Raw genomic sequence first — 461,373 nt, forward strand, 5'->3', positions numbered from 1 at the left:
CCCGGTAGGTTCGGCCAAACTGGTTGAAGTCGTTGACATAGACCTGACCGAAGGTGGCCTGCATGGTGTCGAACACCGCATTGATCGGCAGCCCCAGCGCCTTGGCTTTCTCGCGATCCAGGTCGAGATAGACCTGCGGCACATTGGCACGGAATGTGGATGTGACACTGGCAAACTCGGGGCGCTCCTTGGCGGCGGCGAGGAAGCGCTGTACTTCGCCCGAAAACTCCTGGGCACTGCCGGAACCCCGGTTTTGCAGGTAGCCTTCCAGTCCGCCGGTGGTGGACATCCCCTGGATGGGGGGCGGGTTGAAGGAGGCAACAAAGCCGTCAGCCAGCCCCATCAGGCTCATCCCCTGCAGAGTTTTGGCCAGATCGAAGGAGTCCTGGCCTGTCCCCTTGCGCTCGCTCCAGTCCTTCAGGGTAATGAAGGTGAGACCGCTGTTGCTGATGATGGCGTTGGAGAGGATGTCGAAGCCCGAGAAGGTGATCACATCCTTCACATTGGGATTGGCCATGGCGATCTTGTCGAACTGATCCGCCACTGCCTGTGTCCGGCTCATGGCGGCGGCATCCGGCAGCATGACGGCGGAGATGAGGTAGCCCTGATCTTCGTTCGGTACCAGCTCGCCCGGCACTTTCAGGAAGAGACCGTAGATGGAGAGCAACAGTACGGCGATGATGGCAAAAGCGACCCCCACCCGACGGTTCAGGAAGGCCACACCCCGTACATAGCCGTGGGTCAGCTGGTCAAATTTATCGTTGAACCAGACGAAGAAACGGGCCGGTTTGTGATGTCCCTCTTTCAGCAACACGGCGCACAAGGCCGGAGAGAGAGTCAGAGCCACCAGACCGGAGATGGCCACCGAGACCGCGACCGTGATGGCGAACTGCTTGTACATCACCCCTGTCATGCCACCCATAAAGGCGACCGGCAGGAACACGGCGCAAAGCACCAGCACGATGGCGACCACCGGACCTGAGACCTCCTGCATGGCGAGGATGGCAGCCTCTTTGGGCGAACATTTCTTCTCGCTCATGATCCGCTCGACGTTCTCGAGCACCACGATGGCGTCATCCACCACGATACCGATGGCGAGCACCATGCCGAACAGGGTCAGCAGGTTGATGGAGAAACCGAGCACCAGCATGCCGGCGAAGGTCCCGATAAGTGACACTGGCACCGCGATACAGGGGATCAGGGTGGCGCGGAAGTTCTGCAGGAACAGGTAGACTACCACGAACACCAGCACGATCGCCTCGAACAGGGTGTGTACCACCTCTTCGATGGAGATCTTCACAAACTCTGTGGTGTCGTAGGGGATCTGGTACTCGATATCCTGCGGAAAGCGCTCCTTGAGCCGCTCCATGGTGGTGTGCACCGCATCGGCGACTGCTACGGCGTTGGCACCGGGCTGCAGATAGGTAGCGATACCGATGGCCGGTTTGCCGTTGGCGCGGGCCACCAGATCATAATCCTTGCCCCCCAGCTCGACCCGGGCGACATCGCGGACCCGGATCTTGGAGCCATCGGGCATGGAGCGAACTATGATGTTCTGGAACTCTTTCACATCTTCAAGGCGACCCTTGGTCTGCACCGTGTAGGTGAAGTCGATGGGGGTCGAGGTGGGCTGAGCGCCGATCTTGCCTGCCGCAAACTGGGTGTTCTGCTCGCGGATGGCGCTAATCACATCACTCGGGGTGAGTTCGAGCTGGGCCAGTCGATCCGGCCGCAACCAGATGCGCATCGCATAGTCGGTACCGCCAAACAGAGTGGTATCACCGATGCCGGGAATCCGCTTGAGCTCGTCGATGATGTTGAGCAGGGCATAGTTTGACAGATAGGTGGTATCAAACGAGCCGTTCGGCGACTGGAGGGTGACCACCTGCAGGATGGAGGTCGATTTCTTCTTGACCGTTACCCCCTGCTTTTTCACCTCTTCCGGCAGCTGGGCCATGGCGGCCGATACCCGGTTGTTGACGTTGATGGTGGCCTGATCCGGATCTGTGCCGATCTCGAAGTAGACGTTGAGGTTCATCTGGCCGTTGGAGGCCGAACCCGATTGCATATAGATCATCCGCTCGACGCCGTTGATCTGCTGCTCCAGCGGTGCGGCGACAGTCTGGGAGATCACCTCCGGAGTGGCCCCCGGATAGAAAGCGGTCACCGAGACCACCGGCGGGGTGATCTGGGGGTACTGCTCGATGGGAAGCGAGCGCATTGCCGCCAATCCGCCCAGCACGATAATGATCGAAATCACGCTGGCGAAGATGGGACGCTCGATAAAAAACCTGGAAAACATACGAGCTCCTTACTTGGCCGCTGAGTGGCTGACCATCTTGGCGGTGATGGCTTTCATCTCGTCGGCAGAGACAGGTTTCACCACGCTGCCGGGGCGAGCCTTCATCAAGCCTTCGACGATGTAACGGTCACCGGCATTGAGGCCGCTGTCGATCAGCACCCCCTCGGAGACCACCGGGCCCAGTTTGACCGGACGGGGGATCACCTTGTTCTCGGCATCGACCACCATCACCATGCGGTCAGCCTGGGACTGGACGATAGCGCGGGGCGGCACCACGATGGCATTCTTGCGGGTGCCCAGATCGATGGTCATACGGACAAACTGGCCGGGCAGCAGCACGCCATCCTTGTTGTCGAAGATGGCACGGGCCCGGATGGTGCCGGTCTGGGGATCGACCCGGTTGTCGGAGAAGTTGAGCTTGCCCGCTTCAGGGTAGACAGAGCCATCGGCCAGACGAATATGGGTGCGCCAGGTGGTGGCATCCTTCGCCTCAATCACCCCTTTCTTTACCGAGTTTTCGAAGTTGAGGCGATCCTGCTCCGAGTAGGAGAAGTTGACATAGAGCGGATCAAACTGGGTGATGGTAGTGAGCAGGCCGTTGTCGCCGCTGGTGGAGATAAGGCTCCCCTCGGACTGGGAGCTCTTGCTCGCCATGCCGTTTATGGGGGCGGTCACCTGGGTATAGCTGAGGTTGAGCTCGGCCTCCTTCACCTTGGCCTGGGCGGCCTGGTGACTGGCGATGGCAGCCTCGTAGTTGGCAATAGTATCGTCATAGTCCTTGCGACTCACTACTTGGCGTTTGAACAGCGGGATGATGCGATCCCGATCGGCGCGGGCCTTGTTGAGGCGAGCCAGCTCCTGAGCCAGGGTCCCTTTGGCCTGCTCCAGCGCCACCTTGTAGGGCTCGGGATCGATCAGAAACAGCTCCTGGCCGGCGGTAACCGGCTGACCTTCGATGTAGGTGCGCTTGAGCAGGATGCCACTGACTCGTGATCGCACATCGATCTCGCGAAAACCGGCGGTTTCACCCACCATCTCGGTGGTGAGCGGCACATCGGTCAGCTTGACCTCTGCCACCACTACGGGGACCGGCGGCAGCGCCTGAGCTCCGGCAGTTGGTTTATCACCACAGGCGGTCAGGGCACTGGCTAGAGCCAGAGCGATCCAGCCGCGTTTTAACATCTCTTCCCTGACGGATTGCACCTTCATCATCATACTCCTGTGGGATGGTGCACGATTGCCGCGCCCACCCTTTCTCTTCATGAACATGGTTAACTGCATGGTTACAAATTTAACTTATTGGATTACTGATAGTTTTTAATGATAGAGCACGAATATTGAACCCAAGCTGCTCGACAGTGAAAGTTGTCAGAACATGACGGCAGGTTGTAGACGGGGCAGCGACAGGCGATAACAGGCCAGCAGGTATCTTTCGGCGTTGTCATGGCTGGATGCGGGGCCCAAAGGAATTATAAGAAGGAAAAAGCGAGGGAAGTGGGGGCTGGGTCACAGTGGGGGCGTCAAATGCCCCCACTATCAGGTCTGTCAGGCAAAGCAGGCCCAGATGGGGGCGTGATCTGAGGGTTTCTCGATGCCGCGCAGCTCATAATCGATGCCGGTCTCGGTCACGCTGTCCTTGAGAGCATCGGAGGCCATGATGAGGTCGATGCGCAGGCCACGGTTCTCGTCAAAGCCCTTGGAGCGGTAGTCAAACCAGGAGAATCGCTCGCACTCGGTGGGGTTGGCGGCGCGGAAGGTGTCGGTGAGACCGAACCCTTTCAGCCGCTCCATCCACTCCCGCTCGATGGGCAGGAAGGAGCACTTGCCATCCCGCAGCCAGCGCTTGCGGTTCGCTTCGCCGATACCGATGTCGAGATCGGTGGGGGAGATATTCATATCTCCGATCAGCACCAGCTGGTCGTCCGGGGTGTGGTTGGTCTCGAGATAGTGCTGCAGATCCTCGTAGAACTTCTGCTTGGCCGGGAACTTGGTCTCGTGATCCTGGCTTTCACCCTGCGGGAAGTAGCCGTTCATTACCTTGATGAGGGAGCCGTCTTCGCGCTCGAAGGTGGCCATGATCATCCGGCGCTGGGCCTCTTCGTCATCGGTGGGGAAGCCTTTCTCCACCTTGACCGGTTTCTGCTTGCTCATGATGGCGACCCCGTAGTGAGCCTTCTGGCCGTGAAACGCTACGTGATAGCCCATGGCCTCCACATCGGCCAGCGGGAAGGCCTCGTCATGGACCTTGATTTCCTGCAGGCCGATCACATCGGGCTGGTGCTTGTCGATGATGGCTTGCAACTGGTGCAGACGGGCGCGCAGGCCGTTGATATTGAAAGAGATGATCTTCATGTCCGGGATGCTCATGTCATTTTTATAAGTCGCTATTGGACTAGGAATCGGCGGTGGATGCAAGTTTGGCCGCGGGCCTGCATCAGTGGCAGGCACCGCGGGGTGGGCAGAGGTGTCAGCGGGTCATCTTTTTGACGAATACCACCACAAACAGCGCCAGTGTGAAGCTGCCGGTGAAGGCTTCAAAGGCGGCAAAGATCCTGGAAAGCCCGACCGGAGTGAAGTCGCCATAACCCAGGGTGGTGAAGGTGACCACGCTGTAGTAGAGGCACTCCAGCAGGAAGATGGCGTTCTCTTCAAGAGAGGCTTCTGGTCGGTATATCAGATGATTGCCCGCGAAGTTAAGGCCGCAGAAGAAGTAAAAAATGCTGCAGATAAAGATGAGCAGCAACGAGAAGAGCACCACCCGCATCGGAGCCTCGCCATAGCCGCAGAAGAGATCGACCACCCAGGAGGTGAAGCGCTGGGTCGACCAGAACGGCAGTTGCAGGCGACGCATGGTGAGCTCTTGCTGGATATAGTTGCCGGACATGGTGAAGATCCCCTGCGCCTCGGAGGCTTTGCGCAGATCCCGGTAGGTCTCTTCCGCCTCCTTGAACCAGATGCGCGCCTGTTTGGGATCCCGTTCACGGCGCCCCTTGCGATCCTGCATCACCCGTTTGCCGGTCTGCATGTTGTCGAGCCGGGTGTTGTGCCAGCGGATGCCGAGCAGATTGACGTCATCGAGGGTGGCGCACTGGAGGTTGGCATCACTGAGATCGGCCTTCATCAGGCTGCCCCCTTTCATGCGCAGGCCGTAGAGGTGACCCCCGCGCAGGTTGGCGCGATAGAGGTTGCACTGCTCCAGCAAGAATCCCTGATCGGACTCCTTGTTGACCAGATTGAGGCCAGCCAGATTGGCCCGTGACAGCTGCAGGCCGTGGCAGAGTCCGCCAGCGCGAACGTATTGTTCGAGCGCCTCGGCGGTGCGGGCTTCCTGATGAGGTCCATGGGGATCATGCCACTTGCAAAGATCGTGCTCGCCAGCTTCTTCACTGCAGTGGCGGCCATCGGCCACCAGATAACGACACATCGCCATCTTCGCTTCCCTCGCATTACCGTACTGGTTTCAGCATAGGCGGGAAAAGGGGGCGTGACGGCGTCTTAGTTGAACTGGTTAAACTCCTGACGCAGCTTGCGAAAACGCTCCTGCTGAGCCGGGTTGAGGGGGATGCCGTCGAGCACGTCCAGGGTCTCTTTGCACTCGATACCAAACTCCGGGCTTTTGCGGTTTTTCTGCATCAGTTGCAGCAACACCTGGATCTTGTTGAGGGCGGCACCGGTATTGGCGGGGGCCCGGCGCAGCGCCTCGCGAAAGTGACCGAGCGCCTGTTCCAGCTCGCCGCTCTGATAGGCCTTGATCCCCAGATCGTTGAGCTGCTGGTAGCGCTGACGCCGCTCCAGCACCGTTTTATCATCACGGGTTGCCTGAATGCAGGTAGTAAGCAGCCGGTCTTCATCCTTTGCCAGCAGTCCCTGCAGGCTCTCGGCATATTCGAACTCGCCGAGCTGGTAGAGGGCGAGGATTGTTTCGCCAAGCAGGGCAGGGGGCATGGTGGCCGGTTCATCAAGCCAGTTCTGGTTGGCGCGATAGAGCATCTTCTTGCCCTTGAGCAGCTCGCCCAGCGCAATTTGCACTCGGGCCTGACAGATTTGCTCGAATACCGGGTAGTTGAACTCCGACATCATCAGCGAATCACGGATGCGCGACAGGGCCGAGTTGACCTGCTTTTGCAGGTTAGCGATATGATAGCTGTCGTTGCTGTTGAGGGCGTAGAGGGTCAGGGTCTGGATATAGGCACCCAGATAGTGGGGGGTTCGGTGGATCGAGTTACGCGACAGATCGATCAGCGACAGCAGCACATCCTTGGCCTGAGCGTAGTCGTGGCGTAGCAGGCACACTTCCGCCAGCCGACGGGAGAGCTGCACCGACTGGGGGGATATATCCACCGCTCGTCTAAGTTCTTGTTGTGCCAGTTCATCGTTGCCGAGGGCGAGTTGGGATTCCGCCAGCCAGAGGTGTGCTTCCACCATCAGCGGGGTATTTTTGAGGGTCGCCTGCAGATGGCTGACCGCTTCTTCATGAAGTCCCAAGGTATTGCACGCCTTGCCCAGCGTCAGGCGGGCCCAGCTGTTCTCCTGCCCGGCCAGCAGCTGGCGCATCAGGGCGCGTGCTTCTTGTGCCTGACCCAGCTTGAGGTGAGTATCAGCTTGCAGGCAGCGGCAGTAGTTGGCAAAACGGGGGACAGCATCAGCCCGCTCGGCACAGGCGGTAATGAGGGTCGCCAGATTGTTATCAGCCAGCGCAGTAAAGACGCTGGCCAGGGCGTTGCGCCGGGCGAGGGCCCGCTTGAGGCGAAACGAGAACTGCTCCTGGGAGAAGGGCTTCATCAGGTATTCGTCGGGCTCGGCTTCCAGCGCGCTCAGCACCATGGCGCGAGAGCTGTCGCCACTCACCATGATCACCACGCTCTGGGGCGGAATGAGCTTCTGATCCCGCAGGCTCTCCAGCAGCTGCCGCCCGTTCTCGCCAATCCCCAGATCGTAATCAATGAGATAGATATCGAAGCTGCCCTTCTGGCAGCGGCGTCGCGCATCCTCGGCGGTATTGGAGTAGGTGATGTTGCTGATACCCAGATTGAGCAGCATCGCCTTCATCATCACCTGAAACGAGCGCTGCTCATTGACCATCAGAATGCGTTGTGGCTTGGCAGGGCTCTTCTTTTCTGACGCGTTTTCCGGTGTCTGCATTGTTCTGGGTCGAGGCGCTACGGGTTGATGGGAGAAAGTGTGCCACCAAAGCGTGTCAAGTGGCAATCAATGTGCTTTTGTCACGCAACTTTCAGTTTCCATGTCACGCTCTGTGCCTGGTGGCCAGGGCGATGTGGTTGATCCATATCAAATAAAGCTCAGATGGGGTGGCAGCACGCGGCACACTTTTTAGACTGATAGAGGGGGCAACGACAAGCCCCGGTCACATATAGGCCCCATCAGGCAGGTATCAGGGCCTGCCTCTGTTAGTCCATGAATCACGGAGGGATCAGAGATGAGTTTGCTACCAAGCCGTACCAGTCTGTTCGATGACCTGTTTCGCGATATGGCGTCCGGCTTCTATATTCGCCCCTTGCACGGGGACCCCTTGCCGAGCCAGATCAGGCTGGATTTGAAGGAGAGTGATGGCAACTATGTGCTGCAAGCCGAGTTGCCGGGGGTTGCCAAAGAGGACATCCATGTGGATATCCATGGTAAACAGGTGACGCTGAAAGCGGAGATCCGCCAGTTTGACAGCCAGAACAAGGATGAGCGAACACTGCGCAGTGAACGCTATTTTGGCAGTGTTTCACGCACTCTGGAGTTGCCGGTCGAGGTGGCGCTGGACAAGGTCAGCGCCAGGTTCGAGAACGGTATCCTCACGTTGCAACTGCCCAAGCAGGTGGAAACGCCAGCCCCTCACCGGGTGACCATCGAATAGCCCGTGACAAGTTCATCATCAACCGTAATGAGAAGGCCCCGTTATCGGGGCCTTCTGTTTATCAGTGCTTTTCTGTCGGTTGCTTCGCCAGATAGTGGGCGAATTGGGGCGTGTACTTGGCCTTGAACCCCTGTTCGGTCTTGATGATGAGATAGACCGCCAGCTTGTGCTGTTTGGCAAATGCCATACCCGCTTCGGGCCCCATCACCATCAGCGCGGTATCGAGGGCGTCAGCCTCAAGCGCGGTCGGGGTGATCACGCTGGCGGAGACCAGCTTGTGGGTGACAGGCTGGCCGGTGGCGGGGTCGATGATATGGGAGTAACGCTGTCCATCTATCTCGTAGTAGTTGCGATAGCTGCCTGCGGTGCTGAGCGCCATACCGTTGGGGATGACGATATCGGAAAACGCTCCCGGCTGATCGGAAGGTTCGACGATGGCCACTCTCCACGGTGAACCCTTGCTGTTGTTGCCCTTGCTGCGCACCGCACCGGCCACTTCGATCAGGTAGTTGTGTACCCCCTTGCCCTCGAGCAGGGCGGCGATTTCATCCGATGCAGCCCCTTCGCCCAGGGTGGAGAGGTCGAGATAGAGATCCGGGATCGTTTTTTCGAGCAGGAAGTGATCCCCTTGCGGGGTCAGGGTCAGCTTGTCGATGCCCACCTTGTGGCGGGCGGCGGCGATGGCCGCCTCATCGGGTCGCTTGACCGGGCGTTTGTCCGGGCCAAATCCCCACAGATTGACCAGCGGCCCCACGGTCACATCCAGCTTGCCATCGGTCAGCTTACCGGCATCAATCCCCTGCTGGACTATGATGGCCATGGCGGGCGGGATGGCAAACGGGGTATTGGCGGGCCCCTGATTGAATCGGGAGATGAGGGAGTCGGGATCGTAGGTGGAGATCTCCTTGTTCATCCGGGCCAGCAGACTCTCTACATCGCTTTTGAGGGAGGGCTCCCCACCGGGGTAGCTATCGCTCAGGGTCACCACATAGTAGGTGCCCATGGTCTTGCCCTGAATACGGGTCTGGGCTGGCGGGGTCGGCTGGCAGCCGGTCAGCGCCAGCAGCAGGGTTAGCAGCAGGCCGCGCAGGGCCGCCACGGGGGTCATCGCAATCATCCGGCGCTCTCATCTGGAGAAGGTTCATATCGGGGCGCTAGCTTAGCCAAGGGGCGCTCGCCGGGCGAGCCCTGATAGGGGCAATCGGGGGGAAAAGAGCAGAAAAAATTAAACAGTTTTGAACCTGTTGCTGGAGCGGGTCGTATCGTCCATCCGTGATGGGAGATAGTGGCGAGTACAGCACCGTCTGGTGACCTGGCCCGCAGCTTTGGCCAAAACCCATCGCCGATTGAAAACAATTGAGTAAAATGAAGGTCGATTTAGACGGCATCTTTGCGAAGCATATACGCCACGCTGTTGCCATCCATTGCCAATCAAAGGAGAAGATGATGAAAAAGGCGATTACCCTGCTGTTTCTGAGTACTCTGGCTGCCCCGGTTCTGGCCGATGAGTGCGCACTGGTCATCGAAGGCAATGATGCCATGCAGTACAACCTCAAAGAGATGAGCGTTCCGGCCACCTGCAAGGAGGTGACGGTTACTCTGAACCATACCGGGAAGCTGCCTGTGACCGCCATGGGCCATAACTGGGTGCTGGCCAGCACCGCAGACTATCAGACTGTGGCGACGGCGGGGATGAGCGCCGGGGCCGAGAACGGCTATCTGCCCAAGGATGATCCCCGCGTGCTGGCGCATACCAAGCTGATCGGCGGTGGCGAGAGCAGCAGCGTCACCTTCAAGACCGACGGTCTGGCGGGCAAGGATCTCACCTTCTTCTGCTCCTTCCCCGGCCACTTCGCCATGATGAAGGGCTCATTCAAGGTCAACTAAGGTGCTGACCGGCATCGAGCCGGTCGCCTCAATAGAAAAAGCCGGGATTTCCCGGCTTTTTCATATCTGTCGCTTGTTGTGGCGTGGCATGACTGCGCACAGCCGACTTTCGCGCTATTTGGCCTGCAGGGTAAAGAAGGCGATGGAGCTCTTCTTCTGGCATTCGAAGTGAATGCTCTCTTCACCGGTCACCACCAGCGTCTCGTTGATGGCCACCTCTTTGCCCTGCACGGTCAGCTGGCCGCTCAGCAGGTGACAGAGGTAGGTCTTCCCTGGCTCGAGGGTCAGGGTCAGCGGGAAGGGGAGGTTCAGCACCCGCACGTTAGCGCTGATGCGATCCGGATGGTAGATAAGCCCCAGATCGGTCACCTCTTTTTTCAGCAACTCGCAGTGGGTCTCCTCGTCGCCGCTAAAGTGCGCCGCCTCGAAGGTGGCGTAGGGGTGGCCGTTGAGCACAAAGCCAGCCCCGCTTACCGGCAGCAAAATGCGTTGATAGCCGGGAAAGGGGGAGAAGGGGCCCGCACTCTTGATGGGGGCCGAGCTCAGCCGATAGTCAAAGTCGAGTTTGGCAAGGCTGCTCCCCTTGGGGGAGATGAGGATCTGGCTGGTGGTGCCCTGCTGGTTCTTCCAGGGCATCTTCTGGTGGTCAGACTCTTTAATCAGGGTGATCACGGGCACTTCCTCACGATAAAAAACGCAGGGAGCCGGTGACATCAACCCCGGCTCCCTGATAGAGATGGGCGATGGTAAGGGCGATCAGCCCTGACCATCCAGTGCAGCCAGTCGTGCTTCTATGGCGGCGAGACGGCTCTTGAGCTCGCTTACTTCCTGCTCCAGCTCGCTCAGGCGGTCGGCGGCCGGGGAGGCATAGGCAGCCGCAGGGGTGGCATCCATCATCGCCTGGATATCCACCTCACCGCTGAACAGGTGGGCGTAGCGGGATTCGCGCTTGCCCGGCTCACGTGGCAGTTTGACCACGTAAGGGCCACGTTCGATGAGGCGATTGAGTACGGCATCTACCTCGGTCACGTCATCAAAACTGCAGAGGCGATTGGTGCGAGAACGCAGCTCCCCCAGGGTTTGCGGGCCGCGCAGCAGCAACTCGCAGATGATGCCGAGTTCCTGCGCATCGAATTTCAGTTCACCAAACTCGGTGTTGCAGAATCTGTGCTGGTAGCGGGGTACCCGGGCATTGAAACCTGCCGTGTTGACTACCAGGCGTCGGCGGATCAGCTCGTCCACCACGACGCGGATATCGAGTTCGGCCAGATCCAGTACCGGCTCACGGTTACTCTTCTGGTTGCAAGCATTGACCAGTGCATTAAGGGAGAGGGGATATTGATCCGGGGTGCAGATCTCTTTTTCAATCAGACACCCGATGACACGGGCCTCCAGCGGGCCAAGTACTAACTCCATTTCCTACTCCCTAGCAAATCGCGATATCAAGAGCCCCCTATCTTAGTCATGGTCTGCGCCGCGTCTAGCGTTGCGCACCATTTTTGCGAGCTAATCAGGGGGTTGGCGAAAGGCTCGCCAACGCCGGAGGTCACCGCTTTTAGCGTTGCCCCTGATAGAAGCGGGCTTTGTCGGCATACATGGCGTCGTCCGCCACCCGGCTCAGCTCTGCCAACGGGGTCTGGTCGCTACTGCTCCAGCCGATGGCGAAACGCAGCGGGAATCTGTGCTCCCCATGTTGCACGATGGCGTGCTGCTGGCTTGCCTCCAGTCTGCCTGCCAGCTGTTGGCAGGCAAGGTGATCCGCCTCCGCCAGTAGCACGAATTCGTCTCCTCCCATTCTGAATATGCTCTCATTCTGTCGGCACAGCGTGCGCAGTAGTCGTGCCATCTGGATCAGCAGGGCGTCGCCCGCCTCGTGCCCATACTGGTCGTTGGTGCGTTTGAGGCCGTTAAGGTCGAGCATGAAGAGCGCGAGGTGACGTTCCGGATGGCGCGCCAGCACCGTCTGATAGTGATGAAACGCCTCTTCGAACGCCTGTCGGTTGGGGAGGCCGGTGAGGTTATCAGTGCGAGCGACCCGCGCCAGCTCGTCGGTGAAGAGGCGCCCCTCGATGCCTACCGCCAGCTGTTTGGCAAACAACCGCAAGATGGCCCTGTCTTCGGACTCCAGCCCTTCGGCGCTCACCATGAGATAACCAAACAGCACACCACTCTGGCTGCCGGGCAGGGTCATGATCTTCCAGGAGGCATTATCCCACTGGCATTCGGAGTGTTTGACCTCCTCATCCATCAGTTGGGTCAGTTTCTCCTGCAGGGGATCACGCAAGGGGGCATCGACCCCCTGGGTCAGGGAGTAGTGGGGCTCGCCATCGCGGCGGATCACCAGCCCCCAGCGGTGGCCGGGATAGAGCTGGGAGAGCTGCAACAGGGCGGAGCTGGCCAGCTCGGCAATATCGATATCCAGCTGCTGGTGCAGACCGAACTGCAACCATGATTGCAGGATATGGCGGCTGCGCTCCTCCCGGCTCAGGGCCGAGCGCAGGGCGGTCGTTTGCGAGGCGACCTCTTGCTCCAGTTCATCGTTGAAGCCGAGCAGCCGCTGATTGAAGGCCTCTTTCTCGCTGTTGGCCTGCTGCAGCTGTTCATTCTGTTGATAGAGCGCTCTTACCTGGGCAGAGATGGTATAGGCCATCTCCTGCAGCAGCCGACGCACCTCATCGTATTCCACAAAGCGCAGCGGTGCTTGCTGTTGCTGGTAGTTGCCCTTGCCGTAACTGCGCACCAGGGCTGCCAGCGAGCGCAGCGGTCGGGTGAGCCAGCGGGTAAGCCAGATACAGCCGATGGCCACCAGCAGCAACATGACGGCGATGCTGACGGTCAACAACTGCTGAGATTTGTTTAGCTCGCTCACCCTGTCATCGCTGTAGCTGTAGAGGGTGATGGTTGGGGTGATGGTCTCTTCCAGTTGTGGCCAGCCGATGGTCAAGAGCTGTGCCATCTGGCTGGGTACCCGGTCGTTCATATCTTTGGTGTTGTTGTGTGAGCCTTCGTAGAGACGGGTATCTCCTTGTGAAATCACCAGATACTCGCTCCCCTTCAGATAGGGTTCCAGCAGTTGGGCCATCTGCCTCCAGGGGAGGATGGCCATCACAAAGCCCGCTGGGGTCTGCATCACCCCGGCCCGCTGATGATTGCGATAGATGGGGGCCACCAGCGCCAACCCGCCACTGCGATCCTGTTCCATATCGCCGATCAGCAAGGGATCATCCACAGGCATCAGCAAATGCTTGCCCTGTTTGGCTTCCCGCGTCTCGCTCCATGCCATCAGCTGTGGCATCAGGTTACTCGATTCAAGGTAAGAGGCTCGGCCGTTGATGTACTCTACTACCCGACCCTGATCATCGATCAGGTAGGCTGAGGTCAGCAGACTGTTGGACTTGATAAAGGCCGCCAGCGCCAGGCGGGCATGACTGGAGAAGAGAAAATTCTCGAGTGCCTGATTAAGCACCCGATCGTTGCTGAGTTGTTGAAGCTGGGTTCCGATCAATTCGCTGCGAAAGCGTGCCTCACGGGTCATGCTGGTGAGGGCTCGCTCCAGTTGGGATTGTTCGCTCTGGGCAATGATCTGGTGTTGACGAGCCAGCAATATGCCGCTTACCAGCAGCGCTGGCAGCAGGGCTGCGGTGAACAGTATGACGATGAGCGTAGGACCGAGACGAAAGGTGCGGTGGCTCATTTTGACTTGACCTGCTGGTATTGCTGATCGGCCAGTTGCTGCATATAGCGAGCTGCTTCAGCGGCACTGCTTCCCTCCTTGAAACGCTCGAACCCCTTGTCCATCGCCTGCCAGGCAATGGACATGGCGCTCTCTGAAGGCATGGGTGTACTGAGGGTGAACTGTTCCAGCAGCACCTTTTCGTGCAGGGCGGGGTATTGGTTGATGGCGGAAAAAGCCCGCTGGTTGATTGGTAACAGCGAACCCTGTCGATAGATCAATTGCTGAATATCGTCCCGCTGGATAAAGGCCATCAGGGCTTTGATGACGGTCTGACGTTCTTCATCTGCCATTGCCCAACGAGATACACTCAGGACGTAGGCGCCGCTCATGGAGTGCATCGGGCGATCTTCCCAGTGAGGCAGCATGGCAACCCCAAGCTGTTCTCCCATGTTTTTCACCAGGTCATTGAAGGCCCAGTCCCCGTTGACAAGATAGGCACTCTTGCCGTCGTTGAAATTGGCGAGAGCGGTATCATAGTCGCACTCGGGATCGCCCCACTTCTCTCTGGCGACCGTACGGTACGCTTCCAGTGCCTGAATCATGGCCGGCGTGTCGAGTGTGATGCGCCCTTCGGTCACTGGCGAGCCACCAAAAGTGAGCAGAAATGCTGCAAAGTAGTACATGTCGTGGTAGGGCCAGCTGACGGGCTGGATCCCCTTGGCCTTGAGGGCCGGAGTGATGGCTGCCAGTTGCTGCCATTGGGTCACCGGTGTTGAGACCAGCGCCTTATTGTAAAACAGCATCAGATGGTTGCCCTGCATCATGGGCATGCCCCAGCGTTGCTGATCCAGGGTAACATATTGCAGAGCACTGCTCATCAGTGCAGATGAGAACCATCCGGTTGGCAGGGGGGCGAGGGACATCTGTCGGTAGAGGCCGATAAAGTCGGACGGGATCAGCATCAAGTCGGGCAGCCCCCTGGCTTGCGCAGCCAGCAGGATGTCTGCCTTGATCTTGCCGGGCTCGATCTGGGTGACGTGAACCTTGTGATTGCCTTCCTGATTGAATCGCGTGATCACGTCGTCGATCACATATCCGGCCTGCTGGGAGTGCCACAACTCCAGCACTGGCTCCTGGGCTCGCAGTGGCTGGAGGCCAGATAAGATGCAAAGCAGTAAAAGATGATAAAAAACGCGATTTATGGTCATGTTACCATCACATCTGTGCCTTGAATCCAAAATGAAAAATGTAACAAACAACCGCTACTGTCGGTAGTGTGGCGGATCAACTAATTGACTAAAACAATAAAAAGCCCGGCGCTTGGGCCGGGCTGAGGGATAAATTGCTTATCCGGATTATCTTCGAGGCATCTATTGTGGATGTTGTTTGAGGATGTCGTATATCTCCTCTTTCAGTTTGAGTTTCTGTTTTTTCAGATCCCTCACCTCGGCGCTATAGTCGCTGGCGTGATGTTTTTCCAGCTTTCTAATCTCCGCATCCAGGTCGTTGTGCAAGTCAAACTTCTTCTGGAAATGGACATCACTGCTCTTCAGTTTCGAGATAAGTTCTCTGTACTCTGGGAACATGTAATGGAGCCTCCTTGGTTTCGTTTGATTGTGCCTTAGAGACCAAACTACCCCTTACCCCCCCAGATAAATGTGATCCGGATCCAATTCGGCAACAATGGTTTGCTGCATAAAGAATGTGGTTTTTAACTTGTTGAATCAAAAGCAGATCAGATATTCATTAGTCAGAGGGAGAGGGATAAACTGGAATCCTGATCACAGTTGTGACGGCGGGATGATGGTCGCGAGCCGGTAAACGGCAGCAAAAAAGGGGCATAGCGCCCCTTCATATAACCGGTATGGCATTTACTCTTTTTTCTTTTTCTTCTCGGGCAGCGGCTTGCCGTCGCGGTGGATCACCTTGCCCGCTTCAAAGCCAATCTGGGCGGCAAGCTCCTCCAGATCCGCCGACTTGGCCTGATCCCCGATGGCGTATCGATAGTTGGCGATGGAGAGTTTGTCAGCCACCGGCGTGCCCGGGACGATAGGCTCGCGCCAGCCCTGGCCGATGTGGGCCACCAGGGTGCCATTCATCAACAGCTCGCCGACGATCTCCTGGGTCGGATTGCCCTTGCCGTAGGTGAGACCCTGCGGGTGCTTCTTGCCGACCAGCGGCTCGTTGCTGGCGGGGATCAGCTTGGTGCGGATCAGCCACTTGGGCTTTTTGGTGTTGCCCACCGCCTTGCCGGTCTGGTACTCGTTGATCTTGATGGTCTTGATCATCTGGGCCATGAAGTCCTTGGTCAGCGCCTTCTGGGCGTCGCTGGTTTCATCGATGGCGATGGGGGCCACATACCAGGTCTGGGTGGCTTGAGCCTTGGGAGCGGCAGGGGCAGTTTGCGCCATGGCCAGGGGGCTGAGCAGGATGGCAGCCAGCAAGAGTCCTATCTTCTTCATTGTGATTCCGCTTTTGTTTCAACAAGAATTTTGTTTTGCCAGCGACGACTGCGCCAGCGCCAGAACATGGCCAGACCGCGCACCCACTCGTCGCAGGCCAGCGCCAGCCAGATACCGACCAGTCCATAACCCTGCATGATACCGAGGAAATAGGAGAGTGGCACGGCAATTCCCCACATGGAGAGCAACGCCATGTAGAGGGGGAAACGGGCATCCCCGGTGGCCCGCAGGGCGTTGATCACCACCAGATTGAAGGTGCGGCCGGGCTCGAGGATAAGGCTGATAAGAAACAGTTGCGCCACCTGGGTGATGATGTCGGCATCATCGGTAAAGAGGCTGATGATGGTACGGCCATTGAGGGCAGCCACCACGGCGATGACGCAGGTGACTGCCAGCCCCAGCTTGAGGCTCTTGAGCAGCTGTTGATAGGCGCGATCGAACTGCCTGGCACCTGCCAGATGACCGATGATGATTTCGTTGCCAAGGCCGATAGAGAGGCCAAACAGCAGGATAAACAGGCAGATCTGGAAGAAGTAGGATTGGGTCGCCAGCGCCTTGTCCCCCAGCAGTCCGACAAAGGCTGTCACCACCATAAACTGCAGCATCCAGGAGAGGTTCTCTCCTGCCGCCGGCAGGCCGATATGGAGTACCTTGCCGAGCATCTCCCGGCTGGGGTGGACGATATCGCGCACCACCAGTCGAATGCCGGTCTTGCGGGCTACCAGCCACACCAGCAGCACCACGCCGACCAGTCGGCCCGCGACCGTGCTGATGGCGACACCGGCGACCCCCAGCTGGGGCAGGCCGAACCAGCCGTAGAGCAGCAGCAGGTTGCCGACGAAGGTGATGAGGTTGACGATGAGGGTCACATACATCGCCTGACGGGTGTGGCCGTGAGCGCGCAGGGTGGCTGCCAGACAGAGGGCTGCTGCTTCCGGTAACAGGCAGAGACCGATGATCTGCAAGTAAAGCGTCCCGTCGCTCATCAGATTGGCAGGCAGGTTCATCAGCGCCAGCATGGTGCTTGCTCCTGCCATCACGCCGATGGCGGCTACCAGACCGATCAGCAGGTTGAAGCCGATGGCGGTGTGGATCACCACCCGACTCTTCTCTCGATCGCCCGCCCCCAGATACTGGGTGATCACCACACTGGTACCGATGCTGACGAAGCTGAACAATGTGATGGCGAGATCGAACACCTGATTGCCGACCGCCAGCGCGGCCACTCCCTGATAGGAGACGTGACCCACCATGAAGGTGTTGAGGGCACCGGTCAGAAAGTGCAGGGCGAGATCGATAAAGAGCGGCCAGGTCAGCGCAAATAGCGTGCCCGGGCCTGCGTGGGATTGAGATTGCATGGCATGTCCAACAGCTGGGAGGGTACGGGGGAGTGCCCTCTGGGGGCGCATTTAACACCAAGGCCAAGGCCGGTGCAATCCTTGTGCAGGATTGCACCGGCAAGGGGCGCAGGCCAAGGGATCAGGCAGGCGTGGCGCCCGCCTCCTGTTCGCTTGGCAGGGTGAGGCGCGCCGAGTCGGGCAGGGCATCATCCTGCGGCCAATTCGAGCGGATGGCATCTGTGGTGCTCTCCACCACCGCATCATCCTTGAACACCGGCTCGCGGTAGCAGCGGGTCAGGCGCAGCGCCTGATACATATCGGGGCAGAGGATGATCCCCTCATCGCCCACCCGCACACCCGCCTGCTTTAGCCAGTGGGTCATCTGGCCGTGGCGACCCGCCATCACCATATGGATGCCGCGCCGTTTCAGATCTTTGTGCAGCTCTCCCACCATGCTCATCACGCTGATGTCCTGATGGGTGAAGCAGGCGACCGCATCGATCACCAGACACTTGGGGGCTCGGGGATCCTGCACCAGCAGGGCAAGCACCCGCCGCTTGAAATAGGGGGCATTGAAGTAGGTGAGCGGCGAGTTGAAGCGATAGACCAGAATACCCGGGATCGCCTTGGCCTGTTCGTTGTCCCCCAGGGTGCGCACCACCCCCTCGTCATCCATGCCGAGTAGTTGATCGGTGGGGCGCATCACATTGCGCAGGAACTGGAATAGCCCCAGCAACACGGCAAGGGTGATCCCGGGGATCACTCCCATGGTGAGCACGCTGATAAAGGTGACCAGCGCCAACCAGAAGGCGGAGCGGTCGGAGTGGCGCAGCGCCCACAGTCCGCGAAAATCGGTGAGCGACAGAGAGGCCATCACCAGCACCACCCCGAGGGCGGCTGTGGGTATATATTTGAGCGGCGCCGTCAGATAGAAGGTGATGAGGGCGATCACTGCTGCGGCGATGATGGAGACCAACTGGCTCTTGCCGCCGTTGGCGTCGTTGACCGCAGTGCGCGAATCCGCGCCGCTGATGGCAAAACCCTGGGAGACTGCGGAGGCGAGGTTGGCCATACCGAGGGCCCGAAACTCCTTGTCCGCGTCTATCTCGTAACCGTTTTTGGCTGCAAAGCTGCGGGCGGTCAGCATCATGGAGACGAAGCTCACCATGGCCAGGTTAAGGGCGGGCAGCACCAGCTCCCGCATCAGGCCGGGGGGGAATTCCGGCATCTGGAAGGCGGGCAGGCCGGAACCCACCGCCCCCAGGGTGGCGATATCAAACTGGCCGAGATTAAAGCCCCACACCAGCGCAGCGGTCACCACCATGGCCACCATGGAGGAGGGCCATGCCGGTTTGTAGCGCTTGGCCAGCAGCAGGGTGAGCAGAGCCACCAGACTCATGGCCAGGGTCGGCAGATGGGTCTGGGTAATATAGGTCGCCCCGCTGGCAATCCGCTCGATGAGGTAACGTTCGCTGAAAGTGAAGCCGAAGATCTTGGAGAGCTGGCCCACCATGATGGTGATGGCCACACCATTGAGCAGCCCCATCAGGATCGGGCGGGAGAGAAAGTCCGCCAGCACCCCCAGCTTGAAGCGGCTGGCAATCAGGCACCAGAAGCCGGTCATGGCGGTCATGGTCATCACAAGTTGCCAGTGACGGGTTGGATCGCCTGCGGCCAGCGGCGTCACCACGGCGGCGATGACCGCACAGGTGGCGGCATCGGGGCCGACAATCAGCTGGCGGGAGGTGCCAAACAGGGCGTAGACCAGCATGGGCAGGATGCAGGAGTAGAGGCCGACGATGGCACCCACCCCGGCAAGCTCGGCATAGGCGATGGCGACGGGCAGGGCCACGGCCGCCACCGAGAGTCCGGCGCGAAGATCTGGCATCAACCAGGCGCGCTGGTAATGCAGCAGGGCGGCGAGGCCCGGTAGCCAGCGTTCGAGAGAGAAGAAGTCGCGCATTATTTAACCCATTGAGTTACAACCAGCTTTTCCCCTAGTGTGCCCAAGGTTATCGAAAGATTGCAATCAGGTTATGGCCAGTTTACCTGAAGGTCAGGCCAGATAGCCTGCCAGCGTTTCTCCTTGATGCGCTGGGTAAAAATCTGTTTGTCCTGACGACATCTGGGGTTGGCACTCACTTGCAGCGACCAGTTGATGGCAAAGCCGTAGGGGGCAAGCCACTCGAACTCGCCATCCCGGGTGAGGCGTACGCCGATGCAGGTGGGCACCTCGACCCAATGGCTGAGCGCCTCAAGGCTGCTGGCAAACGGCGCTACCAGCTGGCGAGTATGCATGCGGGCCTGATTGCGCACCTCCCACTGCTGGCCGGGCAGGCGTTTGGCGAGCCAAGCTTCGTGCTCCGCTTCGGCCAGCCCTTGCGGATCGGTTTTATCGAGATAGATAAGGTCGATATCGTTGAGCGGGGTGGGCACCGCCTTGTGGTGAAGGTGATCCCAGATGAGGTTGCGGATAAAACCGGCCCCCAGCGCCCAGTCGGGCAGATTGAGCTCGGCCGCGGCTTGCAGGCAGGCCATCCGCTGCGGATCGGCCCGCAGCAGGGCTTCTGTTTTGGCTTGGAATTGCTGTTCGAGGACGGTGTTCAGAGGTTCAGTTGTTGGCATTGCGGCGTAACCAGACATCAATGTAGCGACAGCTCGGCACTATAGTGAGCCCCTCCGCCTGAGTCCAGTTGAAGAAGGCGCGCGCCAGCTGATCGGCAATCCCCTGCACCCGCAGCTCGGGGGGGACGAAAGTACTGTAGGCGTCGATGGTCTTGGCATCGAGGCGCCGGTAGCGCAGTCTCGACTCTTTCCCCTCAACCATACAGATAAACTGTTGCTGGTTGGCCTGATGAATAATCTCGCTCATGGTGGGCACCTCTGGCATCAAGATGGTGTTGTTGGCACAAGATAGCGGTTAGCCAAGGTATAGAACAGATAATGAGAGCCCGTGGTCAATATCATCCCCCTTTGACAGAGGGCGCATCGATATCGCGATGTAGATCAAGGTGCCCGATGGTGAGTCGGGCACCGCGTTAGTGTCAGCACAAGATTATTGGCAAAGGGGAGGGATCAGACCCAGGCTCGCTCCAGCAGGGTGAGTAACTGCTCACGGTCGGCGTCCTTGCGATTGAACAGCAGGGCACCGTCGTTGACCGCCAGATCGCGGATCTCGGTCAGTAGCGAGCGATCGCTTACCCCAGCCTCGCTCATGGTGCGCGGCAGCTTGACCGCTTGCCACAAGGTGTCGCGCAGGGTGCGAATAGCTGTGATGGTCGCTTCCGCCCGCTGATGGGCCGGGGTGGCAGCAAAGCGCTCTGCCCCCACCAGCGGCAACAGCAGCCGGGCCAACTCGCTATCCACCTCGGGGCGGTTGTAGTCGAGCACGGTCGGCAAAAAGAGGTTCATGCACAGCCCGTGGGGCAGATGGCAGCGGGCTCCCAGACTGTGGCCGAGGGCGTGCACCAGCCCCACCATGGAGTTGGAAAAAGCCATGCCAGCCAGCGTGGAGCCTTCCGCCAGTTGCAGCCGCAGCTGTTTGTTTTGCGGGTCGTGGATGATTTGCGGCAGGGCGCTGGCGATCTTCTCCACTGCCATCAGGGCCAGCGCATCGCTCACCGGGTTCTTGGCGGTACCGATAAAGGCCTCGATGGCGTGGGTCATGGCATCCATGGCGGTAGCGGCGGTGATATTGAGGGGCAGTCCCTGGGTCAGGCGCGGGTCGAGCACCGCCAGCTGGGGCAGCAGGAAGGGGGAGGTGAAGGGCACCTTGCGCCCGCTCGCCTCATCCTTGATCACTGCAACCAATGTCACTTCTGATCCTGTGCCCGCCGTGGTGGGCACCACCGCCAGCGGCTTGAGGGGACGGGTCAGGCAACCGGCGCCCGAGTAGTCGAGCAGATGATCCCCCCCCATGGAAGTGAGAATGTTGACTGCCTTGGCGGTGTCGATGACCGAGCCGCCCCCCAGCGCCACCAGACTGTCGCAGTCGAGCTCGCGGTAGCGTTTGGCGATCCGCTCCACCACGGCAGTGGAAGAGTCAGCCGGGATCTCGTCCCAGATGGCGGCAACCGGCAGCTCCCCCTCGGCCAGCACATTGGCCAGCAGGGTGGCAAGGCCGGTGGCATTGACCCCCTTGTCGGTCAGCAGCAGCGGGCGACGGGCCCCGAGGCTGGCCAGCTCGCTGGCCAGCTGCTCCAGCGCCTGTTCACCGGCCAGCAGTTTGACCGGGCAGAAGAAATCGTAATAGCGGCTCATTTCAAAGCTCCTTGCGCGTTAGCCGGTCACCAGACCCAGATAGATGTTGCAGGCCCGGCCGATCTTGTTGGTCGGGGCGGGATAGTGGCGCAGCAGAGGCCGCGCGATAAAGGCGGGCAGGATCAGGGACTGCAACTGCTCAAGCCCCCGTACCAGATGCATGGCAACGGTCAGATCTCCCTCCACCAGCAGCCGGTTTTCGCCAAATGCCTGATTGACCCCGAGCCGAAAACTCAGGGCGCGAAAGGCGATATTGGGATGCTTGAAGCGCACCCGTAGCGGATGGATGGTGGCATGAGGGGCGACTGGCGCGCCGGGATACCAGCGGCCACCCTGCTTGTGCATGTTCATGGCGTAGCCGATGCCGCCCACTTCGAGGCGAATAGCCAGCCCGTCCGGCAACGGCGCCAATTCACGGCGCACTGCCTCGTCGGTGCGGGCGGCGCGACAGAGGGTGCGACCCACCACCCAGAGCAGAGTGGTGATCCAGAGGCGGCGGCCAAGGGCTGCCGCAGGTTCAAACATCCGTGTTTGCATGAGGATTGGCTCCTGAGATGGCTGACCAGAAGAGGGCGAACGCACTGGCTTGCCAGTAGTCGTCCTCTCCCAGCTCCGGTTGATCGACAAACAGTGATGCGCAAGCGAGGAACTGGCCCTGACACACCTCCAGCAACAGTGGCGCGGGAGCCTGCATCAGCTCGCCGCTGGCCTGCCCCTTTGCCAGCAGGGCTGGCAGAAAGCGCAGGGCATCGTTCAGGATCTGGCTGCGGGCCGGTCTGGCCAGCAGCGGAGAGTGAAAGAAGCCCAGCACGAATTTGAGCTCATTGGGATGCGCGAGCATCCACCCCATCGCCAGCTGCCAGTAGTGGCGGGTCTGGTCGTACAGCGGCAGGGTGGGATCTGCTTCATGGATGGCGCTCCCCATCCGGGTCTTTACATCCTGATAGAGGGCGAGGATCAGCGCCTCCTTGCTCGGAAAGTGGTGGAACAGAGTGCCGTTGGCCACCCCGGCCGCCTTGGCGATACGGGCGGTGGCGGCCCCCTGCAGGCCATCTTCGGCGCAGAGGGCGAGGGCGGCATCCAGGATCTGGCGGCGCTTGTCGGTCATGGTTTGTGGCTGCGGGATAGCCTGCTTCATTGTCATCTCCATCAGCGCAGGAAGAAGGCCATCATCAGCTTCTGGATCCAGCTGTGGTAGGGGGGATGGATCAGGGAGCCGGTGGTGAACTTGCCGCGGGTCAGCACGGTTTTTGCCTTGGAGAAGGTAAGAAACCCCTCGTGGCCGTGGTAGTGGCCCATGCCGGAGGCGCCGATGCCGCCAAACGGCACATCGTCGGCAGCCACCTGAAACAGGCTCTCGTTGATCGCCATGCCGCCGGAGTGGGTCTCCCGGGTCACTCGCGCCTGCAACTCGGGATCGAAGCTCATCAGATAGAGGGCCAGCGGGCGGGGCCGCTCGGCCACATAGGCGAGCGCCTCCTCCAGGGTGTCGTAGGGGATGAGCGGCAGCAGCGGCCCGAAGATCTCCTGCTGCATTACCTGACACTGACTCGGCACCCCGGTCAGCAGATGGGGCACCAGCAGGCGACGCTGGTCGTCGCGGGCCGGGCTGCCACAGGGATGGAGCTGGGCACCCGCCTGCTCGGCTTCATCGAGCCAGCTGACGAGACGTTGATACTGGCGGTCGTTGATGATGGCGCCGTAGTCGGCGCTATTGAGCCCCTGCGGGTAGAGCTTGCTGAAGTGGCGGCGATAGGCGGCGATAAAGTTATCCACCTCGCTGCGGGGCAGCAGCACATAGTCGGGGGCGACGCAGATCTGCCCGGCGTTGAGGCTCTTGCCGAAGATCATCCGCTCGACCGCGGTGGCGACCGGCATGTCGGGGGCGATGAGACAGGGGCTCTTGCCACCCAGCTCAAGGGTGAGGGGGGTGAGCTGGGGCGCGGCGGCGGCCATCACCAGCTTGCCCACCATGGTGGAGCCGGTAAAGAGCAGGTGATCGAACGGCAGTGAGCTGAACGCTGCCGCCATCTGGGCATCTCCCTCGATGATGGCGATCTCGTTTTCGTCAAACACGCTGGTGAGCATGGTGCGCAGCACGGCGTTGGTATGAGGGGTGAACTCGGAGAGTTTCAGCATCGCCCGGTTGCCCGCCGCGATGGCGGTGATGAGGGGGCCAAGGCTCAGCATCACCGGAAAGTTCCACGGCACGATAATGCCGACCACCCCGAGCGGCTGGAAGTGCACCTCCACTTTGGCGGGGGCCAGCAGCAGGCCGGTGTGACGGCGGTGGGGCTGCATCCAGCGTTTGAGCCGCTTCTGGGTGTAGTTGATCTGCATGATGCAGGGCAGCACATCGGCGATCAGGCTGTCGTAGTGGCTGCGCTGACCATAATCTGCCGCCAGCGCCTTGCACAGCTGTCCCTTGTGGGCGAGCAACGCCTGTTTGAGTTTGGTCAGCTGCGCCCGGCGCTCGGCCAGGGTAGGCATGGGGTGAGCCAGACTCGCCCGCTTGAGCCGCGCCAGCTGATCCGGCAGGGACATCTTGATGGCGAGGATATCCTCAGGAGTGTGTTGAAGCTGCGCCGCACCCATGTTGTTCTCCGCACGAAAAATGACCGACTGATTAGTCGGTCTAAATCTAGCTGTTTGTTACCGGAATGTAAAGCTGGCAAGCTGTCTGCCGTTCACCATGAGCCGGACGCAAGAGAGAACTGTGTGTCTCCCCACACTTTTGTGGTTTGCTCGTTGGTGACTTATCTAATAAGGGGTAGTTTTTGGCTATTAACCTACACGGAGAGAGCACTATGACCAGGGAACTGAACAGCTTGTTGGCCCGGCTTGAAGATGTGGTTGAGCGGATGCCGGATTGCTTCAACACCTACGAATTCGCCCAGAAGCTGGCACTGCAATATCAGCCGGAATTCTTTGCCGCGGGCCACTCTCTAGCCGAGCACGAGGGCAAGGTACTGCGGGTGCTGCACCAGAAGATCGCCGAAGCGCTGGCGGGCAGCGAGATGGTGATTGAAGGGGCTCTGCTCCCCTGCGTCACCCCCTGGGGGGAGAAGGCGACCTCACCGCGTTGGCACCGCAAGCACTGAGGATCCGGTCAGGCAGATCACTGCCAGATAGCAGATAACGAACAACGATAAAGGGCGCGGCGCTGGCAACAGGGCCGCGTTTTTTATGCTAATTGTCGCCAGCAGCGCCCCCGCTGCCGGGAGCAAAGGCCCGCTCTGTGATCCCATGCCGGGATATGGGGCCGTCAGCCGGATAGACTCTCCCTTTTGTCGCAGGGTTTGTCACCGTAGGAATTTCTCATGACCCATAAAATCATTCTGGATACCGACCCGGGTATCGACGATGCCATGGCCATCCTGTTTGCCGAGGCCCACCCCGCCATCGAGCTGCTCGCCATCACCACTGTTTTTGGTAACGCCACCATCGACAATGGCACCCGCAACGCCCTCTGGCTCAAGCAGAAGTACGGCATGAAGGCGGATGTGGCCAAAGGTGCTGCCGCCCCGCTGCTGCGCGAGCCGGTTGGCCCCACCACCATAGTCCACGGCCCGAGCGGCTTTGGCGATATGGAGGCGGGGGAGGTGACTATCGCTCCGGATCCTCGCCCCGCTTGGCAATATATTGTCGAGGCGGTGGAAGCCGCGCCGGGGGAGATCACCATAGTCACTATCGGCCCGCTGACCAATCTGGCGCTGGCGCTACAACAGGCGCCCGAGATTGTCTTGCTGGTGAAACAGGTGGTAGTGATGGGGGGCGCCTTTGGCGTCAACGGCCATCGTGGCAACGTGACCCCCTATGCCGAGGCCAATATTCACGATGATCCCGATGCCGCCGACCGAGTCTTTACCGCCGATTGGCCTGTGGTGATCATCGGGCTGGACGTGACCCAGCAGAGCTTCTTCAGCAGCGCCTATCTTGATGAGCTCAAGGACAAGGCGGGAGAGCCGGGCCGTTTCCTGTGGGATGTGAGCCGCTTCTATCTGCGCTTCTACTCCGAGAAACTGGGGCTCTCCGGTTGCCACGTCCACGATCCGTCCGCCATCGCCTATGTGATTGATCCGACCCTCTTTACCCTGCGCGAGGGGCCGGTACGGGTTATCACCAGCGGTCCGGCCATCGGCCACACCCTGCAAAAGTTCGATGGCAAGCGCCACTCCCACGATGACTGGTCAGCCTATCGTCCGCAGCAGGTCGGGGTGGCGGTGCGTGATGAGGCGCTGCTCGCTCTCTATCGCGAGACGCTGGTGGGTTGGGGCAAGGATTGCTGAGCAAAGGGGCGCTATAGCGCTGAGGCGGGGGCTGTGATCGGCGCCAAACAATCGGGGCGCATGGCCGCTTATACTGCCTGATATCAAGAGCTTGGGAGGGATGAAGATGGCCTGGATTTCCTTGATCGTAGCGATTGCGCTGATCTGGTGGTTGATGAAGCTGGGGCGTGGCGCCCTGTTCGAGATCCGCCTTGCTCCCGGCAAGGTGGTGGTCAAGCAGGGCAAGGTCTCACCCGCTTTTATTGACCATGCCAAACAGATCCTGCGCCACGATACGGTACGCGGTCGCATTGTGGGGCAGCGCGATGGCGATGGTGTGAAGTTGATCTTCTCCCGCTCTATCCCCGAGCCGGTGGCCCAGCGGTTTCGCAATATCTTCCCCTATGGCGATTACCGCCAGCCAACGGCGCCACTGCCGGGGCCAAAATCCCGCAAGGGATAAGCACCGGAACGTGGTTAATCAATAGCAAACGGGCCTCCAGTGGAGGCCCGTTTTTTATGGCACTTGGCCAAGAGAGGGCTGACAGCCCTTACTCCTTGCCGTGCAGCTCGCGCTGGGTCTTGACCGCCGCTGCCTTGACGGCGGTGCCTTGATTGCCCCAGGAAGCGCGCAGGGTGTTGACCAGCTCGGCCACCTGTTCGTCGTTGAGAGCCCAGCCATAACCCGGCATATGGTAGCCGATATGCCCCTGCGTAATGGGCGTCTCGGCACCGTGTAGCAGCACGTTGATCAGGCTCGACGGATCGCTCGCCAGCACGGTGCGGTTGTTCACCAGCGAGGGAATGACGTGGTCATTGCCCTGGCCGTTGACCCCGTGACAGGTGGAGCAGTACATGGCGTAGTCCGCCTTGCCGCTGGCACTGGCATAGGCACGGGCCCCTTTCTCCGCGACCGGCTCATCTTTCAGATCGGTGAGATAGGTGGCGATGCTGGCCAGATCGGCGTCGCTGAAATACTGGCTGCTGTGAGTGATCACTTCCCCCATGGGGCCCGCGACCGCTTCATGCTGGCTGCGGCCGGTTTTCAGCAGATCGATCAGCGCCTGCTTGCTGTAACGGCTGCCGCGAATGTCGGGGGCATACCAGCCATCCAGCGCCGCCCCGCTTAGGTAGACAGGGTCCGCCTCAGTCAGCGCTTTCTCCTGCATGCCAAGCCCGCGCGGAGTGTGGCAACTGCCGCAGTGACCGGCACCCTGCACCAGATAGGCGCCACGGTTCCACTCTTCGCTCTTGCCTGCGACCGGGGTGAAGCGGCTGTCGTCGTGGTAGATCCAGTTCCATCCCATCAGCGGCCAGCGCATGTTGAGCGGCCAGGGGATGTCGCTCTCTTTGTTGGCGATGGCCAGCGGTTGCACCTCCTTCATCAGGTAGTGATAGAGATCTTCGAGATCCTTATCGCTCATCTTGGCGTAGGCGGTGTAGGGCATGGCCGGATAGAGGTGATGGCCGTCGCGGGCCACCCCTTCACGCATCACCTTGATGAACTCCGGCAGGCTGTAGTTGCCGATACCGTGGGTCTTGTCGGGGGTGATGTTGGTGGCAAATACGGTGCCGATGGGGGTCGGGAATCCTTTGCCGCCTGCCAGCGGCTTGCTGGTCTCGCTGGTGTGACAGGCGGCGCAATCGCCGAGCTTGGCCACGTATTCCCCCGCCGACATGGCGGGGGCTGCGTTGGCGGCAAGGGCGGGCAGAGCCAGCAGCAGGGCGCTGGCGGTCAGTGACAGGGCGCGGCTCATTGGGCACCTCCCTTGCTCATGGCTACCAGCTCGTTGACGGCGCGCCACGCTTCGTCGATGGCGGCGTGGGCGTAGGGGCTCCAGCCTGCATCCGAGTTGGCGATGGTGATGTTGCCGATCGGCTGGCGACCCAGTTCAATCCATTTTTCGCACTGCGCTTCGTCATCAAACAGGGTGTTGGTGACATAGGAGTAACCGTGAGACCAGCGGTTGACCGTGATGGCGAGGATATCCTGCTCATGGTTGAAACCGGCGCTGCCGAGCATTCCCTGCAGTTGCTCGCGGATCATCTGCTCGTGCTGCTCGAATGGCATGCCGAGGATCATGGCGCGCCCCTTGCGGGACTGCTCGCGTGCCGAGAGGCCGCTGCCCGGCAGGGTCGGTACATAGACCATGTGCAGGCACATGGGCTGATCCGGGTTTTTGGGATGCTCATAACCACCGAGGTTGACCGGATAGTCGAGTTTGACCCGACTGTAGGGGGCTGCGGGGGAGTAGACCTCGTGCACCCCCAGCTTGACGAATGCTTGCCAGTTCTTGATCACCACCTTGGTGTAGACCAGCGGCGCCTTGACGTTCTGGCGCAGAGCCTCCTTCTGGGGCTCCGGCATCTCGGGCACCATATAGGGGATCATCATGTTGTAGCCCGCCATGATCGACTGCTTGGCCCGTACCCGATGCAGCTTGCCCTCTTTGATGTAGGTGACATCCACCGCCAGCTTGCCATCGGCGAGGCGCACGTTTTTAGCCTGTAGCGCCGTGCTGCCAAGACGCAACCGTACCTTGTGCTCGGGCAGGTCGAGTTTGCTGTAGTCAAACTTGGCCAGCACCACATCCTGCATGGTGTGACCCGGCGCCACCTGCGGAATGAGCTTGCGTACCATCAGGCGGGTGAGACCGGCGTTGCCATCGGGGAAGTGGAAGATGTAGGGATCGTCCAGCTCCGCCTGCTCCTCGGCATCAAGCGGCGTCAGATTGAGGCCGTCGAAACCCGGCAAGGCGCACAGACGCGCATCGGCGCAGGCGGTGGCGTCGATGCCGACCGCCTGGAAATCGTTGGTGCGCTGCTGGAAGTAAGTGATCGCCCGCTCGCTGAGACCCACTTTATCGCGCAGGAAGGTGGTGTAGCTGTTGCGAGTCACCCACTCGTCCTGCTGCTCGCGGGTCATGCCGCTCAGGTAGTCGATCTTCGATTCGTGCAGGGCCAACAGGGCGGCCTTGTCGGCATCATCGAGGGGGAAGTCACCGATAAATTCTGCCAGCGGCCGGCCGTTCAGGCGATCGCGCGGGATATCGTCCGCCACGTTGTGGCCCGGATCCCCGTTCACTATCTTGTTGACGCCAAAGTGCTTCTCGTCGAAATAGACGCCACGGCTCAGCCCCAGATCCGGATAGAAGGTCTGCTGGAAACCGGCGGCCAGCTCGTCGATGTTGACCTCCAGCGTCTTGAGCAGACCGAGCGCCACCGGGCTGTAGACCGAACGCGGTGATTGCAGGGATTCACTGCCGCCGTAACCCAGACGCAGGCCATCGGGGGTGGTGAATTCGTTGCGCTTGGCGTGGCCACCGAAGTCATCGTGGTTGTCGAGCAGCAGGATCTTCTTATCCGCGCCGAGCAGTTGCTGATAGAAGCAGGCGGCAGCCAGGCCGCTGATCCCGGCGCCGACGATCACCAGATCGTACTCCCCCTCAAGGGGAATATTGGCAAAATCATACTGCTTGCCGTCACGGGCGATGCTGTGGGCCGGTTCGAAAGAGCCCGGGTGGTTGCCGCGCAGGCCGGTGAGGGCGGGCGGGTAGGCCAGGGTTTTATCCGCCAGCGTGCTGCCGCCTTCGGCAGCCTTGAGCAGATTGATGGGGGCGACGCCTGCCGCAATGGTGATGGCAACGCCGTTGAGAAAATCTCTGCGTGTAATACTCATGGCAATACCTGCTGTATGAAAAATGGAAAAGCACAGAGTGGAATGGGTAGCTGACCAGCAGCAAGAGGACGCAACCTACCGCCATATTCGCATGGCGTCTATATAGTTTGATAATAACTTATTAAACAAATTATTCAAACAAGGGGCCAAGTGACAGACTTGTTCTGGTTAGCCGATTTTAAAAATAAATGCAGCAGAAATATAGGGCAGCTATCTGTGGGTGCATTTAACTATGTAAATGCAGATGTATTTAATTGGTCATTTATCATCGTAGCTAGCAGCTGTTTATTATTCATGCTGGAGGGCGAAATTTTAGCCTCATATATCCATATACTATGTGGGGTTTGTTGGTAGTTTAGTGTGCAGAGTTCAACTGTAATTTGAGATGGCAGTTCTGTTGATTAATTATAGGGAAAAGCACTATTTATAGTGACTTGGATGGTTGATTAACAATTTTCACATGCGTTCGCCAAGTTTTGCACAATCTCGGGATTAATTTTTCATGTTGTTTACATGTTCTGGTTCTGATCACAATGTTGCCCGTTTTTACAACTTTAGCCTGCGACCATAAGGACACTGCATGAGACCTTTTGAATTAAAGAGGGGCTTGGGTGCTTTGCTGTTGCTCGCATCGGCCAGCTTGCTGACCGGCTGCGACATGGCCTTGATGAACCCCAAAGGGCAGATTGGTCTGGAGCAGAAATCACTGATATTAACCGCCTTGGGGCTGATGTTAATTGTGGTGATCCCTGTAATTATTATGGCTGTGGTCTTTGCCCGCAAATACAGGGCATCAAATACCAACGCTAAATATACTCCGGATTGGTCTCACTCCAATAAAATTGAAGCGGTTGTGTGGACCGTGCCAATTATTATCATCGTCATCCTGGCAACCATTACCTGGAAAACGTCCCACGAACTGGATCCTTACAAACCGTTGGATTCTACGGTGAAGCCGATCCAGATTGATGTTATTTCCCTCGACTGGAAATGGCTGTTTGTCTACCCAGAATTAGGGATTGCCTCGGTCAATGAATTAGCATTCCCGGTCAATACCCCCGTCAATTTCCGGGTGACTTCAGACACAGTCATGAACTCTTTCTTCATTCCCAAGCTGGGCGGGCAAATTTATGCCATGGCAGGTATGCAGACCAAGTTGCATCTCATTGCCAATGAAGCAGGCGCGTATGACGGTATCTCCAGCAGTTATAGCGGAGCCGGTTTCTCGGGCATGAAGTTCAAGGCGATTGCCACGCAGGATCAGGCCGGTTTTGATGCCTGGGTTGCCAAAGTCAGGGCCTCTCCCAAGATGCTGACCACCATGGATGAGTTCAATGCGCTGGCCAAGAAGAGCGAAAACCACCCGGTGGAGTATTTCTCAAGTGCCGATCCGGCCCTTTTCGTCAAGCTGATCAACAAGTTTATGGGTGACATGGGGCATGGCGAGCACAAGGGGATGACCCATAAAGCCCCCTCAGAGCATGGCGCCGCCATGAATCACGATGACATGGCACATATGCAGATGGACCATGCCGCTATGGCGCATGACGGGCAGAAGGAGCATGCCGGACATATGAACGCGCCGTTGGATAACAAGGCTGTGCAAGCAGGATCCGAGGAATAACCGATGTTTGGAAAATTAACACTCGATGCCATTCCGTTCCATGAACCCATCATCATGGTGACGGTAGCCGGTATCATTTTGGGGGGGCTGGCCGTTGCCGGCCTGATCACCTATTTCGGCAAGTGGCAATATCTGTGGAAAGAGTGGCTTACCTCGGTCGACCACAAGCGTCTTGGGGTCATGTATCTGATCCTGGGTATGGTCATGATGCTGCGCGGCTTCGCCGATGCGGTGATGATGCGTACCCAGCAGGTGATGGCTTCGGCTGGTGGTGACGGCATTTTACCGCCGCATCACTACGACCAGATCTTCACCGCCCACGGGGTCATCATGATCTTCTTCGTGGCCATGCCACTGGTGATCGGTCTGATGAATATCGTCGTGCCGCTCCAGATCGGTGCCCGTGATGTGGCTTTTCCCTTCCTCAACAACATCAGCTTCTGGTTCACCGCCGCCGCCGTGGTGTTGATCAACGTCTCCCTCGGGGTCGGTGAATTCGCCCAGACCGGCTGGCTGGCCTATCCGCCCCTCTCCGGGCTGGAGTACAGCCCGGGGGTCGGGGTTGATTACTGGATCTGGAGTCTGCAGATCTCGGGTCTGGGCACCTTGCTGACTGGCGTCAACTTCTTCGCCACCATCATCAAGATGCGCGCTCCTGGCATGACCATGATGCGTCTGCCGGTGTTCACCTGGACGGCTTTGTGCTCCAACGTACTGATCATCGCCTCCTTCCCGATCCTGACCGTTACCATCGCCCTGCTCACCGCAGACCGCTATCTGGGTACCCATTTCTTTACCAATGACATGGGTGGCAACATGATGATGTACATCAACCTGATCTGGGCCTGGGGCCACCCCGAGGTTTATATCCTGGTGTTGCCGGTATTCGGGATCTTCTCCGAAGTGGTGGCCACCTTCAGCAAGAAGAAGCTGTTCGGCTACACCTCGCTGGTATGGGCGACCATTGCCATTACCGTGCTCTCCTTCATTGTCTGGTTGCACCACTTCTTCACCATGGGCTCGGGCGCAAACGTGAATGCCTTCTTCGGCATCACCACCATGATCATCTCCATCCCGACCGGGGTGAAGATCTTCAACTGGTTGTTCACCATGTACCGTGGTCGCATCGAGTTCACCTCACCCATGTTGTGGACCGTCGGTTTCATCATCACCTTCACCATAGGTGGCATGACAGGGGTACTGCTCTCGGTGCCGGCGGCCAACTTCGTGTTGCACAACAGCCTGTTCCTCATCGCTCACTTCCACAACGTCATCATTGGTGCCGTGGTATTTGGCTGCTTTGCAGGAATCACCTACTGGTTCCCCAAGGCGTTCGGCTTCACCCTGAATGAAACCTGGGGCAAGCGTGCTTTCTGGTGCTGGATTATCGGCTTCTTTGTTGCCTTCATGCCGCTTTACGTACTGGGCTTCATGGGGATGACCCGCCGCATCAGTCAACAGCTGGATCCGGCCTTCCACCCCTGGCTGGTGGTAGCCGCCTGTGGTGCCGGCCTGATTGCCCTTGGTGTCTTGTGCCAGGTGATCCAGCTGGTGGTCAGCATCCGTGACCGCGAGCAGAACCGTGATGTGAGTGGTGACCCCTGGGGTGGCCGGACGCTGGAGTGGGCGACCTCTTCACCGCCGCCCTTCTACAACTTCGCCATCGAGCCGAAGATCACCGGTCTGGATGCCTTCTGGGAGGCCAAGCAAAACGGTTCAGCCTATCAGCAGCCCAAGCAGTATGCACCGATCCACATGCCCAAGAACACCGGGGCAGGGGTGATCATCGCGGGCTTCAGCGCCGTCTTTGGCTTTGCCATGATCTGGCATATCTGGTGGATGGCCATCCTTGCCTTTGCCGCCATGATTGGCAGCTGGATCATCCACAGCTTCAACGATGACGTGGACTACTACGTCCAGGTTGACGAGATCACGCGCATCGAAGATCAGCATTTTGCCAACATCAACAAGGGGGCTTAGTGCTATGACCACTGGCGTTTCATATCACATTCACGTCTACGGTGCCCGGAGGGCATGGGCACCCGAAGGTCAGCATTTTGCCAACATTAACAAGGGGGCGTGACGCTATGGCGACCGACGTTCTACATCACACTCACGAGAGTGCCCATGACCATGGGCACCATGATGCCGGTGCCAACAAGGTGTTTGGTTTCTGGATCTACCTGATGAGTGACTGCATTCTGTTTGCATGTCTGTTTGCAACCTATGCGGTTCTGGTCAACGGCACTGCCGGCGGTCCGAGCGGCAAGGATATCTTCGAACTGCCGTTCGTATTTGCCGAAACCATGCTGCTGCTGTTGAGCTCCATCACCTTCGGTTTTGCCATGTTGGCGATGAACAAGAACCGGGTGTCTACCGTCAATGGCTGGTTGCTGGTGACCTTTGTGCTGGGTGCCGGTTTTATCGCGATGGAGATCTACGAGTTCCATCACCTGATCGCAGAAGGTTACGGCCCGGATCGCAGTGCCTTCCTCTCAGCCTTCTTTACCCTGGTTGGTACTCACGGTATCCACGTGACCAGTGGCCTGATCTGGATCATCGTGATGATGGTGCAGGTGGCCAAGAAGGGGCTGACCGATCGCAACCGCTCCCGCCTGATGTGTCTGAGCCTGTTCTGGCACTTCCTCGACGTGGTGTGGATCTGCGTCTTTACCGTGGTCTATCTGATGGGAGCAATGTAAATGAGTCATTCCGTTGATTCTCACGGCGCCAGCCACGGCAGCGCCAAGAGCTACCTGATCGGCTTCGTGCTGTCACTGATCCTGACTGCCGTACCGTTCTGGATGGTGATAGATGGCTCCGCCTCCCACACCACCGTGCTGGCCACCGTGGTTGGCATGGCGGTGGTGCAGATCTTCGTGCATCTGATCTACTTCCTGCATATGAATACCTCGTCTGAAGAGCGCTGGAACCTGGTGGCACTGGTCTTTACCGTGCTCATCATTGCCATCGTGGTCGTGGGTTCCCTGTGGATCATGTACAACCTCAACATCAACATGATGGTCCACTGAGCAGGCTGGCAATGATGAAGCAATACCTGCAAGTGACCAAGCCGGGCATCATCTTCGGCAACCTCATCTCGGTGATCGGGGGATTTCTGCTGGCTTCAAAAGGAAGCCTGGACCTGCCCCTGTTCATTCTGACCATGGTGGGTGTTTCGCTGGTGGTGGCCTCCGGTTGCGTGTTCAACAACTACATCGACCGGGACATCGACTGCATCATGGAGCGCACCAAGAACCGTGCTCTGGTGAAGGGGCTGATCGCCCCCGGCGTATCGCTCTGGTACGCCACCGCGCTTGGCATGGCGGGCATTGCACTGCTCTATTGGGCGGCCAATCCGTTGGCCGCTCTGCTGGCGGTGCTGGGCTTCATTGTCTATGTGGGGGTCTACAGCCTCTACATGAAGCGTCACTCGGTCTACGGCACCCTGGTGGGCAGCCTCTCCGGCGCCGCGCCGCCGGTCATCGGCTACTGTGCGGTGAGCGGTCAGTTCGACTCGGGGGCCTTGATCCTGCTGGCGATCTTCAGCCTGTGGCAGATGCCGCACTCCTATGCGATCGCCATTTTCCGCTTCAAGGATTATCAGGCGGCCAACATTCCGGTGTTGCCGGTGGTGAAGGGAATTTCGGTGGCCAAGCACCACATTACCCTCTACATCCTGGCCTTTATGGTGCCGACCCTGATGCTGTTCCTCGGCGGTTACGCCGGCTACAAGTATCTGGTGGTGGCCACTGCGGTGAGTGTCTGGTGGCTGGGGATGGCGCTGTCGGGTTACAAACAGCTGGTTGATGATGCTCTCTGGGCGCGCAAGCTGTTTATGTTTTCCATCGTCACCATTACCTGTCTGAGTGTCATGATGTCGGTAGACTTCCAGCCAGAGGCCGAGCCTGTGGCGCTGGTGAGCATGTTGCTCCGATAGTGTGCGTTGCTTCCGATTGCACGAGATCCAGAGCCGGGAACCTTCCCGGCTCTGTTATTATGGGGCCGCCCATCGGGTACTTTTCCCCTGTGTAGGGTGTGGCATGGTGCGTGTCGGCCACCCCTTGACTCTTCCTTGTTCCCTGAACTATCGAGGCCATCATGAATGATTTCACCATGACGAGGGGCGAGCGCCGTGCCACCTGGGCGCTCGGCTCCGTCTTCTCTCTGCGCATGCTTGGCATGTTTATGGTTCTGCCGGTGTTGACTACCTATGGCATGTCGCTGGCCGGTGCCTCCGAGGCCCTTATTGGTCTGGCCATCGGCATCTACGGCATGACCCAGGCGCTGTTCCAGATCCCGTTTGGCCTGCTCTCCGACAAGGTGGGCCGCAAGCCACTCATCATCGGCGGTCTGCTGGTGTTTGCTCTTGGCAGTGTGATCGCTGCGCTGACTCACTCTATCTGGGGCGTGATCCTCGGCCGCGCCCTGCAGGGGAGCGGCGCTATCTCGGCCGCCGTGATGGCGCTCTTGTCGGATCTCACCCGCGAACAGAACCGCACCAAGGCGATGGCTTTTATCGGGGTGAGCTTTGGTATCACCTTCGCCATTGCCATGGTGACTGGCCCCCTGATTACTCATGCGCTGGGACTCTCCGGCCTGTTCTGGCTCATCGCCCTGCTGGCGCTGGGGGGCATCGCCGTCACCCTCTGGCTGGTGCCGACACCGACAACTCATCTGCTCAATCGAGAGTCCGGCATGGTCAGGGGCGGGATGCGCACTGTGCTGACCAATCCGCGCCTGCTCAAACTCAATCTCGGCATTTTGTGCGTGCATACCCTGTTGATGTCGAGCTTCGTGGCGTTGCCGCCGCTGCTGGAGCAAGCGGGTCTGCCTCGGGACAGCCAGTGGCAGGCTTATCTGGTCACCATGCTGATCGCCTTCGTCAGCGTTGTGCCCTTCATCATCTATGCCGAGACGCGCAGAAAGATGAAGTTGGTGTTCCAGATCTGCGTGCTGGTGATGCTCAGCGCCGAAGTGGTGCTGTGGCAGGCTGGCCTGCAGTTGTGGGGCCTGCTCGCCGGCCTGCAGCTCTTCTTCATCGGTTTCAACGTGATGGAAGCGCTGTTGCCATCCCTGATCAGCAAGGAGTCGCCACCGGGTTACAAGGGGACGGCCATGGGGATCTACTCCACCAGCCAGTTTATCGGAGTGGCTATCGGTGGCAGCCTGGGGGGCCTGCTCTACAGTCTGGGTGGTGGCGCCCTGGTGTTTGGCGGCTGCTCTGCGCTGGCCCTTGTCTGGCTCGGGGTCAGCCTCACCATGCAGGAGCCCCCCTATGTGAGCAGTCTGCGCATCCTGTTACCGGAAGGGGTGGAGGCGAGCCCTGCACTGGAGCAGAAACTCCGTGCCTGCGATGGGGTGAACGATGTACTGCTGGCACGGAAGGAACGTTCGCTCTATGTGAAGGTGGACAGCAAACGGGTCAGTCGCCAGGATCTGGAGCAGCTGGTGATCGACGCCGGACACTGATCGCGCTAAGCTCGGTTCGGATCTGCAACTACTTGTTTTTGAAAACAGTCTGGAGGCGCAATGAACTGGTATCTCTCGGTCCTCAAGCAATATGCGGTATTCAGCGGACGGGCCCGTCGCACCGAATACTGGATGTTTGTGCTGTGCAACGTCATCGTCATGCTGTTGCTCGGCATGGTGGACAAGCTGATTGGCGGCGACAAGGAGCTGATCAGCTCCATCTATTCGCTGGCTGTGCTGCTGCCCTCGCTGGCGGTGGCGGCCCGTCGCCTGCACGATACCGACCGCAGCGCTTGGTGGCTGCTGCTCGGGCTTATCCCCATTATCGGTACTCTGGTGCTTATCTACTTTATGGTTTGCAACGGTCAGCAGGGACCAAACCGCTTCGGTGATGATCCCAAAGCGGCCCCCTCACAGGGCTTTATCGTCAGCTAACGGGCGCGGCTTGGCCAATCATCGGTCAATAAAAGAGAGGGAGGCATCACGCCTCCCTCTCTTTTTCGTGTTGATGGTCGATCAACGCTCAATCAGCGGGGCGGAGCGGTAGCTCCACATGCCGTAGGTACGCAGGGCATCCCGGTAGATGCCGAGCAGCTCGCTCTCGCTCGGGGTGGCCAGCTCCTCGAGGGGCTTGTCGGGGTAGCTGACGCTCGCCACCTTGATGTTGGCCGGGCCAATCTGGTCGCAGGCGATTTCCAGCACCGTCTGGCCGCGGCGTACATGGCTGGCGGAGCTTACCAGCACCGCATAGTCAATCTGGTGGCGGGCGAGGGCATAGGCGCTGTAGAGGGCGTTATCCACCGTGCTGGTGGCGTAGTTCTCTTCAATCAGGCGGCTGCGGTCGATGCCGTGGTTGGCCAGCCAGTCAGCCATCAGCTTGCCCTCGGTCTGGCGGTTCTGGGGCACGCCGCCGGTCAGGATGATCAGCGCTTCCGGATCGGCCTTGGCCAGCTCAAGGGTGGTTTGCAGCCGGCCCAGCAGGATCTTGTCCATGCTGCCGTCGGGATTGAGAGCGTAGCCCAGGGTGACGATGGCGCGCTTGCCCTCCCTGCTGGCCTTGAGCTGATCCTCGGTCAGTTCGGTTTGCAGCGGGGCGGCGGTGATCCGCTGCACCCGAGCGATGATCTCCTCCAGATCGGCAGCGCGGCCACTGTTGCGATCCGCCACTTTCGCCAGATAGCTGCGGGAAGCCTCCTTGTTACCCTTCACCAGCTGCCAGATGGCGAGATAGCTGTTGATGTCGAGATCATCGGGGGCGACGGCCTGCGCCTGCTCCAGCAAGGTGATGGCGCGGCTCAGGTTGCCGTTGTAGAGCTGTGCGTTGGCCGCCGAGATGAGCAGGTCGGTGCGGTAGGGCTCAAGCTGGTAGGCGGCCAGCAGCCGCTCGGTCACCAGCTCCATATTGCTCGGCATTTTGGCGGTAAAACCGGCGTGGGAGATTTTGGCTGGCGACTTGTAGATCTGCAGCGCTTCGCCGAGCAACATGTCCACCGCCTGGCGTTTGCTGACCAGGGTATTGAGGTCGTGCTCCATTTGCATCGAGCTCTCGGCCGCTTGCAGGGCGAGGGGCGAGAGCGCCAACAGGCCGCCGAGGGTGAGGGCAAGAAGGGTCTGTTTCATCAAAAGGTCCTCTGTCGGGCTGAATCGCGCCGTGGGCTCCGGTTTGCGGGCCGATGGGATAAGGCAAATTTGCGTCAATTCAGTCTGTTAGTGCCAAAGAGAGGGCAATATACCAGTTAACGGTGCGGCAAACTGTGAGTCGGGGCGAGTCGTCGGGTGATGCCACACCTGTGGCCGCAAAAATGGCCGCAACGGGTCAGCAGCCATCTGAAAAGGGCAGGGGGAGCGTGACTCCCCCTCCCTCTGTTGCGATGCAAGACAGATGGCGTCTCAATCCATCTGTTGACGAGTGTTCGCGGTCAGTTCCACATCGGGGAGATGCGGGCTTCCAGGGTCTCTTGCTGCTCTTCGGGCATATCGCTGAAGAAGTTGAGCTGGGTCTGCTCTTCCACCTCACGTACCGAGACCCGGTAGTCGGCGATCTGGCTGATGGGCACCTCTTGCTGCGGCATGATAAAGGCGATGGCCTGCAGTTTGGCCGGGTCCATCACGATCTTGTAGTAGGCGCTCGGGATCGCCACACCCTGACCGATGGACTCTTCAGAGCCGGTAAAGATGGGGCCGGTGATCACCTGTACATCCTTGCGGGAGACCGCCCACTTGTTCACCTTGTCCTCCAGCACGCGCCACGCCTTCTGGTTGAGCACCCCGATCTGCGGTGTCATGTTGCTCAGCAGGAAGCTCTCTTTCATGGTGTTCTTGTTCGATTTCATGTCCCCCGCCGGGGCCTGATGGCCACGGTCGTAGCCCGAGCCCTTGTAGTCGGAGAGGGTGGCGCGGTAGGCAACCGGGATCTCCCTGTCCTCGGCGAAGGCATCCTTGCGCGGCACTGTGCCCTGTGCGCTCTGGGCGGTCATCCGGTAGGAGACCCAGTCCGCCACCTTGTAGTCGTAGTTGTAGCCGACGGCATACCCTTCACGGCAGAGCTTCTGATCCGATTCGGAGGGGAGGCCAAAGCGTACGTGCTCGCCACACGCCCAGTGAGCCGCCAGCAAGGGGGTGGCAGTGAGGGTGAGGGTAACAGCCAGAACCAATTTATTGATTTTTATCATTTTTGTGATGCTCCAGTTTAGTAGGCGGAGCCATTTGACATGAGATCTGACCAGCGCTTCAATTGCTGTTTTTTTACACGTCACCGTTCTGTGACGGCTCGCCAAGATCCGTGATGTGACTGGTTAATATGTTTTAAATCAGTGGCTTGGTCGGTGGGATGATGTGCGGTTGCTCGGCAGACAACGAAAAGGGGCCCGCGATGGGCCCCTTGTGATGAGCTGTCTGACTGCTATCAGGCGGCGTTTGCCTTGTTGCCCAGCGTGCGGGCCAGCAGTGCTTCCGGATTGTGAATCGCCTCCTTGGTCTTCACATCGATGACTTCGATATCGGTGAAGCGCTCGCGGTTCTTGATAGCCACGTCGTGGGCGAAGATGACGCAGCGGGCGTTGGCGACATCCTTGGCGGTAATGCGGTTGATGATGCCGTTGGCACCCTGGGTCTCGACCTTGATCTTGATCCCCTGCTTGGCGGCGGCCTTCTGCAGGCTCTTGGCGGCCAGGAAGGTGTGGGCAACGCCAGACGGGCAGGCAGTGATGGCCAGTACGTCTGCTTCCCCTTCCGCTTCAATGACTTCGAAGCTGGTTTGGGTGGCGGTCACGTCATCTTCTTCGCTCACTGGCTTTTTCAGCAGGTTGACGATGATGGCAGTGGTCAGGGCGCCGAGGATGGTACCCAGGATGTAGCCCATCTTGCCTTCAACAACCGGCAGGACAATCCAGCCACCCCAGGGGGCGTGGTTGATACTGTGCATCATAAAGCCGGTGATGTTGCCGACGATGCCGCCTGCGACGATGGCCGGGATAACACGCATGGGGTCAGCAGCGGCGAACGGGATAGCACCTTCACTGATACCGATCATGCCCATGATGGCGGCTGCTTTACCGGATTCACGCTCCTCTTTCTTGTAACGCTTCGGAGACATGAAGGTCGCCAGTGCCATACCCAGCGGCGGCACACAGATGGCGATACCGACGCCGCCCATCAGCCAGGGCTGGGTGTTGACCTGAGTCTGGGCAAACAGGGTAGCAACCTTGTTGACCGGGCCGCCCATATCGAAGGCGGTCATACCACCCAGAATGGCACCCAGCATCACTTTACCTGAGCCCGCCATGCTGGAGAGCCAGTGGTTCATCCCTTCCATCATGGCGGCGATCGGGGCACCGATCCCCCACATCACGATGCCACACACCAGGAAGGTACCGATCAGCGGATAGATGAAGATGGAACCAAGGGAGGTCATGGAGTCAGGCAGCTTGATCCGTTTGAGCTGATTGACCACGAAACCTGCGATAAAGCCCACCAGAATGGCGCCGAGGAAACCGGTTTGATAGTGCTGTACGGCAATCCAGGAGCCGATCATGCCCGGGGCCAGGCCCGGCTTGTCAGCCAGCGAGTAGGCGATGTAGCCACCCAGTACAGCGGTAAACAGGGTCAGACCGGCGATACCCATGGTCGCCATGTCTTTAAGGAAGCCCGCTTCCGGCACGGCGCCCTTGCCGCTCATCATCACTGACAGGGAGAGCAGCACACCGCCCGCCACGATGAAGGGGATCATGTGGGAAGTACCAAACAGCAGGTGCTGCTTCATGGTGTTGAGGCGATCCTTGAAGGTGCGCTCGTCGGGTTCAACCGGAGCAGTGGCAGCCGGTTTGGCGGCTGGCGCCGGTTTTTCCGCTTTTGGGCCTTGCTTGAGCAGGGTCAGGGCTTGCTCGACGGTAGTGGCCGCCTTCATCTGCTCGATAAAGCCCGGTTCCAGCAGACGGGTGGAGAGCTCGGCCAGCACTTCGATATGGTGGTTGGCGCCGCCATCCGGGGAGGCGATCATGAAGATCAGCTGGGTCGGTTTGCCATCTTCGGCGCCGTACTCGATACCCTGACGGCTGACACCGATGGCAATGGCCGGACGGCTGACCGCCTTGCTCTTGGCGTGGGGCAGGGCGACACCCTGCTCGAAGCCGGTGCAGTCCAGCTGCTCGCGGGCCCAGATATCCTTGACGAACTGCTGTTGATCAGACACGGCGCCATCGCGCGCCAGCATCTGTGCCATCTCGTCGAATAGAGCCTCCTTGCTGGTGGCCTTCAACTCCAGGCAGATGAGTCTGCCGTTGGTCATGGTGGGTAACATCTCACTCTCCTTCCCTGTAAGGGCTAAGTCATGCGTTGCGAATTGGGCTCATTATTGCCCTCACGGGTAGGGTTGGACAGGCGATGAATGTAGCAATAACTGGATTTTTGTTGCATGGTTTTGCTGGTGTGATCCAGCTCGCAAAGTGTTGAGCTTCAACTCAATAGTTGTTTTTGTTTAATTCATGGCGGGATGTGACAGCGGTCAAGGTATGACAGAAAAACCCTTGTAATGGGATTTACCGCCATTTTTTGCGGTTTATTGCCCGATTTAAGGCTGATTTGAGAAAAACGGGTTAATGGCTGAACCAGGGCTTCCCACTGGAAAATAAAATGGCCCAGCGCTGATTGGATTTTATCAATCCATCTGGCGTGGGCCGTCGGGTATCACAAAGTGACATTTTCGGGTTGCGTGCTGGATGTCACCTCAATGCTATCGTTAGTTACTTTTGTGGCGGGGTATCGCCCATCACGAAGTGGAGGTTGCCCCCCGGTACAAACTCCTTGTGCTCGAAGAAGAGACCATCTTTGAGCGGTTTGCCATTGATGGTGGCCGACTGGACATAGCGGTTCTTGGCGCTGTTGTTATCGGCGATGATGGTGAAGGTTCCCCCCTTGACCGGGATGGTCGCTTTGGCAAATAGCGGGCGGCCAATAGTGTAAACGGGGTCTGCTGCATTCACCTGATAGAAGCCAAGTGCTGACATCACATACCAGGCAGACATGGAGCCCACATCCTCGTTGCCTATGATGCCTGCCGGGGTGTTCGAGTACATGGTGTCGAGGATGTAGTCGACCGTCTCCTGAGTTTTCCACGGCTCCGATGTCCAGTTGTAGAGGTAGGGAATATGGTGGGAGGGTTCATTGCCGAAGGCCACCTGACCCATCATCCCGGTCATGTCAGCGGTCTCCGACCCCTGACTCTCGGCGGCAAAGGTGGCGTCCAGATTCTGCTTGAAGGCCTCTTCTCCGCCCATCGCGGTTTTCAGACCCTTGATGTCATGGGGCACAAACCAGGTCCACTGCCAGGCGTTGCCCTCTGTATAGTTGCCGGTCTCATGTTCGGTGCCATAGGGATCAAACGGCGTCATGAAGGCGCCATCGATCATCACCGGACGCATGAAACCGGTCACCCCGTACTGGGCGTATTCGGCCGCATTGTGGTCGAAGTAGCGCTGATAGCCGTTAGAACGGGCCAGATAGCGCGCTTCGGCCGCCGGGTTGCCGGCCGCCTTGGCGATCCGGGCGATGGCCCAGTCATAGAAGGCGTTCTCCAGACCGTAGGAGACCGACTCGAGGGTGTAGTCAGCGAAGACGGGCTGACCGTCGATCCGCTGCACTGCCGGGGCGAAGCCGTTTTTCTCGATGTAATCGATGTGGTTGGTCAGGGTCTTGTCCAGCACCGCCTTGTCCCACTCGGTCGCCAGCATGGGGTAGTTGGTATAGGTGGAGGAGTCGATGGCGGCCGTGAGCGCCAGATTTTTCTCCTGCGCGGTGAAGGCATCGGGGTATTTGGTGATGGCGTCGGCAATCACCACTACAGCCGGATAGCCCACCATGGTGCCTGTCTCATCCCCCAGATGCTCCCACTTGGGCAGCAGGCCGCTCTCCAGATACTTCTGGATCAGGTTCTTGGCATACTGCACGGCGCGGGTGGGTTCGGTGATGGTTTTGAGCGGGTGCAGCGCTCGCTGGGTGTCCCACAGTGAGTAGACCGAGAAGTTGGGCTGATCTTCGCTTGCTTGGCCATAGTGGATGGAGTAGCTGCCTTCCCCCTTGGCCTGCGCCCCTTTGCCCATGCCGCGGTAGTTGCCATCCACATCCTGATGGACGATGGGGGCGATCTTGGTGTGGTAGAGGGCGGTGTAGAAGATCTCGTTTTGCTCCTTGCTGCCCCCCTCGATGGTGAAATTGAGGGCGTTGGCCCACTTCTCGCGGGCGTTGGCGCGGGCCTCGTCAAACGAAACATCCCCTTCGGCCTGGTAGTTGTTCCATGCGCCGGTGGCATCGACCGCCGATAGGGCAACTTTGGCGTTCAGTTGGGCTGAGCCGCCCTCTTCAAATTCGACGTAAGCGGTGACATCCGCTTTGGATTTGGCCTTATGCTCGGCGCTCAAGCCCTCTACCGGCACACCACCAGCGAGGATGTAGACCCCTTTGATCTTCTTGTCGAAGGTCGCATGGAAGAAGATCTTCTGGTTTTTCGCCCAGCCGGAGAAGTGAGTCGCATCTCGCTCGCCGGTGATGGTGTAGCCATCTTCGCTGACGGTGAGTTTGTTGCGCAGCGAACTCGATCCCCAGTCGCTGTTGAGGATCGAGTTCAAATCGATCTTCAGCCGTTGGGGTTGCCCCTGCGGATAGGTGTAGCGGTGAAAGCCCACCCGCTCGGAGGCGGTCAGCTCGGCCTTGATGCCATTTTCGGCGATGCGCACCGCATAGTAGCCAGGCTCGGCCTGCTCGGATTTTTTGTCCATTTTGACCGAGATGGCTTTGCGGTAATCATCGCTTTGCTCGATGTATTTGGATTTATCTTCGGTAAAGGGCAGGAACAGAATATCCCCCAGCCCCCCCATGCCGGTGCCTGAGAGGTGGGTGTGGGAAAATCCGAACAGGGTATCTTTGTCAAAGTGATAGCCGGAGGAGGAGTGCCAGCCTATCAACTCGGTATCCGGCGAGAGTTGCACCATGCCCTCCGGTACCACAGGGCCGGGAAAGGTGTGACCGTTAAAGCCAGTGCCAACGAATGGGTTCACATATTGCAACACATTGGTTGGCGTTGGCTTTTGATCGTCGTTATTGTCGCTGCTGTTATCTGAATCGCAGCCGGATAACATGGCTACTGTGCTGGTCAGGGCAATGGCCAGAATATTTTTCTTGAACATATTGAGCGGCTCCATCGGGTAGAGGGTGAGCAGTCATGATCTATTTTTATGAGACCGGAGCGATCCCTGAGCAATATTGGTGCTCGATGGCATTGATCCCGGCGAGCACTATTATTCCCATGCCATCTGTTTCATCGACAGAGTAAAAAAGTGTCATTCACTAGATTTTTGTGGCAAGGCAGTCTGTTTGTGATCTGCGCATCATCTGATGCAACATCTCATATTTTTTGAGGTGCTTGGTGAGTCGACAAAAAAAGAGGCCCAAAGGAAGCTTTGGGCCTGAACATATATTGATAATGCATGATGGTTATTTATTATCTGAGCGGATCGGTTTTTGCGCCGTCATGATAAATTTCAGTTCACCACCAGCCCGAATATCGCTGTGGCTGAACGTCAGGTTTTCCCCCAATGGTTTGCCATTGATGGTGACCGATTCCACATAGATATTTTGGGGACCATTGTTTTCGGCGATCACGGTGAATTTTCCGCCATCGATATCCATGGTCACCTTGTCAAACAGTGGCCGACCTATGGTGTAGACCGGGAGCCCCGGCGTAACCTGATAGAAACCCAGCGCACTCATGATGTACCAAGCGGACATTTGCCCCACATCCTCATTGCCAATCAGCCCTGTGGTGGTCGGGTGGAAGAAGCTGCGTACCGCCTGATCCACATACTCCTGGGTTTTCCACGGCTCTCTGGTCCAATTATAGAGGTAGGGGACATGGTGATCCGGCTCGTTACCCATCACGAACTGGCCGATATAGCCGGTCATATCCCCCTGCGAGGTATCGGCGTTGGAGTTGGCGGTGAAGAGGGCATCCAGATTCTTCCTGAATTTCTCCTCGCCACCCATCACCTCTTTGAGCCCCTCGATATCGTGGGGAACAAACCAGCTCCACTGCCAGGTGTTGCCTTCGGTAAAGTCCTGCCCCCTGTGCTCGGCCCGATAGGGCCAGAAGATGTCATAACGGCTGCTGTCGTTGGTGTCACAGTTTTGTGGTGGTGTAACGGGATTGCCGTTTTTATCGATGGCGCAGGAGGGGTAATTGTTGACCCAGCTGCCATCGTAATTTTTGGGGCGCATAAAGCCGGTCGCGCCATATTTGCCATATTGCGCCGGGTTGTAGTCAAAATAGGCGCGCCAGGTAGTCGCCCGGGCCAGATAGCGGTTCTCGGCGGATTTGTCGCCAGCCAGTCGGGCCAGCTGGGCGATGCACCAGTCATAGTAGGCATTCTCGACACCGTACGAGACGGACTCGTTGACCAGTTCATCGTACTTGTCCTGCGCCATGCCGCCCTCTTCCGGCTTGAGTTTGACGTTGGCGGGGACATAGCCGTGCTGCTCGGCATACTGGCCGTGACGGGTCATCACGGTGAAGCGCTTGTCGCCGTTCCAGGGATCCTGATAGGGCACCCAGCTTTTGGTCAGCGCGAGGTCAAAGTTGGCGGAGACATTGGCCGCCTGCAGCGCCAGCGTTATCTCTTCCTGTGTGAATGCATCCGGGTATTTGACGATGACGTCGGCGATGATGGAGACCGCCGGGTAGCCGACCATCTCGCCGGTATAGTCGGAGTGCAGCTCCCATTTGGGCATGATGCCGCCGGTTTTATATTTGTTGAGCAGATCGTGCACATAGTCGATGGATCGCTCTTTTTCGATGATGGTCTTCAATGGGTGAGCGGCGCGGAAGGTGTCCCACATGGAGTAGACCGAATAGTTGGTAAAGCCCGGCTTGGCCTGATGCACCTTGCCATCCATTCCGCGATATTGACCATCCACATCCTGATAGACGAAGGGGGCGATGTAGGTGCGATAGAGCGAGGTATAAAACATCGTCTTGTCGGCATCGCTGCCACCCTCCAGGGTGAACTTATTGAGCACTTTCGCCCATGCCTGCTTGTTCTCCTGCACCACCTGATCGAAGCGGTAGTCATGTTCATCGGCGCGCAGGTTGGCCATGGCCCCCTCAATGCCGGTGCCCGAGATGGCCATCTTCATGGTGATGGGCCGTTCCCCTTTGGCAAAGTTGAGCTGGGTCACCACATCCCGTACCCGGGGTCTGGTTTCGCCATACCCGATGTAATCGGCCAACCCCACCTCGGTGTCGTTGCTCAATTTGCCATCGACATAGAGGATCTGATCCACAAACGGCTCGGAAAACTCGGCGTAGAAAAAGACCGTCTGCCACTGCCCCCACTCGTTGCTGGTTCTGGCTCCGGCAATGGCGTTGTCGCTCACCCGCTTGAAGTAAATATTGCGGGAGTGGTTACCGTACTGCTCCAGCAGCTCGTGCTGCAGATCAAGCTGGACTTTGCGATCTTCACCCGCCGGATAGCTGTAACGGTGGAAGGCCACCCGCTGGGTGGCAGTGAGTTCGGCCTTGATGCCGGTCTCCACCAGATCCGCTTTGTAGTAGCCTACTTCCGACTGTTCGCTCGTCTTGTTGATGGTGACCGGGTCGGTATTGCTGCCGATGAAGGGCAAGAAGGCGAAATCATTGAGATCCCCCTTGCCTGCCCCCGAGATATGGGTGCTGCTGAAGCCGGAAAGCTTGGCCAGATGGTGGTGATAGTCGGAAGGGGATCCCTTGCCATTCCAGTTGGCCGGATTCCAGTTGTCCGGGCCCGGCTGGATCATCCCTTCCGGCATGACCGGGGCCGGATTGACATTGCCCAGCCCATCGGTGCCGATCAGCGGATCGACATATTGCAGCACCTGCAGGGCATTATCGGGACGGCCATTGTCAGTAGTCTCATCGTTTGTGTTGCAGCCATAGAGGCCAAGCAGGGCTGTCACCATGATGGCCAGCTTGTGGGGTTTGAACATTGTTGTTCCTCAAATTCCGGAGATGAAAAAGCGGCAAGCCGGGTGGCTTGCCGCTTGTAGAGTTACGGGGTCGGTTGCTGGTTGGTCATCACAAAACGCAGCTCACCACCGGGACGGATCTCGCTGTGGGCGAAGGTGTTGTACTGGTTGAGTGGCTTGCCATTGATGGTGACCTCTTTGACATAGAGGTTGTCCGGGCTGTTGTTCTGCGCTACCACGTTGAACTGACCGTCGGGCAGGTTGATGGTGACCTTGTCAAAGATGGGACGACCGATGGTGTAGGTCGGGTCGCCCGGGGAGATTTGATAGAAGCCCATGGCACTCATGATGTACCAGGCCGACATCTGGCCGACGTCTTCATTGCCGATCAGGCCATCCGGGGTGGTTTTGTAGAACTCCTTATAGACCCGGTCGAGGTACTCCTGCGCTTTCCAGGGCTGGGCGGTGCGATTGTAGAGATAGATGACGTGGTGTGAGGGCTCGTTGCCATGAATGTACTGCCCGATGTAACCGGTCATGTCCTGATGTGCTTCGCCCCCGTTGGGGTCGGCGTTGAACAGGTTGTCGAGCTTGTCGTTCAGTCCCTGCTGGCCACCCATGATCTCGGTCAGCTTGTCGAGATCCTGCATGAAGGACCACTGCCACTGCCAGGCATTGCCCTCGGTGTAGTAGAAGGCATCCGACTTGTAGGGATCGAAATCGGCTGGCGCGTATTTCAGGGCGCACGGGTCACCGTTTTTCAGCTCGGTCGGTACGAAGAAGCCTTTGCCATCGGCATTGCCAGCCTGGGGATCCCAATGTTTGAGCGAGTTGTAGGATCGTGCCTTGAACTCCTGATAGGTAGTCATGTCGCCCGCGGCTTTCGCCATCTCGGCGATGGTCCAGTCGTAGAAAGAGAACTCCAGCGAGTAGGAGACCGAGTTCCAGTTGGGATAACGGACGCACTGCTCTTTCTCGTGATAGCTGAGCTGACCGGCCATCAGCGAGCTCAGGATGTCGTCATGGATCTGCGGGTAATCGGCAGGCCGGTAGTGGGCCGATTTGACCGAGGCTTCCAGTGCCTCTTGCGCATCGATCAGCCCCTTGGTCACCGCATCGGCAAGGATGGCCGCCGAGGGGTAGCCAATCATGGTGCCGGTTTCCGAGCCGTGGCCTTCCCATTTGGGCAGCAGGCCGAACTCCACGTTGGATTTGCGGATCAGATCCTTGGCGTAGAGAGTCGCCTGTGGCGGGTCCATGATGGTCCACATGGGGTGAACGGCGCGGAAGGTATCCCAGGTCGAGTAGATGGAGTAGTTGGGGGTATCGCCAGGTTGCAGGGTGCGCAGGGTGCCTTGCATATCAAGATACTTGCCATCCACATCGTAGAGCTCGATAGGGGCGATCATCATGTGGTAGAGAGCGGTGTAGAAATTGGTCTTCTCGGTCTCCGTCCCCCCTTCGGTTTTGAGTGTTGCCAGCTTTTCGGCCCACGCGTATTCTGCGTCTGACTTCACCTTGGCAAAATCAAAGGTGGGGGCTTCCGCCTCCAGATTCTTCTGTGCTCCTTGCCAGCTCACCGCCGAGATACCGACCCGGATCTCGAGCGGTTGGTCACCCTGGCCAAAATTGAGGTAGGCGGTCAGGTCATCCCCTTGATAGACGCTGTTGGGGCGCATCTCCCGGGTGGGCATCTTGTCCTGCTCGCCCAGCATGGCCCTGGCCACAGGTTGGTTGAATTTGGCGTAGAAGAAGATGTTCTGGCCCTGATGGTTCTGTCCCTGGAACCAGCCAGTGGAGGTTTTGCGGCCACGCAGGGTGTACTCATCCACCACTTCGATTTTGTTTTTCAGCGATTGGCCGTTGTTGTTCAGCAGGGTATGACCCAGATCGAATTTCACATTCCGATCCGCTCCTTTGGCGAAGGTGTAACGGTGCAAACCGACTCGTTTGGTGGTGGTCAGTTCAACCTCAATCTCCCCCTTGTTCAGTCTGGTTTTGTAATAACCGGCGCTGGCGTGCTCATTGGTTTTGTCAAAGGCGTTTATCTGGGCGTCGGCCATCTCGGCGTAGGGCAGTACCAGAATGTCGCCCAGATCGGTGGCACCGGTGCCGGAGAGATGGGTATGGGAGAAGCCGTAGAGCGGAACATCGGTTGCGACGATCTCGCCCGTGAGGTAATTGGAAGAGTCCCAGTAGCCGGAGGCTGAGTGCCAGGGGTTGAGTCCGCTCTCGTGATCGGTGTTGGAGCCAATAAAGGTATCCGGCGAGAGCTGCACCATGCCGGCAGGGCGGGTGGCACCGGGGAAAGTGTGGCCTGATGCGGCGGTGCCTATCATGGGGTCAACGTATTTCAGTACCGACAGATCGACAACCGGAGTTACCGGTTTCTCGATAGCGGTAGACTCGCTCTCACTGTTGCAACCGGCGATGCCACCGGTCAGTGCGGCAATCACCGCAAGAGAAAGAAGATTGCACTTGAACATGGTCATTCCATTTTTGAGTGGTGATGGGGGAGGAAGTCCTCCCCCGAACAGGTGATTAACGGGAACCGGCAGGCAGGTCGCCTTCGTGCAGGAAGGTGCCGATACCTTGCGCGGGCGGCAGATCTTCCGGCTGGCTGCCCCAATTCTGGTTGGGGCTATCGCCCATCACGAATTCAAGCTTGCCGCCACTGAGGATTTCCTCATGGGTGAGGTAGCTGCGATTGAACTCGCTGCCATTGAGGCGAGCGGACTGGATGTAGATGTTGTCGCGGCTGACATTCTGGGCCGTGACGGTGAACTGTTTGCCCGCACCCACATCGAGCGAGGCGGTTTCGAACATGGGGGTGCCAATCTCGTAGATGCCGGAGGAGGCATTGACCGGGAAGAAGCCCAGCGCCCGGAACACGAACCAGGCAGAGAGGGTGCCAAAGTCATCGTTGCCACAGATGCCGTCAGGGGTGTTCTTGTAGCAGACGTTGGTGGCTGCCACGATGGCGGCCTGTCCCTTCCAGGGCTGTCCTACGTAGTTGTAGAGGTAGGGCACATGGATATCGGGCTCGTTGCCCTGCACATGCTGTCCCACGTTGCCGGTGTTGAATACCGGGAACTGGTTGTCGCCAGCGTTGCGATCCGGATAGGTACTCCAATACTCGTCCAGCCGTTTGGCAAACAGTTCGCCCCGTTTGGCCTGAGGATTCTGGGTCTGGTCGAAGCGGGTCATCAGATCGACCAGGCCATGAATGTCATGTTGAACGCTGAAGGCGTATTGCCAGCCGTTGGACTCGGCGAATGACCAGTTGAACATGTCGGGGCGCCAATCCTTGCCCACTGCCCGGCCGGTTTTCGGGTCTACCCAACCGGCATCAATGAACTTGCCAGCGTAGTCGCGGGCCTTGAACCACCCCTTGTACTGCTTGCCGCCAAAGTCAAACTGCGCCTGCCAGTTCTTGGATCGATCGGCAAACTCCTGATAGCGGGGGTCACTTTCGCCAAATACTGCCTTGATCGATTGGGCGATCGCCCAGTCATTCATGGAGTACTCCAGCGAGTAGGATGAGGTCCAGGCATCCTTGAAGGGGGAGTGAGATTCCCAGTCATTGCCCGGCGGTGTGTCATGCAACTGGGCAGGTACATAGCCTTGCTGCTCGTACTCCTTGATCCAGGCGACCCCCTGGCTGGTGGCTGCGCGGGCGTCGGTGATCATGGCGGTCACCAGTCGCTCCTTGATCTCCTGACGTTCCGCATCGCTGAAGCCCAGCGCGATCATCCGTCTGTCCAGCGAGCCTTTGGAGAGTACGTCGTGGATCACCGGCGTGGAGTGCATCCCCATCATCATGCCGGTCTCGTTACCCTTGAAGGTCCACTCCGGCAATCTGCCCTTGCGCAGGTTGCCCAGATCGTCCATCCACTCCTCCTCGGCGTAGGAGAGCATGGAGAGCACCACATCGGCGAGGCGATCCGGCTCCAGCAGTGACGAGAGGGGTTGTACTGCGCGGTAGGTGTCCCACAGGGAGAAGGTGTCGTAACGGGTAAAGTCCGCTTTGCCATCCCGGTTGGCATCGGCGGTGCGAACCGACTCCTTGAGGGTATCGATCTGCTCGCCCCACGGTGTGTTGCCATCCGGATAGGCGTTGCGCCCCTGATGCACCTGGCGGTAGCGTCCGTCCAGATCGGAGTGAATGGTCTGGCCCAGATAGGTGTGGTAGAGCGCGGTATAGAAGGTCTGTTTGTACTCCTCATCCCCACTGACCCGGATCTTGCCCAGCTCCTTTTCCCATTTTTGGGTCGCAGCCTGCCGGACATCGTCAAACGACATATTGGCCACTTCGGTCATGTTGAGTGAGGCGCCAGCGTTGCCATCCCGGCCGATCTCGACGTTGGAGAGGGCTACCTTGGCCTCGACGACCAAGCCCGCCGCCGCGGTATCAAATTCCACATAGGCACGCGCGTACTGATATTTGCCACGGGTCTCGTTGCCGATCTCGGTGGTGCCTTCCGGCAGGTCCAGATAGCGGTTCTGGTCTTTGTCAAAGTAGGCGAAGCGGATGTTTTTGATGGGCTGGTCGAACTCCATCACGAAGAACTCTTTCTGGCTGGGGGCCCAGCCGTCAGAGAAGCGATGGCCCTCGATCCGGTTGTGGGTTTTGTCCCATTTCAGATAGGAGTCGGAGGTGTAGTCCCAGTTGACCTTGAAGCCGAGGTTGACCACGATTTCCGATTTTTTATCTTGCGGGAAGGTGTAGCGATGAACCCCCACCCGATCCGAGGCGGTCAGCTCGGCCTTGATCCCGTAATCCTTCAGATTGACCTTGTAGTAGCCCGCCGTTGCCTCTTCATCCTTGTGGCTGTAGCGGGAGGCCTCCAGATTCAGTGAGGCCGACCCCTCGTTCAGCATGAAATTGGAGCGTGAGTTGATCGGCATCACCAGAATATCGTTGAGATCTCCAGCTCCGGCCCCCGAGAGGTGAGTGTGGGAAAACCCGGCGAGGCGGTTGTCGTGGTAGTAATAGCCGGAGATATATTCCCAGCCATTGGCCCCATTATTGGGCGACAGCTGCACCATGCCATGCGGGGTCGTGGCGCCGGGATAGGTGTTGCCTAAATTACCTGTGCCGATGAATGGATTGACGTAACGGGAGACGTTAGTCTCTTTATTGTTATCGACAGCGGTATCCGAGTCATTTTGACAACCGGATATACCAACCAGGCCAGCCAGTACGGCACACGCGAGCAGGGAACGTTTCAGTTTCATATTTGTCGCCACAGGTTAATGAAAGTAGGGTATCGAACGTATAAAAACAGATAATGCAGAACGCCGGGCCAGCCAATGAATATCTGCCGGATGAGAGAGCCATCTGCATGTATTACCCCGACTGTCACTGGATATAGAGGGTGACGGGGGGAATATCAGCCAGATAAAATGGATCGTGAAAACGATCTGGCCATACAGGCGGAAAAATAAATGCGCAGAAAAATAACAGGCACCCAGAGCCTGATTTAAAAAATCGCCCCTTACACTTATGAAATAAGTGGCTGAGCTGTGTTACATCTGGAATATATAAATGCTCTTAAATGTTTTTCCTGCTGCCTGTAAATTAACGGTTTCTATTATTTCGTTGATTAATATCCTGGGACAGAGGAAAAAAATGGCATTAACTGGATTTTTATGACGTGTGGGGAAGGGTGTGAGCTGGCTCGCATAACTGCAGGGTGGCGTGACCAGGGAGGCTAAATGATATTAATCATTATAAGTCAGCGTGTTATTCTTCGATGTTGAGTTAAATGACCGATTTTGTGAGTCGTACCGGGCTCCACATGGTCAGATGAGCTGAAAAAAAGGGCCCTGCTGGGCCCTTTGAACAGAGGGTGATGAGCCGATGGCCCACCAGGATCAGCGGTTGCTGGCGCGGGCAAAACGCCCTTCAGCCGTCACGCGATAATCGCTGGTGCTGGCGGGTACAAATGCAGATTGCCCTATGGTCAGTGTCAGACGCTCGCCATCCTGGCCAATGAGGGTGATGGGCCCATCGATGGCGAACAGGATCTCGGCATTGCCGGTGGTGAGGGCATGTTCGCCTGCGCCATATACGCTGAAGGTGAAATCCGGTACCGGCACGTCGAAGTGCTGTACTGTGCCTTCCATGCGAGGGGTGAGCAGGATCTGGTCGTCCGGTTTGGCGACACAGCGGGTGCAGGCCAGCAGCTCCGGCACATCCATGTATTTGGGGGTCAGACCGGCACGCAGCACGTTGTCGGAGTTGGCCATGATCTCGAGGCCAGTGCCGTGGATGTAGGCGTGGGGGGTCTGGGCGTCGAGGAACATCGCCTGACCCGGCTCAAGTGTTACCACGTTGAGCAGCAACGGCGAGAAGAGCCCCACATCCCCCGGGTACTGGTTGGCCAGCTTGCTGATGGTGGCGAAAGTCTCTTCATCCTGATGGGCGGCGGCATAGGCCAGCAGGCCAGCCAGCGCCTCGTCCTTGCGATCACCGCTGAGGATCAGCAACTGGTGGAAGAAGTGCTGCAGGCCAGCTTCATCCTGTGACTGGCGAAGCGCCGCGGTCAGGTCGACCAGTGCGGGCAGCGCCATGCGATCGAACAGGGCCAGGATGGCCGGGATGGCGCGAAAGCCGTTCATCGCCTGATAGCGGGTGAGGGCAAAGACCAGCTCCGGCTTGTGGTTCGGATCCTTGTAGTTGCGGTTGCTCGCCTTGATATCGATGCCTGCGGCTTCTTCTTTGGCAAAACCGGCTTCGGCCTGTGCCTTGCTCGGGTGTACCTGAATGGAGAGGGCTTGCTCGGCGCAGAGCACCTTGAACAGGAAGGGGAGTGAGCCGAAACGAGCCTGGGTAGCTTCGCCCAGCATGGCGACGGGGTTGGCGTCAATCAGGCTGGAAAGCTTCACGGTCTCGCCTGCCAGGGTCACTTCGGAGCAGCCATTGGGGTGAGCGCCCATCCACAGTTCAGCTTGTGGTTTGCCTTCGGGATTTTTGATGCCAAACAGCGTGGTCAGGGAGTCACGACTGCCCCAGACATAATCCTGGATCGGGTTGCACATTAGAAAAAACGGCGGGTAGCTCATGGATGGCTCCTTGTATCAGAACGATTTTTTGGGAATTTCAGTCTGGCGCGGACTATAGCATGGCAGGGGCAGCGCACCGCAATCGGTTGCTCTCTGCATCTTGATCAGGATCATTCATGAGTATCATCTTTACCCAGCTGTTGGACGGCTTTCTAAGTGAGGGGGGAGGCTTTGAGAAGGTGTTGTTTGCCTCTGACAAAGGGGTGCCTCCCTGCTTCAGTTATCAGGTCAATTTTCCGCGTCTCGAGCTGGTATTCAGTGGCCACTATCTCAACCAGATCTGGTCCCCGGAAGGGGATGTGCAGTCGGTACAGATGGGGCCGCGGGAGGCGATGTACATTCCCCCCAACGGCTGGAACAAGCCGGATTGGGACAATGACTGTTCCGTGCTCAGCCTGTTGTTCGGCAAGCGTCAGATAGGGTTCAGTCTGGTGAGCAAGCACAAGGGAGACACCGGCTTCTTCGATGTGCAGAAGCACAGTATTCAGGCCGGTGCCGGACGGGCGCTCGATCATATCCTGCTCTCCCTCAACACCCTTGCGCAGGAGCCGATAAGGGCACCGATGGACAATCACCTGCTGCAGGCGCTGCTAAGTTATTCACGGCAGTTGCTGGTGGAGTCGGAGAGCGGTCGTCCTCGTGGCTCCGATCTTTTTCACGGCATCTGCATCTACATTCAGGAAAATTTCCACCGCCCCATCAGTCGCGAATGCATCGCCGCCCGCTTCAATCTCTCCCCCAGCCACCTCTCACGTCTGTTCCGCCAGCAGGGGCACATGCGGCTGGCGGACTACATCAGCTGGGTGCGGCTGGAGCGGGCCAAGTTCATGCTGAAAAAGTATCGCTTCCGTCTCGAAGAGGTCGCCAATCGCTGCGGGTTTACCGACGTGAACTACTTCTGCCGTGTGTTCAAACAGAAGACCGGCTTGACCCCTTCCCAGTACCGTTCCCTGAGTCAGCCGCAGGCGACGGCCAGCGAGCTGGAGGCATAACGGGGCGGGGTCGGCAAGGCGTTGTGACGGCGCACTGGCGGGTGGCTACCTCTTTGGTCTGACATGCTTTCTTGTCGTTTTATTATGAAAATGAATGGGCTAAGATGGCCGCGCGCAACAAACAAGTTGATAACAAACGGAAGTTAGGAGATGCCGATGGAAAGCAAAGTAGTTATCCCGACCCAGGGCCAGAAAATCACAGTCGATGCTAACGGCAAGCTGCAGGTTCCCAACCATCCGATCATTCCGTTTATCGAAGGGGATGGCATCGGTGTTGACGTGACCCCAGCCATGTTGAATGTGGTGAATGCTGCGGTCGAGAAAGCCTACAAGGGCGAGCGCAAGATCGCCTGGATGGAGATCTACACCGGCGAGAAATCGACTCATGTTTATGGTGAAGGTGCCTGGCTGCCGGCCGAAACCCTGGATTTCATTCGCGAATACTGCGTGGCCATCAAGGGCCCGCTGACCACGCCGGTCGGCGGCGGTATCCGCTCTCTCAACGTGGCCCTGCGTCAGGAGCTGGATCTCTACATCTGCCTGCGCCCGGTACGTTACTACGATGGCACCCCGAGTCCGGTGAAGCGTCCTGATCTGACCGACATGGTGATCTTCCGCGAAAACGCCGAAGACATCTACGCCGGTATCGAGTGGAAGGCTGACAGCGCCGAAGCGAACAAGGTGATCGCCTTCCTGCAAAACGAGATGGGCGTGAAGAAAATTCGCTTCCCGGAGTCCTGCGGGATCGGCATCAAGCCGATGTCCAAAGCCGGTACCGAGCGTCTGGTACGTGCCGCTATCGAGTATGCCATCGATAACGATCGCGACTCAGTGACCCTGGTGCACAAGGGCAACATCATGAAGTTCACCGAAGGTGCCTTCAAGGATTGGGGCTATGCTCTGGCCCAGAACGAGTACGGTGCCCAGCTGATCGACGGCGGCCCCTGGTGCTCCTTCAAGAACCCGAAAACCGGCAAAACCATCGTCATCAAGGATGTCATCGCCGACGCCTTCCTGCAGCAGATCCTGCTGCGTCCGGCCGAGTATGACGTCATCGCCTGTATGAACCTCAACGGTGACTACATCTCCGATGCGCTGGCTGCTCAGGTAGGCGGTATCGGCATCGCACCGGGTGCCAACATCGGCGACGGCGTGGCCCTGTTCGAGGCAACTCACGGTACTGCACCGAAATATGCCGGTCAGGACAAGGTCAACCCGGGCTCCCTGATCCTCTCCGCCGAGATGATGCTGCGCCACATGGGCTGGGTTGAAGCGGCCGATCTCATCATCAAGGGGATGGAAGCTGCGATCCGCAACAAGACCGTCACCTATGACTTCGAGCGTCTGATGGAAGGGGCCACCCTGCGTTCCTGCTCCCAGTTTGCTCAGGACATGATCGACCAGATGTAATCTGCTGCTTGCCAGAAACGCAAAACCGGCGCCATGTGCGCCGGTTTTTTTATCGCGAAAGAGTGCAGGGGCTTATTGCGCCTGCTCTACGTGTTGCTGATAGCGTTGCTGCCATTTGCTGGTTTCTGCTTCATCACCCCGGGCCTTCCAGAAGGCGCAGATGGTGTTGGCAAGTTCCGAAGCCATCGCGTGATCTCCGTCACGTCGACTCATCAGATAATCTCCCAGCCAGCTTTGATATTGTTTCATTACCCGATCTCCTTATCTCATGTGCCCTTGAGGGGGCCCACCTTGACGGGAGCCTGACGGCTCATCTTGGGGGGAACATCCTCAGGCATGATGGTGCAAAGTCACGACCCGGGCAGAGAGCCTGATGGGCAATCTGGCGGCGAACATGACGCGAGATGTCAAAAAATGAGCGCCATTTTAGCACAAACTGACCAACTTGGGGAAATTGTCGCCACGGATTGTAATGGAGCGGCTCCATCCCCTTGTTCCCACAACAGAAAACTCGCCGTGAGGGCACGCTTGGTTTGGATGAAACTCGGGGAAACAGGGTAGGTAACCCTGTTGTGTCCGATTGCATCGACGAGCTCGACACTTGGTTCTGGATGAGCTGTGTCATGGACTCAAGAAATGGTCGAGGGGGGATGCAAAAGGGCGTTATGCGGGAGCTGGCTATGCGCGAAGCAATAGGGGGGCGGCCTTGCTGCCAACAGATGGCTGGCAGCAAGGTGACGGTCGGGATCAGGTGGTCTTTTCCAGATGGTTCTGGTAAATCTGTTGCCACTTGTCCAGTTCGGTTTCATCTCCCTGTTGCTGCCAGAACTCGCAGATGGAACTCGCCATCTCGCACGCCATGGCATGGTCGCCGTCACGGCGACTCATCAGGTATTGTCCCAGCCAGTTTTGATACTGTTTCATTGCACGATCTCCTTATCTATTTAGCCCTTGATATTGCTGCTGTGGGCCACTCGTCCGGCAGTGTTGTCACAGCCACTTTCGCCGCTTCGCTTATTGTCAATCAGGACAGATAGCGTATGAGAAAAGCGCGAAAGTGCTAAAAAGTGGCCACCACCTTACCACAAAATGGTATGAAAGGCAGGTTTTGGGGCCAATTGAGTTTTCAGTGCAGGGGATTATCTCGACCTGGCGACAGGGATTGACGGAGTCCAGCAGTATAACGGACAGGTGTTTGAACCCCTTTACTGGGTTACCCGACGTGCTTGCCAATAGCGGCTGTTCCAGTAGACGTTGTCGAGTCTCGAACGGATTACTCCCTTGCTCGTGGAGGCGTGGATAAACTCGCCGGCACCGGTATAGACCCCCACATGGTACTGCTGCCAGCCGGTTTTGAAGAAGACCAGATCCCCGTGTTGCAGCCGGTAGCGATCGACTGGTTTACCGATACTGGCCTGGGATTCGGTGGTTCTTGGCAAATTGACCCCCAGCACCTGATTGTATGCGAGCTGTGTGAATGCGGAGCAGTCGAGTCCGGCACGGTTGGTGCCGCCCATCCGGTAGGGGACGCCACGCCACTGCTGGTAGAAACCGTCAAAGGCACTGCTCTGCTGGCGGGGCGGCGGTGGCTCTGGTGTGCTGGAGCAGGCGGCCAGCAGCAGGGTCAGCAGGGATAGCAGCAGCTTGCGATACATCGGGCTCTCTCCACGGACGGGTCTACCAAACGAGACATTTATCGAGCGCCATATCCTGCCAAATCGTTCTGGCGGTAGGGGGCGCGACAATTTTTCCATCATAAACAGGGATCTGGCTCCAGACCTAGTCTCCGAGAGGAAAAATGTGGTGGGGCACTGAAAAACGCCAGCCGAGGGTTGGCGTTTGTTGTCACTCGTTGTGGCTGATCAGCGGTTTAAGCAGCTCGGCCAGTTTGTAGAAGGTCTGCACCCGGGTGGTGCTGGGGCGCCAGACCAGACCGATCTCGCGATAGGATTTTTCCCCCGGCAGCGGGATGGCCACCAGATCGGAGTTGGCAAGAATGCCGGCATCGATGGCCATTTGCGGCAGGAAGGTGGTGCCAAGACCCGCTTCCACCATCTGCACCAAGGTGTGCAGGCTGGTGGCGGCAAACGGGTTGATCTTGCTCTTGTCCCGCAGACGGCAAGCGCTCACTGCGTGCTCGGTGAGGCAGTGCTCCCGCTCCAGCAGGAAGATGCTCTGGTTTGGCAGCTCCTTGTAGTCAAACGGGGTGTGAAGACCGGCCGCCATGCTGGCGGGCATCACCATGTGGAACGGATCCTGGCCGACGGTCTTGCAGTGAAATCCACCTATCTCGATGGGCAGGGCGAGGATCAGCAAGTCGAGCTGACCCTGTTCCAGCTGCTTGAGCAGATTGCTGGTGGTGTCTTCCCGCAGTAACAATTCGAGGTCAGGATAGGTTTTGCTGCACACTTTCAGCAGCTTGCTGAGCAGGAAGGGGGCGATGGTGGGAATACAGCCCAGACGCACTGTCCCCTGCATTACACCGCCCTGGTGTTGACCTAGCTCCATCAGATCCCGCGCATCGGAGAGCAAATTGCGAGCTCGCTCGACGATTTCCATGCCGACCGGGGTCATAATGAAGCTCTTGTGATCTCGCTCCACCAGTTGCAGGTTCATCATCTCTTCCAGCGTCTGGATCCCGGTACTCAGGGTCGACTGGCTGACATGACAGGCTTTGGCGGCACGATTGAAGTTTTTGTGCTCGTCGAGAGCGACCAGATATTGCAGCTGTTTGAGGCTGGGCCAACGTTGCATAGGAAAACCCGATTAATGCTATCTATTTAATTTGATTTAACTAATCTACCACCGGGTCTATAGTTTGTCGCTTGATTTAGACGGACTAGGCTCTTGGTAGCCCAATCCTGACTGGATTGTTCACTTCACTTAAAGAGGAATTGAATATGGTATTGGTAGGCCGTCCCGCACCCGATTTTACCGCCGCAGCCGTTCTGGGTAATGGCGAAATTGTTGATTCATTCAACCTGTCATCCCACATCAAAGGCAAAGCTGCTGTTGTCTTCTTCTATCCGCTCGATTTCACTTTCGTCTGCCCGTCCGAGCTTATTGCTTTTGATCACCGCTATGAAGAGTTCCAGAAACGTGGCGTGGAAGTGATCGGTGTTTCCATCGATTCCCAGTTCTCCCACAACGCATGGCGTAACACCAAGGTTGAAGATGGTGGTATCGGTCAGGTCAAGTACCCGCTGATCGCCGACGTCAAGCACGAAATCTGCAAGGCCTATGACGTTGAACATCCGGAAGCCGGTGTGGCGTTCCGTGGTTCCTTCCTGATCGACAAGAATGGTGTCGTTCGTCATCAGGTGGTCAACGATCTGCCGCTGGGCCGCAACATCGACGAGATGCTTCGCATGGTCGATGCCCTGCAATTCCATGAAGAGCACGGCGAAGTGTGCCCGGCTCAGTGGGAGAAAGGCAAGAAAGGCATGACCGCCTCCCCGGATGGCGTTGCCAAGTATCTGTCCGAGAACGCCGCTTCCCTGTAATCGGGTCTGCGTGCCGGATAGTGAAAAACCGATGCCCAGGCATCGGTTTTTTTATGGCCGTTGTTTGGCTGTCTGGTTCTGTCCCATTGCTCGGCAGGATTGTCGTTGCCGGCAGCGCGCCGATAAACGGCAGTCATAAAAAAGCGCGCCCTTTGGCGCGCTTTTGACATGGGGGGCGGGACTACTCGTCAAAGATACCGAAGTGTTCTTTGGCAAAGCTGACCCGCTGCGCCACACTCATCTTCACTTGGCCCAGCTTCTCGATGGTCTTGAGGTTGGGCACCAGGCCACGACCGTTGGCGATTTGAATGGCCAGACCTGGGCGGGCGTTGAGCTCCAGCAGCATGGGGCCGCGGAACTTGTCCAGCACCATGTCGGTACCGATATAGCCCAGACCCGACATCTCGTAACAGGAGGCAGCGAGGGTGAGCAGAGTATCCCAGTGGGGCACCTTGAGCTCATAGAGGTCGAGACCTGTATCAGGATGGTGTCGCAACGGATTGCCAAACTGCACCGCCCGCAGCGCGCGGCCAGTACGTAGGCACAGACCCACTCCCACGGCGCCCTGGTGCAGGTTTGCCTTGCCGTCGGAGGCAGAGGTTGAGAGACGCATCATCGCCATCACCGGGAACCCCTTGAAGATGATCACCCGGGCATCGGGCACCCCTTCAAAGGAGTAGCCGTCGAACACGTCATCGAAGTTGATGAGGCCTTCGACCAGCGCTACGTCCGGCTTGCCCCCCAGCGAATAGAGTCCAGCAAGAATGTTGGAGACATGGCGCTCCAGATCCTGGCCGTTGCTGGCGCTGCCGTTGGGCTTGTAGAAGAGACCCTCTTCCTGGCGCAGGATCACCAGGATCCCCTTGCCGCCCGAGCCTCGAGCCGGCTTGATACAGAAGCCAGGCCAATCCTTCACCAGCTCGGTGATACGACCCACGTCGTGCTGGGCTCGTATGGTGCCGATCAGCTCGGGCACCGTCACGCCCGCATCCAGCGCGATACGCTTGGTTTGCAGCTTGTCATCCACCAGCGGATAGAGGCTGCGCGGATTGTAGCGGCTGATATAGGAGTGGTTGCGCTTGTTCATGCCGAGGATACCTGCCTGCGACAGGCTCCACGGGGTAGTGTACTTTTCCCAGAACCACATCTGTTACTTGTCCTTACCCGGGGTGGCGCCAGACTTGATCTCGTCCACCAGCGGCTTGAAGCGTTTGAGTTCGCTCAGCTTGTAGCCGGTGTAGTTACCCATCAACAGCACGGTCGCCATCAGCACCAGCTGCAGGCCGAGGAAGTTGAATGTGAGGTGACGGATCAATTCGTTATCCATAGCCAGATAGGCGATGATGGCCACCAGCAGGGAGCCACCGCCCTGACGGAATACCTCTTTCGGGCCCTCTTCTTCCCACAGGATGGACATCCGCTCGATAGTCCAGGAGAGGATGATCATCGGGAAGAAGGTGATCTTCATACCGTCGGTCAGCCCCAGCTTGAAGGCAAAGGCGGAGAAGATACCGATCATCGAGATCACCATGATGATGATGGCCGATATTCGGGCGACCAGCAGCAGGTTGAGCCGCGACAGGTAGGAGCGGATCACCAGACCGGTGCCGACGATCAGCAGGAAACCTACCAGACCGGTGATCAGCTGGGTCTGGATAAAGGCGACCGCGATCAGCACCGGCATAAAGGTACCCGAGGTCTTGATGCCGACGATGACGCGCAAGAACACCACCATCAGCACACCGATGGGGATCAGCAGCAAGCCCTTGAACAAGGTCTGCTCTTCCAGCGGCAGGCTATGGATGGAGAAGTTCATCATCTCTGATTTTTCAAACTTCTGGGCCAGTGCCACGCTGACCGGCTGCTCCTGCTCGATCATCGAGAAGCTGACACGGGAGTTGTGACCACCTGTCACATCCAGCAGGGCGCCGGAGTTATACTCCCACAGCAGCAGGTTGGCAGGACGACCCTGTTCACCGGTTTGCGGGTTGAACAGCTTGTAGTCGGTCGGGCTGTTGAACACCTGCAGGTAATCGACCAGCTCCTGACGACGGCGACCATCTTCCAGATTCAGGGCATGCACTACGCGGGTCGGCACATCAGCATTGTTGAGCAACTCGGCGATCAGGTTGGCGCGGCTCTTGTGCTTTTTCAGTAGCTCGGCGTTCTGCTCCTGCTTTTCGATCTCCTTGATGATCTCGCGGGTCAGGGTATAGCCGTCAGCAGAGCGCTCCTGGGCGCGCTCCAGGATCTGCTTCATCGCAGTGGCATAGGGCTCACTCTCGATCTGCTTTTCGATAGCGGGCGGCTGCGGGTTGGCGGCCGGCTTGGCGTGGGCATCCGCCATCATGTCGACGCGATAGTAGAGCTCCTGACGGCCGGTAGCACTGCGGATCGACCATTCGGCACGGGCATCGCCATCCTTCTCGACGAAGGAGAGGCCGTAGCCGGGGCTGGCGGCGTTCTCGTTCATCAGGGTGAAACCGGGCTGGGTGCCCGGGATAGCCAGGGAGGCGATCACTGGCTCACCGGTAGCTTCGAACTCCAGTTTGGCTTCGATGGACCAGATCTGGCGCTTTTCACCGGGCGTCAGCGGCACATCCAACGCGATATGGTGATAGATCGTCATCCCCAGGCCGACAATGTACAGCAGGGCTACCAGCAAATAGAACGGCTTACGGGAAACCATGGATTATTTCACATCCTTGAGCTTGGGTTTGGGTTGGATATATTCGCGGGCCACATCAACCACGGCGATGTCTTTCAAAAATTCGCGACCCAGCAGCACCGGGAAGGTCATATCGCTGCGGTCTTTCAGGGTAAATTCGGCTTTCTCGGTCATGTCGCCAATGCGCACGGCCAGACGCACCACCGGACGGCGGTCCAGATCATCGGCAGAGGCCTGACGCACCCGCACGTGACGTACCAGCGGCGCTTCGATCTGGATCTTGTCGTCCACATCCTGATGGCTCAGGAAGAAGCGCACCCAGTTTTTGCCGTTGCGCTCGAAAATGGTGATCTCCTGCGCACTGATGGAGGAGGTGGTCGCACCGGTATCGACCCGGGCCTGGAAGGCGTCGTTGGCGGCATCAACCCAGATCCACTCCGCTTCACCGACCATCAGCTTGCCATCGATGGTGTGGCCCTGATTGGGGGCCGGGCACTTCTCGGTGGGGATCGCCATCGGTTTGGGCGGCTCGGAGGGGAGAGCTGCGAGCTTCTGGTCTACTTGCTTGACGGACTCTTTCATATTGGTGACATCTGTGTTGAGCTGAACCAGCAGGTGCTGTTGCTGCACATACTGCTTCTGTTGCTGTTCCATGGATGTTTGCAGGCGCTGCTCGCTCTGGCTCAGCTCGCTACGAAGCTCGGCCAGTGTCAGAGCGGGAACCTGAGGCGTTTTTTCCATATTGACACACCCGCCGAGACTGAGCAGGGAGAGCAGGGTCATTCCTTTTAATTTGCTTTTCATGTCATTCATTTAACTGTGCTTCCTGGAATTGGGTCAGTGTAACTTCCACAAGCGCCACCGGCTAGTCTTTGGCCTTGCGGGCAATCAGTACGGCACGTTTCGGCGCCGGGTGTCCTTCTACCGTGAGTGCCGGATTGTCTGGATCCAGATAGTCACTCAGGGATTCATTAATCATCCAGTCGGTACGACGCTGTTCGTCGGTGCTGGTCATATTCTCGTCTACTATCCGCACGTCGGTGAAGCCGCAGCGCTCGACCCACAGCTTGAGGGCGCGGCTTGAGGGAATAAACCAGACGTTGCGCATCTTGCCGTAACGGTCGGTGGGCATCAGCACGTCGTTGACCCCGCCCTCGATCACCAGGGTCTCCAGCACCAGTTCGCCATCATCTTTCAATTGATTGCGCAGCTGCTCGATGTGCTCGATGGGAGATTTGCGGTGATAGAGCACCCCCATGGAGAAGACGGTGTCAAAGGCACGCAGCTCCGGCAGCTCCTGAATGCCGAGCGGCAACAGGTGGGCGCGTTGATCATTGCCCGCGAAGTGGCGAATGGCCTCGAACTGGCAGAGAAACAGCGGACTCGGATCGATGCCGACCGCCAGCTTGGCTCCTTCACCCACCATACGCCAGAGGTGGTAGCCGCTGCCGCAACCCACATCCAGCACGTAACGGCCTTCGAGCGGGCTGATATGGGGCAGCACCCGATCCCACTTCCAGTCGGAGCGCCATTCGGTATCGATGTGGATGCCATGCACGGTGAACGGCCCCTTGCGCCAAGGCATAAAGTGGCGCAGCAGGCTCTCGACCTTCTTGCGCTCCCCTTCGCCCAGGCTCTCGGCCGAGCCTATCTCGACCCGGCTTTTCAGCTCGATGTTGCCGGGGGAGACCACCGGTAGCTTGTTGAGGGCGCGGTTCCAGCGCGGCAGATCGCCATGCTGGTTGTCATGTTGCCAGGCGTGCAGCTGGGCGGGCAGGGTATGCAGCCAGTGGCTCAGCCGGTTTTTGGCAATCAGTTGATAGAAATTGGCAAAGTCGATCATGGCTGGGCGTCGCTGGATTTGATGGCAATCATGGAGCCGAAGTTGAAGCACTGGAACCAGAGATCCTGATGGATGAAACCGGCGTCGCGCAGGCGGGCGCGGTGGGTCTCCAGGCTGTCGGTGCGCATCACGTTCTCAAGGGCAGTGCGTTTCTGGCTGATCTCCAGCTCGCTATAGCCATTGGCCCGCTTGAAGTCGAGGTGCAGATCGATGAGCAGCTCGTTGACCGGCTCATCCTCGAAACGGAACTTCTCGCTCAGGATCAGGATCCCGCCCGGGCGCAAACCGTCGTGAATGCGCTGGATCAGGGCTGCCCGTTTCTCGGGCTCGACAAACTGCAGGGTGAAGTTGAGCACCACCACGGAAGCGTTCTCAATCTCGATGTCGCAGATATCCGCCTCCACCAGCTCCACCGGCACCTCGGATTTGAAACCGGAGAGGTGGGCGCGGGCGCGCTCGATCATCGGGTGGGAGAGGTCCACCGCGGTAATGCGGCAGCCGGGCTGGCTAATATGGCGACGCATCGCCTGGGTGGCGGCGCCGAGCGAACAGCCGAGATCATAGAGACGGCTCTCGGGTTGAGCGTAGCGGGCGGCCATCATGCCGATGGCTGAGATGATGTTGCTGTAACCCGGCACCGAGCGCTGGATCATATCGGGAAATACGTCGACGACCTGTTCGTCAAAACAAAAGTCGCCCAATCGGGCGATCGGGGCGGCAAAAATTTGGTCTTTGGTCTGCATGCTGGCGCAACCTGACAGCCGGCATATCGGCCGACTGCTTTGTTCAATTGAATCGTTGGGGGGCACCCGTCTGGGGGTGGCTCATCACCTGTTTACGAACGGGGTAGTCGGTCATGAGCTCCTGGTGACCGGTCCTGTTCGTAGGGGTCATCTCCGGACCCTTATCCAGAGCCGAGTCATTTGTTACCACTGATTAACAGTAACGGTGACAGGGCTCCTTGCATGGGGCGCTAGTGTAGAGGATTGACGGCCATTTGTCTTGACGCCGGGCCCTGCCAAACCACAAAAATCGCCCTTTTTTTACTGCGTTTTCGGGGGGCTGCGAGGGTTGCTTGTGCCACTGGTTAAAAGCGCAGCACTCCCTGCCGTGCGCGATCGTTTTCCCCCCGCCAGGGGGCCATCTCCTGCCCCAGCAGACGACTCACCTGACGGGCCAGCTCGGGGGCTTGGGTGTTGTCGGCCGTGTGGATGTAGAGGTAAAGATCCTTGCCTTCGGAAAGCCACTGGCGCCAGTGGGGGAGCCAGCTGGGCAGGAAGGGGTGATTGGCCGCCGGGTCCGGCAGGCCGATAAAGCGCACCATGGGGGCGTTGGCGGTGGCCAGCAGATGCACCGGCAGGCGCGGTTTCTTGCCTTGGGCATCGACAAGGGCTGGCGTGGTTGCTGGCACCGAGAAGAGTGGCCGGCTGTCGAGCATCACCCGGTTCACACCCTGTTCCATCAGCAGCCGGTTCAAGGCCCGCTCGGCCTCCCCCTTGGCGAAAAAGTCGGGGTGACGCACCTCGAGGGCGTAGCGAAACGCCCGTGGCAACCGCTCGATAAAGGCCGCCAGTCTGGCCAGCCCCTGTGGCCCGAAACGGGCGGGCAGCTGCAGGGTGAGCAGCCCCAGCTTGTCGTGTAGTGGCGCAAGTAGCTTGATAAAGTCGGCAACCTGTTTGTCTGCGCTCACCAGATCGCTCTGGTGGCTGATGGTTTGTGGAAACTTGAAGTTGAAACGAAAGTGATCGGGCACCGCATCGGCCCATCGCTGTACCGTGTCCGGTGTCGGCAGGGCGTAGAAGGTGGTGTTACCCTCCACCGAGTTGAAGACGGTCGCATAGTGGGCGAGGTGTTCGGCAGGCTTGGCGCCAAGGCCCAGCAACTGGCCGGGCCAGCTGGGGTGGGACCACTGTGGCAGGCCCAAATAGAGGCTCATGGTGACTAATCTCTTCGCTCTTGGTGCATTCGTGCCGATTTTTTGCCCGCTTTTTGCCATCGAGTGCAAAAAACTGGCGAAAGGAGGCTGCTGGCCATTTTACCCAAAAGGGGGTTTTCCTCTATAATGCCAGCCCTTTTGTTTTTCAATTTCTTGTGACCCATGCCTATCTACGAATATCGTTGCGACGTCTGTGGCCATGAATTGGCAAAACTGCAAAAGCTTTCCGATGCCCCCCTGACCGACTGTCCGGCCTGTAGCAAGCCGAATCTGGTCAAGCTGATATCGGCGGCAGGCTTCCGGCTCAAGGGAACCGGATGGTACGAGACTGATTTCAAACCGGGTAAGAAAAAGAATCTGGCCAGCTGTGAGACAGACGGTGCTTGCCAGTCGTGCCCGGCGGCCCAAGGTTAACCGTCTCTCTACAATTTCGAAGGAAGAAGTCCATGCGCTCTATCTATTGCGGACAGGTCAATGAGGCCCATGCAGGGCAGACCATTACATTGTGCGGTTGGGTTCATCGTCGTCGTGATCTCGGCGGTCTGATCTTTATCGATATGCGCGACCGGGAAGGGATCGTTCAGGTGTTCTTCGATCCGGACAAACCGGACGCGTTCGCCCTGGCCTCCGAGCTGCGCGGTGAGTTCTGCATCCAGGTGACCGGCGTGGTGCGCACCCGTCCCGAGTCCCAGCGCAACAGCGAGATGGCCACTGGCGCCATCGAAGTGTTCGCCCACGAACTCAACATCATCAACCGTGCCGAGCCGCTGCCGCTGGACTTCAATCAGGTCAACAGCGAAGAGATCAGCCTCAAGTATCGCTACCTGGATTTGCGTCGTCCCGAGATGGCCAAGTACCTGAAGACCCGTGCCAAGGCCAGCGCCTTCGTACGCCGCTTCATGGACGAGCATGGCTTCCTCGATATCGAGACCCCGATGCTGACCAAGGCCACCCCGGAAGGTGCCCGTGACTATCTGGTGCCGAGCCGCGTGCACAAGGGCAAGTTCTACGCTCTGCCGCAATCCCCCCAGCTGTTCAAGCAGTTGCTGATGATGTCCGGCTTCGATCGCTACTACCAGATCGTCAAGTGCTTCCGTGACGAAGACCTGCGTGCCGACCGCCAGCCGGAATTCACCCAGATCGACGTGGAGACCTCCTTCATGACCGCGCCGCAGGTGCGTGAAGTGATGGAAGAGATGATCCGCAAACTGTGGCTGCACATCCTGAACGTGGATCTGGGCGACTTCCCGATCATGACCTTCGACGAAGCCATGCGTCGCTACGGCTCCGACAAGCCGGACCTGCGTCTGCCAATGGAGCTGGTTGATGTGGCTGATCTGCTGACTACTGTCGAGTTCGCCGTGTTCGCGGGCCCCGCCAACGATCCGAAAGGCCGTGTGGCTGCCCTGAAAGTCCCGGGCGGTGCCGAGCTCTCTCGCAAGCAGATCGACGAATACACCAAGTTTGTCGGCATCTACGGTGCCAAGGGCCTGGCCTGGATGAAGGTCAATGAAGCGGCCAATGGTATCGAAGGCGTGCAGTCTCCGGTTGCCAAGTTCCTCTCTGACGCCATCGTGCGCGAGATCCTGGCCCGTACCGGCGCAGCCGACGGCGACATCATCTTCTTTGGCGCTGACAGCAAGAAAGTGGTTTGCGATGCCATGGGCGCCCTGCGTCTGAAAGTGGGTCGCGATCTGGGCCTACTGGAGAACAGCTGGAAACCGCTGTGGGTCATCGACTTCCCGATGTTCGAGGAAGATGGTGAAGGTGGTCTGGCCGCCATGCACCACCCGTTCACCGCGCCGAGCAACATGAGCCCGGCCGAGCTGAAAGCCAACCCTGTGGGTGCTTACGCCAACGCCTACGACATGGTGATCAACGGCTACGAAGTGGGTGGTGGCTCTGTCCGTATCCACAACAGCGAGATGCAGTCCACCGTGTTCGACATCCTGGGTATCACCCCGGCCGAGCAGCGCCTGAAGTTCGGCTTCCTGCTGGATGCCCTGAAGTACGGTACCCCGCCGCACGCCGGTCTGGCCTTCGGTCTGGACCGTCTCAGCATGCTGCTGACCGGCACCGAAAACATTCGGGACGTCATCGCCTTCCCGAAAACGACCGCGGCCGCCTGTCTGATGACAGACGCCCCCAGCCTTGCCAATGCCGCCCAACTGGGTGAGCTGGCGATTGCAACCACCGTCAAGGGCGACGAGTAAGCCGATACCGGCACTGGAGGCCGCCCCGTGCGGCCTCTGTGTTTCCCTTGAGTTAGTCATGATCAGTGTTACTGACATTTAAAAAAGAACGGAGAGTCTCTATGGCAGGTCACAGTAAATGGGCCAACATCAAACACCGCAAGGCCGCTCAGGACGCCAAGCGTGGCAAGATCTTCACCAAACTGATCCGCGAAATCACTACCTCCGCGCGTCTGGGTGATGCCGATCCGGCCAACAACCCGCGTCTGCGTGCTGCGGTGACTGCCGCCCTGACCAACAACATGACCCGCGACACCATCAACCGTGCCATTCAGCGTGGCGCCGGTGGTGGCGATGGCGAACAGCTCGAGACCATCGTATACGAAGGTTACGGCCCGGCTGGCTCTGCCGTGATGGTAGAGTGCCTGACCGACAACCGTAACCGTACCGTAGCCGAAGTGCGTCACGCCTTCAGCAAGTGCGGTGGCAACCTGGGTACCGACGGCTCCGTTGCCTATCTGTTCAGCAAGAAAGGTCTGCTGACTTTCGTGGGCGTAGACGAAGATGCCCTGATGGATGCCGCGCTGGAAGCGGGCGCCGATGACGTGGTCACCGAAGAGGATGGCACCATCGAGGTGTACACCACCCCGAACGACTTCGGTACCGTGCTGGACGGTCTGGAAGCTGCCGGCTTCAAGGCCCAGAGCGCCGAAGTGACCATGATCCCCTCCACCGAAGCTGAGCTGGATGCAGAAACTGCACCCAAGCTGATGCGTCTGATCGACATGCTGGAAGATCTGGACGATGTGCAAGAGGTGTATCACAACGGCTCCATCTCCGATGAAGTCGCTGCGACCCTCTGATCGCAGAATCGTGCTCTCCCGATGGCAGCCTGATGGCTGCCATTTTTTATCTTTGCATCGTGGCAACTGCTGATTGATGTGTCGGTTGATCAACCGGTGCAACAACTCTCTTCACTGACAGTCTTCTCCGCTTTCTCTGCGAATTATCATTGATCTGTCCCTGCCAGTCGGTTGGCCCTGCACGTACGCCAGTCGGCAGTTCTGCTGCGTTGCGCTAGCGAGGCTCCGCTTATCCTGTTTATCACTCCTTTAGCTCTATAGATGGGGTTCAGTGCTCGCATCTGCCCGTCAGGGTAATTGCGTTGCGGGTAGGGGGAGGAGGTGATGGGACGTGCTCTTGTTATCACAGGTGGCCCATCAATACAGAGTCACAGGTTGGGATATCGATAGCGGATTGGCTGGGACGAGTTGGTTGGTTGGTTGGTTGGTTGGTTGGTTGGTTGGTTGGTTGGTTGGTTGGTCCGGAAGATAGGTGCTGCACTAGCGCAATCGGTTGGAGAGAGGAGAGCAGTGAATAAGTGGCAGATAAAAAAAAGCCCGCGCAGTGCGCGGGCTTGTTATTTCAGGACTGATTATCAGGCCTTGGATTTCTTCTTGCCTTCAACCTTGGCTTCAACCGGGGCAGCAGTTACCGGAGCGGCTTCGGTGAACGGACGACCGTAGTAGGAGTCCAGCAGAACCTGCTTCAGCTCGCTGATCAGCGGGTAGCGCGGGTTGGCGCCGGTGCACTGGTCATCGAAAGCTTCGATAGCCAGCTGGTCAACCTTGGCCAGGAAGTCAGCTTCAGTCACGCCAGCTTCGCGGATAGAGGCCGGGATACCTAGGGTAGCCTTCAACTCGTCCAGCCAGGTCAGCAGCTTCTCGATCTTGGCTGCGGTGCGGTCACCGGCAGCAGTCAGACCCAGGTGGTCAGCGACTTCGGCGTAACGACGACGAGCCTGCGGGCGGTCGTACTGGGAGAACGCAGTCTGCTTGGTCGGGTTGTCGTTCGCGTTGTAGCGGATGACGTTGCTGATCAGCAGGGCGTTAGCCAGACCGTGCGGAATGTGGAACTCGGCACCCAGTTTGTGAGCCATGGAGTGGCACACACCCAAGAAGGCGTTGGCGAACGCGATACCGGCGATAGTGGCAGCATTGTGCACCTTCTCGCGAGCGATCGGGTCGTTGGCACCGTTCTGGTAGCTGGACGGCAGATACTCTTTCAGCATTTTCAGGGCTTGCAGCGCCTGGCCGTCGGAGTACTCGTTAGCCAGTACGGAAACATAGGCTTCCATGGCGTGAGTCACGGCATCGATACCACCGAATGCACACAGGGACTTCGGCATACCCATGACCAGGTTGGCATCAACGATGGCCATGTTCGGGGTCAGCTCGTAGTCAGCCAGCGGATACTTCTGACCAGACACTTCATCGGTTACTACCGCAAACGGAGTGACTTCAGAGCCGGTACCGGAAGTGGTGGTGATACAGACCAGTTCGGCCTTCACGCCCATTTTCGGGAACTTGTAGATACGCTTGCGGATGTCCATGAAGCGCATGGCCAGATCTTCGAACGCAGTGTTCGGGTGCTCGTACATTACCCACATGATCTTGGCCGCATCCATCGGTGAACCACCGCCCAGCGCCAGGATAACGTCCGGTTTGAAGGAGTTGGCCATCTCGGCACCCTTGCGAACCACAGCCAGGGTCGGGTCAGCTTCTACTTCGTAGAACACTTCCACTTCCATATTCTGTGCTTTCAGCAGGCTGACCAGTTCATCGGCGTAGCCGTTGTTGAACAGGAAGCGGTCAGTTACGACCATGGCACGTTTTTTACCTTCCAGGTCGCTCAGAGCGATCGGCAGGGAACCACGACGGAAGTAGATGGATTTCGGAAGTTTGTGCCACAGCATGTTTTCTGCCCGTTTTGCGACTGTCTTCTTGTTGATCAGGTGCTTCGGACCCACGTTTTCGGAGATGGAGTTACCGCTCCAGGAGCCGCAACCCAGGGTCAGGGACGGAGCCATTGCGAAGTTGTACAGGTCACCGATACCGCCTTGGGTAGACGGAGTGTTGATCAGGATACGCGCGGTCTTCATCTTGTCGCCGAAGTACTTGATGCGGTCAGCGTTGCGGTCCTGGTCGGTGTACAGACCTGAGGTGTGGCCGATGCCACCGATGTTGACCATGTCACAGGCCATATCAACGGCGTTTTCGAAGCTGCTTGCACGGAACATACCGAGCAGCGGGGACAATTTCTCGTGAGCAAACTCATCTTCTGCACACAGCTTGACGCCTTCACCGATCAGGATCTTGGTATCAGCCGGTACAGTCACGCCTGCCATCTCGGCAATCTTGGTGGCTGGCTGGCCAACAATGTTGGCGTTCAGGGCACCGTTGATCAGGATGACTTTACGTACCTTGTCAGCATCTTCTTTGGAGAGCACGTGGCCCTTGTGGGATGCAAAGCGCTCTTTAACCTGGTCGTAGATGGCATCAACAACGATGACCGCCTGCTCGGAAGCACAGACCACGCCGTTATCGAAAGTCTTGGACATCAGGATGGAGGCAACGGCACGCTTCACGTCGGCAGTTTCGTCGATAACGATAGGTACGTTACCGGCACCCACACCGATAGCAGGCTTACCGGAGGAGTAGGCTGCTTTCACCATGCCCGGGCCACCGGTGGCCAGGATCAGGTTGATGTCTTCGTGCTTCATCAGGGCGTTGGAGAGCTCAACAGACGGTTGGTCGATCCAGCCGATGATGTCTTTCGGCGCACCGGCGGCAACAGCTGCATCCAGTACCAGCTTGGCAGCGGTATTGGTGGAGTTCTTGGCGCGGGGGTGCGGGGAGAAGATGATGGCGTTGCGGGTCTTGAGCGCGATCATGGATTTGAAGATCGCAGTGGAGGTCGGGTTGGTGGTCGGAACGATACCACAGATGATACCTACCGGCTCGGCGATGGTGATGGTACCCATCTGATCATCTTCGCTCAGAATGCCGCAGGTTTTCTCGTCTTTGTACTTGTTGTAGATGTATTCGGAGGCGAAGTGGTTCTTGATAACCTTGTCTTCGATGATACCCATACCGGATTCTTCCACGGCCATCTGGGCCAGAGGGATACGGGCGTTGTTGGCGGCCAGGGCGGCGGCACGGAAGATCTTGTCTACCTGCTCTTGAGAGAAGCTGGCGAATTCACGCTGTGCTTCCTTAACGCGGGCGACCAGTGCATCCAGTTCAGCCAAATTGGTTACTGCCATGTTTATCTCCTGATTATTTGAAAACTGTTTAGTAAGACGTTGGCAATGCCCGGCAATTATAGTCGCCCTGTCAAGACGGTATGGTTGCAACACGGTTTTTACATGCCTTACTAAATCGCTTTCTGAGTCGATTATAGAGCGGGGCCGACTCAGAAAAACTTGATCTGGATCATGTGTAACAAAAGAACAAAAGAAATTTTCTTTCACAATCCTTGTTTGACCGATGTTATCGAAATGTACACCAAAGGGAAAGGTAAGAGGCCTGTTAATGCAGGGCAATAAACCACATTTATCAAGCGGTTAATTATTCCTCTTCATCTGGTTGCAGCACCAATTTGGCGCTATTAGTTAGTAAATATGAGTAGATAGGTTTCAAAATCATCGGCAAACGCGCTTTATTTCTGCATTTGTTGCGAGAATGATTGTTGTTTTAATCCATGACTAATCCGCTTTATTCCCCGAGGACGCCATTTCTGCCCGCTTTCCCGGTTTTTGCATTGTGGCTCTCTTGCCGAGTCAGTGAAGTGATGCATAGCCTGAAATAGTGGAAAGGCAAAGCTTGGATTCTCTCGAGTCGCTTGGTCATTCGGTCAGTCACCGTCGGACTCTCTGGTCATGATTAAGTAGACTTGCACTCACTTTTCTAACGCGTGTCGGGCGGTAGAAAGGGCTTTTGGCATCGGTTTATGCCAGTTAGCGTGGATGCATTAGATGAACTAACTAAAAAACCCTCAAAATGGTGAGATTATTTGATTGGTGCCCGCTCTGGCTATGATGTAAATTTACGCACGAAATTAATGGACTGGCCCGCTGGGCCCGAAACTCTATTGGAAGGCGCCTATGGCAGCAATTGACGTCTCGTTGTATCTGAAGTTTTTTGTCGGTTTGTTCGCAATCATTAACCCGCTTGGTCTGCTGCCAGTCTTTGTCAGCCTGACCAGCCACCATACCCAGGCCGAGCGGATGAAAACCAACACCACCGCCAATATCGCGGTGATGGTGATCTTGCTGGTCTCCATGTATATGGGGCAACTGATCCTCGATGGGTTTGGTATTTCGCTGGCGTCGTTCCGGATCGCCGGTGGGTCGCTGATTACCCTGATTGCCTGGTCAATGCTGCAGGGCAAGCTGGGCGAGGTGAAGCACAACAAACAGGAGAAGGGTGAACTGGCGGTGCGCGAGTCTATCGCCGTGGTTCCGCTGGCACTTCCATTGATGGCAGGCCCCGGTGCCATTTCCTCGGTGATTGTCTATGCCAGCCAGAGCCACTGGCAGCAACTGCTTGGCATGTCAGTGGTTGTCGTGGTCTTCTCCTTCTGCTCCTGGCTTATCTTCCGCGCCGCACCGCTGCTGTTCAAGATCATGGGTAACACCGGTATCAACGTGGTGACCCGTATCATGGGCCTTATCATGATGTCGCTGGGTATCGAGATCATGGTGGCCGGTATCAAGGGCGTTTTCCCCAGTCTGATGTGAGCCAGCTCCACTTTATGAAAGCCGGTCCTCGTGACCGGCTTTTTATTGGTTGCTTTTTACCCTGTCTTTTCTAGAATCGGTCGTTTGTGTGAAAAATGAGCGAGTTGCTGGTGTTTTAATACTGAAAAAACGCACATTAGCTGATTTTTTAACCAGGAAATGACAGTTACCCTAACAATATCTGTTGCATTATCAGAATTGGCAGGGAATTATGCTGGGAGCGGGTTTTATCACCGTCACTTTAAAAAACGCATGGAATGTTCTTGTTGGAGTAGGGAAATGACTCATAAAAAAACAATGATTAACACATTGCTGATGGCTGCACTGTTTGGTGGCGTCAATGTGGCTCAGGCTGCCGATGTCCCGGCGGGAACCAAGCTGGCGGATGTCCAGCAGTTGGTAAAAGGCAACGGTTCCGAGCCTGCGACCTTGGACCCACAGAAAGTTGAAGGAACGCCTGAGTCTGCAATTTTGCGCGACCTGTTTGAAGGTCTCGTGACATCCGGTTCGAAAGGGGAAGTTGTTCCTGGTGTCGCAGAGTCTTGGGAAACCAAGGATAACAAGCACTACGTCTTCCACCTGCGCAAAGATGCCAAGTGGTCCAACGGTGAACCGGTCACCGCACATGACTTTGTATATGCTTTCCAACGTGCAGTTGACCCCAAGACAGCCTCTCCTTACTCCTGGTATCTGGAGATGCCAACTATTGCCAATGCTACAGAGATCATTGCTGGCAAGAAGCCGGCTGATACGCTGGGTGTGAAGGCGACCGACGACTACACCTTCGAAGTTCAGCTCGAGAAGGCCATCCCTTATTTCGTAACCATGCTCTCTCATACCACCACTTATCCGGTACCGAAGAAGGTGATCGAGAAGTATGGTGAAAAATGGACCCAGCCGGGCAATATGGTAGGTAATGGTGCCTACGTATTGAAGGAGTGGGTTGTTAATGAGCGAATTGGTTTGGAGCGTAATAAAAACTATTGGAATGATGCGAAAACGGTGATCAACAAGGTTACCTATCTTCCGATCCAGTCCACCAACGCGGAGCTAAATCGCTTTTTGGCTGGTGAGATCGACATGACATGGAATGTGCCGATCGAACGCTTTAAGCAGTTGAAGAAAGATTATCCCGCGGATCTGAAGGTTGAAGGTCTGGTTTCTACTTATTACTACCAGTTCAACATCAAGAAAAAGCCGTTTGATGACGTGCGAGTGCGAACTGCTCTCTCTTATGCGGTCAATCGTGACGTGATTGCAGATAAAGTCATGGGACAAGGGCAAAAACCCGCATATGGGTTGACGCCTGACTATGTTGATGGTTTTAAACCGGTTGCTCCGGAGTGGTCAAAAATGACCCAGGCTGAACGTGACGCCAAGGCCAAGGCGCTGCTTGAAGAGGCAGGTTTCGATGCCAGCAAGCCGCTGAAGTTCGAGCTGCTCTACAACACCGATGACAACCACAAGAAAGTAGCTGTGGCCGTTGCCTCCATGTGGAAAAAACTGGGGGCAGAGGTCAGCTTGGTGAACCAGGAGTGGAAAACTTACCTCGAAACCAAGAAGCAGGGACAGTTTGACGTGGGTCGTGCCGGCTGGAGCGCCGACTACAATGAAGCCTCATCCATGCTGGATCTGATGCAGACCACTCACGGCAACAACGATGGCAAGTACTCCAATCCGGTGTTTGACAAGTTGATGACCGATTCTCGTGATCAGGTCGATGCGGACGCTCGCAACAAGCTCTATGTCCAGGCGGAAGAGATCCTGGCCAAGGACATGCCGATCATCCCGATATACCAATATGTTCAACCTCGGATGGTCAAAGCTTATGTTGGGGGTTACCCAAGCAACCCGCTGGATAACCTCTACAGCAAAGATATGTACATCATTGCTCACTGATTTAAAGCAACAAGTCGCATAACAAGCAGGGCCCGCCGGACGGCGGGCCTTTATTACAACCGCGACCATTTGGAAGCAGTACAGGACAGGAAATGTCTATGTTGAAATTCATTTTTAAACGGCTATTGGAAGCGATCCCGACTCTGCTGGTCTTGATCACTGTCTCTTTCTTCATGATGCGTTTCGCCCCGGGTAACCCCTTTACCAGCGAACGTTCACTCCCCCCTGAAGTGATGGCTAACATCGAAGCCAAATATGGTCTCGACAAACCCATTGGCATGCAATATCTCACTTACCTAGGCAACCTGGTGCAGGGTGATTTGGGCCCCTCTTTCAAATACAAGGATTTCACCGTCAATGATCTGGTGAGTCAGGCGCTGCCTGTTTCCGCCAAGATCGGGACCACGGCCTTCTTCTTCGCCGTATTGCTGGGGGTCACCTTCGGCACCATAGCGGCCCTGAAACAGAACACCATTATCGACTATCTGCTGATGTCGTCGGCCATGGCCGGGGTGGTGATCCCGGGCTTTGTGCTGGCGCCCTTGCTGGTGCTCTTTTTCAGTATTCATCTGGGTTGGTTCCCTGCCGGTGGATGGCAGGGTGGTGGCATCCAGTTTATGGTGCTGCCGGTGTTCGGCATGATGATGTACTACATCTCCGCCATCTCGCGGATCATGCGGGGCAGCATGATCGAGACCATGAACTCCAACTTCATCCGGACCGCTCGTGCCAAGGGCTTGCCGCTGCGCCACATCATCCTGAAACACGCGCTGCGTCCGGCCATGCTGCCGGTGGTCTCATATCTGGGCCCGGCCTTTGTCGGCATCATCACAGGTTCGGTGGTGATCGAGACCATCTTCGGTCTGCCGGGGATCGGTCAGCTGTTCGTCAACGGTGCCCTTAACCGTGATTACTCCATGGTGCTCGGTCTGACTATTCTGGTCGGCGCCCTTACCATCACCTTTAACGCTGTGGTCGATATTCTCTACGCCTTTATCGATCCCAAGATCCGTTACTAATTCGGGAGTTCATCATGGTTGTTTCAACTGAAAAACGCGATGCCGTCGAGGCGTTCGCGCAAAAGGTCGAGGTGGTGGAGGGGCGCTCCCTGTGGAAGGATGCCCGTCGCCGTTTCCTGCGCAACAAGGCGGCCCTGACCAGCCTGATCATTCTGACCATCATCGGTCTGGCGGTCATCTTTGGCCCCCATCTGTCCCAATACACCTTTGACGATCCGGACTGGGGCGCCATGCAGTCGCCGCCCGATATGGAAGCGGGTCACTACTTCGGTACCGACAGCCTGGGGCGCGATCTGTTCGTGCGCACTCTGCTGGGTGGCCGGATTTCCCTGATGGTCGGCATCATGGGGGCCATGGTGGCGGTCATCATCGGCACTCTGTATGGCGCTGCCTCCGGCTTTATCGGCGGGCGGGTCGACAGCCTGATGATGCGGGTCCTTGAGATCCTCAACGCCTTCCCCTTCATGTTCTTCGTGATCATGCTGGTGACCTTCTTCGGCCGCAACCTGGCGCTCATTTTCATCGCCATCGGCGCGGTTAGCTGGCTCGACATGGCGCGGATCGTGCGAGGCCAGACCCTCAGCCTCAAGAGCAAGGAGTTTATCGAGGCGGCTCACGTCTGCGGCGTCTCCAAGTGGAAGATCATCACCCGTCACATCGTACCCAACGTGCTGGGGATCGTGGCGGTCTACGCCACCCTGCTGGTGCCCGGGATGATCATGTTCGAATCCTTCCTGAGCTTCCTTGGCCTGGGCGTGCAAGAGCCCATGACCAGCTGGGGTGCTTTGCTGGATGAAGGCTCCAAGTCGATGGAAGTGGCCATCTGGCAACTGCTGTTCCCCGCCGGTTTCATGGTGGTGACCCTGTTTTGCTTCAACTTCCTCGGGGATGGTCTGCGTGACGCCCTCGATCCGAAAGATCGTTAATAGCGCCTCGGATCGACAGGAAAACGTCACGAAAGATCGAGAAGGAGTTTTTATATGAAGTTACTGGATGTGAAAGATCTGCGGGTCGAGTTCAAGACCCCGGACGGCAATGTGGTGGCGGTCAACGACCTCAACTTCTCCCTCGCTGCGGGTGAAACCCTGGGGATCGTCGGCGAGTCCGGCTCCGGCAAATCCCAGACGGCCTTTGCCATCATGGGGCTGCTGGCCAAAAATGGCATTATTACCGGTTCCGCCAAGTTTCAGGGGGAGGAGATCCTCAACCTGCCGGAGTCCAAGCTCAACAAGATCCGCTCCGAGAAGATCGCCATGATCTTCCAGGACCCCATGACCTCGCTCAACCCCTACATGAAGGTGCAGGATCAGCTGATGGAAGTGCTGATGCTGCACAAAGGGGTGAGCAAGGCGGAAGCGTTCGAAGAGTCGGTACGGATGCTTGATGCGGTGAAGATCCCCGAAGCACGCAAGCGGATGGGGATGTATCCCCACGAGTTTTCCGGCGGCATGCGCCAGCGGGTGATGATCGCCATGGCGCTGCTCTGCCGGCCGCAACTGCTGATCGCCGACGAACCGACTACCGCACTCGACGTGACCGTACAGGCCCAGATCATGACTCTGATGAACGAGCTCAAGCGCGAGTTCAACACCGCCATCATCATGATCACCCATGACCTTGGCGTGGTCGCCGGTATCTGCAACAAGGTGCTGGTGATGTATGCCGGTCGTACCATGGAGTACGGCAAGGTAGACGATATCTTCTATCGCCCGAGCCACCCCTACACCGAAGGCCTGCTGCGCGCCATTCCCCGCCTCGATACCGAAGGGGAAGTGCTGCCCACCATCCCGGGCAATCCGCCCAACTTGCTGCGTCTGCCCACCGGTTGCCCCTTCCAGGAGCGTTGCCACCGGGTCAGCGAGATTTGCGGCCAGCAGTCACCGATCCTGACCCCGTTCAACGATGGTCGGGAGCGTGCTTGCCACTGGGTTTCGGATGCCATGAACAAGGGGGCCAACTAAATGGGTGCCGACAAAAAATTGCTGTTGGAAGTGTCTGATCTCAAGGTCCACTTCAGTATCAAGAGTGGCAAGGCGTGGCCCTGGGCCAAACCGTCCGATCTCAAGGCGGTCGATGGCGTGACCTTGCGTCTCTATGAGGGTGAAACCCTCGGTGTGGTGGGGGAGTCCGGTTGCGGCAAATCGACCTTTGCCCGCGCCATCATCGGTCTGGTACCGGCCACCGATGGCAAGGTGGTGTGGCTGGGTGACGATCTCACCAAGCTCGATCAGAATGCCCTGCGCGAGAAGCGTAAAGAGATCCAGATGATCTTCCAGGACCCGCTGGCTTCTCTGAACCCGCGCATGACCATCGGCGACATCATCGCCGAGCCGCTCATCACCTTCTATCCCAACCTGCCACGGGAAGAGGTGAAAGAGAAGGTGCGCGCCATGATGAGCAAGGTGGGGTTGTTGCCCAACCTGGTCAACCGCTATCCGCACGAGTTCTCCGGTGGCCAGTGCCAGCGGATCGGGATTGCCCGGGCGCTGATCCTCGAGCCCAAGATGATCATCTGCGACGAGCCGGTGTCGGCGCTCGACGTCTCCATTCAGGCGCAGGTGGTTAACCTGCTCAAATCCCTGCAAAAGGAGATGGGGCTGTCGCTTATCTTCATCGCCCACGACCTGTCGGTGGTCAAGCATATCTCCGATCGGGTGCTGGTGATGTATCTGGGCAACGCCGTTGAGCTGGGGACTCGCAAGGAGATCTTCGCCAACCCGTTGCACCCCTATACCAAGGCGCTGATGTCAGCGGTGCCGATCCCGGACCCTGAGCTGGAGCGCAACAAGGTGATCCAGATCCTGGAGGGCGACTTGCCCTCACCGATGAACCCGCCGTCCGGTTGCGTGTTCCGCACCCGCTGCCCGGTGGCTGGCCCCGAGTGCGCCAAGACCCGTCCTGTGCTTGAGGGGAACTTTGATCACGCGGTCTCCTGCCTCAAGGTCGACCCGCTCTGATGGGGATGTGTTGAATCTGTTTGCGGGGCTCCTTGATGGGGCCCCGATTTATTTCTGGCGGTAGTGAAGATGCCTCTTGGCGTTATCTTTTACCGCTGCTACTATCCGCGCAACAAGGGGAGTAACTTCTCGCCGGTTTGTCGTCATTACGGTGCACCCATTTCCTGCAGTGCACCCGGCAGCCGGGCAGTCGATGCAAATCAGCTGTAAGTGAGACCTTGCCGAGAGGCAAGGTGTATCTGCTCCAAACGCAAACCCACTGCCTCTCGGTCGTGGGTTTTGTCGTTTTTGGGAGAAGTGAAAATGGGTGAATGGTGGATGTGGACCGGTTTCTTCAGCATAGTGTTGGTCCTGTTATGGATAGACATACGCTTTGTCGGTGGCGGCAAGTCACACAAGGTGTCCCTCAAAGAGGCGGGTGTCTGGTCCCTCATCTGGGTCAGCGTGGCGCTGCTCTTCAACCTAGCCATCTGGCTCTGGCTCGATCACAGCGCGGGCCGTGAGATTGCCAACCAGAAGGGGCTGGAGTTCCTTACCGGCTACCTCATCGAGAAAGCGCTGGCAGTGGACAACGTATTCGTCTGGCTGATGCTGTTCGGTTACTTTGCCATTCCGGCCGAGCTGCAGCGCCGGGTGCTGCTCTATGGAGTACTGGGTGCCATCGTGATGCGTGCCGGTATGGTGTTCGCGGGTAGCTGGCTCATCGAGCAGTTCCACTGGATCCTCTATCTGTTCGGCGCTTTCCTGCTGCTGACCGGTGCCAAGATGCTGTGGGCGGCCGACAAGGAGCCGGACTTGGCCAACAATCCGCTGCTAGGCTGGATGCGCCGTCGTTTCAAGGTGACCGAGACCCTGGAAGGGGAGAAGTTCTTCGTCTGGCGTGACGGTGTGCGCTATGCCACCCCGCTGCTGCTCATTCTGGTGTTGGTGGAGGTGAGCGATCTCATCTTCGCGGTGGACAGTATCCCGGCCATCTTCGCGGTGACCACGGATCCCTTCATCGTGCTGACCTCCAACATCTTCGCCATCATGGGTCTGCGCGCCATGTACTTCCTACTGGCGGGTGTGGCTGATCGCTTCGCCCTGCTCAAATACGGTCTGGCGCTGATCCTGATGTTTATCGGGGTCAAGATGCTGCTGCTGGATATCTTCAAGATCCCGACCGGCATAGCACTGGGCGTAGTCGCGTTGATCCTGCTGGCATCCATGGGGCTGAGTCTGTTTGTGACCCGTAAAAAGGCCGCTTAAACGCAACATTATTTAATACCAAACAACAAGGGCTCCCGCGGGAGCCCTTTTTCATATCGCGTGATCAGCGTTTGATCTTTTTGGGGTTGGTGTAGCCCCAGATGGTGTACATGTCCGCCAGCAGGGCGCCGTTGTACTCCTCCAGATCCGCCTGTTTCACTTCGGCGTCACCCTGACGGCCAAACAGCACCACCTCGTCACCGGGTTTCACACCCTTCAGGTCGGTCACGTCCACCATGATGGTGTTCATGGAGGTCTTGCCGACCACCGGTACCTTCTGACCCTGGATCAGCACATAGGCTTTGTTGCTGAGGGCGCGGCGATAGCCATCGGAGTAGCCCAGCGGCAGGTTGGCGAGCCAGGAGTCACGCTTGAGAGTAAAGGTGCGGTCATAACCGACGGTGTTACCCGCTGCATAGTGGTTGACCGAGGCGACCTGGGTCTTGAATGCCATCACCCGCTTGTATTCGGTGTGGGAGGGGATGGAGTCACCGTAGAGCAGGCCGCCCGGGCGCACCATGTCGAAGTAGGCGTCCGGCACGGCCAGAGTGGCGAAGGAGTTGGCGGCGTGGATGGTGATCTTGCTGCGATCCAGCTTGCCCGCTTCCAGCAGCCACTGGGAGTCCAGTTTGAACTGGGCCAGTCCCATCTTGACGTCCTCTTTCTCCTCAACCGGGAAGTGGGTCATGATGCCGACCGGGGTGATCCCCTTTAGCTTGAGCATGGCCAGCGCATCCTGCTTGGCATCGGCCAGACGCAGGTCGATGCCGTTGCGGCTCATGCCGGCGGAGTTGAGTGCAATATGCACCGGAATGGTGGTGTGGTGGCGCTGGGCGATATCGGCGATACCCTGGGCACTGACCAGACTGCCGATCAGCTCCTCCATCTTGTAGGGCAGGGCCTGCTCTACTTCATCCGGGGTGGCAGCACGCACCCGCATCAGACGGCCGGTGAAGCCCTTCTCGCGGGCGACGCGCGCCTCTTCGTTGCTGGCGATGCCGATGCAGGGGATATTTGCCTTGACCACGGAGGGGACCAGCAGGTCGATGCCATGACCGTAAGCGTCGGCCTTCATGATGGCGCAGATCTGCGGGCCCTTGTCGCCGAGGCGATCCTTGAGGGTCTGGATATTGTGTTCAAAGGCGCCCAGATCCACTTCCAACCAGGCGTTGCTGGCGGTTTGCTCCTGGCCGTTGCGATGATCCGTCGCAAGGGGCAGATAGGGAGCCGCAACGGCTTGGCCCGCGAGCAGGCCGAAGATCAGGGTAGCCAGCAGAGTTTTCTTGTGCATGGTGATTCCTTTTTGTTGTTCGCGTTGGATAGTTTGGACGGGGTCGGCCACATTGGTGGTGGTTTAACCACAACTTGTTGTTATTATTATGATCTTTGTCACTCTCAACAGGCGCTGACTGGTTGGGAGTCTACCGCAACACGGGTTCGGCCGACACTCGTCAGGGGAAGAAAATGGTCAATCTTGAGTTACGTTTGCCACCCCCACTGATTTTCCTGTTTTGCGTGGGACTCATGTGGTGGCTGAGATCGGAGAGCCAGCCCGGCACTTGGGTGATGGCGCTGACGGCTGCGCTGATCGTGGTGGGGGCTATCATGGGTTTTGGTGCCCTGCAACGGTTTCGCCACCACCAGACCACGGTCAGCCCCACCCGACCCCAGCACACCAGCCATCTGGTGACCTGTGGCGTCTATCGCTTCAGCCGTAATCCCATGTATTTGGGATTGCTCTGCTGGCTGGCCGCCTGGGGCTGTTATCTCGGTAGTATATGGGTCTGGGTTGGGCCGATCGTGCTGGTGGCCTGGCTGACACGCTTCCAGATCATGCCGGAGGAGCGGCTGCTGCGCGCCCGTTTCGGCGACGAGTATGTGGCGTATTGCCAACGCGTTCGCCGTTGGTGCTGAATGGCAGTGACCTGTGTGAGCTGAGGGATAAGTCGGGCTAGCCGTACGGGGTAAAGAGAACCTCGGGCTGGCCCGAGGTTCTAGAGGGACAGGTTTAGAAAAAATCGTCTTTCTCGTCCTTGGTGGGTTCGAGACTCCAGCCGGTGGCATCACTGCTGCTGGCGATCTGCCCCTTCTCCTTCCACAGTTTGATCTTGAGACGCAGGTTGTTGGCAGAATCGGCGTTCTTCACGGCCTCCTCCTCGTCGATCACGCCTTCTACCACCAGATCAAACAGGGCACTGTCGAAGGTGACCATGCCGAGGGCTTTGGATTTTTCCATCACCTCTTTGAGGCCGCCAAATTCACCGCGCTTGATCATGTCGCGGATGGTGTGGGTGCCGAGCATGATCTCCACTGCGGCCCGGCGGCCGCCATCGGTGGTTTTCACCAGTCGCTGGGAGACAAAGGCCTTGAGGTTGTTGCCAAGGTCGTTGAGCAGCTGGGGGCGGCGCTCCTCGGGGAAGAAGTTGATGATGCGATCCAGCGCCTGGTTGGCGTTGTTGGCGTGCAGGGTGGAGATTGCAAGGTGGCCGGTTTCGGAGAAGGCCAGCGCATGTTCCATGGTCTCGCGATCACGGATCTCGCCGATAAGAATGACGTCTGGCGCCTGACGCAGGGTGTTTTTCAGGGCCGCATGGAAGCTGCGGGTATCCACGCCCACTTCCCGCTGGTTGATGATGCTCTTGCGATGGCGATGCACGAACTCCACCGGATCCTCGATGGTGATGATGTGGCCGCCGCTGTTGCGGTTGCGATGGTCGATGAGGGCCGCGAGCGAGGTGGACTTGCCCGAGCCGGTACCGCCGACAAACAGCACCAGGCCACGTTTCTCCATGATGGTGTCGAGCAGCACAGGCGGGAGTTTGAGATCTTCAAAGCGGGGGATGTCGGTCTTGATGTTGCGCGCCACCAGAGAGACTTCGTTGCGCTGCTTGAAGATGTTGACCCGAAAGCGGCCGATCTGGGGCAGGGAGATGGCGAGGTTCATCTCCAACTCCTTCTCGAACTGCTGCTTCTGCTCGCCATCCATGATCTCGGCGGCGATCCGCGCCACTTCACCCGGTTCCAGCGGCGTTTCGTTGAGGGGGCGCAGGCCGCCGTTAAATTTGGCGCAGGGGGGCGCGCCGGTCGACAGATAGAGGTCTGAGCCATCCTGCTTGGCCAGGATCTGTAACATGTCTCGCAATTCCATTTTTTTTGCCTCGTCGATCAATGAGATGCCATGAGCGGGATGATATTGAGTGTACAGCCTCAGGCGCCGGTCAGTTTCTCGCGAAAGACAAAAAAGACCGCACCGAGAATGCAGAGCCCTGCCCAGAGATAGTCCCATTTCAGATCTTCCTTGAGATAGAAGATAGAGAAGGGGACGAATACGGTGAGTGTGATCACTTCTTGCAGGATTTTAAGTTGGCCCACGCTCATCACCGTATGGCCGATGCGGTTGGCAGGCACTTGCAGCAGGTATTCGAACAGGGCGATACCCCAGCTCACCAGGGCGGCAATGATCCAGGGTTTATGGTTCATGCTCTTGAGGTGAGCGTACCAGGCGAAGGTCATAAAGACGTTGCTGCAGAGCAGCAGACCGATACTGGCGAAAATCGGGTTCATAGGGTTCTCCTTGAAAATCCGGCGCATTTTATCCCTGAACCACGGGTTTTCATACGTGGTGCGGGAGGGTATTTTTAACCAACAGGATAAGCCGTGCGAGGTATGCGACGGGATGGGCAAGTTATGCGGGATTGTGTTGTTACTGTTATTTGCCATGCCGGTGCGTGCGGCCCCGACGCTGACGGTGGCCACCGATCTGTGGCCGCCATTTCGCATCCTGCAAGCGGATGGCCGGTTGCAGGGGCTCGACATGGACATCCTGCGCCGGTTGCAACAGGCGAGCGGCATTGAGTTGCAGGTACGGCGGATGCCGTGGGGCAGGGCGCTCAAGCAGATGCAGACCGGTCAGGTCGATCTGATGATTGGACTCGCCTATACCGCCGAGCGGGCGCAGTTCATCGACTATCTGCAGCCTGCCTACTACCAGTGCAGGCCCGCGTTTTATGGTCAGCCGGTCAATGTGGCACGGATCCACCAATACCGCGATCTGCAGGGGGTGAAGGTGGGCTATGTGCTCAACTCCGCCTATTTTGAGCCCTTCAACAGTGACAGCCGCCTCGACAAGCACGGAGTACCCACCGAAGATCAGCTGCTGCGCATGGTGCAGCGCGGTCACCTGCCGCTGATGATTGGCACCGACTGTCAGGTTGACTATGCCCTGAGTCAGGGAAATGCCAGCCGGATAGGCAAGGCGGACTACCGCCCCGCCACGCCGGTAACCCTCTATCTGGGGATGAGCAAGCACTCACCTCACCAGTCGCTGCGCCAGCCCTTGCTGGTGGCGCTGCAAAATCTGGTGGCCAGCGGCGAGATAAGGGTGATGGCCAAGCGTTACCAGCCTTGACCTTGGGTGGCAAGCCACTGTTATCATGCCCTTTTCCTGCTTCTCCCCCGGCGCTGCGACAGGGCCGGGGGGAAGCCTTGTTATTCGGGGATCCTCTTTGTACCTCTCCCTTATCGCCCGCCAGCAGCGCTGGCAGCGGCGCTGGCTCTGTGGCCTGACGCTGCTGACCCTGCTGCTGTTTCTCTTCTCCCTCGTCTGGGGCAAGTTTGTGCTGCTGCCCTGGCAGCCCCTTGGCGATCTCGAACAGCGCATCCTGCTGGAGTTGCGCCTGCCGCGCGCCCTGCTGGCCCTCTTGGCTGGCGCAGCCCTTGCCTGTGGCGGCGCCGTATTGCAGGTGATGCTGCATAACCCGGTGGCCGAACCCGGGCTGCTTGGCGTTTCAAGCGGAGCAGGCCTTGCCGCCATGGTGGCGATGGCGGTGGCCAAATCCCTTGGCTTCTATCTGCCAGGCTGGGGGCTGTCGCTGGCGGCCTTCGGTGGCGCCCTGCTGGTGACCATGCTGCTCATTCGGCTGGCTCGCCGGGCACGCCTCGGCCATGCCCGCTTGCTGTTGTTTGGCGTTGCCATCGGTATTCTCACCAATGCCGCCATGACCTGGCTGATGTACTTTGCCGACGATGGCTCCTTGCGTGAATTCATGTTCTGGATGATGGGGAGCCTCTCTTACGGCAGCCAGCAGTTCGGCTGGTGGTGGCTGGTGCTGCCGCTTACCCTGGGCTGGCTCTGCTGGCAGGGCAAGGCGCTGCAACAGTTGTTGTTGGGGGAGACTCAGGCCCGCCTGATGGGGATGGATGTCGACAGGATGCGGGTGCGGTTGGTGCTGGCGGTCTGTCTGCTGACCGGTGTGGCGGTGTCGTTGTGTGGTGTCATCGGTTTTGTCGGGTTGGTGGTGCCCCATCTGCTGCGGCTCTGCGGTGGCAGCGATCAGCGCTTTCTGCTGCCTGCCTCGGCGCTTGGCGGCGGGGCCCTGCTGCTGGCGGCCGATCTGGTTGCTCGATCCACCCTGAGCGCGGGTGAGTTGCCTATCGGCGTCATCACCGCCTCGGTGGGGGCGCCGCTCTTTATCTACCTGCTATTGAGGCAAGCTGCCGATGGTGCTGCATGAATATCTGCATGATTTGGTCGGGGCGCGCAGTCTCCTTATTTACCCGTTGTTGAGGCAAGATGCCGATGTCACCCGCTGATCCCATGCCGGTTTCTTCTCGTGCTGCTGCGCCGCTGCTGGAGGCGCGCGCACTCGCCATTGCCGGACGGCTCTCTCCCCTGGATATCCGCTGGCATGGCGGCCAGCTGGTGGCGCTGCTTGGCCCCAATGGCAGTGGCAAGTCGACCCTGCTCGGGGCGCTGGCGGGGATTTTACCCGCCGATGGCACAGTGCTGCTGGGGGGGGAAGTGCTTACTGACCTGAGTTGGCCCGAGCTTGCCAAACGGCGTGCCATGCTGCCCCAGCGTCAGCCCCAGCTGTTTCATATTCCGGTGTTTCAGGTGTTGAGCCTGGGGCTCGATGAGACGGTTGCGCCCGCCAGACAGAACGAGGCGATCGTGGCTCTGTGCGAGGCACTGGAGCTGGAAGCCTTGCTGGCCCGGGACTTCAGCCGCTTGTCGGGCGGTGAGCAGCAGCGGGTGCTGATTGCCCGTACCCTGCTGCAGGTGTGGCAGAGCCTCAATCCGACCGGCAAGGTGCTGCTGCTGGACGAGCCGCTGGCGGGGCTCGACCTGCATCACCAGCTGGCGCTAGTGCGGTTGCTGAAAACCCTGGCTGGGCAGGGATTGCTGGTGGTGCTCGCCATCCACGATATCAATCTGGCCATCGACTGGGCCGACCGCATTCTCTGCCTGCAAGGGGGCGCGGTGGTGCGCGAAGGGGGTGTCGAGCTGGTGGATGAGGCGCTGCTGGAGCAGGTATTCCAGATCCGCACCGACCGCATCGAAGCGGCTGGCCGGGTGTGGTTTATGCCCAGTTTGTGAGAAACAAGAAAGGCCCTTGGCGTCAGCCGAGGGCCTTTTTGAAGAAGACGACCCGCTCCGTTTCGGCAAAGCCGAGTTGTTGGTGCATCTGCTGCGAGTCAAGATTGTCGATGGCGGCATCGGAGGCCAGTTCCCGGCAACCCAGCTCGCGGCCCCACTGCGCCACCCGAGCGATCAAGGCTTGGGCCACCCCACGCTGGCGCGAGGCCGGTTGCACATAGACCCCTTCCAGATACATCACAGGGCTGCTGTTGCAGCCATTCACGTAATCGTGGCGCAGGGCTGCATCGGCAAAGCCTACCGCCTGACTCTGCTCATCCAGCGCCAGAAAGGCGTTGAGATGTGCATTGGCCAACATCTCAACCCCTTCCTGCAGGTGGGCCGAAAGTGCGTGGTGCGGCCACAGCTGCTGGCGCAGGGTTGCCCACTGCGCCAGCAGCGTCTCGTCGAGGGGGACTATCTGCCAGCCGATATTCGTCATCGGGGCTCAGGCTTGCCGCTTGGCAAGGCGTACCAGTGCTGCCTCTGCCAGCATCGCCAGCAGGGTTTCGGTGTCGCTCCATGACAGGCAGGCATCAGTGATGCTCTGGCCGAAGGTGGCGGCGCAGCCGTTCTCTACATCCTGACGCCCTTCCACCAGGAAACTTTCGGCCATTATGCCGGCGATGCCGGTACGGCCGCGGCGCAGCTGATCGCAGATATCTTGCGCCACAAGCAGCTGACGGCGGTGATCCTTCATGCTGTTGCCGTGGCTGAAATCGACCACCAGACGCTCCGGCAGGCCCACATCGGCCAGCGCTTCACAGGCTTCATCGACACTGGCGGTGTCGTAGTTGGGGCGGTGGCCGCCACGCAGGATCACATGACCAAAGGGGTTACCGGCGGTGCGGTAGATGGTCATCTTGCCGTCTTTGTCCGGCGAATAGAAGATGTGGCTGTGACGGGCGGCGCGCACCGCATCGATGGCGATGCGGGTATTGCCGTCGGTGCCGTTCTTGAAGCCAACCGGGCAGGAGAGAGCCGAAGCCATCTCGCGGTGTACCTGGGATTCGGTGGTACGTGCGCCGATGGCGCCCCAGGTGATGAGGTCGGCAATATACTGGCCGGTCACCATATCGAGGAATTCGGTGGCGGTTGGCATGCCCAGTTCGTTGATATCGACCAGCAGTTTGCGCGCCAGTTTCAGCCCTTCGTTGACATCGAAACTGCCATCGAGGCGCGGGTCATTGATCAGCCCTTTCCAGCCGACGATGGTGCGCGGCTTCTCGAAATAGGTGCGCATCACGATGCAGAGGCTCTCTTTATACTGCTCGCGCAGGGCGTTGAGGCGCTGGGCATACTCGCGAGCAGCAGCGGGATCATGAATAGAGCAGGGGCCGACAATGACCAGCAGGCGCTGATCGTCTCCGGCCAGAATGGCTTCCACTTCGCGACGGGCATCCAGCAGATTCTGGGCAATGGTATCGGTGATCGGAAACGCGTGGGCAAGCTCGCTCGGAGTGATCAGTGACTCCAGGCGACGGGTGCGCAATTCATCTGTGTGAATGGACATACAACTCAAGTCTCGAGTGGGTGGTGTCAGCCGCAAGGGGCAAAAAAGCAAAGAGATAAAATAAAGCAAAAGTCCCCTGATTGAAACCTTGGGGGGCTCTGATAGGATGTGAGGCCAAAATCGATTCCAAATGAGGTAGATAGCGTGGCAAAGCCAGGGGCAACCGGGGTCACCCGCATCATCAACGCAACCGGTTACAGCATGAAGGGGCTCAAGTCAGCCTGGATTAACGAGGCGGCTTTTCGGCAGGAGCTGATGCTGATCCTGTTGCTGATGCCACTTGCCTTCTGGATTGGCGATTCCCTTAACCAGATCCTGCTGCTTATCGTCATCAGCTGGCTGGTGGTGATCGTCGAGATCCTCAACTCCGCCATTGAAGCTGTGGTAGACAGGGTTGGCTCCGAGCATCATGAGCTCTCCGGTCGCGCCAAGGATTTGGGCTCTGCCGCCGTCTTTATCGCGCTGGCCTTGAACGCCCTGGTATGGGGCGCGTTGGTGGGCCGCAATCTGTTGGGGTGGTGGTAAGCCATCACGCTGCTTTGAGGTTCTGCTTCATACAAAAGCCCGTCATCACGACGGGCTTTTTGCTGCGCAGATAAGGGTCTATCAGTGGAGGATGCGGGCACGGATGGTGCCGTTGATCTCCTTGAGCTTGGCGAGCGCCTTCTCGCTGTGCTCGGTCTCCACGTCGATCACCACGTAACCGATATGGCTGCTGGTCTGCAGGTATTGACCGGCGATGTTGATCCCTTCTTCGGCGAAGATCTGGTTGATCTGGTTCATCACGCCCGGCTGGTTGCGGTGAATGTGCAGCAGGCGGCTGGAGCCCTTGTGGCCCGGCAGCGACACTTCCGGGAAGTTGACGGCGGAGAGGGTGGAGCCATTGTCTGAGTATTTGACCAGCTTGTTGGCCACTTCCAGCCCGATGTTCTCCTGCGCTTCATGGGTGGTGCCACCGATGTGCGGGGTCAGAATCACGTTCTCCAGCCCACGCAGCGGGCTTTGGAACTCCTCGTCATTGGACTTGGGCTCGACCGGGAAGACGTCGATGGCTGCGCCGGCAATATGGCCGCTCTTGATGACGTCAGCCAGCGCATCGATATCCACCACAGTACCGCGGGCTGCGTTGATGAAGATGGCGCCCGGTTTCATCATCCGCAGCTGCTCGGCACCGATCATGTTCTTGGTGGAGGCGGTCTCCGGTACGTGCAGGCTGATGACGTCAGACATATTGAGCAGCTCGACCATGCTCGGCACCTGGATGGCGTTGCCCAGCGAGAGCTTGTTCTCGATATCGTAGTAATAAACCTTCATGCCGATGCTTTCGGCGATGATGCCAAGCTGGGTACCGATGTGGCCGTAGCCGATGATGCCGAGCTTCTTGCCGCGGGCTTCCACCGAGCGATTGGCCAGTTTTTCCCACACGCCGCGATGGCACTTGGCGTTCTTCTCGGGGATGCCGCGCAGCAGCAGCAGGATCTCGCCCAGCACCAGTTCAGCGACCGAACGGGTGTTGGAGAAGGGGGCGTTGAAGACCGGAATACCGCGGATCTGGGCCGCTTCCAGCTCGACCTGGTTGGTACCGATGCAGAAGCAGCCGATGGCGACCAGCTTGTTGGCGGCGTCGAGGACTTTCTCGGTGATCTGGGTGCGGGAGCGCAGCCCGATGAAATGGACGTCGCGGATCTGCTCGATCAGCTCCTCTTCGGAGAGCGAGGTCTTGAGATACTCCACACTGGTGTAACCTGCGGCACGAAAGGTCTCTACGGTGTTGGGGTGAACCCCCTCAAGCAGCAGAACCTTGATTTTATCCTTGTCCAACGAAAACTTGGCAGTCATGACGATCCCTCTGTATGTGCAAACGTAAGTGCAGATTTGGTGTGCGAAGAAAACCGTAAAGTAGCAAAAACGTTTGGGAGAGGGAATATTTGTGACGAAAGTCAAATTCTTTGAAGTTATCAACGAATGTTGTAAACATCCGTATGCAACTTGTTGAGGGATAAATAAAAACGGCGCCATCAGGCGCCGTCATTTATTCACAGTGCAATGTTTGGGTCATATCCCATCCCGGGGCTCAATCAACGCCGCTGTTGCGTCAGGGCTGGCAGAGTGGCGCTGGCGGGCGAGGGAGGATGCCGCTGCACTGTGCTACCGGTGTCGGGATTACTGGGTAATCACGCCGTCCGGCGTACCGATCAGGACCACATCGGCGCCGCGGGCGGCGAACAGGCCGTTGGTGACCACACCAACAATGGCGTTCAGTCGTACTTCCAACGCCTTGGCATCGGTAATGGCCATGCCTTTTACATCCAGAATGTGGTTGCCGTTGTCGGTGACCACCCCTTCACGCCACACCGGGTTGCCACCCAGTTTGCGAATTTCGCGGGCCACGTATTCGCGAGCCATCGGGATCACTTCCACCGGCAGCGGGAACTTGCCCAGCACGTCGACGGTCTTGGTGTTGTCGATGATGCAGATGAACTTGTCAGCGACGGCGGCAACGATCTTCTCGCGGGTCAGGGCTGCGCCGCCGCCCTTGATCATGTCGCGGGTTGCGTTGATCTCGTCGGCGCCATCCACGTAGACGGAGAGGGCGTCGATCTCGTTGAGATCATACACGGTGATGCCGAAGCCCTTGAGGCGTTCGGTAGAGGCCACGGAGCTGGATACTGCCCCCTTGATCTCGTCCTTCATGGTCGCCAGCGCGTCGATAAAGTGGTTGACGGTAGAGCCGGTGCCCACCCCGACGATGGTGCCGGGAACCACATACTTGAGCGCAGCCCAACCGGCCGCCTTCTTCATTTCATCTTGAGTCATGATCGTTCCTTAAGAAAAAAGCGGGCGCATTATATCCAACCCGGTACCCCGTCGCGACCTTGTTGCTCACGTTCCGGGGCAAAAAGAGGGACTTTGTAAATCGTTTGCCTGTTTATTCTGCGTTTGCGCGCACAAAGCAGGGGCTGCCTGCCAAAAACAGCCTATTCAAAGCGCCAGCAGTGGCTCGGGGTGATGATCTGGGGCAGCGGCACATCCCACTCCTCTTGCGGGACCGCATCCACCTGCTGGCAGTCGTGGGCAATGCCGAGTGGCTTGGGGCCCAGTTTGTGCTCATGCCAGATGGCGAGAGTGCGATCGTAGTAGCCGCCCCCCATGCCAAGGCGATTACCCTGGGCATCGAAGGCGACCAGCGGGGTGCAGATAAGATCGAGCGTGCTGTGGGGCACCACCTGCAGGATATCCAGCTCCGGCTCTTCGATGCCGTAGCGGTTGCGCACCATGGGACTGGTAGCGGTATAGCGCAAAAAGAGCAGGTGACCCGGAGTAAAGGGGTGGAGCACCGGCAGGTAGACCTCTTTGTGCTGGGCCCACAGCCAATGGATGGTGGGCAAGGGATTGATCTCCCCGTCATTGGCCAGATAGAGGGCAATGCGTTTGGCGGCGAGGATCTCGGGGTGTTGCTTGAACTGGGCCAGCAGCTGTTGGGCCGCCGCCTGCTGCTCGGCCGGACTCAGATTTTTGCGGCGTTGACGAACCAGTTGGCGCAGGGATTGACGTTCGGGTTGGGACTCATGCATGGGGAACCTCTGGTATAGCTGCGCATCGATGGCTTGAACGCGCTCTACCTTAGCACATTCACTCTTGACGTTAAGGGGGGCAGGGAAACCCCGTCCCGGACGGCTGATGCCCGGAACGGTGGGATAAATGCTGGCGGATCCGATAGTGAGTCAACAAGGGCCAGGGTGTGGCCCCTGTTGATGGCATGTCGGCGCGCCAGCGTCTGGTCTGTTACTTGTCAGCTTTGCCGCGCATCTGGTGCTTCACGAACACGGCAATCAGTGCCGCCACCGCGAGCGCCATCGGGTAGAAACTCATGCTCACTACCGCCAGCGGTGACAGGGCGAAGATGGAGCCCAGCAGCAGCGCCTGTGCGCCCCAGGGGATCAGACCCTGTACCACGCAGGAGAAAATATCGAGCATGGAGGCGGCGCGGCGCGGGGTGACACCGTGGTGTTCGGCCAGATCCCGGGCTACCTTGCTGGCGACGATAATAGCCACCGTGTTGTTGGCGGTGCAGAGGTTGGTGAGGCTCACCACCCCGGCGATGCCGAGCTCGGCGGCTTTCTCGTTCTGTTCACCATTGTGCTCGCGAGTGAAACGGGCAATCAGGGCGCTGATGCGCTCGCTGATCCATGCCAGTCCACCCTGACGTTCCATCAGGGCGCCGAGACCGCCGATCAGCATGGAGAGCAGGAAGATCTCCTGCATGCCGGTAAAGCCCTGATAGATATCCTTGCTGAACTGACCGATGGCGTAGCCGTTGATCATGCCCACTGCTCCGGCGGCCAGAATACCGATCCCCAGCACCACAAACACATTCACCCCGGCGAGCGCCAGCCCCAGGATCAGCAGATAAGGCATCACCTTGAACAGCTCGATGGCGCTGCCGTTGGCAGGGGATTCACCCACTGAGCCCAGGGTCAGATAGAGCAGGATCACCGCGATGGCAGCTGGGGCCGCAATCTTGAAGTTCTCGCGGAACTTGTCCTTCATCTCGCACCCCTGGCTGCGGGTGGCCGCGATGGTGGTGTCGGAGATGATGGAGAGGTTATCGCCAAACATGGCGCCGGAGAGAATGGTTCCCGCCATCAGCACCGGATCAATACCGGCCGCCTGTGCCACGCCCAGCGCGACCGGCGCCACGGCACCTATGGTGCCCATGGAGGTGCCCATGGCGGTAGCAATAAAGGCAGAGATGAGGAACAGCCCGGGCAACAGCGCCCAGCCAGGGATGAGGGAGAGGCCCAGCGCCACAGTAGCATCAACCCCGCCGGTGGCCTTGGCCACGCTGGCAAAGGCGCCCGCCAGCAGATAGATAAGGCACATCGCCATGATATTGCTGTGGCCGACTCCCTTGAAGAAGGTCTCCAGATTGCTGTTGAAGCTCTCTTTGCCAAGCAGCAGGGCCAGCATCACCGCAGGCAGGGCCGCAACCGGAGCAGGCAGCTGATAGAAGGCGAATTCGACCCCCTGCAGGGTCAGCCAGGTACCGGTACCGATAAAGAGTGCGAGAAAAACCAGAAGTGGCAACAAGGCCCTGGCACTGGGTTGAGTCTGGATCATGTGTTCCTCTGAAATTGAACAATGACCTCCTGTCATAAACTGCTTTGTACCTGTATCGGATAGGGATAGGGGGAAAACAGGGCGGGCATCCTGCCGCATTGGGGTGCCCACAGTAGTGAGTCAACCTCGCTTGGTCAAGATAGACGTCCAGATGGATAGGTGTTTTTGTTTGATGATTCTGGTGTTATTGAGATATCCAAAGAATATTCGGAAAAAGAAGTTAGCGCTGTTTATTGTTCATTACTGTTCTGACACAGTCCGCGGGTATCTGGGGGTATCGCGTGCCTTTAATAAGGAAAGAGGGAAACGATAAGATCTCTGCATGCCATCTTGGGGATTTCTCCCGCTGCCAAACGTCAGCCGCACCTCTCTCTATCTCTACGTGAGCATGGTGCGGATATTTCCAGAACGCTTGGACACAAGACCTGGGCTGTGTGGTTACTGTGTCAGTTTCTCTACCGCCTGAACGGCTGTCGCAATGGCATCCTGTTCCAGCGTCAGCGGAATGTGGCCAATACCCGGCAGCAGGGTGACAGGCCAGGGGATGCCGAGGCGTCTTAACTCAGGTTCAAGTTGATCAGTTTGGAAGGCTTCGTCATTTGTGCCAGCGATCACGGCGCAGGGGCGTTGCACATTGCGTATGTTTTGCTGGTAGTCACGCTCCGGCTGAAAGTTCGAAGCAAGGTTGAAGGAGTAGGATGGGGTCAGCAGGGATTTCGCCTCATCATTAAGGGCAAAATTCAGCACGGTCAGATGGTTGAGTGCGGAAATATGGAAACCGTTGAGGATGCTCAGGGCGATGAGGCGAGGCAAGCCGACACGCACCCAGCCACCGCTGTTGGGCCGGTAGTTGGCGGCGGTGGGGCCGAGATAGGGGGAGAGCAGCAGATAGCTCTCGAACAGGGTTTGTCGCGTGCTGCCAGCAACGCGCAGCACAAAGCCACCCCCTGACGAGAAACCGACGAGTGTTGCAGGCTTGTCGGGGGCTACCGACTTGATGAAATCTTCCAGATCGTCCTCAAGCTGACCGATGTAGGCAATGGTGCCTTTGTTGCCCGATGCGCCATGGCCGCGAATATCGAGGGCGTAGGCGTCGTATCCCGCTTGCGAAAAGGCGCTCGCCATCTTGTGCATGCTCTGGCTGCTGGCAGAAGAGCCATGAACCAGTACCACGCTGCCCTTGACCTTGTTGTTCTTCGTATTCTCCTCTGCGCCATAGTGCCGATAGGCCAACTGCGTGCCGTCACGCGCCGGGTATCTTGAGAGGGGTGGCATGTTGCTCCAGTCACTCCCCTTGAAAGGGTCGTTGATGCTGGCCATCGCCGGTGCCGGACTCGGCCCGCCAAACAGCAGAACCGCGGCCAGCATGACCAGGGTCAGTGATATCAACCCCACAGCAAACAGCAATCCTGCGCTCATCCTTGCACCTCATTTGATATCGACACGGGCGTGGCCCTGATTTTGCTTATGCTGGCATTTCACTCGTTCGAACCTATCAGATGGCACCCGGTCTGCCAAATGATGGAGTGAGACGATGAAAAACGGCCTGTGACCAAAAGGAAGTTCTTGGCCAGCCAGTGTGCGCTGCCGTTGGCGAGTGCAGCAAGGAGTGGTGGCATCATGGCTTTTCAAACCCGGCGCGGGCTGGTAAAACGGTCTCTTTCCATAATTAAAAGAGATGAGAGGGTGGAGATGGACAATCCGATCCGTGTGGCCGTGATGGGCTGTAATGGTCGTATGGGCAAGGTGCTGCTGGAGGCCATCACCAACACCGATGGCGTGGTGGTTGGTGCTGCGCTGGAGCGGCCGGGCTCGGCGGTGATCGGCCTCGATGCCGGTGAGCTCAATGGGCTGGGCCATCTGGGTGTGGCCATCAGCGATAGTCTGGACAAGGTGCGCGATGAGTTTGATCTCATCATCGACTTCACCCGCCCCGAGGTGACCCTTGCCAATCTGGCCTTTGCGCTGGCCCACCACAAGCAGATGGTGATCGGCACCACCGGTTTTGACGATGCAGGCAAGGCTGCTCTGAAAGAGGCTGGCAAGCAGATCGGCATCGTGTTCGCCTCCAACTACTCGGTCGGGGTCAATCTGGTGTTCAAGCTGCTGGAGCAGGCCGCCAAGGTGATGGGCGACTACACCGACATCGAGATCATCGAAGGGCACCATCGCCACAAGGTGGATGCGCCGTCCGGTACCGCACTCTCCATGGGGGAAGTGGTCGCCAAAACGCTGGGCCGGGATCTGAAAGAGTGCGCCGTCTATGGCCGCGAGGGGATCACTGGCGAGCGGGATCGCAACACTATCGGCTTTGCCACCATTCGTGCCGGCGATCTGGTGGGGGAGCATACCGTCATGTTTGCCGATATCGGCGAGCGGGTGGAGATCAGCCACAAGGCCTCCAGCCGCCTGACCTTCGCCAACGGTGCTGTGCGGGCGGGCAAGTGGCTTGGTCAGCAGGGGGCCGGTCTTTATGACATGCAGGATGTGCTCAATCTCAAGTGATGCCTCTGAGCGGCACTTTCGTACTACTGCTACCCCAGTGAAAAACCCCGGCTTGCCGGGGTTTTTGCTGTCAGTCAGCCAGAGTTTGTGTAAAAAGACGCGCTATCGGCAATTTTTTATCTGAATGCCTTATAAATCACACTATTGCGTTATCCACCAGATTTTCCCTTCCTGAATGTCATCACCAGGTAACAGATTTGAGCATCTTTATGGCTGATTAAGCCATTTTTTTACACCAACAAGAAAAGACTAAAAATTCAAACGAAGAAAAACGTTTTCCATTTTTCATGTTCACTCTTGTCATCATAAAAGCGTTAAATTTGTGATTAATGTTTTTCGTGTAAAAATAAATGCCATTGTTTTAATTAGTTTTTTTGTTTGTTTTTGTCGCTATTGCTGGCTTGGTGGCATCTTTTGGTGGTGGTTTTTCATTTTCTTTCATGGGAGGGGGTTGCAAAGCGGTTGAGTGCATAGATAATGGGTAATGTTGCTTTTTTATTGAATTTAGATGCATTTCATCTGAGAAAAGACGTTGAAATGCCACTTTTTTTAAGTAGAATGCGCCCAATTTGCCAGAAATCTGCCGGGTTCGAGTCCTGTCCAAGACCGGAACCGAGCCCGCAACACCCAGGTAAATTGCTGAATTTAAAGCTAAATAACTGGAGGTTGTCTTGAATCACACTGCATTGCTAGTGCTGGAAGATGGAACTGTATTCAAAGGCGTGTCGATAGGCGCCGAGGGATGTTCCGTTGGTGAAGTGGTTTTCAATACGTCGATGACGGGCTATCAGGAAATCCTCACCGATCCCTCTTATTCCCGTCAGATAGTCACCCTCACTTACCCCCATATAGGCAACACCGGCACCAACAGCGAAGATGAAGAGTCCAGTCAGATCCATGCTCAGGGATTGATCATCCGGGACCTTCCGATACTTGCCTCCAATTTCCGCAATCAGCAATCCCTCTCCGAATACCTTAAGTCTCACAACATCGTTGGCATCGCCGACATCGACACCCGTAAACTGACCCGCATCCTGCGCGAGAAAGGCGCTCAGGCTGGCTGCATTCTGGCCGGCAAGCAAGTCGATGAAGCCTATGCCCTCGAACAGGCCCGCGCCTTCCCAGGTTTGAAGGGAATGGATCTGGCCAAAGAGGTGACGGTTGGTGAGGCGTACAACTGGACCGAAGGCAGCTGGCAGCTTGGCAAGGGGCATGTCACCCCGGATGCTGACCAGCTGAAATATCACGTTGTGGCCTATGACTTTGGCGTCAAGCGCAACATCCTGCGGATGCTGGTTGACCGTGGCTGCCGCCTGACCGTGGTACCGGCCAAGACCCCGGCCGCCGAGGTACTGGCGATGAACCCGGATGGCATCTTCCTCTCCAACGGCCCCGGCGACCCCGAGCCGTGCGACTACGCCATCGACGCCATCAAGGCTTTCCTTAATACCAACACGCCGGTGTTCGGCATCTGTCTGGGTCACCAGCTGCTGGGTCTGGCCTCCGGCGCCAAGACCGTCAAGATGAAGTTCGGCCACCACGGTGCCAACCACCCGGTCAAGAGCCTCGACGACAACACCGTGATGATCACCGCTCAGAACCACGGCTTTGCAGTGGACGAAAACACCCTGCCGGATTGCCTGCGCGCCACCCACGTCTCCCTGTTCGATGGGTCACTGCAGGGCATCCATCGCACCGACCGACCGGCCTTCAGCTTCCAGGGTCACCCCGAGGCGAGCCCAGGCCCGCACGATTGTGCCGGTCTCTTTGACCACTTTATTGAATTGATTAAGCAGTATCGCGCCTAAGGAAAAGAGGAAAGAGTTTCATGCCAAAACGTAACGACCTTCAGAGCATCCTGATCCTCGGCGCCGGCCCCATCGTCATCGGCCAGGCCTGCGAATTTGACTACTCCGGCGCCCAGGCGTGCAAAGCCCTGCGCGAGGAGGGTTACCGCGTCATTCTGGTCAACTCCAACCCGGCCACCATCATGACCGACCCGGAGATGGCGGACGCCACCTACATCGAGCCCATCACCTGGGAAGTGGTGCGCGAAATCATCAAGAAAGAGCGCCCGGACGCCATCCTGCCCACCATGGGCGGCCAGACTGCGCTTAACTGCGCACTGGCGCTGGAGAAGCATGGCGTGCTGGCCGAGTTCGGTGTCGAGATGATCGGTGCCACCGCCGACGCCATCGACAAGGCCGAAGACCGCTCCCGTTTTGACAAGGCGATGCGCAGCATTGGCCTCGAGTGCCCGCGTGCCGGCATCGCCCACAACATGGAAGAGGCGTGGGGCGTGCAGCAGATGGTCGGCTTCCCTTGCATCATCCGTCCCTCCTTCACCATGGGCGGCTCAGGTGGCGGCATCGCCTACAACACCGAAGAGTTCGTCGAGATCTGCGAGCGCGGTCTGGACTTGTCGCCGACCAAAGAGCTGCTCATCGACGAGTCGCTGATTGGCTGGAAAGAGTACGAGATGGAGGTGGTGCGGGATCGCAACGACAACTGCATCATCGTCTGCGCCATCGAAAACTTCGACCCCATGGGTATCCACACCGGTGACTCCATCACGGTCGCGCCAGCCCAGACGCTGACCGACAAGGAGTACCAGCTGATGCGCAACGCCTCCATGGCGGTGCTGCGCGAAATCGGCGTCGAGACCGGCGGCTCCAACGTCCAGTTCGGTATCAACCCGAAAGATGGCCGCATGGTCATCATCGAGATGAACCCGCGGGTGTCGCGCTCCTCTGCGCTGGCCTCCAAGGCGACCGGTTTCCCCATCGCCAAGATCGCAGCCAAACTCGCCATCGGTTACACCCTGGACGAGTTGATGAACGACATCACCGGCGGCCGTACTCCGGCCTCCTTCGAGCCGGCCATCGACTACGTGGTTACCAAAGTGCCGCGCTTCAACTTCGAGAAGTTCGCCGGTGCCAACGACCGTCTGACCACCCAGATGAAGTCGGTCGGCGAAGTGATGGCCATCGGCCGCAACTTCCAGGAGTCCCTGCACAAGGCCCTGCGCAGCCTCGAGACCGGCAAAACCGGCTTCGACCCCATGGTTGACCTCAATGCCCCGGACTCCCTGACCCGCATCCGTCACGAGCTGCAGGACGCCGGTAGTGACCGTATCTTCTACATCGCCGATGCGTTCCGCGCAGGCCTCTCCATGGACGGCATCTTCAAGCTGACCAAGATTGACCCCTGGTTCCTGGTGCAGATTGAAGAGCTGGTGAAGCTGGAAGAAGAGGTGAAAGAGCGCGGCATGGCCGGTCTCGATGCCGACTTCCTGCGCGCCCTCAAGCGCAAGGGCTTTGCCGATGCGCGTCTGGCCAAGATCCTCGGTGTGGCCGAAGGGGAAGTGCGCAAGCTGCGGGCCCGCCACAACATCTTCCCGGTCTACAAGCGGGTCGATACCTGTGCCGCCGAGTTCGCCACCAACACCGCCTACATGTACTCCAGCTATGACGAGGAGTGCGAAGCCAACCCCACTGACCGCGACAAGATCATGGTCATCGGTGGCGGCCCGAACCGTATCGGTCAGGGCATCGAGTTTGACTACTGCTGCGTACACGCGGCGCTGGCCCTGCGCGAAGACGGTTACGAGACCATCATGGTCAACTGCAACCCGGAGACCGTCTCCACCGACTACGACACCTCGGATCGCCTCTACTTCGAGCCGGTGACGCTGGAAGATGTGCTGGAAATCGTGCGCATCGAGAAACCCAAGGGCGTTATCGTCCAGTACGGTGGCCAGACCCCACTGAAACTGGCCCGCGCACTGGAAGCCAACGGCGTGCCGATTATCGGTACCAGCCCGGATGCCATCGACCGCGCCGAAGACCGCGAGCGCTTCCAGTCTGCCGTCGAGCGCCTCGGTCTCAAGCAGCCGGAAAACGGCACCGTCACCGCGCTGGAGCAGGCGGTCGTGGTGGCCGAGCGCATCACCTACCCGCTGGTGGTTCGCCCCTCCTACGTGCTGGGTGGCCGCGCCATGGAGATCGTCTACGACGAGACCGACCTGCGTCGCTACTTCGCCGAGGCGGTGAGCGTCTCCAACGAATCGCCGGTACTGCTGGACCGCTTCCTGGACGATGCCACCGAACTGGACGTGGATGCCATCTGCGACGGTACCGATGTAGTCATCGGCGGCATCATGGAGCACATCGAGCAGGCCGGTATCCACTCCGGTGACTCCGGCTGCTCCCTGCCTCCTTACACCTTGTCCAAGAAGATTCAGGACGAGATCCGCGAGCAGGTGTGCAAACTGGCGCTGGAGCTCGGCGTTATCGGCCTGATGAACGTGCAGTTCGCGGTCAAGGGCAATGACATCTACCTCATCGAGGTGAACCCGCGTGCCGCCCGTACCGTGCCGTTCGTCTCCAAGGCGACCGGTGCACCGCTGGCCAAGATTGCCGCCCGCGTGATGGCCGGTCAGAGCCTGAAAGAGCAGGGCTTTACCAAAGAGATCATCCCGCCCTACTACTCGGTGAAAGAGGTGGTGCTGCCGTTCGCCAAGTTCCCGGGGGTTGACCCGCTGCTGGGGCCGGAGATGCGCTCCACCGGCGAAGTGATGGGGGTAGGCAGCAGCTTTGCCGAGGCCTATGCCAAGGCGCAGCTGGGTGCCAACCACGCCGTACCGAAAGAGGGTCGTGCCCTCTTGTCTGTGCGTCACAGTGACAAGGCGCAGGTGGTTGACTTGGCTGCCAAGCTGCTGGAGCTGGGCTACGAGCTGGATGCCACTCACGGCACCGCGGTCGCGCTGGGTGAGGCGAGCATCAACCCGCGCCTGGTCAACAAGGTGCACGAAGGTCGCCCGCACATTCTCGACCGCATCAAGAATGGCGAGTACACCTACATCGTCAACACCGCCGAAGGGCGGGTGGCGATCCAGGACTCCAAGCAGCTGCGTCGCGCCGCCTTGCAGAACAAGGTGGCGTATACCACCACCATGAATGAGGCGTTTGCCACCTGCATGGCCATCAGCGTGGATGCCACCGCCAATGTCAACTCGGTGCAGGAGCTGCACGAGCGGGTGAACAACCGCTAACGCTCTGCAAGCGAGCCATGCTCGCATCGCATAGATGACAAGCCCCCGCCAGCAATGGCGGGGGCTTTTTTATAACGACGGGTTTGGCGCTACGGGGGCCAAATTCATGGGGGGAAGAGCGTGGCTACCGTAAATCAGGCTGTGGCTTGCGGCTGCGTGGACGGGGCAGGGCATGCCACAGCTTGCGGGCCGTGACCAGAAAGGGGCGCAGGATCAGCGCGCCCAGGCGGCTGTAGCGCACATTGTCTTTCGGGCCGACCCCGAAGGTAAGCGGCTCTGGCTGGTGGTTGGTGACGTAAAGAGTGCCGAACCACCAGTCCCACAGCGACAGATTGATCCCGAAGTTGTGGTTGAAGTGGCGGGGATCCCGGCTGTGGTGGATCTGGTGCTGGGCCGGGCTGTTGAAGATATGCTCCAGCCGCGGGCCAAACGATAGCCAGATATGGCTATGGCGTAAATTGGCGGCCAGCGAGTTGAAGATCAGCACCAGATAGCCCACCCCAAACAGGGTGTAGGGGCGCACGGAGCCGCCGCACAGCCAGTAGAAAGCACCGGAGTAGAGGGCGAGCGCGCACCCCTTGAGCAGGATTTCAGAGAGCTTTTCCACCAGATGAATACGGCTGGCGGTCGGCGGCACCAGCACGGTGGCACTGTGGTGCACCTTGTGAAACTCCCACAGCCAGCGGCTGTGAAAGACACGGTGCAGCCAGTAGTGGACGAAATCGCTGACCAGAAATACCCCGAGACCGTAAAGCATCATCAGCCAGCTCGCCTCGGCCAGACGGGGACGCTCACCCCACAGACGGGTAAGCGCAGAGGTAATATCCGTTGCCTGCAAAAGCTAGGGGTTAAGCAGAGTCAGGAGCGGCACGATCAGGGCCACATGGAGCAGGGCGCGCACCAGATAATACTGGTAATCGAGCAGGGCGGAGGGATGCAGCCAGATGGCCCGGCCGCCGAGAAACCGGGCGAAACTGCCTGCTGCCGGGCCTTGCTGGTGCCGGCGCACACGGTAGAGGAGGTAGGCAATGAGGCCGGATATCAGCAGAAAGGGGAGCCCAAGCCGCCCGTTGAAATCAAGCAGTCCGGTCAGGCAGTGCCAGATCGGAGTGAGCAGCCACTGCTGCACGTAAGCAAAGAGATGGGCGAGCGTATCCATAGGGTCCATACCGTGAGCATCCTGGCGGCGGCATTCTAAATGTAAACAACTCTCGATAAAAGCCCATACCTGTTGTCGGGTCATACCTGTTATCTGGTCATATATGGGGGCGCTCCTGTTGCGGCAACCCCTGTCTGGTCCGAGGAAGGGGCGAGGCAATGGGACTTTAGCCTTGTGGATCAATTCTCTACAATGAGCCATCATGTGTGCGCCCGCCGCCGGGCGGGTTTGCCTCCAGCCTCAGTACCGGATATCCGATGACGCTCTCTCTCTTTTCTGTTTCCCCCGCCATGCGCACGCTGGCGCTGCTGATCCCCTTGCTGCTGGCCGGCTGTGCCAGCGACCCCGCTTCTGCCCCTGCACCGAGCGACACAACGGGCGCGACAGTGCCCGCCCAAAAGGCGACCCCGCCAGCCATGCAGCCGCGCAAGCCGGCGGACATGAAGAGCCGCATCGTGAGGTTTTTGCCCCGCCATGTAGTTGACAAGCAGGGGTGGGCCAACGATGTGGTGACGGCACTCACTACCCAGGGGGTGACAGTCAATGACCACAACGTCTGTACCGTGCTGGCGGTAGCGGAACAGGAGGCGACCTATCAGGCCGACCCCGTGGTGCCGGGCCTTGGCAAGATCGCCTGGAAGGAGATCAACTCGCGGGCGGCCAAGCTGCTGATCCCCGAGTTTATGGTGCGGGCCGCGCTCTCCATCAATTCGCCGACCGGCAAGAGCTATGCCGAGCGCATCGATGCGCTTCGCACCGAGCGGGAGATGAGCGAAATTTTCGAGGACATGATCAGCATGCTGCCGATGGGCAAGACCCTGTTTGGCAACATGAACCCGGTGCACACCGGCGGCCCGATGCAGGTGAGCATCGCCTTTGCCGAGGCCAATACCCGCGGTTACCCCTATCCGGTCAAGGAGTCCATCCGCCACGAAGTCTTTACCCGCCGCGGCGGTATCTGGTTTGGTACCAAACATATCTTCGGCTATGAGGCGAAGTACCCCGATACCCTCTACCGTTTCGCCGACTTCAACGCCGGCTGGTATGCCAGTCGCAATGCCGCCTTTCAGGCCGCTGTCAGCCGTTTGAGCGGTACCACGCTGGCTCTGGATGGCGATCTGATCCGCTATGACTCCGAACTGCCGGGCAAGACGGAACTCGCGGTCTATACCATCGCCAGCCGGATCAATATGAGTCAGCAGGCTATCCACCAGAGCCTCAAACTTGGCGATACCGCCGAATTTGGCCAGAGCGACCTCTATCATCGCGTGTTTACGCTGGCAGACCAGAAAGCGGGCAAGCGGCTACCCCGCGCCATCCTGCCGGGCATTCAGCTGAAAAGCCCCAAGATCACCCGCAACCTCACCACTGCCTGGTTTGCCAAGCGAGTGGATGACAGGGAGCAGCGCTGCGTGCGGCAGATGGCGACCATTCGCTGATTGCTGATGCGGGTCGTCATGCATTGATAAAGTAAGGGCGCTTTGAGCGCTCTTACTTTATTGAACCTTGATGATTTCGCTTCGCCATAGAGGCATATTCCACGTTCCCCCCGGCGTGATGAGTCGACACATTCCGGTAGTACTTCGCTCGGTGAGTTTAAATGTCTCGCCATTCCACCCCCAGCTTTCGCTTTCCCAACAATCCCCCAGACTGCGAGCCTTCATCGAAGATGTGATCTCTCCTTGCATGTAGCCGGTGGCAGATGATGTGACTAAGCGGGCAAGCTTGAGAGCAAGCTGGTTGTTGGTCAGAAGATAGGCATAAGTTTGATTGTACGAGCTCATATTGCAGGGCATCTCGATCAGCAGTTGTTCCTTACTGAGTCGATAGACCACGCCAAGTGATGGGTAATCTTGCCACGAGCAGTAGGTGTCCCTCTTTTGCGCATCGAGCCATTGACCTATGGCGTTGAATTCATCGCCGGTCAGTGCTCTCTCACTGTTCTCCGGGACTTGGGGAACACGAATAAGTGGTACGGGCTGGGAGGGTGGAACCAGTGACGCGGCGTTGGTACCGGGTTTGACGAAGGCGGTTTCTGTACCAATCCGCCCCTGAAATTCATCCATCTTGAGCAGTACTGCTGTGGCGCCGGCGCCTGAGAGTGACCAGCGATGGGAAGGCTCAGCAGTAAACTCTACGGTACTGCTGCCTTTGATGGCGTTCACCAGTGGTATTAATGCTGTCGCTGGCAGTTGGTAGTAGTCACTTTTCTGATCATAACGGGCGGTTCCGACGATGTTGCCGTCAATAAGCATTGTCAGTGGTGATGTAATCGGTCTCTCTTGATCATCATTCATGATCGAGACTGCCAAATTGCCACTGAGTCCGCCTTTAGGGCCGCCTTCTCGTGTCAGCAGCACCGAGATACCTCCAGACTCGGAACTATAACCTGCGGCTCGGCATGTACGTGTATTGTCGCAGGCGATCTCCCAGTCTTTATGGGCAAAATATAGGGCTTCGGGTTGTGTGGCCAGTATGGTGGCCAAGAGGGTAGGTATAAGCATCGATGGATTCCAGTGAGAACTTTAAAGAGCATACCATGGCTCTTGCATTGCTTTGACCACCATCTGGACTGTATCCGTCTGTCTACTCTGTGTTGTGCGTGATGACAATGAAGGTCATCAAGGCGTGGTAGACCTGAAGGTGATTATCACAGCTTGCGCATAACCCATCCTAAATGACCTCAGTTTGAGGATCTGGGAATGTCTAGGAAAGTAGCGGAATTCAGGGTGGCAATCAGCAGCAGGGGTAGCAGATACCAGAGCTGGCCCAGCAGAGCTGCAATAACAGATGTGAAGTCCATTTCAACGCTGTCGGCTGGCGTGCAATGGCCACATGTTAACAGTGGGTTCAACAAGCTTGTGTGATCTATGCCATGACTACTCTGCCCGCGCCTGCATTGTTCTGTTTGTTACCCGGTGACGAGATAGCTCAATCGCAAAACCAGATTGAATTGAACTTTTTTATTCGGTTTTTTAAGTGACTGGTGGGGGGTAGGCTAGTCTCTACTGCGAAGCGAAGGGTTTCGCCGTCATTATGACCACAATGAGGATCTGATAGATGGACAAACACGCTAGCGGGGCCGGTCAGTGCCCCTTTGCCCACGGTGCCAATACCTCTGCCAGCCAAGAGCATCAAGTCTGGTGGCCCAATGCCCTCAACCTCGACATCCTGCACCAGCATGACAGCAAGACCAATCCGATGGATGAGACTTTCGATTATGCCGATGCCTTCAATAGCCTCGATTACGATGCCCTCAAGGCCGATCTGCATGCCCTGATGACCGACAGCCAGCCCTGGTGGCCGGCAGACTGGGGTCACTATGGCGGCCTGATGATCCGCATGGCCTGGCACTCCGCCGGCAGCTATCGCGCTACCGACGGGCGCGGCGGTGCCAACACCGGCAACCAGCGCTTCGCCCCCCTCAACAGTTGGCCTGACAACGGCAACCTCGACAAGGCACGCCGTCTGCTGTGGCCGATCAAGCAGAAGTACGGCAACAAGATCTCCTGGGCTGACCTGATGATCCTGGCGGGCAACGTCGCCTATGAGTCCATGGGGCTCAAGACCTTTGGCTTTGCCGGTGGTCGCGAGGACATATGGCATCCGGAAAAAGATGTCTACTGGGGTTCCGAGAAGGAGTGGCTGGCACCGAGCGGCAGCGAAGGGAGCCGTTACAGCGGCGAACGGGATCTGGAGAACCCGCTGGCTGCGGTGATGATGGGGCTGATTTACGTCAACCCGGAAGGGGTGGATGGCAATCCCGATCCCCTGAAAACCGCCCACGACATGCGCGTCACCTTTGCCCGCATGGGGATGAATGACGAAGAGACCGTCGCCCTGACTGCCGGTGGCCACACCGTCGGCAAGGCCCACGGCAACGGCAGTGCAGCCAAACTGGGGCCAGCACCAGAAGGGGCCGATGTGCACGAGCAGGGACTGGGTTGGATCAACCACGAAAGCCGCGGTATCGGCCGTGACACTGTGACCAGTGGCCTTGAAGGGGCCTGGACCAGCAACCCGACTCGCTGGGACAACGGTTACTTCAAGATGCTGTTGGGCCACGACTGGTGGCTCAAGAAGAGCCCGGCCGGCGCCTGGCAGTGGGAGCCCGTCGCCATCAAGGAGGAAGATCGTCCGGTGGACGTGGAAGACCCCTCCATCCGCTGCAACCCCATCATGACCGATGCGGACATGGCGCTGCGCTTTGACCCCGTATACCGGGAGATCTCCGAGCGCTTCGCTGCGGATCAAGACCTCTTCTCCGACGCCTTTGCCCGCGCCTGGTTCAAGCTGACTCACCGCGACATGGGGCCGCGCAGCCGCTACCTGGGGCCGGAAGTGCCGGGCGAAGTCATGGTATGGCAGGATCCGGTTCCGGCGGTGGATTACCAGCTCTCCGATAAGGAGGTGAGCGAGCTCAAGGCCAAACTGCTGGCCTGCGGCGTGGCGCCGTCAGATCTGATTGCAACCGCGTGGGACAGTGCCCGCACTTTCCGCGGCTCCGATTATCGCGGCGGGGCCAACGGTGCCCGCATCCGCCTCGCGCCGATGAAAGAGTGGGAAGGCAACGAGCCCGCTCGCCTCGAGAAGGTGCTCAACGCCCTGATCGCCCTGCAGGCCACCCTGAGCAAGCCGGTCAGCATCGCCGACCTGATTGTGCTGGGTGGTAGCGCAGCGGTGGAGCAGGCGGCCAAGCTGGCCGGCGTTGATATCGTCGTCCCCTTTGCGCCGGGCCGCGGCGATGCCAGCGCCGACCAGACCGATGCCGAGTCGTTCGCCTTCCTCGAGCCGGTGCACGATGGTTTCCGCAACTGGCAGAAGGGGCACTACAAGGTGCAGCCGGAGGAGATGCTGCTCGACCGTGCCCAGCTGCTGGGCCTCACCGCCCGCGAGATGACAGTGCTGGTCGGCGGTATGCGGGTGCTTGGCACCAACCACGGTGGCTCGGCCCACGGCGTCTTTACCGACCGGGTCGGGGTGCTTAGCAACGACTTCTTCGTCAACCTGACCGACATGGCTTATAGCTGGCAGCCGACTGGCCGCAACAGTTACCAGATCGTGGATCGCCAGAGCGGTGCAGTGAAGTGGACTGCCACCCGGGTTGATCTGGTGTTTGGCTCCAACTCGGTGCTGCGTGCCTACGCCGAGGTCTATGCCCAGCAAGATGGCAAGGAGAAGTTCGTCCGCGACTTCGTCAAGGCCTGGGTCAAGGTGATGAACAACGACCGTTTCGATCTGAAATAAGTCGCTTTAACCTGAATGAGAACGCCAGCCGCAGGGCTGGCGTTTTTTATGGTGGCGGTGATAGCTGCATGGTGCAACTCGGTGGATGCTCCTCTGGCAGCCCGGGTTAGAAGCTCATGGCCAGCCCGATGGAATAACCGCAGGTGTTGTGGCTGAACATGTAGCGGGCAACCAGCCGGGTACGGGTGACAATGATGTCGTAATTGCTGCTGTCCAGCTCCAGACCGGCGCCGATGGAGTTGAGGGAGTCAAAGCCAAGCAACCCCCGTTGCTCCCCCAGATATGCGGTATGGGCCCCCTCCAGTACATAGCGCACCGGCCTGTCGAGCAGGGTCCAGTGGAACAGCGGGGCGCGGCGGCGCAGATAGAGGCCAAGGTTCTCCGCCTCGGCGTGACCACGGACGCTGGTCGAGGTGCCGCCAAAGCTCTGCAGGTGCTGATAGGAGTAGCGCAGTTCGGCATCTATGTCCTGGGCCGGTGAAAAGAGTTCGTAATCGAGCATCAGCGAGCCACCCAGCCCGTACATATTGAGCTGACCCCCATCGAGAAAGTCCAGCGAGTAGCCCTTGGTACGATCAAGCAGCCAGTTGCCGATCCGCAGGTCGCTGGCCATGGTACCGAGCGAGACGTTGGCTATGGGGCGCAGCACCCAGTGGCCGCCACGCGGATCTTTGTGAAGGGTGACATCCCAGCCGATCCCGCCCGAAGCGGTCAGGCTATTCCACTTGGTCGGTATGGTGCGACTCTCGGTACCATTGCTTATCACAAACTGGGGGTCGTAGCGGCTGTAGCCCAGCGCCCCCTCCAGATAGATGGGCACGGCTTCGCTCAGGGTTGCGCCGCCTCCCAGTTGTCCCATGTTGAGCGCCGAAGATTGGCCAGTACTGCTGCCGATATCCAGGTTGCTGGCCGTGATGTCCGGCACCACGCTGAAAGTCATCAGCGAGATCACCGCATTGGCCCGTTTTTGCGCCCAGTCCTCCTCCTGATCATCAAGGTTGTTACTGGCCGCGAGTGACGCCATGGGCAGGATCGCCGCGAAGAGGGCGCAACCCAGACGGTACAGCAGGCAGAGCGGGTGTTTCATGGCTGGATACCCTAAACAAGCGACCTCCTGTCGCCCCAATCTACTGTAGCGAGTTTCTCTCTGGCTGTCTCGACCTGACCATTGGGTTGGGCTATGGGTGGTGGCGTGGCCATCTGCAGAAAATGGTTGATGCAGCTCATGGTTCTGGCCAATGGCAGGTGTCCTCAGCGGCATAAGCGAGCAGGCTGGATATACTCAACGCGTTGATAAAAATGACAGGAGTGCGGGATGAACAGACTCGGATTGGCCGGCAAGATGTTGCTGGCAATTTGCCTGCCGTTATTGGCGCTGCTGTTTTTCGCCAGCCACTACGCATACGACAGATATCGGGTGACCCATGAGATGGCGCAAGCTCTACAGCAGCTGACAGTGGTCGAACGCAGCGCCCAGCTGGTGCACGAGCTGCAAAAGGAGCGTGGCATGTCGGCTGGGTTTATTGGCTCTGAAGGGCGTAAATTTGCCGATGCCTTGCCACGTCAACGGCAACAGGTTGATGAAGCCATTAGTCGCTTTCAGGGGTTGGAGAGGGGGAGCGTCCACGAGCAGGCGGATCTGGGTTTGAGCGAGTTGACGGGGATCCGCGATCAGGTGGACAAACTGGCCATAGAGGCTCCCCGTCAGGTCGCTTTTTATAGCCAGTTGATTGCTTCTCTGCTCAAGGTGGTGGATGAGATTAGCCTGCGTAGCCAGGATGCCGCTATTGCCTTGCAGACCAATGCCTACGCCGCATTTTTGCAAAACAAGGAGCGTATGGGGATGGAGCGGGCGACCCTCAGCAATGTTTTTGCCAAAGGGAGTTTCACCCCGGCTACCTTGCAGCAATTTATGTCCCTGCTCTCTGCCCAGCAGAGTTATCTGGAGCGTTTTCGCGCTGCGGCAAGTCCGGCGCAGCAACGACTGCTTGAGCAAATAGAGAAGAGCCCTGTCATTGCAGAGGTCGCGAAATATGAGCAGCTAGCTCTGGACAAGATGACCGAGGGGGGCTTTGATGTCGATCCGGAGCGATGGTTTGCCGTGAGCACCGAGAAGATCGACCTGCTCAAACAGGGTGAGGATCAGCTCTATCAGCAGCTGTTCGAACGGGTTGAGCAGATGGAGAGCGAGAGTCAGCGCAACTTCTGGTGGGGCTCAATGGTGGTTCTGTGCTGTCTTTTGTTGACCTCTCTTATCAGTTGGAAGGTGCTGCGGGATGTGCATCTGGGCTTCGTCGCTCTGCATCGCACCTTTTCACGGCTCGTCAATGACAATGATCTGACGGTGAGGGTCAACTGGAAATCGGGTGACGAGCTGGGGGCATTGGCGCGGGATCTCAATCGCTTCCTGCAGCATCTGGAAGGCTTGTTGCTGGAGGTGCGCCGCTCCTGTGAGATATTGACCCGTAGTGCCAGCAACTCCAGCGAGGTGATTGCCGAAGTGAATGAAGGTGTGGTGCGTGGCGTTGGTCAGGTTGAACTGGTTGCCACCGCCGCAACTGAAATGGCTTCGACGGTGGCCGAAATTGCTCGCAATGCGACCCAGACCTCGCTGGCGACCCAGCAGGCCATTGGACGTGCCCGGCAGGGGGACAAGGAGGTGGATCAGACTATCGCCGCCATCGAGCAGGTGGCCGGCACCCTCGACGAGACCCGGCTGTTGGTCAACAACCTGCATCAGGATACCGAGTCCGCCGTCGAGGCACTCAACCTCATCAAGCAGATCTCTGATCGTACCAATCTGTTGGCCCTCAATGCTGCCATTGAGGCCGCCCGTGCCGGTGAGTCTGGGCGCGGCTTTGCCGTGGTCGCCGATGAGGTACGTTCACTGGCTGCCCGTACCCAGCAGGCGGCAGATGATATCGAACAGATGCTCTCCCGTTTGCGGGCGGGGGCCCGTCAGGCGGTGGTGGCCATGCAGTCGGGCAGCGAGCAGGCGGGTCTCAGTGTCAGTGAAGCGCAGCGGGCGGGTCACGAGCTGACCGACATCGTCAATGAGGTGCGCAAGGTGAGTGACATGACAGCGCAGGTAGCTACCGCAACCGAGCAGCAGCGCTACGTAACGGACGATATCCAGCACAACGTAATGACCATCCGCGAAGTGTACGAGGCCCATCGCCAGCACTCGGTCACCCTGCAGCAGAATAGTGTCGAACTGGATCAGTTGGCTCGGGAGTTGGCTGGACGCATTGCCAGCTTCAAGTTGCTGGAGAGAGCCTCTCCACACTGATCCATTTGAGCTAAAGCTTGTCCCTCCCTGGCCGATACCCCTTGTGAGATCGTGTGGAGGACAAGCAATTGAACGCTTGGGTGTTGGGGTTGGTCAGCATATCCGTGAGTATGCAGTTACAGGCTGGGGTCACCGAATTTGGTGCCGGTCTGGATCAATCCGTCTGGCGTTTGACCTCCGATACCCAGATTGAGTGTCGCCTCGAACACCCTATTCCCAATTGGGGAACGGGGGCCTTTGTCAGCCGCGCCGGGCGCAAGATCAACCTCGACTTCGAGCTCAAGGGCAAGCGGCCACAGGCCCAGACACAGACGGTGAGTCTTGGCATCATGCCACCGGTATGGCGCCCGGGGATCGCCGGGCGAGAAGTGAGCCAGCTGCGCTTCTATCAGCAGTTCGATGGGCTGGTAGAGGGGCAAACCGCCTGGACCATGCTCGACGAGCTGGAGGGGGGGCGGATGCCGACCTTCCAGTATCGGGACTGGTATCGCCAGAACCGCGCGGTGCGGGTGTCCCTCTCGTCGGTCAACTTTCGGGTGAAATATCAGGCTTTTATCGACTGTCTGAGCGGGCTCTTGCCCTACAGCTTCAATGACATCGCCTTTAGCGTGCTTACCTACGACAAGAACAGCGATCAGCTCTCCATCCCCTCCAAGCGGCGGCTGGCGATGATCAGCGAGTTTATCAAGGCGGACAAGAGCATCGATGTGGTGGTGATCGACGCCTACAGCGACAGCTATGGCGGCCGCTGGCCGAACCTGAAACTCTCCGAGAAGCGGGCCGATGCCATCAAGAAGGTGTTTGTCGATCTGGGGATCGATCCCGGCAAGATCTCGGTGGAGGGGCATGGCGAGAAGCAGCACGTCGCCTCCAACGAAACCGAACAGGGTCGTGCCAAGAACCGGCGAGTGGTGATCAGCATGGGGCGTAACGGCGAGATCTAGCTTTGCGGCCCGGTCAGAGAAGCATAAAAAAGAGCGCATCTGCGCTCTTTTTTGATCCTGCCATTAGGCAGCGGGATTAGGGCAGCTTAGAAGCTGTCACCGAGGCCAGTACCGGCATCTTTCTTGGCGATCAGTTCAATCTTGTAACCGTCCGGATCTTCGACGAAGGCGATGACGGTGGTACCGCCCTTGACCGGGCCCGGTTCGCGGGTGATCTTGGCACCGGCGGCGCGCAGGGCATCGCAAGTGGCATAGATGTCGTCCGCTTCCAGCGCGATGTGGCCATAGGCAGAGCCCAGTTCGTACTCGCTCACCCCCCAGTTGTAGGTCAGCTCGATCACCGCTTCATCCTTCTCGTCACCGTAGCCCACGAAGGCCAGGGTGTACTTGTACTCGCTGTTCTCGCTCTTGCGCAGCAGCTTCATGCCAAGGACACGGGTGTAGAAGTCGATGGAGCGTTGCAGATCGCCGACACGCAGCATGGTATGCAGAATTCTCATTGCTCAGTTCTCCGGGTTGGTGATGTGTACTGCTTTCAATCTCGGTTGCGAGGCTATCAGTTGTCGGGATAGACCTTCTCTTTGTACTCGCAGAGGTCCTCGATGATACAGGAACCACTGCAGCGGATGTTTGCGAGCGAGACAGGTAGGACGGTTGTAGCGCCCAGTCATTCAGCTCTCTGGATAGACCTTCTCTTTGTACTCGCACAAGTCCTCGATGATACAGGAACCACAGCGGGGCTTGCGAGCCAGACAGGTGTAACGCCCGTGCAGGATGAGCCAGTGGTGGACATCCAGCTTGAACTCGGCGGGCACTACCTTGAGCAGCTTCTCCTCCACCTGATCCACGTTCTTGCCCACCGCAAAACCAGTGCGGTTCGATACCCGGAATATATGGGTATCGACGGCGATGGTGGGCCAGCCAAAGGCAGTGTTGAGCACCACGTTGGCGGTCTTGCGGCCGACACCCGGCAGGGCTTCCAGCGCTTCGCGGTTTTCCGGCACCTCGCCGCCGTGGCGCTCCAGCAAGATGGCGCAGGTCTTGATGACGTTCTCGGCCTTGGTGTTGAAGAGGCCAATGGTCTTGATGTATTCCTTGAGTCCGTCCACCCCGAGCTCCAGCATCGCCTGCGGGGTGTTGGCCACCGGATAGAGCTTGTCGGTCGCCTTGTTGACACTGACATCGGTCGCCTGCGCCGAGAGCAGCACGGCGATCAGGAGCTCAAACGGCGAACTGAAGTTGAGCTCTGTGGTGGGGTGGGGGTTGTTTGCCCGCAGTCGCTCGAGGATCTCTCTGCGTTTCTGGTTGTTCATGCCTTGCGTCCGATCATAGTTCGGTCGCCCGGACGCGAGCCGGGGCAACGTTGCAGTGGGCCACAGTGGTCGCCTGTTTGCGGTCCCGCCAGTCGTTGATGGCGTTCTTGGCGGCGATCAGCAGCCCCAGCCCGATAAAGCCGCCCGGCGGCAAAATCGCCAGCAGTAGGCTGGCATCGGCGTGGAACAGCTCGATGCGCAGGGATTTGGCCCACTCGCCCAGCAGCAGTTCGGCGCCATCAAACAGGGTGCCCATGCCGATGATCTCGCGCATGCCGCCCAGTACCAGCAGCACCAGGGTAAAGCCAAGGCCCATCATCAGGCCATCGAGGGCCGCCAGCAGCGGCGGGTTCTTGGAGGCATAGGCCTCGGCGCGGCCGATGATGACGCAGTTGGTGACGATGAGGGCGATAAAGATGCCGAGCGCCTGATAGAGGCCATAGGTGTAGGCGTTCATCAACAGCTGCACGCTGGTCACCAGCGAGGCGATGATCATCACATAGACCGGAATGCGAATATCCTTCGGCACCCAGTTGCGCACCAGCGAGACGGCGAGGTTGGAGCAGACCAGCACCGCCATGGTGGCAAGGCCCAGCCCCAGCGCATTGGTAAAGGTGGAGGAGACGGCGAGGGTCGGGCAGAGCCCCAGCACCTGCACCAGCGAGGGGTTGTTCTTCCAAAGCCCCTGACTCATCAGCTCCTTGAGCTCGCCCTTGCGGCTTTCCAGCTCGGCAATCGGGGTTGCGCCCGTTTCAATCTGTTCCATCTGGTTCATGATGGCTCGACTCCGTTAGTTCGCCGCCGGACAAGCCGGGGCGTTGCTGAGCAGTTCGGGTTGCTCCTGCTGCAGTTTCAGCAGGTTCTTCACCGCCTTGACCACGGCTCGCGGGGTGATGGTGGCGCCGGTAAAGGCATCGAACTCGCCGCCATCCTTCTTAACCGCCCACTGGGGCTCGTTGTCATGGGTCAGGAATTTTCCGGCAAAGCTGTTGATCCAGTCAGATTTTTTCAGCTCGATCTTGTCACCGAGGCCCGGGGTCTCGTTGTGAGCGAGCACGCGCACGGCGGTGATGGTGCCCTTGGCATCAAAGCCCGCCACGATGCGGATCGCCCCGCTGTAGCCATCCGGCGCGATCGCCTCCAGCGCATAGCCGGTCACCACGCCATTTTTGCTGGCGGTATAGAGGGCTTGCGGCTGATCGCTGCCGAGATACTTCCTGCTGGTCACCTGCTTGCAGCTGGCCACCAGATCGTTGTCATAGCTCCCCTCCGGCAGCAATACCGAGAGAGTCTGCTGCTTCTCCAGCTGCTGCTGGTGGGCGATTTTATCCTTGGTCAGCTCGTTGGTCAGTACCACCAGCGCGGTACAGCCCAGCGCGAACATGGCCAGGATCAGGCCGTTCTTGCGCATGCTCTTTAACATGTCCGGGCTCCGTCAGCTGTGATGGGAAAAGAGGGCAGAAACATCATTGGCGACGGGCTCCATACACTTTCGGGCGAGTCAGGCTGTCGATAAAGGGTACGCAAAGGTTGGCCAGCAGCACGGCGAAGGCGAAGGCATCCGGGTAGCCGCCAAAGCGGCGAATGATGTAGACCAGCACCCCGATCAGCACGCCATAGACCAAGCGGCCGCGCGGCGTGGTGCAGGCACTGACCGGATCGGTGGCGATAAAGAAGGCCCCCAGCATGGTAGCGCCGCTAAAGAGGTGGAACATCGGCGTGGCGGTGGCATCCGGGCTCATCAGGTAGCCGAGGGTCGCTGCCGCCAGCAGGGCACCGAGAATGGCGGTGGGAATGCGCCAGTTGATCACCTTCTGTTGCAGCAGGAAGAGGCCGCCCAGCAGATAGCCGAGGTTGACCCAGCTCCAGCCGATGCCGCCCCAACCCTCGAACAGCGGGCCGCTCAGGATCTCGCCGGTGGTGAGCCCCTGAGTCAGGCCTGTTTTCAGGGTATCGAGGGGGGTCGCCATGGTGAGACCATCCACCCCCTGCTTGAGCTGGGTCATGCTGTAGCCGTCGAGACTAAAGCCGGTGAAGATCACCGACGCCGCATCACCAAAGCCGAGGCTGTAGGCGCGCACGCTCTCCGGTGGCAGCCAGCTGGTCATCTGCACCGGGAAGGAGACCAGCAGCAGCACATAGGCGACCATGGCCGGGTTGAACAGGTTCTGACCCAGTCCGCCGTAAAGGTGTTTGGCGACGATGATCGCAAAGGCTGTGCCCACTACCAGCATCCACCACGGCAGCAGCGGCGGCAGGGAGAGACCGATCAGCACGGCGGTGAGCGCCGCACTGCCATCCATCAGGGCTGGCTTGATGGCGCGGCCACGGAGCTTGAGCACCAGCGCCTCGCACAGCAGCGCGGTCACCAACGCCAGCAGGATCTGGATAAAGGAGCCCCAGCCGAAGAACCAAGTCTGGGCCAGCAAGCCCGGCACGCAGGCCAGGATCACCAGCAGCATCAGGGTTCGGGTCTGTTTGCGGTTATGGGCAAACGGCGCAGTCGCAATATTGAACATGAGTCTGTCGATTACCTTGTGGTTGTTCGGTCGGCTGACGGGGCATCTTCAGCGGCGCTCTCTGCGGCTCTGGCTGCCTCGGCCGCCAGCTTCTTCGCCTTGGCGCGGGCCACTGCGGCTGCAATGGCCGCTTTTTTCGGATCAACCGGGGCGTCAGCCACAGGGGCGCTCGCTTCAGGAGCCTCTGTGACGGCAAGTGGTTGCTCACTGCTGGCGGCATTGCTTTGCATCGGCTCGGCCGGTGCGCGCTCACCCTCAGTTCCGGCTCTATCTACCTGAGTACCGGCACTTTCTACCTCAGCACCGGCATTTTCTACCTCAGCACTGGTACTTGCGCTCTGCTGGGCCAGCTTTTTGGCCTTGGCCCGGGCGATGGCAGCGGCGATAGCGGCCTTCTTGGGATCGATCGCTTCGCTTGCAGCAGTATCGCTTTGGCTGGTGGTTACTTCGCTCTTGGCTACTGTATCGTCGCGGGTCTGTGCGCTGGCAGTTGGCTCACTCAGCGCACCTTCAGCACCGACACTTTCGCCCTGCTGCGCCAGCTTTTTGGCCTTGGCACGGGCAATGGCAGCGGCGATCGCTGCTTTCTTGGGATCGACCGCTTCGCTGGCAGCAGATGGCGCAGCGCTTTGGGTTGCAGCGGATTCGCTGGTGCCTGCATTTGCAGTCAGATCGCCCTCAGCGCTGTCACTCTGCTGGGCCAGCTTCTTAGCCTTGGCCCGCGCAATGGCTGCAGCAATAGCGGCTTTCTTGGGATCAGTGGGCGCATCGCTTTGGATGTTTGTCTCGGCTGCCGTGCCGTTGGCAGCGCTTACCGGTTCACCATTTGCCTCGGCCTTTTTGGCTTTGGCACGGGCAATGGCGGCGGCAATTGCTGCCTTTTTCGGATCAACTTCTGCCTTTTGCTGAGCAGCATCTACCTCAGGGGCAGCAGCGGTTTCGGCTGCAGGCTCGGAGCTCTCGCCAGCCTGAGCTGCCTTCTTGGCCTTGGCACGAGCAAGAGCCGCGGCGATGGCCGCTTTCTTGGGATCGCTGGATGGGTCAACCGCCTCGGCGGATTGCGGCGCAGCGGCTGTTTCGCTGTTTGCGCTCTCCGCCAGCTTGGCAGCGCGGCGCGCTTCCGCTTCCCGTTTGCGCGCTTCGCGAGCGGCAATCACTGCGCTGTTGTCGGGCAAGCCCTCTGCGGTGGCGGCAATGGCAGTGATGGGAGCTTCCTGCTTGGCCTTGATACGGGCCAGTGCCGCTGCCACCGGATCTTCCCCGCCTGCGGCCGTCATGGTCTGACGGCGCTGGGCGGCGGCTTCGGCATGGCGCGCTTCGCGGGCCGCTTTCTCTCGCTCGAAACGGGCCTGCTTGGCCTCGAAACGCTGCTTGGCGCGTTCGGCTTTTTCGGCCTCGGCGCGGGCTTCGCGAATGTCGTCTTTGGCGATCTTGTAGTACTGCACCAGCGGGATCTCGCTCGGGCAGACCCAGGCGCAGGCGCCGCACTCGATGCAGTCCATCAGGTTGAGCTTCTCGGCCTTGTCATACTCCTTGGCCCGGCTGTACCAGTAGAGCTCTTGCGGCAGCAGGGTAGCCGGGCAGGCATCGGCGCAGGCGCTGCAACGGATGCATGGCTGCTCCGGGCCGGGGGCGGGCAGTTCGGCCTGCGTCGGCGCCAGCAGGCAGTTGGTGGCCTTGACCACAGGCACCATGGCGTGGGGCAGGGTAAAGCCCATCATAGGGCCCCCCATGATCACCCGCTGCTCCGCTTCCGGTTGCAGCTCGAAACGCTGCAACAGCCAGCGCACCGGCGTACCGAGGCGCACCCAGGCGTTGCCGGGCTTTTTGAAGCTGTCGCCGGTGAGGGTGACGATCCGCTCGATCAGCGGCTCGCCGTCGATGATGGCGCGCTTGATGGCAAACACGGTGGCGACGTTGAGCACCATGATGCCGATATCGACCGCGCGGCCACCTTTGGGCACCTGACGGCCGGTGAGCAGCTCGATGGTCTGCTTGGCACCGCCCGAGGGGTACTTGGTTGGCACCGTCTTGACCAGCACATCCGGGTCTGTGGCGTGGCGGGTCAGCTGCTCGATCGCCTCGGGCTTGTTGTCTTCCACCCCGATCAGGGTCAGCTTGGGTTTGAGCAGGTGCTTGAGCACCCGGATGCCATCCATGATCTCGTCGGCATACTGCTGCATCAACCGATCGTCGGTGGTGATATAGGGTTCGCACTCCAGCCCGTTGACGATCAGGATCTCGGTGAGCTGGCCGCGGCCGTCGAGCTTGCTGTGGGTCGGGAATACGGCGCCGCCAAGGCCCGCTACCCCTGCCTGCTGGATGCGCTCGAGCAGCTCGCCCCGCTCCAGATTCCAATAATCGGCTTTGCCATTGCGCTCGCCCCACTCATCTTCGCCATCGGGGGTGAGAATGACGCAGAGATCGCCGAGTCCGGAGGGGTGGGCAACCGTGTGGTTGCCAATCTCGGTGATGGTGCCGGAGGTGGAGGCATGGACAGGGACGACCCGCCCCTTGGCATAACGGGTCAGCGGTTGCCCTTTTTTGACCTTGTCGCCCACCTGCACCAGCAGATCACCGGCGGGGCCTGCGTGCTGGCGCAGCGGAATAATGAGGCGTGGCGGCAGACCGGCGTCTACCACCGGGCTCTGGCTTGATTGCAGCTTGTTGTCGGCGGGATGAATGCCACCGTGAAAGTCCCAGAGCGTGCCGGCTTTGATACGTTCGAGTAAGGAATGCATGGTTGCTCCGCTGTTTATTCCACTATCTTGACCGGAATCTTGCCCGGAACATGCACGTTATTGAGATCCCACTTCCAGTTATCGACCGTGGTGGGCACCGGGATCATCTCGATGCAGTCGGTCGGGCAGGGATCGACACAGAGATCGCAACCGGTGCACTCGTTGGCAATCACGGTATGCATCGCCTTGGTGGCGCCGACAATGGCATCCACCGGGCAGGCCTGAATGCACTTGGTGCAGCCGATGCACTGATCTTCGTGGATAAAGGCGACCTTTTTGACCGGCACGGCGGCCTCGTCACTGCCCCCCAGCGGCTGGGGCTCTACCCCCATCAGATCGGCAATCTTGCGCATGGTGGCCTCGCCACCGGGCACGCACTTGTTGATCTGATCGCCGTTGGCGAGCGCCTCGGCGTAGGGTTTGCAGCCGGGATAGCCGCACTGGCCACACTGGGTCTGGGGCAGCAGGGCATCGAGCTGATCGACGATGGGGTCTGCTTCCACATGAAACTTGACGGCGGCAAAGCCCAGGATAATCCCGAACGCCAGCGCCAGCAGGGTGAGCACCAGAATGGCAAAGAGAATATGGATCATGGTTATATCTTGATTAGGCCGGTAAAGCCCATAAAGGCCAGCGACATCAGACCGGCGGTGATCATGGCAATCGACACCCCGCGAAACGGTGCGGGCACATCGGCGGCGACCAGACGCTCGCGCATGGCGGCAAACAGGATCAACACCAGCGAGAAGCCGGTGGCGGCGCCAAAGCCGTAGATCACGCTCTGGATAAAGTCGTGTCGCTCATTGATGCTGAGCAGCGCCACCCCGAGCACCGCGCAGTTGGTGGTGATGAGCGGCAGGAAGATCCCCAGCAGGCGATAGAGGGTCGGGCTGCTTTTGCGCACCACCATCTCGGTAAACTGCACCACCACGGCGATCACCAGAATAAAGGCGAGGGTGCGCAGATAGGCGATATCCAGCGGCAGCAGGATATAGTGCTCCACCAGATAGGAGCTGGCACTGGCGAGGGTCATCACGAAGGTGGTCGCCAGCCCCATGCCGATGGCGGTTTCCAGCTTGCCGGAGACCCCCATAAAGGGGCAGAGGCCGAGGAATTTCACCAGCACGAAGTTGTTAACCAGCACGGTGCCGATCAATAAAAGCAGGTACTCAGTCATCAATTACCGTCACTGAAAGTCGGGTTATCGGGGGGTTGAAGGCGGGCGGTATTATCTGACGTTAGGGCCAGTTAAACAACCGCAAGGCCGCATGGTTATTATGCAACTGGATAATTTAGCCGGGGTTTTGGGCAAGAATCCGGTGGGTTTTGCGCCAGTAAGCAACACTGCGTGAACAATCTACCTCTGAGTGGGTGATTATTCGCGAACGAGACGTTTAATCCGTTGATAAAGAACCTCGACAATCTCCGTTTTATTACAGCCGTAGTGCATCTCTCGGTGGCAATTAGGGCAAAGGGCTACCGTGTTGCTAACCGTATCTGAGCCACCCTCTGCTAACCCTTTCAGGTGATGTACTTCCAAGAAGGGTTCCCCTGCGACGGTTATAAAGGGAGCAGGTTCGTTACATGATTCACATTGTTGGGCTGCATTTTGCAGTACCCACTCCCTGACTTGCAGGTCTCGTTCATGACTGTTGGTGATGACATAACGTGATTGGGGCGTTTCGACCCCTTGTGGAAGCGGCTGTTCCAGCGCGTTTTTGTAAGAGCGAAGGTTAAGTTCCTGTTGGCGGATCAGGCGTTCGATATGCGTAAAAGCGGTTGCCCCCACATTTTTGGCGGGTTTTAACCCGGGGAGCCAATCTCGTCCCATTTCGGCACAGACATATGAGATGTTCTGCATCCGATATTCGAAGGATTTCTCCGTACGCCCGAATTGGCTCGCCAATTCCCGGTAATAGTGCTTTTTCACGAAGGGTTCACCAAGAGATGCTTTGGTTTGCATATCCAAATATGCAATAACCGCAGCCCTTAGCTCTTCTTCTGTCCAGTTATCGCTCAAAACCAGATCCTAATTAGAGGAGATAATGCTGTTGGGATTGGCCGGTATCATAGTGATAGACGGCGTCATCCGAGTGTGCTTTTATCGCCAGGCATATTAATCCAAACGACACCGCATTTCAGCTGTCATTTTGCGATAGCGTGCGCCCAGTCCATAAATTTATCTAAATAAATCAGTAAGCTATTTTTCATTTTCATGTTTCAGGCTCGCGATTGGATAGGCTACGCAACTATGTGCGTTGCACGTAATACACCCACAGGGAGGTGGTGATGGATCCGGTTTCCTATCTTTTTTCGGCTTATCTCAATCTGGTACAGCAGCAGGTTGCGGATATCTATGGCACTGAGGCCAAGACGCTGGTGGTGCAGTATGAAGGGGAGTCGGTTCCGTTCTCTTTTCAGCTGTGGCAGATCCAGCAGCCGAGCGTTTGTCGTCCCTACCAGCAGGATGTGCGGCGTTTTAGCCAGTGCACGGTCAAGGCGTCCGCCCTTTTTCACAAGCTGTGTGATGACTTGACCCGGCAGGATGACAGCAGCTGGCAACTGCCCAAATTTCGCACCATGTATTGCTCGGCAGCCGTCAGTTATCGGCCCCTTATCGCCGAAATAGGGGATGCCAAACAGAGTCCGGCCAAGCTGGCAGAGCGGGCTTGCAATCAGGCGATTCTGGCGGCGATGGATAGCGAAGATGAGACCCTGCAGGCCCAGCGGAATAAAGCGTGTGCAGCGGTGCAGTAACGCGAATTTATTTGACCAGATCATTTGCGTTTTCTTTGCGCGCCACGGCACACATGGGCTCTCCCTTGCCGGGTAAGATGGGGTTGCCCGCCGTGGCGGTAACAGTCGGATGCTTGCGGGCATATGTCGGTCACATCAGCCAGATCACCACCAGGAGGTAACCATGATCAGCCATATCGACCATCTGGTATTGACGGTCAGTGATATCGAACGGGCCGTGGCGTTTTACAGTTCGGTGCTCAATATGGAGGCCATCACCTTCGGTACGGGGCGCCGGGCGGTAGGGTTTGGCAACCAGAAGATCAATCTGCAGCTGCTTGGGCAGGAGCCGCGCAATCGGGCGCAGGTGGGGTCGGGGGATGTCTGCCTTATCACCCGCTGGCCGCTGGAGCAGGTGATGGCCCAGCTTGCCTGCCACGGGGTGGAGATTGTCGAGGGGCCGGTGACCAAAAGCGGTGCTTGTGGGCCGATAGAATCCATCTACTTCCTCGACCCGGATCAGAATCTGATAGAAGTGAGCATCTATCCCTGAGCCCACCAAGCCATCAGTCCCATCGCCATCATCAATAGAAAGGGGCCGTTAATTGACAGCCCCTTTCTCGTATCGCTATCGACCCAGCGCCAGTGGCTCTTTGCCGATTCTCCAGAAGCGCCCTAGAAAGGCGCACCGCTCTCGTCGCTCTCCTGTAAAAACTGCTCCAGCTCGGCCTGATAGGCCGCATCAGGTTGACCACTGCTGGCAGGGGTGACGGCGGCAGGACGAGCGACGGGAGGGGCGGTGAGGGTCTCCATCACCCGCTGCTGCAGATAGGGGTAGAAGGGGTTGGAGGAGGTGCGGGTGAGGGCGCCGGGGTTGACGATCAGCACTCCGCGCTCGCCACGCAGGGCCAGACCACCGAGGTTGATGCCGTATTGCTCCCGCTGCTGCGGGCGCGCCGCCATGCCATAGAGGGGGTCGTCCATCGGGAAGGGGAGCGCCACATGGGAGAGGGAGTAGATCTCTTTGGGATAATCGATACCCAGCGGGCGGAGCTGCTCAGGCTGATCTGCGCTGGCCAGCGTTCTGGCCTGCGTCGCGGGGGAGGCGGGGTCCACATTGCCCACCACGGTGAGGCGATAGTGCCCGGGGGCGTTTGGCAGCAAGCGGTGCAGCGCCAGCTCGGAGGCCGAGCTCATCAGCGGGCCAAACAGGGTACTGCGGTTGATATCAAACAGCACCAGTTCGCTGCCGTTGGCCGGCAGGTAGTGGTAGAGATCGGCAATGATGGAGCGAGTGCTGACGGTGTAGTCCATCACCGACTGGAAGGTGAGGGCGGGGGGAAACGCCGCCAGCTCGCCACTGGCGGCCAGCTGGCGCACCTGTTGCTGGATGGCGTGGGTCAGGCGATAGGACTGGCGCGCCCCGTTGACCGGAAACGAGTTGTACTTGAACGGGTTGAACTCCGGCATGGTGTCGAGCCAGGCGGCGTTGGCAAAGGCGGGCAGCAGAGCGGGCACGGCCTTGAGCCCGGCGAAGCGGGCAAAGCGGGTCACCCCGATCATCGGGGAGATCAGCACCAGCCGATCCGGTTTTGCCAGCGTGCCGCTCGGGTCGGCCAGCGCATCGAGCGCATATTTCACCGCTAGCGCGCCGCCGTTGGAAAAGCCCACCAGATGCAGCGGCCGCTTGCCCGGTGCCAGCAATCTGGCCTCCCGCACCGCCAGTCGGGTGGCGGCCAGCCAGGTTTCCCAATCCACATCTACGAGGCCAGCGGGCACTGTGCCGTGGCCGGGGATCCGCAGCCCCAGCGCGATAAAGCCCTGCTCCTGATAACGTCTGGCCAGATGGCGCAGGCTGTAGGGGGAGTCGGTCAGGCCGTGCAGCAGCACCGCCACCCCTTTGACTTCCCCCTCGGGGCGCAGCAGGTAGGAGCGGTTCCAGTTCTGCTGAAAGCGGGCGGGATTGATGGGGGCGTCCTGATAGTAGCGATTGCTGGCCAGTTGCTGCTCCGGCGGCGTCTTGGCAACCACCTCGGTGGCCACCAGCTCGAACAGCTCTGCTTCGCGGGCCAGATAGGCTTGCCAGTCGCTGCGATCGAGCTCATCGGCGCTGAGTTCGGGGGGCACCACTGTGTGCCACAGCTGCAGCGGCGCTGCCTGCCAGGCGAAGTAGGCGATCACCGCCCATGCGGTCAGCAACAGCAGCAACAGGGTCAGCAGAGCACGGCGAACAAGGCGGCGAGTGTGAGCCAGCATGGTGCAATCCTTGGCGATAGGGGTGGGGCCGCCTCTGGGCGGGCGAGTTCGGCGCAGCACCCTAGGCGCTGCCAATCGGCTTAAAGCCTAATGGAAACAAGGTGATATGTATAGTTGATGGCGTTCGGCCACGCTGGCTGTGGGCACCAGATCCCGCTGTTGGCATCAGGCTGGCCGTTCAAAGGTTGCATCGCGGCCATCTGGCGCTGTGAACTTATCCGCGGATGCCCGCTTGGGCGCTGCGATCTTGCAACTATCTGCCCCTGAGCGGGGGCAATTATGCTACTGTAGCGGCGTTTTTTGATGGATAAGCTGGCATTGGCCTTTTTTGAAGATGGAATGGTATGCAGAACTTTGACGTAGTGAATTGGCTGATGCAGCAAACAGCCTCCCCGGCGCAGCCGGAACAGGCGATGGCACAACCGGGCGCGGCCCAGACCCTGTGGCAGGTGCACCATGCTGGCTAACGAATCCATGCGCCTGAACAAATACATCAGCGAGAGTGGTATCTGCTCGCGCCGCGAGGCCGACCGCTTTATCGAGCAGGGCCACGTCTTTATCAACGGCAAGCGCGCCGGGATCGGCGATCAGGTGCAGGTTGGCGATCTGGTCAAGGTGAACGGTCAGGTGATCGAGCCGCGCGAGGCGGACAGTCTGGTGCTGATCGCCCTCAACAAGCCGGTGGGCATCGTCAGTACCACGGAGGCGGGCGAGAAGGACAATATCGTCGATTTCGTCAACCACAGCACCCGGGTCTTCCCCATCGGGCGGCTCGACAAGGATTCGCAGGGGCTGATTTTCCTCACCAACCACGGCGATCTGGTCAACAAGATCCTGCGGGCAGGCAACGATCACGAGAAAGAGTATCTGGTGACCGTCGACAAGCCGGTGACCGACGAGTTTGTGCGCGGCATGGCGGCCGGGGTGCCGATCCTTGGTACTGTGACCAAGAAGTGCAAGGTGAAGAAAGAGGCACCGTTCGTCTTTCGCATCACCCTGGTGCAGGGGCTGAATCGCCAGATCCGCCGCATGTGCGAACACTTCGGTTTTGAAGTGACCAAGCTGGAGCGTATCCGCATCATGAACGTCAGCCTCAAGGGGCTGCCGGTGGGCGAGTGGCGCGATCTCACCGACGACGAGCTGATCGATCTGTTCAAGCTGATTGAGGACTCCTCCTCCGAGGTGAAACCGGCCAAAGGCGACAAGCCCAAGGCGGCCAAGGCCCCTGCGGCGCAAACCGCCAAACCGGGGCAGGGCAAGAAGCCGCGCCGCGATGACGATCACGAGATTGGCGGGCGTCCCAATGTGCCGGGCCCGGAAGCTTTCGAGAAGAAGCTGCCGGTGGGCAAGGGTGGCGCGGGCAAAGGTGCCGCCAACAAGGGCGGCGCTGGCAAGGGCAGTGCAGGCAAAGGGGCTCCCGGCAAGGGTGGCAAACCGGCCGCAGGCAAGCCGCGCACCGCTAACACCGGACGGCAGAAGAAGGGGCGCTGAGTTGTCCCTCTGAGTGGCGTCAGCCTCGTCTTGTTATCCCCAACACACCGGCCTCAGGCCGGTGTGTTGCTTTGGGCCGCAGAGCCGGTTGGGAGGGGCGCCGAAAGGGGCTGCTCGCTGGCGGTCGGTAACCGCATGACGCGAGGGTAGTGGCGCGGGTCGAGACGCAGCACCAGCAGGCTCATCAGCAGCAATCCTCCCAGCTGCCACTGCCAGGCGGCCGCGAAGTCGCCCACATAGTGATAGAGCCGCGCCGCCACCCAGGGGCCGGTGGCGGCCAGCATAAAGCCGAAGCCCTGCATCAGGGCGCTTAAGGTGCCCGCACGGCGTGGGTCTGGCAGGTGATCGAGCGCAATCACCATGATGAGGGAAAAGCTGCCGCCAAGACCGGTGCCGCACAGCATGCACCAGAGAATCGGGGCACTGGCTGGTGCCAGCCAGAGGCCGCCAAATCCCGCCAACTGCATGGCAATCGCCAGCCCCATCCATGGCCGCCGATCCAGACTGCGCGCCGCCAGTAGCGGCAAGCCGAGGCCGCTGGCGGTCTGCGCCAGTGCCAGCCAGGCGACCAGCTCGCCAGCCTGCGCAGCGTTCCACCCATTCGCCATATAGGCGGGGGCCAGCCAGGCCACTACGATGCCGTAACCGCTGTTGATAATGCCAAAGCAGACGATCAGCAACCAGCTGCGGGGCAGGGTGATCAGCCGCTGCTCGCCGTGAGGCGCGTGGCTGGTGGCCGTGTGCGGCAGGCGCACCTTGCCGATCAGCCAGCCGAGGGCCAGCAGCAGCGGCAGGCTCCAGAGTGCCAGTGCCTGCGACCAGTCGAGGCTTGCCGCCAGTCGCGGCGTGAGGCTGGCTCCGAGCGCGCCACCTCCCATCATACAGGCGGAGAAGATCCCCATCACCAGCGGTACCTTGTGGGTGAACGCCTGCTTGATCAGCGCTGGCAGCACCCCCTGTACCAGTGCCGACCCCAATCCACAAAGCGCCGCGCTGGCGATCAGCAGGGCGCCGCTCTGGGCATCGAAGCGCATGGCGCTGCCAATGCCGAGCAGCAGCAGGGCCAGCCCCAGCAGTTGGCACGCACTGGCGCGTCTACGCAGGCTGGGGGTGAGCAGCACGCCAATCCCGATGAGCCAGAGCGGCAGCAGGGTAAGCCAGGCGAGGGTGTCCATCCCCAGCGACAGGGCGCGGCCAATCTCGCCGCTCAGCGGGCCGATGGCGGTAAGAAAGGGGCGCAGATTCAGGCCAGTCAGGATCACCAGCACCAGCAGGGCAAACTGCTGGCGGCGCGCTTCTGCCGGGCGTTCAAAAGTCCCTTTACTCATGATCAGGCGCTGCTTGTTGCGGCTGGTGGCCGTAGAGATCCGCCGCCGTCATGGTGACGGCCAGTTTGACCAGCGGCAGAGGTGGCGGTGCCAGCGGCAGTCCCAGCGTTTGATAGGCGGCAGTGCTGTCAAAGCCGAACGGGGCCGCATCGGCGTTATCAAAGGCGTAATAGACGGCGGCTATACCGTTCATCACCAGCGCGCCGAGGCACATGGGGCAGGGGTGACCGCTGGCATAGACGATGCTGCCCGCGAGCGGCGCGCTCTGGCTTGCCTTGCGCAGCGCCTCCAGCTCGGCGTGACGGGTGGGATCGCCATCCAGATGAATGCCGTTGACCGCGCTCGCTACCAGCTGGTCATCGCGCACCAGCAGGGCGGCGAAGGGGCGACCGCCCTGCCGGTGATTTGCTCTGGCCAGTTGCACCGCCTGCTCCAGCCATTGTCGGTGAGTCTGGAGTGAGGTTGATGGGGTGAGCGAGCGAAGAGGGGTAGACGCTACAAGAGGCTGTGACATGATGAAAAACCCTGATTTGACAGAACAAATGCCAGCCTAGCGGCGAAAAAAGTCATTTGGAAATTAAATGATAGAATGAGTTTCAGTGGTTTTGTAAATGGAGTGCCCCATGCTGGATCCCCTGTTGCTGCGCAGTTTTGTCGCCATTATCGACACCGGCAGTTTTACCCGCGCCGGTGAACGGGTTCATCTGACCCAATCCACCATCAGCCAGCAGATCCGCCGCCTTGAGCAGCAGCTTGGCTGTCCGCTGCTGGACCGCTCCGGTCGGCAGGTGGTGGCGACGGCGGAGGGGGAAAAATTGCTGGGGCTGGCCCGCCGCATTCTGGCGCTGCTGGCGCAGGCCGAGGAGCAGGTGAGCGAGGGGAGCTTGTCCCTCAGCCTCGGGGTGCCGGAGGATTTCGCCGCAGGCGCCATTACCCCTGTGCTGGCCGCCTTTGCCCGTGACTACCCCGAGGTGCGGCTGGAGGTGCAAAGTGGCCTGAGCCACGAGATCTGGCAGCGCTTCGAGGCGGGAGAGCTGGATCTGGCGCTGGTCAAGCAGACTCGCGGGCAGGGTTCGCCCCTTGCCAGTTGGCGCGAGCCGCTGGTGTGGGTCGACAGTCGCGACTGGCCCGCACGGGAACGGGATCCGCTGCCGCTGGTGGTGTTCCCGAGCGAAGGGCTCTATCGGCGGCAGATGACCGAGGCGCTCGATGGCCTCGGTCGGCGTTGGCGTATCGCCTATGTCAGCGCCAGCCTTGCCAGCTTGCAGGGGGCGGTGAGCGCGGGGATCGGGGTGAGCTTGCTACCCAAACGGCTGATGCCCGCCGATCAGCTGGCCCTGACCCAGTGGCCCAAGGTGGTGCCGGTGGAGCTGGCGCTCCATGCCGGGGGAAGCGGGAGCGAGCCGCTCACCCGCTTGAGTGCGGCCCTAATCGCCCTCTGTGACGAGGTGATGGGGCCGCAGTGAGTGGCTATGTGGGGGAAAAACTTCTGTGGGGAAAAACTGGCGTCGGAAAGATAAGGCAGAAAAAGTGCGGGGAGGGATCAGTGATCCTTCCCCTCCGCCAGCTTGCGCTCGTAATCCTGTTTCACAATGGCCAGTGCCGCCAGCACCAGCTCGGGAGCCAGCTGGTTGGTCTCCAGCAGTTCAATCAGATCCACCGCGAGTTTTACCTCGGGCGGGGCAGTTTCCAGTGACATGGGCAGGGTTCCGGTTGCGGGAAGAGGGGGGATTATACAGGGGCGCCGCCGCAGGCCGAAAGCGCCCGCTGTATCGGGAAGGGGAATCACCAGGGTCAGAGGTGCTGGCGCATCTCCTTGTCGATCTCCTCGCGCAGGGCGATCAGCTTTTTGGCGTACTGCTGCAACTGCAGATCGCTCTCGCTCACCGGTTGCCACTGAGGTACCGGGGTCGGCTTGCCCTGCTCATCCATCGCCACAAAGATGATGATGCAGTGGGTGGTCTTGTGGCGCTCGGTCTCGGTGGGGTGGCGGCTGTAGACATCTACCGCCAGATGCATGCTGGTGGTACCGGTGTGGATCACCTGGGCGTGCACCTCTACCAGCTGGCCAATCTGGATGGGGCGCAAAAAGCGGATCCCTCCCACATAGACGGTCACCGCATAGCCGCCACACCAGCCAGCGGCGCAGGCATAGCCCGCCTGATCGATCCACTTCATCACCATGCCGCCATGCACCTTGCCGCCGAAGTTGACGTCAGAGGGTTCGGCCAAAAATTGCAGGGTCAGTTCGCGGGGGGGGATCATGCTCTCTCCTTGGTTCGGGGTCATTGACGGTAGCTCTTGCGGTAGGAGTCAGCCTGTTGGCAGGGGGGCAGGTTGTTGAGGTCGGGCCGCTTGTTGCCCTCGCGCTGGCCGAAGCTGGCGAACTCCTGCTGACACGTGTCGGCCTTGCCGCCCTCCTTGATGCAGGCGTCGATCCGCTGTTGCTTGCCCTGCTCGACCAGTTGCTGCTGAGCTTGCTGGCAGGCGGCATCCAGCTTGGCCTGCTGGGCTGAGCGATCCAGCTCGCTGGCGGCACTGGCAGTGCCGCACAACAGCAGAACCACGAAAGGGGTGATGATGCGCATCCTGATGCTCCTTGTTGACCTGTTTCAGGTATACCGCGAATGGCGGCAGGATGCACAGGGGGGCGGCGCAATAATGGGGCCCATTCACTCTTGGTTCATGACGCCAGCGCCAGCATGGGGCGAACAATAGCGAGGTGTCACGATGAAACAGATGCTGGAACAGTTACTGGGGGCTGGCAAAGGCTGGCTCAACGAAGGCGGCGACAAGCGCAAGGGGCAGATGCAGGGAGCGCTGGCCGGTGGCGCGCTCGGTATGCTGCTGGGCAATAAAAAAGTGCGCAAATATGGCGGCAAGGCCGCTGCCGTGGGCGGCGCGGCAGCCCTTGGCGGGCTGGCCTACAAGCTCTATCAGGATTGGCAGGCCCAGCAGGCGGCACCCGCCCAGCCTACCCATCCCGTCAGTACCCTGGAAGGCAATGCGCTGGACGCCCGCGCGGCCCTCTTGGTGCGCGCCATGGTGGCGGCAGCCCGTGCCGATGGCCATATCGACGGCGCCGAGCGCCAGAAAATTCAGGAGTACCTGACCGAACAGGGTCAGAGCGATGTGGCCCGCTGGATTGACGCCGAGCTGGCCCGTCCCCTCGATCCTCACGCACTGGCGCGGGAAGTGACCGACATGGAGCTGGCCACCGAGGTCTATCTCGCCTCCCTGCTTGCCATCGAGGTGGATCACTTTATGGAGCGCGGTTATCTCGACGAGCTGGCGCGCGCCCTCAAGCTCGATGACAACCTCAAGGGAAGCATCGAGCGGCAGGTGGCTCAGCTTAACGCCCCCGCCTGATATCCCTCACCGCCATGGATTGCCGATAACGCCCCGTTCATGGGGCGTTGTTGTTTCTGCTGCCCGTCAAAAGATGCGGATGAGCCTATTTGGATTGCTGAGCACAGCCCCTAAGATGGCGCAGGACCATCACCATTTTTGCAAGGAGCAACCGTTGGAAATACGCAAGGCAACAGCACTGGATATAGACGCCATTGTCGAGCTGAATCGGCAGATAGGAGAGATCCACCATCAGCACTATCCCGAGGTGTTCTGCCCGCCGTCACCAGAGGAGCGGGCATTTTTGCTCGATGCCATTGCCGCAGAAGGGCGTCTGTTCTGCGTTGCCGAGCAGGATGGCAGGGTGGTGGGCTTTTTGACGGCGCGGATCGATATCAATGATTCTGTGCCGTTTCTCACCCGTGCGCCGATCTGCCGCATCGGCTCCGTGGTGGTGGATGAGCAGCACCGCTCCCATGGGATTGGCAAGGCGCTGATCGCCCATTGCGATGAGTGGGCCAAGGCCCGTGATGCTCAGCAAATCCGGCTGGAGGTGATGGCCTTCAACGAGCGCGCCAAAGCCCTCTACGAGGCGCTGGGCTTCAAGGTGCAGTCGCAGATCATGGCCAGATGATCAGTTTTTGATGGCGAGACAAGGCGCGTCACTCCCCAACTACAAAGGCCCGTTGCGGGCCTTTGTTCGTTTCGCCAACGGCTCTTTGCCACGTTATTTTTCACCGAGCTGCGCGGCAATCAGCTCCGCCAGCCGGGTGAGGGCCTGCTCCAGCTGCTCGCTCCAGGGATGGGAGCTGTTGAGGCGCAGGCAGTGGTTGTGTTGCCCCTGACTGGAGAAGAGCGCGCCGGGGGCCACTGAAAAACCGCTGCCCAGAGCCTTGGCGTGCAGGGCGCGGCTGTCGAAATGGGCAGGCAGCGCCAGCCAGAGGAAGTAGCCGCCATCGGGGGAGGAGATCCGCACCTCGTCCGGCAACAGTCGTTGCAGGGCCGCCCGCATCTGCTGCTGGCGCTGGGCCAGGGTGTGGCGCAGGCGGCGAAAGTGGGCATCGACCCCGCCCTGGCGCAGCATCTCGGCCAGCGCCAGCTGGCTCGGTACATTGGTGGAGAGGGTGGACATCAGTTGCAGCCGCTGCACCCGCTCGGCATGGGGCCCCGCCACTACCCAGCCGACCCGAAAGCCCGGTGCCAGACACTTGGAAAAGGAGCTGCAGAGCAGGCTGTCGCCACGCTGATCCCAGTGGCGGATCGGCTTGGGGCGCTCGCGGCCGAAGTAGACCTCCGCATAGACGTCATCCTCCACCAGCGGCACCCCGTGGCTGTTGAGCAGTTCCATCAGTTGCGCTTTGTGACCATCCGGCATGGTGTGGCCCAGCGGGTGCTGTACATTGCCCATCAGCCAGCACGCCTTGATCGGCATCTGGCTGAGGGCATCTTCCAATAGCGCCAGATCGATGCCCACCCCCGGGATCACCGGGATCTCCACCGCCTTGAGTTTCAGCCGCTCGATGGCCTGCAGGGCGCCATAGAAGGTGGGGGACTCCACCACCACCCAGTCACCGGGCTCGGTCAGCACCTGCAGGCTGAGGGAGAGCGCCTCCATGGCGCCGGTGGTGATGATGATCTCCTGCGGATTGACCGCCACTCCGTCGCTGGCGTAGCGCTGGGCGATGGCGCGGCGCAGCGCTTCGTTGCCGGGGGGCAGGTCGGCCACCGTGCTGAAGGGATCGAGCTTGCGCATGCAGCTGGCCAGGGCCCGCCCGAGCTGGGGATGGGGGAACAGGGTCGGGTCTGCCACTGACATGCCAAGGGGCACCAGATCCCGCGATTTGCTCGCCTGCAACACCTCGAACACCAGATCGTTGATATCCACCGAGCCGCTGTAGTGGGTCTGGCTCGGCGTGTGCTGCACGACCTGTGGTGAGGCGGCTTTGACGTAGTAACCGGACTGGGGGCGGGCGAGGATCCGCCCCTGACTCTCCAGCAGTTGATAGGCCTGCAGCACCGTCATGGGGCTGAGCCCGTGGGTCTTGCAGCTCTGGCGAATGGAGGGGATGCGCTCCCCCGGTTGCCAGATACCATCGTCGATCTGGCTTTGCAGGCGGTCGGCCAACTGCTGGTAAAGAGACATGATCTGGATCAACTGTTATAGGTGTAATTCAATATAACTGCATCTGTTATAGGTGTCATGCTCCGTGATGTACTTGTCACGCACGAAACGTGCAAGGCAAATACAACAAAAGAGAGTGACGCATGATCAATCCGGATGACGTGGTCAGCCTGTCTCGCCTGCAATTTGGCGCCACGGCCCTGTTCCACTTCCTGTTTGTGCCCCTCACGCTGGGGCTGTCCTGGATCCTGGTGATCGCCGAGTCGGCTTATGTGATGACCGGCAAGGTGATCTATCAGGACATCACCCGCTTCTGGGGCAAACTGTTTGGCATCAACTTCGTCATGGGGGTCACCACGGGGATCACCATGGAGTTTCAGTTCGGCACCAACTGGGCTTACTACTCCCACTATGTGGGGGACATCTTCGGTACTCCGCTGGCCATCGAGGGGCTGATGGCCTTCTTCCTCGAATCGACCCTGGTGGGGCTCTTCTTCTTCGGTTGGGACAAGCTCTCCCGCGGCAAGCACCTGCTGGTGACCATGCTGGTGGCGCTCGGCTCCAATCTCTCGGCGCTCTGGATCCTGATCGGCAACGGCTGGATGCAAAACCCGGTGGGGGCCGAGTTCAACCTGCTGACCCAGCGCATGGAGCTGGTGGATATCGCCGCCGTGCTGTTCAACCCGGTGGCGCAGGTGAAGTTCGTTCACACCGTCGCGGCGGGCTATGTGGCGGCCTCCATGTTTGTGATGGGGGTGAGCAGCTGGTATCTGCTGCGCAAGACCGAGGTGCAGTTTGCCCTGCGCTCTTTTGCCATCGCCTCCGGCTTCGGACTGGCGGCCATCCTCTCGGTCATCGTGCTCGGGGATGAGTCGGGCTATCGCACCGGCGAGGTGCAGAAGGTGAAGCTCGCCGCCATCGAGGCGGAGTGGGAGACCGAGCCGGCACCAGCTTCCTTTACCCTGTTCGGCTTCCCGGATCAGCAGGCGCAGACCACCCATGCCGCCATCAAGATCCCGTATCTGATGGGGATCATCGCCACCCGCTCCATCGACGAGGCGGTGACCGGCCTCAAGGATATCAAGGTGCAGAACGAGGCACGCATTCGCAGCGGCATGGTGGCGGCAGAGGCCCTCGACCAGATCCGTCGGGGCGATGACAGCCCGGCCAACCGCGCTCGCTTCGAGCAGCACGGCAAGGATCTCGGCTACGGCATGCTCCTGACCCCCTATGCCAGCAATATCGCCAAGGCCGGTGAGGCAGAGATTGCCAAGGCGGTCGATGACTCCATCCCGCCGGTGGCACCGCTGTTCTGGGGCTTTCGGGTGATGGTGGGGCTTGGCGTCACCATGCTGGGGCTGATGGTAGTGAGCTTTGTCCAGCTCTGCCGCAACCGGCTGCAAGACTCACCGCGCCTGCTCAAGACCCTGCTCTGGAGCATTCCGCTGCCCTGGATTGCCATCGAGGCGGGCTGGCTGGTGGCCGAGCTTGGCCGTCAACCCTGGACCATCAGCGACGTGCTGCCGGTCTCGGCCTCGGTCTCTTTGCTTCAGCCGGGCCAACTCTGGTTCAGCCTGATCGCCATCTGTTCCATCTACACCCTGTTGCTGGTGGTGGAGCTGTTCCTGTTGCGCCATGTGATCCGCAAGGGGCCCGCCATTCTCCATACCGGCCGCTACAGCGGTGAACAACCCGAACTTGCGAGGATCGCCTGATGGATTACGCAACCCTGAAACTCATCTGGTGGGCGCTGGTGCTCTTCATGATGGTCGGTTTTATCGTGATGGATGGCTTCGATCTCGGCATCGCCATGCTGCTGCCGGTGGTGTCGAAAGATGACGACGACCGCCGTCTGGTGATCAACAGCGTGGGGCCGGTGTGGGAGGGTAATCAGGTGTGGCTGATTGCCGGTGCCGGTGCCCTGTTCGCCGCCTGGCCGCTGGTCTATGCCGCCGCCTTCTCGGGGCTTTATATCCCCATGGTGGTGCTGCTGCTCGGGCTCTTTCTGCGTCCGGTCGGCTTTGACTATCGCAGCAAGCTGGCCGATCCGGTGTGGCGCCGCTGGTGGGATCGGGCGCTGGTGGCCGGTGGCCTGATACCGGCGCTCATCCTCGGTGCGGCTATCGGTCTGGTGATGGAGGGGCTGCCGTTTCGCTTCGACACGGCGCTGCGCCTGCACTACGGCGCGTTCGACTTCCACTGGGGCTGGCTGCTCTCGGTGCTGGCCACTGCCATCAGCCTGTTGCTGCTGCACGGCGCCGGTTTTCTGCAAGCCAAGGTGACCGGCACCCCAGCGCTGCGCGCACGGGGGATCGCCATCCTGCTGGCCCCGCTGGTGAGCCTCTGCTATCTGCTGGCCGGCTGGCATCTGGTGGATCTGCAAGGGTTTCAGCTGACCGGTGTCGGCACACACCCCTTTGACCCGAATGCTGCTATCAGCCCGCTGATGAAGGGGGTGATCCCCCACGCCGGAGGCTGGCTGCGCAACTATTTTGACTATCCGCTGCTGTGGCTGGTGCCGATCATCGGGGCGCTGGCGCCGCTGGTGAGCGGGATTGCCTCCTGGCTGGAGCGGGGCCGGATTGCGCTGCTGGCCAGCGCCATCGCCTGCGCCGCCATGCTCTGCTCGGTGGCCATCGCCCTGTTCCCCTTCGTGCTGCCCTCATCCCTCGATGCGGTCAGCAGCCTGACCCTGTGGGACAGCACCTCCAGCTACAAGACCCTGGCCATCATGTTCGGCCTCGTGCTGGTGCTGATGCCGGTCAACCTGGGCTACACCGGCTGGGTCTATCGGGTGGTGCGCGGCAAGCTCGACCGTGCCCGCATCAAGCGCGACAGCCATCAACTCTACTGACCTCAAGGGATCTGCTATGTGGTACTTCACCTGGATTTTGGGCCTCGGATTCGCCCTGCTGCTGGGCCTGTGCAACCTGCTCTGGCTGGAAGCGCGCTGGCAGGCGGACGAACGGGACGGCAACTGACGGCGGGGGCTCGCGCCTCGCCACGGCCGGTGGTTGACGTTCACACGTCGCCATCGGCCCCTCTATCCCCCTCTTTAAACGACACAAACGACACACTTTCAACCGACAACCAACCGACAGGTAATTGTGATGAAACAGAGATTGAAAGCGGTGGTGCTGGCCATCGGGTGCGCGCTCACCGTCGCCCCGGCCTGTGCCGAACCGGTACAACTGACGCCACTGGATAAAACTTTCACCCTGCAGGTGCTCGGCAGTGGTGGCCCCATCTCCGACGACCTGCGCGCCTCCTCCAGCGAGGTGATCTGGTGGAAGGGGAAATCGCGCATCCTGATCGATGCCGGTGGCGGCGTCTACCTGCGCTTCGGCCAGGCGGGGGCCAAGCTCGAAGAGGTCGATTTTATCGGCATCACCCACTTTCACACCGACCATGTGACCGACCTGCCCGCCCTGCTCAAGGGGGCCTATTTCTTCGAGCGCAGCGATCCGCTGGATCTGGCGGGGCCGCAAGCCGGCTCGGCCTTCCCCAGCATGAGCGGCTACTTTGATGCCCTCTTCAACAAGGAGAAGGGCGCTTATGCCTACCTGAGCGGCTTCAAGGATGGCACCGATGGCCTCTTCCCCATCACCCTCCATGATGTGCCCTACCAGAGCCCACAGCCCCACACCGTCTATCAGCAGGATGGGCTGACCATCACCGCGCTCGGCATCCCTCACGGTGACGTGCCCTGTCTGGCCTATCGCATCGAGAGCGCCGAGGGGACCATCGTTATCTCGGCGGATCAGAACGGCAGCAACCCGGCCTTTGTGCCGTTTGCCAAGGGGGCCGACATTCTGGTGATGCCGCTCGCTATCCACGAAGGGGCCGACCCGGTCTCCGCCTCACTTCACGCCAAGCCATCTGTGGTGGCCAAGATTGCCGCCGAGGTGAACCCCAAGCTGCTGGTGCTCAACCACTGGATGGGGGTTGGCCTCAATCACAAGAAAGAGGCGATGGCCATCGTCAAACAGCAGTTCCACGGCCAGATCGTGGCCGCCCGCGATCTCTCCAGTTACCCCGTTTCATCAGTCAAGGAGTCCGCCCATGAGTAACTCAAGCAGCAACAAAACCAACAAACTGACCCTCTCCATCGCCATGACCAGCCTGATTGTCCTGACCCCGGGGCTGGCGCTGGCGGCCACCCCGAGCGATGCGCCGGTCAAGGCCGCCCCCAGCGAACAGCACGGCGGCAAGTGCGCGGCAGGCAAGTGCGGCACCGAGAAGCGCTTTGAAAAGCAAGCCCTCGACAGTGATCCGCAGGGGCGGCTGGTGCGCGCCCGCGATGGCAAGTGTGGCGTGGCGGGCGAGGGGATTGATGGCGACAAATCCAGCCAGGGCAGCAAGATGACGGAGGGGGTATGCGGCCAATAAGCTCCCGCAGTCGGGGGATCGGGCTGCGCCAGGAGCATCTGGATGCGCTCTGCTCCTGCCCCGTCCGCCCCGGCATCGACTTTCTCGAGCTGGCGCCGGAGAACTGGATGGCCATCGGCGGAGCCAAGCGGGCGCAGCTGCATCAGCTGGCCGAGCGTTACCCGCTGGTTGCCCACGGCCTCAGCCTCTCCCTCGGCGATTGCCAGCCCCTCAATCGCACCCTGCTCAGCCAGATCCGCACCTTTCTGGATGAGTTCGGCATCGAGATCTACAGCGAGCACCTGAGCTTTTCCCGCGACCAGCAGGGGTATCTTTACGAACTGCTACCGGTGCCGCGTCAGTGGGAGAACATCCCCTATCTGGCAGAGCGGATCGCGCAGGTGCAGGAGGCGCTGGCCCGCCCGCTGGTGCTGGAAAATATCTCCTACTACCACGGCTATGACCATGAGATGCCGGAGGAGGATTTTCTCGCCGAGCTGGTGGCGCGCAGCGGCTGCGAGCTGCTGCTCGATATCAACAACGTCTTTGTGAACAGCCGCAACCACGGTTACTGCCCCAAGCGGATGATCGCCGGGCTGCCGAGCAATGCGATCCGTTACTTCCATATCGCCGGTCATCTGGAAGAGGCAGACGGCACTTTATTGGATACCCATGGCAAACCGGTGTGCGAGGAGGTGGTGGCGCTGGCCCGTTATACGGTGCAGACCCACGGCCTGCGCCCCCTGCTGCTGGAGCGGGATCACCATCTGCCACCGCTGGCAGAGCTGGAGGCCGAGCTGGCGAGGGTGCATGGCTCCTGTTGCGAGGCGATTGACAGTCAGGTGCGGGAGGTGCGCTATGGATAGACGGTTATCTCTGATCACTGCGCCCAAAACGGCGCCGCAGCGGATGCAGCAGCAGACCGCCTGGCTGGCGAGCCGGGTGCGGCTGCCGCAGGATGGCATTGCCTGCCACTATGCCCGCAGCGTGCGCGCCAATGTGGCGTCGGTGCTGGAGAGCGCTTTTCCGCTCACCCACGCTCACTGGGCGCCGGTGGACAGAGGGCAGCTGGTGGAGGGCTTTGTCATCGCACACGGCGCCGAAGCCCCCGAGTTTCACCATATCGCCACCGAGTTTGTCCGCTATGTACAGCATCGCCACGGCGAGGGTTCCCTCAACTGGCCAAGGCAGCGGCTGGCGCTGCTGGAGTACGAGTGGGCCTGCCTCTGTGTCGAGATTGACCAAGGGGGGGTACCGCAAGTGCTACCGGTGGAGGAGGTGACGGCGGAGAGTCCGCTTTTGCTCAATCCCACCCTGCAACTGCTTGAGCTCCCCTTTGCCATTCGTCGCAGCGGCGTGGTGCCGACCCGGCAGGGCAACCACTTCTATGGCCTGTTTCGCAGCCCGGGGCATCAGGTGGTGACCCAGCGGTTGCGCGAATGGGATGTGGCGCTGATCCAGTTGCTGCAACAGCAACCGGGGATCACCCAAGCCGCGTTCCAGCAACAGGTGCAACAGGTTCGCAGTGATTTTGATCTGAGCGAGTGGGCTCGCCATTTTTACCGGCTGGGTCTGCTTACCCTGCCCGTTGGCGAGCGCCAGCCCAGCACCCCCTTGCCCCCATTTAGCAAACACCAAGGAGAATTCCCATGAACAACACCCTTATCCAGTGGTACGAGCGGGCGGTGGCCCAGTGCAAGCGGCTCGATTTTCTGGCCCTGCTGGCCATTCGCCTCTATCTCATTCCGGTCATCTATGTGGGGGCCCACTCCAAGGTGATGGGCTTTGCCGGCACGGTCGCCTGGTTTGGTGCCCCGGTCTCGGAAGGGGGGCTCAACCTGCCGTTCCCGACCCTGCTCGCCTTTCTGGCGGCGGGCACCGAGGTGCTGGGCTGCATCTGCATCGCCCTTGGCCTCTTTACCCGCATCATGGCCATTCCCACCATCTTCCTGATGAGCGTGGCGAGCGCCATGGTGCACTGGAAGCACGGCTGGGACGCCATCGCCACCGGCAGCATGGAGGCCACTGTGCGCCTCAACGGCTTTATCGAGTGGCTGGCCGCCAATTTCCCCGGTCGCTACAACTACATCACGGAGCTCGGGGATCCCGTGATGCTCAACAACGGGATGGAGTTTGCCGCCACCTATTTCGTGATGCTGCTGGTGCTGCTGGTTTACGGCGGGGGCCGTTACGTCAGCCTCGACTACTGGCTCAAACGTGCCGTGACCGGCAAAGCAGGCGTGCAACAGGCGGCATAAGACCCGCCAACGGATAACAAAAACCATAACGACAGAGCGTGAAAAACAGCGAGCGGCCGGGTGCCGCTCGCTGTTTTTGTGCTTTTGGGGGGAGAGTGTCAGCTGCGTCAGCCGTTACTGGTAGCGGCCGACCGCGATGGGGGACTCCTGCTCAATCTGGCCAAGGCGCTCGGCCCACTGGGCGAGCCAGGCTTCCCGCTCTTCTTGCGAGACCCGCACCGGGGCATAACAGATATGGGGGCGCAGCACGTCGAAGCCGACAAATTGCAGGATCCCGCGCTGGATGGGGCGCAGCACCCCGTCGATATCGCCGTTGAAGCCGTCGGGCAGATAGGTCTCGGCAGGGCCGCCGGTGGTGAGGCTCAGCAACGCCCGCTTGCCGCGAAACTTGCCGCTCTCGTAGATATGGCCCTGACCGTAGACCCGCCCCATGGCAAAGACCCTATCCACCCATCCCTTGAGGATGGCGGGCAGGCCAAACCACCAGAGCGGGAACTGGAAGATCAGCAGGTCGGCCGCCTCCAGCTTTTGCATCTCCTGCTCCAGCGGCGGGGCAAAGCTGCCCTGCTCGGTGGCAGCCAGCTCTTCGAGTTGCAGCTTGAGAAAATCGGGATCGCTGGCGGCAGTGAAGTTGCGCCGATCCGAGACGGGATCAAAGCCCATGGCATAGAGATCGCTGGTCATCACTGTGTGGCCCGCCTGTTCCAGCGCCCTGATGGCGTGGCAGAAGAGGGCACCGTTGAAGCTTTTGGGTTCGGGATGGGCATAGACGATAAGCACCTTCATAACAGACTCCGTGGCAAATGATGCGAGGGTGACCGGCTTGGTTGCTGAAACAGTTGCCGGGTTGAGGCTGTGTCACAGCATAGAAGCCTGCCGCGCCGATTGCAGCAGGCGCCACGCCCTTGCGTGACGCCTGCTGGCGCAACTTATGCCTGACAGGCGGCGAGCCGGAGGGCTTCGCGGCGCTCGCTGACATGGGTCAGCCCGTAGGCCAGCAGCACGATAAGGGCGCCGATCCAGGGGGTATGCATCAGGCCGAGGTGCTCTACCACCAAGCCACCGACCACGGAGCCGAGCGCAATGCCGACGTTGAAGGCGGCAATATTGAGGCCCGATGCCACATCCACCGCCTTGGGGGTGTGCAGCTCGGCCTGCTTCACCACCAGTACCTGCAGACCCGGCACGTTGCCGAAGGCAAAGGCGCCCCACACCAGCACGGTGAGCACGGCCAGCACCGGATGGGGTGCGGTGAAGGTGAGGGCCAGCAGCACCAGCGCCAGACCGGCAAACAGCAGTTTCAGTGCGGGCAATGGGCCCATCTTGTCGGCCAGCTTGCCACCCCAGATATTGCCGACGGCAACCGATACCCCGTAGACCAGCAGGATCAGGCTCACCGCACCGGCGCTAAAGCCGCTCACCTGCTGCAGGATGGGGGCGAGGAAGGTAAACGCAGTGAAGGCGCCACCATAACCGAGGGCGGTCTTGGCGTAGACCAACAGCAGTGGCTTCTTGGTCAGTACCGAGAGCTGTTCGCGGATGGTCGAGGCAGCTCCCTTGGGCAGGTTGCCCGGGATAAGCAGCAGGCTACCCACCATGGCGACCAGACCCAGCAGGCTCACCACCAGAAAGGTTTCACGCCAGCCAAAGACCTGACCAATCCAGGTACCGAGTGGTACGCCGGTTACCAGCGCCACGGTGAGGCCGCTGAACATGATGGCGATGGCGCTCGCCGCCTTCTCTTTGGCCACAAGACCCGTGGCGATGGTGCTGCCCACCGAGAAGAAGACCCCGTGCGCCAATCCGGTGAGGATGCGGGCCACGATCAGGCTCTCGTAACCCGGGGCCTGCCAGGCCAGCAGGTTGCCGGCGGTAAAGAGTGCCATCAGCCCCACCAGCAGCCACTTGCGCGGCACCTTGCCGGTGAGCGCCGTGAGCACAGGAGCGCCGATGGCTACGCCAAGGGCATAGAGGCTGACCAACAGGCCCGCCGAGGGAAGCGAGACATTGAGCTGCTGGGCTATGGTGGGGATAAGCCCCACAATCACAAATTCGGTAGTGCCGATCGCAAAGGCACTTAAGGTAAGGGCAAATAACGCCAGTGGCATAACAACTCCTTGGTTAGGGACTCCCGACGGGAGAATGGCGCCAGTATGCCGATGGGTTTTGTTGGCAAAAATGATGACAACATCAAATTACTTTTGCCAAATCAGCAGCAATGATAAGGCGTATCAGGCGGCAGGAACGGTTGAGAAAAGGACACCGGTAATCCGGGATAGAGGAAGTAACGACTAATAGGCTGATTTGGGTCATAAAGCCGTTTTTTAATCACCCATGAATATCAGTAATGAAAAACAATGCAAAATGATAATAATTTCCATTATAATGCGCAATTTATCGTATAATAAATCACTTAAAATGAATATAAATAATCTAAAAGTCCGAACGCCTTACATATTGAGTGCACTGATACTTCCTGCACATGTTGCAATTGCCGAGAATATTGCTGATGAAACCATGGTGGTAACAGCAACCGCCGGAAAGGAAAAAAATCTTCTTGAAGCCCCTGCAACCATGACCTTGATCGATGGTCAGGAGCAGAGTAAATATCAAATGACGGGGGATGTCGGTGATCTTTTGGTCGATGCTCCGGGCGTCAATATATCAACCCAGGCTAATGGTTCCCGTAGCATTCGCATTCGTGGCCTGAGCAATGATTACACGCAAGTGTTGTTGAATGGTCGCCGTTCTTATACCAAAGAAGCGCTTTGGCGTGGCAGTGACAGTGCATTAAGCCTTACCCCTACAGTAGCCGTTGATAGAGTCGAAGTTATTCGTGGCCCGATGTCTACCCTTTACGGTGCCGATACCATGGGGGGCGTTGTGAATGTGATAACGCGCAAACACAATGGTGCTGCTGAAGGGGCAATGAGTGTTGAAGGGCAATACAACCAGGGTGATCGAGGTGGTAATGGCCAGGTTTATGGATTGTATTACTCCATGCCTGTCAACGATGCATTGAGTTATACCGTATATGGCAACTATCTGGATATCGCCGAGTCATTTTATGCTGACTACCCTGATGCGACCAAGCGTCGCGGGCAAGAAAACTACAACTTGGTAAATACCTTCGATCTTGCTATTAATGACCAGCATTCATTAGCGCTTGATATTCAGCTATCCAATGAAGAGCAGTTGGGTACTGCGATGTTCAACAATCGGTATTATGAACAGCAACGCCGTCTGCAAAGCTACACGCTAGGATATGGCTACCAATCCTCACGACTGAACGTTGATGCCAATCTCTATTACAGTGACTTTGATGTCCAGTATGATCTCCTCACATCAAATAGTACTGAGCATAATTATGGTGGTGATGCCAAAGCCATATTATCGTTCAATCAATATGACATTACGTTTGGCACTGAAACCCGCAATGCCAAAGTAGACAATATTAGTTTTAAGGGGGGCTCCGCAGACAGAAAGAGTTCTGCAGCTTACGTTGAATTCAATCATGCATTGACTGACGCAACTACCTTGACCCTGGGTGGGCGATATGATCATGATTCATTGTTTGGCAGCGAGTTTACCTACCGTGGCTATCTCACCCAAGGGGTAGCTGAGAACTGGAGTATGAAAGCTGGTGTGGGGACGGCATTTAAAGCACCCAGCCTGGCTCAAATATCCCCATATTATTCAGCTCCTGGCTGTGGCGGTCGCTGTAATATTTATGGTAACTCGGCCCTGAAAGCAGAAACTGGCACATTCAGTGAATTGGGGATGTATTATACCAATGGTACTACGTTAGCCAGCGCAACAGTATTCTATAATCAGGTTGATGACATTATTCAACAAGCAAAGAAAAAAAATGGTGACTACACCTTCGTCAATATAGACAAGGCCACTCTGAAAGGCTTGGAACTGTCTGCTACGCATCAATGGGAATATATTGGTCTGGATGCTTCATATACATATCTTGATGCAAAAGATGATTATTCCGGAGACAGACTGGTTGGTACGTCAGAGCATGAAGCTTCGCTCAAGGCGACATGGTATGCTAACTATGCATTAAATATTTTCACTCGGTTGCATTATCGTAGTGAAGTGCGTGGCGAGCTTGGCAATAATGATGTGTCTGATCCATATACCACCCTGGATCTTGGCATGAGTTACGACCTTGCCAATGGAGTGGCACTGAAGATGGGGGTTAACAACCTGATGAATAAAGATGTGTCCAGCCCGGATACGTACACTGAGGTCATTCAGGGAAGAACTTATTATACCGGCATTAATTATGAATTCTAAAACCATGAAAAGGTCTGTTTTTGATAGTATTGAGCGATGGGGAAATCGACTTCCCCATCCGGTGTTCTTGTTCATTTGGCTATCTTTGATAGTCATGGTCGTCTCTTTTATTGCTGCCAAAGCACAACTCTCTTACACCCTGCCTGGCGAGAACACTCAGTACGTTCATAATATGCTGTCATTGGCCGGTATTCGAGAATGGCTTGGTGGCAGTGTTAAAGAGTTTATTAACTTCCCTCCTTTGGGCATAGTCATTATAGCGACGATAGGTATCGGGCTTGCTGACTCTTCCGGATTGATTAGCTACTCGGTGCAACGGTTAGTAAATAAAACTGGAAAATGGCAACTGACCATCAGCATTATGGCTCTGGGGATAGTTTCGAATGTGGTTGGCGCAGTTGGTTATATTGTTTTGATACCTCTGGCGTGCCGTGCCTATCAGGCTGCGGGTCGCTCACCCTTGGTCGGACTTGCAACGGCTTTTGCCGGTGTCGCGGGAGGGACGCATGCAACTATATTCATTACAACCTATGATGTGGTGATTGCTGGTATCACTACATCGGCAGCCCAGCTCATCGATCCTGAATACAGTGTTAGCCCATTGGCGAATTACTTTTTTATGAGTGCCAGTGTCCTTCTATTAGTCGCAGTGGGGTCTTTTATTTCTATCATGGTAGTAGAAAAACGGCAGCATCGGCTAATTGATAATGATGCTACTGATAGTCATCTAATTAGCCATGATATTCCCTGCAATAAGAAAAATGACAGGGCCATGCTGGCTTCTGGTAGCGTATTTCTTTCTGCGATCATCTTCTTTGTTTTATCGGCGGCAGTGCCGGGGAATTGGCTGGCACCCAATGAAGGGCAGCAACTCGCTCGCAGCGAAATCATTAGTGGTCTACCAATAGTTATTTCTATTACTTTTGGCTTGAGTGGTTTAACTTACGGTTATCTATCTGGTAGTTTTCGGGGTGAGCAAGATCTCATCAAGGCATGCCAAAAGAGTTTAAGTCAGCTAGGATTATTTTTGCTGATTATTTTTGTGGCATCCCAGCTGATATATATATTCAAGTTAAGCCAACTTTCAGGCGTGTTGGCCATGTCGATGAGCAACATGGTTGCAGATCTGTCATTGCATCCTGCATTCATTTTGCTACTGGTTGTTATTCTCTGTGCGTTCCTCAATCTCTTTATGGGTTCACCTGTTGTCCAGTGGAGCCTTATGGCGCCAGTGCTTATACCATCACTGTTCTATGTAGATATACCTTTGGAGGTGACCCAAGCTGCATTCAGAATCGGTGACTCGGTAACCAATATCATTAGTCCACTGTTTGGCTACTTGGGGCTTATATTGGCGACGGCGCAAGACTATGACAAAAATGCCAAGTTAGGCACATTAATGTCATTAATGTTGCCGTTTAGCATGGCGTTCTTGTTTGCATGGACGGCCCTCTTGCTGTTCTGGGTATATGTATTGCAGTGGCCCATGGGGATGTAGCAGGAGATTGTCATGCCCCTCATTCCAATGAGGGGCTCTTTTCAACCTGATTTCTGACGGGCAAAGGCAATAATGTGCCCAGAACTCCTGCTTCATAACAATGCCAACGGATTATCAATCCGGTTGCTTTGTGATATCTGTTGCCGAGGATGGCAATCTTTCCCAAGGGGTCAGTTTAAGCTGCCTGGAGCGTAGCCTGAAGAGACTCGCCATGATGATGCCTGTTAATCCGGCAAACAGGGCTGTCTGGCGTAGGGCAAATAGTGGGTCTATCTCTAAGGGTTGCCAGCTGAAAAACCACAACAGAATGCTCCAGATCAGGCCAAGGCCGATGCCAAATACCAGAAAGTTGGTTAGCCAGCCCTCGTACTGAGGCGGTTTGACAGACCAACCCAGTTGGCGCAACAACCAGAACAAGGGGGGATTGTAGTTGGCATGCCATACCCCCTTGTTAGCCAGCTCCTGATGGGCGGCGGCCAGCCGTTCTTCAAATGTCATGTTATTCATCCTTGTGAAATTAAAGGTGCCATACGGTGCTTTTTAGGCTGCATTGTACTGACAAATCGCGAGCATGATGTGGGCTCGTGGTCACGTTCTTTCTCTGTAGAAAAAAAGAACTGGCCTCACCGCACGCTTGCCAATCCACAGCAGCTACGCCTATAAAGACTCATTACTCTTGTCCGGATAACAGTAATGAAGACCCATTCTGATGAACTGACCCTGTTTGTGGCGGTGGTGGAGGCGGGCAGTTTTCGCCAAGCGGCGGAGAACCTCGGCATGGATAACTCGGTGGTGAGCCGTGGCATCAAGCGGCTGGAGGAGAAGCTCTCCACCGTGTTGCTCAATCGCACCACCCGCCGTGTCAGCCTGACCGAGGAGGGGAGCTGGTTCTATCAGCGGGCGGTGAAGATCCTGACCGAGATGAGCGAGGCGGAGGGGCATCTGCTGATGCGCCGGGAACAACCCGAAGGGGTGTTGAGAGTCGATGCCGCTACCCCCTTTATTCTGCACCGGCTGGTGCCGATCATCGGCGAGTTTCGCCGCCGCTACCCTGCCATCGAGCTACAGCTGCACAGCTCGGAGGGCTTTATCAATCTGATGGAGCGGCGGGTGGACATGGCCATCCGCATCGGCGAGCTGACCGACTCCTCCCTGCGCGCGCTGCCGCTGGGCCGTTCGCGGTTGCGGCTGCTGGCCTCTCCTGCTTACTTGAGCGAGCGCGGCACCCCACGCCAACCGGCGGATCTGTTGAGCGGTCACGAGCTGCTCGGTTTTTTGCATCCCGATCACCTCAACCACTGGCCGCTGCTCAGTGCCGAGCAGGGGGATCGCTTTGCCATCACCCCCACTCTGCGTGCCAGCAGCGGCGAAACCTTGCGTCAGCTGGCGCTGGCGGGGCAGGGGATCGTCTGTCTGTCGGATTTCATGACCGGGCCGGATCGGGAGAGCTGCGCGCTGGTGGAGGTGCTGGCCCGCAGTAACAGCGGCGCCTCGCGCCCCATCAATGCGGTCTTCTACTCCGATGCCCAGAGGGATATCCGGCTGCGGGTTTGGCTCGATTTTCTCAAGGAGCAGCTGGGCAGCCATACCCTGTAGTTCAGGTTGGTTTGTGCGGTTTGTTTGAACGGTTCGTCGCTGCGGTTTGCTTAACGAAAAACAAGCCGCGCCTTCGTTGCGGCCCATCAGCATTAGCCTGGCGGCAGATAAACAGACGGCCGACTTGAGGGTCGGCCGCCGGTTCGGGAAGGTGTGTGAGCTGAAGCGCAGTTAGCGGGGCAGTTTGCCCCATACCCGGCTGAGCAGGGCGCCGCCGATCACCGGCGGAATGGCCAGCAGCAGGGTCCACTGCCAGGAGAGGCCGCCGACGGTGGCAGCCAGTACGATACAGGTGAGCACCACCAGTTGGGCCACCATCATCAGGAAGGTGCCTTCGCGGGGGGTCAGTGTCTCTTTTTGAGTGGCGACGTGAGCTACGGGCGCTTGATTGGTGGTCGGTTTCATGGCGATATCCCTCTGTTGAGTCTGATATCACTAAGCAATGGCCGTTCCACATTTTTTATGTTATTTATCAGTGATTTGTACTGTTTTTCGTCATTCCCGTTTCGAGAGCGCAGGCAAAATGATTTGCAAAATGAAAACGCCACCCTGAGGTAGCGTCTTGGTTATTGAGAGGGAGAGGGGGAATCGCCGGGTCTAGCCAATCCGGTATTGGCGGATCTGCTCGTCGATGGCTTTGGCCAGTTCGAACAGTTCGCGGCTGGCAGCATTGCTCTCCTGCGCGTGTTCCCGCTGGTGTTCGGCCACCATGGCCAGCTCGTCAAGCGCCGTTCTGGCTTGCCCCATCTGTTGATTCTGCGCCTGCGCCAGCGCGCTGATCTCGTTGATCTCGAGGGCGGTCTGGTTGATCTGGCTGGTGGCATCAACCAGCACCTCTCTGGCCTGATTCATCCGGTTGTATCCCTCTTCGCTCAGGTTGCGGGAGTCTGCCATCGAGCTGCTGGCCTGCCGGGTTCCCTCCTGCAGGCGCAAGATAAGATCCTGCACATCCTTGGTGGCGGTCTGGGTACGCACCGCCAGCTGGCGTACCTCGTCGGCCACCACCGCAAAGCCCCGTCCCATATCCCCTGCCCGAGCCGCTTCGATAGCCGCATTGAGGGCGAGCAGGTTGGTCTGGTTCGAGACATCGCGGATGAGGTTCATGATCTGGGTGATGTTGTTGCTGTCTTTCACCACCTCATCGAGCAGGGCCGAGGAGCTGCCGATGCTGCTGCGCAAGCTGTCGAGTTGCGCGGCGCTCTGGGTCACATCCTGCTCGATGCTGAGCATATGGTTGGCGATGCGTTGGGTCACGTCGTTGACCCCTTCAGAGCGGCTGGCGATCTGCTCGGCGTTGTCACCGATGGTGGTGACCACAGTGGTCAGCTCCTGAATGCTCTGGGCCTGCTGGCACGCTTCTCCTGCCAGTGCCTGGGCCTGCTGCATGGATTGGGACGACTGGGCGGAGAGGGCGCTGCCTGACTGCTGGAAGCGGGAGAAGCTCTGGTTAAGACTCTGGATCAGCCGGTTGAAGCTTTGGGCCATCAGCCCCAGCTCCGACTCGTCAGAGAAGTCGAGGCGGGTCGCCAGATCCCGATCGGCGGTGATGTGGTGCATGCCATCGGCAGCCTGACGAATGGGGCGACTGATGGAGTGAGCCAGCCAGGCGGAGGCCAGCATGGCGATCCCGCCGATGGCGAGCGACACCATGATGATCAGCTGGCGGGATTCCTGCAGTCCCTCTTCCAGCTCGGCGCTGTTGATCTCGCCAATCAGCAGCCGGTTGAGGGTGGGGATGTAACGCACCGCGATGAGGTAGGTTTGTCCCTCCAGCGTTAGCGCCTCTACGGCCACCTGTTCCCGGGCATTGGGAATAAGCCGCTTGACGGTATCGAGGAAGGATTGCTGGTGGTGGGCGGCCCCCTCCACCTCCTGCTCGGGGTGGATCTCGATATTGCCCTCCATGTCCGCCAGATAGACCTGACCGCTCTTGCCGATCCGGTAGCCGCTGATGAGCTTGCTCAGGGCACTCATGTCAATGGAGGTGCCTGCCACCGCCAGAGTCTTGCCCTCGTGGGTGACGGCGGTGTTGATATAGAGGGAGGCTCGCTTGTCAAAATCCGAGATGTCGAGGTTCAGCTCATAGGGTTTGCTGCGTTTGAGAAAGCCGAAAAACCACCCATCTTTCGGGTCTGATTCGCTAAGCGATTTCTGGGCGGTGGGGCCGCCGCTGAAGTTGATCAGGGTGTTGCTCTGGCGGGGGGCGATAAAGACGTTGCCGCCGATCCGCCGTTGCAGATCCTGAAAGTAGCGCTCCATGGCGGGCCACTCTTGCTCTGGCATGCCAGCGGTCAGCCAGTCGATGACAAAACGGTTGCTGGCCAGCGCCTGCGCTTCGGTCAGGTGCTGGATAAGCTGCGCTGTGAGCTGGTTGGCAATGCGATCCACGCTGCTTGGCAGCTCGTAGCGCTCGACCCGCTGCTGGGCCTGACTGTGGGATATCTGCTCGAGGATCAAGGTGATGCAGCTGATGGCGATGGCCATCAGTATCGCCACGCCAGCGAGGATCCGGGTGCGGATCCCGAGCCCTGACCAGAGTGAGTGCAGTGTAAAACGGTGTATCGCCCTCTCCATATCGCTCTCCTCATAAATAAGGTCGCATATGCGACCCAGATGATGATTATAGATAGAGAACTCAATTGCGTTGTGACGGATGGTAACAACAGAGGGCGGCAGAAAAACAGGAGGGAGCAATGAGCGGGGAAGGGGGCAGAAACCGGCAAGGGAAAGCAAAAAAGAGAGGCCGACATTGCGGTCGGCCTCTTTGGTGTTTATCTCAACGGAATGTCGGGTGCCTGATCAATCCTCTTCAGCCCAACGGCGTGAACGCTCAACCGCTTTTTGCCAGCCGCTGTAACGTTTGGCGCGATCGTCTCTGTCCATCTGCGGGATGAACTCGCGGTCCACGCTGAACTTGTCTTCCAGCTCGTCCGAGCTCTTCCAGAAGCCGACTGCCAGACCAGCCAGGAAGGCGGCGCCCATGGCGGTAGTCTCGATGCGGGTCGGACGTACCACCGGGGTGTGCATCATGTCAGCCTGGAACTGCATCAGGAAGTCGTTGGCTACGGCGCCGCCGTCTACTTTCAGCGCTGCCAGCTTGATGCCGGAGTCCTGCTGCATCGCATCCAGCACATCGCGGCTCTGATAGGCGATGGATTCCAGCGCGGCACGGATGATGTGGTTGCGGTTGGCGCCACGGGTCAGGCCGACCATGGTGCCGCGAGCATACGGATCCCAGTAGGGGGCGCCCAGACCGACGAAGGCCGGTACCAGATAGACGCCGTTGGTATCGCCAACCTTGGAAGCGAAGTAGTCAGTATCGCGGGCATCGTGAATGATCTTCAGCTCGTCACGCAGCCACTGGATGGTGGCGCCGCCCATGAATACTGCCCCTTCCAGCGCGTAGTTCACTTCCCCTTTCGGGCCGATGGCGACGGTAGTCAGCAGGCCGTTGCTGGAGCGAACCGGCTCGGTGCCGGTGTTCATCAGCATGAAGCAACCGGTGCCGTAGGTGTTCTTGGCCATCCCTTTTTCAAAGCAGAGCTGGCCAAACAGGGCAGACTGCTGGTCACCGGCAATACCGGCGATGGGGATGCGGGAGCCGCCGCCACGGGTGGTGTAGCCGTACACTTCGGAAGAGGGTTTCACTTCCGGCAACATGGACATGGGGATGCCCAGCTCGTCCAGCATCTTCTCGTCCCACTTCAGCTCGCGGATGTTGTAGAGCATGGTACGGGAGGCGTTGGTCGGGTCGGTGACGTGCACTTCGCCATTGGTCATTTTCCAGACCAGCCAGGTGTCGATGGTGCCGAACAGCAGCTCGCCGTTCATTGCCTTCTCGCGGGCACCTTCCACGTTGTCGAGGATCCACTTCACCTTGGTACCGGAGAAGTAGGCATCCAGCACCAGACCGGTGTTTTCACGGACGTACTCTTCCAGACCGCGTGCTTTCAGCTCTTCGCAGATGGCTGCGGTGCGGCGGCACTGCCAGACGATGGCGTTGTAGATGGGTTTGCCGGTGGCCTTTTCCCAGACAACGGTGGTTTCACGCTGGTTGGTGATACCGATGGCGGCGATCTCTTCGCTGCGAAGGCCGGTCTTGGCCAGCACTTCGGTAAAGACGGAGGATTGGGTCGCCCAGATCTCCATCGGGTCGTGCTCTACCCAACCCGCTTTCGGGTAGTGCTGGGTGAATTCGCGCTGGGAGGTACCGACAATGTTGGCATCCTGATCAAACACGATGGCGCGGGAAGAGGTGGTTCCCTGGTCCAGAGCGACGACATATTTCTTTTCAGCAGACATGATGTTCTCCACGTTTCTATTTTCCACGTTTTTATACGTTGGAGGGGGCCGCTCTTATGCGGCAGCCTCTTCTTTGGCGGTTTGGGTAGCTTGCTCGGTGGTGACGACACGGTTGCCCGGGACGCAGGGAGCCAGCACTTTGACATAGAGGGCAGTACCAATCTGGGCGCCAACGATGGGGCCAAGGATCGGAACCCAGAAGTAGGGGTTGTCACGGCCACCGGTCAGGGCAACATCACCCCAGCCAGCAAAGAACGCGAACAGTTTCGGACCAAAGTCACGGGCCGGGTTCATGGCAAAACCGGTTAACGGGCCAAGGGAGGCACCGATCACCGCGATCAGGATACCGATCAGCAGAGCGGCTGCGAAACCTTTGGGAGCGCCGTTGTTGTTGTCACCCAGCGCCATGATGCCCAGCATCAGCACGGCGGTGATCACCAGCTCGACGGCAAAAGCTTGCATGTTGGTCAGCAGGGCATTGGGGTAGGTAGAGAAGATCCCGGCAGTACCGAGGCTTTCGACGCTGCCGCGCACCACATTATGGGTCATTTCCCACTGGGTGAAAAGGTTACCATAAAGGAAGTAGACAAGGGCCGCGAAGCAGAAGGCACCGGCCATCTGGGCGATGATGTAGGGCACCACCTTGCGCTTGTCGAAACCGCAGAAGGTCATCAGCGCCAGGGTTACAGCAGGGTTCAGGTGGGCACCTGAAATACCGCCGGTCACATAGATGGCGATGGCCACACCCAGACCCCAGGTAATGGAGATTTCCCACTGCCCGAAGTTGGCGCCTGCCAGCACCAGTGCCGCCACACATCCGACGCCGAAGAATATCAGCAGGCCGGTTCCGATAAACTCGGCGATGCACTCGCCAAGCAGGGTATTGGGTCTTTGTATGCTCATAACGTTGTTCCTTATATCCACCCGTAGAGGCTTGATGTTCTGTTTTATCTTTTTTGTGTCTATCCGTTGTTGCCGAAAACGTTTCCCTGTTGTTTTTGTGTCTTGCGCAAACGATGTGCTCGTTTTCGCTCGTTATCGGTCGTGACAGAAAATAACCCTTCCCGTTAATTTCACCATCCCCCCGCCATGGGAAATGTGGACAAGATCCCACTCATTGCTAAGAAAATGTGACGTAAAGCAACTCAATTGCTAGTAAATACCACTTATTGGGTAAGCCCTATCCCTTGCTGCACAAGGGATAGGGCTTGCTGAGTAATTGCTCATTTGGAGCTTTTTTTTGTAATAAAACTGCAATATTTGAGTATGCATCACAGATTAAATGAGCGTATATGAGCACAATTGGCTCGCTTACGAATCAATGGACTCACATGATTCGTCAGAATGATCAGGGCATCCTCAACCGCCCATAACAACAATAAGGAAGCAGAACATGCTTAGTCTCTTCAGGCCTGCGGCACATATCGACAGGCTCCCGGCTGACAAGGTCGACCCCTTCTACAAACGCATGCGTTGGCAGGTGTTTTTCGGGATCTTCTTCGGTTACGCCGGCTACTATCTGGTACGGAAAAACTTCAGTCTTGCGATGCCCTATCTGATCGAGCAGGGCTTCTCCCGTGGTGATCTCGGTTTCGCGCTCTCCGGGGTCTCCATCGCTTACGGTTTGTCCAAGTTCCTGATGGGGAACGTCTCCGACCGTTCCAACGCCCGTTACTTCCTCTCCGCCGGTCTGCTGCTCTCGGCTGCCATCATGTTCATGATGGGTACCATGCACTGGGCCACCTCCAGCATTGCCATCATGTTTGTGCTGTTGTTCCTGAACGGTTGGGCACAGGGCATGGGCTGGCCGCCCTGCGGTCGCACCATGGTGCACTGGTGGTCACAGAAAGAGCGCGGCGAAGTGGTTGCGGTCTGGAACGTGGCTCACAACGTGGGCGGCGGCATGATTGGCCCGCTGTTTATCCTCGGGATGGGCTGGTTCAACGACTGGCGCAGCGCCTTCTATGTGCCTGCGGCTGCGGCGGCCGCCATCGCGGTGATCGCCTTCTTCGTGATGCGTGATACCCCGCAATCGGTCGGTCTGCCTCCCATCGAAGAGTACAAGAACGACTATCCGAAGGATTACAACGAGAGCCACGAGCAGGAGTTCTCCGCCAAGGAGATCTTCGTCAAGTACGTGCTGCACAACAAACTGCTGTGGTACATCGCGATCGCCAACGCTTTCGTTTACCTCATTCGTTACGGTGTGCTGGACTGGGCGCCAACCTACCTGAAAGAGGCCAAGCACTTCACCGTCGACAACTCCTCCTGGGCTTACTTCCTCTACGAGTGGGCCGGTATTCCGGGCACCCTGCTGTGTGGCTGGATCTCTGACAAGATGTTCCAGGGCCGCCGTGCACCGGCCGGTATCCTGTTCATGGTGTTGGTGACCCTGGCTGTACTGGTTTACTGGTTCAACCCGGCCGGCAACCCGACCATCGACATGATGGCGCTGGTGGCAATCGGCTTCCTGATCTACGGCCCTGTCATGCTGATTGGCCTCTATGCTCTTGAGCTGGCACCGAAGAAAGCAGCCGGTACTGCGGCAGGTTTCACCGGTCTGTTCGGTTATCTGGGCGGCGCCGTGGCAGCCAACGCCATGCTGGGTTATACCGTTGACCACTTCGGTTGGGATGGCGGCTTCATGGTGCTGACCGTCTCCTGCGTGCTCTCCATCATCCTGCTGGCGATGACCCTCAAGCATGAGAACATTGCCGTTGCGGCCAAGAAAGCGGCTGCCCATAAGGCATAAAACGTGATCCTCAGCTTATTGATCCCAAAGGGGATCAGGTAAACTGCCAAAAGGCCCCGCATCTGCCGGGGCCTTTTTTTGTCTCATCATCGGAGTGTAAGCGTGAAGCAAACCCAACGACATCTGGAGATCCTGGACGTCCTGACGCGGCAGGGATTTGTCTCGACCGACGATCTGGTGACCCACTTTGACGTCAGCCCCCAGACCATTCGCCGGGATCTGAACGATCTCGCCGAACAGAACAAGATCCGGCGCCATCATGGCGGTGCCTCCCTGCATTCGAGTACCGTCAATACCGCCTACAGCGCCCGTAAAGTGATGCAACTCAAGGAGAAAGAGCGCATCGCCCGCGAGGTCGCGGCCAATATTCCCGACGGCTCATCGCTCTTTATCGACATAGGCACCACCACCGAAGCGATTGCTCGCGCCCTGCTCGATCACCGCGAGCTGCGCATCGTCACCAACAACCTCAACGTGGCCAGCATTCTGACGGCCAAGGATGACTTCACCGTCATCATTGCCGGCGGCGAGATCCGCAACCGCGATGGTGGCATCGTGGGGGAGGCGACCCGCGACTTTATCGGTCAGTTTCGCATGGACTATGGCGTCATCGGGATTTCGGGGATCGACAACGACGGCTCCCTGCTCGATTTCGACTATCACGAGGTGAAGATCGCCCAGGCCATTATCGCTCACTCCCGTCAGGTGTTCCTGGCCGCCGACCACACCAAGTTTGGTCGCAATGCCATGGTCAATCTGGGCAATCTCAGCCAGATCCACGCCCTCTTTACCGATCAGGAGCCACCGGAAAAGCTGACGCGATTGATGGCGCAACACCAGATCGCCTGCCACATCTGCTAACGGCGAAACACGCCAAGGCTGTGCCGGTCGCCCGTCAGGGCGGCCTCCTTTATCTTTATCTCCCCTAGCTCCGCACTCATCTCACCCCTTTATAGGTATTGCAAAAACCACTATTCAATCTGGTTTTTTTGGCTATCAATCCGCCGATTTTGGCCCGACGCCATTGGCTCCGCTGACCTGTCCCCTTTGCCACCTCTGGCGGGCTGTGGCGATCACACTTTCGCCATAAAATGTTCGTTTGTTGTATTTTCATGTTCTAAAATGAGCGAAATCAAACATTGCTGTTATAGCAATCATAAAAATGAAAGTAGGTGAACATGAGCGAACATTATGATCTGGTCGTCGTCGGTGGCGGCATCAACGGGGTCGGCATCGCAGCCGATGCGGCAGGACGGGGTCTGAAGGTTGCCCTGTTTGAGGCGCAAGATCTCGCCTCTGCCACCTCGTCCAACTCCAGCAAGCTGATCCACGGCGGTTTGCGCTATCTCGAGCATTACGAATTCCGGCTGGTGAAAGAGGCGTTGGCGGAGCGGGAGGTGCTGCTCGGTATGGCGCCCCACATCGCGCGTCCCATGCGTTTTCGCCTGCCGCACCGTCCACACCTGCGTCCGGCCTGGATGATCCGTGCCGGTCTGTTCCTCTATGACAATCTGGCCAAGCGCGACAAGCTCAAGGGGAGCTGCGGCGTGCGCTTTCTGCCGCAAGATGGCTTGACCGCGGGGATCAACAAGGGATTTGAATACTCGGACGCCTGGGTCGACGACGCCCGGCTGGTGGTGCTCAATGCCATGATGGCCCGTGACAAGGGGGCCGACGTGCAGACCCGCACCCGTTGCATCAAGGCGGTGCGCGGTTCCAAACACTGGACGCTCACTTTGGAGCGGGAAGGGGGCGAGCAGTTCACCGTCACCTGCCGTGGTCTGGTCAATGCCGCGGGCCCCTGGGTCAAGACCTTCTACGACGAGAGCCTGCACGAGAAATCCCCCCGCGGCATTCGCCTTATTAAAGGCAGCCACATGATAGTGCCGCGCATCCACGAGCGCGAAGAGGCCTATATCCTGCAAAACGAAGATAACCGTATCGTCTTCGTCATCCCTTATCAGCAGGACTACTCCCTTATCGGCACCACGGATGTGGAGCACCACGGCAGCCCGCGGGAAGCGAAGATCAGCGAGGCTGAAATTACCTACCTGTGCAAGGTGGTCAACGCCCACTTCACTCGCCAAATTGCGCCGCAAGATGTGATCTGGACCTATGCCGGGGTGCGTCCGCTCTGTGATGACGAGTCAGACTCGCCGCAAGCGGTGACTCGTGACTACACCCTCGAACTGTCTGGCGAGTCTGACGGTGCGCCGCTCTTGTCGGTGTTTGGCGGCAAGCTCACCACCTATCGCAAGCTGGCGCAGGCCGCCTGCAACAAGCTCAAGCCCTGGTTTAGCCAGATGGGGGATGACTGGACGGCGACCAGCCGGCTGCCAGGTGGCGAGTTTGACTGCTCGGTACGCGAGCTGGCCCGCGCCTTTGCGCTGGAGTTTGACTGGCTCGATGATCGCAGCGCCCTGCGCATTGCCGAGGCCTATGGTGCCCATGCCCGGCTCTGGCTCAAGGAGCCCCGTGGCCAGCACTTTGGTGCCGGACTATACGAATCTGAGGTGCGCTACCTTATCGAGCGGGAGTGGGCCTGTTCACTGGACGATATCCTCTGGCGCCGCAGCAAGCTGGGGCTGCGCCTGAACGACTCAGAGCAGCAGATGCTGCAGATCTGGCTCGACCAATACCATCAGGCTCTGCGCAAGGCGAGCTGATGAGTGACGGTAGGCAGTGCGCTGCTGCCTACCGCTTTCCACCGTAAATATGCAACAAACCTCTGATATAACAATTACCTACACACAATAATAAAGAGCATCACATATGAAAAAACTCGCCGTTTCCCTCATCGCCTTGAGCCTTGGGGCATCCCTCTCATTACCCGTGTTGGCTGCCGATGAAGGCAAGGTGGTGATCGCCCACCGTGGCGCTTCCGGCTACCTGCCCGAGCATACCCTGGAGTCCAAGGCGCTGGCCTATGGCATGGGGGCCGACTATCTGGAGCAGGATCTGGTCATGACCAAGGATGACCAGCTGGTGGTGATGCACGATCACTTCCTCGATGGCATCACCGATGTGGCGGTGCGCTTCCCCGGTCGTGCCCGTCCGGACGGCCGTTATTATGTGGTGGATTTCACCCTGGACGAGGTGCGCTCCCTGCGTATGACCGAGCCGTTCCAGCTGGTGGATGGCAAGCAGGTGCCGGTCTATCCGGCGCGCTTCCCGCTCTGGAAGTCAGACTTCAAGATCCATACCTTCCAGGAGGAGATCGAGATGATCCAGGGGCTCAACAAGAGCACTGGCAAAAACATCGGGATCTACCCGGAGATCAAGGCACCCTGGCTGTTCCGCCACGAAGGCAAGGATATCTCCAAGGCGGTGCTGAAGGTGCTCAAGGAGTACGGCTACACCGGGAAGGATGACAAGGTCTATCTGCAGTGCTTCGATGCCGATGAACTCAAGCGCATTAACAGCGAACTGATGCCCGCCATGGGTATGGATCTGAAACTGGTGCAGCTGATGGCCGAGACCGACTGGAACGAGACCATGGTTTACGATGCCAAGGGTAAGGCGACCCCCTACAACTATGACTGGATGTTCAAGCCGGGAGCGATGAAAACCATCGCCAGCTATGCCGAAGGGATTGGCCCTTGGAAGCCGATGATCGTTACCGAACCGGGCACTTTGGGCAAGCCGGTCTTCACCGGCATGGTAAAAGAAGCCCACGCGGCGGGCCTGAAAGTTCACCCTTATACCTTCCGTCAGGATGAGGGGCAGATCCCGGCCTATGCCAAGGACTTCACCGATCTCCTTAACATCTTCCTCTATCAGGCCGATGTGGATGGGGTGTTCAGCGACTTCCCCGACAAGGCGGTCGCCGTCATCAAGGCCCATCAAGAGGCGACCAAATAGCACTCTGGCGCCATTTGAATGCAAAGCGAGGCTAATTAGCCTCGCTTTTTGTTTCAGGTTCCCGTAACGGGAGTGTGCGCCCTGTCAGAAAATAGCCAGATCACGTCATGGTGTGCCGGATCTGCATCATTTTACGCAGTTTTTACGTAGCAGATCGCTGGCATGAAATCGGCAGAGCGGTTAGTCTAGCGGCGTTGAACCAACCCCATGAGGTACAGATGAAAACCGTATTGCGTTTTAGCCTGCTGGGCGCCTTGTTGCTGGGTGGCCATGCCTTCGCCGCCGAGCCGAAAAAATTTGATATCAGCATGTTCCCAGCCGCTGACGTGAATCAGGAACGTGTGGTGATCCGCCTGCCTGAAGTCGAAAAAGAAGCCGACATGATGGTCGAGCTGCAGGTCGGCAAAAAGATGATGGTTGATTGCAACGTACCGCGTTTTGCAGGCAACCTGGAACAGCACAGCGTCAAAGGCTGGGGCTACAACTACCTGAAACTGGGCAAGGTCTCCGACCCCATCAGCACCCTGATGATGTGCCCGGATAACCAGCAGAAAGAGACCTTCGTCCAGATCTACGGTCAGGGCTTCTTCGTGAACTACAATTCAAAACTGCCGTTCGTGATCTACGTGCCGCAGGAGTATGAAGTGCGCTACCGTCTGTGGCGTGCCGACAACCTGGCTCAACCGGCCATGATTGAGTAAGCATGTTTGAACCAAGGGTTCAGCTGGTTCACCTGATGTGACAAATAAAGCGCCGTATGGCGCTTTATTTTTGCCTGCGTAACCCCAAAAGTGACGTGTAAATGGGTTGCACATTTACATAAGTTTATTATTTATCAACGTTTTTTGCGTGTTATGCCACAAAATCGGCGTCAGCGATGGGGCAAACTGACTTCGATAAAAGATATTTATTAACATAGTGAGAAAATTGATTTTGCACTCGGCGATGGCCTGATGATACTTGCCCGCAAAGGTCAAACTAACCAGAAAAAGAGCACTATGAGCTTCGAATCAGACAAGCGTTTCAACGACTTCAAACATTTTCCCCGTGGCCTGCGTCGCAGTGGCGAATTCACTGTGGCCGAAGCGGACAGTCTGGAAAAGTATGGTACCGCCATGCTGGCACTCTACCAGGGCAACCTTGCACCCCGTGACGATGTCGAGTCCGCCTTCGTCGAGCAGGTCAAATCCGGCGCAGCCGGTGCCAACCCCCATGCCAAGGTGTGGTTCAAATACCTCAAGGTGATCGGTCCCAAGCGCGTTCATCGCCTCTGCACCGTCGTTGGCGGCGCCAGCGAAGAGAGTAGCGGTGGCGGCAGCTTTGATGTCGGTGGTGGCAGCGGTGGTGGCAGTGACGAGTCCATCGATTAATGGATACCGAGCTGCTTCGGACCTTTATCGAGGTGAGCAAGACCCGGCACTTTGGCCGGGCTGCTGAAAATCTCTACCTGACCCAGTCGGCGGTGAGTTTCCGGATCCGCCAGCTAGAGCAGCAACTGGGTGTCAGTCTGTTTGCACGTCATCGCAACAATATCCGTTTGACCGCATCCGGTGAGCGTCTGCTGCCCTATGCAGACGCCATCTTGCACACCCTTGGTCGTGCCAAGCAGGATGTGGCGCTCTCGCCAGGATTCAGCCAGCAGTTGGCCATCGGCGCGCCCGCGGTGTTTTGGGAGCTCGATTTCAACGACTGGCTCAATCACATCTATGCACTGGCGCCCGGTTTGGCGGTACGGCTGGAAACGGCTTCCCGTGAGCACCTCTGCCGTCAGTTGCTGGAGCGCTCCCTCGATCTGGCCCTGCTCTCCGAGCCCACCAAGATCGATGAGATTGCCCTGCATCCCATCGGTGAGCTGGTGTTCGAGCTGGTGAGCCGGGATCCGGCCGCCAATGCCGACAACCTGATGCAGATACCGCACATCCACCTCGACTGGGGCACCAGCTTCGAGCCGCAACCCAGCCGCTTGCAGAGCCTGCAAAAGACCCCGGTGCTGCACTCCAGCTCCGCCAGCATGGCGTTGCAGTTTGTGCTGGCCAACGGTGGCGCTGCCTACCTGCCACGGCGGATGGTCAGCCCCTTCCTCGAGAAGGGCGCGCTCCATCTGGTGGAGGGGGGGCAGCCGCTGAGCCGTCCGCTCTATCTCGCCTATCTGGAGAAATCCGATCGCCGGGAGCTGATCGATCAGCTGTTGACCCTGCCACTGGGTTGGCACGATGCCGAACTGCGCCTCAACGTCGAATAAGCGTCGAGTGTTATCCAAGGAAGAGCCCACCCCACGGTGGGCTCTTCTGTTTGGGGAAAATTGCAGGGAGCGGGGTCACGTAATTGGCGCGGGAGGCTTGGCGTCATCGGTCTGTAACGGTACCTTTTCAGGCTGTTTATCCGATTGAGCACTGACAGGGATGGATTGTAATTGATCGACTTTAGTCACCCCGAATGGCGGGCACTGGCGCAGCAGTTGCTGAGCCACTCACCTGTGGTGATCCGTGGCCGCCAGTGGCAACCGCTGGTGGGCCTGCTCAAGGATAACCAGCTGCTGCTCGCCCATGGCAGCCACAGCTATGAGCTCACCCCGGCCGGGCGGCGCTATCTCACCCGCGAGCTGATGCTGGCCGAGATCGCCACCGCGCCCCCCGAGCCCGAGGAGTGGTTGCATGCTCAGGGCTGGCAATTGGGGGAGCAGGTCAACGAACGGGTGTTGGCGGCGCTCTATCGCAAGAGCGAGGTGAACTTCACCCCCAACGAGCAGATCGATTTCGAGGACAAGGGGATCCGGCTCTGCGCCGATCAGCTGTTGCGCTTGCGCGCAGCCCAGCCGTTCAGCCTCTTTTTCAGCGGCGGTACCCTGATCGACGCAGCCCCCTGGTTGCAGGCGCTGGGGGAGGTGGCCTTGCCCGAGCGCACCCTGGCGGGTCTTGGCAAGATCCTGTGGGGGGAGGGGAGTATCGAGCGGGTGATCACCACAGACAGCGTCGGCGCCTTTGCCGAGCTGCCTCTTGAACCCGGCACCTTGCTGGTGTGGGCCCCCCCATCGGCTCCTCTTGCCTTGCAGCAGGTGGTGGCCGCCTTGCCCCCCAATGTGCTGTGGAGTCATCTCACCGCCCTCGACCCTGCCGGGGTGGATCGGCTGCAGGCGCTGGCCCAGCGCTTGGGTCGTCCGGCCAGCTGGTGGCTGCCTCGTGATCTGGCCCCCATCCTCAGCGCATATGCCCAGCCTTTGACTGAGGCTCGGCACTGGGAGCCGAGCCGGATTCCCAAGCCATTGTTAGCAGTTTGTAGCGGTTTGGTTGAGTCCAATGGTGGCTTGTCGGCCGAGGTGTGCGCACTGGCACCAGCGTGGCATACCGTTGGTTGAAATTGGCCCGAAAGCGAGCCAAAAAGCGGTTTTCCCCCATTGAACGCGGTGATATAAAGAGTTGACGAAGCGCTCGCCAGATGAGCGCTTTTGTTTATCAAGCCGCTTTGCCACCCAACGAACTCAACGGAATACAGGGAATACCATGTTTGAAAAGGTTGTTGCCGCCCCAGCGGATCCGATCCTGGGCCTGACCGAAGCCTTCCGCGCTGACTCTCGCAGCCACAAGATCAATCTGGGCGTAGGGATCTACAAGGACGAGTCCGGTGCCACCCCCATTCTTCACTGCGTCAAGAAAGCCGAGCAGAAGCTGCTGACCGACGAGAAGACCAAGAACTACCTCGGTATTGAAGGCAATATCGAATATGGCCGTATCGTGCAGCAACTGCTGTTCGGGCAGCATTCTGCGCTGGTTGCCAGCGGTCGTGCCAAGACCGCCCAAGCGCCGGGCGGTACCGGTGCCCTGCGTATCGCGGCCGAATTTGTGGTGCGCAATGGTCTGGCCAAGACCATCTGGATCTCCGATCCCACCTGGGCCAACCACGTCAGCGTATTCCAGGCCGCGGGCCTGACCGTCAAGTGGTACAAGTACTACGACGCCGCCACCAAGGGGCTCGACTTTGCCGCCATGCAGGCTTCGCTGGCCGAAGTGCAGCCGGGTGAGCTGGTGCTGCTGCACGGTTGCTGCCACAACCCGACCGGTATCGATCCCACTGCAGAACAGTGGCGCGCGCTGGCCAAACAAAGTGCTGCCGCCGGCTGGTTGCCGCTGTTTGACTTCGCCTATCAGGGTTTTGCCCGTGGTATCGAAGAGGATGCCGAAGGCCTGCGTATCTTCGCCGAATGCCATGACGAGCTGCTGGTGGCGAGCTCTTTCTCCAAGAACTTCGGCCTCTACAACGAGCGGGTCGGTGCCTTCACGCTGGTCAGCGCAACCAAAGAGATCGCCGATGTGGCCTTCACTCAGGTCAAGACCGTGATCCGTGCCAACTACTCCAACCCGCCGTCACACGGCGCCGCTGTGGTCACAGCCGTGGTGAGCGATCCGGCTCTCTATGCCGAGTGGGTCGAAGAAGTGGCTGCCATGCGGGTGCGTATTCGCGAGATGCGTGAACTGCTGGTAGAGAAGCTGGCGGCCCTCGGCGTGAGCCAGGATTTCAGCTTTATCCGCGAGCAGAACGGCATGTTCTCCTTCTCCGGTCTCACCAAGGATCAGGTGGAGCGCCTCAAGAGCGAATTTGCCATCTACATCGTCGGCTCCGGCCGGATCAGTGTGGCCGGTATTACCCGCGCCAATATCGATCCCCTCTGCGAGGCCATTGCCAAGGTGCTGTAATCCCATCGCCTGGTGCTCTGGCACTATGCGGCACTATGCCATGAAAAAGCCCGTCACCTTGGTGACGGGCTTTTTTGATCGTCAACGGCTGATCGCCAAACAAGGGTAAGGGCGGCTCAGTGGTGGCGGGCACCTTGCCACAGTTTGCGCAGTTGCAACAGCAGCGCGGTCAGGGCGCCGCCGCTCAGGGCGGTGAGTACCGCCAGCAGCAGGCTGCCGAGCAGGAAGGGAGGCACCAGGGTCGCAGCCTCCTGCTCCAGCCAGTGGAGGGTCCAGCTGAGGTGGAAAGGCTCCGGCGTCTGGTGCAGTACCAGACAACCGGTGCGATAGGCGTAGAGATACATGAACGGCAAAGTCAGCGGATTGTTGAACCAGACCGCCAGCAGTGCCAGCGGCAGGTTGAGGCTGAATGCCAGCGCCAGCCCGACAGCGATGAGCGAGTGCATCGGGATGGGGAACCAGCAGGCGAAGATCCCGGCCGCCACCGCGCCACTCAGGGCGCGAGTGCCCCCTTGCCAGAGGGCTGGGGCAAGCAGTCGCTCACCAAACAGGGCAAACCACTTCTGCTGGCGAAGCGTCTCGGGATCTAACTTGAAGCAGGCAAACCAGCGGCTCAGCATGGGCGTGCCATCTTGCGTTTTTGCCACTGGCGCACCGTGCTGATCCGCCAGAAGGTGCGGATCAGGGTGTAGCCGATAAGGGAACTGAGCAGGGCCAGGATCAGCGAGCCCAGCAACAGCGGCGGTGCCACTGTGCCCAGTACCGAGACCAGCCACTCCCAGGTGAACTCAATCTCTATCTGCTGTGCTGAATGTCCCATGAGCTGGCAACCCACCAGATAGGCACCATAGAGCAGGGGCGGCATGGTAAAGGGGTTGGAGAGCCAGACCAGCGCCACCGAGAGCGGCAGATTGACCCGGCACAGAATGGCGCCACCGGCGGCCAGCAGCATCTGGCAGGGAAGCGGCACCCAAGCCATGAAGAGGCCCACCGCAAATGCCCCAGCGGCCGATCGCCGGTTGAGGTGCCAGAGGTTGGCATCGAGCAGCAGTTTGCCGAACAGCCGCAAGTGCTTGTGTTCTTTCAGGGTTTGCTGATCGGGCATCCAGCGTTTTATGAGTCGTTTGGGCATATTGAAACCTTGCTAAATACTTGCTCCATGGATCTGCGTCTGTTGTCGTTTGCCCTGGGGGCAAGCTCCTCACTGCTCTGGCCATGGTTACCTTCACTCGCATGGGGGGGCCTGTTGCTGTCCCTGCTGATCCCCCTTGCATATTGCCGTGCCTGGCGGTGGCTGTTTCTCCTGCTCGGCATCCTCTGGATGCAGGCCAATCTTGCCTATCGGCTGGCCTGGCTGGAGCGGTTGGGCGATCAGACGAGCCACATGATAACCGCACAGCTGCAAAGTGCAGAGCCCGAGGGGGATAAATTTGTCCGGCTGCTGCTGCGGGTGAGCACCCTCGACGAGCAACCGGTGACACCTGAGCCCCTGATCCGGGTCAATGCCTACCAGGCATTGCCAGCCATGACAGTAGGCAGCCGGATCACCCTGGTGACCTCGTTGAAACCGGCTCATGGCCTTGCCAACGAGGCGGGGCTGGATGGTCGGCGTCTGCTGCTGGGCAAGGGGATCGCCGCCACCGGCAATTTGCGCCGGGTGATCGACATACAACAGGCACCTGCGGGGTGGCGTGAACGCTGGTTGGGCGCGGCGACCGAGAGTTGGCGCCCACTTGATCATGCCCCCTTGCTGGCGGCGCTCACTTTTGGCGAGCAGAGCGGCATCACGGATGCCCAGTGGGAGCTGTTTCGCGGCAGCGGCCTGACCCATATCATCGCCATATCAGGGCAACACATCGCGCTGGTGGCGGTGCTCGGGTGGTGGCTGGGCAGGCTGTTTGGCCTGCGTGGCGCCATCATCACCTCCCTGCTGTTTGCCGCCGTCTACAGCGCGTTGGCCGGGTTTGCGGTGGCCACTGAGCGGGCCCTGATCATGGTGCTGGTGTGGAGTGTGCTGCGCTGGAGCCGACGAGAGTGGCCGGCCTGGCGCATCTGGCTGTGGGCCTTTGTGGTATTGACCCTCTGGGATCCCTTCGCACTCTATTCGGCCGGCTTCTGGCTCTCGTTTCTGGCGGTGGCCATCTTGCTGCTGGTGGGATATCTCCACGACAAGCCGGGGCTCTGGCAGATCCAGCTCTGGCTCCTGCTCGGTCTGCTGCCGCTGCAACTGGCGTTGTTCGAGGGGATTGCGCCCCTTGCCATGGTGATCAACCTGTTGGCGGTGCCGCTCTTTTGTATCGCCATCATCCCGCTGGCCCTGATAGGTGTGTTGCTGGCGCCGCTATCCACCTCGCTTGCCTATGTCCTGTTCTGGTTGGCGGATCTGGGGCTCGGGTGGGTGCTGACGATTCTGAACTGGCTGGCCGATCAACTGCAACTGTGGTGGCCACTGCCCGGCTGGTGGCTGCCGCTCTGCACCCTGCTGTTGCTGCTCTGGGTCGCCGCGCAGTGGCGCCCTGCACGCTGGCTCTGGCTGCCGGGGATGTGTGCGCTGTTGCTCACGCTCTGGCCAACGCCTGCCCGCTGGCAACTTCGGGTGCTGGACGTGGGGCAGGGGCTGGCGGTGCTGATCAGCAAGGGGGAGCGCGCCATCCTTTATGATACCGGTGATCGCTATCCCGGAGGCTACAACATGGCGGACGCGGTGATCCTGCCCCAACTGAGTCATCTGGGGATCCGGGTCATCGATCGCCTCATCATCAGCCACAAGGATCGGGACCATGCCGGCAATCGCAAGCGACTGCTCAGCGCCATGCCGGTGCGCTACGAGCTCTCTTCTTACCCCTTCAGTGAGGGAACGACGCTCTGCCAGCGTGGGCAACAGTGGCGCTGGCAGGGGCTCGCGTTTAGGGTGCTCTGGCCAGAACGCCCCGGTGGTGGGCGCAATAACGATGGCTGCGTGGTGCGTATCAGCGATGGGCAGCGCAGCGTGCTGCTCAGTGCCGATATCGAACGGCAGGCCGAACAGCGACTGGTGGCACTGGAGGGAGAGGGGTTGGCCAGCACCTTGCTGGTGAGCCCACATCATGGCAGTCGCACCTCCTCCACGCCCCCGTTTGTTGCAGCGGTAGCGGCGCAGGAGGTGATCCACAGCGCCGGTTTTATGAATCAGTGGGGCTTTCCCCGTCCCGATGTAGTGGCCCGCTATCGGGATGCCCGCCAGTGGATCACCGGTCAGCAAGGGGCGATGCTGGTCGAACCCACCGCAGCGGGCTTGAGCGTCACCGCCGAGCGAGATCTGGGGCCCTGGTACCGGCGCAGTGGTGAGTGGTGGCGACCGCGAGTGTGGTTTGAGCAATAATCCGCCATTTCTGCCGTGGAGGAATGCGATATAGGTGGCGGCGCTTGGTGTAAGCCTGCGCTTTGGCTAGAATAGCCCGTCATTTCCATTACTAACGGCTATTCATGCAACAAGAAACCTCACAAGAGAGCTGGCCAGTATTCAAACGCCTGCTCGGTTATGTCCGTGATCGCAAGCTGGGCCTGGTCGGTGGCATCATAGGGATGCTGGGCTACGCCGCCGTGGATACCACCTTTGTCTACTCCATCAAGCCGCTGATCGATCAGGGCATTAATGGCAACGACAGCACCGTTTTGAAATGGATGCCTTTCTTCGTCCTCGGCATCGTGGCCCTGCGCGGTGTCGCCAACTTTCTCTCCAACTACTGCATGGCCTGGGTCGGCAACCACGTCGTGATGCGTCTGCAACAGCAGGTGTTCAATCACATGGTGGCGATGCCGATGAGCTTCTTTGACCGTCAGAACACCGGTCATCTGCTCTCCAAGGTGACCTATGACGCCAGTCAGGTCTCCTCGGCGGCGAGCACCACGCTGGTGACCCTGGTGCGGGAAGGGGCGACCGTGGTCGGCCTGCTCGGCCTGATGTTCTGGCACTCCTGGCAGCTGTCAGTGATCTTTTTGGTGGTTGGCCCGCTGGTGGGCATCATCATCGGCCTTATCAGCCGCCGTTTCCGCCAGATCAGCCGTCACATCCAGCAGGCGGTAGGGGATATCACCACCTCCACCGAGCAGATGCTCAAAGGGCACAAAGAGGTGCTGATGTTTGGTGGCCAGAAGGTGGAAGAGAAACGCTTCTTCCAGGTCAGCAACAACATGCGCCAGCAAACCATGAAGATGGTCGCTGCCGATGCCATCGGCAGCCCGGTGGTGCAGATGGTGGCCTCCATCGCGCTGGCTGCCTTCCTCTATGTAGCTACCATCGACAGTGTGCGCAGCGAGCTGACTGCCGGTACGTTTACCGTCATGATCACCTCCATGATGATGCTGCTCAAGCCGCTGAAAAGCCTGACCGACGTCAACAACCAGTTCCAGCGGGCCATCACTGCCTGCCACAGCCTGTTTGGCCTGCTCGACAGCGAGCCGGAGCAGGATACCGGCACCCGCACTCTGGAGCGCGCCCGTGGCGAGATCGAGTTTCGCAACGTCACCTTCACCTACCCGACCAAGGACACCCCGGCGCTGCACAACGTCAGCTTCAAGGTGGAGGCGGGTAAGTCGGTGGCGCTGGTGGGCCGTTCCGGCTCTGGCAAGAGTACCATTGCCAGCCTGCTGACCCGCTTCTACGACATCGATCAGGGCGAGATCCTGCTGGACGGCATCAACATCCGCGAATACAAGTTGAGCGAGCTGCGCAAGCAGTACGCGTTGGTCTCCCAGCATGTCCACCTGTTCAACGACTCGGTGGCCAACAACATCGCCTACGCGGCAGAAGACAAATACAGCCGCGACCAGATCGTGCAGGCCGCCCGTATCGCTCATGCCGACGAGTTCGTCAGCAAGATGAGCAACGGGTATGACACTGTGGTTGGCGAGAACGGTGCATCCCTCTCCGGTGGTCAGCGCCAGCGTGTGGCCATCGCCCGCGCCCTGCTGCGCGATGCGCCGGTTCTGCTGCTGGATGAGGCCACCTCGGCCCTCGATACCGAGTCCGAGCGCCACATTCAGGCGGCTATCGACGAGCTTTGCAAGGCGCGTACCTCGCTGGTGATCGCCCACCGTCTCTCCACCATCGAGAAGGCGGACGAGATCCTGGTGATCGACGAAGGCCATATCGTCGAGCGCGGGAACCACGCAGCACTGATGGAGCAGCGCGGCACCTATGCCCAACTGCGCGCCATTCAGTTTGGCAACGCGGGAAGCAAGGCCTGATGCTGGAACGGCTCTGGTATCGCAAAAGTGGCTGGCGCTGGTTGCTGGCCCCCTTTGCCCTGCTGTTCGCCGTTATCAGCGGCAGCCGCCGCTACGCCTATCGTCATGGCTGGCGCAGGGGGTATCGCGCCTCCTTGCCGGTGATCGTGGTGGGCAATATCTCGGTGGGCGGCAACGGCAAGACGCCGGTGGTGGTCTGGCTGGTGGAACAGTTGCAAGCCCGCGGCTATCGCCCCGGGGTGGTGAGCCGTGGTTATGGCGGCAAGGCGCCCCATTACCCCTATCGGCTGGATGAAACCAGCACCACGGCGCAAGCAGGTGATGAGCCGGTGCTGATTGCCCGGCGCTGCGGCTGCCCCGTGGTGGTTGCCCCAAAACGGGCCGACGCGGTACGACTGCTGGAGCAGAGCGGTGAAGTGGATATCATCATCACCGACGATGGTCTGCAGCACTATGCGTTGGCCCGCGACATCGAGCTGGTGGTGGTGGACGGAGCGCGCCGTTTCGGCAATGCCTGCCTGCTGCCGATGGGGCCGCTGCGCGAGCCGGTCACTCGTCTCAAACGGGTGGACGCCATCATCTGCAACGGCGGTGAACCGGGCAAGGGGGAGTACCCCATGCAACTGATCGCCGACACTCCGCGCCGGGTGCGCGACGATGCACCGCTTGCCGCCCCCTTGTCGGGGCCGGTCGATGCGTTGGCGGGGATCGGTCATCCGCCCCGCTTCTTTGCCACCCTGGAAGGGCTCGGCTACCAGCTGGAGCAGCAGGCCGCCTACGGCGATCATCACCCCTTCGATCGGGATGAGTTGGTTGGGCGCTTTGCCAGCAAGCCGCTGCTGATGACCGAGAAGGATGCGGTCAAGTGCCGCCCGTTTGCCCTCGATAACTGGTGGTATCTACCGGTCAGCGCCGAGTTGCCCGCCTCCCTGCTCGACACCCTGCTGCACAAGCTGGGGGCGAAGGCAAAGGGCGCGGCCAGGGCGCAAGATTAATCTCTCTCGCCTCGGCGGGGGAGCTGGGGGTTGATATGCCCCGTATGGAATAGCTGGTTGCTCGACATCCATCGCTGGCGTGATGAAGCCGCCAGCGCGACATCGTTGAAGGAGTATCGTTTTGGCTTTGGACATCAAGTTGCTCGACATCATCGCCTGCCCGGTCTGCAAGGGTAAGCTGCATTACAACAAAGCAGTTCATGAGTTGGTCTGCCGCTTCGACAAGCTGGCCTATCCGCTGGAAGAGGGGATCCCGGTACTACTGGAGAACCGTGCCCGTCCTCTCAACAGCGATGAGCTGCCGTCATGAGTTTCGTCGTCGTCATTCCTGCCCGCTATGCGTCAACTCGTCTGCCGGGCAAGCCGCTGGCGGATATCCATGGCAAGCCCATGGTGCAGCATGTGGTGGAGAAAGCTCTGCAATCAGGTGCCGATCGGGTGATCGTTGCCACCGATGACGAGCGGGTGCAGCAGGCACTGCTGAGCACCGGCGTCGAGGTGTGCATGACCTCACCGGATCACCAGTCCGGCACCGAGCGTCTGGCAGAGGTGTGCCGTCACTACGGCTTCGCCGCCGATACCATCATCGTCAATGTGCAGGGGGATGAGCCGCTCATTCCGCCCGCCATCATTCGTCAGGTGGCGGACAATCTGGCCGCCGCCACGGCGCCGATGGCGACCTTGTCGGTGCCGATCAAGGATGCTGAAGAGGCGTTCAATCCCAATGCGGTCAAGGTGGTGACTGACAAGGATGGCTATGCCCTCTACTTCAGTCGCGCCAGCATCCCGTGGGATCGGGATCGCTTTGCCAAGAGCCATGAGCAGATTGGTGACCACTACCAGCGTCATATCGGTATCTATGCCTATCGCGCCGGCTTTATCCAGCGTTACGTAGACTGGGCACCGAGCGTGCTGGAGCAGGTCGAGGCACTGGAGCAGCTGCGGGTGCTCTGGTACGGGGAGAAGATCCACGTCGCCCAGGCCCTTGAAGCGCCGCCGGTCGGGGTGGATACCCAGGCCGATCTGGAGAAGGTGCGCGCCTTTTTGGCCAAGTGATGGCCACAGCACTAACGTCATGAAAAACGGTGTCGCAAGGCACCGTTTTTGTTTTGAAAATTTATATAATTATTTGATTTTAAACGCTAAACATGGGTTTTCTCAAACTTTTGGTGTGCATGGTTTGCCAAAGCGACGAGTTTGGTTATGATGCAAGACGCCCTGTTAACCCTAACCGGGCGGCTAAAACGAGATAACACGGGGTGTTTGGGTGATAAATGTATTCCTGGTCGATGATCATGAGCTGGTGCGTACAGGGATAAGACGCATTCTTGAAGATGTGCGCGGGATCAAGGTGGTGGGTGAGGCACAGAGCGGCGAGACCGCAGTCACTTTCTGTCGCCAACACCATCCGGACGTGATCCTGATGGACATGAACATGCCGGGTATTGGTGGTCTGGAAGCGACCCGCAAAATTCTGCGGATCCGCCCCGATGTGCGCATCATAGTGCTGACCATTCATTCAGAAAATCCGTTCCCCACCAAGGTGATGCAGGCTGGCGCCGCCGGTTACCTGACCAAGGGGGCTGCTCCTGACGAGATGATCCAGGCGATCCGGCTGGTGCACTCCGGTCAGCGCTACATCTCCCCGGAGATTGCCCAGCAGATGGCCCTCAGCCAGTTTGCCTCCGCTGACGAGAATCCCTTCAAGTCCCTCTCCGAGCGCGAGCTGCAGATCATGATGATGATCACCAAGGGGCAGAAGGTGACTGATATCTCCGAGCAGCTCAACCTGAGCCCGAAGACGGTCAACAGCTACCGCTATCGTCTCTTCAGCAAACTGGGGATTAACGGTGACGTGGAACTGACCCATCTGGCCATTCGCTATGGCATGCTGGATGCCGATACCCTCTAATCGGGTGGCGTGTGGTCACAAAGGCGGCGCGTGCCGCCTTTTTGCTTTTCTGCCCCTTTGCTTTTCAGGCGGCGGGGGCAGTATGCTCTGCCCGTCAATTTTTGCCTTTGTGTGAGCCGAGTAGCTGATGACCCTCTCTCCCGAACATCTCTTCGACAGCAAGGCGTTTCTGAGCGCCGTCACCCATCAAAGTGGCGTCTACCGCATGTATGACAGCGGTGGCACCGTGATCTATGTGGGCAAGGCCAAGGATTTGAAAAAGCGGCTCGCTTCCTACTTTCGCACCAACGTCGACAGCATCAAGACCCGCACCCTGGTGCGACAGATCGCCGATATTCAGGTCACCGTTACCCACACCGAGACCGAGGCGCTGATCCTCGAGCACAACCTCATCAAGCAGTACCAGCCCCGCTACAACGTATTGCTGCGAGACGACAAATCCTACCCCTGGATCATCATCACCGCGCACCAGCATCCGCGCATCGGCGTCCATCGCGGCGCCCGCAAGGTGAAGGGGGAGTACTTCGGCCCGTACCCCTCTGGCGGCGCGGTGCGTGAGAGCTTACACCTGATGCAGAAAATATTTCCGGTACGCCAGTGCGAGGATGCGGTCTATGCCAACCGCACCCGTCCCTGTCTGCTCTATCAGCTCAAGCGTTGCGCTGGCCCTTGCGTACCCGGGTTGGTGAGCGAAGCCGAATATGCCCAGCAGGTGGAGCTGGCCAAGCTGTTTCTGGCGGGCAAGAACCAGCAGGTAATAGGCGAGCTGGTGGGCAAGATGGAGTCCGCCAGCGGCGATCTGCGCTTTGAAGAGGCAGCCCGCTATCGGGATCAGATCCTGGCGCTGCGCCGGGTCACCGAGCAGCAGTCGGTGAGCGGCAACGTGCTGGACGAGCTCGATGTGGTGGGGGTCGCCTTCCAGCAAGGCGCTGCCTGCATCCACGTGCTCTTTATCCGTCAGGGCAAGGTGCTGGGCTCGCGCAGCTACTTCCCGAAAGTGCCGGCTGACACCCCGCTCGACGAGGTGGTGCAATCCTTCCTGCTGCAGTTCTATCTGTCGGGGCAGGGGGGGCGGCAGATCCCCAGTGAGGTGCTGCTCGATGTGGCGTTGGAGGATGAGAGCGTCATCGCCGAGACCCTGAGCCAGACCGCAGGCTACAAGGTGCGGGTGGTGAGCCGAACCCGCGCCGAACGGGCCCGCTTTATCAAGCTTGCCTCCATCAATGCCGAGACGGCGCTGCGATCGCGGCTGGCTCACAAGAGCACTATCACCGCCCGCTACGACCAGCTGGAAGAGCTGCTGGAGCTGGAGCGTCCCATCGCCCGCATGGAGTGTTTCGATATCTCCCACACCATGGGGGAGCGCACCGTGGCCTCTTGCGTGGTGTTCAACCGGGAGGGGCCGCTCTCATCGGAATATCGTCGTTTCAACATCGACGGCATCACCGGTGGTGATGACTACGCAGCGATGGAGCAGGCGCTGGAGCGCCGCTTTGGCAAGCAGCAGGAGCCGGACAAGGTGCCGGACGTGCTATTTATCGACGGCGGCCTCGGCCAGTTGCGCCGGGCCGAAGAGATCCTGGCTCGTCAGCTGGAGTTCCTCGGCGGCAAATACCCGCTGCTGGTGGGGATTGCCAAGGGGGTCACCCGCAAGGCCGGGTTGGAAACTCTCATCATGGGGGAGAGTCACGAAGAGTTGCATTTACCGGCAGATATGCCCGCTTTGCACCTTATTCAGCATATTCGCGATGAATCTCACCGTTTTGCCATTACCGGCCACCGGGCCAGACGGGCCAAGGCCCGCACCAGCAGCAGTCTGGAGGATATTCCGGGGGTGGGGCCAAAGCGACGGCAGGCGCTGCTCAAATATCTGGGCGGTCTGCAGGAGGTCAAAAAGGCGAGCGTGGATGAACTGGCCAAGGTACCCGGCATCAGTCAGGAGCTGGCCCAGACCATCCACGATGGCTTGCACAGCGCCTGAGCAGGGTTAGCAGCATGGCACAATCGCTAACTCCTTGATGCACAAGAGCCGTGACGCGGGGGGGGCGTAAATGCCATAATGGCCATCGCATTTTGAGAAGATTGATGGATTAAAAAGACCAAGACGGGCGCCAGTGCGGTTGCATCGCAAATCGGCTTTGGCGCACTATGTAGCGACGTACAAGAAGTGGCTGAAAATAATGACAAATATACCTAACCTGTTGACGTTTTTCCGGATTTTGCTCATTCCCGTCTTCGTCATCCTGTTCTATCTGCCTTATCAATGGTCCTATCTGGCTGCTGCCATCATCTTTATTCTGGCCGCTGCCACCGACTGGTTTGATGGCTATCTGGCCCGCAAGCTCAATCAGTCCACCGCCTTTGGCGCCTTCCTTGACCCCGTTGCCGACAAGATCATGGTTGCCGCTGCACTGGTGGTCATTGTCGAACACTACAACACCATCTGGGTGACCATCCCCGCCATGACCATGATTGGCCGCGAGATCATCATCTCCGCCCTGCGCGAATGGATGGCCGAGCTCGGCAAACGCTCCTCGGTGGCGGTCAGCTGGATTGGCAAGTGGAAGACCATGATCCAGATGGTGTCGCTCACCGGTCTTATCTGGCAATACAACGTCTGGATGGTGTGGCTCGCCTATGTGATGCTCTATGTCGCCACCGTGCTCACCTTCTGGTCGATGTTCCAGTACATGAAGGCGGCCTGGGGCGATTTGACCCACCACGCCAACCTGTGAGTCACTTGCGCCGCAAGGTGAGGTTTCCGCTGATTTGAGGCAGGAAACGGCCAAAGGCGCTAAAACTGTCCAAAAAGGGCAAAAAATGCCCGAACGATCAGGTAATTAAATATTTCTGGTTGACTGGGCGAGGAACATCGCTAGAATGCGTCCTCGTAGTCAGGCAGTCAGCCAGACCAATGCGGGAATAGCTCAGTTGGTAGAGCACGACCTTGCCAAGGTCGGGGTCGCGAGTTCGAGTCTCGTTTCCCGCTCCAAATTCAGACAATCGAGAGCCAACTCTCTTTTGCATGGCGCGTTAGCAAAGCGGTTATGCAGCGGATTGCAAATCCGTTTAGTCCGGTTCGACTCCGGAACGTGCCTCCATATTGACAAGCCCGCCACGCGAGCTTGATACCGATTGCGGTGCCCGAGTGGTGAAATCGGTAGACACAAGGGATTTAAAATCCCTCGACGTTCGCGTCGTGCCGGTTCGATTCCGGCCTCGGGCACCATTAAAATCAAAGGGTTACGAAAGGCCACTAGAAATAGTGGCCTTTTCTTTTGCCTAAATGGCGCCAAAGTGGCGACAGCGATTGTGTTGAGTCCACACCCTCATAACAACAAAGCCTGCTGAAGGCAGGCTTTTATTGGGTCTGTATATAGCCGAGGAATTTACCGTGTGGGGTAGGGTATGGCCGATTACTTCCACCACTCCTTGCTCGGTAAGTTATTCCATTCTCCAACCGGGTATTCATGGCCATTGAAGCGCAGTGTGGTGCTCAATGTTCTCTTACTGGTGGTTTGAAAGGTGCCGTCCTGCTCTATTGTCTCTGTTTTCGCTTTGGTTACTACTCTCAGATCGTGCAGCCCGTTAGATATCCCTGGCAGGACTTGGATGTAGGATATTCCTCGTTCTAAATCAATTTCCTCTGGTGAGCAGGGCACGCCTTTTCGGATGTAAGTGTGCAGCATAGGGGCGCCGTTCATTACGCGTTGAATGGTTCCATTATGTTGTCTGAATAGATGTAAGAATCTGGATCTAAAACCGTCTGCACAGGAGGGGCCATCGCCGATATCCAATCTTACGCCAAAGGCCCGTTCTCCTTTGGCCAGTAGGTAAGGAGCTGTGTCGAGCCATATACTGGAGCTTCCAATTCTGATGCTGGCATCTTCTTCAATAGGCTCCTCAAACCGCTGTTGTACTTTCCCTTGGGAAATGAGTTCTACTCGCCAGACACTCGTGGGTAGAGACATGTCATCATGGCGATCTGCGCTATCTGGGAAAATGTAGGAGGTCAATGTCACTTCTGGCTGGTTTGGTAACGTCTTACATGCGCTGGCAGTCAGTTCGGTGTCTGAAGGCGTGCTTGCCTTAATAGCTGCTAGTTGTTCTGAAGAGCAAACTTGTTCTCCGTCAGCCCATGCGCCAAAACTAAGCCCTTGTAACAACAGCGTGGATATTGCTGCACTCACTTTCCACGCGAGTGATTTTGTTATCACTATCACTTTCTCCCTGTTAAGGACGCATATTGGTTGTTGAGTTTTATGAGGGCTGGCACTGTAACAATATTTTGGGGGTTGTGCGAGTCTGCATCATTTGGACGAACAGACTCCACGACCATGGGAGGGGGAGGACATCAAGACTGATCAGCTTCTATCAAAATTTCAGTTATCAGATCATCCCTCATTGCAACTAACCAGTTGAAACCAAATGCCTTTTGGCTTTTCTCCTACAGCAAATCAGATCCTCCCCTACAGCTCAAAACCCCACGAAAATCACTAATACTCCAAATTATTCAATTGGTTACTTTCTTGCTGCAGCTATTCAGAGCGACTTCAAACTGTAAAACCCTGCAAAAAAGATCCTTCTTTGCAGATCCTCAACGCTCTGCGGATCCTTTATCTGGTGCGGTCTGTGCATATGGTTTTGCGGTAATCCACTTTTGCAAAAAATTTTCCTGGTGAAGCCCGCAGGCGGGAGCGGATGAGCGCCTGCCTGATGGTGCTCATACATGCGGCATGCTTTGGTGCCGTCAGTCAGATAGAAGAAAGCCCCATTTGATGGGGCTTTCTTCATTTTCTTGTGTACTAGTTCTCTGCGGCTATCTTCCTGCATTGTTCAGTGGTCACCGCATAGGTTTTGCTTGTAAATCTAGAGGTTACCTTGCTCAAGGTATCACATTGCACATAATCGTTTATTCGATGTAATGTTAATTCTTTCAAAGAAAATGAAATTAGTGGTGAGATGAGCAAGCAACTTATTATTATTCCATTTTTTAGAAATACTGATAGAGATTTCCCAGTGACAATTTCCACAGAGCAATACAATATTATTATTAGGCTAGATGCCATACAGGAAAAAATAGCCCAGTAATTTAATATTCCAGCTATGACGTAGACGTCATGCTGTTCACCAAAAGCTTTCTGGATTACGTTCCAACCGAAAAAGGTACTCCCGAACGCGATTGCCCCAAAGAAAAGTATTCTAACGTAATTCACTCAAGTACCTCCTTGATTTGTTTTTGAATGCTTTTCAGTGTGGTTTTACAGCCTAAAAAAGCCAGTATTACGATGGCTTTTTTTCATTCTGCATTCATTTTTTTATTTATTAATTGGCATTCATTATCTGATATGGCATAAATTTGATAAGAATTCCAACGAGAAACCCGTTTTAGCTCCTGGCACTCCACGTAATTTTCAGACTTTATACTTAATATAATCTTGGTTCCAAAGGTTAAGATTGGTGAAATTACGAAGATGACAATTAGAGCTCCTCGTTGAAAAAATTTGTCTGAATTACCATTTCTTGCCAATGACATTAACACATGAACAATCAATACAATACCAATTAATGGCGCGCAGTAAGACGCCCAAATGTTGGCAATGCCACTAACTCTAAATGACAGAGCAACATTGGATAACGTTGCGTACAAATCCTCTGATACTTGTTCAAGTCCGAACCAGATAAATGCAACCGCAATAATGGCTCTAATGATATGAATCATTCAACCAACCTTTTAAGCGAGTTGCCGATCTCATCTGAGAATCCATAACGCTCATCTAATGCATCAAGCTCACGTCCCATAAAGAAGGAACCGAATGCAAAGAGTGCACCAGTTACTAAAATCCCTGATACTGGTAATGTCGCAACGACTAGAGACATGGTAACAAGTGTCGTCATGCCTTTGATTATGTCGCTAGAGCTGTTACCAATGAACTCAGCTAAAGTTGCTTCATCACGTAAGACGTAATCAGCAGCATTGACCCCGACAGCAAAGGCAATTTCCACCCCTGCATTTATTTTGATCCATCGAGCGGCACCTTTTACATCATTCAAGCCGATACCGATTTGAACAACTCGTGGATTACTTGCTTTCCATTTGTTCCCTTTCATTAAGGTTTGGGCATGGCGTCGATAGTTCTTGATTATTACATAATCAATGCCCTTGATGTTCTTGGTATAAGATATTACGCCAAATCCACCTAATCCTTTGGCTGTCTGCGCGGCAGTCTTAACACCATCGATTAAGTCATGATAACTTTTTGTTGTACCAACAGTGTCCTTACCACCGGATTCAGAATAAAGCGTTTGAAGAAGTTCTTTGGCCTCTTCAAAGGAGAGTACTGCAATATCAGTTGGTGCTGTTGTGTACACAACCTCTAGAGTTTTACCTTGAGCGAAGTCATATGGAGGCCAATAAGCATTCTGTGCTTGGATCTCTACCGGTTGTACCGGTTGCTGCACTGGGGCCGCTCTTGCAGAACGTGCAGCAGGTGCTTGGTCTCCGATGACGACGGTGCCTGAGCCAATGATCACCCCACCACAGTCAACTGCTCCGCCAGTGAGTGCGGCAGGCATTCCATTTATAAAAACAGTGGAAGAACCTGACGCGATCTTCCTGGGATGGGGTGGGTTATTTGGCTTGTCATGGGGAGCCAGCGGATCACCAACACGTGCAGCGGGAATTCCATCTATGAATACATCAGGAGAGCCAGCAGTAATGGCTGTTGGATAGAAGCCGTCATGATCTGTTCCAATATCCCCAACTTTTGCAGCGCTTTTTGCCATCTGAATTCCTCATCGACACGAATAAAATACATTCAACATAACATGGCTGCAAATGTCTCCCTAGACCGATGTGTCTGATTTTTGTCAGAATGTGACATCTATCGTCGCTGATAAGTCTACAGGTAATAGGTTTGATTCAGTCTTGGTTAAATGGCTGTGTTTTTAGACTGCAAGCGGCTAAGGCGAAGTTCGAATGACGGTAAAGGTTTCATGGTAAATGCGGGCCAGTGGTTTGGTTGTGTTCCTCTTTGGCTGTGCGAGTCTCTGGATGGCCATGGTATTTGGTGCTGAATTCACGGTTCTGTTAGCACAGACACCAGATGACCCATTCAGAATGAATGATTGGCGAGGATGGTTTGCAATCTTCATTGGCTTGCTTGCCGCTCCTTTCATGCTTTATGCGGGGGGAAAGCTGATGTTATCTAAGAATATCCCCGAGCCCAATCTCTCCTCTAAAGCTGGCAAGCAGCGACTGGTGATTATCATGTCGCTAGTCGTTCTCGCTGGTTTTTTCGGCTATCTGACACAGAAAGTCAGTATGTCGAGCATTGAGTGGTTAAGCTGCGTTCTCAAAATGCTGGTTTTCTGTCCACCAATAGTTCCCGTAAGTAACGAAGGCAGAAAGCCAGCTTGATAAAAGCAGCAAAACTTCCCGCCAGCTTTTCATACCTCGTTGAGAATCGGCGAAACTTCTTCAGCCATCCGAAGCACCGTTCGACCACATTTCTCCTACGATAACGAGCTTTGTCTAACACCAGTGGGCGCCCCTTATGGTGCCATTGCTGGTCGCTGCGTTGCGGGATAACCGCTTTTATCTTTCTGCGCCGGAGTTCTGCCCGCAGAGCCCTGCTGCTATAGGCCTTATCTGCGGCAAGATGAGTTGGCCGAGTGCGATAACGGCCTGATGAAGTCGGGATCCTTGCCATGGCCAACGCACTTGTCGCATATCTGATTTCCGCTGATTGCCCCGGCGAAAGGCAGAACCCCAGCGGTAAACCATTACCATCAGTGACCAAGTGAATTTTGCTGCCAAAACCACCACGAGAGCGACCAAGAGCTTGATTCACCGGAGTGTTTTTTTACGCGCTCCGGCAGCATCTTTGGATGCCCTGACATTGGAGCCGTCAATGCACCACAGGTCGAAGTCGATAAGCCCTTCTTCATTGAGATGCAGTTGCAGCGCAGCAAGGATGGCATCGATACGACCGGTACTCAGCCAACGTCGAAAGATGTTATAGACCGAGCTCCATGGGCCGAAACGTTCTGGTAGATCTCGCCAAGGTGCGCCGGTGTGAAGTATCCAAAGAATGCCATCAAGCACTTGGCGTGGCTCACGAGTAGGGCGTCCGCTTATGCGGCAGCATCGAAAAAGGGGCTCGATAAGCCCCCATTGTGCATCGGTCAACGGGTAACGACGGGACACTGCATAGGTCTTAAGCTGTTGAGAATATTTGAGATTATATATTCATCACTTTAAGAACACAGCCTAGTTACATCCCTTTCCATTCTCAGTAACGGGTAGCGATTCACTTTCAGTTTGCTAGCAATAATGTCAATTATGCCTTTGCCTGACGCCACTTAGTTAGCCATCGATACTGTTCGGGATGAATGCGTAACAGCTCTGCGATAACTGCTTCACGCTTATCGGCTGTCATCCGGGTAAGAAGCGACCTGACATCCGACATAATACTGTCACGACCAGCGCCTCTGGCTTCCGCCTTGCAATACCACTCATGTCCCTCACTAATGTTGCCAAGTTCGATACAGACTGCACCAAGAAGTGTGCAGGGGCGAAAGTTGTTGGGTTGAAGGTGGTGAGCTTCGGCACCCATGTTCAATGCTGCAGTATGTTCGCCACGGTCACGCATCGCACCACCATGCGTGGTGAGAATGGCTGATTTCAGCTTTGGCTGACCCTGCCTCTTGGCTGGGATGGCACTCAGCAGCGCAATCGCCTCATTCGATGCTGCGCATTTACGCAAGTGTCCGCTGGCATTGACTGCACTCCATGGGTTCTTGCTGTTGTGGTACTCCGCTAACCAGTGATCCGCTTCAAGTCGGTTGTAGGTATGCAGAATCTCCTTTGTCTCGTACTCACGGCCATTGCTCTTGAGCCAGATGGTTTCAGTCTCCAGCAGCCGTGTACCTGCATCCAGCTTGAGAAGGATTGCCATGAGCTGTTTGAGGTGATGTGATTCGACATATCCAGCTACACCATACTTCTCCCTGAGTGCTTGGTTCTTCATCCGTGCGATGTACTTGGGGTCACTCTCACGCTGAATCCGCTCAGCCTCAAGTCGCACACTGCGGGCTTTCTGCTCGGCTTTATAACGTTCTTCATCTGCGGCCTTCTGAGCGGCGATCTCGCGTTGTTTCTGTTGCGCAAGCTCGTTTCGTTGCTCCTGTTCCGCTTTTCCTTTTTGGCCGAACTGCTCTTGGGATAGTTCACCGGTCAAGAAGCACAGCAAGGCATTCAACCCTCTGTTCAAGAGAAATTGTCTGTTAGCTGCTGATATCGTCGTGCCTTGTCCTGCCGCGACAAGGAGGCTGTGCAACCTGGCACCGCCCGTGATCGCACTGGTGATATCATCCACCCAGAATTGTCTGGCCAGTTCATGCGGGGGGAGGGACACAGAATTCTGGCCATCGGCCAGACCATTTTTGATCCGAAATTTCTGCAGGTAATCCCAAGTGGGATTTTGTCTGGTCTTCTCTATATTAGCTTTGTCGTCTGGCTGAGCAGCCAATGGCTTCGTGATTGAAGGTTGGTAGCGATGCACAATCTTTCGGCCCTTAAAGTAAAGAGATTTAGAACGGCGCTGCTCCTGTTCTACCGCAGATTGGCGTCTGAACTCAGGGAGAGTCATATCGCCGTTGATAAAGCCTCTCAAGGCGTTAAGGTCATAGTTGGCTAGAATGTCACAGCGGGGCGGATTCAGAGGTTCATTCCTGAATATGGCTACGAGCAAACTATGGAGGTTATCGCCTATCGATAGGGCTGCAGGAATGTCATCGACACCGTAATAAGTAGCGAGATCCATGGGCGAGATAGACATCGAGCACACTCCTTGTGCAAAAAAAGAATTAGTACAATAGCGCCGCTGGCTTTTTACCCGCAATGGGTAGCTTCAAATTCATCGCTGCGAATCCCCCCTGTGTTCCCCTATACCCCAAAAGCCTCAAACCGAGGGGAATTCAAGGGAGGGGGACTTTTGCCGACTGATGCAAAATCAGTCGGCAATACAGTCTTGTTAGCCTGCCTTGGCGACGTCCCGTACTTTTTGCTCTACTTGGTGCGCTATGGCCCGAATCTGAGCCAGTTCTAGTGAGCCTGCCCTAAATTGGGGGAGTTGCTTGGGGAGTGCAGCGGCACTGACGATGTAGGGGAAGGTGATCTTCTGGCGTAAATCTACAAACCAGCCAGGTAGAACCAGAACGCCACCTACCGGGACTTCGGTCCCAGTTGCACTGTTGAGCCAGTTACGCACAGTGGTGACGTTACGGCGGACCTGTTCGAGCGGCGCTTTTTCAACATGGTTTGGGAAGTGAAGCGCATCATTTTCGACCCGAACCTTGAACTGTTTTTCTCCATTGTTGATGGGTTTGGAGCGACCCTTAGTCTCGATGACAAAGACCCCGTTAGGGCAGATGATCAAATGGTCGATGTTGAATCCATCAAACGGGATATCGTGGTAAACCCGATAGGGGGGCTGTTGGGGCCTAACGATTTGGTCCAGCTCCTGACCCACTGCCAGTTCACAGGAGTAACCCAGCTTGAGGTGTTGAACCTTGTTGGCCATTTTGTAAGTTTTGGTTGTGCCATAGATAAAGAGACCCAGCATGACTACCCCAGAAGTCAGCATCACAGTCGTGCTCATAGCCTTCTTATCGATGTAGCTCTGTAACAAGAGGTAGAACCCGATCATCATCATGGTCAATGGCGTGAATAGCATTTGGGAAAAGAGGTCTATCTGTAGGTCTTGGATTTGCTGTTGCAGGGTGTGACCCGCTGGCCTGAGCAGGTCGGCGGTCAACGGGCTGACCCTATGTGAGCGAAGCCTCTTTCTTATTAGCAAGATGATCCCAACTGATAAGAATATCGGGCCCAAGAACAAGCCAGAAGTTGCCAGAACAGATACCGCGAGCGACGAGAGTTCCATTTCATGCGTCTTTTGGGGAATGTGGTGAGGTCAGGTTAGCTGACCTATAGGAGTCTATCCATTGGGATGTGGGGTAAGTATCACAGTATCTGATTATCCCCAATGGATATCTTACACCTTGTGGTGTTAGTGAGATAAAACAGAGAGTTACTGCGCCTCCTTTGTGCGCAAATGGGGTTCGTTGCGCTTGGGTTTACTTGGCTGGTTATATGTTTACTGATGCGACCCGGAAGCTGGGCGGCTGTAGCAACTCACTCGGTGGCCTTAGCAAGCAGTCCTATGACAGCACTTCCCAATGCCCACCCTTGCGCGGACCAACAAAGCGCAATCGCCCCGCTTTAACCAATGCGGCAGCTGCTCGCTCCACCGTGCTGGTCGATTTGCCTATTCGCTCGGCTACTTGTGTCAGGGTCAGGGCAGGCTCGCTCGCTAAGATCGCCAACACTGCATCCGGTGTTTTTGCCCGCATTTCTACCTTCATTTCTACCCTCACTTTTTCTGGCGGGGTGGGCTGAGATGTCGGCTGTGCGGTAATCGCTTCGGCCAACGCATCTCGCAGCGCCTCTAGCAGAAACAGAATAAAATCGGTGTAGTCACTCAGCCTGTCGGCCTGACTTAATTGGTGGTAGTAGTGCTCTTGGCGCTCTTTGATGATCGCTTCCACCGGCAGGAAGGCCATCACTGGTTGCCAACGGCTCAAGATCAGCGTTTGCCACAAGCGTCCCATACGACCATTTCCATCTGAAAAGGGGTGGATAAACTCCAACTCGTAGTGCAAGGCACAAGAGGCGATCAAGGGATGGGCCTCTGTTTCTGCCAACCATTGCATCAGTTGTTCCATCAGACGCGGACCTGAGTCGCGGGGGGAGCCATATGCACTAATTGCTCACCTCGATAGATGCCGACCCCACTGCTACGCCATTGCCCTGCGTCATCGCATAACCCGTGCATCAAACGTCCATGGGCCCTGAGCAAATCCGCAGAAGAGGTAGGGGCCCAAGCCGACATTGCTTCATAAGCGGCAAACGCATTGCGCACCTCCTGGATCTCACGGGGCAATCCCAGTACAGGTTTGCCGTCGATCACTGCCGTGACTTGATCCAGGCTCAGGGTGTTGTGCTCGATAGCCAGGGATGCCTGGATGGTGCGGATCCGGTTTTCCCGGCGCAGCATGGGGACTTGCGAGCTCTGCATCGAGCGCCATTGCCCCACCAATTCTGCGATCTCCGCCACCCGGCTCAACATGGCGTGGGTCAGGGTGAAGGGAGGGGAATAGGCTGCCATGGGGGACTCCGACTGAAACGATTGCAAATGCGAAGGCTCAGAGATTATCAGATCGGGGGCAAGACCAACACGGCGGCGTATCTTTGCGAATTCTGTGATAAGCGGTATGCGATGTTCTATGACGGAGTGCGATTTGTTGCGAACTTGCGGTGTTACTCGCTCCATCTACTTGCTATTTCATGCGATGAGATGCAAACGAAGCTCTTTGATTTAAAATCCCTCGACGTTCGCGTCGTGCCGGTTCGATTCCGGCCTCGGCACCATATTAGAGCCTTAAAAATACCAAAACCCGCATAGCCAAAGGCTTTGCGGGTTTTTTGTTGTATCTAGTCGGCTAATCTGGCCTTGTGATATTCCTCCGTGATTAGGGGACGCATGTTCCGGCAGGGGGGAAAAAGCCCTCCATATGTTTGCTATGCCTGGCTGTGAGGTGGTGGATTATCCTCCCTGCACTTGTCATCTACTCCCAATTGAAACGGGAGATCCCTCCATTTCGCCATCCGACTCCATGGGGTCACAAGTAAGGGGCGCTGGTCAGCAGCAGAGGCTGCCTGATGAAATAGGCCCTCCCTATCGGGGGAAGTACAGGCGCCTCAGGTTCTGCCCCGGTAGAAAGGAGAGGGGCTGGTACCAGTTGTCTATCCAGAGGTTTCCTTGAAAGAGGCAAGGGCCAAGAGAGAGGAAGCTGCAGGCTGCGGGCGGATGTTATCGGCCCAAGTCTTGCCCGAAAGCAGAGCAAGGTGATCCGCGGCTCATCAGTGAGACCCGCTTTGCGGTTATTGCCAGAGTCGCACCAGAGTCGGCTAGCCATGCACCAGCGCCGCGGCGGACAACTGGTGGCGGGCGATAAGCTGTTCGACATCGAGCCCCGCTATGGCGACATCCACCTCATTCCACTTACCGCCCATAACCGCTGCAGTTCGAGCGTCTGAGGGGCCTCCTTCGTCAGACTCGAGGTATCGTTGGGGGCACCCCATCCACCCCCAGTCCCACCGGCCGCCCAAAACCCAGATAGTCATCAACTAATCGTCAGTTAATAAAAGTTTGTGCCAGCGCAAAAAATCACTCTTTTCTGATAGTTAGCCCATTAAAACCATAGATAAGACCACTCTGGCTCCGTAATATGGCGACGGGCGTCTGTTGGCCCCTTTTCCGAGATCAATGGTCAACGGCGCAATCTGGTAGCGAGAGTCAGGGGCGGTAGCCACTTTAGCGTAGGGTCGATTAGCGAAGCGTAATCGTCCGCGGTCACCATCTTTACCCCATATGGGTGAGGCTCATGGCGCAATCCACAAAGCCTGTTGCCACAAGCAAACCTGCGCCGAATAGAGGTGCAATTCACTTCCTTCGTTGCATCCTGCGGTATGGGTCACTGGCTGGTCAGCTATTGATGCCGTTTGGCCCAACGCCCGTCGCTACTGAGCATGCTCAGCGTTATTTGACCCGCATCAGGCGATGGCAGATGTCGCCCAGCTCGAACTGGATTACCTGGGATCGCTGCATGGCATCTACCCGCTGCAGCATGTCGGCGTTGTACTGTTTGCGCCGCATCCACTGCATAGGCTCTTCGAAGCTGCCTTCATTGACGATAAAGGTATCCGTGTAGGTGTCGTTCACTATGCTGACCACCCAGATGCGCTGCTGAAACTCCGAGAGTTCTGCAAAGAGCGCGGCGCCACGGGTTGCGAGCCAGCGTACTGCCCGAGTGATCCTGTTTTTACTCTCGACGAGCCGGTTTGCCATAACTGATAAGGGTTGGATAAAGGACGGTTGGGCATCCTAGCATTCCAGTGGATGGGTCACCAAGCAGCGGGAGAGTTGCCTCTCCCACCACGGGATGAGACGCAGGGTGCAATAAGCCTGTAGGGTCGATTAGCGAAGCGTAATCGTCCGCGGTAACCATCCCCTCTCCCCTTGCGGGAGAGGGTTAGGGGTTCGGTAACATCTTTGCATGGCGGAATATCATCTCCCTAAATGGCATGCCTTCGCCATGCAGGACGCGAGGACTCCGTCCTCGACGGGGTTTCGCCGCCGCTGCGCGGCTTGGCGAGTGACTTTTCTTTACGTGGCCAAATAAAAATCTCTCTGCAACAGGTTAATCGCTCCTCGTGTATTCGAAGTAATGATGTGGAAAATCCTAGATACCCACCCATTTGGCATCTTAAATAGATTTATACAGAGTAGTCATACTTACGCAGGTAATAACATGCCTAGGAGAAACAAACTTAATCTTAGAGAGCGAATAAGGCAATAAAACACGAACCATATATTAAATTTCAAATAGGTGACAAGATGACAAAAAGACATAGTTCTAATCGTGCAATATTAATTCTAGAATCACCATGGGAACTTGATTATAGTGACTCTAACAGAACAAGCGTTCTTCCTTTTGTTGAAGGTGTTGGTAAACTTGCTGGTGACACAGAGGTTTATCATGCTAACTTTTATGATAGAAGTAGCTTTTTAAAAGCTTTGGACTGTCTGTGCAAAAGAAAATTCACTAATACCACGGTCTATATTGCAGCTCATGGCTACAAGAAAAAGGTCGGCAATGTATCAATTTCAGACCTTATCTGGGAGGTAGGTTTACGCTCAAAAGAATGCAATATCACAGGGTTGATGATAGGTTCATGTTTTGTTGGCGAAAACACAAGCACAATGGAAGCTTATTTAGAAGGTACTAATCTTAAATGGTGTGCGGGATATTCCTCTACTTCTTTATGGCTGGAGGGAACATTGATTGACTGCGCGATATTATCCAGAATGACCGATTTAGATGAAACTGATTATGCAGACAAAGACAACATGATTCATCACTTCGCAAGTTCCATCGCAGCATTTTCTGACTCATTTAAAATTGGTCGAGACTACAGAAAACAGCCAGTCCCTTTAAATAAGTCGCTTCAATTTGTCATACAACCAAGTGGAAAAGGAAAGCGAGCTAAATGTGTTAGTGAAGAAGTCTTTGAGGTAAGGGCATCACTGCAGCTTTAATATAAGTAAAAGCCCCCATAAAAATAATTAACCTTTTCATTTTAACAAAAAAACAGTAAGGCGATTAAATGGGGGCATTAGCCTTATCACTATCTCATGTACAATAATTAACCTTCGTGCCCAGTGGATTATATGGATGTTGACATAATTTCAAACTTGAGATCATTTAACCGCAAAGAGCGGTTTTACCTAATTGGCCAAATGCTGGGAAACCCAGAATTTCGCATGGATGACAACCAGCTTGATAAGATATCAAATCTAATCGGTCTCACCATCCCCAGAAAATACTTTGCTGCAATGGATTACCACCTTGACTGGATCTATGCCAGCTTGTACCTGACTCAAAACAACCCTACGGGCCGCGTAGAACGCAATTTCATAGAGGAAAATGAAATTGAAACTGACTATCAAATATCAGGTGCTCAAGAGGATATAGATTTTCTTCTTGCCTTTGTAGACGAAAATAAAATAACCCACATTGTGATGATTGAGGCTAAAGGCGATAGCTACTTTAGCAATGGTCAGCTAGATAGCAAAAACAAACGATTTAAGGCTATTTTTGGTAACGAAAACACATGGCCAAATGTAAGGCCTCACTTCATAATTTGCAGTCCTAAAAAGCCACAAAAGATAAAGATAGAAGAGCCTGCCTACTTCATATTTAAAAACTCTAAATTACCTTGGCTTGAACTCGATATGGGTAATGGAAAAAACAAAGTTACTCGATGTATTAAAAATGGCGAACCATCAAACAATGGTAAACATTGGAAGGTTGAAAGTCGCTTTTAAAAATATGGGTGCAACTCCGCTCACTCATTATCTCTGTTCTATCCTAGGCAAGGTCAGGAGGGTTGTTATCTCGCAGCCAGCCCCTCGCCCATCGTATGGAGAGGCCAAATTTCCGCACCTATACAACAAGTGAAATCGGTTTGGTTAAATAGGTAAAATTGAATATTAATACAGCAGCAAGCGGCACACATCTCGAACGTCCGATTACGCTTCGCTAATCGAACCTACGGCCCTACAACACTGTTTTTTACACTGCAATATATGATGGAGTAGAAAAGGAGGTCAAACGAATATATTCAAGCATCAGAGATAGACTGGTAGTAGTCTGATTTAATTTTTCGTAGCAACGATCAGGACATAACGAAGTTATATGGAAGGCTCTACTATCGGATTAGTGCCGCCTTCTATCTAATCACTGCTAGGGCCATGCCCATTATCAATATGAGTATTTATGACTACAAAAAACAAAGTTACTGAGATTCCAAATATCGAAAGTCAAAAAAAAGAAACGGAACTAGAATCATCAAAACCAGCAATTGAACACATTCACTTTGATCGAGATGAATATGATGCTCGACAAAGGGATTTCAGAAAAAGTATGTACTTGGCTTTTACATTCATGTTTGCATTCTCAATACTCATTTTTGCCTCATTGAGCAACCCCGGCATCTATGAAATAGACAAAGAAACCTTTGTCTTAATCAACCAAGCATTTAATGCGATCGTGCTCTTAGTTATCCCTTTCTTTTTGGGTTCTTTAGGGGCTATTGCTCGAATTTTAATGGCAGGAGTCAAGGGGGGGGCAACATGGCGTATTAGTTGTCTCCTCAGGGTTAATGGCGATATTTTCATGGGTAGGAATTAAAAGTGGCGTGCTTTTAGCTATTGTAGCTCCACATTTAGAAAAGCAAGGTGTTTCATCAACAATTACCATGCAAACTGAGAGCGGTTTTTATACTATGGCGCTTGTAGCTATCGCAGTAGGTATGTTTTCATCGAACCTCTATATATTTATAAATCAGAGGGTTGAGCAACTATCTGCGACCAAAAAAACCTAACAAACTGTTTAAGCGCGATTAGCAACACACGGTATTTTTACTATGCGTTGCTTTAATGTTTAAGGTGGAATTCGGTAGCATCGGCGTTGCGTTGCTAAAACCTTAACCGAGCGTTATTCCTTTGGAGGACAGATGGAAAAATTACATAAACTTGTATTGGGTTTTCGTCAGACAATGGAATGTTTAAATCCATCCGACTTTGATGGTACGTCACTATCTGCTAGTAAGTTTCCTTTAGCTTGTTGTGACGACTCTTCTCAGATTTTAGCGGCCTATTTAACTGACAACGGATTCTCTGGCGCAACTCTTATCCGTGGTGAATATGGTGGCAACAAAGGGGAGTTAAAATCTCATGTATGGCTCGATTTCGGTGGTATCAAAATTGATATAACAGCAGATCAATTCAATATATATGGCTATGATAATCCATCAGTAATAATGACACGGAAAAACATGTTTCTAGAAACTTTTGAAACAGCTAACGACGGTATTGCTGATTTTAGAATACACTTAAAAGAGTACTCTGACCCGGGCTTGGAGCGTGACTTTGAATCTTGCTACAAGGTGATATTGTCGCAGCTATCAGCACAGGCATAACAAACAATTTAAGAGCGATTCCCAACTCATGGCACTTTTCATTCCATCGTTGGGTTTTTTTTTAAGATAGTATGGTTAAAGTTTTTATCAGCGTTGCTCACGTCTTAATTGGACATTAGGTTTAATGGAGATGATTATGAAATCGGATGTTGGCTATGAGCCTGAGGAAAATCTTGTTTCTCAGAGGCGTGGCAAATGGTCTGTTCCCGATATTCCTCATAAAGGCTGGAATTGCGTCCATATTGAAGATTTGGAATCAACAGAACAAACATGTGAAATGTGCGAATCTCAAGAAATAAGGTATGTGCATCACATGCAACACCATAATCACCCTGATATATTAAAGGTTGGTTGTATATGTTCAGGTCACATGGAAAGTGATCTTACCGCTGCAAAGTTACGCGAACGGACAGTAAGAAACTGGTCAAGCCGTCGCAAGCGTTGGTTAACTAGAAATTGGAAATTGTCACAAAATGGTAATCCTCGTTTAAATATCGAAGGGTTTTGGGTCACTGTTTACCAAAAAGGTGATAAATGGGCCGCAACTGTAAGCTCCAAAGATGGTAGCTATCGTAAGTTTTTATATCGTAACTATGATCATGAACAAGAGGCTAAACTGGCAGCTTTTGATCTATTTATGCTGGCTGTTGCGGTCAAAAACGCATAACAAACGCCTCAAGAGGGACTGTCAACGCGCGGAGTTTCCAGTCCCATTGAGCCGCAGTGGTTACGTTTGTTGTGATTTAGTTTAGTGATAGTGCGTTACCAGCCCCTTAAGCAGGCGTTATATAGTAAAGGAGAAATCTACATGGGACGTAGAAATTCAATATTAGAAGAACTGTTAGAGCAATTATGGGAACTTACTGGCTACTTTTGGCAAGTTGGAGCCGCTATTACTCTTCTGCTTTCGTATCTCACTTACCGTGCATATAACTGGATTTCCAATGTAGAACAAAGTTCCTTTGGCAAACCAATCAATGTCTTTTTTGAACAATTGTATTGGCTGTATTATTTTATTCCGTTACTTTTCCTATTTTTAACTGTTATGTTCGGTTTAAAAAGTTATGCCTCATATCGTAAGCAAAAAGGCATATAACATAGCATTTAAAACATTGGTCACCGTAAGGATGCCAAGGCTTCGGCAGACCACAAACAAAAACCGCAGCCCAAGGGCTGCGGTTTTTTTATTCGCTCAACCTGTTGGCACTAGACGCCAACAAGGCCAACCAGCCTTAGGCACGGCGCCAGCTGGTCTTGCCGGCGCTGTCTTCCAGCACGATGCCCATCTCGGTGAGACGGTTGCGGGCGGCATCGGCGGCAGCCCAGTTCTTGTCGGCACGGGCCTGATTGCGCTCGGCGATCAGGCGCTCGATTTCGGCAACCTCTTCATCCGCTTCGTCACCCTTCAAGAAAGCCTCGGGGTCTTGCTGCAGGATGCCGAGCACGGCGCCCAGCTCGCGCAGACGGGCGCCCAGCGCGGCGGCGACGGCCATGTCTTCACCCTTCTGGCGGTTGATCTCGCGCACCAGATCGAACAGAGCGGAGTAGGCTTCCGGGGTGTTGAAGTCGTCGTCCATCGCCTCCTTGAAGCGAGCCACCTGCTCGTCACCACCGGCAGCGGCGGCCACCGGCAGATCGCGCAGGGCGGTGTACATGCGCTCCAGCGCGGCGCGGGCTTGCTTGAGGTTATCTTCCGAGTAGTTGAGCTGGCTGCGGTAGTGGCCAGACATCAGGAAGTAACGGACGGTTTCGGCGTCGTAGTGGGCCAGCACGTCGCGGATGGTGAAGAAGTTGCCAAGGGATTTGGACATCTTCTCTTTATCCACCATCACCATACCGCTGTGCATCCAGGTGTTGACGTAGTCGCCACCGTGGGCGCAGCAGGACTGGGCGATCTCGTTCTCGTGGTGCGGGAACTGCAGGTCGGAGCCGCCGCCGTGGATGTCGAAGTGGTTGCCAAGGTGCTTGGAGTTCATGGCGGAGCACTCGATGTGCCAGCCAGGACGGCCCGGGCCCCAGGGGCTTTCCCAGGTCGGCTCGCCGGGCTTCGACATCTTCCACAGCACGAAGTCGAGCGGATTGCGCTTGGCATCGACCACGTCAACGCGGGCTCCGGCTTGCAGCTGCTCCAGATCCTGCCCGGAGAGCTTGCCGTAGTCGGCGTAGGATTCGACGATAAACATCACATCGCCGTTGTCCGCCACGTAGGCGTGCTCTTTTTCCAGCAGGGATTGCACCAGCTCGATGATCTCTTCGATGTGCTGGGTGGCACGCGGTTCGATATCCGGGCGCACCATGCCGAGGGCGTCGAAGTCGGCGTGCATGTCGCCAATCAGACGCTCGGTCAGCTCGTCGCAGGTCACTTGGGTCTCGGCGGCACGCTTGATGATCTTGTCATCCACGTCGGTGATGTTGCGCACGTAGGTAAGGTCGTAACCGGCGTAACGCAGGTAGCGAGCGACCACATCAAAGGCGACGAAGGTGCGGCCGTGGCCGATATGACAGTGATCGTAGATGGTGACACCACACACATACATGCCCACCTTGCCCGGGTGGATAGGTTTGAATTCTTCTTTTTGACGAGTGAGTGTGTTGTATATCTTCAGCATCTTCTAACCACTGCCTGTGAGTAAAATGGTTGGTCATGATACCCCGTTCAGGGGCAGAAAACGAGGCAGAAAACGTGGCCAATCCCGCCTGCCAGCACGGTTACGGCGCCAGAGAGACTATGCCGCCAGCCCCTGATGGGCTAGAATTGCCACCACTTTATGCCATACACCTGCGGGCACTTCGTCGTCCGCATCAAATGAAAGGACATATCATGGTCACTCTGCACACCAATCACGGCGACATCACCCTCACCCTGAACGCTGAAAAAGCCCCGGAAACCGTGGCCAACTTCCTGCAATACTGCCGTGACGGTCACTACGACAACACCATTTTCCACCGCGTCATCGACGGCTTCATGATCCAGGGCGGCGGCTATGCCCCGGGCTTTGAAGAGAAAGACACCCGCGCCCCCATCAAGAACGAAGCGGCCAACGGTCTGTCCAACAAGATCGGCACCATCGCCATGGCTCGCACCATGGAGCCGCACTCTGCCAGCGCCCAGTTCTTCATCAACGTGAACAACAACGACTTCCTCGACTTCAAATCCGCCACCACTCAGGGCTTCGGCTACTGCGTATTCGGTGAAGTGACCGCCGGTATGGACGTGGTCAACAAGATCAAGGGCGTCAAGACCGGCAACTACGGCCGTATCCATCAGGACGTTCCGACCGAAGACGTGGTGATCACCAAGGTGACCCTTGCTGACTGATCTCTGCCGACTTGGCACTGACAAAACTGCGGCCCCGGCCGCAGTTTTTCCATCTGCCTCCCCCACTGCCAGCCCAAACTGGCGCCGCCTCGACTATCTGGCCCACGGCAACCCGCGCCAGCGCTCGGCCCATGCCCTGCTCACCGCCGGTGTGTGGGATGAGCTGGCCGCGCAGTGCGCCGATCTGGCGCTGGTGAGCACGCTGGCCATCGGCCTCGATCGGCCCGGCAGCGATCTCGATATTCTCTGCCAGCATCCTGATCCGGCGGCGTTTGCCGCAACGCTCGAAGCTCAAGGTTGGCAAGCGAGCGTCAAGGGCGACAATATCTGGCTGCTGGAGCGCACCTTTTCCTGCCTCGACCAGAGCTGTGCTAATAGCGGTTCTGACAAGAGCGATGCCTGCTTGCTACTGGAGCTCTATGTCACCCCAGCTCCCATCGAGATGCAGAACGGCTGGCGCCACCTCACCTTGATGGCGGCCCTGCTAGAGCGTTTTGGTGATGCCTTCTACCGTGACGTGCTACGTCTGCGCCTTGAAGAGGGACTAAAAGGGGAGGCGGCCATGTGCCGGTTGCTGGGGCTGGCGGGAGATCCTTATGAAGCGCTGCTGACGCTGGAGGGACGCAATCTTGCCGAGCTGGCATGGCAGCCGCCATCCCGTGACGATATCCATACCTCAACTGGCGCGATGGCGCCCGCAGCGCACTATTCGTCCCCTGTTGTGTCTACTACCTCTGCCACCCCTGTTTGCCCTGTTTCGACCGAGAGCCCGACCCCCACATCATGAGCACCCTCTTTATCAGTGACATTCACCTCTCTGCCCAGCGGCCCGATATGACCGCGGCACTGGTGCGCTTTCTCGAGCACGACGCCCCCGGCGCCGATGCCCTCTATGTGCTGGGGGATCTCTTCGAATTCTGGATTGGCGATGATGACCCCAATCCGCTCCATCAACAGATGGCCGATGCCTTCTTGGCCCTGAGCCAGCAGAACGTGCCCATCTACTTTATCCACGGCAACCGTGACTTTCTGCTGGGCCAGCAGTTTGCCAAGCGCGCGGGGATGACCCTGCTGGGGGACCCCTGCGTGATCGACCTCTATGGGGAGCGGGTGGTGCTGAGCCACGGCGATCTGCTCTGCACCCTGGATCTGGGGTATCAGAAGTTTCGTCGTATCACCCAGCTCAAATGGCTGCGCTGGCTCTTTTTGCGACTGCCGCTTGCCCGCCGTCAGGCCATCGCCAGCAAGATGCGCGGCCAAAGCCAGATGGAAAATGCCCACAAGAGCCAGATCATCATGGATGTAACGCCCGCGGCGGTGGACGACACCCTGCGCGCCCACGACTGCCGGATGATGATCCACGGCCACACCCACAGACCCGCCATCCACGACTTCATCCTCGATGGCCACCCCGCGCGGCGTATCGTGCTGGGGGACTGGTTCGAGCAAGGCTCGGTGCTGGTCTGTCGCCCCGGCGAGCAGCAGCTGGAGATGCGGGCGCTGGCAACGATCGACCCCGCCGCTCATCCATCCGTCTGACATCCCCCCTGCGAGGGTTGCAGGCAAAACCTGCGGCCCAGCATCCCCTGTTAACCCGGTGAAGCGACTCATTACGGTGAGCTCAGGCTGGTATGGCCTGTGCTGATGGGGTGCTCGCCCCATCCCTATCGGTTCTGCTGCGCCAGCAACACCAAATACGGCAAACGCCGGCCAAAAAACACATCCAACATGCTGAAAATAAAGATAATTAACCATTCAATCAGCGTTGAAATAAATGAAACCGCTCATTAGACTACCGACTCCTCCCACCCGTCGTAACACAAGGAACGTATCAGACAATGAAAAAGACGGTTCTCACTCCCTTACTGGCGCTGTTGATCACAGGCTGTGGCGGCGGTGATGGCGAACAGGAAGAGACCCCTGTCACCCCCAACTATTTCGAGGCATCCAGCAAGAGCAGCGCGGGCGGACAGTTGAACCCCACCAGCCTGCGGTTGGCGGCGGGTGAACAGGGGCGCTTCTCGGTACAGGCTGACAGCGGTTACCTCCTGACCGGGATAAGCGGATGTGATGGCACCCTGGACGGCCTCACCTATACCACTGGCCCCATGAGCAGCGATTGCCAGATCTCGGCCAGCTTCACGCAGGAGAGTGCCGCCGTCTATTTCAACGCCACCACCCAAGCTTCTCAGGGGGGCGTACTCAGCCCCGACGCCCTGCGTCTGAACGCCGGTGAACAGGGCCGTTTCACCGTGCAGCCCGAGAGTGGCTTCGTGCTGGCGCAGATCGCTGGGTGTGAGGGCACACTGACGGGCAACACCTATACCACAGCACCCATGCGCGCCGATTGTCAGATCTCGGCTCGCTTTATCAGCGATGCCGCCAATGCGATTGCCCGGGAAGATCATACCCTTGCCAGCGAGCAATCCCTGATCGCCCATGCCCGTGCGGCGATTGCCGACAGTGAGACGCACCGCACTGAGCTGGTTCGCAGCCTCTATCAGGGAATGGCACAGATCAGCTGGAACCCGAGCCACGACTCCATCACCTTTTCCAGCTTCCAACCGGAGAGCACGGTGACCCTGCTCCCCTCCAACATCAATGGCAAGGGGGAGAGCGAGATCCGGGGGCTGGTGATGGTCTCCGAGCAAGCCGATTACCGTCAGGCAGCCATGGGGGCGAACCTGTTTTCCGTTGACCGCACAGCGCAGAGCGAGGCGCTGCTCAAGGGGCTGATTGGCTGGCTGACCCGGGGCAAGGATAGCGATGGCCTGCGCATCCTCACCGCCCAGATGCCAAGCCGCACCGATAGCTGGTATTTTCCCCATAACGAAGGCGTGCGGGACTGGCTCAAGGCGATCTATCCCGACAAGCACAGCATCAACCCGGCCAATACCTGCGATTATCAGGCGTTGAGTGACTGTATCGACACCATGGCGCCGGAGCTTATCGTGATCAGCGATATCGACCGCCAGGGGCTGGGGTATCAGGGGATCGCACAGGGGATTGCCAAGGCCAAAGCGGCCGGGATCCCGCTGCTGCTCTCCAACTATCGGCGCGATGCCAGCCCGCTGCTAAGCCCCCTCTATCTCGATATGGGGCTGGTTACCTGGGGCAACTACTGGTCAAAACTCAGAGCCAGCGATCTGGCAGTGAACACCATCATGGCACCCGACGCCCAGCTGATGGCGGTCGATACCCTGCTTGGCAACCTTCTGGATCGCAACTTCACTACCCAGTGGCTCGATAGCTGCGGCGGCAACTTTATCAATTGCGGTGGCTCGGAGAGCTTCAACCAGCAGTTCAAGCTGGGTGCCGACTGGCTGAGAAATGGGGCCATCACCCTCGACAAGGCCGGGATCAGTCCCTTTGCCCGTGACGGCGTGACACTGTTGCCCGCCACCCTGCTGCTGGCCGACAAATACCGTGCCGCCATCGACTACCCGATTGCCTGGGATGAGCATCAATCCTGGCAGCAGGCGATGTTTGCCGACTGGCTGGTGAGCTATGCCCGCACCCGTACCCCGGCCCAGCCCGATCTGGGGGAGTACGTCACCGATCGCAACAAGGTGGTGAAGGGACAAGCGGCTCACTACGCCTATCCCGCAACGCTCACCGACAGTCGGCGCATTGCGGTTCCCTACAGCGGGCAGTGGACCACCACCGGCTGGTATGCCCTGCCGGGACAAACCATCACCCTGAGACGCACCGATAACGCCGAGGTGTCCGCTACCGTCCGACTCAACTACCACAGGCCCAATACCAATCGCGCCTATGAGCAGAAGATCTATCGAGCCCCGCTGGAGCTGGCCACCGGGCGGCTGATCTTGGCCAAGGGGGGCAGTGTCACCTTCACCTCGCCCTATGGCGGCCCTATCTACCTCTATCTGGAAGGGGCGGCTGCATCGCTGGCCGTCCAGGTGAGCGCCACGGGCGTCACCCGTCATCCGGCCATCATGGATTTCAGTGATGAGCAGCAGATACGAGAGTTCAACGAGCGGCTGGAACAAACCGAGCTGCCCCATATCGATCTGCGGGCCGATGGCGCCGAACAGCATCTGCGCCGGGATCGCTTCACCAAGGCGGTTGGTGGCGTCATCCCCGACACCAATGCCCTGCTCGACAGCATCGCCCGGGATCACATCAATGGTGTCTACACCCTGGCGGGCCTGAAAATTCAGGGCAAGGGGCTCGATGAGTCGCTGCCTGCGGATGTTAAAAACGCCTGCGTGGCACTGTTGGGGGAGGGGTGTCTCGATGAATCGCTCCATACCCGCACCATCATCCAGCATGCCAACTATGACCAGAATGCCCATTGCGGCAGCGGTTGCAGCGGCAACCCGTGGGACTCTTCCGGCAGCATCAGCCCGACCGGCTGGCTCGACAATCACGAGCTGGGCCACAACCTGCAGACCAACCGGTTGAACGTGCAGTACGCTGCGGCAGGCGATGCCGACAACTGGAGTGGCTACGGGAGCCGGGCGGGGGAAAACTCCAACAACATCTTCCCTTATGTGGTGAAGTGGCGCGCCCATTATCTGAGGGATGGCAACACGGCGCCCATCAAGGATGGGCACATGAATCACAAGGATCTCTTCTATGTGTTCATGTCTGATGCGGCGCAGGTAAGGGACAGGAGTGGCAACCGCGTCGTGCTCGGGGCCAACTGCAAGGTGCTCGATACAGGCGAGAGTCGCTACGAAGCCCCCTGGAAGAGCAATGCCTACGCCGTCCACAACGGCTATCGCATGGCGTTTTATATCCAGATGGCATTGCGCGCCCACCGTATGCTCCTGACTGATGGCACCCGGCTGAACGATGGCTTCACTCTCTTCACTCTGCTTTATCAGCATTCACGGATCTTCGGCGCGGCGGCCGACAGTGAAGCGCAGTGGAATGCCAACAAGGATAGGCTCGGCTTTAGCCTGTTCCCCTACTCGGGGCATGCGGTCTATGGCGGCAAACGGGTGCGCGACATACCGGGCAATGACTTTATGCTGGTTGCACTCAGTCGGCTCACCGGTTGGGACTGGCGCAATCACTTCGATCTGCTCGGCCTGCGTTACTCAAGCCTCGCAGTCGCTCAGGTGCAGGCCAACCAGCGTTATGGCAGCCTGCCGATGGGGATGTATGTGCTGGAGGATGACCTGCCCCCAGCCAACATGAGCGAAGGCGTCACATTCTTGCCACTCTCCGAAAGCGACGGGTCCACTCTCTGGCCCCGCAACAGTGGCTCGCCGAGCATCTGCCCGGTTCCCTGAATCCGGTCATCACGATAACTACGACAAGCGCCCGGCAGGGCGCTTGTTATTTATCCCGCCTTTGGCCCCATGGTGGATGCCGAGGAGGTGGGGGGAGAAGAACGAGCCGAAAGTGTGTCAGCCTATGCAAGGGCGAGACTCATAAATGACCCATTCACGCGACCATGTTACAGCACCGTCATCTGACCGGCATAGAGGATGAAGTAGCGCAACAGCAAGATCCCCACCAGGCTCAGGCTGCAGACCAGCACCAGATGGGAGCGCTGGTGCTGGCGAGCTGGCGAGCTGAGCAGCCCCAACAGTTGGGGAAGCAGGATGCCGATGCCAATCACGCCAAACCAGAAGACCTGCGACCAGAAGCCGCCGCCTATGGCCGCCCACATCGCTGCCTCCCGCTGGCCGCCACCGAAGTAGAGGCCGGTGAAGAAGCAGACCAGCAAGAAGATCTCGATGGCCACGATGGGGCGCTCGAAGCGGTGTACAAAGCTCACCCCCTTGCTATGGCTGCTCTCCTTGAACAGAGTCACCGCCAGCAAGATGGTGGAGGCTACCCCCGAGCTGATACCGGATACCAGAAACAGCGCCGGCAGGATCGGGTTGTTGAGCATGGGGTAGGTCTTGAGCGCCGAGAGCAGGAAGCCGGTATAGGCCCCCAGCAGTACGGCCAGCAACAACAACAGGGGAGTAAGCAGTCGCTCAAGCTGTGCCACCTTGCCTATCAGGGTATCGATGAAGGCGAACCTGTCCGCCAGCAGGTGCCGCCGCAGCCCCTCGATCTCGGCTCTGAAGAGCACCGCCAGCCAGGCAAACAACACAGTCATATAGACCTGAAACAGCATGACCCCCATCGACATCACGGAATCGAACTGATAGTGGAACATCAGCTTCCAGAAGGTCCAGGGACGAGCCAGGTGGAAGATGAGGATCAGCAGCCCCAGTATCACGCTGAGCGGGGCCAGAATGGCGGTCGCCCTGATGATGCCGTTCTCGCTGCCGGCCCCGCGCTGGCGCAACAGCACCGAGAGGGTGACTGAACCGGCGGAGATCCCCAGCAGAAAGAGGTAGATGGCGATGGGACCATCCCAGACCAGTGAGTCGAAGTGAAATGCGTTATGCCACATGGTACACACCTCCCGTTTCGCTACTCACCATCTGCAGAGGGATACCGCCATGATGCGGGTTATGTGGACTCATGATTTTATCTCCCCTTTTGGTACCCGATACATCTTGGGCGAGGTGCCGAGGAACTGTTTGTAGCGATAGGTGGTCTCGTGCACCAGCCGCTTGGCGATCGGGCTGTGAGGATCATCCAGATTGCCGAACACCAGCGCCTTGGTAGGGCAGGCTTCGACACAGGCGGGTTGCTTGCCGTTGGCCAGATTGGTCTTGCGGCAAAAATCGCACTTGTCGGCAGTGCGGGTGACCGGGTTGATAAAGCGGACCTGATAAGGACAGGCTGCCAGACAGTAACGGCAACCGACACAGAGATCGGGGTTGATGTCGACGATGCCATCCTCGGCCCGGATATGGGATGCGCCCGTCGGGCAGACATGCACACAGGGGGCGTTATCACAGTGCTGGCAGGACTTGCGGAAAAACCGGTACTCCTGTTCCGGATATTCACCCACAGGCCCGGTACGCAGGATCTGCAGGCGAGCTACCCCTTGTGGCACCTGATTGACTTCCCGGCAGGCATCCATGCAGGCGGTACAACCGATGCAGGCGGTCTCATCGTGGATCATGCCGTAGCGTATCCCCCCGATGGTCATGCTGTTGGCCAGGGCGCGGGGCGACCCCGTCATCAGGATCAAGGCGCTGGCACTCATCCCCACCATAAACTCGCGACGGGTCGTGCTCATGCGCCCTCCTTGGCCGCGGCTTGCTGCCTGGCCTCATGCTGCTTGCTGTGGCAGTCGACGCACAGCTTGATGCGGGCCTTCTCGGGGATGCCGACCATGGGCTCTTTGGCCGGGTGCAACTGATGGCAGCTGGTGCAGGTCACGCGAGTCGCATGCACGTCGTGGGCCCACAGCGCCTTGCGCAGATCATCGGGCTCATGGCAGCTCATGCAGACGCCGTTTTGCTGGCTGAGCGGGAAGGCATCGTCGCCAAAGCGCATCACGTCGACAATGCCGCCACGCTGTTTGCGGTGCTGGGCTGACGGGTTGCCGTGACAGTTGGTACAGGTCACCGCTTCATTGGTATTGGGGTTGGTGACGCTGGCATGCTTGCCATGCATCCCCTCGTTTCCGTCGTGGCACTTGTCACACTTGGCGAAACGGGCGGCAGCTTTTTTCTCGGCTGCGGCTTTCTTCGCGGCTTTGGCCTGGCGTGCGGCCAGTGCATCGGCGGCACTGCTATCGGCCACAGTGCTGACGGCGGCAGACGCTGGTTCGACGGCGGTCGCTGCGAGGGCAAACTCGCTTGCACCCAGACAGATCGTGGCAAGCAAGGCCCACTGCATTATTTTTTTCATACTGGACTCCGGATCAAAGAGGTTCAGCGGCGTTATCCACCCCCTGACAAGAAAAAGAGCGACAAATACCTCCCAAAATGCCAGAAACGGGCAAGAGTCCCCCACCCACGACAGAGTGGGGGCTTGATCAATGGATAAACCTGACCGCTTTGGTTATTGCTGGCTGGCGTAGTACTCGGCCAACGCCTTGAGGTCGGCATCACTCATGGCAATGATGGCGTTATTCATCTTCTCGTCATTGCTGCGCTTGCCAGCCTTGAACTCTTGCAGGGCCATCAGTATGTAACCTTTTGGCTGACCGGAGAGGATGGAGGCTTCATCATCGGCAACGGAGCCACCTTCGGAGTGACACTTCTTGCAACCAGACTCTTCATGCAGTTTTTGTCCTGCTTTGGCCAGTGCGGTATCGAACGGCTGTTTCATCGGTTGGTAGGGCAGTTCGGCATAGTAAGCTGCCAATTCGTCGATCTGATCGTCGCTAAGACCCTTAACAATGTCGGTCATGTTTCCCTGTTTGCTGGTGTCACCGGTGACATGATTAACGGTCTTAGCAGGGCGGCCATCCAGGTAGCTTCGCATCTGCTCCGCAAGATTAGATTCTGCTATTCCGGCGATTGTCGGAATATCTGTATGTGAGCTGATCCCCTGATTACCGTGACATGCGTTACATGTTTTGGCCATCTCGTCGACCCCGGCAAAGGCTGGCCCAATTGAACCAATCAACAGAGATAACCCCACCACTTCCAATTTCATGCTTCGCTTCATTTTGCACTCCTAGTGACATAAAAATCGTAAAAGCCAGTCTATACAGTTTTTTTATTCGAAAAAGTGGGCTTAATCCCGCTTTTGAGACTTCTATCAACGTCGAGCACTATATAAACCTTATAATTCGGATGGAAATGGTTTTTGACCAAAAGAGGGTCCAAAGGGGCCTAATGTTGCATGTTTTTGGGGCTTTTCTGACACAGCTCATACATGAAATAAAAATCCGATAAAAAAGGATAAACAAGATGAAATACTGGAAAGCGCTGGTGGCCGCTGCAATGGTGCTCACCCTCTCGGCCTGCGGTGGCGGGGGGGATGGCAGTGACAAGAGTGAGCCGCCCCCCCCTCCTCCTGGAACCCCTGACTCTCTGACTATCTCGGCCTCGACACCGGTTCTCACCCCGGATGGTCAGCTCTCGGTGCAGTTCAACGTGGCGGACAAACAGGGTTCGGGTTACGACCTGGGCGCTACGATCCCCTCCTTCACCCTCAACAAGGTGATCCCCGGCCGCGATGCCACACGGCAAGACCCGGCCATCTGGAAGAGTTTTATCTACCGTTCCGGCAAAGCCACCAGTGAAAACAGCGGCAAGCTGGAGCCACTGGGCAATGGGCAATATCGCTACACCTTTGCGATCAACCCCACCACAGTGCAGGATCCCTATCCTTCTGATTCACAAAGCAATAATGGTGTAATTAGCTGGGATGAGACGGCGACTCATCGTCTCGGTATCTTTTTTGGTGGCAGCAACAATGTTCCCGTTACCAACTATGTGCTGGACTGGGTGCCGGCAGGGACGCCCGCCGCTTTGACCCGGGATATCGTGGATCAGAGCAGTTGTAACAGTTGTCACATGAAGCAAGCGATCAAACACGCGGATCGCGCTGACCCCAAACTCTGTGTCACCTGTCACAACGAGAGCAATCCGACCATTGCTACCCGCCGTTCTCTGACGACCATAGTGCACAAGTACCATGGCAATCTGGATAGCACGGATACCAAGACGGTCAGCCACTTTCCGCAAGACCCGCGCAACTGCGATACCTGTCATAAGGACGCTACGCCAGCCACCCTCAATGCCGGTAACTGGCAACATGCCCAGGAAAAAGCCTGTGGTGCCTGTCATGCCGATTCAACCAGCTCCACAGGTTTTGATGCTCACATCACCGGCAAGATCAACAGTGGCGCAGTCTGCACCCAGTGCCATGGCGCTGATCCGGCCAGCAGCAAGTCACCTTATATGGTTCACCTGGGTTACATGGCCAACGAGGCGATTGGACGCGACAAGCTGCAGTTCACGTTCGATGACGTTCGCTATGCCGCTCCCAATATCGAGGTCGAACTGACCGTCACCGTCGACGGTACGCCGGCCGAGAGCGTTAATGACGTGCTGAAATATGTCAAAGATGGCAATCCGGCCATTCTGGTCAACTGGGATCAGGGCCAGGGATTCGAGCTGGCCACCACCAATCCGCAGACCTTCGTCTCTGGCAACAAGATCGAGTTCAGCAAGTGTGTCAGCCAGGGCACAGGCCGCTTCCTGTGCAGCAAAGAGACGGGCAACGAGGTCAACGGCACCCTGGCTGCGACCATCGCCGACTTGAGAGTCTGTGTGGCGCGTAAAGCCGATCGCAACGGGGCGTTTGCCGCAGGGGATCTGCTGCCTTGCAGCAGTACTGCCAGCGCACTCTCCCTGATCGCCATCAATCCGGTCAGCGCCTACTTCCGTGCCGAAGGGGGCATCGACAGCAGCTATCTGCTCAAGGCCGGTGCGGATCTCGCTTCCTGCAACAGTTGTCACAAGGATCTGGCAGTCCACATGAGCAATCATGCGGCCAAGGATATGAGCCAGTGCACCAGTTGCCACAACGCGACCCGTACCTCGTTCTATGCGGGGGTGCCGGGGGACCTGAAATATCACGTCCACTCCTTCCACGCGCTGGGCGCCAAACATGGGGGAAGTGCTACCTTCCCGGGCGATATCAGCAACTGCGAGTCCTGTCATACCCAGGGGCAATACAACCTGCCCAACCAGCAGAACGCGCGCCCCTCTCTGGTCGCCACCACGGCTGACAACAAACAGCCCAAATACTTCAGCCCGGTGCTGGTGGTCTGCTCCAGCTGCCACCTCAAATCACCGCTGGGGTTGGTCAAGCCGGATAGCCCGGTGGCAGGGGATGAGTGGGCTACCCACATGAAGAATAACGGCGCCGTCTTTGGTGCAGAGACGATCGAAGCCGCAACCGGTGTTGAACAGTGTGCCTCTTGCCATGCCGTCGGGCAGGAGCAGGGTGTCGACAAGGTTCACAAGGTCTACGACTTCCGTTGATGAAATCCTGCGGTCAGGGGGTAACCCCTGGCCCTTCGCCGTTGAAGGAAACAAGATGAAAAAGACCATCACGCAGTGGTTATTGGCTGGCATGCTGGCCCTGAGCTGCCTGTCAGCCTGGGCCAAGAGCGATGCCGCGCAACCCGCTGGCGATGCAGATCCGCGACTCCAGATTGAATCGGCTCTGGACAAGAAATTTGACCAGGGAAAATACTCCCCGAAGGGAGCTGATACCTGCCTCAAGTGCCACGATTCAGATTCACGCAAACCCGCGACCGGCATATTCCACAGTGTGCACGGCAATCTGGGCAACCAGAATGGCCCCATGGCCGACCGGCAGTGTGAAGCTTGTCATGGTCCGGCAGGCAACCACACGCGCAATCCTCGCAAAGGAGAGAAACGGGAGCCGATGATCACCTTTGGTCCCGATTCACCTGTGCCGGTCGAGAAGCAGAACAGTGTCTGTCTCTCCTGTCATACCGATACCAACCGGATGGGCTGGCATGCCAGTGTTCATGCGGTCGAGGATCTCTCCTGTACCAGCTGCCACACATTGCACCAGGCCAAGGATCCGGTGATGGACAGCAAGAAACAGGTCGAGACCTGCACCAGCTGCCATGCCGCAGAGAAATCGGATCTGCACAAGCGCACCAGTCATCCCATCCTGAATGGCGAAATGCCCTGCTCCAGCTGCCACAACCCGCATCAGTCACAAAATGAGGCCAGCCTGAAACAGCCAACCGTCAACGAGAGCTGTTACGAGTGCCATGCCGAGAAGCGGGGCCCCTTCCTGTGGGAGCACGAACCGGTGACCGAGGATTGCTCTCTATGCCACAGCCCCCACGGTTCCATCAATCAGGCGCTGCTCAACAAGCGCGTGCCCCAGTTGTGTCAGGAGTGTCACAGCGCCCCCCATGCCAACGTGTCCATCACCGAGGGGGATCTCAAGGTGCGCGGCGGCAGTTGCCTGAACTGTCATAACCAGATCCACGGGACCAACCATCCGAATGGGCAGTCCCTGCGACGTTGAGGAGAGAAGTCATGAAACATTCAACACTTTGGCTCTCCTTGCTGACCATCTTCTCGGCCCATGCCACCGAGGAGCCGCTGGCTGTCGAGGATTACTCTCTGCAATCGGCCAGGGAGGCCAAAACCGCGCGCTGGCGCTGCGCATCCTGTGAAAGCGAGAGTGGCTGGTTTGGTGAGGTGGGGCTGGGGACAGGCTACATCAACGATGATGGCGCGACCCGTTTTCGCAACTGGGTGCCCGCCGCCAACGATACCGGCATGCAGGGGATCTTTAACGCTGACCTGCAGTATCGGGGAGAGGGATCCCGTTATGGCGCACTCGAGGCCAGGGATCTTGGAATGCGCCGTTTCAGCATGTCACTGGAGCAAGGGTTCTATGATGGCGCGCGCGCCAAAATTGGCTACTCCGAAACCCCCTTTTACTGGAACAGCCATGGCAAGAGTGTCTATCGCTCTGACGATGCGCCTATGGCGGCTGGTGCGCTGGCCGAATTTGACAAGGAGGTGGTCCGCAAGAAGCTGACTATGGGGCTTGCCTATACCCCCAAGAGCCCATGGCGCCCTTATGCCGATTTCTCTTATGAGAAAAAAGAGGCAACGCTGGCCACTTATCAGTCCAGCATCCCGGGGATAGGCAGCATGCCGGGCTTTGTACCCAAGCTGGTCGATGGCAGCAGTACCACCCTGGTCAAGAGTGGCATCAGCTACCTGGGTGAAGGCTGGCTGGTTGATCTGGCCTACAACGGCTCACTCTATCGCAACGAGGAGACCGCATTCTATTTCGGTTCGGCCAGCGACCCCTATGCCAATGAGCGGGCTTACGAACCCGACAACAGCTTCCATCAGGTCAGTTTATCCGGCCAGTACAACTGGAACCGGCAGAGTCTGAGCGGTCGCATTCTCAGCAGCCGAACAACGTCGGATGGCAATCTAGCCGCATTCCGGCAGGTGCCGATCACCCAGAGCGATTTCCACGGTGAGATCGATACCATCCAGACCAATGCCAAATGGGTGGGGCGTTTTGGCCGGGATTTGACTCTGCGGGCCGGGGGCGAATACCGGGATCGGCAGGACAACTCGGACAAGCAGGTTGTTATTGGCAAACAACGGCAGCCGGGGGATCGTTCTCACAGTAAAGCCAATCTGGAAGCGGATTACCGCCTGAGTCGATCGGTCAAGGTAACCGGGGGTTACCAGTATCGTGCCGATGAACGGGAGTACGCGGATCGTCGCAAGACGGATGAGCAGACATTGTTCCTCAAGAGTCGCTATCGCCCGGTGGGTGATCTGCAACTGGGGGGGAAACTCTCCTGGAGCACCCGGGATGGCTCTGAGTGGAAGAATAACAATACCAATGTCAGCCCGACCTTGCGTCAGTTCTATCTGGCCAATCGTGACAGGTTCGAGCTGCGTGGCGATCTGCAGTATGCCTTCAGCGAGCAGTTAAGCTCCTCGCTGGAAGGGTGGTGGGCACGGGCAAACTATCCGGAGCCTGACATCGGACTCAGTGAAGGGGAGGACTATGGTATCGATCTGACCCTTAACCAGCAGTTTGATGAGAACCTCAGTGGCCATCTATTCAGCAATGTACAGTGGATCACCTCAAGCCAGAACCATGCTTACACCGGTGCCCCGGACTGGGATCCCTATTCGACCCGGGTTCGTGACCAAATCACTACTCTGGGAGTGGGACTAAGCCAGAAGAAGGCGTTTGATTTGGCGCTGGAACTGGGGGTGGATTACAGCTTCTCCTATGGCCGTGGCCAGACAGATGCCAGCAAGGGTTATGACTACCCCGATCTGACCAGTAAACAGCACCGTCTGGAAGGTTACGCCCTTTATCAGCTCGACGAGAAGCAGTCACTGCGCTGGGATATGCGCTACGAGTTCTACCATGACGTGGATTACCTCTATACCGGTGAGGAGTACAGCATGGGTCATGTGAACCAGAACTATAACGGTTACTTCACCGCTATCTCCTGGCTTTACAAGTTCTAATGCAGCCCATCTTGTAAGGGGAGCCAGGCTCCCCTTTTTTATGTCTGCGGCTCATGCCTGGTCGCTGATTGCAATTGATGCATCTATGCCGTAAGCAGAGTAGCTATCCCCTTGATTTTATAAGGTGATCACAGATTTTTTGCCGCCGCTGGATAGACTGGAGCCACTGCGGTACTGCGCCGCCTCTGGATCAGCAGACAGGGTATAACTGAGCTGGCTCACCCCTATGTGTCACTGATGGAGGAGTCGGCCATGTCCGCTACCCGTATCTGGATCAAAAACCCCCTTGCCACCTTTACCCGCGAAACGGTCGATGGCCGCGGCGGACTGGTGATTGAAAACGGTCTGATTAGCGAGGTGCTGGCGGCAGGCCAGCAGCCTGCCCGGCCTTGCGAGCAGCTGTTCGATGCCCGTGACCATGTAGTGCTGCCGGGCCTTATCAATACCCACCACCACTTCTACCAGACCCTGACCCGTGCCTGGGGGCCGGTGGTCAATCAGCCGCTTTTCCCCTGGCTCAAGACCCTCTATCCGGTGTGGGCAAGATTGACGCCGGATGGGCTGGCGCTGGCGAGCAAGGTGGCGATGGCGGAGCTGCTGCTCTCGGGCTGCACCACGGCCGCGGATCACCACTACCTCTTCCCGCGCGGGATGGAGGAGTCCATCGATATTCAGGTGGCGGCGGTGCGTGAGCTGGGGATGCGCGCCACGCTGACTCGCGGCTCCATGAGCCTTGGCGAAGATGAGGGGGGGTTGCCACCACGCCACACGGTGCAGGGGCAGCAGCAGATCCTCGATGACAGCCTGCGGCTGGTGCGCCAGTACCACGAGCGCGGCGCCGGGGCGCAGATCCAGATTGCGCTGGCTCCATGCTCCCCCTTCTCGGTCACCGAAGAGATCATGGTGGAGAGCGCCAGGCTCGCGGCCGAGTTCGATGTGCGGCTGCACACCCATCTGGCGGAGACGCTGGATGAGGAGGCGTTTTGCCTTGAACGCTTTGGCCTGCGCACCGTCGATTATCTCGAAAAGGTGGGTTGGCTTGGCGATCGCACCTGGCTGGCCCACGGCATCCACTTCAATCCGGACGAGATTGCGCGGCTGGGGGCGGCAGGCACCGGGGTGTGTCATTGTCCCGTCTCCAATATGCGGCTCGCCTCCGGTATCTGCCCGACCCTGGATCTCGAAGCGGCCGGTGCGCCGGTGGGGCTCGGAGTGGATGGCTCGGCCTCCAACGATGCCTCGAACCTGATGCAAGAAGCTCGTCAGGCGCTCTATCTGCAGCGACTGCGTTACGGCGCCGAGCGCATCACCCCACGCAAAGTGCTGGAGTGGGCGACCGTAGGCTCGGCACGGCTGCTCGGGCGCGACGATCTCGGCGAGCTGCTGCCCGGCAAGCAGGCGGATCTGGCGCTGTTCAAGCTCGACGATCTGCGCTTTAGTGGCTGTCACGATCCCATTGCAGCAATCATTTTGTGCGGCGCCGAGCGTGCCGATCGGGTGATGATGGGTGGCAAGTGGCGGGTTGTGGATGGCGCCATCGAGGGACTGGATGTCGAGGGTCTCATCGCTCGTCACAAGGTGGCCGCCGCGGCGCTGGTGCGTGGTTGAACGCAAAGGTCTGTACGAGTAACTCAATGTGGGCAACCCAAGGTGAATAGCCAAAGGAGAGTGCTCGACAAGAACGTACAAGTCGTGCGCGCTTGAGTACAGTGAGCCACAAAACCAGAGGGGCCCATATCGGGCCCCTCTGTATTGGCGGTGTTAAAAGGTGAGGGCTGCTAGTTGGCTGTGCTGGTGGGGGCGCTGTTAGCCGATGTCGTGTTGGCTGCTTCACTTTTGGCTGCCGCAGGGGCGGGCGCCGGGAAATATTTGCTGTGCAGCAGCGGGTACTCACTGCTCGCCAGTACCTGGGTCAAACCGGTCTGGAACTCTTTGACCAGCTCGTCGCTCACCGGATGGCTGAAAGCGAAGCAGAACTGCTCTGAGCTCAGTACCCATTGTTCTTTGAATCGTGCAGGATCAAGCTTTTGCTCCGCGATCAGCTGTTCCATGGTGGTTTTGTTCGTGGAGACCAGATCGATCCGACCTGAGGTGAGCATCTTCAGCGCTTGTGCCAGCCGATTGGCGGCCATCAGCTTGGTCTCGTCAAAGCCGTTGTTGAGTAGCAACTGTTCTCCCACATCAGCCCGCACAGCTCCGATATTGAACGCTTTGGCATCATCGAGTTTGGAGATGGTGATATTGCGCTCGGCCAACCCTACGAGCACGATTTCGGCGTAACCGATGGGACAGGCCCATTTGAACAGGGGATCCCGCGCCTGGGTGCGAGCGGTGGAGAAGAGTACTGCATTGGGTTTTTGGGTCAGCAGGTAGTAACCGCGCGCCCATGGCATGATGGTGATGGGCTGCGGCGGCGTATTGGTCTTTTTCCATACCAGTTGCAGCAGCTCGACCGCGAGGCCGGTGGGGGAGCCGCTGGCATCGGCGTAGTTGTAGGGTTTGTACTCTTCGGTGATGTAGTGCAGTTTGCCGAGTTCAGGACTCGCCTGTGCGAGAGTGGCCAGCAGCGCCCCGGCCAATCCAATCCATGGTTTCATTTTTGCCGTCCTGATCAAGGGAATATCATGCTCAAGTGTGACCAAGCTGGCCGATTTCGCCAAGGCAACAGAGCATGTTTGGCAAAAAACGCGGGCGGTCGTGGCTATCCCGGCCCATGTGTTGGCTGCAGCGCCAGGTATTTGGCTTGCAGTTGCAAAAATTGAGGTGATGCCCGTGCTCTATCCAGAGCTTGTTGAAATCTGTCGATATCCCGGTCTGGCACCTGACGGCTAAAGGCGTAGCAGAGTGGCTTGCTATCGAGGATGAAGGCCACATTGAAGTCCTTAAGATCCAGATTGAGGTTCTTGAGGGTTTGGTAGCCGACCAGCTTGTTGGTGGCAAAGAGATGGGTGCGGCCCGATGCGAGCATTTTGGCTGCCTGGCTGAGACGGTTGGCCTCGACAAGGTTGCTCTCATCCAGACCCCTTTCCCGCAACAGCTGATTCGACACGGTCGAGCGTACCACCGCAATCTTGAAATTTTTTATTTGCTCGATGGAGGAAAGGTTCAATTTGTCAGCGGCGCGGCCAAGCAGTACAAAGTCCGAGTTGTCGATGGGACAAGCCCACTTGAAAAGCACCTCCCGCTCCGGTGTCCGGGCGGTGGCAAACAGCACGACATTGTGCTTGCTGTTCAACTCTTGATAGCCTCTGGCCCACGGCAGGATTCGTATTGGTTGGGGAGGCGTATTGCTGTATTGCCAGGTCATCCGCAGCAGTTCGACGGCAAGGCCGGTGGGCTGACCCTGTGCGTCACTGAAGTTAAAAGGCGGGGATATTTCTGTCTTGTATTCGAGAGAATCCAGGCCTGCCCATGCAAAACTGGTCCACAGGAGCAGCAAGATGTGGGAGAGATGCCATGTTCTCATGGGTGAGACCCTTCACTATATATCGACGATGCCAAACAGTGTGACGACTCGAGTGCACAATAGCCAGCCCCCTGACAGGTAGCGATCGTACGGTAAAAATGCTCAATCCTCGCCATCGGATGAAAGATCAGTGTATCGGCAGATATTTGGTCTGCAATTTCCGAAACTCCTCCGAGGCGAGGGCGCGGGTCAGGCCCTGCTGAAAGAGGGTGATCTCGCTGTCAGGCACCTGACGGCTGAAGGCGTAGCAGAGCTGCTCGGCGCTCAGCACCATGGCCACGTTGAAGTCGTCGCTGCTCAGCTTCAGTTCGCGGATGGCGTCATATCCCGCCAGCTTGCTGGTGGCGAGCAGGTCGGCGCGGCCGGAGAGCAGCATCTTCAACCCCTGCGACAGGCGGTTGGCCGGGATGATGTTGTTGTCATCCATGCCGTTGTTGAGCAGCAGCTGTTCGGCTGCATCCGAGCGCACCGCGCTGATCTTGTATTGGCTCATCTGATCGAAGGCGGTCAGGGTGATGTTCCGCGCTTTGCGGCCCAGCAGTATGTATTCCGAGTAGCCGATGGGGCAGACCCACTTGAAGAGATCCTCCCGCGCCTGGGTGCGGGCGGTGGAGAAGAGCACCACGTTGGGCTTCTGGGTTAGCAAGTAATAACCTCGCGCCCAGGGCAGGATGCGCAGCGGCTGGGGCGTCACGCCGCTGTGTTGCCAGATCATCTGCAGCAGATCGACCGCAAGCCCGGTGGGCTGGCCTTGCGGATCGCTGTAGTTGTAGGGGGGGTACTCTTCGGTGAGGTACTCGAGCTTGCCCAGATCAGCCCGGGCCGTCGAGGCCCAGCAGAGCAGCAACAGATGACAGATCAGCCATATCCTCATTGGGAACATCCTTAGCGATCAACCTTCCCTTGAGTGTGACCATGAACAGAGTAAATAGCCACTCACGGCCGTTACCAGCGGGCGCGGGTCTGCCCGATGGGCTGGTAGGCCTCATCCCGCAGCCCCACCAGCAGGGTCTTGCCATCCGCTTGCAGCCGGAACTCGCCGTAGCGGGCCGCTTCGTACTGCTCCCCCGTGCCCTCTTCAAAGAAGTAGGCATCGGGGCCGATTTGCCACTGCCGCTCGCTCTGGCGCACTTGCAATAGCCGCTCATCGCTGGCGAGCCGATCCGGTTTGCCAGCGGCCACCAGAGTGGCCACCTGATGGGCATCGAGGCGGATCACCAGGGTATCGCTGCCCTTGTCTTGATTAGCACGGGTGTCGCGGCTGGTCAGCTCGCGGGCAATTTCATAGTTGAGCCGCATGTAATCCCCCTGCATCAGGGAGCGGGGATCGACCGGAGCGAGCCGCAGCAGCACCACTTCGCCGCTGCTCATGGCGTGCTCATAGCGCCAGACGGTGGCATTGATGCCCGCCAGGATGGCGAGGCCGCTCAGCAACAGGGCGAGCTGTCGGGTCACAGGTTTCATGAATCGCTCCTTGCCGCGAAGGTGGTGAGCAGCTGGCGGGCACCCAGTAGCAGGATGCCGGAGCCCAGCAGCAGCCAGGATTTGGTCATCAGGGTGAGCCCCAGATCGTAGTAATAGAGCGAACCATAGCCGAGCAGCAGCAGGGCCGAGAGGGTCATCAGCCCCAGACTGCCGGCATAAAACCCGAGGATCAGCACCAGTGCGCCCGCCCCCATGCCGGGGATGATGGCGCTGATCAGCACCAGCGGCAGGCCAAACTGCAGGGGGAGCCTCAGCTTTACCATCACCGCCAGCAGCAGGGCGGCGCAGAGCAGGGGATTGAGCCAGAGCGGCAGGCGCGATAGCCCCAGTTCGTCCAGCATGCTGCTGCCGCCATCCCAGAGCGGATGGTGCAGACGGCCCAGCACCAGCAGGGAGAGGGCGAGCCCCAGCGTGATGGAGTGGTAGAGCTGGTGACGCTCTGGATCCCTATCTGCCCGCAGCCAGCAGAAGGTGATGGCCGCCATCACCAGCGGCAGCGCCAGCAGTTGCAGCCCGAGGCAGGCGAGGCCAAGGGTGAGCAGCAGGGCCGCCGCCACGCTGTGAAACAGCCGCACCAGCCAGTGATCGAACAGCACGGCGATGGCAAGGGAGAGCAGGCACAACCCAAACCAGAGCAGGGCGTGATGGAGATCCAGCTGATCGAGCAGGCCATAGAGCAGCCAGGCATCGGCCGCCAGGGTAAGGGCCAGCACGAACTGATCCCATAGATCGCCGCTTTGGCTGCGATTGAGGGCGTAGGCCCCCGCCAGCAGCACGGCCCCCAGCAGCAGGGCGCTGTTGGCCTCGCGGGTCAGCTGCTCGAAGGTGAGAAACAGGAAAAAGAGCAGGAACAGGGCGGCAATCCAGCCCACCAGCCCGAGCAGAAAGCGGCTCGACCAGTGGGGCTGGTTGTTGCGGGGCATCTCCCCCTCCACCAGATTGGCCTGTTGCAGCGCTTGCCAAAGGGTCAGATCACTCATGAGACCTCCGTTGTTGTTGCAGCCAGCGGGCGGCGGTGACAGAAAGGCCGATGGCAATCAGGCTCAGCAGCAAGAAGCCGTTGATGTCGGGCTCCATCCACTTGCCCAGCGCCGCGAGGATGACGGCAATCAGGCTGAGGCACCCCATGGCGAGTCCGGCGATAAATCTGTGATGCCAAAGGGCATAGGCGGCGGCCAGCCAGCCAAACCAGAGCGGCCACACCAGCGGGGAGGCGGCATCGAAGAGCGCCAGCAGGGTGAGCAGGGTGGCCCCCAGACCGGCAGCAAGGCCCGCCAGCCAGCTTGGCATCAGGCGCCAGCGGTTTGGCGCCAGCAGAAGCAGAGCCCAGAGGGCGGCGTTGAGCAGGGTAAGGCACCAGCCCAATCCCTCTTCATCGAAGGTAAAGAAGAACGTGAACAAACCGAGCCGCCAGTAGAGCACCAGCGCCAGCTGGCCGAGCAGCCAGCTTAAGGTCCAGAGCAGGGGACTTTGGCCAAATGCCGCCAGCGGCACCAGCATCAGCGCCCAGGTGGCGAACAGTTGCCAGGGATCGGCGCCGGTCTGGTAGGTTTGACCCACCAGCGCCAGCAGGGCGCCGATATTGAGGGCGATGGCGAGCAGCAGTGCCTGACGGGGGGTCTTCCCAAGGGGCTTGCGCCACAGCAGAAGCAGCATGGCGAGCAGCGGCGCCTCCAGCAGGGCGAGGCGGGAGACCCGGCCCAGCTCTTGCCAGTTGAAGGCGACGAAGAAGATGAGGCCAGCCCCGATACAGAGGGCGCCGAGCCAGAGCAGCAGCCGGTCAAACAGCCACTGCCAGCGCGCCGGATGGGGGGGGAGATCGGCGAGGGTGAGGGCGTCCGCCAGCTTCTCTGGCGCCAGCCGTCCCTGTTTGACCCATTCGAGAAGCGTCTCTCTTGATACGTTGTGCATGGGGGGACTCCACGAGGTTTGCCCCATTATGGCATGAGGCACCCGCAACCGTGCACTGCCCCTTGGCTCTACGGCTGGTGGTTGCGACAGCGGATTACGCAATAGACAAAGCTGCAAACAAAAAAGCCCTCCACAGGGGAGGGCTTGGTCAGCGGAAAAGGCGATCAGGCAAAGATCAGAGTGCTCACCCCGAGGCCGACGAAGAGGATGGCGCAGGCGATGCGGATCCCCTTGAGCGGCAGCTTGTCCGCCCCCAGCTTGCCGATCAGCACCACAGGCACGTTGGCCAGCATCATGCCGAGGGTGGTCCCAGTAATGACTTGTACCAGCGAGTCATACTTGGCGGCCAGCAGCACGGTGGCAATCTGGGTCTTGTCGCCAATCTCGGCGATGAAGAAGAGCACGAAGGTGGCCATAAAGGGGCCGTATTTATCCAGCGAGCTCTCCTCGTCATCCATCTTGTCCGGCACCAAAATCCAGATAGCCATGGCGATAAAGGCGATGGCGACCAGCCAGGTCATTATCTTGGGATCGAGCCAGCGGCTGATGAACTCACCAATCCAGGCGGCGCCCGCATGGTTGAGCAAGGTAGCCGCCAGCATGCCGGCGATGATGGGCCAGGGCTTGCGAAAACGGCAGATGAGCAGCAACGCCAACAGCTGGGTTTTATCGCCGATCTCGGCAATAGCGACGCTGAGGGTTGAGGTTAACAAGGCTTCCATAAAAATGACCGGGGGACGGAATTGTTATAAACCAAAGACAAGCCTGCGCCATCCGTCCCCGGTATTGGCACTGGCCCGTCAAAGGTCTTGTCAAATCCATGGCTGGCATGGATCACCCTGACCATGGTGATTTGGCACCAAGTATGTTGATCAGGGTCGCAAACCGGTATTCATGCAATGGATGGCACCGGCGTGCGAGACTACTCCCCCTCGATGGGAGCGGGCATTCTAGGGAAAAACCGCATGAGTGACAAGGGGATCAGCCACCCACCAGCTTGACGCTGAAACCGGCTTTCTCCAGCTCGGTTTTGATCAGGTCCCGTTTATCCCCCTGGATCTCGATCACTCCCTCCTTGATACCGCCTCCGGTGCCGCACTTTTTCTTGAGCAGGGTGGCCAGGGATTTTTGCTGATCGGCGGGTACGCCATGAATGGTGATCACCCCGGCGCCCTTGCGCCCTTTGGTCTCGCGGCGAATGCGCACGGTGCCGTCAGTGGGGAAGGGGGAGGCGGATTGGGGAGCGCTCTGCTCCTTGATCATGCCGCCATCTGTGCTGTAAACGAGGCGGCTGTTGTTGTCGTGATTCATGGCATTACTTTATGGGTTAGCTAAGCGGAGTTTGATTTTACTCAAATAAAAGTTGAAGACACAGCTTATAATGCCCCAAGTAAAAGAGAATTATTATTGTTTAACTTCAGGAGTCAGTCATGGTACTCACGCAGTTGTCACCGGGACAGAGTGCTCGCATCAAGAATATGAATCAGCTCGCCCGGCCGCTGCGCCGCAAACTGATGGTGATGGGCCTGTTGCCCCAGACTGAAGTCATTTATCTGCGCTCCGCCCCCCTGGGGGACCCGCTCCAGATCCAGTGCCAGGGGATCTGTCTCTCCATGCAAAAGAGTCTGGCCCAGCAAATAGAAGTCGAGCCGGTATAACCCCCTGTTCGGCTACCGCTTCGGTCAAGAAAGTCACCGGGAGCGGTTCAGAGACAAGAAGTCGAACCTGCAAAGCAGCTTGCCACTCGCACGCGGCGGGTTCAGAAGAAAATAGAGGTAGAGCTGGTATGAATTATTCCCTGGTAACGGTAGGTAACCCCAATAGCGGCAAGACCTCCCTGTTCAACGCCCTGACCGGCGCCCGCCAGCAGGTAGGCAACTGGAGTGGCGTCACCGTCGACAAGAAGATGGGTGAGTTCAGCGCGGGTGAGCATCACTTCAAGCTGATGGATCTGCCCGGCATCTATAGCCTGGCGGGTCAGGATGGCAGTCTGGACGAGCAGATCGCCAGCCGCTTTGCCCAGGGCCAACAACCCGACCTGCTGCTCAACGTCATCGACGCAGCCAATCTGGAGCGCTCCCTCTACCTCACGCTGCAACTGCGCGAACTGGGCCTGCCCATGGTGGTGGTGCTCAACAAGCTGGATATCCTGCAAAAGCGCCGCATCGTCATCGACGATAGCAAACTCGGCAAATCCCTCGGTTGCCCTGTAGTGGCCCTCTCTGCCCACAACAGCAAGCAGGTTGCCGCCTTCAAGCAGCAGATCCGGCAGTTTATCGGTCAGCCGCAAGCAGCCTTGCAACTCGATTACGGCCAAGAGTTTGAAACCGATCTGGCGGAGCTGGAGACCCTGCTCGCCCCGCATCACCTCACTACCCGTGGCCGCGCCCTGCGCCTGCTGGAAGAGGATGCGGTGATGCAGGAGACTCTGCTGCCCGGTCAGCAGGCGGCCGCCGCCAATGTGGTAGCTCGCGCTCATCAAGGGCAGGATATCGACCTGCAACTGGCGGATATTCGCTACGGCCATATCCACCAGTGGGTACAACAGGCTCGCCAGCAGAAGGGCAAGCTCACCGAGGCCCAGAGTGAGTGGCTGGATCGGGTGCTGCTCAATCGCTGGATTGGCATCCCCTTCTTCCTGTTTGTCATGTACCTGATGTTCATGTTCGCCATCAAGGTGGGCAGCGCCTTTATCGACTTCTTCGACATCATGGGCGGCGCCCTGTTTGTCGATGGGGTGCACCACCTGCTGGGGCTGATCAATGCCCCCGAATGGTTGGGCGCCATTCTGGCTGACGGCTTCGGGGTTGGTTTGCAGACCGTGGCCACCTTTATTCCGGTGATTGGTTGCCTCTATCTGTTCCTCGCGGTACTGGAGAGCTCCGGCTATCTGGCCCGCGCCGCCTTCGTGGTGGATGCCCTGATGCGCCGCCTCGGCCTGCCGGGCAAGGCGTTCGTGCCGATGCTGATGGGCTTTGGCTGTACCGTCCCCTCGGTGATGGCGACCCGTACCCTCAACTCCGAGCGGGAGCGGCTGATGACCTCCGCCATGGCCCCCTTCATGTCGTGCGGTGCCCGTCTGCCGGTTTACGCCCTGTTTGCGGTGGCCTTCTTCCCTGAATCAGGCCAGAACATGGTGTTCGGTCTCTACCTCATCGGTATTCTGGTGGCGGTGCTCACTGGCCTGCTGCTGCGCAATACCCTGCTGCCGGGCAAGAGCGACTCCATGGTGATGGAGATGCCGGATTACGAGTGGCCGCGTCCTGTCAACGTTGCCATCAAGACCTGGCAGAAGCTCAAATCCTTCGTCTTTGGCGCCGGTAAAACCATCGTGCTGGTGGTTGCCGTGCTGAGCGTGCTTAACTCCCTGGGTACCGATGGCAGCTTTGGCCATCAGGAGCAGGAGAGCTCGGTCCTGAGCAAGATCAGCCAGGCGGTGACCCCGGTGCTGCACCCCATCGGTGTGCGCGATGACAACTGGCAGGCTACGGTCGGTATCGTCACCGGTATCTTCGCCAAAGAGGCGGTGGTCGGTACCCTCAACAGCCTCTACGCCGGTGGTGGCGCAGATGAAGAGGAGGCGAGCGAGTTCTCGCTGGTGGCCAGCTTCCATGAGGCGATCGATGCCGTGGCAGCCAATCTGGCGGAGATCAACCCGAGCGACCCTATGGGGCTTGATGTTGGCAACCTCGACGACCAGAAAGCTGCCGCCGAGGCGCAGGAAGTGGATGTCTCCACCTACGGCAACATGCAGACCCACTTCGATGGGGCGGCTGGTGCCTTTGCCTACCTCTTGTTCGTGCTGCTCTACATGCCTTGCGCCGCCGCCATGGGTGCCCTGGTGCGGGAAACCGGTCGCCAGTGGGCCCTCTTTACCGCGGCCTGGTGCAACTATATGGCCTTTATGTGCGCCACCCTCTTCTATCAGGTGGCGACCTTCGCCGCTCACCCGGAGCAGAGCCTGTTCTGGATCGTCAGCTATGGCCTCTCTCTGGTACTGCTCTGGTGGGCCGGTCGCCGTCACGGTGACATCGTTGCCCGCAAGGTGGTGACCTTATGATCCTGCGCGAGCTGGGGGATTACCTCGCCGCGCAGCAGAAGGTGAGCCGGCGTGATCTGGCTCGCCACTTCCACACCTCGGAAGATGCGGTGGAGGCCATGCTCGGCGTCTGGATGCGCAAGGGGCGGGTCATCAAGCGTGAAAGCCGGGTCTGTGGTGGCAGTTGCTGCGGCAAGAGCGAAGAGGTGATGTTCGAGTGGTGTGACGCGGGCCAGATTGGCATCAAGATCCGCTAAACGACTACCCAACCTCATCATCAAACATCGAACAATAAAAAACGGCAGATCCTGCTCAAGGGTCTGCCGTTTTTATTGCTGAAGACAGGCGGGATCAGGCGCCTTGGCGAGCCTCGCTCAGCAGTGCCAGCGCCGGTTGGGCGTTGTCCGGCATCAGCCGGTAGGCCTTGTGGTGCTTGACCAGGGTGGTCTTCTTGTTGCCCTGGCTCAGCAGCAGGCCGTGCTTGAAGGCCGCCTCGGCCAGCACCTTCTCGTCACCGCGCACATAGAGGGTGAGGGGTTTGACAAGCTCACCGTCCTCGATATGGCCTGCATATTCGTTATGGCTTACCACCAGACTCGCCTGACCGCCCGATTGCAGGCGCAGCTTGGCGTTCACCTCGCTCTCGGTTAGCACCAGCCAGCCTGCCGCTGAGAGCTCCTCCAGCAGGGCAGCCAGCTTGGCCCCCAGTTGCTGCGGATTGGTCATGGCGCACTGGTATTGGAAGGCGATGCGCGCAAGCAATCCCTTGAGATCGGCGCCCGCACCCAGAGTGCGGCCAAGCTGCACCCAAGCTTTCAAATCTTCCATCACCAGACGGGAGAAGCGCTTCTCCTTGAGGGAGTCGGCCATCCAGGTGCAGAGAAAGTGGCTCTCTTGCGCCGGAGTGCGCTTGCCCGCCTTTTGCTCGGCGGTGCGGGCCAGTTCGGCCAGGCTTTGAGTGGCCATCTCGAGCAGGGCCTGATTGTAGGTCGGAGAGGTCATAAGCAATCCTTGAGTTGACCACCAGGGGTCAACACCGATGACAGAGATGGCAAAGGCGCCAGTGGCGCCTTTGCGGTTCAATAGAGCAACTGCCCGCCTTATTTCGGCTGACGGGGCTTCTTGGCTGCAGCCAGACGCTTGAGGCGCTGACCCTGCAGCTTGGCTTCGGCCATCACCTGGGCCACGGCGTTATCTTCACGCTGCGGACGCTTGCCGAAGCGGCGACGCTCCTGCAGCTGTTTGATCAGCTCGTCACGGCTGCTCACCTCATAGCCCGGTACCATGATGCGGCGGATCTTCTGGCCGATCAGGGCCTCGATCTCCAGCAGGGTACGCTCCTCTTCACGGCTGACGAAGGAGATGGCCATGCCGCGCTTGCCGGCACGACCGGTACGGCCGATGCGGTGCACGTAATCTTCCGCCAGGAACGGCAGATCATAGTTGACCACGTACTCCAGATCCGGAATGTCCAGACCACGGGCTGCCACCTCGGTGGCGACCAGTACCCGTATCTTGCCTTCCATGAATTCGCGCAGGGCGCGGCGACGGTTGCCCTGGGCCTTCTCGCCATGGACAACGGCGGACTTGATGCCGTCGAGGTTCAGCTCCTCGACCAGCACATCACAGCTCTCGCGGGTACTGGCGAACACCAGCACCTGCTGCCAGTTCTGCTTGCCAATCAGCTCGGAGAGCAGCTCGCGTTTGCGCTTCTGCTCGACCGGATAGACGGTGTGGCTGACGGTGTCGGCGGTGGAGTTCTGCTTGTTGACGCTGACGATCTGTGGGCGATCCAGCATCAGGTTGGCCAGCTTCTTCACCGCGTCGGAGAAGGTGGCGGAGAAGAGCAGGTTTTGACGGGTCTTGTTGACCGCTTGCAGGATCTTCTGCACATCGGCACTGAAGCCCATGTCGAGGATGCGATCCGCTTCATCCATCACCAGACACTCGACGCCGGAGAGGCTGAGGTTGCAGGCGGTGAGGTGCTCCAGCAGACGGCCCGGGGTGGCCACAATGATGTGAGCGCCCGCTTTGAGCTTCTTGGCCTGCACGTCCTGCTTGCCACCGCCGACGATGGTGATGGTGGTGATATCGAGATACTTGGCGAAGTCATTGATGTTGCTCGCCACCTGAGCCGCCAGCTCGCGGGTCGGGGTCAGGATCAGCACCCGGGCGTTGGAAGGCTGGACCGGCGCCGGATTGTCTACCAGACGCTGCAAGATGGGCAGGGCGAAGGCGGCGGTCTTGCCGGTACCGGTCTGGGCGCTGGCCAGCACATCGCGGCCACGGCGAATGGCCGGGATCGCCTGTTGCTGCACAGGGGTCATCTCCTGATAACCGCAATCTGAGACAGCACGCAAAATCTCGGGGGCAAAATCGAACGATTCAAATCTCATAATGGGTTCCTGTGTTCCAGCTGGGCTGTGTTTGGCTTGGTTAGCTCGGCATGAGCGAGACGGAGGTTGTAACCACCGACGGCTGCGCCTGACATCAAGTCAGAGAGTGAGCCGGAAAATGGCGGGCGCGAAGTGTAACAGATAGGCGTCACAAATTCTGCCTCAAATGGTTGTCCTTTTCTCATCCTTTGTGGTGTGAGTGGCGGTTGAAAGCAATCATTTGACTCCCAAATGCCAAGCTTGGAGGTGTGGGCTAACGGTTTTGGGCAAGGACGAAAGGGATATCGATGGAACTGGAACAGTTAAAACGCCAGCTGGAGCAGCTTGGCGAGCGCAATGACAGCATGCAGCAGGCTCGACACCGCAAGCTGCTCAATATCAGCCGCGACACGGGGGAGTTGCTGTCAGTATTGGTGCAGACCCGTGGGGCGCAGGCGGTGCTGGAGATTGGCACCTCCAATGGTTACTCCACACTCTGGCTGGCAGAAGCGGTGCGTCGGCTGGAGGGGCACGTGACCACCATTGAGCTGGATGAGGATAAGCGCGTGCTGGCCCATGACAACTTTCAGAGGGCAGGGCTGGCCCCCTGGGTAACCTTGCTGGCAGGGGATGCAGGCGAGCTGTTACCGACCTTGCCGCAAGGCGGCTATCAGCTCATCTTCCTCGATTCGGATCGTCAGCACTACCGGGCATGGTGGCCGCAGATCCGCCGCCTGCTGGCACCCCGTGGCCTGCTGGTGGTCGATAACGCCATCTCCCATCGCAGCGAGATGGTGGAGTGGATGAACGAGGTCGGGCAGGATCCGGCCTTTGCCACCTCGCTGGTGCCGGTCGGCAAGGGGGAGTGGCTGGTGGTGCGTTTGTAACAAGGTGATGGCCTGGATTTGGTATCGGGCTGGCAGTGTATGTTTATTCATGATGAATAAACAGTGTGTCCCGCAATCAGTAGCGAATGCGGGACTGCTTTTTCGTTATTCATTATTTCACTTAACATCTTCATATTTCATGGTTTGGTAACGGGAACCTTCGCGTTATTTTTTGCTGGTGCCGCCAAGTGCAATCGTTTATTGACTGTCATCGTATATGTGGCGTGAGCCGATTAAATGGTGCTGGTAGCAGTAGGATTCAAAATAATAATTGCATGGTAATCCGGATTATCGTTGGCAAGCGTGCTGGATGTTTACAAATATAACGAGGTGAATAATGAAAAAACTGCACTCCCTGTTTTTGCTGGCAGCCCTTCCACTGGCTTTGATGACATCGGCGCAAGCCGAGTCCAGCCTCGCCGCTATCCAGAGTGCCGGTGCGATCAAAATCGGCACTGAAGGCGCCTATCCTCCGTTCACCTATCACGACAAGAGCGGCAAGCTGGTCGGCTTTGATGTGGAGATTGGCGAGCTGATTGCAAAAGGCCTTGGGGTGAAGCCGGAGTTTGTCGAAGGCAAGTGGGATGGTCTCATCGCCGGGGTGGATGCCAAGCGCTACGATCTGGTGCTCAACGAAGTGGCCATCACCCCGGAGCGGCTGAAAAAGTATGATTTTTCAGATCCCTACATCACCTCCAAAGCGGTGATCGTGGTGCACAGCGATAATCACAGCATCAACAGCTTTGCGGATCTGAAGGGTAAGAAATCATCCCAGTCCCTGACTAGCAACTTTGCTCAGCTGGCGAAATCCTCGGGCGCCGAGGTGGTCGCCACCGAGGGCTTCAACCAGTCACTACAGCTGGTGCTGACCGGGCGAGTGGATGCCACCATCAATGACAGCCTCTCGTTCCTCGACTTCAAGAAACAGAAACCGGATGCCAAATTGAGGGTGGCGGCGACCGAGGCGAAGGGGGATCAATCGGCAGTGTTGCTCGCCAAGGGACAGCCGGAATTGCTGGCCGCTATCAATCAGGCACTGCGCACTGCCAAACAGGATGGTAGCTACCAGAAAATATCTCTTAAGTATTTTGGTACTGATGTCTCGCAATAATATTGCCGGAAAATAATAACTAGCGAGGTAATTAACGTGCCAGCCTGGTTGCAGTTAATGATCGACTCTTTTTGGCCCCTGCTTAGAGCGGGGCTTATTTTTACCGTGCCACTGACCCTGATCACCTTTGTCTTGGGAATATTGCTCGGCTTGCTGGTGGCGCTGGCCAGATTATATGGCCCGACACCATTGGTGGCACTGGTTCGTTTTTATGTCTGGCTTATTCGTGGTACGCCGCTGCTGGTGCAGCTCTTTCTGATTTTCTATGGCTTGCCGAGTGCTGGCATTGTGCTGGATGCCTTCACCGCCGCGGTGATCGGGTTCACCCTCAACATCGGCGCCTACAGCTCTGAGATCATCCGCGCTACTCTCGCGGCGATCCCGAAAGGGCAGTGGGATGCAGCCTATTCGATTGGCATGAACTGGCCCCAGGTGATGTGGCGGGTGATCCTGCCGCAGGCGGCGCGCATTGCGGTGCCACCGCTTTCCAACACCTTTATTTCGCTGGTGAAGGACACCTCGTTGGCGGCGGCAGTGACCGTGCCTGAGCTGTTTCAGGCGGCCCAGCGGCTCGCCTCTGTCACCTATGAGCCGCTGATCCTTTACATAGAGACGGCCATCATCTACCTGCTGTTTAGCTCGGTGCTCTCCACCTTGCAAGACCGGCTGGAGCGCAAGTTGACCCACAAAGAGACCCGGGAGGTCGCCCTATGATCCGGTTGCGTGGTATCGAGAAGCAGTTTGGCGGGCAGCGGGTGCTCAAGGGGATCGATCTTGCCATGGTGGCGGGCAGTGTGACCGCCCTGATTGGCCCCTCCGGCAGTGGCAAGAGCACCCTGTTGCGCTGTGTCAATATGCTGGAGCGGCCGGATGCGGGGCACCTGGTGCTGGGGGGGGGCGAACTCGATTTTTCTCACCATCTGCCTCGCCAGAGCGTGCAGGCATTGCGCCAGCAGACCGGCATGGTGTTCCAGAATTTCCAGCTGTTCCCGCATATGACGGTGCTGGAAAACGTTATTGAGGGATTGGTGACCGTGTTGAAGTGGCCAAGAGCGAAAGCGGAGGTGCGAGGCTTGCAACTGCTCGACAAGGTGGGGCTCAGGCACAAGGCCGAGGCGGTGCCTGCCACCCTCTCCGGTGGCCAGCAGCAGCGGGTTGCCATTGCGAGGGCGCTGGCGCCATCGCCCAAGGTACTGCTCTGTGATGAACCCACCTCGGCGCTGGATCCCGAGCTTGCCCAGGAGGTGGTGACCGTGCTGCGCCAGCTGGCCCGCGAGGGAACCACCATGCTGATTGCTACCCACGATCTGCGGCTGGCAGCCCAGATAGCGCAGCAGGTGATCTTTCTGGAGGCGGGTGAGGTGGTGGAAGCAGGCAGCGCACGCCAGATGTTCACCACTCCCAAGCGGGCGCGTACCTTCGAGTACATCTCCACCCTCACCGAGCGGTTGCCGGAGAGCTGGAGCATCTAGCCGCTCCCCGGACGGGAGTGATAGGTGACAAGTCGCCAGCGAGAACTCCTAGCCTTAAATTCCGAGCCTTAAATTCCTAGCCTCAAAAGAAGAGCCCCGCACTGGCGGGGCTCTGTTTGGGTTGACTGCGGAAGTGCAGGTTAGACCGCCAGATAGTCCATGATCCCTTCGGCGGCTTTGCGCCCTTCGTAGATGGCGGTCACCACCAGATCGGAGCCACGCACGGCGTCGCCACCGGCGAACACCTTGGGATTGCTGGTCTGGAAGGCATACTCCGCCTGTTCGCGGGCCTTGATGCGATCCCGGTTGTCGAGCTCGATGCCAAACTCCGCCATCCAGGGTTGGGGGTTGGGTTGGAAGCCAAACGCCATCACCACCGCATCGGCAGCCAGCACTTGCTCGGAGCCCTCGATGACCACCGGGTTGCGGCGGCCATTGGCATCAGGTTCACCCAGCTCGGTGCTCACTACCTTGATGCCGACGGTGCGACCGCTGGCATCCAGCTCGACCGCCACCGGTTGCAGGTTGAACATGAACTCAACCCCCTCCTCGCGGGCGTTTTTCACCTCCCGCTTGGAGCCCGGCATGTTCTCCTCGTCGCGGCGATAGGCACAGATCACCTTGGCGGCGCCTTGACGGATAGCGGTACGCACGCAGTCCATGGCGGTATCACCACCGCCCAGTACCACCACCTGCTTGCCGGCGAAGTCGATGTAGTCGGCTTGTGCCTTCTCGAAGCCCAGCAAGCGGTTGGCGTTGGCGATGAGGTAGGGCAGGGCATCATAGACTCCCGGCGCCTCTTCGTTGGCAAAGCCACCCTTCATGTACTTGTAGGTGCCGACCCCGAGGAAGACCGCATCGAACTCGCCGAGCAGGTCGGCGAAGGTGATGTCCTTGCCCACTTCGGTCTCGAGACGAAACTCCACGCCCATCCCCTGGAATATCTCGCGGCGACGCTGCATCACCTCTTTTTCCAGCTTGAAGGAGGGGATGCCAAAGGTGAGCAGGCCGCCGATCTCCGGATATTTGTCAAACACCACCGGGGTGACGCCATTGCGTGCCAGCACGTCGGCACAGGCGAGACCCGCCGGGCCGGCGCCAATAACGGCGACCCGCTTGCCGGTCTTGACCACGTTCGAGAGATCGGGCTTCCAGCCCATCTCGAACGCCTTGTCGGTGATGTACTTTTCGATGTTGCCGATGGTCACCGCGCCGAAGCGATCGTTGAGGGTGCAGGAGCCCTCGCACAGGCGATCCTGCGGGCAGACCCGACCGCACACTTCCGGCAGGCTGTTGGTCTGGTGGGAGAGCTCCACCGCCTCAAGAATGCGCCCCTCTTTGGCCAGTTTCAGCCAGTTGGGGATGTAGTTGTGGACCGGACACTTCCACTCGCAATAGGGGTTGCCGCACTCGAGGCAGCGATCCGCCTGCATCTGTACCTGCGGCTGATTGAAGGACTCGTAGATCTCCACAAACTGGATTTTGCGGATCTTGAGCGGCTTCTTGGGCGGGTCGACCCGCTGCACATCGATAAACTGAAATACGTTCTGGCTCATAGGGTTCCCTCCTTATTGCGCCTGGATTCTGAGTTCTGCACTGGAACGGCTGGTGTGACCCAGCAGCGATTTCACGTCGCTGGACTTGGGTTTGATCAGCCTGAACTTGGGCACATAGGAGTCGAAGTTGGCCAGGATCTCCTCGGCGCGCGAGCTGCCGGTCTCATTGAGGTGCGCCGTGATGATGCCGCGCAGGTGCTCCTGATGGATGGCGAGATCCGCCACGTCCAGCAGTTCCACAAGCTCGGGGTTGGTGCGCTTGGCGAAGTTGCCGCACTCGTCGAGCACGTAGGCAAAGCCGCCGGTCATGCCCGCCGCGAAGTTGACGCCGGTCTGACCGAGCACGGTGACGATGCCGCCGGTCATATATTCACAACCGTTGTCGCCAATCCCCTCGACCACCGCCAAGGCGCCGGAGTTGCGCACCGCGAAACGCTCGCCGGCAGTGCCCGCGGCGTAGAGTTTGCCGCCAGTGGCGCCGTAGAGGCAGGTGTTGCCGATGATGGCCGCTTCATGGGATTTGAACGCCACGCCGACATGGGGCTTGATCACCAGCTTGCCGCCGGTCATCCCCTTGCCCACGTAGTCGTTGGCATCGCCGGTGAGGATCATCTCAAGGCCACCTGCGTTCCAGACGCCGAAGCTCTGGCCTGCGGTGCCGTTGAAGTGCACTTTGACCGGATCCGCCGCCATTCCCTGATTGCCGTGACGTTTGACAATCTCGCCCGAGAGGCGCGCACCCACCGAGCGGTCGGTGTTGCGAATGTCGTAGCGGAACTCGCCACCGCTTGAGGTTTCCACCGCTTCCAGCAGATCTTCCACCATTTTCAGGTTGAGCGGCCCCTTGTCGAAGGTGGGGTTGTGCTGCTGGCTGAAGAGGCTGGAACCTGCCGGTGCTACCGGACGGGCCAGAATGCCAGAGAGATCCAGCTTGGCCTGACGAGCGGTGAGGCCGGGCAGGGCTTCCAGCAGATCGGTGCGGCCAATCAGGTCGGTCAGCTGGGTGACGCCGAGCTGGGCCATCAGCTCGCGGGTCTCTTCGGCGATGAACTTGAAGTAGTTCATCACCATCTCCGGCAGGCCGGTAAAGTGCTCGCGACGCAGCTTCTCATCCTGAGTGGCAACGCCGGTGGCGCAGTTGTTCAGGTGGCAAATACGCAGGTATTTGCAACCGAGCGCCACCATGGGGCCGGTGCCAAAGCCGAAGCTCTCGGCGCCGAGGATGGCCGCCTTGATGATGTCGAGGCCGGTTTTGAGACCACCATCCACCTGCAGCCGCACCTTATGGCGCAGACCGTTGGCGACCAGCGCCTGTTGGGTCTCGGCCAGACCCAGCTCCCACGGGGAGCCGGCATATTTGACCGAGGTGAGGGGGCTCGCGCCAGTGCCACCGTCATAACCGGAGATGGTGATGAAGTCGGCATAGGCCTTGGCCACGCCGCAGGCAATGGTGCCAACGCCGGGTTCGGAGACCAGTTTCACCGACACCAGACAGCTCGGGTTGATCTGCTTGATATCGAAGATGAGCTGGGCCAGATCCTCGATGGAGTAAATGTCGTGATGCGGCGGCGGTGAAATCAGGGTCACGCCGGGCACGGAATAACGCAGCTGGGCGATCTGGGCGGTGACCTTGTCACCGGGCAGCTGGCCACCCTCGCCGGGCTTGGCACCCTGCGCCACCTTGATCTGCACTACATCGGCGTTCATCAGGTAGTGGGGGGTGACACCGAATCGGCCGGAAGCCACCTGCTTGATGCGGGAGTTCTTCTCGGTACCGAAGCGCTTGGGATCCTCGCCCCCTTCACCGGAGTTGCTCTGACCGCCGAGGCGGTTCATGGCGACAGCCAGCGCCTCGTGGGCTTCAGGGCCGAGGGCGCCGATGGACATGGCGGCGGAGTCGAAGCGGGGGAACAGCTTGTCGGCTGGCTCAACCTGATCCAGCGCGACCGGATTGTCGACTTTTTTCAGGGCCAGCAGATCGCGCAGGGTGGCAACCGGGCGCTCGTTCACCAGACGGGCGTACTCCTTGTAATCGGCATAGTTGCCGGAGCGCACCGCGGTTTGCAGGGTCTGCACCACATCCGGGTTGTAGGTGTGGTACTCGCCGCCGTGGACGAACTTGAGCAGGCCGCCATGGGGGAGGGGCTTGCGCACCAGCCATGCCTGACGGGCCAGATTGTGCTGATCCTGCTGGATGTCGGCAAAATCGGCACCCTGAATACGGCTCGATACGCCGCGGAAGCAGGTATCGACCACCGATTTGGCCAGACCCACTGCTTCAAACAGCTGGGAGCAGCGGTAGCTGGCGACCGTGCTGATGCCCATCTTGGACATCACCTTGTAGAGCCCCTTGTTGATGCCGTTGCGATAGTTGACCATCGCCTGGCGCAGGGACATGGTGAGCACGCCCTCTTCAACCTGTTTGGCCAGGGTTTCGTAGGCTAGATAGGGGTAGATGGCGGTCGCGCCAAAGCCCAGCAGCACCGAGAAGTGGTGCGGGTCACGGCAGCTTGCAGTTTCCACCAGAATGTTGGCGTCGCAGCGCAGGTTGTTGTCCACCAGGGTACGCTGTACTGCACCCACCGCCATGGCGGCCGGGATCGGCAGGGTGTCGGCGCTGATGTCGCGATCCGACAGCACCAGTAGTACGGTGCCACTCTTGGCTGCGGCTTTGGCCTCATCGCAGATGCGCACGATGGCTGCTTCCAGCCCCTCTTCTGGCTTGAAGTTGAGGCTGATCACCTGATGACGGTAGTACTCACCTTCCAGTGCCAGCAGCTGGTGGAAGTCGGAGTAGAGCAGGATCGGTGACTGGAACAGCACCCGGTGGGCGTGGCCGAAGGTCTCGTTGAAGACGTTCTGCTCGCGACCGATACAGGTGGCCAGCGACATGACGTGGTTCTCACGCAGCGGATCGATGGGCGGGTTGGTCACCTGTGCAAACATCTGGCGGAAGTAGTCATAGAGGGTACGCGGGCCGGAGGAGAGCACCGCCATCGGGGTATCATCCCCCATGGAGCCCACCGCCTCCTGACCATTTTCACCGAGAACCCGGATGATCTGATCCAGCTCCTCGAAGGAGTAGCCAAACAGCTTCTGATAGGTTTTCAGCTGGTCGTCGGAGAACTCGCGGCTACCGGTCTGGCTGTCGTCCATCTGCTCGAAGGGGACCAGTCGGCGGCAGTGTTTATCCATCCACTGCTTGTAGGTGTGACGGTTCTTGAGGTCGTCATCGATCTCGAAGCTGGTCCACACCTTGCCGTTGCTGGTATCCACCACGAACAGCTCGCCAGGGCCGACCCGGCCCTTCTCCAGCACTTCGTCCGGGGTATAGTCCCAGGTGCCGACCTCGGAGGCGAGGGTGATGAACTTGTCCTTGGTGATGACGTAGCGGGCCGGACGCAGACCGTTGCGATCAAGTGCGCAGGTGGCGTAGCGACCGTCGGTCATGACGATACCGGCCGGGCCGTCCCACGGCTCCATGTGCATGGAGTTGAAGTCGTAGAAGGCGCGCAGGTCATCATCCATGTTCGGATGTTTTTGCCATGCTGGCGGGATCAACAGGCGCATGGCGCGGAACAGGTCCATGCCACCGGCGAGGAAGAGATCCAGCATGTTGTCGAGGCTGGAGGAGTCAGAGCCGGTGGTGTTGACGAAGGGGGCCGCTTCCTGCAAATCGGGGATCAGCGGCGTGGCAAACTTGTAGCTGCGCGCCTTGGCCCACTGGCGGTTGCCGGCGATGGTGTTGATCTCGCCGTTGTGGGCCAGATAGCGAAACGGCTGCGCCAGCGGCCAGCGCGGGCTGGTGTTGGTGGAGAAACGCTGGTGGAAGACGCAGATGGCCGCCTGCATACGGATGTCGGCGAGATCCAGATAGAAGCGCGGCAAGTCCACCGGCATGCACAGTCCTTTATAGACGGTGACCAGATTGGAGAGGCTGACCACATAGAAGTAGTCGTCGTTGACGCGCTTTTCGATGCGGCGGCGCACGATATAGAGGCGGCGCTCGAGATCCTTGTCGACCCAGCCGGGCGGGGCGTTGACAAAGACCTGTTCAATGCTGGGCAGGGAGGCTTTGGCGATGGTACCGAGTACGTTGGTATCGACAGGCACCTTGCGCCAGCCGACCAGACTCAGGGTCTCTTTTTCCAGCTCTTCGTCGATGATGTCGCGGGTCTGCTGGGCCAATACGGGGTCAGGGTTGAGAAACAGCATGCCGACCGCATAGTTGCGGCCAAGGTGCCATCCCTTCTCCTCGGCGACAGCTCTGAAGAAGCTGTCCGGTTTTTGCAGCAGCAGACCGCAACCATCGCCGGTCTTGCCATCGGCGGAGATCCCGCCGCGGTGCTGCATGCGAGCCAATGCTGACATCGCGAGACGGACAAGCTTGTGGCTGGCTTCCCCTTCCATGTGGGCCAACAGGCCGAAGCCACAGTTATCCCTCTCCAGCTTTGGATCATATAGTGACATTGCATTTCTCCCTTGCTCGGCCTTGTATCGCACAGTCATCACCTGACTGCATAAATTGCGATTGGCTCTTGTGGTTCCGTCTGCCTGACGTGGCGAATCTCCAAACTAATGGGATTTTCTGGCGAGGTCAATCGCAGGTCAGGTTTGTCTTCATGGTTACACTCGCATAACAAAATGTCGGGTTAGGGGGATTCGCTCGCAGTTATGAAGTATTTATTCTGTGTTGTTTGATTTTGTTGGTTAAATATATCGCCATTGACAGGCTCAATGGTGTGCTCGGCGACGATGGGCGAATGTAGTAATTTTACCAACCCGATGTGGCCGACAGCGGAAGGGATCACATTTTCAATATCCCATGCTTGCAATTGTGTGCTGTCGGGTCTCTTTGAATTTCTCATTGTTCAACAGTGGGTTATCAGGTCTCATTTTCATATGGATGTTTACTGTTTGAATCGTCAAAGAACTGTAAAAATCCTTTTTTTGCGCTTTTTCTCTATATTTATTCAAAATTGGTCGGGTATTTATATGTTTTACCCTCTCCGCTAGCTTGATCCAGCTCAGCCCCTGTTTTGCGCAAGCTCGTACAATGGCGCTCCTTTAGCGGAGGTGTCATGCAGTTACACGAACTCGTCAATACATTCGGTCAGGATCTCAAGCAGCGTCATGGTCAGAAGATCCACAAACTCTCCATCCACGGGGCCTTCACCTGCCCGAACCGTGACGGCACCCTGGGCCGCGGTGGCTGTACCTTCTGCAATGTATCCTCTTTTGCTGACGAGTCGGCTCAGCAACTCTCCGTGGTGCAACAACTGCTGGCTCGCCGGGACGAAGTCACCCGTGCCAAGCGCTATCTTGCCTACTTTCAGGCCTATACCAGTACCTATGCCGAGGTCGAATATCTGCAGCGGATGTATGAAGAGGCGCTGTCGGTGAGCGATATGGTGGGGCTCTGCGTGGGCACTCGCCCCGATTGCGTACCGGATGCGGTGCTGGATCTGTTGGCGGGCTATCAGGCCCGGGGTTACGAGGTGTGGCTGGAGCTCGGGCTGCAAAGTGCCAATGACAAGACCCTACAACGGATCAACCGCGGCCACGGTTATACCGCTTATGAGGATGCGGTAAGACGTGCCCATCAGCGCGGCATCAAGGTATGTGCTCATCTGATCGTCGGCCTGCCGGGCGAGGTGCCAATGGACAGCCTCGATACCCTGCATCGTATCGTTGAGACCGGTGTTGAGGGGATCAAGCTGCATCCGCTTCATGTAGTAGAGGGCAGTACTCTTGGCAAAGCGTGGCAGGCGGGGCGCCTTGAGGTATTGACGCTGGAGCAGTATGTGGAGGCGGCCGTTGCCATGATCCAGCACACGCCGCCCGAAGTGGTGTATCACCGGATTTCGGCCTCCGCTCGTCGTCCGACTCTTTTGGCGCCAGCCTGGTGTGAAAACCGCTGGACGGCCATGGCGAACATTGCCAAAGCACTCTCATTGAGCGGCCCGCAAGGTCACGCGTTGGGCAGACCCTTCATACTTCCTGACCTATAATTGAGCGCCAGATTATTATTTTCACGTAAAACATAGGGTTATATAAAAAACTTCATACCCTAAACTATAGTTTTGGTACGTGCCGGTTGATATAGTGGTGCGCCATAATAAATGTCATTATCAATTAACTCCGGCATTCACCCTGATTGCAGTGTTAGCATGGTGTTGATGAGCCGATTATTTTTACCAATAACGAATCATGCCGCCATTGCTGCTGTGCCGGGAAATTGGGGATGAGTGTCGCGATCTATCTGGACAGGTTTATCCCCTGATCAGTCTCATCAGCGGGAAGGCCACTCGGTTTTAGCGTGGCTATAGCAGGGAAATATGAGCGATGAACGCTCTTATCTACCTCATTTATGCAGTGACAGGATGCTATGCAAGCAGAAACAAGTCGTATCGATGAGTTATTGGAGTGTCTGGTCTTCTTGACCCGCTTTTATGGTGTGCCCAACAGCCAGGATGCCCTGACGACCGGGTTGCCACTGGTCTCCGGACGACTGACGACAGCACTCTTTTGTCGTGCTGCCGAGCGGGGCGGGCTATCTGCCCGTGAAGTGATCCAGCCGCTTGATCAGATCTCTCCCTTGCTGCTGCCCTGCGTATTGCAGATGCGCAGTGGTGGTGCCTGCATTTTGCTGGAGTGGAACGAAGATCGCAGCCAGGGGAAAGTGATTTTCCCGCAGGCAGGTGATGCCGCCCAATGGCTGACTGCTGCCCAGCTGGGTGATGAGTATTTGGGGCGCCTCTTTTACGTTAAGAAGCAGTTCAAATTTGACGAGCGCTCTCCCAAGGTGCTGGAGACCCGTGATGGCCACTGGTTCTGGAGCACTTTGTTTGAATCTCGCGGAATCTATCGCGATGTGCTGATCGCCTCCATTCTGATCAACCTGTTTGCCATCGCCAGCCCCCTCTTTACCATGAACGTCTATGACAAGATTGTGCCCAATCTGGCATTTGATTCGCTCTGGGTGCTGGCGGTCGGGGCCATGGTGGTCTTTACCTTCGATTTTGTGATGCGGCAGTTGCGCAGTTACTTTATCGATATCGCTGGCAAAAAGTCTGATGTGCTATTGTCTGCCAAGATTTTCGCCAAGGTGATGGGCATGCGGATGGAGTCTCGTCCCGCTTCCACCGGCGCTTTCGCCAAACATCTGCAGGAATTTGAATCGGTGCGGGAGTTTTTCACTTCCGCGACGGTTTCTACTCTTATCGATCTCCCTTTTGCTGTCTTCTTCCTCTTTATTATCTGGATGTTTGCTGGCGTGATGGTGGTGGTCCCCATCGTCGCCATGCTGATCCTCATCGCCTATAGCGTCTATATTCAAGAGCCGCTCAAAAAGTCCATCGAAGAGGGTTCCCGGCTGGCCTCTCAGAAAAATGCCAACCTGATCGAAAGTATTTCTGGGCTGGAAACGGTCAAGATTTTTGGCGCCGAGAGTCTGTTCCAGCACCGTTGGGAGCAGGCTGTTTCCCATATTTCCACTTGGGGTGTACAAACACGGCGAATTACCAACTCCATGTCGTCACTGGCCAGTTATATCCAGCAGGTTGTGACGGTCGGTCTGGTGATCGTCGGTGTTTACCAGATCTCCGAAGGCTTGGTCACCATGGGGGGGATGATTGCTGCCGTGATGCTCTCCAGCCGTGCCATTGCGCCCATGGTGCAACTCTCAGTGTTGTCGACCCGTTATAACCAGGCCAAATCTGCACTGGATATTCTGGAAAAAATCATGCAAACCCCGGGTGAGCAGGAGGAGGGCAAGCAATATATCCATCATCCGGTGATTGCCGGTCGAATTGAATTCGAAAATGTTTCGTTCAAATATCCAGGAATGGAAACCAGCACCCTGCACCATATCAATTTGCGTATTCAGCCGGGTGAAAAGGTGGCAATTATCGGCCGGATTGGGGCGGGTAAAACGACCCTCGAGAAGTTGTTGATGGGGCTGTATCGGCCGACTGACGGTTCGGTCCGGATCGATGGTTTCGAAATAGACCAGTTACCTCCCTCGGTGATTCGTCGCAATATCGGTTGTGTTCCCCAAGATGTCATTCTCTTTTTTGGTTCGGTGCGAGACAACATCATGCTGGGTAATCCGCTGGTGGATGACGTGAGAGTCTTGCGCGCTGCCAAGCGGGCGGGCGTCACCAATTTTACCAACCGTGATCCCAACGGGTTGGATCGGCAGATCGGCGAGGGTGGCCGCCAGCTCTCCGGTGGCCAGCGTCAGGCGATCCTGCTGGCACGCGCCCTGCTCAATGATCCCCCCATTCTGGTGATGGATGAGCCTACCTCCAACATGGACAACCAGTCCGAGATGCAGGTCAAACAGGAGCTCGCCAGACTGGGCCCGGAAACCACCTTGATCCTCATCACCCACAAGACCTCAATGCTGGATGTGGCCTCGCGGGTTATTGTCATCGAGCAGGGACAGATTGTGGCAGATGGCCCCAAAGAGGTGGTGTTGCAGCAGTTGAAGGAAGGCAAGGTGCGCGTGCAGGAGGTGTCCCATGGTTAAGGGGCTCATGGACTGGTTAAAACGCAGCAAAAAGGCGCCTTCCGGTGATGTATTGCCGGCCCCCGAGCATCTGGAGTTTGTCGATGACGGCGCGGCCGCTGTGTTGCTTACTACCCCAACCGGTGCCCGCATCCTGTTGTGGTGCTGTTTCCTCTTTTTCATGAGTGCCATCGTCTGGGCTGCCTGGGCCGAGCTGGATGAAGTCACCGTGGGTCAGGGCAAGGTGATCCCATCCCGCCAACTGCAGGTGATCCAGAATCTGGAAGGGGGGATAGTAAAAGAGATCTTCGTCAAAGAGGGAGATATCGTCGAGAAGGGACAGCCGCTGCTGCGTATCGATGACACCCGTTTCCGCTCCGATTTTCGAGAGCGTGAGCAGGAGCTGGTCACTCTGAAAGGAGATATTGCCCGGTTACGGGCCGAAATGGCCAGTGTTGAGGTTAAAAATGACCCTGCACTGGGGTGGCGTGAACAGGTAGTGGTGGGAGAAGCGCCAATTCAGTTTCCGGATGGCTATGAAACCGTCTTTCCCGAATATGCCAACCGTGAACGCTCGGTACAACGGGATCGCCTTAATAACCTGAAGAACCAGCTCTATATTCTTGGTCAACAGATCGAGCAGAAAGAGCAGGAACTGATTGAACTGAATGCCAAAATTCGCACCGTGAATCGCAGTGTGGATCTGGCCAGACAAGAGCTCAATATTAGCCGTCCACTGGCAAAAGAGGGTATAGTGCCTCAAGTGGAGCTAATCAAGCTAGAGCGGCAGGTCAACGAGATGCAGGGGGAGCTGGAGAGCAACCGTCTGCTGATACCAAAACTCAATTCGGTGTTGCGTGAGACTATTTCCAAGCGCAATGACATAGCGCTGAAATTCCGTGCTGACTCCCAGACGGAACTGAATGAGAAGCAGGGGCGACTTGGCCAGTTGTCAGAAGGGCAGGTTGGCTTGCGAGATAGGGTTGATCGGACCAGCGTGATTGCTCCGCTCAAGGGCACCATCAAGAAACTCAAGATCAACACCCTGGGCGGCGTGGTGCAGCCCGGCATGGATTTGATGGAGATAGTGCCGCTGGAGGACACCTTGTTGGTTGAAGCCAAGGTGTCGCCGAAAGATATCGCCTTCCTGCGACCGGGGCTGGATGCCATCGTCAAGATCACTGCCTACGACTTTACAATCTATGGAGGATTGCATGGCAAGGTTGAACAGATAAGTGCGGACTCGATCCAGGATGAGGAGGGGAACTCCTTTTATCTGGTTCGGGTGCGTACCGAGAAGAGTTACTTGGGCGATGAGCTTAACGCACTTCCCATCATCCCCGGTATGTTAGCCAGTGCTGATATCATTACTGGTAAAAAAAGTGTCCTAGACTATTTACTTAAGCCGATTTTACGGGCTAAGCAGTCGGCACTGAGAGAACGATAAGCCAACAATCTAAAAACAAAACATGACTGGAGATAACATGAAAAAAACGATTGTTGCCATGCTGGTCAGTGGCATCACCCTGATCCCTAGTTTGGGTCAGGCCCAGACTCTGGAAGAGTCGGTGGCACAGACACTCGCTACGCATCCCAAGATCAAGGAAGCGTTTGATCTCTACCAGGCACGCCTCTATCAGCATGATGGCGCCAAGGGTGGCTATTATCCTACGATCGATCTGCGTGGCGGCGTAGGCTATGAAAAGACTGACAGCCCTTCTACCCGGGCTGCTGGTTCAAACAGCAATATTGATGACTCCATGACTCGCAAAGAGGCTGGACTCAGTTTGCGGCAGATGTTGTTTGATGGCTTTGATGTCAGCAACAACGTCTCCCGAACTGAAGCTGAAGCCAACGCCCAGCGTCTGGCGATGATCTCCGAAGCAGAGAATACCGCGCTGCGAGTGGCTGAGGTCTACCTCAATATGCTGCGCCAGCAGGAGATCCTGGAACTCTCCAAACAGAACCTGGAAACCCACGAACAGATCCGTAGCGACATTCAGAAACGGACTGATTCAGGGCTTGGTTCTACTGCTGATCAGACCCAGATTGATGGTCGTGTTGCCAGGGCCTACGCCAACCAAGCCGCCGCTGAAAACAACTACCGTGATGCGGAAAGCGAGTTTATTCGGGTGGTTAACGAGGTACCAAAAGATCTCGTTCAACCGGTACCTAATGCCGAGTTGGTCCCGGCTAGTCTCGATACTGCCCTGAAAACGGCGACAGAAGTTCACCCGACCCTGCTCTCATCCCTGCAAGATATTGAAGCGGCCAAGTATCAGCATGAAGGTGCCAAATCCGGTTTCTACCCTAACGTCACTTTTGAAGTGGACCAAAACTGGAATGAGGATATTGATGCCGTTAAAGGTCGCAATGACGATCTGACAGCTATGGTGCGGATGCGTTACAACCTGTTCCGAGGTGGTTCTGACGTAGCCGAGAGCAATGCAACTTCGGCACTGTACTCTCAGGCGAAAGACATTCATCTGAATGCATTTCGTCAGGTAGAAGAGGGAACCCGTTTGGCATGGAATGCGAAAGAGTCGCTGGCCAAACAGAAAACCTTCCTTAAAGAGCATGTGGATGCAAGCTACGATACCGTTCAGGCATACAAGAAGCAGTTTGGCTTGGGTCAGCGAACCTTGCTGGACGTATTGAACACCGAAAACGAATTGTTCGAAGCGCGTCGCAGTTATATCACTGCTGAGTATGATGCATTGCTGGCGGACTATCGCATCCTCAATGCGACAGGAAGTCTGCTCAATGCATTTAGCGTCAAGCAACCCGCTGAATGGCAGCCCAGGCAATAACCGTTTGCCAATGATCCCGCCGGGATGATGATGAACGCCAACATGGTGACTGCAGCTGGCAGTCACCATGTTTGGCTAAAGCAGGTGGTTGCGCGGTTTTTGAGGAGTGCAGAAGCAATCATGCAGCAGGCATATGACGTGACACTCCAGCGTGGTACCGGAGGCAGATGGTATGATCTCCTCAATAAATGGAGATACCGATCTCTACGTACTCTGCGCCACTCCTTATGGATCCTGCTGTTACCCTTCTCACTTTTGCTCTGTGCCAGCCAGCCTCTGCCACAGGAAGACCTCAACTTGATCAAGCGGGCGGAGCAGACCTATGGCGCCAGAGCTGGCAAGCGTGTAACCAGTTGGCGCATGCTGGTGATGGAAACGAAGGGAAAGGCACTGAGCGAGACGAAAAAGCTCGAAAGAGTGAACAACTTTTTTAATCAAATGCGCTTTGTTGATGACATCAAGTTGTGGCGCAAGAAAGATTACTGGGCAACCCCGCTCGAGTTTCTGGGAGCTGCCGGAGGAGATTGCGAAGATTTCAGTATTGCCAAATATTCCACACTACTGGAATTGGGGATCCCGGATGAAAAAATGCGGATGGTTTATGTCAAGGCCCTTGATTACAACCAGTTCCACATGGTGGTGGCATATTATGAGACACCCTCTTCGGTTCCGGTTATTTTGGATAATTTGATAGGCTCTATTCGACCCGCTACCCAACGGCGAGATTTGGTACCTATCTATAGTTTTAACGGTAGTCACTTGTGGTTGATGAAGGCGCGAGGCCAAGGGGAGCTGGCTGGCCAATCATCTCGCTTGGGATTATGGAATGATTTACGCAATCGCATGACATCGGGGCGATTGGCTAGGCCTGTGGTGAATTTGGATGATTAACCTATGACGCTTTATAGACAGTTATTGGCCACCATGTTGCTGTTGTTTGGACTATTGTTTGCAGCTACTTATTGGGTGCAATTCAATTCGACACGAACTTATCTGGCACAACAGCAGGAAACAACGGTAATCAACACCGCTACGTCACTGGGACTGGCATTAACCCCTTATCTTGAAAATGGCGACAAGGTGGGAGCTGAGTCGGTGATTAAGGCCATATTTGATGGTGGTTATTACCGTATGGTTCGTCTTGACCTGCTTGCGTCGAAAGATGTGATTGAAGAAGAAAACAGCAGCCGTATTCAAGGTGTACCTGACTGGTTTATTGAACTTGGCTTGTTTCCGGAAGTATCCAATGAGTCAATTCTGACGTCTGGCTGGCTGCAACTTGGCAAGCTCAAGGTGGTGGGCCACCCAGGACAAGCCTATCACGAACTGTGGGCAGGGATGAGCGAACTGGCGACCTGGTTTGTGATTGGATTTTTGGTAACCACGATCTTGCTTATGCGTGCACTTAATTTCCTGTTAAAACCGCTCAAGCAGATTTGTGAGCAGGCCGTCGAGATTGAATTGCATCATTTTGGGCATACCATTCCAGAGCCCAAGACCTATGAATTGAAGCAGGTTGTACAAGCGATCAACATCTTATCCGGAAAGTTGGCGGTGCAATTCAAAGAGCAGGCCGACGAGGCGGAGAAACTGCGTGAACGAGTTTATGTGGATGCCGTTTCTGGCTTGGGTAATCGAGCCTATTTTGTTGGTCAGGTTAATGCCTGGATTGCAGAATCTGGCCAAGGGGGCATCATGTTGGTTGCGGTAGATATGCTCGATGATATCTACCGTGATGAAGGTTTTGCTGCCCGTGATAATATGGTCAAATCTATAGCACAAATCTTACGCGAACAGCTTAAGGGATGGGATGGTGCAGCTGTGGCGCGGATATCAGCGACCGAATATGCTCTGCTCTGCCCGACAGATGATTTGGGTCAGCTTAAGGAGTTGGCAGAAATTATCAATTCTCGTATTGCTGATCTGGTCGTGAACCCAATGGCGGAGGGTAATCCTCTCTCCGTCATTGGTATTGCAGGCCGTGATGGTAATGATGATCTCTCAGTCCTGTTGACTAAAGCGGATAATGCACTCGGCAAGGCGCGTAATGAACGCCGTGGTGCTGTTGTCATGGAAGGGGGAGCCGAGCAGGGGTTGATGGGGCGCTTGGCATGGCGTGATTTGGTTCAGGATGCTATTTCGCATCACCTCTGGCGATTCAAGGCTCAGCCAGCTTGCCGATTTGATAACGGGGCCAGGTTGCATGCCGAGTTGTTTGCATCTATCTCTCGCGATGGCACGGACTATTTTGCCGGTCAGTTTTTGCCTGCCATCGAACAGTTCAAATTGGGGGGCGATTTTGATCAGGCAATACTTGATGCATGTGTTCCCTTACTGCACAAACAAGCGGATCTAGTGCTGGCAATTAATATAACGGCAGGTTCGCTTTGTTCGGATGAGTTTTTGACCTGGCTGACGCACTATCTGGTCGAACATGGCGAATTGAAAGAACGGCTGTTATTCGAGATACCCGAGGCAGCCATTATGAAGCACAAAGATCATGTGGCCGCTTTGGTAGGCGCATTGCAGGTCCATGGTTTCCAGTGGGGGGTTGACCACTACGGCCGTCACTTCCAGTCACTGGGCTATCTGGAGGAGTTAGCGCCTGCCTATGTCAAGGTGGATCACGGTTATACCAGTCAGGTCATGGAGCCGGGTGCTGACACCTCATTCTTGGCTGCAGTGTGCCGAGCTGCGCACAATGCCGGTGTGACCACCATTGCAACCCGCGTCGAAGATCAACATCAAGTGGAACTGCTTTCCAAGTTGCATATCGATGGTTATCAGGGATTTGTGCATCCTGCTTTCCCCTTGTCTTGATTGATATGTGCACTGTAGAAATGGCCCCGAATGGGGTCATTTTTTATATCAATACAATATATTTTTTGATTTTTTTATTATCAAATTAATATGGGTGTTATTTGGTTCCATTTGTATCGTTATGATTTTAATGAAGAAAAAATAACCTTTCGATTTTATTCTCTATATCGGTTTGAGGGCAGTCAAACCTATAGATTATTGCAACGGAAAAGCACGTTATCTCCCTCTACGGTGTAGACATCAAGATCTGTCACGTTGGAGCAATGGATATGCGTACCCAAATCATCGACAAGTCCGTGGTTGTCTCAGCTATCGAAGGGAATGTGGAGATTGTGCTGGCTGATGGCAGCAGTCGCCCCCTGCAAAAGGGGGAAATACTCCAGCCCGGTGCCAAATTGACCATAGCGGATGATGCCAAGCTTGTTCTTTCCCCCTATGACGATACACCAGCGCAGAATGTACCCACCGGTTCCGAATTAGCAGAACCGGGACAACCGCAAGGTGGTGCCAGCACGGAGGGCGCTCCTTCTGACATTGCTGCATTGCAAGAGTCAATTTTGCAAGGCGTTGACCCGACGCAAAACTTTGAGGCTTCAGCAGCAGGTGGTGCACCTGCTGCCGGTGGTGGCGGTGGTATTGGCGGGGTAGCAGGAGCAAGCGGCAATGGTGGCTTTGTCACCATTGATAGAACCGGTGATGCGACCATTGCCGAGGCCGGTTTTGATACCAATTATCAGGCTGAACCCATTATCAACACTGAGCAAGCGGCTGAACCACTGTTAGAACCGGAGCCACTAACTAATCTCTTGTTGGATGAGAGTGAAGTATTTTCGATGGATGAAGATAACCCTGTCAGTGGTGATCTTTTGGCCAATAGCTCCAACCCGGATGGTCCCTTGGCTCAATCCATCATCAGCTATAGCTGGGGTAGTAATATTGATGTTCCCGCAGGTGTTACATCGACCCTTACTGGCATTGGTACGCTGATCATCAACAGTGATGGCTCTTTCACCTTTACCCCCGCTCCTGACTATTCTGGTGCAGTTCCTACAGTGAGTTATCTGGTCACCGATAGTTCTGATGTTGTTACTTCGACCTTGACGCTGATAGTGACGCCACAAGGTGACATCGACTTCAACGTCGAGGCGCTGAATGCGGGTGCGACCGAAACGGATGGCACGGTACAGGTGCTGCTGACCAACACGGTGAGTATCAGCGATGGTGACGGGTCAGAGACCTGGACCAGCCTGGTGTATACCTTCAACAATTTGCCTGCGAATACCACTGCAGTGGGTGGCACCCTGGTGGGTAACGTCCTGACAGTGAACGTGGTGGCGGGGGCATTGCCGCCGGCGTTTGGGCTGGTGTTCCCGGCGGACTATTCGACGGCCGGGGTATCGGGCAGCGCGAACAACACCGGTGCGCCCATCAGTTACACCGTGGTGGCGACCACCAATGAAGGCACGGCCAACAGCAGTGGCACGGTCACTATCGGAGTGGAAGGGGATATCAGTGTCAGCGCCACCAACCTGGTGCTGGCAGAAACGGATGCACCGGTGGCGGTATCGCTGGCGGCGCAGCTGGGTGTCACTGCGACCGACGCGGATGGTTCGGAGCAGGTGACCGGTGTGACGGTGACCCTGAGCGGTGTGCCGGCAGGTGCGTTGATGGGGGCAGGCTGGGTGGCTGGCACGGTGGCGGGCAGCTACAGCTGGAGCGGTGCGAGCACAGCGGGCGTACCTGGCTTTAGCTTGCCGGCGGACTGGAGCGGGGTCGTGAATGGCAATGTGGCGGGGACCACGGACGAGGGTGGGGCAGACAGCAAGCCCTTCACCGTCACTATCAATGCCGGCCATGACATCGACTTCAACGTCGAGGCGCTGAATGCGGGTGCGACCGAAACGGATGGCACGGTACAGGTGCTGCTGACCAACACGGTGAGTATCAGCGATGGTGACGGGTCAGAGACCTGGACCAGCCTGGTGTATACCTTCAACAATTTGCCTGCGAATACCACTGCAGTGGGTGGCACCCTGGTGGGTAACGTCCTGACAGTGAACGTGGTGGCGGGGGCATTGCCGCCGGCGTTTGGGCTGGTGTTCCCGGCGGACTATTCGACGGCCGGGGTATCGGGCAGCGCGAACAACACCGGTGCGCCCATCAGCTACACCGTGGTGGCGACCACCAATGAAGGCACGGCCAGCAGCAGTGGCACGGTCACTATCGGAGTGGAAGGGGATATCAGTGTCAGCGCCACCAACCTGGTGCTGGCAGAAACGGATGCACCGGTGGCGGTATCGCTGGCGGCGCAGCTGGGTGTCACTGCGACCGACGCGGATGGTTCGGAGCAGGTGACCGGTGTGACGGTGACCCTGAGCGGTGTGCCGGCAGGTGCGTTGATGGGGGCAGGCTGGGTGGCTGGTGCGGTGGCGGGCAGCTACAGCTGGAGCGGTGCGAGCACAGCGGGCGTACCTGGCTTTAGCTTGCCGGCGGACTGGAGCGGGGTCGTGAATGGCAATGTGGCGGGGACCACGGACGAGGGTGGGGCAGACAGCAAGCCCTTCACCGTCACTATCAATGCCGGCCATGACATCGACTTCAACGTCGAGGCGCTGAATGCGGGTGCGACCGAAACGGATGGCACGGTACAGGTGCTGCTGACCAACACGGTGAGTATCAGCGATGGTGACGGGTCAGAGACCTGGACCAGCCTGGTGTATACCTTCAACAATTTGCCTGCGAATACCACTGCAGTGGGTGGCACCCTGGTGGGTAACGTCCTGACAGTGAACGTGGTGGCGGGGGCATTGCCGCCGGCGTTTGGGCTGGTGTTCCCGGCGGACTATTCGACGGCCGGGGTATCGGGCAGCGCGAACAACACCGGTGCGCCCATCAGTTACACCGTGGTGGCGACCACCAATGAAGGCACGGCCAACAGCAGTGGCACGGTCACTATCGGAGTGGAAGGGGATATCAGTGTCAGCGCCACCAACCTGGTGCTGGCAGAAACGGATGCACCGGTGGCGGTATCGCTGGCGGCGCAGCTGGGTGTCACTGCGACCGACGCGGATGGTTCGGAGCAGGTGACCGGTGTGACGGTGACCCTGAGCGGTGTGCCGGCAGGTGCGTTGATGGGGGCAGGCTGGGTGGCTGGCACGGTGGCGGGCAGCTACAGCTGGAGCGGTGCGAGCACAGCGGGCGTACCTGGCTTTAGCTTGCCGGCGGACTGGAGCGGGGTCGTGAATGGCAATGTGGCGGGGACCACGGACGAGGGTGGGGCAGACAGCAAGCCCTTCACCGTCACTATCAATGCCGGCCATGACATCGACTTCAACGTCGAGGCGCTGAATGCGGGTGCGACCGAAACGGATGGCACGGTACAGGTGCTGCTGACCAACACGGTGAGTATCAGCGATGGTGACGGGTCAGAGACCTGGACCAGCCTGGTGTATACCTTCAACAATTTGCCTGCGAATACCACTGCAGTGGGTGGCACCCTGGTGGGTAACGTCCTGACAGTGAACGTGGTGGCGGGGGCATTGCCGCCGGCGTTTGGGCTGGTGTTCCCGGCGGACTATTCGACGGCCGGGGTATCGGGCAGCGCGAACAACACCGGTGCGCCCATCAGCTACACCGTGGTGGCGACCACCAATGAAGGCACGGCCAGCAGCAGTGGCACGGTCACTATCGGAGTGGAAGGGGATATCAGTGTCAGCGCCACCAACCTGGTGCTGGCAGAAACGGATGCACCGGTGGCGGTATCGCTGGCGGCGCAGCTGGGTGTCACTGCGACCGACGCGGATGGTTCGGAGCAGGTGACCGGTGTGACGGTGACCCTGAGCGGTGTGCCGGCAGGTGCGTTGATGGGGGCAGGCTGGGTGGCTGGTGCGGTGGCGGGCAGCTACAGCTGGAGCGGTGCGAGCACAGCGGGCGTACCTGGCTTTAGCTTGCCGGCGGACTGGAGCGGGGTCGTGAATGGCAATGTGGCGGGGACCACGGACGAGGGTGGGGCAGACAGCAAGCCCTTCACCGTCACTATCAATGCCGGCCATGACATCGACTTCAACGTCGAGGCGCTGAATGCGGGTGCGACCGAAACGGATGGCACGGTACAGGTGCTGCTGACCAACACGGTGAGTATCAGCGATGGCGACGGGTCAGAGACCTGGACCAGCCTGGTGTATACCTTCAACAATTTGCCTGCGAATACCACTGCAGTGGGTGGCACCCTGGTGGGTAACGTCCTGACAGTGAACGTGGTGGCGGGGGCATTGCCGCCGGCGTTTGGGCTGGTGTTCCCGGCGGACTATTCGACGGCCGGGGTATCGGGCAGCGCGAACAACACCGGTGCGCCCATCAGCTACACCGTGGTGGCGACCACCAATGAAGGCACGGCCAACAGCAGTGGCACGGTCACTATCGGAGTGGAAGGGGATATCAGTGTCAGCGCCACCAACCTGGTGCTGGCAGAAACGGATGCACCGGTGGCGGTATCGCTGGCGGCGCAGCTGGGTGTCACTGCGACCGACGCGGATGGTTCGGAGCAGGTGACCGGTGTGACGGTGACCCTGAGCGGTGTGCCGGCAGGTGCGTTGATGGGGGCAGGCTGGGTGGCTGGTGCGGTGGCGGGCAGCTACAGCTGGAGCGGTGCGAGCACAGCGGGCGTACCTGGCTTTAGCTTGCCGGCGGACTGGAGCGGGGTCGTGAATGGCAATGTGGCGGGGACCACGGACGAGGGTGGGGCAGACAGCAAGCCCTTCACCGTCACTATCAATGCCGGCCATGACATCGACTTCAACGTCGAGGCGCTGAATGCGGGTGCGACCGAAACGGATGGCACGGTACAGGTGCTGCTGACCAACACGGTGAGTATCAGCGATGGCGACGGGTCAGAGACCTGGACCAGCCTGGTGTATACCTTCAACAATTTGCCTGCGAATACCACTGCAGTGGGTGGCACCCTGGTGGGTAACGTCCTGACAGTGAACGTGGTGGCGGGGGCATTGCCGCCGGCGTTTGGGCTGGTGTTCCCGGCGGACTATTCGACGGCCGGGGTGTCGGGCAGTGCGAACAACACCGGTGCGCCCATCAGTTACACCGTGGTGGCGACCACCAATGAAGGCACGGCCAACAGCAGTGGCACGGTCACTATCGGAGTGGAAGGGGATATCAGTGTCAGCGCCACCAACCTGGTGCTGGCAGAAACGGATGCACCGGTGGCGGTATCGCTGGCGGCGCAGCTGGGTGTCACTGCGACCGACGCGGATGGTTCGGAGCAGGTGACCGGTGTGACGGTGACCCTGAGCGGTGTGCCGGCAGGTGCGTTGATGGGGGCAGGCTGGGTGGCTGGTGCGGTGGCGGGCAGCTACAGCTGGAGCGGTGCGAGCACAGCGGGCGTACCTGGCTTTAGCTTGCCGGCGGACTGGAGCGGGGTCGTGAATGGCAATGTGGCGGGGACCACGGACGAGGGTGGGGCAGACAGCAAGCCCTTCACCGTCACTATCAATGCCGGCCATGACATCGACTTCAACGTCGAGGCGCTGAATGCGGGTGCGACCGAAACGGATGGCACGGTACAGGTGCTGCTGACCAACACGGTGAGTATCAGCGATGGTGACGGGTCAGAGACCTGGACCAGCCTGGTGTATACCTTCAACAATTTGCCTGCGAATACCACTGCAGTGGGTGGCACCCTGGTGGGTAACGTCCTGACAGTGAACGTGGTGGCGGGGGCATTGCCGCCGGCGTTTGGGCTGGTGTTCCCGGCGGACTATTCGACGGCCGGGGTATCGGGCAGCGCGAACAACACCGGTGCGCCCATCAGCTACACCGTGGTGGCGACCACCAATGAAGGCACGGCCAACAGCAGTGGCACGGTCACTATCGGAGTGGAAGGGGATATCAGTGTCAGCGCCACCAACCTGGTGCTGGCAGAAACGGATGCACCGGTGGCGGTATCGCTGGCGGCGCAGCTGGGTGTCACTGCGACCGACGCGGATGGTTCGGAGCAGGTGACCGGTGTGACGGTGACCCTGAGCGGTGTGCCGGCAGGTGCGTTGATGGGGGCAGGCTGGGTGGCTGGTGCGGTGGCGGGCAGCTACAGCTGGAGCGGTGCGAGCACAGCGGGCGTACCTGGCTTTAGCTTGCCGGCGGACTGGAGCGGGGTCGTGAATGGCAATGTGGCGGGGACCACGGACGAGGGTGGGGCAGACAGCAAGCCCTTCACCGTCACTATCAATGCCGGCCATGACATCGACTTCAACGTCGAGGCGCTGAATGCGGGTGCGACCGAAACGGATGGCACGGTACAGGTGCTGCTGACCAACACGGTGAGTATCAGCGATGGCGACGGGTCAGAGACCTGGACCAGCCTGGTGTATACCTTCAACAATTTGCCTGCGAATACCACTGCAGTGGGTGGCACCCTGGTGGGTAACGTCCTGACAGTGAACGTGGTGGCGGGGGCATTGCCGCCGGCGTTTGGGCTGGTGTTCCCGGCGGACTATTCGACGGCCGGGGTGTCGGGCAGTGCGAACAACACCGGTGCGCCCATCAGTTACACCGTGGTGGCGACCACCAATGAAGGCACGGCCAACAGCAGTGGCACGGTCACTATCGGAGTGGAAGGGGATATCAGTGTCAGCGCCACCAACCTGGTGCTGGCAGAAACGGATGCACCGGTGGCGGTATCGCTGGCGGCGCAGCTGGGTGTCACTGCGACCGACGCGGATGGTTCGGAGCAGGTGACCGGTGTGACGGTGACCCTGAGCGGTGTGCCGGCAGGTGCGTTGATGGGGGCAGGCTGGGTGGCTGGTGCGGTGGCGGGCAGCTACAGCTGGAGCGGTGCGAGCACAGCGGGCGTACCTGGCTTTAGCTTGCCGGCGGACTGGAGCGGGGTCGTGAATGGCAATGTGGCGGGGACCACGGACGAGGGTGGGGCAGACAGCAAGCCCTTCACCGTCACTATCAATGCCGGCCATGACATCGACTTCAACGTCGAGGCGCTGAATGCGGGTGCGACCGAAACGGATGGCACGGTACAGGTGCTGCTGACCAACACGGTGAGTATCAGCGATGGTGACGGGTCAGAGACCTGGACCAGCCTGGTGTATACCTTCAACAATTTGCCTGCGAATACCACTGCAGTGGGTGGCACCCTGGTGGGTAACGTCCTGACAGTGAACGTGGTGGCGGGGGCATTGCCGCCGGCGTTTGGGCTGGTGTTCCCGGCGGACTATTCGACGGCCGGGGTATCGGGCAGCGCGAACAACACCGGTGCGCCCATCAGCTACACCGTGGTGGCGACCACCAATGAAGGCACGGCCAGCAGCAGTGGCACGGTCACTATCGGAGTGGAAGGGGATATCAGTGTCAGCGCCACCAACCTGGTGCTGGCAGAAACGGATGCACCGGTGTCGGTATCGCTGGCGGCGCAGCTGGGTGTCAATGCGACCGACGCGGATGGTTCGGAGCAGGTGACCGGTGTGACGGTGACCCTGAGCAATGTGCCGGAAGGTGCGGTGATGGGGGCAGGCTGGGTGGCTGGCACGGTGGCGGGCAGTTACAGCTGGAGCGGTGCGAGCACAGCGGGAGTGCCGACCTTCACCTTGCCGGCGGACTGGAGCGGGGTTGTGAATGGCAATGTGGCGGGGACTACGGACGAGGGCGGGGCAGACAACAAGCCCTTCACCGTGACCGTCAATGCGACCAACGACGCGCCCATGCTGACCGTTTCGGATCTGCGCATATCTGAAGAGGGTTTGCTTGGAGCTAATCCGGATAACTCACCCAATCCGAGCGATACCACTGATAGCACATCCGCAGAGGCCACGGCAGGTGTGACGGATATAGACAGCAGTGCCTTTACCTTCACTCTCTCTGCACCATCTGGCTTGAGCTCCGGTGGGCAGCCTGTTGTGTGGAGCGGTATAGGATCTACAACCCTGGTTGGTTCTGTGGGAGGTAATCCTGTTATTCAAGTTTCTGTGGATCTCACAGGCAAATATACAGTCACCTTGTTGGGCCCTGTCGACCATACGTTTGGAGACGATCAGGAAGGATTGAAGACATTTACCTTCAATCTGTCGGTCAGCGACGGTGACTTGAGTGATACCAAGCAGGTCAACGTGGTGATTGAAGACGATATGCCCGTGATTACCGGCATTGAAAGTCTGGAGGTGATGAATGTCGCCGCCATCACCACCGGTGGGCTGTTTGGCGTTTCTTTCGGTGCAGATGGTCCCCTGGCTACCGGTGGATTGAAATTGACCGGATGGCCTGATTTGGCAGGGATCACCGAGACCTTGTCAGCAGATGGCAAGACTCTGGTGGCTACTATAGATGACAGCGGGCTGCCACCTAAAGTGTTCTATACCTTGACACTCAATGAGAACAATACCTACAGCTTCAATTTGGTTACACCCCAGCCAACGCAAACATTTGCGATCGGCTCACAGTTTGGTGCCGGTGGGCCAGTCGAGACTATCGGGGTGACTGCTGGCGGCATTGGAGTTCTGTTTGATGGTTTGCTGTTCAATGGCAGTGTGAACAACCCCCAGAATCTGCCGAGCGGTGATCTGGATGATCTTAATCCTAACAATAACGGGTTCGGGATCAAGAATGGCAATCTGGACAATAACGAAGGGTTCAAGGTATCCACCACAACGGCTGTTGACGGGCTCTCTTTCAATGTCTATGGGGTAGGTAACACCAATACCAGCACCATACAGTGGGTAGCTTATGCCGCCGATGGAGTGACCGTCATTGACTCCGGCGAGCTTGTCCTGTCGGGACTCAAAGGAGCTATGCAGTTGGCCAGCATAGAACCAGATGGAGAGTTCAGTCAGCTCTATGTGCGCTTTGTGCTGGATGGCAATGACTCGGTGCGCATCGAAAACTTCGGGGTGATAGACAAGATAACTCCCCCCGACATTGAACTCGACTTCAGCGCTACCTTGACGGACGGTGATGGCGATCAGGCCAGCGCCAACTTCACCGTATCGGTCAAGAGCAATGAGCCCCCTGTTGCCTCAAACATTCTGGTGGTTGGCAGCAATACCTCGGATATCCCAGACAGTACGGGGACGCCGACGACCGGGGATGATCACAAGGTACCCAACTCGGATGGTAGTGTTGATGGTGTTGTGGCTGGCGGTGCAGGTCACGATATTCTGGTAGGAGATGTGGGTGGTACCACCACCAATTTCATTCCAGGTCAGAACTACAATATCGCCCTCCTGGTCGACGTATCTGGCAGCATGGCTGGGGCCCGCCTGAGCATGCTCAAGGCATCCCTGACCCATCTGGCCAATCAGCTCAAGGAGCATGATGGCGAGATCAATGTCACCTTGATCAGTTTTGCCACCAATGCCAGTGAACGAGTGACCATTGTAGGTCTGGACGCCAGCAACGTGATCAATCTGACCAATGCCATTGATGCCCTGGTTGCCAACGGCGGGACCAACTATGAGGCAGCCTTCAATCAGGCCGTGCAGTGGTTCAACAACGGCACTCAGGCAGATCCCGACTATGAGAATCTGACCTTCTTCGTCACGGATGGCAATCCGACCTACTACATCAACGACAGCAATCAGGTTGCCGGTCCGGGCGATAGCACGACCTACACGGTGATCAAGGAGTCTGTCGATGCGTTTGAATCGCTAAGTGGCATCAGTCAGGTCAATGCCATCGGGGTAACCAGCAGCGTCAACCAGGAACTGCTCAAGTTCTTTGACAACACAACGGAAACCGGCTCACAGTTCTACTCTGCCGGCAGTTACCTTGATTTGGCTACCTTTGGTTCTGGAGGCAGTGGCATCAATGCGGCTGCTGGCTGGGTGCGTAGCGGTGATCAACAGGGAACGCACACGGTTACCGACGGTTATTTGCGAATCCGTGAGGATCGCACAAATTCCGATACGGATCGCACTGTGCTGGCGCTGGCCGTGGCCAATGCGATCCAGATTTCAGCTGCGCAAGCCGGAGCAAGCCTGCAGTTCCAGTACGCATTGAGTTCTGTCAATGCGAGTGACAGTTTCACATGGAAACTTGTAAGGCTGGATGGCGGGGTCTGGGATCTGGCCAACCCTCTGCAAAGCGGTACTGTCACAGGTATCAGTAATTCTGGTACTACCTCTTCCAGCACCATTACTACCAATGGGTTGGAGGTTGGGCAATACGGGTTTGTGTTTGAGCTGCTCGATAGCTCCAGCTCACGGACTGCTGAAGTGCGGATAGACAACATCCGGATCGAGCAGGGATTCAACGCCCCGATTGGAGAGGCCCAGATTGTGACCAGTGCAGAGCAGCTGACGGCAGCTCTGACCGAGGGGGATCAGATCACTGTGCTGCTGGGGGCTGGCAATGATGTAGTCGATGGCGGTGCAGGCAATGATATCCTGTTTGGTGATGTGCTCAATACAGACGCACTGGCTACCCAGCTTGGTTTGAGTCTGCCAGTTGGCTCCGGTTGGCTGGTTTTTGAAACCTTGGAAACCAATCATGGCTGGACGCGAGCACAGACTGTGGATTACATCCGAACCCATCTTACCGAGCTGAGTGAGGAGAGTGGTCGTAGTGGCGGCAATGACACTCTGTCAGGAGGCAGTGGCAATGACCTTCTCTTCGGTCAGGAAGGGAGCGACATCCTCGATGGGGGTGATGGAGATGATTACCTGGATGGTGGATCAGGAAATGACTCTCTGATTGGGGGCGCGGGCAACGATATCCTGATCGGTGGGCTGGGGAATGACATCCTGCTCGGCGGTCTGGGAAGCGATATCATGACCGGGGGTGCTGGCAGCGATACCTTCAAGTGGCTGGCTGGGGATGTGGGGGGGACCGATGTGATCAAGGACTTCACCACTGGAACTGGAGGAGATGTGCTGGATATCAGTGAGTTGCTCACTGGCGAACATGCCAGTAAGGAGTCGTTAGATGCCTATCTCACTTTCACCAGCGGTCCGGGTACTGGCAAGTCTACGCTCACGATCGACCTTGATGGCGCGGGTAGTGGCACAACGACCCATGTTATCCAGTTTGACAACATCGATCTGACGCTGGGAGGTACACGTAATGATCAGACCATCATTGAAGACCTGTTGAATCAGGGCAATCTGAAGGTCGATCCGTAACCTTGTCTCGGGGCCGGGCTGGCCTGGCCCCTGTTTTTTCTCAAGGTGGATGGATAAGATAGCGGCTGTAGAGGAGAGGGTAATCATGCAGTCATTCAACTGGGTCGACATTGATGGCATCCGTTATAGCTGGGATGGACAGGGTAATATTACCTGCGCAGGCCAGTTTGGCTATCAGGCCTCGATCGCGGGAGACAGGCTGGATGGGATGGAGATAGAGAATGATGCCGGAGATGTAGCCGGATCACTCTATGTTGATTTTGCCTCTGCATCTATTTCCTATGTGCCCTTGATGGGGGCCGAGTCAGCTCAGAACATGATTCTGGTTGGCCATGATCTGGGGCAGCAGGAGTATCCATTGAGCAGTTTTCATGCTCCTTTGTTGCAGGATTTGCTGGGCCAGTCAGATACCATTGCTTGGTCCACAGAGGGATATCGCGGTGAAGGCCGTGACTGTAGCGCAGGGGGACAGGGACATGTTCTGTCGTGGGATTCCTTCCATTTTGATGATGAGGTGCTGGTCTGTGGTGCGACATCACCACTGGATAAAGTAGAGCGGACCCCAGATACCGGCAGTGTGGTCACCATCAGTCTCGATTTGACCAATCAGATACTGGATCAGCTCCCGCCCTTGCACGATATATGAATCCATTGGCTGCACGGGCATAATGACCTCAATCTTTCCGATAGAGGTTTTTTCTATGTGGCGTCCCCTTCTTACTCTTTCCGCTCTGATTGTCAGTGCTCCGGTGCTGGCGATTGAAGTTCCGCAAGCGCCCCATCTGGTGGTGAGTGGTTATGCTGAACAGAAGACCGAGCCCGATATGCTCACCCTCAATGTGGCTGTGAGTGCGTTGGACAAGCAGGGCCTCAAGGCCAAGCAGCAGGTTGATACCAAGGTGGCCGCCTTTTTTAGCAAGCTGGAAGGGTTGGGCATCAAGCGCAACGATGTCGAAGCTGGTAACCTGATGGTCTCGCCGGAATATCAGTATGGTGATAACAAAAAGCCGGTCTTGCTGGGGTACCGTGCCCAGCGACAATTGGCGGTGAAGCTCTATCAGCTCGACAAGTTGAGCCCGTTGATGGACACCGCACTCAAAGCTGGGTTGGAGTCCGTATCCCAGATTGAATACGGGTTGAAATCTCCACAGGTTATCAAGGAACAGGCTCGACTTAATGCCGTTGAGGATGCAAAAATCAAGGCTGAATCTCTGGCCAAGGCATTCGGGATGAAGCTTGGCAAGGTGTACAGCGTGGAGTATCGCAACACATCGCCCATCACCGGCTATAGTCGCAACTTCAAGATGGCACAACCCATGGCAATGGCGGCTGCTCCGGTGCCGGATATGGCGGATAGCAGTTATCAGCAACAGCAGATTACGGTCACTGACAATATCGAGGCTGTTTTCCTGCTGGAGTAACCCCTTCCCTCTTCAGCAGATGAACACTGTAGTGGGACAGAGCCATAAAAAATCCGGCCAATGTGCCGGATTTTCATTTTACAAGTCAGAGATCGAGTTTATGGACAGGGTACGGGAGTGAAGGAGTGATCTCCCAGGCAACGCCAACCCATTTCCGCTCCTCTCATTTGCCAGAGATTATCGCTGCGATAAAGAGTCAGAATATAGAGCATGTCGCTTTTGCCTCCATCGAGCGCAACCGAGAGCACCAAGTCATTATCCAGTTGCTGTGCATGGATGCGACTGGGGATGTCGCTATGGCCGACAAAACGGAGCGCTACCTCACGGTAGTCATTGACCCATTTTTGATGTTGCTCGCTCGCCTGACGTATCTGCTGGTTGAACTGCTGCACTGGCGCCGAGGCTAGTCGTCCAAAAACGGCTTGTGCTTCGGCATGTGCTGCTGTCACGTTCGCCAGGAGGAGAGTGGTAAGCATACCGATTTTGTACATGAGAATATCCGGCTAACAACGACTGCTTCTATGACAACAGAAAAGCCCATTTGGTTCAACGCACAACCCACGGAGGCATATGCCCCTGTGGGTGTGCTTTTTCAGTTGCGTTGCAGCGAGAAGGTGGGTAGTGACAGGTGCCAGTAGATGGCTGCCACCCGCAAACCAAATACGGCCGTCATGCAGATGAGCATGGCTGTTACCCTGTCCATGTTTGCCTCTAGGGCCAGAGTGTAGAGGATTCCACCCAGAATACAGGCTGTTGCATAGATCTCTTTTTGCAGCACCATAGGCACTTCGCGTGCCAATACATCCCGGATCATGCCGCCAGCTACTCCAGTCATGGTCCCCATCAGCACCGCGATTAGCCCCGAGGTGCCAAAATTGAGAGCTTTTTGGGCTCCGATCACCGTAAAGAGAGCCAGCCCGAATGCATCCGCGACGGGCAGTACATACCAAGGCATCCTGCGGGGCAGTTTGACCATCCACATACCGACCAGTGCAGTTGCAATGACGACCCAGATATAGAGTGGATCGCGCACCCAGAACACCGGTGTTGCTCCCAAGATCATGTCACGTATGGTGCCACCGCCTATGGCGGTAACTGCGGCTAATACCATGACACCAAACCCGTCCATTCTGAGTCGGCCAGCCACCAATACCCCTGAAAACGCGAATACCGCAGTACCAAACATGTCGCTGATGTAAACAATCTGCTCAACCAGTGTCTGCATGGAAAACAACTCACGCCAAATTGTTGATGGGGCCGCGATTTTAGGGGCTGGAGAGCCCAATCGCCAACTGTGCTCGACAAAATTGAGAGTCGACACCGCTTTTTTCTCGCATCATTGACAGGGAGGGGCTCGAGTGTGCCTGTTTACCTCCTTGTTGGAGGAGGGGCGCGATGAGTTTCTGCCACGTTTTAGTGGGCGTTTTTTTCCTTAAGTTTATCCCCGACCTGTCGATATATAGGGTAAGCGGCGTTAATGCGATGAAGCGTTGAAAAAAATGCTAAAGACATCCAAAAACGAGCCGTTAAATAAGACGCATCGGGCACAGAAAATAATAAAGCCTGAGCAAATAGAAGAGTAAATTTAATAGCTTAGGAGAATAGTCATGGGCCTTTATATCAACACTAACGTTTCATCACTCAACGCTCAGCGTAACCTGATGAATACGACAAAATCACTGGATACATCCTACACCCGACTGGCATCCGGTCTGCGTATCAACAGTGCCAAAGACGATGCTGCCGGTCTGCAAATCTCAAACCGATTGACCTCCCAGATCAACGGTCTGGATCAGGGTAACCGTAATGCCAACGATGGCATCTCTGTGGCGCAGACTGCTGAAGGGGCCATGGAGGAGATCACCTCCATGCTGCAACGGATGCGGACGCTGGCTCAACAATCAGCTAATGGCTCTAATAATACTGACGACCGAACCGCGTTGCAGCAAGAGTATACCCAGTTGATGACAGAAATTGACAGGGTAGCCAAAGATACCACTTTTGGTGGTCAAACCTTGCTTAATGGTGGTTATGTTGGCTCTTTCCAGGTGGGGGCTGATGCTGGTCAAACAATTACTTTCAGGATGACCACCGCTTTTAGTATCTCCGGTATGGCATCGGCTACGAAAGGTAATGCTACGGTAACAACAACTACAACGGGTGAGCCCTATTCGATAGCGAAAAATGCGAGCGGGACAGTGACGACCACAAGCATTGGTACTATTACCACAGCCAAAGATGCACAATCCGCCATGGCTAACCTTGACTACATGATCAAGGTGGTGGACAGCAAGCGTGCGGAACTGGGTGCTGTGCAGAACCGGTTTGATTCAACTATTCGCAACCAAGCGAACGTCTCTGAAAACGTCAGTGCTGCGCGTTCACGTATTCGTGATGCGGACTTCGCCACCGAGACTGCAAACCTGACCAAGCAGAACATTTTGCAACAGGCTGCCTCGACAATCCTGTCACAGGCGAACCAGCGTCCCCAGTCAGCCCTTTCGTTGCTGCAGGGCTAACAAAAGAAAACAGGGCGGTTGTTCAGGCCGCCCTGGTCAAGAGATGGAACAAAGGGGTGTTCGGTTCGCACTCTGTTCTATCGGGAGAGATATAATTCTCTACTAGTAATGCCAAGTGTTGTCCAGCTGTTCAGTTCTGTCACGCTTGGTCATATTCTCCTGAGCATATGCTCATCTTTAGGCCGGTTTACCGGCCTCTTTTTATTGTGTCGCCAAATTGACGTCACTCTACACAACCTAAGCACAAACCGTGCCACATACATAATTCGGTCATGCCATCCGGCAATTCCTCTCTCTCCTCTTATGCTGTGTTGGCCATCTGGCTTTTCCTTGCCATATACCGGAGAAAAATTGCCGCGTTAGGCAACAATTTTCCTAAAGCTTGTCTCTGTACTGCCGTTAAACAAAGTGAAGCAATCGAGGGGTGTTCGGAATCCAACGTTTGCACTACTGCGGGTGACCTGTCCGTTCAAACAGACACCCGCCAGAAGGATCAGGCTTGTTCAACCTGTTCTTCTAACGGTGGGATGCCGCTTTGCTGGCGCAACCCGCAGTCGCATGTTCTTCGGGAGAATATTTTATGGCTATGTACATTAACACCAACGTTTCATCACTGAACGCCCAGCGTAACCTGATGAACACCAACAAGTCGCTGGACACCTCCTATACCAGGTTGGCATCCGGTCTTCGTATCAATACAGCCAAGGATGATGCTGCCGGTTTGCAGATTTCTAACCGTTTGACTTCACAGGTTAACGGGTTGGATCAAGGTAACCGTAACGCTAACGATGGTATTTCAGTAGCACAAACTGCAGAAGGTGCGATGGATGAAGTGACCACCATGTTGCAACGGATGCGCACTTTGGCTCAGCAATCGGCGAACGGTTCAAACAACACGGATGATCGTGTTGCTTTGCAGCAGGAATATGACCAACTGACGACTGAGATAAATCGTATCTCTGGCGATACCACTTTTGGTGGTCAAAAGCTGCTTGATGGTACTTATAAGGGGTCCTTCCAGGTCGGTGCAGATGCAGGACAAACAATTACCTTCAAGATGACATCGGCTTTCACCATCAAGGGTATTGCATCTGCGACAAAAGGAAGTGCAACAGTCACGACCACTACCACAGGTGAGCCGTATACGATTGGCAAAGCAACTTCAGCAGTTACTACAACTAGTGTCAGCAGTATTAAAACCGCTAAAGATGCTCAGACAGCCATGGCCAACCTTGATTTCATGATCAAGGCTGTGGACAGCAAACGGGCAGAGCTGGGTGCTGTGCAGAACCGGTTTGACTCCACCATTCGCAACCAGTCCAACGTCTCTGAGAACCTGAGCGCAGCTCGTTCCCGTATCCGTGACGCAGACTTTGCGACCGAGACAGCCAACCTGACCAAGCAGAACATTTTGCAGCAGGCCGCCTCCAGCATCCTGGCCCAAGCCAACCAAAGACCGCAATCAGCCCTGTCCCTGTTGGGTTAACAGGCTGTGATGAGATAAAAAAGGAGCGACGATATGGCCAATGAAATTGGAATTCCGTCATCGGTCACTCCTTCTTCTCTTCAGTCAAGTAGCAAGAGCGGCCAATCGGCCGCTCAAGTGCTATCTGGCACAGCAGAAGAGCAGCGGGGGGCGGCCAAGGATATTGAAAAGCAACAGGGACTGCCTGAGCAGGAGAAGGCGGGCAAGCCGAAGATTTCAGACAAGGAAATTGAGAAAGGGGTACAAAACTTGCAAGAGTTCAGTCAGTTGCAAGGATGGACCGTCAATTTTAGTGTCGAAAAGGAACTGGAGCAGGTTGTTATCAAGGTAATGGATGCCAATACCAAATCAATGATCCGTCAGATACCAAGCGAAGAGTTGCTGGCTATCAGCAAACGAATCCAGGATCTCCGCGAAGGGGATGTGATTGGTGGCGGCTCCCGAGTCGGGTTATTGCTTGATAAAGAGATTTAATAGTTACGTTTGCGAGGAGAGTGAGTATGGCCACTATTACGTCTGCTGGTGCGGGCTCTGGACTGGACTTGGAGTCTGTCATCGCTGCAAGTGTTGATGCCAAGAAAGCGCAGCTTTTGCAGCCAATTACCACCAAAAAGACCAACGCCCAGATCACTCTCTCAGGGGTAGGACAGCTGAAGTCAGCAATCGCGACTTTTGTCACCACTCTGAAGGCGATGTCAAAGGATGATGCGTTTAACAAACGTGCGATAAACATCACCCAGGATAAAGATAATCCGGTCCTGAAGGTGGAGAGTAAGAGCGGCGCTTCAAACGGGCAATATGACATCAGTGTCGAAAAATTGGCGAAGACCAGCAAATTTGAAGGCAGTTTCGCCTCTTCGACCACATCTATGATCACTCAAGATGGCACCCTGACATTTAAGGCTGGCGACAAGACCTTTGATGTAGATGTTAAAGCAGGAGATTCACTCCAGTCCATTCGCAAGCGCATCAACAATGATAGTGACAACTTTGGTCTTAGCGTCAATATCATGAATACCTCCGATGGCAAGGCGGCACTTGTGATTGACTCTGGTGTCAGTGGAACAGGTAAGGATCTGCAGATAACCGGCAGTACACCAGAGCTGGCTGACAATTTCATCTCCAAGCTGACCCAGAAGCAACAAGCCCGTGATGCTGAGATAAGCGTGGATGGCAATAAATTGAGCAGTTCGACCAACACCTTCGATGGCACCATTGTGGGTCTCAAAATCACGGTGTTGAAAGAGTCTGAGAGCACCACTACCACGAGCCCGAGTGATGGTACCGTGACGACTACTTACAAGCCAAACAGAGTGGATGTGACGACAGACAAGGCTGGCATCAAGACCATGGTGCAGAGCTTTATCGATGGCTATAACGCTCTGGTGAAGAAGAGCAACGATCTGGGCAAACGCAGCTCTATCGTAGCCGGCGTCAGTCAGAATGATGGTGGCGCCTTGGCGGGGGATGCAACGACCAAGGCAGTGACCAACCTGATGAGTGGCACCGTCACTGAGCCTTCGAACAACTCCTCAACCTTCTCGACCATCTTTCAGTTGGGGGTCAAGATGGACAACAAGGGAGTGCTCTCACTTGATTCGACGAAATTCGATGAAGCGGTCGAGAAGAACTTCGACCAGGTAGTGGCTGTGTTTGGTGGCAAGGACGGAGTTGCTGGTAAGTTGGCTAGCCAGCTTGAGACCTACTCCAAGACAGGGGGGCTGCTTGCCAAGCGGGAAGAGACGCTCAATTCGGACCTGCGTGATGTCAACCGCAAACAAGCAGATGTTGCGGCGCAGCTCACCAAATATGAAGAGACGTTGAGGGCCCGCTACGGCAGTCTGGATACCTTGCTGGCCAAGATGAACAAGTCTGCCTCCTATCTCAACCTGCTCAATACCAACACCAAAACCAGTTAATTTGTAGTCAGGAGCGGTGTCTCATATGTATCGAAAAACGATCAAGGCCTATACAACCCAGAGTTTGCAGTCTGAGCTGGCTGTGGCGGATCCCTATCGCGTGATCCAGTTGTTGATGCAAGGGTGTCTCGAGCGTCTCGCTCAGGCCCGCGGTGCAGTCGAGCGTCGCGATTTCGAGGGTAAGTCCCAATCTATCTCCAAGACGCTGGCCATTATCAATGGTCTGCAAGATTCACTTGATCTCTCTTATGGCAAGGTACCCGAAGATCTGTTCGCACTTTATGACTATATGAAAGTGCGCATGATGGATGCCAGCCGTGACATGGATGTAGGCGCTATTGATGAAGTTATGAACCTCATGCTGACGGTCAAGAGCGGTTGGGATGCCATCCCTGTCGATGAGCGCGACAAGGCGCTGGCACAGCAAAAGGTAGGCAGACCGGCATGAATGAGGTCAACGACACTTCTGTGTCAGCCTTGATGAGACTGGGCGAACAGTTGCAGTCTCTACTGGTACAAGGTGAGCTGGTTGCTGCAGAACAGCTGGCTGAACGTTATCTGCATGATCTGGAAGAGGTGTTCGGGTCACTGCCTCGGGAAGAGGCAATCAATGTGGAACAGCGGCAGGCACTGCTGCAGTTCCAGCTTATTCATGATTGGGTGGGGCAGGAAAAGCAGCAGGCTGAAGCACAATTACGACAATTCTCCCAGGCTGGACGTGCATCCGGTCTCTACAAGCTGAATGCAGGTTAGTTTGACATGGATATCCATCACAAAATTCATGATGTAGAAAGTGAACTGGCACGCCTGGCTCTGCAAAAGCAGCAGGAAGCCGCCATGCTGGAAGTACTCCCTGTTCGTTATGATCTCAATATGGCTGCATTTGCCAAATTCATGCCCGCCATTCATGACTTTTTCAAAGCATACCAGCCTGCCAGGCCTTTTCGTTTCTTCTGTAATGAAAATGGCGTTCCCAATATTCTGTGGCTTGACGAGGGCGTCTCGCTTTATGGGGACGATCCATTTAGCGAGGTTCAGTCGCAGATTGCCGAGGTCATTGAACAAAGCGTTTTGCAGTGCATCGATTTTGTGCCTCAGTGGTATATCGACGGCCAAATCCATATCAAATACAACAATGAAATCTCCAAATTAAAAGAGAAGTCAGCGCTGGAAGGATTGCGTCTCAACGCGGCATTACATTCCGATATTCCTCTGGCACTGATGTATGGCATTGGTTTGGGCTACCAGCTCGGTTGCTTGTATGAACAGTGCAAGATCAAGAATCTGTTTGCTTTTGAGCCCGATCTTGACATGTTTTATGCCTCGCTTTTCTGCTTTGACTGGCATCAGCTGCTCGCCTACATGGATGAGGAGTCGATCAGCCTTCATCTCTTTATCGGTGTTGACGAGCAATTACTGGTCGCTGACATGATGGAGGCGCTGCATCGCAAGGGGGCATTCTGGTCGGCAAGCTATTTCTCCTTCTGCCATTACCACTCTCCCAAGCTAGACGCCTTGATAACACAGGTAGAAAGGGAGTTTTATCTGCTCAAGACGGGGTGGGGGTTCTTTGATGACAACATCTATGCACTTGCCCATAGCCACACCCATCTGCAAGATGGCACCCCCTTTTTGAAACGCTGGCGGGATAGCAGCCCCTTCGAACAGGTCCCGGTCTTTGTGGTTGGCAATGGTCCCTCACTGGATCAGAGTATCGAGTTCATCCGGCAGCATCAGCAGCAGGCCATCATCATCGCATGTGGTACGGCGGTCAGTGCGCTGTATAAAGCTGGCGTCAAACCGGATATCTACGTTGCAGTGGAGCGAACTAAAAGCTCTGCGGATTTTCTGAATATTCTCAATGCCGATGACTTTATCAAGGATACGGTGTTTCTGAGCGTTGATGTCATCCATCCTGAATGCAAGCGCTTTTTTCGCAAAACAGGATTGGCATTCAAGCCCAATGAGCCGATGTTCTCCATGCTGATTAGCGCGTTTGGTCAGGCATTCGAGTACGATAATATCGAATTTTCCAATCCGTTCGTTGGTAATACCGGCCTCAATTATGCGGCCTTGCTTGGCTTCAAGCAGGTGTATTTGTTTGGTATCGACAATGGCTATAAAACAGCCGGACAGCATCACTCCAGCCTGAGTCTCTATTACAACGACAAGCAAGAGGCTAAATACCAGGAAAACTTAAAGAATACTTTCCCGGCACCGGGTAACTTTGGCGACGAAGTGCGTATCAACCATCTATTTGGACTGGCCATTCATAATATGGCCCGTGTATTGCGTGATTATCCCGAGATGCAGTGCGTCAACAGTAGTGACGGCGCTTATATCGAAGGGGCGATCCCTCGCCGTGTTGAATCGTTGCAACCAGAATGGCCGGTACTTGACAAGATCGCACTCATGGATGAAGTGATGGCGACTTGTTTCCAGCCTTTTGACATGGCCAGTTTTGATTTTGCCGCTGCGTTGCAGGTGCCGCTGTTCGTTGAGCTTGTGGACAAGTTCCGTGATGACTGGCGCCAGGTAGCCAGTGAGCACAACGCGGTGCTGGCGATGATGCAACGCCATCACGACTATCTGCTTTATCTGTTGATGAGCCGTGAATCCCATCTCTATCGGGTCTTGATCGGTTCAATGAACTATTTCTACGCCAATATCATCAGCCTGATGATGTCGCAGGTGACAGCAGAACCCGAGGTACTGGCGGTCAAGATAAAAGAGGCGCAGGCAATCCTGGAGTTATTTTTCGAGGACAGCAAAGTTATGTATGCCGATGCGTTCGATGGCCATGATACCACCTACTTTACCGGCCTGGATGTGTTCAAGCGCTAGTCCTTGAATCGGATGGGGATGACTCTGTTCATCTCCATTCCCTAACAGTATGATATAGAAGTATTTAATCCTTTCAGGTGCATATATGGCCACCCTTTCCCTGGCATCCACCGCATTTCTCATGCCCGGTAATGTGGCATGGGCTCCTTTGGCCCGACATGCACAGTTGCAATTTTGTCCTCAAGGTCAATGGCAGCCGATGGCCGCTTGTGACGGACATCTGGTGCTCTGGTTTTGGGAGCAACTGCTGACCGACAGCGAATGCCAGCATTGGTACACCTTGGCTGAACCCGCATTGTCCGAGACCATCGACACCTGGTTGGAAGCATTGCTCTCGCCACTGCGGGGGCTCCCTCATCTTTATCTCGGTGCCTGTTCACTGCAAGGCGGCGGTGTGAGTAGCGCTCTTCATCCCTGGATGATGCAGCTGGATGTCTGCTTTACCCGAGCGCTTGCACGTCACCACATTAGGGATTTGGGGCTGGGTCGCTGGCTCTCTGAGCAGGGGCGAGCCCATTGTGTGGACGAGCGTAATCGTTACCTTCTTTCTTGTCCTCTCTCGATGCACGGCTTGACCAGCCTTGCCGACTGGATTGCCGCGCGTTGGATGCTTGATCAGGCGCCAATACGCAAGGTGCTGGTGCTCGATTGTGACAATACCCTGTGGGGGGGGGTAGTGGGTGAAGAGGGGTTGACTGGCCTTTACCTTGGTCAGGACGGTCTCGGCAAACTCTATCAGTCGTTTCAGGATGCGGCGCTTTACTGGTATCAGCGCGGCGTGTTGTTGGCATTGTGCTCTAAAAACGAGCCTGCAGATGTTTGGCTGGTGTTTGAGCAGCATGGCGCCATGAGACTCAAAAGGCGAAATATTGCAGCATCTGCCATTGGTTGGGGCTCTAAATCTCAAGGTTTGCGACATATTGCTGCCAGCCTCAATCTGGGGCTTGAGGCCTTGGTCTTCTGGGATGATTCCCCCCTGGAAAGGGCTGAAGTTCGCCATGCCCTGCCACAAGTCGATGTCATTGAACCACCAGCAGATATTTGGGCATGGCCTACAACCTTGCTCACTTATGGGGGGTTCTCGCGCATCTTCAGTGGTGATGACGCTCTTCGTCAGGCCTCCTATCTGGCATTGGCAGACGCCGCCCGGTTACGTAGCGAGGTTGGCAGTGAACAACATTTTCTCGCCTCCTTGTCGTTGCGTGCGGCGATACAGCCGTTGGCGGTGGATAACCTTGCTCGTGCCGAGCAGATCATCCATAAAACCCACCAGTTTAATCTCTCCTGTCAGCGATATGAGGCGAGCGAGCTCAAACGGCTGGCGCAGTTTGGCTGGTGCTGGCTAGTGTCGTTGCAGGATCGCTTTGCCGATCATGGCTTGGTTGGCTTGGTGCTGATCATAAACATCACGCCCAAACTGGCATTGCTCGATACGCTTGCTCTGAGTTGCAGAGTGTTGTCCAGAGGACTCGAATATTGGTTACTGGATAGAGTCTCGGCTGCATTGCGCGAGGCGGGGATCGAGCGTCTGGTTATTGGCTCGAATCGTTGTGCACGTAATGAACCTGCGCTGACATGGTTGGCATCCCTGCCGTTGACCCCCTGTGATAATCCGGATCCCGCCCGTTTTTCCCATGAGCATTACCATAGTCTGGCGCTCGAACAGCTGAATTTGCCTTTTTTGGAGTTTTATCACCATGACTGATCTCTTCACTTTGTTGGAACAGCAGTTTCCTTCTGCAACCGTCACGCGAGGCGACTATCAGTTGGGACTTGGGGCCTTTCCGGAATGGGATTCGCTCGGTCATTTCAATTTTCTGCTGCTGGTTGAGCAGACGTTCTCGGTACGCTTCGAGCCTGAAGAGCTGGCGACGATGAAGCAACTTCAGGACATTCGTGATGCGCTGTTGCGGCGTGGTCTTGTGCTGTGATTAAAGCTCTCTCTCATGTTCTTGGCTCCCTTGGGATCGCGCGAGGGAGCGCTATCATGGTTCACACTGACGCCATGGCTGTGGCCCAGTTTCCTGGACGGGGCAATGAAGCCGGCATGCATGCTTTTTGGTTGGGGATGCAGGAGTGGCTTGGAAACGAGGGCACTCTGCTGGTGCCAACATTCACGTATAGCCTGACTCGCCAGAGCTGTTTCGACAGGGCGACATCCCCCAGTGAAGTCGGGTTGATGACGGAGCAGTTTCGCACTCTGCCAGGGGTTGCGCGGACCCGCGATCCTATCTTCAGCGTTGCGGTATGGGGAGCGGGGCGTGACCAGGTGGTTGCAGCAGGGGGTCATGACTGCTTTGGTGAAGAGAGCCCCTTCGCCTGGTTGGCGGCTCACGATGGCTGGATTGCCGGTTTTGCCTGTCATCCCGATCGCATTACCTTCACCCACTATGTCGAGCAGCAACTAGGTGTCGATTATCGCTTTATGAAACGTTTTGAGGGGGATGTCCGCGAGCAGGGAATGGTGCGCCCCTGGTATTGTGACTACTTTGTGCGAAGACTCGATCTGGCCAGCGAGATAGATCTTTCCCGTCTGGTTGAAGCCCTTAAAAATCAGGACAAATGGCACCAGGGGTTATTTGGCAGGTTACCTGTCTGGGCAGTTCGCTGCGCCGACTTTGCCGCAGTGGCAAAAGAGCTGATCGCTGTCCACCCCCATGCGCTTATCAGGGAGGGGAGATGAAACTGCACCATATTGGACTGGTGGTGGCCGAACTGGATCTTGGCGTACGTTATTGCGGCGAGACCCTCGGGCTTTCCCGCTTTAGCGAGCCGGTGCTCGATCCGTTGCAGCGGGTGCATATCTGTTTTGCTTATGATGATGCGGGGATTTGCTATGAACTGATTGCACCGGCCAGTGATGATAGCCCCGTCAGTCAGGCGCTACGTACCCGTCATAACCTGCTCAATCATCTGGCTTATGAGGTGGCAGACCTGGCAATGGCTGCCGAAAAACTGCGGGCCCAGCGTCATCTTCCCCTAGGGCCCAGCCAGCCTGCCATCGCCTTTGGCGGCGCCCATGTCCAGTTTTTCCTGAGCCCCCTTGGCCACATTGTCGAATTGATCGAGGCATCCACCCCATGAGTTTTTCACCCAAGAGTGGCTATCTGCCCACCGACTGGGACGACCAGGCACAAGTCGGTGAGCAACTGCATCGGCTGCTCACCCTGCTGTTTCCGCTCAATCGCAGCCTGACCGGGGACGGGGTTCGGCAGTCGCTGGCCCTGTGGCGCGAGCACTGCCTGCCCGGGCTGCAGATCCATGAAGTGGCCAGCGGCACCGAGTGCTTCGACTGGACAGTGCCTGACGAGTGGAACGTGCGGGAGGCCTACATAGTGGGGCCGGATGGACGCAGGGTGGTGGATTTCCAGGACCACAACCTGCATCTGGTCGGTTACTCGGAGCCGGTGCGCTGCACCCTCTCACTGGCCGAGCTGCAGCCCCATCTTCACTCTCTGCCCGAGCAGCCGGACGCCATTCCCTATGTGACCTCCTACTACAAGCGCCGCTGGGGCTTCTGTCTGCCCCATCGGCTGCGAGAGGCGCTGCCGGAGGGGGAATATCAGGTGGTGATCGATGCCACCCTGGCACCGGGCTCGCTCACCTATGGCGACTGGGTGCTGCCGGGGGAGAGCGAGCAGGAGATCCTGCTGTCGAGCTACACCTGCCACCCCTCCATGGCCAACAACGAGCTCTCCGGCCCCTGCGTTGGCGTCTTCCTGATGGCCTGGCTGGCGTCACTGCCAACACGTCGCTACAGCTACCGGCTGATGCTGGTCCCTGAAACCCTGGGGGCCATCGTCTATCTCTCCCGCCATCTGGACCAGCTCAAGCAGCGTACTCTGGCCGGGTTCAATCTGACCTGCCTTGGCGATGATCGTGGCTACTCCTTCCTGCCTTCCCGCCAGGGCAACACGCTGGCGGATCGCATCGGTCGCCATGTGCTCGGCCATCTGGCACCGGGCTATAAAGCCTACAGCTTCCTGGAGCGGGGCTCCAACGAGCGGCAGCTGTGCGCGCCCGGCATCGATCTGCCGGTCACCTCGGTGATGCGCAGCCGATACGGCTGTTATGCCGAGTACCACACCTCGCTCGATGACCTCTCGCTGGTGACGCCGGCCGGTCTGGCGGGCGGCTTCATGGCGCTGCGCCGGGCCATCGAGTGTCTGGAGCTGGACGAGCGCTGCGAGGTCACCGTGCTGGGCGAACCCCAGCTCGGCAAGCGGGGGCTCTACCCGGATTTGTCGACCCGCTATTCGGGCTGGCAGGTGCGGGAGATGATGAATCTGCTGGCCTATAGCGACGGCAGGCTGACCCTGTTCGAGATTGCCGAGACCATAGGGGCGCCGTTCTGGCGGGTGGAGCCGCTGGCGCGGATGTTGCTGGATGCCGGGCTGCTGCGTCGCCTCAGCCCGCAACCGGACTACTCGATCACCAGATAGGCTGGCCCCGGGTTGTGCGGGGTGCGGCGGATGGCGTAGCGATCCAGCCCCAGCACCTCCTTGAGGGCCAGGGTCTCTCCCGGAAAGGCGGGCCAGTTGAGCTCATCGAATGCCAGCACCGATCCTTTGGTCAGGTGCGGTTTGATGAGCTCGAGGCAGCGGCGGGTCGGCTCGTAGAGATCAAAGTCAAAATAGGCCAGCGCAACCATGGTCTCCGGCTGACGAGCCAGATAGGCCGGCAGCGTCTCGGTCACATCCCCCTTCACCAGCTCGTGCTTGACGATATGATCCAGCGGGCTTTCCGCCTCATGGGCGGCGAGCAGCTGCGCTAGATGTTGTTCATAGTTGGGTGTGACGCCGTAGGCTCCGGGCTGGATGGACGCATCCGATCCATCCTGCGGAGCGTGGGAAGGGAAGCCGCTGAAGGTATCGAATCCCACCAGCTTGCGGTTGTAGTTGTAAGGCTCATACATGCCGCGAAACGAGGAGAAAAGCGCCAGGTTCTGACCCCAGCGGGTACCGAAATCCATGATGACACCGTGGACTGGCACGATCTTCTGATACAGCTCGTGCATGAACAGGATGCGGGAGAGCGACTGGCGCTTGAGGTAGAGGCCCAGGTTGTTCTGCAGCTCGGCCGCAGGCAGCGGGCTGGCGTGCAGCAACTCGCTGAAGGTCTGGCGACGTGACAGCTCCTGCTCGGAGGCGTTGGAAATGGCCTTTATCATCAATGGTCTCCTGTGGTGGTTTCGCCGGCCGGGGTCGACAGGCAGTGCACCACTTCATATTCGAGGTAGTCGGCCAGTCCCAGCCAGTCCTGGCGCTCCTGGCACTGCAGCAGGGCAGCTACCAGTCCGGGTGGCAGGTTGCCCTGCTCGGTGAGCACCTCTTGCAGCAGTTCCGGCAATGCCTGACTCGCGGCGACCGACTGCCCCAGCCGAAACTGGTGTGCCAGGGCGGTGAGGCGGGTGATCTGGCCGTTTTTCATTGCACGTACTCCGGGTGATAGCGGCAGCCGGCGATCTCCGCCCCTTCCCGGCTGCAGTTCCAGAACTGCACCTCGGGGTGGCGCGCTATGTAGCGCTCGAGCTCGGTGCGGTAGGCGGAAAAGTTCGGATTGGTCTTGACCCGCCGGCCATGGCCGTCGAGGGCCCAGCTGAGTGCCAGCGCGGCGCTGGGACCGAGCGCACCGTCGGCCCAGCCCGAGTGGGTGAGCTCGCCGGGAAAGGCGAAGTCGGTACCCAGCAGGATGACCTGGTGGCAACCCATCTGCACGGCGAGATCCACGGCGGGATGAATGACGCTGCCGCCCGAGTGCAGCACGCCCTTGGGGAGCGTCTGCCGCAGTTGCTGATACATGGGGCTGCGGGAGTAGGCGGTCTTGCGCGGCCCCTGCCAGGCCAGCAGGGCTGCCGTGGGAACCGTGGGGTAATAGACCAGGGTGGTCTGGGCCGACTGGGCGGCGGGCAGCCGGTTGCCGTGGATGGCGTCATCGATGGTGACGACGATGTCGGGCCGGATACCGTGGCTGAGCAAAAACGCCAGCGCGGTATCGACGCTGATCAGCAGGTAATCCTGCCGACGGCGCTGCAACTGGGCCTGCAGGGTGGCCAGGTTGTGCTGCAGGGTTGGGCCACTCGCCACGATCAGCGCCTGCTTGCCCTGAGCCAGACCGAACAGGGAGGCCACATCGCCGTCGCCGGCCAGGAGATCGCGGTTTTCGGCCAGCCGCCGGGTGATGTCGGGGTGCTCGGCGTCGAACCTAGCCCGGGCGAACGGCAAGTCGATTTCACTCACCAGCCGGTCGCGGATGCGGGCGGCGGCATCTTCCACCAGCAGCAGCTCGGGCGGCAGGGCGAAGAAGGGCAGCCGCACCTCCCCTTCGTCGCCGGCCATCATCAGCTCGACCCTGGGGTCAGTCAGCCAGTCCTGCTGGTCTAGCAGCCGCAGTACCAGGGCAAACAGGGCGCCATTCATGATCTTCACTTCCAGCCGCTTGAGGCTGCTGCGCCCCAGCAGAGCGCGCGGCAGATCGCCGAGCCCGGTGCCGTAGAGGTGCAGCACCGGCTGCTCGGGCAGGCTGGCGGCCTGCTGCTCGGCTTCTTTCACCCGATCGTGCCGGCTGGTGAGCTGGATGCCGTGGAGGCTTAGGGTGGAGCCGAGCCCTTCGGTCAGCTCGGCCGGCAGGCTTTCAACGTCCTGTGCCAGCAAGCGGGGCCAGAGGGCGGGCCAGCGCTGGCTGATGAGCCTGCCGTGCTGGTTGAAGAGATCATCACTCATCGTTATCTATCCACTCCCAGCTCAGCGGTTGATTGGCACTCAGGCTGCGGTTGACCCGCTTGCCGATGAGCCGATCGTAATCGGCCGGGGGCAGGCCGAGGGCGGGGCGCACCGACTTGATATGCGCTGCGGTGAGCTGCTCGCCGGCGGCCATCTCCTTGACCAGATAGAGGGAGCGGCGAAACGCGCGGTTACCCTGTTCACTGGCGGTGAGCTGGTAATCTGCCACACCGAGGGCGGCATGAGCGGTATTGACCGAGGCTACCAGTTCGGTAAGTTCAGCCGGTTCCATGGAGAAGGCGCAATCCGGTCCGCCGTCGGCGCGGGCCAGGGTGAAGTGTTTCTCGATCAGGGTGGCCCCGAGCGCGGTGGCGGCGATGGCGGTGGCAGAGCCGAGGGTGTGATCGGAGAGCCCCACCTCGACCCCGAAGCGCTGGCGCAACATGGGGATGGTACGCAGGTTGTACTCGGCTGCCGGCGCCGGATAGCCGCTGACACAGTGCAGCAGGGCCAGCTGGCCGTTGCCATGCTTGAGCGCAATATCGACCGCGGCGGCGATCTCGGCCTCGTTCGCCATGCCGGTGGACATGATAAGCGGCTTGCCGGTCTGGGCAGCGTAGCGGATGAGGGGCAGATCCACCAGCTCGAAGGAGGCGATCTTGTAGGCCGGGCAGTCGAGGGATTCCAGCAGATCCACCGCACTGAAGTCGAACGGACTGCTGAAGACCGTCAGCCCCAGCTCGCGCCCTTTGGCAAACAGTGCTTGGTGCCACTCCCAGGGGGTGTGCGCCCACTCGTAAAGGTCGTACAGGTTGCGACCATCCCAGAGGCCGCCGTGGATCTGGAACTCGGGCCGATCACTGTTGAGGGTGATGGTGTCGGGCCGGTAGGTCTGCAGCTTGACCGCACTGGCCCCGGCTTCCCTGGCGGCGGTCATGATGGCCAGGGCGCGATCCAGGTTGCCGTTGTGGTTGGCCGACAGCTCGGCGATCACGTAGGGAGCCTGCGCCGGGCCGATGGATTGATGGGCGATCTGCATCTGTGTTCAGACTCCTGTGCCAAGTTGCCAGCCTTGCGGCGCCAACTGCCAGGGGGCAGGGGGCGCTATCTGCGGTGGCTCGGCAAGATAGAGGGGAAATTGGGAGAAAATTGTTTGCAAGCGATGTGCCAGCTCTTGCCACTCCGCTGGTTGCAGTGGCCGGGTGGCCTGCCATGTCAGCTGCTGACCGTTCAGCGTCAGTGTGAGCAGCGGCCGGTCATCATGGCGTAGTTGCCACTGTTGGCCATCTGGTAACAGTTGATAATCCGATTGTTGCAGCAACCGGGCGGTGAGCCGATCCAGCCCCAGCCCGTCCACCTGCTGCTGGCCACGGCGGCGGTAGTCGTCTGACTGTTGTTCAAGCCGGTGCAGGGCCTGCAGCAGCCGCTCAGGCTCGGCCAGCTCGCTCAGGGTCAGCCGCTCGGCCAGCTGAAAGCGGGCGATCACCTGGTCGTTGAACTGCTGGTTGTCGACGATGGGCACTGCCAGGGTCGGCAGGCCGAGACAGGCCCGCTCCCAGGTCATGCCGCCGGCGGCGCCGATGGCGAAGTCGTGCCGGCTCATCAGGTCGGCCATCTGGTCGCTCTGGCGCAGCAGCACCAGATCGAGGTCGGCCAGCTCGGCCACTCTCTGTTCCAGCTCGGGCCAGAAGGGGTTGGCGCCGCCCGCCACCAGGGTCCAGCTAATGGTGCGGGCCCAGGGCAGCTTGGCCAGGCTGTTGAGGGTGACGAGGCAGGCGCCGGCGGGATCGGCGCCGCCAAAGCAGACAAGGCCCCGTTGCCACTGACTGGCGTGTGGCCGCGCCAGCCGGCGATAGGCGGGGCGCAGCAGGGCATAGTCGGTGCCCAGCAGCAGCCGGCAATCGGCTGGGGTGAGCGGCTGGTAATCGGCGGTGCGGCGCAAGGGGCCCTGATCCAGCAGTAGCTGGCAGTGGTGCGGTCGGTCGGCCAGATCATCGATCACCAGCACGCGGCGGCAGTGGGCGGCCAGCTGGGTTTCGAGCCGCTGGTCAATCTGGTAGTGATCAAACACCAGCCAATCGGGCTGCAAGCCAGGCAACGGGCCGGCGGCGTCCAGCGCGCTCAGGGGATGATGGTGATGGGGCCGCAGCAACGACAGCAGGTGCGCCGGCAGATCGTGGCAGAGGAAGTGGCACTCGGCCCCGGCGGCGTGCAGCCGATCGGCGATGGCCAGGCAACGCATCAGGTGGCCCAGCCCGATCTCGGCGCCGGCGTCGAGCCGGAAGGCAACCCTAAACGTCATCTTGGGCCAGCACTTGATAGAGCAGTTCGGCCAGGTGCCAATCTTCCGGCGTGTCGATGTCGACTACCCTGTGCCTCGGCAATATGTGGCCGAGCCCTTCCCCGCCCACCGGGCTGATCCCCCCCAGCCAGGCCACGCGGCTGCCCCAGTAGAATTGGCCGGCATCCTGATAGGCGGGCTCCAGATCCTGGGAACGTTTCGCCATCTGCTCCGGCCAGAACGGCGTGACCCTGCCTTGCGCGTCTATGCGCACCGCCCGCTGGATCGGGAAGCCGAATTCGGCCACCGTGTAGACGAAGGGGGCCTTGCTTGCGATCAGCCGCTGATAGGCGGCCTTCAGGCCATCGGCTTGGATAAGCGGGACCGTGGCATAGATGCAGCAGTAGTGCTCTGCCTGGATGCCTAACTGATCGAGCCGCTGGATAGTGTCGATCACCACAGGGGTGGTACCTGTGTGATCATCGGCGAGGCTTGCAGGCCGAAGAAATGGCACTTCCGCGCCCAGTTGACGAGCAACTTCGGCAATCTCCTCATCATCGGTGGAGACCACCACCTTGTTGAAACAGCCTGATTGTTGCGCCGCCAGGATGGCATAGGCGAGCATGGGCTGGCCACAAAAGGGGCGGATATTCTTGCGTGGAATGCGTTTGCTGCCACCCCGGGCCGGGATAATGGCGATGGCCATGATGGGCTCTCTCTGCTGGATTAATGACTGGCCAAAGCCAGGATAATCGATGACAACTCTTTGATTATTTTTGATATTATACTGGTTTTTCTGCTTGTATTATCGATTTTTGCTACGGAATGGCAGCAGTGTGGTCGATAAGAGAGACGGGTCATGGAACTGGATGGCGTTGAAGATGAGTTATGGCGTTGAGCTACGCCCGATAGCGCTGTGGGATCTTCCTGCTTTGCGGCGTTGGCGCAATCAGGATGAGGTGCGAATGCAGATGGTATCCCAGACGCGTATTTCACCGCGGCAACAGCGCCAATGGTTTGCCGCCACCCGTGAGCGGCTGGATCAGCAGCACTGGGTGCTCTGGTGCAAGGGCGTGCGAGCGGGTTACGTCAATCTGAAAGGTGAGTCTCAGGGCGAGCTGCAGGGTCAGGCGATCGCCGATGCGGGGCTCTATCTGGGCAACTCAACCGTGCGGCATCCCATGTTGGCCGTTGCTGCTGCCTTATCCCAGCTTGATCAGGGTTTTGATGAGTTGCACATCGGTTGTATTCGCACTCTGGTTCGGGAGAACAATCGCTCTGCCCTACGCTTGAATGAACAACTGGGTTATAGCCAGATAGGACAAGAGAACGGATTTTTTGCATTGGAACTGCTGCCGGCGAATTACTATGCCGCCCGTGAGCGGCTACGGAGATTTTTCAGATGACAATCGCATTGGAACAGGTTTTTGCCGAGGCGCTGGGTATTGATATCGGCAGCGTCAGCGATGGGTTGGCCTACAACAGCATCCCGCAGTGGGATTCTGTAGCCCACATGGGGCTGATTGCCCAGTTGGAGGATAACTACGGCGTGTTGCTCGACACCGATGACATTATCGACATGAGTTCAGTCGCCAAGGCACGCGAGATCCTGGTCAAGTACGGGGTCGCTTTCTGATGAAGGGGCTGTTGCAGGGCAAGCGGGTGTTGATCACCGGTGCCGGGCGTGGCATCGGTCTTGCCATCGCCCGTCAGTTTGCCTCTCAGGGGGCTGAACTGTGGCTGGGAGGCCGTGATGAGGTGACGATGAGCCAGCTGGCGACCACGATTGGTACCGAGTTTGGCGTGCCCTGCCAGCCTCTCTGTTTTGATGTGGCTGACCCGTCGGCGGTCAAGCAGGCCTTTCAACAGCTTTTTACCCAGAGCCGATCGCTGGATGTGCTGGTCAACAATGCCGGCATGCTGGAAGAGGCGTTATTGGGGATGGCTAACCAGACCCATCTGCAAAAGACATTCAGCAACAATACCTTTAGCGTGATCTACTGCAGCCAGTATGCCGCGCGCCTGATGCAACGCTGCGGTGGCGGCAGCATCATCAATCTCGCCTCCCTGATGGGGCAAGTGGGGGCTGTGGGGCTTAGCAGCTATGCCGGCAGCAAAGCTGCGGTGATCGGTATTACCCAGTCACTAGCCAAGGAGCTGGCCGCCAGCCAGATCCGGGTCAATGCCATTGCCCCGGGTTTTATCGATACCGATATGGCGCATGCTATCCCGCAAGAGAAGTTTGCCGAGCGGGTGGCCAGCATCGCGATGGGACGGATTGGCACGCCAGATGAAGTGGCCAAAGTGGCCCTGTTTCTTGCATCCGACTTGTCGAGCTATGTGACCGGGCAGGTGATTGGAGTCGATGGGGGGATGGTGATTTGAACCGGCCTGATTTGCTGACCCATCTGGTTGAGGGTAACAGCGAGCCCGCCTGGCGAGACCCGCAAGAGGGGTGGCTCAGTTATGGTGAGCTGGCCCGGCGTGTGACGCAGTTGGCCACCACTTATCCCGTAGGTCGTCATTTGGTCTACCTGCCATTTGTGACGTCCACCCTGCATCTGCTTCACTACTTGCTGGCCCTGCGTGATGGCCACGCCATCATGCTGGCCGATCCTGCACAGGATGCCCGGTTGCACCATGAGCAGTGCCAGCGCTTTGGTGTCAGCCTGCGGGTATTGGAAGATGGGGCTGTTGCGCATCTTGGCGATGCGCCTTCACTTCACCCTGAGCTGGCCATGCTGCTGCCCACGTCGGGCAGCACGGGGTCCTGCAAATGGGTGAGATTGTCGCGAACCAATCTTGATGCCAATGCCGCGGCCATCGCCGAATACTTGGCGCTGAACGGGCGTGAGCGCGCCATCACCTCGTTGCCACTTTTTTACTCCTTCGGTATGTCGGTGCTCAACAGCCATCTTTTGGCTGGCGCCTCTCTGGTTTCATGTACTGCCAGTCCCCTTGAGCGCCACTTCTGGGATGAGGTAAATCGCCATCAGGTCACCAGCGTGGCGGGGGTCCCGTTTACCTTTCAGATGCTAAACCGCTTGCGTTTTGAGTGGGCCCGCTATCCCAGCCTGATGACTCTGACCCAGGCCGGAGGACGACTTGAGCCGGCACTGGCAAAAAAGTTTGCCGAGCAGGCCTCCTTGCTGGGACGCCGTTTTTTCGTGATGTATGGCCAGACCGAAGCGGCGCCGCGCATCGCTTGGTTGGCACACGATGAAGTGATGATTGCCCCGGATGCCATTGGACGTGCCGTACCGGGCGGGCGTCTCTCTCTGCGTCATGAGCCCGGCTTTCCCGACGGGGAAGGGGAGTTAGTCTACCAAGGGCCAAACGTGATGCTGGGCTATGCGGAGCTCCCTGAAGATCTGGCTCGGGGGCGTGATATGGATGCGCTCTTTACTGGCGATCTGGCTCGTTGTGATGAGGCGGGCCGATTCTATTTGACCGGACGGCTCAACCGTTTCCTGAAGCTGTTTGGCAAACGGGTGAGCTTGGCTGAAGTGGAAGCCTGGTTGCAGGGGAGGGGCTATTCCTGCGCTGCGACCGGCCTCGATGATCGCCTGCTGGTAGCCATCGAGGCAGACGCGTGCCCCAGTGATGCACTACAGCTGGAGCTGGCCCGCTGGCTGATGGTGCCGCCATCAAGCGTTCGCATTTATCGGCATCATTTGCCACGACGCAGCAATATGAAGATTGATTATCCTGCCCTGTTAACACAACTGGAGCAGCTATGAACAGGCTGTTTGATGCGCCGGTTTTCGGGCTGCCCCAACAGGAAAAAAGTGGGCTGCTCCTTGCTCGCCTGAATGAATTGACGCAGCGCCATGCGCAGGGGTGTCCAGCTTTTGCCAATATTCTGTCGGCGTTTGGTTGGGGGCAGGCTTCGACTTATCAAGAGCTTCCCTATCTGGCCGCCCGCTTGTTCAAATTGGACCAATGGCAGAGTGTGCCGCAAGAAGACGTGTTCAAGGTGCTCACCTCCTCTGGCACTACCGGAACGCCGTCACGCATTGTGCTGGATCGGGATACCGCCGCGTTGCAGAGCAAGGTGCTGGTGAAGATCCTGCAAGAGTTTGTCGGCAAGCAACGGTTGCCCATGCTGCTGGTGGAGCAGCCTGCCCTGATTCAAAACCGCAGCGGCTTTTCAGCCCGCGGAGCCGGTGCGCTGGGCCTCTCCTTCCTTGGCCGTGACCATACCTATGCTCTCGATGAGCAGATGCGGCCCAACTGGCCGGTCATCGAGGCGTTTTGTGACAAATATGCGGGCCAGCCGGTCCTGTTGTTCGGCTTTACCTTCATGGTATGGCAATGTTTGCTGGAACCGCTGCGTGAGCGCGGTCTGCAATTGCAGCTGACGCAGGGCACGCTTTTTCACAGCGGTGGCTGGAAGAAGCTGCAACACCTCGCGGTGGATAATCCTGCCTTCAAACAGCGCTGCCATGAACAGCTGGGGCTGAAGCGGGTGCATAACTTCTACGGCATGGTGGAGCAGGTGGGGTCGGTGTTTGTCGAGTGTGAGCATGGCCATCTTCATGCTCCCCTCTTTGCCGATCTGCTGGTGCGGGATCCGCTGACTCATCGACCACTCGGGGTCGGCCAACCCGGCTTGCTGCAGGTGATCTCCGCCATTCCCCAAAGTTATCCCGGCCACAGTTTGCTCAGCGAGGATCTTGGTGTGCTGCTGGGGGAGGATGATTGCCCCTGCGGCCGTCGTGGCCGTTATTTTCAGGTATCAGGACGTCAGCAAGGCGCAGAGGTGAGGGGATGCAGCGACACTTTCCAGTGAGCCGGTCAGATGTAGAAGATGCCGCGTGGCAAGCGGGGCCAGAGGTTGCTTTCGCGGCTCCCGTCAGCGGCTGGCAAGGTTTTGTCACTCGCCCGCTGCCAAGCTTTGCGCCCGTCATCTGCGATTTTGTGGCTGCGCTCTCTGCACGTCTGCTGAAGGAGGGGCGAGAGAACCCGGATCTGGTCGCCTTTGGCTTTTGGTTGCGGCCGCGCCAGATTGAGGTACAGCACAAACGCATGGCAGGGCGTGCACCCTTGGGGATGGTTTTTCATCTGGTCCCCTCCAACGTGCCGACCGTTGCATTCTACTCCTGGATCATGGCGCTGCTGATGGGCAATGGGTCCGTGGTACGTCTCTCATCGCGCATCGACCCTGTGCAAGAGGCCATGTTGGCCATCCTGAACGAGCTCTTCTCTCTGCCCGAGTGGCAAGAGATTGCCTCCCGTACCCGTTTTATCCGTTATGACCACGACGAGGGCATCACCGCCTGGCTGTCGGCCCGGTGTCGGCTTCGTATTATCTGGGGAGGTGATGAAACCATCAGCCGGGTACGGGCTATTCCGCTCTCACCCCGCGCTCAGGAAATCGTGTTTCCGGATCGCCGCTCCATGGCGGTGTTGGATAGCCAATGGCTCGCTAACCTGGATGCTGCTGCGTGGCGGCAAGTGGTCGCGGCTTTGCAACAAGACTTTACCCGTTTCAATCAACAAGCCTGCGCCTCACCCACCACCATTTGCTGGCTGGGCACTCCCACCAGTGCGTTGCGCCGTTGTCTGCTTGAAGGGATCTTCGCTCCATTTGCAGATAATCCCTCCCTGATGATGGAACGCCTTATCAATAGTCAACAAAATGCCGCCCATGATGGCCAGATGAAGCTGGAGACCTTTTCTGGCGTCACCTTATTGACTCCCACCGCCTCTTTGCGGCTTGCACACATCGGAGGAGGTACAGTCGCCGAATTTGTTGCCGATAACCTTGATGAGTTGCTGCTACAGCCTTGGGATATGCAGACCTGTGTCTGGGTTGGCCCGGATAAAACGCAGCTTGAGCATGCGCTCCTGGTATCGCCAGGTTGTCGTATCGATAGGGTGGCAAGTCCGGGACAAGCGCTGGCATTCGAATGGCTCTGGGACGGCATCGACATGCTGGTGGCCTGCAGCCGTCAGCTTGCCCGCATTGAATAGTGGATTCCAGGTCACATAAATCAAGTTATATCAATCAATTAGCTTGGTCAGGCACAGCTCTTGCAGTAATTATTGTGATGAAGGGCAGGAAAGGTTGACAGAGACCGTGCGGTAGCCTTGTCCATTTTCTTTGTTTTGCTTCTTTTTTACTCAAATCCTGGGTTTCCTTATGAAAATCAGCGTACTGGTGCCGGTATACAACCTCGGGCGCTTCATTGAACCTTGCCTGCTTAGCCTGCTGGAACAAAAAACGGATTTCGAATTCGAGGTGATCGCCATTGATGACGGCTCGAGCGATGACTCCTGGTCCATTATGCAGCGGTTGGCGTCACTGTGGCCTCGGCTACGGGCACTACAGAACGCGCAAAATATGGGGTTGGCTAAAACCCAGAAACGCTTGTTGAGAGAGGCGGACGGTGAATATATCGCCTATGTCGACGGGGATGATCTGGCTCTGCCGGGCAAGCTGCAGCGTCAGGCCGACTATCTGGACGCACACCCCGGCTGCACACTTTGCTATCACGAGGCGGAGATGTTTGATGATGAGACCGATGCTCGGATCAAGCTCTTCACCCGCGATTACTACAACGCCCGTTACCTCGAACCCGTGATGACGCGGGAGGCGTTGATCCGCTTCGGGGTCTTCGTCAATGCCAGCTCCATCATGTTCCGTCGTTATGACGGCATGGCTGATGCCATCGATGAGGGGTGCAAGATCATCCTCGATTATCCCTGGCACATCTTGAACCTCTCCCACAATCCGGGGACGCTGGATTTTATCCCCGAATTATTGGGCCGCTATCGCTTCCATACCCAGAGTTTTGGCGGGCAAACCCGCAAGTCGGCTGAGCGTCGTGAACAGTCGCTGCGCGATCTGCTGCGTGCCTGTGACAATGCGGCGGCATTCGGTGCTGATCCCGTGATCATTGCTCAGGGGCGTGCCCATCACTACTACTCTGCCGCGCTCTACTTTTTGCGGCAGGATGATGTCGCCCGCTTCACGCAGCTTATCGAGCTGTCTGTCGATGCTGTGGCCAGGCTAGCCCCCGGTTGGTTCTTCGATGAACGACATCAGTTGGCATGGGCAGAGCGGTCCCATCCCGCGCGTGTCATGCAGCAACTGTTTGGAGATAGAGCGTGAGCTATCAGGCGATTGTCATCGGCGCCGGGCTTTCGGGCGCCGTCATGGCTGAACGAATGGCCAGCCAGCTTGGCTGGAAGGTGCTGGTGCTGGAACAGCGCGACCACATCGGGGGCAACTGTTTCGACGAGTATGATAAGCATGGTGTGCTGATCCATCGCTATGGGCCGCACCTCTTCCATACCGACAGCAAGGAAGTGTGGGATTACCTGTCGCAGTTTACCGAATGGTTGCCTTACGAGCATCGTGTGCTGTCACGTATCGACGGGCAACTGGTGCCTATCCCGTTCAACCTGACCAGCATCGAGTGCTGTTTCCCCGCAGACAAGGCCGGCGCCATGATTGAGGCCCTGCGTACCCGGTTCGGGGATGGCGCCAGAGTGCCGATTCTGGAGCTGCGCAAAGAGCAGCATCCCCTGCTGGGTGAACTGGCGGATTTCATCTATCAGAAAGCCTTCGTCAACTACACCAGCAAACAGTGGGGAATCCCCCCCGAGCAGATCTCCCCCGAGGTGACGGCGCGGGTACCTGTGGTGGTCAGCCGGGATGATCGCTACTTCACCGACCCCTGGCAGGCAGTGCCGGCCGCAGGCTATACCGCCATGTTTGAGCGCATGCTCGCGCATCCGCTGATTGACGTGCGACTGTCGACCCCAATGGCAGAGCACGTCAGGCTGGATTGGCTGCAGAAGTTGGTGTGGTTGGATGGTGCACTATTCGATGGTCCACTGATCTATACCGGTATGCTGGATCAGTTGATGCCGGCGGAAGGGGATTGCTTGCCATACCGCTCACTGCGTTTTGAACATCGCCATCTGGCGCAAGAGCAATTTCAACCTGTCACCACCGTCAATTATCCGAATGAAGAAGCCTTTACCCGGATCACCGAGTTCAAGCATTTCAGTGGGCAGGTGCATCCCGGTACCAGCATAGTGTACGAATATCCCTGTGACTATCAGCCAGAGCAGGGGCTGGAGCCTTACTACCCGTTGTTTACCGACGCAGCCAAACAGAACTATCAGGCTTGCCGCGATGAATTGGCACGGTTCCCACAACTGCTTGCTTTGGGCCGCCTTGCCGAGTATCGCTATTTCGATATGGATGATGCGGTGAGTAATGCATTAAATATTTTTGGTAAAAATATTGAGAAAATACCAAGTAAACCCTTGGTTTCGGTCATTATGTCTGTTCATAACTGTGCTAACTATATCGAAGATGCGCTAGATAGCATATTGAGGCAGACCTATAAGAATCTGGAAATAATAATATTTGATGACGGATCAACTGATGAAACTGGAACCGTCATTGGCAGGATGGCAGCAAAGGACAGTCGCATCCTTCATTATCACCGGCGGCAGCAGGGAATAGCCAATTGTCTGAACGAAGCGCTATTGCTAGCTCGGGGAGAATTTATAGCCAGGATGGATGGGGATGATATTTCGTTACCAGAGCGGATAGAGAAACAGATGGCGTTTTTACACGAACATCCGCATATAGATCTGGTGGGGTGTTGGCTCAAACTGTTCGGTGCCCGTGATGAGGTATGGCATTACCGACCTTATGATAACTTTATCAAAAATGCGATTCTGCTATTTAGTAATGGAGTTGGACACAACGCGATTCTGGTGCGTGCTGATGTTTACAAGCGTTTTCGATATGACCCCGAATTTACGGATGTTGAAGATACCGAGTTGTGGACCAGAATGGCTATCAGCAAGCCCGAAGTTCGTTTCGCCAACTTGCGTGAGGTGTTGGTGCTGTATCGTATTCATGGCGCCCAATCGTCCATATTGCGCAAAGTCAGACAACGAGAGCTTTACCGGCGTATTGTCAGCAAGTATCTGGATTCGCTAGGTGTTTCAGCTACTGAGCAAGATATGGAGGCTCATGAATGGCTGGTGGATCAACCGACTAACTTGTCGGATTCGCAGCTATATCGCTTGGCCAATTGGCTGAACCATATTGCGGTACTCAAGCATAGTGCGCTGCCAGATGAGTATGGTGTATTGGCCGAGCGCTGGCATCAACTGTGTCAAAAGAACCGAGCCCGCCTAGATATTTATAAGCGCTATCACGCAGAGTTCGATATTTGCTGGCTTCCACCGATGTCTGCGTAATGAAGGGAAGATGGACATGGTCGTTAAAAACATCCCCCCAGGATCAGAGATAGCTATGGTTGGGGGTTGCCATGAGATTTGAGATCGTCGGTCGGCAAGGGGTCTGCTCATTATCTATTGCTGAGCTGCCTTCATCAGGGTACCTGTTGGCTGGTATGGGAAATTACAGTCAACTGATCCTGCAACGGTTACAAGAGATGCAGCGTCCACTGCCTGTTGCCCTGATCGATACCATGACGAGCGATTGTTCGGAAAAGTTCGGTCTTCCGGTGATCGATATGACGCAGGCGAGCCAGCATGATCTGAGCATCATCATTGGTTCTTCTCCCTATGACTATGAGCAGGAGGTGATGGCCAAATTGCGGCGACATGACTGTCATAGGCTGGTGGCTCTTGAGCCGGAAGAGATCCTGCCACCCTTACTTGATCCTTTGGCCGATTCGTTGGCCGATACAGAGACTTGGCCGGTGTTGTTACTTGTCTGCATGTTGGATCACCATGTTCAGCAGTTGGCTAGTCTTATGATTTGGCTACATCAGCGGCAGATTTTGTGCAGAGTAGTCCGCTCTTATGATGCGCATGCGATTATGGCTATTCCCCCTTCACGCCTACTTGGCGCCATCATCTGGAATGGTACACCGGCCTACTATGACAGCGTAAAACAGTATCTTCAGGATATGGGGAAGCAATATCTCTATGCCGAACTGGGTTTTTTCCCGCAAAGGGAGCATGTTTATCTCGATAGACAAGGCGTCAACCTGGGGCGATGCATGGGGCTAATGCCATGCCAGAAAGATGACGCTGAGCAGGAGTTGGTGAGAGTGAGGGAACGGCTTCTGGGCGGGCGCCTATGGGTTCCTGGGGATGCTGTTCTTGTGCCTTTACAGATTGCTACTGACACCAATGTGCGTCTCTATTCCAACTATGGAGACAAAATGCAGCAGTTTATTGACGATGTAATCCGCGATTACGGAAACGAACGACTGCTCTTTAAGCCCCACCCGTTGGATCCTCTGGGAGACACATATGATTTTCATGGCCGTGAAATTGTTAGTGGCGATTTCATGACGCTGGCGCTATCGAGCAAGTTTATTTGCGGTATCAACTCCAGCACTCTGTTTGAGGCTCGTCTGGTTGGAATTCCTGTGCACTTTTACGGTCGTTCATTGTTAAGCGAGTGTCCCGATGAGCAAGAGGTGATGCTGCAAATGGTTCAAAACCAGTTCCGGGTTGATGGGAGCGATTTAGTACGAAAAATCGGGCCTTACATGCAGCAGTTTGGAATTGAAATATAACGATGTTTATTCAATATCGGACAGTTAAAGGATGTATAAAATGAGAACGCTGGTGGTAACCCGTGCAACCTGTGGGCAGGTCACTCTGCGGGTCGAGGGACAGTCCGAGGTGAGTTGTCCGATCCCTGAAATTGCACATCAGTTGGATAGCGAGTTTGAGTTGATCCAAGTACTGGATTTGCAATTTTTGACCAGTATGGAAGCAGATACACTGTTAACACGTCTAGTCGATAAACTTGCAGTTAATGGTCACTTACAGGTTACGGTCCCCGATCTGGATTACGTCGTGGGCCAATGGCTACAGGCTGAGTGGGATGAAGGGACTTTACGCGATGTGACCTCAGTCGCTCGTCAGAGCTTCGCCGGGCTCTTTGGCCCCCAGCACGATGGTAATCCCATGCTACCGGGCTATTCGACGCATTATTCGGGCTGCAACAAGTCTGGTTATAATAGTAAACGACTGGCTTTTTTGCTTGCCCGCCAGGGGTTGGTTGACATCAACATCGTGACTGATGATACCCACCTATTACAGGCTTCGGCTCGGCAGTCGATGGTGCGTGGTGAGCGACAAGTGGCACCGGATTTGCGTAATATCCGCCAGGACCACCTGAATCGTTATCGGTTCGCGGCAGAGTGCCTACGCGCAGCTATGCCACAACGAGTGCTCGATTTGGCATGCGGGATCGGCTACGGCAGCCAACTGCTGGCTAACCAGCTTAATTGTCAGGTCACCTCCGTCGATATTGAACCCGAAGCGCTTGCTTATGCGCGAAAACACTATAGTTCTCCGAAGATTACTCATCTGTGTGCCGATGCTAGAACTCTGCAGCTGGATTCAGCTTCCTTTGACGCGGTTGTCTGTTTTGAAACCATTGAGCATGTGACGTTTGATGAAGCCCTACTGGGTCAGTTTCATGAATGGCTACGTGCTGGGGGCAAGCTAGTGATGTCGACGCCGAACGAGAGTGTCATGCCTTTTAGTGCCGCACAATTTCCCTATCACGTGAAGCACTATACCTATGCCGAATTGGAGTCGATGCTGACGCGCTGTGGTTTCCGCCTCCAGCAAGTCAGCAAGCAGCAAAACCTCCAGAATCCAGAGATTGTTCCTGGCAGCGATGGCTGTTTCATGATCGTTATCGCGGAAAAGGTGTGAGGTCGGGATGAGCGCAGCATTTGTGCGGTTTAGTATTATTATTCCGGTCTATAACCGGGATGAGCCGTTACAGCGGGCGCTGGATTCACTTTCTCGGCAAACATTCGGAAACTTTGAGGTCATCATAATCGATGATGGTTCAACTCCCGAGTTTGGTGAGCGAATACAAGCTTTAGTGACCACTTTATCTGATTCTCGCTTTTCGCTGATCTGCTACCAGCCTAACCGAAATGGCGCTTATGCGCGTAATCGTGGCATCGAGGTTGCTCGAGGCGAGTATCTATGTTTTTTGGATTCGGATGATGAGTGGTTACCGGAGAAACTGGAGCGCATCGACCAGATATTAGCGATTGAGCCACATTGGCAGGTGATTCATCATCCGTATCAGAACGTGAGCCATGGTGAGCGTAGTGCACCCTTTCCTCGGGAGGCCCGCCGCACCGATGAGAGCGTTGCTGAATACTCGTTCTGTACTAATCGTGTCGGGGGTATTCAATCGAGCTGTCTCATCGTCAAGCGTGAACTCGCGCAGAGGGTACGTTTCAATGACAAGTTGCGAGGGCATCAGGACTGGGATTTTGCATTGCGGCTTGGCGCAGAAACGGATCGCTTCTTGTTTATCGATCAGGTGTTGACGCTGCGTCATGTCGCTGACGCAGCGACTGGCATGGTGTCCCGTTCTCTTGACTACGCATACTCGTTGGCCTTTCTACGTGAGAACCAACACTATTTTTCATGGCAAGCTCAGGCCGGGTATGCGGCCCATATCTTGTTACCTAAAAAAATGACAGCTAATGTTCAAGCATTTAATCGCTATGAATGGCTGGCTATGCTGTTTTACCCAATTTTGATCGGAAACTGGAAAATAAAACAGCTGCATCTACATTGGCGCTGTATACGGTTGGTTTTGTGGTGTCGCTGGCACAACAAAAAGAATATTGCGTTAATGGGATGCAATGATTACACACGCTTTTTTATCAAAAACTATGCTTCGTATTTATCAATTCAAAGACTGATTGATAAAAATAAGCATGGAGAGTATTTTTATGGTTGGAGTGTATTTTCCGTGAAAGATCTCGCTCCAGTATTATGGGAAAGTTTAGATTGCGTGGTAACTATGACTGATAAACATCATGAAAGCATGAGTGGTGATATAAAGGTATATGCAGAAAATATACCTGTTGTTGCTTTTTGATGAATTTTATTGTCACTTTTATGCCCTTGCATGATTAAGCCATTGCGGCGGAATTTTAATTATGGTGGTTAATTGATAATGAACAAGCTTCTGGTTTTTAGAACTCATCTTCTGCCATATTCTGAAACATTTGTCTTGGCTCAGGTTTGTCATTTGAAACGTTGGCATGCAGCCATCTTGGGAGAGGTCAGATTAGATAACGGCTTGTCGCTTCAGGGGCTGGAGGTTGATACGTTGCTGAAAAACGAGGAGCATTATAAAAATTTATCAATGAACCGGGCTGTAAATGAATTTGTTCGTTCGTCCCTGTTGTCAAAGGCTAATTCATTTAAGAATGCCGGTTATAAGCTAATTCATGCGCATTTTGCTGTCGATGCACTGCGCGTTTATCCATTAGCTAAGGAAATGGATGTTCCGTTGGTTGTAACACTACATGGTTATGATATTAATAGAAATCATGATTGGTGGCAGAATGGGCTCGGTGGTCGGAGCATGATTACTTATCCCGAAGAACTGGTGAAAATGTCCACAGACCCCAAAGTAAGGTTTATTGCCGTCTCAAAGGCTATCCATCAGAGAGCCATAGAGTTTGGTATATCTCCATCCAAAGTGACCCATATCCCGATAGGGGTGGATGTTTCGTATGCTGAAAAATTTAATCTTAAGTTCAAACAGCACAACAAGGAAGTTATATTTGTTGGTAGACTGACAGAAAATAAAGGCTGTATTTTTTTGTTAAGGGCCATGCGCATCTTGCAAAAAAGGATTGATGGTGTGCATCTGCGAATCATCGGTGATGGTCCTCTGCGTAATGGATTGGAAGAATTTGCCAAAATATACAATCTAAATGTTTCTTTTTTAGGCGTGCTACCTAGTGCTAATGTGATGAGAGAAATATCAGAGTCAAAGGTTTTATGCTTGCCCAGTATCACTATCGGTAATGGGGAATCGGAGGCATTCGGGTTGGTTTTGTTGGAGGCTCAGAGTTTAGGGGTGCCTGTCATCACATCATCCAGAGGGGGGAAGGGGGAGGGACTGATTCATGGGGAGACCGGATATGCGTTTGATGAAAGAGATGATAAATCGTTAGCAGAATATTTATATCGGCTTCTGATGGATGATGAGCTAGCCCATGCCATGGGGAAAAAAGGGTATGCTTTTGTAAAGAATAACTTTGACATCGTCAGGCAGACCGAAATTCTAGAGTCATTTTATGATGACGTTGTTAGTGAGTTTAATCGGGGGTGATATGGAGGAGTTTAATTCAAAACTATATTGGGAAAAAAGATATGCAACTGGTGGAAATTCTGGCGCGGGTTCATATGAAAAATTTGCCGAGTTCAAATCTGCAGTATTGAACGAATTCGTAAAGGTTAACAATATTGATAGCGTTATCGAACTTGGGTGTGGCGATGGGAATCAATTGTCGTATGCAGATTATAATTTCTATATAGGTGTTGACGTCAGTCCGTCAGCTATAAACATCTGTAAGCAAAAATTCATAAATGATGTAAGAAAAAGTTTTTTAATCTCTGATGAGCTGAAAGAACATCGGGCAGATTTGGCTATATCGCTTGATGTAATATTTCATTTAGTTGAGGATGTTGTGTTCTTTAATTACATGAAACAGCTTTTTAGTGTAGCAGATAAATATGTTGTTATATATTCTAGCAATACGGATGATAACGAGTCATCCCCGAAGCATATTAAGCATCGAAACATTGAAAAATATATTTCCGGGCATTTCCCGAATTGGTTGCAGACTAATAAAATAAATAATATATATCCATATACAGGAGACCATTTAACTGGTTCGTTCTCGGACTTTTACATCTACCAACGTAGATGAGTTTGTTTTCCATTTGCACAGATTTAAATCTTATTAAAGTTAAATGGTGGTTGAAAGATGCCAAAATTCAAATGCTATGTTGGTGTTCCTGTTTTCAACGAAGAAAAATATATAGAGCAGACTCTACTTTCTTTAATTAGGCAAGATGAAGACAATGTTTGCTTTCACGTGTCTGATAATTGTTCAACCGACAATACATGGAACATTATCAATGATATCTGTGCTCGCGATAAACGATTTATCCTGACTAGGCAAGAGAAAAATGTAGGTGCATTTGAAAACTTCAAACAGTTATATGATATTTCTGACTCACAATATTTTATGTGGCTTGGGGGGCATGACTATATTTCGGATGGTTACCTGTCTGCGATGAAAGAAACCCTCGATCATGATGAATCACTGTCAATGGCATTTGGTATACCACATAAGATCCTGGATGGCATCGATTATGGTCGAATGGAAAAGGCTATCCATACGTTTTCAAAAAGACGAATTGCTCGTTTTCTTCAAGCGACAAAAAACATAACTCTGTGTGCTATGTGTCAGGCTTTATTTAGACGAGAACTTTTGCAAAACTTTGATTTCAGAATGAAGCTTGGTGCGGATTTCGTAATGATTTGTCACTTGCTTTGGTATGGAAATATTAAATTTGTTGAAGGGCATAAATATTATGCCCGCTTTTTTTCTGCAACGTCGGAAACCTCGGATGAGCGAGTTACTGGTCAAAAAGATATATATTTGAGTAATTATGATTTCATCATTTACCAGTTAGATTCATTAGCTAATTTATATGATGGAGACCCGCGAATAAAGCAATATCTAGAATATGAAATCATCCATGCCTTGCAGCAATACCGAGGTATACATAGCCTGATGATTAACGATGATCGGTGAAAATAATGAAAGCAATTATTCTAGCGGGTGGTTTAGGCACCCGGATCAGCGAAGAGTCTCATCTTCGACCTAAACCCATGATTGAAATTGGTGGTAAACCGATCCTTTGGCATATTATGAAAATATATTCTCACTATGGTGTTAATGATTTTATAATATGCCTTGGTTATAAAGGCTATGTGATAAAAGAATACTTCGCAAATTATTTTTTACATATGTCTGATGTCACGTTTGATATGCCGAATAATCGAATGGAGGTCCATCATAACCATGTAGAACCCTGGCGAGTGACATTAGTCGACACCGGTGAAGATACGCTTACAGGTGGACGATTGCGGCGTGTCGAAGAGTATGTGAAAGGTGAATCGGCTTTTTGCTTTACCTATGGTGATGGTCTCAGCAATATTGATATTGGAAAACTGATAGAGTTTCACCATAGCCACGGCAAGCTGGCGACTGTTACCGCTGTTTCACCGCCAGGTCGTTATGGGGCTTTGACTCGAGACGGAAATTTGGTGACAGGTTTTTCTGAAAAACCGCGCGGTGATGGGGGCCTGATTAATGGCGGTTTTTTTGTGCTTTCTCCTGACGTGTTCAAGTTGTTGGATAGCGACCACTGTAGCTGGGAAGGAGAACCTTTGGTTGAGTTGGCCGATATGTCGCAGTTGATGTCATTTGAGCATCAAGGTTTTTGGCAGCCGATGGATACGTTGCGCGAGAAAAATCAACTGGAGGAGCTATGGGCCAGTCACAAGGCTCCCTGGAGGGTTTGGGAATGAGACGAGGTCTCGATGCATCCTTTTGGTCAGGAAAGAGAGTGCTCGTTACCGGGCATACAGGGTTTAAGGGGAGTTGGCTGACTATATGGTTGCATCGCCTCGGGGCGGATGTGACGGGAATTAGCTTGCTGCCCCATTCAACGCCAAATCTGTTCGAGGCTGCAGAGGTTGCGAAGATATGTCGACACCATATTTGTGATGTCTGTGCACCGGAACATTTCGTGCCACTGGTTCAGGAATCGCAACCTGAAGTGGTATTCCATCTGGCGGCGCAGTCATTAGTGCGCGAGGGGTATCGTGAGCCTGCGCGGACATTTGAAACCAATTTGATGGGGTCTGTTTATCTATTAGAAGCGCTCCGTACGTTGGATTCGGTTAAGAGCGTTGTCATGGTGACCACGGATAAAGTCTATTACAACCAGGAGTCCATCTGGCCGTATCGCGAGACCGACCTATTGGGAGGACATGATCCCTATAGTGCGAGTAAGGCGGCCTGCGAACTGGTTATTACCAGTTATCGTGATGCTTTTCTGGCAGCACGAGGCGTTGCGATTGCAACCGCGCGAGCAGGCAATGTTATCGGTGGAGGGGACTGGTCCGTCGATCGTTTGATTCCTGACGCAATACGGGCCTGGCAAGGCGGTCAGACTTTATCCATTCGGCGCCCTGAGGCTGTTCGGCCGTGGCAGCATGTCTTGGAGCCTGTTGCTGCCTATATGGTGTTGGCACAACGTCTGTATCAAGAGCCTCGGTTGGCGGGGGCTTATAACTTTGGTCCAGATAGCCGGGATGCTGCGAGTGTGGCGCAGGTGGTGGATTTGGCGGCTTTAAGTTATGGGCTCAGTCATAAGGCTTGGCGTTTGGTGGGTGAACCAGGCCCTCATGAGACCAGTTGGCTGGCGCTGGAGACAGCCAAGGCGCGACATACTCTGAACATTTCACCTCGGTGGTCATTGCCACAGGCCGTTGAGAAGACCATGTCTTGGTATCGCGACTGGTATCAGGGGGGGAGGGCCCGAGACTTGTGTGAGCAACAAATTAAAGCCTACGAGGCTCAGCCATGAATCGTTTTACCCTATTGTCAGAGCCGCTTGGTGCCAGATTGTTGCAGCGTGAAGTGCATGGTGACTCACGCGGTGCTTTGAGCAGACTCTTCTGTGTCGAAGAGTTGTTTGTGCTGGGGTGGGGGGCATGCGTGGCACAGGTCAATCTGACATGTACGTCCCGTTGCGGCACTGTCCGTGGTCTTCACTTCCAATATCCACCGCATGCCGAGAAAAAGTTGGTGACTTGTACTCGAGGTCGGGTTTGGGACGTAATTGTCGACATTCGGGCTGGTTCACCGACTTTTCTGATGTGGCATGCGGAGGAGCTTTCGGGTGATAACCATCGTTCTTTGCTGATTCCAGAAGGATTTGCGCACGGTTTTCAGGCTCTGAGTGATGATGTCGAAATGCTTTATTGTCATTCGGCAGCCTATGTTGCAGCAGCAGAAGGAGGACTCGATCCGTTGGATCCGTATCTTCAGATTTCATGGCCGATGCCGATAACAGAAATCTCCGCACGAGATCGCCAGCATTCTGCATTAAACGACAGTTTTCAGGGAGTGATAGTTCGATGAGATGCCGACACTGCGGTACCCTGCTGGTCCATCGTTTTCTCGATCTGGGCTTTGCTCCGCCATCGAATGCCTATCTGTCTGCCAGCGATCTCTCCCGACCAGAAGTAACCTACCCATTACGCTTGTGCGTGTGTGACCGGTGCTGGCTGGTACAAACGGAGGATTTTGCTTCGGCAGATCAGCTTTTTTGTGCAGATTATGCATATTTTTCAAGTACATCGACCAGCTGGTTAGCTCATGCAGCCCGTTATTGTGCGCGTATGATTGACGAATTGTCTCTTACGTCCAAGAGTCATGTGGTTGAGATTGCAGCCAACGATGGGTATTTGCTGAAGAACTTTGTCGCCGCAGAGATTCCTTGCCTAGGAGTGGAACCTACCGCTGGTACTGCCGCTGCGGCTGAATCGCTGGATATTCCGATTATCCGGGAGTTTTTTGGTTCCGAGTTAGCTCAACAAATGAGAGGAAAAGGACAAGGGGCGGATCTACTGATCGGTAATAATGTTCTAGCTCATGTGCCGGATATCAATGATTTTTGTCGTGGCTTGAAGTATCTGCTTAATCCTGGTGGAACGCTGACGCTGGAGTTTCCTCATCTGCTGCAATTACTGCTGCAGGTTCAGTTTGATACGGTTTATCACGAGCATTTTTCGTATCTGTCGCTGCAGACGGTGCAGCGGATGTTGGCTTCGGTTGGCCTGAGAGTGTTTCATGTCGAGTCATTAGCGACCCATGGTGGAAGTTTACGGGTATTTGCCTGTCATGCCGATGAACAACGACCGGATACTCTGGCTGTCGCAGATTGTTTGTATCAGGAGGCTGTAGCTGGATTACATCAGTTGAACCTCTATCTGGAATTTCAAGCGCATGTGGACAGAGTAAAAAATTCACTACTTTCTTTCTTATTAACACAGTATCAAGCGGGGAAGACGGTGGCAGCCTATGGTGCTGCTGCTAAAGGCAATACATTGTTGAACTATGCCGGTATTCGTCCAGATCTGCTGCCCTATGTTTGCGATGCAGCCGGCTCGAAACAGGGGCGATTTATGCCTGGCAGCCATATTCCAATCTTGTCGCCAGAAGTACTGATGGCTAATCCACCAGATTTTGTCCTGATTTTACCTTGGAATTTGGCTGATGAAATCAGCCATCAATTGGCGCACCTGAGGGCAGCAGGAACTCGTTTTGTCGTTGCGGTTCCTCATCTGGAGTTCCTATGAGTGAGCGTATCTTATATACCAAACCATCTATCACCGAGCTAGAAATTGGCTACGCCACAGATGCGGCGACTAACGGATGGGGTGAGCGCTGTTACGAATATATTGACCGCTTTGAACTGCTTTTTCGTGACTATTTGGGGGTGAAATATGCGATTGCCACGTCAAGTTGTACCGGCGCCTTGCATATGGGGATGGCTGCGTTAGGAATAGGTGCTGGCGATGAAGTAATATTGGCTGATAGCAACTGGATTGCCAGTGTTGCACCCGTCGTCCATCTGGGGGCGACGCCTGTTTTTGTCGATATCTTGCCGGACTCTTGGTGCCTTGATCCTGAATTGGTTGAGGCGGCAATTACGCCACGCACCAAGGCCATCCTAGCAGTACATCTGTATGGTAATCTCTGCCATATGGATCAGTTGTTGGCTATTGGTGAGAGATATGGCATTCCGGTGATTGAAGATGCCGCTGAGGCGATTGGCTCTGTGTATCACGGACGGCGAGCTGGCTCCATGGGTTGTTTTGGTGCTTTCTCATTCCATGGAACCAAAACCCTGACTACTGGGGAGGGCGGCATGTTTGTTACCAACGATGCTGACCTCTATGAACGTGTGTTAACGCTCAGCAACCACGGCCGGGCTCGTGGACAGACTCGTCAGTTCTGGCCTGACGTTGTGGGTTATAAATACAAGATGTCGAACATTCAGGCTGCGATTGGCTGTGGCCAGATGGAACGAATCGAAGAGTTAGTTTCGCGGAAGAGATATATTTTAGATTGCTATCGGCGTGAATTATTGTGTGTCGATGGAGTCAAAATGAATCCAGAACCGAGCGGTACGATTAACGGTGCCTGGATGCCAACTATTCTGATTGAAAAATCAGGTTCGGAGGCAGTTGAACAGCTGAAATTTAAATTCAGCACTGAAAATATAGATGCGCGAGTATTTTTTCATCCATTGTCATCTCTGCCCATGTTCATGCAAAATAACTGTAATGCTCTCGCGAAATTTATATCTAAAAGTGCGCTAAATCTTCCAAGCTATCATGATATGAGCGATGAATCTCTAGAGAAAATCATCAAAATCATTCGTTCCGTGCTGAAGAGTAATTAGAGAGATGAATAATCAAAAAATTAGTCAGTTGTTATGTGAACACTATTCAAATACATTCATTAAGCATGGCCGAAACTCCAAAGGTGTTGATTGGGGTGATAATAAAATAGGTCATTTATTGCGCCTTGAGAAAATGCTGAATGTCATAGATGTGACTAGTGTTTCAACCGCCAGCTCAATCTTGGATGTCGGCTGCGGATATGGAAGTTTGCTTGAGTTGATCAGACAAAAAAAAATGCCCGTAAAATACACTGGAATCGATATCAGTTTGCCCATGATTAATTCAGCAAAGAGCCTCCATCCTAACGATGAATGGAGGTGTATTGATATATTGAATGATTCGTGTTCTGGGCAATATGATTATGTCGTTTGCAATGGTATTTTGACGCAAAAACTGAATGTCAGTCATAAACTAATGGATCGCTATGCTCATGAACTAATAAAAAAAATGTTTAGCTTGTGTCGTGTTGGGATTGCCTTCAATGTCATGACAACCCATGTTAACTTTCAAGTTGATAATTTGTATTACCGAAACCCGGCGGAATTGCTCGCCTGGTGTATGAGTGAGTTATCATCGAAAGTTAGAATTGATCATTCTTATCCTTTATTCGAATACACTATTTATTTATATCGGGATGTGGATAATAAAGATAAGGATTGTGATATGAAATATAATTCGGCGATAAGTTCAGTATGATGCGGCTTGGTATTATTGCTTCAAGCGGTGGTTCTGTATTCGCGACAGGCATTAACTTGCTAAAGTCGTGTGGCTATGAAGTATCTGCATATGTGGTTACGGATCGTGAATGTGGGATAGAAAGAGCCTGTGACGAGTTAGGTGTCTCTTACACTAGAATAATTGATAATGATAATGTTGGCTTTTCATGTAAAGCCAGCCAGTGGTTATTTTTTGAAAATAATGTCGACTGGGTTTGTCTTTTTTTTACCAGGCTGATCAGCTCGTCGATATATTCATTTAAACCGTGCATAAATATACATCCTTCTTTGTTGCCTGCGTTTCCTGGATTTAACTCTCTGCAGCGGGCCTTTGAAAAAAAGGTCCGATTTGTTGGCGCAACAGCTCACTTTGTTGATGGAAGTACGGATGGTGGCGAGCTCGTGGCTCAAGTGGTTGGCTCTGTAGTCAATATGCATGATATACAGCAATTAGAGCGGCTCTCTTTTGCGCAGAAGCTATATATATTTCTTGTTTTGTGTGAGTCAGTACTTCTGGATGGCGTTAGTTATTTATACAAGTCTAAAGACAACTTAAACACATACCCCGCGCATTCATGGAACAGCCAGTCTCTCAGGAGTAAAAAATTAGCAGATGCCTTCGAAGACTTTTTGAAAAGTGAGAAAATATATTGGATACGGTAATGGTCGATAACAAACGAGTTGTCATATCACAATCCATGTACTTCCCATGGGTTGGATTGCTTGAGCAAATCCGTCTAGCTGATATTTTTGTACACTATGATGATGTTCAGTTTTCTCGTGGTTTTTTCAACCGTGTACAAATTAAAACGTCAAGAGGCATTGTCTGGATGACTGTTCCTCTAAAAAAACATCATCAGAAAGAAAAAATAAATGAAATAGAAATTGACAACTCAATAGATTGGCAAAGACAACACAAAATCCTTCTCAAGGAGGCATTTTCATTTGCTCCCTATTGCCAAGATGTTATGGATATTGTAGATGGAGTTTTCTCTTTACCCTGTAATACATTAAATGACCTATCAAGACGTTCGACTATCGCATTGGCCGAGTACTTTGAACTCGTTCCATCCACTATTTTTTATGAATCTAGCCAATTAAATGTGTCCGGCAATAGCACTGACAGATTACTTGGAATTGTTAAAAGACTTGGTGGAAATATATATGTCACTGGGCACGGTGCTAAAAATTACTTAAACCATGAGCAATTTTTAACATCTGGTATTTCTGTTGAATATATGAACTATCAGAAAGCAGCATACCCCCAATTATTCGGAAACTTTACTCCTTACGTGTCAGCTCTTGATCTGATTGCAAATTGTGGGGCTCATGGGAAAAAATTTATCCATTCTGGAACTATACCTTGGCAGGAGTTTGCTGATGAATCATAATGATCTATTCAAAGAAGAAGTTGAGACAAATATTCGCTCTCTCGCGTCAGATATGGATCTACAAGCTTTATCAAGGATCTGGATTAGGGAGATAGCCCCCCATAAATGGTCATATAACTTTCGATGGATGGGAAGGCCTGCTATACAGTTTCCGAATGACGCATGGGCAATGCAGGAGTTGATTTGGGAAATACGTCCAGATCTTATTATTGAGACCGGCATTGCTCATGGTGGATCACTTATATTTAGTGCTTCGATGCTGGCACAACTAGATTTGTGCGAAGCCATTGAACGTGATGAAAAATTTGATGCTAAACGATCAGAACGGAAAGTCATTGGAATTGATATTGATATTCGGAGTCATAATCGAGAAGCGATTGAAAAACATCCAATGTCATCAAGGATTCACATGATTCAAGGATCAAGTACGGATGAAAAGGTGATTTCTGAAGTCAGAGAGCTTGCACGGAAATATAACAGAGTACTCGTTTGTCTAGATAGCAACCATACGCATGACCATGTTCTTGCCGAGTTAAACGCGTATGCATCATTGGTCAGCGTCGGTAGTTACTGTGTTGTATTTGATACCATCATTGAAGATATGCCAGATAGTCTGTTTCCAGACCGACCGTGGGGGAAAGGTAATAATCCTAAAACAGCTGTTTTCGAGTTTATGAAAAACTGCTCTGATTTTTGTATCGACGAGAATATTGCCCATAAGCTGCTTATAACTGTAGCTCCAAGTGGATTTTTGAAGCGACTCAAATAATCAGCGACACTACAACATCAGATATAAAATACAGGAGCTATATGTATAAAAGAATTTATTTCGACATTTCTGGGGTTTGTAATGCACACTGTCGATATTGTGTGAGTGGTAAAGATTCAATATCTGGCTCTGAACATCGTAAGCAGGGAAAGTTTATCGATATTGATACCTTTTCTGGGGCCATCACTCATATGCTGAGCAAAAAAATAATTGCTCCTGACTGTGAAGTTATTCTATATAGCTGGGGGGAGCCATTCTTACACAAAGATCTAAAAATGATAATAGATATTTTAAATCGCAATGAGCTATTTTATAGCCTCAGTACTAATGCATCTATATGTATATCATTTAATGAGGAACAGATATCTCGTCTAAAAAATATAACCTTTTCAATGCCTGGCTTTAGTCAGGACTCATACGATAGGATTCATGGTTTCAAATTTGACAGGATCAAAAACAATATCTCTGATATGGTTTTATCTCTTCGTTCTAGTCGCTATACAGGCCCCATAAATCTTGCTTATCATATATACAAGTTTAATCTGCATGAAATAAGCTTGGCAGCAAATTTTGCAAAGGAAGTTTGCATAAATTTCGTTCCGTCACTTGCATATTTAAATGGTTACAACATGTTTCGCCACTTTCTGACAAAGGCTATGAAACCTAACCAAATTGAGGTGATTTCGACGGAAGTTTTCACAGAACATCTGGGGAAGATGCAGCGACAAAGACCTACCGATTATATTTGCCCACAATTCGAACGACTTTCGATCGATGAAAGCTGCAATGTACTTATGTGTTGCGGGATGGAAAAAACATGTGGCGATAGGGGACTCGTTGGTGATTTATTTAAGATGGATTTCAACGACATCCAAGAACGAAAGAGAGAGATGACCATTTGTGATGAATGTACATCCCTTGCTATTGATTATATAGGCCATAATTCGATTGGGATTATTGATTTCCTCAGGCTGTATGGCGAGTTGTTCAGCATTGTTGATTACGATAGCAACGAGAAACAGATGGGGGGGGATATATATGTGTATGGCACGGGTGAAACTGCCGATGCCTTATTTGGCTCATTTTTGAACAATAAATTGTTTAATGTGAATGGTGTAATTCATGGGCAGTCTGTAGAAAAAAATATATTTTTTAGAGGTCATAAAGTTGAAAATATTGATGTGCTAAAAAATAATCCAAGTCAAAAAGTATTAATAGCTTCGTTGTCATCCAAGTCAATCGATGAGATATATCATATGCTTCGTCGTGAATTTAAAATAACTAACCCTATTATAAAATTCGAAATCAACATATAGTTTTCATATTTTTGATGGTATTCGACTTATTTGGATTTGATATTTTTCAAATGGTATATGACCTTCTCCTGTTGCTTGGTCAAATCGGGATAGATAGGGATTGATATACTTTGTTGATAAAATATTTCGGATGTTGGGTGTTTTTTGATTACCATATGGTGAAATGGTTGAGAATAGATTGGCATGTAGTGCACATTAACTCCGAGTCCTGCAGAACGCAGTTGTTCAAAAAAAACCTTTCGATCATCTGCGGGTATCTTTATTACAAACAGATGCCATGCCGAGAGACGCCCCTCTCGGTTGGCTAGGATCTCAAGCCCCAGGCTAGGCAGTTTGGCCTGATAACGTGCGGCAATGGTGCGGCGCTTGGTCAGAAATTCCTCCAAGCGTACCATCTGGCTCACCCCCAGTGCAGCCTGAATGTCGGTCATGCGGTAGTTGAAGCCGAGCATCTGCTGCTCATAGTACCAGGGGCCATCCGGTTCATTGATGAAGTCTTCCGGTTCGCGGGTGATGCCGTGGCTGCGGAGCATGCGCATCGTCTTGGCGAGCACAGGGTCGTTGGTCATGGCCATCCCCCCTTCACCGGTGGTGATGATCTTCACCGGGTGGAAGCTGAAAACGGTTATATCGCTGTAGCGACCATTACCGGTTGGTTCATCGTGATAGCGAGCTCCCAAGGCGTGGCAGGCATCTTCGATGATCCGAAAGCCATACTCTTGTCCCAGGCGGCGGATCTCCTGCATGTCGCAGGGGAGGCCGGTAAAGTGCACCGGGATAACGACTTTGGGCAACTTACCCGCCGCTTTAGCAACAATTAGTTTCTTTTCCAGCTCCAAGGCGCACATGTTGCCGGTATCTGGCTCAATATCGACGAAGTCGACTTGTGCACCGCAGTAGAGAGCACAGTTGGCGGATGCAACAAAGCTGATGGGGGATGTCCAGACCCAGTCGCCGGGGCCAACGCCAAGTGCCAGACAGGCGATATGCAGTGCTGCTGTACCTGAATTGACCGCAACCCCGAATTTAGCGCCACAGTAATCAGCTACTGCTTGCTCAAAGCGGGGGACAACGGGCCCCTGGGTCAGAAAGTCGGACTTGAGAACATCCACAACAGCATCGATATCTGCCTGGCTGATGGATTGGCGGCCATAAGGGATCATTCAGCACTCCCCTTTTGGTTCATTTTCAAAAGCTGTTCAATGGTAAAAAAGTGAGGGTTGCTGCGAGAGTTATATTCGAAGCCCTGTTCTACCATTTTTCCTTTTTCGCCCGCCGCTGTTTTGGAGAAATCGTTGTTGCGATTATTGAAGTTGATGGTTGGGCCAATCACGAAGAAGTCATCAAACTCGAAGGTGTGATAAGAGTCATCGGCAGGACACATCACTTCATGGAGCTTCTCTCCCGGACGAATACCGATGATCTTGTGTGGCAGGTGAGGGGCCATGGCGCTGGCGAGCTCGGTAATACGGACCGATGGCAATTTTGGAACAAAAATCTCTCCTCCTTTCATGCGGCCAAAATTGTCCAGCACGAAATCCACCCCTTGCTGCAAGGTGATCCAGAAACGCGTCATCTCCTCATGGGTGATGGGCAACGCATCTGCACCCTGGTCAATCAGCTTCTGGAAGAAGGGGACGACAGAGCCGCGAGAACCCACCACGTTACCGTAACGAACCACTGCAAAACGGGTGGGATCCTGCCCCGCGATGTTGTTTGCTGCCACGAAGAGCTTGTCTGATGCCAGTTTGGTGGCACCGTAGAGATTGATTGGATTGGCAGCTTTGTCAGTGGAGAGGGCAATAACTTTTTTGACTTGATTGAGCAAAGCGGCCTGGATCACGTTCTCTGCACCATGGATATTGGTTTTAATACACTCCATGGGGTTGTATTCAGCGGCTGGAACCTGTTTCAGTGCTGCTGCATGAACCACGTAATCGACGCCACGCATTGCCATGGTAAGCCGGTTGGCGTCTCGGACATCACCGATAAAATAGCGCATGCAGGGGTCGTTAAACTCCTGTTGCATCTCGAACTGTTTCAGTTCGTCACGAGAATAGATGATGAGCCGTTTCGGCTTATAACGTTCCAGTACTGTCTTGACCAATCGTTGGCCAAACGAGCCGGTGCCACCTGTGATCAGTAGCGTTTTATCGTTGAACATTGTGGGCATCTCGTCATAAAAACAGTAGATGAATCATATGCTAGCAAATAAAGTACCAGCTTTTTTGGCAAAGAGTGTGATCCATTCACAAAAACAGTTTCAAAGATTTGGGCGCACCCAGACCACCTCGGATTGGCTCGCATTAGTAGAGCTTTATCAAGATGTGCTGGAGCTCTGCGTGCTTAGCTGAATAGCCTGGCAAACCTCTTCAACCCCATTGAGGGCTCTCGGGGTGAAGCGGTGTAGTTCATCCGAGTTGATCAAATCGAGTCGCTGGTGCTGCACCGCATCGAGATTGGGCCACTTTTGCCAGTGATTCAGGGCGTCAGGATCTTGACTCCCCGCCAGGATCAGCGTGGGGTTCGCTTTGATCACCTGTTCCATGTCCACTTGAGGGTAGGGGGTCTTGGCATTTACCATGACGTTGACCCCGCCGCAGAGTTCGATGGCCTGAGCCGGCCAGGCATTGCCACTGACGCTGGTGAGCGGTGGGTACCAGAGCTGGTAGAACACCTTGACGCCGGTTGATTGTCCATAACGCTGTTGCAGCTCATGCAGGCGCGCCAGATAGCGATCGGCGGCCTCGTTGGCACTCTTTTCCACACCCAGCAATTTGCCCAGGGCCCGCATCTCGGTGGCCAGCGAGGCAAAATCGGTGGGCTCTGAGTAGAAAATCGGGATTCCCAGTTGTTCCAGCGGTGCCAGCATTCGTGACTGGGCCGAGCGCCAGCCGAGGATCAAGTCCGGCTTTTGTGCCAGCAGGGCCTCGACATTGATGCTGCGATAATTGGCCACCTTGGGCTTGGTTTTCACTTCGGCGGGATAGTCTGAGGCATCATCAACGGCCACCAGTTTGTCACCGGCACCGATGTCGTAAAGCAGTTCGGTAAGATGGGGTACCACGCTCACCACCCGGCTCGGAGTCGCGGCAAACAGTACGCCGGGCAACCAGGCCAGCAGCGCGCAGGGCAGCCAGATCGGCAAGCGCAACCATCTAACCATGAAATAACCCCGCAACAGTGACAAGCAGCGCCAGCATCAACCAGCCCCAGCCTATTGCTTGCAGAATATTGAGGACCTTGCGTGGTGACTCTCCACCGGGGTCACCACTGCTGCCAAGTACTGGCCAGCGTTGCAAGGTTCCCTGATAGTAGCGAGGGCCACCAAGGCGGATCCGGCACTTGTCTACCAGCAGAGTGAGCAGCATCCCCATGGCGGGATAGGGCCAGAGCGCGCCACTTCGCAGCAGCTGTGCGGCCTGTTTGAGACGGCTTGCCAGCAGTGGCAGCCCCAGCAGCAAAATGACGGAGGCATAGAGCCCCTGATAGAGAGCGCTGGCGGCGCGACCAAAGTGGTCGAAGGCGGGATCTTTGCGACTCCAGCTCTGATTCATCAGCTGCACCAGCCGCCAGAGCAGGGCGCCCTGTACGCCGGCCAGAGCATATCCCAGCAGCGGGCCAGCCCATTGGCCGACCAGACGCAGGGCGCAGCTCTCCGTCACCGCTTTGGCGAGCCCCATGGCCGAGAGTTTACCGGTCTCCCGTTTGAGCCAGGGGGCAGACTGCAATCTTGCCAGCGGCAGGGTCTCCTGGGTGGCGAGCGAGCGGGTGGCATGGGCGAGTTCGCGCAGTGGACGGGATTCGAGCATCAGCAGCAGGAACAGCAGGTCGAAGATCGGCTCGCTCAAGGCCAGATTGCGCAGCGACCAGAGCCCGGCGGCGCAGGGGAGCCAGACTACCAGCATTGCCAGCAGGCCGGCCTGCATTTGCTGGCCGGGTGAACCATCGGGTCTGTGTACCTTGTGCCCCAGCCGGGTCAGCAGGGGCGTGACGGCCGAAAGACGTAGATGGGATGGCCACGGGATCACCGCCTCCAGCAGGGCAGCACCTACCAGAATGGCCGCCGTCGTCGAGAGGAGGGCGTCGGCCATCAAATCAAGCGAGCCGGTCTCTATCACAGCTTGCCGAGCATCTTGATAATCACTTCGGCGGAGTGCTTGCCGGCCACTTCGATGAAGGCATCGAAGGATTCAACCTGTTCCTTGCCGGCGATATCGGACATGGCGCGTACCACCAGATAGGGCACGTTGAACATGTGGCACACCTGACCGATGGCGGCACCTTCCATCTCGACCGCCAGCATCTGCGGGAAGTCGGCGCGAGCCTTGGCGATGGCGTCCGGTTTACACATGAACTGATCGCCGGTGCAGATAAGGCCGACCTTGGTCTGGTGTTTGCCCTGCTCGGCGATGCAATCCTGAGCGACCGCGATGAGCTTCTTGTCGCAGGGGAAGGCGGCGGGTTGCTGCGCCATCTGGCCCATCTCGTAACCAAAGGCGGTCACGTCGACATCGTGAAAACGCATCTCGCTGGCGATCACCACATCACCGATGTGCAGGTCCTGGGCAAAGCCGCCCGCAGAGCCGGTATTGATGACGCAGTCGGGGGCGAATTTTTCCAGCAGCAGGCTGGTGGCCACGCTGGCGGCGACCTTACCGATACCGGAGCGGGTCAGGATCACCTCTTTGCCTGCCAGCATCCCTTGATAGAACTCGCAGCCGCCCAGTTGCAGGGTGGTGGGGTTGCTCATCTGGCTGCGCAGCAGGGCTACTTCTTGCTCCATGGCGCCGATAATACCTACTTTCATTGCTGACCTCGTCTTGATAGCCGTGTGGCTGAATTTAAGTTGCTGTAGATCATAACAAAAGATGGCGTCGGCGCCGAGAGGCGCAAGCGAAAGGAGAGATGAAGTGCGGCGCTCAATATGGGAGCGCCGCAGGTGACAAAAGCATGGATGAGAGAGGAGAGAGCCTTTAGCCGAGCGCGGTATCGAGCGTCATCATCAGGGCAAAGCCTGCCATCAGACCGAGGGTGGCATAGGTCTGGTGACCGTTGCGGTGGGTCTCCGGGATCACCTCGTGCGAGACCACAAACAACATGGCGCCGGCGGCGAGCCCAAGTCCGATGGGGTAGGCGATGGCAAGGCCGCTGGAGAGCCCGACCCCGAGCAGGGCTCCAACCGGTTCGAGCAGGCCACTGGCGATAGCAACCAGCACCGCCACCGAGGGGCGAAAACCGGCGGCGCACATGGCCAGTGCCACCGCCAGTCCTTCGGGAATATCCTGCAGTGCGATAGCGGTGGTGAGCGGCAGTCCCACCGACATATCCCCCTGCGAGAAGCTGACCCCGATGGCCATCCCCTCCGGCAGGTTGTGCAGGGCGATGGCAAAGACGAACAGCCAGACCCGGGAGCAGCTCTCGTGGCCGGGGCCGCAGGGGCCGGTTTTGTCATGTTCGTGCGGGGTGAACTGATCCAGCCCCAGCATCAACAGCACCCCGAGGGTCATGCCGACCACCACCACGGCGGCGGCGCTAAAGCCGTTGCCGGTAATCCCCTCGGCGGCCTCCAGCCCCGGCAGCAGCAGGGAGAAGGCACTGGCCGCCAGCATCATACCGGCGGCAAAGCCCAGCATGGTGTCCTCAACCTTTTGCGGTACCGAGCGCAGAAACAGGGCGGGCAGGGCGCCGATGGCGGTGGCGGCAAACCCGGCGGCACCACCGATCAGGCCGTAGCGCACGCCGCTGGTCACCTCGCCGGTAGCGAGCATGATGAGACTCTGCAACAGCAGCAACAAGACGGCAGCCAGCGCGATAAAGAGACCGAGAGCAGTGAGTGGCCGGCTTTGCATCTGGCTGCGCAGTTGCTGCGACCAGGATAACGGGGGAAGGGCAGAGATATGGTCCATGGCATGGCCTCAAGGTGAGCAAAGCGGATAATGGCATTACATCCACTTGGCCGCCCCTTGTCCATGCCTGCAAGGCGATTGCCACTATCTGAAAATCTGGAAATAGTTTATCCAAGCAACCACATGGGAACTCTTATCGGAAGCCAAAGGCGGGGGCAAGAGGGGGTCTGCAAATGACTGAGGTGGATGTTGAGTGGCAAGTGGGGATGCATCGCTAACTCTTTTAAATCAGCTGTAGATGTCTGCCTTGGTGTTCGGATAACAGAGACAAAAAAACCGGCTTGCGCCGGTTTTTTTATCTGTCTGCTCTAAGGCTGGCTTATTTGGCCAGAGACTCCGGCAGCTCTTCGCGGATTTTGCCCAGCATCTCTTTCAGGACGCGCGGGTTGGCAACCACGATGTTGCCGGAGTTTTCGTAGTTGTGGCCACCAACGAAGTCGGTGACGATGGCGCCAGCTTCTTTTGCCAGCAGCTCACCGGCAGCGGTGTCCCAGGGTTTCAGGCCGATTTCCCAGAAACCGTCGACACGACCGGCAGCCACGTAGGCCAGATCCAGTGCGGCAGAGCCGGAGCGGCGGATGTCGGCACATTCGATGAACATGCTCTGGAACATCTTCAGGTAAGGCTCGATGTGATGCTTCTGCTTGAACGGGAAGCCGGTCGCCAGCACGGTGCCAGCCAGCTCTTTGGCTTTGCCGACACGGATACGATAGCCGTTCAGCTGGGCACCGCTACCACGGGTAGCAGTAAACAGCTCGTCACGGATCGGATCGTAAACAACGGCTTGTTCAGTCTTGCCCTTGACGCGCAGGGCGATGGAGACGGCAAAGTGCGGAATGCCTTTGACAAGGTTGGTCGTGCCATCCAGCGGGTCAATGATCCATTGGTAGTCCGGATTGGTACCGGCAATCTCACCAGACTCTTCAGCAACAATGCTGTGCTCCGGGTAAGATTTTTTGATGGTGTGAATGATGGCCGCTTCAGCTTCACGGTCAACGTTGGTCACGAAGTCATTGCTGCCTTTTTGGATAGCCTCAATATTCTCGGGCTGGGAGAAGGCTTTTACTACAACTTGACCGGCGTTGCGCGCAGCGCGCACGGCGATATTCAGCATCGGATGCATAGGTTCACCACTGGATGTTAAAGAACGGGGGACAAAAGGACGCGGTATAGTACCAGTATTTTGTGCGATGGCAACTGTTATCACCCTACGACCAATTGATTGTGACTGCCAGATCTGACGGCTCCAATATAGACCAGATCTGCGCTAGTCTTATCCCGGCAGCCGGATACAGGCTGTCATGAGCATAGGGATATGAGCCATGAATTTGTCATTAGTGAGTCAAAACGTGTCTGGCGCCAGTGAAGGTCTGCTGGCCATTTTGCGGTCATCACCCGAGTATGGTGACCATTTTGCGCACATCAGCGTGACGCCACTGACCGAGTGGCAACCGGCCAAGGCCGAGGCGGCGATCCTGCTGATCGATGGTGATACCCCCTGGCAGGATGCCGGGTTTATCCGTGGCGAAGACGATGCCATCGGATTGCCGGTACTGCCGCTGTTGATCCGCAAGGGGGACAAGGATCTCACCATCTGCGGTCCCGATGTGCGCGACCCCCGTTTCTACTTTGTCTCCAACGGCATCGTGCTGGAGGAGTCAGAGCTGGCAGATCCCTCATGTAGCCGGGTGCTGCTGCGCAAGCTGGAATCCTACTTCCCGCTGCTCTCTCGTCTTATCCTGCTGCGTCAGCGCAAGTCGGCCGTCGTCTTGAACTGATTTCCCCGGCAAGTTATGCAAGCGGCGCGCTATCTGTCATCACAGACAGATAGCGCGCCGCACTCTTTATGGTAAAACCATGTTTGGTGAAAGAGGGGGCATCAGGATGCTCTCTCTTGAGTGTGACTACATCAGCAAGGAGTGAAGGATGATCGACTTTTATACCGCCGCAACCCCCAATGGCTTCAAGGTGGCCATTGCACTGGAAGAGCTGGGATTACCCTATCGGGTCATTCCCCTCGATTTGTCGGCACTGGATCAGAAGAAGCCCGAGTTTCTCGCCATCAACCCCAACGGCCGTATTCCGGCCATCGTCGATCGGGATAACGACGATTTCGCCGTGTTCGAGTCGGGCGCTATCCTTATCTATCTGGCTGAGAAGGCGGGCAAATTGTTGCCGGCCGATCCCAAACGCCGCTCTCAGGCCATTCAGTGGTTGATGTTCCAGATGGGCGGGGTAGGGCCCATGATGGGGCAGGCCAACGTCTTCTATCGCTATTTCCCCGAGAAGATCCCCGCCGCCATCGAACGCTACCAGAAGGAGGGGCGCCGCCTGTTCGAGGTGCTCGATAGCCATCTGGCTCATCACGAATATCTGGCGGACGAGTACAGCATTGCCGATATCGCCACCTGGCCCTGGGTGCGGATTTATGACTGGAGCGGCATCTCCATCGAGGGGTTACCCCATCTGCAAGCCTGGATGGATCGGATGGCCGAGAAGCCTGCCTGCCAGAAGGGGATCACCATACCGCCGCGCAAAGAGCAGCCGGATGAGCTGATCAAACAGGCGCAACAGATGGTAACACGTTGATTTTGAACCACAGACGGGGCGTGCCGCCCCGTAATATTAGAAAAACTAAGGCAAGCCGATTATAAAGATTCGTTCGTTTTTTGTGAGCTGAATCACTATGATGCCCCCATACCACCAAGCGTCCTGTGCGGTGGTCTGGCGGGCTCCCCGCCTACTGTTTCCAACACTGTTTTTGATTGCATCACAGCCTCTGTGATCAGATTCCTCTGGGCCATTTTGTGCCAGAGGGCGGCAGCATTTTTTCGATTTTTTGGGACTGATATGGATCGGCACAGTTTTTATCCGTTGTTTTTACTGACCATTCTGATGGTTGCTGTGGGCCAGATGACCCAGACCCTCTATGTCCCCTCCATTCCCATGATGGCGGGGGACTTCAATGTGGCCTCGGGCCAGTTGCAGGCGGTGATGGCCTGTTACCTGATCCCCTATGGCCTCTCCCAGTTTGTCTACGGGCCGCTGTCGGATCGCATCGGTCGTCGTCCGGTGCTGATCGTCGGCATGATGGTGTTTCTGGTGGGCACCCTGATCATTCAGGTCATCCCCCATTTTGCCGCCTTGCTGGTGGGCAGCTTTATTCAAGGATTGGGTACCGGGGCCGGTGGCGCCATGAGCCGTACCGTGATGCGCGATCGCTACAACGGCGCCGAACTCAACCGCGCCAACAGTCTGGTGAGCATGGGGGTGATCTTCTCCCCGCTGCTGGCACCGGTGCTGGGTGGCTGGCTGACCGAGCTGTTCAACTGGCGCGCCGGTTACTGGTTCTTGTTCGGTTTTGGTGCCGTAGCCACTCTGGCGATCATGGCCTGGTTTGGTGAGACGCTGCCTGCTGCTGCCCGTCAGCCGCTGCGCGTCGGTGCTGCCTATCGCCATGTGCTGGGCAACCCCAAGTTTCAGGGCAACCTGCTCTGCCTGATGGCGACCTTTGCCGGATTGGCGGTATTCGAGGCAGCAGCCGGTGTGCTGCTCGGCGATGTGCTGAAACTGAGCGCCCGTACCGTGAGCGTGCTGTTCGTGCTGCCGCTGCCCGGCTATCTGTTCGGTGCCTGGCTCTCTGCCAAGCTGAGCTTCCGTTTGACTCAGGGCAAACTGATGCGTCTTGGCATCGCCTTTCTGGCGCTCGGTTCTCTCATCATTCTGGTGCCGGGGTTGTTCGGGGTGGTGAGTGCCGCCTCGCTGGTCGGTGGTGCGGCCGTCTACTTCATCGGTAGTGGCATTCTCTACCCGACCGCCACTTCCTGTGCCATCGAGCCCTTCCCGGGTCAGGCCGGCACCGCGGGTGCCATTCTCGGCGGGATGCAGAATCTGGGAGCCGGTGTGGTGACCCTGCTGGCGGCCGGTTTCCCGATGACCGGTCAGGTGACTCTGGGGGCCATCATGACCCTGATGGTGCTGATCGTGGCGCTGAGTTTTGTCTGGCTGCGCCACCACGGCTCGCCGCACGAGCAGATGGCGATTTGATGCCCGCGCTTGCTCTCTGAAAGCCCGCCTTCTGGCGGGCTTTTTCTTTGCCAGAACCGGATGCAGTCTACTGCTCGGCCTGCGTCAAGGCGCGTTTGCCGGTTCACCTTCTGCTACCAGTTCAAGAAAGGCACGCATGGCGGGAGTGATGCTCTGCTGGCGGGTCAGAAAGGCGGTATGGCCGATATTCTTCAGCGGAGCGAGTGGCAGGCAAACGAGATCCGAGAGCTTGCTGGCAGAGCGGGCAAGGCCTGCGCTGACGATGGCCCAGCCCAGCCGGTGGCGTACGGCGCTGACCAGATGGAACAGCGAGTCGGTCTCCAGTACCACGTTGAGCGAGAGCCCACCCTGCTCGGCGGCGCGATCCAGATATTGGCGAAATTGCATGGTGCGGCTGGGCAGCACCAACGGCTGTTGCTGCAGTTCAGCAAGCGCAATGTCGCCGCTGTGCAGGTACAGATCCGCTTCGTCACGGTTCATCAGCACCGCCATCTGGTTGGCGCCTTGCGGGTAGACATGAAAGGCGCGCCGGCCAGCTCCGCCGGCGGGCTCATCAAATCCCAGTCCGATATCGCACTGATGCAGCTCCAGCTGTGATAGCAGGGCTTCGTTGCTGAGCACCGACAGGCGAATGACGATATCGGGATAGCGCTGCTTGCAGCGGGCGATAAACGGCATGATGTCGAGATTGGACTGGGGCACGATGCCGATGCGCAGGGTGCCGGAGAGTTCGCCCTGGAACAGCGCCAGCTCCTGCTTGAGAGCCTCCTGTTCCAGCAACATCCGTTCGGCATATTGGCGCACCAGCTCGCCCGCCTCGGTCAGGGCGACAAACTGGCTGGTGCGTACCACCAGATCGGTGCCGACACTCTTTTCCAGCGCGGTAATGCTGGCCGAGAGGGTGGGTTGGGTGATGTGGCAGGCTTTGGCCGCTTTGGCAAAATGCCGATGTTTGGCCAGCTCGTGAAAGTAGTGAAGTTGCTTGATGTTCATCTGGTTGTAGTGGAGGCAGTGGAACCGGCTATTGAAGAATTAATCAATTGAAAAAACATCTTCAATAGAACAACTCTATCAGGATATAGATTTATTTCATTGGTTTTGCGTCAGCCGCATCTCTAAACTTGAATGCAGTTTGCATTTTTAGGCCAACCTGCATGCCTGCCCATTCTCCCGTCGCAACCCCCGCCAACTTGCCGTCACTGGATCATCTGGTGGAAGAGGTAGCCGTCGCCATCAACATCAATGGCATCAACCATGCGGTGATGATGGCGACCCCGGACGATCTCGACGACTTTGCCGTCGGCTTTCTGTTTGGTGAGGGGATCATCCGGCATAACCACGAAGTCCACGACATTGAGATCGCGCCAGCCGAACAGGGTATTGTGCTGGATGTGACCATCGCCAACCGCTCTCTGGCCGCCCTGACCGAGCACAAGCGCCGGCTGACCGGGGTGACCGGTTGCGGCATCTGCGGCGTAGCGGCGGTGGAACAGGCGTTGCCCGCACTGTCGGTGTTACCTCTGACGCCACCGCTGGATGGGGCCTTGCTGGCGGGGCTGCGTCCGCATATCGCCCAGTGGCAGCTCAAGGGGCAGCAACACGGCGCCCTGCATGCGGCGCTGGCGCTGGATGCCGAGGGGCGGATCCTGCACTGCCGGGAAGATATCGGGCGCCACAATGCCCTCGACAAGCTGATCGGCCTGCTGCTGCGTCAGCAAAGTGTGTGCGACACCCTGGTGGTGACCAGCCGCTGCGGCAGCGAGCTGGTGCAAAAAGCCGCCCGTTTCGGTGCCCGTCATCTTATCTGCCTGGCATCGCCCAGCCAGTTGGCGATCAGGCTGGCCCTCAAATACAACCTCAACGTCGTTCATATTCCCAAGTTTGATGCCCCGGTCAGCTATTCGAGCTATCGCCCGGCGGATCCCATCGGAGAGTGCCATGAGTCATATTGAAAAGCCCGCCAAAGCCGGCGGTTTTTCGTCCCTGCAATCCACCATGAAACAGGTGCTGCGCAGCCAGAAGACCCGTCAGAACATCAAGAACCTGCTGCGGGTCAACCAGACCGACGGCTTCGACTGCCCGGGTTGTGCCTGGGGTGACAACGACCACGGCACCTTCCAGTTCTGTGAGAACGGCGCCAAGGCGGTGGCATGGGAGTCTACCGGCAAGACGGTAGGGGCCGAGTTTTTCGCCGCCCACTCGGTGCGCCAGCTGGCCAGCCAGAGCGACTACTGGCTCGAGTATCAGGGGCGGCTGACCGAGCCGATGCGCTACAACCCGGCGACCGATCACTATGAGCCGGTAAGCTGGGACGATGCCTTCACCCTGATTGCCGGCACTCTCAAGGGGCTGAATAGCCCGGATGAGGTGGAGTTCTACACCTCGGGACGTGCCAGCAACGAAGCTTCCTACCTCTATCAGCTGTTTGGCCGCCTGTTTGGTACCAACAACTTCCCCGACTGCTCCAACATGTGCCACGAGGCGAGCGGGGTAGCGCTGATCCAGTCGGTCGGTATCGGCAAGGGGACTGTGGTGCTGGATGACTTCGACCAGGCCGATGCGGTGTTTGTCTATGGCCAGAATCCGGGTACCAACCACCCACGCATGATGAATGCCCTGCGCCAGGCGGCGCGTGGCGGCTGCAAGATCGTCAGCTTCAACAACTTGAAAGAGGTGGCGCTGGAGCGCTTCGCCAGCCCGCAGAGCCCGCTCGAGCTGCTGACCCCGGCTGCCACCACCATCAGCCACCAATACCTGACGCCGAAACTGGGTGGCGACATGGCCGCCATCCGTGGCATGGCCAAGTACATCCTGGAAGAGGTGCCAGAGGCGGTGGAGCGCGACTTTATCGCCCGCCACACCCGCCACTTTGCCGAGTACGAGGCGCAGGTACGGGCCACCGACTGGGCGGCAATCGAGCAGCAATCCGGCCTGACTCGTGCCGACATCGTGCAGGCTGCCCGGGTCTTTGCCGCCAGCCAGCGCATCATCAGCTGCTGGGCAATGGGGGTGACCCAGCATCTGCACTCGGTCGATACCATTCGCGAAATCGTCAACCTGCACCTGATACGCGGCCAGATTGGCAAGCCGGGGGCGGGGCTCTGCCCGGTACGGGGTCACAGCAACGTGCAGGGCAACCGCACCATGGGGATTAACGAAAAGCCGACCGCTGCCTTTATCGACCGGCTCGAGCATCACCTGCAGGTAAGCCTGCCGAGGGCCCGCGGTCACAATGTTTACGAGGCACTCAAGGCATTGGACGAGGGCAAGAGCAAGGTGCTCATCTGTTTGGGTGGCAACCTGGCGGCAGCGGCGCCCGATACCGACTTCACCTACGGGGCGATGAAAAAGGCCGAGCTCAACGTGCAGATCAGCACCAAGCTCAACCGCAGCCATCTGCAGGTGGACAAGGCTGCGCTGATCCTGCCCTGCCTTGGCCGTACCGAGCTCGATATCCAGCGCAGCGGCAACCAGAAGATCACGGTGGAGGACACCTTCAGCATGGTGCACGCCTCGACCGGCGCGGCAGAGCCGGTGTCGCCCCTCTGCCTCTCCGAGACTGATATCGTGGCGCGGATGGCTCACGCTACCGTGGGCAGCGAGCGGGTCGACTGGCTGGCTCTGCGCGATGACTATGCTCGAATTCGCGATCTTATCGAGCAGACCATCGCCGGCTTTGCCGATTTCAATGCCCGCATCCAGCAGCCGTGCGGTTTTCATCTCGATAACTCTGCGGCGCTGCTGACCTGGAATACTGCCAGCGGCAGCGCTGAGTTTCGTGCCAGCACCCTACCGCAATCAGTGCTGCCGGAGTGTACCCGCCATGCCGAGCAGATGGTTGATCAGCCGGTACTGCTGCTGCAGAGCCTGCGCTCTCACGATCAGTACAACACTACTATCTACGGTATGGATGACCGCTATCGCGGCATCAAGGGACAGCGCAACGTGGTGTTCATGAACGAGGCGGATGCTCGCCAGCTTGGCTTTGCCGAAGGGGATCGGGTCGATATGGCGGCCATCTGCAATGATGGGCGCGAGCGCATTGTTGCCGGATTCAACGTGGTGATCTACGAGATCCCGCGTGGCAACATCGCGGCCTACTATCCGGAAACCAACCCGCTGGTGCCTATCGACAGTATCGGTGCCGGCTCGTTTACCCCCACCTCCAAGTCCATTCCGGTACTGGTGACAGCCTCCCGCCAGCCGGAGAACCTGTTGCTGGTCAAATAAACGGACTAACGCGGCTGGCTGCGCTCACAGTCTGTACTTTGAATGCCGTGATGCCCCGGATGAACAGTTCATCCGGGGCATTTTTCTGGTGTGCGAGGCAGGGGGCTGGTTGCGTGGACAGACAGGAAAAGAAAAAGCCCGTCACATGAGTGACGGGCTTTTTGCAGTTGGAACCCCGGAGATGCCGTTGCCGGTTTGGGCCCTTGAACCGTCGGTTCAAGGCGGGGTTCGGATCTGACCGCAGGCTTCTCGGTCGTGCCGAGCATGCGCAATAGCCAGAAGGCAGAACCCCTGTTTGGTATGAATATCGGCTCGGGGACTTGAACCGGCTGACAAACACCCCAGGGTATTTCAAAACAGTTTGCGATTAGGGCTGCTGCCCCTCTTCGCTGGAATCGCCATATTGACCGTGTTCGATCAAGGCCGCTTCGATGGTGCGCTGCAGCATCTTGATCCGCTTGTCCATGGTCTCAGAGTATTGGTGGTTCTTCTCTTTTTCAAGACAGAGCTCATGGCAGAAATTAAGCGCCGCCATGACCGCCAATTGCTCGTTGCTGGAGACTTTGGAGCGTTGACGCAGGTCGATCAGTTTATCGGTCAGCTGGTCGGCGGCCTGGCGCAGGGCATCCTGCTGTCCCAAGGGACAGGATACCTTGTAGGGACGTCCCAAAATGACGATTTCTACGGCCTCTGTGCTCATGCCTTCCTCAATACGGCGGAGCTGATTTCCGCCTTTATCCACGTGGACAACTGGGCGGGACTATATAGCGCAGATACATAAGTTTCAAGGCCTTGCTGGCTCTGGAAGAGGGAGAATGCTAGGATCCTGACCATTAATTCTGCAAATTTGCCTGAACTTTGAGCGGATCCTCTATGAGCAAAACAAACCCCCTTAAATATGCGGCTGTGGCCGACATCATGGAGCAGCATGAGCTGATGGCCAGTGCAGTCGAGGCCCATGGTGTGATCTGCGGTCTGGTGTGTGGTGGTGTGGCACTGGATGAGAAGAGCTGGGTCCCCCATTTCAACGATTTGGTGAACGACGGTTTCGGGCTGCCGGCCCCGGTGCGCCAGGTGATGACCGATCTTTATCACAATGTGGTCGAGAGCCTGATGGCTCAAAAAGGGGTTGAACTGCTGTTGCCAAGCGATGATGCCCCCCTTGATGAGCGGATCGATGCGCTGGTTGACTGGTCCCAGGCGTTTCTGGCCGGTTTCGGCGTGGTGCAGCAGGAGCTGTCGCGTGCGTCGGAAGAGCTGCAGGAGATGATCCAGGATATCGCCAGCATCACTCAGGTCTCTGCCGAGTTCGATCAGGAAGATGACGAGAACGAAGCCTCCTTCCTGGTGCTCTACGAACACGTCAAGCTGGGGGTCATGATGGCCTTTGAAGAGTTTGGCAAGCGCCCCGATACCCCGAGCGCGCCGCCGACCCTTCATTGAGGTGCGGGTCAACGAGACCCTTACTGAATCTGCAAGAGCGCCTGATGGCGCTCTTTTTTATTCCCTTGTGGTGGCTAACCCTGTGAGGTGCAACCGGTTTTTTGCCGGTGACCTCGCATTCGGCCAGCGGCTTTGTGATAGCATGAGGCCACCTTTTTCACTTCTTCCTCTCTGCTTATGTCTCAATCTGATGTGCGACAGGTCGATGTCACCCTGGTCGGCGGTGGAATGAGCGGCGCCGTGCTGGCCCTCTCGCTGGCAGCCCAGCTTCGATCCGATGGCTCCCCCCTTGAGATCCTGCTGCTGGAGGCAAGCGTCCCCGAACAGCACACCCATTCAGGGTTCGACGCCCGCGCCATTGCGCTCTCGGCCGGTACCTGTGATGCGCTGTTGCGACGCGGACTCTGGCCGCTGTTTGCCCCCCATTGCGCCCCCATTACCCAGATCCATGTCTCGGATCGGGGCCACTTCGGTCAGGCTCGCCTGTCGGCTGCCGAATACGGTCTGCCCGCGCTGGGCCAGGTGATCGAGCTTGCATCCGCTGGCAAGGAGCTGCAACGGGCGATGGCGGCCTCTCCCAATATCCGGGTCTGTTGTCCGGCCCGGGTGAGCGAGATTGCGCCCGATGAGGAGAAGGTGACCCTCACCCTCGAGAGCGGTGAACAGATTGAGACCCGCCTGCTGGTGGCGGCAGACGGCGGCAACTCCTTTGTGCGTCAGCACTTCAAGTTGCCGGTGACCCGCCACGACTTTGAGCAGCACGCCATCATCGCCACGGTCAAAACGGCGCAAGACCCAGAGGGACGCGCCTTCGAGCGTTTTACCGAAGGGGGGCCGCTGGCCCTGTTGCCGATGCAGGAGGGGCTCTCCTCACTGGTATGGAGCGTCGGGCAGCATGAGGTGGATGAGCTGATGGCCCTCGATGAGGCGGCGTTTCTTACCCGTCTGCAGCAGGCCTTTGGCTGGCGGCTCGGCCGCTTCGAGCGATGTGGCGTGCGTAATGTCTATCCGCTCATTCTGACCGCCTGCGACTATCCGCTGGCCCAGCGTACCGTGCTGGTCGGTAATGCCGCCCACGCCCTGCACCCGATTGCCGGACAGGGCTTCAACCTCGGGATGCGGGATCTCGACCTGCTTACCGGCGCCGTAGCCAAGGCGTTGGCAGAGGGGGAGGATATCGGCAGCTGCAAGGTACTGAGTGGCTACTGGCAGCAGCGTCAGCGCGATCAGGAGCAGACCGTCTGGCTCACCTCTTCGCTGGCCCAGCTCTTCTCCAATGGTCACGATCCGCTGGTGGCGGGGCGCAATCTGGCGCTCACCCTGATGGGGCGATTCCCGTGCCTCAAGGCGCCGCTTGCCTCGCGCACCTTGGGCTTTGTCGCTGATGTGTGCGGCAACTAGCCTGCACTTGTTGAGTGGAACCTGTTGACCACCATTCGTTGATCAAAACCTATTGAATAAAGAGGTGATGCTTGCGGGCGTCCCCTCGCTGGCCAGCCGGTCAGCCCTGAAAGGATGAGATGATGCAGATGCAAAATGTGGATGTGGTGATTGTCGGTGGCGGCATGGTGGGGCTGGGGCTCGCTGCGGCCTTGAAACATAGCGCCCTCAAGGTACTGGTGGTGGAGGGGCAACTGCCCGACCCGCAGCTGGGGGAGGTGGCCGATAATCGGGTCAGCGCCCTGAGTCTGGCCAGCCAGCAGATCCTGCGCCATGTCGGCGCCTGGGACGGCATTGAAGCGCGCCGCCTGCAGGCCTATGACAAGATGGCGGTGTGGGAGCAGGACAGTTTCGGCCATATCGACTTCGATGCCGCCAGCCTGCGTCAGGCCAACCTCGGCCACATCGTCGAGAATCGGGTGATCCAGCTGGCGCTGCTTGAGGCGATTGAAGGCGTCAGTAATATCCAGTTGCTGACCCCCGCCAGAGCCAAGAGCCTGCAGAGCGGCCCGGCGGGCGCCCTGCTGCTCCTTGAAGATGGTCAGGCCATCTCGGCCAAACTGGTGGTGGCTGCCGATGGCGCTCACTCCTGGGTACGCCGTCAGGCTGATATCCCGCTCACCAGCTGGGATTATGGCCACCACGCGCTGGTGGCGACGGTGCGCTGCGCCGAACCCCATGAAGCTGTTGCTCGCCAGATCTTCACCCCGGATGGCCCGCTCGCCTTTTTGCCGCTGTGGCAGGAGAACCTCTGCTCCATCGTCTGGTCGCTGCCTGCGGCCCGCGCCGAGGCGCTCTGCGCCTGCGATGACGAGCAGTTCAACCGCCAGCTCACTGCCGCCTTCGACGCTCGGCTCGGTCTGTGCAAGGTGGAGGGGGCGCGCAGCGCGATTCCTCTTACCGCCCGCTATGCCCGCGATTTTGCTCGCGAGCGGTTGGTGCTGGTGGGAGATGCTGCCCACACCATCCACCCGCTGGCGGGGCAGGGGGTCAACCTTGGCCTGCTGGATGCTGCCGCGCTGGCGGAGCAGATCTTGCAAAATCATGCCGCGGGCGAGGATATCGGCCTGCTCGCCAACCTGCGCAGTTACGAGCGCTGGCGCAAGAGCGAGGCGGCTCGCATGCTGGCGGCGATGGAAGGGCTCAAGCGGTTGTTCAGCGGGGCCAACCCGCTCAAGAAGCTGGTGCGGGGCGTGGGATTGCGCGCGGCCAATCTGCTGACGCCCTTCAAGGAGGGGGTGATCCGCGCCGCCATGGGGCTGGAGGGAGAGTTGCCCGCATTGGCCCGTCCTGACTGGGCTGTTGCTGCGACCAAGGGCAGTGCCATGCAGGCCAAGGGTGAAAAAAACTAATATTACTCACCGTTTTTGACAACAAAAGTAATCCGACAAGGCTGATGACCCGTTTTGGGTGTCAGCCTTTAATTTTGCTCTGGAGCGAAACGTTTTTCTGCAAATTGTGACGAAACGGTAAAAATCAAAATTTAATCTCGCCCGAGTCGGCTTATGGCTGTTTTTATCACTGCATTTATCTTAGTGTCTGGAGTCAGTTTTACGGGAGGGGATTAGTTTTTTTTGAGCGGCACGCTCGCCTGCTTGTCATATAATCCGCTCCGTTCAAGGAATCCCTCTTGCCTGGCAAGGGCAGGAGCGAGCACACACTTTTGGATCCGGTCGCTTTTTGTTGCACGCAGTGCAGTCAGAGCGGTGGCGCGGGTCGCAAGGGTGGTCGCCAAAGCGAAAAGGCTTTTTGCTAAGGAAAGAATGCGATGATCCAGACTACTGTACTGCATCCCAAACACCTGGAAGCCGGCGCCAAGATGGTGGACTTCCACGGTTGGGAAATGCCCATCAACTACGGCTCCCAGCTGGAAGAGCACCACGCGGTGCGCAGCGATGCCGGTATGTTCGATGTTTCCCACATGACCATCGTCGATTTGACCGGCGAACGGGTCAAAGCCTTTCTGCAACACCTGCTGGCCAACGACGTGGCCAAACTCACTGCCCCCGGCAAGGCCCTCTACAGCGGCATGCTCAATCCGGAAGGTGGCGTGATCGATGACCTCATCACCTATTATCTTGGCGATACGTTTTACCGACTGGTGGTCAACTCCGCTACCCGCGATAAGGATCTGGCCTGGATCCGCCATCACGCCATCGATTTCGATATCACAGTGACCGAGCGTCCCGAGCTTGCGATGATTGCGGTGCAGGGCCCCAACGCCAAGGTCAAGGCTGCTGCTGTGCTGAGTGCCGCCCAGCGTACCGCCGTAGTGGGGATGAAACCCTTCTTCGGCGTGCAGGCTGGCGATCTCTTTATCGCCACCACCGGCTACACCGGCGAGGATGGTTATGAAATCGTGGTGCCGCAAGAGAAAGCCTGCGAGCTGTGGCAAGCGCTGCTGGATAACGGTGTGGCCCCGTGCGGCCTCGGTGCCCGCGATACCCTGCGCCTCGAAGCGGGGATGAACCTCTACGGTCAGGATATGGACGAGTCAATCTCTCCACTCGCCGCCAACATGGCCTGGACCATCGCCTGGGAGCCGAGCGATCGCAATTTCATCGGCCGTGACGTGCTGGAAGCGCAGAAAGCGGCGGGCAACCAGCCCAAGCTGGTGGGGCTGGTGATGGAAGAGAAAGGGGTGCTGCGTGCCGGTATGCCCGTTACCTTCACCGCGGCAAACGGTGAGAAGCGGGAAGGTGTGATCACCTCCGGCTCTTTCTCCCCCACCCTGGGCTACAGTATTGCCCTGGCGCGGGTGCCCCGCGATATCGGTGAGCTGGCCGAGGTGGAGATCCGCAAGAAGCTGGTCACCGTGAAGGTCACCAAGCCCGCTTTCGTCCGTAACGGCCAGAAGCTGGTTTAACATCGTCTTGGGGGAGGGCTGTGCCTCCCCCCCATCCCTTTTCATATTCGTTTTTAAACGCGACTCAAAGATCAAAGGAAGCACAAATGAGCCATATCCCGAGCGAACTGAAATATGCCACTTCCCACGAGTGGATCCGTGTTGAAGCCAACGGCGAGGCCGTGGTCGGTATCACCGAGCACGCCCAGGAGCTGCTGGGTGACATGGTGTTTGTCGAGCTGCCGGAAGTGGGCAAGCAGGTCAGTGCCGGTGACGACTGCGCCGTGGCCGAGTCGGTCAAGGCGGCCTCCGACATCTACAGCCCGGTGAGCGGCGAGATCATTGCCGTCAACGAAGAGCTGGAAGGGAGCCCCGAGCTGGTCAACTCCGACCCCTACAGCGCTGGCTGGCTGTTCCGCATCAAGCTCGATGACGAGAGCGAGCTGGCCAACCTGCTGGATGCCGAAGGCTACCAGAACGTGGTGGACGAAGAGTAATGCCCCCGGGCCCTGCCAACACAGCAGGGCCCCTTTGTATGACCGCCAGCCGGGCAAGCATCGGCCGGTGGAAGGGTGAAGTCGCCCGCGCTTGCCGTTTGCCAGTCTAGGTGCCTAGGGGGCAAACAGGCCGGTTCGCAACAAGGCGATCCCCTCTCGATGCTGCCGCAGCATCCGGTGCCGCATCCTGTCTGCGGGACCCAGAACATGAGTGGAGTCGGTATCAGCCGACGATCAGGAACATCAGGTCTTGGTTATCAGGATGTCATGCCAGGACTTATTTATCAGGAAATAGGGAAATGACCCAGTCACTGTTTGAACTCGAGCAAAAAACCGATTTTGTCCGCCGCCATATCGGCCCGGGCGAGGAAGAGCTGCGCCAGCTGCTGGCGACCGTCGGGGCCGAAAGCCTGGACGATTTGATTGAACAGACCGTGCCCGCCGCCATTCGCCTGCCGGGCCCGCTGGGGATCGGTGCCGGCATGACCGAAGTGGAGGCGCTGGCCAAGCTCAAGGGCTATGCCGCTCAGAACAAGATTGCCAAGAGCTACATCGGCATGGGTTATCACGATACCCATGTGCCCCACGTCATTTTGCGCAACGTGCTGGAAAACCCGGGCTGGTATACCGCCTACACCCCCTACCAGCCCGAGCTGGCGCAGGGCCGTCTCGAAGCCCTGCTCAACTTCCAGCAGCTGACGCTGGATCTCACAGGCATGGATCTGGCAAGCGCCTCCCTGCTGGATGAAGCGACCGCCGCCGCCGAGGCGATGGCGCTGGCCAAACGGATGGCCAAGTCCAAATCCAACCTCTTCTTTGTTGCCGATGACGTGCACCCGCAGGTGATCGACGTGGTCAAGGAGCGCGCGGTTCACTTCGGTTTCGACGTGGCGGTTGGCGCTGCGAGCGATGCAGTGAGCGAAGAGGTGTTCGGGGCCCTGTTCCAGTACCCCACCACCACAGGTGAGGTGAAAGATCTGCGTGCCCTGATTGCCGCGGTACAGGCCCAGAAAGGGCTGGCCTGCGTCAGCGCCGACCTGCTCTCCCTGCTGCTGCTCAAGTCCCCGGGCGAGCTGGGCGCCGATGTTGTGTTGGGCTCCGCCCAGCGCTTTGGTGTGCCCATGGGTTACGGTGGCCCCCACGCCGCCTTCTTCGCCACCCGTGATGCCTACAAGCGCTCCATGCCGGGCCGTATCATTGGTGTCTCCAAGGATGCCCGTGGCAAGAGTGCCCTGCGTATGGCGATGCAGACCCGCGAGCAGCATATCCGCCGCGAGAAGGCCAACTCCAACATCTGTACCGCTCAGGTGCTGCTGGCCAACATGGCGAGCTTCTACGCCGTCTACCACGGCCCGGTAGGGCTGAAAACCATCGCCTCCCGCGTGCACCGTCTCACCACCATTCTGGCCCTTGGCCTCAAGGCCAAGGGCATGCCCCTCAAGCATGCCAGCTGGTTCGATACCCTGACCGTGCTGACGGCAGATAAAGTAGCACTCATTGCCAAGGCCGAGGGGCTCGGCATCAACCTGCGTGCCGATCTCGACGGTGCGGTAGGGGTCTCCCTCTCTGAAACCACCACCCGCGGCGATGTGGCCGAGCTGTTCGATCTCTTCCTCGGTCAAGGCCATGGCCTCGATATCGAGGCCCTCGACAAGGCGGCGCAGGCCCATCACGCCATCCCGCAGGATCTGCTGCGCACCGACGCCGTGCTGACCCACGAGGTGTTCAACAAGTACCACTCCGAAACCGAGATGCTGCGCTACATCCACCGTCTCGAAGCGAAAGATCTGGCGCTCAACTACGCCATGATTTCGCTCGGCTCCTGCACCATGAAGCTCAACGCCACCGCCGAGATGATCCCGGTGACCTGGCCCGAGTTTGGCAAGTTGCACCCGTTCGCCCCGCTGGCGCAGGCCAAGGGCTACCAGTTGCTGCTGGCCGACCTCGAAAACTGGCTGGTGAAGGTGACCGGTTACGATGCGGTCTGCATGCAGCCCAACTCCGGTGCCCAGGGCGAATACGCAGGTCTGCTCGCCATCAAGAAGTACCACGAGTCCCGTGGTGAAGGGCATCGCGACATCTGCCTGATCCCAGCTTCTGCCCACGGCACCAACCCGGCCTCTGCCCAGATGGCGGGGCTCAAGGTGATCGTCACCGCCTGTGACAAGTCGGGCAACGTGGATCTGGACGATCTGCGCGCCAAAGCGGCCGAGGCGGGGGATCAACTCTCCTGTCTGATGGTGACCTACCCCTCCACCCACGGGGTGTACGAGGAGACCATCAAGGAGGTGTGCGACATCGTTCACCAGCACGGTGGTCAGGTCTATCTGGACGGCGCCAATATGAACGCGCAAGTCGGGTTGACTGCGCCGGGCTTTATCGGGGCAGACGTCTCTCACCTCAACCTGCACAAGACCTTCGCCATTCCTCACGGCGGTGGCGGCCCGGGCATGGGCCCCATCGGCGTGAAGAAGCATCTGGCACCGTTCGTGGCTGGTCACGCCGTGGTCAAGACCGACAAGGAGAGCCGTGACAACGGCGCCGTGTCGGCGGCACCGTTCGGCTCGGCCAGCATCCTGCCCATCAGCTGGATGTATATCGCCATGCTGGGTGACGAGGGGCTGAAGAGATCCACTCAGGTAGCGATCCTCAACGCCAACTATCTGGCCAAGAAGCTGGGTGAATCCTTCCCGGTGCTCTACTCTGGCCGCAACGGTCGGGTGGCGCACGAGTGCATTCTGGATATCCGTCCGCTCAAGGAGGCTTCTGGCATCAGCGAGATGGACGTAGCCAAGCGGCTGATGGACTACGGCTTCCACGCACCGACCATGAGCTTCCCGGTGGCGGGCACCCTGATGGTCGAGCCGACCGAGTCGGAATCCAAGCGCGAACTGGATCGCTTCGTCGAGGCGATGACGTCCATCCGCGCCGAGATTGCCAAGGTGCAGGAGGGGCAGTGGAGCCTCGCCGACAACCCGTTGGTTCATGCGCCGCACACTCAGGATGACGTGATGGATGCAGAGTGGTCCCGTGGCTACAGCCGCGCCGAGGCGGTCTTCCCGTCCGACGCTGTGCGCGCCGCCAAACTGTGGCCCTCTGTGAACCGCATCGACGACGTCTACGGCGATCGCAACCTGTTCTGCTCCTGCATTCCGACCGAGGATTACGCCAAGTAAGTAGCGTCCAGGAGCAACAGTTAAGCCGTATAAACAACAGGGCCACCCAAACGGGTGGCCCTTTTTATATGTCATCTGATTGCTACGGCTATCCAAAGGTCCGGCTTAAGTCCTTGAGCTGGCTCGCTTTGGTCTGCAAGTTGGCGCTGGTTTCACTGACCTGATCGATTTTGAGGCTATTATCGTGAGAGAGCGAGGATATCTGGTTGATATTGCGGCTGATCTCCTCGATGACCGCTTGTTGCTCGGTAGCTGCGGCGGTTATCTGGTTGGAAAAATCAGAGACCTTGTCTATCTCGACCACAACCTGATTGAGGTTGCCGGTACTTGCCTGGGTGGTGGCGAGGCAGGCGTTGGTTCTGGTCACATTGAGATGCATCATCTCTTTCCATTCCCCCAGGGTTTGCTGGATATGGCCAATGCTGTTCTGGATTTGCTCTGTCGCCTTATGGGTTCTGGTCGAAAGGCTGCGTACCTCGTCTGCCACCACCGCAAAGCCGCGCCCCTGATCGCCAGCCCGCGCAGCTTCGATGGAGGCATTGAGCGCCAGCAGGTTGGTTTGATCCGCAATACCGCGAATTTCGCTCATTATGCTGCCGATACGCTCGGATTCACTTGCCAGTTCGACGGCTGACTGAAAGGCTTGCTCCGCCTGGGTTGCCAGCGCCGACATTTCTTCTCCCGCTTCCGAAAGCTGCTCGCTGGTGGTGATGCAGTGGCTGCGGGCCTCTTCGATCTGGTTGCTGCTGTCCTGAATGTTGCGGCTAATCTCTTCGGCAGCCGATGCCATCTGGGTAACTGCGGTGGCGACTTGCTGAATTTGCATATCCTGTGCGGAGATATCCTGGCTGGCCAATGCTGCCGAACCGCTCAAGTTGTTGGCCATGGCGTTGAGCGAGACAGTCGTGTCATCGACCCTTCCCAGCACGGTACGGATTCTGGCTTGCCACAGCTTGATATGGAAATCGGCAATGCTATGGGGTGCATCCCCCGAGAAGATGAGGCGGCTAATGCTGTCGTAGTCTTGCTCGAGCTGCTGCAAGTATCGCGGCGTGCGGAAGAGAGAATTACGGTTGAACCAGATGGCGGTCAACAGGGGAATGATGATCCAGAGCGCTTGCAGTGGTGGGAGTAGCCAGCCTGCGCTGATAACACAAACTAACAGCAGGGGGATGGTCATCATGGTTGGCGTGATCAGGCGCTGTCCCATGTGAATGGCAGAGCCGGTTTCGCGGGCTTTAAGAGCCTTGTACATCTTGCTGGCCCGCTCTTTGTGCTCCGCAGTGGGGCGACAACGGACGGATTGATAACCCACCATCTTGCCATCTTCATAAATCGGGGTGACGTAGGCATCTACCCAGTAATAGCGACCATCTTTGCAGCGGTTCTTTACCATGCCTCGCCATGGCTTGCCCGCCTTCAGGTGGGCCCAGAGATCGGCAAATGCTGCTTTGGGCATGTCGGGGTGGCGCACCAGGTTGTGATGCTGCCCCAGCATCTCTTCCAGACGATAGCCTGCCACCTGACAGAATGCCGGATTGGCATAGGTGATGTCCCCTTTGAGATCGGTCGTCGATACCAACTGCACATTATCGGTAAATTCAACCTCGGTATCTGTGGTGTGAAGTGTACTGGTTACCATGTTCAGGCTCCGGTTTTGCCATAACGGAATGCTTCGCCTGAGTATGGCAGAGGATGTTCATTTATTGTGTTGTTACACATTAACTCTTGTGCTACTGCGTGGGGACGGGACGGGTCTCACATTTTTACAGCGCGGTTTGGCGAGGAAAGGCAAGCCAAGTAACATGGCGTGACTTATGGCTGTGCAGCGAGACAGGTAACGCAATGAAGTTGGATGCGATTTTATGGGATTATGACGGTACTCTGGTCAATTCGGTGCCGAAGAATATCGATATCACCAAGCAGATCCTGGCTGAGGTCGCCCCCCATCTGACCGGAGAACATCTGCCGCGCTATCTGCGCAGCGAAGCGGAGTATCACCATGCCAATCACTCCGCCAAGAACTGGCAGGCGCTCTATATGGATTACTACGGTTTGTCGCGGGACGAGATGGTGCTGGCTGGCAGTCTGTGGGCCAAGCATCAGGAGATGAACCGGACCGAGGTGCGTTTTTTTGCGGGGCTGGAGGCGGTGATTGACCATTTCTCTGCCATTCCCCACGGAATTTGTTCGCAGAACTCCCAAAAGAACATTCGCCGGGTACTGGAGCTGCATGGCGTGAACAGCCTGTTCAAGGCTGTGGTCGGCTATGATGACGTGCCCGGACAGCAGCAAAAACCTCATCCTTTCGGTGGCCTCAAATGTCTGGAGTCTATCTTCGGCCCAGCCAGGTGCCAGTCGCTGATCTATATCGGTGACCATGAAGCGGATGTGCAGTTTGCCCGTCATTTGCAAAGGGCGCTTGGCGAGCAGAGCCGTGTGATCTCGGTGGCTGTCACCTATAGCTGCGCGACCCCGGAGCGCTGGGAACACCAACCCGACCATATCGCCCGTGACGTCGAGGATCTGCTCCCCATTATCGGGCAATATCTGTAACGCCGGTTGCAGATTGTCGTACGGAACATGCAAAACGCCGATCAGTTGATCGGCGTTTTGTCTATGGGATGCCTGATGGTTTCACACTCTGCTGGCTTAACACCCTGTCTGTTTAATGATGGGCGACTTAAAACAACAGTTGCGTCAGGTAGCCCATCAGGATCGCCATACCGAGTATCACGGTAAGGAAGGCCGCAATCATCGGGGTTCTGAACATGGATTTGAGCAGGATCACCTCGGTCAGACTGGCACCGGCACTGCCGATGATCAGCGCCATGACGGCGCCCATTCCCATCCCTTTGCTCAGCAGTACCGACGCCAGCGGGATCACGGCCTCGGCGCGGATGTAGAGCGGGATCCCGACGATGGCGCTGAATGGAATGGCCAGCGGGTTGTCGGCGCCAGCATGGGCGGCGATCCACTCGGCCGGAATAAAACCGTAAATAAACGAGCCGATGAGCACCCCCAGCAGCAGGAAGGGCAATACCGTTTTGAACTGCTGCCAGGCATCGATGCGAGCTTTGACCCAGGCGGTGGGGAGCTGTGGCGCTCTGGTCAGGGCAGCCGTGCCATCGCCGCAGCAGGGGAGGGTAGCCTGTTCTGCCATCTCTGGTTGCGGAGCCGGGCAGCACGCCGTCCCCTTGAGTTGTTTGATTGCGCGAATGGTACCGCGTTGGTTGTCACTGCAATTTGTTTGAGTTGTGGCGCGGGTCGCCGGGCCACAGTCGCTACCGCAAGAGGGGGTGGCCTCTTTGGGGTCGATGACGTGGCGCTCGAACCCGAGCCTGTCGAGCAGCATGCTCGCCATGACGGAGACGCTGGCGGCGATCACGGCGTAGAGCAGGGTCACTTTCCAGCCGAAGGTGGCCCACATCAAGCCGACGATGATGGGGTTCAGCAGTGGCGAAATAAACAGGAAGGTGAGGGTGGGGCCAAAGCCAGCTTTGGCCGAGAGCAGCCCTCTCAGCATGGGGATGGTGGAGCAGCTGCAAAAGGGGGTGACGGCACCGAGCAGGGCCGAGAGCAGATAGCCCTTGCCATGGCGCGCCCCCAGCATCCGCTGGATCTTCTCGTCGGGGATCTTCTGACGGATCAGGCTGACCCCGGCGCTAATGACCAGAAACAGCACCGACAGCTCGACAGCCAGAAACAGGAACATCTGGGCTGCATCGGTCAGCATGGTTAACCACTCATTCATTGTCGTATCCTCACTTGGTTTCTATATTTCCAAAATAATCGAAATTGATGGTCGGTCAAGATATTTCTGGTATTATCGAAATATCAAATTCGTGGAGGGCGCAGAGATGCAACTGGAAGAGGTCGCCAAGGCATTGAAAGAGCTGGGTCATCCGACCCGGCTGTTTATCTTCAAGCATCTGGTCAAGGCGGGAGAGCAGGGGTTGCCGGTGGGGGAGCTGCAAAAGCAGCTGGTGATCCCCGCTTCCACCCTCAGCCACCATATCGCGGCGCTGGTCTCGGTGGGGCTGGTGAAGCAAAACCGGGAGAGTCGCACCCTGCTGTGCGTCTCTCAATACGCGGTGCTGGAGGAGATCATCGCCTTTTTCCGCGATGAGTGTTGCGTCAACAGCCCGGAGCATCGGCAAGATCAAAGGCAAGAGCTGCCTTCCTGAGGGCTATGGCTGCTAGTAGTGCTGCGCGTAATAAAAAAACGCCGATCATGCGATCGGCGTTTTGCATTGTTTTTCTCAACTGCGGGCATTAACCCAGATTGGCTGCAACCTTGCTTTGAGCTTGTCCCTTGCGCTTGATGACAAAGCCAATGCCCAGTACCACCAGCCAGGCGGGGATAAGTTCGACCGAGATGCGGAAATCGGGGGTCATATACATGATCACCAGAATACCGGCCATGAACGCGAGGCAGAGATAGTTGCCGAAGGGATACCAGAACGCCTTGAACTTGGGCTGGACGCCCTCTGCGACCTTGGCCTTGCGGAACTTGAGGTGCGCGAGGCTGATCATCGCCCAGTTGATCACCAGTGCGGAGACCACCAGGGCCATCAGCAGGCCGAACGCCTTGCCCGGCATCAGGTAGTTGATCAGCACGCAGAGCAGGGTGGCGATGGCCGAGACCGAGAGGGCAACCAGCGGCACGCCGCTCTTGTTGGTCTTGAGCAGGGTTTTCGGGCCGTTGCCCTGTTTGGCCAGACCGAACAGCATCCGGCTGTTGCAGTAGACGCAGCTGTTGTAGACCGACAGTGCCGCCGTCAGCACCACGATGTTGAGTACGGTGGCGACCAGATTGCTGTCCAGTGCGTGGAAAATCATCACAAACGGGCTGCCGCCTTCCACCACTTTACCCCAGGGGTAGAGGGACATCAGGATAGCCAGAGCACCGATGTAGAAGATGAGGATGCGGTAGATCACCTGATTGGTGGCCTTGGGAATGCTCTTCTCGGGATTGTCCGCTTCGGCGGCGGTAATACCAACCAGCTCCAGACCGCCAAAGGAGAACATGATCACCGCCATCGCCATCACCAGACCGCTGATGCCGTTGGGGAAGAAACCGCCCTGAGCCCACAGGTTGGTGACGCTCGCCTCGGGGCCGCCGGCACCGGAGAGGAGCAGATAGCCGCCAAAGCCAATCATGCCGATAATGGCGACCACCTTGATGATGGCGAACCAGAACTCCATTTCGCCAAACGCTTTGACGTTGGAGAGGTTGATGGCGTTGATCAGCACGAAGAAGAAGGCTGCCGACATCCAGGTCGGGATCTCGGGCCACCAGTACTGGACATAGATGCCCACTGCGGTCAGCTCGGCCATGCTCACCAGCACGTAGAGCACCCAGTAGTTCCAGCCGGACGCAAAACCGGCAAACTCGCCCCAGTATTTGTAGGCAAAGTGGCTGAAGGAGCCAGCTACCGGCTCTTCCACCACCATTTCACCGAGCTGGCGCATGATCAGGAAGGCGATAAAGCCGCCGATGGCATACCCCAGCAGGACTGAGGGGCCTGCCATCTTGATGGTTTGGGCAATGCCCAGAAAGAGGCCGGTGCCGATGGCGCCGCCCAAAGCAATCAACTGAATGTGGCGGTTTTTAAGGCCGCGCTTCAGCTCCTCACCGTCTTGTTTCAAATCCATGGGTCTGTCCTTACGTCTCTGTTGTCTCTGGTCGGTGTTGGGCTCATCCTGAGCAGGCCGCAGTGCGTAGCCAAAACCTGACGAAAGCTGTATTTATTTCGTTACGCCATGCCATTTTCAATTTTTAGTGTTGGCTGGCAACCGAAGCAGAATAGTGATAATCCGCCATGAATGCACCTGTTTTCCATCTCTAATGGCCGTGTTTTGTACCAAAGGCAGCTTTTTCATGATCTGAAGAGGCTTCTTGGTAGTTTTTGGTTGATATTTGTGCAATCGAATTCTGTTTTATTGACATTTTGTCTTGTTGGTTTGTTTTGGTGGTACCAAGCCACAAATGGATGCAAATGATGCCAAACAAGCGAGAGTACAGGGAAGAGTGCAGGGAGTTGGAGCACAGGGAACGCGAAAGCGTGCTGCAACAAGGGGTTGCCCGGGGAGTGCTGGTGACGCTCTGGCTGGCGATAGCTGCCAGTCCGCTGCTGTTGCTGGTGGTCGCCACCATGCTGCTGGGTTGGCTGTTACTCGGTGATCAGGAGTTGCTGCACTACTGGCAGCCGCTGTTGCTGGTTGGTGGGGTAACGGGGGCGCTCGTTGGCGGCTGGCTGGCGGAGCGGGTTCGCCTGCGCCACGGTTTGCTGGCCTTCTATTCCCGGTTGATGAACAACCCTGAGCTCAATCGTTAGTTAACGCTGGCTGTTTGCCGAGCGCAGCAGAACGGAATCGAATAGCAGCTAACTGGCAGCGGGTGACAAGGGCACAACGGCAAGGTCGACAAGAAGAGGGATAAGCATTTGTGGTGCTTATCCCTTTTTTATCCATGCTTTTCACTGTCATCTATGTGAATTGCAGTTAGCAACAGCTGACTTTCGCCGAGACACTGTAACTTTTATCTTTTGTTGATGCCGATATCTGTCAAGCTGGATTAACAGAGCTGGCGGCGCAGACCGGTCGCCTCGAGAACCTTGGCGCTGATCTCCTCCACCGAGTGGGAGCTGGTATCCAGGAAGCGTATCGCCTCCTGGCGAAACAGCCTTTCCACGCAGGCCAGCTCTTGCTCGCACTGTTCGATGGAGGAGTAGCGGCTGTTAGCGCGGCGCTGGTTACGGATCTCGTGCAGCCGCTGCGGCGCTATGGTGAGGCCAAACAGCTTGTGACGGTTGGCCTTGAGGGGGGCGGGCAGCTCCAGCATCCCCATGTCCTGCTCGATAAAGGGGTAGTTGGCGGCACGAATGCCGAACTGCAGCGCCAGATAGAGGCTGGTGGGGGTCTTGCCGCAGCGGGAGACCCCGATCAGGATGATGTCCGCCTCATCGTACTCTTTGGTGGTGATGCCATCGTCGTTGGCCAGCGCAAAGTTGACCGCCTCGATGCGATCGTCATAGAGCTTGCGATTCTCCATACCGTGGGTGCGGTGGAGGCGGGGCTCGGCTTTTACCCCCAGCTCCTGCTCCAGCGGGCTGACGAAGGTATTGAGAAAGTCGTGGCCGCACGCTTCCGATTTCAATACCTCTTCCCGTACCAGCGGGTCGACGATGGTGTGAAACAGAATGGGGCGTACCCCAGTCTGGCGAAACTGCTCGTCGATCCGCATCCGTACCTGACGGGCTTTCTCCAGTGTCTCCACAAAGGGGATAGTGATCTGCTCGAAGGCCAGCGGAAACTGGCTCAGTACCGCGTGGCCGAACACTTCGGCGGTGATGGCGGTGCCGTCTGAAACATAAAATACGGTGTGCACGTAGGGCTCCTGTGATACCGCGGGTGGGGTCGCATGGGGTAAGGGGTGAGAAGTATCTCCCGAAACCATACCAGTTTTGTCAACCGGTCTGCTGTGCCCAAGTTGTGAAGTGGCTTGCAAACCTGAATCGTTATCTTTTTGTGTCGCCATTGTAGAATGTTCCGGTCATTCGACCATCCCCAACGCTTGCTCGGGGATTTTTTTGAAAACCAGTAGAAAACGTTTTCATGATCGTTGGCAACAAAAGAAACAGACAATAACGCACCTGACTTACCCATAACCTCATCGATTAAATCGGGCGCACGAGGTGCTATGGCATCGGTGCCCACCAACCTGGAGACATCCAAGTGCAACAGTACGTGCTCTGGTACGAACAACTCGGAATGCAGGACGTAGAACGAGTTGGCGGCAAGAACGCATCCCTTGGCGAGATGATCAGCAACCTCTCTGGCGCCGGCGTATCCGTGCCGGGGGGCTTTGCCACCACCGCCTTTGCGTTTAACGAGTTTCTGGAGTCAAGCGGCCTCAACGGCAAGATCCACCATCTGCTCGACAATCTCGACGTGGACGATATCGCCGCCCTCAACCGGGCCGGTCAGCAGATCCGCGACTGGGTGATAGAAGCGCCGTTCCAGCCCGAGCTGGAGCAGGCTATCCGGGTTGCCTATGAAAAGTTGAGTGCCGGTGTCGAGGCCTCGTTTGCGGTGCGCTCCTCCGCCACCGCCGAAGATATGCCGGACGCCTCCTTTGCCGGTCAGCAGGAGACCTTCCTCAACGTACGTGGCATCGATGCCGTCATGACGGCGGTCAAGCATGTGTTTGCTTCCCTGTTCAACGATCGCGCTATCTCCTATCGGGTGCATCAGGGCTATGACCACAAGGGCGTTGCCCTCTCGGCCGGGGTACAGCGGATGGTGCGCTCGGATCTCGCCGCCTCCGGCGTCATGTTTACTCTGGATACCGAGTCCGGCTTCAACGACGTGGTCTTTATCACCGGGGCCCATGGTCTTGGCGAGATGGTAGTGCAGGGAGCGGTCAACCCGGATGAATTCTATGTGCACAAGCCGACCCTCAAGGGGGGCCGCCCGGCGGTGGTGCGCAAGACCCTCGGCTCCAAGCTTATCAAGATGACTTACTCTGACGATGCCGGTCACGGCCGTCAGGTGAAGATTGTCGACACCAATGAGGCCGAGCGTAGCCGCTTCTGCATCAGCGATGAGGAGGTGATGGCGCTGGCGAAACAGGCCCTCATCATTGAGCAGCACTATGGCCGCCCGATGGATATCGAGTGGGCCAAGGATGGTCAGGATGGCCAGCTCTACATAGTGCAGGCCCGCCCGGAAACCGTGCGCAGCCGTCAGGAGGCCAACGCCCTCGAGCGTTTTGCCCTCAAGCAAGCGGGCAAGGTGTTGATCGAGGGGCGGGCCATCGGCCACAAGATTGGCGCGGGTCCGGCGCGGGTCATCTCCTCCATCAGCCAGATGGACGAAGTGCAACCCGGCGACGTGCTGGTCACCGACATGACCGACCCGGACTGGGAGCCCATCATGAAGCGGGCTTCCGCCATCGTCACCAACCGGGGTGGCCGCACCTGTCACGCCGCCATTATCGCCCGCGAGCTGGGCATTCCGGCAGTTGTGGGCTGTGGCAACGCTACCGATCATATTCAGCCGGGCCAGCGGATCACCGTCTCCTGCGCGGAAGGGGATACCGGTTTTATCTATGACGGCGAGCTGGACTTCGACGTGGCGGTGACCGAGGTGGGCAATATGCCGCGCCTGCCCATCAAGATCATGATGAACGTCGGCAACCCGGACCGCGCTTTCGACTTTGCCCAGTTGCCCAATGCCGGGGTAGGGCTGGCGCGCCTTGAATTCATCATCAACCGGATGATCGGGGTGCACCCCAAGGCCTTGCTGGAGTTTGACCAGCAAACGCCAGAGCTCAAGGCCACCATCGGCAAGATGATCGCCGGTTACGACAGCCCGCGGGAGTTCTATGTGGCCAAGCTGACCGAGGGGATCGCCACTCTGGGCGCCGCCTTCTGGCCGGAGCGGGTGATCGTGCGGATGTCGGATTTCAAGTCCAACGAGTACGCCAATCTGGTTGGCGGTCGTGGCTACGAGCCCCACGAGGAGAACCCGATGATCGGTTTTCGTGGCGCATCCCGCTACATCGCCGACAGCTTCCGCCCCTGCTTTGCCCTCGAGTGCGAGGCGATCAAGCGGGTGCGCGATGTGATGGGATTGACCAACGTCGAGGTGATGATCCCCTTCGTGCGCACCGTGGGCGAGGCGGAGCAGGTGATCGACATCCTGGCCGAGAACGGTCTGCGCCGCGGCGAGCGGGGGCTCAAGGTGATCATGATGTGCGAGATCCCGAGCAATGCCCTGTTGGCAGACAAGTTCCTCGAGCACGTGGACGGTTTCTCCATCGGTTCCAACGACATGACCCAGCTCACCCTTGGGCTGGATCGGGACTCGGGGCTGATTGCCCACCTGTTCGACGAGCGCAACGAGGCGGTCAAGGCACTGCTGTCGATGGCGATTCAGGCCGCGCGCAAGGCGGGCAAGTACGTGGGGATCTGCGGTCAGGGGCCATCCGATCACCCTGACTTTGCCGCCTGGCTGGTGGAGCAGGGGATTGACTCGGTGTCGCTCAACCCCGATACAGTGGTCGATACCTGGCTCTATCTGGCGGAGCAGCATGGCGCCAAGTAAGTCACTATCGACATGAGTGATTAGAAAGGGGGGCCTAATGGCCCCCTTTTGATCGCTATTATCTTATGTTTTGCCCTTGGGCTTATTCCACCAGGCTCATACCGGGGATCTGGCGCCAGTAGCCGTTGCAATCGCTTCCTTGCTGCAAGGAGAGGGGAGCCTGGCCCTGCCGGTTGGCTTTGAAGCGGGCCAGCATCTCCAGCGTCTCCATCCCTTGCGGCGAAAGCCTGACCACATCTACCAGACCTTCCATACCAGCCAGCTCGTTACCCAGGTTGTAGCAGTAGCCGGACTGGGTCTGGATCCCGTTGAGATTGAACACCCGCTCCCCCTCGCGGCTGTTGGCCAGTCGTCCGGTGGGGTAGTTGATGCAGGCGAGCTCGCAGTTGTCCTTGGGCTTGTCGAGGGAGCGGGCGGTGAAGCAGCGCGCCGAATAGGCGAGCGGCAGATGGCCGTAGGCAAACACCTCCACCTCAAATTGGTCGCGCAGGGGACCCAGATCCTGATTGAGCTGGATCAGCCAGTCACGGGAGAGCTCCACCGGCATGACCCAGCGTTTCATCCCCTGTTTGAGCAACATGCGCAGCACATCGGCGTTATAGGCGTTGATGGCGGGACCACAGACGAAGGGGATCCCTGCCTCCCTGGCGAGTTGCACCGTACCTAGATCGTTGGCTTCGACCATCAGATCGCCATTGTCGACCAGCCGCTTCACCTCCTTGAGCTCGGAAGGGGCGGAGATAAGGGCGAGGGTCGAGAGCACCACCTGCTTGCCGGAGTTGGCCACCTGACGGGCCAGTGCAATCCAGTCATCGACTTTGAGTTCGCGCCGCTTGCTGCAAACGGTCTCCCCCAGATAGATGATGTCGGCCTGACTGTCGGCGGCGGCATGGTAAAAGGCTTCGGTATCGGCCTTGGGCCAGTAGAAGAGCAGGGGCCCGAGAGAAAATTGCATGGGTGGACTCCTTATTGCCACTGACGATGGTAGGCGCCGAGGGTAGTCTGGCTACCTTCGGAGACGCGTGCGAGCTGGGCATCCCACTCGGCTTTGACCTGATAGGCTTCGGGATTGGCCTGATAGGCATCGATGGCCGCACGCCAGACCCGGGTCACTTGCTCCACATAAGCAGGGCTGCGTTGGCGCCCTTCAATCTTGACCGACTGGATCCCGGTCTTGAACAGCTCGGGCAAGAGACCCAGAGTGTTGAGACTGGTGGGCTCTTCCAGCGCGTGGTAGGTCTGGCCATCCACGTCGAAACGCCCCTTGCACAGGGTCGGGTAACCAGCATTTTCGCCCGGGCCATAGCGGTCGATCAGCACTTCGTTGAGTCGCGACTCGAGGCCATTCGGGGTCTCTTCCCAACGGACGAACTTGGCCGGTGAGCAGGCGCCGACGGTGTTGGGGCTCTCGCCAGTCATGTAGGAAGAGAGATAGCAGCGCCCCTCGGCCATGATGCAGAGGCTGCCAAAGGCGAATACCTCAAGGCCAACATCGGTCTCGCGGGCCAGCTGCTTGACCTGATGCATGGAGAGCACCCGGGGCAGCACCACCCGTGTGACATTGAATTGCTGCTGATAGAAGCGAATGGCGGCGGCATTGGTGGCGCTGGCCTGCACCGAGACATGGAGTTCCATCTTGGGGTAGTGGCGGCTGGCATATTCCAGCACGGCGAGATCGGCGATGATTAACGCATCGGCGCCGAGGGCCACCCCGCGATCAACCGCCTGTTTCCATCGAGTATCGGCCCCGGGATGGGCAAAGGTATTGATGGCAATATGCAGCTTGCGACCATGTTGATGCACATAATCTACCGCCTTCTCCAGTTTGCTGTCGGTAAAGTTGAGACCGGCAAAGTGGCGTGCATTGGTGTCATCCTTGAAACCGATATAAACGGCATCGGCCCCGTTATCCACGGCGGTTTTCAGTGCCGGCAAACTGCCTGCCGGACAGAGTAATTCCATTGGTACGCTCCGAGAGTGCATATGAAGGGCAAACGAGCCCTGATTGTATGCAGCCATGCACTCCCGCTTTTTGACCTGAGGCAGCTTTATGTGGCTTTACCCTTCTTGAGGTAACCCTGCACAAGTTTGATTTCCAACAGGATCTTGCCACTCTCCCTGTGTTTGAATGCGCAAAAAAAGGGAGTCTATCGTGTTTCAACAACTGCAACGCCGCCTGGTCGAACAGGCTCCGCGCTTCTTGCGCCATCCCCTCAAGCTGGTTCCCTTCAATCTGCAAAAGCAGCTGATGGAGAGTTTGCTGGCCCGGGTATTCAAAGAGGCTATCGAAGATGGCGATTTCGAGTTTCTGGCAGACAAGTGGCTGAAAGTCGAAGTCTCTGATCTGGAGCTGTGCTGGTTTATCAGTGAGCAGAATGGCCAGCTGGTGGTAGCTCGCGAGTGTGACAAGGCCGATGTCTGCTTCAGCGGTACCGCCAACGACCTGATCCTCATCGCTGGTCGCAAAGAGGATCCGGATTCGCTTTTTTTCCAGCGCAAGCTGAAGATAGAAGGGGATACCGAACTGGGTCTTGAGGTGAAAAACTTGATGGACAGTCTGGATCTCGATGGCTTGCCAAGCCTGATGAAGTATCCCCTGATGGATCTGGCGACGTTTATCGAACGCGCCCGTACCGAGTCAGCGCAGGCTCCGGTGCGGACGGCGCCGGGCGGGATCCCGTCTTAAGTGGACAATCACCCCATGGGCATGGCGACGATAATGGTGCCGTGCCCAGAGGCAACGACAGGCCCACAGACAGGGCACCAAGGCGATGAGTGCCGCAGGGGCGGGCAGCTGTGACATGGCCAGCCCCGCAGCCAGCCAGATAAAGGGTTGCGCTTCATACAGCCACTCCGGCTGTAGCCAGCGTTTGCTCGGAAAGATAATCAGATCGGTACGTCGGTAGCTGGAGCGCATCATCCAGGTCACCGCTCCGGCGATAAACAGCAAGGCGCCAGCAAACCAGAGCAGGGGCTGTTCACTCAACGTAATAATGGCAATGGCTGCCAGCAGGTAGAGGCTGGGCAATCTCTCATAGATAAAGGGAGGAAGCATGGCGTTGTGTCTCCTGTGCCGTTTATCGGATATCCATCAAGTTTAGTCCCCCCCTCTCGCTTCCCTCATGCTGGTTTGTTATACAAACAGGTGGTTTTGTTCTGAAATGGCTCGGCTTTTACGGTGCCAACATGGTGTTCTCTTATGTTACAATTGCGCGCCATTTTTGACTGAAGAATGACTGGGCATGTTGGATCAGATTCGTATCGTTTTGGTAAACACCTCTCATACCGGCAACATGGGGTCTGCGGCACGCGCCATGAAGACCATGGGGTTGGCCCAGCTGGTATTGGTTGATCCGCAAGCCTTGCCGGATGACAATGCCTTCGCCCTGGCGGCTGGTGCCAGCGATGTGCTTGCCAATGCCCGTATCGTCCCGACTCTGGATGACGCGATCGCCGATTGTGGTCTGGTGATTGGCACCAGCGCCCGTTCTCGAACCCTGAGCTGGCCCATGCTCGATCCCCGTGAGGCCGGCGAAAAGTCGGTGGTTGAGGGGATGCAGCACCCGGTCGCGCTGGTGTTTGGCCGTGAACGCACCGGTCTCACCAACGACGAATTGCAAAAGTGCCACTACCACGTGGCCATTCCGGCCAATCCTGATTACAGCTCTCTCAATCTGGCCATGGCGGTGCAGACCCTCTGTTACGAAGTGCGGATGCGCTGGCTGCAGGGGCAGGCCGCCGAGCCTGAAGATGAGATGGCCTATCCGAGTGCCGCCCAGCTGGAAGGGTTCTATCAGCACCTGGAACAAACCCTGATGAAGACCGGTTTTATTGCCGATGACCATCCGGGTCATGTAATGAGCAAGCTGCGTCGCCTGTTCAATCGGGCTCGGCCGGAAGCGGCGGAGCTCAACATTCTGCGCGGTATTCTGACCTCGGTGCAGAAAGCGCGCGTACCGGATTAATCCGACTGATTTACTCAACCATATACTTGACTGATTTGGTCGGGTATGTGACCATGTGCCCCATTAAATTGCTTCGCAAGACGGTAAGGCACATGAGACTGACTTCAAAAGGACGTTACGCTGTAACCGCCATGCTCGACGTGGCGCTGCATGCAGAGCAGGGGCCCGTCCCCCTTGCCGATATTTCCGAGCGCCAGGGCATCTCGTTGTCCTATCTCGAGCAGCTCTTTGCCCGCCTGCGCAAACATGGTCTGGTGAGCAGCGTGCGTGGCCCGGGTGGTGGTTATCGCCTCGGGTTGGCCCCAGGCGAGATTTCGGTTGGTCAGGTGATCACCGCGGTCGATGAGTCGGTCGATGCCACCAAGTGTCTCGGCAAGGGCGGCTGCCACGGCGGTACCCAGTGTCTGACGCACTCCCTGTGGCGTGATCTGAGTGAGCGGATCTCCAGTTTCCTCGGGGATATCACGCTGGCCGAGCTGGTACGCCAGGCCGATGTGCGCCGCATTGCCGGCAAGCAAGATGAACAAATGAAGACCGTGTTGTCCCTGGTTGATCGGGCAGAACACGGCGATGTGAGCTTGAAAGTCCAACTATAAACGTGCTTTCCACAGCGGGACTCTGTATGACCCGGACTGTGACGGAGAAAAACATGAAACTGCCTATTTACCTTGATTATTCGGCAACCTGTCCGGTGGACCCGCGTGTCGCAGAAAAAATGATGCAGTGTCTCACCATGGATGGCCTGTTCGGCAATCCGGCTTCCCGTTCTCACCGCTTTGGCTGGCAAGCCGAAGAGGCGGTGGATCTGGCCCGTAATCAAGTGGCAGATCTGATCGGTGCCGATCCCCGCGAGATCGTCTTCACTTCCGGTGCTACCGAATCCAATAACCTGGCCATCAAGGGTGTTGCCCACTTCTATGCCAGCAAGGGCAAGCACATCATCACCTCCAAGACCGAACACAAGGCGGTGCTCGATACCTGTCGCCAGCTGGAGCGTGAAGGGTTCGAGGTGACCTATCTTGAGCCGATGCCCAACGGCCTGTTCACTATCGAGATGATCGAGAATGCCATGCGTGATGACACCATCCTGGTCAGCATCATGCATGTGAACAACGAAATCGGCGTGGTTCAGAACATTGCCGCCATCGGCGAGTTGTGCCGTTCCCGCAAGATCCTGCTGCACGTGGATGCCGTTCAGAGTGTGGGCAAGATCCCGGTAGATGTGGAAGCACTGAAAGTGGACCTTCTCTCCGTCTCAGCGCACAAGGTGTACGGTCCGAAAGGGATCGGTGCACTGTTTGTTCGCCGCAAACCCCGCGTTCGTCTGGAAGCCCAGATGCACGGTGGCGGCCACGAGCGCGGCATGCGTTCCGGTACTCTGCCGACCCACCAGATCGTCGGGATGGGCGAAGCTTTCCGCATCGCCAAAGAAGAGATGGTGAGTGAAGGCGAGCGTATCTTGGCACTGCGCCAGCGTCTGTGGAATGGCATCAAGGACATTGAAGCCGTCTACATCAATGGCGATCTGGAGCAACGTGTTCCGGGCAACCTCAACGTCAGCTTTGCCTATGTGGAAGGGGAATCCCTCATCATGGCGCTGAAAGATTTGGCAGTCTCTTCCGGTTCGGCCTGTACCTCCGCCAGCCTGGAACCTTCCTATGTGCTGCGCGCACTGGGTCTGAACGACGAGCTGGCACACAGCTCCATCCGTTTCAGCATGGGTCGCTTCACCACCGAGGAAGAGATTGACTACGCGGTCAAGCTTATTCGTGACTCCATCGGTCGTCTGCGTGAGATGTCCCCTCTGTGGGAGATGTACAAAGACGGCGTCGATCTGAACACGGTCGAATGGGCTCATCACTGATCTATCTGGTCAGTGAGCAACAGAATTAGCAGGAGTGAGATATGGCTTACAGTGAAAAAGTAATCGACCACTACGAGAATCCTCGCAACGTCGGTGGTTTCGACAAGAATGATCCCAGCGTTGCAACCGGCATGGTCGGTGCGCCCGCCTGTGGCGACGTGATGAAGCTGCAACTGAAGATCAGCGACGAAGGCATCATCGAAGATGCCAAGTTCAAGACCTACGGCTGCGGTTCCGCCATCGCCTCCAGCTCCCTGGTGACCGAATGGGTCAAGGGCAAGACCCTGGACGAAGCGGCTGGCATCAAGAACACAGATATCGCTGAAGAGTTGGCCCTGCCACCGGTGAAGATCCACTGCTCCATTCTGGCTGAGGACGCCATCAAGGCCGCCATCGCCGATTACAAGCAGAAGAAAGGTCTCTAAGCGCCGGAGAGCAGTATGGCTATTACCATGACAGATGCCGCCGCGGCACGGGTTTCCTCTTTTCTGGCTAACCGGGGCAAGGGCATTGGCCTGCGCCTCGGCGTCAAAACCACAGGCTGCTCCGGTCTTGCCTACGTGCTTGAGTTCGTTGATGAACTGACCGATGAGGATCAGGTGTTCGAGCAGCAGGGCGTCAAGATTATTGTTGATGCCAAGAGCCTGATCCATCTGGATGGCACCGAGCTGGATTTCGTCAAGGAGGGCCTCAACGAGGGCTTCCAGTTCAATAATCCCAACGCCAAAGGCGAGTGTGGTTGCGGCGAAAGCTTCAGTGTCTGAGATGTTTGACGTCAATGATCCTTCGTCTGTGGTTGAGCGGGTCGCCCATGACCCGTTCAACCACATCTCATTTGCCAGGGGCGAGTGAGGTTGTGGCGAACGTTTCCAAGAGGTTTGCATGAATCATTTCGAGCTGTTTGGGCTGGTTGAAGGCTTCGAGCTCGATACCCGTCAGTTGGCTGATACCTACCGCCAGCTGCAAACCCAATTCCATCCTGATCGTTTTGCCACCGCCCCCGAACGGGAGCAGCTGGCTGCGGTGCAACGTGCCGCCCAGATCAACGAAGCATTCACCACCCTCAAGGCGCCGCTGCGCCGTGCAGAATATCTGCTCTCCCTGCGTGGCACCGATATCCGTGGTGAACAGCAGACTCTGCAAGATACCGCGTTTCTGATGCAGCAGCTGGAGTGGCGCGAGCGTCTGGCCGATCTGAAAGATGACGCAGACCCTGAGCGCGCCATCAAGGATTTTCGCAGCGAGATCAGGCATGATCACCAGATGTTGATGCAGCAGCTGACCGAGTCTCTTGCCGCCGGCAGAGATCTCGTTGCCGCTGATTGCGTTCGCAAACTCAAGTTTGTCGACAAGCTCCTTGAAGAGCTGGAACGATTCGAAGACTCGCTTCTCGAGTCTTGATCCTTTAACGCTGGAAGTTTCATTACCCATGGCATTACTGCAAATCGCCGAACCCGGCCAGAGCGCTGTTCCTCATCAGCACAAACGTGCCGTCGGGATCGATCTCGGCACCACCAACTCTCTCGTCGCTGCGGTTCGCAGTGGTCACGCCGATACCCTTTGCGATGAGCAAGGGCACGACCTGCTCCCGTCAGTGGTGCACTATCAAAGCGACGCCATTCGAGTCGGGATTGATGCCAAGCGCGAAGCGGCGCTCGATCCTCACAACACCATCGTCTCGGTCAAACGGATGATGGGCAAGGCGCTGGCCGATATCGATACCCGCCAGCAGCCTTACCAGTTTGTTGCCGCCGACAATGGCATGCCGCAACTGCAAACCCGTCAGGGGCTGGTCAATCCGGTGCAGGTCTCGGCCGAAATCCTCAAAAAGCTGGCCGAGCGTGGCGCCCAGACTCTCGGGGGCGATCTCGATGGCGTGGTCATTACCGTGCCCGCCTATTTCGATGATGCCCAGCGTCAGGGGACCAAGGATGCGGCCCGTCTGGCCGGTCTGCACGTACTGCGTCTGCTCAACGAGCCGACCGCGGCCGCGATTGCCTATGGCCTTGACTCCGGTCAGGAAGGGGTGATCGCGGTTTACGATCTGGGGGGCGGCACCTTCGATATCTCCATCCTGCGTCTGCACCGCGGTGTGTTTGAAGTGATGGCGACCGGCGGCGATTCCGCCCTCGGCGGTGATGATTTTGATCACCTGCTGGCGGACTGGATCAAGGAGCAAGCGGGCCTCTCCGGTGAGCTGGATGCCCATCTGCAGCGCGAGCTGCTGGATGTGGCCGCGGCCGTCAAGCACGGCCTCACCGATACCGACAGCGTTCCCTGCACCTTTGCCGGCTGGCAGGGTTCAGTGAGCCGCAGCCAGTTTGATGAACTCATCACCCCGCTGGTGAAACGGACCTTGCTGGCCTGTCGCCGCGCCCTGCGCGATGCGGGCCTTGAGCAGGTGGAAGTGCTGGAAGTGGTGATGGTCGGTGGCTCCACCCGGGTGCCGTTGGTGCGTGAACTGGTGGGCGAGTTCTTCCAGCGTACGCCGCTGACCAGCATCGATCCGGATAAAGTGGTCGCCATCGGCGCCGCCATCCAGGCCGATATTCTGGTGGGCAACAAGCCTGATGCCGAGATGCTGCTGCTGGACGTTATCCCCTTGTCGCTGGGTCTGGAGACCATGGGTGGCCTCGCCGAGAAAGTGATCCCGCGCAACACCACCATTCCGGTGGCCCGTGCCCAGGAGTTCACCACCTTCAAGGATGGTCAGACCGCCATGGCCATTCACGTGGTACAGGGTGAACGCGAACTGGTGGCCGATTGCCGCTCCCTGGCCCGCTTTACCCTGACCGGCATTCCGCCGATGGCCGCCGGCGCCGCCCATATTCGCGTTACCTTCCAGGTGGATGCGGATGGTCTGCTCTCGGTCAGCGCCATGGAGAAATCCTCCGGCGTGCAGGCCGAGATCCAGGTTAAGCCCTCTTACGGGCTGGCGGAGCAGGATATCCTCAACATGCTGAGCGCCTCCATCGAGAACGCCCAGCAGGATATGGATGCCCGCATGCTGGCCGAGCAGCAGGTTGAAGCCGACCGGGTGGTCGAGAGTCTCAATGCCGCGCTGGCCGCTGATGGCGATGCCCTGCTCAATGCTGCCGAGCGTGCCGAGATTGATGCCGCCATCGCCCATCTGCTGACCATGCGCAACAGCGGCGCAACCCATCAAATCAAAGAAGCCATTGAGGCAGCCGATGCTGTCAGTGGCGAGTTTGCAGCCCGCCGGATGGACGCCTCCATCCGCAAGGTGCTGACCGGACAAAACGTCAACAAGGTGTAATATGCCAAAACTGATCATTCTTCCTCATCCCGTACTCTGTCCGGATGGCGCCGCCCTCGAGGGGCAAAGCGGCGAGACCATTCTGGATGTGGCGCTGCGCAACGGTATCGAAATCGAGCACGCCTGCGAGAAATCCTGTGCCTGCACTACCTGCCACTGCGTGGTGCGCGAGGGCTTTGACTCGCTCGAGCCAAGCGACGAGCTGGAAGACGACATGCTGGACAAGGCGTGGGGGTTGGAGCCGGAATCCCGTCTCAGCTGCCAGGCAAAACTGGCGGACGAGGATCTGGTGGTGGAATTGCCCAAGTACACCCTGAACCTTGCCTCTGAACGCCATTAATTACACATGAGTGAATTGCACGTGCAGCATCCTGTGGTGCTTCAGTGATATGGTGGAAGGCCGTGACCCTCGGGGGCACGGCCTTTTTTGTATTCGTTATTCTCTCTTTGCTAATAAGCTCTTTCCCATAAAGAGTGCTTATACATAGTGCCAGTAAAAAGGAAGCAAACACGATGGCTGACATGATGAAGGTAGCGTTATCCACCCAGGCTGCGGCTGCCTATTGGGGCGAGGGCGCCCAGCTCAGTTTCAATGGCGACGAGGCACTGATCCATCTCGGTGCCGCCGGTCAGGAGAAGGATGTCCTGCGCACCGTTCAGCGCGCTGCCCGTCGCCTCGAATCGAGCGGGATCAAGCGGGTGACGCTGGCTGGAGAGGGGTGGGATCTGGAGCGTCGCTACGCGTTCGCCCAGGGGTTCTACGCCGCCAAGGGAGCCCGTGAACTGGATTTCGGCCAGCAGAGCGACGCGGACGCCCGTGAACTGAATGCGCTGCTCAAGGCTGCTCGCTGGGTACGTGACATCACCAATGGCTGTCCGGAAGAGATCTACCCCATGAGTCTGGCGGAATCGGCCCTGTTGCTTATTCGTGGTCTGGCCGGGGATCAGGTTACTGCCCGCATCACCGCCGGTGAAGCGCTACGTGAGTCTGGCCATATCGGGATCTGGTCGGTTGGCCGTGGCAGCGAGCGCGAGCCTGTGCTGCTGGAGCTAGACTACAACCCGACCGGTGATCGCCATGCGCCCGTGGTGGCGGCGCTGGTGGGCAAGGGGATCACTTTTGATTCTGGCGGCTACTCCATGAAGTCCTCTGACAACATGCTGCCGATGAAGTCCGACATGGGCGGCGCCGCCATGGTCACCGGCGCGCTGGCGCTGGCCATCAGCCGCGGTTTGAACCAGCGGGTGAAGCTCATTCTCTGCTGCGCCGAGAACCTGGTCTCCGGCCACGCTTTCAAGCTGGGCGACATCCTTACCTACAAAAACGGCATTTCGGTCGAGATCCAGAACACCGATGCGGAAGGGCGTCTGGTGCTGGCCGATGGCCTGATGGCGGCCTCCGACAGCGGTGCAGCTTTTATCCTTGACGCAGCCACCCTGACCGGCGCCGCCAAGATGGCGCTGGGGCGCGACTACAATGCGGTGTTTGCCCTCGATGAGACCGAGCAGCAGCGCGCACTGGCCGCCGCCAAGGTGGAAAACGAGCAGGCGTGGGCGCTGCCGCTGGAGCCCTGGCATGCCAGCCAGCTCACCTCGGCCTTTGCCGATCTGGGCAACGTCGCCTCAGCCGAAGGCACGGCCGGTGCCACCACGGCTGCTGCGTTCCTTTCCCGTTTCGTACGTGATGAGGGCAAGGGTTGGGTGCACCTGGATCTGGCGGCCTCTTATCAGAAATCGGGTAACGATCTCTGGGCAACCGGCGCCAAGGGGCACGGTCTGCGCACCATCGCCCGCTGGCTGCAGGAGGTGACCGCATGAATGTCTGGTTAAGTCGTGAATTTGCACCGGCCGAGTGGGGGGAGGGTGCGCTGCTCTCTCACCGTGCCGACGGCATGGTGATCCATCTGGTGACGGCCAATCCGCTGCTCGATATCCAGCAGGCGGCCCGTCGCCTCTGCCTGCAAGGGATCCAGAAAGTGACCCTGGCTGGTCATTGGGAGCGTGAACAGCAGTGGGCATTTGCACAAGGGCTGCAAACCCCCAAGGCGGAGGTGCAACTGCAGTGGGCCATGTCCTCGGAAGAGGACCGAGAGGAGCTGGAAGCGCGCTGGCTCTGTGGCCGCTGGGTGCGCGAGATGACCAATGCCACCCCGGAGCAGTTGGGCCCGCTGGAGCTGGCGGTGGAAGCGGCCTCCTTTATTACCGAGCTGGCGCCGGACAAGGTGAGTCATCGCATTTTGAAAGGCGAAGCGCTGCAACAGGCGGGATGGGTTGGCCTTTACCAAGTAGGCCGCGGCAGCGAGCGCGAGCCGGTATTGCTGGAGCTTGACTTCAATCCGGGGCGCGACCCCAAGGCGCCGGTAGCGGCAGCGCTGGTGGGCAAGGGGATCACCTTTGACTCCGGCGGCTACTCCATGAAGAGCTCCGAGGGGATGCTCACCATGAAGTGTGACATGGGGGGCGCGGCGATTGTCACCGGTGCGCTGGCGCTTGCAATGCTGCGCGGGCTCGACAAGCGGGTGAAGCTTATTCTCTGCTGCGCCGAGAACCTGGTCTCCGGCCACGCCTACAAGCTGGGGGATATCCTCACTTACAAGAACGGCACCACGGTCGAGATTGTGAATACCGATGCCGAAGGGCGGCTGGTGCTGGCCGATGGCCTGCAACTGGCGAGCGAGTCCGGCGCACCGCTGATCATCGATGCCGCAACTCTGACTGGTGCTGCCGTGATGGCGCTGGGTGGGCGCTACAATGCTCTGTTTGGCCTCGATAAAGGGCTGGTAAGCCGGGCCATGACCTATGCCGATGCCGAGCATGAGCCAGCCTGGCCGTTGCCGCTGGAGCCCTGGCACCGCCAGCAGTGCCCTTCCCATTACGCCGACACGGCCAACAGCCGTCCGGTGAAGGGGGGCGGGCCGGGTGGCGCCTCCAACGCGGCGGGTTTCCTCTCCCGTTTCGTTGCCAACGAAGGGATGGGCTGGCTGCATATCGATCTGGCCGCCTGCTTCAGTGACAACGGCGATGCCCTCTGGGCGCCGGGAGCTAATACTCTGGGGATGCGCACCATAGCGCGGGCCTTGCTGGCGGAAGCCAAATAGGCGAGACAAGGCACCTTCGGGTGCCTTTTTCATGCTGTTCGAATTGTGAACAAAAGATGGGGTTTTGGCGGCTTAAGGTAACTATCGTGCGCAAGCGCACATATTTTCCGGCTCTGCTCGGTCAAGATGAGTGTGGATGTTGATTGCAAGGGAGTGATGTTTAATAAAAAGTTGCTTGTTTGTGTGTTTTTCCGGTTTTTGTTTACGTATAATCGCCAGCGAACATGGATTCTAACAATAAAACTCTGTAGTTAAGGAAAGATATCAATGGCCATCGAACGTACCTTCTCTATCGTTAAACCGGATGCTGTCAGCAAGAACCTGATCGGTGCCATCTATAGCCGTTTCGAAAGCGCAGGCTTGAAAGTGGTGGCATCCAAAATGCTGCACATGAGCAGTGAACAGGCTGCCGGTTTCTATGCCGAGCATCAGGGCAAGCCTTTTTATGACAATCTGGTCAGCTTCATGACCTCTGGCCCTGTCATGGTACAGGTGCTGGAAGGGGAAGACGCTATCCGTCGCAATCGCGAGATCATGGGTGCTACCAACCCGAAAGAGGCGCTGGCTGGTACCTTGCGTGCCTGTTATGCCGAGAGCATCGATCGCAACGCAGTACATGGCTCCGATGCACCGGCATCCGCTGCCCGCGAAATTGCCTACTTCTTCTCTGACAACGAGATCTGCCCGCGCGGCTGATTTTTGTGGATGATGACCCAAGGGAGCCTCGGCTCCCTTTGTTGTTTTCGCCGTTTACGCAATATCCCTCTATTCTCCAGGTGGAAAGCCAGACCCATTATTTGTACAATGCCGCCCCCTGACGTCGTCAGCCAATAATTGATGAAGTGTTTGAACTGAGGCCATTGATGAGCGAAACAAAAATCAACCTGCTGGATCTTGATCGGGATGCCATGCGTGCCTTTTTCGTCGAACTGGGCGAGAAGCCATTCCGGGCAGATCAGGTCATGAAGTGGATCTATCACTTTGGGTGTGATGATTTCGATCAGATGACCAACGTCAACAAGGTGCTCAAAGAGCGCCTCAAGGCGATCGCCGAGATCAAGGCGCCCGAGATCAGCCGCGAGCAGCGCTCTGCCGATGGCACCATCAAGTGGGCCTTGCAGGTGGGCGATCAGGAGGTCGAGACCGTCTACATCCCGGAAGATGACCGCGCGACCCTCTGCGTCTCCTCTCAAGTTGGCTGTGCGCTGGAGTGCAAGTTCTGCTCCACGGCTCAACAAGGCTTCAACCGCAATCTGAAAGTCTCCGAGATCATCGGTCAGGTGTGGCGTGCTGCCCGTGTGGTCGGTGGCAAGCGTCCCATCACCAACGTGGTGATGATGGGGATGGGCGAGCCGCTGCTCAACCTCGCCAACGTGGTGCCCGCCATGCGTCTGATGATGGATGACTACGGCTTTGGCATCTCCAAGCGCCGGGTGACCATCTCCACCTCTGGCGTGGTACCTGCGCTGGACAAGCTGGGCGACCAGATCGACGTGGCGCTGGCTATCTCCCTGCACGCCCCGAACGACAAGCTGCGTTCAGAGATCATGCCGATCAACGACAAATACAACATCGAGGAGTTCCTCGCCGGTGTCCGTCGCTACCTGGCCAAATCCAATGCCAACGGTGGTCGGGTAACCGTCGAGTATGTGCTGCTCGATCATATCAATGACGATATGCAGCATGCGCACGAGCTGGCCAAGGTGCTCAAGGACACTCCGAGCAAGATCAACCTGATCCCGTTCAACCCCTTCCCGGGCAACCCTTACGGCAAGCCGAGCAACAGCCGTATCGATCGCTTCTCCAAGGTGCTGATGGAGTACGGTTTCACCGTGATTGTCCGTAAGACCCGTGGTGATGACATCGATGCCGCCTGTGGTCAGCTGGTGGGTGACGTGATTGACCGTACCAAGCGAACTATCAAAAATCGGATGCAACAGGATGGGATTTCCGTCAAAATGGTTTAAATGCTAAGCCATTGTATAGACAGGGAATGGATACACGTACATTGATCGTAGTGGCAGCGCTCTGCGCGCTGCCAGGCTGTGTGACCGAGACCACTTACGCTGGCCAGAACTCGACCCAGCGTGAAGTGGGTCCTGACCTCAAGGCGGCTGCCCAAACCCGCCTCGACCTGGGTATCCAGTACCTGCGTCAGGGCAATGCCGAGCAGGCCAAGTTCAATCTTGATCGCGCCCTCCAGTATGACCCCTCCAATCCTCAAGTGCAGATCGGTTTTGCCTACTTCTACCAGAGGGTGGGGGATTTCAAGGCGGCTGAAGAGCATTACAAGAACGCCCTTGCCATGGATCCGTCCAATGCTGACGCAATGAACAACTATGGCGCCTTCCTCTGTGATCGTGGCCGTTATGATGAGGCAGACAAGGCATTCAACCAGGCTGTTATTCAACCAGGCTATGTGAAGATTGCCGATACCTATGAAAATGCGGCACTTTGTGCCCTGCAAAATCGCAGAAATGATAAAGCAACCGAGTACTATCTCCTGGCCTTGGGGTATAATCCGGGCAATCCAAGGTTATTGCTGGACTTGGCCGAGCTTTCCATGAAAGATGGCAAGCTGCCTGATGTGCAGTCCTACCTCGCCCGTTTTGCCGATGTGTCAGACGAGAATGAGGAGAGTCTCTGGTTGAGACTCAGATTGGCACAGGCAATGGACAAGCCGGCATTACTTCACCAATTCGGGACTGAGCTGGTAAGGCAATATCCCACTTCGCAACAAGCCAAGCGTTATTTAGCCAATGACTATTGAACAGCCACACGATTTCCAACAAGACGACTCCCAGGCAGCAGGTCCAGGCCAGCTGCTGCGCAATGCCCGTGAACAGCTTGGCTGGACACGAGAACAGGTTGCGTCCCGCATTCACCTTCGTCTGACCCTGATCGCCGCCATCGAATCGGATACCTACGACAAACATACGTCCCATACCTTTATTCGGGGCTATCTGCGTACCTATGCCAAGTTGGTCGGGATCCCGGAAGAGACCATTCTGGCCGCTTACGACAAGCTGGGTCTGACTCCTCCCGACAATATCGACATGCAGAGCTTCTCCCGTCGCTCTCGCCAGCAAGCCAACGACAATCGGCTCAAGGTAGTCACCTGGCTGGTTATTCTGGTGTTGATTGCGCTCTCGGTCGCCTGGTGGTGGCAGAGTACTTCACGCCGCTCCGCCGGTGATGAGGCCCTGGCAGCCACCGAGATGAGTGCAACCGGTTCGACTCCGGCTGAACCGGCTATCACGCAGCCCGATGCGATCAACACCGCCCCGGTGGAAGGCGCTGCCATCGCACCTGCCGCCACTGACGTGACTGCCCCCGCGGTGGTCTCCGATGCGACTGCTACCCTGGCGCCTGCTTCTGCGGCTGTTGCCCCGACCGATGTCAGCGCGGCTGTCGGCACTGCGACCGATGCTGCGGTATCCGGCGCCAATGGCACCGAATCTGAAGAGGCTGTCGTTGATCCGGCGACTGCGCCGCAACTGAAGATGAGCTTCACCGCCGATTGCTGGCTGGATGTGAAGGATGCCAACGGCAAGACCCTGTTCAGTGGTCTGAAGAAGGCCAACGACGAGCTGGTGCTGGAAGGCGCCGAGCCCCTGAAGTTCATCATTGGCGCGCCCATGGCCGTCAAGCTTGACTACAAGGGTCAGTCGTTTGATATGAGCCGTTACAACAACGGTCGTACAGCCCGCTTCTCACTGCCGCAGGAGTAATCTGTTTCCCATGTCTTCTCACGAATCACCCATCATTCGTCGTAAATCCAGACAGATCATGGTTGGTAATGTACCGGTTGGGGGCGATGCCCCCATTACCGTGCAGACCATGACCAACACCAAGACCACAGATGTCGCCGCCACCATCGAGCAGATCCAGCGGATCGAGCGGGTCGGCGCCGATATCGTCCGTGTCTCCGTGCCCACCATGGAAGCGGCGGAAGCCTTCCGGCTCATCAAACAGCAAACCCGCATCCCCATCGTTGCCGATATCCACTTCGACTATCGCATCGCCCTGAAAGTGGCCGAGTACGGTGCCGACTGCCTGCGTATCAACCCGGGCAACATCGGCAACGAGCAGCGGGTGCGATCTGTGGTCGATTGCGCGCGCGACCTCAATATCCCGATCCGTATCGGGGTCAATGGCGGGTCGCTGGAGAAAGATATTCAGGAGAAGTACGGCGAGCCGACCCCAGAGGCGCTGGTGGAGTCCGCCATGCGCCACGTGGAGTATCTCGATCGCCTCGATTTCCAGGATTTCAAGGTGAGCGTCAAGGCCTCCGATGTGTTCCTGGCAGTCGGTGCCTATCGCCTGCTGGCCAAGCAGATTGAACAGCCGCTGCACCTTGGCATCACCGAAGCGGGCGGTTTCCGTGCCGGCGCGGTGAAGTCTGCCATCGGTCTGGGTATGTTGCTCACCGATGGCATCGGCGATACCCTGCGTATCTCGCTGGCGGCGGATCCGGTGGAGGAGGTAAAGGTCGGTTTCGATATCCTCAAATCCCTGCGTATTCGCTCCCGTGGCATCAACTTTATCGCTTGCCCATCCTGCTCACGGCAGGAGTTCGATGTGATCGCCACCGTCAATGCTCTGGAAGAGCGGCTCGAAGACATCATCACCCCGATGGATGTCTCCATCATCGGCTGTGTGGTGAACGGGCCGGGCGAAGCGCTGGTTTCCGACCTTGGTCTGGCGGGTGCCGCCAACAAGAGTGCCTTCTATGAGGGGGGCCAGCGGGTCGATCGGCTCGACAACAAGGATCTCATTCCTACTCTGGAGCGCCGCATTCGTGCCCGCGCCGCCATGCTGGATCCGGCCAACCGGATCCCGATGGACAAGGAGTGAGCGAAACAGGGCCACATGGGGTGGCCCTCTTTCCAGGTGACTGATTTTACACCCCGCATCCGGACTCCCTGATTTTACCTCGGGGGGGAAACTCACTATAATGCGGCCAAATTTTACCTCTTTTTCTCGAGTATCAACGTGGCAAAACAGATCCAAGCTATTCGCGGTATGAATGATTGCCTGCCGGAGCAGAGCCCGGTATGGCAGAAAGTTGAACAGATCCTGCGCCAGGTCGTTGCCAGCTATGGCTACAGCGAAGTGCGCATGCCGATTGTCGAGCAGACTCATCTGTTCAAGCGCGCCATCGGTGAAGTGACCGACGTGGTCGAAAAAGAGATGTACACCTTTGAAGACCGCAACGGCGACAGCCTGAGTCTGCGTCCGGAAGGGACCGCCAGCTGCGTCCGTGCCGGTATAGAGCACGGTCTGCTTTACAACCAGGAACGCCGGATGTGGTACATGGGCCCCATGTTCCGTCACGAGCGTCCCCAGAAGGGCCGTTACCGCCAGTTCCACCAGTTCGGTGTCGAGCTGTTTGGCATCAACGGGCCGGACATTGACGCGGAGCTGATCATGCTGACCCACCGCCTGTGGCGTCTGTTTGGCATCAGCGAACATGTCACCCTGCAGCTCAACACCCTGGGGCAGAGTGCCGAGCGTGCCGCATACCGTGATGCGCTGGTAGCCTATCTGGAGCAGTACAAGGACCAGCTGGACGAAGAGAGCCAGCGCCGCATGTACAGCAACCCGTTGCGGGTGCTCGACTCCAAGGATGAAAAAGTACAGGCCATTCTGGCGGGTGCCCCGCGTCTGTTCGATCACCTGGGCGAAGAGAGCCTGGCCCACTTCGAGGGGCTCAAGCGCCTGCTTGAGTCTGCCGGGATCAAATACGAAGTGAACGAGCGTCTGGTGCGTGGTCTTGACTATTACAACCTGACCGTGTTCGAGTGGGTCACCAGCAGTCTGGGTGCCCAGGGCACCGTCTGTGCCGGTGGCCGCTACGATGGTCTGGTAGAGCAGTTGGGCGGTCAACCGACCCCGGCCGTGGGCTTTGCCATGGGCATGGAGCGTCTGGTGCTGATGCTGGAGACCCTCGAGCTCAACGCCGATATCCGCCCGGCGGTGGATGTTTATCTGGCGATGGTGGGCGAGGGGACCGAGCAGGCTGGCTTCCAGCTGGCCGAGCGTCTGCGCGATGCCCTGCCTGACCTGCGCCTCATGAGCCACTGCGGCGGTGGCAACTTCAAGAAACAACTCAAGCGTGCCGACAAGAGCGGTGCGGCAATCGCCCTGATCCTTGGTGAAACCGAGGTGCAAAACGGGGAGATCACTATCAAATATCTGCGTGGTCAGGCCGAGCAACAGACCGTCAAGGTTAACGCCGCCATTGCCCTGCTGGCAGCCAAAGGAGAGTAAGCTGTGGAAGTCTATACCACCGAAGAACAACAGGTTGAGGTTATCAAGGAGTGGTGGAAAGAGAACGGAACCTCGGTGATTGTCGGGACCGTGATCGGTCTGGTCGGTCTGTTCGGCTGGCGCTATTACAACCAGCACCAGCAAGAGACCATGGAGGCCTCCTCCCACTCTTACAACCAGGTGATTGAGCAGCTGGCCAAGGGCGATGCCGCCGGTTTCGAGCAGGCACAGCAGTTTGTCACCGCCAACAAGGGCGACTCCTACGGCGAATTGGCCGCTTTGCAACTGGCTGCTGCTGCCGTCAAGGCGGGCAAGCTGGATCTGGCTGCCGAGCAGCTGGAGCTGGTGGCGACCACAGGTGACGAGAGCATTCGTCCCATCGCGGCGTTGCGTCTGGCCCGAGTGCTGAATGATCAGGGCAAGGCAGATGAAGCGCTGGCCCAACTTGGCAAGATCAACAGCGACGCCTTCAAGGCCCAGGTGGCCGAAGTGCGCGGTGACATCCTGCAAAAGCAGGGCAAGATTGAGGAGGCTCGCGACGCCTATCAGGCGGCGGCGGATGCCGGCGGCCTGCAGGGTAGCGCCGAGCTCAAGCTGAAAATGGATGATCTGGCCCTGCCGGCCGTTGCGACTGGTGAGGCACCGGATGCGTAATCTATTCAAGATGGTGGCGCTGGGGGCTGCGGTCTCCTTCGCTCTGCAGGGTTGCTCCCTGTTCAGTTCGGAAGAGGATCTCAACCCGATGGCGCCGCTGCCCAAGGTTGAATCTTCCTTCACTGCCGACACCGCATGGTCATCCACCGTGGGTGATGGCATCGGTGACTTCTACTCCCAGCTCAAGCCGGTGGTGGAAGAGGACCGCATCTACGCGGCTGCCCGCGACGGCGATGTCAGCGCCTTTGATCGTGCCAGTGGCGATCGCCTCTGGACAGTCGATCTGGCTGACCTGCCGGTCAACGCCGACAAGCGCAGCGCCCGCCTCTCGGGTGGTCTGGTATCCCGTTACGGCAAGCTGTTCCTCGGCTCCGAGAACGGGGTGGTATACGCCCTGAACGAAGAGAATGGTGATGTGCTGTGGCAGACCAATGTGCCCGGCGAAGTGGTGGCGAGCCCTGCGGTGGAAGATGGCCGCGTGGTAGTGCTGACTACCTCCGGTCGCCTGATTGCCCTCGATACTGACGAAGGCAAGGTTCAGTGGACTCTCTCTGAAGAGCAGCCGCCGCTGACCCTGCGCAGTGCAGGTGCGCCGGTGATCACCAATGGTGCCGTGATTTATGGCCGCGCCGATGGCAAGGTGGGCATTGCCCTGCTCGGTAACGGCCAACCGGTGCGCCAGTCCAAGGTCGCCGACCCGCGCGGTGCCACCGAGCTTGACCGTATGGTGGACGTCGATGCCAGCCCGCTGATTGCCGGTGATGAGCTCTATGCCATCGCCTACAATGGCCAGTTGATGGCACGCAAACTGATGAGTGGTGACGAGGTGTGGAAGCGCAAGTATTCCGGCTATCGCGATCTGGCGATGACCGGTAATGCCATTGTGCTGACCGACAGCCGCAGCCACCTGTTTGCCGTGGACCGCCGCAACGGTCTGGAGCTGTGGTCCAATACCCAGCTGGAAAACCGCACCGTCACCGCACCTGTCATCTTCGGTGACTATGTGGTGGTAGGCGATGTGGAAGGATACCTGTATTGGCTTGATCGTACCGACGGTACCATCAAGGCGATGCAGCAGCTCGATAGCAGTGGTCTCTACGCCGCTCCCTTGGTGGATGGCGAGACCCTGTATGTACAGAGCCGTGGCGGCAAGTTGTACGCCCTCAAGCGTCCTTGATCGTCCGTTAATGTGAATATACGGCTCCTGGTCTTCGGACCCGGAGCCTTTGTCGTCTTGAGAATGAGGCTTTTATGACTCCTGTAGTAGCCCTGGTGGGCCGCCCAAATGTGGGGAAATCCACCCTGTTTAACCGTCTGACTCGTACCCGGGATGCCCTGGTTGCCGATTTTCCCGGTCTGACCCGGGATCGCAAATACGGTCAGGCGAAGCTGGGCGAGCTGGAATTTATCGTGGTCGATACCGGTGGTATCGATGGTACCGAAGAGGGGATCGAGCTGAAGATGGCCGAGCAATCCCTGTTGGCCATCGAAGAAGCGGACGTCGTGCTGTTCATGGTGGATGCCCGTGCCGGTCTGACCGCGGCGGATCAAGCCATCGCCGAGCACCTGCGCAAGGCCCACAAGAAGGTATTTCTGGTGGCCAACAAGACCGATGGTATCGACGGTGATTCCGCGGTTTCCGAGTTCTACGGTCTGGCCCTGGGCGAGGTCTACCAGATCGCGGCCGCCCACGGTCGTGGCGTGCTGAGCCTGCTGGAACTGGCCCTGGCTCCCCATCTGGAGACCCTGGTCGACTCCGCTACCGATGAAGATGCGCAGGATGAGGAAGAGGAGGACTTCGACGAAGAAGCCCTGCTGCGCATGGTGGCTGCCGGTGAACTCGATACCAAAGAGGACACTAAGGAGACCCCGTTTGCCGACCTGCCCATCAAGTTCGCCATCGTTGGTCGTCCCAACGTCGGTAAATCGACCCTGACCAACCGCATGCTGGGTGAAGATCGGGTCATCGTCTATGACATGCCCGGTACCACTCGTGACTCCGTTTACATTCCGATGGAGCGTGACGAGCAGAAGTATGTGGTCATCGACACCGCCGGTGTGCGTCGTCGTGGCAAGGTGCACGAGACGGTGGAGAAGTTCTCCGTTATCAAGACCCTGAAAGCCATCGAAGATGCCAACGTCTGCCTGCTGGTGATCGACGCTCAGGAGACCATCACCGATCAGGACTTGAGCATTCTGGGCTATGTGCTCCATGCCGGTCGCTCCGTGGTGCTGGTGGTGAACAAGTGGGATGGCCTGGATCAGAAGGTGAAAGAGGATGTGAAGAACGAGCTGGATCGTCGCTTGGGCTTCATCGACTTCGCCCGCGTTCACTTCATCTCCGCCCTGCACGGTAGCGGTGTAGGCCACCTGTTTGAATCCATTCAGGAGGCTTATCAGTCCGCCACCCGTCGTACCAGTACGGCGATGCTGACCCGCATCATGCAGATGGCGCAGGAAGATCACCAGCCGCCGATGGTCAATGGTCGCCGCGTCAAGCTCAAGTATGCCCACGCCGGTGGTTACAACCCGCCACGCATCGTGATCCACGGCAACCAGCTGAACGACTTGCCGGACTCCTACAAGCGGTATCTCATCAACTACTTCCGCAAGTCCCTCAAGATCATGGGCTCGCCGATCCGGGTCGAGTTCCAGGAGTCGGTCAACCCGTTTGAAGGCAAGAAGAACACCATGACCCTGAGTCAGGAACGTCAGCGCAAACGCCTGCTGAAGATGAAGAAGAAATAAGTCCTTGCGGCTGCCCTCACCGGCAGCCGCTTTGTTATCCTCGCCACGTGAAGGTGAGGAATAAGGGGAGGGGAACCCGCCATGGGCAAGCCTATCGCAGGTTCACTTTATGAGGAGTCTACAATGGAAGCCCTGCTTTGCCCGTCATGCCAGGCTGAACTGGATACCCGCAGCAAGGAGCAAACCTGTGGTCAGTGCCAGGCACCTGTTCGCGTCACGGCCATCTGCCCGACCTGCCAGCAGGAGCTGGAGCGTCTCAAGGCGTGCGGCGCGGTGGATTACTTCTGCAACCACTGCAACTCACTGATCTCCAAGCGGACGGTACAGTTCAAGGCGGCGCTGGTGTAAGACGATTTTCAGGTGAGAAAGAAGATAAAAAAACCCGGCGAATGCCGGGTTTATGCTGTGTGCTCTGCAATAAGCAGGGTATAGGATCGATTTCTGCGCCACAGGTTGCGCTTGATGTCATTAAGCTTGAGTTTGCGTCTGGGGCTCCAGCTGCACTTCGCTTTTCTGACCAGACTGATTTTTCTACGTTTTTGCATCTTGGTCTCCTCCCAACTCAGGTGGCCATCCCGGCCTTGGGTCATTGATGGCGCCCATCCGAAATTGCTGTTATTTACTCTCTCAACATAATGAAAACAATGCGATTTCGGATAGGCTCCGATGTGAATCGATGGTAACAGAGAAGTTTGCGTGAAAACAGCCGAATAATGGCTGGTTAGCGCATGGTGATCTGATTGACCACTTCGGCGATGATAGTCGGGCGCTCGGCGATCTCCGGCTCGCTGTCGTTGTCGAGACTCTCCCGTTGGTGGGCCTTCTGTTGCTCGTTATCGAGCCAGAGCAGGCTCTGGTAGTACTGACGCACGTTGTTGACATAGTTGCGCGCCTCGCTGCCGCGGGCATAGCCGTAACGCACCTTGCGATGCCAGCGTGCTTGCTGCAGCAGCGGCAGCACATCCTTGACGTCGCTCCAGGCGTCGGGATTCTTGCCGAGTTCCTTGGTCAGACGGCGCGCGTCCATCATATGGCCGTAGCCGATGTTGTAGGCGGTGAGAGCAAACCACACCTTCTCGTCCTCGGGCACCGAATCCGGCACCTTCTCCATCATCTGTTGCAGATAGAGGGAGCCACCCTTGATGCTCTCTTCCGGATGAAGCCGGTCGTTGACTCCCATCGCCTTGGCGGTGGGCTCGGTCAGCATCATCATGCCACGCACGCCGGTGTAGGAGCGCGCCTGCGGGTCCCAGTGGGACTCCTGATAGCTGATGGCAGCCAGCAGGCGCCAGTCGATATTCTTGGCGTGGGTCTGGAACAGCGGCTGGTACTTGGGCAGCAGGCTCTTGGCGCGCTTGAGGAAGGTGCGGGTATCGACAAAGTCGAAGTTCTGCACGTGGCCGAAGTACTTCTCGTCCAGCTTGGCGATAGCGCCGTCCATAAAGCGCTGACCGAAAAAGTCGATGACGCTGGCATAGAGGCTGTCATCGGGCAGCTTGCTCATGGCCCAGGCAACGGTCTGCTTCTGTGCCAGGGTCAGCCCCTCGGTGAGCTCCGGGTAGTAGCGCTGGGTACGGGCCAGCACGGTATCCTGCACCACCGTGTAGTCAATCTTGCCATCCACCACCTGCTTGAGCAGTTCCTCCACATCGGCGTTGTGGCTGGTGCTCCACGTCAGTTTGGGATTCTCTTTGCTCATCTCTTTGAGCAGATCTTCCCCGGTGGAGCCGGCGGCCACCACCAGCTTGCCCTTGATATCGTTCAACGAGGCCGGCTTGGGCTTGCCATTACGGTATACCAGCTTGGGAGAGACCTGGTAGAAGCCCGGGCCGAAGCGAAACAGCTCGCGCCGCTCCTGAGTGACCATGATGGCGGCTGCCGCCAGATCGACTTTACCCTTTTTCAGCAGGGTAACCAGTTCGTCAGTGGTGTTGACCGGGATGATGGTGAGTTTCACCCCCAGCCATTCGGCATAATGTTGCGCCAGCTCGTAATCGAACCCCTGGGCGAGGTCGTCACGCTGGTAATAGGATGTGGGGCCATAGATGGTGCCAACCCTGATCTCGCCTCGTTGGCGGATCTGCTCCAGCTGGCTGGAGGGGGTATAGAAGTCGCAGCCAACCAGCGTCAGCGTCAACAACAGCCCGATAAACAGTCGAAAAATGCAGCGCAAGTAGGTGAGTACCTTTGTTGAAAAAATCGGCATTTGTCAAAAAAGAGGCACCTTTATACCAGAGAGTGTGCGCAGAGTCACACTGCGTGAAGTGAGAAAAACGTTTGTCCGCTGTGAGCCAGATCCCTATAATACGCGCGTCTCAATTCCCCCCCACTTTAAAACTTGGTGAGAAAGGTCATATGGATATCTTGCGTGGTGCCCCAGCACTGTCTGATTTTCGTGTCCAAAAACTGCTGCAACGCTTCGCACAGATGAAAAACGAGAGTGGAGTAGAGAGCGGAGTAGAGATAGAGGATGTCTATGCCGAGTATGTGCACTTTGCCGAGCTGACAAGCCCCCTCTCTCCCCCCGAGCGAGCGACCTTGGGCCAGCTCTTGCGCTACGGCCCGACCATCCCCGAACACACCCCCAGCGGTCAGCTGTTTCTTGTTACCCCCCGCCCCGGCACTATCTCCCCCTGGTCTTCCAAAGCAACCGACATCGCCCACAACTGCGGCCTGAAACAAGTCAAGCGGCTGGAGCGTGGTATTGCCTATTACCTGACCATCAAGGGGCCGGGTGAGCTGAGTGCCGCCCAGCGCAGCGCCATTGCCGCCGTGCTCCATGATCGGATGATGGAAGTGGTGTTTGCCGAGATGAGCGAAGCTGCCGCCCTGTTTGCTCACCACGAGCCTCGCCCCTTCACCCAGGTGGATGTGCTGGGCGGTGGTCGCGCAGCCCTGGCCGAAGCCAACGTGGCGCTGGGTCTGGCGCTGGCCGACGACGAAATCGACTATCTGGTGGAGAACTTCACCAAGTTGGGTCGCAACCCCAACGATATCGAGCTCTACATGTTCGCCCAGGCGAACTCCGAACACTGCCGTCACAAGATCTTCAATGCCGACTGGACCATCGATGGTGAGCAGCAGCCCAAGTCGCTGTTCAAGATGATCAAGAACACCTTCGAGCAGACGCCGGATCATGTCCTCTCTGCCTATAAAGACAACGCCGCCGTGATGGAAGGGAGCCAGGGTGGCCGCTTCTTCCCGAGCCCGGCCAACGGCGAATACCAGTATCACCAGGAACAGGTCGACATCCTGATGAAGGTGGAGACCCACAACCACCCGACCGCCATCTCCCCGTTCCCGGGGGCAGCCACCGGCTCCGGCGGCGAAATCCGCGACGAGGGAGCCACCGGTCGTGGTGCCAAGCCCAAGGCGGGTCTGGTCGGTTTCTCCGTCTCCAACCTGCGCATTCCCGGCTTCGAGCAGCCCTGGGAGCAGGATTTCGGCAAGCCGAGCCGTATCGTCAGTGCCTTCGACATCATGCAGGAGGGGCCGCTCGGCGGCGCTGCCTTCAACAACGAGTTCGGCCGTCCGGCCATTCTCGGCTACTTCCGTACCTTCGAAGAGGAGGTGCCGAGCCACAATGGCGTCGAGGTGCGTGGCTACCACAAGCCCATCATGCTGGCAGGCGGCATCGGCAACATCCGCACCGAACATGTCCAGAAAGGGGAGATCCCGGTCGGCGCGGCGCTGATCGTGCTGGGCGGCCCGGCGATGAACATCGGTCTGGGCGGTGGTGCCGCATCCTCCATGGCCTCCGGCCAGTCAGCCGAAGATCTCGACTTTGCCTCGGTGCAGCGTGACAACCCCGAGATGGAGCGCCGTTGCCAGGAGGTGATCGATCGCTGCTGGCAGCTGGGTGACGACAACCCTATCGTCTTTATCCACGACGTGGGGGCGGGTGGTCTCTCCAACGCCATGCCGGAGCTGGTCAACGACGGTGAGCGTGGCGGTCGTTTCGATCTGCGCGCCATCCAGAGCGACGAGCCGGGCATGAGCCCGCTGGAGATCTGGTGCAACGAATCCCAGGAGCGTTACGTGCTGGCGGTAGCGCAGGACAAGCTGCCGCTGTTCAAGGCGCTGTGCGAGCGCGAGCGCGCACCCTATGCCGTCATCGGCACCGCGACCGAAGAGAAGCATCTGACCCTCTCTGACAGCCACTTTGACAATCAGCCCATCGATCTGCCGCTGGATGTGCTGCTGGGCAAGGCGCCCAAGATGCACCGCGACGTGGTGACCCTGCCGGCACAAGGCAAAGCGCTCCAGCTCGATGGCATCACTTTGAGTGATGCGGCCGAGCGGGTTCTGCGTCTGCCGACCGTGGCGGAGAAGTCCTTCCTTATCACCATCGGCGATCGCAGCGTAACGGGCCTCGTCAACCGCGACCAGATGGTTGGCCCCTGGCAGATCCCGGTGGCCGATTGCGCCGTCACCGCTGCCACCTATGACAGCTATCACGGCGAAGCCATGTCCATGGGCGAGCGTACCCCGGTGGCGCTGCTCTCCCACGCCGCCTCCGCTCGCATGGCGGTGGCGGAAGCGCTTACCAACCTGGCACCGGCCCACATCGGTTCCCTCAAGCGGGTCAAGCTCTCCGCCAACTGGATGGCCGCTGCCGGTCATCCGGGTGAAGATGCCGGTCTCTATGAGGCGGTCAAAGCGGTGGGCGAGGAGCTCTGCCCGGCCCTTGGCATCACCATTCCGGTGGGCAAGGACTCCATGTCCATGAAGACCTGCTGGCAGCAGGATGGCAAGGAGCAAAGCGTCACTTCGCCGCTCTCCCTGCTCATCTCGGCGTTTGCCCGGGTCGAGGATGTGCGCAACACGGTTACTCCGCAGCTGCGTACCGATCTCGGTGAGACCGACCTTATCCTCATCGACCTTGGCAATGGCAAGCAGCGCCTAGGCGCCTCGGCGCTAGCGCAGGTCTACCGTCAGCTGGGTGACAAGGCGCCGGATCTCGACAACCCGGTCCAGCTCAAGGGCTTCTTCAACGCCATTCAGACGCTGGTGGCCGATCGCAAACTGATCGCCTATCACGACCGCTCCGACGGTGGCCTGTTCGTCACCCTGACCGAAATGGCGTTTGCCGGCCACTGCGGCCTCGACATCCAGCTCGATCGCATCGGCGGCGAGCTGCTGCCTGCGTTGTTCAACGAGGAGCTGGGCGCCGTCATTCAGGTACGCCGTGAAGACAAAGAGGCGGTGATGACCCTGCTGGCCGGTCACGGTCTGGCGGCCTGCTCCCATGTGCTCGGTACCGTGCGCGAAGGGGATCTCATCACCCTGCAGCGGGGCGGTCAGGAGGTCTATCGTGCCAGCCGTACCGCACTTCGCACCATCTGGGGCGAGACCAGCTGGCAGATGCAGCGCCTGCGCGACAACCCGGCGTGCGCCGACAGTGAGCACGCGGCCCGTCAGGACGCCACCGATCCGGGTCTGCATGCCAAGCTGACTTACAACCCGTCCGAGGATGTGGCTGCACCTTACATTGCCCGCGGGGTCTCCCCCCGTCTGGCGGTGCTGCGCGAGCAGGGGGTCAACTCCCACGTGGAGATGGCGGCGGCGTTCGATCGTGCCGGTTTCGCGGCAGTGGACGTGCACATGAGCGACATTCTCTCCGGTCGCATCAAGCTGGAGGAGTTCCAGACCCTGGTGGCCTGTGGCGGCTTCTCCTACGGTGATGTGTTGGGTGCCGGTGAAGGCTGGGCCAAGTCCATCCTGTTCAATGACAACGCCCGTGAGCAGTTCCAGCGCTTCTTCGAGCGCGGCGATACCCTCTCTCTGGGTGTCTGCAACGGTTGCCAGATGATGTCCAACCTGCGGGATCTCATCCCGGGTGCTGATCTCTGGCCGCGCTTTGTACGCAACCGCTCCGAGCGCTTCGAGGCCCGCTTCAGTCTGGTGCAGGTACAGGAGTCCCCGTCGGCCTTCTTCGCCGGCATGGCAGGCTCCGTGATGCCCATCGCCGTTTCCCACGGGGAAGGGCGTGTCGAGGTGCGCGATGCCGCTCACCTGAGCGCACTGCAGCAGAGCGGTCTGGTAGGGCTGCGCTTTGTCGACAACCGCGGCAGCGTGACCGAGCAGTACCCGGCCAACCCAAATGGCTCGCCGGATGGTATCACCGCCGTGACCACCACCGATGGCCGCGCCACCATCATGATGCCGCACCCGGAGCGGGTGTTCCGTACCGTGGCCAACTCCTGGCACCCCGACAACTGGGGCGAGGACGGCGCCTGGATGCGGATGTTCCGCAACGCCCGGGTTCGTCTGGGTTAATAGAGACAGCACCAGCGCATAAAAACAGAAACCGGCCAATTGGCCGGTTTTTTTATCCGTGTCGTTACGGCTTGCCGAGCGGTTGGGGGATAAAGTCTCCCCGGTCTAGGATCCGCAGACAGGCATCCACCACATCCGCATCGAGCTGATGGCCACGCATCTGGATGATCTGCTCCCTTGCTTGGGGAATGCCGAGGGCGGCGCGATAGGGACGATCCGAGGACATGGATTCGACGATATCGGCGACGGTGAGGATGCGGGCCTCCAGCAGGATCTCATCCCCCTTTAGCTTCCCTGGATAGCCGGAACCGTCCAGATACTCGTGGTGCTGGTGGATCATCCGGGCGATGGGCCAGGGTAGAGCAATATCCTTGAGCACCAGATAACCTGCCGTCGGGTGCTCCTTGACCAGATTGAACTCCTGGGGGGTCAGCTTGCCCGGTTTGGTCAGGATCTCGACAGGCACCTGGATTTTACCGATATCGTGCACCATGGCGCCCAGATAAAGACCACGTAACTGTTTGTCACCCAGCCCCAGTTCCCGACCGATGGCCAACGCCAGAGTAGCGACGTGCTTCTGGTGACCAGCGGTGTAGGGATCGCGTTGTTCCAGCACGGCAGCGATGGCTCCCAGCGCATCCTCCAGGGCCAGCTCCAGTTGGCGGGCATGCATGGCTTTTTCTCGCTGAGCGGCGAGATAGGCTTGCTGGGTACGACGAGCTTGCAGGCCATATGTCAGGTAGTCAGCCAGTCCGTTGAAGAGGTGTACTTCCTCATCGGTGAAGGCTCTGGCCTGCGTGCTGTGAATAAGCAGGCCACCTGGCACTGCGGCTTGCCACGGTAATGGCAGCAGCAGCCGGCCCCTCAGGGTGGCGGAGTGGTGAACCAGTTCGATGCCGAGTGCTTCGTTAAGCATCTCGCCTGAGCTGATGGCCCGGATCAGGGCCACATCCCGGGTGAGCCAGTCATCGCTGGCAAACCAGATAGCCTGACCTGCCTGCGCCAGGATCTGCATTCTGTCCTGATCAGCGGCCTGCAGCACGATCACCAGAGGAAAGCGACCATCGAAGGTGATGGCATCGCAGATCTCCTGCAGTAGTGTCTGCTCGTCCCCCTGCTTGAGCATGGCATGGTGGGCGCGGGTAATGGCTTCAAGCGTCCAGGTATATTGCTGGAGACGCTCCTGCTGCTGCTTCTGGTCGGTAATATCTTCGAAAAAGACACCGACGCCGATCACCTTGCCCAGCTCATCGTACAGGGGAAACTTGGTGGTACTGAGCCAGCGGCCTTCCCCTCCCTTCAGATAGGGTTCTTCGTGATGCCGGGTTTTGCCGCTGGCCATGACCTGGAGATCATCATCCCGATAGCGTTGTGCCAGTTCGGCCGGAAAAAAGTCGGCATCACACTTGCCAACCAGCTCTGCCGGGGTGAGGGCAAGATCGTTGGCCAAGAGACGGTTGCAGGCGATGAAGTGTGAACGGGTATCTTTCAGCAGGACGCGATAGGGCAGCTGTTCCATCACCTGATGGAGCAGGGCTGCGGTAGGGTGATCGCTGACGCCCGGTGGCTGAGTGGATGGCGGTATATTTTTAAACATCATCTTGGTGCAACCAGAGTCAGGTGGTAGTAAAGCGGTAGCCCGCTTGCCAGACGGCGAAACAGGCATCGACCACCCGTTCGTCGTAATGCACTCCGGCATAGCGCGTCAGCTCGGCGAAGGCTTCGGTGAGGGGGAGGGCACGCCGGAACGGACGGTGGGCCGTCATGGCGGCGAGGGAGTCGGCGACCCGTATAATTCTCGCCTCCAGAGAGATGGCATCCCCCTGCAGCCCCTGCGGGTAGCCACTACCATCCATGTTTTCATGGTGCTGCTGCACTATGGTGGTGATGGGCCAGGGGAAGTCAATTTGTTGCAGGATCTCGCGACCTGTCTCCGGATGTTGTTTGATCAGTTCGAACTCCACCTGTCTCAGTTCCCGTGGGCGGGTGAGGATCTCTGCTGGGATCTGCAACAGGCCGATGTTGTGCACCATGGCCGCAAGGCCCAGCCCATCCAGCTGCTCCTGCGGCAGTTGCAGCTGTTGACCGATGGCCAGCGCGAGATCGTGCACGCGCCGTTCGTGTCCTGCCGTGACCGGATCTTTGTGGGCAATCGCGGAGGAGAGGGCCGCTATGGTCTGAAACAGCAGGGTGCGCTGGCGCTGCTCGCTCTCCTTGATATGAGTGATGTCGACCAGGGCGCCGATGATACCTGCCACCTCGCCCTGATGGTCATAGAAGAGATCCTTGAAGTTCAGCACCTGGTAGCGGTGGCCGCTGCGATCAAACAGCGTATGTTCGAAATATTGCGGCTGCCTGCTGCGCAGCACCTCCATGTCACGTTGGGTATATTCGTCCGCCATCTCTGGCGGCAGGATTTCGTCTACTCGCTTCCCCTGCAGATCGGTCCTGCTGATCCCGGTCACTTGAGTAAAGGCAGGGTTGCAACTGATAAAGCGCCCTTCAACATCCTTGTAGAATACCGGGATGGGGATGGCCTTGAGCAGGGACTCGTTGAGGCGCTGCATGTCGACCAGCTCGGCCTGCTGGCGCCTGGCGAGCTGTTCGCTGTCCTTGCATAGCTGGATGGCTCGAGCCAGATTACCAAGTACCGGGCTGAACAGATGGCAGACCGGTACAGTATGCTGCTGGGGGTGGGGTGCCAGCAGCAAGATGAGATATCCCCCGTCAACCCTGAGCCGATAGGCAAAGTGGTATGGCCGGCCACCGGGGAGAGGCACAGTTGTTTGCAGCGCACACTGATCTCCTTCACCAACCCAGGTCGGCAAGGAGAGCCGAGAGCCACAGTGCCGGGATAGCTGATCATCACCAATGACCTTGAGCAGCTCATATCCTTCCCGTTGCTGCTGCAATACCACACCAACCGGTGTGGCACAGTGAAACATAAAACGCTGCAACACCTTGGTGAGCAGGGCATCGAGTGTGACCTCCCGACCAATACAGAGGGCGAGATCGCAGACAATGGCCATGGCGTGATCGTTGTTCACCGCGGTCCCTCCCCGTTGCAGAGAATGGCGCCGTTGTGAAACAGCGGGTAGTCCCCTGGTCGCAGGCTCCCTATTTCACCAAGGGAGAGGGCACCAGCCAATTCATGTGCCCCACTGTGAGTGAAGAGGGTTTCCAGCTCAAGCGCACTCTGCGTACCGAAGTGCTGCTGACGCCCGGCGCAGTAGTAGAGCTCGATGTATTCAGGCACACCATGCTGGCTGAGTTTTCCGGCCAGCTCAATGGCATGGGTTGTCGGACTTTGCGGCGCCTTGAGCAGCGTGAGAATACTGTGGTCAGGGACCTCTCCCACGCAGAGCAGGGCACCCTCTTCGGTGACGGCGACCGGGATCCGCACGATTACATCGCCATTGGCTCTGAGCAACCCGAGCGGCAAGTGGACGCCGTACTGGTAGAACTGCTCCGGGGTGAGGTTCTGCTGGAATTGCTGCCGGATCAGGGATTGATAGCGGCTGAAGGCGGGTTCCCAGTCGATAAAGGAGATCTTGTTGCCCTCGCTGCTGGTGGCAAGCATGGGTTGAGCAGTGAGCTGGTAGCCGTGCTCGAGCAGGGAGTAACTTTGGTGGGGAAGCAGTACACAACTGACCCCATGATCCAGCAATGTCCGGGTATCAAACAGGCAGGGCATGGCAGTGAACTGACCGCTGCCCGCATTGACGCCGGCATAGTTGACCCTATCTGCCAGCCGCAAATAGAGCCCTTCAAGAATGGAGGCGATATTGGGGATCATGGCGTCGAAAGTGAGAAAGAGGGTAGGAATTTTCTGTGCATCCGGCCACTCGGAAAGTCTGGAGGCCAGTCGCTCGCAGATGATGGCGGCCAGTTCATCGGCGCTGGCTGTAGAAGAGAGCGGGATCAGCAGAGGGTTGTGAGATGTGGATCTGGGCAACAGCCAGGCCCCCCGTTCGTGGAAACCATGTCGGCTGACCAGGCTTGGAAAGATGGCGCCACAGAGCTGAATATCGAGGCGCTGACACTGCTGCTGCAGTTCGGCAACACGTGCGGCATCCCGCTCGGCCAGCAACACATCGAGTCGTCCCCCTCGATAGGGAAGCAGTGTATCGGTCAGTGGATGCGCATCAAATTGATGAAAAGTAGGCTGCATCATCGCTCGGAACTCCATTCCTGCCAGTCATCAATATATCAGCAAGGGGGCTGGCTGAATACCCATCAATATTTGATGTGTCAGTATAAGCCTTTCTAAAGACAGGCAAATTTGAGTCGTGGCAGGGGGTATCGGTTATGTGGCAATAAAAAACCGGCCACATGGACCGGTTTTGATTGAGAGGTTGTTTGATATTACTGCAGTACCACGTTCTGGAAACCCTGTACCAGAGAGATGACGGGTTGTGGGTAGAGGCCGAGCAAGACCACCAGTGCGGCAGAGAGCAGCACTACCACACCACCGGAGGAGAGTGCCCAGTCGGCGCTGGCATCCCGCTGCTGCATGCCTGGTTCGCGCAGATAGAGGGTCACCATCACCTTGAGGTAGTAGTAGAGACCCAGTGCGCTGCCGAGCACGATGGCGCCGGAGAGCCACCAGAGCTGCGCCTCGACGGTGACGCCGATGAGGTAGAACTTGCCGATAAAGCCGAGGGTCATCGGGATGCCCGCGAGTGACAACATCATCACCGTCAGTACGGCTGTGAGGTAAGGACGCTTCCAGAACAGACCGCGATAGCTGTGCAGGGAGTCTGCATCCTTGCCGCGATAGGGGCTCGACATCATGCTCACCACCCCAAAGGCACCCAGGCTGGTGAACAGATACATCAGCAGGTAGACCCCGGCCGCTTCCACCGGCATCTGGCCGAATCGGCTCGCCACGATCACCGCCAGCAGGTAACCGAAGTGGGAGATGGAGGAGTAACCCAGCATCCGTTTGACGTTGGTCTGCACCAGGGCCAGCAGGTTGCCGACCAGGATGGAGATGACCGCCATGGCTGCCAGCAGCCAGTGGATCATGGGATCGCTCGCCGCCGGTACCGCCAGATAGAAGCGCAGCAGCACGGCAAAGACCGCCACCTTGCTGACGGTGGCGAGGAAGGTGGCGACCGGTGCCGGGGCACCTTCATAGACATCTGGGGTCCAGAGGTGGAAGGGGGCCAGGGAGAGTTTAAAGGCAAAGCCGACCAGCATTAACCCCAAACCGCCCATCAGCAGCGGATGGTGAGCCGGGCTCTCGGCCAGAGTCTGCCCCAGGGCGGCAAAGCTCAGGCTGCCTGCCTGTGCATAGAGCAGCGCCATGCCAAACAGCAGGAAGGCGGTAGCGGCGGCAGAGAGCACCATGTATTTCACCGCGGCTTCCAGCGAGTGGCGCTCGCGGTAGGCGTAACCCACCAGACCGAACATCGGCAGTGTCAGCATCTCGATCCCGATAAAGAGAGAGGCGAGGTGACGGGAGCAGGCCAGCACCAGACCACCAGCGGTGGCGATCAGCAGCAGCAGGAAGAACTCCTCCCGGTTGTCCGGGTAGGCTTTCAGCCACGATTGACCGAAGGTGCAGGTGGCCAGGGCGCCGATGAGCACCAGTCCCATGTAAAAGACGGCGTAACTGTCCACTTGCAGCAGCGGGGTGACCCCCTGATCCCCTTGCGCCATCACGATGGGCAGCGAGAAGAGCGCAAGGTTGAGGCCAACAATGGTCACGGTAAAGGCGGTGGTGACACAGCGGCGCCAGGCGATGGCCAGCATCAGGGCCGCCATGGCCCCGGTGGTCAACAGCAGGGGAAGCAGTGCCAGCAGTTGGGAAGCGGAGAAAGTCATTGCAGGGCTCCAGCAGTCGGCAGCAGATACCAGTGCAGCACGTTGATAAGGCTGCTGCTGGCGGTGTCAATCACGGGTTGGGGATAGAGGCCAAGCAGAACCAGCAGGCCCGCGATCACCATCATCATGGTCAGCTCGCGGCGATCCAGCCCCTTGAGCATGCTCTCATCCTTGGCGGGGCCAAAGCATGCACGCTGCAACATGATGAGAGAGTAGACCGAGGCCAGCACCAGACCGAAGGTGGCGACCGCCGTGATGACAGGGGCAACCTGGAAGCTGCCGACCAGGATCAGGAACTCGCCGACAAAGTTGCCGGTGCCCGGCATGCCGAGCGACGCTACCGAGAAGAAGAGCATCACGCCGGGCAGATAGCGCAGGCGTCCCCACAGGCCGCCCATCTGGCGCAGATCCCGAGTGTGCAACCGCTCGTAGAGCTGACCGCAGAGGATAAAGAGGCCGGCAGCCGAGAGACCGTGGGCGATCATCTGCACAACGGCACCCTGCAGGGCCACTTCGCTACCTGAGTAGATAGCGATCATCACAAAACCCATGTGGGAGATGCTGGTGTAGGCCACCAGGCGTTTAATGTCGGTCTGGGCAAAGGCCACGATGGCGCCATACACGATGCCGACAAGACCCAGCACCATGGCGTAGGGAGCAAATTCGGCGGAGGCCTCCGGGAAGAGGGGCAGGGCAAAGCGCAGCAGACCATAGGCGGCGGTTTTGAGCAAAATACCGGCCAAATCCACCGAGCCTGCGGTCGGCGCCTGACTATGGGCATCCGGCAGCCAGCCGTGCAGCGGCACCAGCGGCATCTTGACCGCGAAGGCGATGAAGAAGCCCAGCATCAGCAGCCACTGTACACCCTTGCTCATCGGGGTATTGAGCAGCTCCAGATAGTTGAAGGTGAAGACACCGGTAGCATGCTGGTGGGTCAGCACCAGCCCGATGATGGCCACCAGCATGATCAGGCCGCTCACCTGGGTGTAGATGAAGAACTTGGTCGCCGCGTTGATCCGTGATTTGCCGTCAGTGACCGAATGGCCCCAGAGCGCAATCAGGAAGTACATGGGAACCAGCATCATCTCCCAGAAGAAGAAGAAGAGGAACAGATCCAGCGCCATAAAGACGCCGAGCACGCCACCCAGGATCCAGAGCAGGTTCAGATGGAAGAAGCCGATGCGTTGCACGATCTCTTTCCACGAACAGAGAATGGCCAGTACCCCGATAAAGCAGGTGAGGATCACCATCAAGAGCGACAGGCCATCCACCGCCAGATGCAAAGAGATGCCGAAGCGCGGGATCCACGGCAGGCGCCACTCGGCGGCCCAGGCGGAGGCAGCACCGGAGACGCCCGCGCTGTCGAGACCCGTGGTGGCAAGGGAGAAGTCACCACTTAGCCAGATGGCACAGGAGAGCAGCAGGCTGGCGCTCATGGAGAGGAGGGCTACCCAGCGGACAAACTGCCCGCCGAGACGCTCCATCTGCCAGCAGAGCAAGCCGCCGATAAAAGGAATTAGCAAGATCCAGAGTAAGGTCACGGTATCAGCTCTCGTTCAAGTTCATATGAGATTGCGCTCCCTGTTCCATCAGGGAGAGCAAACAGCCCGGCTGTACGGTCTTCGTGTTGTTCATCGCGTTACCCCAACAGCAACAGCGCCAGCACCAGCACGGCGCCGATCCCCATGGAGGCGGCATACCAGCGCAACTTGCCGGTGACTGTCCAGGCCAGCAGCTGGTTGCCCCGCAGGGCAAACCAGGCGGGCAGGCCCATCATCCAGTCCAGCGGGTCTCGGGCCAGCAGCCGGGTCGCCAGCAGATAGGGCTTGACCCACAGCTGGTCGTAGAGCCAGTCAAAGCCCCAGGCGTTGAACCAGAGGGTGCTGAGCAGGCGGCCTGGCGCGCTGTTGGCAATGGCGGTGGCCAGACGGCGCTCACCAAGGAACAGAAACGCGGCCAGCGTGATGCCCGCAATGGCGATGATGCCGGAGGCTACCTCCAGTGCATGGCGACCCTCTTCGATATGGTCCCCCGGGCCTGCGGGCAGTACACCTGCCAGTGGCGGGGTGATCAGCGCGCCTATGCCGGTAGAAAGCACCAGCAGCACCAGCAGCGGCAGATGGTGAGCCAGACCGTGACCAGCGTGGGCTTTGGTCTGCTCTTTGCCATGGAAGGCGATAAAGATCAGCCGGAAGGTATAGAGCGAGGTGAGGAATGCCCCTACCAGACCTGCCCACAGCAGCGCGCTTTGGCCAGAGGCTTCTACTTGCCACAGGATGGCGTCCTTACTGTAGAAACCGGAAGTGACCAGCGGCAACGCCGCCAGCGCCGAGCCCCCCACCAGGAAGCAGGCATAGACCAGCGGCAAACTCTTGCGCAGGCCACCCATCTTGAAGATGTTCTGCTCATGGTGGCAGGCAACGATAACGGCACCGGCGGAGAGGAACAGCAGCGCCTTGAAGAAGGCGTGGGTCATCAGGTGGAAGATGGCCCCTTCCCATGCGCCGACACCCAGTGCCAGAAACATGTAGCCAATCTGGCTCATGGTGGAGTAGGCGAGGATCCGCTTGATATCGGTCTGAACCAGCGCGGCAAAGCCTGCCAGCACCAGGGTGATGGCGCCAACCAGTCCGACCAGATGGAGGATCTCTGGCGCCAGCAGGAACAGGCCGTGGGTACGTGCAATCAGGTAGACACCGGCGGTCACCATGGTGGCGGCGTGGATCAGCGCGGAGACCGGGGTCGGGCCTGCCATCGCATCCGCCAGCCAGGTTTGCAGCGGCAGCTGGGCCGATTTGCCGACTGCGCCGCCCAAGAGCATCAGGCAGGCCAGCGACAGGGCAGGGGAGCCCTCGGCAAACAGGGTCGGGGCACGAACCAGCAGCTCGTGGATATTGAGGGTGCCCAGTTCCCGATAGAGGATAAACAGGCCGATGGCGAGGAAGACATCACCCACCCGGGTCACGACAAATGCCTTGAGGGCCGCCGCTCCGTTGTTGCGATCCTTGTAGTAGAAGCCGATCAGCAGATAGCTGCACAGCCCTACCCCTTCCCAGCCGAGGTAGACAAACAGCAGGTCATCGGCCAGTACCAGAAACAGCATGCTGGCGATAAAGAGGTTGGTGTAGGTAAAGAAGCGGGAGTAGCCCTCTTCACCGCGCATATACCAGGAGGCGAACAGGTGGATAAAGAAACCCACCCCGGTCACTACCCCCAGCATGGTCAGCGACAGGCCATCCAGTGCCAGCGAGAAGCTCGGGGTAAAGTTGCCCACCGCCATCCATTGCCACAGGCGCTGGACATAGACGCCCCCCTCGGGCGGGTTGCCCAGAAAGTCGATGCCCACCCACAGGGTAGTGAGGGCCGACAGGCCAATGGAGCCCACCCCGATCAGCGCCGAGGTACGCTCGCCAAACCGGCCGAGGGAGAAGGCCAATACCAGCCATCCCAGCAGCGGAATTAGAAAAGTCAGATATAAGAGGCTCATCCGCGCATCTCGCTCACAGTGTCCACGTTCAGGGTGTGGTAACGACGATAGAGCAGCAGTAACAGGGCAAGGCCGATACTGGCCTCCGCTGCCGCCAGAGAAATCACCAGGATATACATGATCTGGCCATCGGCCTGGGCCCAGCGGCTACCCGCCACCACAAACGCCAGTGCCGAGGCATTCATCATGATTTCGATACTCATCAGGATATAGAGCAGGTTGCGGCGGATCAGCAGACCGCACAAGCCGATGCAGAAGAGCACCGCGGCCAGCAGGAGGCCGTGCTCCATAGGGATTCCATTCATTGCTGACCTCCTTCTTGTGCAGAGCGGGATGCTGTGCGGGGGACGGAGAGCACTTCACCGCTCTTCTCTTCCCGACCCAGGTGATAGGCGGTTACCAGACCCGCCAGCAGCAGGATGGAGGCAAGCTCCACCGCCAGCACATAGGGGCCAAAGAGCTCGACACCCACCTGCTTGGCGGTCACCTCGGTCACTCCGATCAGGCCCCCGGTCACCCCGAGAATGCCGTGGGCCAGAAAGCCCAGCAGGATCAGCGAGAGCAGGGCTGGGCCCCCCCAGGTCATGGGGGTGAGCCACTTTTTCTCCTGCGCCTGGGCACTCCCCAGGTTCAGCATCATCACCACGAACACGAACAGCACCATGATGGCGCCGGCGTAGACGATCACCTGCAGGGCGCCCGCAAAGGCGGCACCCAGGCAGAAGAAGATCATGGCCACGGCGATGAGGGAGATGATGAGATTGAGCAGCGCATGCATGGGATTGCTGGTGCTGATCACCCGCAGCGTGCTGTAAATGGCCACCAGGGCCGAGGCATAAAATGCCAGTTCCATGATTGACTCCTCAGGGCAGCAGGCTCTTGACATCGATGGGCTTGGCTTCGTTTTCGGCATCCCCTTTCGGCTTGCCGTCGATGGCCATCCCGCTCATGCGATAGAAGTTGTAGTCCGGGTATTTGCCGGGCCCGCTGATCAGCAGATCCTCCTTCTCGTACACCAGATCCTGGCGGCGATACTCACCCATCTCGAAATCCGGTGTCAGCTGGATGGCGGTGGTGGGGCAAGCCTCTTCACACAGGCCGCAGAAGATGCAGCGAGAGAAGTTGATGCGAAAGAACTCCGGATACCAGCGACCATCTTCCCGCTCGGATTTTTGCAGCGAGATGCAGCCGACCGGGCAGGCAACTGCGCAGAGGTTGCAGGCCACGCAGCGCTCGTCCCCGTCGGGGTCGCGGGTCAGCACGATGCGACCGCGGTAGCGGGGGGCCGCATAGACTGCCTGCTCCGGATAGTTGAGGGTTTCACGGGGCCGCCAGGCATGGGAGAAGACCATGGCCAGACTGCGTAACTGGGTGCCGACACCCTGAATAATGCTAACAATTTTCATATTGAGTGCCTCACTGCGTACTTATCAGTACAACTGCCGCGGTGACCAGCATATTGATCAGGGTCAGCGGCAAGCAGACTTTCCAGCCAAACGACATCACCTGGTCAAAGCGCGGGCGAGGCAGGGAGGCCCGCAGCAGGATGAAGAACACCATGAAACAGGCGGTCTTCAGGGCAAACCAGATGAAGGGGGGCAGCCAGGGGCCGTGCCAGCCACCGAAGAAGAGGGTCACGATGAGCGAGGAGATCAGCACGATGCCGATATATTCGCCCACGAAGAAGAGACCCCACTTCATCCCCGCATACTCGATGTGATAGCCGTCGGCGAGCTCCTGCTCGGCTTCTGGCTGATCGAACGGGTGACGGTGGGTGACGGCGACACCGGCAAACAGGAAGGTGACAAAGCCCAGGATCTGGGGCACCACGTTCCACAAGTCTGCCTGTGCCTCGACGATATCCCGCAGGTTGAAACTGCCGGTCTGGATCACAATCCCCATCAGCGACAAGCCCAGAAACACCTCGTAGGAGAGGGTCTGGGCCGAGGCGCGCAAGCTGCCGAGCAATGAGTATTTGTTGTTGCTCGACCAGCCGGCGAACAGCACCGCATAGACCGCCAGCCCCGCGATGGCCAGGATGTAGAGCAGCCCCACATTGAGATCCGCCACGCCCCAGGTGGGGGTGATGGGCACCACCGCAAACGCCAGAATAAAGGCTGTGAAGGCGATGATGGGGGCCAGGATAAAGATCCGCCGATCAGCGAACGGCGGGATCCAGTCCTCCTTGAAGAACATCTTGATCATGTCGGCGGCCAGCTGGAGCAGACCAAACGGCCCCACCCGGTTGGGGCCGTAGCGATCCTGCCACAGAGCCAGCAGACGGCGCTCGATGAAGCTCATGAAGGCGCCAGCCCCCACGATCCCCACCAGCACGATCAGTGCCTTGCCCACCTCCAGCAACAGATCGATCAGCGACTCGCTCATGCGATCACCTCCTGCAGGTTAGTGATTGAGGCTTGTTGCAGGGCCGTCGGCAGGCCGTTCACCCCAAGGGGGAGCCCCACCAGACCGGCGCTCAGCTGCTCGCTAAGCCGCAGACGCAGTTGCCAGTGGCTACCGCCCCAGGAGAAGGAGACCTGACTGCCCCCGTGGAGGGCCAGACGCTGCGCATCAAGGGGATTGAGCACCAGCTCGGGTTCGTTCATCCGGGCCTGAATAACCGGGCTGCGAGCGGAGAGCTCCTCGCCGCCAAACAGCTGGGCATAATTGACCACTTGCAGCGCCTCTGCGGCCTTGAAGGGGGCGGGGATGGTAGTAAACCAGCCAAGGGTATCTTCGCTTGCTTCCAGCAGACGGCGACCCGGATCGCCAGCACGCAGTTTGCCACCCACTTCATCCTGGAACTTGTTCCAGGCGGAGGGAGAGTTCCAGCCCGGCGCCCAGGCGAACGGTACTTGCGGCTGCGGCTGTCGGGCTCCGGCATACCCTTCCATGGAGAAGTTGAAGGGGGAGTCGGGATCTTGCGCTACCCGCGGTTCGCTGACGTTCTGATCCGCCAGCATGGAGGTGCGACCGCTGTAACGATGCGGCTCACGGGCCAGTCGCATGCCACGGATCCGCAAGCCTGCGTTGGGCGCCGCTTCCAGCATGGTAGCCAGCAGCGGATGACTGCTGGCGCAAGCGTGGCTGATCTGCTCGAAGTTCTGCCAGCGCAGCGGCTTGCGTTCGATCGCCCCTTGCAGCGCCGCCAGCCAGCGCCACCCTTCACGCACCTGAATATCGGCGTTGTAGAAGGCGGGCGCATAGACCTGGAAGAAGCGCTGGGCGCGCCCTTCCATGTTCACCAGGGTGCCATCGGCTTCGGCAAAACTGGCCGCTGGCAGCACCAGATCAGCCTTGTTGGCGGTCGGGGTCGCCTGATGGTCGATGACCAGCAGGTGCTGCAGCCGTGCCAGCGCAGCATCCACCCGGTTGCGCGGCGCGCGGCGGTAGAGATCGTTCTCCAGGGTGACCAGTGCCAACCCCTCTTCGGACTCGATACGCGCAAGGGCGGCTTCGAGCGGCTTGTCTGACAAGGTTTGAGCGCCCAGCATGGCCAGACCCAGCGAGTTGGCCTCCTGGCCAACCAGCGCGATGCTGGCTTCCAGACCTCGGCCTTTCAGGGCGCGGGCAATGTTACTGGCCGCCTCAAGCAGCGCCACATCGCAGGCACTGGAGCCAGCAATGATGAGCGGCTTCCTGGCGTTGCCGAGCAGCTCGGCCCAGCGAGCCGCTTGTGCCTGCTGTTCGGGGCAGAGGTCGCTCACGGCCGGTGCGGCCGGGTCGAGCAGGTTGGCGATGGCAAAGCCAATGCGCGCCTGATCGGCATAGGGGGCGTGCAGCTTGTCGGCCGCCACATCGTCCAGACGGGTGGTGTCGAGGCTGGTGATGAGCAGCGGGTAGCGCTCGTTCTGACCCAGGGTCTGAACGGCGGCGACTTGCCACAGATCCACCTTCATCTTGCGGGCCAGCTCGCGAGCCTTGCCCTTGACGGCTTGGCGCAGCGCCAACGCGATACGGGCGGCGCTCATGGTGACATCTTCGCCGAGCAGCAGAATGGCGTCAGCCTCTTCCATGTCTCGCAGGCTTGGAGTCGGCACGCCGCCCTGTTGCAGGATCTGCAGCATCTTCAGCTGACAGGCCCACTCGGCCTGCTCGACGCCAGCGTAGAAGTTGTCTGCACCCACCAGCTCGCGCAGGGCAAAGTTGCTCTCCAGCGAGGCGCGCGGCGAGCCGATGCCGATGAGGCTGCTAGCGCTGCGTAGGGCATCGGCGGCTCGGTTGAGGGCGCCATCGACCGTGATGGTCAGCTGGTCGTTGCCATCTTTGAGCAGCGGTTGGCGCGGGCGGTCGGCCAGATTGACGTAGCCATAGCCAAAGCGGCCACGGTCACAAAGGAAGTAGTGGTTGACGCTGCCGTGGAAGCGGTTTTCGATGCGGCGCAGCTCGCCATAACGCTCACCCGGGCTGATGTTGCAACCCACGGAGCATTGCTGGCAGATGCTGGGGGCAAATTGCATGTCCCACTTACGGTTGTAGCGCTCGGAGTGGGTCTTGTCGGTGAAGACGCCGGTGGGGCAGACCTCCACCAGGTTGCCGGAAAATTCGCTCTCCAGGGTGCCATCTTCGACCCGACCGAAATAGACGTTGTCGTGGGCACCATAGACCCCGAGATCCTCGCCACCGGCATAATCCTTGTAGTAACGGACGCAGCGGTAGCAGGCGATGCAGCGGTTCATCTCGTGACCGATGAAGGGGCCCAGCTCCTGATTCTGGTGGGTGCGCTTGGTAAAGCGGTAGCGACGACTGTTGTGGCCGGTCATTACCGTCATGTCCTGCAGGTGGCAGGCGCCGCCCTCTTCACACACCGGGCAGTCGTGGGGGTGGTTGGTCATCAGCCACTCCACCACGCTCTTGCGAAATTCTTTAGCCTCTTCATCCTCGATGGCGATGTAGCTGCCATCGGTGGCCGGGGTCATGCAGGACATGACCAGACGGCCGCGCTTGTCATCGGCATTCTGATATTGTTTCACCGCACACTGGCGGCAGGCGCCAACGCTACCCAGCGCCGGATGCCAGCAGAAATAGGGGACGTCCAGACCCAGCGACAGACAGGCTTGCAGCAGGTTATCTGCTCCGTCTACCTCGTACTCTTTGCCGTCTACATAAATGGTTGCCATACAACTTCCCTGAAACCTGTTTTGTGAAATCTGTGGTGTCGTTACCAGCGCTCGCCCAGCAGATTGGGCTGGATCCCTTTGACCGGCTTGCGGTTATCACCGCTGCCTTTGATCCCGGCCTCGAATTCGGAGCGGAAATATTTGATGGCGCTGGCCAGCGGCTCGACGGCGCCCGGTGCGTGGGCGCAGAAGGTCTTGCCCGGGCCAAGGAAACCGCAGAGTTGTTCCAGAGTCGCCAGATCGCCGGATTGCCCTTCGCCACGTTCCAGTGCCCGTAGCAGCTTGACGCTCCAGGGCAGGCCATCGCGGCAGGGAGTACACCAGCCACATGACTCGCGGGCGAAGAACTCCTCCATGTTGCGCAGCAGGGAGACCATGCTGATGGAGTCATCCACCGCCATGGCGAGGCCGGTCCCCATCCGGGTGCCGACCTTGCCGATACCGGCGGTATACATCTGGGCATCGAGGTGCTCCGGCAGCAGGAAGCCGGTGCCTGCGCCGCCCGGTTGCCAGGCTTTCAGGCGATAGCCGCTCTTCATGCCGCCGGCGTAATTTTCAAACAGCTCGTGGGCGGTGATGCCAAACGGCAGCTCCCAGACCCCGGGGTTGTTCACCTTGCCGGAGAAGCCCATCAGCTTGGTGCCGTGATCTTCCGAGCCCGGCAGCGCCAGCCCGTGATACCAGGCGACCCCGTTGCCGATAATGGCGGGCACGTTGCAGAGGGTCTCGACGTTGTTGACGCAGGTGGGTTTGCCCCAGACGCCGGAGACGGCGGGGAAGGGAGGTTTGGCGCGCGGGTTGGCACGACGCCCTTCCAGCGAATTGATCAACGCCGTCTCTTCACCACAGATGTAGCGGCCGGCGCCGGTGTGGACGAACAGCTCGAAGTCAAAACCGGATCCCAGAATGTTCTTGCCCAGTAGACCGGCGGCCTTGGCCTCTTCCACCGCACGGCGCAGGTTGATGGCAGCATCCACATACTCGCCGCGCAGGAAGATATAGCCGCGATAGGCCTTGAGCGCCCGGGCACTGATGATCATCCCCTCGATCAGCAGATGGGGCAGTTGCTCCATCAGCAGGCGATCTTTCCAGGTGTTGGGCTCCATCTCGTCGGCGTTGCAGAGCAGGTAACGGATGTTCATGCTCTCGTCTTTGGGCATCAGCCCCCACTTCACACCAGTGGGGAAGCCCGCACCGCCGCGCCCCTTGAGACCGGCATCCTTGACGGTGCTGACGATCTCGTCCGGGCTCATCTGGCCGAGCGCCTTGCGGGCGGCGTCATACCCCTGTTTGGCCTGATACTCCTCCAGCCACACCGGCTGGCCGTCGTCCCGCAGCCGCCAGGTGAGCGGGTGGGTCTCGGCGGTGCGGGCTGTGCGGTTGGCTGTGCCAAGAGAGGCGAGGATTTTGTTCTGCGGCAGGCTCATGGGTAAGCCTCCAGGGTTTTCAGCAAGGTCACCGGATCGAGGCCGCCATAGGTGTCGTCATCGATCATGATCGCTGGCCCCTTGTCGCAGTTGCCAAGGCAGCAGACCGGCAGCAGGGTGAAGCGGCCATCCGGGGTGGTTTGACCGGGGCCGAGGTTCATCACCTCCTTGAGACCGGCCAGCAGATCTTCATGGCCATTGATGTAGCAGACCATGCTGTCGCAGACGCGGATGATGTGGCGCCCTACTGGCTGGCGGAAGATCTGGCTATAGAAGGTGGCAACCCCCTCCACGTCGCTGGCGGGAATGCCGAGCTCGGCCGCGATGGCGTGAATGGCGCCGTCGGGTACCCAGCCTCTGGCCTGCTGCACGATCTTGAGCGCTTCGATGCTGGCGGCGCGGGGATCTTCGTAGTGGTGTTTCTCGTGTTCGATGGCATCGCGTTCAGCCTGGCTCAGAACGAAGTCGTCCTGTTTGCTGCTGCATGCCCCTTGCCCCTGTGGGGTCTGATTATTGTGACACTGACATTGCTGGCTCATGACTTGACCTTTGGTGGCTTGTCCTTTTACTGCTCGTCCGGCGATCCCGATTCCCGGCCATGGCCGGGAGGCGGGCTCACTTAACGGTCCACATCCGACATAACGAAATCGATACTGCCCAGATAGACGATGAGGTCCGACACCATGCTGCCTTTGATCACCGAGGGGATCTGCTGCAGGTGAGCAAAGCTCGGGGTGCGGATCCGGGTCCGGTAGCTCATGGTGGAGCCGTCGCTGGTCAGGTAATAACTGTTGATCCCCTTGGTCGCCTCAATCATCTGGAACGACTCGGCTGCGGGCATCACCGGGCCCCACGACACTTGCAGGAAGTGGTTGATCAGGGTCTCGATGTGTTGCAGGGTGCGCTCTTTGGGCGGCGGCGTGGTGAGGGGGTGATCCGCCTTGAAGGGACCCTCCGGCATGTTTTTCATGCACTGCTCGATGATCGACATGCTCTGGCGGATCTCCTCGATCCGCACGGTGGCTCTGTCGTAGGCATCGCCATTGCTGCCGACCGGCACTTCAAAGTCGAACTGGTCATAGCCCGAATAGGGACGCCACTTGCGCACGTCGAAGTTGAGTCCGGTGGCGCGCAATCCGGCCCCCGTGGTACCCCAGGACAACGCCTGCTCGGTGGTGTAGGCCGAGACGCCTATGGTTCGACCGCGCAGAATGCTGTTGCGCATCGCTGCTTTTTCGTAATCCATCAGACGCTTGGGCAGCCAGCTCAGCAGGTTGTCCTGTACCAGCCGTTGCCATCCCTTCGGCAAGTCGTGGGCCACACCGCCGATACGGAACCAGGCCGGGTGCATACGGGCTCCGGTGATCGCCTCGATGATGGTGTAGATCTTCTGCCGGTCGGTGAAGGTGAAGAAGACCGGGGTCATGGCCCCCACGTCCTGGATATAGGTACCGAGGAACAGCAGGTGGCTCTGGATGCGGAACAGCTCCGCCATCATCACCCGGATCATGTCGACCCGCTGCGGCACCTTGATGCCGGCCAGCTTCTCGACCGCCAGCACATAGGGGAGGTTGTTCATCACCCCTCCCAGATACTCGACCCGGTCGGTATAGGGGATGTAACTGTGCCAGGATTGGCGCTCGCCCATCTTCTCGGCACCACGATGGTGATAACCGATATCGGGCACGCAGTTGCGGATCTCCTCGCCATCGAGCTGCAACACCAACCGGAAGGCGCCGTGAGCCGAGGGGTGGTTGGGGCCGAGGTTGAGGAACATGTAGTCCTCATTCTCGTTGCCGCGGGCCAGCCCCCACTCTTCCGGTTTGAACAGCAGGTTCTCCTGCTCCATGTCCTGTTTGGCGGCATCGAGCATGAATGGATCGAATTCGGTGGCGCGCGCCGGGTAATCCTTGCGCAGCGGGTGACCCTGCCAGCTCTTGGGCATCATGATGCGGGTCAGATGGGGGTGGCCATCGAAGGTGATGCCCATCAAATCCCACACTTCCCGCTCGTACCAGTTGGCATTGGGGAAGTGGTTGGTGATGGTGGGCAGATGCAGGTCACTTTCGGCCAGCGCCACTTTCAACATCACATCGGCGTTACGGTCGATGGAGATGAGGTGATAGAAGACGGTGAAATCGCTCTGGGGCAGACCGTCGCGATGGCTGCGCAGCCGCTCATCGGTGGCGCTGAGATCAAACAGCATCACAAACGGGGAGGGCACCTTGCGCAAGAAGCCCATCACATCCTGCAGCAGTTTGCGGGGAAGCCAGACCACCGGCACGCCGGTGCGCGTGGTCTGCACGGTGAAGTGCTCGGCCCCGAAGTGGGCAAACAGTTCGCCAATGACTTTGGCATCCTTGTGGTCGCTGGGCTGCCACTGGGCCATGGCGTAATTGCTGGGAAAATCACGAGTCAGTTTCATGGTCAGATCTCATCCGGCGTGCGCAGGTTGGTCACATTGATCCGTTCGCCGCGCTTGCGCTCTTTTTCGGCCTGCATCTGGGGACGGTAGATCCCCTGATCGCCCACCACCCAGGAGAGGGGGCGGCGTTCTTTGCCGATGGAGTCCTGCAGCAGCATCAGGGCTTGCAAAAAGGCTTCTGGACGGGGCGGGCAACCCGGAATGTAGACGTCGACCGGCAGGAACTTGTCCACCCCCTGCACCACGGAATAGATGTCATACATGCCGCCTGAGTTGGCACAGGCCCCCATGGAGATCACCCACTTGGGTTCGAGCAACTGTTCATACAGGCGCTGGATGACTGGCGCCATCTTGATGAAGGGAGTCCCTGCAATCACCATGAAATCGGCCTGACGGGGCGAAGCGCGGATAACTTCGGCGCCGAAGCGGGCCACATCGTGGGGGGAGGTGAAGGCGGTACACATCTCCACGTAGCAGCAGGAGATGCCGAAGTTGTAAGGCCAGAGGGAGTTTTTGCGGCCCCAGTTGACTGTGTCTTGCAGCACCTCCTCGAGGCGGCCCATCATGATGCCGCGCGTCGCTTCTTGCGCCAGTGGGTCATCGACGGTCTGGCGCTGCTCCTGGGGGTAGCGCTCAACGGGTGCATCCGGGTCAATCCGGGTCAGGGTGTACTTCATGGTGCAACCTCAAGGAAAGGGTCTGTGGTTCAATCACTGTTTTTGTTGTTCAGCTGCGGTTTGCGCGGTGACCAGTCCAGTGCGCCGATGCGCCAGAGGTAGATCAGGCCGATAAGCAGCAGTCCGATGAAAATGGTGGCTTCAATAAAGCCGACCCAGCCGCTCTCCCGCACGGAGACAGACCAGGCAAACAGGTAGAGCGCCTCGACGTCGAAGATGACGAAGAACATGGCGACCAGATAGAACTTGGCGGAAAAACGCAGGCGGGCACTGCCGACCGAGTCGACACCAGATTCAAATGGCTTGTTCTTGGTGCGGCCGTAGGCACGCCCCCCCAGCAGGGCGGCGAGGCCTATCATCACCAGACAGATGGTGATGGCACCGATGACATAAATGGCAAAAGCCCAATGTTGAGCAGAAATATCAGCAAACATAGAGGTTTTTCCTAACCAAATTAATCAAGTGACTTAACAATAATGTTACGCATTATGACACTTTCGCACTGATTTACATGTCATTTTTACGGGTTAATTATTAATCGGTTAACCGGTAATTAAATTTTGTTAAGAAGCGCACTTTTTTGTTGGTTATGGCGGGCGAGAAAGGCCTGTAAAGCGCAGAGAGCTGCTCCTCGTCATCACCTGAAAGGGGTAAATGCCGCGGGCGAAGCCGGATCAGGTCGGTATCGCGGGCAGGGGGCACTGGCGGGAGAAGAGCGTGATGGCGGGTGAGATAGGGGGTGGCAAGAGCAATAAAAAGAGAGGCTTTCAAGCCTCTCCTGTCATCGCGTTCCGGTTTCGAGCGTGGGGCGGTCAGGGTTTATTGGCGACCAGCAAGACCTGATCCGGGTAGGCGCCAATGGAGCGAAGACCGATATCTCCCGAGGTGATATCCAGATACGCCCGCTGACCATTGGCGGAGGTTACCGTGCTGCTCATCAGATAGACATAGCCCTCATTGACCTCTTTACCGTCCCCCGCCATGGCGCGCGGGAAAATGGCTTCATTGAGAGAGGGCTTGTAGCAGGCGTGCTCGACCAGGGTCGCCAGCTCCTTGATGTCGGGCAGGCGCCACTGGCTGATACCGCCGAAGTGATAGAGAGCATGGCTGCTGTCACTGCGGATCCGCTCCGCCACTTGCAGCCCCTGCTGCCAGTAGTAAACGGTCGGTTCCCCCAGGCAACTGCTGCCACTCCATGTCTGCCCCAGTTTGCAGCGCATCCAGGTGAGGCCGGTGTGTTGATCCGTGACGGTGCCGTTGCCATGGTCAAGAAAACGGGCAGAGGGGGCGGTGCGATCCATGGTGTCATCACAAATGGCAGCACCGTGGGCCAGGGGGGCCAGCAGTGCCAGCATGGCGAACGAAAAGCGATAAAGGCTCATGATATTCCTCGGATTATTGGGGAGTGGCGACCAGTCGTACCTGCATCAGCTCGATATAGGTATCTTGCTGCACCAGCGCGGGATAGGTGGTGCCCGCATCTTCTCCCAGGAGCAGGACTGTGCGTTTGCTGATGGGGCCACCGGAAAAGCGCTGAGCTGTGTTGCTGGTGGCGCTCCAGTAGTAGCCATGGTAGGTGTCATCTTCCGAGGGGGCGATATCCGGGAAGTAACGGGTATCCACGATGATACGCTGACCCAGCGGGTCCTTGGCCAGGCTACCGTAGTGCATCAGTGACATCAGTTCACCCATGGTGGGCAGCCGCCACTGGCTGATGCCGCAGCGCTGCTCGCCATTGAGCCACTGCTGATACGCGCGGGTGGTCAGCATGGTGGTCAGCGCCTGTGCTCGGGCGAGGGCCGCCAGATCTCCTTCGGCGGTGAGTTGTTCGATCCTCTTATGAATATGCTGGTAGGCCGCTTGCTGCTCGCCTGCGGTCGCCTTGAACTGCTCATCCTCATAGGCAAAGGGTCTGCTTTTCCAGTCAGGACTCAAGGGATCGTCCGATTTGACCTCCCACACCAGACCGGTATTGAGATCCTTGACGCACTGCCAGCTCGGCGCGTTGTCGGGGAGCACCTGACCGCGATCATCAAGTTTGCGATAGGCAAGCTGGGGACGAGTGCGATTCCAGCTGGCATCTTGTCCCGGATAGTCGGCGGGTTCCTGTTCCAGCAGCGGGTCGTTGCCATCGCTAAAGGTGGTGACGCCGGTGACGGTCAGCAGGTTGCGTGGCTGCTGCTGCACCAGCAGGGCCAGCAGCTCTCTTTGGGTCTCTTCAGCAAACTGGCCGTTGCGCTGCCACTCCTGAGCCAATTGCGCCAGCATCAGGCTGATGGCGCGATAGCTGGTGGTGAGCAACTGGGTCTCCTTGGCGGTGGCAAGGCGTGTGCGGGCCTGTTGCTGCAAGCTGATCGCCACCTGCTGTAGCGCCTGATCAAACTGGCCGAGACCTGCGAGGGCCGCGCGGTCGCTGCCCGGTTGCAGCGGGGCGAGATCGGCCAGCAGCTGCGTCAGTGCGCGATCGGCGGCCACCCCTTCGGCAATGCGGCTCTGCCATAGGGTGCTGAGCAGGGTCGGTTGTAGCCGTTGTGGATCCCCTTTGGCGGCCGGATGTGCCAGTAGCAGGCCTCCGCTCCTCGGTACGAAAAGCAGGGGCGAGTTGACGATGTTGGCCGAACGGCTGACCAGGGCCACAACTCCTTCGCCGCTGACGGCAGGGTCGGCAGGATCACATTGCCAGTTCTGATCCAGATCGGCGCACAGGGTACCGGCGGTTGGCAGGGCGACATCGACCCGGTAGTCCGGGATGGCCAGTGGTGCGTTATCTTCCCCACCGCCACAGGCGCTGAGCAGGGCTGAGAGGGTTGCAATAACCAGTACGGATGGTTTCACTTCACATTCCTTGATTCGGTCACAGGTTCACGGGGGCGGTAACCCCCGTGGTGCAGGATTCAGCGGCGCGGGGTGCTCCGGCGCCAGAGGCGGGGCCAGAGGGCCAGCAACAGCAGCAGGGGGGAAGCCGTGCCGCCACCCCCTTCATCCTGCTCAAGGGGAATGATGCCGGTGTTGGGCAGGGCTTCATCCTTGTAGCAGCGGGCGCCGACTTGCTGGGCGACCCGCCAGTTGCGCAACTGACCGGTGTCACCGGCGATGGTGTCGTTGATCTCCAGCAGCCAGCGGCCAGCGAGCGGTTCGCCGTGCAGCTTGTCTAGCGATTCGAACGGTACCAGTTCACGGGGAAACTCCCCCTTAAGCCGGGTATGACTGGCGTAGCCCTTGTTCCACAGGCTGATCCGGGTGCCGTAAGGGGAGGTGAGCCAGATCTCCAGCTGCTCCAGCTTGCTGTGCTCCAGATCGAGGGCAACCACGAATCTGCTGTCGATGCGGGCCTTGCTCTCGGGCAGGGTGAGAGTGAAGCGGGACAGGCCGTGCCGCTCATCGCTCACCGCATCCTTGATCTGGCCACCCTGACCGATGGCCCGCTGCCAGAGCGGTTCACCGATCGGCAGTTGCAGGTCAAGGCGGGTCTGGCGCTCGGTGGGGCTGGGCAGGGTGAGCTGGAACTGCAGCGGCAAGGTGACTGCCTCGCCACAGGTCAGGTTGCTCGCCGCTTCCAGCGGCAGGGTCCAGCGGGCGCTGCCATCGGCGTTGAGCTCTCCCTGCCAGTGACCGTCACCCATGAGCCCCTTGCTCGGGAGCAGGCTGGCGTCAGCCACGGTCAGGGGGCGGCCGCTCTGGTTGGTCAATTCGATGGCGAGGCTCTTTTTCTCCCCGGGCAACAGGTAGCTGTCATCGGCAAGGCGGGCCGCGATGGGCGTGGGCAGCAGGGCGTGGTGGCGGAAGGCCTGCTCCAGCAGCTTGCCATAACTGCGATCCGGATAGAGGCGGTTGGCGGTATCCACGGTGACCCGCGCCAGCTGGGGCATCCGCACCTGCGGGCCGAGGCCGAAGTGGGATTCAATCAGCAGGGTATCGAACTCGTCACGGGCTACCTCGCCATACTGTTCAACGGCCTGGCGCAGCGCGGTGAAGAGCGGAGTGCCCCACAGCTGGTCGCCGTTGCTGCCGTTGATGGTGAGGTGAGCCGGATAGAGGAAGCCCGGATGATAGCGCGCCCGCAGATCGTCGAGCTGACGGGGCGTCCGGCCGCTGATCCTGGCATCCCAGTTGAAGACCATGAAAGGCTCGAACTGGCGAGCCTCTGGACTACGCTGGCGCCAGCTGGCGGCCAGATAGTCGCTAAAGCCCTCGCCGATGGCGCCCCAGTCCCCCTCTTCTCCCATGTCGGGCAGGATATGGTGCTGCACCGCATGGCCAAACTCGTGCCAGATCACCATGGGATCTTCCGCATCGGGTACCCCGATCCGGCCAATTTCCAACCGGCGCAGGAAGGGGTCATAGAGAGAGTTGTCCTGCTCCCCGGCATCGGTATCGATGGCCAGGGGGCCGCCCATCAGCGTCGGGTAGCCAAGGGATTCCACATGGCGCTGGGCCAGATCCAGATGGTAGTAGCCATTGATATCGAGGAAGGCGGGCTGCTGGTGATCCAGCTGGAAGCCATCGGCATCAGGGCTGCTAAAGGGGGCAGTTTCTGGCGCCGTACCATCCACAACCCGGGCGCGAGGGCCACTCAGCTGGTAGGTGTCATCCACCTTTTGTACCGTGAGCGGCACGGTGCGATAGGCCCGGTTGTCCAGCACCAGATCGTGGCGCCACAGCAGGTTGCCATCTTGCAGCTGGGTGCGTGGGTCGAGGGCAAAGATACGGGCCTGCACCGTAGCTGCTTCCCCTGCCAGCGGGATCGCTTCGGCACGGGTGTTGGCCTCTTGCAGCGTGCGCCCCAGCAGGGCGCTGCCATCGCAGGTGACAAACAGTTGCCAGTAGCTGCTCTTGCTGTTGCCCGGCTGGCTTTCCACCGCCAGCAGACGCCAGGCCGCAGTCAGTGTGTCGCCATCCTGCCAGTACCAGGGCTGGGCTTCGTCACTGCCAGCGAATTGCCACACCGCATTATCCAGCGTGGCGGTATAGGCATCCACCCCGGCGCGGCTTGCTTCATCACATGGAGCCGCCTGTGCCTGCATCAGCCGGGTATTGTGATAAAGGCGCCACGGGCGACCCTGCTCATCGAGACTGACGGCGGCCATCAGGCCGGCGATCGGTGCGCCATTGAGCTGCTGGCGATAATGCAGATAGTGGCCCAGCTTGCCTTGGCGCTGATAGGCCGGGGCATCACTCAGGGTGACGCCGAGCTGCTGTTCGAGCCAGAGGCGGGTATCGGCCGGGGCGTCCTGTTCGACAAAACGCAGTTCGGCGGCCTGAGTGGAAAAGCCAGCCAGCCCCAGCAAGAGGACGGGCAACAGGGGTTTCATAGTGGTACTCCCAATCAGCGGCAGGGTCATTGATTGATCCCCGCCAGATGCAACAAGAAGGCAAATTCACGAGCCCGATCGCCACCACCGGCGCGGTGGCCTCCCTCCAGTTCGGTCAGCAGCAGGTAGGGGCCGGAACCCGTGCTGTGCTCCCGCAGGCGGGTCAGCCACTTGACCGGCTCCCAGTAGGGCACCTGGCTGTCGTGCAGGGCGGTAGTGACCAGCAGGGGCGGGTAGGGTGCGCGGTGCAGGTTGTCGTAGGGGCTGATGCGGCGCATCGCCTGATACTCTGCGGGCTTGGCCGGGTTGCCCCACTCCTGGTACTCCTGACGGGTCAAGGGGAGGGCGGGATCACTCATGGTGCCAAGCATATCGACGAAGGGAACCTGCAACACGGCGCCGCTAAAGAGTGTCGGTTGCTGGTTGAGGGCCGCAGCAACCAGTGTGCCCCCCGCGCTGCCCCCCATGGCAAACAGGGGCAGGGGAGCGGCGTCGGGCGACCAGTGGCGCAGGGCGTGACCGGCTGCGATAAAGTCGCTAATGCCGTTCTGCTTGTGGATGCCCCGTCCGTCGCGGGTCCACTGCTCCCCCAGCATGCCGCCGCCGCGCACATGGGCGATGGCGTAGACAAAGCCCCGATCCAGCAGGCTTAACAGCTCTTTCTGGTAGTAGGGGCGCATCGGCGTGCCATAGGCGCCATAGCCGTAGAGCAGTACGGCGCGAGGGGCCAGATCTTTGCGCCACACCAGCGAGACAGGCACCCGGGTGCCATCGGTAGAGGTGATCCAGCGCCGCTCGCTCTGATAGGGCAATGCTTTATTGCCTGCGGTGTGCTGGTCGTTGATCCACTGGCCGCTGTTTAAATCCAGCCAGCGCTGGCCGGGGGGCTGGCTCAAGCCCTGACTGCGCACCAGAATGCGGTCGCTGGCCGGGTCATGTTCTCCTTGCAGCCAGCCGGTACCGGCGCCACTGGCCAGCGGCAGGCGCTGGCGTTCATGGCCGTTGCGATCGAGCAGGGCGAGCCAATCCTCCCCCTGCTGGCGAAACTGCACCACCAGATGGCGATCAAACAGTCGCCACTTCTCGGGATCGCCGAGATCCTCCCCTTTGGCGGGCCACAGGCGCTGCCACTCACCGAGCGGCGTGCTGGCTGAGTAGAGGGCAAACGCCCCCTCCCGGTTGCTCTTGATCACCCAGCCGGATTGATTGTCCAGATAGTATTCCACCCCGCGCTGGCGGGGTTTGACCTGCTGCGGCTTGCCCGAGTCGAGCAGGTACTGCTCCGAGCTGTCGTGGTTGTTGCCCTGCAACACCAGATGCTGGCCATCCGTGGTGCGATAGAGGCTGAGCAGCCAGGCGGGATCCTGCTCCTCATAGAGAGTCTGCTCCTGGCCATCCTGCCAGCCGCGCAACTGCCAGGGGCGCAGGGTGTAACGCTCGTTGGCGATGGTGTAGAGGGTGCGACCATCTTGTGACCAAGCTAGATCAGCGCTGCGCTGTGCCAAACTGGCCAGCGCCTTGCCGCTTTGGAGATCGAGCAGGGTGACCTGATAGTCGAGAGCGCCGCGCCTGTCTTCGGCGATGGCCAGGGTGCGGTTATCCGGGCTCAGTGCCCAGCCGCCCGCTTCGTAATAGCCCTCACCCGCTCTGGCGGGAAGCCGTTGCTGCACCTTGCCACCGTGGCGTTGCCAGAGTGAGCCATCCGGGCGCAGCTGCCATGCCTGATCGCCGCGCACAAGCCAGTTGTCTGGCACGGGTTCACCCGCCGGATGACGGGCAAACTCGGCGCGCAAGGTTGCTTCCAGCGGCTGCTGCGCGGCGAGCTGCTGCTCGCTCCAGCGATTTTGCTGCTTGAGCAGGGCGAGAATGGCCGGGTTGCTGCGGCTCTCGTCCCGCAACCAGAAGTAGGGATCCTGGCGTACGGGATTGCCTGAAATCAGGTGCGATTGGAACGGGATCGGCGGTGGCAGGGCCTCTTGCGCCCACGCCAACGGGGCGGCCAACAGGGCCGCCATGATTGCATGATGCTTCATCACATCCCCACGAAACGGTAACTGAGGCTGGCTGACAGGTAGCGGCCGCTCTGGCTGTAGAGGGAGGTGTCGCTGCCAGCCGGGAGTCCGGCCACATCCTGATAGCGGACGTAGCGGGTATCGAGCAGGTTGCCGATGGTGGCATTGACCTTGAGCGCCTCGGTGATCTGCCAGTCGCCGGTGAGGTCCAGGCTGAACCAGCCGGCGCTGCTCTGGCAGGCACCGTTGTAGCCAGTCTGCGCATTGGCGCACTGGGGCACCTTGGTCATGGCGGCGGCATAGTTGCCACTGAGCTCAACCCCCCAGTCGAGCTGTTGCCAGCGCAGGGTGGTGTTGCCTTCCAGCGGTGTCTGGGTGCGCAGCGGCTCACCGCGGTGATCCTTGCCATCCATCCAGGCCAGATTGGTCGAAAGCTCCCACTTGTCGCTCAGCCAGAGGCTGGCGGCCAGCTCGGCGCCCCAGGTTTCTGCTTTGGCAACGTTGCGATATTGGCGCAGGAAGACACCGTCATCGAGGCGAAAACCGGTCTGGCGCCAGTCGATGAAGTTGTAGTAGCGGTTGTAGAAAACGGCCGGTTTGACGCTCCAGTTGTCGCTTTGGCCATTCACTCCCCACTCCAGACTGTGGCTGGTCTCCTCCTTGAGGTTGGGGTTGGCAATGATCTCGAATGGCGGCATGGCAAAGTAGTGGGGAATGTTGCCGTAAACCTGATCGTAAGCGGGGGCGCGGAAGCCGTTGGCATAGCTGAGCCAGCTGCGCCATGTCTCGTTGAAGCGGTAACTGGCCGCGACACTGGGGGAGATGTGGTCGCTGTGGTTCTCGGCCAGATTGCTGTCCGGTGCGCGCAGGCGCTGGCGGTCAAAGCGCAGGGTCGGGGTAAACTGCCAGTTGCCCAGATCGATCACATCGCTCAGCCAGATGCCATCGCGGCGGGTCTCGGCCTTGCTGAAGGGGGCTTTCTGTCCTTGGGTGGTGATGCCATCTTCCAGGGTCAGATTGCTGACCGGTCGCTCGTGGTTGGCCTGCTCCACTTCCACACCGTAGCTGAAGGTGTGATCCAGCGAGCCGGTGCTCAGCTTGCTCTGCAGCTCCAGCTCACTGCCAAGGCGCAGCTCCTCGAATGTGGAGAGGGTGCGCTGGCTGCGATATCTGGGATAGCCGCTCAGGGCATCGTTGCGCAGCAGCTGGCGCTGGTTGGCTTCGTTGCGTGACTGGTTGCCAAACAGGCTCCAGTTGAGGGTATCGATCATGCCCAGATCGTTGGCTTCCCAACTGAACTTGCCGCCCTGGGTGCGCTGATCGCCATCTTCCTGAAAACCGACCACGTCCCAGCTGCCATCGGGTTGGGGCACCGCTTTGGGCCCCATCTGGCGTTTGGCGTGATCCTCGTAGTAGTCCAGCTCCAGCCGCAGAGCGTGATGGGCATTGAGGGGGAGGCGGCTGCTGGTGGAGGCACTCATGCCATCCAAATCAGCCGGAATGCGGTTCTCCTCAAAGTTGGCGGTTTCGTTGCCACGCCAGCCGGAGAGGCGCAACAGATGTTCGCTCTCCAGTGCCCGCACCGCGCTGGTCATGCTGAGCTTCTTCTTGTTGCTGTCGCCACCGTAGAGGGTTTTGGCCGCCAGATAGCTATCTTGCTGTTGCAGATAATCTTCCGGCTGCTTGGTATTCATCACCACGGTGCCGCCGATGGCATCGGAGCCATGCAGGGAGGAGCCGGCCCCCTTGGCCACCTCAATCTGCTTGATGTCATCAAGGTCGAAGTTGAAGCGACCCACCTTGTCATTGATGTTGTCGGCGCCAAAGCCGTCGCTGACGCGCACCCCATCCTTGATCAGCAGGATACGGTTGCCACCGATGCCGCGCACGCTGATGTTTTGCGGTCGCCCGGCAGAGCCGGTGACCGAGACACCGGGGATCTTGCGAAACACATGAGTCAGCTCGCTGGCGACCTGACGGTCCAGCTCTTCCTGAGTGATGACGGTGATGGAGCCGGAAACATCGGAGAGTTTCTGTTGTACCCGTTGCCCGGTGACAATGATGGTGTCGTCGCTGCGAGCCTTCTCCACAGGGGGAAGATCGGCCGCGCCAGCGGAGGCACACAGGAGTGCCGGCCATGCCTGAAGTAGTTTGTTCATAATGATAATTGTTTTTATTTAAGCCTGGGGGGCGGCATTATTGCAGAGGCCTGACCACTTGACAATAAATGGCAATCATTATCATTAAGGTCTTATGGTGTTGATATTATTGAGTTATTTGTTTTTAGAGAGAGGCTCCCGCGCGAGGCGGGAGCGGGGGGATCAGGGCTTGAGCAGTTGCAGCGACTCTTCTGCGGCCTTGCCTTGGGAGAGGGTGATATCGACCCGGCGATTCGCCTGGCGATGTTCGGGGGTGTCATTAGCAAAGCGGGGTTGAGTGTCGGCAACCCCCTGAGCGATGACTCGTCTGGCATCCAGCTGGGGGTTGGTCAGCATGGTTTGCACGATGGAAGAGGCCCGCAGCACCGAGAGCTCCCAGTTATTGCGATAAAGCTCCACCGGCGCCTGGGAGTTGTCGGTATGGCCGGTGACCACTACCTGACCCGGGATATTGGCCAGAATGCCGGCGATCTTGTTGACCAGCGGGATGAACTGGGGCTGCAGGAACGCCGAATCGGCGGGGAACAGCGCTTTCTCGCCGATACGGATCACCAGCTGACTGCCAAGCTGCTCGACCTCCAGATCCTTCGATTCGATCTGGGCCTTGAGCTGTTGCTCAAGCTTCTGCTTGGTCACCTGCACCCACTCCTGCTCCTTGGTCTTATGGGGCCAGGATTCGGTGGCGCTCGGCTTTTCCGAGGAACCTATGGTCTCGTTGAAGGGATCCGATGCCGCCATGGGGGCATCTTTCTCCAGCACAGTCTCTTCTTTCGGGCTGCTTGGCGTGGTCTTCGATTCCGGTTCAAGAATCCCTGTGCCCCCCTGCATCAAGGGTGAGCCGGCAGGCGGGGAGATGAGGCCGATTTTACCCAGCGACTCGATAAAGCCCTGGATAAGCACCCGGGTTTCGGACTGCTTGGCCATGGCAAAGGAGTAGAGCACCACAAACAGGGCGAACAGCAATGTCATGAAGTCGGCATAGGAGACCAGCCAGCGTTCGTGGTTCTCCGGCGCTTCAGCCTTTTTCTTTTTCGCCACCATGGCCTCCCAGATAAGGTTCGAGGGTCACTTGCAGGCGTGCTTGGGACTCGCCATCCACGATGCAGAGAATGCCGGTCAGAGTCATCTCCTTGTAGTGGCGGATCTGGTGGGCAAACCCCTTGTAGCGGTTGCCGAACGGCAAGAAGATCAGGTTGGCGGCGGATACCCCGTAGATGGTGGCGATAAAGGCCACCGCGATGGCGCCACCCAGCTTGTCGGGGGCATCCAGCAGACCCATGGCGTGGATCAGGCCAAATACCGCGCCGACGATCCCCATGGTCGGGCAGTAGCCTCCCATGGCTTCATAGAATTTGACCGTCTGTTCGAGATCTTCCTGTTCAAATTCGATCTCGTTCTCCAGCACCTCGTGGATTTTGTTCTTCTCGTAGCCATCGACCATCATCTGCACCCCTTTCTTCAGGAAGGGATCCTTGATCTCCTCGATCATCCCTTCCAGCGCCAGCATGCCGCTGCGGCGAGCATTGCCTGCCAGGGTCTCCAGCAACTGGGCCTGTTCATGCATGTCGAGTTTGAGGGGAGAGAGCAGCCATTTGAAACGCTTCATGGTGCTACCGACGACAGAGAAGGGGAACTGGGTCAGCGCAGCGCCTATGGTGCCGCCGATCACGATGAGGAATGCGGGCAGATCGAGCAGTGCACTGGGGTGACCACCCTCGATCATGTTGCCGCCAAGGATGGCGATCAACGCCAGCACCAAGCCAATCAAGCTCATTTTTTACACGTCCCTGTATGTTGATAATGGCTAGTGTAGCTAGTTAAGTATCAGTTTTTCAAAATGATATCCAATCGCTGAGCAATTAATCGGCGTGGTATGTGGCTGCGGGTGTCGCGCACAAAGCGGGGAGAGGCAAACGTTGTTATGGCATCAGTGGCGAGAGACTGACTAAGAGCGAAACAGTCTGCGGCTACTATAGTGCGCAATCATCCAGAGCCGGGAATCCATGAAGCACAATAAAGAGCTTCTCCTCTCGGGACCATATCCTGGTGATTAGGTGACGTCATCATCAAGAAGGCGACCATCAGGTCGCCTTCTTGTTTCGTATTTTGCAGTATATGGCTCGATGTCAGAGGGGCGATCAGAGCACCATGGCTGCAATCCAGCCGAAGATCACCAGCGGGATGTTGTAGTGAATAAAGGTGGGCACCACGCTGTCCCAGATATGGTCGTGCTGGCCATCGGCGTTGAGGCCGGATGTCGGGCCCAGGGTAGAGTCGGAGGCCGGTGACCCCGCATCCCCCAGCGCGCCAGCGGTACCGACCAGCGCGATGATCGCCATCGGTGAGAAGCCGAGCTGCAGACAGAGCGGCACATAGATGGTGGCGATGATGGGCACGGTGGAGAAGGAGGAGCCGATCCCCATGGTGATGAGCAGGCCCACCAGCAGCATCAGGAAGGCGGCGATCCCCTTGTGCTGGCCGATGCCGGAGGCGACCACCTGTACCAGAGAGTCGACCCCGTGGGTTGCCTTCATCACCGCGGCAAAACCGGCGGCGGAGATCATGATGAAGCCGATCAGCGACATCATGCGCACCCCCTGGGTGAAAGCATCCTGGCTTTCGCGAAACTTGATGACGCCGCCGCAGGTGAAGATGACAAAACCGGCCAGCGCACCCAGTACGATGCTGTTGGTCATCAACTGCAGCCCCAGTGCTACACCAATGGCCAGCAGGGCCACCCAGATATGAGTGAGGTTGAGCTCGACCGCTTCGGGCTCGGCATCCAGGATCTTGGCCAGATCGTACTGGCGCGGTTTGCGATAGCTGATGAATACCGCAATCAGCAGGCCCAGTACCATACCGGCAACCGGAATGGCCATCGCCAGCGGGATCTGGCTGGTGGTGATGGGCACGCCGTTATCGATCAGGTTCTTGGCCAGAATGTTGTTCAGGAAGATGCCGCCAAAGCCGACCGGCAGCACCATATAGGTGGCGGTCAGGCCAAAGGTGATGACACAGGCCACCTGACGACGGTCGATCTGCATCTGCGCCATTACATGCAGCAGCGGCGGGATCAGAATGGGAATAAAGGCGATATGAACCGGGATCAGGTTCTGGGACGAGATGGCCACGGCCAGCACGGAAGAGAGCAGCAGGGTTTTAACCCACATGATGCGGGTCGAGCTGGCATCCTTGCCCAACTGGCTGATCACCTTGCGGGCCAGCAGGTCGGTGATCCCGGAGCGGGAGATGGCAACCGCAAAGGCGCCCAGCATGGCGTAGGAGAGAGCAATCTCGGCGCCACCGCCCAGGCCACCGCTGAAGGTGGTGAGGGTATCGGTCAACGATAGCCCGCCCACCAGGCCGCCAGCAATGGCCCCCAGCGCCAGCGAGACCACCACATTGATCCGCAGCAGACTGAGCACCAGCATCAGCCCGACTGCGATAACAACAGGATTCATTTGATTTCCTTATAGTTTGTTATTGCTGTCTGTCATATGAAGGGGGGTTAGTTTGCGAAAAATGTGACAAATGTCGAGTAAAAAATCGGTCAAGCCGGCCATATCACTGCTGCTTGTGGCGCCGGGTTGATCAACATGAGGCTTTCCGACCTGTTTGTCTCCATAGATCGCATACATAACGGTTGATAGTGATTATCGGTGCGCTGTGCGTTCAAACCCGTTTCGCAAAAAGCGAAGGCTGCCAGTGGCAGCCTTCATTTGTTTATGTCTGCACGTCGTCATCGGCAGGGGTATCCGGTGTGTCGTCATCCGGATACGCTGGCGGCCAGCCCCCCATGCTCTTCCAGCGGTTGACGATATGACAGAACAACTCGGTGGTGCGCTCGGTGTCATAGAGGGCAGAGTGCGCCTCTTTATTGTCAAACGGGATGCGGGCGCTCTGGCACGCTTTGGCCAGCACGGTCTGACCCAGCGCAAGCCCGGATAGGGCGGCGGTGTCGAAGGTGGCAAACGGGTGGAACGGATTGCGCTTGAGGCCTGCTCGTTCGGCGGCGGCCATCACGAAGCCGTGATCGAAGGTGGCGTTGTGGGCCACTATGATGGCGCGGCCGCAATCCTGTTCCTTCATCCCCTTGCGGATCCCCTTGAAGATCTCGGTCAATGCCTCTTTTTCCGAGACTGCGCCACGCAACGGGTTGTAGGGGTCTATGCCGGTGAACTCCAGCGCGGCCTTTTCCAGATTGGCCCCTTCGAAGGGCTCGACATGAAAGTGGAACACCTGGTCGGGAACGAGCCAGCCCTGCTCATCCATTTTCAGGGTGTAAGCCGCGATTTCGAGCAAAGCATCGGTCTTGGCGTTGAACCCGGCTGTTTCAACATCGATGACGACGGGGTAAAAACCACGGAAACGGCCCTTGAGGGTATGAACTGCGTCGGTCATGGGATCTCGGTCGGGATAAAATGAGGCGGCATTATCGCAAAAAAGCGTTGGCTTGTCCTCCCATCCCACGCAGGAAGCCTGTGCAAGATGGCGCTGGATTCAATATCTGTGCAGCCACCAGCGGGCGGCGATCAGCGCCGTGACAGTGCCAAGCAGGGCGCTGGCCAGCACATCCACCGGCCAGTGCATCCCCATTACCATGCGCGACAGACCAACCCCCAGGGCCCACAGTGGCAGTAGCCAGACGCCCGTGGGGGCGCGGGCCAGCCAGATGAGGCCAAAGAATTGGGCCAGGCTGATGGCGGCGATACTGTGGCCAGAGGGGAAGGCGTAATTCACCTCCTTTTGCCAGTGGTGGCCGAGCCACTCTGGCAGGGCCAGCAACTGACTGGCCGCATGCACCTGCTCACTGCGTACATCGACGCTACTGGCGTAGAAGCTTTTAATGGCCGGGATCAGCCCCTGACTCTCCAGCCAGAGCAGGTAGGGTCTGGGCTCTTCGGTCAGGTGTTTGACCAGGCTCTTGATCACCCAGTCGCTGGCAAGCAGGGCCGCCAGTGCACACCCCAGCGCAATGAAGGAGGCCCACTCCAGTTTGAGTTTGTAGCGGGTCAGTAGCAGCAAGAGGGCGCCACTGACCCCGATCCCGGGAATATCGACCATGCGGGTCAGGGCGTATGACCACCATAACCAGCCTGAATGCAGGGAGTCGATCAGAAAAGGCTGCCAGGGCAGCGTAGTGAGCAACAGCAGCGGCAGGATCAATAGGGCGCTAAACCCGAGCACCTGACTGCGCGTGAGTGATGGGACTGGGGCTGAGAGCGATGATGAGTGTGGCGGCATGGCTAGTATGGGCTATCGCAAAATGAGGAGGCATTGTGCCATCGGGGCATGTACAGACCAAGCCGAGCCGAGGGTTTGTTACCTCTGCTTACACATTTGTAGCGAAATATTCTGTTTGAACAGTCGGATCGAGCCGTCACCGCGCAATGGATGCCGATTCTCTGCCGATTGCATCACAGGCTGAAATCTCGGGCGGCTTTGCGCTAGAATGGCGCCCCCGTGGCGGTTGTGACCAAAGAGAGCCCGATGAAGATAGTCGTTGATGAGAATATGCCCCATGCCGTTGAGCTGTTTGCCGAATTTGGCGAGGTAGTCGCCTTGCCCGGACGGCAGATGCAGGCTAGCGATCTGCTGGATGCTGATGTGCTGCTGGTGCGTTCGGTCACCCGCGTCAACGGCGATTTGCTGGCAACCAGCCCCAAACTCGGGTTTGTCGGCACCGCCACCATCGGCACCGACCATGTGGACAAGGCCCTGCTGGCAAGTCGCAATATTCCCTTCTTCAGCGCCCCCGGTTGCAACAAGTACTCGGTGGGGGATTATGTACTCTCGGCTCTGCTGGTACTGGCGGAGCGTTACGAGCTCGACCTCTCGGCGATGACGCTGGCGGTGATTGGCGCGGGCAATACCGGTGAGTGCGTGGCTGGCAAGGCCCAAGCGCTCGGCATGAAGGTGCTGCGCTGTGATCCGCCCAAGGCGCGGGATAATCCGGATGCGGGTTTTGTCGACTATCAGACCGCTCTTGACGCCGATATTGTCAGCTTTCACGTACCCATTACCCGTGAAGGGCCGGATGCCACCTACCATCTGCTGGATGCAGAACAGATAGCTGTCCGTCCTGCCGGGCAGATCCTGATCAACGCATCCCGCGGTGAGGTGTGGGATAACCGGGCCCTGCTGGCACGCCAGTTGAGCGATGCGCCGTTGCGACTGGTGATGGATGTGTGGGAGAACGAGCCCGAGCCACTGGCAGCGCTGGTGCCCCATACCGAGATTGCCACCCCTCATATCGCCGGTTACAGCCTGGAGGGGAAGGCGCGTGGCACCTGGATGCTCTATCAGGCGCTCTGCCAGCAGCTGGGGCGCGAGCCTCGTCAGGATTTGAGTCAGCTGTTGCCAGCTCCCGATGTGCAGGCAGTGGTGCCGGGCCGCATACCGGATCAGGCGCTGATCAAGCAGCTGGTGCATCTGGTCTATGACGTGCGCCGCGATGATGCCCGTTTTCGGGTACGACTCGGCCAGTCCGGCAGCTTTGACGAGCAGCGCAAACACTATCCCGAGCGCCGTGAACTGTCCTCCCTGCAGATTGAGGGGGCCTTTGCCTGTCAGGCGCTCGGCGCCTTGGGATTTGCGCTGTCACGCTCCTGAACAGGGGGCAAATTGTTGGAAGATAACGGGAAGAGGTGAGCCGTACTGGCCATACTGAAACCATTTTTTACTGAGTTGGCGCAGATCCTGCTGCGCCAACTCAGCTATATCAGGCAGCGTCATCTCGCAGCGCGAGAGTATGCCGACCATGGTGCCAGCCGGCGCCATTGCAGCATTATCAGAGGAGAACAGAATGAGCCAGCAGTTTAACGTAGCGGTATTGGGTGCCAGCGGCGCCGTGGGTCAGGCGATGATCGAGATCCTGGAAGAGCGCGAATTTCCGGTAGCGACCCTCTATCCGCTGGCTTCCAGCCGCAGTGCCGGTGATACCGTGCGTTTTGGCGGCAAGAACCTCGAGATCCTCGATGTGGAGGAGTTTGACTGGAGCCAGGTGCAGATCGCACTCTTCTCCGCCGGTGCCGAGGCATCTGCCAAGTGGGCACCGATTGCTGCCGAGCACGGCTGCATCGTTATCGACAATACCTCCTGCTTCCGCTATGACGAAGATATCCCGCTGGTGATCCCGGAAGTGAACCCGGATGCGCTGGCCGATTTTCGCAATCGCAACATCATCGCCAACCCTAATTGCTCCACTATCCAGATGTTGGTGGCCTTGAAGCCGCTGCATGACGAAGTGGGCATTGCCCGTATCAATGTTGCCACCTATCAATCCGTGTCCGGCTCGGGCAAAGAGGGGATCAGCGAGCTGGCGGGACAGACCGCTCATCTGCTCAACGGTCGTCCGGTAGAACCGACCCTCTATCCGCAGCAGATCGCCTTTAACCTGATCCCGCAGATCGACAACTTCACCGACAACGGCTACACCCGTGAAGAGATGAAGATGGTGTGGGAGACCCAGAAGATCCTCGGCGATGCCAGCATTGCCGTGAATCCGACTTGCGTGCGGGTGCCGGTCTTCTACGGCCACGCCGAGGCGGTACATGTCGAACTGCACCAGCCGCTCGATGCCGAACAGGTCAAGGACCTGCTGCGCAATGCACCGGGCGTGACCCTGTTTGATGACGAAGGGGACTATCCGACCCCGGTGCGTGATGCCACCGGCAAGGATGAGGTGCTGGTCGGTCGGGTGCGCCAGGATATTTCTCATCCGAGTGGTATCAATATGTGGATCGTGGCCGATAACGTTCGTAAGGGCGCGGCAACCAACAGTGTACAGATTGCCGAGCTGCTGGTTCGCGACTATCTGTAAGGCTGGAGAGATGTCACAGATGCGCAGCAGGGAGTGCTGCGCATCCGGCCTGTGATCAAACCGGGGTGTGACCCATGCCGCACTCCGTTACATCAAGATTCTGTTGCGATATCAACTGATTAAGTTTTTTCCTACACTCAGAGTCAAGTCGGGTGCTAAATGTGTCGGACTACTGGCTTGCGACGCGAGCCTGATTTATATTGAACCGACTGTTTTGGGGTAACTATCCAGATTTTTCAATGTGATAGGGCCGTCATACGAAGGAACGAATATGGGACATTCCCGCATAACATTGGCAACGCTTTTCGCATTGGGTCTGCTGGGCAACGTCCAGGCTGAAGATTCGGCGCGGGAGCCTTTTTTTGTCGAGCTAAAAGGCCCTGACGAGCCCGTACCTCCCGCCGTCAATACCCAACCGCTGGCGCAGCCGGTCGCCAGACCCGTTGCGCAACCGGTACGTGCAACCGCCCAGCCTGTGGTTCGTCAGGTCACGGCCAATGCCGGTAGTTATGGCCCTGTTCGTCCAACCGATACCCTCTGGAGTCTGGCGAGCAAATACCGCCCCTCCAGTAATGTCAGCGTCTACCAGACCATGGTAGCGATCTACGAGAAAAACCCCCGCAGTTTTGCCGATGGCAACATCAACCACATTCTGGTGGGGTCCCGCATTTTGCTGCCGACCGTGGCCGAAGCGAGCGTCATCACCGACGCTCAGGCGCGAGCCAGATTCCGCAGTGACAACGCCAGCTGGAAGGGGCTGAGTCCCAAGTATCTCGCCGAGAAGCAGGCCCATGGTGCCAAACCGGCGGCCAAGCCCGTGAAGGTTGAGACTGCCAAAGCCGAACCGGTGAAAACCGCGCCAGCTCCGTTGCCTGCGGCAAAAGCGGCCCCCATTCCTGCTCCTGTTGTAGCACCGCAACCGTCTGCTGAAACCAAAGATGTTGTCAAGGCGAGCGAGCCCGCGTCAAAAGAGGCGGTGGCCCCAGTCCCGGCGACGAGCGCCGCAGCAAACACCACACCGGCGCCTCTGCCTTCCGATCTTGAAAAACCGGTGGGCAAACCGGCCACCGAGATGGCGCTGGCACTGGAAGATGCCAACGCCCAGCTCGGTCAGGTGACCGAGATGAACCACAGGCTCAAACTGCGCCTGCAATCCCTGACCGAAGAGGTCGAGACCCTCAAGGCCCAGTTGCAGGATCAGACAGCACTGCAAAAAGAGCTAGCCGAGTTGAAGGCCAGACCTGTCCCCCCCGTGGTGGCAGAGCCTGAACCCAAGCAGCACTGGCTGATGGAGCTACTCTCCTCGCCGCTCAATCTCGCCATGATCATCTTGTTGCCGGTGCTGCTGGTATTGGCGCTGGTGACCCTGTGGCTGCGGGCTCGGGCTCGTCGCGAGCTGGAGGAGCAGGAGAAGAGCCTCTCCGAGTCCACCGCCATGATGATGGATCAGGAGCAGAGCGAGTTCGATGATCTGCTAAGCGTCGATTTGACTGATAACGAGCCGGTGCGCCCGATGCCGGATCTCAACACTCCTGATGGTTTTATGCCGGTCGAGCCCGATGCGTCAGCTAAAAAGCCGGATGTTGACTTGGTCTTCAGCGACGATGGCGAGATAGATCTGCAAGGTTTCGAGCCGGAGCGAATGGCTGCCCAGCCAACCAGCCGTGACCCTGATCTGGTTCCGGATCTCGATCTCTCGCTGGATGAGCCTGTCGCGTTGGCCAATGAACCCGACATGGATCTGGCCAGCGAGTTCAACCCCAAGTCCAGGGGGGCTGATGAGCTCATGAGTGAAGAGGAGCTGCAGGCAGCCCTGTTTGCCGAGCTTGATGCGGATCTTTCGGCTGATCTGGAACCGGAGTTGAGTGCAAGCAGCAAGAGTTCGGCTGCTGATGATCTGGCCAGTTTTGATCTGGGTGATTTTGAACACGAGGTGGATGAACCGGCTGCGGGCGAGGGCAACAATGCCATCGACTTGAGCGTGGATGGTTCGGCTGATGATATGTTGGCCGAGTTGGGGCTTGAGTCAACCAAAGGCAAGGAGACCGAGCTGGATCTGGAGTGGGATCCCAATGAACTGGCGCTCTCCGATTTTGAGGATGCCTTCACCGAAGTGGAGTCTCATCCGGCAGATGTGCAGCCGCGTGAGCAAGCGCAGGAGAGCGGCTACGTCGAGATCGACAAGCTGCTGGCCGATGCCGATGCCAGCACCACTGAGCAGGAGCCTTATCAGGGCTTCTCGCTGGATGTGGGGCTCGATGGCTTCCCCGAGGTGCTGCCGGAATCCACCGGGTTTGACGTGGATGCCGACGACGGTGGTGTGGGAGCCAAGCTGGATCTGGCCCGCGCCTACCTCGAGATTGATGACAAGGACAGCGCCCGCGAATTGCTGCAAGAGGCGGCAGCGCAGGGAACTGATCATCAGCGTGCCGAGGCTGAGAAACTGCTCAAACGGCTGGGGTGAGTCACCTTCCATAACGAGATAAGCATGACGAGGGCAGCCAGTGGGCTGCCCTCTTCTTTATGGTGATGTTTGATGGGGTTGAGGCCAGGCATGCCAGCCAATTGTGCGCTTTATGGGACTTTTCTAGCTGAGCGCGTATAATCCGCCCCGTTTCTTTCACTGCGTTTCACAACAAGACAAGTTTATCCATGCGAATTGCCCTAGGTATTGAATATGACGGCAGCCGGTATTTCGGCTGGCAGCGTCAGCGTGAAGTGATCAGCGTACAGGAGGAGTTGGAGAAGGCCATCAGCCGGATCGCCAACCACCCTGTTTCCATCCAGTGTGCCGGACGCACCGATGCCGGTGTCCATGCGACCGGCCAGGTGATCCACTTCGATACCGAGGCGAACCGTGCCGAAGGTGCCTGGACCCTGGGGCTCAACTCCAACCTGCCGCCTGATATCGCCGTGCGCTGGATCAAGGAGGTGGACGACACGTTCCACGCCCGCTTCAGTGCCACCGCTCGTCGCTACCGCTATGTCATCTACAACCACAACTTCCGTCCGGCGATCCTGGGCAGTGGCGTCAGTCATTATCACGAGACCATTGATGCCGAGTTGATGCACCAGGCGGGCCAGAGCCTGATCGGGGAGCATGACTTCAGCACTTTTCGCGCCGTCGCTTGCCAATCCAATACCCCGTGGCGCAATGTGACCCATCTGTGCGTCAGTCGTCAGGGGCCCTACATCGTGCTCGATATTCGTGCCAATGCCTTCCTGCACCACATGGTGCGCAATATCACCGGGTCCCTGCTGCTGGTGGGGCAGGGGCTCAAACCGGTGGAGTGGATTGCCGAGGTGCTGGCGGCCAAGGATCGCAATCTGGCCGGGCCGACCGCCAAGGCTGGTGGCCTCTATCTGGTCGACGTGGATTACCCGGCCGAGTTTGCTCTGCCGCAGTTGCCGCTCGGCCCGCTGTGGCTGCCGGACTCGGCACCGGGTACGACCAGTTTTTAGTAACTGCGCCCGAAAAATTGTGGTTTAATGACCCGTCATTTGTTGCCATCGAGCTATTAAGTCATTGAACAATCTAGGCTCGATGCGTTTTGTCAGGCACAAAAGCATTAAGGAATTCCATGAGCTGGCTTGAGAAGATTCTTCCCAAGAGCAAGATCACTGCACCCCGTCGTCACAACATTCCGGAAGGGGTGTGGACCAAGTGCAGTGCTTGTGAACAGGTGCTCTACCGGGCAGAGTTGGAGCGCAACCTCGAAGTGTGCCCCAAGTGTGATCATCATATGCGCATCAGTGCTCGCGCCCGTCTCGAGAGTTTCCTCGACGAGCAGGGTCGTACCGAGATCGGTGCCGAGCTGGAGCCGCAGGATGTACTGAAATTCAAGGATTCCAAGCGCTACAAGGATCGTTTGTCTGCCGCCCAGAAAGCGACAGGAGAAAAAGATGCGCTGGTGGTCATGAAAGGGACCCTCAAAGGGGTGCCGGTTGTCGCCTGTTCCTTTGAGTTCTCCTTTATCGGTGGCTCCATGTCCTCCGTGGTCGGTGCCCGCTTCGTGCGCGCTGTCGAGGAGTGCATCAAGGAGGGCCGCGGTCTGGTCTGTTTCTCCACTTCTGGTGGTGCCCGCATGCAGGAAGCCCTCTTCTCCCTGATGCAGATGGCCAAGACCAGCGCGGCGCTAGACCGACTCTCCAAGGCTGGCCTGCCCTTTATCTCTGTGCTGACCGACCCCACCATGGGGGGCGTTTCCGCCAGTCTGGCGATGCTGGGTGACATCAACGTGGGCGAGCCCAAGGCGCTGATCGGTTTTGCCGGCCCGCGCGTTATCGAGCAGACCGTACGCGAGAAACTGCCGGAAGGCTTCCAGCGCTCCGAATTCCTGCTGGAGAAGGGGGCCATCGACCTGATTATCGATCGTCGCGACATGCGTAACCGTCTGGCCAGCCTGCTCGCCAAAATGCTGAATACTCACGTCATCGAAGAGTGAAGATGAGTTCAAACATGCAACAATCCCAAAGCCGGTCGCTTGTCGACTGGCTTTCTTATTTGGAGCAGATCCATCCGGTCAATATCGACATGGGTCTGGATCGGGTCGGTGCCGTTGCCCGGCGTATGGGGCTGACCCAACTGCCGTTCAAGGTGATAACGGTGGCGGGTACCAACGGCAAGGGCTCCAGCTGTGCCATGGCGGCCAGCATTCTGATGGCCGCAGGCTATAAGGTCGGCGTCTACTCCTCTCCCCATCTGCTGCGCTTTACCGAGCGGGTGCGGATCAACGGGGCCGAACTGGCCGACAGCGATCACTGCGCCGCTTTTGCCGAGGTGGAAGCGGCTCGCGGCGAGATTGCCCTCACTTTCTTCGAGTTCGCGACACTGGCTGGGCTGTGGCTGTTTCGCCGCGCCGCGCCCGATGTGCTGCTGCTGGAGGTGGGGCTGGGTGGTCGGCTCGACGCCACCAATGTGGTGGAGTCCGATGTGGCGATGATCACCTCCATTGCCCTCGATCACTGCGACTGGCTGGGTGATACCCGTGAAGCCGTGGCGGTGGAGAAGGCTGGGGTCTATCGTGCCGGAAAACCCGCCATCAGCGGTGAGCCCAATCCACCTGCGACTATCGCGAGCGAAGCACAGCGGCTTGGCGCCAACCTGCGTCAGGTTGGGGTGGACTTCTCTGGTAAAGAGCATGAAACCGGCTGGGATTACCTGGGCCTCAACCAGTGGCGTGATCTGCCCAAACCGGCGCTGCCGCTGATGAATGCAGTGACTGTGCTGGCGGCGCTGGAATCCCTCGGCTTGCCGCTGCCGGAGTCTGCCATTCGTGACGGGCTGGCCAATGCCCGGCTGGCTGGCCGGATGCAGCAGCTGCAAAGCGCACCGCAGGTGATCGTCGATGTGGCCCACAATCCCCATTCGGCAGCCTATCTGGCGACCCAACTACGTAAAATGCCCTGCTCGGGTGTACGCCGCGCCGTGGTCGGCATGCTCAAAGACAAGGACATGGCGGGATCCCTTGCCGAACTCGATGGCCTGATTGGCGAGTGGTATCTGGCCAGCCTCACCGGCCCGCGCGCCGCCACCGCAACGCAGCTGGCTGCGGCGCTGGGGGAGGGCAAGGGGCCTGCCAGGGCGTTTGATGATGTCAGCGCCGCTTATCGGGCAGCGTTGGCCGTATCGAGTCCGGACGATATGGTCATTGTGTTTGGTTCGTTTTACACTGTCGCCGACATTCTGGCGGGTGTCGCCGTCTAGGCCCCCCCCTTGCTCCCCAGCCCTCGGGCGGGGAGCCAAATCGCATATTGAGTTACGTAAAGGTAGGATTCAACTTGGCCTCGAAGTTTCAAAACCGTCTGGTGGGCACCGTCATCCTGGTGGCCCTGGTTGTTATTTTCCTGCCGGACTTGCTGGATGGTCACAAGCTGGCGCAAAAGGAGGAGGCCTTTGCCAAGATCCCGCTGCGCCCCGAGCTGGAGCCTGCCAAGCCTGCGCTGCAGGTCTCGGCAGCCAGCAGCCTGCCAGCCGATCATTTGGCCAGCCAGCAACAGGCCTCTGCGGCCCAGCAGTGGCAAGTGGAAGAGGTGGCTGACCCCATGACCCTCGCCGGTCAGGGCAACGGCGCGCAGCCGGCGACAACCCCTGCCGCACCGGTCCAGTCGCAACAGAATGCCCAACCCAAGCCACAGCCCAAGCCAGAAGTGGTGGCCAAAAAATCGGTCGAACCGCCCAAGCCAGCACCCAAGCCGACGCCAGCCAAACCGGTTGAAGTGGCCAAGGCACCTGCGCCAGCCAAACCACAGGCGGGTCAGATCAAGTCCCTCGATGATCTGATTGAAAGCAAGATGAATCAGTCGACCACACCTGCACCCGCGGCCGCGCAGGGTAGCTGGATCCTCCAGCTTGGTGCCTTCAAGAACGTCGACAGCGTCAACGCGCTGGTGAGCAAGCTGCGTGCTGCGGGCTACTCTGCCCACACCTCGCCGCGCACACCGGTGCAGGGTCAGCTCAACCGGGTCTTTATCGGGCCGGATGTCTCCAAGGCCAAACTGCAAGGGATGCAGGGGCGGATCTCCCAGATGACCGGCCTCAGTGGTTCGGTGGTCTCCTACAACCCGTAATGGCGTTGCCGTTGGCAATGGCCCTCTGAAACAAACACCGCGCCCCGTGCGCGGTGTTTTTTTATCTGACCGTCGTGATTTTTAAGGACGGCGTCGTACAGGCCACCACCCGGTTGGGATTTGCTGTCAGTTGGGGTAGTCTGGGGCTTTCTGCTACTCACAGGAGTTCAAGATGATCCTCTCGACGACCCCCACGCTGGAAGGCAAAACCATTCGTGAATACCGCGGCATCGTGGTTGGCGAAGCCATTCTCGGCGCCAACATTTTCAAGGATCTCTTTGCCGGGATCCGCGACATCATCGGCGGCCGCTCCGGCGCCTATGAAAAAGAGCTGGCCCGTGCCCGCGACATCGCCTTCGATGAGCTGAAAGAGCGTGCCGCCGCCCTTGGCGCCAATGCGGTGGTCGGCATCGATATCGACTACGAGGTGGTGGGGCAAAATGGCAGCATGCTGATGGTCAGCATCAGTGGTACCGCCGTACTGGTGTGATGCGCCACGCAAGGGTTGCCTACAACTGCCGTCGCAGGCAGGGTCACGGATAAAGTGGATAACTGCTGGCTGCCCAAGGGCCGACAACCCGGTTGTCGGCCCTTCTCGTTTATTGATCAATTTCTGCCGTTGCCATACCAGTCGAGCTGGTCGGCCAGAGTGACCACCGAGCCGATGATGATGAGACTCGGGCTCTTCACCTGACGGGCCAGTTCGGCCAACTGCTGCAGCTCGCCGCGCACCACTTGCTGACTGAGCTGGGTGCCTTGCTCCACCAGCGCCACCGGGGTGTGACCGGGCATGCCGTGGGTTTGCAGCGCATCCTGAATGCGGGCGGCATGGGCCAGCCCCATGTAGAACACCAGGGTCTGGCGGGGGGCCGCCAGCGCCGACCACTCCTGGGCGATATTGCCCTCCTTGTCGTGGCCGGTGATGAACTGCACCCGCTGGGCGTGATCGCGGTGGGTGAGGGGAATGCCGCTGTAGGCGGCGCAGCCCGATGCGGCGGTGATGCCCGGTACCACCGAGAAGGGGATGCCCGCCTCGGCCAGGGTTTCCAGCTCCTCGCCACCCCGGCCAAAGATAAAGGGATCGCCCCCCTTGAGCCGCACCACCTGTTTGCCCAGCTGCGCTTGTTCCAGCAACAGCTGGTTGATCGCCTGCTGGGGTACGCAGTGGCGTCCTGCCTCCTTGCCAACAAAGATCCGCTCGGCATCCCGGCGAACAAGCGCCAACACCTCCTGCGACACCAGCCGGTCATAGACCACCACATCCGCCTGCTGCAGCTGCTGCAGACCGCTCAGGGTAAGCAGGCCCGCATCGCCGGGGCCTGCGCCCACCAGAGTTACGCTTCCCTTGCTCTGCGGTTGCTCATCGAGTAGCTCGGCGACGCTCTGTTCGGCAGCTTGCTGCTGGCCGCGGGCCAGCTGGCATGCCAGTCGCTCATGGCTAAAGAGCCGCTCCCAGAAGCGGCGGCGGGCCAGCTTGTCCGGAATGAGTTTGACCTGCTCGCGCAGCTTGCCCGCCAGCGCCGCGAGTTGGCCGAGGTGTTGCGGCAGCATGGCTTCAAGTTTTTCCCGCAGCTGGCGGCTTAGAACCGGCGCCGCGCCTGCGCTGGAGATGGCCACCATCAGCGGCGAGCGGTCGATGATGGCGGGCATGATGGCGCTGCAGTGGGCCGGAGAGTCCACCACGTTGCAGAAGATTTGGCGCCGATTCGCTTCGTTGAAAACCTGCTGGTTGACCTCGGGCTGGTTGGTGGCGGCGATCACCAGCCACTTGCCATCGAGCAGCTCGGGGTGAAAGTCGGCGGCGCAGACGGTCAGCACTCCCTGCTCGGCCCAGCTCATCAGCTGGGGTTCCAGATGGGGGGCATTGATGGTCACCCGGGCTTTGGCATCGAGCAGCAGGCGCGCCTTGCGTACAGCGACTTCGCCACCGCCGACGATAAGCACCGGCTTGTGTTGCAGCTGACAGAAGAGAGGGAGAAAGTCCATAACAGGCTCCGGATGCTGGCCCGCTCGCAATGCCGCGCCGGGCGAGATAGCAGGGCACGCCGTGACGTACCCCTGATGGTCGGGGGAAAGATCCCCCGACGGGAATAAAAAAGGGGAAGGGTGATCTACGCCCGGGCCAACGACAGATCCCCACCGGTGTCGGCCACTTGATCACGCTTCCCCAAACGAGGTTTTTCCTATTGCACCGCTTTGACATGCATGTTGGCGACGTACTGATCTTCGGCCCAGAAGATGCGGTCAGCGACCATGGCTTCCGGGTTGAGGGTGACGCCGCGCAGCACCCGCTCCTTGAACTTGTGATAACCGGCCCGGTCGATAAGGTGACCCATGTGCAGGTAGATGGGCTTGCCATCCAGCATCTCGGCCTCGAACTCGAACAGGTTCTTGATCACCGCATGCAGCACCTCTTCGGTGACCCAGTTGAGGAACAGCTTGCCGGTACGGGGGGTCTTCTTGCTGGTGCGCCCCCCCAGCTTGACCATGTAGAGCTGCTTGGGATCCCGCTGCCAGGCCAGGGTCGGGCAGGCCAGCACACACTCGCCACAGCCGATACACTTGCTCTCCTCCTTCACCGCCTTGCCATGCTTGATGGCGAGGCAATCCACCGCGTGGTGGCTGCATGCCTTGACGCAGGCGCCGCAGCCGATGCAGCGCTCGGCATTGAAGTGGATCTTGGCGATGCCGAGGATGCCGAAGTCGGCCATGTTGGCCTTGGCGCAGTCGTTGGGGCAGCCGGCGATCACCATCTTGAGGTGATAGGGGTTGGGGTAGAGGTGCTTCTCCATCCGCTGAGCCAGCCCGGTGCAGTCGATATTGCCCTTCTGGCAGATGGTGTTGCCCTGACAGGCGACGATATTGCGCCCGCCGATGGTCTGGTAACCGGCTGTTGTGTCCTCTACCTCGATGCCGCAGGTCTCCACCTCGATCTCCTTGATAAAGGGTTCGAGGGCGGCGTTGACCTTGTCCATGTCCTGATATTTGATGCCGGGCATCGCCAGCTTCTGGCGGGTGGTGAGGTGGATCAGGCCGTTGCCGTACTGTTCGGCGATCTGCTGGGCCACCGCCAGCAGGTGGGCGGGCATGATCCCGCCGGGAATGCGTACGCTGATCATCGCTTCGCCGCGCACCTTGGAGAGGCGGTATTCGTTCTTGGCGCGGGCCTTGATGATGTCGATATCGAGACTCATGGTGTTCTCCCTCAGTCGATCAGATGCTGGGCCTGGTCAAAACGAAAGACCGGTCCATCTACGCAGATATAGGTGTCGCCCATCCGGCAGTGGCCGCATTTGCCCACGGCGCAGGCCATGCGGCGTTCGTAGTCGACCCAGATTCGATCCTTGGGGATACCCCGCTCGAGGAAGGCGAGCACCACGAAGCGGATCATGATGGGGGGGCCGACCACGATCACCTGGATATCCTCCTTGTCAGCGAGATCCAGCTGGTCGATGTAGTCGGTGACCCGGCCAATGCGAAACTGCTCGCTCTCCTTGCCCTCGTCCAGGGTGACGATAAGGTTCTGCTGCTCGGCCCAGAGCGGCATCTCGTGGCGATAGAGCACCGCCTGCTCGTTCTTGAAGCCGAGGATCATGTCTAGGGATTTCACCTCTTCCGGATGTTTGCTGAAGCGGCGCAGCAGCCCCTTGACCGGCGCTACGCCGGTGCCGCCCGCCACCACGATGAGGTGCTGGTTGCGATAGGTCTCCAGCGGATAGCCGTTGCCGTGGACGCCGCGCATCCACACCTTGTCGCCCACATCGAGGGCAAACAGCGCATCGGTTACCTTGCCGACCTTGCGGATCAACAGATCCACATAGCCATCGCCATAGTCGGAGGCCGAGATGGGCGCTTCGCCCACGGTGGGCAGGGAGATCTCCACAAACTGGCCGTAGTGGACATCAAAGTCGCGTGATACTCGAAAGTTCCACTCAAGTTCGGTGTGGCGCTCGATGGCCAGAATGGTGTAGGCCTTGGGCAGCAGGCGGTTTTCGACCACGTCCTGCTGCGGTTCTGCGGTTGCGGTTTGCTGGCACTGGCACATATCAGTTCGCCCCCTGCGCGTTGTCGGCTGCGATGGTCTGTTCGACCACATCGGTCATCTTGTTGATGATGTTGCTAAAGGAGATGTAGTGAGGGCAGCGATCGTCGCAGCGGCCGCAGCCGACGCACATGTGCTCCTCTCCCTGACGGGCCTTGTAGTCGTTGACCTTGTGCAGGGCGCGATAACGCAGGCGCTCGCCATGTTTGGCGCGAAAACCGTGGCCACCGGCCATGTCGCTAAAGCCATCCACCATACAGCTGGCCCACTGGCGACGGCGCTCGCCCTGCTTGGGGTTCTCGGCATAAGTGAGGTCGTGCACGCTGTAGCAGCTGCAGGTCGGGCAGGAGGTGGTACAGCGGCCGCAGCCGATGCAGCGGCTGTCGTACTCGGCCCAGACCGGATGGGCGGTGAGGATCTGGCGGATCCGCTGGGGGTCGTCACAGACGCTGTCCGGGGTGCGTACCTTGACCGGGTTGCTCTGGACAAATTCCGGGGTGAAGTCATCGGATTCACCCAGCTCGGCAAAGTAGCCGAGCAGCTCGGGATCCTTTACCTCGATACGGGCACCCTCATCGCTCAGACGAATGGCGGCGGCGTAGTCCTGGGTCTCGTTGCTGCCCATGGAGACGCAGAAGCAGTTCTCGAAGCTCTCGCGGCACTCCAGCAGCACCAGCTTGAGCTTGCTGCGCAGTCTGGCGTAGTAGACGTCGCTGTTCTGGCCATTTTTCAGGTAGACCTGATCCAGCCTGCGCAGAGCGTGGATATCGCAGCTGCGCAAGAACAGCAGGGTGGGCTTGGCCTCCACCTTTGATTCGCGCAGCTCCAGATTGTCGAAGTGGAACAGGGTCTGGGTGATGGGGAGCACCACTTCTTTCGGGGAGAAGTGGGACTTCTCCTGCCACACCAGATCGGCCGGATGGCGGATGCTGTGGTAGGTGACGTTGTCGGTGTCGGAGAAGCGGCCGCCTCGATATTCGGCCGCGGGCGCCATGATCCGGTAATCGGGCAGCAGCCGCTCGAACAGCTGCGCCAGCGCGGGATGGGTGAGAAGAAACGACATAAATAAACACCTTGTATGAGGGTGAGATGCCCTGGCATAGGGATGAGGCGCGGGCCGGTCAGGGTGTCTGGCACCGGTTCTGGCCGCGCTTGCCTCGCCACGGTCTGTTTTTATGACTCATGTTGCTCAACTGACCCGATTGTTATTGTGTTGGCGGCGCGTGCGTCGCGGCAGGTCGGGTCATGCCTGTAAAACCCTTATCAATTGAGCAGGGCGGCCTGATAGCCTGCGCACTTGCCCATCACGTATCCCATCTCCAGCTTGTTGATATCGCGGGTAAAACGGGAAACGGGGAAGTAGTCAGCCGGGGCGATCACCTCGATCTGGCAGTCCTCCGGCGGATTGGCGATAAAATCGAGCGCCTCGTTGTAGCTGCGATCCCGCTGCTCCAGCGCCTGTGCCAGCGCGGGACGGGTCTTGAGCAGGGTGCGGATCATCCAGGGGAAGGGCATCGGCTTTAGCCGATAGCCAAGGGGCTCGGAGAGGATCACCGTCAGGTGACGGGCACCGCGGCGGTAGGCCTCGATCACCGGGATGGAGTCGGCTACCCCGCCATCTGTCATCGGTACCCCGTGCACTTCCGGGTATTCGTGGGAGGCGAGGGGAATGGCGCAGCTGGCGGGCAGCACCTCGTTCATGTTCTCCGGCTTGACCCGGATGTACTCCGCCTTGCCGGTCAGGGTATTGGTCACCACCGCATAGAAGGGGATGCCGGTCTCCCGGTAGGCGTGAATGTCGAGAGGATACTTGCTGCAGCTGGTGTTCCACAGCCAGTGGATATCCACCAGATTGCCCCCCTTGGCAAAACGCAGGGGATCCATAAACTGCTGGCTGCACGCCAGTTTGGTCAGGATCTCGTGGCTACGGCCATGCTGGCTGGCGAGATAAGCCAGCAAGTTGGTGGCCCCCGCCGAGACGCCGATGGCGAAGTCAAAGGGGCGATAGTCATGCTCGATAAACGCATCCAGCACGCCGCTGGCAAATATGCCGCGCATGGCGCCGCCTTCTACAACCAATGCGCTGGGGGATGCGTTTTTGTTCATGACAGGCACCTCATTGATAAGTCAGAGAGAAAAAGTGGGAAAGAGAACGTCCGGGCTGTCAGGCCGACCGTTCTGACAACCAACCGGGGTTGGCCATCGCAATGAGGTCATTCTAGGAAGGGGATAGTGTTTAGAATATCTGTTAATAATGAATCAAGTGTTTTGTATTTCTAAACGACACTGATAAACCCGTTGTGATCAAAGGGGTTGTGTAGGAGTCTCAACGACTCTGTGATGGCTGGATATTGGCAAGGATGAGTGTGTCATGACGTTATTGGTTCCCCCGCTGCTTAAACGTGGCGATACCATCGCTTTTTTCTCCCCCTCCAGCGCGGCGACCGCTTGGGCACCCAACCGTTTTGCCCGCGCAAAAGCCTTTCTTGAGGGGCAGGGCTTTAGGCTCAAGGCGGGCAGCCTCACCGGCCAGCAGGATCACTGGCGATCCGGCTCCATTGCCGCGCGGGCCGAGGAGCTCAACGCCCTTATTCGCGACCCAGAAGTGCGCTGCATCATGTCGGTGATTGGCGGCAGCAACTCCAACTCCCTGCTGCCCTACCTCGATTTTGATGCGCTGAGGCGCGATCCCAAGATCATCGTTGGCTACTCCGATGTGACGGCCCTGCTGCTCGGCATCCACGCCCAAACTGGCCTGGTTACCTTTTATGGCCCGGCGCTGGTGGCCTCCTTTGGCGAGTTGCCGCCGCTGGTGGATGAGACGCTGGCCAGTTTTTTACAGATTGCGTTGGCCGATGAAGCTGGCGTCCCCTGCACGCTGCCTACGCCAGCGCAGTGGAGCGATGAACGGCTGGACTGGGAGAATCAGACCCGGGCCAAGCGCTGCCAGCCCAATCGGCTGAGCTCGGTGGGTTCTGGCCGGGTTGAGGGGCGGCTGATGGGTGGCAACCTCAACACCATGGCGGGGATCTGGGGCTCCCCCTATATGCCAGCCATCGAGTCTGGTGACATTCTGCTGCTGGAAGACAGCCTGAAATCTGCCGAGACGCTGGAGCGCTCCTTCGCCCACCTCAAGCTGTGCGGGGTGTTTGAGCGGATCGGCGCGCTTATCCTCGGCAAGCACGAGTTGTTCAACGATCAGTGCAGCGGCAAGCGCCCCCTCGATATCCTGCTGGAGGTGGTGGGGGAGCCGAACTTCCCCATTCTGGCGGAGTTTGACTGCGCCCATACCCACCCCATGCTGACGTTGCCGCTGGGTATCGAGGTGGCGCTCGATCTCGACCGCCAGCAGCTCACCTTGCTGGATCCCTGGTGGGATGACTGTTGAGGCTATGTTGCCAAGGGAGATGAAGCACACATGCTATGTGCTGAAGAGGATTGATGAATGCTCGACACCGCCCATCAAGGGTAGTTTGCGGCAACAAGCGCGACTCGGGAGCGCGCTTGTTGCCATTGGCTGGATTACCAGCGGTAGGTTTTCAGCAAGGCCTCCAGTTTTTGACACTGCTCGACCAGCTGGATACTGGCGAGGTTGGCGGCATGGGCCTGACCCAGAGTGTCATTGGACGTATTGCGAATGTCGCTGACCGCGTGATCCACTTCGCTGCAGACCCTGTCCTGCTCTTCTGCTGATTGTGCCATCTGGGCGTTGAGGTCATTGATGCTGGCAATGCGTCCAATGATGTTTTGCATGGCCGCCAGGGTTGCCTCTGTCTTGCTGATGCTCTCACCGGCTTTGCTTTTTGCATCCCCGATCACCACAACGGCGCTTTGGGCCTCGTTTTGCAGGGCGGCGATCATCTGGGAGATCTCCTCGCTGGCGGCGCGGCTACGGTTAGAGAGGGCCCGCACTTCATCGGCTACCACCGCAAAGCCACGGCCCTGCTCGCCGGCCCTGGCCGCTTCAATGGCGGCGTTGAGGGCCAGCAGGTTGGTCTGATCGGCAATCCCCTTGATCACCTCAAGCACACCGTCAACGGCGAGGCAGCGGCTATCGAGTTGCTGGATCACCTGATCCACCCGATCAATTTCTGCCGACATCTCGCCCATATCTATGATGGAGTGCTGGGCGAGGCGGCTGGTATTGGCGGCATCCTGATTGGTGAGGGCGGAGAGCTCGGCGCTCTTGCGGGCATGTTCGCGCACTTCGTGGGAGCTTGCCGCAAGCTCGCTTACAGCGGCGGCAACCTGGGTGGTCATCCCCTCTTGCTGGCGGGCCGAGTTTTCGGTCTGGGTCGCCACCTGACGGATCTGGTTTGACTCCTGATAGAGCTGGTGGGTTGCCCCTTCCACCTCCTGCAGGCTGTGGCGGAAGCCCTGCACCATGTCATTGACGGCGCGGGTCATCTGGCCCAGTTCATCCCGGCTGTGATTGACCAGGGGGAGGGCGAGGTCGCGCTCTTTGGCCATCCGGATCATGGTGAGCTGCAGCTGGCGCAGAGGGTGTTTCACGTAACGTTGCAATACCCACCAGAGCAAGCCGAAGCCGAGGCTGAAGACGGCGGCCAAGCTGCCGCTCAGGATCAGGTTGTTGTGGCGGATCTCGCCGAAGGTGTGGCTGAGGTCATAACTGATCCGTACTGCCCCCATCACGGTCCCTTCATTGACCTGGTGACAGGTGAGGCACTGGGTGCCGCGATACTCCTTGTAGGCTTTGAACGGTTTGATCAGGGTGAGCCGGTTGCCCTGCTGCTCCAGAATGGCTTCGCCCTGATTGATGGCTCGCTCATCGAGGGGATCCTGCACTTTCTGATCCGGATGACCCGGGCCAAACAGGTTGCTTACTGCTGGTGCGCGCACCAGACGGGCCTCAACGATGCCCGCTTCACTCTTGAGTTTGGTCTGCACTATCTGCCGGTTGGCCATGCCACCTGTCATCATCAGCACGTTCACCTGATCCATATAGGTGTTGGCCATGCTCTCAACTTTCTCCTCTGCCAGCCGGATGGCGAGATCCCGTTGCAGCCAGGCGGAGAGTTCGAAGCAGAGGCCAAAGGTGGTGCTGATGACCAGCGCAAGAGGGAGGAATATTTTCCAGTTCAAGGAGAGGTTATGCATTTTGGGCAAGTTCCATGCGCTTGGTGTTGTTATGTGATCCCGTATCATCTTGATCGTAGACGAAGAAACGGCGGGAGATGGTTCTCTATCGGCACACGATAACCACTCTTGAGTAAATAATCTGTTAAGCAGATCGGTAATGCTGGTTGCCAAAATGCCTTTCGGGAGGGGGGCTGCTCCTCGGGTTGATCCAGAACAAATTGCTAGTAACGATAATCGTTATCATTGTCATTATTTGCTGATAATAGTGACCATCATGAATCTGACCCCTTCCATGACCGGTATTGCCACGCCGGATCCCCTCAAGTTTGCTTTTAGCGCCAAGACCTCGGCTCACGCCAGTCGGGGAGGGATGCGCCCCTTCCCGCTGGATGAGGCTGGCTGGCAGAGCTGGTGGCAGCGAGAGAGTGAAGCTGAGGAGCGCGCCCTTTACATCCATTTTCCGTTTTGCCGAAAGCGCTGCAGCTTCTGCAATTTCTTTGAAAATGGTGCCAACCCGGCGCGGATCAACCGTTATGTCAACGCCCTCTGCGCCTCCCTTGCGCAGGCGGCTGACACCCCGCTGGCGCAGAGCATGCCGTTTTCAGCCGTCTATGTGGGGGGCGGTACGCCGACCGATATGAGCGCCGACGAGCTGGCCATGCTGGCCGCCGTGATCCGCCGTTTTCCGCTGGCGGCGGATGCCGAGGTGACGCTGGAGGGACGCCTCAACGGCTTTGATGATGAGAAATGGCAGGTGGCGTTGGCGGGGGGCTTCAACCGCTTCTCGTTCGGGGTGCAGAGCTTTGATACCCGGGTGCGTCAGCAGGCGGCCCGTTTCGATGACAGGGAGACCTTGCTGACCCGTTTGGGTGAGTTGACCCGGGATGATGCGGCTGTGATCGTGGCGGATCTCATCTTTGGTCTGCCCGGTCAGGATGATGCCGTGTGGCAGCAGGATATCCGCGATGTGATGGCGAGCGGTGTACACGGGGTCGATCTCTACCAGCTCATCGCCATGCAGGGCACCAATCTGGAGCGAGCGCAGGAGAAGGGCACCCTGGATTGGCTCGCCGATGGCCAGCAGCGGGCGGCCATGTATGCCTATGGCGGGGCGCAACTGGAAGCCCACGGCTGGGAGCGTCTCTCTTGCAGTCACTGGCGGCGCAGCCCGGCCGAGCAGAGCCGTTATAACCAGATGGCCAAGCGCGGTGCGGAGATCCTCCCCTTTGGCGCCGGTGCGGGGGGCAGCATTCTTGGCCACGGCTTGATGTATGGTCGGGATCTGGCCCCCTGGCATGACGCGCTGGCCAGTGGCAAGCGGGCGCCCGGGATGGTGATGGGACGCAATCCCAATGCAAGGATGGACGGTCTGCTCCGTGGCGCCCTCGACAGCGGTGTGCTGGCGCTGGATCGTCTGCCAGCGCCTTTGCTGACCCATCTGATGCCGCTTTTTTCCGCCTGGCAGCAGCACGGGCTGGCCGAGATCGGGAGCGCACGCTTGCAACTTACCCTCGCCGGACGCTTCTGGAACGTCAATATGCAGGCTGGCTTGTTCGAGTTCTTGCAGCTCAATCCGCTCGATGGTTCTGCGCCGCCCAGCCATGGTACTGCCGCGGTACGCCATTCGCTGGTTTGAGCCCGAGCGGAGCATTTGCACGGAGCACTTGCATGGCTCCGAGCGATCCATAACGAAAGAGGGAGCCTTGCAGGCCCCCTCTTTTGGCTTGGCAGTTAGCGTCGCGCGAGCTTACTCGTCGCTGCTCTCCTGATAGCTGTCGCGCATTGCTTTGGGCAAGCGGCGCATTGGCGCAAAGCCGATATCCTCGCCCACTACTTCCCGCTTGCGGGCCGGTGCAGGTTTTTTGCTGGCGTCACCCTTGGCTTTGCCCTTGCCCGCGGCTGGCTTGCCCTTGGCATTGCTGCTCTTGGCGTTGGCATGACCGCGAGACCGAGGCGGGTTCTGCACCGGCTTGCTGCCCGGCAGAGTCTGGCGACTCGGCTTGCCGCTTGGCTCATACCCTTCCAGGATCTCCACGGACAAGGATTGGCCGATCAGGGCTTCGATCGCCTTGAGCTGACCCAGCTCGTCCTGACTGACCAGCGAGATGGCCTCGCCGCCACGACCGGCGCGGCCGGTACGGCCGATACGGTGGATGTAATCCTCCGCCATCTGGGGCAGTTCAAAGTTGATCACGTAGGGCAGTTGATCGATATCGAGACCGCGGGCGGCGATATCGGTCGCCACCAGCACCCGCACCTCGCCACTGCGAAAATCGGCCAGCGCCCGGTTGCGGGCACCCTGGCTCTTGTCACCGTGGATCGCCACGGTATTGAGGCCATCTTTTTGCATCTGCTGGGCGAGGCGGTCGGCGATCTGCTTGGTGCGAACAAACACCAGCACCCGCTGCCAGTTGCCACGGCCAATCATGTGGGAGAGCAGCTCGCGGCGGCGTTCCCGATCCACCTGAATGATGCGCTGGGTCACCTGCTCGGCGGCAGTATTGCTGGGGTCCACCTCGATCAGGGTGGGATCGTTGAGCAGATCATCGGCCAGCGCCTTGATGTCGTTTGAGAAGGTGGCAGAGAAGAGCAGGGTTTGCCGCTCTGCAGGCAGCGCCTTCATGATGCGGCGGATGTCGACGATAAAACCCATGTCGAGCATGCGATCCGCTTCATCCAGCACCAGCACTTCCAGCTGGCTCAGGGTCAGGGCGCCCTGGGTCAGCAGATCCAGCAGACGGCCCGGGGTGGCGACCAGAATGTCCACACCCAGCTTGATGGCGTCCAGATTGGGCTTGATGCTGACACCGCCATAGGCGATCAGAGTCTTGAACGGCAGGTGGTGGGCATACTTGATGATGCTCTCGCCAACCTGGGCCGCCAGTTCGCGGGTCGGGGTCAGTACCAGTGCGCGCACCTGACGACGGCCACGACCGTGGTTGGCCAGCAGACGCTGCAACATCGGCAGGGTGAAACCGGCCGTTTTGCCTGTGCCTGTCTGAGCGCCGCCGAGCACATCCTGACCGGCCAGAATGGCCGGAATCGCTTGCTGCTGGATGGGGGTTGGCTGTTCGTAACCCAGCTCCTTGACGGCCCGCAGAATATGCGGAGACAGACCCAGTTCGTTGAATGACATGTTCGAGAGAAACTCCTGAGATGAGCCTTTGGCTCAACGGGCAGCCAGCATGTTGGGGCCAGCCACGATATGGAAAAGATAGTGGGGCCGTAATATAGCAAAAGAGCGGCCGCTGCGCAGTAGCTGTCGCACCGGCCGCCACACAATCGTTCAACGCAGTGGCGTAAAACGGCTCAGGAGAGTCAGAGTATCTCGCGGATCTGCTCGGCCAGACTCTCCGGTTTGGCCTGGGGGGCGAAACGCTCTACCACATTGCCATCACGGTCGATCAGGAACTTGGTGAAGTTCCATTTGACGTTTTCCAGCCCAAGAAATCCCGGTTTCTGTTGCTTGAGCCACTGGTAGAAGGGATGGGCATGCTCACCGTTGACATCGCACTTGGCCATGATGGGGAAGGTGACCGGATAGTCGAGGGAGCAGAAGCGGGCGATCTCGTCCGCATCCCCCGGCTCCTGCTGACCGAACTGGTTGCAGGGGAAGCCCAAAATCACCAGCCCCTTGGGGCCGAGCTCCCGATAGAGCGTTTCCAGCCCTTCATATTGGGGAGTAAAGCCGCAGCGACTGGCCACATTGACCACCAGCACTACCTTGCCCGCCAGTTGAGTCAGCGGGTAGGGGGTACCATCCAGTCGTTGCAAAGTGAGATCGGGCAGAGGCATGAGAAGATCCTTTCGTGGGTGATGCGCGGGTTGTGCCGTGAGTGGTTCGGTCGGTGACAGAGACAAGCGCCGGATAAACAGCAACATGGCGATGCGGATACGGTATCGGCTGGCTCTTGGCACCGCAAGGAGGCCGCGGCGCCTCCTCGTCCCGATTGCAAGGGCCATCACAGTTTCGACAGCCAATACGCCTGTTGGCGGAGCGGGATCACAACTGGCGATAAAAAGCGGGGAGGCGAGCTGCAACTCGCGTATTGATGTTGGGACTTCTCAAGAGAAGCAAACCGGTTTGTGACTTTGCCGGTAAGTCGCTACAAAGCGCCCTCTTTCCACTCATTGTGAGCCAATCTTGGACTATCAAGCTGCCATGGATGCCATTTACACCCGAGGATGGGTGATAGTGGATGATTTTTTGACCGCCGCCGAGGTGGATGCCCTCAAAGCCTGTTTGCCAAGCGAATGGCAACCGGCTGGGATTGGCCGTGACGCCCTGCACCAGGGCAATCCCGATATTCGCCGTGACCAGATTCACTGGCTGGAGCCCTCCCTCGGTGCGCCGGTGGCCGACTACCTCGCCCGGATGGAGTCCCTGCGTCTTGCCGCCAACCAGATGCTGATGCTGGGATTGTTCGACTACGAGGCCCACTTCGCCCGCTATCGCAGCGGGGATTTTTACGCTACCCATCGGGATGCCTTTGCCGGTCGCTCCAACCGCCGTCTTACCACCGTGTTTTACCTCAACAACGACTGGCTGCCCGAAGCGGGTGGAGTGCTGCGCATGTATGACGACAAGGAGCTGTTTCTGATGGATGTCAGCCCCAAGGGGGGGCGGCTGGTCATGTTTCTCTCCGAGGAGTTTCCCCATGAGGTGCTGCCTGCCAATCGCGAGCGCTACAGCATTGCCGGTTGGTTTCGGGTCAATGGCAACGGCATGGGAAGGGTCGATCCCCCGCGCTGAGGGGCAATGTGTCCCGATTTTGACACAGGGGAGACTTTTCACTGCAAGAAGTGGGGTCATGGGTCTCCCATCAGCTGACAAGGGTTGATCTCCCTTGCTACACTGGCGCGCACTTATGTTCGTATCTGGCTTCGTCCGGTTTTTATGGTGGTTGGCTTATCAAATGGTCATGACGAGGCCGCTTTTCCCAAGGGATCACATCTAATGAAGAACATGCATGTCTTGCTGCTGTGCGGCGGCGGTGGCTCCGAGCACGAGGTTTCTCTGCGCAGCGCCAATTTCCTCGAGCAACAACTGGGCCTTCTGCCCGGTGTCGAAGTGACCCGCGTCGAGATGTTCGCCGATCGCTGGCTCAGTGCCGATGGCCGCGAGTGCAAGCTGGGGCTCGACAAGCTGCTTTCGTTCGACAGCGTGGCCCGTCCGGTGGATTACGTGGTGCCCTGCATCCACGGCTACCCGGGTGAGACCGGCGATCTGCAATCCTTCCTCGAACTGGCCGGATTGCCTTATCTCGGTTGCGATGCCGAGGCGAGCAAGATCTGCTTCAACAAGATCAGCACCAAGCTGTGGCTCTCCGCCATCGGCATTCCCAACACCCCGTACCTGTTCCTGACCGAGCAAAATGAGGCGGCGCTGGCCGAGGCCAAAGCTGCGCTGGCCAAGTGGGGAAAGGTCTTTATCAAGGCGGCCTCCCAGGGTTCTTCCGTTGGCTGCTACTCCGCCAGCAACGAAGCGGATCTGGTAAAAGGCATTGCCGATGCCTTCGGTTACTCCGAACAGGTTCTGATCGAGAAAGCAGTCAAGCCGCGCGAGCTGGAAGTAGCGGTTTACCAGTATGGTGACGAGCTGGTGGCGACTTATCCGGGCGAGATCTGCGTGCCGCAGGACAAGTTCTACACCTATGAAGAGAAGTACAGCAGCGCCAGCCATACCGAGACTGCACTGCGTGCCGAGGGGTTGACCCAAGCGCAGGCCGATGCGATCCACGAGTACGCCCTCAAGGCGTTCCGTCAGCTGAAACTGACCCATCTCTCGCGCATCGACTTCTTCCTGACCGAGGAGGGGGAGATCCTGCTGAATGAAATCAACACCTTCCCGGGCATGACCTCCATCTCCATGTTCCCGAAACTGCTGGAGCATCACGGTCACCGCTTCGCCGACTACCTTGAGCAGATCCTGCGCAAGGCCAGCTAAGCGTGCTCTCCCGCTCGCGGGATGAAGAAGAATCCAATAAAAAATCCCCGCCAATCGGCGGGGATTTTTTTATGCCTTTATCAAACGGGGCAGGCCAGCTTGAAGGGATAAACAGGCGGGGAGGGAATGACTCTTCCCCGCCTGTTGCTACCTGTGGGTGTTACCGGCGGTTAGCCGCGAGCCACCCGAAAGCGCACGCTGCGGGAGTGGCACGGCGCCAGCTCGCCAAATTCGCCAGCGGCCAGTTCAAGGGGCAAGGGCTGCTCGTCCATCCGCACCGCTTGCCAGTCGTTCAGGGCGTGTTCGCAGCTCACTTTGCCACCCTTTAGTACCGCCTGTTCGCTCGGGTTGTAGACCCGGATCACCAGCGCCTCTTCATCCTCGGCTTTTTTCAGGGCACTCAGCACCGGACCGGAGGGATCCATGGAGAGCAGACTGAAGTGCAGCGGGGTGGTGAAGCTCGCCTTGTTGAGCTTCATGGCATCGAACGGGATCTTGTTGTAGCAGCGCACCGGGGTGAGGTAGCTGCGCGCCGCCTGCATCACATTGGCGCTGATGTGATCGCCAGCAAATGCCTGCAGGCTGAAACGGCAGCTGAACTTGCCGCGCACCTGAGAGTCCAGGGTGGGGAGCTTGATGCCGGAGGGGCGACCGGGGCGCAGCAGCAGCTCCTCTTTACCGAGTACGCCGACCCCGCGCAGCAGGGTGAGTGCCAGGGTGTCGCACTGCTCGCCAATCACTTCAAACTCGCGTAGACCGTCGCTCAGCACCGCCAGCCCCTGCTTGCCATCTTGCAGGGCGACGAAGTTCATCAGCTGCCAGACCGGAATGGGGGCCTCTTTCCACCCCTCCGCTTCCCAGTTCGCCATGGCGCTGTCGCGGGTGGGGCGGGTGATGCAGCCAAACTGGTTATCGGAAACCACGGTGTCGCTCGGGAAGGGGGTGGGGATCAGCACCCGCACCCTGTGGTCATCGGCCTGATTGTCGAGCTCCAGCTCGATGTCGATGCGCGGACTCTGATGAGCCAGGGTGATGCGGCAGGTGACATCGAGGTGACCGCTGCACTGACGGTTGGCTCGCTCGGCGAGGTTGGCAGGCAAGGCCATACGCAATGTGAGAGTGGCGATGCTCTGCCACGCCTGATGGGTGATCTCGCGGGTCACTGCAAACTCGGTGGAGTAGCGCAGCCACTCGTCCCGCGACGGCGAGTAGTCATACTCGTCACCATCATCGGAGCCCTCTTCCAGCGTGAGCACTTGATCGAAGGTGGTGCCGCGCAGCTTGTCCAGGATCTGCAGGGTGCCGTTGTCATTGAGGGCGATGCGGTAAAAATCGTTCTCCAGCAGCTCGCCGCTGGCCGTCACCGGCTGCTCCAGTCCCGGCTGGTTGCCCTCGATATGGAGGGTGCAGTAGCCCATGGCCGGCAGCGGATGGCAGAGCTGGATGTCGTACTCCATAAAGGGCTCGTAGTTGCCGTAGTGAACGATCTGTCTGTCCACCAGACCCGGGTCAATCTCGCGCTTGGCGCGGATGAAGTAGGGGACCGGTTGGCCCGCCTCATCGCGCAGGGCAAAGGATTGGGCGCGAATGCGGATGCTGGTATTGATCACCTCCTGACGGGGGAAGGGCATCAGGTTGAACAGGCAGAGCTTGTCAGCCACCTGTACTCCGTCTTCGCAAAGTGCCACCGGCATGTTGTCGACAATCTTGCGCATGTAGAAGCGGATCAGGTTCTCGGCCATGTCGTCGGCCAGAATGAAGCGGGTCATCACCTCCTGATGCACCTTGTCGCTGCAGCAGCAGCCGATGCTGTCATGGGCGTGGTTCTTCATGATCTCCTTCCACATCTTCTCCAAAAGCCCGTGATGGTACTCAAAGCCGAGCGCCCAGGCGATGCTTGCCAGCGGCTCGAGGATGTTGACGATCTTGTTCTCGATGGCGGCATGGGCCAGCTTGATGTCCATCCGGGTGGAGGAGATGGTGCGGTGTACCCGCATATATTTGCCGTCGTTGAACTCCCCCTTGAGGGTGGCCAGTTGGTCACGGCACGCCTCGATGCGCTCGAAGACCTGCTCGAAGCGGCTCATGTGGAATTCACGCTGGGGGTAGATTTCGCGCAGCTTGTCGATGATGGCGAAGATGTTCTGTTGCAGCGGCATCTGGTCGTGGCCGTTGGGCAGCAGGATATCCTTGGTCACCGAGGCCTTCTCCAGCACCTCGAAGTAGGATTCGAGCCGCTTGCGCAGCCCCGCCTCATCTTCCGGCAGGTACTTGCCGATGGCGTAGCCGAGCGGCAGCACCTGGGCGGTCACCTCGCTGCCATCGTTGCTCTGCCAGAGGAACTCGGTCTTGTCGGTACCGTGGCGCTCTGAGCAGCCGCGCCAGAACATGGCTCGGTCAATCCCGAAGCCGTTGAAGATGTGGGGCAGCTGGGAAGACATGCCGAACGAGTCGGGCAGGTAACCGATCTTCATCGGCTCGCCAAGGCTAAGGCAGTCGCGCATCCCGTAGAGCAGGTTGCGCAGGATGGACTCGCCGCTCACCTGCATGGTGTCGGTCTGGGTGTACCAGGGGCCGATGATGAGCTTGCCCGCTTCCACCAGCGCCTTCACCCGGGCCTTGTTCTCGGGCTGGATGGCGAAGTAATCCTCCAGCACCGCGGTCTGGCCGTCCAGCACATAGAACTTGTAGTCGGGGTCGGATTCAAGACGCGCCAGGATCTCCGCCATGTTGTTGACCAGCAGGATGCGGGACTCCTCGGTGGTGAAGTACCACTCCCGATCCCAGTGCATGTGCGGCGTGATGTGAACTCGTGAAACTGTCATGACAATGATCCTTTGCTGACGCACGGCGGCCCTTGCCTGCCGTGCGGAAAAATAGTCTGTTGAAAAAGTGGTGGTGAAGATGCGCCTTACTCTGCGGTGACCACCTGATAGGTGCCGCGCTGCATAGCGTGACGGCGCCAGCCGATCAGCACCACAGTGGAGATAAGGGTGCCCACCAGTGCCGCACCGAGCCAGACGGCGGCAGCCATCAGGGCACCGTGGCCGCCATCGTGGAGCAGGAAGAGGGAGAAGATGCCAGCCCCCGGGGTGGAGAGACCAATCCCCATGGCTCCCACCATGGCGCCGGTGACCACCGAGCCTGCGAGGAAGGAGCCGATCACCCGGATCGGATCTTCGATGGCCATCGGAATGGCGCCCTCGGTGATCCCTGCCAGCCCCAGCAGCCAGGTCGACTTGCCGGTCTCGATCTCGAAGGTCTGGAACAGGCGCGGCGCCAGCAGGGTGGAGAAGGTGACGGTAAAGGCCGAGACCATCTTGACCGCGCCGAAGATGGCGTAGGGGCCGTAGACCCCGTTGGCCATGGCGCCGAGGCAGAAGGCGTAGGCCGCCTTGTTGACCGGGCCACCCAAGTCAAACGAGCACATAAAGCCGAGCAAGGCGCCCAGTACCAGCGCATTGGTGCCGGAGAGGCCGTTGAGCCACTCGGTGAGGCTGTTGTTGAGCCAGGCTACCGGCTGGCCGATGACAAACAGCATCAGGCTGCCCGCCACCAGGGTGCCGATCACCGGATAGAGGTAAAAGGTGAGAAAGCCGTTGAAGTTGGGGCTCAGACGCACATGCTGCTTGACCCAGCGCATCAGGTAACCGGCGATAAGACCACCGACCACACCGCCAAGAAAACCGGAGCCAATCATGTTGGCGGCCAGTCCCGCCGCAAAGCCCGGGCCCAGCGCCGGTTTGTCTGCCAGCGAGTAGGCGGTATAGGCCGCCAGCACCGGCACCATCAGGGTGCCCAGCATGCCACCGCCCAGCTTGCGGTACATCCAGAGCCAGGAGTTCTCGGTATCAAATAGATGTTGCAGGCCGAAGATCTGGGCCAGCAGCACAGAGACGGCGAGCACGGTACCGCCTGCCACGATCAGCGGTACGGCAAAGGAGATACCGCTCAGCAGCGCCTGCTTGAGCTCGGTCTTGAGGGTCACCTTTTTGCTGGTCGGCGCATCGCTCTGGCCGGGGTTGGGCGTCGGGGCTGTGCGACCGGCCTTGGCCGCTTCCAGCGCATCATTGAGGATCCGCTCGGCATGGCGGATGGGCTCGGCCACCGGCGTCTCGATCCGGGGGATACCGGCGAAACGCTCCTGCTCCTTGATGGCCACCTCGGCGGCGAAGATACAGGCCACCGCAGCATCGAGCGCCTCTTGCGGCAGGCGATCCTCGATGCCGTTGGCACCCTGCTTTTCGACCAGTACCCGAATGCCCAGCTTGCGCCCCGCCTTTTCCAGATACTCGGCAGCCATATAGGTGTGGGCGATCCCCGCCGGGCAGGCGGTGACACAGACCACAGTGGGTTTATTTGTATTTAAGTTGTCTTCTTTTTCTGGTTGCTTGTCGCCATCCCCTTCACCATCAAGCAGCGCCATCAGCTGCTCGGCACTCTGGGCCGCCAGCACCGCCTCGCGGGTATCGTCATCCACCAGGGCAGTGGTGAGGGTGGTGAGCAGCTGCATGTGGGTGGAGCCCGCCTGATCGGTCGGGATCGCCAGCATGAAGATCAGGTTGACCGGCTCGGGGCCGTCGATCCCCTCCCAGCCCAGCTCCTCGCTCAAGGTCGCGACGGCAAAGGCCGCTTCACGCACCGCATCACACTTGCCGTGGGGCACTGCCAGCCCTTCGCCAAGGGCGGTGGGGCCCTGCGCCTCGCGGGCCATGACCGCGGCCAGAAAGGCGGCCTTGTCGTGCAGCTTGCCGGCCTGATCGAGCCGATCAGCCAGGGCATGAATGGCCGCATCCCGATCGGCAAACCGGGTTTGCAACGTGATGAGATGGGGGCCGGTAAGACTGGTCAGATTCATGATGATCCTCTGTCAGGTTGGCTTGCCAGCAAGCCGTCATGGTGAAAGTGACAGCGATGCTAACAAACCGGCCGACTGATTTTTGTGAGTGGTATCATACAATTCACTATTTGTATTGTTTTTGTATTGTTTGTTCAAGGTGATTTGTTAGGTCAAATGAGGCTGAGCCGTTTTGTCTGCCGGGCAACTGGGGTAGAATGGCGCCTCTTCCATTTATCATGGTGCAGAGCCGACGAGGTGGCCGTTCGTGTCGAAAAAACCCATGTATCGCCAGATAGCCGACACCATCCAGCAGTGGATTGCGCAAGGGGAGCTGGCCCCCGGCGATGCCCTGCCCACCGAAGCCGAGCTGCGCGAGCAGTTCGGGGTGAGCCGGGTGACGGTGCGTCAGGCCCTCAAGCAGCTGACCGAACTCAACGTCATCGAGAGCATTCAGGGCAGCGGCAGCTACGTGCGGCAGGAGAAGGTGAACTACGACATCTATCAGCTCACCAGTCTCTATGAGAAGGTGACCGATCCGGCGGCCGAGACCCACAGCGACATTCTCGCTTTCGAGGTGATCAAGGCAAGCAGCGAGCTGGCCGAGCGGCTCAATCTGCTGGAAGGGGCGCTGGTCTACTACGTCAAGCGGGTGCGCTTTATTCGCCAGATCGCGGTAACGCTGGAGGAGACCTGGATGCCGCTCGCTCTCTTCCCCGATCTCAGCTATGCGGTGATGCAGGGCTCCAAGTACCACTACATCGAAGAGGTGAAGCAGCTGGTGATCGACCGCAGCGAGCAGGAGATCATTCCGGTGCTCCCCTCGGCGCAGGTGGTGGAGGCGCTCGGTATCGATCCCGCCAAACCCATTATCGAGAAGGTCTCCCGCGGCTTCTTGCAAGATGGCACAGTGTTCGAGTTCAGTCGCAACTTCTTCAAGAGCGATGATTACAAGTTCACTCTGGTCGCCCGCCGCACCAAGGGGTGAGCAGGCGACAGCACCCGAGATAAAAAAGGCCACCACCGTGTTTGCGGTGGTGGCCTTTGTTTTTGGCTGATTGCCGGGCTGAATGGCAGATTGGCTGGTGGTTTGATGCAGCCGACCTACTGCGCTGAATCTTTGATAACTCCCTCTACCCGCACCTGCAGGCTCCCTTGCGCCAGGGTGGTGACGAGCTGGTCGCCACTGTTGACCTGATCGGCGCGGCTGATGACTTCGCCACGCACAGTGCGGGTGATGGAGTAGCCGCGACCGAGAGTAGCGAGCGGGCTCACCCCGTCGAGGCGGGCGCTGAGCATGGCGAGGCGGTGGCTTGCCAGATCCTGGCGCTTGGCAATCAGGGCATGAAGCCGCTCCTCGGCCAGCTGGTGGCGGCGCTTGCCAGCTGCCAAGAGGCGCTCCGGACTCTTGCCCTGCAGGCGCAGCTCAAGGTTGGCGAGGCGCCGCTCACCCTGATGCAGCCGCTGGCGCAATAGCTGCTGCAAACGGGTGGAGAGCTCGTCGAGGCGCTGGGACTGCTGCTCCAGCCGCCGTTTCGGATCCTGATGGTCGAGCCGCTTTTGCAGCAGGATGAAATCGTGGCGGGCGGCGGTCTGCTGGCGGCTCATCGCCTGCAGCAGTCGCTGTTTGAGGTGAACGAGACGCTGGGTACGGGCGCTCTGATCCGGCGCCACCAGCTCGGCGGCAGCCGACGGGGTAGGGGCGCGCAAGTCGGCGGCAAAGTCGCTGATGGTGACATCCACCTCGTGGCCCACTGCGCTCACCACAGGGATGGCAGAGTGGGCAATGGCACGCGCCACCGCCTCTTCGTTAAAGCACCAGAGATCTTCGAGGGAGCCGCCACCACGGCCAACGATCAGCACATCCACCTCGGCGCGCTGGTTCGCTTTGGCGATCGCCGCGACGATCTGGCTGATGGCGGCGCTCCCCTGCACCTGAGTCGGGTAGATAAAGACCGGCAGATCCGGGGCGCGCCGTTTAAGCACCGTCAGCATATCGTGCAGGGCGGCACCGGTGGCGGAGGTGATAAGGCCCACCGCCTGCGGTTCGCGGGGCAGCGGCCGCTTGCGGCCTTCGTCAAACAGCCCCTCGGCGCCGAGACGGCGCTTGAGCTCTTCAAAACGCAGCGCCAGCACGCCATCGCCTGCGGGTTGCATCGATTCGATGATCAGCTGGTAGTCGCCGCGCGGCTCATAGAGGGAGACCCGCGCCTGCACCAGTACTTGCATGCCATCCTGCGGGCGAAACGCCACCCGCCGGTTGTTGCCCTTGAACATGGCGCAGCGTACCTGAGCTGACATGTCCTTGAGGGAGAAGTACCAGTGGCCGGAGCTTGGCATCGCCAGATTGGAGAGCTCGCCGGTCAGCCACACCAGCCCCAGATCCTGCTCCAGGATCATGCGCACGGCGCTGTTGAGGCGGGTGACAGTAAAGACCTGCTGTTGCCTGTTTTGGCCGGATTCGTTGCGATAGTTCAAGGCGGTTCCTGCGCACGGTTCCTCGCCAGCGAAGGCGGAGGAGAGAAACAATGTCGCCATCTTACCCCACTTCACCTCGTCCGCCGAGTCAATGGATCAGGTTGGTCACTCCTCCCTGCAAATCGGTGTTGCATGGAAATGAAAGCGCTATCAATCACATACAGCCAATAGCGAAGTCGATGGTGGTCACATTTTGCGCGTATTCGCCTGAATTGGTTATGGGGAACTCTAGACTGATCGGGCTCATCCGAAGGCGGGACTGTAGCGGATGGGGGAATGCCGGGGCACACCGGCATCACACACAAAACAGTGAAAATAAAGGACTATCAATGGCTAGATGGATACTCGCGGCCGGATTGTTGGGAACCCTGATCACGGCGCCGACGTCGGCGGCGGAGTGGTTCTTCCGGGGCTCCGCGAATGGATGGGCGGCGACCGCCATGACGTCGACGGATGGCGTCAATTTTGATACCTGCCAGCGCTTCGTGAGCGGGGATGCCAGCGGCGGACCGCGCTTCAAGATAGACAGGTACGGCAACTGGCAGCAGAGCTACCCGGCGGCCGACTACGGGGTCAATGCCAACACGGCGTACCAGATCCGCATCAACGCCAGCACTCAGGCGGTGAGCGCGACGGCGGTGGCCAGTTGCGAGGCCTCGGGGTTTGCCAGCACCTTGCCGCAGCTCAACGTACGCGGCACCTTCAACGGCTGGGCCAGCCTCCCCATGACTCTGGTAGGGGATCACCTGTGGCAGGTGGAAGCCTACATGGATGGCAAGGCGAGCCAGCGCCTCAAGTTTGATCAGGCTGGCGACTGGGCCGTCAACTTTGGCGACAGCAACGGCGACGGCGTGCTTGAGAAAAGTGGCGGCGACATCTTCTGGAGCGCCGTGGGTACGGTGCGCATCCAGGTCAACGACCAGACCCTGGTCTACAGCATCACCCCCCTTGGGGATGACAACCAGCCGCCGCTCGCGGTCATCACCCCGGGGGGCACGGTGAATGTGACCCAGGGAGCGTCACTGACCTTGAGCGGCAGCGACTCTACGGATCCCGACGGCCAGATCACGAGCTATCTGTGGAGCAGCGGCGAGACCACGGAGAGCATCGTCGTCAGCACCACCCAGACCGGCACCTTCACCTATGGCCTCACGGTCACCGACGATCAGGGCGCCAAGGGCAGCAGCAGCGTGAGCGTGGTGGTCGGGGCAGGACAGAGCAGCGACAGCTGGTACTTCCGGGGCACGACCAACAACTGGGGACTCACCCCCATGACCAGCGAGGATGGCACCACCTTCTGCACCGAGCAGGCCTTTGGCAGCAACAACCCCCGCTTCAAGATTGATCACAAGGGGGATTGGACCGAGGCGTATCCGGCCCAGGATTACCTGGTCAGCGCCAACACCCGCTATCGCATCTGCTTTGACAGCCTTCGCAAGGCCATCGAGGTGGAGACGCTGGCCGGGGCCGATCTGCAGGCCCCCACGGTGACGGTCACCCCGGCCCCGGGGAGTTATCTGGACAACCAGTCCATCACCCTGGGGGTGAGCGACGATCAGGACAGCGCTCCCGCCGTGCATTTCACCACGGACGGCAGCCAGCCCACCATAGCGTCGGCCCGCTATGCAGGCCAGCCCCTGGTGGCGAGCGACAAGGGGAGCGGCACCGATCTGGTGATCCGCACCCTTGCCATTGACGCCAGCGGCAATCAGCGCGAGCAGCGCTTCGAGTACCGTATCGGCGAGCAGGGGATGGCGAGCGGCGATTTTCGTGCCGAGAGCATCTACTTCCTGCTGACCGCCCGCTTCTATGATGGCGATGCCAGCAACAACTACCATAACCGGGATCGCTACAAGGCGGGGGATCCCCATTGGCGCGGCGACTTCAAGGGCTTGATCGCCAAGCTCGACTACATCAAGGATCTCGGCTTCACCGCCATCTGGGTGACGCCACCGGTGGAGAACCGCTCCGGCCTAGACTACCACGGCTACCACGCCTACGACTTCTACCGGGTCGATCCCCGTCTGGAGTCGCCGGGGGCGGGTTACCGGGAGTTCATCCAGGCGGCCCACGCCAAGGGGCTCAAGGTGATCCAGGATGTGGTGCTCAACCACTCGAGCCAGTACGGCCTGCGCGGCAAGACCTGGATCGATCGCCTGCCCGTCAAATACTACGTACCGGCGGGGTCGAGCCAGGGGCTCATCAACAACGGCCCCTATCAGGGCAACCTCGGGGACTACGCTAGCGCCAACCGCTGTGACGACGACAACCCGGTGGCTCCCGACTGGTACAAGGCCCGCTGCCAGTCCGATCCGGCGGGCACCCAGCCTCTGGTGGACCCCAAGACAGGCGCCACCGTGCCGAGTGCTGGCTACAACCCCAACCGCTTCTTCGGCATCGACGCCCAGACCCTGGATCCCGCCTGGTATCACCTGGACGGTTTCATGTCAGGCGGTGACTGGGAGAGCCCGCTCGCCCTGCAGCGCAAACACATGGCGGGGGATTGCATCGATCTCGCCACCGGCAACCAGAACGTCAAGGACTACCTCAACGGCGCCATCCGCCAGTACCTCGACATGGGGGTTGACGCCATTCGCATCGATACCTTGAAGCACATCGAGCGGGACGAGCTGCTGACCTATGTCCACGACTGGCAGGCCCACAAGCCGGGGTTGTTCGTCTTTGGCGAGAACCTGGTCAAGGGCACCGGCTGGGGCTCTGAGCTGGCCAACGACAATGCCTCGGCGGTGATCCGTCCCTGGTGGTATACCCGCACCACGCCGAACCCGGCGGATCCCCGGGCAGGGGGCGATTCCGGCCTCTCTGTGCTGGACTTCTCCCTCTTCTCCACCTTCCGTGACAACGTCACCCGGGGGAGCTTTGGCGGGGTGGGCGGGATCTTTGCCATGGACTGGGTCTATGGGGATGCCACCAAGCTCATCACCTTCTTCCAGAACCATGACGTGGGGCCGGATAACGACTTCAAGTACCGCTACGGCGGGGAAGAGGGCAATGCGGCCATGACCTACAACCTGCTCTGGACGGCGCGGGGCATCCCGACCCTCTACTACGGGGAGGAGGTGATGTTCCAGGCGGGCAAGCCTCAGGATATCGACGGGGCCACCATGACGGTGGATCAGACTGGTCGTGCCTACTACGGGGAGGTGCTGGACAACCCGGCCACTCCGAGCCACCCGCTCTACCAGCACATCAAGCGCCTGAACCAGATCCGCAAGGCGGTGCCCGCCCTGCAGAAGGCGCCCATGAGCCAGGTGAACGAGTGGGGCAGCGGCATCAGCTTCGTGCGTGACCTGAGCGCTCAAGGCAGCTACGCTGCCGTGGGCCTCGCGGCCAATTCGGCCCAGCAAATAAACCTGAGTGGCCTGAAGAACGGCACCTATATGGATGCGGTGACCGGCGCGAGTCAGAACGTCAGCAACGGCAGTCTGAGCTTTGCGGTGCCCGCCTATTCGGCACGGGTCTGGGTACTGAACGGCCCGGGCAAGGTGGGCGTTGACGGTAAATATCTCAAATAAGGAAAGCCTGTCACAGTGTGCAGCGAGTCGGCCTTGGGGCCGACTTTTTTATGCCGCATATCAAGGGATCGAGGGAGATGGACCAGACGGGGAAGGCAATAAGCAGTAGCGTCGACATCGCTTGGGAGCAAGCGGCATCCGAGGGTGGCTTGCTCTGTTATGGTGCTTTCGCCCCAAAGTGGTGCGCATCATCGACATTGGCAGCAGGACCCCACCTTGGAGAAATATGCCGTATCCACCCTATGCCCCTCCTGTGACGAGCATGATTCATGCTGCCATGTGGCACCATATCAACATGATCCACTTAATAACGGGCTTTAAAAGGGGAGATGGTGAGCTGCCTTCAGTATGGCTGGTCAAACATGCTGATGCAGCCTGATGTTTGTCCCATGAATGGGTGTGTTGCTCCTGTCATAGGCAGAATGTCGGAATTTAAATTTGATTTTTCAGCTTATCCTGGATGCTTGTGTTGATTGGCGCTTTTTTTGCTGAGTCTTGTGATGTTGACAGGGGGACCGGCAGGGGAAATGGCCAGGGCGCCCGAGTATGCCGACCCCTTCGGCCCAGTGACTGGTGCCCTGATGTCACAGCAAACATGGAAAGGAGTCATATGGAAAGTGAAATGACCATGTCGCCCGTGCCGGCGACCAAAGCCCTGGCCCACACCCTCAAGGACGATGTTTACGGCATGGTGCTCGGGGTCATGTTTATCGCGGTCGGTCTCAACCTGCTCAAGTGTTCCGGCATGATCACCGGTGGCATCGCGGGCATCGCCCTGCTGCTCGCCCATGTCAGCAGTTTGCCCATCGGGGTTCTGTTCTTCATGGTCAACATGCCCTTCATGGTGTTTTGTTACTTCACCATGGGGCGCGCCTTCACCATCAAGACGCTGATCGTCAACGTTACCCTCTCGGCGGCCACCCAGGCGGTACCGCTGCTGCTGACGGTGAGCTATGTCCACCCACTGTTTGCCGCCTTGGTAGGGGGGACCTTTCTCGGCATGGGGGTGTTGTCTCTGGCGCGCCACAATGCCTCCGTAGGTGGCACCGGGGTGGTAACGCTCTGGCTGCAACGGCGCGTTGGCATCAACGCGGGAAAGAGCCAGATGGTGCTTGATGTGCTGGTGTTTGCACTCTCCCTGCTCACCTTGCCACTGCCCTTGCTGCTCTGGTCCACCCTGAGTGCGCTGGCGATGAACGCCATGCTGATGAATTGGCACAAGCCAGGTCGCTATCAGGGAAACTGAACACCCGGCTGCACATAATTGGATCATGGAAAATGCTGTTCCGGGAGGTTGGAGGGAGAAAGGAGCTCAACGACAAAAAAGATCATCTTGTCGTGAAAAAAGGCATGATTACAGCTGAATTTATTAGTTTTTTGCGCCGTTGACCGCGTTAAATCGGGCTACGCCATAAAAAATTCAAAAAACTTCTTTACCAGTGACCAATGGGTGAGTAAACTTCGTCGGCAATATTTTACACCCCCACTTCCTCAACGGTGAGATATTGCCATGCTCAGGATTGCCAAAGAAGCGTTAACCTTCGACGATGTACTGTTGGTTCCCGCCCACTCCGAAGTTCTTCCCAATACTGCCGATCTGCGTACCAAGCTGACCTCCGCCATCAGCTTGAACATCCCGATGATTTCCGCCGCCATGGACACAGTGACCGAAGCCCGTCTGGCTATCGCACTGGCCCAGGAAGGCGGTATCGGCTTTATCCACAAGAACATGTCCATCGAGCAGCAGGCTGCCGAAGTGCGCAAGGTCAAGAAGTACGAGAGCGGCGTGGTGACTGACCCCGTCACTGTACGCCCTGACATGACCATCGCCCAAATCAAGGAGCTGAGCCACAAGAATGGCTTCGCCGGTTACCCCGTGGTGACTGACGGCAATCAGCTGGTCGGTATCATCACCGGCCGTGACGTGCGCTTCGTGATTGACCTCTCCCAGACCGTTGAACAGATCATGACCCAGAAAGATCGTCTGGTCACCGTGCGTGAAGGGGCCCCTCGCGAAGAGGTGGTTGCCCTGATGCAAAAGCACCGTATCGAAAAAGTGCTGGTGGTGAACGGCGACTTCAAACTCAAGGGCATGATCACCGTTAAAGATTTCCAGAAAGCCGAGCGCAAGCCCCACGCCTGTAAAGATGACAAGGGTCGTCTGCGGGTCGGTGCTGCGGTTGGTGCCGGTGCCGGCAACGAAGAGCGCGTCGCTGCGCTGGTAGAAGCCGGTGTAGACGTGCTGCTGATCGACTCCTCCCACGGCCACTCCCAGGGCGTGCTGGATCGTATCAAGGCCACTCGTGACGCCTATCCGGATCTGCAGATCATCGGTGGCAACGTCGCGACCGCCGCGGGCGCCAAGGCGCTGGCTGCTGCTGGTGTCAACGCCGTCAAGGTCGGTATCGGCCCGGGCTCCATCTGTACTACCCGTATCGTGACCGGCGTGGGTGTGCCCCAGATCACCGCCATCTCCGACGCCGTTGACGCGCTGGAAGGCACCGGTATTCCGGTGATTGCCGATGGCGGCATCCGCTTCTCCGGCGACATCGCCAAGGCCATTGCCGCGGGCGCCAGCTGCGTCATGGTCGGCTCCATGTTCGCCGGTACTGAAGAAGCGCCGGGCGAGATCGAGCTCTATCAGGGTCGCTCCTTCAAATCCTACCGTGGTATGGGTTCTCTGGGCGCTATGTCCAAAGGCTCCAGCGATCGCTACTTCCAGACCGACAATGCCGCCGACAAGCTGGTACCGGAAGGTATCGAAGGTCGCGTGCCGTACAAGGGTCGCCTCAAAGAGATCATCCACCAGCAGATGGGCGGCCTGCGCTCCTCCATGGGCCTGACCGGCAGCGCCACCATCGACGACATGCGCACCAAAGCTGAATTCGTGCGCATCTCCGGCGCCGGGATGAAAGAGTCCCACGTCCACGATGTGACCATTACCAAAGAAGCCCCCAACTATCGGATGGGCTGATAAAACGGGGCCCTGCGCCCCGTTTTTCCACCCTTTTTTTATCCCGTGCCCTTTGTGACAACATCAGCCTGATGCAGGAATAAAATGACTAAAGACATTCACCAGCACCGTATCCTTATCCTCGACTTCGGTTCCCAGTACACCCAGCTGATCGCCCGCCGCGTGCGCGAAATCGGCGTTTACTGCGAACTGTGGGCCTGGGACGTAACCGAAGAGCAGATCCGCGAATTCAATCCGAGCGGCATCATCCTCTCCGGCGGTCCCGAGTCCGTCACCGAAGCGGGCAGCCCCCGTGCCCCCGAGTATGTATTCAACGCCGGTGTCCCTGTGTTCGGTATCTGCTACGGCATGCAGACCATGGCCGAGCAGCTGGGTGGCAAGGTGCAATCCTCTACCGAGCGTGAATTCGGTTACGCCAAGGTGGAAGTGCTGGGCGAGGCTGGCAAGAGCAGCGCCCTCTTGCGCAACATCGAAGATGCCATCGCCGACAATGGCAATGCCCTGCTGGATGTCTGGATGAGCCACGGTGACAAGGTCACCACCATTCCGGCCGACTTCACCACCATCGCCCAGACCCCGACCTGCCCCCACGCGGCCATGGCTAACGAAGCCAAGCGTTTCTACGGCGTGCAGTTCCACCCGGAAGTGACCCACACCCGTCAGGGTGCCCGTATGCTGGAGCACTTCGTCAAAGATATCTGCGGCTGCGAATGCCTCTGGACCCCGGCCACCATCATCGACGACGCCGTCGCCCGCATTCGCGAGCAGGTGGGCGACGATGAAGTGATCCTCGGTCTCTCCGGTGGTGTCGACTCCTCCGTGGTCGCCATGCTGGTGCACCGCGCCATCGGCGATCGCCTGACCTGCGTCTTCGTTGACAACGGCCTGCTGCGCCTGAACGAAGGCACCCAGGTGATGGAGATGTTTGGTGACCACTTTGGTCTGAACATCATCAAGGTTGAAGCGGAAGAGCGCTTCCTCTCTGCCCTGGCCGGTGTTGACGAGCCGGAAGCCAAGCGCAAGATCATCGGCCGCGTCTTCGTTGAAGTGTTTGATGATGAAGCCAAGAAGCTGAAAAACGCCAAGTGGCTGGCACAAGGCACCATCTATCCGGACGTTATCGAATCTGCTGCCAGCAAGACCGGCAAGGCCCACGTCATCAAGTCTCACCACAACGTCGGCGGCCTGCCGGAAGAGATGAAGATGGGTCTGGTCGAGCCGCTGCGCGAGCTGTTCAAAGACGAAGTGCGCCGCGTTGGTCTGGAGCTGGGTCTGCCCTACGACATGCTCTACCGTCACCCCTTCCCGGGCCCGGGTCTGGGCGTGCGCGTCCTTGGCGAAGTGAAGAAAGAGTACTGCGATATCTTGCGCCGCGCCGATGCGGTCTTTATCGAAGAGCTGCGCAAAGCCGACCTCTACAACCAGGTCAGCCAGGCGTTCGCCGTGTTCCTGCCGGTGCGCTCCGTTGGCGTGATGGGCGATGGTCGCAAATATGACTGGGTCATTGCGCTTCGCGCCGTCGAAACTATCGACTTTATGACCGCCCACTGGGCTCACCTGCCGTACGACTTCCTCGGTCACGTGTCGAATCGCATCATCAACGAGATCAACGGTATCTCCCGCGTGGTGTACGACGTCTCCGGCAAGCCGCCCGCAACCATCGAATGGGAATAAGCGGCGCGCGCCCTTCTACCCTTCGAGCATAAAAATGCAAAAAGACGCCCTTGAGGCGTCTTTTCTTTTCTCAATCGTTTGCGCCACACATCTTCTTTTTTCGAGCAGCTTTTTTGCCACCTTGCCCCTGTCATATGTGACAGGGGCATTTTTGCCATCCCGCACTAGGCTCTCTCATGCCAATTGAGCCCGCTGTCAACAGTGGCTTGTGGCAAGGGGGAGGGCTGATCCAGTTGCAGATAGCTGCGTAAATTTGCCCATCGTTATCGCGCCAACCGGCAGTGATGACACCCCGGTGGAGACCGGAAACCACTTGAATCAACGGGGCGCAGCCCGAACGGCCAAACGAGTCGGGATCATAGAGCACGGAGAGTTTGATATGTCAGAACAAGCAGTGTTGGTGGGTGGATGGACCGCATATCACAAGCTGACCGCCGAGGATCAGGCGGTATTTGATCAGGCGCTGAAAGGATTTGTCGGGGTGCAGTACGTACCCTTTGAAGTCTCCACCCAGGTGGTGGCTGGCACCAACTACCGCTTCAAGTGCAAGAGCACAGTGCCGCTTGCCAAACCGATCCATGGCGAAGCCGTGGTACAGATCTTCAAATCACTGGACGGGGATGCCCATATCACTTCCATTACCCCGATTTGATTGGGTGGTGGGGCAAGGTGGGGAGGGGGAATAACCTCCAACCTTTTTGCTCAAAGTCCTTAAAATAAGAAAGACGCCTTAGGGCGTCTTTCTTATTTCCACCACCAGTTATCTCTGATGCATGGTACAGTATTTGTACTTATTGATTAATTTGTTGATCTTGCTCAGGAAACTATCATCATCTGCTTTTGCTTATCTGTCTTGCTCGCTAGGATATCCGTCTGGATATGACCTCTTTGGAGTTACCAATGAATCAGAACAGATATATTGCGTAGGGGAGAAATCAAGCAAACACTTTCAGATCCCAGTAATAGTAATGCAATGATTTAAAATTATTTTTTTGAGGTGGCATGAATAAAATCACTAAATATATTTTGAGCAAGTTGTTAAATCAGCCATGCCCTATTCAAATTCCTCGAAGTGGAGAGTTAGGAAAGCAGGTTAACTGCTATTCCATAAGTATTTATAATGGCGATGTCCCAATCATGCTCGTTAACTCTATTGAAGAAAATGGGTTAAATGGCAATCATTTTGAAGGTGGGGGATTCTGTACAGAGGCTGTAATTCCTTTTTCGCTTTATTCTGGCTTGAGTTTACGAGTTGATCATTATCATGGGCTGGTGACACATACATATAACGGCGTGCTAGATTATATCCTTCATGAATGGACTGGGTTATATAAGCTACAGTCAATATATATTTTAGCAAAACATTCTGTCCCACAATATTTTTTCAACAAGAGAAACTTACAACTACCAAAGAGAATGAAGATTCTAGAAAGTATAGTTTCCAGGCAATCAGAAGAGCCTCACAAATCATTTTCGTCGCTTGACCTAATGAGTTACATATATTCAATTAGGTGGTATTTGCATCCACAGAAAACAGAATTGCGTAAAAAAATGGATCTGTATTTATCATCATTCGTAGCATCAGGAGAGTTGAAAAATAATGGTAGTAGCTTCGAGTTTATAATCACAGGTAAAGCTATAGCCACTTTAGAGCAATATCAAATTGAGACTGCAAGGGCGAAATCTGCCAAGTCCGCAAACTCTTGGATGCTTAGACTTACGGCTATATTAGCATTTTTTGCTGCCTTTCAGTCTGGCTTAATTAAGTCACCGGTGTGGATTGATCTAGGTAAGATTTTGGAATGGCTGTCATTGTTCATGTAACAATGCCATTAAATTCACTTCCTACGGTCGTCAGAAGCTTGGAGTTACGTGCTTTTGCGAATAAGTTAAATCTAGGAGTAAATTCGAAAGAATTTTTGCCATATTTGCCGACTTTGATTACAACGTTAATTGTTGTTCCTATCGGTATTTATCTACAAACACGGTTAAAAAATCTTGCGCATAGCAATGACTTTTTGAAAGCTATTGAACAGCTAAAAAAGAATACGGAAGCGGTGGAAAGCATAAAAAGGCAGTTTGATGAAAAATACTGGGTAAAGCAGCAAGTTTGGGATACTAAGCGTCTTGCCTATGAAGAAATACTATCTTGCCTGTATTTAACAAAAGAGTATATCGAAGACCAAATAGCATATTTAACTGATTATAAAGATAGTTTTATTTGTATCGGGAGTTCTATTTACGACTTTGAAGACAAGTGCCGTAGGGTGCAATGAAATTGCACCGCTAATTTGGTTTCTGCTGTTTTGCACAAAAGCCGCTCGGCAAGCGGTGCAATGCGCTGCGCTTATTGCACCCTACCTGTTTCGTCAATTCGCTGAGGTGGGGCGGCTGAGTGCTGAGCCTCGCCAAAGCAACAAAAGGGGCGATCTGCGCCCCTACTCTGCTAATGCCCTCGCTTTAGACCGTGAATGCTCGTTCGGCGCGGCCTGATTGTCTGCTGACTCACTACCAAGATGCCTGTTTTCCTCATTAGGCCGGACAGAAAAAGGCCACCTTCACTCATACCTCGCCGCTTCCCAGGCGTGTATCGCCTGTTTGCGGGTCTCGCCCCAGTGATAGCCGCCGAGTCTGCCGTTTTGCTGGATGACTCTGTGGCAGGGGATCATCAAGGCGACGGGGTTGGCGCCCACCGCCAGACCCACGGCGCGGGCGGCCTTGGGATTGCCGATGGCGCTCGCCACCTGGGCGTAGCTCACCACCTTGGCGGGCGGGATATGCAGCAGCGCCCGCCAGACGCTGATCTGAAAGTTGGTGCCGCTCACGTACAAGGATATGGGGCGATCCGGTGCCTTGCTGCCATCGAACATGGTGTTGATGACCCCTTGGGTGCGTGATGGGGCTTCTTGCAGCCTTGCCTCAGGCCAGCTGCGGGCGAGGGTGGCCAGCGGCGCCTCTGGGGCCTTGTCATCGAGAAACGAGAAGTTGCACACCCCCCGCGGGGTCAGGGCGACGAATGCCTGACCAAAGGGGGTGTCGTGCACCCCGTGATCGATAACCAGCCCGGCCCCGCGCTGCTTGTACTCGCCCGGCGTCACCGCTTCGAGTTGCACGAAGTGATCGTAGAGCCGCGAGCCGCTGCTAAGGCCCAGGGTATCGGCCACCTCCAGCAGCGGGCGCGACTCCTGCAGCAGTGCCTTGGCCCGCTCCAGGGTCAGCACCTGCAGATAGCGTTTGGGCGTCACCCCGGCCCAGCGGCTGAACAGCCGCTGGAAGTGAAAGGGACTTAAGTGAACGTGCGCCGCTATCTCGTCCAGAGTGGGCTGACGCTCCACCTGACTTGCGATAAAACGGATGGCATCGGCGATGCGGGCGTAATCAGACATAAGGCGCTCTCACGATAAGTTTGCGGTCGCAGGATCTTAGGGACGACAAGTCATGTGCGACAAATTGATACCCCACCATCGGCCAGCAGGGCAATGCCGGTGGTAAAGCTGGATGCATCGGACGCGAGATAAAGGGCCGAGCGGGCGATCTCCTCCGGTTGGGCTAGCCGTTTGAGCGCATGCATATTCTGCACAAAGGCGAGGCTCTCTGGCGTATTGGCAAAAGCCCGCCCCATGGGGGTATCGGTGCCCCCCGGCAGCAGGGCGTTGACCCGCACCCCTTGTGCCCCATACTCGGCAGCCAGCACCCGGGTCAGACCGATGAGGCCCGCCTTGCTCGCCGCATAGGCCGCCATGCCGGGCAGCCCCAGGGTGTTGCCGACGAAGGTAGAGGTAAAAATAAGCGAGCCGCCGCCACGCGCCAGCATGGCGGGGATCTGGTACTTGGCTCCCACAAAGGCGCTGGTGAGGTTGGTATCCAGAATCTCCTGCCACTGCGTCAGCTCAAGCTCCTCTATGCTGCCCGGCGTGCCTGTGGTACCTGCGTTGTTGAAGGCGATATCGAGCCCGCCGAAACGGGTTAGCGCGAGATCAACAAGATCGCGGGCGTAAGTCTCGCTTTTCACATCTCCCGCCAGACTCACCGCCTGGCCCCCCTCATGGCGGATCTCCTCCACCAGCAGATCCAATTCGGGCTGGCGGCGGGCGCCGACGACGACGCTGGCTCCTTCGCGGGCAAACAGGATGGCGCTGGCGCGACCGATGCCGGAGCTGGCGCCGGTGATAATGGCGACCTTGTTGGACAGTAATGACATGGCAGTTCCCTCGCTGAGTGTGTTGTGCGCCAGCTAAGTGGCTCACAAGGTTGGCTGTGGGTTGGAACCTCAAGGGGTCGGCCCCACTCGGGTTTGATCCACACTATGGCAACCACTCCTTGCCGGGACGACCCGAATCTTGCTCTCTTTGTCCCCAAGTCGTTTTGCGACATGTCGATACAGTCCTTCGCGGCAACAAAAAGGGGCGTTTTGCGCCCCGAATTCTTTATCATGCCCCCTTTAAAATCGCCGGATCCAGGTGCGGCGCGCCCTGTGTGCTGCAGTGAGGGGCGAGAGCCCCGGCGCCATGGTGGCTGCGTGCATCATCAAGCCTGCCTGGCAGGGCATTGACGGCGATTGCAATCAACAGACACGCTCCTGGATCAATAGCCCGTCATCTCCAGATAGCCGACCCCCTTGGCATCCCCCGAGACAGAGACCGCGCCCTCCCAGTAGTCAAAGCGACCTGTCATGGCCTGATTGGGCTGACGGGCTTTGATGGTGAGGCTCATACCGGCGGCGTTTAGCTGCCACTCGACGGGGTAGGGTTGGCCTTTGGGACCGAGCCAGCTCTTGCCCGGCATAAAGCGGATCTGCTCCGGGTTCAGCACCTGACTGCTGCCGTCGCGCTCAATCAAGATGCCGTAGCGGTTCTCCGGCTCGGTGCGGCCCGATTTGGTGCGCAGGCGAAACAGCATCAGCTCGCGGCCATCGGCCAGTTGCAGCGAAAACCAGTCCCAGCCCGATTGCCACTCGGCCAATACCGAGCTGCTCCACTCGTGATCAAACCAGCCTTGTCCGGTGATGGGGCGGGTTTCCCCATCACGAGTCAGGGTGCCGCTCAACTGCAGGCGCGGGTAGGAGTAGTAAAAGGAGGCGTTGCCCGGGCTCTTCTCGCTGTAACCGGCCTTGCCTTGCAGCACCAGCGGCTTGGCGGCAGTGACGGTGAGGTTCAGTTCGCCAATCTTGCTCTGTACCTTGAGGGTGGCGGGGAACAGCGCGGCCCCTTGCGAGGCAAGCCGCCACTCCCTGAGCCAATATTGGCCGCCGCTGGCCCCTGCCAGTCCCGGCCCCTGCCGACTGGCCCGTTCATCGTGCCGGTGGCTGCCACGGTCGAGATCCGTGATGGCAAACTGGGCCAGCCAGAGCTGGGGGGTCAGCCAGGGGTTGCTGGTACGGAGTTCTTGCTCGATCCCTTGGCGAAACAGGGTCCACTGCATGCCATATTCGCGTCCCTGCTCATCCTTGAGATTGCCGGTGAGATACCACCACTCGGAGCGGTAATCGGGGTGGGCGGCGTGATCCTCCGGCAATTGGATAGTTTGCCCCGGCAGCACCTTTTTGAAGCTGTCGTTGCCGCCACCGAGCAGGGCGCCCAGATCGCTGGCCTGCGCGCTGCCAATCATGGCAATCAGCGGGAGCAAGAGGGTGGCGAGCCACAGGGGCCGTAAGGAGGACAAGATCCCCCTCACCCTGGCCCTCTCCCGAAGGGAGAGGGGATGGTTCAATGCCGCACTGTGCTCTTCTTTGCGTTGAAGAAGGGGCGGAGAGAGGGAAGTGGTCGATGGGAGCTTCAAGCCATGGCTGAGCCAGTGCGCTAACCGATATTTCATACCACTCTCCTTGCCGCATACCAGGAGGCCAATGCGCCACAGACCGGTGCCAGCAACAGGGCGGTGACCGCATGAAGGGGGGCGGACTCGAAGGCGAGGCGCCAGCCAAAGGCGCGGGGGTTGACCACCTCGATCAGCACCCAGGCGAGGCCATACCCCACCGGTAGAGCCAGCAGGGCGGTGAGCAGCCCCAATCCCGCCCCTTGCCACAGCAGCAGCTGGCGGCAGTGGCGGGGGCTCAAGCCCAGACTCTGCAAGGTCTGCAACTCGCCACGGCGCGCCAGCCCCAGCACCATAAAGGCCGAGCCGATCCCGACAAAGGCGATGCCGAGGATCAGCAACTTCAATAGCTCGGTCACCACAAAGGTCTGGTCAAACACCTTGAGCGCCGCGCTGTGGATGGCGGGGGCGGAGAGCAGATTGAGCTGCTCGCCAAAGCGCTCGCGCAGGTGGTCGGCCAGCTGTTCGGGGTCGTTGCTAAAGAGGGCGAGGGATTGCACCGCCCCCGCCTCGAAGGCGTGCAGAATTTGCCCCTTGTCGCTGCCGTAGTCCTGATAGACGCCTGTGACGGTGAACTGCCTTGGCCCCTGCTCGCCGCTGATTGCCAATGTCTGGTCCACCTTGACCCCGAGGCGCACCGTCAGGGGTTCGCTCGCCAGCACTTCGTCGGGACGGATGGGCCAGCGTCCGGCCAGCAGCGGATAGGCCGCTTTAAGCTGGGGGATAAAATCCATCTGCGCCCACTCGATGGGCTGCCCCTGCCAGCGGGCAGGATGCACCGAGCGGCGCGAGGCGGCGCTCACCAGAGGATTGGCGAGCAGGGTCTCGAGGGTTGTGTTGCTCAAGGTGCCCTTGTTGCCCGCCACCCCCTTGGGGGCGGTGACATAGAGATCGGCGGCCAGACGCTGGCCGAGCCAGATCTCCACGCTGGAGCGAAAGCTCGACACCATGACCCCGATGCCGATGGCCGCCGCGATGGCCAGCTGCAATGCCATCACCGCGATGGCGGTGCGATCGAGATGATAGAGGGTCTCGGCCACCCCGAGCCGGGCGGTGAGGGGGCCGCCCGCACGCCGTCGCAACCAGCCAAGCAGGCCGCGCAGGGCATCGGGCAGCCAGAGCGCCATGGCCAGCAGCCAGCCGCCGGCGATAAAGAGGGCGCCAGTGAGACCGGTTTGCGGCAACCACAGGCACAGAGCGCACAGCAGCAAGATGGCGATGGCCAGCACGCGCCGTCGCCACGGGTGAGCGGGAGGGCGGCTGCTGCCAGCGCGCAGTTCGAGGGGGGATTGGCGCAGCAGTTGCCACCAGCCGGGCAGGTTGGCGGCCAGCGTGCCGAGCAGCCCGATCAACAGTGCCTTGAGCAGGCTCACAGGGGAAAGGCGCAACAGATCGATGGGGTTGGGGCCATAGAGATCGGCCAGCGCCTGGGTCAGTTGCCCCATCAGCGCCAGCGCCAACAGGCTGCCGAGCAGCACCCCGAGCAGGGTGCCCACCGTGGCGAGAATAAGTAGCTCCAGAATGAGCCAACGCAGCACCCGACTCGGCCCCATTCCCAGAATGATCAACTGGGCCAGCTGGGGGCGGCGCACGCTCTGGACAAATCGCTGGGCGTTGAACACCAGAAACAATCCTACCGCCATGGCGAGCAATGAGAGCGCCGTCAGGTTAAGGGCCAGTGCATCGCCAAGCTGGCTGGCATCGAGCGCCGGGCTGATGGGCTCAAGCCACAAAGGCTGGTTCGGGTAATCGGTTTGCAGGGTGGCCTGCAGGGTGCGAACCTCGTCTTCACTTAGCTTGAAGACGATGCGATCGAGCCGACCCGCTTTATCCAGCAGCGGCTGGGCGAGGCCAATATCGGTTATCAGCAGCCGCTCCATGGGCACGGCGCCCGGCTCGAAGGTGCCCGCCAGCGTCAGGGTCAGAGGGCGGGCGCTGGCGCCATCGCTGCCGCCCAATACAAAACGGCGGCTCTGGCCCGCTTGCCAGCCAAGGCGCTGCGCTTCGGGGGCCGCCAGCCAGATGCTGTCGGCACGGTTGAGGGAAAAGTCGGGCTCGCTCGCGGGTTGGGCGCCAAACAGCTGGCGCAGGGGGCCGGGGTTGAAGAGATCCATTCCCAGCAGTTGAAAGCTGCGCCCCTCTTCATCCTTGAGCCAGCCATGGAGCTGGGGCATGGCATCGAGGGCGGGCTGGCTGGTCACCAGTTGCACGTAAAGCTGCTCATCCAGCCCGCCAGCGGGGGCCAGCCGGTAGTTGGCTTCCCCTGCTAGCTGGCTGCGTGCGGCGACAAAATTGGTGCGGGCACTGTGATTGAGCAGCTCGATGGCCACCACCAGCGATACCCCCAATACCAGCCCGGCCAGACTCATCAGCAGCAACCAGGGGTGACTGCGATAGAGGCGCAGCAGCGCTTTAAGTGGCAGCATCAGCGTGCTCCCGGCAGACGCAGTCGCTGCCTAGTCATGACGGGGCCCCTTGAGCTCGATAAGTTGCCCCCCTTCGAGGCGCAGCACTCTGTCAGCCAGCTCGGCATAGGCCGGGTTGTGGCTCACCAGCAGCAAGCCTGCGCCTGTGTCCCGCACCGCCGCCACCATCAGCGCCATCACCTGTTCGGCATTGTGCTCATCGAGGCTGCCGGTGGGTTCGTCGGCGAGCAGCCAACCGGGTTGATGGATAAGGGCGCGGGCCAGCGCCACCCGCTGACGCTGACCGCCGGAGAGCTGCTCCGGCCAGGCATGGCGCTTGTGGCTCATATCGAGCCGCTGCAGCAACTGGTCAATCTTTGTCTCATCCGGTGGCAGAGCGTTGATGGCCAGCGGCAGGGCCAGATTCTCGGCCACGTTCAGGGTCGGCAGCAGGTTGAAATCCTGATAGACGATACCGAAATGGCGGCCCCGCAGGCGCGCCCGCTCGTCGGGTGAGCGGGTGTCGATCCGGGTCTCCCCCAGCCAGATCTCCCCTTCATCCGGTGCAATCAGCCCGGCGATCAGATTGAGCAGGGTGGACTTGCCGCAGCCGCTTTGGCCCAGCAGCAGGGTGATCTCGCCTGCGGGGAGGGCGAGATCGAGATGGTGGAACAGCGGCAGTCGTTCACTGCCGTTATCGAAGCTCTTGCAGAGGTTGCGCAGGGTCAGCATGGGATAACCGTTTGATGGTCAATGGCTTTCATCATGCTTGGTACGCTAGCACGGCCAGCAATGATCAACACCCCTTACGGTTGATCAAGAGTGCCAGTTAGTGATCAAGGCGGCAAAAGAGCAGTGGATCCTCGCTGGATCCCGCTTGCCCGAGATGGTTAGAATAGGGGCTTCCATGGGTCACAGGATGAGCAAGGATGTTACACAAGCAAGTCAGTTTTATCATCGATAGCAAGGGCAACAAGCAGGCTGCCGTCGTCCCCATCGAGATCTACAACGAGCTGATGACCCTGCAAAAGGCACTCTCCGACAACCGGCCGGGGGAGCGCGAGCTCTACCACTTCAACGGCAAAGGGGCCGAGGCCCACGGTTATCCGGTTGGCAAGCGGCAAAATCCCGGCTTTATGGTGCTGGCCGGTTCCACCGCCAATGGCGAGGATGCTGCCTCCCTGCGTGAAGCGGTGATCGAGCTGCGTCACGAACTGCTGGAGAAGGGGGTCATAGTGCCCCGCAGTCAGGGTGGCTTTGTCTTTACCGCCGATCAGCTGTTCAACAGCCCGAGTCTGGCCGCCAGTCTGGTGGCGGGCAATAACCGCAGCGGTCTGGATGCCTGGCAAAACAGCGCAGGCTATACCCTCAAGCAGTCGGGTTTCGGCAAGAAATAATCCCGCGTTTCGACAGCACACCAATTAAGCGTTAATTGACCTGGATGAATTTTTCTTTTCATCCAGGTGCTAGCATCATTGCCAGATGGTTCTAAAAGGAAGAGACCATGTCTGCGCTCACCCCTGTTATTTTGCTGCTGTCCCTGTTTATCCCTCCCGCCCATGCCAGTAGTGGCCCTGTTCTGTTGACATCCTCCTCAATCGGACTTTTTTGTGTCGGATTGTTTGTGTTGGCCTACGCCCTAGTGATGGCTGAAGAGTATCTGCAACTGCGCAAGTCCAAACCCGTGCTGGTGGCCGCCGGGGTGATCTGGATCCTGATCGGTATCGCCTATGCACAGCAGGGGATGAGCCCTGCGGCCGAGCAGGCCTTCCGCCATACCCTGCTGGAATATGCCGAGCTGATGCTGTTTCTGCTGGTGGCGATGACCTATATCAACGCCATGGAGGATCGGCGGCTGTTCGATGCCCTGCGCGCCTGGCTGGTGCGATCCGGCTTTCACTTGCGCACCCTGTTCTGGTTGACCGGTGGGCTTGCTTTTTGTATCTCGCCAGTGGCAGACAACCTGACCACTGCGCTCTTGATGTGCGCCGTGGTGTTGAAGGTGGCCAACGGTGATCGGCGTTTTGTCAATCTTGCCTGCATCAACATAGTGATCGCCGCCAACGCCGGAGGGGCGTTCAGTCCCTTTGGCGATATCACAACCCTGATGGTGTGGCAGGCGGGCAAGGTGCAATTTGGCCAGTTCTTCACCCTGCTTATTCCCTCTCTGCTCAATTTTCTGGTCCCGGCCATCCTGATGAGCCTGATGGTGCCGCGTCATGTGCCGGAGGCTGATAACGAGGTGGTCGATCTCAAGCGGGGTTCCCGTCGCATCGTCGCGCTGTTCTTGCTGACCATCATCACGGCGGTGCTATGCCACAGTTTCCTCCATCTGCCACCCGTACTGGGCATGATGCTGGGGCTCGGTTATCTGCAGTTTTTCGGCTTCTATTTGCGCAAGTCGCTGCCGCGATCCCTTGCCCGCAAGCGTGCGCTCTATGAACGCAATGGCGATGAGGTGCGGTTGCGCAGTCTGGGCTCTGTGGTGCCATTTGATGTGTTCAACAAGGTGGCCAAGGCGGAGTGGGATACCTTGCTCTTCTTCTATGGGGTGGTGATGTGTGTCGGTGGGCTGGGCTTTATGGGGTATCTGGAGCTGGTGTCACACTGGTTGTATGCCGGTGGGGATCCCACCATGGCCAACGTCTTCATAGGGGGCTTGTCGGCCATCGTGGATAACATTCCGGTGATGTTTGCCGTACTGTCGATGAACCCGGATATGGCGTTGGGGCAGTGGCTGCTGGTGACCCTGACTGCCGGAGTGGGCGGCAGCCTGCTCTCCATCGGCTCTGCGGCCGGGGTGGCCCTGATGGGACAGGCCCACGGCATGTATACCTTTTTTGGCCACCTGAAGTGGCTGCCTGCCATCTTGCTCGGTTATCTGGTGAGCATAGGGGCGCACCTCTGGCTCAACAGTGCCCAGTTCTGAACGTCTGGGCGCCAGTACGAAAAGAGGCTTCCGTTGACGGAAGCCTCTTTCGTTTTCCTGACCGGGGGAGGGGGTTCAATCGCCTCGCTTGCCGGTCAGCAGCCAGTAACTCAGGGTGGAACCCACGCCGCAGCAGGCGATGGCGATGGCCATGGGCAGCGGCGAGTGGGGCGGATTGAGGTTGACCAGAATGCCGACCAGGGCGCCGATGCCAAAGCGCAGGGTGCCCGCCAGTGCCGAGGCGGTGCCCGCAGATTGCGGGAAGTGGCCCATCAGGCCGGTCATGGCGTTGGCGCCCACCAGACTGATATGGCCGACAAACAGTACCACCGGAATGACGATGCCCCACAGACCGCCGGTCTGGCTCCAGGCGTTGTAGACCAGTAGGGCGCCCGCGCAGGGCAGCACCAGCAGACCGTATTGCAGCATCCGCTCGGCGCCTACCCCTTTCACCAGTCGGCTGTTGACGAAAGTGACCACCATCATCAGCAGGATATTGAGGCCAAACAGCCAGCCGTAGTGCTCGGTCGGCACCTTGAAATACTCGATATAGACGTAAGGGGAGCCACTTAAGAAGGCGAACATGCCGGAGCTGGAGAGGGAGCCGCACAGCACATAACCCATGGCGCCGCGATGGGAGAGTACCCCCCAGTAGTTCTTGAGGATCTGGCCAAGATTAAGGGGTTGGCGATGTTCCGGTTTCAGGGTCTCCTGAATTTTCCACTGCATCACCAGACAGATCAGCAGGCTGATCCCCACCAGCAGCCAGAAGATCACCCGCCAGTCGGCGTGGGCACTGATATAGCCGCCCACCACAGGCGCTACCAGCGGCGCCAGGGTCATCACCAGAATGACGAACGACATGGCGCGGGAAAACGCATCCTTCTCGAACAGATCGCGCAGCAGGGCATTGACCACCACCGAGCCCGCCGCACCGCCCGCTGCCTGCAACATCCTATAGGCCAGCAATTCGGGCAGGGAGTCCGCCATGGCGCAACCCACCGAGGCGATGGCAAACATCACCAGCCCCGCCAGGATCACCGGCTTGCGGCCATAGCTGTCGGCGAGCGGGCCGTAGAAGAGCTGGCCGATGGCAAAGCCGCCCAGAAAGGCGCTGATAGTGAGCTGGGCGCCGTCGATGCTGGTAGCCAGATCCCTGGCGATGGCCGGAATGGCGGGCAGATACATATCCACCGCCAGCGGGGTCAGACCCGCCAGAGCACCGAGCAGGATAAACAGGAAACGGGGGGAGAGGGCGGCAGCCTGAGCTGTTGGCGATTGGGGCATAGGGTATCCGCTGGTGAACCTTGGTTGAAAAAGGGAGAGGGGCGAGTCTATCAGGTTTGCCCCCGCTCGGCATGACGTTCCTGCCCCCTCAAAAGGGGGAGGTGCCCGGCCATTCAGGCACCTTTGGGTGCACGCTTGCGGTCATGGGGGCGCGCTGCGCGGATCACCCCCCCCAGCCAGAGCAGCCAGGCCAGCGACGAGATGGCGTACCCGAGCCGCTCCGGCCAGCGGGCGGTGAGGGTAAAGGTGAGGCTATGTTGTCCGGCGGGCATCCAGACTTGCACCAGCCCGTTGCGGGTGCTGCTGACGCTAAGCGGCAGGCGCTGGTCGAGCCTTGCCTGCCAGCCCGGGTAATCAAACTGGTGCAGGACCAGCTTGGCGGGTGCCGGGGCATCCACCGTCAATTCGATATGACGAGGCTGCCAGCGCTGGATCTGCCAGTTCACCCCCTGATGGTCACTGGTGATGGCGGGCTGGAATTCCTCTTTCCAGGCCAGCAGGGTGGGGGCAAACATGCCGCGCGGCACCTGCTTTGGTCGGTATTCGCGGGCGCTGCGCTTGCTATCGAACTCCCCGTCGAGCTGACTCTTTACGGGAGCCTGGGTGAGCGGCGCCTCGCGTACATAGAGTCCCTGCGAGAGCAGGGTGAGGGCAAGCAGTAGCCACCAGACCCACTGCCACGGGCGATAGGTGGGGGTACCCAGCGCCACTACGGAGACGGTAGCGATGACCAGCAGCAGATTGAGACGCCAGGGAAATTGCACCAGTTGCAACGGAGTGAGCAGGTGCCACAGGGGCTCGCTTGGTGGCAGCATCATCAGAAAGCTCAGGGTGCCAATGACCCCCCAGAGCAGCAACTCGGGATGGCGCGGCTCGCGGGCGGCAGCCCAAGCTACCAGCAGCAGAGCCAGGGTGAGCAGCGTCAGCCAGGCGAGATGGCCGCGAAAGCGCCAGTCATCACGGCTTTGGGGCAAACGATCGAGAAAGTTGCGCTGAAATTCGAACATGCCAGTGCGCATCTGCTCCATGGAGATCCCCCCCTGATCCAGCAGAGCGGGCAGCAGTAACAGGCTGGCCATCGCCAACCCCCAGAGCTGGCCCAGCAAGGTGCCGATAAATGGGGCGGCGGTGACAGGGATACTGACAAGCGTTGTGCTCCTCTTGTTGCGCCAGACCAGCAGCAGGCTGCGCAGGGTGAGCAAGCCCAGAATGAGCAGGGTGCTTGGTAGATGGGAAAGCGTCAGCATGGAGACGGCCAGTGCGAGCAGCAGTAGCGCAAAGGGGGCGCCGCGGCAGAGGCGATCCTGCGCCAGCAGTGCCAGCGGTGCCCAGACGAAGGCCCAGCTCTCCGCCAGGGCAAAGCGGGCGTAGATATCGATGGCCAGATGATAGGGCAGCGCCATATAGAGCAGACTGGCCGCCAGCGCCCGTCCGTGGCCGGCAAAGGGGCGCAACCAGAGATAGGCAAACAGGCCGGAGAGCCAGAGTGCCACGCTGCTGCTCCAGAGCAGCGGCGTCATCGCCTCGTGGGCCAGTGGGGTGGGGCCGGCGAACAGTGCGCTCACATAGTAGGGCAGGGGGGGATAGAAGAAAAAGACCGGGCTGCCGAAGGCGCCGTTCATCTCCATCAACCAGCGCGGATAGAGTTCACCTTGCCACAGTTGCACGGCAAAGAAGTGACCGGAGAGCAGGTGGTGAAACAGATCATGGCCCTGACTGCCGCCGCGCAGCCAGAATGGTAGCAACAGGAGGGCACAGGCCCCGGTCAGCACCGACAAAACCCACAGCCACTCTCTGGTTACACGCATAAGGAGACTCGTCTGTTATGGATTCGCTGTGAGTGTACCCGAGTTGTTCCCCTCTTTTTTAGTTGCTTTGGTGGATTTTTGTGCTCTTTATATGTTTCTTGTCACTTTTCCTATGGGGTGTCTGCAGCGAGGGAATGGCGAGCCAGAGTCCGGGCTCGGCGGCAAAGCGTGGGGCAAACCAGTGCTGGCGCACCGCGCTGGGCATTTCGTTCGCGGCGATGGGGCGGCGACTGAGGCGGCAGGCTCCCTGAGAGAGTGCCAGCGCCGCATCCCCCTTGTACCAGCCATCGGTGACGGCCAAGGCTGTGGTCTCCCGCAGCAGCCGCACTCCCCACTGGGTCACCAGCGCCGGGCACGCTTTTTCTGCCAGTTTTGCCGCTTGCACCATGGCGGGCGGACGGGGCAGGGTAAAGGTCACGCCGAGCAGCAGCAATCCGGCGACCGCGACCACCCACTCGCCACGGCGCGGCAGCCAGCCTGCCAGCAGCACAATACCGAGCAGGGTGATGGGCGCCAGATGGCGGGGATTGTCAGGGTTCTGGCCAAACAGGGTCCAGAGCAGTAGGACAAGCCAATAGAGTGTCCAGAGCGGGGGGAGGGCGGCAGGGTGGTTTTTTGATCTTTGCCAAAGCGGCAGCACCAGCAATGCCCCGATCAACAGCGGCCAAAGCGGGGTCAGCTGATCGTCGAAGGTGCGCGCCCAGCTGAGCAGCCGATCGCCGTGGGCCGCCGCCGTGTTGCCCCACAGGGTAAAGTGGCCGTCGGTAAAGCGCCGCCCCTCGCTGAAATAGGCCCAGCCATCGGCCTGCCAGACAAACAGCAGGCTGGTGAGCCCAACCAGTGCGATGGGGAGCACAAACCTGACGCGCGTTCCATCCTGCGCCAGCCCGAGCCACAGGGGCAGCAGGGCCAACACGAAGTAGGAGGGACGCAGCGCCAGCAATAGACCCAGCAGCAGACCCGCCAGTGCAATTCTGCGCTGCTGCAAGGCCAAGAGAGACCCGAGCCAGGCGGCGAGCGCGGGCCCGTCCGAAAGGCCGGAGAGCGCCAGCGTCGGGGTGAGCGGCAGTGCCAGCACCAGTAGCCAGACGGGTGCCAGCAGGCTTGGCCGTTGCCACAGCTTCACCGCCAGCAAAGCAGCGAGCGGCGCCAGCAAACTGCTACCGAGCAGGCTTGCCCACTGCACCGCGCGGGCCGGATCGTCTACCGCCAGATTTATCAGCCGCGTCAGCCAGATAAAGGCGGGGTAGCCGGGAAAGTGGGGGGAGAACTCCAGCACGCTAAAGCGCGTCACCCCGTGGGCGAAATTGAGGGCATCGTCGGAATCCAGCGCCACCGGGAAGGTCAGCAGCCAGCCAAGCCAGGCCAGTTGCAGCAGGGCAAGCAGCCACATGGTGATTGAGCTGGTGGAAGCCCAACGCCGATACGTTGCCTTCCCCCTCATCCCCAGCCCTTCTCCCGCAAGGTGAGAAGGGGGCAAACCGGCGTCCGGGTGCATCTATCGGCAGGCCGTGCGTAGGGTGAGTAGAGCACAGCGAAACCCACCTCTAGTCACAGCGAGGTGACGCAATGATGGGCAGGTTGCCATCAAAGCGGCGCCAGCACGGCCATCAGCGCTTTTTCTGCATCGCTAAAGGCGGCGGCATCGGCGGGCTTGGCGCCCACCCCGAATACCCCCGGGTTGCCGATGGCATCCAGCACCTTGGCCAGCGCCTGTTCGGCTGCCTTGCGATCCCCTTCATTGAGTGATGGGAGGATCAAGTCGAGGAAGCGCTTGCTCTTGACCACCAGCACCTTGGCGGTCTGGTAGTCGCCAAGATTCTGGCTGGCCCCTTCGAGGCGGCGCTCAATCTCCGCTTTATAGGCGCGATTAAGCAGGGCGGCGGTGGCGGCAGCGTCTTTGGCCTTGATGGCGGCGGCCAGCGGCCCTTGCAGCTCCACCTTGTGGTGCTGTTCCAGATAGGTCAGCTCATCGGCAATCTCGCTCAAGGTGGCGCTGGCATCCTTGCCGCCAGTGGCGGCGCCCAGCAGCGCTTCGCGTGCATCGATCAGAGGCTCCTTGCCGGCGGCGGCGTAGGAGTAAGCCTGCGCCTGCCCGCTCAGGGCCAGCAGCAGGGTGAGGGCGAGTAAACTCGGGCGGATGGTCATCCTGTTCTCCTTACTTATGCCAATGGCGCGGCACTCAGGCCACGCTCTGGGTTTCAATCACGGTATTTTCGTTGCGATGGTTGAAGATGGCGTGACGTCTGTCCACCCCGTCGATCACCATGTCAGCGGCCATCATACCCATCTCCATGGCGGTGTCGGTGAAGATGTAGCGGAATGTCCCCTGACGGCCGGTCATGATGAGGTTTGTGATGGGCATCAGCGCCTTGATCGCTTCGTTACGACGGGCCTGATAGCCGAGATCCATCAGCGGATAGGCGTATTCGCTACGCGCTTCAAAAGTTTCATCGCCAAGCTTGGCGGTATCGACACCGAGGCTGGCCAGATCAGTGGTAACCCGACCGCGCAGATCGGCCAGCGGCGCCTGCCAGGTGGCATCCCCCGGGTTGCAGGGGATCTCCAGCATTACCGAGGTTTGGCCCTGGGGCGCCATAAAGGGGCTGCGGCGGCGCGGCTCCTGCAGGCGGGTGGCCAGAATATGGGGGTCGGAGAGGTACTGCCAGGTGTTGTCCGACAGGTTCTCCTGCTTGAGCGGCATATTGACGAAGCGAAGCGACCGGTAGTGCAGATCGCACGGCAAGCCCAGATGCTGGCAGGTGAGCGGCAGCGGCAGGGTAGAGATCACCTGATCAAAGTTCTCGCTCTGCTCAACGTCATCTTGTTTCCAATAAACCCGTTCGATGCGGCCATCAGCCTGCTCAAGGCGGGTGATGGTGGCACCGGTTTTCAGCTCAACGCCCTCTGCTACCAGCCGCTCCCCCAAGGTGGTGAAGATCTGGCCAAAGCCATATTTGGGATAGCGGTATTTGCGGGCATAGGTGCGCACCGAGATACTGCCGTTGCGTCTTGGCAGCAGGCGGCGGGCCACGTCTTTGAGATCGATCAGGCTGATGCGCTGACCGGCCCAGTCGGCGGAGAGCTTGTCCGGATTGATGCCCCACAACTTGCCGGTGTAGCCCTCGAAAAACTGGCGGTAGAGGGTGCGGCCGAAGTGGCTCTGGATCCACTCGGCAAAGCTTGCCTTGGCAAAATCATCCGGCTTCTTGCTAAAGGGCAACAGCAGCAAGTCTTTCACCGCACCGGCCATCAGGGCGAGCGGCGCCGTCTTGAGCAGGTTGGGCAGGTTCAGGGGGTAGTCATAGGTGCGTCCGCCAAAGCGGATCACGCTCTTGCGCTCGGCGTGGAGCAGATCGTCCCCCATCAGCTCGTCGATAAAGGCGAGCAGCTCGGGGTTCTTGGTGATAAAGCGGTGGCCGCCGTAGTCGAAGCGATACTCCCCATCGCGCCCCTTGAAGGTCTGGGTAGCGCACATGCCGCCGACCACCGGCTCCTGCTCGAACAGGGTGACTGCAAAACCGGCGCGGCGCAGGCGCCAGGCCGCCATCAAACCGGCGGGGCCAGCGCCCAGCACTGCAATGCTTTTCTTGTTGTTATCGCTCATGACCTATTCCGAAACTGCTTGATAGATAAGGGAACCGCGCCAAGGCGCGGCTCCCGAATGGTGTTGTTAGCCCGTGGCCTTGTTGCCACAGGGCGTGTTGGCTCAGCCCTTGCTGGATGCGGCGCTCACCTGCGGGCGATAGCTGCGCTGCCAGAGGGTAACGAAGATCGCCAGATAGAGGGCCCAGGTCAGCAGCTGCAAGCCAGCGGGTGAGGCATTGTAGCCAAACAGGGCACGCAGGAAGGTACCAAATACCCCCTGATCGTCGAGAATGTGGCTGATGTCGAATACCGGCGTGGTCCAGAAGGTGATGATATCTGCCGCCTGCAACATGTTGACGGCGGACGAGAGCAAGCCTGCGGCGATGATGATGATAAGCAGCCCGGTCCAGCGGAAGAAGGGGGCCAGCGCCACCTTGCGGGTGGAGCGCTGCAGCCCCCACACCAGCGCGATGGATACCAGCAGCCCCGCCAGCGCGCCCATCAGGCCGGATTGCAGATCCACCCCTTGCCCCGAATAGAGCAGGGCGGAGAAGAAGAGCACGGTTTCAAACCCTTCGCGCATCACCGCGAGGAAGGCGAGCAGCACCAGACCAAACAGGTTGCCGCCATCGATGGCCGCATCGATGCGCGCTGTCATGGCCCCCACCTGGGATTTGGCCTGCTTTTGCATCCAGATCGCCATATAGGTGAGCACCAGAGTGGCGAAGATGAGGATCCCCGCCATCAAGAGGTGGTTGTAGCGCTCGCTCTCGAACTGGCTCACCACCACCTGGAACAGGAAGGCGACGATCAGGGACGCGATAAGGCCAAGCCCCACCCCCAGATAGATGAACTTGTTGTAGCGGCTCGCCCCCAGCTTGGCGAGGTAGGAGAGGCAGATGCCGACCAGCAGGAAGGCTTCCAGCCCCTCGCGCAGGGTAATCAGAAAACTTGCAAACATCAGGATTGAGGCTCCGTAGCGGGCGTGACGGGGAGAGGCTGCAGGGTAAGTTGCAACCGATTTAGCTGCACTATGGGTGGCTCCGGCAAGCTCGGCTCGGCGGCGCGCACCGCATCATTGACCCACTTGGGGTAGGTGCGGAAATTGAGTTTGATATCGGCCTTGAAGGGCCCTTGGGCTTCTGCGGGCAGCGGCCAGGCTTCATCTCGCCAGCCATCGGCCGGAATGCGGGTATCTTCCAAGAGCTTGGCGTAGCGCCAGAACTTGAGCCCCACCGGCTTGCCCTCGGCATCGCCGAACACTTTTCTGAACAGTCGCGCATCTTCGGGGACTGCGCCATCCACCGGCTGGCCGCTGGCAAGCACCAGCTTGCCGCTGGCGTCAGTGACGGTCAGTTCCAGCCAGAGTTCACGGAAATCGGCCACCCCGGTGGGCAGGGCATGGCCCGCGCCGGTATTGGCGACCCGCACCACCAGTTGCGGGCTGTCTGCCCCCCGTTCGATACGGGCCGAGAGGGTAGCGCTGGAGCGCAAGAGCGCCAGACTCTCCTGCTCAAGGTCGGGATTGCGCAGCCCCACCAGCTGATGCTGGGCGCCGGTAAAGTTGTGGCGATAGAGCCGCGCCTTCATGGTGCCGTTTTCGGTGGACTGGCCCGCCACTGGCGCGCCGCCATTGCCCGGCTCCGGGTTCATATGGCAGTCGATACAGGTGCGCCGCTTGGCAGGATCCTCGGCGTTCGCGAAGCTGGATTTTTCCCACTCGTCCCAGGTGTTGACGATATTGGCGCCGGTGCCCGGGGCAAACTCGTTGTGGCACGACTTGCACAGAGCCGCGTCGCGGTAGAAATCCTTTTGATAGGAGGCTTTGTGGGCCGCCGGACGGGCGTTGATCTGCCGCTCAGCCATCCAGTGCTGGAGGCTGCCGCCCGGGGCATCCTCGAACACATAGCTCTCGCGGTCTTTCAAATTCACGGTAAAGGCGCTGTTGCCGCCCGCATCTTCTACCTTGGTGATGCGATGGCAGAGCACGCAGCCGGTCCCTTCCTCCACCACAGGTTCGCCCGCCTTGTGAGCGCCAATCAGCGAGGCGCCGCCCTGCTCGAACATGTGGGAGCCATTGGGCAGATCCAGCTGGCCTGTCATCACCTGCTGGGGCATGTGGCAGCCCTGACACCACTGACCGAACGCTTCCCCTTCGGTTTCGCGGGCCAGCGCCTGCACCACTTTGTAGTAGGGGTGGGAGTTGCCCATCAGCCTGTGGTTGCTCTCGCTCCAATCCTTGAACGCCTGTTGGTGGCAGTTCTGGCAGGAGGCGGAGTTGAGCCACTCCTTCGGGTGGGTAGTCGGCGCCTTGGCGGGATCCGTGCGCGGGGCATCGAGTCGCAGCCAGTTGGCGAGATAGGGGAGGTTGCCATCGGCGGTGACGAAGGCGTGCAGATCTTCCATCATCGCCTTCACCTCGGGCTGGGGCTTGGCGGGGTCAACTGCCTCGGCCCCATCGCGGGTGTCATGGCCCATGCCGCCTTGGGTCTGCTGGGTCATGCGCAGGTATTCGCCGACAAAATCCCCCGCCACCATGTTGGTGAGGTTGGCGTGGCCGTTGATGGCGTTGTCGCCGCTCTTCTGGCGATGGGCCGCCATCAGATAGCGATTGGTGAAATTGAATCCGTCCAGATGGCAGGAGTTGCAGCTCATCCAGTTGTCCCCAGCCATGGGGAAGCGTGAGTTGGCCGCTGTGTTACCAAGGTTGAATAGCCGCTCGCCGCGCTGAAGCGGCTCGGGGCGCGGATCCGTCTCTACCAGCTTGGCGAAGTGGGGCACATCGACGGTGACCCGGGCAAACGGGCCGCTGCCGCCGCTATTGAGGCGGGTGAGATCCTGCCCCATGGCGTTGTGCACCAGAATATGGTCACCGTCGATCAGCAGATCCCGCGGATTCTGGCCCGGCAGGTGGCGCAAGAGCTGGGTCGCCTTGGCGCCCCCCTGAAACTTCTTGCGGCGGTGGCGGTTGTTGTTGGACTTGCCGCTGCGGGAGAGATCGAACACCAGCAGATCTTCCGAGCCCGCCAGGGTCAGATAGACCCGCTTGCCGTCGGCGGCGAAGCGTGCAGCGAACGGGTTGGAGACGATCTGGCTGCGGTTGCCGACGCTTGGCAGGTTGATCTGCAAAAAGAGCTGTTTTCTTTCATCGACCCGCTCTTTCTCCTCATCGAGATCGATGATGGAGACGGCCGGAAAGACGGTGCTTTGAAACTGGAAGGGGTGGCTGAAGCTCCACAGTACATGGGGCAGCCAGGCCTCGCTGCCATCGGGGGAGAGGGCGATGCCTTCGAGCAAGCGCGGCAAGCCCTGCGAGTCGCTCGGCGTGTCGCTATGGGTCTCGGCCAGGGTGATGAGCTTGGGCTTGGGAAGCGAAGCTCCCTTGGCGCCATTGCCAAGCTTGGCGAGATCATAGATGGCCAGCTGGCCTGTCATGGCGTGGGTGAGCAGCAGGCGATCATCGTCGGTCAGTGCCAGTCCACGGGGAGTCTCGGCGGTCTTTGCATCCAGCTGTAGGTTGCCTGCGGTGTCATAGGCTTGCAGGCGAGCGGATTCGAACAGCGTGACCCAGAACCACTGCCGTTTGGCATCGAAGATGACCCCATAGGGGCGGTGGCCGGTGGGGATCGTCTTTTCCAGATCGAGAGCATCATCCAGCAGCAACAGGCGATCACCGCTGTAGTCGGTGACCAGCAGGGGACCGTCATCGGCGCGGGCAAGCTGGCGCAGATCGCCCCCCAGCAGCACCTCTTTCAGGCGCTTGCCGCTATCGCGCTCAAGCAGGGTGACCGAGCCTGCGCTCAGGTTGGCGGTGACGAGGCGCGGGGCGCTTCCCTCCTCATAGGCAAGCATCCCGGCGCCCATCTGTTGGGACAACGCAAAGGGGCTGGCCAGTTGCAGGACGAGGGCCAGCAGGGGTGACAAATATGCAGAGAACGAAGACTTCAACATGGGATTAGGTGCGCCATTTCAAGATGGTCCAGCGCCAGGCGTGGCGCAGCACCAGAGGAGTTAACGCCAACGCGCTCAACCAGTGGGCCCAGCTGACGAGGTTGCCGATGGCATCGCCCGGGGTGCCGTGCAGCACCAGCAGCAGGCCGCTGGCCAGACAGACCAGCAGCAGGGCTTCAATAATCCGCCCCGTGGTGCGTAAAAAGGGTTTGTTGCTGCGGTTCAACAAGCTGCGGTGGGAGAGCCAGAAGGCGCCAAATAGCAGCGGGAACAGGGTGAGCGAGAGCATCACATGGAAAAACAGATTCCAGCGTGCCAGCGACCAGAGCGGGGTCAGCGGCTCCCACAGCAGCAGGCCGGAGAAGAACATCAGATAGAGGGTGCCCTCGGCGGCCTGATGGTGGTAGGCCAGCCACTGCCAGAATTGTCGGGGTGAGAGAGAAAGGCTTGTCATAAAGGCTCCAGCACCCGGGCGGGGCCGCCCGGGGGGAGCAAGTTTATAACGCTGTAAGAGTAATGAAAAGTGTTATCAATTGTATTGCTGATGAATCAAAGCTGAATGCAGTGACCGAACACCTATATTGATGATCCCTTATCCGATTGGGTGTCACCAATGGGGCTAGAGTGCGGGCGTTGCCGCCCCTCGACAGCGGGGCAGCGGCCTCCTCATGTTTACGGTCCGATGCTATGACCACGTGTCTGGCTAGATGGAGGGTTCCTGATGAGGATCATCAGCAGCATATTCCCGTAGCTGGCGGCTGCGCAGCAGATACCAGAGCGCCCAGAGGCTGGCGACCAGCACCAGCGCGGTGGGCCAGCTGAACGACCACTTCTGCAAGTTGAGGCTGTGCAGCTGCATCAGCAGGCCGCTGGTGGCAGAGCAGAGCAGCAGCAAGGGGCTATGGCGCCTGAGTCTGGCGCGAATGCCGCGGGTCTGCTGATAGGTGCCGCCACAGGCGAGCAGTGCCAGCATGGCGGGCACATCGGTCAGCAGGCTGATATAGAGAGTGAGCTTGTCGGGGTAGAAGAGCTCAAGGATCTCGCTACCGCTCTGGCGGGTGACGCCAGCCATCAGAAAGAGCCAGACCGAGCGGGTCAGTAGCAGGGCGATGGGCCAGAACCAGAGAGGAGGGCGAAGCTGGCCGTGATCGTCATAGCGGTGTTCGGGGTAGAGGGTCATGGTTGCCCGATATCCATTCATAGAGTGCAAGTGATGCAGAGGATATGGGGCGAAGGCGACCCCTTTGCAAGGCGAGGGAGAGGGTGGGAATTAATCGGGGGCCATGCCCCCCAATCCGCGAGAATCTTTTTGTGCCGGGCAGCTGGCGTTACAGCCAGCCTTTGCGCTTGAAGAAGAGCCCGGTGCCGAGCGATGACATCACCATCAGCACCAGTGACATGGGATAACCATACTCCCAGGCGAGCTCCGGCATGCGGCCGAAGTTCATGCCGTAGATACTGGCGATCAGGGTCGGCGGCAGGAAGATTACGGCGGCTACCGAGAAGATCTTGATCACCTTGTTTTGCTCCAGATTGGTTACCCCCATGGAGGCTTCCAGCTGGAAGTTGATCTTGTCAAACAGGAACTGGGTGTGGGGCAAGAGAGACTCCACGTCGTGCAGCATCTCGTCGATCCACTTGTTCTGCTCCAGGCTCATGCGTTGGCGCAGGCTGCGTTTGAGGAAACGCAGGGCGCGGCGGGTATCGTGCAGGGAGAGACGGATCTGACCGTTGGCCTCTTCCTGTGCCAACAGCTCCTTGAGCATGGGGTTGATCTGATCCGGCTCGAAGATCTGATCTGCGGTGTTTTCCAACGTTTTGTAACCATCTTCGATAAGGTCGGAAAGGTACTCTACCTTGAGGTTTTGCACCTCCAGCAGGATGTCGAGGGCATCCTCCACTTCAAGCCGATCCTGGCGCATATAGTGGCGCAGCAGGCGTACCAGCCCGATGTCATCTTCACGAATGCTGATCAGCAGGTTGTTGCGCAGGGTAAAGGAGACGTGGACACCCTTGGTGTCACGACCGATCCGCTGGGGAAACAGGGAGTGAATGTGCAGACCATCGGTATCCCAGTAGAAACGGGCGGATGCTTCAATGTCGTCGAGCTCTTCTTTGTCGGGGACCTCTTCCAGGAACAGGCCCGTCAACCATTCTCGCTCTGCCGTGTCCGGCTTGTAGGCATCCAGCCAGACCGTGTTGTCAGGTACTATGTCGTCAGGCCCGAGCGTGACTATGTCCAGCACCTTGTTGTTGAGAATGTAGGCGGTGATCATCTGTCCCCCCTTAAAAAGTCATGGGTAATCAGGGATGGTTGCACAGGTCATGCGGCCTTAGATCGCTGCAGAAGGCGATCCCGTGGATAAGCAGATCGGGCCGATGGAAAACCTGAATGCGGCGAACTATACAGTGGCGGGCCGCGCTTGTCAGGGGCTATTCATCAGGGATTCAGCCTGTTTGTTCAAAAAAACAGCGAGGTCGGATCACCTGAGCGGCTATGCGGGGTAGAACCCAGCCTTTGGCTGGGGGAGGGCTAGCTGGGGCGGCTTGTTGCCGCTGCCCCGCTTCATCACATATTCGGATAATTGGGCCCGGAGCCCCCCTGTGGTGGAGTCCAGATGATATTTTGACTGGGATCTTTAATGTCACAGGTCTTGCAGTGAATACAGTTGGCAGCGTTGATCTGCAGCTTGGCCGCACCTTCCGTTTCCAGTACTTCAAACACCCCTGCCGGGCAGTAGCGTTGGGCGGGTTCGGCCCAAGTGGGCAGATTGACCTCGACCGGAATGCGCTCGTCCTGCAGCTTGAGGTGACAAGGCTGATCCTCGTCGTGACTGGTGTTGGCCAGATACACAGACGAGAGCTTGTCAAAGCTCAGCTTGCCATCGGGTTTGGGATAATGGATGGGCTCGCAGCGACTGGCCACGCGCAGCTGACGATAATCGTGCGCCTTATCGAGCAGCTTGAAGGGCGAGTTTGCGCCAAACAGCCGTTGCTCCAGCCAGTTGAAGGCACCGCCTAACCAGGGACCATAGCGGTGAAGCGCCGCGCCGAAGTTACGCGCCGCCTTGAGTTCGCAGGCCAGCCAGCTCTGGTGCAGTTCGTCGCCATACTGTGCCAGATCTCGGCCCCCCTCATCGCCTCCCCGCAGTGCCATTGCGACGGTTTTTGCCGCCAGCATCCCCGATTTCATGGCGGTGTGGATCCCCTTGATGCGGGAAAAGTCGAGGGTGCCCGCATCACAACCGATCAGCAGGCCGCCGGGAAAATGCATGCGGGGCAGGGCGTGCCAACCCCCCTTGGTGATGGCGCGGGCGCCGTAACTGATGCGCTCCCCCCCTTGCAACACGCCGGCGATAAGCGGGTGATGCTTGAGGCGCTGGAATTCGTCGAACGGGCTGAGCCAGGGATTCTGGTAGTTGAGATCGACAATCAGCCCGACTGCCACCTGATCCCCCTCCATGTGATAGAGATAGAAACCACCGTGACTATTGCCGCCCCCCTGCTTGCCAAGGGGCCAGCCACTGCCGTGCAGCACCCGTCCTGCTCTGCCCCGACCTGCAGGCAGTTGCCACAGCTCCTTGAAGCCGATGGCATAGTGCTGGGGCTGGGCAGGGCTTGCCAGATTGAATGCGGCGATCAGCTGCTTGCCGAGATGGCCGCGGGCCCCTTCGGCAAAGAGGGTGTAGCGACCGAGCAGTGCCATGCCGGGCACATGATCTGCTTTCGGATTGCCCGCCCGATCCAGCCCCAGATCGCCGGTGATCACCCCCTTGGCCCGGCCCGCTTCCATGATAAGTTCGCTGGCGGTAAATCCCGGGTATATTTCGACTCCCAGTTTTTCCGCCTGTTGGCCAAGCCAGCGGCAGAGATTGCCGAGGCTGATGATGTGACAGCCCTCATTGTGCATCCGGGGCGGCACCGCCCAGGCGGGGAGTTGCAGGGAGCGTTGCTCGCTTTGCAGCAGATGCACCTGATCGTCGCTGACCGGTACGCCGAGCGGTGCTTGCTGCCAGCCATCCGGCAGCAGTTCTTGCAAGGCGACGGGATCAAACAGGGCGCCGGAGAGCAGATGGGCGCCAATTTCCGCCCCTTTCTCCAGAAGACAGACCGAGAGAGTGGCATCCTGCTGTTTCAGGGCGATGGCTGCACTGAGCCCCGCCGGACCGCCGCCGACGATGACGACATCAAATTCCATTGCTTCCCGTTCCATCTTGCCTCTGCGCTCTGGTTGGCCTAGGGTAATGCTGGTAGTTTACGTAAACGTAAAGCAGTTGTAAGCAAAACTGGGCAAGAAAAAGCAAAAAATCAGGGAAGAGCGTACTGCAACAAACGCAGAGGCACACTAATGAATTCAATCCAAAGAGACGAGGCATGACCCCATGAAGCTGCTGGTCGCAATCAAACGGGTAGTCGACTACAACGTCAAGATCCGGGTGAAGGGAGACGGCTCCGACGTGGAGCTCGCCAATGTGAAGATGGGGATCAACCCCTTTTGTGAAATTGCGGTGGAGGAGGGGGTCAGGCTGCGGGAAGCCGGGGTTGTCAGCGAGCTGGTAGTGGTGACCTTCGGCCCAGACGCTGCCGCCGAGCAACTGCGCCATGGGCTGGCGCTGGGGGCGGATCGGGCGCTGCATTATGTCACCGATGAGACGCTCACACCGCTGACTGTCGCCCGTGCCTTGCACAAGGTGTGTGAGCAGGAGCAGCCAGATCTGGTGCTGCTCGGCAAGCAGTCCATCGATTCAGACAACAATCAGGTGGCCCAGATGCTGGCTGCTCTCAATGATTGGCCGCTGGCGACCTGCGCGTCCGCCCTTAAGGTGGAAGCGGGAGAGCTGCTGGTGACTCGCGAAATCGACGGTGGCCTCGAGACCCTGGGCATGCCTTTGCCTGCGGTAGTGAGCGCCGATCTGCGTTTGAATGAACCGCGTTTTGCCTCGCTGCCCAACATCATGAAGGCCAAGCGCAAGCCGCTGGATAGCGCTCCGTTCTCGACACTCGCCGTTGAGGTGGCCAACCAGACCCGTTTGCTCGGGGTGATGGCGCCGCCAGCCCGCAGCGCCGGGATCAAGGTGGGCTCGGTGGACGAGCTGGTGGACAAACTCAAACACGAAGCGAAGGTGCTGCCATGAGCGTGCTGATCATTGCCGAACATCATCAGGGCCATCTGGCCGACAACGTGGCACAACTGGTCACCGCCGCCGGAGCCATCGGCGGTCAGGTTGACCTGCTGTTGCTGGGTCAGGGGCTGACCGAGGCGGGTGAACAGGCGGCAGCCCTCAGCGGCGTCGACAAGGTGTTGCTTGCCGAACATCCCCTGCTGGCCGACGGGCTGCTGGATGGGGTGGACAAGCTGCTGGCCAGCTGGTGCGAAGGTTACAGCCACTGCCTTATGGCGGCGAGTGCCATGGGCAAGGCGCTGCTGCCACAGGTGGCGGCCCGGCTCGGGGTGGAGATGCTCTCCGAGGTGACGGCTATCGAGAGCAGCGACACCTTCCTGCGCCCCATCTATGCGGGCAATGCCATCGCCAGAGTGGCAAGCTCGGCGCCCGTCAAGGTGATGACGGTGCGGGCCACCGCGTTTGCCAAGGCGGCGACGGGCGGGCAGGCTCTCATCGAACGCTTGGCCGTGCCCGAATTCGCTGGTCGTACCCGGTTGGTCGAGCGCCGCGCGGTGCGCTCCAGCAGGCCCGAACTGACCGCCGCCCGGGTGGTGGTCTCCGGTGGCCGGGCACTGGGCTCCAAGGCGCAATTTGCCCTGATTGAGGCGCTGGCCGACAAGCTGGGTGGGGCGGTGGGGGCATCGCGAGCCGCCGTTGATGCAGGATATGTCGCCAACGATCTGCAAGTGGGGCAGACCGGCAAGGTGGTGGCGCCGGAGCTCTATATCGCGGTCGGCATTTCGGGGGCCATCCAGCATCTGGCGGGGATGAAGGAGTCAAAGGTGATCGTGGCCATCAACAAGGACAGCGACGCCCCCATCTTTCAGGTAGCGGACTACGGGCTGGTGGGGGATCTCTTCACTCTGCTGCCGGAGCTCACCGCCAAACTGTAAATTTGTCAGAAATGGCTGAGCTGTGGTCGTTTATGCGCTCTGCCCGCGATTTCTGTGCATGTTCCCTGCAAGCCCTGACCCGTTCAGGGCTTTTTCTACTGCAAGGGGGACGCAGAGTGACGGTAAAAGGTTGAGCCAGCTCCCAAAAAGCCTTTGATCCGCTGGCTGCTCTTGTGTAAAACCTGACAAGTCATCGATTACTCTCATCCACTCACGGAAAGCGTCATGAGCAAACAGATTTACAACTTCTGCGCCGGCCCCGCCATGCTGCCGGTTGAAGTCATGGAGCGCGCCCAGCGCGAATTTTGTAATTTTCAGGGGCTGGGAGCCTCGGTCATGGAGCTTTCCCATCGCGGCAAGCCCTACATGGCGGTGGCCGAGAAGGCCGAAGCGGATCTGCGCGAGCTGCTGGCGGTGCCGGACAACTACAAGGTGCTCTTCATGCATGGTGGCGGCCGCGGTCAGTTCTCCGCCGTGCCCATGAACCTGCTGGGCGGCGCCAACAAGAAGGCGGACTTCCTGCTGACCGGCGTCTGGTCCCAGAGCGCGGTGGATGAAGCCAAAAAGTATGGCGATATCCAGACCTTCCAGGGGGTTGCCAAGAACGAGCAGGGGATCTCTCACCTGCTGCCGACCCCGGCGTTTCGCGCCGATGCGGCTTATGTTCACTACTGTCCGAACGAAACCATTGACGGCATCGAGATGTTTGACATCCCGGCTACCGGCGAGGTGCCGCTGGTGGCGGATCTCTCCTCCACCATTCTCTCCCGTCCTCTCGAGGTGAGCCGCTTTGGCATCATCTATGCCGGTGCCCAGAAAAATATCGGGCCGTCCGGGCTTGCCATTGCCATCGTGCGCGATGACCTGCTGGATCAGGCGAGAGCCGATGTCCCCTCGATTTTCGACTACAAGCTCACTGCCAAGAACGACTCCATGTTCAACACGCCGCCCACCTACGCCTGGTATCTGGCCGGTCTGGTGTTCGAGTGGCTCAAGGAACAGGGTGGCCTCGAGGCGATGGAAGCGCGCAACAAGGAGAAGGCCGACTTCCTCTATGACTATCTCGATCAGTCGAGCTTCTACGGCAATCAGGTGGATGTCAGCTGCCGTTCGCGGATGAACATCCCGTTCCAGCTGAAAAATGCCGAGCTGGACAAGCAGTTCCTGGCCGAATCGGAAGCGGCTGGTCTGCTGGCGCTCAAAGGGCACCGCATTGTCGGCGGCATGCGCGCCAGTATCTACAATGCCATGCCGCTGGAGGGGGTGAAGGCCCTGGTCAGCTTTATGGATGGCTTTGCCAAGCGCCACGGCTGATAAGAGAGCTCCACCTGTTTGCTGGCGGCCTCTCGTGACAACCCGTGAGCCGCTTACAGCTATTGCAGTGATTCAAGACGCCGGGTATACCCCGGCGTTTTTTTCAACAGAACCAGCGCGCTGGCGTTTGCCGTGCGATTTCCGCTGAAAGTGCCCTTGCCGAGCGGGACGCAGGCTGTTAACGTCCGGACAGGCGTTTATTTTTGAGATAGCACAGGAAGTCTATGAATTCGTTGCGTTTGGAACCCATTTCACGTGTGGCCGGTGAGGTCAATTTGCCCGGCTCCAAGAGTGTCTCTAACCGAGCGCTGCTGCTGGCGGCGCTGGCTCGTGGCACCACTCGTCTGACCAACCTGCTCGACAGCGATGACATTCGTCACATGCTGGCTGCGCTGACCCAGCTCGGGGTCAAGTACAAGCTCTCCGCAGACAAGACCGAGTGTACCGTGCAGGGTCTGGGCCGCAGCTTTGCGGTAAAAGAGCCGGTCAATCTGTTCCTCGGCAACGCCGGTACTGCCATGCGACCGCTGTGCGCCGCGCTATGCCTCGGTTCCGGTGAATATACCTTGGGTGGCGAGCCGCGTATGGAAGAGCGTCCCATCGGCCATCTGGTGGATGCCCTGCGTGAAGCGGGTGCCCATATCCAGTACCTGAAACACGATGGTTATCCGCCGCTGGTGGTGGACGCCAAGGGGCTGTGGGGCGGCGATGTGCACGTCGATGGCTCCGTCTCCAGCCAGTTTCTGACCGCGTTTTTGATGGCGGCGCCGATGGCGGCCGGTGATACCCGGATCCACATCAAGGGAGAGCTGGTCTCCAAGCCATATATCGATATCACCCTGCACATCATGAAGCAGTTCGGGGTGGTCATCGAGCACGACAACTACAAGCTGTTCTACATCAAGGGCAACCAGACCTACATTAGTCCGGGTGACTTTCTGGTGGAAGGAGATGCCTCCAGCGCTTCTTACTTCCTCGCAGCGGGCGCCATCAAGGGCAAGGTGCGGGTCACCGGTATCGGCAAGCACAGCATTCAGGGTGATATCCACTTCGCCGACGTGCTGGAGAAGATGGGCGCGCGCATCACCTGGGGCGATGATTTTATCGAGGCGGAGCAGGCACCGCTGCACGGAGTGGATATGGACATGAACCATATTCCCGATGCGGCCATGACCATCGCCGTTGCCGCACTGTTTGCCGAGGGGCCGACCTCCATTCGCAATATCTACAACTGGCGGGTGAAAGAGACCGATCGTCTGCACGCCATGGCGACCGAGCTGCGCAAGCTGGGCGTTGAAGTGGAGGAGGGGCATGACTTCATCACCGTGACCCCGCCGACCCAGCTCAAACATGCCGAGATCGACACCTACAACGATCACCGTATCGCCATGTGCTTCTCGCTGGTGGCGTTGTCGGATACTCCGGTCACCATCAATGATCCCAAGTGCACCTCGAAGACCTTCCCGGATTACTTCGACAAGCTGGCCAGTATCAGCTCGCGTGGCTGATCACTGACAAACCCGTCATCATCGACGCTTCGGGCCCGCGCTGAGCGGGCCTTCTTGCCTTCCTCACCAGCATCGTCATTTCGCCTAGCATCATTTCAATAACTTGCAAGATTGCCATGCAAAATAGTTTTGTGATTGCTGTAATTTCCTATTTACACATGCGCTGTCGCGGGCTATGTTGAGATTTCCTAATCGCAGTCATCTAGCAGGAAGCCTTGTCATGCAGCATCAAACCGACGACGTTCGTATCAGTGAAATCAAAGAGTTATTACCCCCGGTTGCGGTGCTTGAGAAGTTTCCGGCTACCGAGGTGGCCTCGTCCACCGTTTTTGAATCCCGTCAGGCCATTCACAATATCCTGGCCGGCGAAGATGATCGTCTGCTGGTGGTGATTGGTCCTTGCTCCATCCATGATCCGGTTGCCGCGCTGGAGTACGGCAAGCGCCTCAAGGCGTTGCGCGACGAGCTGAAAGGTCAGCTGGAGATCGTGATGCGGGTCTACTTCGAAAAACCGCGCACCACAGTGGGCTGGAAGGGGCTGATCAACGATCCGTACCTCGACAATAGCTGCAAGATCAACGACGGTCTGCGCATTGGTCGCAAGCTGTTGCTGGATCTCAACGACATGGGGCTGCCAACTGCCTCCGAGTTCCTCGACATGATCACCCCGCAATATGTGGCGGATCTGATGAGCTGGGGCGCGATCGGTGCCCGTACTACCGAATCCCAGGTACACCGCGAGCTGGCCTCCGGTCTCTCCTGCCCGGTGGGCTTCAAGAACGGCACTGATGGCACCATCAAGGTGGCCATCGATGCCATTGGCGCTGCCAGTGCGCCGCACCACTTCCTGTCGGTCACCAAATACGGTCACTCCGCCATCGTGGCGACCCGCGGCAACCCGGACTGTCACATCATTCTGCGTGGTGGTCGTGAGCCGAACTACAGTGCGGCCCATGTCAGCGAAGTTGTGAAGGGGCTGGAGAAGGCCGGTTTGCCGCAGAAGGTGATGATCGACTTCAGTCACGCCAACAGCAGCAAACAGTTCAAGAACCAGATGGTGGTGGCCGAAGATGTAGCCGGCCAGCTGCGTGCCGGCAGCAAGGCGGTGTTTGGTGTGATGGTGGAGAGCCATCTGGTGGAAGGGCGTCAGGATTTGGTCGAGGGCTGCGAGCTTACCTTCGGTCAGAGCATCACGGATGCCTGCATCGGTTGGGCCGATACAGAAGTGCTGCTGCGCAATCTGGCGGATGCCGTTGCAACCCGCAACGCCCGCTAAAGACGGGATTTTGCAGTCGCAGTGACAAAGAGAAAGTAATAACCAGAGGCCGCTATTGCGGCCTCATCTATTCGTGTTGCAGGGCTTAAGGCTCAGGGTTGGGCATCGGGCCGGAAGCTGGCGCGGATCTGCGGAACCAGGCTCGAGGGGTCGAACCCCTTCTCTTCTCCCAGCACCGGATGGAGCAGAGGCTTGTCCTCGATGGGGGTGATATCCCCCGCCAGCAGCTGGCGGGTGGCCTGACCCATCTGGTAGAGCTGGCGCACCGGAGCAAATTGTTCCCCGAGGATAAGAGGATCATCGCTGCGGGCAAAGGCCATCATGGGGATCTGGTAGGTGGCATCGCGCGCCGGTTTGTCGCCGTGAATACCCTTGCCGGCGGACATCAAAAACGGCTGGTGATCGCCAAAGGCCACCACCAGATAGCGCTTGCCCGACTGGTCGAGGGTCTTGAGCAGACGCTCAAGCGAGGCCATGGCATCCACCACCCCGGTGTAGTAGGTGTTGAGCAACTGGGTGTCGCTCTCGCTCTGGTTCGGGCAGGCGCCGCTGCGCTCCTGCCCCTGATAGCGGGGGCCATCGAAGGGGCCGTGCCCCTGCATGGTGACCGCATAGGCAAACAGCGGCTTATCATCCTGTTCGCTGCGCTTGAGCAGGTGGTCGATCAGCGCATCATCTGAGATATAGAGCCCCTTGTACTCAAGGGTGGTAAAACGGGTATCGAACCAACGCTCCTCATAGCCGAGCGCCGGGATTGCCTTGGCGCGGCCCCAGAATTTTTCTACGTAGGGGTGGGCGAACAGCGTCTTATAGCCGCTCTGTCTGGCGCTCTGGGCCAGCCCCGGCACCTGCTCCGAGAGGTAGTAGTAGGGCACCACCCCCTGCTTGAGCAAGCCCACCGGCAGGCCGGTATTCATCTCGAACTCCGCCAGCACCGTCATGCCGCCAGTGGTGGGGGAGTGGATGGTCTTTTGCCACTGCTGCACGCTGGCGGGCAGGGATAGGGTGGGGGCCGGGGCGCAGATACGCCCCTTCCAGTCGAGCCAGAGCGACTCATATTGCAGCACGATCACCAGATCCCAGCGCGGCGCAATGCCTTGGGGCGGATGGCTCAACTGCGGGGTCAGCTCGTTGATCTGCAAGGGGTAGCGAAACACGCTGCCGCTTTGCAGCATCTCGTCCACCAGATTGAACAGATAGAGGCCGGGGCCGGAGCGGATGATGTCCCTGTGGTAGTTGACTGCGCGATCCACGTAACGAATGTTGGCCCCCAGCAGCTTGTTGCCGGTCTGGGTGGCAAAGACACAGAGGGCAAAGAAGGCGACGGTGGCGGCTGCGGTGCGCAGCACCCAGCGTGACAGGGCAAAGCGCCAGCAGAGAAACAGTGCCAGCAAAAGGGTGAAGATGGGTAGGATGGGGTGCTGATCGAGGAGAATCCGCAGCAGCGCCAGCAGGTTGCCAAAATCATCACCCCCGAGTGGCACCC

General features: G+C 58.2%; 389 protein-coding genes, 3 tRNA genes, 1 other RNA gene and 4 pseudogenes (2 of these 397 running past the window's edge). 208 read left to right on the forward strand and 189 right to left on the reverse strand.

Annotated features, from left to right (window positions below; genetic code table 11):
* The 5 genes from I6L35_RS13120 to I6L35_RS13140 all read right to left on the reverse strand — a co-directional run.
* A protein-coding gene (locus I6L35_RS13120; RefSeq protein WP_216978401.1) for an efflux RND transporter permease subunit crosses the window boundary here: on the reverse strand, positions 1 to 2,302 show its 5' portion. 809 nt of this gene lie to the left of the window's left edge; 2,302 of the gene's 3,111 nt are visible here — the first part of the coding sequence; it begins with the start codon at positions 2,300 to 2,302; its stop codon lies beyond the left edge, outside the window.
* Between the two features lie 9 nt (positions 2,303 to 2,311).
* Complete coding sequence (locus I6L35_RS13125) at positions 2,312 to 3,511, reverse strand: efflux RND transporter periplasmic adaptor subunit (RefSeq protein WP_216980285.1); 1,200 nt, start codon at positions 3,509 to 3,511, stop codon at positions 2,312 to 2,314.
* A gap of 336 nt (positions 3,512 to 3,847) precedes the next feature.
* Complete coding sequence (gene xthA, locus I6L35_RS13130; protein ID WP_216978402.1) at positions 3,848 to 4,654, reverse strand: exodeoxyribonuclease III; 807 nt, start codon at positions 4,652 to 4,654, stop codon at positions 3,848 to 3,850.
* 115 nt (positions 4,655 to 4,769) lie between these two features.
* Positions 4,770 to 5,732: an ion channel gene (locus I6L35_RS13135; RefSeq protein ID WP_216978403.1), complete on the reverse strand. Its 963-nt coding sequence runs from the start codon at positions 5,730 to 5,732 to the stop codon at positions 4,770 to 4,772.
* A 65-nt stretch (positions 5,733 to 5,797) separates the two neighbouring features.
* Entirely contained in the window at positions 5,798 to 7,444 is a 1,647-nt protein-coding gene (locus I6L35_RS13140; RefSeq protein ID WP_216978404.1) for a tetratricopeptide repeat-containing response regulator, read from the reverse strand.
* A 295-nt stretch (positions 7,445 to 7,739) separates the two neighbouring features.
* On the opposite strand from I6L35_RS13140, the gene I6L35_RS13145 reads away from it, so the two are divergent.
* Positions 7,740 to 8,165, forward strand: a complete 426-nt coding sequence (locus I6L35_RS13145; RefSeq protein ID WP_103250619.1) for an Hsp20/alpha crystallin family protein — start codon at positions 7,740 to 7,742, stop codon at positions 8,163 to 8,165.
* 61 nt (positions 8,166 to 8,226) lie between these two features.
* Here the strand turns inward: I6L35_RS13145 and I6L35_RS13150 are convergent, their stop codons facing one another.
* Positions 8,227 to 9,282 carry an FAD:protein FMN transferase gene (locus tag I6L35_RS13150; protein WP_216978405.1) on the reverse strand — a complete coding sequence of 352 codons (1,056 nt, stop codon included), beginning with the start codon at positions 9,280 to 9,282 and terminating at the stop codon, positions 8,227 to 8,229.
* Between the two features lie 329 nt (positions 9,283 to 9,611).
* Here I6L35_RS13150 and azu point away from each other — a divergent pair, with 329 nt between their 5' ends.
* A complete protein-coding gene (gene azu / locus I6L35_RS13155) occupies positions 9,612 to 10,052 on the forward strand; it encodes an azurin (protein WP_005337768.1) in 441 nt (146 codons plus the stop codon).
* A gap of 114 nt (positions 10,053 to 10,166) precedes the next feature.
* Here the strand turns inward: azu and I6L35_RS13160 are convergent, their stop codons facing one another.
* The 14 genes from I6L35_RS13160 to I6L35_RS13225 form a co-directional block, all read right to left on the reverse strand.
* Positions 10,167 to 10,724, reverse strand: coding sequence for a HutD family protein (locus tag I6L35_RS13160; protein WP_216978406.1), 558 nt, complete (start codon positions 10,722 to 10,724; stop codon positions 10,167 to 10,169).
* 84 nt (positions 10,725 to 10,808) lie between these two features.
* Complete coding sequence (locus I6L35_RS13165) at positions 10,809 to 11,468, reverse strand: YceH family protein (RefSeq protein ID WP_216978407.1); 660 nt, start codon at positions 11,466 to 11,468, stop codon at positions 10,809 to 10,811.
* Positions 11,469 to 11,607: 139 nt separating this feature from the next.
* The gene (locus tag I6L35_RS13170; protein ID WP_216978408.1) at positions 11,608 to 13,746 is read right to left on the reverse strand and encodes a diguanylate cyclase; all 2,139 of its coding nucleotides are present in this window, start codon (positions 13,744 to 13,746) and stop codon (positions 11,608 to 11,610) included.
* On the reverse strand, positions 13,743 to 14,855 hold the full coding sequence (locus I6L35_RS13175; RefSeq protein WP_254204442.1) for an extracellular solute-binding protein: 1,113 nt from the start codon (positions 14,853 to 14,855) through the stop codon (positions 13,743 to 13,745). Before I6L35_RS13175 ends, I6L35_RS13170 begins: the two co-directional genes overlap by 4 nt.
* Before the next feature lie 243 nt (positions 14,856 to 15,098).
* The gene (locus tag I6L35_RS13180) at positions 15,099 to 15,314 is read right to left on the reverse strand and encodes a YdcH family protein (RefSeq protein WP_005337763.1); all 216 of its coding nucleotides are present in this window, start codon (positions 15,312 to 15,314) and stop codon (positions 15,099 to 15,101) included.
* Between the two features lie 285 nt (positions 15,315 to 15,599).
* Positions 15,600 to 16,190 carry a hypothetical protein gene (locus I6L35_RS13185; RefSeq protein WP_204382038.1) on the reverse strand — a complete coding sequence of 197 codons (591 nt, stop codon included), beginning with the start codon at positions 16,188 to 16,190 and terminating at the stop codon, positions 15,600 to 15,602.
* Entirely contained in the window at positions 16,187 to 17,548 is a 1,362-nt protein-coding gene (locus tag I6L35_RS13190; RefSeq protein WP_216978410.1) for an MATE family efflux transporter, read from the reverse strand. Before I6L35_RS13190 ends, I6L35_RS13185 begins: the two co-directional genes overlap by 4 nt.
* 121 nt (positions 17,549 to 17,669) lie before the next feature.
* A complete protein-coding gene (locus I6L35_RS13195) occupies positions 17,670 to 19,493 on the reverse strand; it encodes a SulP family inorganic anion transporter (RefSeq protein ID WP_216978411.1) in 1,824 nt (607 codons plus the stop codon).
* 71 nt (positions 19,494 to 19,564) lie between these two features.
* Positions 19,565 to 20,155, reverse strand: coding sequence for a nucleotidyltransferase family protein (locus I6L35_RS13200; protein ID WP_216978412.1), 591 nt, complete (start codon positions 20,153 to 20,155; stop codon positions 19,565 to 19,567).
* The gene (locus tag I6L35_RS13205) at positions 20,142 to 20,402 is read right to left on the reverse strand and encodes a GNAT family N-acetyltransferase (RefSeq protein ID WP_005347229.1); all 261 of its coding nucleotides are present in this window, start codon (positions 20,400 to 20,402) and stop codon (positions 20,142 to 20,144) included. The genes I6L35_RS13200 and I6L35_RS13205 overlap by 14 nt, the downstream gene beginning before the upstream one ends.
* A gap of 203 nt (positions 20,403 to 20,605) precedes the next feature.
* Entirely contained in the window at positions 20,606 to 21,790 is a 1,185-nt protein-coding gene (locus tag I6L35_RS13210; RefSeq protein WP_139708930.1) for an iron-containing alcohol dehydrogenase, read from the reverse strand.
* Positions 21,791 to 21,808: 18 nt separating this feature from the next.
* Positions 21,809 to 22,327: a hypothetical protein gene (locus I6L35_RS13215; RefSeq protein WP_005361659.1), complete on the reverse strand. Its 519-nt coding sequence runs from the start codon at positions 22,325 to 22,327 to the stop codon at positions 21,809 to 21,811.
* A complete protein-coding gene (locus I6L35_RS13220) occupies positions 22,308 to 22,928 on the reverse strand; it encodes a TetR/AcrR family transcriptional regulator (protein ID WP_216978413.1) in 621 nt (206 codons plus the stop codon). The genes I6L35_RS13215 and I6L35_RS13220 overlap by 20 nt, the downstream gene beginning before the upstream one ends.
* 11 nt (positions 22,929 to 22,939) lie before the next feature.
* Entirely contained in the window at positions 22,940 to 24,385 is a 1,446-nt protein-coding gene (locus I6L35_RS13225) for a coniferyl aldehyde dehydrogenase (RefSeq protein ID WP_216961871.1), read from the reverse strand.
* Positions 24,386 to 24,597: 212 nt separating this feature from the next.
* Here I6L35_RS13225 and I6L35_RS13230 point away from each other — a divergent pair, with 212 nt between their 5' ends.
* From I6L35_RS13230 to I6L35_RS13240, 3 genes are all read left to right on the forward strand, one after another.
* Positions 24,598 to 24,891, forward strand: a complete 294-nt coding sequence (locus tag I6L35_RS13230) for a hypothetical protein (protein ID WP_005353197.1) — start codon at positions 24,598 to 24,600, stop codon at positions 24,889 to 24,891.
* Between the two features lie 219 nt (positions 24,892 to 25,110).
* The gene (locus tag I6L35_RS13235; protein WP_216978414.1) at positions 25,111 to 26,079 is read left to right on the forward strand and encodes a nucleoside hydrolase; all 969 of its coding nucleotides are present in this window, start codon (positions 25,111 to 25,113) and stop codon (positions 26,077 to 26,079) included.
* Between the two features lie 106 nt (positions 26,080 to 26,185).
* Complete coding sequence (locus I6L35_RS13240) at positions 26,186 to 26,521, forward strand: DUF3634 family protein (protein ID WP_005347215.1); 336 nt, start codon at positions 26,186 to 26,188, stop codon at positions 26,519 to 26,521.
* Positions 26,522 to 26,609: 88 nt separating this feature from the next.
* Here the strand turns inward: I6L35_RS13240 and I6L35_RS13245 are convergent, their stop codons facing one another.
* Both I6L35_RS13245 and I6L35_RS13250 read right to left on the reverse strand, forming a co-directional pair.
* Positions 26,610 to 27,815, reverse strand: coding sequence for a cytochrome c (locus tag I6L35_RS13245; protein ID WP_216978415.1), 1,206 nt, complete (start codon positions 27,813 to 27,815; stop codon positions 26,610 to 26,612).
* Positions 27,812 to 29,737: an FAD/NAD(P)-binding protein gene (locus tag I6L35_RS13250; protein ID WP_216978416.1), complete on the reverse strand. Its 1,926-nt coding sequence runs from the start codon at positions 29,735 to 29,737 to the stop codon at positions 27,812 to 27,814. The genes I6L35_RS13245 and I6L35_RS13250 overlap by 4 nt, the downstream gene beginning before the upstream one ends.
* 580 nt (positions 29,738 to 30,317) lie before the next feature.
* Between I6L35_RS13250 and cyoA the strand changes: the two genes are divergently transcribed.
* From cyoA to I6L35_RS13285, 7 genes are all read left to right on the forward strand, one after another.
* A complete protein-coding gene (gene cyoA, locus I6L35_RS13255; protein WP_216978417.1) occupies positions 30,318 to 31,361 on the forward strand; it encodes a cytochrome o ubiquinol oxidase subunit II in 1,044 nt (347 codons plus the stop codon).
* 3 nt (positions 31,362 to 31,364) lie between these two features.
* Positions 31,365 to 33,341, forward strand: coding sequence for a cytochrome o ubiquinol oxidase subunit I (cyoB, locus tag I6L35_RS13260; protein ID WP_216978418.1), 1,977 nt, complete (start codon positions 31,365 to 31,367; stop codon positions 33,339 to 33,341).
* 107 nt (positions 33,342 to 33,448) lie between these two features.
* On the forward strand, positions 33,449 to 34,063 hold the full coding sequence (locus I6L35_RS13265) for a cytochrome o ubiquinol oxidase subunit III (protein WP_216978419.1): 615 nt from the start codon (positions 33,449 to 33,451) through the stop codon (positions 34,061 to 34,063).
* On the forward strand, positions 34,064 to 34,393 hold the full coding sequence (locus I6L35_RS13270; RefSeq protein WP_216978420.1) for a cytochrome o ubiquinol oxidase subunit IV: 330 nt from the start codon (positions 34,064 to 34,066) through the stop codon (positions 34,391 to 34,393).
* A gap of 11 nt (positions 34,394 to 34,404) precedes the next feature.
* Positions 34,405 to 35,301: a heme o synthase gene (cyoE, locus tag I6L35_RS13275; RefSeq protein ID WP_216978421.1), complete on the forward strand. Its 897-nt coding sequence runs from the start codon at positions 34,405 to 34,407 to the stop codon at positions 35,299 to 35,301.
* 161 nt (positions 35,302 to 35,462) lie between these two features.
* Positions 35,463 to 36,833, forward strand: coding sequence for an MFS transporter (locus I6L35_RS13280; protein WP_216978422.1), 1,371 nt, complete (start codon positions 35,463 to 35,465; stop codon positions 36,831 to 36,833).
* A gap of 60 nt (positions 36,834 to 36,893) precedes the next feature.
* Positions 36,894 to 37,268 carry a DUF805 domain-containing protein gene (locus I6L35_RS13285; protein WP_216978423.1) on the forward strand — a complete coding sequence of 125 codons (375 nt, stop codon included), beginning with the start codon at positions 36,894 to 36,896 and terminating at the stop codon, positions 37,266 to 37,268.
* 81 nt (positions 37,269 to 37,349) lie between these two features.
* Here the strand turns inward: I6L35_RS13285 and I6L35_RS13290 are convergent, their stop codons facing one another.
* The 8 genes from I6L35_RS13290 to manA all read right to left on the reverse strand — a co-directional run bounded on the left by I6L35_RS13290 (position 37,350) and on the right by manA (position 54,389).
* On the reverse strand, positions 37,350 to 38,453 hold the full coding sequence (locus tag I6L35_RS13290; RefSeq protein WP_216978424.1) for a YdcF family protein: 1,104 nt from the start codon (positions 38,451 to 38,453) through the stop codon (positions 37,350 to 37,352).
* A gap of 299 nt (positions 38,454 to 38,752) precedes the next feature.
* The gene (locus I6L35_RS13295) at positions 38,753 to 39,505 is read right to left on the reverse strand and encodes a DNA/RNA non-specific endonuclease (RefSeq protein WP_216978425.1); all 753 of its coding nucleotides are present in this window, start codon (positions 39,503 to 39,505) and stop codon (positions 38,753 to 38,755) included.
* A gap of 233 nt (positions 39,506 to 39,738) precedes the next feature.
* The gene (locus tag I6L35_RS13300) at positions 39,739 to 41,631 is read right to left on the reverse strand and encodes a PTS fructose transporter subunit EIIC (protein ID WP_216978426.1); all 1,893 of its coding nucleotides are present in this window, start codon (positions 41,629 to 41,631) and stop codon (positions 39,739 to 39,741) included.
* A gap of 442 nt (positions 41,632 to 42,073) precedes the next feature.
* A complete protein-coding gene (locus tag I6L35_RS13305; protein WP_216978427.1) occupies positions 42,074 to 44,512 on the reverse strand; it encodes a GH92 family glycosyl hydrolase in 2,439 nt (812 codons plus the stop codon).
* Positions 44,513 to 44,819: 307 nt separating this feature from the next.
* Positions 44,820 to 47,342 carry a GH92 family glycosyl hydrolase gene (locus tag I6L35_RS13310; protein WP_216978428.1) on the reverse strand — a complete coding sequence of 841 codons (2,523 nt, stop codon included), beginning with the start codon at positions 47,340 to 47,342 and terminating at the stop codon, positions 44,820 to 44,822.
* Positions 47,343 to 47,404: 62 nt separating this feature from the next.
* Positions 47,405 to 49,807 carry a GH92 family glycosyl hydrolase gene (locus I6L35_RS13315; RefSeq protein ID WP_216978429.1) on the reverse strand — a complete coding sequence of 801 codons (2,403 nt, stop codon included), beginning with the start codon at positions 49,805 to 49,807 and terminating at the stop codon, positions 47,405 to 47,407.
* A gap of 55 nt (positions 49,808 to 49,862) precedes the next feature.
* Positions 49,863 to 52,559, reverse strand: coding sequence for a GH92 family glycosyl hydrolase (locus I6L35_RS13320; protein ID WP_216978430.1), 2,697 nt, complete (start codon positions 52,557 to 52,559; stop codon positions 49,863 to 49,865).
* Between the two features lie 639 nt (positions 52,560 to 53,198).
* On the reverse strand, positions 53,199 to 54,389 hold the full coding sequence (gene manA / locus I6L35_RS13325; protein WP_201991827.1) for a mannose-6-phosphate isomerase, class I: 1,191 nt from the start codon (positions 54,387 to 54,389) through the stop codon (positions 53,199 to 53,201).
* 116 nt (positions 54,390 to 54,505) lie between these two features.
* On the opposite strand from manA, the gene I6L35_RS13330 reads away from it, so the two are divergent.
* On the forward strand, positions 54,506 to 55,381 hold the full coding sequence (locus I6L35_RS13330; protein WP_216978431.1) for an AraC family transcriptional regulator: 876 nt from the start codon (positions 54,506 to 54,508) through the stop codon (positions 55,379 to 55,381).
* Between the two features lie 156 nt (positions 55,382 to 55,537).
* Entirely contained in the window at positions 55,538 to 56,791 is a 1,254-nt protein-coding gene (icd, locus tag I6L35_RS13335; protein WP_005347179.1) for an NADP-dependent isocitrate dehydrogenase, read from the forward strand.
* Between the two features lie 72 nt (positions 56,792 to 56,863).
* Here icd and I6L35_RS13340 read toward each other — a convergent pair whose 3' ends face one another.
* The 4 genes from I6L35_RS13340 to I6L35_RS13355 all read right to left on the reverse strand — a co-directional run bounded on the left by I6L35_RS13340 (position 56,864) and on the right by I6L35_RS13355 (position 59,545).
* Positions 56,864 to 57,040 (reverse strand): hypothetical protein, encoded by a 177-nt coding sequence (locus tag I6L35_RS13340; protein ID WP_216978432.1) that lies wholly within the window; start codon positions 57,038 to 57,040, stop codon positions 56,864 to 56,866.
* A 498-nt stretch (positions 57,041 to 57,538) separates the two neighbouring features.
* Positions 57,539 to 57,715, reverse strand: coding sequence for a hypothetical protein (locus I6L35_RS13345; RefSeq protein WP_005347176.1), 177 nt, complete (start codon positions 57,713 to 57,715; stop codon positions 57,539 to 57,541).
* A 281-nt stretch (positions 57,716 to 57,996) separates the two neighbouring features.
* Positions 57,997 to 58,446, reverse strand: a complete 450-nt coding sequence (locus I6L35_RS13350) for a C40 family peptidase (RefSeq protein ID WP_216978433.1) — start codon at positions 58,444 to 58,446, stop codon at positions 57,997 to 57,999.
* 190 nt (positions 58,447 to 58,636) lie between these two features.
* On the reverse strand, positions 58,637 to 59,545 hold the full coding sequence (locus tag I6L35_RS13355) for a hydrogen peroxide-inducible genes activator (protein WP_216978434.1): 909 nt from the start codon (positions 59,543 to 59,545) through the stop codon (positions 58,637 to 58,639).
* A 146-nt stretch (positions 59,546 to 59,691) separates the two neighbouring features.
* Between I6L35_RS13355 and I6L35_RS13360 the strand changes: the two genes are divergently transcribed.
* The gene (locus I6L35_RS13360; protein WP_216978435.1) at positions 59,692 to 60,294 is read left to right on the forward strand and encodes a peroxiredoxin C; all 603 of its coding nucleotides are present in this window, start codon (positions 59,692 to 59,694) and stop codon (positions 60,292 to 60,294) included.
* A gap of 181 nt (positions 60,295 to 60,475) precedes the next feature.
* Here I6L35_RS13360 and I6L35_RS13365 read toward each other — a convergent pair whose 3' ends face one another.
* The 6 genes from I6L35_RS13365 to I6L35_RS13390 all read right to left on the reverse strand — a co-directional run bounded on the left by I6L35_RS13365 (position 60,476) and on the right by I6L35_RS13390 (position 66,741).
* Positions 60,476 to 61,441: an alpha-L-glutamate ligase-like protein gene (locus I6L35_RS13365; protein ID WP_216978436.1), complete on the reverse strand. Its 966-nt coding sequence runs from the start codon at positions 61,439 to 61,441 to the stop codon at positions 60,476 to 60,478.
* Between the two features lie 3 nt (positions 61,442 to 61,444).
* Positions 61,445 to 62,983: an inactive transglutaminase family protein gene (locus I6L35_RS13370; protein ID WP_216978437.1), complete on the reverse strand. Its 1,539-nt coding sequence runs from the start codon at positions 62,981 to 62,983 to the stop codon at positions 61,445 to 61,447.
* A 3-nt stretch (positions 62,984 to 62,986) separates the two neighbouring features.
* Positions 62,987 to 63,775 carry an ATP-dependent zinc protease gene (locus tag I6L35_RS13375; RefSeq protein ID WP_254204444.1) on the reverse strand — a complete coding sequence of 263 codons (789 nt, stop codon included), beginning with the start codon at positions 63,773 to 63,775 and terminating at the stop codon, positions 62,987 to 62,989.
* Between the two features lie 52 nt (positions 63,776 to 63,827).
* Positions 63,828 to 64,805: a tRNA 5-methoxyuridine(34)/uridine 5-oxyacetic acid(34) synthase CmoB gene (gene cmoB / locus I6L35_RS13380; protein WP_216978438.1), complete on the reverse strand. Its 978-nt coding sequence runs from the start codon at positions 64,803 to 64,805 to the stop codon at positions 63,828 to 63,830.
* Positions 64,802 to 65,548, reverse strand: coding sequence for a carboxy-S-adenosyl-L-methionine synthase CmoA (gene cmoA, locus I6L35_RS13385; RefSeq protein WP_216978439.1), 747 nt, complete (start codon positions 65,546 to 65,548; stop codon positions 64,802 to 64,804). Before cmoA ends, cmoB begins: the two co-directional genes overlap by 4 nt.
* Before the next feature lie 344 nt (positions 65,549 to 65,892).
* Positions 65,893 to 66,741 (reverse strand): DUF72 domain-containing protein, encoded by an 849-nt coding sequence (locus tag I6L35_RS13390; protein ID WP_216978440.1) that lies wholly within the window; start codon positions 66,739 to 66,741, stop codon positions 65,893 to 65,895.
* A gap of 162 nt (positions 66,742 to 66,903) precedes the next feature.
* Between I6L35_RS13390 and I6L35_RS13395 the strand changes: the two genes are divergently transcribed.
* The 3 genes from I6L35_RS13395 (at position 66,904) to I6L35_RS13405 (ending at position 69,796) form a co-directional block, all read left to right on the forward strand.
* Positions 66,904 to 67,155 carry an FmdB family zinc ribbon protein gene (locus I6L35_RS13395; protein ID WP_005337686.1) on the forward strand — a complete coding sequence of 84 codons (252 nt, stop codon included), beginning with the start codon at positions 66,904 to 66,906 and terminating at the stop codon, positions 67,153 to 67,155.
* 32 nt (positions 67,156 to 67,187) lie between these two features.
* Positions 67,188 to 68,954: an aspartate--tRNA ligase gene (gene aspS / locus I6L35_RS13400; RefSeq protein WP_216978441.1), complete on the forward strand. Its 1,767-nt coding sequence runs from the start codon at positions 67,188 to 67,190 to the stop codon at positions 68,952 to 68,954.
* Positions 68,955 to 69,055: 101 nt separating this feature from the next.
* Positions 69,056 to 69,796 (forward strand): YebC/PmpR family DNA-binding transcriptional regulator, encoded by a 741-nt coding sequence (locus tag I6L35_RS13405; protein ID WP_005337681.1) that lies wholly within the window; start codon positions 69,056 to 69,058, stop codon positions 69,794 to 69,796.
* A gap of 343 nt (positions 69,797 to 70,139) precedes the next feature.
* Here the strand turns inward: I6L35_RS13405 and I6L35_RS21300 are convergent, their stop codons facing one another.
* The 3 genes and pseudogenes from I6L35_RS21300 to adhE all read right to left on the reverse strand — a co-directional run bounded on the left by I6L35_RS21300 (position 70,140) and on the right by adhE (position 73,038).
* A complete protein-coding gene (locus I6L35_RS21300; protein ID WP_367949396.1) occupies positions 70,140 to 70,277 on the reverse strand; it encodes a PT domain-containing protein in 138 nt (45 codons plus the stop codon).
* Positions 70,237 to 70,341 (reverse strand): annotated as a pseudogene (locus I6L35_RS21305) (hypothetical protein); the annotation flags it as partial. The gene I6L35_RS21300 and the pseudogene I6L35_RS21305, both read right to left, overlap by 41 nt.
* 30 nt (positions 70,342 to 70,371) lie before the next feature.
* Entirely contained in the window at positions 70,372 to 73,038 is a 2,667-nt protein-coding gene (gene adhE, locus I6L35_RS13415; protein WP_019446648.1) for a bifunctional acetaldehyde-CoA/alcohol dehydrogenase, read from the reverse strand.
* Positions 73,039 to 73,878: 840 nt separating this feature from the next.
* Between adhE and I6L35_RS13420 the strand changes: the two genes are divergently transcribed.
* From I6L35_RS13420 to I6L35_RS13450, 7 genes are all read left to right on the forward strand, one after another.
* Positions 73,879 to 74,514, forward strand: a complete 636-nt coding sequence (locus tag I6L35_RS13420; RefSeq protein ID WP_005337678.1) for a YchE family NAAT transporter — start codon at positions 73,879 to 73,881, stop codon at positions 74,512 to 74,514.
* Between the two features lie 279 nt (positions 74,515 to 74,793).
* Entirely contained in the window at positions 74,794 to 76,413 is a 1,620-nt protein-coding gene (locus I6L35_RS13425) for an ABC transporter substrate-binding protein (protein WP_216978442.1), read from the forward strand.
* A gap of 98 nt (positions 76,414 to 76,511) precedes the next feature.
* Positions 76,512 to 77,432: an oligopeptide ABC transporter permease OppB gene (oppB, locus tag I6L35_RS13430; RefSeq protein ID WP_069555437.1), complete on the forward strand. Its 921-nt coding sequence runs from the start codon at positions 76,512 to 76,514 to the stop codon at positions 77,430 to 77,432.
* A gap of 14 nt (positions 77,433 to 77,446) precedes the next feature.
* Complete coding sequence (oppC, locus tag I6L35_RS13435) at positions 77,447 to 78,358, forward strand: oligopeptide ABC transporter permease OppC (RefSeq protein WP_139407229.1); 912 nt, start codon at positions 77,447 to 77,449, stop codon at positions 78,356 to 78,358.
* A gap of 54 nt (positions 78,359 to 78,412) precedes the next feature.
* The gene (locus I6L35_RS13440) at positions 78,413 to 79,393 is read left to right on the forward strand and encodes an ABC transporter ATP-binding protein (protein WP_216978443.1); all 981 of its coding nucleotides are present in this window, start codon (positions 78,413 to 78,415) and stop codon (positions 79,391 to 79,393) included.
* Positions 79,394 to 80,389 (forward strand): murein tripeptide/oligopeptide ABC transporter ATP binding protein OppF, encoded by a 996-nt coding sequence (oppF, locus tag I6L35_RS13445; RefSeq protein ID WP_005337666.1) that lies wholly within the window; start codon positions 79,394 to 79,396, stop codon positions 80,387 to 80,389.
* 303 nt (positions 80,390 to 80,692) lie between these two features.
* Positions 80,693 to 81,637, forward strand: a complete 945-nt coding sequence (locus I6L35_RS13450; RefSeq protein ID WP_005337664.1) for a TerC family protein — start codon at positions 80,693 to 80,695, stop codon at positions 81,635 to 81,637.
* Between the two features lie 64 nt (positions 81,638 to 81,701).
* Here the strand turns inward: I6L35_RS13450 and alr are convergent, their stop codons facing one another.
* Positions 81,702 to 82,928 carry an alanine racemase gene (gene alr / locus I6L35_RS13455; RefSeq protein ID WP_103422279.1) on the reverse strand — a complete coding sequence of 409 codons (1,227 nt, stop codon included), beginning with the start codon at positions 82,926 to 82,928 and terminating at the stop codon, positions 81,702 to 81,704.
* Between the two features lie 173 nt (positions 82,929 to 83,101).
* On the opposite strand from alr, the gene I6L35_RS13460 reads away from it, so the two are divergent.
* The gene (locus I6L35_RS13460) at positions 83,102 to 83,551 is read left to right on the forward strand and encodes an isoprenylcysteine carboxylmethyltransferase family protein (RefSeq protein ID WP_100646207.1); all 450 of its coding nucleotides are present in this window, start codon (positions 83,102 to 83,104) and stop codon (positions 83,549 to 83,551) included.
* A 94-nt stretch (positions 83,552 to 83,645) separates the two neighbouring features.
* On the opposite strand, the gene tapW is transcribed toward I6L35_RS13460, so the two are convergent.
* Both tapW and I6L35_RS13470 read right to left on the reverse strand, forming a co-directional pair.
* Positions 83,646 to 84,785: a type IVa pilus ATPase TapW gene (gene tapW, locus I6L35_RS13465; RefSeq protein WP_216978444.1), complete on the reverse strand. Its 1,140-nt coding sequence runs from the start codon at positions 84,783 to 84,785 to the stop codon at positions 83,646 to 83,648.
* Positions 84,786 to 84,844: 59 nt separating this feature from the next.
* A complete protein-coding gene (locus I6L35_RS13470; RefSeq protein WP_005353120.1) occupies positions 84,845 to 85,201 on the reverse strand; it encodes a DMT family protein in 357 nt (118 codons plus the stop codon).
* Between the two features lie 112 nt (positions 85,202 to 85,313).
* Here I6L35_RS13470 and I6L35_RS13475 point away from each other — a divergent pair, with 112 nt between their 5' ends.
* The 3 genes from I6L35_RS13475 (at position 85,314) to I6L35_RS13485 (ending at position 88,013) form a co-directional block, all read left to right on the forward strand.
* Entirely contained in the window at positions 85,314 to 86,045 is a 732-nt protein-coding gene (locus I6L35_RS13475; protein ID WP_216961916.1) for an ABC transporter substrate-binding protein, read from the forward strand.
* Between the two features lie 97 nt (positions 86,046 to 86,142).
* Positions 86,143 to 87,150: a vitamin B12 ABC transporter permease BtuC gene (gene btuC, locus I6L35_RS13480; protein WP_216961918.1), complete on the forward strand. Its 1,008-nt coding sequence runs from the start codon at positions 86,143 to 86,145 to the stop codon at positions 87,148 to 87,150.
* A gap of 65 nt (positions 87,151 to 87,215) precedes the next feature.
* A complete protein-coding gene (locus tag I6L35_RS13485) occupies positions 87,216 to 88,013 on the forward strand; it encodes an ATP-binding cassette domain-containing protein (protein ID WP_216963807.1) in 798 nt (265 codons plus the stop codon).
* A 22-nt stretch (positions 88,014 to 88,035) separates the two neighbouring features.
* On the opposite strand, the gene aac(6') is transcribed toward I6L35_RS13485, so the two are convergent.
* The gene (gene aac(6'), locus I6L35_RS13490; protein ID WP_216961920.1) at positions 88,036 to 88,494 is read right to left on the reverse strand and encodes an aminoglycoside 6'-N-acetyltransferase; all 459 of its coding nucleotides are present in this window, start codon (positions 88,492 to 88,494) and stop codon (positions 88,036 to 88,038) included.
* 6 nt (positions 88,495 to 88,500) lie between these two features.
* On the reverse strand, positions 88,501 to 89,565 hold the full coding sequence (locus I6L35_RS13495; protein ID WP_213386391.1) for a 3-deoxy-7-phosphoheptulonate synthase: 1,065 nt from the start codon (positions 89,563 to 89,565) through the stop codon (positions 88,501 to 88,503).
* 144 nt (positions 89,566 to 89,709) lie between these two features.
* Between I6L35_RS13495 and I6L35_RS13500 the strand changes: the two genes are divergently transcribed.
* Positions 89,710 to 90,090, forward strand: coding sequence for a diacylglycerol kinase (locus tag I6L35_RS13500; RefSeq protein WP_111899524.1), 381 nt, complete (start codon positions 89,710 to 89,712; stop codon positions 90,088 to 90,090).
* A gap of 81 nt (positions 90,091 to 90,171) precedes the next feature.
* On the opposite strand, the gene serA is transcribed toward I6L35_RS13500, so the two are convergent.
* The 5 genes from serA to I6L35_RS13525 all read right to left on the reverse strand — a co-directional run bounded on the left by serA (position 90,172) and on the right by I6L35_RS13525 (position 96,105).
* On the reverse strand, positions 90,172 to 91,404 hold the full coding sequence (gene serA, locus I6L35_RS13505; protein WP_005337639.1) for a phosphoglycerate dehydrogenase: 1,233 nt from the start codon (positions 91,402 to 91,404) through the stop codon (positions 90,172 to 90,174).
* Between the two features lie 324 nt (positions 91,405 to 91,728).
* Positions 91,729 to 92,382: a ribose-5-phosphate isomerase RpiA gene (gene rpiA, locus I6L35_RS13510; protein WP_042083875.1), complete on the reverse strand. Its 654-nt coding sequence runs from the start codon at positions 92,380 to 92,382 to the stop codon at positions 91,729 to 91,731.
* Positions 92,383 to 92,543: 161 nt separating this feature from the next.
* Positions 92,544 to 93,140, reverse strand: a complete 597-nt coding sequence (locus I6L35_RS13515; RefSeq protein ID WP_005337635.1) for a 5-formyltetrahydrofolate cyclo-ligase — start codon at positions 93,138 to 93,140, stop codon at positions 92,544 to 92,546.
* A 211-nt stretch (positions 93,141 to 93,351) separates the two neighbouring features.
* Positions 93,352 to 94,686 carry a Na+/H+ antiporter NhaC family protein gene (locus I6L35_RS13520; RefSeq protein ID WP_129503682.1) on the reverse strand — a complete coding sequence of 445 codons (1,335 nt, stop codon included), beginning with the start codon at positions 94,684 to 94,686 and terminating at the stop codon, positions 93,352 to 93,354.
* Between the two features lie 438 nt (positions 94,687 to 95,124).
* Positions 95,125 to 96,105: an alpha/beta hydrolase gene (locus I6L35_RS13525; protein ID WP_216978445.1), complete on the reverse strand. Its 981-nt coding sequence runs from the start codon at positions 96,103 to 96,105 to the stop codon at positions 95,125 to 95,127.
* 273 nt (positions 96,106 to 96,378) lie between these two features.
* Here I6L35_RS13525 and dapB point away from each other — a divergent pair, with 273 nt between their 5' ends.
* The 3 genes from dapB (at position 96,379) to carB (ending at position 102,244) form a co-directional block, all read left to right on the forward strand.
* On the forward strand, positions 96,379 to 97,191 hold the full coding sequence (gene dapB, locus I6L35_RS13530) for a 4-hydroxy-tetrahydrodipicolinate reductase (RefSeq protein ID WP_005347132.1): 813 nt from the start codon (positions 96,379 to 96,381) through the stop codon (positions 97,189 to 97,191).
* Between the two features lie 671 nt (positions 97,192 to 97,862).
* Entirely contained in the window at positions 97,863 to 98,999 is a 1,137-nt protein-coding gene (gene carA / locus I6L35_RS13535) for a glutamine-hydrolyzing carbamoyl-phosphate synthase small subunit (RefSeq protein WP_216978446.1), read from the forward strand.
* Between the two features lie 20 nt (positions 99,000 to 99,019).
* Positions 99,020 to 102,244 (forward strand): carbamoyl-phosphate synthase large subunit, encoded by a 3,225-nt coding sequence (carB, locus tag I6L35_RS13540; RefSeq protein ID WP_216978447.1) that lies wholly within the window; start codon positions 99,020 to 99,022, stop codon positions 102,242 to 102,244.
* A gap of 124 nt (positions 102,245 to 102,368) precedes the next feature.
* Here carB and I6L35_RS13545 read toward each other — a convergent pair.
* Positions 102,369 to 103,403: pseudogene (locus tag I6L35_RS13545) on the reverse strand (sterol desaturase family protein).
* Between the two features lie 257 nt (positions 103,404 to 103,660).
* On the opposite strand from I6L35_RS13545, the gene I6L35_RS13550 reads away from it, so the two are divergent.
* Positions 103,661 to 104,842: a DUF1615 domain-containing protein gene (locus tag I6L35_RS13550; protein WP_254204447.1), complete on the forward strand. Its 1,182-nt coding sequence runs from the start codon at positions 103,661 to 103,663 to the stop codon at positions 104,840 to 104,842.
* Between the two features lie 57 nt (positions 104,843 to 104,899).
* Here the strand turns inward: I6L35_RS13550 and I6L35_RS13555 are convergent, their stop codons facing one another.
* Entirely contained in the window at positions 104,900 to 105,907 is a 1,008-nt protein-coding gene (locus I6L35_RS13555) for a DUF1176 domain-containing protein (RefSeq protein WP_216978448.1), read from the reverse strand.
* 556 nt (positions 105,908 to 106,463) lie between these two features.
* On the opposite strand from I6L35_RS13555, the gene katG reads away from it, so the two are divergent.
* Positions 106,464 to 108,650 carry a catalase/peroxidase HPI gene (gene katG / locus I6L35_RS13560; RefSeq protein WP_216978449.1) on the forward strand — a complete coding sequence of 729 codons (2,187 nt, stop codon included), beginning with the start codon at positions 106,464 to 106,466 and terminating at the stop codon, positions 108,648 to 108,650.
* A 106-nt stretch (positions 108,651 to 108,756) separates the two neighbouring features.
* On the opposite strand, the gene I6L35_RS13565 is transcribed toward katG, so the two are convergent.
* Entirely contained in the window at positions 108,757 to 109,674 is a 918-nt protein-coding gene (locus I6L35_RS13565) for an autotransporter domain-containing protein (RefSeq protein ID WP_254204573.1), read from the reverse strand.
* A 291-nt stretch (positions 109,675 to 109,965) separates the two neighbouring features.
* Between I6L35_RS13565 and I6L35_RS13570 the strand changes: the two genes are divergently transcribed.
* Both I6L35_RS13570 and I6L35_RS13575 read left to right on the forward strand, forming a co-directional pair.
* On the forward strand, positions 109,966 to 111,939 hold the full coding sequence (locus I6L35_RS13570) for a methyl-accepting chemotaxis protein (protein WP_216978451.1): 1,974 nt from the start codon (positions 109,966 to 109,968) through the stop codon (positions 111,937 to 111,939).
* A 68-nt stretch (positions 111,940 to 112,007) separates the two neighbouring features.
* Positions 112,008 to 112,883 (forward strand): OmpA family protein, encoded by an 876-nt coding sequence (locus I6L35_RS13575; protein ID WP_005337611.1) that lies wholly within the window; start codon positions 112,008 to 112,010, stop codon positions 112,881 to 112,883.
* A gap of 86 nt (positions 112,884 to 112,969) precedes the next feature.
* Here I6L35_RS13575 and gloA read toward each other — a convergent pair whose 3' ends face one another.
* From gloA to I6L35_RS13620, 9 genes are all read right to left on the reverse strand, one after another.
* Entirely contained in the window at positions 112,970 to 113,383 is a 414-nt protein-coding gene (gloA, locus tag I6L35_RS13580) for a lactoylglutathione lyase (RefSeq protein WP_005347113.1), read from the reverse strand.
* A 171-nt stretch (positions 113,384 to 113,554) separates the two neighbouring features.
* Entirely contained in the window at positions 113,555 to 114,196 is a 642-nt protein-coding gene (nth, locus tag I6L35_RS13585; RefSeq protein WP_075115204.1) for an endonuclease III, read from the reverse strand.
* Positions 114,197 to 114,209: 13 nt separating this feature from the next.
* Positions 114,210 to 114,962, reverse strand: coding sequence for an electron transport complex subunit E (locus I6L35_RS13590; protein ID WP_216980288.1), 753 nt, complete (start codon positions 114,960 to 114,962; stop codon positions 114,210 to 114,212).
* 24 nt (positions 114,963 to 114,986) lie between these two features.
* The gene (rsxG, locus tag I6L35_RS13595; protein ID WP_005359614.1) at positions 114,987 to 115,619 is read right to left on the reverse strand and encodes an electron transport complex subunit RsxG; all 633 of its coding nucleotides are present in this window, start codon (positions 115,617 to 115,619) and stop codon (positions 114,987 to 114,989) included.
* Positions 115,620 to 115,662: 43 nt separating this feature from the next.
* On the reverse strand, positions 115,663 to 116,715 hold the full coding sequence (gene rsxD / locus I6L35_RS13600) for an electron transport complex subunit RsxD (protein WP_204479647.1): 1,053 nt from the start codon (positions 116,713 to 116,715) through the stop codon (positions 115,663 to 115,665).
* An 11-nt stretch (positions 116,716 to 116,726) separates the two neighbouring features.
* Positions 116,727 to 119,456 carry an electron transport complex subunit RsxC gene (gene rsxC, locus I6L35_RS13605; protein WP_216978452.1) on the reverse strand — a complete coding sequence of 910 codons (2,730 nt, stop codon included), beginning with the start codon at positions 119,454 to 119,456 and terminating at the stop codon, positions 116,727 to 116,729.
* A gap of 14 nt (positions 119,457 to 119,470) precedes the next feature.
* On the reverse strand, positions 119,471 to 120,049 hold the full coding sequence (gene rsxB, locus I6L35_RS13610; RefSeq protein WP_005350799.1) for an electron transport complex subunit RsxB: 579 nt from the start codon (positions 120,047 to 120,049) through the stop codon (positions 119,471 to 119,473).
* Positions 120,050 to 120,051: 2 nt separating this feature from the next.
* A complete protein-coding gene (gene rsxA, locus I6L35_RS13615) occupies positions 120,052 to 120,633 on the reverse strand; it encodes an electron transport complex subunit RsxA (protein WP_005337600.1) in 582 nt (193 codons plus the stop codon).
* A gap of 198 nt (positions 120,634 to 120,831) precedes the next feature.
* Positions 120,832 to 121,476: an HNH endonuclease signature motif containing protein gene (locus I6L35_RS13620; RefSeq protein ID WP_216978453.1), complete on the reverse strand. Its 645-nt coding sequence runs from the start codon at positions 121,474 to 121,476 to the stop codon at positions 120,832 to 120,834.
* A gap of 269 nt (positions 121,477 to 121,745) precedes the next feature.
* Here I6L35_RS13620 and I6L35_RS13625 point away from each other — a divergent pair, with 269 nt between their 5' ends.
* Positions 121,746 to 122,213, forward strand: coding sequence for a hypothetical protein (locus tag I6L35_RS13625; protein WP_216953278.1), 468 nt, complete (start codon positions 121,746 to 121,748; stop codon positions 122,211 to 122,213).
* Between the two features lie 163 nt (positions 122,214 to 122,376).
* Positions 122,377 to 122,745, forward strand: a complete 369-nt coding sequence (locus I6L35_RS13630) for a VOC family protein (RefSeq protein WP_216953279.1) — start codon at positions 122,377 to 122,379, stop codon at positions 122,743 to 122,745.
* 122 nt (positions 122,746 to 122,867) lie between these two features.
* Here the strand turns inward: I6L35_RS13630 and I6L35_RS13635 are convergent, their stop codons facing one another.
* Positions 122,868 to 124,448 carry a carboxylesterase gene (locus I6L35_RS13635; protein WP_216953280.1) on the reverse strand — a complete coding sequence of 527 codons (1,581 nt, stop codon included), beginning with the start codon at positions 124,446 to 124,448 and terminating at the stop codon, positions 122,868 to 122,870.
* A gap of 344 nt (positions 124,449 to 124,792) precedes the next feature.
* On the opposite strand from I6L35_RS13635, the gene I6L35_RS21255 reads away from it, so the two are divergent.
* Both I6L35_RS21255 and rluF read left to right on the forward strand, forming a co-directional pair.
* Positions 124,793 to 124,915 (forward strand): hypothetical protein, encoded by a 123-nt coding sequence (locus tag I6L35_RS21255; protein WP_265177312.1) that lies wholly within the window; start codon positions 124,793 to 124,795, stop codon positions 124,913 to 124,915.
* On the forward strand, positions 124,905 to 125,939 hold the full coding sequence (gene rluF / locus I6L35_RS13640; RefSeq protein WP_139741399.1) for a 23S rRNA pseudouridine(2604) synthase RluF: 1,035 nt from the start codon (positions 124,905 to 124,907) through the stop codon (positions 125,937 to 125,939). Before I6L35_RS21255 ends, rluF begins: the two co-directional genes overlap by 11 nt.
* Positions 125,940 to 125,992: 53 nt before the next feature.
* Here rluF and I6L35_RS13645 read toward each other — a convergent pair whose 3' ends face one another.
* The gene (locus tag I6L35_RS13645; protein ID WP_216978454.1) at positions 125,993 to 127,267 is read right to left on the reverse strand and encodes a cyanate transporter; all 1,275 of its coding nucleotides are present in this window, start codon (positions 127,265 to 127,267) and stop codon (positions 125,993 to 125,995) included.
* Positions 127,260 to 127,781, reverse strand: coding sequence for a nucleoside deaminase (locus I6L35_RS13650; protein ID WP_216978455.1), 522 nt, complete (start codon positions 127,779 to 127,781; stop codon positions 127,260 to 127,262). Before I6L35_RS13650 ends, I6L35_RS13645 begins: the two co-directional genes overlap by 8 nt.
* Positions 127,782 to 127,890: 109 nt before the next feature.
* Here I6L35_RS13650 and I6L35_RS13655 point away from each other — a divergent pair, with 109 nt between their 5' ends.
* Positions 127,891 to 128,733, forward strand: a complete 843-nt coding sequence (locus I6L35_RS13655; RefSeq protein ID WP_216978456.1) for a LysR family transcriptional regulator — start codon at positions 127,891 to 127,893, stop codon at positions 128,731 to 128,733.
* 77 nt (positions 128,734 to 128,810) lie between these two features.
* Here I6L35_RS13655 and rsmS read toward each other — a convergent pair whose 3' ends face one another.
* The 3 genes from rsmS to I6L35_RS13670 all read right to left on the reverse strand — a co-directional run bounded on the left by rsmS (position 128,811) and on the right by I6L35_RS13670 (position 129,855).
* On the reverse strand, positions 128,811 to 128,966 hold the full coding sequence (gene rsmS / locus I6L35_RS13660) for a pleiotropic regulatory protein RsmS (RefSeq protein WP_074042636.1): 156 nt from the start codon (positions 128,964 to 128,966) through the stop codon (positions 128,811 to 128,813).
* A 95-nt stretch (positions 128,967 to 129,061) separates the two neighbouring features.
* Complete coding sequence (locus tag I6L35_RS13665) at positions 129,062 to 129,532, reverse strand: acyl-CoA thioesterase (protein WP_216953284.1); 471 nt, start codon at positions 129,530 to 129,532, stop codon at positions 129,062 to 129,064.
* A gap of 20 nt (positions 129,533 to 129,552) precedes the next feature.
* Positions 129,553 to 129,855: a hypothetical protein gene (locus I6L35_RS13670; protein ID WP_216978457.1), complete on the reverse strand. Its 303-nt coding sequence runs from the start codon at positions 129,853 to 129,855 to the stop codon at positions 129,553 to 129,555.
* Between the two features lie 142 nt (positions 129,856 to 129,997).
* On the opposite strand from I6L35_RS13670, the gene I6L35_RS13675 reads away from it, so the two are divergent.
* Both I6L35_RS13675 and I6L35_RS13680 read left to right on the forward strand, forming a co-directional pair.
* Positions 129,998 to 130,636 (forward strand): tellurite resistance TerB family protein, encoded by a 639-nt coding sequence (locus I6L35_RS13675; RefSeq protein ID WP_216953286.1) that lies wholly within the window; start codon positions 129,998 to 130,000, stop codon positions 130,634 to 130,636.
* Between the two features lie 154 nt (positions 130,637 to 130,790).
* Positions 130,791 to 131,249 carry a GNAT family N-acetyltransferase gene (locus I6L35_RS13680; RefSeq protein WP_216953287.1) on the forward strand — a complete coding sequence of 153 codons (459 nt, stop codon included), beginning with the start codon at positions 130,791 to 130,793 and terminating at the stop codon, positions 131,247 to 131,249.
* Between the two features lie 93 nt (positions 131,250 to 131,342).
* Here the strand turns inward: I6L35_RS13680 and I6L35_RS13685 are convergent, their stop codons facing one another.
* Entirely contained in the window at positions 131,343 to 132,758 is a 1,416-nt protein-coding gene (locus I6L35_RS13685; protein ID WP_216953288.1) for a PLP-dependent aminotransferase family protein, read from the reverse strand.
* A gap of 122 nt (positions 132,759 to 132,880) precedes the next feature.
* On the opposite strand from I6L35_RS13685, the gene I6L35_RS13690 reads away from it, so the two are divergent.
* From I6L35_RS13690 to I6L35_RS13725, 8 genes are all read left to right on the forward strand, one after another.
* Positions 132,881 to 134,452, forward strand: coding sequence for a cytochrome ubiquinol oxidase subunit I (locus I6L35_RS13690; protein ID WP_216978458.1), 1,572 nt, complete (start codon positions 132,881 to 132,883; stop codon positions 134,450 to 134,452).
* Positions 134,452 to 135,591, forward strand: a complete 1,140-nt coding sequence (gene cydB, locus I6L35_RS13695) for a cytochrome d ubiquinol oxidase subunit II (protein ID WP_216978459.1) — start codon at positions 134,452 to 134,454, stop codon at positions 135,589 to 135,591. Before I6L35_RS13690 ends, cydB begins: the two co-directional genes overlap by 1 nt.
* Before the next feature lie 16 nt (positions 135,592 to 135,607).
* Positions 135,608 to 135,718, forward strand: coding sequence for a cytochrome bd-I oxidase subunit CydX (cydX, locus tag I6L35_RS13700; RefSeq protein ID WP_005337572.1), 111 nt, complete (start codon positions 135,608 to 135,610; stop codon positions 135,716 to 135,718).
* A gap of 129 nt (positions 135,719 to 135,847) precedes the next feature.
* The gene (locus I6L35_RS13705) at positions 135,848 to 136,807 is read left to right on the forward strand and encodes an MBL fold metallo-hydrolase (protein WP_216978460.1); all 960 of its coding nucleotides are present in this window, start codon (positions 135,848 to 135,850) and stop codon (positions 136,805 to 136,807) included.
* Positions 136,800 to 137,126 (forward strand): hypothetical protein, encoded by a 327-nt coding sequence (locus I6L35_RS13710; protein WP_216978461.1) that lies wholly within the window; start codon positions 136,800 to 136,802, stop codon positions 137,124 to 137,126. The genes I6L35_RS13705 and I6L35_RS13710 overlap by 8 nt, the downstream gene beginning before the upstream one ends.
* Complete coding sequence (locus tag I6L35_RS13715; RefSeq protein ID WP_216978462.1) at positions 137,114 to 137,971, forward strand: DUF692 domain-containing protein; 858 nt, start codon at positions 137,114 to 137,116, stop codon at positions 137,969 to 137,971. The genes I6L35_RS13710 and I6L35_RS13715 overlap by 13 nt, the downstream gene beginning before the upstream one ends.
* Positions 137,964 to 138,758 carry a putative DNA-binding domain-containing protein gene (locus I6L35_RS13720; RefSeq protein ID WP_216978463.1) on the forward strand — a complete coding sequence of 265 codons (795 nt, stop codon included), beginning with the start codon at positions 137,964 to 137,966 and terminating at the stop codon, positions 138,756 to 138,758. The genes I6L35_RS13715 and I6L35_RS13720 overlap by 8 nt, the downstream gene beginning before the upstream one ends.
* Entirely contained in the window at positions 138,755 to 139,363 is a 609-nt protein-coding gene (locus I6L35_RS13725; RefSeq protein WP_005337566.1) for a DoxX family protein, read from the forward strand. The genes I6L35_RS13720 and I6L35_RS13725 overlap by 4 nt, the downstream gene beginning before the upstream one ends.
* Before the next feature lie 114 nt (positions 139,364 to 139,477).
* On the opposite strand, the gene I6L35_RS13730 is transcribed toward I6L35_RS13725, so the two are convergent.
* Both I6L35_RS13730 and I6L35_RS13735 read right to left on the reverse strand, forming a co-directional pair.
* Positions 139,478 to 140,149 carry an NAD(P)H-dependent oxidoreductase gene (locus tag I6L35_RS13730; protein ID WP_216978464.1) on the reverse strand — a complete coding sequence of 224 codons (672 nt, stop codon included), beginning with the start codon at positions 140,147 to 140,149 and terminating at the stop codon, positions 139,478 to 139,480.
* A 143-nt stretch (positions 140,150 to 140,292) separates the two neighbouring features.
* The gene (locus I6L35_RS13735; RefSeq protein ID WP_216978465.1) at positions 140,293 to 141,471 is read right to left on the reverse strand and encodes an MFS transporter; all 1,179 of its coding nucleotides are present in this window, start codon (positions 141,469 to 141,471) and stop codon (positions 140,293 to 140,295) included.
* 226 nt (positions 141,472 to 141,697) lie between these two features.
* Between I6L35_RS13735 and I6L35_RS13740 the strand changes: the two genes are divergently transcribed.
* Both I6L35_RS13740 and I6L35_RS13745 read left to right on the forward strand, forming a co-directional pair.
* Positions 141,698 to 143,668, forward strand: coding sequence for a TonB-dependent receptor (locus I6L35_RS13740; protein ID WP_254204449.1), 1,971 nt, complete (start codon positions 141,698 to 141,700; stop codon positions 143,666 to 143,668).
* Positions 143,658 to 145,166, forward strand: coding sequence for an AbgT family transporter (locus I6L35_RS13745; RefSeq protein ID WP_254204451.1), 1,509 nt, complete (start codon positions 143,658 to 143,660; stop codon positions 145,164 to 145,166). The genes I6L35_RS13740 and I6L35_RS13745 overlap by 11 nt, the downstream gene beginning before the upstream one ends.
* Before the next feature lie 114 nt (positions 145,167 to 145,280).
* Here the strand turns inward: I6L35_RS13745 and I6L35_RS13750 are convergent, their stop codons facing one another.
* Positions 145,281 to 145,664, reverse strand: a complete 384-nt coding sequence (locus tag I6L35_RS13750) for a DUF6404 family protein (protein ID WP_216978466.1) — start codon at positions 145,662 to 145,664, stop codon at positions 145,281 to 145,283.
* 195 nt (positions 145,665 to 145,859) lie between these two features.
* Here I6L35_RS13750 and I6L35_RS13755 point away from each other — a divergent pair, with 195 nt between their 5' ends.
* Positions 145,860 to 146,762 (forward strand): LysR substrate-binding domain-containing protein, encoded by a 903-nt coding sequence (locus tag I6L35_RS13755; RefSeq protein ID WP_216978467.1) that lies wholly within the window; start codon positions 145,860 to 145,862, stop codon positions 146,760 to 146,762.
* Positions 146,763 to 146,933: 171 nt separating this feature from the next.
* Here I6L35_RS13755 and I6L35_RS13760 read toward each other — a convergent pair whose 3' ends face one another.
* The 4 genes from I6L35_RS13760 to I6L35_RS13775 form a co-directional block, all read right to left on the reverse strand.
* Positions 146,934 to 147,167: a hypothetical protein gene (locus tag I6L35_RS13760; RefSeq protein WP_019446771.1), complete on the reverse strand. Its 234-nt coding sequence runs from the start codon at positions 147,165 to 147,167 to the stop codon at positions 146,934 to 146,936.
* Positions 147,168 to 147,359: 192 nt separating this feature from the next.
* Positions 147,360 to 149,336: a methyl-accepting chemotaxis protein gene (locus I6L35_RS13765; RefSeq protein ID WP_069555018.1), complete on the reverse strand. Its 1,977-nt coding sequence runs from the start codon at positions 149,334 to 149,336 to the stop codon at positions 147,360 to 147,362.
* A gap of 225 nt (positions 149,337 to 149,561) precedes the next feature.
* The gene (gene glpK / locus I6L35_RS13770; protein ID WP_005337546.1) at positions 149,562 to 151,064 is read right to left on the reverse strand and encodes a glycerol kinase GlpK; all 1,503 of its coding nucleotides are present in this window, start codon (positions 151,062 to 151,064) and stop codon (positions 149,562 to 149,564) included.
* A gap of 54 nt (positions 151,065 to 151,118) precedes the next feature.
* Positions 151,119 to 151,967, reverse strand: coding sequence for an MIP/aquaporin family protein (locus I6L35_RS13775; protein ID WP_216978468.1), 849 nt, complete (start codon positions 151,965 to 151,967; stop codon positions 151,119 to 151,121).
* A gap of 490 nt (positions 151,968 to 152,457) precedes the next feature.
* Here I6L35_RS13775 and glpT point away from each other — a divergent pair, with 490 nt between their 5' ends.
* From glpT to I6L35_RS13820, 9 genes are all read left to right on the forward strand, one after another.
* Positions 152,458 to 153,816, forward strand: a complete 1,359-nt coding sequence (gene glpT / locus I6L35_RS13780) for a glycerol-3-phosphate transporter (protein WP_005337540.1) — start codon at positions 152,458 to 152,460, stop codon at positions 153,814 to 153,816.
* A 102-nt stretch (positions 153,817 to 153,918) separates the two neighbouring features.
* Positions 153,919 to 154,677, forward strand: coding sequence for a DeoR/GlpR family transcriptional regulator (locus tag I6L35_RS13785; protein WP_005347045.1), 759 nt, complete (start codon positions 153,919 to 153,921; stop codon positions 154,675 to 154,677).
* Between the two features lie 317 nt (positions 154,678 to 154,994).
* On the forward strand, positions 154,995 to 156,482 hold the full coding sequence (glpD, locus tag I6L35_RS13790; RefSeq protein ID WP_216978469.1) for a glycerol-3-phosphate dehydrogenase: 1,488 nt from the start codon (positions 154,995 to 154,997) through the stop codon (positions 156,480 to 156,482).
* A 106-nt stretch (positions 156,483 to 156,588) separates the two neighbouring features.
* The gene (glpQ, locus tag I6L35_RS13795) at positions 156,589 to 157,677 is read left to right on the forward strand and encodes a glycerophosphodiester phosphodiesterase (protein WP_216951110.1); all 1,089 of its coding nucleotides are present in this window, start codon (positions 156,589 to 156,591) and stop codon (positions 157,675 to 157,677) included.
* 218 nt (positions 157,678 to 157,895) lie between these two features.
* The gene (gene eco, locus I6L35_RS13800) at positions 157,896 to 158,378 is read left to right on the forward strand and encodes a serine protease inhibitor ecotin (RefSeq protein WP_005337529.1); all 483 of its coding nucleotides are present in this window, start codon (positions 157,896 to 157,898) and stop codon (positions 158,376 to 158,378) included.
* 297 nt (positions 158,379 to 158,675) lie between these two features.
* Positions 158,676 to 159,047 (forward strand): DUF413 domain-containing protein, encoded by a 372-nt coding sequence (gene maoP, locus I6L35_RS13805; protein WP_005337527.1) that lies wholly within the window; start codon positions 158,676 to 158,678, stop codon positions 159,045 to 159,047.
* Entirely contained in the window at positions 159,047 to 159,919 is an 873-nt protein-coding gene (hdfR, locus tag I6L35_RS13810; RefSeq protein ID WP_164536511.1) for an HTH-type transcriptional regulator HdfR, read from the forward strand. Before maoP ends, hdfR begins: the two co-directional genes overlap by 1 nt.
* A 171-nt stretch (positions 159,920 to 160,090) precedes the next feature.
* A complete protein-coding gene (locus tag I6L35_RS13815) occupies positions 160,091 to 161,032 on the forward strand; it encodes a hypothetical protein (protein ID WP_216978470.1) in 942 nt (313 codons plus the stop codon).
* A gap of 145 nt (positions 161,033 to 161,177) precedes the next feature.
* Positions 161,178 to 162,368: an amino acid aminotransferase gene (locus I6L35_RS13820; protein WP_216978471.1), complete on the forward strand. Its 1,191-nt coding sequence runs from the start codon at positions 161,178 to 161,180 to the stop codon at positions 162,366 to 162,368.
* 116 nt (positions 162,369 to 162,484) lie between these two features.
* Here the strand turns inward: I6L35_RS13820 and I6L35_RS13825 are convergent, their stop codons facing one another.
* Both I6L35_RS13825 and I6L35_RS13830 read right to left on the reverse strand, forming a co-directional pair.
* Positions 162,485 to 162,988 carry a DUF2062 domain-containing protein gene (locus I6L35_RS13825; protein WP_216980291.1) on the reverse strand — a complete coding sequence of 168 codons (504 nt, stop codon included), beginning with the start codon at positions 162,986 to 162,988 and terminating at the stop codon, positions 162,485 to 162,487.
* Positions 162,982 to 163,500, reverse strand: coding sequence for a DUF2062 domain-containing protein (locus tag I6L35_RS13830; protein ID WP_005347037.1), 519 nt, complete (start codon positions 163,498 to 163,500; stop codon positions 162,982 to 162,984). The genes I6L35_RS13825 and I6L35_RS13830 overlap by 7 nt, the downstream gene beginning before the upstream one ends.
* A gap of 27 nt (positions 163,501 to 163,527) precedes the next feature.
* Here I6L35_RS13830 and I6L35_RS13835 point away from each other — a divergent pair, with 27 nt between their 5' ends.
* From I6L35_RS13835 to I6L35_RS13885, 11 genes are all read left to right on the forward strand, one after another.
* On the forward strand, positions 163,528 to 165,729 hold the full coding sequence (locus I6L35_RS13835) for a DNA internalization-related competence protein ComEC/Rec2 (protein ID WP_216978472.1): 2,202 nt from the start codon (positions 163,528 to 163,530) through the stop codon (positions 165,727 to 165,729).
* 104 nt (positions 165,730 to 165,833) lie between these two features.
* On the forward strand, positions 165,834 to 167,597 hold the full coding sequence (gene msbA / locus I6L35_RS13840) for a lipid A ABC transporter ATP-binding protein/permease MsbA (RefSeq protein WP_216978473.1): 1,764 nt from the start codon (positions 165,834 to 165,836) through the stop codon (positions 167,595 to 167,597).
* Positions 167,597 to 168,592, forward strand: coding sequence for a tetraacyldisaccharide 4'-kinase (gene lpxK / locus I6L35_RS13845; protein ID WP_216978474.1), 996 nt, complete (start codon positions 167,597 to 167,599; stop codon positions 168,590 to 168,592). The genes msbA and lpxK overlap by 1 nt, the downstream gene beginning before the upstream one ends.
* Before the next feature lie 121 nt (positions 168,593 to 168,713).
* Entirely contained in the window at positions 168,714 to 168,902 is a 189-nt protein-coding gene (locus tag I6L35_RS13850) for a Trm112 family protein (RefSeq protein ID WP_005347033.1), read from the forward strand.
* Positions 168,899 to 169,648: a 3-deoxy-manno-octulosonate cytidylyltransferase gene (kdsB, locus tag I6L35_RS13855; RefSeq protein WP_201906360.1), complete on the forward strand. Its 750-nt coding sequence runs from the start codon at positions 168,899 to 168,901 to the stop codon at positions 169,646 to 169,648. The genes I6L35_RS13850 and kdsB overlap by 4 nt, the downstream gene beginning before the upstream one ends.
* Positions 169,649 to 169,859: 211 nt before the next feature.
* On the forward strand, positions 169,860 to 170,504 hold the full coding sequence (gene uvrY, locus I6L35_RS13860; RefSeq protein WP_005337448.1) for a UvrY/SirA/GacA family response regulator transcription factor: 645 nt from the start codon (positions 169,860 to 169,862) through the stop codon (positions 170,502 to 170,504).
* Positions 170,505 to 170,631: 127 nt separating this feature from the next.
* Positions 170,632 to 172,485, forward strand: coding sequence for an excinuclease ABC subunit UvrC (gene uvrC / locus I6L35_RS13865; RefSeq protein ID WP_100653499.1), 1,854 nt, complete (start codon positions 170,632 to 170,634; stop codon positions 172,483 to 172,485).
* Positions 172,486 to 172,684: 199 nt separating this feature from the next.
* Positions 172,685 to 173,239, forward strand: a complete 555-nt coding sequence (gene pgsA, locus I6L35_RS13870; protein ID WP_031227442.1) for a CDP-diacylglycerol--glycerol-3-phosphate 3-phosphatidyltransferase — start codon at positions 172,685 to 172,687, stop codon at positions 173,237 to 173,239.
* A gap of 181 nt (positions 173,240 to 173,420) precedes the next feature.
* Positions 173,421 to 173,496 (forward strand) — tRNA-Gly (locus I6L35_RS13875).
* 35 nt (positions 173,497 to 173,531) lie between these two features.
* Positions 173,532 to 173,605 (forward strand) — tRNA-Cys (locus tag I6L35_RS13880).
* Between the two features lie 41 nt (positions 173,606 to 173,646).
* Positions 173,647 to 173,733: transfer RNA gene (locus I6L35_RS13885), tRNA-Leu, on the forward strand.
* Positions 173,734 to 173,920: 187 nt separating this feature from the next.
* Here the strand turns inward: I6L35_RS13885 and I6L35_RS13890 are convergent.
* The 3 genes from I6L35_RS13890 to I6L35_RS21130 form a co-directional block, all read right to left on the reverse strand.
* A complete protein-coding gene (locus tag I6L35_RS13890; protein ID WP_216978475.1) occupies positions 173,921 to 174,721 on the reverse strand; it encodes a hypothetical protein in 801 nt (266 codons plus the stop codon).
* A 1,082-nt stretch (positions 174,722 to 175,803) separates the two neighbouring features.
* A complete protein-coding gene (locus I6L35_RS13895; RefSeq protein WP_216978476.1) occupies positions 175,804 to 176,226 on the reverse strand; it encodes a hypothetical protein in 423 nt (140 codons plus the stop codon).
* Positions 176,223 to 177,290: a type VI secretion system PAAR protein gene (locus I6L35_RS21130; protein ID WP_254204453.1), complete on the reverse strand. Its 1,068-nt coding sequence runs from the start codon at positions 177,288 to 177,290 to the stop codon at positions 176,223 to 176,225. The genes I6L35_RS13895 and I6L35_RS21130 overlap by 4 nt, the downstream gene beginning before the upstream one ends.
* 268 nt (positions 177,291 to 177,558) lie before the next feature.
* Between I6L35_RS21130 and I6L35_RS13905 the strand changes: the two genes are divergently transcribed.
* Positions 177,559 to 177,924 carry a hypothetical protein gene (locus I6L35_RS13905; protein WP_216980338.1) on the forward strand — a complete coding sequence of 122 codons (366 nt, stop codon included), beginning with the start codon at positions 177,559 to 177,561 and terminating at the stop codon, positions 177,922 to 177,924.
* On the opposite strand, the gene I6L35_RS13910 is transcribed toward I6L35_RS13905, so the two are convergent.
* From I6L35_RS13910 to I6L35_RS13930, 6 genes are all read right to left on the reverse strand, one after another.
* Positions 177,860 to 178,713 (reverse strand): IS5 family transposase gene (locus I6L35_RS13910; protein ID WP_216978477.1). Its coding sequence is split into 2 segments (ribosomal slippage): positions 177,860 to 178,371 and positions 178,371 to 178,713, totalling 855 coding nucleotides; the frame shifts between segments, so codons are not numbered across the junction. The genes I6L35_RS13905 and I6L35_RS13910 overlap by 65 nt on opposite strands.
* A 133-nt stretch (positions 178,714 to 178,846) precedes the next feature.
* A complete protein-coding gene (locus I6L35_RS13915) occupies positions 178,847 to 180,346 on the reverse strand; it encodes a hypothetical protein (RefSeq protein WP_254204454.1) in 1,500 nt (499 codons plus the stop codon).
* Positions 180,347 to 180,541: 195 nt separating this feature from the next.
* Entirely contained in the window at positions 180,542 to 181,324 is a 783-nt protein-coding gene (locus tag I6L35_RS13920) for a nuclease-related domain-containing protein (RefSeq protein ID WP_254204456.1), read from the reverse strand.
* A gap of 403 nt (positions 181,325 to 181,727) precedes the next feature.
* A complete protein-coding gene (locus I6L35_RS21135) occupies positions 181,728 to 182,291 on the reverse strand; it encodes a Fic family protein (RefSeq protein ID WP_254204458.1) in 564 nt (187 codons plus the stop codon).
* Positions 182,291 to 182,734: a Fic family protein gene (locus tag I6L35_RS21140; RefSeq protein WP_254204460.1), complete on the reverse strand. Its 444-nt coding sequence runs from the start codon at positions 182,732 to 182,734 to the stop codon at positions 182,291 to 182,293. The genes I6L35_RS21135 and I6L35_RS21140 overlap by 1 nt, the downstream gene beginning before the upstream one ends.
* A gap of 1,434 nt (positions 182,735 to 184,168) precedes the next feature.
* Positions 184,169 to 184,477, reverse strand: coding sequence for a hypothetical protein (locus I6L35_RS13930; protein WP_216978479.1), 309 nt, complete (start codon positions 184,475 to 184,477; stop codon positions 184,169 to 184,171).
* 549 nt (positions 184,478 to 185,026) lie between these two features.
* Here I6L35_RS13930 and I6L35_RS13935 point away from each other — a divergent pair.
* From I6L35_RS13935 to I6L35_RS13960, 6 genes are all read left to right on the forward strand, one after another.
* Positions 185,027 to 185,728 (forward strand): hypothetical protein, encoded by a 702-nt coding sequence (locus I6L35_RS13935; protein WP_216978480.1) that lies wholly within the window; start codon positions 185,027 to 185,029, stop codon positions 185,726 to 185,728.
* 225 nt (positions 185,729 to 185,953) lie between these two features.
* On the forward strand, positions 185,954 to 186,517 hold the full coding sequence (locus I6L35_RS13940; RefSeq protein ID WP_254204461.1) for a hypothetical protein: 564 nt from the start codon (positions 185,954 to 185,956) through the stop codon (positions 186,515 to 186,517).
* Between the two features lie 451 nt (positions 186,518 to 186,968).
* Positions 186,969 to 187,382, forward strand: a complete 414-nt coding sequence (locus I6L35_RS13945) for a hypothetical protein (protein WP_216978482.1) — start codon at positions 186,969 to 186,971, stop codon at positions 187,380 to 187,382.
* Between the two features lie 325 nt (positions 187,383 to 187,707).
* Positions 187,708 to 188,172 (forward strand): hypothetical protein, encoded by a 465-nt coding sequence (locus tag I6L35_RS13950; protein ID WP_216978483.1) that lies wholly within the window; start codon positions 187,708 to 187,710, stop codon positions 188,170 to 188,172.
* Positions 188,173 to 188,308: 136 nt separating this feature from the next.
* Positions 188,309 to 188,839 (forward strand): hypothetical protein, encoded by a 531-nt coding sequence (locus tag I6L35_RS13955; protein WP_216978484.1) that lies wholly within the window; start codon positions 188,309 to 188,311, stop codon positions 188,837 to 188,839.
* A 141-nt stretch (positions 188,840 to 188,980) separates the two neighbouring features.
* Complete coding sequence (locus tag I6L35_RS13960; RefSeq protein WP_216978485.1) at positions 188,981 to 189,268, forward strand: hypothetical protein; 288 nt, start codon at positions 188,981 to 188,983, stop codon at positions 189,266 to 189,268.
* A 136-nt stretch (positions 189,269 to 189,404) separates the two neighbouring features.
* Here I6L35_RS13960 and cysS read toward each other — a convergent pair whose 3' ends face one another.
* Complete coding sequence (cysS, locus tag I6L35_RS13965; protein WP_041208491.1) at positions 189,405 to 190,781, reverse strand: cysteine--tRNA ligase; 1,377 nt, start codon at positions 190,779 to 190,781, stop codon at positions 189,405 to 189,407.
* A gap of 212 nt (positions 190,782 to 190,993) precedes the next feature.
* Between cysS and I6L35_RS13970 the strand changes: the two genes are divergently transcribed.
* The 4 genes from I6L35_RS13970 to I6L35_RS13985 all read left to right on the forward strand — a co-directional run bounded on the left by I6L35_RS13970 (position 190,994) and on the right by I6L35_RS13985 (position 196,752).
* The gene (locus I6L35_RS13970; protein WP_033115878.1) at positions 190,994 to 191,491 is read left to right on the forward strand and encodes a peptidylprolyl isomerase; all 498 of its coding nucleotides are present in this window, start codon (positions 190,994 to 190,996) and stop codon (positions 191,489 to 191,491) included.
* Complete coding sequence (locus I6L35_RS13975) at positions 191,481 to 192,278, forward strand: DUF4269 domain-containing protein (RefSeq protein ID WP_216978486.1); 798 nt, start codon at positions 191,481 to 191,483, stop codon at positions 192,276 to 192,278. Before I6L35_RS13970 ends, I6L35_RS13975 begins: the two co-directional genes overlap by 11 nt.
* On the forward strand, positions 192,275 to 193,030 hold the full coding sequence (gene lpxH / locus I6L35_RS13980; RefSeq protein WP_216978487.1) for a UDP-2,3-diacylglucosamine diphosphatase: 756 nt from the start codon (positions 192,275 to 192,277) through the stop codon (positions 193,028 to 193,030). The genes I6L35_RS13975 and lpxH overlap by 4 nt, the downstream gene beginning before the upstream one ends.
* Positions 193,031 to 193,329: 299 nt before the next feature.
* Complete coding sequence (locus tag I6L35_RS13985) at positions 193,330 to 196,752, forward strand: ImpA family metalloprotease (RefSeq protein WP_216978488.1); 3,423 nt, start codon at positions 193,330 to 193,332, stop codon at positions 196,750 to 196,752.
* A 167-nt stretch (positions 196,753 to 196,919) separates the two neighbouring features.
* On the opposite strand, the gene nrfD is transcribed toward I6L35_RS13985, so the two are convergent.
* The 4 genes from nrfD to I6L35_RS14005 all read right to left on the reverse strand — a co-directional run bounded on the left by nrfD (position 196,920) and on the right by I6L35_RS14005 (position 199,993).
* Positions 196,920 to 197,873: a cytochrome c nitrite reductase subunit NrfD gene (gene nrfD, locus I6L35_RS13990; RefSeq protein ID WP_216978489.1), complete on the reverse strand. Its 954-nt coding sequence runs from the start codon at positions 197,871 to 197,873 to the stop codon at positions 196,920 to 196,922.
* Positions 197,874 to 197,942: 69 nt separating this feature from the next.
* Positions 197,943 to 198,611: a 4Fe-4S dicluster domain-containing protein gene (locus tag I6L35_RS13995; RefSeq protein ID WP_216978490.1), complete on the reverse strand. Its 669-nt coding sequence runs from the start codon at positions 198,609 to 198,611 to the stop codon at positions 197,943 to 197,945.
* Positions 198,608 to 199,228 (reverse strand): cytochrome c nitrite reductase pentaheme subunit, encoded by a 621-nt coding sequence (gene nrfB / locus I6L35_RS14000; RefSeq protein ID WP_005346804.1) that lies wholly within the window; start codon positions 199,226 to 199,228, stop codon positions 198,608 to 198,610. The genes I6L35_RS13995 and nrfB overlap by 4 nt, the downstream gene beginning before the upstream one ends.
* A 153-nt stretch (positions 199,229 to 199,381) precedes the next feature.
* Positions 199,382 to 199,993 carry a c-type cytochrome gene (locus I6L35_RS14005; protein ID WP_216978491.1) on the reverse strand — a complete coding sequence of 204 codons (612 nt, stop codon included), beginning with the start codon at positions 199,991 to 199,993 and terminating at the stop codon, positions 199,382 to 199,384.
* Positions 199,994 to 200,238: 245 nt separating this feature from the next.
* On the opposite strand from I6L35_RS14005, the gene I6L35_RS14010 reads away from it, so the two are divergent.
* From I6L35_RS14010 to I6L35_RS14025, 4 genes are all read left to right on the forward strand, one after another.
* Positions 200,239 to 202,323 carry an OmcA/MtrC family decaheme c-type cytochrome gene (locus I6L35_RS14010; protein ID WP_216978492.1) on the forward strand — a complete coding sequence of 695 codons (2,085 nt, stop codon included), beginning with the start codon at positions 200,239 to 200,241 and terminating at the stop codon, positions 202,321 to 202,323.
* 55 nt (positions 202,324 to 202,378) lie between these two features.
* Complete coding sequence (locus tag I6L35_RS14015) at positions 202,379 to 203,353, forward strand: DmsE family decaheme c-type cytochrome (RefSeq protein ID WP_216978493.1); 975 nt, start codon at positions 202,379 to 202,381, stop codon at positions 203,351 to 203,353.
* 11 nt (positions 203,354 to 203,364) lie between these two features.
* A complete protein-coding gene (locus tag I6L35_RS14020) occupies positions 203,365 to 205,350 on the forward strand; it encodes an MtrB/PioB family decaheme-associated outer membrane protein (protein WP_216978494.1) in 1,986 nt (661 codons plus the stop codon).
* A gap of 252 nt (positions 205,351 to 205,602) precedes the next feature.
* The gene (locus I6L35_RS14025; protein ID WP_216978495.1) at positions 205,603 to 206,958 is read left to right on the forward strand and encodes an 8-oxoguanine deaminase; all 1,356 of its coding nucleotides are present in this window, start codon (positions 205,603 to 205,605) and stop codon (positions 206,956 to 206,958) included.
* Positions 206,959 to 207,128: 170 nt separating this feature from the next.
* Here the strand turns inward: I6L35_RS14025 and I6L35_RS14030 are convergent, their stop codons facing one another.
* From I6L35_RS14030 to I6L35_RS14065, 8 genes are all read right to left on the reverse strand, one after another.
* Complete coding sequence (locus I6L35_RS14030) at positions 207,129 to 207,947, reverse strand: ABC transporter substrate-binding protein (protein ID WP_216978496.1); 819 nt, start codon at positions 207,945 to 207,947, stop codon at positions 207,129 to 207,131.
* Between the two features lie 104 nt (positions 207,948 to 208,051).
* Complete coding sequence (locus tag I6L35_RS14035; protein ID WP_216978497.1) at positions 208,052 to 208,816, reverse strand: ABC transporter substrate-binding protein; 765 nt, start codon at positions 208,814 to 208,816, stop codon at positions 208,052 to 208,054.
* A gap of 127 nt (positions 208,817 to 208,943) precedes the next feature.
* Complete coding sequence (locus tag I6L35_RS14040; protein WP_216978498.1) at positions 208,944 to 209,690, reverse strand: ABC transporter substrate-binding protein; 747 nt, start codon at positions 209,688 to 209,690, stop codon at positions 208,944 to 208,946.
* A gap of 71 nt (positions 209,691 to 209,761) precedes the next feature.
* A complete protein-coding gene (locus tag I6L35_RS14045) occupies positions 209,762 to 210,280 on the reverse strand; it encodes a GDYXXLXY domain-containing protein (RefSeq protein WP_216978499.1) in 519 nt (172 codons plus the stop codon).
* A complete protein-coding gene (locus I6L35_RS14050) occupies positions 210,277 to 211,281 on the reverse strand; it encodes a DUF4401 domain-containing protein (protein WP_216978500.1) in 1,005 nt (334 codons plus the stop codon). The genes I6L35_RS14045 and I6L35_RS14050 overlap by 4 nt, the downstream gene beginning before the upstream one ends.
* Positions 211,274 to 212,212: a DUF2157 domain-containing protein gene (locus I6L35_RS14055; RefSeq protein WP_216978501.1), complete on the reverse strand. Its 939-nt coding sequence runs from the start codon at positions 212,210 to 212,212 to the stop codon at positions 211,274 to 211,276. Before I6L35_RS14055 ends, I6L35_RS14050 begins: the two co-directional genes overlap by 8 nt.
* A gap of 164 nt (positions 212,213 to 212,376) precedes the next feature.
* Entirely contained in the window at positions 212,377 to 212,934 is a 558-nt protein-coding gene (locus I6L35_RS14060; RefSeq protein ID WP_005337386.1) for a TMEM165/GDT1 family protein, read from the reverse strand.
* A gap of 259 nt (positions 212,935 to 213,193) precedes the next feature.
* Positions 213,194 to 213,523 (reverse strand): translation initiation factor, encoded by a 330-nt coding sequence (locus I6L35_RS14065; RefSeq protein WP_139428489.1) that lies wholly within the window; start codon positions 213,521 to 213,523, stop codon positions 213,194 to 213,196.
* A gap of 119 nt (positions 213,524 to 213,642) precedes the next feature.
* Between I6L35_RS14065 and I6L35_RS14070 the strand changes: the two genes are divergently transcribed.
* The 3 genes from I6L35_RS14070 to I6L35_RS14080 all read left to right on the forward strand — a co-directional run bounded on the left by I6L35_RS14070 (position 213,643) and on the right by I6L35_RS14080 (position 216,508).
* The gene (locus I6L35_RS14070; RefSeq protein WP_005337384.1) at positions 213,643 to 213,870 is read left to right on the forward strand and encodes a FeoA family protein; all 228 of its coding nucleotides are present in this window, start codon (positions 213,643 to 213,645) and stop codon (positions 213,868 to 213,870) included.
* 128 nt (positions 213,871 to 213,998) lie between these two features.
* Entirely contained in the window at positions 213,999 to 216,272 is a 2,274-nt protein-coding gene (gene feoB / locus I6L35_RS14075; RefSeq protein ID WP_216978502.1) for a Fe(2+) transporter permease subunit FeoB, read from the forward strand.
* Positions 216,269 to 216,508 (forward strand): FeoC-like transcriptional regulator, encoded by a 240-nt coding sequence (locus tag I6L35_RS14080; protein WP_005350974.1) that lies wholly within the window; start codon positions 216,269 to 216,271, stop codon positions 216,506 to 216,508. Before feoB ends, I6L35_RS14080 begins: the two co-directional genes overlap by 4 nt.
* Positions 216,509 to 216,602: 94 nt before the next feature.
* Here I6L35_RS14080 and I6L35_RS14085 read toward each other — a convergent pair whose 3' ends face one another.
* Both I6L35_RS14085 and I6L35_RS14090 read right to left on the reverse strand, forming a co-directional pair.
* Positions 216,603 to 217,253, reverse strand: a complete 651-nt coding sequence (locus tag I6L35_RS14085) for a DUF2913 family protein (RefSeq protein WP_216978503.1) — start codon at positions 217,251 to 217,253, stop codon at positions 216,603 to 216,605.
* Positions 217,254 to 217,351: 98 nt separating this feature from the next.
* Positions 217,352 to 218,647, reverse strand: a complete 1,296-nt coding sequence (locus I6L35_RS14090; protein ID WP_216962145.1) for a DEAD/DEAH box helicase — start codon at positions 218,645 to 218,647, stop codon at positions 217,352 to 217,354.
* 287 nt (positions 218,648 to 218,934) lie between these two features.
* On the opposite strand from I6L35_RS14090, the gene I6L35_RS14095 reads away from it, so the two are divergent.
* The 4 genes from I6L35_RS14095 (at position 218,935) to I6L35_RS14110 (ending at position 222,096) form a co-directional block, all read left to right on the forward strand.
* Complete coding sequence (locus I6L35_RS14095) at positions 218,935 to 219,513, forward strand: O-methyltransferase (protein ID WP_216978504.1); 579 nt, start codon at positions 218,935 to 218,937, stop codon at positions 219,511 to 219,513.
* 337 nt (positions 219,514 to 219,850) lie between these two features.
* Positions 219,851 to 220,624, forward strand: coding sequence for an amino acid ABC transporter substrate-binding protein (locus tag I6L35_RS14100; protein WP_139441836.1), 774 nt, complete (start codon positions 219,851 to 219,853; stop codon positions 220,622 to 220,624).
* A gap of 57 nt (positions 220,625 to 220,681) precedes the next feature.
* Positions 220,682 to 221,338 (forward strand): amino acid ABC transporter permease, encoded by a 657-nt coding sequence (locus I6L35_RS14105; RefSeq protein ID WP_178378368.1) that lies wholly within the window; start codon positions 220,682 to 220,684, stop codon positions 221,336 to 221,338.
* Entirely contained in the window at positions 221,335 to 222,096 is a 762-nt protein-coding gene (locus I6L35_RS14110) for an amino acid ABC transporter ATP-binding protein (protein ID WP_216978505.1), read from the forward strand. Before I6L35_RS14105 ends, I6L35_RS14110 begins: the two co-directional genes overlap by 4 nt.
* Positions 222,097 to 222,236: 140 nt before the next feature.
* Here the strand turns inward: I6L35_RS14110 and I6L35_RS14115 are convergent, their stop codons facing one another.
* Complete coding sequence (locus I6L35_RS14115; protein WP_005346752.1) at positions 222,237 to 223,652, reverse strand: FAD-dependent oxidoreductase; 1,416 nt, start codon at positions 223,650 to 223,652, stop codon at positions 222,237 to 222,239.
* A 12-nt stretch (positions 223,653 to 223,664) separates the two neighbouring features.
* Complete coding sequence (gene gltB / locus I6L35_RS14120; RefSeq protein ID WP_216978506.1) at positions 223,665 to 228,122, reverse strand: glutamate synthase large subunit; 4,458 nt, start codon at positions 228,120 to 228,122, stop codon at positions 223,665 to 223,667.
* Positions 228,123 to 228,733: 611 nt separating this feature from the next.
* On the opposite strand from gltB, the gene I6L35_RS14125 reads away from it, so the two are divergent.
* From I6L35_RS14125 to I6L35_RS14165, 9 genes are all read left to right on the forward strand, one after another.
* Positions 228,734 to 229,663, forward strand: a complete 930-nt coding sequence (locus tag I6L35_RS14125) for a TIGR01212 family radical SAM protein (protein WP_216978507.1) — start codon at positions 228,734 to 228,736, stop codon at positions 229,661 to 229,663.
* Positions 229,664 to 230,040: 377 nt separating this feature from the next.
* Positions 230,041 to 232,185: a type I secretion system permease/ATPase gene (locus I6L35_RS14130; protein ID WP_216978508.1), complete on the forward strand. Its 2,145-nt coding sequence runs from the start codon at positions 230,041 to 230,043 to the stop codon at positions 232,183 to 232,185.
* A complete protein-coding gene (locus I6L35_RS14135) occupies positions 232,178 to 233,611 on the forward strand; it encodes an HlyD family type I secretion periplasmic adaptor subunit (protein WP_216953334.1) in 1,434 nt (477 codons plus the stop codon). The genes I6L35_RS14130 and I6L35_RS14135 overlap by 8 nt, the downstream gene beginning before the upstream one ends.
* A 37-nt stretch (positions 233,612 to 233,648) precedes the next feature.
* The gene (locus I6L35_RS14140; protein ID WP_216953335.1) at positions 233,649 to 234,974 is read left to right on the forward strand and encodes a TolC family outer membrane protein; all 1,326 of its coding nucleotides are present in this window, start codon (positions 233,649 to 233,651) and stop codon (positions 234,972 to 234,974) included.
* Positions 234,975 to 235,112: 138 nt separating this feature from the next.
* Positions 235,113 to 235,865: a transglutaminase-like cysteine peptidase gene (locus I6L35_RS14145; protein WP_254204305.1), complete on the forward strand. Its 753-nt coding sequence runs from the start codon at positions 235,113 to 235,115 to the stop codon at positions 235,863 to 235,865.
* A 3-nt stretch (positions 235,866 to 235,868) separates the two neighbouring features.
* A complete protein-coding gene (locus I6L35_RS14150; RefSeq protein WP_216953336.1) occupies positions 235,869 to 237,794 on the forward strand; it encodes an EAL domain-containing protein in 1,926 nt (641 codons plus the stop codon).
* A 269-nt stretch (positions 237,795 to 238,063) separates the two neighbouring features.
* The gene (locus I6L35_RS14155; protein WP_254204463.1) at positions 238,064 to 248,926 is read left to right on the forward strand and encodes a retention module-containing protein; all 10,863 of its coding nucleotides are present in this window, start codon (positions 238,064 to 238,066) and stop codon (positions 248,924 to 248,926) included.
* Positions 248,927 to 249,011: 85 nt separating this feature from the next.
* Positions 249,012 to 249,572 (forward strand): hypothetical protein, encoded by a 561-nt coding sequence (locus tag I6L35_RS14160; protein WP_216978510.1) that lies wholly within the window; start codon positions 249,012 to 249,014, stop codon positions 249,570 to 249,572.
* A gap of 55 nt (positions 249,573 to 249,627) precedes the next feature.
* Positions 249,628 to 250,347, forward strand: a complete 720-nt coding sequence (locus tag I6L35_RS14165) for an SIMPL domain-containing protein (RefSeq protein WP_216978511.1) — start codon at positions 249,628 to 249,630, stop codon at positions 250,345 to 250,347.
* A 98-nt stretch (positions 250,348 to 250,445) separates the two neighbouring features.
* Here the strand turns inward: I6L35_RS14165 and I6L35_RS14170 are convergent, their stop codons facing one another.
* Positions 250,446 to 250,838, reverse strand: a complete 393-nt coding sequence (locus I6L35_RS14170; protein WP_005346723.1) for a hypothetical protein — start codon at positions 250,836 to 250,838, stop codon at positions 250,446 to 250,448.
* Positions 250,839 to 250,939: 101 nt separating this feature from the next.
* The gene (locus I6L35_RS14175; protein ID WP_005346718.1) at positions 250,940 to 251,572 is read right to left on the reverse strand and encodes a trimeric intracellular cation channel family protein; all 633 of its coding nucleotides are present in this window, start codon (positions 251,570 to 251,572) and stop codon (positions 250,940 to 250,942) included.
* A gap of 382 nt (positions 251,573 to 251,954) precedes the next feature.
* Here I6L35_RS14175 and flaA point away from each other — a divergent pair, with 382 nt between their 5' ends.
* From flaA to I6L35_RS14235, 12 genes are all read left to right on the forward strand, one after another.
* Positions 251,955 to 252,866 carry a flagellin A gene (flaA, locus tag I6L35_RS14180; protein ID WP_005346712.1) on the forward strand — a complete coding sequence of 304 codons (912 nt, stop codon included), beginning with the start codon at positions 251,955 to 251,957 and terminating at the stop codon, positions 252,864 to 252,866.
* A 580-nt stretch (positions 252,867 to 253,446) separates the two neighbouring features.
* A complete protein-coding gene (flaB, locus tag I6L35_RS14185) occupies positions 253,447 to 254,352 on the forward strand; it encodes a flagellin B (RefSeq protein WP_005346708.1) in 906 nt (301 codons plus the stop codon).
* Between the two features lie 33 nt (positions 254,353 to 254,385).
* A complete protein-coding gene (locus I6L35_RS14190; protein WP_216978512.1) occupies positions 254,386 to 254,826 on the forward strand; it encodes a flagellar protein FlaG in 441 nt (146 codons plus the stop codon).
* A gap of 26 nt (positions 254,827 to 254,852) precedes the next feature.
* Entirely contained in the window at positions 254,853 to 256,271 is a 1,419-nt protein-coding gene (fliD, locus tag I6L35_RS14195) for a flagellar filament capping protein FliD (protein ID WP_216978513.1), read from the forward strand.
* A gap of 25 nt (positions 256,272 to 256,296) precedes the next feature.
* On the forward strand, positions 256,297 to 256,719 hold the full coding sequence (gene fliS, locus I6L35_RS14200; protein ID WP_005346697.1) for a flagellar export chaperone FliS: 423 nt from the start codon (positions 256,297 to 256,299) through the stop codon (positions 256,717 to 256,719).
* Entirely contained in the window at positions 256,716 to 257,024 is a 309-nt protein-coding gene (locus I6L35_RS14205) for a hypothetical protein (protein ID WP_005346693.1), read from the forward strand. Before fliS ends, I6L35_RS14205 begins: the two co-directional genes overlap by 4 nt.
* 6 nt (positions 257,025 to 257,030) lie before the next feature.
* Positions 257,031 to 259,115 (forward strand): 6-hydroxymethylpterin diphosphokinase MptE-like protein, encoded by a 2,085-nt coding sequence (locus tag I6L35_RS14210; RefSeq protein ID WP_216978514.1) that lies wholly within the window; start codon positions 257,031 to 257,033, stop codon positions 259,113 to 259,115.
* Positions 259,116 to 259,200: 85 nt separating this feature from the next.
* On the forward strand, positions 259,201 to 260,820 hold the full coding sequence (locus tag I6L35_RS14215) for an HAD family hydrolase (protein WP_216978515.1): 1,620 nt from the start codon (positions 259,201 to 259,203) through the stop codon (positions 260,818 to 260,820).
* Positions 260,813 to 261,046, forward strand: a complete 234-nt coding sequence (locus I6L35_RS14220) for an acyl carrier protein (protein ID WP_005346684.1) — start codon at positions 260,813 to 260,815, stop codon at positions 261,044 to 261,046. Before I6L35_RS14215 ends, I6L35_RS14220 begins: the two co-directional genes overlap by 8 nt.
* A 56-nt stretch (positions 261,047 to 261,102) precedes the next feature.
* Positions 261,103 to 261,798, forward strand: a complete 696-nt coding sequence (locus I6L35_RS14225) for an AAC(3) family N-acetyltransferase (protein WP_216978516.1) — start codon at positions 261,103 to 261,105, stop codon at positions 261,796 to 261,798.
* Positions 261,795 to 262,199: a VOC family protein gene (locus I6L35_RS14230; protein ID WP_216954011.1), complete on the forward strand. Its 405-nt coding sequence runs from the start codon at positions 261,795 to 261,797 to the stop codon at positions 262,197 to 262,199. Before I6L35_RS14225 ends, I6L35_RS14230 begins: the two co-directional genes overlap by 4 nt.
* Positions 262,196 to 263,557, forward strand: a complete 1,362-nt coding sequence (locus tag I6L35_RS14235; protein WP_216978517.1) for a DUF4910 domain-containing protein — start codon at positions 262,196 to 262,198, stop codon at positions 263,555 to 263,557. The genes I6L35_RS14230 and I6L35_RS14235 overlap by 4 nt, the downstream gene beginning before the upstream one ends.
* Here I6L35_RS14235 and I6L35_RS14240 read toward each other — a convergent pair.
* Genes I6L35_RS14240 through pseF form a run of 6 tightly spaced genes read right to left on the reverse strand, consistent with a single transcriptional unit; the run spans position 263,539 to position 268,824 of the window.
* A complete protein-coding gene (locus I6L35_RS14240) occupies positions 263,539 to 264,285 on the reverse strand; it encodes a class I SAM-dependent methyltransferase (RefSeq protein ID WP_216978518.1) in 747 nt (248 codons plus the stop codon). The two genes, I6L35_RS14235 and I6L35_RS14240, sit on opposite strands and share 19 nt — an antisense overlap.
* On the reverse strand, positions 264,285 to 264,545 hold the full coding sequence (locus tag I6L35_RS14245; protein WP_069527728.1) for a hypothetical protein: 261 nt from the start codon (positions 264,543 to 264,545) through the stop codon (positions 264,285 to 264,287). The genes I6L35_RS14240 and I6L35_RS14245 overlap by 1 nt, the downstream gene beginning before the upstream one ends.
* The gene (locus I6L35_RS14250) at positions 264,542 to 265,837 is read right to left on the reverse strand and encodes a motility associated factor glycosyltransferase family protein (protein WP_216978519.1); all 1,296 of its coding nucleotides are present in this window, start codon (positions 265,835 to 265,837) and stop codon (positions 264,542 to 264,544) included. Before I6L35_RS14250 ends, I6L35_RS14245 begins: the two co-directional genes overlap by 4 nt.
* Positions 265,830 to 266,876: a pseudaminic acid synthase gene (gene pseI, locus I6L35_RS14255; RefSeq protein ID WP_216978520.1), complete on the reverse strand. Its 1,047-nt coding sequence runs from the start codon at positions 266,874 to 266,876 to the stop codon at positions 265,830 to 265,832. The genes I6L35_RS14250 and pseI overlap by 8 nt, the downstream gene beginning before the upstream one ends.
* A 6-nt stretch (positions 266,877 to 266,882) precedes the next feature.
* On the reverse strand, positions 266,883 to 268,139 hold the full coding sequence (gene pseG / locus I6L35_RS14260) for a UDP-2,4-diacetamido-2,4,6-trideoxy-beta-L-altropyranose hydrolase (protein WP_216978521.1): 1,257 nt from the start codon (positions 268,137 to 268,139) through the stop codon (positions 266,883 to 266,885).
* Positions 268,129 to 268,824, reverse strand: coding sequence for a pseudaminic acid cytidylyltransferase (gene pseF, locus I6L35_RS14265; protein ID WP_216978522.1), 696 nt, complete (start codon positions 268,822 to 268,824; stop codon positions 268,129 to 268,131). The genes pseG and pseF overlap by 11 nt, the downstream gene beginning before the upstream one ends.
* Before the next feature lie 163 nt (positions 268,825 to 268,987).
* On the opposite strand from pseF, the gene I6L35_RS14270 reads away from it, so the two are divergent.
* The 26 genes and pseudogenes from I6L35_RS14270 to I6L35_RS14385 all read left to right on the forward strand — a co-directional run bounded on the left by I6L35_RS14270 (position 268,988) and on the right by I6L35_RS14385 (position 292,663).
* Positions 268,988 to 269,524 (forward strand): GNAT family N-acetyltransferase, encoded by a 537-nt coding sequence (locus tag I6L35_RS14270; RefSeq protein WP_216978523.1) that lies wholly within the window; start codon positions 268,988 to 268,990, stop codon positions 269,522 to 269,524.
* Complete coding sequence (locus I6L35_RS14275; RefSeq protein ID WP_005346661.1) at positions 269,521 to 269,754, forward strand: acyl carrier protein; 234 nt, start codon at positions 269,521 to 269,523, stop codon at positions 269,752 to 269,754. Before I6L35_RS14270 ends, I6L35_RS14275 begins: the two co-directional genes overlap by 4 nt.
* A complete protein-coding gene (locus I6L35_RS14280; protein WP_216978524.1) occupies positions 269,754 to 270,503 on the forward strand; it encodes an SDR family NAD(P)-dependent oxidoreductase in 750 nt (249 codons plus the stop codon). Before I6L35_RS14275 ends, I6L35_RS14280 begins: the two co-directional genes overlap by 1 nt.
* A complete protein-coding gene (locus tag I6L35_RS14285; RefSeq protein WP_216978525.1) occupies positions 270,500 to 271,858 on the forward strand; it encodes an AMP-binding protein in 1,359 nt (452 codons plus the stop codon). Before I6L35_RS14280 ends, I6L35_RS14285 begins: the two co-directional genes overlap by 4 nt.
* Positions 271,855 to 272,910 carry an acyl-protein synthetase gene (locus I6L35_RS14290; protein WP_216978526.1) on the forward strand — a complete coding sequence of 352 codons (1,056 nt, stop codon included), beginning with the start codon at positions 271,855 to 271,857 and terminating at the stop codon, positions 272,908 to 272,910. Before I6L35_RS14285 ends, I6L35_RS14290 begins: the two co-directional genes overlap by 4 nt.
* Entirely contained in the window at positions 272,889 to 274,094 is a 1,206-nt protein-coding gene (locus I6L35_RS14295; protein WP_216978527.1) for an acyl-CoA reductase, read from the forward strand. Before I6L35_RS14290 ends, I6L35_RS14295 begins: the two co-directional genes overlap by 22 nt.
* A gap of 169 nt (positions 274,095 to 274,263) precedes the next feature.
* The gene (locus I6L35_RS14300; RefSeq protein ID WP_254204464.1) at positions 274,264 to 275,235 is read left to right on the forward strand and encodes a glycosyltransferase family A protein; all 972 of its coding nucleotides are present in this window, start codon (positions 274,264 to 274,266) and stop codon (positions 275,233 to 275,235) included.
* A gap of 44 nt (positions 275,236 to 275,279) precedes the next feature.
* Positions 275,280 to 276,359, forward strand: a pseudogene (glf, locus tag I6L35_RS21310) (UDP-galactopyranose mutase); the annotation flags it as partial.
* 57 nt (positions 276,360 to 276,416) lie between these two features.
* Positions 276,417 to 277,352: a glycosyltransferase family 2 protein gene (locus I6L35_RS21315; RefSeq protein ID WP_367949403.1), complete on the forward strand. Its 936-nt coding sequence runs from the start codon at positions 276,417 to 276,419 to the stop codon at positions 277,350 to 277,352.
* A 71-nt stretch (positions 277,353 to 277,423) separates the two neighbouring features.
* Positions 277,424 to 278,647: a hypothetical protein gene (locus tag I6L35_RS14310; RefSeq protein WP_216978529.1), complete on the forward strand. Its 1,224-nt coding sequence runs from the start codon at positions 277,424 to 277,426 to the stop codon at positions 278,645 to 278,647.
* 40 nt (positions 278,648 to 278,687) lie between these two features.
* Positions 278,688 to 279,803, forward strand: coding sequence for a bifunctional 2-polyprenyl-6-hydroxyphenol methylase/3-demethylubiquinol 3-O-methyltransferase UbiG (locus tag I6L35_RS14315; RefSeq protein ID WP_005346638.1), 1,116 nt, complete (start codon positions 278,688 to 278,690; stop codon positions 279,801 to 279,803).
* A gap of 7 nt (positions 279,804 to 279,810) precedes the next feature.
* Positions 279,811 to 280,998, forward strand: a complete 1,188-nt coding sequence (locus tag I6L35_RS14320; protein ID WP_216978530.1) for a glycosyltransferase family A protein — start codon at positions 279,811 to 279,813, stop codon at positions 280,996 to 280,998.
* Positions 280,999 to 281,076: 78 nt separating this feature from the next.
* A complete protein-coding gene (locus I6L35_RS14325) occupies positions 281,077 to 282,246 on the forward strand; it encodes a glycosyltransferase (RefSeq protein ID WP_005346631.1) in 1,170 nt (389 codons plus the stop codon).
* Complete coding sequence (locus I6L35_RS14330; protein ID WP_216978531.1) at positions 282,212 to 282,847, forward strand: bifunctional 2-polyprenyl-6-hydroxyphenol methylase/3-demethylubiquinol 3-O-methyltransferase UbiG; 636 nt, start codon at positions 282,212 to 282,214, stop codon at positions 282,845 to 282,847. Before I6L35_RS14325 ends, I6L35_RS14330 begins: the two co-directional genes overlap by 35 nt.
* 57 nt (positions 282,848 to 282,904) lie before the next feature.
* Entirely contained in the window at positions 282,905 to 283,741 is an 837-nt protein-coding gene (locus I6L35_RS14335) for a glycosyltransferase family 2 protein (protein ID WP_216978532.1), read from the forward strand.
* A 5-nt stretch (positions 283,742 to 283,746) separates the two neighbouring features.
* The gene (gene rfbF / locus I6L35_RS14340) at positions 283,747 to 284,520 is read left to right on the forward strand and encodes a glucose-1-phosphate cytidylyltransferase (protein ID WP_216978533.1); all 774 of its coding nucleotides are present in this window, start codon (positions 283,747 to 283,749) and stop codon (positions 284,518 to 284,520) included.
* A complete protein-coding gene (gene rfbG / locus I6L35_RS14345; protein ID WP_216978534.1) occupies positions 284,481 to 285,584 on the forward strand; it encodes a CDP-glucose 4,6-dehydratase in 1,104 nt (367 codons plus the stop codon). The genes rfbF and rfbG overlap by 40 nt, the downstream gene beginning before the upstream one ends.
* Positions 285,581 to 286,141, forward strand: coding sequence for a dTDP-4-dehydrorhamnose 3,5-epimerase family protein (locus tag I6L35_RS14350; protein WP_216978535.1), 561 nt, complete (start codon positions 285,581 to 285,583; stop codon positions 286,139 to 286,141). The genes rfbG and I6L35_RS14350 overlap by 4 nt, the downstream gene beginning before the upstream one ends.
* A pseudogene (locus I6L35_RS21145) lies at positions 286,138 to 286,269 on the forward strand (SAM-dependent methyltransferase); the annotation flags it as partial. The gene I6L35_RS14350 and the pseudogene I6L35_RS21145, both read left to right, overlap by 4 nt.
* A 132-nt stretch (positions 286,270 to 286,401) precedes the next feature.
* Positions 286,402 to 287,361 (forward strand): class I SAM-dependent methyltransferase, encoded by a 960-nt coding sequence (locus tag I6L35_RS14355; protein WP_235690430.1) that lies wholly within the window; start codon positions 286,402 to 286,404, stop codon positions 287,359 to 287,361.
* Positions 287,358 to 288,470 (forward strand): DegT/DnrJ/EryC1/StrS aminotransferase family protein, encoded by a 1,113-nt coding sequence (locus I6L35_RS14360; protein WP_144715576.1) that lies wholly within the window; start codon positions 287,358 to 287,360, stop codon positions 288,468 to 288,470. The genes I6L35_RS14355 and I6L35_RS14360 overlap by 4 nt, the downstream gene beginning before the upstream one ends.
* A 4-nt stretch (positions 288,471 to 288,474) precedes the next feature.
* Positions 288,475 to 289,167 carry a trans-aconitate 2-methyltransferase gene (locus I6L35_RS14365; protein ID WP_216978536.1) on the forward strand — a complete coding sequence of 231 codons (693 nt, stop codon included), beginning with the start codon at positions 288,475 to 288,477 and terminating at the stop codon, positions 289,165 to 289,167.
* Positions 289,164 to 289,850 carry a formyltransferase family protein gene (locus I6L35_RS14370; RefSeq protein ID WP_216978537.1) on the forward strand — a complete coding sequence of 229 codons (687 nt, stop codon included), beginning with the start codon at positions 289,164 to 289,166 and terminating at the stop codon, positions 289,848 to 289,850. The genes I6L35_RS14365 and I6L35_RS14370 overlap by 4 nt, the downstream gene beginning before the upstream one ends.
* Positions 289,850 to 290,578, forward strand: a complete 729-nt coding sequence (locus tag I6L35_RS14375; RefSeq protein ID WP_216978538.1) for a WbqC family protein — start codon at positions 289,850 to 289,852, stop codon at positions 290,576 to 290,578. The genes I6L35_RS14370 and I6L35_RS14375 overlap by 1 nt, the downstream gene beginning before the upstream one ends.
* On the forward strand, positions 290,568 to 291,347 hold the full coding sequence (locus tag I6L35_RS14380) for a cephalosporin hydroxylase family protein (RefSeq protein WP_144715584.1): 780 nt from the start codon (positions 290,568 to 290,570) through the stop codon (positions 291,345 to 291,347). The genes I6L35_RS14375 and I6L35_RS14380 overlap by 11 nt, the downstream gene beginning before the upstream one ends.
* A 41-nt stretch (positions 291,348 to 291,388) precedes the next feature.
* Positions 291,389 to 292,663: a radical SAM protein gene (locus I6L35_RS14385; RefSeq protein WP_216978539.1), complete on the forward strand. Its 1,275-nt coding sequence runs from the start codon at positions 291,389 to 291,391 to the stop codon at positions 292,661 to 292,663.
* 26 nt (positions 292,664 to 292,689) lie between these two features.
* Here the strand turns inward: I6L35_RS14385 and pseC are convergent, their stop codons facing one another.
* The 7 genes from pseC to suhB form a co-directional block, all read right to left on the reverse strand.
* The gene (pseC, locus tag I6L35_RS14390) at positions 292,690 to 293,826 is read right to left on the reverse strand and encodes a UDP-4-amino-4,6-dideoxy-N-acetyl-beta-L-altrosamine transaminase (protein ID WP_216978540.1); all 1,137 of its coding nucleotides are present in this window, start codon (positions 293,824 to 293,826) and stop codon (positions 292,690 to 292,692) included.
* Entirely contained in the window at positions 293,823 to 294,827 is a 1,005-nt protein-coding gene (gene pseB, locus I6L35_RS14395) for a UDP-N-acetylglucosamine 4,6-dehydratase (inverting) (RefSeq protein ID WP_005346596.1), read from the reverse strand. Before pseB ends, pseC begins: the two co-directional genes overlap by 4 nt.
* Positions 294,828 to 294,983: 156 nt before the next feature.
* Positions 294,984 to 295,829 (reverse strand): cobalamin-binding protein, encoded by an 846-nt coding sequence (locus I6L35_RS14400; protein WP_216978541.1) that lies wholly within the window; start codon positions 295,827 to 295,829, stop codon positions 294,984 to 294,986.
* Positions 295,822 to 296,784 carry a cobalamin biosynthesis protein gene (locus I6L35_RS14405; RefSeq protein WP_216978542.1) on the reverse strand — a complete coding sequence of 321 codons (963 nt, stop codon included), beginning with the start codon at positions 296,782 to 296,784 and terminating at the stop codon, positions 295,822 to 295,824. The genes I6L35_RS14400 and I6L35_RS14405 overlap by 8 nt, the downstream gene beginning before the upstream one ends.
* A complete protein-coding gene (gene mtnN, locus I6L35_RS14410; RefSeq protein WP_216978543.1) occupies positions 296,781 to 297,473 on the reverse strand; it encodes a 5'-methylthioadenosine/S-adenosylhomocysteine nucleosidase in 693 nt (230 codons plus the stop codon). Before mtnN ends, I6L35_RS14405 begins: the two co-directional genes overlap by 4 nt.
* A gap of 166 nt (positions 297,474 to 297,639) precedes the next feature.
* Positions 297,640 to 298,572, reverse strand: a complete 933-nt coding sequence (locus tag I6L35_RS14415) for a ZIP family metal transporter (RefSeq protein WP_216978544.1) — start codon at positions 298,570 to 298,572, stop codon at positions 297,640 to 297,642.
* A 319-nt stretch (positions 298,573 to 298,891) separates the two neighbouring features.
* The gene (gene suhB / locus I6L35_RS14420) at positions 298,892 to 299,695 is read right to left on the reverse strand and encodes an inositol-1-monophosphatase (RefSeq protein ID WP_021230872.1); all 804 of its coding nucleotides are present in this window, start codon (positions 299,693 to 299,695) and stop codon (positions 298,892 to 298,894) included.
* Positions 299,696 to 299,894: 199 nt separating this feature from the next.
* Between suhB and I6L35_RS14425 the strand changes: the two genes are divergently transcribed.
* From I6L35_RS14425 to emrD, 3 genes are all read left to right on the forward strand, one after another.
* A complete protein-coding gene (locus I6L35_RS14425; RefSeq protein ID WP_042030005.1) occupies positions 299,895 to 300,350 on the forward strand; it encodes a hypothetical protein in 456 nt (151 codons plus the stop codon).
* 148 nt (positions 300,351 to 300,498) lie between these two features.
* The gene (locus tag I6L35_RS14430; RefSeq protein WP_005333923.1) at positions 300,499 to 301,161 is read left to right on the forward strand and encodes a glutathione S-transferase family protein; all 663 of its coding nucleotides are present in this window, start codon (positions 300,499 to 300,501) and stop codon (positions 301,159 to 301,161) included.
* A 261-nt stretch (positions 301,162 to 301,422) separates the two neighbouring features.
* Positions 301,423 to 302,619, forward strand: a complete 1,197-nt coding sequence (gene emrD / locus I6L35_RS14435) for a multidrug efflux MFS transporter EmrD (protein WP_005333920.1) — start codon at positions 301,423 to 301,425, stop codon at positions 302,617 to 302,619.
* An 84-nt stretch (positions 302,620 to 302,703) separates the two neighbouring features.
* Here emrD and I6L35_RS14440 read toward each other — a convergent pair whose 3' ends face one another.
* Entirely contained in the window at positions 302,704 to 303,612 is a 909-nt protein-coding gene (locus I6L35_RS14440; protein ID WP_216978545.1) for a LysR family transcriptional regulator, read from the reverse strand.
* Between the two features lie 161 nt (positions 303,613 to 303,773).
* On the opposite strand from I6L35_RS14440, the gene fdhD reads away from it, so the two are divergent.
* Both fdhD and I6L35_RS14450 read left to right on the forward strand, forming a co-directional pair.
* On the forward strand, positions 303,774 to 304,571 hold the full coding sequence (gene fdhD, locus I6L35_RS14445) for a formate dehydrogenase accessory sulfurtransferase FdhD (protein WP_216978546.1): 798 nt from the start codon (positions 303,774 to 303,776) through the stop codon (positions 304,569 to 304,571).
* Positions 304,558 to 306,849 (forward strand): FdhF/YdeP family oxidoreductase, encoded by a 2,292-nt coding sequence (locus tag I6L35_RS14450; RefSeq protein WP_216978547.1) that lies wholly within the window; start codon positions 304,558 to 304,560, stop codon positions 306,847 to 306,849. Before fdhD ends, I6L35_RS14450 begins: the two co-directional genes overlap by 14 nt.
* 168 nt (positions 306,850 to 307,017) lie before the next feature.
* Here the strand turns inward: I6L35_RS14450 and ssrS are convergent.
* Positions 307,018 to 307,200, reverse strand: a non-coding RNA gene (gene ssrS, locus I6L35_RS14455) — 6S RNA.
* A gap of 16 nt (positions 307,201 to 307,216) precedes the next feature.
* Positions 307,217 to 307,549 carry a cell division protein ZapA gene (gene zapA / locus I6L35_RS14460; RefSeq protein ID WP_033116026.1) on the reverse strand — a complete coding sequence of 111 codons (333 nt, stop codon included), beginning with the start codon at positions 307,547 to 307,549 and terminating at the stop codon, positions 307,217 to 307,219.
* A 173-nt stretch (positions 307,550 to 307,722) separates the two neighbouring features.
* Between zapA and I6L35_RS14465 the strand changes: the two genes are divergently transcribed.
* From I6L35_RS14465 to I6L35_RS14475, 3 genes are all read left to right on the forward strand, one after another.
* Entirely contained in the window at positions 307,723 to 308,292 is a 570-nt protein-coding gene (locus tag I6L35_RS14465; RefSeq protein ID WP_033116025.1) for a UPF0149 family protein, read from the forward strand.
* Positions 308,293 to 308,469: 177 nt separating this feature from the next.
* A complete protein-coding gene (gene ubiH, locus I6L35_RS14470) occupies positions 308,470 to 309,693 on the forward strand; it encodes a 2-octaprenyl-6-methoxyphenyl hydroxylase (RefSeq protein WP_216978548.1) in 1,224 nt (407 codons plus the stop codon).
* A 122-nt stretch (positions 309,694 to 309,815) separates the two neighbouring features.
* The gene (locus I6L35_RS14475; RefSeq protein ID WP_216980294.1) at positions 309,816 to 311,084 is read left to right on the forward strand and encodes an FAD-dependent 2-octaprenylphenol hydroxylase; all 1,269 of its coding nucleotides are present in this window, start codon (positions 309,816 to 309,818) and stop codon (positions 311,082 to 311,084) included.
* 212 nt (positions 311,085 to 311,296) lie between these two features.
* On the opposite strand, the gene I6L35_RS14480 is transcribed toward I6L35_RS14475, so the two are convergent.
* Positions 311,297 to 311,524: a hypothetical protein gene (locus I6L35_RS14480; protein ID WP_041915404.1), complete on the reverse strand. Its 228-nt coding sequence runs from the start codon at positions 311,522 to 311,524 to the stop codon at positions 311,297 to 311,299.
* Between I6L35_RS14480 and gcvT the strand changes: the two genes are divergently transcribed.
* From gcvT to gcvP, 3 genes are all read left to right on the forward strand, one after another.
* Positions 311,501 to 312,598 (forward strand): glycine cleavage system aminomethyltransferase GcvT, encoded by a 1,098-nt coding sequence (gene gcvT / locus I6L35_RS14485; RefSeq protein WP_100645566.1) that lies wholly within the window; start codon positions 311,501 to 311,503, stop codon positions 312,596 to 312,598. The two genes, I6L35_RS14480 and gcvT, sit on opposite strands and share 24 nt — an antisense overlap.
* 86 nt (positions 312,599 to 312,684) lie before the next feature.
* Positions 312,685 to 313,074 (forward strand): glycine cleavage system protein GcvH, encoded by a 390-nt coding sequence (gcvH, locus tag I6L35_RS14490; RefSeq protein WP_005333898.1) that lies wholly within the window; start codon positions 312,685 to 312,687, stop codon positions 313,072 to 313,074.
* A 299-nt stretch (positions 313,075 to 313,373) separates the two neighbouring features.
* Complete coding sequence (gene gcvP / locus I6L35_RS14495) at positions 313,374 to 316,250, forward strand: aminomethyl-transferring glycine dehydrogenase (protein ID WP_216978549.1); 2,877 nt, start codon at positions 313,374 to 313,376, stop codon at positions 316,248 to 316,250.
* 88 nt (positions 316,251 to 316,338) lie between these two features.
* Here gcvP and I6L35_RS14500 read toward each other — a convergent pair whose 3' ends face one another.
* Positions 316,339 to 317,892, reverse strand: coding sequence for a PAS domain-containing methyl-accepting chemotaxis protein (locus I6L35_RS14500; RefSeq protein ID WP_216978550.1), 1,554 nt, complete (start codon positions 317,890 to 317,892; stop codon positions 316,339 to 316,341).
* 203 nt (positions 317,893 to 318,095) lie between these two features.
* Between I6L35_RS14500 and I6L35_RS14505 the strand changes: the two genes are divergently transcribed.
* Positions 318,096 to 318,806, forward strand: a complete 711-nt coding sequence (locus tag I6L35_RS14505) for an HAD family hydrolase (protein ID WP_216978551.1) — start codon at positions 318,096 to 318,098, stop codon at positions 318,804 to 318,806.
* Between the two features lie 127 nt (positions 318,807 to 318,933).
* On the opposite strand, the gene I6L35_RS14510 is transcribed toward I6L35_RS14505, so the two are convergent.
* Complete coding sequence (locus I6L35_RS14510) at positions 318,934 to 320,004, reverse strand: permease (protein ID WP_216978552.1); 1,071 nt, start codon at positions 320,002 to 320,004, stop codon at positions 318,934 to 318,936.
* Positions 320,005 to 320,110: 106 nt separating this feature from the next.
* On the opposite strand from I6L35_RS14510, the gene I6L35_RS14515 reads away from it, so the two are divergent.
* Entirely contained in the window at positions 320,111 to 320,437 is a 327-nt protein-coding gene (locus I6L35_RS14515) for a helix-turn-helix transcriptional regulator (protein ID WP_128815807.1), read from the forward strand.
* Between the two features lie 88 nt (positions 320,438 to 320,525).
* On the opposite strand, the gene I6L35_RS14520 is transcribed toward I6L35_RS14515, so the two are convergent.
* Positions 320,526 to 321,908, reverse strand: coding sequence for an amino acid permease (locus tag I6L35_RS14520; protein WP_216978553.1), 1,383 nt, complete (start codon positions 321,906 to 321,908; stop codon positions 320,526 to 320,528).
* A gap of 386 nt (positions 321,909 to 322,294) precedes the next feature.
* Between I6L35_RS14520 and I6L35_RS14525 the strand changes: the two genes are divergently transcribed.
* The gene (locus tag I6L35_RS14525) at positions 322,295 to 322,591 is read left to right on the forward strand and encodes a hypothetical protein (protein WP_254204466.1); all 297 of its coding nucleotides are present in this window, start codon (positions 322,295 to 322,297) and stop codon (positions 322,589 to 322,591) included.
* 239 nt (positions 322,592 to 322,830) lie between these two features.
* Here I6L35_RS14525 and I6L35_RS14530 read toward each other — a convergent pair whose 3' ends face one another.
* Positions 322,831 to 323,643, reverse strand: coding sequence for a pyruvate, water dikinase regulatory protein (locus I6L35_RS14530; RefSeq protein WP_005344832.1), 813 nt, complete (start codon positions 323,641 to 323,643; stop codon positions 322,831 to 322,833).
* A gap of 347 nt (positions 323,644 to 323,990) precedes the next feature.
* On the opposite strand from I6L35_RS14530, the gene ppsA reads away from it, so the two are divergent.
* The gene (ppsA, locus tag I6L35_RS14535) at positions 323,991 to 326,363 is read left to right on the forward strand and encodes a phosphoenolpyruvate synthase (protein WP_216978554.1); all 2,373 of its coding nucleotides are present in this window, start codon (positions 323,991 to 323,993) and stop codon (positions 326,361 to 326,363) included.
* An 82-nt stretch (positions 326,364 to 326,445) separates the two neighbouring features.
* Here ppsA and I6L35_RS14540 read toward each other — a convergent pair whose 3' ends face one another.
* Both I6L35_RS14540 and I6L35_RS14545 read right to left on the reverse strand, forming a co-directional pair.
* Complete coding sequence (locus I6L35_RS14540) at positions 326,446 to 327,318, reverse strand: U32 family peptidase (RefSeq protein ID WP_216978555.1); 873 nt, start codon at positions 327,316 to 327,318, stop codon at positions 326,446 to 326,448.
* A gap of 11 nt (positions 327,319 to 327,329) precedes the next feature.
* A complete protein-coding gene (locus I6L35_RS14545; protein ID WP_216978556.1) occupies positions 327,330 to 328,325 on the reverse strand; it encodes a peptidase U32 family protein in 996 nt (331 codons plus the stop codon).
* Between the two features lie 190 nt (positions 328,326 to 328,515).
* Here I6L35_RS14545 and I6L35_RS14550 point away from each other — a divergent pair, with 190 nt between their 5' ends.
* Positions 328,516 to 329,049: an SCP2 domain-containing protein gene (locus tag I6L35_RS14550; protein WP_076491774.1), complete on the forward strand. Its 534-nt coding sequence runs from the start codon at positions 328,516 to 328,518 to the stop codon at positions 329,047 to 329,049.
* Here the strand turns inward: I6L35_RS14550 and I6L35_RS14555 are convergent.
* Positions 329,002 to 329,418 carry a hypothetical protein gene (locus I6L35_RS14555; protein ID WP_167569481.1) on the reverse strand — a complete coding sequence of 139 codons (417 nt, stop codon included), beginning with the start codon at positions 329,416 to 329,418 and terminating at the stop codon, positions 329,002 to 329,004. The genes I6L35_RS14550 and I6L35_RS14555 overlap by 48 nt on opposite strands.
* A 187-nt stretch (positions 329,419 to 329,605) precedes the next feature.
* On the opposite strand from I6L35_RS14555, the gene trmJ reads away from it, so the two are divergent.
* The 20 genes from trmJ to I6L35_RS14655 all read left to right on the forward strand — a co-directional run bounded on the left by trmJ (position 329,606) and on the right by I6L35_RS14655 (position 348,590).
* Complete coding sequence (gene trmJ / locus I6L35_RS14560; protein ID WP_216978557.1) at positions 329,606 to 330,328, forward strand: tRNA (cytosine(32)/uridine(32)-2'-O)-methyltransferase TrmJ; 723 nt, start codon at positions 329,606 to 329,608, stop codon at positions 330,326 to 330,328.
* Positions 330,329 to 330,420: 92 nt separating this feature from the next.
* Positions 330,421 to 330,924, forward strand: coding sequence for a Fe-S cluster assembly transcriptional regulator IscR (gene iscR, locus I6L35_RS14565; RefSeq protein WP_026035025.1), 504 nt, complete (start codon positions 330,421 to 330,423; stop codon positions 330,922 to 330,924).
* Positions 330,925 to 330,977: 53 nt separating this feature from the next.
* Complete coding sequence (locus I6L35_RS14570) at positions 330,978 to 332,192, forward strand: IscS subfamily cysteine desulfurase (protein WP_013723838.1); 1,215 nt, start codon at positions 330,978 to 330,980, stop codon at positions 332,190 to 332,192.
* Positions 332,193 to 332,233: 41 nt separating this feature from the next.
* On the forward strand, positions 332,234 to 332,617 hold the full coding sequence (gene iscU / locus I6L35_RS14575) for a Fe-S cluster assembly scaffold IscU (RefSeq protein WP_005333813.1): 384 nt from the start codon (positions 332,234 to 332,236) through the stop codon (positions 332,615 to 332,617).
* Positions 332,618 to 332,632: 15 nt separating this feature from the next.
* Positions 332,633 to 332,956, forward strand: a complete 324-nt coding sequence (iscA, locus tag I6L35_RS14580) for an iron-sulfur cluster assembly protein IscA (RefSeq protein WP_005333812.1) — start codon at positions 332,633 to 332,635, stop codon at positions 332,954 to 332,956.
* A 118-nt stretch (positions 332,957 to 333,074) separates the two neighbouring features.
* A complete protein-coding gene (hscB, locus tag I6L35_RS14585) occupies positions 333,075 to 333,593 on the forward strand; it encodes a co-chaperone HscB (RefSeq protein WP_005351031.1) in 519 nt (172 codons plus the stop codon).
* 28 nt (positions 333,594 to 333,621) lie between these two features.
* A complete protein-coding gene (gene hscA, locus I6L35_RS14590; protein ID WP_216978558.1) occupies positions 333,622 to 335,469 on the forward strand; it encodes a Fe-S protein assembly chaperone HscA in 1,848 nt (615 codons plus the stop codon).
* Position 335,470: 1 nt separating this feature from the next.
* The gene (fdx, locus tag I6L35_RS14595) at positions 335,471 to 335,809 is read left to right on the forward strand and encodes an ISC system 2Fe-2S type ferredoxin (RefSeq protein WP_005333808.1); all 339 of its coding nucleotides are present in this window, start codon (positions 335,471 to 335,473) and stop codon (positions 335,807 to 335,809) included.
* A 173-nt stretch (positions 335,810 to 335,982) separates the two neighbouring features.
* On the forward strand, positions 335,983 to 337,287 hold the full coding sequence (gene pepB, locus I6L35_RS14600; RefSeq protein ID WP_216978559.1) for an aminopeptidase PepB: 1,305 nt from the start codon (positions 335,983 to 335,985) through the stop codon (positions 337,285 to 337,287).
* The gene (gene pepB, locus I6L35_RS14605) at positions 337,284 to 338,567 is read left to right on the forward strand and encodes an aminopeptidase PepB (protein ID WP_216978560.1); all 1,284 of its coding nucleotides are present in this window, start codon (positions 337,284 to 337,286) and stop codon (positions 338,565 to 338,567) included. Before pepB (I6L35_RS14600) ends, pepB (I6L35_RS14605) begins: the two co-directional genes overlap by 4 nt.
* 267 nt (positions 338,568 to 338,834) lie before the next feature.
* A complete protein-coding gene (gene ndk / locus I6L35_RS14610; RefSeq protein ID WP_005333805.1) occupies positions 338,835 to 339,263 on the forward strand; it encodes a nucleoside-diphosphate kinase in 429 nt (142 codons plus the stop codon).
* A gap of 167 nt (positions 339,264 to 339,430) precedes the next feature.
* The gene (locus I6L35_RS14615) at positions 339,431 to 340,534 is read left to right on the forward strand and encodes a bifunctional tRNA (adenosine(37)-C2)-methyltransferase TrmG/ribosomal RNA large subunit methyltransferase RlmN (RefSeq protein WP_005344856.1); all 1,104 of its coding nucleotides are present in this window, start codon (positions 339,431 to 339,433) and stop codon (positions 340,532 to 340,534) included.
* A gap of 11 nt (positions 340,535 to 340,545) precedes the next feature.
* Positions 340,546 to 341,337, forward strand: coding sequence for a type IV pilus biogenesis/stability protein PilW (gene tapF / locus I6L35_RS14620; RefSeq protein ID WP_216953941.1), 792 nt, complete (start codon positions 340,546 to 340,548; stop codon positions 341,335 to 341,337).
* The gene (rodZ, locus tag I6L35_RS14625; protein WP_216978561.1) at positions 341,327 to 342,298 is read left to right on the forward strand and encodes a cytoskeleton protein RodZ; all 972 of its coding nucleotides are present in this window, start codon (positions 341,327 to 341,329) and stop codon (positions 342,296 to 342,298) included. Before tapF ends, rodZ begins: the two co-directional genes overlap by 11 nt.
* 10 nt (positions 342,299 to 342,308) lie before the next feature.
* Positions 342,309 to 343,424, forward strand: a complete 1,116-nt coding sequence (gene ispG, locus I6L35_RS14630; RefSeq protein ID WP_216978562.1) for a flavodoxin-dependent (E)-4-hydroxy-3-methylbut-2-enyl-diphosphate synthase — start codon at positions 342,309 to 342,311, stop codon at positions 343,422 to 343,424.
* Between the two features lie 138 nt (positions 343,425 to 343,562).
* Positions 343,563 to 344,840: a histidine--tRNA ligase gene (gene hisS, locus I6L35_RS14635; protein WP_216978563.1), complete on the forward strand. Its 1,278-nt coding sequence runs from the start codon at positions 343,563 to 343,565 to the stop codon at positions 344,838 to 344,840.
* Positions 344,841 to 344,843: 3 nt separating this feature from the next.
* Entirely contained in the window at positions 344,844 to 345,494 is a 651-nt protein-coding gene (locus I6L35_RS14640; protein ID WP_216978564.1) for a tetratricopeptide repeat protein, read from the forward strand.
* Complete coding sequence (bamB, locus tag I6L35_RS14645) at positions 345,487 to 346,671, forward strand: outer membrane protein assembly factor BamB (RefSeq protein WP_216978565.1); 1,185 nt, start codon at positions 345,487 to 345,489, stop codon at positions 346,669 to 346,671. Before I6L35_RS14640 ends, bamB begins: the two co-directional genes overlap by 8 nt.
* 74 nt (positions 346,672 to 346,745) lie before the next feature.
* Positions 346,746 to 348,242 (forward strand): ribosome biogenesis GTPase Der, encoded by a 1,497-nt coding sequence (der, locus tag I6L35_RS14650; protein WP_005333794.1) that lies wholly within the window; start codon positions 346,746 to 346,748, stop codon positions 348,240 to 348,242.
* 123 nt (positions 348,243 to 348,365) lie between these two features.
* On the forward strand, positions 348,366 to 348,590 hold the full coding sequence (locus I6L35_RS14655; protein ID WP_005344872.1) for a zinc ribbon domain-containing protein: 225 nt from the start codon (positions 348,366 to 348,368) through the stop codon (positions 348,588 to 348,590).
* 373 nt (positions 348,591 to 348,963) lie between these two features.
* On the opposite strand, the gene mltF is transcribed toward I6L35_RS14655, so the two are convergent.
* Positions 348,964 to 350,448, reverse strand: a complete 1,485-nt coding sequence (gene mltF / locus I6L35_RS14660) for a membrane-bound lytic murein transglycosylase MltF (RefSeq protein WP_216978566.1) — start codon at positions 350,446 to 350,448, stop codon at positions 348,964 to 348,966.
* Positions 350,449 to 350,597: 149 nt separating this feature from the next.
* Here mltF and purL point away from each other — a divergent pair, with 149 nt between their 5' ends.
* Complete coding sequence (gene purL, locus I6L35_RS14665) at positions 350,598 to 354,521, forward strand: phosphoribosylformylglycinamidine synthase (protein ID WP_216978567.1); 3,924 nt, start codon at positions 350,598 to 350,600, stop codon at positions 354,519 to 354,521.
* A 64-nt stretch (positions 354,522 to 354,585) separates the two neighbouring features.
* Here purL and I6L35_RS14670 read toward each other — a convergent pair whose 3' ends face one another.
* From I6L35_RS14670 to I6L35_RS14800, 27 genes are all read right to left on the reverse strand, one after another.
* Complete coding sequence (locus I6L35_RS14670; protein ID WP_254204468.1) at positions 354,586 to 356,121, reverse strand: HD domain-containing phosphohydrolase; 1,536 nt, start codon at positions 356,119 to 356,121, stop codon at positions 354,586 to 354,588.
* Between the two features lie 16 nt (positions 356,122 to 356,137).
* Positions 356,138 to 357,568, reverse strand: a complete 1,431-nt coding sequence (locus I6L35_RS14675; RefSeq protein WP_216978568.1) for an HD domain-containing phosphohydrolase — start codon at positions 357,566 to 357,568, stop codon at positions 356,138 to 356,140.
* Positions 357,565 to 358,695 carry an FIST signal transduction protein gene (locus I6L35_RS14680; RefSeq protein ID WP_216978569.1) on the reverse strand — a complete coding sequence of 377 codons (1,131 nt, stop codon included), beginning with the start codon at positions 358,693 to 358,695 and terminating at the stop codon, positions 357,565 to 357,567. Before I6L35_RS14680 ends, I6L35_RS14675 begins: the two co-directional genes overlap by 4 nt.
* Before the next feature lie 191 nt (positions 358,696 to 358,886).
* The gene (nuoN, locus tag I6L35_RS14685; RefSeq protein WP_194496077.1) at positions 358,887 to 360,350 is read right to left on the reverse strand and encodes an NADH-quinone oxidoreductase subunit NuoN; all 1,464 of its coding nucleotides are present in this window, start codon (positions 360,348 to 360,350) and stop codon (positions 358,887 to 358,889) included.
* Entirely contained in the window at positions 360,347 to 361,891 is a 1,545-nt protein-coding gene (gene nuoM, locus I6L35_RS14690; protein WP_216978570.1) for an NADH-quinone oxidoreductase subunit M, read from the reverse strand. Before nuoM ends, nuoN begins: the two co-directional genes overlap by 4 nt.
* Before the next feature lie 98 nt (positions 361,892 to 361,989).
* On the reverse strand, positions 361,990 to 363,837 hold the full coding sequence (gene nuoL / locus I6L35_RS14695; RefSeq protein ID WP_216978571.1) for an NADH-quinone oxidoreductase subunit L: 1,848 nt from the start codon (positions 363,835 to 363,837) through the stop codon (positions 361,990 to 361,992).
* Positions 363,834 to 364,142 carry an NADH-quinone oxidoreductase subunit NuoK gene (gene nuoK / locus I6L35_RS14700; RefSeq protein ID WP_005337247.1) on the reverse strand — a complete coding sequence of 103 codons (309 nt, stop codon included), beginning with the start codon at positions 364,140 to 364,142 and terminating at the stop codon, positions 363,834 to 363,836. The genes nuoL and nuoK overlap by 4 nt, the downstream gene beginning before the upstream one ends.
* On the reverse strand, positions 364,139 to 364,690 hold the full coding sequence (gene nuoJ, locus I6L35_RS14705; protein ID WP_005359828.1) for an NADH-quinone oxidoreductase subunit J: 552 nt from the start codon (positions 364,688 to 364,690) through the stop codon (positions 364,139 to 364,141). Before nuoJ ends, nuoK begins: the two co-directional genes overlap by 4 nt.
* Positions 364,691 to 364,700: 10 nt before the next feature.
* Positions 364,701 to 365,243, reverse strand: a complete 543-nt coding sequence (gene nuoI, locus I6L35_RS14710) for an NADH-quinone oxidoreductase subunit NuoI (protein WP_005337245.1) — start codon at positions 365,241 to 365,243, stop codon at positions 364,701 to 364,703.
* A gap of 10 nt (positions 365,244 to 365,253) precedes the next feature.
* On the reverse strand, positions 365,254 to 366,222 hold the full coding sequence (gene nuoH / locus I6L35_RS14715) for an NADH-quinone oxidoreductase subunit NuoH (RefSeq protein WP_005337244.1): 969 nt from the start codon (positions 366,220 to 366,222) through the stop codon (positions 365,254 to 365,256).
* A complete protein-coding gene (nuoG, locus tag I6L35_RS14720) occupies positions 366,219 to 368,957 on the reverse strand; it encodes an NADH-quinone oxidoreductase subunit NuoG (protein ID WP_216978572.1) in 2,739 nt (912 codons plus the stop codon). Before nuoG ends, nuoH begins: the two co-directional genes overlap by 4 nt.
* Before the next feature lie 41 nt (positions 368,958 to 368,998).
* The gene (gene nuoF, locus I6L35_RS14725) at positions 368,999 to 370,384 is read right to left on the reverse strand and encodes an NADH-quinone oxidoreductase subunit NuoF (protein WP_216978573.1); all 1,386 of its coding nucleotides are present in this window, start codon (positions 370,382 to 370,384) and stop codon (positions 368,999 to 369,001) included.
* Positions 370,381 to 370,923, reverse strand: coding sequence for an NADH-quinone oxidoreductase subunit NuoE (nuoE, locus tag I6L35_RS14730; RefSeq protein ID WP_005337236.1), 543 nt, complete (start codon positions 370,921 to 370,923; stop codon positions 370,381 to 370,383). The genes nuoF and nuoE overlap by 4 nt, the downstream gene beginning before the upstream one ends.
* An 80-nt stretch (positions 370,924 to 371,003) precedes the next feature.
* Positions 371,004 to 372,809 carry an NADH-quinone oxidoreductase subunit C/D gene (gene nuoC / locus I6L35_RS14735; protein ID WP_216978574.1) on the reverse strand — a complete coding sequence of 602 codons (1,806 nt, stop codon included), beginning with the start codon at positions 372,807 to 372,809 and terminating at the stop codon, positions 371,004 to 371,006.
* Between the two features lie 2 nt (positions 372,810 to 372,811).
* Positions 372,812 to 373,486, reverse strand: a complete 675-nt coding sequence (locus I6L35_RS14740) for an NADH-quinone oxidoreductase subunit B family protein (RefSeq protein ID WP_005344917.1) — start codon at positions 373,484 to 373,486, stop codon at positions 372,812 to 372,814.
* Between the two features lie 29 nt (positions 373,487 to 373,515).
* Positions 373,516 to 373,920, reverse strand: a complete 405-nt coding sequence (locus tag I6L35_RS14745; RefSeq protein ID WP_005344919.1) for an NADH-quinone oxidoreductase subunit A — start codon at positions 373,918 to 373,920, stop codon at positions 373,516 to 373,518.
* Between the two features lie 100 nt (positions 373,921 to 374,020).
* On the reverse strand, positions 374,021 to 374,257 hold the full coding sequence (locus tag I6L35_RS14750) for a hypothetical protein (protein ID WP_139401886.1): 237 nt from the start codon (positions 374,255 to 374,257) through the stop codon (positions 374,021 to 374,023).
* 41 nt (positions 374,258 to 374,298) lie between these two features.
* Positions 374,299 to 374,868 carry a DUF1566 domain-containing protein gene (locus I6L35_RS14755; RefSeq protein ID WP_216978575.1) on the reverse strand — a complete coding sequence of 190 codons (570 nt, stop codon included), beginning with the start codon at positions 374,866 to 374,868 and terminating at the stop codon, positions 374,299 to 374,301.
* Positions 374,869 to 374,881: 13 nt separating this feature from the next.
* On the reverse strand, positions 374,882 to 376,321 hold the full coding sequence (locus tag I6L35_RS14760) for a DUF1566 domain-containing protein (RefSeq protein ID WP_216978576.1): 1,440 nt from the start codon (positions 376,319 to 376,321) through the stop codon (positions 374,882 to 374,884).
* A 59-nt stretch (positions 376,322 to 376,380) separates the two neighbouring features.
* Positions 376,381 to 378,828: a proprotein convertase P-domain-containing protein gene (locus I6L35_RS14765; RefSeq protein ID WP_216978577.1), complete on the reverse strand. Its 2,448-nt coding sequence runs from the start codon at positions 378,826 to 378,828 to the stop codon at positions 376,381 to 376,383.
* The gene (locus I6L35_RS14770) at positions 378,825 to 380,831 is read right to left on the reverse strand and encodes a prolyl oligopeptidase family serine peptidase (RefSeq protein WP_216978578.1); all 2,007 of its coding nucleotides are present in this window, start codon (positions 380,829 to 380,831) and stop codon (positions 378,825 to 378,827) included. Before I6L35_RS14770 ends, I6L35_RS14765 begins: the two co-directional genes overlap by 4 nt.
* The gene (locus I6L35_RS14775) at positions 380,831 to 382,969 is read right to left on the reverse strand and encodes a TonB-dependent hemoglobin/transferrin/lactoferrin family receptor (RefSeq protein WP_216978579.1); all 2,139 of its coding nucleotides are present in this window, start codon (positions 382,967 to 382,969) and stop codon (positions 380,831 to 380,833) included. Before I6L35_RS14775 ends, I6L35_RS14770 begins: the two co-directional genes overlap by 1 nt.
* A gap of 162 nt (positions 382,970 to 383,131) precedes the next feature.
* The gene (locus I6L35_RS14780) at positions 383,132 to 384,010 is read right to left on the reverse strand and encodes a flagellar motor protein MotB (RefSeq protein ID WP_216978580.1); all 879 of its coding nucleotides are present in this window, start codon (positions 384,008 to 384,010) and stop codon (positions 383,132 to 383,134) included.
* Positions 383,985 to 384,743 (reverse strand): flagellar motor protein, encoded by a 759-nt coding sequence (locus I6L35_RS14785; RefSeq protein WP_216978581.1) that lies wholly within the window; start codon positions 384,741 to 384,743, stop codon positions 383,985 to 383,987. Before I6L35_RS14785 ends, I6L35_RS14780 begins: the two co-directional genes overlap by 26 nt.
* Before the next feature lie 364 nt (positions 384,744 to 385,107).
* Positions 385,108 to 386,430, reverse strand: a complete 1,323-nt coding sequence (locus I6L35_RS14790) for a Na+/H+ antiporter family protein (RefSeq protein WP_005344933.1) — start codon at positions 386,428 to 386,430, stop codon at positions 385,108 to 385,110.
* 262 nt (positions 386,431 to 386,692) lie between these two features.
* The gene (gene rnt, locus I6L35_RS14795; RefSeq protein ID WP_005344934.1) at positions 386,693 to 387,370 is read right to left on the reverse strand and encodes a ribonuclease T; all 678 of its coding nucleotides are present in this window, start codon (positions 387,368 to 387,370) and stop codon (positions 386,693 to 386,695) included.
* A gap of 99 nt (positions 387,371 to 387,469) precedes the next feature.
* Entirely contained in the window at positions 387,470 to 388,213 is a 744-nt protein-coding gene (locus I6L35_RS14800) for a phosphatase PAP2 family protein (RefSeq protein ID WP_216978582.1), read from the reverse strand.
* Between the two features lie 246 nt (positions 388,214 to 388,459).
* Here I6L35_RS14800 and I6L35_RS14805 point away from each other — a divergent pair, with 246 nt between their 5' ends.
* The 8 genes from I6L35_RS14805 to I6L35_RS14840 all read left to right on the forward strand — a co-directional run bounded on the left by I6L35_RS14805 (position 388,460) and on the right by I6L35_RS14840 (position 397,851).
* On the forward strand, positions 388,460 to 389,581 hold the full coding sequence (locus I6L35_RS14805; protein WP_216978583.1) for a 4-phosphoerythronate dehydrogenase: 1,122 nt from the start codon (positions 388,460 to 388,462) through the stop codon (positions 389,579 to 389,581).
* Between the two features lie 193 nt (positions 389,582 to 389,774).
* A complete protein-coding gene (locus I6L35_RS14810; protein WP_216978584.1) occupies positions 389,775 to 390,791 on the forward strand; it encodes an aspartate-semialdehyde dehydrogenase in 1,017 nt (338 codons plus the stop codon).
* Between the two features lie 271 nt (positions 390,792 to 391,062).
* Complete coding sequence (locus tag I6L35_RS14815) at positions 391,063 to 393,255, forward strand: FimV/HubP family polar landmark protein (RefSeq protein WP_216978585.1); 2,193 nt, start codon at positions 391,063 to 391,065, stop codon at positions 393,253 to 393,255.
* 188 nt (positions 393,256 to 393,443) lie between these two features.
* Positions 393,444 to 394,253 (forward strand): tRNA pseudouridine(38-40) synthase TruA, encoded by an 810-nt coding sequence (gene truA / locus I6L35_RS14820; protein ID WP_216978586.1) that lies wholly within the window; start codon positions 393,444 to 393,446, stop codon positions 394,251 to 394,253.
* Between the two features lie 119 nt (positions 394,254 to 394,372).
* A complete protein-coding gene (gene accD, locus I6L35_RS14825) occupies positions 394,373 to 395,236 on the forward strand; it encodes an acetyl-CoA carboxylase, carboxyltransferase subunit beta (RefSeq protein WP_005344944.1) in 864 nt (287 codons plus the stop codon).
* A gap of 2 nt (positions 395,237 to 395,238) precedes the next feature.
* Positions 395,239 to 396,498: a bifunctional tetrahydrofolate synthase/dihydrofolate synthase gene (gene folC, locus I6L35_RS14830; RefSeq protein WP_216978587.1), complete on the forward strand. Its 1,260-nt coding sequence runs from the start codon at positions 395,239 to 395,241 to the stop codon at positions 396,496 to 396,498.
* 74 nt (positions 396,499 to 396,572) lie between these two features.
* On the forward strand, positions 396,573 to 397,361 hold the full coding sequence (gene dedD, locus I6L35_RS14835; protein ID WP_216978588.1) for a cell division protein DedD: 789 nt from the start codon (positions 396,573 to 396,575) through the stop codon (positions 397,359 to 397,361).
* Between the two features lie 172 nt (positions 397,362 to 397,533).
* Positions 397,534 to 397,851 (forward strand): heavy metal-binding domain-containing protein, encoded by a 318-nt coding sequence (locus tag I6L35_RS14840; protein WP_216953896.1) that lies wholly within the window; start codon positions 397,534 to 397,536, stop codon positions 397,849 to 397,851.
* A gap of 116 nt (positions 397,852 to 397,967) precedes the next feature.
* Here the strand turns inward: I6L35_RS14840 and cysG are convergent, their stop codons facing one another.
* The 5 genes from cysG to I6L35_RS14865 form a co-directional block, all read right to left on the reverse strand.
* Complete coding sequence (gene cysG, locus I6L35_RS14845; protein WP_216978589.1) at positions 397,968 to 399,347, reverse strand: siroheme synthase CysG; 1,380 nt, start codon at positions 399,345 to 399,347, stop codon at positions 397,968 to 397,970.
* Positions 399,348 to 399,544: 197 nt separating this feature from the next.
* Positions 399,545 to 400,555 carry a sulfite reductase subunit C gene (asrC, locus tag I6L35_RS14850; protein WP_040066440.1) on the reverse strand — a complete coding sequence of 337 codons (1,011 nt, stop codon included), beginning with the start codon at positions 400,553 to 400,555 and terminating at the stop codon, positions 399,545 to 399,547.
* 11 nt (positions 400,556 to 400,566) lie between these two features.
* A complete protein-coding gene (gene asrB, locus I6L35_RS14855) occupies positions 400,567 to 401,406 on the reverse strand; it encodes an anaerobic sulfite reductase subunit AsrB (RefSeq protein ID WP_216978590.1) in 840 nt (279 codons plus the stop codon).
* 1 nt (position 401,407) lies between these two features.
* A complete protein-coding gene (gene asrA / locus I6L35_RS14860) occupies positions 401,408 to 402,466 on the reverse strand; it encodes an anaerobic sulfite reductase subunit AsrA (RefSeq protein WP_043819574.1) in 1,059 nt (352 codons plus the stop codon).
* Between the two features lie 200 nt (positions 402,467 to 402,666).
* Positions 402,667 to 403,509 (reverse strand): patatin family protein, encoded by an 843-nt coding sequence (locus I6L35_RS14865; protein ID WP_042053080.1) that lies wholly within the window; start codon positions 403,507 to 403,509, stop codon positions 402,667 to 402,669.
* A 265-nt stretch (positions 403,510 to 403,774) separates the two neighbouring features.
* Between I6L35_RS14865 and I6L35_RS14870 the strand changes: the two genes are divergently transcribed.
* Positions 403,775 to 404,791, forward strand: coding sequence for a S66 peptidase family protein (locus I6L35_RS14870; RefSeq protein WP_216978591.1), 1,017 nt, complete (start codon positions 403,775 to 403,777; stop codon positions 404,789 to 404,791).
* Between the two features lie 134 nt (positions 404,792 to 404,925).
* Here I6L35_RS14870 and I6L35_RS14875 read toward each other — a convergent pair whose 3' ends face one another.
* Entirely contained in the window at positions 404,926 to 406,521 is a 1,596-nt protein-coding gene (locus I6L35_RS14875; RefSeq protein ID WP_216978592.1) for a methyl-accepting chemotaxis protein, read from the reverse strand.
* Positions 406,522 to 406,777: 256 nt separating this feature from the next.
* Here I6L35_RS14875 and hutW point away from each other — a divergent pair, with 256 nt between their 5' ends.
* The gene (hutW, locus tag I6L35_RS14880) at positions 406,778 to 408,139 is read left to right on the forward strand and encodes a heme anaerobic degradation radical SAM methyltransferase ChuW/HutW (RefSeq protein WP_216978593.1); all 1,362 of its coding nucleotides are present in this window, start codon (positions 406,778 to 406,780) and stop codon (positions 408,137 to 408,139) included.
* A gap of 111 nt (positions 408,140 to 408,250) precedes the next feature.
* On the opposite strand, the gene I6L35_RS14885 is transcribed toward hutW, so the two are convergent.
* The gene (locus I6L35_RS14885) at positions 408,251 to 409,639 is read right to left on the reverse strand and encodes a DEAD/DEAH box helicase (RefSeq protein ID WP_100653572.1); all 1,389 of its coding nucleotides are present in this window, start codon (positions 409,637 to 409,639) and stop codon (positions 408,251 to 408,253) included.
* Positions 409,640 to 409,821: 182 nt separating this feature from the next.
* Positions 409,822 to 410,298: a glutathione peroxidase gene (locus I6L35_RS14890; RefSeq protein WP_100653573.1), complete on the reverse strand. Its 477-nt coding sequence runs from the start codon at positions 410,296 to 410,298 to the stop codon at positions 409,822 to 409,824.
* Between the two features lie 349 nt (positions 410,299 to 410,647).
* On the opposite strand from I6L35_RS14890, the gene I6L35_RS14895 reads away from it, so the two are divergent.
* Both I6L35_RS14895 and I6L35_RS14900 read left to right on the forward strand, forming a co-directional pair.
* Entirely contained in the window at positions 410,648 to 411,256 is a 609-nt protein-coding gene (locus I6L35_RS14895; protein ID WP_216978594.1) for a 2OG-Fe(II) oxygenase, read from the forward strand.
* Between the two features lie 204 nt (positions 411,257 to 411,460).
* Positions 411,461 to 412,450: a D-alanine--D-alanine ligase gene (locus I6L35_RS14900; protein WP_058057457.1), complete on the forward strand. Its 990-nt coding sequence runs from the start codon at positions 411,461 to 411,463 to the stop codon at positions 412,448 to 412,450.
* 170 nt (positions 412,451 to 412,620) lie between these two features.
* Here the strand turns inward: I6L35_RS14900 and mngB are convergent, their stop codons facing one another.
* Together mngB and mngA are read right to left on the reverse strand one after the other, a co-directional pair.
* Positions 412,621 to 415,275, reverse strand: a complete 2,655-nt coding sequence (mngB, locus tag I6L35_RS14905; RefSeq protein ID WP_216978595.1) for a mannosylglycerate hydrolase — start codon at positions 415,273 to 415,275, stop codon at positions 412,621 to 412,623.
* Positions 415,276 to 415,361: 86 nt separating this feature from the next.
* A complete protein-coding gene (gene mngA, locus I6L35_RS14910; RefSeq protein WP_216978596.1) occupies positions 415,362 to 417,308 on the reverse strand; it encodes a PTS 2-O-a-mannosyl-D-glycerate transporter subunit IIABC in 1,947 nt (648 codons plus the stop codon).
* Between the two features lie 247 nt (positions 417,309 to 417,555).
* Here mngA and I6L35_RS14915 point away from each other — a divergent pair, with 247 nt between their 5' ends.
* The gene (locus I6L35_RS14915) at positions 417,556 to 418,275 is read left to right on the forward strand and encodes a GntR family transcriptional regulator (RefSeq protein ID WP_005360030.1); all 720 of its coding nucleotides are present in this window, start codon (positions 417,556 to 417,558) and stop codon (positions 418,273 to 418,275) included.
* A gap of 116 nt (positions 418,276 to 418,391) precedes the next feature.
* On the opposite strand, the gene xseA is transcribed toward I6L35_RS14915, so the two are convergent.
* Positions 418,392 to 419,765 carry an exodeoxyribonuclease VII large subunit gene (xseA, locus tag I6L35_RS14920; RefSeq protein ID WP_216980297.1) on the reverse strand — a complete coding sequence of 458 codons (1,374 nt, stop codon included), beginning with the start codon at positions 419,763 to 419,765 and terminating at the stop codon, positions 418,392 to 418,394.
* A gap of 329 nt (positions 419,766 to 420,094) precedes the next feature.
* On the opposite strand from xseA, the gene I6L35_RS14925 reads away from it, so the two are divergent.
* The 7 genes from I6L35_RS14925 (at position 420,095) to I6L35_RS14955 (ending at position 430,225) form a co-directional block, all read left to right on the forward strand.
* Entirely contained in the window at positions 420,095 to 423,301 is a 3,207-nt protein-coding gene (locus I6L35_RS14925) for an alpha-amylase family glycosyl hydrolase (protein WP_254204471.1), read from the forward strand.
* Between the two features lie 610 nt (positions 423,302 to 423,911).
* The gene (locus I6L35_RS14930) at positions 423,912 to 424,547 is read left to right on the forward strand and encodes a YitT family protein (RefSeq protein ID WP_234933221.1); all 636 of its coding nucleotides are present in this window, start codon (positions 423,912 to 423,914) and stop codon (positions 424,545 to 424,547) included.
* Between the two features lie 264 nt (positions 424,548 to 424,811).
* Complete coding sequence (gene guaB, locus I6L35_RS14935) at positions 424,812 to 426,275, forward strand: IMP dehydrogenase (protein WP_005345006.1); 1,464 nt, start codon at positions 424,812 to 424,814, stop codon at positions 426,273 to 426,275.
* A gap of 84 nt (positions 426,276 to 426,359) precedes the next feature.
* A complete protein-coding gene (gene guaA, locus I6L35_RS14940; protein WP_149153088.1) occupies positions 426,360 to 427,949 on the forward strand; it encodes a glutamine-hydrolyzing GMP synthase in 1,590 nt (529 codons plus the stop codon).
* A 379-nt stretch (positions 427,950 to 428,328) separates the two neighbouring features.
* A complete protein-coding gene (locus tag I6L35_RS14945; protein ID WP_005337011.1) occupies positions 428,329 to 428,601 on the forward strand; it encodes a hypothetical protein in 273 nt (90 codons plus the stop codon).
* Between the two features lie 350 nt (positions 428,602 to 428,951).
* The gene (locus I6L35_RS14950; protein ID WP_216978597.1) at positions 428,952 to 429,773 is read left to right on the forward strand and encodes a hypothetical protein; all 822 of its coding nucleotides are present in this window, start codon (positions 428,952 to 428,954) and stop codon (positions 429,771 to 429,773) included.
* Complete coding sequence (locus I6L35_RS14955) at positions 429,752 to 430,225, forward strand: hypothetical protein (RefSeq protein ID WP_216978598.1); 474 nt, start codon at positions 429,752 to 429,754, stop codon at positions 430,223 to 430,225. Before I6L35_RS14950 ends, I6L35_RS14955 begins: the two co-directional genes overlap by 22 nt.
* A gap of 282 nt (positions 430,226 to 430,507) precedes the next feature.
* Here I6L35_RS14955 and I6L35_RS14960 read toward each other — a convergent pair whose 3' ends face one another.
* The 5 genes from I6L35_RS14960 to I6L35_RS14980 form a co-directional block, all read right to left on the reverse strand.
* On the reverse strand, positions 430,508 to 431,335 hold the full coding sequence (locus I6L35_RS14960) for a bifunctional transcriptional activator/DNA repair enzyme AdaA (RefSeq protein ID WP_216978599.1): 828 nt from the start codon (positions 431,333 to 431,335) through the stop codon (positions 430,508 to 430,510).
* A gap of 50 nt (positions 431,336 to 431,385) precedes the next feature.
* Positions 431,386 to 432,150, reverse strand: a complete 765-nt coding sequence (locus I6L35_RS14965) for an SDR family oxidoreductase (protein ID WP_216978600.1) — start codon at positions 432,148 to 432,150, stop codon at positions 431,386 to 431,388.
* 383 nt (positions 432,151 to 432,533) lie between these two features.
* Entirely contained in the window at positions 432,534 to 433,574 is a 1,041-nt protein-coding gene (locus tag I6L35_RS14970) for a lipocalin-like domain-containing protein (RefSeq protein ID WP_216980299.1), read from the reverse strand.
* 185 nt (positions 433,575 to 433,759) lie between these two features.
* Positions 433,760 to 436,189, reverse strand: a complete 2,430-nt coding sequence (locus I6L35_RS14975) for an FtsX-like permease family protein (RefSeq protein WP_216978601.1) — start codon at positions 436,187 to 436,189, stop codon at positions 433,760 to 433,762.
* A gap of 30 nt (positions 436,190 to 436,219) precedes the next feature.
* Positions 436,220 to 436,900, reverse strand: a complete 681-nt coding sequence (locus tag I6L35_RS14980; RefSeq protein WP_216978602.1) for an ABC transporter ATP-binding protein — start codon at positions 436,898 to 436,900, stop codon at positions 436,220 to 436,222.
* A gap of 197 nt (positions 436,901 to 437,097) precedes the next feature.
* On the opposite strand from I6L35_RS14980, the gene I6L35_RS14985 reads away from it, so the two are divergent.
* Both I6L35_RS14985 and nhaD read left to right on the forward strand, forming a co-directional pair.
* A complete protein-coding gene (locus tag I6L35_RS14985) occupies positions 437,098 to 437,565 on the forward strand; it encodes a DUF4357 domain-containing protein (RefSeq protein WP_005333716.1) in 468 nt (155 codons plus the stop codon).
* Positions 437,566 to 437,672: 107 nt separating this feature from the next.
* The gene (gene nhaD / locus I6L35_RS14990) at positions 437,673 to 439,097 is read left to right on the forward strand and encodes a sodium:proton antiporter NhaD (RefSeq protein ID WP_216978603.1); all 1,425 of its coding nucleotides are present in this window, start codon (positions 437,673 to 437,675) and stop codon (positions 439,095 to 439,097) included.
* A 75-nt stretch (positions 439,098 to 439,172) separates the two neighbouring features.
* On the opposite strand, the gene I6L35_RS14995 is transcribed toward nhaD, so the two are convergent.
* The 11 genes from I6L35_RS14995 to I6L35_RS15045 form a co-directional block, all read right to left on the reverse strand.
* On the reverse strand, positions 439,173 to 440,384 hold the full coding sequence (locus tag I6L35_RS14995; RefSeq protein ID WP_042055658.1) for a Bcr/CflA family multidrug efflux MFS transporter: 1,212 nt from the start codon (positions 440,382 to 440,384) through the stop codon (positions 439,173 to 439,175).
* 113 nt (positions 440,385 to 440,497) lie between these two features.
* On the reverse strand, positions 440,498 to 442,192 hold the full coding sequence (locus I6L35_RS15000) for a hypothetical protein (RefSeq protein ID WP_216978604.1): 1,695 nt from the start codon (positions 442,190 to 442,192) through the stop codon (positions 440,498 to 440,500).
* 58 nt (positions 442,193 to 442,250) lie between these two features.
* Positions 442,251 to 443,579, reverse strand: coding sequence for a hypothetical protein (locus tag I6L35_RS15005; RefSeq protein WP_254204575.1), 1,329 nt, complete (start codon positions 443,577 to 443,579; stop codon positions 442,251 to 442,253).
* Positions 443,580 to 443,779: 200 nt separating this feature from the next.
* Positions 443,780 to 444,340, reverse strand: a complete 561-nt coding sequence (locus I6L35_RS15010) for a hypothetical protein (RefSeq protein ID WP_216978606.1) — start codon at positions 444,338 to 444,340, stop codon at positions 443,780 to 443,782.
* Between the two features lie 34 nt (positions 444,341 to 444,374).
* Positions 444,375 to 445,799: an NAD(P)/FAD-dependent oxidoreductase gene (locus tag I6L35_RS15015; RefSeq protein ID WP_216978607.1), complete on the reverse strand. Its 1,425-nt coding sequence runs from the start codon at positions 445,797 to 445,799 to the stop codon at positions 444,375 to 444,377.
* 102 nt (positions 445,800 to 445,901) lie between these two features.
* Positions 445,902 to 446,741: an FTR1 family protein gene (locus I6L35_RS15020; RefSeq protein ID WP_216978608.1), complete on the reverse strand. Its 840-nt coding sequence runs from the start codon at positions 446,739 to 446,741 to the stop codon at positions 445,902 to 445,904.
* Positions 446,741 to 449,731, reverse strand: coding sequence for a hypothetical protein (locus tag I6L35_RS15025; protein WP_216978609.1), 2,991 nt, complete (start codon positions 449,729 to 449,731; stop codon positions 446,741 to 446,743). The genes I6L35_RS15020 and I6L35_RS15025 overlap by 1 nt, the downstream gene beginning before the upstream one ends.
* 4 nt (positions 449,732 to 449,735) lie before the next feature.
* Positions 449,736 to 450,185 (reverse strand): hypothetical protein, encoded by a 450-nt coding sequence (locus I6L35_RS15030; RefSeq protein ID WP_216978610.1) that lies wholly within the window; start codon positions 450,183 to 450,185, stop codon positions 449,736 to 449,738.
* A gap of 249 nt (positions 450,186 to 450,434) precedes the next feature.
* Positions 450,435 to 450,911, reverse strand: coding sequence for a DUF2919 domain-containing protein (locus I6L35_RS15035; RefSeq protein ID WP_216978611.1), 477 nt, complete (start codon positions 450,909 to 450,911; stop codon positions 450,435 to 450,437).
* 148 nt (positions 450,912 to 451,059) lie between these two features.
* Positions 451,060 to 452,007 carry a magnesium/cobalt transporter CorA gene (corA, locus tag I6L35_RS15040; RefSeq protein WP_005345036.1) on the reverse strand — a complete coding sequence of 316 codons (948 nt, stop codon included), beginning with the start codon at positions 452,005 to 452,007 and terminating at the stop codon, positions 451,060 to 451,062.
* Positions 452,008 to 452,300: 293 nt separating this feature from the next.
* Positions 452,301 to 453,944 (reverse strand): electron transfer flavoprotein-ubiquinone oxidoreductase, encoded by a 1,644-nt coding sequence (locus I6L35_RS15045; RefSeq protein ID WP_216978612.1) that lies wholly within the window; start codon positions 453,942 to 453,944, stop codon positions 452,301 to 452,303.
* Between the two features lie 169 nt (positions 453,945 to 454,113).
* Here I6L35_RS15045 and I6L35_RS15050 point away from each other — a divergent pair, with 169 nt between their 5' ends.
* The 5 genes from I6L35_RS15050 (at position 454,114) to aroG (ending at position 459,887) form a co-directional block, all read left to right on the forward strand.
* Complete coding sequence (locus tag I6L35_RS15050) at positions 454,114 to 454,866, forward strand: electron transfer flavoprotein subunit beta/FixA family protein (protein WP_216978613.1); 753 nt, start codon at positions 454,114 to 454,116, stop codon at positions 454,864 to 454,866.
* Positions 454,863 to 455,789 carry an electron transfer flavoprotein subunit alpha/FixB family protein gene (locus I6L35_RS15055; protein WP_216978614.1) on the forward strand — a complete coding sequence of 309 codons (927 nt, stop codon included), beginning with the start codon at positions 454,863 to 454,865 and terminating at the stop codon, positions 455,787 to 455,789. Before I6L35_RS15050 ends, I6L35_RS15055 begins: the two co-directional genes overlap by 4 nt.
* 225 nt (positions 455,790 to 456,014) lie before the next feature.
* Positions 456,015 to 457,103, forward strand: coding sequence for a 3-phosphoserine/phosphohydroxythreonine transaminase (serC, locus tag I6L35_RS15060; protein WP_216978615.1), 1,089 nt, complete (start codon positions 456,015 to 456,017; stop codon positions 457,101 to 457,103).
* A 224-nt stretch (positions 457,104 to 457,327) separates the two neighbouring features.
* On the forward strand, positions 457,328 to 458,611 hold the full coding sequence (gene aroA / locus I6L35_RS15065; protein ID WP_216978616.1) for a 3-phosphoshikimate 1-carboxyvinyltransferase: 1,284 nt from the start codon (positions 457,328 to 457,330) through the stop codon (positions 458,609 to 458,611).
* Between the two features lie 220 nt (positions 458,612 to 458,831).
* Positions 458,832 to 459,887 (forward strand): 3-deoxy-7-phosphoheptulonate synthase AroG, encoded by a 1,056-nt coding sequence (aroG, locus tag I6L35_RS15070; RefSeq protein WP_005345047.1) that lies wholly within the window; start codon positions 458,832 to 458,834, stop codon positions 459,885 to 459,887.
* Between the two features lie 92 nt (positions 459,888 to 459,979).
* On the opposite strand, the gene I6L35_RS15075 is transcribed toward aroG, so the two are convergent.
* Positions 459,980 to 461,373, reverse strand: partial view of an LTA synthase family protein gene (locus I6L35_RS15075; protein WP_216978617.1) — the 3' portion only. Its footprint extends 862 nt past the window's final position; 1,394 of the gene's 2,256 nt are visible here — the last part of the coding sequence; its start codon lies off the right edge, out of view; its stop codon occupies positions 459,980 to 459,982.

Source organism: Aeromonas sp. FDAARGOS 1405 (assembly GCF_019048265.1).
Lineage (GTDB): Bacteria > Pseudomonadota > Gammaproteobacteria > Enterobacterales > Aeromonadaceae > Aeromonas > Aeromonas veronii_A.

Coding starts and splice junctions, on each gene's coding strand:
- pseC (WP_216978540.1), bottom strand. CDS start 293,826: ATGATCCCTTATGGCCGCCAATCCATCAGCCAGGCAGATATCGATGCT.
- rfbG (WP_216978534.1), top strand. CDS start 284,481: ATGGGCCAGTCACAAGGCTCCCTGGAGGGTTTGGGAATGAGACGAGGT.
- I6L35_RS14450 (WP_216978547.1), top strand. CDS start 304,558: ATGAGTCATATTGAAAAGCCCGCCAAAGCCGGCGGTTTTTCGTCCCTG.
- I6L35_RS14155 (WP_254204463.1), top strand. CDS start 238,064: ATGCGTACCCAAATCATCGACAAGTCCGTGGTTGTCTCAGCTATCGAA.
- I6L35_RS13370 (WP_216978437.1), bottom strand. CDS start 62,983: ATGGTTTCCCGTAAGCCGTTCTATTTGCTGGTAGCCCTGCTGTACATT.
- icd (WP_005347179.1), top strand. CDS start 55,538: ATGGAAAGCAAAGTAGTTATCCCGACCCAGGGCCAGAAAATCACAGTC.
- mngB (WP_216978595.1), bottom strand. CDS start 415,275: ATGACAGTTTCACGAGTTCACATCACGCCGCACATGCACTGGGATCGG.
- serA (WP_005337639.1), bottom strand. CDS start 91,404: ATGACTGCCAAGTTTTCGTTGGACAAGGATAAAATCAAGGTTCTGCTG.
- I6L35_RS13830 (WP_005347037.1), bottom strand. CDS start 163,500: ATGCCCAAACGACTCATAAAACGCTGGATGCCCGATCAGCAAACCCTG.
- I6L35_RS13125 (WP_216980285.1), bottom strand. CDS start 3,511: ATGAAGGTGCAATCCGTCAGGGAAGAGATGTTAAAACGCGGCTGGATC.
- I6L35_RS14040 (WP_216978498.1), bottom strand. CDS start 209,690: ATGAGGATATGGCTGATCTGTCATCTGTTGCTGCTCTGCTGGGCCTCG.
- I6L35_RS13135 (WP_216978403.1), bottom strand. CDS start 5,732: ATGGCGATGTGTCGTTATCTGGTGGCCGATGGCCGCCACTGCAGTGAA.
- nhaD (WP_216978603.1), top strand. CDS start 437,673: ATGTCTGCGCTCACCCCTGTTATTTTGCTGCTGTCCCTGTTTATCCCT.
- I6L35_RS14220 (WP_005346684.1), top strand. CDS start 260,813: ATGACTGATCTCTTCACTTTGTTGGAACAGCAGTTTCCTTCTGCAACC.
- I6L35_RS13450 (WP_005337664.1), top strand. CDS start 80,693: ATGGGTGAATGGTGGATGTGGACCGGTTTCTTCAGCATAGTGTTGGTC.
- oppF (WP_005337666.1), top strand. CDS start 79,394: ATGGGTGCCGACAAAAAATTGCTGTTGGAAGTGTCTGATCTCAAGGTC.
- I6L35_RS13555 (WP_216978448.1), bottom strand. CDS start 105,907: ATGCTTATACCTACCCTCTTGGCCACCATACTGGCCACACAACCCGAA.
- accD (WP_005344944.1), top strand. CDS start 394,373: ATGAGCTGGCTTGAGAAGATTCTTCCCAAGAGCAAGATCACTGCACCC.
- I6L35_RS14325 (WP_005346631.1), top strand. CDS start 281,077: ATGAACAAGCTTCTGGTTTTTAGAACTCATCTTCTGCCATATTCTGAA.
- mtnN (WP_216978543.1), bottom strand. CDS start 297,473: ATGAAAGTAGGTATTATCGGCGCCATGGAGCAAGAAGTAGCCCTGCTG.
- I6L35_RS15035 (WP_216978611.1), bottom strand. CDS start 450,911: ATGACCCTCTACCCCGAACACCGCTATGACGATCACGGCCAGCTTCGC.
- flaA (WP_005346712.1), top strand. CDS start 251,955: ATGGGCCTTTATATCAACACTAACGTTTCATCACTCAACGCTCAGCGT.
- guaA (WP_149153088.1), top strand. CDS start 426,360: ATGACTAAAGACATTCACCAGCACCGTATCCTTATCCTCGACTTCGGT.
- rsxA (WP_005337600.1), bottom strand. CDS start 120,633: ATGACTGAGTACCTGCTTTTATTGATCGGCACCGTGCTGGTTAACAAC.
- I6L35_RS13985 (WP_216978488.1), top strand. CDS start 193,330: ATGAAAAAGACGGTTCTCACTCCCTTACTGGCGCTGTTGATCACAGGC.
- I6L35_RS13195 (WP_216978411.1), bottom strand. CDS start 19,493: ATGCGCGACTTCTTCTCTCTCGAACGCTGGCTACCGGGCCTCGCCGCC.
- I6L35_RS13635 (WP_216953280.1), bottom strand. CDS start 124,448: ATGCTGGCTCACACTCGCCGCCTTGTTCGCCGTGCTCTGCTGACCCTG.
- I6L35_RS14925 (WP_254204471.1), top strand. CDS start 420,095: ATGGCTAGATGGATACTCGCGGCCGGATTGTTGGGAACCCTGATCACG.
- pseG (WP_216978521.1), bottom strand. CDS start 268,139: ATGACGTTTAGGGTTGCCTTCCGGCTCGACGCCGGCGCCGAGATCGGG.
- I6L35_RS13315 (WP_216978429.1), bottom strand. CDS start 49,807: ATGTTCAAGTGCAATCTTCTTTCTCTTGCGGTGATTGCCGCACTGACC.
- I6L35_RS14205 (WP_005346693.1), top strand. CDS start 256,716: ATGAATGAGGTCAACGACACTTCTGTGTCAGCCTTGATGAGACTGGGC.
- I6L35_RS13550 (WP_254204447.1), top strand. CDS start 103,661: ATGACGCTCTCTCTCTTTTCTGTTTCCCCCGCCATGCGCACGCTGGCG.
- nth (WP_075115204.1), bottom strand. CDS start 114,196: ATGAACAACCAGAAACGCAGAGAGATCCTCGAGCGACTGCGGGCAAAC.
- I6L35_RS13670 (WP_216978457.1), bottom strand. CDS start 129,855: ATGCGCATCATCACCCCTTTCGTGGTTCTGCTGTTGTGCGGCACTGCC.
- cmoA (WP_216978439.1), bottom strand. CDS start 65,548: ATGCAGACCAAAGACCAAATTTTTGCCGCCCCGATCGCCCGATTGGGC.
- pseI (WP_216978520.1), bottom strand. CDS start 266,876: ATGCAGATCGCCCATCAATCCATCGGCCCGGCGCAGGCTCCCTACGTG.
- I6L35_RS13460 (WP_100646207.1), top strand. CDS start 83,102: ATGGTCAATCTTGAGTTACGTTTGCCACCCCCACTGATTTTCCTGTTT.
- I6L35_RS13685 (WP_216953288.1), bottom strand. CDS start 132,758: ATGTCTCTTTACCAGCAGTTGGCCGACCGCCTGCAAAGCCAGATCGAC.
- I6L35_RS14170 (WP_005346723.1), bottom strand. CDS start 250,838: ATGTACAAAATCGGTATGCTTACCACTCTCCTCCTGGCGAACGTGACA.
- rpiA (WP_042083875.1), bottom strand. CDS start 92,382: ATGACTCAAGATGAAATGAAGAAGGCGGCCGGTTGGGCTGCGCTCAAG.
- I6L35_RS13495 (WP_213386391.1), bottom strand. CDS start 89,565: ATGTCCATTCACACAGATGAATTGCGCACCCGTCGCCTGGAGTCACTG.
- I6L35_RS14775 (WP_216978579.1), bottom strand. CDS start 382,969: ATGAACAAACTACTTCAGGCATGGCCGGCACTCCTGTGTGCCTCCGCT.
- rluF (WP_139741399.1), top strand. CDS start 124,905: ATGCTGGCTAACGAATCCATGCGCCTGAACAAATACATCAGCGAGAGT.
- I6L35_RS14215 (WP_216978515.1), top strand. CDS start 259,201: ATGGCCACCCTTTCCCTGGCATCCACCGCATTTCTCATGCCCGGTAAT.
- dapB (WP_005347132.1), top strand. CDS start 96,379: ATGGACAATCCGATCCGTGTGGCCGTGATGGGCTGTAATGGTCGTATG.
- pseB (WP_005346596.1), bottom strand. CDS start 294,827: ATGTTCAACGATAAAACGCTACTGATCACAGGTGGCACCGGCTCGTTT.
- I6L35_RS14245 (WP_069527728.1), bottom strand. CDS start 264,545: ATGAAAAACGGCCAGATCACCCGCCTCACCGCCCTGGCACACCAGTTT.
- I6L35_RS13715 (WP_216978462.1), top strand. CDS start 137,114: ATGCGGCCAATAAGCTCCCGCAGTCGGGGGATCGGGCTGCGCCAGGAG.
- maoP (WP_005337527.1), top strand. CDS start 158,676: ATGAGCTTCGAATCAGACAAGCGTTTCAACGACTTCAAACATTTTCCC.
- lpxK (WP_216978474.1), top strand. CDS start 167,597: ATGCTGGAACGGCTCTGGTATCGCAAAAGTGGCTGGCGCTGGTTGCTG.
- I6L35_RS14785 (WP_216978581.1), bottom strand. CDS start 384,743: ATGAGCTTGATTGGCTTGGTGCTGGCGTTGATCGCCATCCTTGGCGGC.
- I6L35_RS13280 (WP_216978422.1), top strand. CDS start 35,463: ATGAATGATTTCACCATGACGAGGGGCGAGCGCCGTGCCACCTGGGCG.
- I6L35_RS14270 (WP_216978523.1), top strand. CDS start 268,988: ATGGCGTTGAAGATGAGTTATGGCGTTGAGCTACGCCCGATAGCGCTG.
- iscR (WP_026035025.1), top strand. CDS start 330,421: ATGAGACTGACTTCAAAAGGACGTTACGCTGTAACCGCCATGCTCGAC.
- I6L35_RS14680 (WP_216978569.1), bottom strand. CDS start 358,695: ATGATGCAGCCTACTTTTCATCAATTTGATGCGCATCCACTGACCGAT.
- I6L35_RS14840 (WP_216953896.1), top strand. CDS start 397,534: ATGATCCTCTCGACGACCCCCACGCTGGAAGGCAAAACCATTCGTGAA.
- I6L35_RS13360 (WP_216978435.1), top strand. CDS start 59,692: ATGGTATTGGTAGGCCGTCCCGCACCCGATTTTACCGCCGCAGCCGTT.
- purL (WP_216978567.1), top strand. CDS start 350,598: ATGGATATCTTGCGTGGTGCCCCAGCACTGTCTGATTTTCGTGTCCAA.
- I6L35_RS13745 (WP_254204451.1), top strand. CDS start 143,658: ATGAATTCTAAAACCATGAAAAGGTCTGTTTTTGATAGTATTGAGCGA.
- I6L35_RS14500 (WP_216978550.1), bottom strand. CDS start 317,892: ATGGTAACCAGTACACTTCACACCACAGATACCGAGGTTGAATTTACC.
- fdx (WP_005333808.1), top strand. CDS start 335,471: ATGCCAAAACTGATCATTCTTCCTCATCCCGTACTCTGTCCGGATGGC.
- I6L35_RS13755 (WP_216978467.1), top strand. CDS start 145,860: ATGAAGACCCATTCTGATGAACTGACCCTGTTTGTGGCGGTGGTGGAG.
- I6L35_RS15055 (WP_216978614.1), top strand. CDS start 454,863: ATGAGCGTGCTGATCATTGCCGAACATCATCAGGGCCATCTGGCCGAC.
- cydX (WP_005337572.1), top strand. CDS start 135,608: ATGTGGTACTTCACCTGGATTTTGGGCCTCGGATTCGCCCTGCTGCTG.
- fdhD (WP_216978546.1), top strand. CDS start 303,774: ATGCCTGCCCATTCTCCCGTCGCAACCCCCGCCAACTTGCCGTCACTG.
- I6L35_RS15025 (WP_216978609.1), bottom strand. CDS start 449,731: ATGTTGAAGTCTTCGTTCTCTGCATATTTGTCACCCCTGCTGGCCCTC.
- I6L35_RS15030 (WP_216978610.1), bottom strand. CDS start 450,185: ATGACAAGCCTTTCTCTCTCACCCCGACAATTCTGGCAGTGGCTGGCC.
- I6L35_RS13565 (WP_254204573.1), bottom strand. CDS start 109,674: ATGGCGTCACTCGCGGCCAGTAACAACCTTGATGATCAGGAGGAGGAC.
- I6L35_RS13630 (WP_216953279.1), top strand. CDS start 122,377: ATGATCAGCCATATCGACCATCTGGTATTGACGGTCAGTGATATCGAA.
- I6L35_RS13655 (WP_216978456.1), top strand. CDS start 127,891: ATGCTGGATCCCCTGTTGCTGCGCAGTTTTGTCGCCATTATCGACACC.
- I6L35_RS13420 (WP_005337678.1), top strand. CDS start 73,879: ATGGCAGCAATTGACGTCTCGTTGTATCTGAAGTTTTTTGTCGGTTTG.
- I6L35_RS14745 (WP_005344919.1), bottom strand. CDS start 373,920: ATGTTTGCTGATATTTCTGCTCAACATTGGGCTTTTGCCATTTATGTC.
- I6L35_RS13960 (WP_216978485.1), top strand. CDS start 188,981: ATGGGACGTAGAAATTCAATATTAGAAGAACTGTTAGAGCAATTATGG.
- I6L35_RS13525 (WP_216978445.1), bottom strand. CDS start 96,105: ATGAGCGCAGGATTGCTGTTTGCTGTGGGGTTGATATCACTGACCCTG.
- cyoE (WP_216978421.1), top strand. CDS start 34,405: ATGATGAAGCAATACCTGCAAGTGACCAAGCCGGGCATCATCTTCGGC.
- iscA (WP_005333812.1), top strand. CDS start 332,633: ATGGCTATTACCATGACAGATGCCGCCGCGGCACGGGTTTCCTCTTTT.
- I6L35_RS13140 (WP_216978404.1), bottom strand. CDS start 7,444: ATGCAGACACCGGAAAACGCGTCAGAAAAGAAGAGCCCTGCCAAGCCA.
- I6L35_RS13300 (WP_216978426.1), bottom strand. CDS start 41,631: ATGTTACCCACCATGACCAACGGCAGACTCATCTGCCTGGAGTTGAAG.
- cyoB (WP_216978418.1), top strand. CDS start 31,365: ATGTTTGGAAAATTAACACTCGATGCCATTCCGTTCCATGAACCCATC.
- I6L35_RS14230 (WP_216954011.1), top strand. CDS start 261,795: ATGAAACTGCACCATATTGGACTGGTGGTGGCCGAACTGGATCTTGGC.
- I6L35_RS15000 (WP_216978604.1), bottom strand. CDS start 442,192: ATGCGTGTAACCAGAGAGTGGCTGTGGGTTTTGTCGGTGCTGACCGGG.
- I6L35_RS13665 (WP_216953284.1), bottom strand. CDS start 129,532: ATGATCCCCCCCCGCGAACTGACCCTGCAATTTTTGGCCGAACCCTCT.
- guaB (WP_005345006.1), top strand. CDS start 424,812: ATGCTCAGGATTGCCAAAGAAGCGTTAACCTTCGACGATGTACTGTTG.
- I6L35_RS14095 (WP_216978504.1), top strand. CDS start 218,935: ATGGAACTGGAACAGTTAAAACGCCAGCTGGAGCAGCTTGGCGAGCGC.
- I6L35_RS14005 (WP_216978491.1), bottom strand. CDS start 199,993: ATGAAGCGAAGCATGAAATTGGAAGTGGTGGGGTTATCTCTGTTGATT.
- I6L35_RS14165 (WP_216978511.1), top strand. CDS start 249,628: ATGTGGCGTCCCCTTCTTACTCTTTCCGCTCTGATTGTCAGTGCTCCG.
- I6L35_RS14505 (WP_216978551.1), top strand. CDS start 318,096: ATGAAGTTGGATGCGATTTTATGGGATTATGACGGTACTCTGGTCAAT.
- I6L35_RS13150 (WP_216978405.1), bottom strand. CDS start 9,282: ATGATTGCGATGACCCCCGTGGCGGCCCTGCGCGGCCTGCTGCTAACC.
- I6L35_RS15015 (WP_216978607.1), bottom strand. CDS start 445,799: ATGAGCGATAACAACAAGAAAAGCATTGCAGTGCTGGGCGCTGGCCCC.
- I6L35_RS13405 (WP_005337681.1), top strand. CDS start 69,056: ATGGCAGGTCACAGTAAATGGGCCAACATCAAACACCGCAAGGCCGCT.
- I6L35_RS14385 (WP_216978539.1), top strand. CDS start 291,389: ATGTATAAAAGAATTTATTTCGACATTTCTGGGGTTTGTAATGCACAC.
- I6L35_RS13725 (WP_005337566.1), top strand. CDS start 138,755: ATGAACAACACCCTTATCCAGTGGTACGAGCGGGCGGTGGCCCAGTGC.
- I6L35_RS14515 (WP_128815807.1), top strand. CDS start 320,111: ATGCAACTGGAAGAGGTCGCCAAGGCATTGAAAGAGCTGGGTCATCCG.
- I6L35_RS13690 (WP_216978458.1), top strand. CDS start 132,881: ATGATCAATCCGGATGACGTGGTCAGCCTGTCTCGCCTGCAATTTGGC.
- I6L35_RS14070 (WP_005337384.1), top strand. CDS start 213,643: ATGGTACTCACGCAGTTGTCACCGGGACAGAGTGCTCGCATCAAGAAT.
- I6L35_RS14335 (WP_216978532.1), top strand. CDS start 282,905: ATGCCAAAATTCAAATGCTATGTTGGTGTTCCTGTTTTCAACGAAGAA.
- I6L35_RS13395 (WP_005337686.1), top strand. CDS start 66,904: ATGCCTATCTACGAATATCGTTGCGACGTCTGTGGCCATGAATTGGCA.
- I6L35_RS14240 (WP_216978518.1), bottom strand. CDS start 264,285: ATGATAAAGGCCATTTCCAACGCCTCCGAGCAGGAGCTGTCACGTCGC.
- aspS (WP_216978441.1), top strand. CDS start 67,188: ATGCGCTCTATCTATTGCGGACAGGTCAATGAGGCCCATGCAGGGCAG.
- I6L35_RS14400 (WP_216978541.1), bottom strand. CDS start 295,829: ATGGTTAGATGGTTGCGCTTGCCGATCTGGCTGCCCTGCGCGCTGCTG.
- I6L35_RS13645 (WP_216978454.1), bottom strand. CDS start 127,267: ATGAGTAAAGGGACTTTTGAACGCCCGGCAGAAGCGCGCCGCCAGCAG.
- xthA (WP_216978402.1), bottom strand. CDS start 4,654: ATGAAGATCATCTCTTTCAATATCAACGGCCTGCGCGCCCGTCTGCAC.
- I6L35_RS13750 (WP_216978466.1), bottom strand. CDS start 145,664: ATGACATTTGAAGAACGGCTGGCCGCCGCCCATCAGGAGCTGGCTAAC.
- rnt (WP_005344934.1), bottom strand. CDS start 387,370: ATGACCGACGCAGTTCATACCCTCAAGGGCCGTTTCCGTGGTTTTTAC.
- nuoF (WP_216978573.1), bottom strand. CDS start 370,384: ATGAGCCTGCCGCAGAACAAAATCCTCGCCTCTCTTGGCACAGCCAAC.
- bamB (WP_216978565.1), top strand. CDS start 345,487: ATGCGTAATCTATTCAAGATGGTGGCGCTGGGGGCTGCGGTCTCCTTC.
- I6L35_RS13940 (WP_254204461.1), top strand. CDS start 185,954: ATGGATGACAACCAGCTTGATAAGATATCAAATCTAATCGGTCTCACC.
- I6L35_RS14740 (WP_005344917.1), bottom strand. CDS start 373,486: ATGAAGTACACCCTGACCCGGATTGACCCGGATGCACCCGTTGAGCGC.
- I6L35_RS21130 (WP_254204453.1), bottom strand. CDS start 177,290: ATGGCAAAAAGCGCTGCAAAAGTTGGGGATATTGGAACAGATCATGAC.
- I6L35_RS14140 (WP_216953335.1), top strand. CDS start 233,649: ATGAAAAAAACGATTGTTGCCATGCTGGTCAGTGGCATCACCCTGATC.
- I6L35_RS13930 (WP_216978479.1), bottom strand. CDS start 184,477: ATGGCAAACCGGCTCGTCGAGAGTAAAAACAGGATCACTCGGGCAGTA.
- I6L35_RS14045 (WP_216978499.1), bottom strand. CDS start 210,280: ATGAAACCTGTGACCCGACAGCTCGCCCTGTTGCTGAGCGGCCTCGCC.
- I6L35_RS13310 (WP_216978428.1), bottom strand. CDS start 47,342: ATGTTCAAACCCCACAAGCTGGCCATCATGGTGACAGCCCTGCTTGGC.
- I6L35_RS13440 (WP_216978443.1), top strand. CDS start 78,413: ATGAAGTTACTGGATGTGAAAGATCTGCGGGTCGAGTTCAAGACCCCG.
- iscU (WP_005333813.1), top strand. CDS start 332,234: ATGGCTTACAGTGAAAAAGTAATCGACCACTACGAGAATCCTCGCAAC.
- I6L35_RS14365 (WP_216978536.1), top strand. CDS start 288,475: ATGAATAATCAAAAAATTAGTCAGTTGTTATGTGAACACTATTCAAAT.
- I6L35_RS13820 (WP_216978471.1), top strand. CDS start 161,178: ATGTTTGAAAAGGTTGTTGCCGCCCCAGCGGATCCGATCCTGGGCCTG.
- nuoC (WP_216978574.1), bottom strand. CDS start 372,809: ATGAAACTGACTCGTGATTTTCCCAGCAATTACGCCATGGCCCAGTGG.
- I6L35_RS13265 (WP_216978419.1), top strand. CDS start 33,449: ATGGCGACCGACGTTCTACATCACACTCACGAGAGTGCCCATGACCAT.
- I6L35_RS13305 (WP_216978427.1), bottom strand. CDS start 44,512: ATGTTCAAGAAAAATATTCTGGCCATTGCCCTGACCAGCACAGTAGCC.
- I6L35_RS13470 (WP_005353120.1), bottom strand. CDS start 85,201: ATGAACCCGATTTTCGCCAGTATCGGTCTGCTGCTCTGCAGCAACGTC.
- I6L35_RS15010 (WP_216978606.1), bottom strand. CDS start 444,340: ATGACCATCCGCCCGAGTTTACTCGCCCTCACCCTGCTGCTGGCCCTG.
- I6L35_RS13915 (WP_254204454.1), bottom strand. CDS start 180,346: ATGTCTATCTCGCCCATGGATCTCGCTACTTATTACGGTGTCGATGAC.
- I6L35_RS13425 (WP_216978442.1), top strand. CDS start 74,794: ATGACTCATAAAAAAACAATGATTAACACATTGCTGATGGCTGCACTG.
- I6L35_RS14130 (WP_216978508.1), top strand. CDS start 230,041: ATGCAAGCAGAAACAAGTCGTATCGATGAGTTATTGGAGTGTCTGGTC.
- I6L35_RS14035 (WP_216978497.1), bottom strand. CDS start 208,816: ATGAGAACATGGCATCTCTCCCACATCTTGCTGCTCCTGTGGACCAGT.
- I6L35_RS14210 (WP_216978514.1), top strand. CDS start 257,031: ATGGATATCCATCACAAAATTCATGATGTAGAAAGTGAACTGGCACGC.
- ndk (WP_005333805.1), top strand. CDS start 338,835: ATGGCCATCGAACGTACCTTCTCTATCGTTAAACCGGATGCTGTCAGC.
- nuoL (WP_216978571.1), bottom strand. CDS start 363,837: ATGAGCCTCTTATATCTGACTTTTCTAATTCCGCTGCTGGGATGGCTG.
- serC (WP_216978615.1), top strand. CDS start 456,015: ATGAGCAAACAGATTTACAACTTCTGCGCCGGCCCCGCCATGCTGCCG.
- I6L35_RS14800 (WP_216978582.1), bottom strand. CDS start 388,213: ATGCCGCCACACTCATCATCGCTCTCAGCCCCAGTCCCATCACTCACG.
- I6L35_RS13650 (WP_216978455.1), bottom strand. CDS start 127,781: ATGTCACAGCCTCTTGTAGCGTCTACCCCTCTTCGCTCGCTCACCCCA.
- rsxG (WP_005359614.1), bottom strand. CDS start 115,619: ATGTTAAAGAGCATGCGCAAGAACGGCCTGATCCTGGCCATGTTCGCG.
- I6L35_RS13225 (WP_216961871.1), bottom strand. CDS start 24,385: ATGGGTGCGGCGCAGCTTCAACACACTCCTGAGGATATCCTCGCCATC.
- I6L35_RS15045 (WP_216978612.1), bottom strand. CDS start 453,944: ATGGAACGGGAAGCAATGGAATTTGATGTCGTCATCGTCGGCGGCGGT.
- I6L35_RS13945 (WP_216978482.1), top strand. CDS start 186,969: ATGACTACAAAAAACAAAGTTACTGAGATTCCAAATATCGAAAGTCAA.
- I6L35_RS13515 (WP_005337635.1), bottom strand. CDS start 93,140: ATGCATGAGTCCCAACCCGAACGTCAATCCCTGCGCCAACTGGTTCGT.
- I6L35_RS14090 (WP_216962145.1), bottom strand. CDS start 218,647: ATGAGATTTGAATCGTTCGATTTTGCCCCCGAGATTTTGCGTGCTGTC.
- rsxB (WP_005350799.1), bottom strand. CDS start 120,049: ATGATCCATATTCTCTTTGCCATTCTGGTGCTCACCCTGCTGGCGCTG.
- cysS (WP_041208491.1), bottom strand. CDS start 190,781: ATGCTGAAGATATACAACACACTCACTCGTCAAAAAGAAGAATTCAAA.
- I6L35_RS13240 (WP_005347215.1), top strand. CDS start 26,186: ATGGCCTGGATTTCCTTGATCGTAGCGATTGCGCTGATCTGGTGGTTG.
- I6L35_RS14615 (WP_005344856.1), top strand. CDS start 339,431: ATGAGCGAAACAAAAATCAACCTGCTGGATCTTGATCGGGATGCCATG.
- I6L35_RS14020 (WP_216978494.1), top strand. CDS start 203,365: ATGAAACATTCAACACTTTGGCTCTCCTTGCTGACCATCTTCTCGGCC.
- I6L35_RS14175 (WP_005346718.1), bottom strand. CDS start 251,572: ATGCAGACACTGGTTGAGCAGATTGTTTACATCAGCGACATGTTTGGT.
- truA (WP_216978586.1), top strand. CDS start 393,444: ATGCGAATTGCCCTAGGTATTGAATATGACGGCAGCCGGTATTTCGGC.
- I6L35_RS14375 (WP_216978538.1), top strand. CDS start 289,850: ATGGTCGATAACAAACGAGTTGTCATATCACAATCCATGTACTTCCCA.
- I6L35_RS13340 (WP_216978432.1), bottom strand. CDS start 57,040: ATGAAACAATATCAAAGCTGGCTGGGAGATTATCTGATGAGTCGACGT.
- I6L35_RS13365 (WP_216978436.1), bottom strand. CDS start 61,441: ATGTGGTTCTGGGAAAAGTACACTACCCCGTGGAGCCTGTCGCAGGCA.
- I6L35_RS13165 (WP_216978407.1), bottom strand. CDS start 11,468: ATGGAGTTAGTACTTGGCCCGCTGGAGGCCCGTGTCATCGGGTGTCTG.
- hutW (WP_216978593.1), top strand. CDS start 406,778: ATGAATCTGACCCCTTCCATGACCGGTATTGCCACGCCGGATCCCCTC.
- I6L35_RS13730 (WP_216978464.1), bottom strand. CDS start 140,149: ATGAAGGTGCTTATCGTCTATGCCCATCCCGAACCCAAAAGCTTCAAC.
- I6L35_RS14150 (WP_216953336.1), top strand. CDS start 235,869: ATGACGCTTTATAGACAGTTATTGGCCACCATGTTGCTGTTGTTTGGA.
- flaB (WP_005346708.1), top strand. CDS start 253,447: ATGGCTATGTACATTAACACCAACGTTTCATCACTGAACGCCCAGCGT.
- cydB (WP_216978459.1), top strand. CDS start 134,452: ATGGATTACGCAACCCTGAAACTCATCTGGTGGGCGCTGGTGCTCTTC.
- I6L35_RS14250 (WP_216978519.1), bottom strand. CDS start 265,837: ATGAGTGATGATCTCTTCAACCAGCACGGCAGGCTCATCAGCCAGCGC.
- der (WP_005333794.1), top strand. CDS start 346,746: ATGACTCCTGTAGTAGCCCTGGTGGGCCGCCCAAATGTGGGGAAATCC.
- folC (WP_216978587.1), top strand. CDS start 395,239: ATGAGTTCAAACATGCAACAATCCCAAAGCCGGTCGCTTGTCGACTGG.
- I6L35_RS13190 (WP_216978410.1), bottom strand. CDS start 17,548: ATGCAATCTCAATCCCACGCAGGCCCGGGCACGCTATTTGCGCTGACC.
- I6L35_RS14105 (WP_178378368.1), top strand. CDS start 220,682: ATGATCGACTCTTTTTGGCCCCTGCTTAGAGCGGGGCTTATTTTTACC.
- I6L35_RS14055 (WP_216978501.1), bottom strand. CDS start 212,212: ATGCACAACGTATCAAGAGAGACGCTTCTCGAATGGGTCAAACAGGGA.
- I6L35_RS13220 (WP_216978413.1), bottom strand. CDS start 22,928: ATGAAGCAGGCTATCCCGCAGCCACAAACCATGACCGACAAGCGCCGC.
- I6L35_RS13210 (WP_139708930.1), bottom strand. CDS start 21,790: ATGAGCCGCTATTACGATTTCTTCTGCCCGGTCAAACTGCTGGCCGGT.
- I6L35_RS14765 (WP_216978577.1), bottom strand. CDS start 378,828: ATGACCCTGCCGCTGATTGGGAGTACCACTATGAAACCCCTGTTGCCC.
- fliS (WP_005346697.1), top strand. CDS start 256,297: ATGTATCGAAAAACGATCAAGGCCTATACAACCCAGAGTTTGCAGTCT.
- I6L35_RS13590 (WP_216980288.1), bottom strand. CDS start 114,962: ATGGAACAGATTGAAACGGGCGCAACCCCGATTGCCGAGCTGGAAAGC.
- I6L35_RS14955 (WP_216978598.1), top strand. CDS start 429,752: ATGGCTGTCATTGTTCATGTAACAATGCCATTAAATTCACTTCCTACG.
- I6L35_RS13235 (WP_216978414.1), top strand. CDS start 25,111: ATGACCCATAAAATCATTCTGGATACCGACCCGGGTATCGACGATGCC.
- I6L35_RS14065 (WP_139428489.1), bottom strand. CDS start 213,523: ATGAATCACGACAACAACAGCCGCCTCGTTTACAGCACAGATGGCGGC.
- I6L35_RS14350 (WP_216978535.1), top strand. CDS start 285,581: ATGAATCGTTTTACCCTATTGTCAGAGCCGCTTGGTGCCAGATTGTTG.
- I6L35_RS14315 (WP_005346638.1), top strand. CDS start 278,688: ATGAGAACGCTGGTGGTAACCCGTGCAACCTGTGGGCAGGTCACTCTG.
- lpxH (WP_216978487.1), top strand. CDS start 192,275: ATGAGCACCCTCTTTATCAGTGACATTCACCTCTCTGCCCAGCGGCCC.
- I6L35_RS13295 (WP_216978425.1), bottom strand. CDS start 39,505: ATGATAAAAATCAATAAATTGGTTCTGGCTGTTACCCTCACCCTCACT.
- I6L35_RS13185 (WP_204382038.1), bottom strand. CDS start 16,190: ATGAAGAAGATAGGACTCTTGCTGGCTGCCATCCTGCTCAGCCCCCTG.
- glpQ (WP_216951110.1), top strand. CDS start 156,589: ATGAAAAAACTCGCCGTTTCCCTCATCGCCTTGAGCCTTGGGGCATCC.
- I6L35_RS14160 (WP_216978510.1), top strand. CDS start 249,012: ATGCAGTCATTCAACTGGGTCGACATTGATGGCATCCGTTATAGCTGG.
- I6L35_RS13835 (WP_216978472.1), top strand. CDS start 163,528: ATGGATCTGCGTCTGTTGTCGTTTGCCCTGGGGGCAAGCTCCTCACTG.
- I6L35_RS21315 (WP_367949403.1), top strand. CDS start 276,417: ATGTCTGTTCATAACTGTGCTAACTATATCGAAGATGCGCTAGATAGC.
- pgsA (WP_031227442.1), top strand. CDS start 172,685: ATGACAAATATACCTAACCTGTTGACGTTTTTCCGGATTTTGCTCATT.
- aroA (WP_216978616.1), top strand. CDS start 457,328: ATGAATTCGTTGCGTTTGGAACCCATTTCACGTGTGGCCGGTGAGGTC.
- I6L35_RS14190 (WP_216978512.1), top strand. CDS start 254,386: ATGGCCAATGAAATTGGAATTCCGTCATCGGTCACTCCTTCTTCTCTT.
- I6L35_RS14540 (WP_216978555.1), bottom strand. CDS start 327,318: ATGCAATTTTCTCTCGGGCCCCTGCTCTTCTACTGGCCCAAGGCCGAT.
- I6L35_RS14030 (WP_216978496.1), bottom strand. CDS start 207,947: ATGAAACCATGGATTGGATTGGCCGGGGCGCTGCTGGCCACTCTCGCA.
- I6L35_RS14670 (WP_254204468.1), bottom strand. CDS start 356,121: ATGATGTTTAAAAATATACCGCCATCCACTCAGCCACCGGGCGTCAGC.
- I6L35_RS14015 (WP_216978493.1), top strand. CDS start 202,379: ATGAAAAAGACCATCACGCAGTGGTTATTGGCTGGCATGCTGGCCCTG.
- I6L35_RS13330 (WP_216978431.1), top strand. CDS start 54,506: ATGAGTATCATCTTTACCCAGCTGTTGGACGGCTTTCTAAGTGAGGGG.
- I6L35_RS14085 (WP_216978503.1), bottom strand. CDS start 217,253: ATGACCTCTCCGACCTACAATCAGGCCCTGCTCGAGATGGCCACTCAA.
- nuoG (WP_216978572.1), bottom strand. CDS start 368,957: ATGGCAACCATTTATGTAGACGGCAAAGAGTACGAGGTAGACGGAGCA.
- carB (WP_216978447.1), top strand. CDS start 99,020: ATGCCAAAACGTAACGACCTTCAGAGCATCCTGATCCTCGGCGCCGGC.
- I6L35_RS13705 (WP_216978460.1), top strand. CDS start 135,848: ATGAAACAGAGATTGAAAGCGGTGGTGCTGGCCATCGGGTGCGCGCTC.
- nrfD (WP_216978489.1), bottom strand. CDS start 197,873: ATGTGGCATAACGCATTTCACTTCGACTCACTGGTCTGGGATGGTCCC.
- I6L35_RS21255 (WP_265177312.1), top strand. CDS start 124,793: ATGCAGAACTTTGACGTAGTGAATTGGCTGATGCAGCAAACAGCCTCC.
- I6L35_RS13215 (WP_005361659.1), bottom strand. CDS start 22,327: ATGCAAACACGGATGTTTGAACCTGCGGCAGCCCTTGGCCGCCGCCTC.
- I6L35_RS13825 (WP_216980291.1), bottom strand. CDS start 162,988: ATGCTGAGCCGCTGGTTTGCCTGCTTCAAGTTAGATCCCGAGACGCTT.
- I6L35_RS14875 (WP_216978592.1), bottom strand. CDS start 406,521: ATGCATAACCTCTCCTTGAACTGGAAAATATTCCTCCCTCTTGCGCTG.
- I6L35_RS14320 (WP_216978530.1), top strand. CDS start 279,811: ATGAGCGCAGCATTTGTGCGGTTTAGTATTATTATTCCGGTCTATAAC.
- nuoI (WP_005337245.1), bottom strand. CDS start 365,243: ATGAAAATTGTTAGCATTATTCAGGGTGTCGGCACCCAGTTACGCAGT.
- zapA (WP_033116026.1), bottom strand. CDS start 307,549: ATGAGCACAGAGGCCGTAGAAATCGTCATTTTGGGACGTCCCTACAAG.
- I6L35_RS13905 (WP_216980338.1), top strand. CDS start 177,559: ATGGCCATGGTATTTGGTGCTGAATTCACGGTTCTGTTAGCACAGACA.
- I6L35_RS13290 (WP_216978424.1), bottom strand. CDS start 38,453: ATGAAACAGACCCTTCTTGCCCTCACCCTCGGCGGCCTGTTGGCGCTC.
- oppB (WP_069555437.1), top strand. CDS start 76,512: ATGTTGAAATTCATTTTTAAACGGCTATTGGAAGCGATCCCGACTCTG.
- I6L35_RS14290 (WP_216978526.1), top strand. CDS start 271,855: ATGAACAGGCTGTTTGATGCGCCGGTTTTCGGGCTGCCCCAACAGGAA.
- emrD (WP_005333920.1), top strand. CDS start 301,423: ATGGATCGGCACAGTTTTTATCCGTTGTTTTTACTGACCATTCTGATG.
- msbA (WP_216978473.1), top strand. CDS start 165,834: ATGCAACAAGAAACCTCACAAGAGAGCTGGCCAGTATTCAAACGCCTG.
- I6L35_RS13170 (WP_216978408.1), bottom strand. CDS start 13,746: ATGAGCCACCGCACCTTTCGTCTCGGTCCTACGCTCATCGTCATACTG.
- I6L35_RS14060 (WP_005337386.1), bottom strand. CDS start 212,934: ATGGAAGCCTTGTTAACCTCAACCCTCAGCGTCGCTATTGCCGAGATC.
- I6L35_RS13760 (WP_019446771.1), bottom strand. CDS start 147,167: ATGAAACCGACCACCAATCAAGCGCCCGTAGCTCACGTCGCCACTCAA.
- ispG (WP_216978562.1), top strand. CDS start 342,309: ATGTCTTCTCACGAATCACCCATCATTCGTCGTAAATCCAGACAGATC.
- katG (WP_216978449.1), top strand. CDS start 106,464: ATGGACAAACACGCTAGCGGGGCCGGTCAGTGCCCCTTTGCCCACGGT.
- gloA (WP_005347113.1), bottom strand. CDS start 113,383: ATGAGAATTCTGCATACCATGCTGCGTGTCGGCGATCTGCAACGCTCC.
- I6L35_RS14885 (WP_100653572.1), bottom strand. CDS start 409,639: ATGTCATTCAACGAACTGGGTCTGTCTCCGCATATTCTGCGGGCCGTC.
- I6L35_RS13735 (WP_216978465.1), bottom strand. CDS start 141,471: ATGCCACTGGCGTTATTTGCCCTTACCTTAAGTGCCTTTGCGATCGGC.
- I6L35_RS14465 (WP_033116025.1), top strand. CDS start 307,723: ATGAGCAAAACAAACCCCCTTAAATATGCGGCTGTGGCCGACATCATG.
- I6L35_RS14555 (WP_167569481.1), bottom strand. CDS start 329,418: ATGCTTCCTCCCTTTATCTATGAGAGATTGCCCAGCCTCTACCTGCTG.
- glpK (WP_005337546.1), bottom strand. CDS start 151,064: ATGTCTGCTGAAAAGAAATATGTCGTCGCTCTGGACCAGGGAACCACC.
- I6L35_RS13390 (WP_216978440.1), bottom strand. CDS start 66,741: ATGAGCCTCTATTTGGGCCTGCCACAGTGGTCCCACCCCAGCTGGCCC.
- I6L35_RS14655 (WP_005344872.1), top strand. CDS start 348,366: ATGGAAGCCCTGCTTTGCCCGTCATGCCAGGCTGAACTGGATACCCGC.
- rsmS (WP_074042636.1), bottom strand. CDS start 128,966: ATGTCACTGGAAACTGCCCCGCCCGAGGTAAAACTCGCGGTGGATCTG.
- I6L35_RS14930 (WP_234933221.1), top strand. CDS start 423,912: ATGGAAAGTGAAATGACCATGTCGCCCGTGCCGGCGACCAAAGCCCTG.
- I6L35_RS13180 (WP_005337763.1), bottom strand. CDS start 15,314: ATGTTCCCAGAGTACAGAGAACTTATCTCGAAACTGAAGAGCAGTGAT.
- I6L35_RS14815 (WP_216978585.1), top strand. CDS start 391,063: ATGGGACATTCCCGCATAACATTGGCAACGCTTTTCGCATTGGGTCTG.
- kdsB (WP_201906360.1), top strand. CDS start 168,899: ATGAGTTTCGTCGTCGTCATTCCTGCCCGCTATGCGTCAACTCGTCTG.
- gcvH (WP_005333898.1), top strand. CDS start 312,685: ATGAGCCATATCCCGAGCGAACTGAAATATGCCACTTCCCACGAGTGG.
- I6L35_RS14430 (WP_005333923.1), top strand. CDS start 300,499: ATGATCGACTTTTATACCGCCGCAACCCCCAATGGCTTCAAGGTGGCC.
- I6L35_RS13355 (WP_216978434.1), bottom strand. CDS start 59,545: ATGCAACGTTGGCCCAGCCTCAAACAGCTGCAATATCTGGTCGCTCTC.
- feoB (WP_216978502.1), top strand. CDS start 213,999: ATGAATTATTCCCTGGTAACGGTAGGTAACCCCAATAGCGGCAAGACC.
- I6L35_RS14125 (WP_216978507.1), top strand. CDS start 228,734: ATGCAGTTACACGAACTCGTCAATACATTCGGTCAGGATCTCAAGCAG.
- I6L35_RS13895 (WP_216978476.1), bottom strand. CDS start 176,226: ATGATTCATATCATTAGAGCCATTATTGCGGTTGCATTTATCTGGTTC.
- I6L35_RS14100 (WP_139441836.1), top strand. CDS start 219,851: ATGAAAAAACTGCACTCCCTGTTTTTGCTGGCAGCCCTTCCACTGGCT.
- I6L35_RS13205 (WP_005347229.1), bottom strand. CDS start 20,402: ATGAGCGAGATTATTCATCAGGCCAACCAGCAACAGTTTATCTGTATG.
- nuoH (WP_005337244.1), bottom strand. CDS start 366,222: ATGAGCGAGTCGCTGATCGATCTGTTGCTGGAGGTGGGCAAGGCACTG.
- gcvT (WP_100645566.1), top strand. CDS start 311,501: ATGATCCAGACTACTGTACTGCATCCCAAACACCTGGAAGCCGGCGCC.
- I6L35_RS13250 (WP_216978416.1), bottom strand. CDS start 29,737: ATGAGTATTACACGCAGAGATTTTCTCAACGGCGTTGCCATCACCATT.
- I6L35_RS21140 (WP_254204460.1), bottom strand. CDS start 182,734: ATGGCAGCCTATTCCCCTCCCTTCACCCTGACCCACGCCATGTTGAGC.
- uvrC (WP_100653499.1), top strand. CDS start 170,632: ATGACCCTCTCTCCCGAACATCTCTTCGACAGCAAGGCGTTTCTGAGC.
- I6L35_RS13145 (WP_103250619.1), top strand. CDS start 7,740: ATGAGTTTGCTACCAAGCCGTACCAGTCTGTTCGATGACCTGTTTCGC.
- I6L35_RS14805 (WP_216978583.1), top strand. CDS start 388,460: ATGAAGATAGTCGTTGATGAGAATATGCCCCATGCCGTTGAGCTGTTT.
- I6L35_RS14235 (WP_216978517.1), top strand. CDS start 262,196: ATGAGTTTTTCACCCAAGAGTGGCTATCTGCCCACCGACTGGGACGAC.
- pseF (WP_216978522.1), bottom strand. CDS start 268,824: ATGGCCATCGCCATTATCCCGGCCCGGGGTGGCAGCAAACGCATTCCA.
- hdfR (WP_164536511.1), top strand. CDS start 159,047: ATGGATACCGAGCTGCTTCGGACCTTTATCGAGGTGAGCAAGACCCGG.
- I6L35_RS14415 (WP_216978544.1), bottom strand. CDS start 298,572: ATGGACCATATCTCTGCCCTTCCCCCGTTATCCTGGTCGCAGCAACTG.
- I6L35_RS13475 (WP_216961916.1), top strand. CDS start 85,314: ATGGGCAAGTTATGCGGGATTGTGTTGTTACTGTTATTTGCCATGCCG.
- I6L35_RS14360 (WP_144715576.1), top strand. CDS start 287,358: ATGAGTGAGCGTATCTTATATACCAAACCATCTATCACCGAGCTAGAA.
- glpT (WP_005337540.1), top strand. CDS start 152,458: ATGCTTAGTCTCTTCAGGCCTGCGGCACATATCGACAGGCTCCCGGCT.
- oppC (WP_139407229.1), top strand. CDS start 77,447: ATGGTTGTTTCAACTGAAAAACGCGATGCCGTCGAGGCGTTCGCGCAA.
- I6L35_RS13625 (WP_216953278.1), top strand. CDS start 121,746: ATGGATCCGGTTTCCTATCTTTTTTCGGCTTATCTCAATCTGGTACAG.
- I6L35_RS14985 (WP_005333716.1), top strand. CDS start 437,098: ATGTTACACAAGCAAGTCAGTTTTATCATCGATAGCAAGGGCAACAAG.
- I6L35_RS14225 (WP_216978516.1), top strand. CDS start 261,103: ATGGTTCACACTGACGCCATGGCTGTGGCCCAGTTTCCTGGACGGGGC.
- I6L35_RS14870 (WP_216978591.1), top strand. CDS start 403,775: ATGACGTTATTGGTTCCCCCGCTGCTTAAACGTGGCGATACCATCGCT.
- I6L35_RS14115 (WP_005346752.1), bottom strand. CDS start 223,652: ATGAGCCAGAACGTATTTCAGTTTATCGATGTGCAGCGGGTCGACCCG.
- I6L35_RS14110 (WP_216978505.1), top strand. CDS start 221,335: ATGATCCGGTTGCGTGGTATCGAGAAGCAGTTTGGCGGGCAGCGGGTG.
- rsxD (WP_204479647.1), bottom strand. CDS start 116,715: ATGTTCAATATTGCGACTGCGCCGTTTGCCCATAACCGCAAACAGACC.
- I6L35_RS13970 (WP_033115878.1), top strand. CDS start 190,994: ATGGTCACTCTGCACACCAATCACGGCGACATCACCCTCACCCTGAAC.
- mngA (WP_216978596.1), bottom strand. CDS start 417,308: ATGAATCTGACCAGTCTTACCGGCCCCCATCTCATCACGTTGCAAACC.
- I6L35_RS15020 (WP_216978608.1), bottom strand. CDS start 446,741: ATGTTTGCAAGTTTTCTGATTACCCTGCGCGAGGGGCTGGAAGCCTTC.
- I6L35_RS13200 (WP_216978412.1), bottom strand. CDS start 20,155: ATGCCAACAACTGAACCTCTGAACACCGTCCTCGAACAGCAATTCCAA.
- adhE (WP_019446648.1), bottom strand. CDS start 73,038: ATGGCAGTAACCAATTTGGCTGAACTGGATGCACTGGTCGCCCGCGTT.
- rodZ (WP_216978561.1), top strand. CDS start 341,327: ATGACTATTGAACAGCCACACGATTTCCAACAAGACGACTCCCAGGCA.
- cyoA (WP_216978417.1), top strand. CDS start 30,318: ATGAGACCTTTTGAATTAAAGAGGGGCTTGGGTGCTTTGCTGTTGCTC.
- I6L35_RS14050 (WP_216978500.1), bottom strand. CDS start 211,281: ATGAGTGATCTGACCCTTTGGCAAGCGCTGCAACAGGCCAATCTGGTG.
- nrfB (WP_005346804.1), bottom strand. CDS start 199,228: ATGAAAAAAATAATGCAGTGGGCCTTGCTTGCCACGATCTGTCTGGGT.
- I6L35_RS14770 (WP_216978578.1), bottom strand. CDS start 380,831: ATGAAGCATCATGCAATCATGGCGGCCCTGTTGGCCGCCCCGTTGGCG.
- I6L35_RS13740 (WP_254204449.1), top strand. CDS start 141,698: ATGAATATCAGTAATGAAAAACAATGCAAAATGATAATAATTTCCATT.
- I6L35_RS14755 (WP_216978575.1), bottom strand. CDS start 374,868: ATGAGCCTTTATCGCTTTTCGTTCGCCATGCTGGCACTGCTGGCCCCC.
- eco (WP_005337529.1), top strand. CDS start 157,896: ATGAAAACCGTATTGCGTTTTAGCCTGCTGGGCGCCTTGTTGCTGGGT.
- I6L35_RS13320 (WP_216978430.1), bottom strand. CDS start 52,559: ATGAAACTGAAACGTTCCCTGCTCGCGTGTGCCGTACTGGCTGGCCTG.
- I6L35_RS14510 (WP_216978552.1), bottom strand. CDS start 320,004: ATGAATGAGTGGTTAACCATGCTGACCGATGCAGCCCAGATGTTCCTG.
- I6L35_RS14370 (WP_216978537.1), top strand. CDS start 289,164: ATGATGCGGCTTGGTATTATTGCTTCAAGCGGTGGTTCTGTATTCGCG.
- I6L35_RS13775 (WP_216978468.1), bottom strand. CDS start 151,967: ATGAGCATACAAAGACCCAATACCCTGCTTGGCGAGTGCATCGCCGAG.
- I6L35_RS14960 (WP_216978599.1), bottom strand. CDS start 431,335: ATGTCTGATTACGCCCGCATCGCCGATGCCATCCGTTTTATCGCAAGT.
- aroG (WP_005345047.1), top strand. CDS start 458,832: ATGCAGCATCAAACCGACGACGTTCGTATCAGTGAAATCAAAGAGTTA.
- I6L35_RS13345 (WP_005347176.1), bottom strand. CDS start 57,715: ATGAAACAGTATCAAAACTGGCTGGGACAATACCTGATGAGTCGCCGT.
- rfbF (WP_216978533.1), top strand. CDS start 283,747: ATGAAAGCAATTATTCTAGCGGGTGGTTTAGGCACCCGGATCAGCGAA.
- I6L35_RS14475 (WP_216980294.1), top strand. CDS start 309,816: ATGCAGATGCAAAATGTGGATGTGGTGATTGTCGGTGGCGGCATGGTG.
- gcvP (WP_216978549.1), top strand. CDS start 313,374: ATGACCCAGTCACTGTTTGAACTCGAGCAAAAAACCGATTTTGTCCGC.
- I6L35_RS14995 (WP_042055658.1), bottom strand. CDS start 440,384: ATGCCCCAATCGCCAACAGCTCAGGCTGCCGCCCTCTCCCCCCGTTTC.
- I6L35_RS14010 (WP_216978492.1), top strand. CDS start 200,239: ATGAAATACTGGAAAGCGCTGGTGGCCGCTGCAATGGTGCTCACCCTC.
- cysG (WP_216978589.1), bottom strand. CDS start 399,347: ATGGACTTTCTCCCTCTCTTCTGTCAGCTGCAACACAAGCCGGTGCTT.
- I6L35_RS14810 (WP_216978584.1), top strand. CDS start 389,775: ATGAGCCAGCAGTTTAACGTAGCGGTATTGGGTGCCAGCGGCGCCGTG.
- I6L35_RS14280 (WP_216978524.1), top strand. CDS start 269,754: ATGAAGGGGCTGTTGCAGGGCAAGCGGGTGTTGATCACCGGTGCCGGG.
- I6L35_RS14480 (WP_041915404.1), bottom strand. CDS start 311,524: ATGCAGTACAGTAGTCTGGATCATCGCATTCTTTCCTTAGCAAAAAGC.
- I6L35_RS13350 (WP_216978433.1), bottom strand. CDS start 58,446: ATGTATCGCAAGCTGCTGCTATCCCTGCTGACCCTGCTGCTGGCCGCC.
- I6L35_RS14330 (WP_216978531.1), top strand. CDS start 282,212: ATGATGACGTTGTTAGTGAGTTTAATCGGGGGTGATATGGAGGAGTTT.
- I6L35_RS14275 (WP_005346661.1), top strand. CDS start 269,521: ATGACAATCGCATTGGAACAGGTTTTTGCCGAGGCGCTGGGTATTGAT.
- nuoJ (WP_005359828.1), bottom strand. CDS start 364,690: ATGGAACTGGCATTTTATGCCTCGGCCCTGGTGGCCATTTACAGCACG.
- asrB (WP_216978590.1), bottom strand. CDS start 401,406: ATGTGCCAGTGCCAGCAAACCGCAACCGCAGAACCGCAGCAGGACGTG.
- I6L35_RS13285 (WP_216978423.1), top strand. CDS start 36,894: ATGAACTGGTATCTCTCGGTCCTCAAGCAATATGCGGTATTCAGCGGA.
- I6L35_RS14380 (WP_144715584.1), top strand. CDS start 290,568: ATGAATCATAATGATCTATTCAAAGAAGAAGTTGAGACAAATATTCGC.
- I6L35_RS14780 (WP_216978580.1), bottom strand. CDS start 384,010: ATGGTGGCGAAAAAGAAAAAGGCTGAAGCGCCGGAGAACCACGAACGC.
- I6L35_RS14440 (WP_216978545.1), bottom strand. CDS start 303,612: ATGAACATCAAGCAACTTCACTACTTTCACGAGCTGGCCAAACATCGG.
- I6L35_RS14545 (WP_216978556.1), bottom strand. CDS start 328,325: ATGGAATTACTCTGTCCGGCAGGCAGTTTGCCGGCACTGAAAACCGCC.
- gltB (WP_216978506.1), bottom strand. CDS start 228,122: ATGTCACTATATGATCCAAAGCTGGAGAGGGATAACTGTGGCTTCGGC.
- I6L35_RS13955 (WP_216978484.1), top strand. CDS start 188,309: ATGAAATCGGATGTTGGCTATGAGCCTGAGGAAAATCTTGTTTCTCAG.
- alr (WP_103422279.1), bottom strand. CDS start 82,928: ATGCACAAGAAAACTCTGCTGGCTACCCTGATCTTCGGCCTGCTCGCG.
- I6L35_RS14570 (WP_013723838.1), top strand. CDS start 330,978: ATGAAACTGCCTATTTACCTTGATTATTCGGCAACCTGTCCGGTGGAC.
- pepB (WP_216978560.1), top strand. CDS start 337,284: ATGAATGTCTGGTTAAGTCGTGAATTTGCACCGGCCGAGTGGGGGGAG.
- asrA (WP_043819574.1), bottom strand. CDS start 402,466: ATGTCGTTTCTTCTCACCCATCCCGCGCTGGCGCAGCTGTTCGAGCGG.
- I6L35_RS14355 (WP_235690430.1), top strand. CDS start 286,402: ATGATTGACGAATTGTCTCTTACGTCCAAGAGTCATGTGGTTGAGATT.
- I6L35_RS14980 (WP_216978602.1), bottom strand. CDS start 436,900: ATGCTGACCCTGCGCAACCTCTGCAAGAGCTTCGATAACGGCAGTGAA.
- azu (WP_005337768.1), top strand. CDS start 9,612: ATGAAAAAGGCGATTACCCTGCTGTTTCTGAGTACTCTGGCTGCCCCG.
- I6L35_RS13375 (WP_254204444.1), bottom strand. CDS start 63,775: ATGAATGACATGAAAAGCAAATTAAAAGGAATGACCCTGCTCTCCCTG.
- nuoK (WP_005337247.1), bottom strand. CDS start 364,142: ATGAATGGAATCCCTATGGAGCACGGCCTCCTGCTGGCCGCGGTGCTC.
- rsxC (WP_216978452.1), bottom strand. CDS start 119,456: ATGCATTCCTTACTCGAACGTATCAAAGCCGGCACGCTCTGGGACTTT.
- glpD (WP_216978469.1), top strand. CDS start 154,995: ATGAGCGAACATTATGATCTGGTCGTCGTCGGTGGCGGCATCAACGGG.
- I6L35_RS14135 (WP_216953334.1), top strand. CDS start 232,178: ATGGTTAAGGGGCTCATGGACTGGTTAAAACGCAGCAAAAAGGCGCCT.
- I6L35_RS14900 (WP_058057457.1), top strand. CDS start 411,461: ATGAAGAACATGCATGTCTTGCTGCTGTGCGGCGGCGGTGGCTCCGAG.
- I6L35_RS21135 (WP_254204458.1), bottom strand. CDS start 182,291: ATGGAACAACTGATGCAATGGTTGGCAGAAACAGAGGCCCATCCCTTG.
- I6L35_RS14865 (WP_042053080.1), bottom strand. CDS start 403,509: ATGAACAAAAACGCATCCCCCAGCGCATTGGTTGTAGAAGGCGGCGCC.
- mltF (WP_216978566.1), bottom strand. CDS start 350,448: ATGCCGATTTTTTCAACAAAGGTACTCACCTACTTGCGCTGCATTTTT.
- trmJ (WP_216978557.1), top strand. CDS start 329,606: ATGTTGGATCAGATTCGTATCGTTTTGGTAAACACCTCTCATACCGGC.
- I6L35_RS13995 (WP_216978490.1), bottom strand. CDS start 198,611: ATGAGCACGACCCGTCGCGAGTTTATGGTGGGGATGAGTGCCAGCGCC.
- I6L35_RS15050 (WP_216978613.1), top strand. CDS start 454,114: ATGAAGCTGCTGGTCGCAATCAAACGGGTAGTCGACTACAACGTCAAG.
- I6L35_RS13765 (WP_069555018.1), bottom strand. CDS start 149,336: ATGGAGAGGGCGATACACCGTTTTACACTGCACTCACTCTGGTCAGGG.
- nuoN (WP_194496077.1), bottom strand. CDS start 360,350: ATGACTTTCTCCGCTTCCCAACTGCTGGCACTGCTTCCCCTGCTGTTG.
- asrC (WP_040066440.1), bottom strand. CDS start 400,555: ATGAGTCTCGATATCGACATCATCAAGGCCCGCGCCAAGAACGAATAC.
- I6L35_RS14890 (WP_100653573.1), bottom strand. CDS start 410,298: ATGCCTCTGCCCGATCTCACTTTGCAACGACTGGATGGTACCCCCTAC.
- suhB (WP_021230872.1), bottom strand. CDS start 299,695: ATGCATCCGATGCTGAATATCGCCGTGCGCGCTGCGCGCAACGCCGGT.
- corA (WP_005345036.1), bottom strand. CDS start 452,007: ATGATCACCGCCTACATTCTCAACAACAAGGTGCTGGACATAGTCACG.
- I6L35_RS14310 (WP_216978529.1), top strand. CDS start 277,424: ATGAGATTTGAGATCGTCGGTCGGCAAGGGGTCTGCTCATTATCTATT.
- manA (WP_201991827.1), bottom strand. CDS start 54,389: ATGAGCTACCCGCCGTTTTTTCTAATGTGCAACCCGATCCAGGATTAT.
- I6L35_RS14025 (WP_216978495.1), top strand. CDS start 205,603: ATGTCCGCTACCCGTATCTGGATCAAAAACCCCCTTGCCACCTTTACC.
- hscA (WP_216978558.1), top strand. CDS start 333,622: ATGGCATTACTGCAAATCGCCGAACCCGGCCAGAGCGCTGTTCCTCAT.
- I6L35_RS14300 (WP_254204464.1), top strand. CDS start 274,264: ATGAAAATCAGCGTACTGGTGCCGGTATACAACCTCGGGCGCTTCATT.
- I6L35_RS13935 (WP_216978480.1), top strand. CDS start 185,027: ATGACAAAAAGACATAGTTCTAATCGTGCAATATTAATTCTAGAATCA.
- I6L35_RS14080 (WP_005350974.1), top strand. CDS start 216,269: ATGATCCTGCGCGAGCTGGGGGATTACCTCGCCGCGCAGCAGAAGGTG.
- I6L35_RS13570 (WP_216978451.1), top strand. CDS start 109,966: ATGAACAGACTCGGATTGGCCGGCAAGATGTTGCTGGCAATTTGCCTG.
- I6L35_RS13710 (WP_216978461.1), top strand. CDS start 136,800: ATGAGTAACTCAAGCAGCAACAAAACCAACAAACTGACCCTCTCCATC.
- I6L35_RS14945 (WP_005337011.1), top strand. CDS start 428,329: ATGTCAGAACAAGCAGTGTTGGTGGGTGGATGGACCGCATATCACAAG.
- nuoE (WP_005337236.1), bottom strand. CDS start 370,923: ATGAGCCAGCAATGTCAGTGTCACAATAATCAGACCCCACAGGGGCAA.
- I6L35_RS13720 (WP_216978463.1), top strand. CDS start 137,964: ATGGATAGACGGTTATCTCTGATCACTGCGCCCAAAACGGCGCCGCAG.
- I6L35_RS13485 (WP_216963807.1), top strand. CDS start 87,216: ATGTCACCCGCTGATCCCATGCCGGTTTCTTCTCGTGCTGCTGCGCCG.
- fliD (WP_216978513.1), top strand. CDS start 254,853: ATGGCCACTATTACGTCTGCTGGTGCGGGCTCTGGACTGGACTTGGAG.
- I6L35_RS13950 (WP_216978483.1), top strand. CDS start 187,708: ATGGAAAAATTACATAAACTTGTATTGGGTTTTCGTCAGACAATGGAA.
- cmoB (WP_216978438.1), bottom strand. CDS start 64,805: ATGATCGACTTTGCCAATTTCTATCAACTGATTGCCAAAAACCGGCTG.
- I6L35_RS13675 (WP_216953286.1), top strand. CDS start 129,998: ATGAAACAGATGCTGGAACAGTTACTGGGGGCTGGCAAAGGCTGGCTC.
- I6L35_RS13230 (WP_005353197.1), top strand. CDS start 24,598: ATGACCAGGGAACTGAACAGCTTGTTGGCCCGGCTTGAAGATGTGGTT.
- tapW (WP_216978444.1), bottom strand. CDS start 84,785: ATGGAATTGCGAGACATGTTACAGATCCTGGCCAAGCAGGATGGCTCA.
- I6L35_RS13520 (WP_129503682.1), bottom strand. CDS start 94,686: ATGATCCAGACTCAACCCAGTGCCAGGGCCTTGTTGCCACTTCTGGTT.
- I6L35_RS14950 (WP_216978597.1), top strand. CDS start 428,952: ATGAATAAAATCACTAAATATATTTTGAGCAAGTTGTTAAATCAGCCA.
- I6L35_RS14965 (WP_216978600.1), bottom strand. CDS start 432,150: ATGTCATTACTGTCCAACAAGGTCGCCATTATCACCGGCGCCAGCTCC.
- I6L35_RS13270 (WP_216978420.1), top strand. CDS start 34,064: ATGAGTCATTCCGTTGATTCTCACGGCGCCAGCCACGGCAGCGCCAAG.
- I6L35_RS14295 (WP_216978527.1), top strand. CDS start 272,889: ATGCAGCGACACTTTCCAGTGAGCCGGTCAGATGTAGAAGATGCCGCG.
- I6L35_RS14790 (WP_005344933.1), bottom strand. CDS start 386,430: ATGAATCCTGTTGTTATCGCAGTCGGGCTGATGCTGGTGCTCAGTCTG.
- pepB (WP_216978559.1), top strand. CDS start 335,983: ATGGCTGACATGATGAAGGTAGCGTTATCCACCCAGGCTGCGGCTGCC.
- I6L35_RS13245 (WP_216978415.1), bottom strand. CDS start 27,815: ATGAGCCGCGCCCTGTCACTGACCGCCAGCGCCCTGCTGCTGGCTCTG.
- I6L35_RS14425 (WP_042030005.1), top strand. CDS start 299,895: ATGAATTTGTCATTAGTGAGTCAAAACGTGTCTGGCGCCAGTGAAGGT.
- hscB (WP_005351031.1), top strand. CDS start 333,075: ATGAATCATTTCGAGCTGTTTGGGCTGGTTGAAGGCTTCGAGCTCGAT.
- I6L35_RS14975 (WP_216978601.1), bottom strand. CDS start 436,189: ATGCTGCCACTTAAAGCGCTGCTGCGCCTCTATCGCAGTCACCCCTGG.
- ubiH (WP_216978548.1), top strand. CDS start 308,470: ATGTCTCAATCTGATGTGCGACAGGTCGATGTCACCCTGGTCGGCGGT.
- I6L35_RS14520 (WP_216978553.1), bottom strand. CDS start 321,908: ATGGATTTGAAACAAGACGGTGAGGAGCTGAAGCGCGGCCTTAAAAAC.